Consider the following 461,373-nt stretch of genomic DNA (forward strand, 5'->3'; position numbering starts at 1 on the left):
GTTCTGATCCGTGACGGGAACAATGGATTTTGCAAAGTAGCCGTTCTGCCATGCATTGGCGGCCTTCTGCTGGGATTTCACCGCAAAGCCATCGACGTCTTCACGGCTGAAGCCCTCGAGTGTGGCAATAAGGTCTGCGCCGATACCCTGGGGCATGAAACCGGTATGCAGGTTGGTTTCCGGGTCCGTGGCCCAGGCTCCGCCGTCAGAGCCCATGGGTACCCGCGACATGGCCTCCACGCCACCGGCAACCACCATGTCCTCCCAACCGGAGCGTACTTTCATGGCGGCCAGGTTAACGGCTTCAAGTCCGGACGCGCAGAAACGATTGAGGGTAACGCCGGCCACTTTTTCATCCCAGTCGGCCGCCAGAGCGGCTGTCTTGGCGATGTCCGCACCCTGGTCGCCAACGGCGGTCACGCAGCCCATTACGATGTCATCCACCTGGGCGGTGTCCAGGCTGTTCCTCTCCTGCAGCGCGTGGAGCACTGTGGTCAACAGCGTGATGGGTTTGACGCTGTGAAGTGATCCGTCTTTTTTTCCACGCCCTCTGGGGGTGCGGACTGCATCGAAGATATACGCCTCGGTGGTCATTGCTTGTCCTCTGGTCATATTGTTTTCGGAATTGATTTACCGATGACACAACCATAGCCCGTTGCGACCAGGGGGCGTAATGACGCGGGCTGCCAATCGCATTGGCGAAATTGCTCAGGAACCATGACAAGGCGGGAGGTGGCTTCTATGGTGTTAGAAACCGCAGACGAATTCAGGAGGCGAAAGCCATGTCGCTGCGAGATGCGATCGACAACTTTTACGAACGACTGGTGGTGGATGCCATTGAGGCAACGCGGGAGGAGTCCGACACGGCGGATTATCTTACCGATGTGATGTGCGTGGCCCTGAACCGCCTTCCAACGCGGTATTATCGGCATTCAATCGATATGATGTTCTACCTGGCCGACGAAGAACTCAAGGGGATGAAACAGAAATCCCTGGCCGCCGTTAAGGAGGCCAGGGACTTTGTCAGAGAGCACCAGCGGGAATAAACCGCCGGGTGCTTCAGGCCTGGTTCAGGTTGGCAAGGGCCTTGTTCAGGCGCTCGGCCAGCTCTGTGTTTGCGTCTTTGCCGATTCCGGCCAGGCACCAGCTCGCGAGCAGCTTTTCCACGTCCTGCATTTGATCATTGCCGTTGTCGGCGGATCCCATGCCATCAGCCAGGCGCCGTACCTGTATTTCCATGCGGCGCTGCTGGTCGGTTTCGGGTGAGGGGACGCCGCACAGAATTTCCGCCCGTATCACCAGCTCGGCCGGATCACTGGCGTCTGAGGCATCCGCCAGCGCGGTCCAGTGTTGGGGCACGGAATCATTGGCGGTTTCGCCCTTTGTGGCAGCCATTACAAGAGACTGCCACGATGCCATTTTTGCCCGAAGCTTCAGCTCGGAAAGCGCCTTGTTCAGCCGCTGCTTTTCCTGCTGAACCTGCTCTCTGACGCCCTTGGACAGGTTTGACTCGTCGATTCCACGAAGCGTCGCAAGGGCCGCCGTTACTGACTCCTCATGACTGTCTGAGGATGCCTCGGCAACCTGCTCCAGAGCCGCCTGCGCTGACTCGTCGGCGGCCCGCGATGCCTGCTGCTGTTCTGTGCGCTCGGCATCGCGGCGGGCAAAGATCTGATCGCAGGCCTTGCGGAAAGCCTGCCATAGTTTGCGGTCTTCCCGGTGACGGGTAATGCCGATCGCCTGCCAGTCCCCCTGCAGGGCCTTGGCCTGATTCATGGCCTCCTGGAGTGGTTCGTGGTCAACCAGAGCCTCGGCCTTTTCGACAATCGCCTGTTTCAGTGCTTCGTTTTTCCGGCGCTCCTCATCGAGTGGCGCCTCAAGCTTCTTGAGCAGTTCATCGAAGCGTTTCTGGACGGCACGATTGTCCCGGAATTCCACGGGCCACGCTTCCTTCCACTCCTGGCGCGCTGTCTGGTGGATTCGCTCTGCGGCTTTCCAGTCGATCGATGACCAGTCGGCATTGTTGAGGAAACTCTCAAGTTGCTCGCAAATGGCGGATCGCTTCTCCAGATTGGCCTGTTTCAGGCCGGACTTCGCAGAAAAGTAGGCTTTGCAAGGCTCATAGGCCTTGTCGGAGGCAGCTTTGAACCGGGACCAGAGGTTTCGGTCCGAAGAGCCGCCCAGATCGCGCCACTCATTCTGCAGTTCCTTGATTCGCTCCGCCTTGGCTTCTGGATCCATGGGTTGTTCTGCCAGGTATTCCATTTGCTCGCATAGGGCAATCTGCTTTGGCTGGGTGGCAAAGCCCTGCCAGTCCGAGAGTTCTCTTAATTGTCCGTTAAGGAGTTGCACCCGGGCCTGATATGGTTTGGCGTGGCGCTGGTCCAAATCACGTAAATGTTGCTGGGCGGTTTTGAACAGCTGCTTCGATTCTTTGAGTTGCTTGGCCTCAAGTGCCGCTTCGAGCTTTTCGAGATCGGTTTCAAGGCGCTTCGCCAGGGCCCGCTGCTGCTCCTGGTCAACACGGGGCTGGGGCTTTGACCTGGGCTTACCGGCCAGCTTGCGCAAGGGCTCAAGCAGTGTGGGAATGGGGTACCCTTCCGGCCAGTTGATTTCCGCGATCAGAGTTTTTGCCTGCGCGCGCTGTTCTTCAGTAGCGTCGTCTTCCCCCTCTACCAAAGTACCGAGTTGGACAATGGCGTCCCGGTCCTGAGTGATCCGACGGATCGAACCGAGGTAATTGCGCAGCGCCAGCATCGCTGTTTCGTAGGACTTCTGTTCCTGCTTGTCCACGGCAGTATCCCGGGTCGCTTCCAGCCAGCGGTTTTCCTGGGTTTTCTGCAATGCATCCAGAGAGGCGAGTGAGGGCAGGGTCTCTGGCGGTTGGGCCTTGAGCTCATCCAGTGTGCGGGTAAGCAGGTCGAGCGTTTCCTGGCGCTGTAGCTGCTGCTCTCGCTGGCGCTTTTCCTCCTCCGCTGCAGATTGCAGCGTCGCAATGCGTTCTTTGCACTGGTGCACCGCTTCCAGGAATGCTTGCGCCTGTTCCGGGGTTGCGTGTTCTTCCACCTCTGTCCATTGTTTCAGCAGGGCATCAAGCCGGGCCTCGTAAAGTTTGGTGTCGTCGCTTTTTGCCTGGTCCCGCGCGTGACGGGTCAAGGTGGCAATGGTCTGGCTGATGCTGTCCAGTCGGGCCTGTTCTTCACGGCGTTGCTGAAGGGCCGATTTAACGGTTTGGTAGACCCCTTTATCCCGGCCTTTGGCCTGTTTCTGTACTGCCTGGAGACTGGCTTCGTCGGTCAGTCTGCCGGCTGCGGTCTGTCGGATATCCGCTGTGACACCTTCCATCGCGAGTTTGGCCAGGAGACTTTGCGACGGAGAGCCCTCAAGGGCTGTAAGCTGTTCTTCTCTCTGGCTGGCCCGGGTATCCTCCTGTTCGACAGGCTCGGGCTGTACAGCTTTTCGTTGCTTAGGCGCTGCCTCGGGTGTCTTGCGGGATCTGAACAGTTTCTGGATGAACGCAGCCATAAAAGTATCCTTGGGTGTTGAAACCAGTTCACGGTGTCGGGCAAAGTTGGACCGCCACCGGCCATCGGCCTCCGGTTCGGAAGGCCGGGTAGTTTGACTGGTCAGCCTGGGATGCTGATCAGTCGGAAAATTTCGCGGCTAGTCTAGCGTTTTGTGTGCGTATGCGGAAAGGGTCTGTATGGCAAAACAGGAAAATCAGGACGATCAGGAATATAAGGCCCGGGCAACAGCGCTAAGATTGCTCGCCAGAAGGGAGCATAGCCGCTACGAGCTGAGTCTGAAACTGCGTCAGAGAAAGGTGTCGGGCGACATTATTGATGCTGTTCTGGATGACTATGAGAAAGAAGGCTGGCTCGATGATGACCGGTTTGCCGACGTTTATGCCCGCCAGAGAATGGATCTTGGTTATGGACCGCTCAGGATTCTGGGGGAACTTCAGCAACGAGGGGTGCATCGGACCCCGGAGTGCGTTGATGAAATGACTGAGGAAGATTGGTGTGAACGGGCTGTTGCCATCCGGGACAAACGGTTTGGGCTGGCGGATCTCAGTGAAGACTGGGATGAAAAAGTGCGTCAGGCGCGTTTTCTGAATCGTCGGGGTTATTCCGCTAGCCAGGTTGAAAGGGCACTGGAAGCCCGTGCCGACTAGACCACTTCGGGGAGACGCTTCAAAGGGTCGGGGGGATCATGCCCAGCTCTGCCGGCAGGCCAGCCCGGAGTTTTTCGTCCGGCTGCAGTCTGTCTGAAAGAACTCCGGCTTTCTGGCTTTCCTCCATCTTTACGATTTGCGCTTCCCGGTCTGGCGCGGGCGTAGCAGGTTCGTTGAGTCGGGCCAGGACATCATAATAACGCCGGATATTCTGAACGTAGATGACTGGCTCGTGGCCCCGGGCATAGCCAAAGCGGGTCTTGGTATACCACTCCTTCTCAGCCAGCAGTGGCAGGAATTCCTTCACATCCATCCACCGATCCGGGTCTTTTCCTGCACCTTCCGTCAGGCGACGGGCGTCCTCAAGGTGGCCAAATCCCACGTTGTAAGAGGCGAGGGCGAACCAGGTACGGTCTGGTTCGGGGATACGTTCGGGAATCTTCTCATGCACGATCCGGAAATACTTGGCACCGCCCTGGATGCTTTCCTCTGCATCCAACCGGTTGTTGATCCCGATGTGGCTGGCTGTGTTCCGCGTCAGCATCATCAGACCGCGGACGCCGGTGGGGGATACCGCGTTGGGACGCCAGTGGGATTCCTGGTAACCGATGGCCGCAAGAAGCCTCCAGTCCATATCGAATTCCCTGGCATAGTCCCGAAACAGCGATTCGTACTTGGGCAAGCGGTTTTCGACGTGGTGCATGAAGGTGCGGGCGCCGACATAATTGAGTCGGTCCAGGTGCCCATAGAAGCGTTCGGCAATCTGGGCCAGGGTGCCGTCGGCCTCCAGGGTTTCGATGAATTGCCGGGCGGCTTTTGCCAGGGAGTCATCTTGCGCCGACGGGAAAAACCAGGCCAGTTCGCCAGGTTCGCCCACCGCAAATGCCTCCTTGACCATTGGATAAAACACGTGGTTCAGATCAAGTTCGTTGGAGGAAACCATCGCATATGGAAATTCGCCGCTCTCGACCCGGGACAGAACCCCAGCAGCGTCCAGCCCGGGGTGCACTTGCCACTGAAGCTCCGAGATTTCTTCCCGGGCCTGATTCAGGCGATGTTCATGATTGCTGTCAGCCACCACGTGGAGGGGTTTTCCGGCCAGGTCTGCCAGTGATTCAGGGCGTTCCATTTCCCGGTTATAAACCAGTATCGATTGTGCGTTGATGCCGGTAGCCACGGTATGGTGCTGGCCGACCGCTTCCGGCTGGCTGGAGAGTCCCAGCATGCCCAGGTGGGCGTAGTTCTTCTCCAGCACTGACAAAATTTCGGTATTGTCCTCGGCGACCCGGATCCGGAGTTTCACGCCCAGCTCGTTGGCGAACAGTTTGGCCAGTTCATAGTCGTAACCGGTTGGGCCGTCCTCACTTTCCACATAGATAGAAGGTGCTGTACGGGTAATGACATGCAGCACACCCTCCTCCCGAATTTCCTGGAGAGTGCTGGGCTGTGAACATCCGGTCAATGTCAGGGCCGCGCCAAGGAGGCAAGCTATCTTGGCGGATGCGCCTGTAAATGCAGCAAAAATTCTGGGCAAGTCCCGAGTCTCCGTCACGGCTGGATCATCTGGTTGCTTTACCGATGGCGGCTTGGCAACCCTCGCTATCCTGAGTGTGGAAATCCGTTCCACATTGCCAATGATCCTTGGTGGTGGATGTCCGGTCAATAAATCTGGTTAATTAATATGCAAAACAATGTCAATTGTGCGGTCGGGGATTAACGCTTCAAGCGCTGTATCCCGAACCCGCTTTCGAGTATCATGGCGGCCTTTCAAATTGCACCCAGACTTCCCCGTTTCGCGCGATACAGGTTGATATCATGCTTGAACTTCGCGGCGCACCCGCGCTCTCGCCATTCCGTTCCCGCAAACTGCATTCCCGGATTCAGGATATCGTGCCTGAAGTCGAACACGTTTATGCAGAGTTCATGCACTTTGTCGATCTGGAGGCGGACCTCTCCGACGCAGAGCAGGCTATTCTGGACCGGCTACTGACCTATGGCCCGAGTGTGCCGGTGGAAGAGCCGGACGGGGTGCTCTTTCTGGTGGTTCCGCGCCCGGGAACCCTGTCACCCTGGTCAAGCAAGGCAACGGACATTGCCCGAAATTGCGGCCTTCGCCAGATACACCGAATCGAGCGGGGCACGGCTTATTACATTCGTTCCGGTCGGAAGCTGGGGCTCGAACAGCGTGAGAAGATCGCAGCACTGCTGCATGACCGCATGACCCAGAAAGTCTTCCATGAAATGGGCGGTGCGGAGTTGTTGTTCAGTCATGAAGAACCGCGCCTTCTTGGTCGGGTTCCTGTTCTGGCGGGTGGCCGCGATGCGCTGGTTGAGGCGAACTCACGCCTGGGGTTGGCGCTCGCCGAAGATGAAATTGACTACCTGGTGAAGTCTTTCACGGATCTTGAAAGGGATCCGACCGATGTTGAACTCATGATGTTTGCACAGGCGAACTCCGAGCACTGTCGACACAAGATATTCAATGCGTCCTGGGATATTGACGGCGAAGGCCAGGAAAAATCTTTGTTCGCCATGATCCGCAATACCTTCGAAATGAACAGCGAGGGCGTTCTCTCGGCGTACAAGGATAACGCCTCTGTTATCCGGGGCAGCCGGGGTGGCCGCTTCTTCCCGGATCCGGAGACCGGGGTCTACGGGTACAACGAGGAAGATATCCATATCCTCATGAAGGTAGAGACCCACAATCACCCCACGGCGATTGCCCCGGCGGCTGGTGCGGCGACAGGTTCCGGCGGCGAGATTCGCGATGAGGGCGCAACCGGGCGGGGCTCCAAGCCCAAGGCCGGTCTGACTGGTTTTACAGTCTCCAACCTGAATCTGCCGAACGATCCCCAGCCCTGGGAAATCAATTATGGCAAACCGGAGCGGATTGCTTCAGCTCTGGATATCATGATTGAGGGCCCGATTGGCGGCGCGGCGTTTAACAACGAGTTCGGTCGCCCCAATCTGGCCGGCTATTTCCGGACGTTTGAAGAGAAAGTGCCGGGTGCTGCGGGTGAGGAAGTTCGCGGTTACCACAAGCCGATCATGATTGCCGGCGGTCTCGGCAATATTCGTGAAGAGCACGTGGAGAAGGGCAATATCCCGGTGGGTGCCAAGCTCATCGTGCTGGGTGGCCCCTCGATGCTGATTGGCCTCGGTGGCGGGGCGGCCTCGTCCATGGATTCCGGATCCAGTAACGAAAACCTGGACTTCGCGTCGGTTCAGCGGGATAACCCGGAGATGGAGCGTCGCTGCCAGGAAGTCATCGATCGTTGCTGGCAGATGGGGGATCAAAACCCGATCGCGTTTATTCACGATGTTGGTGCCGGCGGTCTTTCCAATGCCATGCCGGAACTGGTGAAAGATGGCGGCCGCGGCGGCAAATTCGAGCTTCGCGACATTCCCAGTGACGAGCCGGGCATGTCACCGCTGGAGATCTGGTGTAACGAATCTCAGGAACGGTATGTGATGGCCGTGGCTCCGGAAAATCTGGAGCGGTTTGACGCCCTTTGCCGTCGGGAACGTTGCCCCTATGCCGTGATTGGTGAAGCGACAGAGGCCCACCACCTGGAGTTGGGCGATTCCTACTTCGACGACAAGCCGGTGGACCTTCCGATGGAAGTGCTGTTTGGCAAGCCGCCCCGTATGCACCGGAGCGTCAGTCGAGCTTCCTTTACCAAGCCAATCTTCGACTCCACCAAAATCGACCTGGACGACGCCATTCGCCGTGTTCTGCGTCTACCATCGGTTGGTTCCAAGAGCTTTTTGATCACCATCGGTGACCGGACCATTACCGGCCTGGTAGCACGGGACCAGATGGTTGGGCCCTGGCAGGTCCCGGTTGCCGATGTCGCCGTTACCGCTACGTCCTTCGATGTCCGGACGGGAGAGGCTATGGCCATGGGCGAGCGAACGCCGGTTGCAACGATTGATGCCCCGGCGTCCGGCCGCATGGCTGTTGGTGAAGTCATTACCAATATGGCCGCCGCGCCGATCGGTAAATTGTCGGATATACGGTTGTCGGCGAACTGGATGGCAGCTGCCGGACACCCGGGCGAAGATGAAAATCTCTATGAGACGGTTCGCGCGGTAGGCATGGAGCTGTGCCCGGAACTTGGAATCACGATTCCGGTGGGCAAGGACTCCATGTCCATGAAGACCATGTGGGAAGAAGACAACGGCGAGCAGAAGAGCGTAACCGCACCGCTTTCACTGATCGTTAGTGGCTTTGCCCCGGTAACCGATGTTGCCAGAACGCTGACACCCCAATTGGTTAAAGATGCTGGTGAGACGGATTTGATCCTGGTGGATCTTGCCGCGGGCCAGAACCGCCTGGGTGGTTCGGCTCTGGCTCAGGTTTACCGTCAGGTCGGCGCCGTGGCACCGGACCTGGATGATCCAGAGGACATCAAGGCTTTCTTTGCGGTGATCCAGGGTCTTAACTCTGACGATAAGCTGTTGGCTTATCATGACCGTTCCGATGGTGGCCTGTTCGTCACATTGGCCGAAATGTGCTTTGCCGGCCACTGTGGCGTTGATATCAAGCTGGACGGCTTGGCTGAGGATCGCAGTCAGTTTGCCAGGGAACTGTTTAACGAAGAGCTGGGTGCGGTCATCCAGGTGCGCAGGGAAGACACGGGCTTTGTTCTGCAGCAGTTCTCTGCCGCAGGTCTGGGTGATTACATCAGCGTGATTGGCAGCCCGAATGATACCGACAGTCTGCGCCTCACTTTCGAGGGTGGCATCGTTGTGGATGAACCTCGTGTAGAGCTTCAGCGTCTTTGGGCAGAAACCAGTTACCGAGTTCAGTCTCTGCGGGATAACGCCGATTGTGCCCGTGAAGAATTCGATAATCTGCTGGATGTGGAAGATCCGGGCCTTCATGCCGAGCTTACCTACGACATCAACGAAGATGTGGCGGCCCCCTATATCAACAAAGGCATCCGACCGAAGGTTGCGGTTCTGCGAGAGCAGGGCGTGAATGGCCAGGTCGAAATGGCGGCTGCCTTTGATCGCGCCGGTTTCGATTCTGTCGACGTGCATATGAGCGATTTGCTTTCCGGTCGGGTTACGCTGGATGGTTTCAATAGCCTGGTTGCCTGTGGCGGCTTCTCATACGGTGACGTTTTGGGCGCTGGTGAAGGTTGGGCCAAATCGATTCTGTTCAGTGATCGTGTCAGGGACCAGTTCGCGGCATTCTTCAATCGCCAGGACACTTTGGCGCTGGGCGTGTGCAATGGCTGTCAGATGCTATCCAATCTGCACGAACTGATTCCTGGCAGCGAGGGCTGGCCTCGTTTTGTCCGCAACCAATCGGAACAGTTTGAAGCAAGGCTGGTCATGGCTGAGGTGATGCCGTCGCCTTCTGCGTTCATGGATGGCATGGCCGGGTCCCGTATGCCGATTGCGGTAGCTCATGGCGAAGGCAGGGTTGAATTTGCCAGCGGCACTTCCGCAGAGGCGCTCTCCGAGAACGAGCTCGTGGCTCTGCGCTACGTGGATAACCGGGGGCAGGCAACGGTTCGTTACCCCTATAACCCGAACGGATCGGAAGCCGGAATTACCGGTGTTACCACTCGCGATGGCAGGGTTACCATCATGATGCCGCATCCCGAGCGGGTGTTCCGAGCTGTTCAGCATTCCTGGCGGCCGTCAGAATGGCAGGAGGACGGTTCCTGGATTCGCATGTTCCGAAATGCGAGACGCTGGTTCGGTTAATCCTCAGCGTCAGGAAGAGCCGGTTTTGGATGCGTTCAACATGAGCGTTCACTCCAAAGCCGGCTTTTTTATTGGCTGCCCCGTTTCCGGGCGTTTTTCAAGGGAAAAAATTGGCGAAATTGGCAAAAATCACCTTGACTCAGTATTTTTATGCACATTGCTGGTGCCTTCTTGTTTGTTCTGTGCACAAAGACCGGGAAATCGGTTCAACTTTTGCGCAAAATTCATAACCTATTGAAAAATAAAGATTAAATGAATCGGGTGATTTTGTCGCCAATTTAACGAAAGTGCAGTGATTACGGGGTTTGGGGCCGTGTTCCCAAAAACTTTCCCCAGAGTTATCCACAGAATCTGTGGGTAAGTGTCTAAGCCATTAATCTGTACAAAAAATATCCGATCCGGAGGAGGGTTTGCTATGTACAAGCTGTGTTATTTCGTTCCGGAAACCCACGTAGAGCAAACCAAGCAGGCCTTGTTTGATGCCGGAGCTGGCCGTATCGGCGATTACGATTGTTGTGCCTGGCAATGTCTAGGACAGGGCCAGTTTCGTCCGCTTGAGGGAAGCGACCCGTTTCTTGGCAAAGCCGGTGCGATTGAAGCGGTAGACGAGTACAAGGTTGAGCTGGTCTGTGCCGACGAGCTGATTCGGGAGGCCCTCGCAGCGCTCAAACGGGCTCATCCCTACGAGGAGCCCGCTTACGAGGTTTATCGGATGGCGGAGTTATAGTTTGCGGCTTTATTTGCGGTCTTTTGCCATGGGGTGGCGTATGTCGCTCACATGGACGTCGAAAGATTCGCGCCTGTAGTCGGCCAGGAACAGCTCGAGGGTTCGCTTCACGGTTGGAAATGAGATCTCCTCCCAGGGAATCTCGTCGAGGCCGAAAAGCCTGGATTCCAGGGACTCTTCACCGGCGCCGAATTGCCCGTTCTTCAGGGTGGCCCGGTAGAACATATGAACCTGATTGATGTGTGGCACATCGATAATCGAATAGAGCCCCTCAATGTTTACTTCAGCGAGAGCCTCCTCCATGGTTTCACGTTCGGCGGCTTCAATGGTGGTTTCTGCGTTCTCCATGAATCCAGCGGGCAGCGTCCAGTAGCCATAGCGCGGTTCGATCGCTCTTCGGCACAGCAGTATCTGCCCCTCCCATACGGGAACGGTTCCGGCGACAATGCGCGGGTTCTGGTAATGTATGGTATCGCAGCTTACACAGACATAGCGGTGCCGGTTATCGCCCTCGGGGATGCGTTGTTCAACCGGCTGGCCGCATGTGCTGCAGTACTTCATGATTTTCCCCGTATACTGAATTGGTTTGGTAGTCAGTTTAACGATCCCGGCTGCCTCTGTCTCATCCAACCTCCGGATGTAACGTGGAGACGAATATTGCGTGATTTACTTGCCGAGCGACTCGCCGGCTATGCGCCACGGCAGCTGGCGCTGGATTATCCCGAGGCCGGGATACTGGTTCCGGTGACCGATGATCACCGAAACCCTGAAATGATCTTTACGCTCAGGTCTGAAAATCTGTCCACCCATCGCGGACAGGTAGCTTACCCTGGCGGTAAGCGGGATCCCGGGGACCCATCTCTTGCAGCAACTGCGTTGCGTGAAACCCACGAGGAAATTGGGCTGCCGCCGGAGCAGGTCCAGATTATTGCGCCGCTCAGCCAGGTGATGTCCCGCTATGGAATTCTGGTTACTCCGTACGTCGGTGTCATTCCCGGGGATCATCCTCTGGAGCCGAATCCTCACGAGATCGAAAGTGTATTTCGAGTGCCTCTCTCCTTTTTTCTGGAGGACCGGCGAGAGCGCACGGATGCTCTGAACTTTCTCAACCATACCTTTTACGTTCCGTGCTATCGGTGGGAGCGTTATGAAATCTGGGGGCTGTCGGCCGTGGTTCTGGTTGATTTCCTGAACGCTGTGTACGATGCCGGAATTGACTTGCTTGAACCGCCTGAAGGAGGCTGACATGTTTTACCAGTTGAATGACCGAACGCCGGAATTGTCGGGTGAGGGCCACTTCGTGGCTGACAATGCGTCGGTGATAGGCAATGTGAGGCTCATGGATAATGCCAGCGTCTGGTTTAACGCCGTTATCCGCGGGGACAATGAGTTGATTACCATTGGGCCGGAAACGAATATCCAGGATGGCTCAGTTCTGCACACCGACCCGGGTATGCCGCTTACGCTTGGAAGGGGCGTAACGGTCGGCCACAAGGTCATGCTTCACGGCTGTGAGATCGGAGACTATTCGTTGATTGGCATCAACGCGGTTGTACTTAATGGAGCGAAGATCGGCAAACATTGCCTGATTGGTGCCAACGCCCTCATTCCAGAGGGAATGGAGGTACCGGATGGCTCCATGGTTGTTGGCTCTCCCGGCAAGATCAAGCGGGAGCTGAACGACAACCAGAAAAAGATGCTCGAAATGAGCGCGCAACACTACGTGCAGAACGCGGCCCGCTATGTCGATGAACTCAAGCCCTGCGAGCCGAAGAAATGAGTGTCGCTGATAAAGTGCGTTCACCCTGCGTGAGCATCTGTGCACTGGATGAGAATGATGTCTGTGTCGGGTGTCATCGGAGCGGGGACGAAATCACCCGCTGGACCCGAATGGATAACGAAGAACGTCGCGAGGTGCTACGAAAGGTGTCGGAGCGAGAAAAGAGATCCCTGATTCACGGCTAATAGAGGTGCTGGCAGATCATGACTGACTCAGTTCGAATTGGTACACCACTTAAAGGTAATGCTTTCAGGGTTCTGTTTTGTGGATCCGGTGAGCTCGGAAAAGAAGTTGTTCTCGAGTTGCAGCGCTATGGCGTTGAAGTGATCGCGGTCGACCGTTATGCCGATGCGCCCGCCATGCAGGTGGCCCATCGAAGTCACGTCATCGATATGTTGGATGGCGCCAGCCTGCGTCGCGTCATCGAGCAGGAAAAGCCAAATCTGATTGTTCCTGAGATTGAAGCCATAGCAACGCCGGAACTGGTTAAGTTGGAAGAGGAGGGGTACCACGTTATCCCAACCGCCAGAGCGGTGAACCTCACAATGAATCGTGAGGGAATTCGTCGCCTTGCGGCCGAAGAGCTCGGATTGCCAACCTCACCATACCGCTTTGCAGGTTCCCGGGAGGAGTATCTTGCTGCCGTTCAGGAAATCGGCCTGCCACTGGTCGTTAAGCCGGTGATGAGCTCCTCGGGAAAAGGGCAAAGCACGGTCAAGACCGAAGGTGAAATTGAGGCCGCGTGGGAATATGCGCAGTCTGGCGGGCGAGCCGGCAAAGGAAGAGTGATCGTTGAGGGTTTCGTGGACTTCGATTATGAGATAACTCTTCTGACTGTAAGGCACCGGGATGGAGTTTCGTTTTGTGAGCCCATAGGGCATCGTCAGGAAGACGGAGACTACCGTGAGTCGTGGCAACCTCAGCCGATGGCGCCGCTGGCCTATGAGCGCTCGGCTGAAGTTGCCCGTGCTGTGGTGGAAAATCTCGGCGGATATGGCATCTATGGCGTCGAGCTATTCGTTAAAGAGGATAACGTCTGGTTCTCTGAGGTATCGCCACGCCCTCATGATACCGGGTTGGTAACCCTTGTTTCCCAGGACCTTTCCGAGTTTGCACTCCATGCACGGGCTATTCTGGGGCTGCCTATCCCCTCTATCCGTCAGACCGGAGCGTCAGCTTCGGCGGTGATTCTCCCCGAGGGGGATTCAGCAGAAGTCTCTTATACAGGGTTGGAATCCGCGCTATCGGAGCCGGATACCCAGTTGCGCCTGTTCGGAAAGCCAGAGCTAAAAGGGCGTCGTCGAATGGGGGTTGCGCTTGCGAAGGGTGCCTCAATAGAAGAGGCGCGGAAAAAAGCGCGCGATGCTGCGCAATCGGTTATCGTTGAATTATGAATCTTTCTTGGAATTGGGTGTCAAAAATCGGCTTGGTGAGGTTTTTCGAAAAAAATTCGAAGCAAGCGTTGACACCTCCTGAGAGGTCTGTAGAATGCGCATCTCTTTCGAGGGGCGAGCCACTTAGGCGGCTCCGGATTCGAAAGGCAACTGTTTGAAAGTATTGAAGAAAACGAGTTTTGAAATTCTTCAAATAAACGGTTGACAAGGCAGCGGAACGATGTAGAATACGCGGCCTTGATTGAGCAACAGCTCAAACGCTCTTTAAAAAGTTAACCAAGTAATTCGTGTGGGCGCTGGCCGAGGTATTTCGGATATGAAATATCAGGACAGTGACTCGTCGAAATTGAGTTTTGTCTTGAGCATGATTTTGAAACCTTCGGGTTTCAGTATGATTTAAACTGAAGAGTTTGATCATGGCTCAGATTGAACGCTGGCGGCAGGCTTAACACATGCAAGTCGAGCGGTAACAGGGGGTGCTTGCACCCCGCTGACGAGCGGCGGACGGGTGAGTAATGCATAGGAAACTGCCCAGTAGTGGGGGATAGCCCGGGGAAACCCGGATTAATACCGCGTACGCCCTTCGGGGGAAAGCAGGGGATCTTCGGACCTTGCGCTATTGGATGTGCCTATGTCGGATTAGCTAGTTGGTGGGGTAAAGGCCTACCAAGGCGACGATCCGTAGCTGGTCTGAGAGGATGATCAGCCACATCGGGACTGAGACACGGCCCGAACTCCTACGGGAGGCAGCAGTGGGGAATATTGGACAATGGGGGCAACCCTGATCCAGCCATGCCGCGTGTGTGAAGAAGGCTTTCGGGTTGTAAAGCACTTTCAGTGAGGAGGAAAAGTTGGTCGTTAATACCGGCCAGCCTTGACGTTACTCACAGAAGAAGCACCGGCTAACTCCGTGCCAGCAGCCGCGGTAATACGGAGGGTGCAAGCGTTAATCGGAATTACTGGGCGTAAAGCGCGCGTAGGTGGTTTGATAAGCGAGATGTGAAAGCCCCGGGCTTAACCTGGGAACGGCATTTCGAACTGTCAGGCTAGAGTATGGTAGAGGAGTGTGGAATTTCCTGTGTAGCGGTGAAATGCGTAGATATAGGAAGGAACACCAGTGGCGAAGGCGGCACTCTGGACCAATACTGACACTGAGGTGCGAAAGCGTGGGGAGCAAACAGGATTAGATACCCTGGTAGTCCACGCCGTAAACGATGTCTACTAGCCGTTGGGACTCTTGAAGTCTTAGTGGCGCAGCTAACGCACTAAGTAGACCGCCTGGGGAGTACGGCCGCAAGGTTAAAACTCAAATGAATTGACGGGGGCCCGCACAAGCGGTGGAGCATGTGGTTTAATTCGACGCAACGCGAAGAACCTTACCTGGCCTTGACATGCAGAGAACTTTCCAGAGATGGATTGGTGCCTTCGGGAGCTCTGACACAGGTGCTGCATGGCCGTCGTCAGCTCGTGTCGTGAGATGTTGGGTTAAGTCCCGTAACGAGCGCAACCCCTATCCCTAGTTGCTAGCAGTTCGGCTGAGAACTCTAGGGAGACTGCCGGTGACAAACCGGAGGAAGGTGGGGATGACGTCAGGTCATCATGGCCCTTACGGCCAGGGCTACACACGTGCTACAATGGCGCGCACAGAGGGCTGCAAACCCGCGAGGGGGAGCCAATCTCACAAAACGCGTCGTAGTCCGGATCGCAGTCTGCAACTCGACTGCGTGAAGTCGGAATCGCTAGTAATCGTGAATCAGAATGTCACGGTGAATACGTTCCCGGGCCTTGTACACACCGCCCGTCACACCATGGGAGTGGATTGCACCAGAAGTGGTTAGTCTAACCTTCGGGAGGACGATCACCACGGTGTGGTTCATGACTGGGGTGAAGTCGTAACAAGGTAGCCGTAGGGGAACCTGCGGCTGGATCACCTCCTTAAACGAAGCCGAAAGCTTCGGTCAGAGTCCACACGAATTACTTGGTTGGCTGAATAAAGAGAGCAGATGGGTCGTTGCAGGCCCGTGTTTTTGGGTCTGTAGCTCAGGTGGTTAGAGCGCACCCCTGATAAGGGTGAGGTCGGTGGTTCAAGTCCACCCAGACCCACCAGAATTATCCAGCTCGGCGTTATCGAATGACTTGCATAGCAGGCTATGCGGCGCCCTTCGATGCCTTGATCTGAATAATTCTTGTAATAGCTTTTATGGGGCTATAGCTCAGCTGGGAGAGCGCCTGCCTTGCACGCAGGAGGTCGGCAGTTCGATCCTGCCTAGCTCCACCAAATTACTGACTAACTTCGGTTAGCAGTGTACAGAAACAAGCTTTTCAGTTGTGTGACTCGATTGCGAGTTGTGGCTGAAGATCTTCTTTCTGATCACTGGGTCAGATTTGCTCTTTAACAAATTGGACGAGATAGAACACGACTTACTGATTCCATTATCTCCGGAATCAGTGGTCAAAGTGATAGCGATTTCAAGCGTTATCCGGTGTTGTCGTTGAAGTGGTTGTTATATCGCTTCAAGGAACTGTCTCCACTTATTGATGCCCTGGTTTACCAGGTTATCGATGGATGGAACGCAGTTGTCTTGGGGTTATATAGTCAAGCAACTAAGCGCATACGGTGGATGCCTTGGCAGTCAGAGGCGATGAAAGACGTGGAAGCCTGCGATAAGGTTCGGGGAGCTGGCAAACGAGCTGTGATCCGGACATCTCTGAATGGGGAAACCCACCGACTTTCGGGTCGGTACCTTACACTGAATCCATAGGTGTAAGGGGCGAACCGGGGGAACTGAAACATCTAAGTACCCCGAGGAAAAGAAATCAACCGAGATTCCCTAAGTAGCGGCGAGCGAACGGGGACTAGCCCTTAAGCTAGACAACTGGTAGGAGAAGGCTCTGGAAAGTGCCGCCATAGTGGGTGATAGCCCCGTATCCGAAACCTGAGTCTGGTGAAATCGAGTAGGACGGGACACGTGATATCCTGTCTGAACATGGGGGGACCATCCTCCAAGGCTAAATACTCCTGACTGACCGATAGTGAACCAGTACCGTGAGGGAAAGGCGAAAAGAACCCCTGTGAGGGGAGTGAAATAGATCCTGAAACCGTATGCGTACAAGCAGTCGGAGCGGACTTGTTCCGTGACGGCGTACCTTTTGTATAATGGGTCAGCGACTTATGTTCAGTGGCGAGGTTAACCGTTTAGGGGAGCCGTAGGGAAACCGAGTCTGAATAGGGCGATTTAGTCGCTGGGCATAGACCCGAAACCGGGCGATCTATCCATGAGCAGGTTGAAGGTGCCGTAACAGGCACTGGAGGACCGAACCCACTGTCGTTGAAAAGCCAGGGGATGACTTGTGGATCGGAGTGAAAGGCTAATCAAGCCCGGAGATAGCTGGTTCTCCCCGAAAGCTATTTAGGTAGCGCCTCGGACGAATACCACAGGGGGTAGAGCACTGTTTCGGCTAGGGGGTCATCCCGACTTACCAACCCGATGCAAACTCCGAATACCTGTGAGTACTATCCGGGAGACACACGGCGGGTGCTAACGTCCGTCGTGAAGAGGGAAACAACCCAGACCGCCAGCTAAGGTCCCCAAGTACCAGTTAAGTGGGAAACGATGTGGGAAGGCTCAGACAGCTAGGAGGTTGGCTTAGAAGCAGCCATCCTTTAAAGAAAGCGTAATAGCTCACTAGTCGAGTCGGCCTGCGCGGAAGATGTAACGGGGCTAAAACTGGTCACCGAAGCTGCGGCTGCATACTTTGTATGCGGGGTAGGGGAGCGTTCTGTAAGCCTGCGAAGGTGTGTTGAGAAGCATGCTGGAGGTATCAGAAGTGCGAATGCTGACATGAGTAACGACAATGCGGGTGAAAAACCCGCACGCCGGAAGACCAAGGGTTCCTGCGCAACGCTAATCGGCGCAGGGTGAGTCGGCCCCTAAGGCGAGACCGAAAGGTGTAGTCGATGGGAAACGGGTTAATATTCCCGTACCTTGGATAGCTGCGATGGAGAGACGGAGAAGGCTAGGTGAGCCGGGCGACGGTTGCCCCGGTTTAAGCGAGTAGGGAGTGGACTTAGGCAAATCCGGGTCCACAATCCCGAGACGTGACGACGACTGCTCATAGAGCGGGAAGTCATTGATGCCATGCTTCCAGGAAAATCTTCTAAGCTTCAGGCTATTCGAGACCGTACCCCAAACCGACACAGGTGGTCAGGTAGAGAATACCAAGGCGCTTGAGAGAACTCGGGTAAAGGAACTAGGCAAAATGGTGCCGTAACTTCGGGAGAAGGCACGCTGGCAGTAAGTGAAGCCCCTGCGGGTGGAGCTGAGACCAGTCGAAGATACCAGGCCCCTGCGACTGTTTATTAAAAACACAGCACTGTGCAAACACGAAAGTGGACGTATACGGTGTGACGCCTGCCCGGTGCCGGAAGGTTAATTGATGGGGTTAGCGCTTGCGCGAAGCTCTTGATCGAAGCCCCGGTAAACGGCGGCCGTAACTATAACGGTCCTAAGGTAGCGAAATTCCTTGTCGGGTAAGTTCCGACCTGCACGAATGGCGTAACGATGGGGGCGCTGTCTCTACCCGAGACTCAGTGAAATTGAAATCGCCGTGAAGATGCGGTGTATCCGCGGCTAGACGGAAAGACCCCGTGAACCTTTACTATAGCTTCACAGTGAACTTTGAGCATGTTTGTGTAGGATAGCTGGGAGGCTTTGAAGTGGGAACGCCAGTTCTCATGGAGCCAACCTTGAAATACCAGCCTGACATGTTTGAGGTTCTAACTTGCTCCCCTTATCGGGGATGAGGACACTGTGTGGTGGGTAGTTTGACTGGGGCGGTCTCCTCCCAAAGCGTAACGGAGGAGCACAAAGGTGGGCTAAGCATGGTCGGACATCATGCGGTTAGTGTAATGGCACAAGCCCGCTTAACTGCGAGACAGACACGTCGAGCAGGTACGAAAGTAGGTCATAGTGATCCGGTGGTTCTGTATGGAAGGGCCATCGCTCAACGGATAAAAGGTACTCCGGGGATAACAGGCTGATACCGCCCAAGAGTTCACATCGACGGCGGTGTTTGGCACCTCGATGTCGGCTCATCACATCCTGGGGCTGAAGCCGGTCCCAAGGGTATGGCTGTTCGCCATTTAAAGTGGTACGCGAGCTGGGTTTAGAACGTCGTGAGACAGTTCGGTCCCTATCTGCCGTGGACGTTGGAGATTTGAGGAAAGCTGCTCCTAGTACGAGAGGACCGGAGTGGACGAACCTCTGGTGTTCGGGTTGTGACGCCAGTCGCATTGCCCGGTAGCTATGTTCGGACAGGATAACCGCTGAAAGCATCTAAGCGGGAAGCCCCTTCCAAGATGAGATCTCCCTGGACCCTCGAGGTCCCTGAAGAGCCGTTCAAGACCAGGACGTTGATAGGTCGGGTGTGTAAGCGCTGCGAGGCGTTGAGCTAACCGATACTAATTGCTCGTGCGGCTTGACTATATAACACCCAAGACAATTGCGGATAACGCAGAGCCTAACCGCTCAAACGAAATCAACATCACTCAGTTCTATCCCGTCCCCCAGTGATCAACCGTTTTGCCTGACGACCATAGCGGTCTGGAACCACCTGATCCCATCCCGAACTCAGAAGTGAAACAGACCAGCGCCGATGGTAGTGTGGCGTTGCCCATGTGAGAGTAGGTCATCGTCAGGCTCCTAATACCAAAAACCCCAGCACCGGAAGGTGCTGGGGTTTTTTATTAGCTGCAAGAAAGAGATGACCTACGGGAGTGTCCGCACCGGTGCCGAAGGCAGAGCGAGCATCGCTCGCTCAGGTAAGGACGGGCACCCCGTCTCGGGGTGGCCCGGGTCATCGTTGCAGCGCAACGCGCTGCCTGCGGTATGGGAAAAGATCCCGACAAAGCAAAATCAAGGCAACCAAATCTCAAATACCCCACCACCCAGGCTCCCACCGTTGTGGAGCTTTATAGACCCACTTCTCTCTCCCTCACTGTGCAGTTTGGCGACGGAGGAGGCGAAAAACAGCCCAAGGCTGGTGCTGCCACTTTTGAAATCAAGCGATTTGAAGTTCAGGGTGCCGGTATGTTGCATACTCTCCGGATAGCCTTTCCCGTCGTCTTCAACACCAATCACCAGATATCCATCTCTTTCACCAGCTGTAAGCAGGATTTTGCTTCGCGTGTAGCGTATAGCGTTGTTAATGGTGTTATTTAACACGCCGGTCAGAAGGTCCTCGTCGAAAAAGCCGTTTATGTCTTCAGCCTCTATCGAAACATCAATGCCGAGGCCCTTAAGCAGAGGTGTGTGTCGTGCCAGGTGTTCGGTCAGGAAATCCGGCACAAAGTGTTCCTCAATGTGCGCGGAGAGGTTGTTCTCGCCAAGGCGGTAGATGCCGAGAAGTTGCACCAGATCGTTGTGCATCCTTTCGGCTTCGTACTGAAGAGTATTGAAACGTGCAGATTCCCCCAGGTTTTCCTCGTGTTCGGTGCGAAGTTCGTCCAGGGAGTTCAGGAGCATGCCTAGCGAGTTCTTCATATCGTGAACGGCTGAGGCGAGTACCATTGAAAAATCGATATTCTGGTCGTTCATTCCATCAGTCCCTTCAGCTTGCGTTTTAAGGCGATATAACGCCTATGTTGGCGATGTTGCTCGGGTAGTCCTGATAACCGATCAAGGCAGGACTGACAGCGCTTGAGGAGCTCAGTGCTGGTCGGGTTATTGTCGTGTTCCTTCATCAGTACCTGAACCAGGTTAAGGTTCAGGGCTGCGTGATCAGGCACGATCTCCAGAGCCTTTGAAAACGTTTCTGCTGCTTCTTGCAGGTTTCCGGATTCGAAGGCTTTGATGCCATCCCGGTTCAGGGCTCTGGCCTTGATCTTCTGGCGGAATCCCACGGGTTCATCCAGAAGGCTTTCAATCTTCTGGAGAGTTTCAGGATCGTTGCTGAAGAGTTCGGACATCTCGGCCAGCAACTGTTTCGCATCGGATTCATGCCCCAGGCGAAACAGGGTTTTGGCGTAATCAAGCCCCGTTCTGGCATCCAGTACAGTGGTATCCTGGAGCTCCGGCCTGATACTCTCGAGAATCTTCGCAGCCTGTCGATCCTGTCCCTGGCCTGCGTAAATCCGGCACTGTACGATGCGGCTGCGTAGACCGATACCTTCCTCGCCATCGAATCGCTTTTCCATTTTTTTGAGTACCGCCAGCGCTTCTTTGGCCTTTTCCGCACCATCCTCGTCGAGGTCGCCTTCACTCAGGTCCGAGAGTGTCTGGCCCAGTGCAAGGTAGTGTTCGGATTTGTCATGTATCGAGTAGGTCCCCAGCTCAACGGTTCGACGCCATGCATCTGAGGCCGTGTCCATGTCCTGGTTTGAACCTGCCAGTTCGGCAAGATGCTTCTGCCGAAGCAGCGCATTGGGGGAATGCTCGGCGGCTTTTTCGAGCACTTGCTGTGCCTGTGTAGGACGCCCCTGTCGTTCCAGCCCCTCTGCGAGCAGGTCATACGCCTCCATGTAGTCCGGATGCTTTGTCAGAAGGTCTCTGAGGCCGTCTACCGCCTCGTCGAGACTTCGTTTGGCAAGCAGAACCTTGCACCGCCCGAGCTTTGCCCAGGAAAGCTCACGTTGTGCCAGGACGTCATCGTAGATCTTGAGTGCGTGAGCCAGGTCGCCCAGCTGGAAATACAGGTCGCCCAGGGTTTTCATAAGCCAGGTCTTGTAACGAGGCTGCCGCGGCAGTGCCTGGAGGCATAGTGAAATAGCCTCCGGGTAGTTCTCCCGGTCGATTTCCCGGTTAATGGGCAGGAGGATGTTGCGCTGGCTGATCAGGGCGCCCAGACGCTTTTCCAGTACGGCCCGATTGATCGGTTTGGTTAGGTAAGCGTCGGGTTGATATTCCCTCGCTCCCATGACCATTTCCTTGGACGTTTCGGCAGTCACCATCAGGAAGAGAGACGAGCGCTTGAGAAGTTTTTTATGCCGAAGCTCCTCCAGTATGTGCTGGCCGTTCTTGCCTTCGCCAAGATTAAAGTCACACAACACGACATCTACGTGATTGTAGGTACAGTACTGAATCGCCTGATTGGCATGGGCTACCAGTTCAATTTTGTCGGCACCGCAGCTGCGAAGCATCTGGCGCATGGACAACCGGAAATTCTCGAAGTCATCAATAACCAGATAGGTGAGCTTGCCGAACGGGTTGAAGTCAGCTTTGGAATCGGTCATGAGCGCTTCTGTTTGAGTAGCTTGTTAACCAGTGCCCTCAGTGCAGCAGGTTTCACCGGTTTGTAAAGAATCTGGTAACCCCGGTCTATGGCATCTTCCCGCACTTCAGGCGCCATATAGCCGGTGATGAGTATTCCAGGGATGTCCGCGTTCAACGCACCACGAATGCTGTCCATGGCGTCGAGGCCATTCTTGTTTTCGTCCAGTTGATAATCGGCAAGTATAATATCCGGGCTTTCCCCTTCCAGTTTTGCCATGGCATCTTCCAGACTTTCCGCCGCGGTCACATCACACTTCCAATTGCCCAGTAGCGCCACCATTCCCTGCAGTATGGCCGGGTCGTTATCGATACACAGGAAATGCAGTCCCCCGAGGTTTGAGACTCTCCGGGAGCCTGCAGCGGGCTTCGCAGCTGCGGCTTCGTTCTGCTCGGGCGCAGCTGTTGGTACCGTTATCCCAAAGACGCTACCGCGACCCTGGACAGAATGGACGCTGACCGGGTGGTTCAGCATACCGCTGATACGATCGACGATCGCAAGACCGAGGCCCAGGCCTTTTTTGTCCCGGCCATGCTGAAACCGACGGAACTCCTCGAAGATATGGGTCAGTTGATCCTCGGGTATGCCAGGACCGGTGTCCCAGACCTCTATCCGGATATAGCCTTTCAGGCGACGGCATCCCAGGAGGATCTTGCCTTCTGGTGTGTAGCGTATGGCATTGGAAAGGAAATTCTGGACCACGCGACGCAGGAGTTTGGCATCCGATCGGATCCAGACCGTGCTGGGTACAACGTGCAGCTCCAGGTTCTGGTCCTTGGCGATGGCGGAAAAATCGGTTGCCAGATGGCGCATGATGTCGTTGACGGGGAAGACCCCGATGTTTGGCTCCAGGGCACCTGCATCCAGCTTGGAAATATCCAGCAGGGTGCTGATGATTTCTTCGGCGGCCCCCAGGGAACTGTCGATGTGGTCTACCAGATCTTTCATCTCACCGTCATCTGCTTTCCCGGCGAGGGCAGAGGTAAACAGTCTGGCTGCGTTCAGGGGCTGGAGCAGGTCGTGGCTGGCTGAAGCCAGGAAGCGTGTCTTGCTCTGGTTCGCCTGCTCGGCCACCGATTTGGCTTTCAGCATCTGCTCATTGATGACCTGGAGCTCCTGGGTACGTTCCTTTACCCGCTGTTCCAGGTAAATGTTCGTTTCCTTCAGGGCCTGCTCGGTTCGACGCATGGCGGTAATATCCTGGAAGGTCGTGACATAGCCACCCCCGGGGATCGGACTGCCATCAATGCGCAAAACGGTGCCATCGGGCCTCTGGCGCTCATAGGACATTGGCCGACCCTCGCGCATGCTGGTGCAGCGGTCAGCCACGATTTCATCAATCCTGCGGGCAGAGAGGTTGGCGTTGGTCAGGTTGTAACGCATCAGATCTTCGACTGGGCGTCCGACCCTGACGAAGCCTTTCGGATAGGTAAACAGCTCCAGGTAACGATGGTTCCAGACCACCAGTTGTTGCTGATGGTTCACCACTGACACGCCCAGGCTGATGTTCTCAATGGCCGACTGCAGCAGCTCACGGCTGAAAGTCATGGCCTGGGAGGCTTCATCGACAATGCTGACAACGTCCTCGATCTGCATGTCCCGGCCGGTGAGGGTGGATTCCAGGACCACTCTGGCCGTAGAGGCGCCAATCACCGAAGCCAACTGGCGCTCGATGTATTTCATCAGATGGGCGGACGCCGGGCGGTGTGGGTGCAGGCGAATGGCATTGCGGCGCTCGTAATTCCGGAAAATGGTTTCCGAGCGCTCTTCACCCATGAACCGGTCCGTAAGGGCCTGCAGGTCGGACGTCAGTATCTCACCTTGCCAGCTCTGGTGTTGGGCCGTTTCGGCCTTGGGTTGTGGATCGTGAAAGAAAGAAGCAATCTGGATTTTTTCGCGGACGCGCTGGCGAGTGAGCATTGAGAGCACGATGTACACGACCGTGTTGATCCCCAAACTCCAGATAATGCCGTGGCTTGTCTGGTCCAGCTCGGACCCGAACAGTGCAGTAGGCCGAGTCCAGTTCAACCCCAGGATTCCCTGCTGAACCAGGGTGTCGTTGACCCATCCCGTGGTGGCGAGCGCCGGCAGTAGCAGGGTGTAGCACCACATCAGGAAGCCGAGGCCCAGGCCCCAGACGGCGCCCATGTAATTACCCCGGCGCCAGATAATACCGCCCACCAGCGCAGGTCCAAATTGTGCTGCCGCCGCAAACGAGAGCAGGCCGAAGGCTGTCAGGCTGTAATCTTCACCAGCCATCCGGTAAAAACCATAGGCTGTGAGCAATACCACGAAGATGGCGACACGTCGGATACTCAACAGCAGGTAACTGAGATCTGTGCGTCGGTTCATGCCCGGCCGGAAAAACTTCAGCAGCGCCGGCATGATGATTTCGTTACTGACCATGGTGGCGATGGCCACTGAGCATACGATAACCATGGCGGCTGCGGCCGAGCCGCCACCGAGGAACGCGAGTATCGCCAGCCATTCCTCGCCGGCCATGATCGGCAGCTGCAGTATCAGAACGTCAGGGTTGCCGGCTGAGGCCTCGGGCGACAACAGTCCGGCGGCTGCAATCGGGAGTACAAATGCGCTGGCTACGATCAGGTAGATGGGCATGGCCCAGCGTGCAATCTCGAAATCCCGATGGTCGGTATTTTCGACCACCATGACATGAAACTGCCGGGGCAGGCAGATGATGGCGAGCATGGCAATGAGCGTCTGGGTTATAAACGCTGGCGCTTCAATGCCGTCGGTAGTCAGGGTGCCAATCAGATCTGCGTCTTTCGCCCGCTCAAACAGGTCTCCGAATCCGCCGTAGAGGCCATAGCCAACGAACAGTCCGACGGCGACGAAGGCCACGAGTTTGATCAGTGACTCGAAGGCCACGGCCTGGATCATGCCCCGGTGATGCTCGGTGGACTCCAGATGGCGGGTTCCGAACAGGACGGTAAATACTGCCAGGGCGAGAGTGATGTACCAGGCGGAATCGTTCCAGGCCGCAGTGCTCAGTTCCTCATAGCCGGTGCCCGTTTCCGAAAGCACGTTGAAGCCCATGGCAATGGCTTTAAGCTGCAAGGCTATGTAGGGGACGCTGCCGATCAGGGCGAATGTCGAAATCATTGCAGCCAGTAGCTGGGATTTGCCGTAACGGGAGGCGACGAAATCGGCAATGGACGTACTGTTATTGCGCTTGCTGATATAGATGATACGGCGTAGCAAGGGCGCGCCGAAAACAAACACCAGCAGCGGGCCCAGGTAGATGGGCAGAAAACCGAGCCCCTCCTGGGTGGCGCGGCCAACGGCGCCATAGAAGGTCCAGGAGGTGAAGTAGACTGCCAGAGACAGTGCGTATATGTGGGTGCGTGCCAGGCGTTTGCGATACAGGCCGGGGTGCTTGTCGCCGGCCCAGGCGATCACAAACAGGATCGAGATGTAGGTGATGGAAATGAGGACCAGCAGCCAGGCACTAATCATTGTTGTACGTTCCCGACGGTATCAGCAGGTTGAAGCATCACGCTAACGAGGTATCACTCTGCGCAAACGGTCTTATACAGGGTGTCTCCGGGTTCAAGCAGCTTCAGGTTGTCCACTCGAGGGCTTCCGTCAGAACCCAGTGGTACCAGTTCCCGGGTAGCACAGTTAATGATGTGAATGCGGTGGGACACGGCATCGGTCATTTTCTGCTCGAAGCGGTACAGGGTAAACCGAACAATATCTTCGCTGTTTGTGTCACGACTGATGCTTTTGGTATCGACTGTCGAGAATGCAGTGACATAGGGAAAAACGAAGGTCCAGGGGCGCCACAGGATGCCATCGGTTTCGGTATTCACAATGACGGCTTCTGCGGGCAGACGGGCCTCTTTCTGATCGAACCAGGTGTATTCCATATAAATCAGATAGCCGAGCATGCCCGCGCCGGCAAACACCGGGATAATCCACTTCGGGGCTTTGTTTCGGGTGGCAGCACGGATACCAAGAGCGATACCGGCAGTGCCGAGGCCGCAAAATACAGTGGCGACAAATGTCCAGAACATAAAATGACTTCCTCAAAAAAGAACGGGCTCCCTCATTGAGGAAGCCCGTTCAGTATCAACCTGTCAGTTCATCGAACGAAGCAGGCTGAGATGTTGCTTAGTGGTCTTGAGCCTGACCGGCACCACGTGGGTAACGGACGCTTTCAACCAGTTCCTGAATCTCAACGGGCGGTTCTTCAGTTGCGTTGGATACAACGAAGGCTACCGCAAAGTTGACGATTGCACCAACCGCACCGATAGACAGCGGGGAGATGCCCAGCACCCAGTTTTCTGGAGTGTCTGCCAGGTTGTTAGTGCCCGGAATGAACAACCAGCCCTTGTAAACAAAGATGTATACCAGGGTGAAGGCCAGACCGGTCAGCATGCCGGCGATGGCGCCTTTGTTGTTCACGCGCTTGGAGAAGATACCCATCATCAGCGCCGGGAACAGGGAAGCTGCCGCGATGCCGAATGCAAGTGCAACCACCTGCGCCGCAAAGCCTGGAGGGTTGGCCCCAAGGTAGGTGGCAACAACGATTGCGACCGCCATGGATATCCGCGCCGCCAACAGCTCGCCTTTCTCCGTGATCGCCGGGTTAATGGAACCTTTGATCAGGTCGTGACTGACCGCCGAGGAAATCGCGAGCAACAGACCGGCCGCTGTGGACAGTGCTGCTGCCAGACCACCTGCTGCGATCAGACCGATGACCCAGCCGGGCAGGTTGGCGATTTCCGGGTTGGCCAGTACCAGGATATCCCGGTTAACGACGAGCTCGTTGCCGTTCCAGCCGCGGGCTTCAGCCGTAGGCGCGAAGGCTTCGCTGTCGTTGTAGAGCTGGATACGACCATCTTCGTTCTTGTCGGTGAACTGGATAAGACCCGTGATTTCCCATTCCTTGATCCAGTTTGGACGCTCGTCGTACTGAATTGGCTCCGCAGCGGTGCCGTCCGGATAGATGGTGGTCATCAGGTTCAGACGAGCCATGGAAGCAACAGCTGGTGCAGTCAGGTACAGCAGGGCGATGAATACCAGGGCCCAGCCGGCAGACCAGCGCGCGTCAGCCACCTTCGGTACGGTGAAGAAGCGGATGATAACGTGGGGCAGACCTGCAGTACCGATCATCAGCGACAGGGTGAACAGAACCATGTTCAGCTTGTTGTCGATATCGGCGGTGTACTCGTTGAAGCCGAGGTCAGTGATAACCTGGTTCAGCTTGTCGAGGATCGGCATGCCGGAATCCACGTGAGTCGAGAACAGACCCAGCGGGGGAAGCGGATTGCCAGTCAGTTGCAGGGAGATGAACACCGCAGGAATGGTGTAGGCAATGATCAGTACGCAGTACTGGGCCACCTGGGTGTAGGTGATGCCCTTCATGCCGCCCATTACCGCGTAGACGAATACCACCACTGCCGCGATCATCAGACCTACGGTGGAGTCCACTTCGAGGAAGCGGGAGAAGGCAACACCGGCACCAGCCATCTGGCCGATTACGTAGGTTACAGACGCTACGATCAGACAGATAACCGCCACCAGGCGGGCATTCTTGCTGTAGAAACGGTCACCGATGAACTCGGGCACGGTGAACTTGCCGAACTTCCGCAGGTACGGAGCCAGCAGCATCGCCAGCAGAACGTAACCGCCAGTCCAGCCCATGAGGAAGGTGGAGTTGGCGTAGCCACCGGCAGCGATCAGACCTGCCATGGAGATAAACGAAGCCGCGGACATCCAGTCGGCGCCGATTGCTGCGCCGTTGGTGATCGGGTGAACGCCGCCACCGGCAACGTAGAAGTCACTCGTGCTTCCGGCCTTGGCCCAGATAGCGATAGCGATGTAGAGGAGGAAGGAGCCCCCTACAAACATGATGTTAATGGCAAATTGACTCATTCGTTCTTACTCCTCGTGCACGCCGAATTTTTCATCGATCTTGTTCATGCGCCACGCGTAGTGGAAGATCAGAGCGATGAACGTGAGGATGGAACCTTGCTGGGCGAACCAGAAGCCCAGATCGGTACCACCAATCGGAATGCCCGCGAGCATTGGACGGAGCAGAATTGCAAAGCCGTAAGATACCAGGGCCCAGACGATCAGGCTCCCGAATATCAGGCGTAGATTCGCCTTCCAGTAGGCTTCAGCGTCGTAGCTATGACCTGACATAGGATCACTCCTGTGTTGTTGTTGTGGAGGTTGGGTGGGTTTTTGGTGAGGCACTTCTGTTAGAGAATTTATTATTCATATAAGTACTTCTCCGACTAGTTGTCCCTACTGACTTTACTGGTCAAGCGATTTATAGATATTGGCAAAAGGTCTAATTCTCAGTAATTTGGCGTGACGTCCGTCTATTTTCGAGACGTCTGGGCCAGCATCCATTCAGTAACGATGCATGTTTTGCAGACGCCGATGGTAATGAAGCTTGTCGTGCAATCCCTTCAGGGTTTTTACGCCCTCGGTGCGGGCCTTATTCAGGGCTATCAGGGTGAGCTCGGCGGTGGCAAGAGCGTCCGAGGCAGCGTGGTGTCGTTCGCTGACTTCAAGGCCGAAATAATCCGCCCAATTGTCGAGCCCCTTGCCACCGGTTTTCGTGTTGGGGAAAAACGCAGGCATCAAGTCTGCGACATCCATCCAGGTGTGGGGCTGGGTGTATCCCAGCTGAGCCTTCAATGTCTTCTCCAGAAATTTCTGGTCGAACGCCGAGTGGTAGGCCAGAATCGGGTCGCCATTCATCCACTCGAGAAGGTAAAGCAGGGCGTCCTCGATTTCGTGCCCCTGGGTCAGAGCTTCCGGCCCGATTCCGTGAATAAGCACCGTTTCCCTGATGTCGAGCTCTGGCCGCCTGAGGATCAGGTCGAACTGGTCGCCGAGGTGGATGATGCCGCCCCTGATAGCTACCGCTCCGATAGCAATGACTTCATCCTTGGCGGCATTCAGCCCCGTGGTTTCCAGATCGAGCACAATCAGACGGCAATCCGTGAGGAGCTGTTCTCCCGGTGTTTTCGCGTGGGGCAGATTGCCAGGATCGTGGCTGCCGATCTTCCCGCCCCGCCGATGCTCAATCCATTGTTTGATTTGTTCCAGCATGTCTCGCGCCTGAAGGTCAGAGTTGGTAGGTCACTTCGAGCTTCTGCTGCAACCGCTGAGCCTGCCTGAAGGATTCCCGCAGAATCCGGCGGTCGAGCGGGTTCAGATCGTCGGGATCAATATAGTTGGTCAGCTCCTGGTCCTTTGCCAGCATTTCCTGGTGCGCCCGCATCCGGATCGCCTGGATCAGGCTATAGGCTTCTTTCCAGGCGTTGGCATCTTTCGGGTCGAAGATGCCTTTTTTGGCCAGTTCATCCATTCGTTCCAGGGTGTTTGCCGTCTCAACGCCATTCGCCAGGGCAAAGACCCGAACAGCTTCAACAAATGGCGCCAGGCCCTGGCGTTTAAGGTCCAGTGAATGCTTGTTGCCTTCATCCGACAGGTAGCGGAAGTTGCGGAACATGGTCAGCGGTGGCTTGCGCTGGAAGGCGTTGCCGGCAAGCATTTTCTGGAACAGGGCGTTTTTCCGGATCCGTGCAAGAACTTTATCCAGAAGGGCATCCAGAGGCTCTGTCGGCCCATAGATGGCTCTCATATCCAGGAAAATCGAGGAATAAACCAGGTTTTGGGGCGTGGATGCGTCAATAAAGCGGATAAACCAGTCGTCCCATTCCCTGTCGCTCAGACACAGTTTCGGATTGCTGGCCATGATGTTGCCTTTGCACAGGGTGAAGCCGCACTCGGCCAGTTCGTCGTTAACCCTCCGGGCAAACGGCAGCAGCTTTTCCCGGACCTGTTCTTCGGTCATGCCTTCGGGCGTCTGGAACAGGATGCCATTGTCCTGGTCCGTCAACAGAGTCTGCTCCTGTCGACCCTCGCTGCCGAATGTCAGCCAGGTAAAGGGAATGCCGGGGTCGTGTTTCTTGATGTTCAGTTCCAGGACCCGACGGACAGTAACATCGTTGAGTGTCGTGATGATCTTGACCACTTGCCCGGAGTCAGCGCCGTGGGCAAGCATGGCATCCACCAGGCGGGAGACGTCCGCTCGCAGGCTCACCAGGGTACGAAGGTGGGTGGCGGTGCCGATGGTGCGAGCAAGGTTAACCAGATCCACCCGCTGCAGGGAGAACAGGTCCCGTTCCGAAACTACGCCAATCAGCTTGTGGTCGTCGTCGATGACGCACAAATGGGCAAAATGGTGCTCCGCCATCAGCATGGCGGCTTCGAATGCATCCGCATGGGAGGGCAGGCAGCAGGGATCCTTGGTCATGACCTGTCGGATGGGTGTGTCCAGCGGGCCGGTGCCCTCGGCGATCATGGTCCGAAGGTCCCGCAGTGTGAAAATGCCGGTCGGGATGCGGTTTTCATCGGTAATGATAATGCTGCCGACATTGTTCTCGTGCATACGCGCCACGGCCTTGCGCACTGGAAGGTCCGGCGAGCACACAATGGGATTTCGCAATGCATAACGTTCCAGCGGGGTGTCCAGGGAGGTACTGGAACCCATCGAAGCCATGGCGCTCGACTGGATGCGCCGGTTCACCTGATCAAGCAGGCTACTGACGCCTCGCAGGCAGAAATCCCTAAAGGGTTCACTTTCAGAAAACAGGGTAACGAAGGCCGCCTGCCCGATACTGAGGCAGAAGGTATCGCCCGATGCCCGGTGCAGGGTTCTGGTTGGCCGCTCGCCGATCATGGCGGCCAGAGGAAAACACTCACCCTGGCTGATTTCGAAGGTCGTTTCGGTGCGGTCTTCCTTATCGTTGTGGCGCTCGCCACGAATCCGCCCTTGTTTGACTACGTAGAATCGTTTTACGACGTCATGGTCCGGAGAGAGGACAACGTCGCCATCGGCGTAAAACTGAATGGAGGCATTCTCGGCGAAATGCGCCAGATGCGCATCATCCATGCTGGAAAAGGGCGCATGTTCCCGCAGAAACGTCATTATTGCTCGGATGTTCTGGGGGCGATCATTTTCCGGGTTCGCTGAGGCCATGTCCGTCGTCACTCGCTGGTTATTATTGTCCGTCTGAAGTGTAGTGTAGCCAAAGCGTTCGTCGCCTTACGATTTTGGTCGCAGGAAGCCTGACATAGATCAGTTTTCTTTAAGGCCACTGACCCGGGTGGTAAAGTCAGTATCTGAAACTGGTTATTAACTGTAATGCCATGACAACCAAAGAAGAGCGCCTCAGCTTCCTCGAGGAAATGAAAGACGTCCGGCGTATCCCTAAGCCCAACCGGGCAGAGGTAACAACGCCCCGTGAACTGACGCCCGGCCATCTGGAGCGCCAGAGGGCGGCCGTGGAGAAACCGTTGCGGGATACCAACCCGTTGACATCCGACATGGTGGAACCGCTCACGGCTCACGATGTATTGAGCTGGCAGCGGCCGGGCGTTCAGCACGGCGTGTTCCGCAAGCTCAGGCTCGGGCAGTATCCGATCGAGGCGCGCCTCGATCTGCACCGGATGACCGTTGAGCAGTCCCGGCGTGAAGTTTTCAGGTTTATTGGCGATTGTGTCCGCTACGGATTGCGTTCGGTCATCATTCTGCATGGCAAGGGCGAGCGCAATCCCGATGGAATTGCCCAACTCAAGAGCTACCTCGCCAAGTGGCTACCGGAGCTGGACGATGTCCTGGCGTTTCATTCGGCCCAAAAACACCATGGTGGTACCGGTGCGGTTTATGTCATGGTGCGAAAAAGTGACCGGGACAAGCAGCATAATCGTGAAATCCACGGAAGCCGTTAGCGGCTCCGATCCCAGACACCCTTAAATCAGAGCCGCCATGGCGGCTGAGCGGAGGTTATCGTCGTGAAAAAAGTTGCAGTAGCTGTATTGGCCGTGCTGGCGCTGGCGGGTTGCAAGGATCGAGTGATCTGGAACGACAACGGTAAAGTTGAAGAAGCCACTACGGATCGCGAAGTCTGGAACTCCAACGGCAAGATGGAATCTGGTGAACGCAAGATCTGGGTTAACAAGGATGGCGAGGAAATCGTCAAATAAACCCTGAGCATCTGCCGCAGGCCGGGGCACAACAATAAAACCGGGCAACAAGACCGGAAATACAAAGGAGAGAGTTGGGATGGCCGTGAGCCTGACAGTTAACGGCGACGAGCGGTCGCTGAACATTGAGGGCGATACGCCGCTTTTGTGGGTATTGCGTGATGAGCTGGGGCTCAAGGGCACTAAATTCGGTTGCGGTGCCGGCCTTTGCGGCGCATGCACGGTGCACCTGAACGGGCAGCCTGTACGCTCCTGCTCCACGCCCGTTGAAATGGCTGCCGGCGGCGAGGTCGTCACGATCGAAGGGCTGACTGATGGCGATCGGCTTCATGCCCTTCAGGAGGCCTGGATAGAACACGGTGTTCCCCAGTGCGGTTACTGCCAGTCCGGCCAGATTATGAGTGCAGCTCACTTGCTGGCGAACAACTCCACCCCCTCACGGGACGAAATCGTCGCCGCCATGACGGGCAACCTTTGCCGATGCGGGACCTACTCGCGGATTATTGCGGCCGTAGAATCCGTCGCTGGCTCTGAGTCTTCAGGCGGCTCTCAGAAAGGGGGCGTGTAACATGGCGATGAACCGACGGAATTTCCTCAAGGTCAGTGCCGGTGCCTCCGGCAGTCTGGTGGTTTCACTGACGTTGCCGGGCTGTGCCGGAATGCAGACCGGCTACGAGCCGGATACCGGTGAATGGCGGCCCGATGCCTGGCTCGAACTGACCACTGATGACGAAGTTTTCTTCACCCTGGCCCGGGTAGAAATGGGTCAGGGGACCTACACCGGGTTGACGACGCTTATTGCCGAGGAGCTGGAAATCCAGCCAGAGCAGATTAAACCCCGCTTCGCCCCGGTGGCACCCGAGTATCGAAATCCTTTGTACAAACTTCAGCTCACCGGCGGTAGCACCAGTGTTGCAACCAGTTGGGAGCCCTTGCGAATGGCGGGGGCTGAAGCCCGGCAGATGCTGGTTATGGCCGCGGCTCGGGTCTGGAACGTTGAAGCTAGCGATTGCCGGGCCAGTGAAGGGCGGGTGGTGCACCCGAACGGTATCGATTCCTTGGCCTATGGCAGGTTGGTCGAGCTGGCTGCCAAAGAAGTGGTTCGGGGTGACATTGCCCTGAAACCACGAAGCGAATGGAAGTACATCGGCAGGGAAAGGGGCAAGCTGGATGCCCGGGCCAAGTCGACGGGAACCGCGGTGTATGGGATTGATGTGGAACTTCCGGACATGGTTTATGGGGTGGTGACCAGGTCGCCCAGGCGCGGAGGCAGGCTACTGGGCTTTAACGGCGATCAGGTCCGGGCAATGGCGGGAGTGCTCGACGTTTTCGAGATCGAGCGCGGCGTTGCCGTCGTTGCCGACAAGTACTGGCGGGCCCGGAAAGCCCAGGACGCGCTCCGGATAGACTGGGATTTCTCGGATGCCGTGTCTTTGTCCACGAAGGATGTGTTTGATTCCTATCGCTCTGCCGCTGATGAGGACCCCGGGGAGTCCGAGCGCAGTGAAGGCAGTTTTGCCAGCGCTGTGGAGGAGGGTGACCGAGTAGTGGAAGCCGAGTACGCCCAGCCCTACCTCGCCCATGCTACTTTAGAGCCCATGAACGCCACGGCCTGGTATCGCGAAAACCGGATGGACGTGTGGGCGCCCACCCAGGCGCCGGACCTTGGACGGATCGCGGCGGCCAGGGTAACCGATCTCGGGCCCGACGAGGTCACCATCAATACCACCTTTCTCGGCGGTGGCTTTGGCCGTCGGCTGACCCAGGATTACATAGAGGAAGCTGCGGCCGTGGCCTATCGCATCCGGCGGCCGGTGAAAGTTATCTGGTCCCGGGAAGAAGACACCCGCCATGACCTCTATCGTCCGGCGATGCTCCACCGCATGAAAGCCAGTCTGTCTGGTGGCGAGCTGACGGGCTGGCATCACCAGATCGTTGGACCGCAGATCCTGGACTGGTATGTTCGCAACGCGGCGCCTGCCCAGTATCCCTGGGCGCCGAAGTTCATGTACGACACTCTTGGCTCCGTCGGCCTGATGGCCGAGGGCATTGCCACTCCCAAAGATATCTCCGCGATCGAGGGGGCTATTGAGTACCCCTACCGGGTGGCCAATATTGATATTCGCCATACCCACACCGACCCCGGCATTCCCATTAGCTGGTGGCGGTCCGTGGGCTATTCCCACAACGGCTTTGCGGTTGAGACCTTCATGGACGAACTGGCCCACGAGGCCGGAGAAAATCCATACCAGTTTCGTCGTCGGCTGATTTCCCATGAGCCACGGCACCTGGAGGTGCTTGATCGGGTTGCCCGCCTTGCCAATTGGCAGTCCACTGTGCCAGAAGGCCGGGCCCGGGGCCTTGCATTGTTCCGTAGTTTTGGCACCTATGTGGCGCAGGTGGTGGAGGCCGGAATCGAGAATGGCATTGTTCGGGTCTACAAGGTCACCTGTTCGGTGGACTGCGGCCAGGTCGTGAATCCACGTATCGTGGAGGACCAGATCGAGGGTGGCATTCTGTTCGGGCTGACGGCAGCGCTCTACGGGGAAATAACCCTGCAGAACGGTGAGGTGCAGCAGAGCAACTTCCACGATTATCCGTTGATGAGACAGTACGAGCGACCCGAGGTGGTGGTGGATATTGTTGATAGCGCCGAGGTGCCGACTGGTGTTGGTGAGCCGGGCGTGCCGCCAGTCATTCCGGCCCTGGGTAATGCGCTGTTCGCACTGAACGGTAAACGCCAGCGAAGCCTGCCGTTGAAAGCCGATGTCTGAATCAAGCGTCGCTCATTCGGTCGCCACGGGGCGTCAGACGGTTATTGCAAGGATGTCTGAGTGGCTGCAGGCGGGGCAGAGGGTGTGGTTGTGCACCATCGTCGAGACCTGGGGTTCTTCACCGCGTCCGGTTGGCTCCTGGCTGGCGATTGCGGAATCCGGCCACTGGAGCGGCTCGGTTTCCGGTGGTTGTCTGGAGGAGGATCTGTTGCGGCGCACGGCCGAAGACGGGCCAGATCATCCCGTCTTTGTTGATTACGGCATTACGGATGATGACCGGGATCATTTCCAACTGCCTTGCGGTGGCAGGATCAGGCTTCTTGTGGAGCCCCTTCAGGGGCAGTCAGGCCTTGATCATGTTAACGCGCTTGCGGGCGCCTTGCGCGATCGTGAACCGGTGGTCCGCCGCGTCCCCCTGAATGGTATTGTGGCTCTGGAGCGCGCTGTGGCCAGGGCTGGTAAGTCTGTTAGCTTTGACGGCGAGCAGCTTGTCCACGTTCTGCAGCCTGAGTGCCGGCTGTTGTTGATTGGCGCTGGCGAGGTTGCCCGTTACGTTGCGGAATTTGCGACGGCGGCGGAATTTGCTGTAACCCTTTGCGAGCCCAGGGAAACGTTTGCCTCAGGCTGGAGCTACGATCAGATTCCTCTGGATCGCCGCCTGCCCGATGATCTGATTTCCAGAGAGTTTGGCGACGCCTGGTCAGGCATCCTGGCACTGGCCCATGATCCTCGCATAGACGATATGGGCTTGCTGGCGGCCCTTCATTCCAATGCTTTTTACATTGGCGCCATGGGGTCCCGGAAAACCTCGGAAGCACGGCGGGAACGACTGGCCTCTCTGGGGCTCGATGAAGCTGCACTGGGAAGACTGCGAGCGCCCATCGGCGTCGATATTCCCAGCAAGACTCCAGCAGAAATTGCCATCTCCATTGTCGCCGATCTGATCTCTGCAAGGCATCATTTGCGGGGCGCCGCTTCGTCCCTATAATGGCGGCCATGGGAGTGTTGTAAGCACTCTGAATCCCGGGAGAGAGCTCGTGTTTGATGTAACCCGATATGCAGTCGCTGCAGAAGCAATTGTTGAGGCCGGCCGCTTTTTGTACCAACAGGGCTGGTCACCGGCAACCAGCAGCAACTATTCCGCCCGCATAGACGGCGAACACATTGCCATAACCGTTTCTGGCCGCCACAAGGGGCAGTTGGGTGCCGGCGATGTTATGGTCGTGGACCTGGCGGGTCGCCCGGTGCAGAGTGATTGTCGCTCCTCGGCAGAGACCCGTTTGCATACGGTGTTGTACGAGGTGTTTCCGGAGGTTGGAGCGGTCCTTCACACGCACTCGGTGAAGGCAACGGTTCTCAGCCGCTTGCTGGAAGCTGGCCATCCGCTGACGCTGGAGGGCTATGAGCTTCAGAAGGCGTTTACGGGAGTCGATACCCACGAATCAGTACTGGCCGTTCCGGTGTTTGATAACACCCAGGATATCGACGCGCTGGCGGAGCAGACCCGGGAATGGTTCCGGCAGCACCCCGAGCAGCCCGGGTATCTGATTCGCGGCCATGGCCTGTATACCTGGGGTAAAACCATGGCCGACTGCCTGCGCCATGTCGAGGCCTTTGAATTCCTGTTTGAATGTGAGCTTGAAACCATGAGGGTTCGCCCATGACCACCCTGAGTATTTTTGACCAGAGCCAGCCTGAAAAGGCACACACAGTCACCGAGAACCCGGAAAGAATAAGGGAACTTCTTGCCCGTCACGGTGTGCGCTACGAGCAGTGGCCAACCAAGGATCTGCCGGCTGATGCATCCCAGGAAGACATCCTCGAAGCCTACAGCGAGGAAGTGTCGAAACTGAGAAAGGAGTGTGGTTTTCAGTCTGCGGATGTGATCAGCCTGAACCCGGACAATCCGCAGAAAGATGCATTTCGGCAAAAGTTCCTGGATGAGCACACCCACAGTGAAGACGAAATCCGTTTCTTTGTCCGTGGCCAGGGCCTGTTTTACCTGCATTTCGGCAACGAGGTGTTTGCGGTGCTTTGCCAGAAAAACGATCTGATCAGCGTGCCAGATGGCACGCGGCACTGGTTCGATATGGGGCCTGAACCGGCGTTTACTTGTATCCGCCTGTTCACCAACCCGGAAGGCTGGGTCGCCGATTTTACCGGTGAAGACATCGCCAGCAGGTTGCCCCGATACGAGGCACTGGCAGGAGCGGCGGAATGATCCGGGTTGTGCTGACGGACATCGAAGGGACCACCAGCTCGATCTCGTTTGTGCACGATGTCCTTTTCCCCTACGCGAGCGAACACCTGCCGGGATTTGTCCGCGATCAGCATCAGGACACGCCTGCGGTGTCCGAGCAGCTGGGTGCAGTGGCGGAGGCGTCAGGTATTGCTCGTGAGGATATTGATGGCCTGATTGAAGTTCTAAAGACCTGGATCAAAGAGGATCGCAAGGAAACGTCCCTGAAGGCGCTGCAGGGCATGGTCTGGGAACAGGGATACCAGCAGGGAGAGCTGAAGGGCCATATCTACGCCGATGCAGCCGATTACCTGCAGCGCTGGCATGATCGGGGGCTGCGTTTGTTCGTATATTCCTCAGGATCGGTCAAGGCCCAGAAGCTGATTTTCGGTTTCACCACGGAGGGCGACTTTACGCCATTCTTCTCTGGTTACTTCGATACTCGTATCGGTGGCAAGAAGGAGGCCGCTTCATACCGCAATATCTTGTCTGAATTGGGCGTTGAGGCGTCCACGGTGCTGTTCCTTTCAGACGTGGAGGCCGAACTCGAGGCAGCCGAGGAAGCCGGTATGCAAACCGCCTGGCTTGTTCGCGAGGGGGATCTGCCGGAGACAGAACGTTTTGTTGCGCGTGATTTTGCGGAGGTGGATACCCTGCTGCAAAAGCGCTAGGCCAACGCCCCTAAAACGCCATAGCAGGAGGATTTGATGCCCGGAACCGGTTTTTGCAGAATCGTTGCGCCGGTTCTCGCCATGCTTCTCGCCGGTTGCGACCCATTCTCTGATGCCCGCCCCATGATGGATGAGTATGTGGAGCGGGTCGCCCGAGTGCTGGAAACCGATCCTGAGTTTTCTGATATCCCTTCCGCAAGCCAGCTTCCCCGCCGTCGCGATCGGGTGTTGCCCATGCCCGAGCTGGAAATGGGGATGCTCGACTTTCTTTCGCTTTACGGATGTGAACTCCAGTACGTGGTTGGGGAGAAAACCTCGGTGATGGGGCGGGTGATGCAGCCCCTGAACCGTTTGCGCTATGAAATCCGGTTTATTGAAACAGCCAGGGAGTGCCTGCCGGACATAGAGGATGAAGAATTCGCCGAAGAGCTTACCGGCGCCATCGACAGCAAGCTGGAATCCCTGCCCATTGCCATCTGGAATGCCACCTGGGGCGTTGAAGAGATCGAGAAGCTGTTCACTCTGGCCAAGGGCTATTACCCGGTAGCGCCGGAGAGCAATCCGGTGTCTGATCTGGCTCTTGATATCGACAGCCTGAATGCAGCTGTTTCACGTCTGTACTCGGAGGACCTGGCGGTTTCCCTCGATTTTGCCGGCAACGTTCACCAGCGTTGGCAGGCGGAATTCCGCGCCGGCCAGTTGATCAACAGCGCACTTCTTCTGACCGCCCGGCTCCAGGACGGCACGGAATTGCTCAGGCAGAGAATCAACGGTCGGCCCCTGTGTCTTAACGGTCAGTCCAATAACCAGTCGGATATTGTGCAGAACATGTTTTTCAGTGTGTATATCGAAAAGATCCAGCCTTACATGAGCGCCGTGAACCAGGGACGGGCTGCGCTCCTTGAGCCGTTTGAGCGGCTGGCCAAAGTCCAGAAAGAGGTCATGCCGGAGAGTTTTACGGCGTGGTACCAGCGCCATCTCTCGCAGGAAGCCCAGAGCAGTCTCTGGCGGGAACTGGATGTAGCCATGATGGCGCATACCAGAGCCTGGCAGGAGTTGCTGGGCCAGTGCGGGTTGCGCCCCGGCGCCTGACCCCGCTCAGCGCTGGCTTTCCGGCGTCACCCTCAGAATTTCCTCCACCGTTGTCTGGCCTGCAGCCACTTTCTGGGCGCCACTCAGACGCAGGGATTTCATGCCTTCCTTATAGGCATCCAGCCTGAGCTGTTCCAGCTCGCAGCGATCGGTGATCTGTCGAAGTAAAGAACCTGAGAGCGTCATGATTTCATAAACTCCGGCCCGGCCAAGATAGCCTGTGTTCCGGCATTCCAGGCAACCGACGGGCTGGTAGAACTGCTTGGGAACCGGCGCTTTCCAGGGCCGGGTCAGGGTCTGCCAGGCCTGCTCGTCGGCAGGGCCCGGTGCTTTGCAATGGGGGCAGAGGGTTCGGGCAAGCCGTTGCGCCATCACACCCAGTACCGTGGCCCGAATCAGGTATGGTGGAATACCCAGTTCCATCATCCGGGTAATCGCGCTCGGCGCGTCGTTGGTGTGCAGGGTGGAGAGCACCAGATGGCCGGTAAGGGCAGCCTGAACCGCCATTTCCGCCGTTTCCAGATCGCGGATCTCGCCGATCATGATGATATCCGGATCCTGCCGCAGCAGGGCCCGCACGCCCGCCGCGAAGGTCAGGTCGATGTTGGTCTGGACCTGCATCTGGTTGAACGCCGGCTCCACCATTTCGATGGGATCCTCGATGGTGCAGACGTTGAGCTCGGATGACGCAATCTGTTTCAGGGTCGAGTACAGGGTTGTAGTCTTGCCGGACCCGGTCGGCCCGGTCACCAGTACAATGCCGTGGGGACGGGAGGTGATTTCCTGCCAGCGCTGGCGGTCTTCCTTGCCGAATCCCAGCTGCTCATAGGACTTCAGGAGCACGTCCGGATCAAAGATCCGCATGACCATCTTTTCGCCAAAGGCGGTTGGCATGGTGGCCAGGCGCAGTTCGACCTCGCGGTTATCGGGCTTGCGGGTCTTGATGCGACCGTCCTGGGGGCGGCGTTTCTCGGCCACGTTCAGGCGACCGAGAATCTTCAGCCGACTGGTAACCGCCACGCCCACGTGCTCCGGGAATTCATAGACGTTGTGGAGCACGCCGTCGATCCGGAACCGCACCTGGGTGACTGTGCGGCGGGGCTCTATGTGGATGTCTGAGGCGCGCTGGTCAAAGGCATACTGCAGCAGCCAGTCGACGATCTTGACCACGTGCTGGTCATTGGCATCCGGGTGTTCGCTGGCGCCAAGGTCCAGTAACTGTTCGAAATTCTGGTTACCTGCCACACCGGGGCCCTGGCCGCCACTGGCCTTGCTGACGGAGTTGGCAAGCTGATAGAACTCCACGGTATACCGGCGGATATCCTCGGGGTTGGCGACCACGCGACGGATATCCTTGCGAACTGCCTGTTGGAGGTTTTGGACCCAGTCGTTCTTGAAGGGCTCTGTGCTGGCGATCAGTACCTCTTCTGCGCCGATCTCTACCGCCAGAATGCCGTGGCGTTGGGCAAAGGCATAGGACATCACCCGGGCAATGGCAGGCGTGTCGATCTTCAAAGGATCAATGTGGTAGTAAGGTTGCCCGGCCCAATCTGCCAGCCAATGGGTCAGCCGGTCCAGATCAAGAGTGCGACCACTTTTCTGGCTGGTCAGCGCGGCAATGGCCACCAGTTCCAGTGGATGGCGCTTACCCTTCTGTCCATCGCCGGTGGCCGCGCCAAGATTGGCCGAGAGTACCCGTTCTGCGTCTTCCTGGCTGATTTCCCCACTGGTGACAAGTGCGGTGCAAACATCTCTCAGGGTCAGGGTGCTTCTGGGCGGCGCGGGTGGCCTCGGCACGGTTCCGGAGTTGCTTGTTTCAGCCATAAAGTGTCAGGTCCAGGAATTCAGGGTGTATTTCCATTCGCCACTGGCCGGTTCACTTTGAGGTGAATCATGGCAACAGTGAACAACAGGAAGGTCAGTACCGTCAGAATGACCGGTCCCGTAGCACCTTCACTCAGCCAGGCAGATACGACGGCCTGGGTGAAGTAAAAGATCACCACGAACGACATCCAGATATAGCCCCGATTGTGGCCCCGAAATACCGGAATCGCAAAGGGCAGAAGCGGAAGCAGTTTCACCGCCAGCATCAACGGTATTGAAACGCCCTCGACGGGTGCCGGGTAGAAAGTTGTGATCAGCAGGGTGGCAAGCACGCCGATGTAGAGCGCGGCTGTTGCACGCAAGGTGGCGCGGGCCTTCGGGTTGTTCAGCATAGTGTGTTCCGTAATAAAAAAGTGTTAAGCAGATTACGTCTGGTACCCGGGCGTGTATCAGTCAGCAAGCTTCAGGGCGAATCGGGCAAGGCGCTCGCCAAAGGCCTGGCACAATGCTTTCTCGTCAGCGCTCAGTGGCTGCTGTTCACCGGTTCCGGCCCAATGGCTCGGGCCATAGGGAGTGCCCCCGGTTTGTGTGTCCCCCAGGCTTTTCTCGGAGTAGGGCAGGCCGCAGACGACCATGCCGTGATGCAGAAGTGGCATCATCATGGTCATCAGTGTGGTTTCCTGTCCGCCATGAAGGCTGCCGGTCGACGTGAATGCCCCGGCGGGTTTGCCTTCGAGGGCGCCGCCCAGCCATAGGTCGCCGGTGGTGTCCAGGAAGTGCTTCAAAGGCGCCGCCATGTTACCAAAGCGGGTGGGGCTGCCGATGGCCAGGCCGGCACAATTCGCGAGATCGGATTTGCTGGCATAGGGCGCCCCGGAGTCCGGCACAGCGGGCAGCGATGCTGCCGTGTCCGGTGAAACCGGCGGTACCGACCTCAACCTTGCTTCAATTCCCTCCACTCGCGCCACGCCACGTCCGATCTGGCTGGCCAGCTCTGCGGTTTGGCCGGTGCGGCTGTAGAAAAGAACAAGAACGTACGGCAATTGCTCGGGCATCGTCAGCGATCCTTCTGATCTGACTCGGGGAAGTTATTGGGGGTCAAAGAATCGAGAGAACGTTTTCTGGCGGACGACCAAGGGCTACTTTGCCGTTGGCAATCACGATCGGCCGTTCAATCAGTTTCGGGGTCGCTATCATGGCCGCGATCAATTGCTCATCGCTCAGCTCAGGGTTGTTCAGTCCCTGTTCTTTATATTCTTTTTCCTTGGTACGCATCAGCTCGCGGGGCGTCAGATTCAGGGCGCTGAGAATATCCTTTAGCTCCTGCTCTGTCGGTGGTGTTTCCAGGTAGCGTATAATCTCCGGTTCAATTCCCCGTTCGGTAAGCAGTTCAAGGGTTTGGCGGGATTTCGAGCAGCGCGGGTTGTGGAAAATCCGGGTTGGTTCTGTCATCTTCGTGCCTGGTTGTCTGAATGGAGTCCACGATTTCTGTGGTCGGTAGTCTAACAGGAGGTTTTCCGGTGCAGTACCCTGATTCAGTTCTTCGTGGCTCCCGCCTTCGCACAGCAGCTATTGCGCTGCTTGTTCTGACGATGACGGGTTGTGAGAAAATTGAACTTGAACGGGCCGAAGGAACAAAGCTGAACTGGGACTCGTTTCGCGGTCAGTGGGTGCTGGTCAACTACTGGGCGGAATGGTGCAAGCCATGTCTTGAGGAAATTCCCGAGCTCAACGAGCTCGACCAGGCACCCGACATCACCGTACTTGGCGTTAATTTTGATGGTGTGCGGGGCGATGCGCTGGTGGAACTCGGGGAACGGATGGGCATTGAATTTACCATGCTGGCGGATGACCCGGGGCCCGGGTTCGGCTGGAAACTGCCGGTCGCTCTGCCGGCCACCTTCCTGGTCAATCCCGATGGTGATCTGGTTGAGACTCGTTTTGGCCCCCAGACCGAAGAAGAGCTCAGGGCAGTAATCGGCGGCTGAGACCGCAGCTCTAACTGAATTTTACAGCAGGAATAACCTGACGTTATGTCGCAGACTTTTGTACATCTCCGTGTCCATTCCGAGTACTCCATGGTGGATGGCCTGGTCAGGGTGAAACCGCTGATCAAACGTGTTGCCGAGCTGGGCATGCCGGCCGTCGGCCTGACCGAGCAATCCAATATGTGCTCGCTGGTGCGTTTCTATAAGGCGGCCATGGGAGCGGGTGTCAAACCCGTCATAGGCGCGGATCTCTGGCTGGAAAATCCGGATGAACCCGAAAATCCTTTCCGGCTGACGCTGCTTGCCCGAGACAACGATGGTTACCTCAACCTCACTGAAATCATTTCCCTGGGTTACACCGAGGGCCAGCGGTTCGGCAAGCCGATTATCCAGCGAAAGTGGCTAGAGGCCAGAGCGAACGGCCTGATCGCGCTCTCCGGCGCAAAGCTGGGAGATGTGGGCAAGGCGCTGATGGCCGGCAAGCCGGAACTGGCTCGGGAGCGGGCCAGTTACTGGATGGATCTGTACCCGGACAGCTACTACCTGGAGCTCCAGCGCACTGGTCGACCGGGTGACGAGGACTGCCTGCACCTGAGTGTTGAACTGGCCGGGGCGCTTGGCCTTCCAGTGGTGGCCACCAACGATGTTCACTTCCTCGAAGCAGAAGACTTTGAGGCCCACGAGGCCCGGGTTTGCATCGGCGAGAGTCGTACTCTGGACGATCCGCGGCGTGACCGTCGGTTCAGTGATCAGCAGTACCTGCGCAGCGCCGATGAGATGATCGAGCTGTTCAGCGACATCCCCGAGGCCATCGAGAATACGGTGGAAATTGCCCGGCGCTGCTCGGTGAAGGTTCGGATGGGCGAATATTTCCTTCCGAACTACCCGATTCCGGACGGCATGACCATGGACGACTATTTCCGGAAGGTCTCCGAGGAAGGCCTGGAGGAGCGGCTTGCCAAGACCCTGAGCAAGGACGATCCGGAATACGATGCCAAGCGGGAGGCCTACTACAAGCGCCTGAACTTCGAGCTGGACATCATCATCCAGATGGGTTTCCCGGGCTACTTCCTGATCGTGATGGACTTTATCAAGTGGGCCAAGAACAACGGCGTACCGGTCGGGCCAGGTCGGGGTTCCGGTGCCGGCTCCCTGGTGGCCTATGCCCAGTTGATTACCGATCTGGATCCCCTGGAGTACGACCTGCTGTTCGAGCGTTTCCTGAACCCGGAGCGGGTCTCCATGCCCGACTTCGACGTCGACTTCTGCATGGAAGGCCGGGACAGGGTGATCGAGTACACCGCCCAGAAGTACGGGCGTGAGGCGGTGTCGCAGATCATTACCTTCGGCACCATGGCCGCGAAGGCGGTCGTGCGGGACGTTGCCCGCGTGCAGGGCAAATCCTATGGCCTGGCCGACAAGCTGTCCAAAATGATCCCGTTCGAACCGGGCATGACCCTTGAGAAGGCTCTGGAACAGGAACCACAACTGGTCGAGTTTCTCGAGAATGACGAGGAAGCCCAGGAAATCTGGGAAATGGCCCTGAAGCTCGAGGGCGTATGCCGGAACGCCGGTAAGCACGCAGGTGGCGTGGTGATCGCGCCCACCAAGATCACCGATTTCTCGCCCCTGTATTGTGATGATGAGGGCGGAAGCCTGGTGACCCAGTTCGATAAGGGCGATGTGGAAGATGCCGGACTGGTGAAGTTCGACTTCCTGGGCCTGCGGACGCTCACGATTATCAAGTGGGCGCTGAACATGATCAATCCGCGCCGGGAAAAGAAGGGCATGCAGCCTCTCGACATCAACGAGATTCCACTGGATGATGTGCCCTCGTTCGACATGCTCAAGAAAGCTGAAACCACGGCAGTGTTCCAGCTGGAATCCCGGGGCATGAAAGACCTGATTCGCCGTCTCCAGCCAGACTCCCTCGAAGACATGATCGCCCTCGTGGCCCTGTTTCGGCCGGGGCCGCTGCAATCGGGCATGGTGGATGACTTTATTGACCGTAAGCACGGTCGCCAGCCCATGTCCTTCCCGCACCCGGATTACCAGTACGAGGGCCTGAAGCCCGTACTGGAACCGACCTACGGCGTCATCCTGTATCAGGAGCAGGTCATGCAGATCGCCCAGGTCATGGCCGGCTATACCCTGGGTGGAGCGGACATGCTGCGCCGGGCCATGGGTAAGAAAAAGCCCGAGGAGATGGCCAAGCAGAAGCAGATCTTCCTGGATGGCTGCGAAAAGAATGGCATCAACAAAACCCTGGCCGAAAATATCTTTGACCTGGTGGAAAAGTTTGCCGGCTACGGCTTCAACAAATCCCACTCGGCTGCTTACGCCCTGGTGTCATACCAGACCCTCTGGCTGAAAGCCCATTACCCGGCAGAGTTCATGGCCGCGGTACTGACTGCCGATATGCAGAACACCGATAAGGTGGTCACGCTGGTGGAAGAATGCCGGAACATGAAGCTGGATCTTCTGGTGCCGGATGTCAGCCGTTCGGAATACACCTTTACCGTTAATGACGACGGCCAGATTGTGTATGGTCTCGGAGCGATCAAGGGCTTGGGTGAGGGCCCGATCCAGAGCATTGTTGAGGGTCGCGGCGATGGCGAGCCGTTCCAGGATATCTTTGATTTCTGTCGGCGGGTTGACCTCAAGAAGGTCAACAAGCGGGCCATGGAAGCGCTTATCCGCTCCGGTGCCATGGACAAGCTGGGTGCGAGCCGCGCGCAGCTCATGGCAAGCATTGACAAGGCCGTGCAGCAGGCCGACCAACAATCCCGGAACGAATCCGTTGGCATGATGGATATGTTTGGCGAAATGCTGGAAGCCGGTGATGGTGGCGATCCCTACGAGGACGTGGCCGGGGTACGCGAATGGCCGGAGAAGCAGCGGCTGAAAGGCGAAAAGGATACCCTGGGGCTGTACCTCACCGGTCATCCGTTTGACGAGTATGAAAAAGAAGTTCGTCGGTTTGTCCGGTCCTCCATTGCCGATCTGAAGCCGAACAAGTCACCCCAGCGGGTGGCGGGGCTGGTGGTTGCCCAGCGCACCATGAAAACGCGCACCGGCTCCACGATGTGTTTTATCACCCTTGATGACCGCAGTGCCCGGATTGAGGCGACGCTGTTTTCCGAGGCGTTTTTCGAAAACCGTGAGCTGTTGCAATCCGACCAGGTGATTGTGGTGGAAGGCCAGGTCAGTCACGACGACTATTCCGGGCAGATGAAAATGCGAGTGAGCTCGGTGATGGATGTGGCAACGGCTCGCCAGCAGTTCAGTCGTGGCCTCAAACTGAACCTGCACGCCGATCAGTTGCAGAACGGATTGCTGGAGAAGCTCGACAGTACTCTGCGGCCCTTCCGATGCGAAGGCAGCCCGGTCTGGATCGAGTACAGCAGCCCCGAGGCGTCGACCCGGATCGAGCTCGGTGAGTCCTGGCGTGTGCAGCCGGATGACAACCTGCTGCTGGAGCTCCGGTACCTCGTAGGCGACCAGTCGGTAGAACTGGTCTATGATTGAATGAGTTGAAAATTAAAAGTTTGTCAGACAGCGGACTCATACCAATGTCCGCTTTAGCCACTGACCGGGCGCTGCTATCTTTGTGTCAAATTCTGGTTTGGCGGAGTACATTCCCGCCTGGCAAAAAATGATGGAACATCATGAACCCTAACTATCTGGATTTCGAACAGCCAATCGCCGACCTGGAAGCCAAGATTGAAGAGCTTCGGATGGTTGGTAACGATACCGACATCAATATCACAGACGAGATCACCCGGCTGAAGAAAAAGAGCGTCAGCCTTACCGAGAGCATTTTCTCAGATCTCAAGCCCTGGGACGTTGCGCGACTGGCCCGTCACCCTCGCAGGCCCTACACCCTGGACTACATCGAATCCATCTTTGAGGATTTTGATGAGCTGCACGGTGATCGTCGCTACGCCGACGACCTGGCTATTGTAGGCGGTACCGCCAGGCTTGATGACAAACCGGTGATGGTCATCGGTCATCAAAAGGGTCGGGAAGTCCGCGACAAGGTCAAGCGTAACTTCGGTATGCCCCGGCCAGAGGGCTACCGCAAGGCCCTGCGCCTGATGGAAATGGCCGAGCGTTTCAAGATGCCTATCCTCACCTTCATCGATACGCCAGGGGCTTATCCGGGCATTGGTGCGGAAGAGCGCGGGCAGAGCGAGGCCATTGCCTTCAATCTGGCGGTCATGTCTCGCCTCAAGACACCCATTATCTCCACGGTGATCGGTGAGGGCGGTTCTGGTGGCGCCTTGGCCATCGGTGTCTGTGATCAACTGAACATGCTCCAGTACTCCACCTACGCGGTGATTTCCCCAGAGGGCTGTGCCTCAATCCTCTGGAAGAGTGCCGAATACGCTGCCCAGGCGGCGGAGGCCATGGGTGTAACAGCTGACCGGCTCAAAGATCTGGGGCTGGCGGATAACGTGGTAACCGAGCCCCTCGGCGGTGCTCACCGCAACCCGGAAAAAATGTCGGAATCCCTCAAGGAGGTTCTGGCAAAAGGCGTCGCTGAACTCAGTCGCCTGCCACTGGATGAGCTGGTATCCCGCCGCTATGAGCGGCTGACCCGCTATGACACCGGGCGCTGAGCCCGGCTCCGGGTTCACCTGGCCGGAGGCACTGTGCGCCCCGGTCAGAGAACTCCCCGATCACGCCCGCCTGTTGGTTGCCCTGAGCGGCGGCCTCGATTCCACCCTGTTATTACACCTGGCAGTCCATTGCCATGGGCATTCCGGGGCTGTCCGAGCGGTTCATATCAATCATCAGCTGCAGCCGAATGCCTCCGAGACCGAATCATTCTGCCGCGATCTTTGTGGGCGCCTGGGTGTCCCGCTTGTGGTTGAGAAGGTCACTGTCAGGAGCGGAGAAAACTCGGCTGGTGGCATCGAAGAGGCAGCTCGCAAAGCGCGCTATTCCGCCCTGGAAGCGATGGTTCAGCGGAGGGATCTGGTTCTGATGGCTCACCATGGCGATGATCAGGCCGAAACGGTGCTGTTCCGGATGCTGAGGGGCAGCGGTGTGGCCGGGCTGGCGGGTATGCCGTTCAGCCGTGACCTCGGCCCGGCGACACTGGTCCGGCCCCTGCTTGGGTTTGAACGGGCCGAGCTTGAGCGGTGGGCCAGGTCCGCTGGTCTGTCGTGGGTTGATGATCCCAGCAACACCGACCAACGATTTGACCGGAATTTCCTGCGCCACACGGTGCTGCCAGCTTTGCGGGAGCGCTGGCCGGGGCTGAATCGCAGGTTGCGCCACACGGCGGACGCCTGTGCAGAAAGTGAAGCGCTGAACCAAAAGCTGGCGGCCTTGCAGTGGCAGGCTGTCGGCGGTGAGCAGGACCGACTGCCCGTTGAGGGGCTGAAAACCTTATCTTTGGCGGAGCAGAAAAACCTGATTCGCTGGTGGGTTCGGGAACGGGGGTTTCCTGCGCCCACAATCAGCAGTTGGCAGCAGGTTATGCAGGACCTGATTTTCGCAAGAGAGGATCGAGAGCCGGAGTTCCGGTCCGACGGTTTCAGTCTGCGCCGCTTTCAGGGCGATCTTTACCTGGTTCCGGATCACTCGCAGCTGCCGGACGTCCCCGTTACTCTGGAGCCGGGTCCCGGGCTGAACTTTGGCGAATGGTTCCTGAAGCTGGAGCCGGCCGTTACCCCGGAAAGACCGTTGCCGCCAATACGGATATTTACGAGGCAGGGCGGTGAGCGGGTACGTTTCCGTTCGGATGGTCCGTCCCGTTCGCTCAAGAAGTGGCTGCAGGAGATTGCGGTTCCACCCTGGGAAAGGGCCCGGCTGCCGCTGGTTTTCGCCGGTTCCGGGGATGCAGCCGAACTCGTTGCCATTGGCGATTTATGGTGTTCTGAACAATACTCGGAAGGCGCCCATGCCGCCGGTTGGCGGCTGGTTGTAGAGCGGGAATGTGATTGAGTCAATGGGGCCTTTCTGGTAGTCTGGCGTCCCATCTTGAGATGACAATCTCCCTCCTTCACCGAACCAGACAATCACGGAATCTGCATGACGCGTTATATTTTCGTCACCGGCGGTGTCGTGTCCTCCTTGGGGAAAGGTATCGCATCAGCCTCACTGGCTGCGATCCTCGAGGCACGCGGCCTGAAGGTCACTATTCTCAAGCTGGACCCGTATATCAACGTGGACCCCGGCACCATGAGCCCGTTCCAGCACGGTGAGGTTTTTGTTACCGAGGATGGCGCGGAAACAGACCTGGATCTGGGCCACTATGAGCGCTTCATCCGTTCCCGGATGAGCAAGCGTAATAACTTCACCACCGGCCGGGTGTACGAAGAGGTGATCCGTAAGGAGCGCCGTGGCGACTACCTGGGCGGAACCGTTCAGGTGATTCCTCACATCACTGACGAGATCAAGCGTCGGGTTGTTGAAGGGGCTGCCGGCGCGGACGTGGCACTGATCGAAATCGGTGGTACGGTTGGCGATATTGAATCCCTGCCGTTCCTGGAAGCCTGTCGTCAGCTCAAGGTCGAAGTGGGTTCCCAGCGTGCGCTTTTCATGCATCTTACCCTGGTTCCGTACATTGCCACGGCCGGTGAGATCAAGACCAAGCCAACCCAGCATTCCGTCAAGGAAATGCGCTCTATCGGCCTGCAGCCGGATATCCTGCTGTGCCGCTCGGAGCATGAGGTGGACGCCAGCTCGCGTCGCAAGATTGCCCTGTTCACCAACGTCGAAGAGCGGGCAGTTATTCCTCTCCAGGATGCCAAATCCATTTATGCGATCCCGCGGATGCTCTATGAGCATGGCCTGGACCAGTTGGTTATCGAGCGCTTCGGTCTGGATGCCCGTCCCGCGGATTTGAGTGAATGGGACAACGTTGTTGAATCGTTGATGAACCCCGAGCAGGAAGTAACCATTGCCATGGTTGGCAAGTACATGGAACTCCTGGACGCATACAAGTCCCTGATTGAATCCCTGCTTCACGCCGGCATCAAGACCCGTACCAAGGTCAATATCAACTACATCGATTCCGAAGATATTGAGCGTGACGGTACAGGCGCACTGGAAAGTGCCGACGCTATCCTGGTGCCGGGTGGTTTTGGCGAGCGCGGCGTTGAAGGCAAGATCCGCACCGTTCAGTACGCCCGTGAGAACAAGGTACCTTACCTGGGCATCTGTCTGGGTATGCAGGTTGCAGTTATTGAATATGCCCGCAATGTGGCAGGCCTCAAAGATGCCCACAGCACGGAATTCCGCACGCACACGCCGGAACCGGTTGTCGGCCTTATCACCGAGTGGCTGGATTCTACCGGCGAGCGGGAAGAGCGTACTGAAGAGTCCGATCTGGGCGGAACCATGCGTCTTGGCGCCCAGGACTGCGTGCTGACCGAAGGCTCCACCATCGCCAACTGCTACGGCAAGAAAACCATTCAAGAGCGTCATCGCCACCGCTACGAGGTGAACAACCATTTCCTGCCGAGGCTGGAAGAGGCCGGGCTCCAGATCTCTGGCCGTTCATCGGATGGACGCTTGGTGGAAGTGGTCGAGGCGCCGAACCATCCCTGGTTTGTTGCCTGCCAGTTCCATCCGGAATTTACCTCCACTCCCAGGGACGGCCACCCGCTGTTCAAGGGCTTTGTTGAGGCAGCACTGGCCAGCAAGAAAGGATCCTGAAGATGGCTCAGAGCACCGTAAACGTATCGGGAATCGAGGTCGCCAACCAAAAACCGTTTGTGCTCTTTGGCGGTATGAACGTTCTGGAGTCGCCGGAGCTGGCCATGGAAGTGGCCCAGGCCTACGTTGAGGTAACTGGCAAACTGGGTATTCCCTACGTTTTCAAAGCGTCTTTTGATAAAGCCAACCGGTCGTCCGTGAACTCTTTCCGTGGCCCCGGCCTGGAGAAAGGTCTTCAGATACTGGCGGACATCAAGAGCAAGTTCGGTGTTCCCATTATTTCGGACGTCCACGAGCCGGCTCAGGCGGCCCCGGCAGCCGAAGTCTGTGACATTATCCAACTGCCGGCGTTTCTGAGCCGCCAGACCGATCTGGTGGTCGCCATGGCGAAAACCGGTGCTGTGATCAACATCAAGAAGGCCCAGTTCCTCGCGCCCCAGGAAATGAAGCACATCATTACCAAATGCGAGGAAGCCGGCAACGACAAGGTAATCCTCTGTGAGCGGGGCAGCAGCTTCGGTTACAACAACCTGGTCGTCGACATGCTCGGCTTCGGCATTATGAAAGCCATGAATGTACCGGTGATGTTCGATGTGACCCACTCCCTGCAGATGCCGGGCGGACGCGCGGATTCGGCCGGTGGCCGACGTGCCCAGGTGACTGACCTGGCGCTGGCGGGTATGTCCCAGGGGCTGGCAGGTTTGTTCCTTGAGGCCCATCCGGACCCGGACAAAGCCAAGTGCGATGGCCCCTGCGCTTTGCGGCTCAGCCAGCTTGAGCCCTTCCTGCAGCGGGTAAAAGCTGTGGATGATCTGGTAAAAAGCTTTAAACCTATCGACACCGCCTGATTGGCGGTGTTTGTTTTGTTTGGGAGTACGAGCAGGTGGGGGATGGCTTTCCGAAACACGCTCCTTGCGGCACATCCATGTGACGCTTGGGCTCCGCCATCCCTGGCTCCGCACAGTTTCGGAAAGCCATCCCCCACCTGCTCTATGCCCAACTTCGAGTTTGAACCGTTTAGAAATCGAAAATTTGGAGAATCATTCGAATGACAAAGATTGCCAACATCAAAGGCCGTGAGGTTCTGGATTCCCGCGGTAACCCGACTGTCGAAGCCGACGTTATTCTGGAAGACGGCACCATTGGTTCCGCCTGCGCGCCTTCTGGTGCTTCCACCGGCTCTCGCGAAGCACTGGAACTGCGTGATGGTGATGCTTCCCGTTACCTTGGCAAAGGTGTTCTGAAGGCGGTTGAAGCCGTAAACAGCAAGATCCGTGAAGCCCTCGTAGGCAAAGATGCGGCTGATCAGCGTGCTCTGGATCAGATCATGCTGGACCTCGACGGTACCGAGAACAAGGCAAACCTGGGCGCCAACGCCATCCTCGCAGTTTCCCTGGCGGCGGCCAAGGCTGCAGCGATCTCCCTGGGCAAGCCGCTGTACGCGCACATTGCAGACATCAACGGTACCTCTGGCAAGTTCTCCATGCCGGTGCCGATGATGAACATCCTGAACGGTGGCGAGCATGCGGATAACAACGTGGATATCCAGGAGTTCATGGTTCAGCCGGTTTCCGCCAAGAGCTTCTCTGAAGCCCTGCGTGTTGGCGCGGAGATTTTTCACAGTCTGAAGAAAGTGCTGAAGGCCCAGGGCCTGAACACCGCCGTTGGTGATGAGGGTGGCTTTGCGCCGAACCTGCCCTCCAACGAAGCGGCACTGGCCGTCATTCAGGAAGCGGTCGAGAAGGCCGGTTACAAGCTCGGTACCGATGTGACCCTGGCTCTGGACTGTGCCTCCTCTGAATTCTACAAGGATGGCCAGTACCAGCTGTCCGGTGAAGGCAAGAGTTTCGATTCCGAGGGCTTTGCCGATTACCTGGCAGGGCTTTGCGAGCGTTACCCGATCGTCTCCATTGAAGACGGTATGGACGAGAGCGACTGGGACGGCTGGAAAGTGCTGACCGACAAGCTCGGTAGCAAGGTTCAGCTGGTGGGCGACGACCTGTTCGTGACCAATACCAAGATCCTCAAGCAAGGTATTGAGAAGGGCGTGGGGAACTCCATCCTGATCAAGTTCAACCAGATTGGCAGCCTGAGCGAAACCCTTGATGCCATCAAGATGGCACAGGATGCCGGCTTCACTGCCGTGATTTCCCATCGCTCCGGTGAGACCGAAGACACCACTATTGCCGATCTGGCTGTAGCCACCTGTGCCGGCCAGATCAAGACCGGCTCGCTGTGCCGTTCCGATCGCGTTGCCAAGTACAACCAGTTGCTGCGCATTGAAGAAGCCCTGGATGGCAAAGCGCCGTACCGCGGCCTGAGCGAGATCAAGGGGCAGGGCTGATCGACTGATCTGACCGGTTCTGGTTAAGTTTCGGGCCGGCAATCAGCGAAAAACTGTTAAGGCCATCGTGTTCCGAGCGAAAGCTTGGTTACGATGGCCTTTTTGTACAGGCAGTTAGAAGAATTTGTTGCTAATCTACTCTAAGGTCTATACTCAACGTCCGGCGTTGGCATTTTGATTGATTGAATTTTACTGGAATCGGCAATGAAGTTGCTCTGGACCACAATGGTTGTTGTTATTCTCCTGCTGCAGGTGCGCCTGTGGGTTGGGGAGGGCAGCTTTGCGCAGGTATGGGCTCTCGAGAAGTCCATCGCCGAGCAACGTGAAGAAAATGCCGAACTGGCTACCCGCAATGAACGTCTGTATGCCGAAGTCAGGAATCTGCGTAATGAGCAGGGCGCCGTTGAAGAGCGGGCCAGAATGAACCTCGGCCTGATTAGAGACGACGAGACCTTTTTCCTGGTTGTTGAAAACTGATTGTCTATGCCTGCTCCGAGACTTTGGCTGATTGTCCCTGCCGCCGGCATCGGCCAGCGTATGCAGGCCGAACAACCGAAACAGTACCTTCGAATCGGCCAGCGTTTCATTCTCGATATCACCCTTTCCCGATTGATGGATTCCGCCCCGTTTTCCGGCTGCATGGTGCCATTGCATCCGGCCGATCATTGGTGGCCGGATACCGAGGCCAGCGGCGATAGCCGAATCCAGACCTGCACCGGCGGATCCGAAAGGGCCGAGTCGGTATTGTCCGCACTGCATGCCCTGGCGGAGCAGATTAGGGATGATGATTGGGTCCTGGTCCACGATGCGGCACGACCATGCCTTCATACCCGGGATCTGTCGAACCTGATTGACCAACTCTACCACCACCCTGTCGGGGGGCTTCTGGCTTCGCCAGTGGCCGACACCCTGAAGCGGGCTGGCACCGGCGACCTGCCTGAAGTTCTTGAAACGGTGGATCGCAAACATCTGTGGCGGGCATTAACGCCTCAGATGTTTCGCTATCGTATTCTGGTGGATTCACTGGAAGCTGCCCTTGCCGGCGAACTTCTGGTGACTGATGAGTCCTCTGCCGTGGAGTTTTCCGGTAACATGCCCGTTCTGGTCGAAGGACGGCCAGACAATATCAAGATCACCGTACCCGCAGATCTGGCCCTCGCAGGCTTCATTCTCAGCCGGTTCTGAATTTTCGGAGTTTCCGGAGTACATTATGCGTATTGGTCAGGGCTTTGATGTCCATGCCTTCTGTGAAGGCGACAATGTGATTATTGGCGGTGTAAGCATTCCGCATTCCCACGGGCTGAAGGCCCATTCCGATGGTGATGTCCTGCTGCACGCACTGGCGGATGCGCTGCTGGGTGCCGTAGCACTAGGCGACATCGGGCATTTTTTTCCGGACACCAGTGATGAGTGGGCGGGTGCCGACAGCCGCGACCTTCTGCGCCGCGTCATGACCCGGGTCCGGGATGAGGGGTTTGGCGTGGTGAATGTGGATGCCACCATCATCGCTCAAGCTCCTAAAATGGCCCCTCATATTGATGCCATCCGTCTGAACATTGCGGAAGATCTGGGCGTTCCGGCCAGTCGCGTTAGTGTGAAAGCCACCACCACGGAAAAACTCGGCTTTACCGGGCGCGGTGAAGGCATTGCCTGCCAGGCTATCTGCCTGCTTGAACCGGTGGATTCGTGAGTCAGTGGCGCCTTGACTGGCCCACGTCTGGCGGTGGGCGTGTTGCTTCGGGTCGTTTGAAGACAGCGCCCGGCGATTTCATTGTTGACGAGGTGCTGGAATTTCTGGAAAGCGGCTCCGATGTCAGGGCGGACGCAATCCACGGCGTCGGAGAGCATCTTTGTGTGAAACTGGAAAAAGTGGGCGATAACACAGAGTACGTCGCTCGCGAACTGGCCAGAATGGCGGGTTGTCGCAACTTTGATGTTGGTTTTTGCGGTCTCAAGGATCGACATGCCGTGACGCGCCAATGGTTCAGTCTCTATCGGCCAGGGTGTGAAGCTCAAGACGCCGCCCTGATTGACGAAATTGCTGTTCGATGGCCCGTTCTGGCGGCCTCGCGACAGGCCCGGAAATTGCGGCGGGGGGAGCACAGTGGCAATGGCTTTGTAATCACCCTCAGAGCAGTCACCGGGGAACGCGAGGTGATTGATCGTGCTCTGGCGCGCCTGGCAGATATTGGCGCTCCCAATTACTTTGGCCCCCAACGGTTTGGCAACGTTGGTGCAAACCTTGACCGGGCGGTGCATCTGGATCCCGCCACCCTGAACCGTCGGAGCCGGTCCGGCGGAAAAGGCCGAGGTGGCAAAAAGCGTGCTGGCAGCGACGGCTCGAAAAACGTATTGTATTTTTCGGCGGCCCGCTCATGGCTGTTCAATGAGGTGCTTGCGGCTCGGGTAGACGATGGCAGCTGGGCCGAGGCAGGGGCGACAGGTCCCTTGTGGGGTGACGGCGGCACGACAGCTTCCGGGGCGCTGGAAGCGCTTGAACGGGACATTGTTGCACAAACCCCCGGTTTGGCAAGTCTGTTCTCGGTCACCCGGATGAAACCGGAGCGACGGCCCCTGGCGGTAAAGCCCGATAGGCTTGCCTGGCGGTGGCTGGCTGAGGACACTCTGGAACTGACGTTCTTTTTGTCACCCGGCCAGTACGCCACAACGATTTTGAGTGATATTTTCGAGCTTGAGGACATGAGCCTCAGCCGACATAACGAACAACAAGGCTAGCGGAGAACACTGTGCGTATTCTGTTGTCGAACGATGACGGCGTTCACTCACCGGGGCTAATTGCCCTGTTCGAGGGATTGAAGGGGCTGGGTGAGCTGGAGGTGGTAGCGCCCGATCGGGATCATAGCGGCGCCAGCAACGCCCTTACCCTCAATCGGCCTTTGACCGTAGAAGAGCATCCCAACGGGTTCCGCTCTGTGGATGGCACCCCGACCGACTGTGTTCATCTGGCGGTTAACGGGCTGTTCAAAGAGCCGTTCGACAGAGTCGTTTCCGGAATAAACACCCACGCCAACCTGGGCGATGACATTATTTATTCGGGTACGGTTGCCGCAGCCACGGAGGGGCGTCACCTTGGTCTTCCGGCCATCGCTGTTTCCCTGGTCAACGATGGCCACTTTCACTATGCGACGGCTGCCCGGGTGGTCCGGATGCTGCTCGAGAACGAGAGCCCTCTGGAGCTCGGGCCGCGCTCCATCCTCAACGTCAATGTTCCGGACGTCCCCTGGGAAGAACTGGCAGGCATTCGGGTAACCCGTCTGGGCCACCGGGAACGGGCGGAAGGCGCGGTGCCAATGACCTGTCCCCGCGGTAAGGAACGTTACTGGATAGGGGCGGCCGGTGTGGGCGGTGATGCCGGTCCTGGTACCGATTTTAACGCCGTCCGCGACGGCTACGTCTCGGTAACCCCGGTACATATCGACATGACCCGGCATGAGGCGCTTTCGCGGCTTCGGGACTGGGTTGATACCCTTGCGGATTTGCCGGAGGGCCGGGGATGACCGCTCAGCTTGAAGGTATCGGGATGACCTCACGACGTACACGGATGCGACTGGTGCAGCGCCTCAGGGAAGCCGGCATCGAATCGGACCGCGTGCTCGAGATCATGGGAGAGGTGCCAAGGCACATTTTCCTGGATGAAGCGCTGTCCCATCGCGCCTATGAAGACACATCCCTGCCAATCGGGTATGGCCAAACCCTGTCCCAGCCCTACATTGTGGCAAGGATGACGGAATTGATGCTCGCTCATGGGCCATCACGGGTGCTGGAGCTGGGAACCGGGTCAGGTTACCAGACCTCGGTGCTCTCCCGCCTGTTTTCGGAAATTTACAGCGTTGAGCGTATCAAGGCATTACAGGACAGGGCGCGGGACCGGTTGCGTCAGCTGAACGCCAGGAATGTGTTCCTGAAACACGCTGACGGAGGTATGGGCTGGCCTGAGCGGGGCCCTTTCGATGGCATCATCGTGACCGCAGCGCCCATTGAAGTTCCAGGCGAGTTACTCGCCCAACTGGCAGACGGTGGCGTTCTGATTGCGCCCGTGGGAGAGGAAGACCAGGTGTTGGTGGAGGTAACCCGCCGGGGTGATCGTTTCGATCACAAAGAGCTGGAGCCGGTCCGTTTTGTGCCGCTGTTGGGCGGGGTTGTCCGGTAGTCATGGTTGATTCTGCAGTCCCCAATTCCGAACCTGAAAGCGAAACCGGCCGTATCCATCATCCTGCAGCAGTTTTCCTGCGGGGCCTTGCCATGGGCGCGGCTGATATTGTTCCTGGTGTCTCTGGCGGCACCATTGCATTCATTACCGGCATATACTTCCGACTGTTGGGAGCCATCAACGCGGTTCCCGCAGCGATATTCCATCATCTGCTTCGGGGTCGCTTTGGCGCTTTCTGGCGCAATTGCGATGGAACCTTTCTGGCTTGTCTGCTGGCCGGTATCCTGACCAGCATTGCCACCCTGGCTTCAGCCATCAGTTACATGCTGGTGGCCTATCCCATCCTGATCTGGAGCTTTTTCTTCGGTTTGATTGTCGCTTCGGTTTGGCATGTGGGGCGCCAGGTTCGGCACTATGAGCCTCTACTGCTGGTCCCGCTGCTACTGGGGATTTCTGTCGCCTGGTGGATAACCACTCTCTCCGCCAGCGAGGTGGCGCCATCCGCACTGGCGTTTTTCGGGGCCGGTGCGCTAGCCATCTGTGCCATGATTCTTCCCGGTATCTCGGGCAGTTTCATACTGGTGATTATTGGTATGTATGCTCCTGTGCTGGCAGCGATCAAATCGGTGGATGTGGGCGTTCTTATGTTGTTTATGGCAGGGTGCGTGGTGGGCCTTTTATCCATTGCCCGCCTGATCACCTGGGCATTTCATCATTTTCATGATCTTGTCCTCGCCCTGCTGACGGGCTTCATGATCGGTGCGCTCAACAAGGTATGGCCCTGGAAAGAAACGCTGAGTTGGCGGGTAAACAGCTCGGGTGAAAAAGTGCCCTTGAATGAGGCAAGCGTCTGGCCATGGACCTTTTTGGAGCAGGCCGGGCAGGATCCCCAGGTGCTACTGGCGGTGGTTATGGCGCTGGCTGGCTTCGGTCTTGTTCTGCTTGTGGAGTGGATTGGCTCAAGGCGCGGGCATGCCTCATCGTCGGCGTAGATCGGGGCGCTTGTTTTGCGAAATTGTTACCTAACGCACATATCGGGTGTTTCGTGAGGTAACAAGGGTGGCCAGCCAGTAACTTGGCTTCCTGCCTGAAATGTGCAATATATTAGCAAGTTACTATAAAAAGTTTAGAAACTGCTTCGATAACCAAAATGGTTTATACGGATTTTTCATAACTGGGTCAGTTTTATTCCTGTGAGATTTTTGCGTGGGCTAGTCAATGCCGTTTTACCGGTGTCCCCGCGGTTCCTTTCCGGTGCCTGTGAATCTTGTCGCCCTGCTAAAAAAACTCCGATCAGCCTGTTTCTCCTCACTCCCCTCATAACTTTGATGCTGCTGTCTGGCTGCAATACGCCGGCACTGTACCAGGATGACATTTACAATCCCCCGGTTTATTGGGGTAGGCATGTAGTCCAGCCTGGTGAAACCCTCTACAGCATCGCCTGGCGGTATGGTCGGGACTATCGGGAGCTGGGTGACGCCAATGGGATTGGCCCGCCCTGGAACCTCAGGGCGGGGCAGGTGCTTCGTCTGGACCTTCGCGGAAATGTAACCTCGGGCAGTCAGACTACCACGGCTAGCAGACCGGCTGCCGTGGTCTCCAAAACCCCGAGCCGGGCCTCGCCGCCAACGCAGACAGCCGCCACGGCACCAAAACCTGCGGTTACCAGGGCGCCGAGTAAAGGCGCGCCGCTTGCCTCGCAGACACAGACCGTGGCCCGAATTGAATGGCGCTGGCCGCATATTGGCACTGTAATTGCTGGATATTCAACATCTGGAAAAGTCAATAAAGGTATTGATATTGCCGGCCAAGCCGGGGATGCTGTAAGAGCAGCAGCCACCGGGAATGTGGTCTACGCCGGCAACGGGTTGCTTGGATACGGCAATCTGATTATCGTGAATCATAACGAGCACTATTTGAGTGCTTACGCTCACAACCGGAAGATTCTGGTGCAGGAAGGGGAGGATGTGAAAGCCGGGCAGGTGATCGCAGAGCTCGGCAGCAGTGGCGCTGAACGACCCATGTTGCATTTTGAGATTCGGAAGAATGGCAATCCGGTTGACCCAGTCCATTATCTGCCACCGCGCTAGGAAATGACGCAGTCAGCAGGCTGCCCAGATCGCACACCCCGGCACTGACAAAAACACCGCGTTCGCAAGAAAAACAAGAACGGTAATGGCCGTGACAGGCCGACCAACAAAATGTCCTGAAGAAAAAGCATGAAGACAAAGACGTCCGCAATAACAAGAAGTATCGGGCGAACATCCAGGATTATTGAGAGGCGGGGCAAGACAAATGTCAGCAGAGCAAGAAGACATCATCATTGATCGCGTGTCGGACATGGACGATGCCGAGGATCAATTGCTAGCAGAAGAAAAAGTCGATAAAGAGGCGACTGAAGAGGTCGCTGAAGTCGAAGAAGATTTCCCTACCCAGGGACGTTATTTCACCAGTCAAAAGCAGCTGGATGCCACTCAGCTGTATCTCAACGAAATCGGATTTTCACCGCTCCTTACGCCGGAAGAAGAAGTTTATTTTGCCCGCCTGGCGCGCAAGGGTGAGGAGTCCGGTCGCAAACGTATGATCGAGAGCAACCTTCGCCTTGTGGTGAAGATTGCCCGTCGCTATGTGAACCGTGGTCTGACTCTGCTGGACCTGATCGAGGAAGGCAATCTTGGCCTGATCAGGGCGGTTGAGAAGTTCGACCCGGAGCGTGGCTTCCGCTTCTCCACTTACGCCACATGGTGGATTCGCCAGACCATTGAGCGCGCCATCATGAACCAGACCCGCACCATCCGACTCCCGATTCATGTGGTGAAGGAACTCAACCTCTACCTGCGTGCGGCGCGGGAGCTGACCCAGAAGCTGGATCACGAACCGTCGGCCGAAGAAATTGCGAAGATGGTCGACAAGCCGGTGGCTGACGTGAAGCGCATGCTTGGTCTGAATGAGCGCGTTGCGTCCATGGATACACCCATCGGCACCGGTGGTGAAAAATCGCTTCTGGATACCGTAGCCGATGAGGGAGCTTCAGATCCGGCGGATCTCCTGCAGGACAACAACATGTGTTCCTGCCTGGAGAAGTGGATTGATCAGCTCAGTGACAAACAGCAGGAGGTTCTCTCCCGCCGGTTTGGTCTTCGGGGCTACCCGGTCAGTACGCTGGAGGAAGTGGGGCAGGAAATCGGTCTGACCCGCGAACGTGTAAGGCAGATCCAGGTCGAGGCGCTGCGTCGTCTTCGTGAGATCCTGGAGAAGGAAGGCTTGTCCGGAAACCTGCTTTTCAAGTAAGACCCTCCTGATATTTCCATCAAAAACCGGCCAGGACACTCCTGGCCGGCTTTTTTGTGTTTCAGGATCGCTGCAAATGAGAACCAGGTTGCGCCTTGGCCGCCAGCCTCATTGATAGAATGCCGGGACCGGGCGGGGATAAGGGTGTCGAAGTCCGGTGCACGAATGAAACACGTCAATAATAACGATCGAAAAGGAAAGGACTATGAAGAAGGCTCTTACAACCGGCTTTGCCTCTGTGCTTATGACCGCCCTGCTGTCGGCACCGGCCTCTGCGCTCACCGTAGAAGGCGTTGATGTTCCGGACACCTATTCCGCCATGGATACCGAACTGAAGCTCAATGGCGCGGGTACCCGTTCCAAGTGGTTTATGGATCTGTATGTTGGAGGCTTGTACGTCCCCGAGACCATCGATGATGGTGAGGCCGTTATCAACGCAGACGAGCCCCAGGCGATTACGCTGCATATCATTTCCGGCATGATTACCAGCGAACGGATGACCGAGGCCACCCTGGAGGGTTTCGAAGCCTCCACCGACGGCGATATGGCGTCTATCCAGGGGGATGTGGACCAGTTCATGGCGGTGTTCCAGGAAGAGATCACCGAGGGTGACGTTTTTGATCTGGTGTATCTGCCCGGCGAGGGCGTGCGGGTCCTGAAGAATGGCGAACACAAGGACACGGTTGGCGATCTGGCCTTTAAAAAAGCCCTGTTCGGAATCTGGCTGTCTGACAAGCCGGCCCAGAAGGATCTGAAGGAGAAAATGCTGGGTCAGCGATAACCGTGGCTTGGCATCTGAATCAAAAAGCCGGCGAGATGCCGGCTTTTTAATGCCCCGGGTTCAGAGGTAATCCCGTTTCTGCTTGAATTCGCAGAGGTCTTCGATGATACAGGCACCGCATTTCGGTTTACGGGCAGTGCAGGTATAGCGGCCATGCAGAATCAGCCAGTGGTGGGCATCCAGCAGAAACTCTTTCGGAACCAGGCGCATCAACCGGTTTTCAACCTCAAGAACATTCTTGCCCGGAGCGATGCCCGTTCGGTTCGACACCCGATAGATATGGGTGTCCACCGCCATCGCCATGTGGCCGAAGGCGGTGTTGAGCACCACATTTGCAGTTTTCCGACCCACGCCTGGTAAGGCCTCAAGATCTTCCCGGCGTTCCGGTACCTGACCGCCGTGTTTTTCGATCAGCATGCGACAAGTCTTGATCACGTTTTCGGCCTTGCTGTTAAACAGGCCGATGGTCTTGATGTATTCCTTGAGACCATCAACGCCCAGCGCGAGGATAGCCTCTGGGGTGTTGGCTACCGGAAAGAGCTTGTCGGTGGCCTTGTTGACCCCCACATCCGTGGCCTGGGCCGATAGAATAACCGCTATCAGCAACTCGAACGGGCTGGAATAGTTCAGCTCGGTGGTCGGATTGGGGTTGGCTTCCCGTAGCCGGGTGAAGATCTCAATGCGTTTCTGTTTGTTCATCGGCTCTCAGTCTGTTGCAACCAGGGATCAGGAAACGTTGCCGGTGACCCGGACCCGTTTGCTGCCCGCCGCTACGGGTGTGGGCTCATGGGCTTTGCGGCGTTCTTCCAGATGATTATCGATCCCGTTCTTGAGGGCAATCAGCAGGCCCAGACCCACGAACGCGCCCGGGGGGAGGATCATGAACAGCATGTCCGGGTAGTTTTCGAAGGGGCGTACCACCCAGTCAGCAGCAACGGGGCCGAGGAGCAGGTGCATGTCGACAAACAGAGTGCCCTGTCCGATCAATTCCCGAAGGCCTCCGAGAACCACCAGAACCGCCAGAAAACCGAGGCCCATCATGGCGCCGTCCAACAGTGCCGGAAGTGGTGGGTTCCTCGAGGCGAAGGCGTCGGCCCGGCCCAGGATGGCACAGTTGGTGACAATCAGCGGAATGAAGATGCCAAGAATCAGGTACAGCTCGTAGGTAAAGGCCTGCATCAGCAACTCTGCGCAGGTCACGAACGAGGCGATGATCATCACGAACGCGGGCAGGCGAACTGACTCGCTCACGAAATTGCGAATCAGCGACACCGCGAGATTGGATCCCATGAGTACCATGAGTGTGGCCAGGCCCAGGCCGATGGCGTTAACAACGGTACTGGTCACTGCCAGAAGAGGGCAGAGCCCAAGCACCTGGACGAGGGCAGGGTTATTGTCCCAGAGTCCGTCCCGGACGATTTCGCTGGATGATTTGGTTGCCATGATCAGGAATGCTCCGTATTGGACGATTCGCCGGCAATCGCTTCAGGATTCAGGATCTTGTCTCTAGGTGACGGCTCTTCGTTAAGCCGTTCCCGGATAATCTGACGATTTTCCCGGAAGTAGATCAGTGCTTTCTGAACTGCTTTCACCACAGCCCTAGGTGTGATGGTGGCGCCGGTGAACTGATCGAACTCTCCACCATTCTTTTTAACGTTCCACTCCCGGTGGGGCGGCTTGCCCAGGGACCGGCCATCAAAGCTCTTGATCCAGTCGGATTTCCGGGTCTCGATCTGGTCCCCCAGCCCCGGCGTTTCTTTATGATTGGTTACCCGCACGCCAAGGATAGTACCTTGCATGTTGACGCCCACCAGCAGATGTATTTTGCCAGAGTACCCGTCCGGGGCCACCACGGGCATGATCATGCCAATGGGGCGATCATTCTGTCTCGCCACCCAGACGGTCAGCGGACCGGGTTGCGCTAGCCGCTCACTGGCGGGTAGCTGCACCGTGTCCCTGAGCAGGTCGTTATTGTGCTGGCTCTCCGGAATGATCTCGTAGAGGGCCTGGGCTTCGGCACGAGCCGCCTGCTCACGAATGCGCTCTTCGGTAGCCACCTGGGTCACGGCGATGGTGCCACCGGTGATAACGGCGAACAAGCCGAGCCCGATGGCACTGCGACGGATGGACTGTGCAACTGCAGCCATGATTATCCCTGACTCCCCGGCACACCCCGACGGGCCTTGTGATGCCCGTATGTCCGCGGGGGTGTGTAATGATCAATGAACGGTACGGCAAAATTCATTAGCAGAACGCTGAACGCCACGGCGTCCGGATAATTGCCCCAGGTACGAATCAGGTAGATCAGGATGCCAATCCCGGCCCCGTAGATCAGTTTTCCCTGGTGGCTGGTAGCGGCTGAAACCGGATCGGTGGCAATAAAGAACGCACCCAGCATGGTTCCGCCTGCCAGCAGATGCAGTGAAAGGGGCGTGTAGAGGTCGGCATTATTGCCAAAAGCCAGGCTCATTACGATCAGGCCGCCGAGAAACCCCGCGGGAATGTGCCAGCTGATAATGCGAAGGCCGATGAGCAGCAAGCCTCCGGCCAGGAATGCCCCGTTGACCCACTCCCAGCCTTTGGCGATGCCCTCTCCAAAGGTCGGGTGATTGAGAACCTCGACCGCAGTGTGGGTGGTGATCTTGTGTTTGTATTCATCAAGTGGTGTGGCCATGGTCCAGCCATCGACCGCTGTTTGCTGGCCCGAGGCAATGGTCGCCAGTGTCTCACCAAAGCCGGGCGCTCCGTCCCAGAGCATGGCAGGATCCGCCCAGTTGGTGGTCATGGCCACCGGAAACGAGACCAGAACCAGGGCGTAGCCCACCATGGCGGGGTTGAACGGATTTGAGCCCAGCCCGCCATACAGTTGCTTGGCCACAACGATGGCTGAAATCACCGCGACGGCTGAGACCCACCAGGGCGCGAACTGAGGCAGTGACAGGCCCAGCAGAAGGCCGGTGACGGCAGCAGTGTTGTCCTTGATAAAGAACGCGACTGGCTTCTTTCTGAGCTTCAGCAGGACAGCTTCGGAGGCGATGGCAACGGCGATACAGAAGACCACATTGATCAGGTTGCCCCAGCCAAAAAACAACGTCTGTGCCAACAGGCCAGGCAAGGCCGCAATAAGCACCCATAACATCACGCGGGATGTTGGCCGGGCACTGTGTGCGTGGGGCGATGACTGCTGAACGAATGCCATGGGTGTGGTGCCTGATCTCGGTTAGTGGGTTGGCTGGGATTCGGTTGGACCGGCGGCCAGCTGCTGTCTGGCTTCAGCCAGGGCTTCTTCAGCACGTTTTACCCGGTCGTGGTTTTTGGCTACGGCCCGCTCCAGTTTCTCCACGTTGTCCGCCTGCTGGGCTTTGGCGTCATCGAGCATGCCCTGCATGGTTTCCAGTTTCGACTGAGCCTGGCTCAACTGTTTTTCAAGGGCCTCGATATCCGGCTTTTGCTCTGCAGACGGGGCACTGGGGGCCGGCTGCGCGCTGGGGGCAGGCGGCTGAGATGCCTCAGCCTTTGCCTTCTTGCGGGCCAGGGCCTGTTCGACCAGCGCCGACTTGGCGGCCCGCTCATCAACCGCTGCACCCTCTGCAGCCGCCTTTTCCGCTTCAGCCTGTTTCTTGGCTGCCGCTTCGGCAGCGGCCTTCGCACGTTCCTGGCGCCTCAGTTCTTTCTCCTGCTGCTCCCGCTCGAGGCGGGCCTGGCGCGCTTCGAAGCGCTCGCGAGCCCTGTCTGCCTTTAGCTGTTCCGCCTGTTGGGCACGGATCTCGCCCTTGGCGAATCGATAGTACTGAACCAGTGGAATGGAACTCGGGCAAACGTAGGAACAAGCTCCGCATTCAATGCAGTCGAACAGGTTCAGGTGCTCCGCCTTTTCAAACTCGGTAGCCTTGGCATGCCAGAACAACTGTTGTGGCAGGAGTTCCATCGGGCAGGCTTCGGCGCACTGGCCACAACGGATGCAGGGCTGTTCAGGTGGCGGTGCCGGCAATTCGGCTGCAGTTGCAGCGATCACACAGTTGGTGGTTTTGATCACCGGTACCGCTTCCGTTGTCAGCGTGTAGCCCATCATGGGCCCGCCAAGCACAAGACGACTAACGGCGTTCTGGTTAACGCCGGCCTGCTCCAGCAGGTGTTCAATCGGCGTGCCAATGAGAGCTTCGAAATTACCTGGTTCCCGGACGGCTTCCCCGGTAATGGTCACCACACGGGAGATCAGCGGTGTTCCTTCGAAAACCGCCTTTGCCACGGCCACTGCCGTTCCGATGTTCTGGCACATCACGCCAATATCAGCTGGAATGCCCCCGCTGGGTACCTCCATGCCGGTCAGAATCTGGATCAGCTGTTTCTCACCGCCTGAGGGATACTTGGTGGGGATAACCGCAATTTCGGTCTGGGTACCTTCGGTGGCTTTTTGAAGCGCGGCAATGGCTTCCGGCTTGTTGTCCTCGATGCCGATCACGCAGCGTTCGGGGCGCAGGATCCAGGCCATGATTTTCAGGCCGGCAACCACTTCGTCGGCCTTTTCCCGCATGGTCATGTCGTCGGCGGTGATGTAGGGCTCGCATTCTGCACCGTTCAGGATGAGCGTGCTTACCTTGCGGTCCCGTGGTGGCCGTAGCTTGATGTTGGTGGGAAAGCCGGCGCCACCCATGCCGGAGATGCCGGCGTCACGGATGATCTGCAGAACCTGGTCCCGCTCCAGGGAACGATAGTCCTTTACGGGATTGCGCTGGCACCACTGGTCTTCACCATCCAATTTCAGGGTGATGCACCGGTCCGTCATACCCGAGGGGTGGGGGACAGGAAGGTCGGCAATGCTCTCAATCACGCCGGATGTTGGCGCGTGTACAGGGACGCCCATGCCCGTTTTCACATCGGCAATTTTCTGGCCCTTCAATACCCGCTCGCCGACCTCAACAATGGCTTCGGCGGGCTCGCCGATGTGCTGCTGAAGGGGCAGAACCAGATAGTCAGGAACGCTGGCGCTGCGAATCGGACGGGCGGTGGAAATGGCTTTGTGTTCCGGAGGGTGAATGCCGCCGGAAAAGTCCCAGAGTTGAGTCATCAGGCGCTGGCTCCCTGGCGATCGGTGGCAATGAGGCCGGATTTGGGCGGTGTCCAGGTCCAGGTGCGTATATCCTGTTCAACCGTCACCATGTCGATGCAATCCACAGGACAGGGATCAACACACAGATCGCAGCCGGTGCATTCGCTTTCAATCACCGTGTGCATGTGCTTTGCGGCTCCAAGAATGGCATCCACAGGGCAGGCCTGGATGCACTTTGTGCAACCGATGCACTCGTCTTCGCGGATCACCGCAACCCGTTTGACCTGTTCAACGCCATGTTCGGCATCCAGTGGCTCTGGCTCTACATCCAGCAGGTCGGCCAGTGCCTTGATAGTGGACTCGCCGCCTGGCGGGCACTTATTGATGGGGCCGCCCTCGGCGATGGATTCGGCATAGGGACGGCATCCGGGATAGCCGCACTGGCCGCACTGGGTCTGGGGCAGAAGAGCATCAATCTGATCGACCAGGGGATTGCCTTCGACCCGGAATCGTTCAGCGGCAAATCCAAGCAAACCGCCGAAAACCACGGCGAGGGCCAGAAGAACCACAACGGCAACAAGAACGCTTGTCCACATAACCTGTTACTCCTAATCCCGTCAGCCGGTCACACGCTGACCAGGCCGCCAAAGCCCAGGAAAGCCAGAGCCATCAGCCCGGCCGTAACAAGGCCGATAGCGGCACCCCGAAACGCAACCGGAACATCGGCCACGGCGATGCGCTCACGCATGGCGGCAAATAGCACCAGAACCATGGAAAAGCCCGCTGCTGCGCCAAATCCATACAAAACCGATTCAACGAAATTGTTGTTCTTGTTGATGTTCAGAAGGGCAACGCCGAGCACCGCGCAATTCGTGGTGATCAGCGGAAGAAAAATACCCAGCACCCGATAGAGCAATGGGCTTGTCTTGCGAACCACCATTTCGGTGAACTGCACCACCACGGCAATCACCAGAATGAACGTGATGGTTCTCAGAAACGCCAGGTCCAGCGGCTCAAGCAGATAGGTGTAGGCAAGGTAACTGCACACCGAAGCCAGGGTCAGCACGAAGGTGGTAGCCAGAGACATCCCCATGGCCGTTTCCAGCTTTCCGGACACACCCATGAACGGGCACAGGCCCAGAAACTGAACCAGCACAAAATTGTTCACCAGAATGGTGCTGACCAGAATCAGCAGATATTCCGTCATTTACCTTGCTCCATTGGCCCCTGCCAGCTCTGCCTGGTCGCCCTTACATGACCCGCATGCCGGGGGTGGCGCCGGAATCCGGGGACAGGATGAAGATGTCCTTGCCACCGGGGCCGGCCGCCAGAACCATGCCCTCGGACATCCCGAACTTCATCTTCCGTGGCTTGAGGTTAGCGACCATCACCGTCAGGCGCCCCTCGAGTTCTTCCGGATTGTAGGCTGACTTGATACCAGCAAACACGTTGCGCTCGCCATGCCCTACGTCAAGGGTGAGGCGAAGAAGCTTGTCGGCGCCTTCCACATGTTCGGCTTTGACAATTTTAACCACCCGAAGATCCACTTTCGCGAAATCGCCAAATTCTATTTCATCTGCGATAGGCTCCAGATTGGCAGCAGGCGCCGGTTTGCCGGTCGCTGCAGGCAATTCCTCCTTGGAGGCGTCCAGCATTTTCTCGATCTGGGCCATATCCACGCGGTTCATCAGCGGTTTGAACTTATTGATACCGTGGTTTTCCAGGCGCTCGCTGCGGTTGTTCCAGTCCAGCGGCGCATTCAGGAACGTCTCGGACGCCTTGGCAGTTTCCGGCAGTACCGGCGCCAAATAGGTCATCAGAAGATGGAACATGTTGATGGCGTTGGTACAGATAGCCTGCAGGTTCTCGTCCTGGCCTTCCTGCTTGGCGATCACCCAGGGCTGCTCGTCGTTGACGTACTGGTTGGCAATGTCAGCCAACTCCATGATCCGACGCATTGCCCGGCCGAATTCCCGTGTCTCGTAGAATTCCTCGATTTGCTTGCCGGCTTCGATGAATTCTTTCAGTTTGGCGTGCTCGGTCACCTGGCCAAGCTGGCCGTCAAAGCGCTTGGTAATGAAGCCGGCACTGCGGCTGGCAATGTTCACCACCTTGCCCACCAGATCCGAGTTCACCCGGGCAGCAAAGTCTTCCAGGTTCAGGTCCATGTCATCCACGCTGCCGGTCAGCTTGGCGGCGAAGTAGTAGCGCAGATATTCCGGGTTAAGGTGGTCCAGGTAGGTGCGGGCCATGATAAACGTGCCCCGGGACTTGGACATCTTCTTCCCGTTAACGGTGACAAAACCGTGGGCCCACACTGCGGTCGGTGTGCGGAAGCCAGCGTCATGAAGCATGGACGGCCAGAACAGAGCGTGGAAGTTGATAATATCCTTGCCGATGAAATGATAGACCTCGGCGGTGGAATCAGCCTTCCAGAAGTGCTCGAAATCGATGCCTTCCCGGTTGCAGAGGTTCTTGAAGCTCGCCAGGTAGCCGATCGGTGCATCCAGCCAGACGTAGAAGTACTTGCCGGGCGCATCCGGAATCTCAAAGCCAAAGTAGGGCGCATCACGGCTGATGTCCCATTCCTGCAGGCCGGCGTCCAGCCACTCTGCAAGCTTGTTGGCTACCTGAGGCTGCAGCGTACCGCTGCGGGTCCACTTGGCGAGGAAATCCTGGAAATCCGGCAGCTTGAAGAAATAGTGCTCAGATTCCTTCTCGATCGGTGTGGCACCGGAGACCGCAGAGCGCGGATTGATCAGCTCGGCCGGCGTGTAGGTGGCGCCACAGGCCTCGCAGTTGTCACCGTACTGGTCCTCGGTCTTGCACTTGGGACAGGTACCCTTGATGAAGCGATCCGCCAGGAACATGTTCTTTTCCGGATCGTAGGACTGGGTGATCTTGCGCGTGGCAATGTGCCCGTTTTCCTGGAGCTGACGGTAGATGTACTCCGAGAACTGACGGTTCTCGTCGGAGTGGGTGGTGTAATAGTTGTCAAAGCGGATATGGAACCCGGCGAAATCTTCCTGGTGCTCCTCACGGATCCGGTCGATCAGCTGCTCGGACGTAATGCCTTCCCGCTCGGCACGAAGCATGATGGCGGTACCATGGGCATCATCGGCGCAAACGTAATAACAGTTCTGGCCTCGCATCTTCTGGTAGCGCACCCAGATATCGGTCTGAATGTATTCCAGCAGGTGCCCCAGGTGAATAGGGCCGTTGGCGTACGGCAGGGCGCTGGTAACCAGAATATCGCGCTGTTGCTTGCTCGCTTGCGTCATGGTGATGTCCGAACCTTATGTTGACACGGGTTGGAAAAAACAAAACGGGGACTGGCGGCTGTCTTGATTGATTGCCCCAGATAAATACCCCATATGGTCAGAAACGGGCACAGATGATACCTTCCGAGCAGATAATTTTCACCCGAATCACCTGTTTCCGTGCTTAAAATCGAGCATGAGCTTATTCCGGAGAACCCGATGACACAGATTTCAGAGCAGGCCCTGCAAGCAGCGGTTCGCGAGTACCGCGATCCCTACCTCAACAAGGACCTCTACGAACTGGGTGCCGTTAAATCCCTCAACGCCGACGACAACGGGAACGTTACCCTCATGGTCGAGCTGCCATACCCCTCGAAAGGCATCGCAGGAGCCCTGAAGCAGCTGGTCGGTAACGCCCTGGAAGACGTCGATGGTGTCGAGAACGTGGACGTCCACGTGGGCCAGAAAATCCACTCCTACAAAGTCCAGAAAGACCTGCCCTCGGTCCCCGGCGTGAAAAACATCATCGCCGTCGCCTCCGGCAAGGGCGGTGTCGGCAAATCCACCACCGCCGTCAACCTGGCTCTGGCTCTCCAGGCCGAAGGTGCACGGGTCGGCATCCTCGACGCCGACATCTACGGCCCCAGCATCGGCATGATGCTCGGCGTGCCTGAAGGTAAACGCCCGGATACCCGCGAAAACAAATACTTCGTCCCCATGGACGCCCACGGACTCCAGGCCAACTCCATGGCCTTCGTCGTCACCGAGAAAACCCCCATGGTCTGGCGCGGCCCCATGGTCAGCGGCGCCGTGATGCAACTGCTGCAGCAAACCCTCTGGAACGAACTCGACTACCTCATTGTCGACATGCCCCCCGGCACCGGCGACATCCAGCTCACCCTGGCCCAGAAAGTCCCGGTAACCGGCGCCGTCATCGTCACCACACCCCAGGACATCGCCCTGCTGGACGGCAAGAAAGGCATCGAAATGTTCCGCAAAGTCGACATCCCGGTGCTTGGCGTGGTCGAAAACATGAGCGTCCACATCTGCAGCAACTGCGGCCACGAAGAACCCCTCTTCGGCCACGGCGGCGGCGAACGCATTGCTGAGGAATACGACACCACACTCCTCGGCCAGTTGCCCCTGCACATGACCATCCGAGAACAGACTGACGGCGGCACCCCCTCGGTAATCGCCGAACCGGACTCTGAAGTGGCCCGCCGTTATCGCGATATCGCGAGAAGGGTAGGGGCTGAACTGTCCACTAGGGAGCGGAACCTTTCCGGTTCGATCTCAAGTGTTTCTGTGACCGAGCACTGAGGCGTTGTGCAGAACTGCGGCGGTTAACTCACTGGCTTGATCACGGCCGCAGGGGCAGCCTTCCAAAAATGTCGAAGGCCATGGATGGCCTTCGCCAAGCGCACATGGATGTGCTCGTAGCGGTTTTTGGAAGGCTGCCCCTGTGGGCGTAGCCCGCCAATGGTGAAGTCCTGAATAACAGTCGCAGCCCTCTTAAGGCGGAACCTCCGTGGGCTTCGACAGACCCCGAGTGAACAGGTAAACTACGCCCCAATTTTCCCAGTGGATACGAGACTTCGCCAATGAGCATCAAATCCGACAAGTGGATTCGCCGGATGTCCGAACAACACGGCATGATCGAACCGTTCGAAAGCGGACAGGTTCGTGAAACCGAAAAAGGCCGCGTGATCTCCTACGGCACCTCCAGCTACGGCTACGACGTACGCTGCAGCAACGAATTCAAAATCTTCACCAACGTCCACTCCGCCACCGTGGACCCGAAGAACTTCGACGAAAACAGCTTCGTCAACTACACCGGCGACGTCTGCATCATCCCGCCGAACTCCTTTGCACTGGCTCGCACCGTTGAATACTTCCGCATCCCGCGAAGCGTGCTGACCATCTGTCTGGGCAAATCCACCTATGCCCGCTGTGGCATCATCGTCAACGTCACCCCGCTGGAGCCGGAATGGGAAGGCCAGGTTACGCTGGAGTTTTCCAACACCACCAACCTCCCGGCCAAGATCTACGCCAACGAAGGCGTGGCCCAGATGCTGTTCTTCGAATCTGACGAAATCTGTGAAACCAGCTACAAGGATCGCGGCGGCAAGTACCTCGGCCAGACCGGCGTGACCCTGCCCAGGACATGAACGCCAATCAGTTCCTGAAAGCCGTTTCACAACTGCAGGGCTGGCGCGAATGCGCCTTCCTGCTTGCTCTGGCTGAGCGCTCATTCCCGAATTACGCGTTGTTTTCCGACGCCATGGGCCTGAAAACAGGTGCCAAAATGCGCCAGCTTCTGGATCTGGGCTGGGACATGCTTCAGAAAGACGTCTCGGAATCCGCCATTCCCCAGCTACTTGCGAAACTGGAAACCCTGTCGCCAGATGTCGAAGCCTACGATGCCTACGGCGTTTACCCGGCCTTCGACTTCTGTCAGCTACTGGAGCAGGCCCTGCTGAACCGGCTCAACCCGGCCAAGCACCGGGCCACCGATGCCTCGCAGATGGCTACCGGAACCGTGATGAACTTTATTGAGCTGTCGGAGGGCGAGGATCTGGAGGAGGACGAACTTGTTCGTTTGCTCGATCACCATCCGCTGATGAAGGAAGACAAAACCTTCCAGCGGGACCTGATCCTGGCTCTGAAACGCCAGCGTACGCCGACCGATCAGTTTGTGGCCCGGCTTCGGGAAGACGCCGCCAACGAGGGCGTCAGTAACCTCGGTATCTCGCTCAGCGAATAAACGCAGGGTGAAGAAGCAAGCTACACTTCCGGTAGTACTCCTTATTCTCAGATTAGGTCAGATGGATTTAACCCCATGAAACTCTCTGCTTTTGGTCGCAAGTTCACCGCCGATGCCGGTATCACGTCTCTGATGGATGACCTGGGTAACGCCATGGCATCCGGAGATGACATGATCATGATGGGTGGCGGTAATCCAGGGCACATTCCCGAGATTCAGCAGCGGGTGCAGGAAATTCTGGCCGATATGAGTCGTAGTGAGGGCGACGTTCGCCGTTTGGTCGGCATCTACGATCCGCCCCAGGGTGAAAAACAGTTTATCGCCTCGCTCGCCGAACTGCTTAACCGGGAATACGGCTGGGGGTTGAAGCCCGAGAATATTGCCCTGACCAACGGCAGTCAGGCGGCCTTCTTCATGCTCTTCAACATGTTTGGCGGCGATTATGGCGAAGGACAGCGCAAGCATATCCTGTTGCCACTGGCCCCCGAGTATATCGGCTACGCCGACGCTGGCATCGAACCGGGACTGTTCCACGCGGTTCAGCCGGACATCTCCTTCACCGATGCCCACGAATTCAAGTATCGGGTGGATTTTGATGCGGTGGAGGTCACCGGAGAAACCGGCGCCATCTGTGTGTCGCGGCCAACCAATCCCACTGGCAACGTTGTCACGGATGAGGAGCTTGCGCGGCTCGAAGAGCTTGCCCGGCAGCACGATGTTCCGCTGATCGTTGACGGAGCCTACGGCACGCCCTTCCCGAGCTTGTTGTTCGTTGATGCAACGCCGACCTGGAACGACCAGATTATCCTTTGTCTGAGCCTTTCGAAGCTGGGTTTGCCGGCGGCGAGGACCGGTATCGTGATCGCGGCCGAGCCGGTGATCAAGGCGCTTTCCGGTATCAACGCCATCATGAATCTGGCGACTGGCAGCTTTGGTGCCATGCTGGCGGAGCCGCTGGTTCGCTCCGGTGAGATCCTGTCCCTGAGCCGGGATGTAGTTTGTCCCTTCTACAAGGCGAAGATGGCACGGGCGGTGGCGGCTTTCCGGGAGGCCATGGGTGAGGACAGCTGCCGCTGGTACGTCCACAAACCCGAAGGCGCCATGTTCCTGTGGCTCTGGTTCCCGGACCTGCCGATTACCAGCCTGGAACTGTACCAGAGGCTGAAAAGCCGGGGTGTCCTGGTGGTTTCCGGGCATTATTTCTTCCCGGGGTTGCCCGAGGATGGCTGGAGGCACCGGCACGAGTGCCTGCGCGTTACCTATTCACAGGACGACGACCGGGTCGCCGAAGGTCTTCGGATCATTGCTGATGAGGTCAAGGCGGTGTGGCGGGAGGCCGGGCGCAGCGTCTAGCGCTCGAACTCCGCTTCCTTGAGTTTCAGCTCGTAGGTGCTGCCGTCCGGCTCCACCTGTCTGAGCCGGACGAGCAGGTAATTCTGCTCCGGCGAAAACCACATCAGGGTCTGGCGCTTCGAGTCCTCGCGGACCTTCTCTGCCTTGAGCGTGCTTCTCTGTTTGCTGCCCGTGTTTATCTTCTCGCCGTTGATCACCGCGAAGCGATCGGTATCTATGGAGTTGCCGTCCAGCACCCGATAGGTCATATCCCGCTTGCCGTTCTTGATATCCTGATGCAGCTGAAGCTGATAACCCAGCGGGTCCAGAAGCCCTTCCTCAAGTGGTAGTTCAAAGCGCTTGCCCTTGTATTCCCCGCTTGCGACGCCTGCGGACCAGTCAAAGTCGATCGATTGCTTTCGGTCGCTGATCAGAAAACCGGATAGTCGGTACCGGTATCGCATGGGTATGACGTGTCCGTCCTCCCAGCGGAATACGAGCGATTCGTCGATACTCACGATAAAGGAATCGACATCCGTCCGGTAAAGCCAGATGTCGTTGCCCTGGGAGGTAAGTGTGCGCTTTGCAGTACCATTGAGGGAGAGCCCCTTTTCCATGGCTGCGGTGTAGCTGGCCTCGAAAGGGGTCAGGTCGGCTTCAGTCTGTGCGTGCAGATTGGCCGGCCCGGCCAGAATGCCGAGGCAGGCCAGCAAGACCGCCAAGCCTGCTCTGGTGAGTCGTCGTGAAAGCATCTTGTCATTCCCGAACCATTACCGTCATCAATGGCGACAGTGTAGCTGCTTGGAGCGAGTGCGGGGATGACAATTCGTTCAGGGGAGGTATCAGTTGTCCGGCAGGCGCATAGGCGCGTTCAGCGGTTCACCGTCGAACAGCACATAATCGCTGCCCAGTTGAATCCGGCCTTCGCAGAACCAGCGCACAACGATAGGGTAAAGGATGTGCTCCTTGACCTGTACCTTTTCCGCGAGGCTTTCGGGTGTGTCATCGGAAGCAATCGACACCTCTGCTTGGGCAATGACCGGGCCGCCATCCAGCTCTTCGGTGACGAAGTGGATAGAGACGCCGTGAACCCTATCACCTGCTTCCAGTGCCCTGCGGTGCGTGTTGAGTCCGGTGTACTTGGGCAGCAATGAGGGGTGAATGTTCAGCATCTTGCCCCGGAAAGCCCGGACAAAGTCGGTGGTCAGAATACGCATGAAGCCTGCCAGAACAATCACATCCGGATTGTAGCGGAGGATTTCCGCCATCAGGGAGGCATCGAACTCATCCCGGGATTCGAAATTCTTGTGGTTGACCACAAAGGTTTCGATGTTGGCCTGGGCCGCGCGCTCGAGGGCAAATGCTCCGGGCTGGTTGCAGCCAACGGCAACGATCTGCCCCGGGAAATCCCGTTCTCGGCTGGCTTCAATGAGAGCCTGAAGGTTGGTGCCACTGCCGGAGGCGAGCACCAGGATTTTCGGTAACGGAGTCTGATCTGCCTTCATGCCGACAGCAGTCCCGGAGCGTAGCGAACGCTGGCATCGGCCTCTTCACTGTCTGCGCGCTCGATCGTACCCACGTGCCAGGCATGTTCGCCCAGAGCCTTAAGCGTATCCAGGGCGAGTTCCTTCTGGTTGGCCGGCACGCAGACGATCATGCCGATACCGCAGTTGAACGTGCGGTACATTTCTTCACTGGCCACGCCGCCATTGTTCTTGAGCCACTCAAAAACCGGAGGCAGAGACCAGCTTTCGGTGTCTATGGCCGCGATGGTGCCGTTTGGCAGAACCCTGGGAATATTCTCTGGCAGGCCGCCGCCGGTAATGTGGGACAGGGCCCGGACATCCACCTCGCGAATCAGTTGCAGGAGGTTCTTTACGTAGATGCGCGTCGGCGCCATCAGGGCATTCGCCAGGGTAGTGTCGCCCATAGGCTGCTCGAGGTCGGCGTTGCTGACTTCCAGAATCTTCCGGATCAGGGAATAGCCGTTTGAGTGAGGTCCGGAAGAGCCCAGGGCAATCAGAACATCGCCGGCCTGAACCCGGCCGCCATCAATGATTTCGCTGCGTTCGGCAACGCCCACGCAGAAGCCTGCCAGGTCGTAGTCGTCGCCCTCGTACATGCCCGGCATTTCAGCGGTTTCTCCACCTACCAGCGCGCAACCGGCCTGTTCGCAGCCTTCGCCGATGCCGGCGACAACCTGTGCAGCAACATCAACGTTGAGTTTGCCGGTGGCATAATAGTCGAGGAAAAAGAGGGGCTCGGCGCCACCGACCACCAGGTCGTTCACGCACATGGCGACCAGATCAATACCGATGCTGTCGTGCTTGTCCAGCTGCATGGCCAGTCTGAGCTTGGTGCCGACGCCGTCTGTGCCGGAAACCAGAACAGGCTCGTTGTAGCCGGCGGGAATCGAGACCATGGCGCCGAAGCCACCCAGACCGCCAAGAACCTCCGGGCGACGGGTTCGCGCTGCGGTGTCCTTGATTCGGCTGACGAGTTCATTGCCTGCGTCGATATCGACGCCAGCATCGCGGTAGGTCAGGGAGGGCTTCTGTTCGCTCATGGTGTACTTAACCGTTGGCCAGTGTGTCAGGCGGCGGATTTTAACAGGTGCGGTGTGGCGCTCCAAATGTATATTGCTTTTCCGAAATCCGTGGCTGCTACTCACGCCTTGGGGCATGGTGTATCCTATGCGCCATTCATGCGAATTGCAGGGTGTTTCATGTCAGTATCAGGACAAAAGCCGGCACACAGGTCTGTTTCCGCGACGTGGTTCTTTGCGTTGTTCAGCTTTCTGCTGGTCGGGTTTTCCGCCCCGGTAACCGCGGTGACAGTCTCCGGCCTGTACTCGGCCAAAGTACCGGTGGAAGGATCCTCGCCCGGGCAACTGGCCCAGGGGTATGCCGATGGCCTCAGCCAGGTCTTTATCCGGGTTTCCGGTACCCGTGAGGTGCTGGCTATGGAGGGCGTTGACGCACTGCTGTCCGACGCCGAGTCTTTGCTACTTTCCTATCAGGTTGCCCGGGATGAGTCCGGCCAGAGTGTTCTGAGCATGTCTTTCGGGGCGGTTGGTGTTAACCGTGCCCTGGCTTCAATCGATGCGCCGGTGTGGGGCGCCAACAGGCCGCTCACGCTGGCCTGGATCGCTGCCGAGGATCGTGGTTCGAGAACACTCGTCACGCGCCAAGAAGCGGGCGCCGCTGAAAAAAGCGCCGACCTTTGGCGGGCTGCGTTCGATGAGGCGGCCGGTAAGCGGGGCTTGCCGGTTGCATTACCGCCATCGGATTTTGGCGCTGATCGGGAGTTGCTGTCGGATATCTGGGGGCAGTTTATCGGCCGGGTGAAGTCCGTCTCTGAGGATCTGGATCACGATGTTCTCGCGCTGGTTCGGGTTAGCCGCACCGGCGGCCAATGGCGAGCGGGCTGGGTGTTCGACGGTATGGCCATGAATACCGGTGAAGAGTCGGTTACGGCGCAGACTCCGGAAGCATTGGCGGAGGCCGTGATCAATCGCTGGGCCGAGCTCTATGCCAGCCGATATGCAGTCGCTGCATCAGAAGTGGGGGATTCGCCGCAGGTGGACATTGTTTTGCGCGGCGTGACCTCACTGGAAGACTATGCAAGAGCCAATAAGGTGCTGGAGGGGCTGACACCGGTCGTCAGTGTCGGTGCCCACCGAGTACGCGATGAACAGCTTACCCTGCGCGTGGCGTTTTCCGGTGAGCTGGACCAGCTTCGCGAGTATATCGCCCTGGATCCGCGCTTTGTTCCGATGGAGTCAGACGTTCCCGCGGAACGCCCAGGTGCCGCGCCGACAGCAGAGGGGCAGTTAACGTCGTCGGACGCGGAAACAGAAGCTGCAGCCGGGAGCGGGGAAACCCAACCGGAGGGTTCGGATCAGCAAACCTCTGTGGCTGAGCCCGAAGAAACCTCCCAGTTTACCTATCAGCCGGTGCCCGTCGATGAGGAGGAGGCTCAGGAGGCGTTCGAATCCCTGTACCAGGTTCTGTATTATCGTTGGCAACCGTCTTCTGTCATCGGGAGCGATGGCGGCGAATAAGGTGTAACCGGAGGGAGTCTTTTGAATTTGCACCGCTGGCGCTGGATTCCCAATGCCCTGACGTTCCTGCGTATCCTCTTGATCGCTCCCTTTGCCGGAGCACTCCTTGCCGGAGATTATCGCCGGGCGTTGCTGATTTTCTTCCTTGCGGCGGGTACCGACGCGGTTGACGGGTTCCTGGCCCGGCATTTCAACTGGCGTTCCAGGCTTGGGGCGATTGCCGATCCCCTCGCGGACAAGGCCCTGCTGATCACGGCCTACCTGATGCTGACATTCACCGCCGTTCTGCCGGTGTGGCTGTTTTTGCTGGTGCTGGGTCGCGATCTTCTCATTGTTGTCGGGGCTCTGGCATACCACTACAAGGTTGGCCGATACGATATGGAGCCAAGCATCCCCGGCAAGATCAATACCTTTATCCAGATTCTCGTCGCCCTTGCCATTATCGTGCTGCTGGCGGACCTGCCGATGCAGCCCTGGGTGGTGGATGCCGGCATTCTCCTGGTGGCTGTTTCCGCAGTGTTCAGCGGCGGGCATTACCTGATTATATGGAGCTTGCGAGCCTGGAGGGCTACCCGTCCATGACCGCGTCCCAGTTGGTGCTTGGGGTCAAGCTACGCGATGATGCCCGGTTCGATAACTTTCACGGTGACAGGAACACCACGGCGGCCCAGCGCCTTGAATCCGTGTGTCATCGGCCTGATGATGTTCCGGTGGTTGTTCTGTGTGGTGATGCCGATACCGGCAAAAGTCATCTTTTGCAGGCCGTGTGCCACCTGGGTGAGCAGCAGGGCAGGACGGCGGTCTGTATCAGCATCGCAGAGCTGGAGCCTTTCGGTGCCGATGCCCTGTCGGGGCTTGAGGGCCATGACATTGTATGTCTGGACGATGTCGATCGCATTGCAGGGCAGCAGGTATGGGAAGAGGCCATTTTTCACCTTTATAACCGGATACAGGATCGGGGCGGCCTGTTGTTGGTAAGTCTCTCTGATTTGCCAGCCAGCCTGCCTTTTGGATTGCCGGATCTGGTCTCGAGGTTCAGTCACGGGTTGGTCATCCAGTTGGGCATATACCGGGATGAGGATCGCCTGAAGATTCTACGGGCCCGGGCAGAGCAGCGGGGGCTGGTCATGGCAGATGACGTCGCCAGCTACATCATGCGCCGGGCACAGCGGAGGCTCGGTGATTTGCTGGGGATTCTGGATATACTGGACGAAAACTCACTTCAGGCCCAGAGGCGGCTTACCATCCCCTTTGTGAAAACAGTGATGGATTGGTGAGCTGGACGGCACGCATTGCAGGGCAGAAAACGATAACGGGTTCATCAAGGGAGAGAAAAAATGAGACGGGTGGTATTCAATCAGAAGGGCGGTGTCGGCAAGTCCAGTATCACGTGTAACCTCGCAGCCATCAGCGCCGCTCGTGGAAAGCGAACTCTGGTTGTGGATCTTGATCCCCAGGGAAACTCCACCCATTATCTGCTCGGCAAGCCTGCCAGCGAGCTCAAGGACACCGTCGCCGATCTGCTTGAACAGACGGTTGCATTTACGGTTTTCAATCGCCGCCCGGATGAATTTGTCCACGCCTCACCGTTCAAGAACCTGTTTGTGATGCCTTCCAGCCCGGAGCTGGACTTCCTGGAACGCAAGCTGGAAGCGAAGCACAAGATCTACAAACTGAGGGAGGCACTGAAAAAGCTCGGTGAATCCTTCGATGCGATCTACATCGACACGGCGCCCGCGTTGAATTTCTACACGCGCTCCGCGCTGATTGCCGCCCAGCGTTGCCTGATACCCTTCGATTGTGACGATTTTTCCCGGCAGGCCCTGTACAACATCCTGAATGAGATTCGTGATCTTCAGGAAGATCACAACGAGGACCTTGTGGTGGAGGGAATTGTTGCCAACCAGTTCCAGCCCCGCGCCAGCTTGCCGAAGCAGTTGGTCAGGGAGCTTACCGAAGAAGGCTTGCCCATGCTGCCGGTAAGGCTCTCAAGCTCCGTGAAAATGAAAGAATCCCATCAAAGCCGGCAACCCCTGATTCACATGGCGCCCAAGCACCCACTGACACGCCAGTATGAGGACCTGTTCCGGGTCCTGCATGGTGAAACCGTGGAGCTTGAGCCGCTCAACGATTGAGGCGAGATTGATATGACTGAATCCGGTAACCCGATCGGGCAGGTTGCAGACTGCCTTCTGAACATTGAGATGGAGTTGCGGCAGCTGGGTCTCTGGGAGTCTGAGCCACCACCGGACGAAGCATTCCAGAGCGTTCAGCCATTCTGTATCGATACGCTGGAGTTCACCCAGTGGCTGCAGTTTGTCTTCGTTGAGCGGATGAAGGTGATCATCGAAAACGATCACCCGTTACCCTCGGCTTCCGGCATCGCACCGATGGCCGAGGAGCACTTCCGGGGACGGCCGGAGTCCGGGAGCCGGCTGGTCAGGGAACTGGAAGCTATCGATCGCCTTCTGAGTGACGGGTGATCAGTCCAGTCTCATAGACAGATCCAGGGCCTTCACATCTTTGGTCAGCGCCCCGATCGAAATGTAGTCCACGCCCGTCTCGGCGACCGGCACCAGGGTGTCGGCGTTGATGCCCCCGGAGGCCTCCAGCTTTGCCTTGCCCCCAGTGGTGGCAACAGCCGTTCGCATGTCCTCAAGCGAGAATTCATCCAGCATGATGATATCTGCGCCAGCCTTCAGCGCCTGCGCCAGCTCGTCGAGGTTCTCGGTTTCCACTTCAACCGGTTTGCCTGGCGCAATCCTGTGGGCGGCCTCAATGGCCTTGGCGATTGAGCCGCAGGCGGCAATGTGATTTTCCTTGATCAGGAAGGCGTCCCAAAGGCCGATGCGATGATTGAAGCAACCGCCACAGGTAACGGCGTATTTCTGGGCCAGACGCAGACCTGGCAAGGTTTTGCGGGTATCCAGCAGGCGAACCTGGGTGTGGGCAACCCGGGCAGCATAAGCGGCGCATGAAGTAGCTACCCCGGACAGGGTCTGGAGCCAGTTCAGGGCTGCTCGCTCGGCGCTCAGCAGGCTTCTGGCAGGGCCCTCCATAGTAAACAGCACCTGGTCCGGTGAAACGGTATCACCATCGGATACCTGCCAGGTGAGTTCCACGGACGGGTCCACTTGTCGGAACACCTCGTTAACCCATTCCCTTCCTGCAATCGTCGCGGTTTCCCGGGTAATCACGCGGCCCTTCGCCCGTTTGTCGGCGGGTATCAGCCTGGCCGTGATGTCACCATCACCAATGTCTTCCCGCAGGCTCTGGGCAACATTCTCAATTCGGGCCTGGCGAAGGAGTTCTGGGGAGATCATAGGGCAAAGTGTCCGGTGCAGAGGGTTGTGAGCGTTTCAGGCTGCCAATTCTAAAGGGCTGCCAGAGAATCGCCAAACTCTTGAGTCCAGACTGCTAAACTGTGATGCACGTCAGGTCTACACAAAAGGTGACAAAATCTGACACAACCTGACGTGGGCAGCTCGTATCATGTGAAGTGGAGAAACCAAAAGGCATTATTGCAAGACAAGGCGGAGCAGCGACATGGTGCACGATAACAAGGTTGTCAGCTTTTCAGGCCAGAAGCCGCCCGCCCGGTTTTCATTGCCTGCGCCCCTCATTCGTCTGCGTGACGCATCGGGTCAGTCCCTGAAGTCCGTTCTTGCCAGTTTTTTCGATCGTGCCGATGATGCCCTGTTCGAACTCGCCGACAGAGCCGGAACGAATCTTGACCAGACCGCCTACTTTGACGCTATGCGCGAGCTCAGGCTTCGCCGCAAGTCCATGGTGGTCTCGATCCTCCAGTACGTCAGCCAGGCGTTCAATGAAGTTGGCAAATTCCAACCCCAGCAGGGCGCCCGGTCCCTGGAGGACGTGGATGAGGACTCTCTCAGCCTGGTTGATCACTCCCAGTTGGAGCAGCAGGTTGCTGTGGACAACCTGATCAACAAGCTCCGGAACCGCTACACCGAACAGATCCGTCTGCTGACAGCGCGTGTCGGGCACCTGTTGCCGGGCATTGAGCTGAAAGACGTGCAGATGCCATTGAGTCCGGAAATCATCTGTGGCGGTGTTGCCGAAGCCTGTGCCGATCTGGATATCGATATCCGGGCCAAGCTGGTGGTTTTGAAGCTGTTCGATCGCCTGCTTGCCGATACTCTCGGTGACTTCTACAAAGAAGCGAACCGCACCCTGATTAATGAAGGGGTCATGCCCGACATGAAGCGTCCCCCTACCGGCAGGGTGCCCGCTCGCTCGGGTCAGCGCCCGACAGGCGAGAGTTCGGCACCGGCAGGCGCGGGCGGGCAGGCAGGTTTTTCTTCAGAGAACCAGGGTATGTCTCAATCGCAGGCAACATTCTCGGAGCTCAGTGCGCTGCTGCATCGGGGCGATACCGCTCCTGCCAGCGGTACTGCCTCTTACGGTGAAGGTTACATTGATACTGATCGACTGATGGCGCGCCTTACCGAGGCACAGTCCAACAGCCGTCAATGGGGTGATGATGCCGTTGTTCCGCTGAACGAGCAGCTTCAGCCGATCCTGCGCTCAGGTGATGGCAAAAGTCTGCACGTGGGTCAGGTAGACAGTGATGTGATCAACCTGGTTTCCATGTTGTTCGACTTCATCCTTGAGGATCGTCAGCTGCATCCTGTGATGAAGGCGTTGATTGGTCGCCTGCAGATTCCGGTGCTCAAGGTGGCACTGAGCGACAAGAACTTCTTCAATCGCGGCGGTCACCCGGTCCGTAAGCTGCTTAACGAACTGGCGCTGTCAGCCATCGGCTGGACCGAAAAAAAGGCCGGCCAGAGGGACCCGCTCAGGGAAAAAATCGAATCGGTTGTGGACAGGGTGCTGGGCGAGTTCACTACCGACGTCAGTTTGTTCGAAGAGCTGCTCAAAGACTTCAGCCACTTCATGGATCTCGACCGCAGACGTCGTGAGCTCGTGGAGCAACGCCTGCGGGATGCAGAAGAGGGTCGAGCCCGGCAGGAGCGTGCCTCTCAGGCGGCGGACGGATTGTTACAGGAACTGATGGAGCAACGGGACATTCCCGAGCCGGTTGTCGGGCTCCTGAACGAAGCATGGGCCAAATATCTGCAATGGGTGGTTCTCCGTGAAGGTGAGGAAAGCGACCGCTGGCAACACGCCCGGAATCTCACCGAGCAGCTGGTGTGGAGTGTCGACCCTCGCCCGATCAATGACTCTACCCGTGGGGAGCTTCTCCGTGCGATTCCAGCCATTGTGGATGACCTTCGCAAGGCCCTCCAGGAAATTTCCTGGGACCCGTTTGCCACCGATGCGGCCATTCGTGACCTGGAACTGGCCCACGTAGACGTTTTCCAGCGGCTGGTGACCGCGCCGTCCCGTCCCGAACCTTTGGCGGAGCCTGAAGACTTGCCCGAGCCAGAGCCCGAGCGCTCGCTGCAAGCGCCTGTGGCTCCTCCGGCGCCAGACGAGGGGTTGAAGCAGACCCCGGCGCCGGCCGAGCCCGAGCAGGCAGCCTCTGGGCTGGCCAACGAGGCGCCAGAGGAAAAAGCGGGGATGGCAGAGACTGCGGATCCGGCTCAGATATCGCCGCAATGGCTGGAAAAGGCGGAAAGCTTGCGAGTTGGTTCATGGATTGAGCTAACCCGAGACGAAACCAAGGTGCGCTGCAAGCTTGCGGCCTTTATCAAAGCCACTGGCAAGTACATCTTCGTCAACCGCAGTGGTGCCAAGGTGGCCGAGTATTTGCGTCTGGAACTCGCTGCCGACATGGAAGCCGGGAAGATCAGCATGCTCGATGATGGCCTCATCTTTGATCGGGCACTGGAGTCGATCATCGACAACCTGCGCAGCAGCCGCAAGGACTGATTCGTAGCAACCGTGGCAAGTTTGTGATTCAATCAGGGAGTGTAATCCTCTGATACATCTGGAATTACTTTGCCCGATACAGACGTTTTCGCCGAACGCCATACTGATTCCGGTACCGATGCAAGATTGCTTCGTGAAACCGGACGGATTTCCTTCGCCCGCTGGCGTCCCTCGCCAAATTTCGGGCCCCGTCCGGACGGGGTGCCCATCTCCCTGTTGGTCGTCCACAACATCAGCCTGCCTCCCGGGCAGTTTGGCGGTCCGGAAATAGAGGACTTTTTCTGCAACCGGCTTGATCACTCCGCGCACCCATATTTCCAGACCATCGAGGGCGTTCAGGTGTCCGCCCATCTGTTGATTCGTCGGGATGGTGCTCTGGTTCAGTTTGTCAGTCTGCTGGAGCGCGCCTGGCATGCTGGCCGTTCGTGTTTCGAAGGTCAGGACGAATGCAATGATTTCTCCATCGGCATAGAACTGGAGGGGACTGACGACATCCCTTACACCCCTGAACAGTATCGTAGGTTGGCAGAGGTGGCGGACCTGATTATGGCAGCCTGGCCGGCCATCACTGCCGACCGTATCACCGGCCACTGCGACATTGCGCCGGGCAGGAAAACTGATCCGGGGCCGGCCTTCGACTGGCAGTACTTCCGGGCGGGGCTGCACGCAGCGAGAGGTTCGGGGAGGAACGTCTGAATGGTGTTTGTTGTGTTTCTGCTGGCTTACATGGTTCGCAGGCGTCTGGATTCCCTTGATCTGCTCTCCGGTGACGAGGTCTGGCGTCGCTGGTTCAGGCATGGCAGCCGGGTCAGGGCAGGCCGTGAGTCCGGGATAGGTATCGGGCTGGCACTGGTTTTATTACCGGCCTTTCTGCTCGGGCTTGCGCAATATCTCCTGGTCGCCTCCGGCTGGAGAATGGCTGCTTACCCACTGGAGTTCCTGGTTCTGGTCGTTCTCATGGGAACGCCTGGCTGGCGACAGATCCTCCGGGCCTACGCAGAGGCATGGCAGCGGGGGGATATGCAGTCAGCCTGGCATCATGTGAAAGATCTTTTGCCGGCCGATGAACGGGGAGCAGCGGTGTCTCCCGAGGCCATGCACCTCTCGCTGTCGAAGGCACTTATGGTGTCGGTGTTCCAGCGCTTCTTTCTGGTGGCTTTCTGGTACGTGGTTGGTGGTATCGGCTTTGCCGTTCTAGCCCGCGGTCTGGTTGCTCTTGCCGATCAGTGGCCCCAGGCTCCGGCAAGGCCGCGCTTTTCCGCGTTGGCGAACCTCGCCGGCTGGATCCCTGCCAGGCTTCTTTCCCTGACCTTCGGAATTGCCGGAGACCTGGCCGGCTGGCTGCGGGAAACCCGCCGCACGCTGACCGGTGTGACCAAAAAAGCCGGGGAGGTGCTCATGATTTCGGCCAACGGGTCGTTAACCGGGTATGCGCTGGATCCAGCCCGCTTCTCCCGGGTTCATCCGGATGAGTGGACAGCGTTCGGAGGACGTAGCCTGAGAGCAGTAAGGGATTTGTTGAACAGAAGCATGCTGGTCTGGATATGCACGCTCGCTCTGCTGGTCATTTCCGGGGTTGTCTAAGCCGGATTTTATAAAACATTACAGTTTAACAAGAAATAATGCTTAAGTTTTTAAGACTTTAGGCGACAATATAAGAAAAGAACATGAGTTCAGTTGTTTTTTGCCAGCACGAGGGTCCCTGTGAAGCAACTCATTAATCCCGCCATTGCACTGATGAACCGGCTGCCGATGGTTTACAAGTTCAGTCTCATCAGCATTCTGTTCCTGTTACCGATCGGTGGGCTGTCCTGGCTCGCCATTTCCGAGCTGAACCGCTCCGTACAGACCATGACTCGCGGTGTCGAGGGGCTTGAGCAGCTTCAGCAGGTTGACCGGCTGGTGGACGCCGCGATGGATTATCGCGATTATCGCTCACCCGCGATCATCAAGGATGAGAGCGCTATTATGGCGGTGTCGGAAGAGGCTGCCAGTGAGATCGATAATACGCTGGCGGCCCTGACTGCCGAGGAGCGTTCTTTCGATACATCTGGCTCCTGGGCCGAGCAGGTCAGCGACCTTCGGCAGGAGTGGGAGGCTCTGCGGTCTGAAGACAACTATCAGGGTAACTTCGATCCGCAGTTCAAGTATTACCAGGAATTTGTCCAGAAGGCTCAGGCCCTGCTTTCGGCCACCATTGAAATCTCGGGCCTGGGGCAGGGGGCGTCCCGGGAAAATCAGTTGATTCTGGGACTTGTCCGCGACTCACTGCCGGCAGCCCGCACCGTGATTGGCCAGGCAAAATCCTACGGTATCTATGCCCTGGTCGAGGGACAGGTAGGCTATGCGCTGAGCGAAACGCTGAACGAAATCTATGACCAGTTGACCAATCGCAGTTCACTGCTCTCACCAGCGTTGGCCCTGGCCTCTGAGGCATCGCCGGCTTTGGCTGAGCGGGCGGGTAATGCCATCCAGCGGGTTGATGAGAGCCTGATGGTGGTTCGGGATCAACTGGATGTGAACGTGATTACGCCGATGCGCCTGGAAATGCCCTGGACTGAATACAACGACCTGATGTCCGGGCAACTGGCTCACTATGATCAGGTCAAGGCGGCGGCTTTCAACGTGGTCGACGAGAATCTGCAGGCGCGGCTGAACAGTGAGGTCAATCAGCGCCGGCTGATCGTCATCGCCCTGGTTGTTGTTCTTCTGGTGGTGGTCTATCTCTATATCGGCTTCTTCATGTCTGTACGCACCGCCATTAACCGGTTCAGCGAAGCGGCTCGCAGCGTCGCTGCCGGCGATATGACCACCCACATCATGCTGCGCAATCGCGACGAACTGGGTGAGCTGACCACGGAATTCAATAACATGACCGACCGGATTGCCGAGCTTATCCGTTCCGTCAGCCGGACTACGGCGGATGTGGACCAGCAGGCAACCCGGGTCAACGATACTGCGGCGGCCAACAGCGAAGCCGTGGCACGGCAGATGGAAGAAAGCGGCCAGATCAACGAAGCCATGAACCAGATGGTCGAGGCGGTTCACGAAGTTACCGAAAGCGCTCACCGGGTGGCAGACAGCGCCAGCAACGCCGAGCAGGACACCGAGACCGGTCGTGGCGTCGTTGCCGATACCGTAGAAACCATCAACAAGCTGGCAGGCGAGATCTCCGGCGCAGTGGAAGTGATTAACCGGGTCAGCAAGGACAGCGACAACATCAGCCAGGTGCTGATAGAGATCAAGGCGATTGCCGAACAGACCAACCTGTTGGCCCTGAATGCTGCGATTGAGGCCGCGAGGGCAGGTGAACAGGGTCGTGGGTTTGCGGTAGTTGCCGATGAGGTCCGCTCACTCTCTCAGCGTACCCATAAATCCACCGAAGAGATCGAAGGCATGATTTCCCGGCTTCAGAGCGGCGTGAAAGACGCGGTGTCGGCCATGACCAACAGCCGGGATGTTACCGAGACAACGGTGCAGAAGTCTGGTGAAGTGACGGAAGCTCTGGACAGAATCGCCAAAGGCATCTCGGTGATCGTGGATATGAGCCACCAGATTGCACAGGCGGCAGAAGAGCAGTCTGCCGTTGCGAAAAACGTGAATGCCAGTGTCGAGCAGATTGGTGAACTGGGCCATAAAACGGCCGCCAATGCCGAGGAGACACTGGGATCCTCGAGGGAAATGTCGCAACTGACGGCCTCACTTCAGCGTCTGGTGGAGGCCTTTAAAGTCTGACTGGCGCCAGAACTGAAGCGAGACAACTAAAAATCCGGCCCTAGAGGCCGGATTTTTTTTGTTCCCAGAGAATTTCCTCACCGCCCTCGCGCCGGGCTAATACGCGGGCAATGACGAATAACAGATCAGACAGACGATTCAGGTAGTGCCGGGATGCGGTGTTGATGGAATCCTCGTGGCCAAGGGCAACGACAACCCGCTCTGCACGGCGACAGACCGCACGGGCAAGATGACACTGGGCGGCAGCGGGGCTACCGCCTGGCAATACAAAGTTCTTAAGTGGTGGCAGACCCTCGTTGTGCTGGTCCAACGTGCCCTCCAACCATTCAATGTGTTCGTCTCCGATCACACGGCTGCCGGGAATGGCAAATTCGCCGCCAAGGTCGAATAGATGGTGCTGGATACGGCGCAGGCTTTCCACCAGTTCGTCGTCGCTGTCCAGTGTCTCGATCAAAAGCCCGATGTGGCAGTTGAGTTCATCAGCGGTACCCATGGCCTCGACCCGCTGGGCGTTCTTGGCAATACGGTTTCCATCGGCCAGGCCCGTAGAGCCGTCATCGCCGGTGCGGGTGTAAATCTTGGAAAGGCGGTTGCCCATCAGTCTGCTCCTGTTAACGTCACCACAGTTGTTGTACCCGTTCGGTCAGCATTTGGTTCACCGGAGTTTCGATGCCGAGCTCTTTTCCCAGTTTCGCCACGTATCCGTTTATAAAGTCTATCTCGGTTCGGCGTCCCCGTTGAACATCGGCACGCATGGATGATGTGTTGCCGGCGGTATTGCGTGCTACCTGCTCGATGCGTTCCCGTAGCGCGTCCGGTGTCTGTCGAATCCTGACGGCGGCGTCCATCAGCTGTGAAAGCTCCAGACAGAGCTGGTCGATGGTGCTCTGGTACAGGGGGGCATCCAGAATCTTGCCATTGGGGCAGTCCAGGATGGCAGTGTAGGGGTTGATGCCGGCGTTAATAATGAGTTTTTGCCAGAGTCGTTGGACGATGTCCGTCTCCGGATGAATGTTCAGGCCGGAGGTTGCCAGCATGGTAACGGCTTTTCTGACCGTTGCTTTGGCGGGGCTTGTCATCGGGCCTACCCAGGTGTCACCGGTACCGGCGTGAACGAGAAGCCCTGATTCTGGTCGGTTCGCGCCTTCGGTGGTGCTTGCGGCCAGGATTGGTCGCTCCGGCCACTGCTCGGCAACGGCTTGCTGGCTGCCAAGACCGTTCTGGAAAAGCAGGATGGGGGTATCAATTGCGAACTGGTTGATGACGCCGGCAACGGCGTCCAGGGTATCGCCGGCCTTGGTTGTAACCAGAATAAGCTCTGGCTCGTGGCCAGGCTGGAGAAATGGAATCCGTACTTGTGATTCCGGCCCTTCAAAAGGCCGGAACCGGTAATCGACACTGGCGCCGGTCGGCTCACCGGGCCTGGCAATGAAGGCAATGCCACCCGCAGGTAGCATTGCGCCCCAGAGCCTGCCCAGCGAGCCTGCACCGAGAATGCCGATCATGCCGGTTACATGGCCTCGATGTCAGCCCTTTGCTGGCTCAGGCGGGCCTGGCTGCTCTGGGCGTCCCGGAGTTTCTCCTGCTCTTTCTCAACCACTTCGGCTGGCGCCTTGGCAGTAAACTTCTCGTTCCCCAATTTGCCCTCGAGGCGGCCAATCTCTTTCTGCAGGCGCTCCAGCTCTTTATCCAGGCGCTTGAGCTCGGCATCCTTGTCGATCAGGCCGGCCATGGGAACCAGAACTTCCATGTCGCCTACCAGTTGGGTAGCAGACATCGGAGCTTTGTCACCTTCGAACCAGTCCAGGCTCTCCAGCTTGGCAAGGGAGCCAAGGAACTGGCGGTTGTCGTTCATGCGACGCTGGTCTTCGGCGTCTTTGCCGCGCAGCAGTACCGGAATCTTTTTCGCCGGGGAGATGTTCATTTCGCCCCGGATGTTCCGCACGGCCACGATCACGCCTTTCAGCCATTCAATATCGGCAGTGACCGCTGCATCCTGCTTGGCGGCATCCGGCTGCGGGTAGGCCTGCAGCATGATGCTGTCGCCGGTTTTACCAGCCAGGGGCGCAATACGCTGCCAGATTTCCTCGGTGATGAACGGCATCATCGGGTGGGCCAGGCGCAGGACGGCTTCCAGCACGCGCACCAGGGTACGACGGGTGCCGCGCTTGGCTTCGGCGCTGGCGCTTTCATCATTGAGGACCGGCTTGGACAGCTCCAGGTACCAGTCGCAGTACTCATTCCAGATGAATTCGTACAACGCATAGGCGGCCAGATCGAACCGGTACTGGTCCAGGTAACGGATGACATCCTGTTCGCAGCTTTGCAGCTCGCTGATGATCCAGCGATCGGCCAGGGACAGCTCTACAGGCTCGTCATGTACGCCGCAATCTTCGCCCTCGGTGTTCATCAGCACGTAGCGGGCCGCGTTCCACAGCTTGTTGCAGAAGTTGCGGTAGCCTTCCAGGCGTTTCATATCCCAGTTGATGTCGCGGCCGGTGGTGGCCATGGCGGCCAGGGTGAAACGCAGGGCGTCGGTGCCGTGGGCGGCGATGCCCTCGGGGAATTCCTTCTTCGTGCGCTTAACGATCTTCTCGGCCAGCTTCGGCTGCATCAGGTTGCCGGTGCGCTTCTCCAGCAGGTCGTCCAGGCTGATGCCATCAATCATGTCCAGCGGGTCGATTACGTTGCCCTTGGACTTGGACATCTTGTCGCCGTGCTCGTCGCGAATCAGACCGGTGACGTACACGGTGTGGAAGGGCACTTGGGGCGTACCGTCTTCGTTCTTCATGAAGTGCATGGTCATCATGATCATCCGGGCAACCCAGAAGAAGATGATGTCGAAGCCGGTTACCAGCACATCGGTCGGATGGAAGGTCTTCAGGCGCTCGGTGATTTCCGGCCAGCCCAGGGTGCCGAAAGTCCACAGGGCAGAGCTGAACCAGGTATCGAGAACGTCTTCATCCTGCTCCAGGGCGACGCCGGCATCCAGGTTGTGCTTCTGGCGAACTTCATCTTCGCTGCGGCCAACATAGATGTTCCCCTCGGCGTCGTACCAGGCCGGAATACGATGGCCCCACCAGAGCTGGCGGGAGATGCACCAGTCCTGGATGTCGCGCATCCAGGCAAAGTACATGTTCTCGTACTGCTTGGGTACGAACTGGATACGACCGTCTTCCACCGCTTCAATGGCCGGTTTGGCCAGGGTCTTGGCGTCGGCAAACCACTGGTCGGTCAGCATGGGCTCGATAATGAGGCCAGAGCGATCACCCCGGGGCACGCTGAGTACGTGGTCCTCGATGTTCTCGACCAGCCCCTCGGCTTCCATGTCGGCAACAATCTGCTTGCGGGCTGCTTCCCGGGTCAGGCCGGCGTAGGCGCTGGGCATGGTGCCGTCGAGTTCGGTGTTTTCGCTGCCATCGGCATTGAACACTTCGGCCACGTCCCGGATGTTGGCGTCCTGGGTCATGACGTTGATCATCGGCAGGTTGTTGCGCTTGCCAACGGCATAGTCGTTGAAGTCGTGGGCCGGAGTGATCTTCACGCAGCCGGAGCCTTTCTCCGGATCGGCGTGATGATCGGCCACAATGGGAATACGGCGGTTCACCAGGGGCAGCATCACGTGCTTGCCAATCAGGTGCTGGTAGCGTTCGTCGTCCGGGTGTACGGCCACGGCGGTGTCGCCGAGCATGGTTTCCGGACGAGTGGTGGCTACCACCAGGTAATCTTTGCCGTCTTTGGTCTGCACGCCGTCAGCCAGCGGGTAGCGCAGATGCCAGAAAAAGCCTTTCTCTTCCTTGTTTTCCACTTCCAGATCAGAAATGGCGGTGTGCAGTTTCGGGTCCCAGTTCACCAGGCGTTTGCCGCGGTAGACCAGGCCTTCGTCGTACAGCCGAATAAACACTTCCTGCACGGCCTTGTAGAAGCCGTCGTCCATGGTGAAGCGTTCGTTGTCCCAGTCCACGGAATTGCCGAGGCGGCGGATCTGGCGGGTGATGGTGCCGCCCGAGTGCTCTTTCCAGTCCCAGATGCGCTTGATGAACTCTTCCCGGCCCAGGTCATGGCGGGTTTTGTCTTCTTCAGCGGCCAGTTTGCGCTCAACCACCATCTGGGTGGCGATGCCGGCGTGGTCGGTGCCGACGGTCCACAGTGCGTTGCGGCCCTGCATGCGCTTGAAGCGGGTGAGGGTGTCCATGATGGTGTGCTGGAAAGCATGGCCCATATGCAGGCTGCCGGTGACGTTGGGCGGCGGGATGGCGATGCTGTAGGACTGGCCTTCACCTGTGGGGCGGAAGTACCCTTTGGCTTCCCAGTTTTCGTACCACTGGCGCTCGATGTTTTCTGGCTGGTAGGTTTTTTCCATGGGGTTCTGCAGTGACCGTTGGTTGATTCACAAGGGAAAATTGAGACGCTCGATTATACATGGTCGCCCTGTTTGCGGCGAACCTAACGCTTCCTCTGATCATGCACCCGGGGTTCAATTCCCAGTGCCCGCAACTGCTTGAAATGCGAGCGGGCCTGATTCAGCACATTCGGATCGTTATGGGCGACCAGAGCCAGCCGTTTGAACCGGTCTGCATCCGCCGGCAAGGTGGCCGAAAGAATGATCACGGTCTCCCAGTCTTCGGCGACCGGCGGGCATAGCAGGATGCCGACAGGGTCGGTGCAGGTGGTAGCTGAATCGGGAACAACGCTGTGTGGAATGAAGGCGTCGGGGCTGAAGTTCCAGAGCAGGTCGTCCAGTTCTTCTGCGTGTTGCATGGTATCGCAGACGACACACACGCGGTCTCCCTGCTGCCAGGCTTTGTCCACGAGCTTTGCGGCGTGGAGGTTGCGGGCTGCGGGGGTGTTCTGGGCGAGGATGTGGAACCAGTAGCGTTGGTTCCGGTCCTCCTGGCCGGAAGAGCCGGCAGCGGGGCTGCCGGTTTCCGGAGAGGGCGCCGGGTTGTTATCCGGCATGGGACATCAGGTAGTCAACCAGCAGGGGCACCGGGCGGCCGGAAGAGCCTTTGGCCTTACCGGAGTGCCAGGCAGTACCGGCGATGTCGAGGTGCGCCCAGCGGTAGTCTTTGGCGAACCTGGACAGGAAGCACGCTGCGGTAATGGTGCCGGCTGGGCGGCCGCCGATGTTGGCCATGTCGGCGAAGTTGCTGTCGAGCTGGCTCTGGTATTCGTCCCAGAGCGGCAGGCGCCAGGCTCGGTCACCAGCCCGTTCGCCGGCGGCCAGCAGTTCGTTGGCCAGTTCATCGTTGTTGGCCAGCAGGCCGGTCGCATGGTTGCCAAGGGCAATGATGCAGGCACCGGTCAGGGTTGCGAGATCGATCACGGCGGCCGGGTCGAATTTCTTCACGTAGGTGAGGGCGTCACACAGTACCAGGCGGCCCTCGGCGTCGGTGTTGAGGATTTCAACGGTCATACCCGACAGGGTGGTCACAATATCGCCCGGGCGGGAAGCGCCGCCGTCCGGCATGTTCTCCGCCGCGGCAATAACCGCCACCACGTTAATCTTGGGTTGGGTTTCGGCCAGCACTTTCATAGCGCCGAAGACGCTGGCGGAGCCGCCCATGTCGTACTTCATCTCATCCATGCCCTCGCCAGGCTTGAGGCTGATGCCGCCGGTGTCGAAGGTGATGCCTTTACCAACGAGGACATGGGGCTTGTCTTTGGCCTTGCCGCCACGGTATTCCATCACGATCAGGCGTGGGGGTTGGGTGCTGCCTTTGCCCACGGCCAGGATGGTGTTCATGCCCATTTTTTCCATCTGCTTCTCATCAAGCACTTCGGTCTTGATGGAGTCGTAGTCCTTGGCCAGTTTCTTAGCCTGCTGGGCCAGCCATTCCGGATGGCAGATGTTGGGCGGGGTGTTGCCGAGATCCCGGGTGAAGTTCATACCGCGCCCTGTGGCCAGGCCGAGGTTGAAGGCATCCTTGAGGGCTTTGCCGGCATTCGACGCATGTACAACGACTTTGTTGAGCTTGCGATCGGCAGGCTTTTCGCTCTTGAAGTCGCTGAAGGTGTAGAGCTGGTCTTCCAGCGTCCTGCCAATCAGGCTCAGCCGGGCGGCCTCGGAGCTCACGGCTTCTTCGCCGGTTACCGGGGTATCTGCCAGCGCTATCGCGACACTTTTGGACGGACCGTCCTTGAGCGCGGTCATCATTGCAATCAGCGCTTTACGGTAGTTGGCGGGGGTGCGATCTGCATCCTTGCCCGTGCCAACCACGAGCAGACGGCTCCAGGGCTGATCGGTCAGCGGAATTGTCACCGTGGTGGCATTCTTGCCGGTGAGGTCACCGGCCTTCTGGAGTGTCTTGATCAGCCCGCCCAGAGCCTCATCGGCCTGATTGGTCGAATCGGGCCAGGTGCCTTTCTCAGGCAAGCCAATAACAAGGCAGTCTGCTTTGGTGCTGGCGATGGCTTTACTGCTCAGGCTGAAATTCATGGCAACTCCTGTTGATTGTTCACGAGGGTCCCGCCGCCGGCGGGAATCGTTCTTGATTGTGATCTAGTCTAGCATTGGGGCTTGCCGGGAAATTATCAAGCGATTGGCGCGGCTTCCGCGCCTGTTCGTACCTTCAAGCCAGTGTAATACCGCTACTCTGTCATTCGGCACCAAGGTTACATAGAATACGCGCAGTTCCCAGCGACCTCCACGTTTCAACGGATACGGCCAGAGAGACCGATTTGAGTATCATTTTCCGTTACCTCATACGCCAGATCATGATCAGCATGCTTGCCGTTTCCGGCATTCTGCTGCTGGTGTTCATGAGTGGCCGTTTCCTTAAATATCTGGACAGTGCTGCGCAAGGCAGTATTTCCGCCGGTGTTCTGTTCGAGATCATGGCGTACCGTTTTCCGGGATTTCTCGAACTGATCCTGCCGCTGGGTCTGTTTATTGGCATTCTGCTCGCCTACGGCCGCATGTACCTCGAAAGCGAGATGACCGTGTTGTTTGCCTGCGGTGTCAGCGACAAAGCCCTGTTGGGTAAAACCCTCCTGGGCAGTCTGCCGGTGATGATCATCGTTGGCGCCATGAGTCTGTACGTCTCTCCCTGGGGAATGAACCAGGTTGAGGAAATCTTCAATGAACAGCGCAAGGCCACGGAGTTCGAGATGCTGGCGCCCGGGCGTTTCCAGGATTTCTCTTCGGGTGGGCGGGTGACCTACACCGAAGGTCTGAGTGAGGATAAACGCCGGCTTCAGGGGGTGTTTATCGCCGAATACGCCGAAAACGGTCAGGGCCTTACGATTATCACGGCCGACTCCGGTTCCCAGCTGGTGGACCCGGAAACCGGGAGCCGTTTCTTGATCCTGGAAGAGGGTGGCCGCTTCGAGGGTGCAGCTGGGGAGCTGGACTACACCACCATCGATTTTGAAGCCTATGGCCTGAAGATCGAGAGTGGCAAGGCTGGCACCCGGGAGCTGGAGGAAGGGGCCAGTACCTGGAGCCTGATGCAGTCAGACCGGCTGGAGGATCGGGCTTTGTTGCACTGGCGCCTTTCACTGCCCCTGATTGTCCCGGTCGTGACTTTGCTGGCGGTTCGCCTGAGCCGGGTGAACCCGCGCCAGGGTAGGTTCTTCCATCTGCTTCCGGCGATGCTGGTGTACATCACCTATCTCGGCCTGCTGATTGTTGCCCGGGACTGGCTTGCCGAGGGCAAGGTTCCCGAGTGGGTCGGCATGCTCTGGGTCCATGCCCTGTTTATCGGTTTTGGCCTTTGGCTGCACTTTGGTCCTGACTGGCTGCATCGCCGGCGATTGATGCGGGAGGGGACTGCCCATGCGACGGATTGACGGCTATGTGATGCGCACTGTTGGCGGCGCCATGTTTCTGGTTATGGTGGTGGTGCTGTCGCTTGATCTGATTTTCGCCTTCATCGCCGAGCTCGAGGACACCCGCAATGATTACCAGACGCTTGAGGCACTCTGGTATGTCTTTCTGACCCTGCCGCGTCGGATCTACGATTACCTGCCGCTGGGCGCGTTCATGGGGTGCCTGGTGGGGCTGGGTTCCATGGCCAGTTCGTCGGAGCTGACGGTTATCCGGGCGGCCGGGGTCTCACTCAAACGTATTGTCTGGTCGGCCATGAAGCCGGCTCTGGTTGTGGTCATTCTGGGCGTATTGATTGGTGAGTACGTGGCCCCGCCGGCAGAGCGGGTGGCGCAGAGCGACAAGGCCGTGGCACTGGGTGCAGGCACCAACGTCGCTTCGGCATCCGGGGTCTGGCACAAGGAAGGGAACGTCTACATTCACTTGAATGCGGTGCAGCCCAATGGCGTGCTTCACGGCGTTTCCCGATTCCAGTTCAATGAAGACAGGCAGTTGCTGGCGGCGAGCTTTGCGGAGCGGGCCATCTATCAGGGTGATTATTGGCTGCTGGAGAAGGTGCGCACCACCGAGTTCGAGGAAGACAGAACCACGCGCTCTGAAAAGCAGGCCCTGAGATGGGATACGGGGCTTTCACCGAGCGTTCTGAGTGTCCTGATTGTAAAACCGGAAAACCTCTCCATGACGGGCTTGTTCACCTACGCCCGCTATCTGGGGGAACAGGACCTCAATGCTTCGCGTTATTGGCTGGCATTCTGGAAGAAGGCCCTGATGCCCCTGGGTACTGCTGTGATGGTGCTGGTCGCCATTTCCTTTATTTTCGGGCCCCTGCGCTCGGTTACCATGGGTTTTCGCGTGTTCACGGGCCTCTTGGTGGGGCTGCTATTCAAGTACATGCAGGATCTGCTGGGGCCGATGAGTCTTGTTTACGGTTTTAACCCGATGCTGGCGGTGTTGGTGCCAATTGCGGTCAATGCCGTGGTAGGCGCGATCCTGATGCGCCGGGCCGGCTAGCAGACCCTGACCCCGTCGTTACTTTGCCGCGCGCTTTTTAGTTGTGGTCTCCTTGGGAACCGAGACAACGACGCTGTCTGACAGCCGGTCAGTGATAGAAAGACCGTTGATTGGATAGAACAAAGCGATAATCGCCGGTATGCCCAGAAACAGAGTGGCGGCTCCGAGGTAGTAGCTGCCCAGCAGCGTCAGGAAGATCACCGCCGCCGCCGTTACATACCGCCTGAGCGCCTTGCTCCAGCTCACCGACGTGCCATCGATGTTTTCAATGCGGATACGCCACACCTGCATTCCCAGGGTCTGGCCGATGCGGGTCCAGAAATAGCCGAAGAACAGGTAGAGCACCAGAAACAGGGTAAACGTCAGCCCCGGGTCGCCCGAGAGCTGGCCTGACTCGGCCATCTGTTCGTACCGGTCCCAGCCAGTAATCCAGCCGGCCACCATGGTGTATCCCCAGGTCGCGACAAGCAGCACGGCGATGCTGATCAAACCGTCGTAAATAATGGCAAGGGAGCGTTTCAGGGCGGTGGCTGGTGGGAATAGTTCCTCGGCGTCATGGAAGCGTCGGGGCATGGAATCTCCTGTGATGTTTCACGTTTTTCCTGTTCTCGGCGTGTGCTAGAGTAGCGGATTTGCACAAGCATGTAAGTATTCGTATTCAATCGCGGACCGGGCGGCACTCCCGCCGGGTTTCTGGAAAGGTATCAAAGGGCTATGAAAACCGCAGAGTTGCGACAGGCGTTCCTCGATTATTTCAAGCAGCAAGGCCACACCATTGTTCCAAGTAGTTCGCTGGTACCTGCGGACGACCCCACATTGCTGTTTACGAATGCGGGAATGAACCAGTTCAAGGACCTGTTCCTGGGCCGTGAAGAGCGTGACTACACCCGGGCAACCTCCTCCCAGAAATGCGTCCGCGCGGGTGGCAAGCACAACGACCTGGAAAACGTGGGCTACACCGCTCGTCACCACACCTTCTTCGAAATGCTGGGCAACTTCAGCTTCGGTGACTACTTCAAGCGCGAAGCGATCAACTACGCCTGGACATTTCTGACCGGCGAGAACTGGCTGAACCTGCCCCAGGAGAAACTCTGGGTAACCGTATACGCCGAAGATGACGAAGCCTTCGATATCTGGAACAAGGAAATCGGAGTTCCGGCTGACCGTATCGTCCGGATCGGCGATAACAAGGGTGGCCGTTACGCCTCTGACAACTTCTGGCAAATGGGCGATACCGGTCCCTGCGGCCCCTGTACCGAAATCTTCTACGATCACGGCCCGGATGTCGCTGGCGGTCCCCCTGGGTCACCGGAAGAGGACGGTGATCGCTACATCGAAATCTGGAACGTGGTGTTCATGCAGTACAACCGTACTGCCGATGGTGAGATGCTGAAGCTGCCCAAGCCCTCCGTAGACACTGGCATGGGTCTGGAGCGAATCACCGCGGTTCTGCAGGGCGTGCACAGCAACTATGAGATCGATCTGTTCCAGGATCTGTTGGCGGCCGCCTCTCAGGTTCTGGGCGGTGCCGCGACCACGGAAGCGTCACTTCGTGTTGTCGCCGATCACATCCGCTCCTGCGCCTTCCTGATTGCCGACGGCGTGATGCCTTCCAACGAGGGCCGCGGTTTCGTGCTGCGCCGGATCATTCGCCGTGCGGCACGCCATGGCAACAAGCTGGGTGCAAGCGGGCCGTTCTTCTACAAACTCACCGGTGCCCTGTGTGAATTGATGGGCGACGCCTTCCCGCAGCTGGTCAGCAGCCGCAAGCAGATTGAGAAGGTGTTGCTGCAGGAAGAAGAGCAGTTTGCCAAGACGCTGGACAAGGGCTTGCGCCTGCTTGAGCAGGACATTGCCGAGCTCAACGGCACCGAGATTCCGGGCGAGACCATCTTCACCCTCTACGACACCTACGGTTTCCCGGTTGACCTGACCAACGACATCGCTCGTGAGCGGGGCCTGACGCTGGACTATGAAGGCTATGAGAAAGCCATGGAAGGTCAGCGCGAACGCGCCCGGGCAGCCAGCAAGTTCGGTATCGACTACAACGCTGCCGGTTTGCAGCTTGAGGGCAAGACTGAATTTACCGGTTATGAGCATATCGATGGCCACGAGAAAATCCGTGCAGTCATCGTTAACGGCGAGGAAAAGACGGCAGAAGCCGGTGATGAGGCCGTTGTGGTTCTCGAGCGCACGCCGTTCTACGCCGAGTCCGGTGGCCAGGTGGGCGATACCGGTCTGCTGACCTGGAGCGGTGGCCGGTTCAAGGTAACGGATACCCGTAAGGAAGGGGATAACCACCTGCACCTTGGTACGCTGATCGAAGGCGAGTTGTTCCCGGGGCTGGAAGTCGACGCCCGGATCGATCACGCCCGTCGTGAGCGCACCAAGCGCAACCACTCCGCTACCCACCTCCTGCATGCGGCCCTGCGCAAGGTGCTGGGTGAGCATGTAACCCAGAAGGGTTCATTGGTGGATCCGGATAAACTGCGTTTCGACTTCTCCCATTTCGAGGCCGTGACGCCGGAACAGCTCCGTGAGATCGAGCGTCAGGTGAACGAGCAGATTCTGGAAAACAGCCCGGTGCAAACCGAAATCACCGACATGGAAAAGGCCCAGGAGAAGGGCGCCATGGCGCTGTTCGGTGAAAAATACGGGGATGTGGTTCGGGTACTCAGCATGGGTACCGACAACTACTCCGTTGAACTGTGCGGTGGTACGCACGTTTCTCGCACTGGTGACATTGGTCTTTTCCGTATTACCTCTGAAAGCGGCATTTCATCCGGTGTGCGCCGTATCGAAGCGGTTACCGGCATGGGCGCGCTGGACTGGATCGACGGTACCGAGCGCACACTGCGCGAAGCGGCTCGCCTGGTGAAAGGTTCCCGCGATTCGGTTATTGAGAAAGTTCAGCAGACCGTCGATCGCAATCGTCAGCTTGAGAAGGAAGTCGATGCGCTGAAAGCCAAGCTGGCTTCTACTGCAGGCACCGACCTGGCCAGCACAGCGGTGGACGTGGCCGGGCTCAAGGTCGTGGCCTCTGAACTGGAAGGCGCTGACCGCAAAGCCCTAATGGAAACGGCGGACCAGCTCAAGAACAAGCTGGGCGAAGGTGTTGTGGTGCTTGCCAGCGTGGAAGATGGCAAGGTCACCCTGGTCGCCGGTGTTACCAAGTCTGCGACGAACCGGATCAAGGCAGGGGATCTGATGAAGCACCTGGCGGCCCAGGTCGACGGCAAAGGCGGGGGACGTCCCGATATGGCTCAGGGTGGTGGTAATGATCCATCCAAGCTTGAGGATGCCCTGGCAGGTGTCGCCGGTTGGGTCGAAAAAAATATCGCTTAAGCAACTGTTTTTGTGGGCGGGCTGGGGTTTATAATCCCGCCCGTTTGTTTTAATTGGCGGAGCGTTACTCCGCTGTGAGTCCCCGTTTCGGATATTGGGAAAATAATGGCTCTGTTGGTTCAGAAATTTGGTGGCACATCGGTTGGAACAACCGAACGTATTCAAGCGGTAGCCGACAAGGTGTGCCGTTTCCGCAAGGAAGGTCATGATGTCGTTGTCGTGGTTTCCGCCATGAGTGGCGAAACCAACCGGTTGATCGCCCTGGCGAACGACATCATGGAGGAGCCTACGCCCCGTGAGATGGATGTGTTGGTCTCCACCGGTGAGCAGGTAACGATTGCGCTCCTGTCCATGGCGTTGCAGAAACGCGGCTGTGAGGCGCGCTCCTACACAGGCTCACAGGTACGCATCCTGACTGACAGCAGTCACACCAAGGCTCGGATCAAACAGATCGATGAACAGCGCATGCGCGAAGATCTGGATGCCGGCCGAGTGGTTGTGGTCGCCGGGTTCCAGGGCATCGACGAGAGCGGCAATATCACCACTCTGGGGCGCGGCGGGTCTGATACTACAGCGGTAGCGCTGGCGGCGGCGCTCAGGGCAGACGAATGCCAGATCTATACCGACGTTGACGGTGTCTACACGACCGATCCCAGGGTTGTCGATACCGCGCGCAGGCTTGAGCGGATCACGTTCGAGGAAATGCTCGAGATGGCCAGCCTGGGCTCGAAAGTTCTCCAGATCCGTTCGGTAGAATTTGCAGGTAAATACAACGTTCCATTAAGGGTACTTTCCAGCTTCCAGGAAGGCGAAGGCACCCTGATTACTCTTGAGGATGAAAACGCCATGGAACAACCGGTTGTTTCCGGCATCGCTTTTAACCGTGATGAAGCCAAACTGACCATTGCCGGCGTACCGGATACCCCGGGCAGCGCGCTGCGCATTCTGAAGCCGGTGAGCGACGCCAATATCGAAGTGGATATGATCGTGCAGAACGTGGGGGAGGATAACCGCACAGCCTTCACGTTCACCGTTCACCGCAATGATTTCAAGCGTGCGAAAGAAGTGCTTCAGCGTGTGGCTGACGAACTGGGCGCCCGTGAAGTGGCTGGCGACAGCAAGATCGCCAAGGTCAGCATCGTGGGTGTTGGAATGCGTTCCCACGCTGGCGTGGCAACCCAGATGTTTGAAGCGCTGTCCAATGAGGGCATCAACATCCAGATGATCTCCACATCAGAAATCAAGATTTCCGTGGTGATCGATGAGAAATACCTTGAGCTTGCGGTTCGTGCGCTTCACAGTGCATTTGAGCTGGACAAGCCCGCGGTATCAGACGAGGCCTGAAAAACGCAGATAAAAGGTCGGTCTGCGGAGCCTCTGAAAAAAGGGCATCATATGCTGAGCCTATGACAAACGTGAACCGTATAAGGGAATGTGCGTCTACAGATCAGTAAGTGATCCCACTATAAAAGCAATAAATAGATTAAAAACCATTTATCGGAACAGGTAGCTCTGGATAGGGAGTAAGGGATATGTTGATTTTGACTCGCCGTGTGGGCGAAACCCTGATGGTCGGCGACGATATCACCGTCACCGTCCTGGGTGTAAAGGGCAATCAGGTACGCATTGGCGTTAATGCCCCGAAAGAAGTCGCGGTACACCGTGAAGAAATCTACCAGCGTATTCAGTCGGAAAAAGGCTCTGAAGAGCCGGAACCCGGCAACAGCTGAGAGACAGAAAGCCGTTCATGGGAAACCTGAACGGCTTTTTTGATGGTGGGCTGAAACGAGTCCGAAAAATCTCGTGTCAACCCTATGAAAACAGAAAAATTATGGTAGTATACGCCCCGTTCTCAAGGAGAGGTGGGTGAGTGGCTGAAACCAGTTCCCTGCTAAGGAACCGTACGAGCAATCGTACCGAGGGTTCGAATCCCTCCCTCTCCGCCATTTTCCTTTCGGGAAAAGCGAGACAGGTTGAGGTAGCATTCAACCAGAGCAAGTGATCAATGTGCGGCTGTAGCTCAGCTGGATAGAGTACCTGGCTACGAACCAGGCGGTCGGAGGTTCGAATCCTCCCAGCCGCGCCATCGATCAACCTGCCACAAGTTTTAAGCGGCTGTAGCTCAGCTGGATAGAGTACCTGGCTACGAACCAGGCGGTCGGAGGTTCGAATCCTCCCAGCCGCGCCATATAAATAAAGAACCCCGCCTTGTGCGGGGTTTTTTATTTTGTCCCCGATCAATTTCAGGTTGATCAATATTTGCTCAACCATCCTTCTCGAACCTAAGCTTAAGAGTGCAGGGAAATTTGATTTCAGGAAGGAGGTCTAACCATGAACAAGACACTCAATGGTAGCTACAGGGATCATGACCAGGCCAAGAACACCTGGGACGATCTAATTGCAACCGGTATTCCCCGTGACAACATTTTCATCGACGAGGAAGCCAAGGTTGTGAAAGTCAGTGTGCCTGCGGAGACTGAAAGGGAAATTCTGGAGATATTTGAGCGGCACCAGCTTCACTGATACCGGTCAATGCAATAAGGAGAGGGGGCAGACAACCAGGATGTGTTGTCCGCCCCTTTTTTGTTTTGGTCAGCCTACAGCCGGAATCGGGAAACCAGGTTCTGCAGGTCGCTGCCGAGCCTGGCCAGCTCGCTGCTGGAGCTCGCCGTCTGGTTCGATGAAGCCGCAGACTGATCGGTAACGTCGCGGATGCTGGTGATGTTCTGATTGATCTCCTCAGCCACCGACGTCTGCTGCTCGGAGGCTGTGGCGATCTGGCTGTTGTACTGTTTGATGTCCTCCACGGCACGGGCAATGCGCTCAATGGTCGCCCCGGTTGCCGTGGCACGCTCCAGGGTGTTCGAGGCCATGGTGGTGCTGGACTCCATGGCAGAAACCGAATCGCCGGCACTGTTTTGAAGCGAGGTTACCAGTGTCTCGATTTCCTGGGCGGATGATTGGGTCCGCTGGGCGAGTGAACGAACCTCATCAGCTACGACGGCAAAGCCTCGACCTTGCTCACCAGCCCGGGCGGCTTCAATAGCAGCGTTCAGGGCCAGTAGATTGGTCTGTTCAGCAACCGATTTGATGACATCCAGGACGGTTCCGATGTTTGCTGTTTCTTTTTGCAGTCCCTGGATAGTTTCCATGCTCTGGCTGACTTCATGCGCCAGGCTGTTCACCTGATCAACCGTTTCCCGTACCTCTCGTTCACCATCGCTGGCCTGACTGGCAGCATCGGTTGCTACTGAGAAGGCCTGCTCTGCGCTGCGGGCAATTTCGCCAACGGTCGCCGTCATTTCGTTCATGGCCGTGGCAACCTGATCGGTTTCCTGCTTCTGGCGGTTGATGCCGTCGCTGGTCTGGCTGGTGACGGTTGAGAGCTCCTCGGCAGAGGCGGCGATGTTTGATGCACCTGATTCGATACTCCTGACCAATTCCCGGAGGCTGGTTACCATCGTCGCCAGGGCGGCCATCAGCCGACCGATCTCGTTGGTACCGCTTGCCTTGATGTCCACGGTCAGGTTGCCAGAGGCAACCTCGGAGGCAATGTTCACTGCCTGATTAACGGGGGATACGATCGCGCGAGTGATCAGGTAAGCCATCAGGATGCCCAGCACCACGGCAATGCCGGTGGCGCCAAAAATCAACCCGGACGCCTGCAGGCGGTCAGCCTCCATTTTCTCGGTCTGAAGTGCCCGAAGGTTGTTTGCCGATTCGATGGCGCTGCGAGCCGTGCTAACCATGTCATCGGATAGTTGCTCACCCGCGTTGGTCAGATCCACGACCGTTTGAAATTCGCTTACATAAGTCTCAAGTGCCTTGTTGATCTCTTCTTTTTCCTCGGCGGTGATCGCCGCCGATTTGAGCGGGCCCTGGACTCTTTTTGCATCTTCGAGATAAGCCTTGACGCTGGCAGTGTCCTGTTCGATGAGGAATTTGCGTTCAGACCGGCGCATATCCTCGAAAATGGCCGAGGCGAAAAATAGAGAGCTGTGTGCCTTGAGTGATGAGCCGAAGATGCGGGCACTCGTCTCAAGCCGTTCGAGTGCTTCTTCCCGGGCCCCGATATTCGCCTCAACGTCGCCCATCAGCTGCTGGTAGTTTTTCACATCAGCCTGAATCCGGCCCAGTGTGTCGATATCTTCGGGGGCCTGAAGTAAGGGTTTGATATTACTGGTCAGCTCAAGAACGCGGTCACCCTGGGCCTGGGTTCTGGTGACTGCTTGCGCCTCACCGGTCAGGAGGAAGTTCTTCTCTTCAACGCGGGCCTCGGTGAGGTTGGTGTTTACCTGCCCGAGCATGGCAACAATGTTTGACCGTTGCCCATAGCTCTCCAGTGCGCGGTCGCCAACCAGACCTACAAGAATGGTCAGTACGAGCAGAATGGCAAAGCCTCCGGCCAATCTGGTCCGGATGGTCATGTTAGTGAAGAAGCTGGAGAGTGCCATGGTTTTCCTTGTTGGTTGGGGCTGTATCGAAGATTTCTTTTGCCTCATTTTCTGCGTTATGCAGCGAATACAACTGATACACCGACGGGATTTCAGGTTTCTTATTTGAAGTTATTAACGCCATTTTTCTCGAAATAATCCAGAGGTATACCGTAACAGATAGTTTCCGAAGGGGGTGTTCTGATACGTAAGTGACGTCATGGATCAGAAAAACAAATCATTATCTGGCGATTTGACGGGCGCAGATGGGTGGGTCGTGCTCGGGAGCTCTCCACTGTCTTCAGTTTGAGGGGTGTGACAAAAAGTCGCACCTCGTGAGTCGCTTCCTTGTCGCTCGGTCCAGGATCGCTTGTGGTTGTCTGGCCTGGCTGCTATTTCGGTCAGATTGTGTTGTCAGGTTGTCCTACTCTATAGGCTGTTTTGGAATTTGCTTATTGCGTTTGGTGCTTTATTCTTGTTTGTGAAGTGAAATCTGTATAAGCCTGTTTTGGCTTTTGAGGCACCCGAGGGACGTAATATGTTTTTTATACAGACAAAAAATTCGAAGAATAAGCTCGCTAGCGCGGTATTTTGTTCCATGATTGGTCTGCCGTATGTTGCTGTTGCAGCAACGATGGAAGCAGTGAACGAAGGCAATCTCGCGGTTCCGCCGGTTGACGGTAAAACCGTGGTGTATACCGACACTGAGGGGACTGCCAGTTTTGGCTGGCTCGATCCCGTTAACGATTTTGGCAATTTAGGCTTGGGGATAAAGGTCTACAACGAGCCGTTCACCGCACAGCAGACATATGACTTTGCTGGGTGTCTGATGGCTCAGCCTGATCGTGCTCCCGGCGATAATTGCACAGCCCCGCCCGATTCCGGAAAGCGTTTCAAGCTCAAAACAACCGAAACCAATGGTCCCATCGACATCGTTGTTGATGTGTCAGCCGATGATTCTGTAAGTCTCTATCGAGTGATTGGCAAGTTTTCCAATCTTACCGACGCCTCGAATTCGGTTGGCGGTAATTTGAATGCAATCCGTTTTGAGCTCGGTTTTGGGGTGGGAAGCGAGTTTATTCGGTCATCCGTTGGTGATGGCCTCGGCTTTGGTTTCGACGGTGCAGATAAGTTAAGTATCGGGCCCGTTGGGAAATACCCTGGCGGTCTTTTCGGCGGAAGCAAAGTTGAGGGGTTGCCTTTCTTCAGCACCGAAGTTGCGCCTTTTACTGAATCGGTCAGCACCGCTGATGATGGGGATATACTCGAAACCAACGGTACCATCGCCACGCAGTACAGCTCTCTTTTCGGTGACTGGCGCACATTGAGTCAGACGCCCACGGGATGGTTTATTGATCATGATGGGAATCCGGCGAACGATTCGATCCTGCTGGCTTACAACGCCGGAACAGTCGCCGCCCCGAATTGGCAGACCAATGAGAAGCAATTCAATGCTGCAGTGACCGTTGATCATGATGATGATGCCTCAACGCCTGAATTGTCAGCCGAACTATGGGATCCGAATAGTCTGAACTTTGACCCTACGGTGGCGGATGATGTGCTGCCGCTGGTAGACACTCTGGGCGAGGGAGATCCCGGCGATACGGTTACTGATGCGATTACCCTCAGTCCGTCGGCAGCATCCGCGCTCTACGATGGTAATTTTAACGTCCTGATTGATGGCCAGGCCGTTACCATTGACGACTTTGAAACCTGGGAGAATAAACCGGTCACGGTGGTTGATACCGCAAACGGCGACGCCCTCTATGCGACCTGGTACCCCGAAGAAGGAGAGGATGGCTTGTATCAGTTGGAGTCCGACTCCTCATGGGTAACGCTTTCTGAGATGGCAACGCTGATCGCGGCTGATGCAAACCTCGCGCGCGTGGCGGGCTATGTACAAGGCCCGATTGAAGACCTCGCCAACGTTAATATCAATCCGACAATTTCAGTGGGCGCGGCCGCCAATTGGCCTACCTGCTCCGGTGATGGTGTGAACACCACATGTAGCTTTACGTTCAGGGTTACCGGCCTGAATGGTGCGGTTGAAGAGCCGACTATCCCGGATACTCCAGTCGAGCCTGCACCTGAGCCTGAGGAGCCAGGAGCTTCCTCATCCAACGGTGATGGTCCTGTTTTCGGTTGCACCGCAGGCAGACCGGGTGCTCCGATCGATCCGGTTCTGCCGGGTTTGGTTCTGATGGCGTTGGGTGGCTTGTGGGCGCGCAAGCGTCTGAGCAACGCCTGATTGATCTGGTAAATCACGTAAAAGAAAAGCGGGGCTGGCAATCAGCCCCGCTTTTTCGTAGTCCGGGTAAAGTGAGCTTCCTCTACTGCTTGCCAGAGCCCTTCATCTTGTACTGCTGATTCTTACCTTTATCACCAGAACCCATGCCTTGGCCGTTCTTCTGGCCCATACCTTGACCATTCATCTGGCCCATTCCCTGGCCCTGGCCTTTGCCCAGGCCTTGTCCGGAACCCTGTCCCATGCCGTTCCTGAGTTCCACGCCACGCTCTCTGGCTCGCTCCATCATCCGCTCGTGGTGGAGCTGGCGGTACTGCGCGCGCTCGGCGTCGGTGTTCAGGTTGCGCATGGTTTCCCGGTGCTGCTGCAGCTCTTGCTGGGTCATCAGTTCCCGTCCGAAAACCTGCTCTTCCGATTGGGCGGCAACCGGCATACTGGCCAGAGACGCCAACAGCGTGGCGCCAGCAATCAAGCTCAACGATTTATTCAGTCTCATAATCAATCCCCTTTCGTTCTATGGATATAACCAAAGTATAGGCCAGGATAGGCCCGTTGGGGTTATGAGAAGTACGTATCTTTTCTGCACACCAGGTTGCACTGCATGGAGGCGAACCTCTGGCGGGTAATGGTTCACCACATCAGATCATCAGGGATCTCGTAGCCTGCGTATGGATCGTCCTCACCTGCATCGTCCTGTTTGCGATCATGAAGTACGACTACGGCGCTCTCGTCCCGTTCCATGATTTTGCGGGCCACGCCTTCGGCCACAATCTCGTAATTGTCGTTCACGAAAACGATCGCCAGGCGGCCGCGGGATAGCTGATCGACCATCGTGTCGTCTACGAAGAGCTTCTTGATCTTCTTGTCATGGACGAACTGGTAGGAGGTTTCGCCCCGGCTCCGGTCCAGTCGGTTGGTTTCTACCAGCTGCCGGATCTGGGCCTGAATGGCTTTCTTCTCGGCGGCGCGCTGGCGCTCCAGGTTGAGCTGGCGATCCCGTTCGGCTTTCTCCTCACGGGCCTGGCGTGCTCGGACCTCGGCCTCGTTTACCTCGACAGCACCCTTGGGTTGTTGTTTTCTCTTCTTGCGTTTTTCGCTGCGAATAGCCTTGGCCTTTTTCTCGTCGGCCAGGCCGGCTTTCAGCAGTTGGTCCTGCAGGGATGCCATCAGTCACTCCGTTCTTTCGTTGCAGATTCTGGTACAATTCCGCCCTAGTATACGCCCTCATTATTGCCTTCATAACCAGCTTCCGCTGATTCCGGGATTTTCTTCTATGTCTTCTTTTAATGACTTTGGCCTGTCGTCGGCCATGCGTTCGAACCTCGACCAATTGGGTTTTGCTCAACCCACGGAGATTCAGGCGAAGGCGCTTGCGCCAGGGCTGGCCGGCAAAGACATCATCGCCATGGCGAAAACCGGTAGCGGAAAAACGGCGGCCTTTGGCATCAGCCTGGTTGAGAAGCTCAATCCCCGGCTGTTTGCGGTGCAGGCGCTGGTGTTGTGCCCCACCAGGGAGCTGGCGGATCAGGTGGCCAAAGCGATCCGGGAGTTGGCACGGGCCCGGGATAACATCAAGGTGCTGACTCTGTGCGGTGGTGTGGCCATTGGCCCCCAGATCGGGTCGCTTAGCCATGGCGCGCATATTGTGGTTGGAACCCCGGGACGGATCCAGGACCACTTGCGCAAGCAGACCCTCTCGTTGGCACGGCTGAAAACCGTGGTGCTAGATGAGGCAGACCGCATGCTGGATATGGGCTTTCAGGAGGCGATGGAAGATATTCTTTCCCAGACACCGTCCTCCCGCCAGACCATGATGTTTTCGGCGACCTGGCCCGCGCCCATCCGTGAACTGAGCAAGCAGTATCAGAAGAGCCCGGTGGATGTTCGCGCGGAAGAAACCGGAGAGAATCCGGACATCGAAGAGTTGTTCTACGAAGTGTCGTCGCAATCCAAATCGGATGCCATTGTGGCGCTGCTTTCCGAGCGGCAGCCTGAGTCCTGTATCGTTTTTTGCACCACCAAGCAGCAGTGCGACGAACTTGCGCAGGAGCTTGGTGAGCGAGGCTTTTCGGCACTGCCTTTGCACGGGGATCTGGAACAAAGGGATCGAGACAGTGTGCTCGTGCGCTTTGGCAATCAGAGTTGTTCCATCCTGGTAGCCACCGACGTGGCTGCACGAGGTCTTGATATCAAGTCTCTGCCTTTGGTGATCAATGCAGAACCTGCGCGGGATCCCGAGGTTCATACTCATCGTATCGGGCGCACCGGCCGGGCAGGTGAGCAGGGCCATGCCGTCACCTTCTGCACACCGGCCCAGGGCCACAAGATCAGTCGTATCGAATCCGAGAGAGGGCGCACCGTGGAGTGGGGAGACACCGAGGCCCTTCTGGCGACGCCCCTGAAGCCCGTTACGCCCGCCATGAAAACCCTGTGCATTGCCGGTGGCCGCAAGGACAAGATTCGTCCGGGGGATGTAATGGGTGCCCTGACTGGTGAAGCCGGTCTGCCCGGAAAGGCCGTCGGCAAGATCGATCTGTTCGACCATCAGTGTTTTGTCGCGGTTGAAAAGTCGCTGGCAGGCAAGGCGCTGTCCAGGCTTGAAAGCGGCAAGGTAAAAGGCCGGAAAATCCGCGTCCGATATGCCTGAATGAGAATTGCTTCGTCTGGGTAAATGCGTGTCTTTTCGGGCCGCGACGCTCGGAAACCCCGTATAGATTTTTGCATTCAGGTTGCCGGAGGGCCCTGAAAACGGTAAATTACGCAGGATTTTGCCCCCCGAATTGTGGCGGAAGGCTGTTAGACCTTAGTCTAACTGGTCAGTCCGGGCAAAGTTCGGGAGAAACATAAATCAATACAGGTAGCTGTTCGATATGAATGACCTGATGTCACAAGCCGTCGATCTGATGATTGCCGGAATGGGGTTTGTGTTCGTGTTCCTGATTATTCTGGTATTCGCGACACTCCTCATGTCCAAGCTCATAGGACGGTTTGCGCCGCCAGAGCCGGCAACCCCGGCCAAAACGCCACGTGCCAAGCCGAAGGCGCCCGCGTCGGTTGACCCTGACACCGCCGAGGCCATCAAGAAGGCGATTGCACAATTCCGGTCGCGCCACAAGAAGTGAGCCGGTAAAAGACTAGAACCTTTAAACAGAAGGCTGACACGATGACTGACACAAAGAAACCGCTGGGGATTACGGACGTTATCCTGCGTGACGCCCACCAGTCCCTGCTTGCCACCCGTATGCGGCTGGATGACATGCTGCCTATTGCCGAGAAACTCGACAAGGTCGGTTTCTGGTCCCTGGAGTCCTGGGGCGGCGCTACCTTTGATTCCTGCATCCGCTACCTGGGCGAAGATCCCTGGGAGCGCATTCGCGAGCTGAAAAAAGCCATGCCCAACACCCAGCAGCAGATGCTGCTTCGCGGCCAGAATCTGCTGGGCTACCGTCATTACGCGGATGATGTGGTTGACCGTTTCTGTGAGCGTGCCGCCGAGAATGGCGTGGACGTGTTCCGTATTTTCGATGCGATGAACGATCCCCGTAACCTGGATCGCGCCATCAAGGCTGTTCGCAAGACCGGCAAACACGCCCAGGGCACCATTGCCTACACCACCAGCCCGGTTCACACCATCGACATGTGGGTAGAACTGGCGAAAGAAGTCGCCGATATGGGTGCGGACTCCATCGCGATCAAGGACATGGCGGGCATTCTCAAGCCGTACGTGGCCTTTGATCTGGTCAGCCGTCTGAAGAAAGAGCTGGACATCCCGATTCACATGCAGTGCCACGCCACTACCGGCATGTCCACCGCTACCGCCATCAAGGCCGCAGAAGCCGGTATCGACAACGTGGATACCGCGATTTCCTCGATGAGCATGACCTACGGTCACTCGCCCACCGAAGCCGTGGTTGCGATTCTTGAGGGTACCGATCGTGATACCGGCCTGGACCTGAACCTGCTGGAAGAAATTGCCGCTTACTTCCGTCAGGTACGGAAGAAGTACGCCAAGTTTGAAGGCAGCCTGCGTGGTACCGATTCCCGCATCCTGATTGCCCAGGTACCGGGTGGCATGCTCACCAACATGGAAAACCAGCTGCGTGAGCAAAATGCCAGCGACAAGTTCGACCAGGTACTGGACGAGATTCCCAAGGTTCGTGAAGACCTGGGCTACATCCCGCTGGTAACCCCGACTTCCCAGATCGTCGGTACCCAGGCGGTGCTGAACGTTCTGACCGGCGAGCGTTACAAGTCCATCTCCAAGGAAACCTCTGCAATTCTTAAAGGCGAATACGGTGCTGCACCTGCGCCCATGAACAAGGAGCTGCAAGAGCGTGTTCTGGATGGCAAAGAGCCTGTGACCTGTCGTCCGGCAGATCTGCTTGAGCCGGAAATGGACAAGCTGACCGACGAGCTCAAGAAGCTGGCCGAAGAGAAGGGCATCAAGCTGGCGGAAAATGTCGAAGACGACGTTCTGACCTACGCGCTGTTCCCGCAGATTGGCCTGAAGTTCCTGGAAAACCGTGACAACCCGGATGCGTTTGAGCCGGTCCCAACCGCCGAAAGCGCAGCTCCGGCCAAGAAGTCCGAAGGACCCGAGACCTACACCGTTGAAGTGAACGGCAAGAAGTTTGTGGTTGCCGTTTCCGAAGGTGGTGAGATCACCCAGATTCAGGGTGAGGGCGGTGCTGCTTCCGCACCGGCTGCTTCTTCGGCTCCGGCACCTGCAGCAGGTGAAGGCGAGCCTGTGGTCGCGCCTCTGGGTGGCAACATCTTCAAGGTCCTGGTTTCACCGGGTGACACCGTTGAAGAGGGCGATGTGATGATTATCCTCGAGGCCATGAAAATGGAAACCGAGGTTCGCGCGCCGAAAGCCGGCACTATCGGCGAAGTCTTCATCAAGGTCGGTGATGCCGTCTCTCCTGATGATGAAATGCTGACAATCGCATAAAGGGCCAGCATTCCATGGAAAAATTAATGACACTCTGGACAGGTAGTGGCCTGTTCAACATCGAGATCGGCCAGGTGATCATGATCGCCATCGGCCTCTTGCTCCTCTATCTTGCTATCAACAAGAAATTTGAGCCGCTGCTTCTGGTACCCATCGGGTTTGGTGGCATTCTGGCGAATATTCCGGAGGCAGGCCTGGCCCTGACTGCGGCGGAAAACGCCATCCACTTCGCTCTGAAGAACGAAGCAACTCAGGTTCTGGCCGCATTGGCCGCGCCCCTGGATGTGGCTTATCAGGCCGGGCAGGCAGTAACGCCCGAGCTTAAGGAAGCCTTCAAGCTGGCTGTGAAAGAGGCCAGCTACTCCGAAATGGCGGCGGCAAACTCCCTTGCCCAAGACTTCGGTTATGGCAATGGCATGCTGTATAACTTCTACTCTGTGGTTATCGGCAGCACCATCGGCCCTCTGCTGATCTTCATGGGTGTGGGTGCCATGACAGACTTCGGTCCGCTGCTTGCCAACCCCAAGACCCTGCTGCTGGGTGCTGCTGCTCAGTTCGGCATCTTCGGTACTGTTATCGGTGCTGCGCTGCTGGATTGGACCGGCGTTCTGGAGTTCAACATCCTGGAAGCGGCTGCCATCGGTATCATCGGTGGTGCGGATGGCCCGACGTCCATCTACGTATCCAGTGTTCTGGCTCCGCACCTGCTGGGTGCCATTGCCGTCTCTGCCTACGCCTACATGGCGCTGGTACCGATGATTCAGCCGCCGATCATGAAGGCGCTGACTTCCGCCGAAGAGCGGAAGATCAAGATGAATCAGCTGCGCCCGGTCAGCAAGCAGGAGAAAATCATTTTCCCGCTGGTGGTACTGATTGCAGTGGTTCTGTTCCTGCCAGATGCGGCACCCCTGCTGGGTATGTTCTGCTTCGGTAACCTGATGCGCGAATGTGGTGTGGTTGAGCGTCTGAGTGATACTGCCCAGAATGCCCTGATCAACATCGTGACGATCTTCCTGGGTCTGTCTGTTGGCTCCAAGCTGATGGCGGACAAGTTCCTGGATGGCCAGACCCTGGGTATCCTCGGCCTGGGTATCGTTGCCTTTGGTATTGGCACCGCCTGCGGTGTTCTGATGGCGAAGCTGATGAACAAGCTGAGCAAGGAGCAGATCAACCCGTTGATCGGTTCTGCCGGTGTATCTGCGGTGCCGATGGCAGCGCGGGTCTCCAACAAGGTTGGTCTGGAAGCCAACCCGCAGAACTTCCTGCTGATGCACGCCATGGGCCCGAACGTGGCCGGCGTTATCGGCTCTGCGGTTGCTGCGGGTGTGATGATCAAGCTTCTGGGCTGATCTTCTCACTGCAGTACCGAAAACCCCGCCTTCGTGCGGGGTTTTTTTGTTGCTAATGAAAATTACGGGAATGAACCGGCAACGACCGAATCAAATGGCTAAGATCCGAAAGCCTCCCCGCCATCACATGCACAATATCCCCCTGCCGCTCCAACACGCCCTTTACATGCAACAACCGCGCAGTCAGTAACGGCTTGCGCTGCCGCCGTGCCGTTTCCAGCCACACCACCACGTTTACGTTGCCGGTTTCGTCTTCCAGGGTCACGAAGGTAACGCCGGAGGCGGATCCGGGGCGCTGGCGGCCGGTGACCAGGCCGGCGACCTGGACAGGGATGCCGGCTTTGGTGGATTTGAGCTGTTCGGCGCTGAGGCAGAATTTCAGGTGGCCCTGTTCCCGCAGTAACGCCAGAGGGTGGCGCTGAAGGGTGAGACCCTGGCTGGCGTAGTCGGCCAGTACGTTCTGGCCTTCCGAAGGTTCCGGCAATTGCTGGCAGTATTCCGGTTGATAGTCGACAGCGGTTTCTTCGGCGAACAGTTCCGTGGGCTGTTCGTGATCGAGCAGTTGCCAGTACGCCTGGTGGCGGTTGGCGGTGAATGCCGGCATGGCGTTGGCGCCGGCCAGCAGCTCCATATCGCGTTGGTTCAGGGCAGCCAGGCGGCGAAGCTCGCTGGCAGAGTGGTAGCTCTCTGCTGGCCGGTTCTGGTGGATGCGCTCGGCGCCATTCACGGACAGGCCCTGGATGATTCTCAGGCCCAGGCGCAGGTGGCGTTCTTTGCCTTCCAGGGTGTGATCCCACTGGCTGGAATTCACGTCCGGCGGCAGCACGGTGACATTGTGCCGCCGTGCGTCCTGCACTAGTTGTGAAGGCGAATAGAACCCCATGGGCTGGCTGTTGAGCAGGGCGCAGTAGAAGGCTGCCGGGTAGTGCCGTTTGATCCAGGCGGAGACGTAGACCAGCAGGGCAAAGCTGGCGGCGTGGGATTCAGGAAAGCCATAGCCGCCAAAGCCGCAGATCTGCTGGTACAGCCGTTCGGCAAAGTCGGCGTCGTGGCCCCGCTCCAGCATGCCGGTGACCAGCTTTTCCCGGAACGGGGTCAGGTCGCCGTGGGATTTCCAGGCGGCCATGGCACGGCGTAGCTGGTCGGCTTCGCCGGCAGAGAAGCCTGCCGCCACCATGGCCAGTTTGATCACCTGTTCCTGAAAGATAGGCACACCGAGCGTACGTTCCAGCACCTTGCGCACGGCATCGTTTGGGTAGTCCACCGGCTCCAGCCCGTGCTTGCGGCGCAGGTATGGGTGCACCATGTCGCCCTGGATGGGGCCGGGCCGCACAATGGCCACTTCGATCACCAGGTCATAGTAGGTTTCCGGTTTTAGGCGGGGCAGCATGTTGATCTGGGCCCGGGATTCCACCTGAAACACGCCGATGCTGTCGCCTGTCTGAAGCATGGCGTAGGTGTCACGGTCTTCCTGGGGAATGTCCTGTATCCGGAAAGGCTCGCCTTTTTCATCGCTGATCAGTTCCAGCGCTTTTCGAATGGCGGAGAGCATGCCCAGGGCCAGCACATCCACCTTCATCAGCCCCAGGCTCTCGAGATCGTCCTTGTCCCACTGGATGACGGTGCGATCGGCCATGGCGGCGTTTTCCACCGGCACCAGTTCGGCCAGTGGCCCGGCGCTGATCACGAACCCACCCACGTGCTGGGAGAGGTGCCGGGGAAAGCCCAGCAGGGTATTGACCAGGGTAAAGAACTGGTCCGCTACCTGTGGGTTGCGGGTGATTTTCTTGTCGAGAATCTGCTGGCGCCAGTTGGTGGCCTTGTCCCGCCAGTCGATACCTTCCAGCAACTGTTCCACCAGGGCCGGATCAAACCCCAGGGCCTTGCCGACATCCCGAATGGCGCTCTTGGGCCGGTAGCGGATCACGGTAGCCGCCAGGGCGGCACGCTCACGGGTATAGCGCCGGTAGATATACTGGATAACCTCTTCGCGCCGTTCGTGCTCGAAATCTACGTCAATGTCAGGGGGCTCGTTCCGGTCTTTGGAAATAAACCGCTCGAACAGCAGTTCCACCCGGGCCGGGTTCACCTCGGTGATGCCCAGGCAATAACAGACCGCAGAGTTGGCCGCCGAGCCCCGTCCCTGACAGAGAATTCCCCGGCTGCGGGCGAAGTCCACAATATCGTGAATGGTGAGGAAGTAATGCTCGTAGTTCATCTCCGAGATCAGGCCCAGCTCCTTGCGGATCAGGCTCTGTACCTGCAGTGGAGTGCCATCCGGGTAACGCCGACGCTCGCCTTCGCGGGTCAGTCGTTTCAGGTAGCCGGCCGGGGTCTCGCCTTCCGGCACCAGATCCGGCGGGTACTCATAGCGCAGGCTGCCGGGCTCGAAGGTGCACTGGCTGGCGATGGCAAGGGTTTCTTTCAGCCAGGCTTCCGGAAACAGCCGCTGCAGAACGGGCAGGGGCCGCAGGTACCGCTCGCCATTCTGAAACAGGCAGTGCCCGGCATTCTCCAGATTGGTGTGATTGCGCAGGGCCGTGAGTACATCCTGCAGCGGCTGGCGTTCGCGGCTGTGCATGTGCACCTCGCCCACGGCGGCAACGGGTGTGCGCAGCTGATCGGCCAGCCAGTGTATTCGGGCCAGCTGCTGCTCCTCGCCAGATTCCAGGGTGCGGGCGGCAGCAATCCAGAGCCGTAGGTCAAAAAGTCGGGCCAGCCACTCGCCGCAGGCCAGTGCCTGATCAGAGTTTGCCTCGGTAGGTGAGGGGGGCAGCCACAGGCACAGGCAGTCATCCAGGGTGTGGGTTTCGATGTCCCGGTAAAACAGCTGGTACTGGCCTTTCTCGGCCCGACGACGGCCGGTAGTGATTAACTGGCAAAGCTGGCCGTAGCCTTTGCGCGTGCGGGCCAGAAGGATAAAGCGGGGTAATGTGGCGCCGGCGGGGGCATCCGACAACTCAAACCAGCTGCCGGTAATGAGTTTTACCGGGCTCTCTGCCAACGCCGCCCAGGCCCGGGGAATGCCAGCCACAGAACAGGCATCGGTAATGGCCAGGGCGGTGTAACCCAGCTCATGTGCCCGCTCAGCCAGCTCGTGAGGATGAGAAGCTCCAGTCAGGAAGGTAAAATTGCTGAAGCAGAACAGCTCTGCATAAGATTGTGTAGCCATCAGCCAAACCACCCATGCACAAACCAGCCTTCCCGGGCGTCCCGGAACACCCAGGCCAACTGGCCGCTGGTTAGCTGGGCAATGTAGTAATCCCGGTGCACACGCTGGCCATCCCACCAGCCACCGCTAATGCGCTCGGGCCCGGAAAACCAGGCAACAGGTGCTTCCGTCAGCGGCTGCGGGCCTTTCAACAGCCAGAGTGGCCGCCTGGGCAGTTCTGCCGCCGGTATGAGCGGCGTTCCGGTTTTACGCAGAACTTCGGAAGCCGACCAGGCCCGTTCGGGACGGTGATCCGCCTGGGGCGAAAGCTGCCTGAGGGCCTGATCGCCAAGACGCGCCTGCAACCGACTGATCAGGGTATGCCAGGCTTCATTCAGATCCTGAGTTTCGCCCAGCAGATCCTGCCCGGCAGGTGCTTCCCGGGACAGAAAACGCTTCACCATCAGAACCATCGAGATAACCGGGGAACTCAGGGAATGCTGCTCCAGCCTCAGGCGAATCAGGTTGAGGAAATTATCGGCCCTGTGCTCCGGCCCGGATGTGCGGATCTGCAGCCTGGTTGGTTCTGCGTGCCGATGCCTCAGAATCAGTCGCAGGCTGTCGGTATCCTGCTGGCGCCAGCACAGATCCTCTTCCAGTTCGTCAAGCATGCGCTGGAGCGGAAACAGCAGCCCCTGGGTATGTTCGATTTCCTGCACAAAATCCGCCTGTTGCCGGAACGAGTGGGGCGGTTGCCAGGGTGTGCGGGGATCTGGCCGGGTGCCCTGGATTTTCTGGAGGTAAGCCAGCAGTTCCGGAGACAGCCGCCGTGCCAGCTCCCCCGGCGGTAAATCAAACACCTCTCCCAGCGTATTCAGCCCCAGGCGCTGCAGCCGGGTACAGGCTTTCTCGTCGAATTCCGCTGCCAGCAGGGGCATCTGGCTCAGGTTCCGAAGAATGTGGCCTTTGTCTGCGGTGCATTCCCCCTTGCCAGCACGGGCAATCAGCCGGGCCGCCAACGGGGTATAGCCAATACCGATCCAGGCGTTCAACTGGCGTTCATTCAGGCCCTGTTCCACGGTTTGCCAAACAGCGGGCAGGCCGCCATAGAGTTTTTGCAGGCTGCCAATCTCTGCCAGCAGACCATCGGGCGGCACCAGCACAATATGGGCGGCGTAGCGGTACAGCCAGCGGGCCTGATCTTCCAGAATCCTGGCTTCCTGGGTTTCATCGGCATGCACCATACCCAGATCCGGCGCCAGGCTGATGGCGGTTTTCAGGCGCATGCCGCTACGAATACCTTGGCTCCTGGCTTCCGGGCAGGCCTGAATCACCTTCTGGCCAGAGCCTTCAACCACCACCAGGGCGCCCTCATCTTCACGGGTGCGGCGAATATGGTCCAGCACCAGGTGCGGGAAATGCAGATACAGCCAGAGCATGGAGCGTTATTACCTGGTTGAACCCGACCAGGGGCCCCGGACAACCCGGGTGGTTTCACGGAATGCGAGATCGGCCCGCTGGGCCATGGCCAGTGAACAGCGTTGCCCGGGCCAGCTGCCCCGGCGTTTGAGCACATTCACCTTGAGAGCCTGCTGCTCATCGGGTTCCAGTTCCAAACGCAGGGCAGCCGGAGAATTCTGCTCGGCGTAGCGCCGCTCCCGGAACAGCACGCACACATTGCTGCCAGCTTCGGCGGCCAGTTGCAGGCGACGGACGTCCCGCGTGGCCAGCTTCCCCGGCCAGGCCATCACCAGGCCGGTTACCGGTGAACGCAGGCAGTTTTCCAGTGTCCACAGGAAATCGCCCTCATCGTCGGTATGAATCAGTACCACCTGGTCCAGATTCACACCTTCCCGGGCCAGGGCGGGGGCGTAGGGTGTATGTGGCGGGTTCAGCCAGAACACGCTTTTGCCCTCTTCGCACACCCGCCGCATGAGCGGCAAAAGCAGATGCAGCTCACCAATACCCGGTGCATCCAACAGGCATTCGCTCAGTGCACCCCGGGGCCAGCCCAGGCCGCCAAGCTGGTTATCCAGCACCTGGTAACCGGTGGGTTCTGCCGGCTGTGAAGTCTGGGTATGACGGTGCCCCTGCCAGACACGGGCATCCTGCATCAGCGTGTTCAGAAGCTCGCTCATGATGAAAACTCTCAAAATACTGTTTAAATATACAGTATTCTGAAAGCAACCGGATTTCAAGAGAAGGGTTGATAAACCGAGGAGCACAACCCACGCTTGTAATACAGCCATCAACCACGGAGGTTGAAATGAGTGACCTGAAAGCACACAGCTGTGAAGCCTGCAGCCCGAACGCACCCAAGGCGACCGAGGAAGAAAAGCAGCAGCTGCACAAAGATGTTCCAGACTGGGAAATTCTGGACATTGACGGTGAGGAGCAGCTCCATAAGGTCTACAAGCTCAAGAACTTTGTTAAGGCGCTCAAATTCACAACCAAGATTGGTGAACTTGCCGAAGAGGAAGATCATCACCCTGTAATTGTTCTGGAATATGGCAAAGTCGCCGTGAGCTGGTGGAGCCACGAAATAGGTGGCCTGCACAAGAACGACTTTATCCTGGCAGCGAGAACCGACGCTGCGTTCAACGACATGCAATAATCCCAGTCGCGGCGGAATAAACATTCCGCCGCTTTCTAACAGAGATCCTTAGCAGCATGGTTGAAGACCGCACTGACAGCCCGCTGACCCTGAAGTTTGGGCACGAAGAGCTGATCATTCGCCGCCGTTACGAAGTAATCAGCATCATCAACGACTTCTTCATCGCCATCTGGTTCCTGGTGGGCAGCATCCTGTTTCTGTTCCCGGAATACGAGAAGGCAGCCATCTGGCTGTTCATCATTGGCAGCTTTCAGTTCCTGATCCGCCCCACCATCCGGCTTGTCAGCCACATCCACGTTAAGCGAATTCCAGCCAGCAACTGGGAGAGTTAGAAGCTCTTATCGACAGGGCTGTCCCAAGGAATTTCCGGTATAAAAACACCAATGCGTTCAATGCGACTCTCTGGGTAGAGGCGAATGCGTATAAAGCCTCGAACTTTGTCTAAATATCGGGTGGTTGCGCAGGTATCGGGGTAGGGACATCCATATCCATTCATCCTTGAATGCTGATTTCATATACAGAATATCGGTTTGAATCGAAGTGAAGAGGCTGATGTAGCCGGAGTTATACGAACGCGTTCGAAAAACTCCAAAAATCACATGAGAAATGAAGGTAACTATCTGATAGGGTTGAAAAGTTGCAACAAGACGGGCGGAGTTATACGCCCATGGTGGGAGCAGGAGTGGCTCAGAAGAGGGCGTATAACTCCGACGGTAGCCGTGGTAAATGGTGCTCAAGAGCTTGTTTTTATTCAACAAATTTGTATTTTTTTGAGCGTTTTGAATGGAGTTTTACGAACGGGTGATATACGAACGCGTTCGTATAATTAGCTGTTATAAATAGGATAGAGCATGCCTGATTTCACGAGAGACGAGATTCTTCTGAGGGCGTGTAAAGCACTCGTCTACAATTTCGCCAACCAAGTTGAAGAAGGGCGGGACGTGGTCCATACCCGAATATTCAATTATTTCCTCCATCCTGAAGATCGCTATGTCTATTACGGTGCTTCAGTATCTGTGACCGACGAAACCAAAAACCATCCCGAACATGCAGTGCCATGTGCAGTATTAATTAACGAGTGTTTCCGGTTGCTCAAAGAAGACAAGCTTTCTCACGATCAGATAGCTCACCTGCTCAAAAAACATTGGAAGATCGTCAGAATAACAAAAGAAGAATCTAAGAAGCTCGATTTTGAGTTGGGCTACAAATCGAAGATGCCAGATGGCTGGTCTTTTGAAGAGGGCGATACTTTTGAGAGGTTTAAGTTGGGAAAAATCGAGCTGATACCGGATGCACCCAATTTATAACCAGGCGGTCAACCGGACGCCAAAAGCGTGGCGCTTTTGGTCCGCTCCGCTGGCGCTCCGGCGCCGGTAACCTCTGCGTTAATCCGTCGGGAGGCTTTTGTATGAAATTTTGGATTTTTCTGGGAGCTCTTTTTCTCGCCGGGTGCGACAACACTACGATTTCAGACTCACCCAATTTTTCGCTCTTTGAAACCTCGGCAGGCGTTGTCTATCTGCTTGACCAGAGTACTGGGGAACTGAAAGTAATTTCTTCGAAACAGACTGTCATCAATTCTGGGGAAGTTTTTAGAGATGATGAGGGGCACTTCTTCAAATACCTGGGGAATGGGGAAGTCGAGAAGGTTGACGAAATTGAGTCGCTTGTCCAAAAGTACAGTGATTAACAAGGCAGTCAACCGGACGCCAAAAGCGTACCGCTTTTGGTTCCCTCCGCTGCGCTTCGGCGCCGGTTATCATCAGCGTTATATTTCTTAAACCTCAATCAAGGAAGATCATGAGAATATCGACATTACCCCTAATCGTTCTCTGCCTGTTCATGGGCTTCACCTTTTGGGTTATGGCGGGCGCAGACCAGTCACTTTTGGCTTTCGGTGCCCAGCTCATGTCCAGCCCAGACACCGCTCAGGTTGTCATTGATCTCTACATCCTGGCCGCGCTGGCTTGTGTTTGGATGTATCAAGACGCCAAAATCCGTGGTAAAGGTTTGGGCTATCTCATTCCATTCTTCGTCATAACAGCGGTGTTTGTATCTGCAGGGCCGCTGCTATATTTGGTACTGCGTGGCCGGCGGGAGCCGGAAGCCAAACCCAGCGAAATATAACAAATTGTTGTAGTTCGTTCCGGCCTGCGGCCTCCACTGGACGCCCCTGTCGGGGCGCCGCTAAACAAAAGCGTTAGCTGTGATTGCCTCACTCGCAAAGTGATACTATAGTGTCACTATCAATTTGGATCAGGGTGAGCCCATGAAAGTTGAGCTTGTTACGAACCTTAAGCGTCAAGCCACAAAGATTCTGGCAGATCTGCATGTGTCTAAAGAGCCGATACTGATCACGGAGCACGGTCAGCCATCCGCATACCTTGTCGATGTGCAGGATTACGAGTTTATGCAGCGCCGACTTGAGCTGCTTGAGGGGCTCTCACGAGGAGAGCGAGCTGTACTTGAGGGAAGAACGTACAGCCGAAGTGAGGCCAGGGAGAAAATGAGTAAATGGCTGAAGTAATCTGGACAGAGCCCGCCCTTCAAGAACTGGATGCCATCGCTGAGTACATTGCTCTAGACAATCCTGCTGCCGCAAGCGATCTGGTCCAACAGGTTTTCTATCAGACCGAGCGTTTGGAAAACTTTCCTCAATCCGGGCGGATTCCTCCCGAACTCCCCAATTCGGTGTACAGGGAGGTAGTGGTTCCACCGTGTCGTATTTTTTATCGTGAGGATGAGAAGCGGGTTCTCATCCTCTATGTCATGCGAGAGGAGCGGCAGCTTCGTGCGTACATGCTTGGGAGCAGCTAACCAGGCGCGTCACTCGGATGCCTTTGTCTCCGCTTCGCTATGCCAAAGTCACCGGTGCGCTTCGGCGTTGATATGACTCCCCACGTCAAGAGGCACGTACCAGTCCAGGCCCGTTTTTTCAGAGCTAGGTTCCCGCTGATATAGGGCGGGTCAGGACAGACGCTGAGGCCAGTAATCGTCGACGGTTCCCATGCTGATATCCGTGGGTTCTCACCACCTTACTTTTCCGTCGTGAAGCCGGTCCTCCGTCTAGGAACGAGCGTCTGGTCTGAGGCTTCAGCCAGGCTTCCTAACGCGCGTCGAGGGTTGCTTCACACTCCGCGGCCTGAAGCGCCTGTCCTGTCCCATAATCGTTGTCATAGCATCAACCTTGGATCGGGTTTGGCGATCACAACTTCCCGGGCAATCGCCCAGATGTGACCGACCAGTTCTCTGGCAATGGCAGCCACAACCACGTTTCGATGTTTACCTCGCTGCATCAGCGATCGATAGCGTCGACAGAGTCGGACCTGCGCATCCCAGGCTTTCTCCACAATGGCCTTGGGCAAGTCTTCCTGGCGCTGCTGCAAGATCCGGGAGGTTTTGGCCGGGTATCGATAGGCATGAGCCGCTTCGATCAGCATGCGTCTTGCCCGCTTGTTTCCGGCACAGGTGAGCGGGCCGATTCGTCGTCGGTTGCCGCTGGATCGTTCGCTGGGTGTCAGGCCGACATAGGCCATCAGTTTCCTGGGGTTGTCGAAGCGCTGGAGATCCCCCAGTTCAGCGACAACGCTGGTAGCGACCAGCAACTGAACACCTCGTAGCGCCTGGACGGCTTTGACCAGTGGGTAGAACCGCCATCGACGCACCTGGTAGGTGAGTTCGTTGTCGAGCCGTTCGAGACGCTTGTGGCGTTCGACAATGGTGTAGAGCATTTCCCGGAACACGGTGTTCTGGGCTGGTGTCGGCATGACCAGTTCCGAGAGCCATCGGATGTGTGCCGCCGACCAGTTGGCCGTACCAGCGTATCGGATATCGTGCCTCAACAGGAACGCCTTGAGCTGGCTCTTGGCATTCTTGAGATCCCACATGGCGGTTTCCCGGGCCCGTGACAGATCGCGAATGGCCTCGTCTTCCAGTTCTGGCACGTAGATGGGATCAATGTCGCCATTGCGCAGCAACTGAGCCAGCTGCATACAGTCGCGTTTATCGGTTTTCACCTGTTGCCCGGGTTTCTTCGGAATCAGTGACGGTGCGACCACAAAGCAAGGATAGTCCCAGCTTGAAAGCAGGCGGAAGAGCCAGTAACCGCAGGGGCCGGCTTCATACACAAACTGAAGCTGACACCCTGGATTCCGGGACTCAAATTGCCGGACCATCTTGCGGATGGCGTAATGTTGGGTACCAATGGCCCCGAGGTAAGTGACCGGTTCTGTTCGGGAATCTGTGGCGTAGGCGACGGCAATAGAGTCTTTGTGCGTATCCAGGCCAATAAACAGTGTGCTATGTTTTTTCATGGTGCTGCCCCCCGATTTTACGCATGTGAACACGTAAATTATGGCTCTGGCTGAGGCTAACCCACGAGGTGGGGGCAGCCCTCTAGTTGGGAGTCATAATGTCTAGGGCGTTTCTTTATGAAGCAAATTTACGGCAAAGTCTTCAGATCTAGTAGTGGCAGTGAGTACGGGATTATTCGGAAGACTACGGAGCCGCTTCCTGAGGAGCTTTCCGAATCAGATGTGATCGCCGAAGATGAGTGCGGGAATTATTTCGTCCAAGCGAATCTAGAAGTTCATTTTTGGGATCACGAAACTCGCGAATCTACGGTTCTCGCGCGGTCTATTAATGAATTCATCGCTCAGTGTGTAGCCCCGTCAGAAATGGAGTTGGAGCCTGGTCAGGTTAAGTCGGTTTGGGTAGACCCAGAATTTGCCAAGAGATTTGGTATCGACCCCAAGCCCTAACAAGTTGTTGTAGTTTGTTCCGGCCTGCGGCCTCCACCGGACGCCCTTGTCAGGGCGCTGATCTTGCACCTCTTTAGTGGAGGGTCTTTTACCGAACACTAAGAGGGGCCCATCATGGGGCAGACTCGCAAAAGAAACTACGACCGTTACACCCTGGCGTTCAAGCTTCGGGCCGTTAAATCAGTAGTGATACCGGAGTTGGGCGGTAAGTAAAGCGTCATCCGTGACTTTGTAAACTATTCGGTGTTCTTCATTGATTCGGCGAGACCAGTACCCGCCGAGGCTGTGTTTGAGAGGCTCTGGTTTACCAACACCTTCGAAAGGCTCTCTTTTAGTCTCTTTGATCAGCTTGTTGATTCGGTTAAGAATCTTTTTGTCGGTTTTCTGCCAGTACAGATAGTCTTCCCAGGCGTTCTCGGAGAAGATGAGTTTCATTCAAGAAGTTCCTTTTCTTGACCACCGCCTTGCTCCAGCTCGGCAACGGACTCCAGCAAACGCCGTGCGTTTTTCGGTGCGCGCAGAAGGTATGCAGTTTCTTGCAGTGCCTCGTAGTCCTCCAGGGAGATCATTACCACTGACTGCGACTTGCTCCGGGTGATGATTACAGGGGAGTGGTCTTCGCAGACCTGCTCCATGGTTTTTGCTAGATTGGTTCTAGCGGCTGTGTAGCTAATGGCATCCATGAGGTTTCTCCTGTACAGGATGTTGAACATGTTCAGCATGCCGTACGCCAAAGGATTTAACAATCGGCGCCACTGTGTATGATTTATGTGCATATATGAATTAATTTTCTCCAATTTTTTGCACCCTCCTTGTCCCTGCCTATACTCCTCTAAGTCATAGCTTGAATTCATGACGCTGTTTGCTGTTTCCATGGGCCTTTCGGCTCAAATTTACGCAACAGGGTTTTGATGCTGCAGTCCGGCTACCACGGAGAATATGGATGTTTTTCCGGCCGGTCTCGAAACCTGCGCAAGACAATCGCTGCGAGGGATCGCTATGGCAACTTCCGCCCGATTTACTACCGTCGATTTTTCCCAATTCGATTGGCTTAACCGCATAGATGCTGACGTCCTGCTTGATGTCGGCGACCTGTCTCCAGACCTGCTGACTGTTCCCGGAAAAGACGTTCAGCGTTTGCTTTCGGAAGTGGTTCGCCTTGTTCTGGACCTGCCAAGAAACAGCACGCCGCTGGTTGTCTGGACCAAAGGCGACAGCGAGCTGCTCATCCACAGCGATCAAACCCGTATTCAATTCTCCAGCGGCGTTATCACCGTAACGGTGACGGCGGAGTGCGAGGAGCATGGAAAGCTTCGAATTCCGGTACCGATTGGCGTTGGCACCAAACAGTCGCCTAGCGGCCTTGTAATGTCCACGTTCGAAGATCTGGAGGGCCCGGAAGAGCTGATATTGGCCTGGCGGGATGCAATTCAGGCGTTCGCCTGGGAATCCGTGCTTGAGGTGGCTTCTGTGCTCTGCGCAGAGGTTGGTAACGATAAGCGTGGATTGCCGCTTGTACCCGGCGCTATTGCCGCAGCGCCGAACAAAATGCTGGTGCAACCTGTTGCCCGGTTTTCACTGATGCCGGGAGTCTGACATGGGTGCTGATCAGAATCTCGACGTGTTTGGCACGCTGGCGGAAGCCGTTGGCCTGACACGCGATGGCGAACTACAGGGTGATTGGTTCCAGGACCCACTGGGCAATCCCAACGGCAGCAAGCGCGGGCTCAGCTCGATGATGTACCTCGATGAGCAGCGAGAGGCACTGATTACGTTTGTCGACGACGTGCTGGGGGCGCCAGACAGGGAAGAGCAAGGGAGTGCTGTCTGGGTCCCTCTGTTCAGGGACTCCGGTGCAACGATATTCGTAGTGGTTGATGAGGCCGACAACGGCGCAAGGGTCGGGTTTGGCATTGAATACGACAGCGGTAGCTCGTTGCCCGCAATCTCTGTGAGCGCCCATGTTCCGGTGTTCCAGTTCGAACGGGAGGGCGCGGGAGCGCTGGATATTTCCGGGGCGCAACCCGATTGGCTGGTGTTGGGCCGGGACGACGCGCACATCGAACTGGCGATCAGAGTCATCATTTCCAACGATGCTCCTGCGCCAGGGGATCTCTATATTGGCGCCGTGGCCGTGGGCGTGGACGTTCCAACCAGCCCCTCTGATGATCTGGAATTCAGTCTAGGGTTCGAGCGGCTTCAGCTTCCTGGCACCAATGCACCCAGGGATTTTGAGCTCACCGTGGATAACATTAACGAGCTGGGCTCCGACTTTCTGGAATTCATGACGGGCCTGATTCAGGCGCAGGCCGAGGCGCTCGACACCAGCAATCCGGCAACCGCACCGTTTGCGGCGCTCACCGGTTTGGCGGGTTTACGGTCTGTTCCGAATATTCCGCCATTTCCGCTGGAGTCCCTGATTACAAATGGCGTGTCTGCGCTGACCGGCTGGATTGAATCCATCCTTTCTTCCGCGCCTTCTCGCAATGCCTGGCTCGGCCAGTGGGCCGCGCTGCTGGGCGGAACCGTCAATTCTGGCCGAAGCGCCATTGAGTTCAGTGACGGATCATTGGCCGGAGCCGTTGGTTTGCGTGTGGCGTCGTCAGCTGCCGGGGGATTGATCATCACGCCCTGGCTGGAGGGTTCGCTCAGACCTCAGGCCGGCGCGGAAGTGAAGGCGCAGGCGGACCTGCTGACCCTGGCAACCCTGGATGGCAGTATCAAAGCCGTGCCGAATTTGTCGCTTCTTGCGGTGTTCGGGCAGGCAGCGGGCATGGGGTCGCCGCTGCTTGCGGGCGATCCAGCAATTGGGTCAATCAAAACCGGTATTACTCTGGCCGCGGGCAAACCGGCTTTTGCATTGACCGCTCATAACGTTACGCTCGGCGGCACCAATCATGAGTTATTGGATCTGTCGTCTCCCGATGCTGCGCTGGACGCCGCCGAGAGCCTGGTGGACGGCGCGCTGGTTTCGGCCTTGGCCACTCTCGGTCGCCCCGGCGAAATCTGTTCCCAACTGCTGGGGCTTGATCCGCCCACCGGCATCTCCGGCCCTTCAGCGATCGAACTCCTGACCGACCCACTAGGCAAAACGGCCGCCTACTGGAATTCACTCGCTGCCTCGCCGGCAGCCATGGCGGTTGTTTTAACCTCAACCCAGGAACTCATCACCGGTAACTCAACCAGTGTGTCCGGCACTGGCACGGCAGCGGATCCCTGGAGCATTGATCTGGACCCTGTAGCGCTTGAGGTTTCGATCGACGGTGACTGGGTCAATTTTGATTTGGAAGCTCGCCTCGAAAACACTGTTCTGGACGACAAGCGATCAGACGTTTTTGTCAGTGCAAGGCTGTTGCGGCTGAATTTTGCGGCGCAGAGTGCGGAGTTCCTGAGCCGCATAAACGCGGGTACCCGGCTGCGGGAAGCCGATGGGTCTGATCTCAGGCTGGATATGGGGCAGGTTGATGTCTCGGCCCGGTCGATTGGTGCCTCGGTGGTTTGGGGGGCTTCAACGGGCTTTGCCGTGCGTGTGGATGCGCCAGACCTGTCAGTCGAAGTTGAGGCGGTCGATGCATCCGACAGTTCAACCATCGAAGTTCCGTTGCCGCTGCCGGAGTTCAGTAGCGATGGCACGGTTCGCTTCAGCCCGGATTGGGGTGCCATCGAAAACGCCGTTGCCGCGTTGCTTCGGCGCCTGGGCTCGCCGATTATCACCGCGCTTACTGACCTGGTTGGCTGGAACGGCGAGGGGGTTCGCCTATCCATTGAGCAGCTTTTGAGCGACCCGGAAGCAGCTCTTAAATCCTGGATGGGTGATCTGGTACTGAATTGCAGCAATGTTCGGGTGGCGATGAGCCCGCTCTCATATCTGTTCAGTGGTTTCCGCCAGTGGGCACCGCTGGGCAATGGCAATGAACGCACGCCCTATCGAGCCGCCATAGCCGCTGCCCCCAGAGCGCCGGGCGTTGCGGTGTGGCTGGACCCTGGCTGCGACATCCACCGCGGGCGGTATCAACCTCCAGCCGGCAATTTCGATTCCAGTGAGCCGACGGAGTTGGCCTCCATTGCAGAAGCGATTCGGGCGGCTGGTACCGAGCTTCCGGACCTCGCCGATCTGATGACGGGCCGGAACCGGCTGGACGAGGGCTTTCAGGCGTTAATCGATCGCTTCACCGGCACCGACGGCCTGATCGGCCGCCCAGCGTCGCTGCCAACCGGTGTGAATGGCATCGACATTGAAGGATTGAGCTATCGCGAGCTTGTGGCATTCGGTGCCATCAACTTGTTGCCGCAGGAAGCTTTCGGAAGCGCACCGGATGCGGTGGTTTACGTTGGCTGTGAGGACCTCTGGAGTACCTGTTTCGGAAGCGATAGCCTGGATGTTCGGGTAGAGGTCAGCGGGCCCGGCGTTCCGGCGTCCGCCAACGGACACTGGTCCATTTGCCTGCCGAATCCAGCAACAGCCGCGGCAGCAAGACCGGATCGCGGTGCCATAGACGAGCAATGCCAGCGCCTGATCGAGGTGTTGCAGGATAGGGCGACGCCTATAACGGTTGTTGCCTTCGGCTCCGCCGGGGCGGCCGTCATCAAGGCGGCGAGTACGATCACAGCGATTGATCGGGTGGTAACGGTAGGCGCGCCCTGGGCGCCGGTTTCCCTGAATGGCTTGTTGTCGGGGTTGAGCGGCGATGCCTTGCGGCTCCTCTTGCAGCTCCAGCGACCAGAGCCCGAGACGATTAACGAAGAGGAGATTGCCGGAGAATCCAACGCCCTCCTGCAGTTTGGCTATGTTCTTGACCGGGCGTCCCTGGCAGCTGGTTTAACACCCGACAGCTTTGATGAGCTTTTGCGGGCGGACCAGCAACCAATCCGGGCCGGCCTTCCGGTAGACGCGGTTTTCGGTGCCCTTGACGCCGAAGCCCTGGAGACGGGGCTTGCTGCAACGGTCGCCGGTGCCATTGCCTACCGCCACGAAACCTATGAACCTCCGGCAACGCCACCAACCAAACTGCACGCGGGCGTGGATCTGCCGGTTATCGATGCCAATCTCGGCGGCGTCTTCCTCGGGGCAGGGGCCATTCTTGAACTGGCGACCTGCGATCGCGGCCCCGGTGGCGATGGTTTTGAGGTGCAAACAGACAGGCAAGTCATCCTGGATCTGCATTTCGGTGTTCCGGATGGTTGGCTTGTTGGTGGCCCGGGCGCCGGCCAGAACGACATTGAGGTGCGCTGGGTATCTGCCCGGTTGTACCTGCCCTTGGCCGGTAGCACGTGGGTATCTGGCGCCCGGATAGTTCTGCACGAGGCCAACTGCTTCGGGGTGCGGCGGGACCAGTGGGTGATTGAAAGCGGGGCTGGCGTAGCCTCGCCGAGCTTGCCCACGTCTGAGGTTCATTTGATTCTGGCCGAAGTTGTGGGGCGCCTGGCTGCGGCATCACCGGATCTCAGACAACTGCTTGCTGACATCGGGCTGGTTGCCGGAGGTGGTTATGATCCGGAAGGTTTTGATCAGCTTATCCTGGATGCCAATGGGGCAATCAACGCGGCGGTAGATGCATCTCCGGCCAGCCTTGCCGGCGCACTCAGGGCGCTTGGCGGATTTGGTGGCGCAGGCGCCGAGATATCCTGGGCACTCGATGCGGCAACCATTGCCGTCGATCTGAACTCCCGCGCCTTTGCACTGGACGTAAGCCATGTGGCGGCAGACCTTGTTCCACTGGGCCTGACGCTATTTGCTTCCGCATCCTCGGCCTCCATCTCCGGCTCTATCGGCGCAATCGAGCCGGATGTGGGCGGTCTTGAGCTTGTAGCCAGTGCAGCTACGGGCGGAGTTTCACCCGCCCTGACTATTGCCTGGCAAACTCCCGGTTCGTTGTCCGCGACGTCAATCAATCTTCTGACATCGCTAAGCACTTCCGAGCAGGCCGCGCTGGCGAAACTGGGCGCGTCGTTCATTCCGTCAACGCTTCTGGCGGGATTGGTTGATCACCTCCGCGAAACCGCTTCTGACGATGCAAGGGTCGCCATTGAGGTGATTATGGATGGCCTGGATTTGCTGGCGCCGCCTTCTGAATTGCCCTCACGCAGGGTGTTGCTGCCCTGGGCGCTGTTTATGGACCCGGTGGGTTGGCTGAAGGCAGGCGCTGCACCCTGGAAGGCCGACCCGTTTGGCCAGGCGATTCAGGCGTTCGATGCGATCGGCCAGTTGTTGATACCCGGCTTCACCGAAGGCGGATTCGATTTCAGTAATGAGGTGTCCGTAACCTACGGGGTGGCATCAGACCGACTGAATGTGGCCGTCGCCATCGAAACCAGTCATTCATTGGGCGCAACTCCGGTCATCATCAGCCTGGGCGGCGGCCTGTCCATTGCCACCAACGGCTCGATTGGCACCCTCGTTTCCAGTTCGGCGACCTTTGACGGGAAGGGCGTTGCTATCTCCCTCTCGCCAGATGTTCGCATCGACCTCCTGCGGTCTGCCCCAGCAGCGCCCATGCAGATTTACCCTTCGGGACCGGGCCTGGGATCACTTCTGGCGACTGGCGCAGGTATGGCCATCCCGGTCGCGCTTAACGCATTGATTGCCGAAAGGGCCAACCCGACGCCGTCGCTGCAAAAAAATGTGGCCGTGGCAGTGTTTGAGTTGGGCAGCGCATTGGATCTTCTGGAATCCAATCAGTTTGCCGACGCCAGAATTCAGACCTTTGCCGCAGACCCCGCCGGGGTACTTTTATCCCGCCTGCCCAATCTGGTTGTTACCGCAATTTCGCAGTTGGCCAATGCTCTCGACCCTGCGGGTACTGTCGTTTCGACATCGACGCCTTCGACAGGAATCTGTCGACTGTCTCTGGGTAGCACGGACCCCGTGGAGATCACTCTGGATGCCAGCCCCACGGGCCCTGCCATTGAACTGGCCGCGGCTCTCTCGATAGCGGATGTCGGAACGGTCGGATTCGACCGGGTGCGACTCAGTGCGAGCGGCGTAGCTGTTGCTGTTTCCTATGTGGCAAGCGGATTCGACGTTGGCAATGGTTTGATTCTTCGCCCTGTAGCGAAAATTGAAGCCGGCGTGTCCGGCACCGGTTTCACTCGAATGGCCGCCCTTGGTCTCGTCACTGATGGCACGGGCGACCAGTCCGTTCAGTTCCGGTGGGCGTTGAATCAGACGCCGCCGCGGGTGGTTGTTGTTGAAGAGTCACCGTCCGGTGAAACAGAAGACAACGAGCCCGCAGCTGTGGCCCTGGCGCTCCTGTCCCAGGCTGTTTCCATGGCCGCAGGTGTCACGTTGGAAGCACTTGGTACATTGGGAACGGATGCGGTTGATGCACTGCAGGATGTTCTGTTCACCGGTGGCACACCAACCCTGGATCCCACCCTGTTTGACGACATCGTCGACCCGGAAGCGTTGTTGAAGCGCCTGTTCCAGCTCGGCTTCAACCTGGCCGACCACAACCTGAAAATTACCATTGATGGCAAAGTAGATGTCGGCTTCACCCGCAACGGCGATCTTGCAGGCATCTTCGTGTCTTTGCCCCCGGGCGAGCGTATTTCGCTCGGTGGTAGCGACCCGACGGTGGATCTCGAAGTGGTTGCCAACTGGGTGACGTCGCCGGGAATCGCGCCGGGTTTGTCGATCTTGCTCGTTGAAAAGGTCGGCAGCGATTTTCAACTGAATGCGGGTTTCTCCATTGCCGGTCTGGGCGTTCGCGTTGGCAAAAACGCAGGGCCTTTGCTGAACCTCGGCATTATGAGTATCGACGCCATCGGCGTTCATCTATACGGCGAGGCGGTGCCGGCAGGGTTAGGCGGCGGCGTTCAGGTTCAGCTCGATGGGCTGGCCATCGTGCCCTCGGCAGCTGGCGGCGACAATGCGGTTGCCAACAACATCATGAGCGACGCCGGAAACGATGCGTCGCCCTCGGCCCGTCCTGCCTTCAGCCCGGCGATGGCGATTCAGAAGAACCCGGGCGGCGACCTTGGCATTTCATTGCGGGCAGGGGATCCGCCTGGCCCCTGGTGGCTGGCGATCCAGAGACAGTTGGGCCCGCTTTACCTGGAGCAATTCGGTTTTGATGTCACCGAAGTTGATGGTTCCGTTACCGGGATTTCGCTGCTGTTCGATGCGCGCGTCTCACTGTTCGGGCTAACGGCATCGGTTGAGGAACTTGGCCTGCACTGGCTCGGCGGTGACGTCTTCGAGTTGACCAACTGGGCGGTCGATTTGAAGGGCCTGGGTGTTTCCGGGGACTTCAGTGGTCTGTCTATCGCTGGTGGTCTTCTGAAAACAGACCTGGACGGACAGATCGGCTACGTCGGAATGCTGATGGGTCGTTTCGGGGTGTATGGACTCTCCCTGTTCGGCGGATACAGCGACGACAAAGGGCTGCCTTCGTTCTTTGTCTTTGGTGCCATCCAAGGCCCCATTGGTGGCCCTCCCGCTTTCTTCCTGACCGGCATTGGGGGCGGTCTGGGCATCAAACGGGGGCTACGCGTTCCGGATGACCTGTCAAAGCTTGGCGAATACCCCTTCATCAAGGCTCTGGATCCCGCGGCGAGCGTCTCCTCCGATCCGTTGGAGGAGTTGCGGAAGCTTGCCGAGTACTTCCCTCCGGAGCCGGGTAACTTCTGGTTTGCCGCCGGCATCAGTTTTACCAGCTTTTCTCTGGTGGATGGTGTCGCCGTGTTGTCGGTTTCCGTCGGCAACGGGTTGGAACTCAATCTATTTGGCCTGGCTCGAATGGCTTTGCCCAGGCCCCAGGCCGCACTGGTATCCATTGAGTTGGGGCTGCTTGCCCGGTTTTCGTCCTCGGAGGGGCTGTTCCTGATACAGGCGCAGCTTACCGACAATAGCTGGCTGCTGTACCCCGAGGTTCGCCTTACAGGGGGCTTTGCTTTTGCTACCTGGTGGCTCGGCCCCAATGCCGGCCAGTTCGTTCTGACATTGGGCGGCTATCATCCCAGCTTTCAGCGTGACGGGTATCCGATTGTCGCCAGGTTAGGCCTGCAATGGCGGGTGTCCAACGCTATTGTGATCAAGGGTGGTTCTTACTTTGCCCTCACATCGGAAGCCTTGATGGCAGGGGTTGAAGTAGAGGTCAGTGCCGACTTTGGCTTCGCCTGGGCCCGCATTGCCTTTGGTGCGAACGCCATTGTCTATTTCGATCCGTTCTACTTCATGGCGGACGCCTACGCGCGCATTTCCGCCGGTGTGAAGATAAAAACCTTCCTGGGCACCATTCGAATCAGCATCAGCCTTGGTGCACGTATTGAGGTCGAGGGGCCTGATTTCCGGGGTAAAGCGACCATCGAAGTGGGTCCTTGCGACATCAAGGTGAAGTTCGGCAGTTCCCGCGAGATTCGCGGCATATTCGTGGGTTGGGATGAGTTCGTACCCAAGTATCTGGAAGAAACCGCGCCGGGCCGGGCGCGGACTCTCTCGGGGGCAGCGGGTAAGGGGGCTTTGCCCGCTTCCACGGAGGGTGAAACCTCGGCACCCTCCAGTGACGGTAGTTATGAGCGGCCCTTCGAAGTCTTCGCGGAGTTCGAAGTGTCGGTTGTCGCAACCGGCCCGGTCACCCGGTTTGACTTCAACAACCCGGCCATCGACAAGGACATTACGCCCAAATTGCCGAGTGGCGCCGCGGTAGCGATGGGGTTGAGCCCCATGAACGCCGCCGGGTTGAAGGGTGAGTTGGAAATTCGCCTTGAGCGCAGGGTTGGAAACACCTGGACGGACCGCACCTCGGACCTGCGCCCCCTGGTGGAGGGCATGAAGGACGAAAAGACTGCCGAGGAAGGCCCTACCTATGGCCTGGAAGCCTTCCCGATCGGTGTTTGGGGGCCGCCGGAAGATCCCGAGCAACCCTCCAGTCCCATTCCGAAAGGCGACGTTATTTTCGCCGGCAGCCGGTTAAAGATGGTTGCCGAGGCGGACATGAGTTCGCAAACCGGCCCGGAAATCGATTACTACCGGGTTGAAGCAGGCCGGCGCCCACTGCCGTTGTCTGCCGCCGGTACGTTGCGGGCCGACAACCTGAACCGGGCCACCGCTTTGGGAGTTGTTGCCGAGAGCGCGAGCATTGAGGAAGCCTTTATTGAAGCCCGGAAGTATCTGTTTGCGGACGGCACCGGCGCGTTACCCGAGGGGTTGCTGGCCACAGGGCAGCGCAGTGCCAAAGCACAGGCTATCTACGAGAACTCCCGCACCGCGCCACCCATGTTTGGCACACTGATGGATGGCCTGGAGGCGTCGAATGCCAGCAACGGTTCGACCGCCTTCATGTCTCTGGATGAGAGCCCCCGGGTCATCAAACCAACGAAGCCGTTCGTGACCGGATTCATGAGCAACGGGGCGGGCGTGGCCCTGCGGGATGCGACCACAACCGTTGCGGACAAACGCACCAAGCGCCGCCCGGCACCGTCCACGGAATCTGTTCTCGGCCGACTGGGCCGCAGTCTGCCGATCAAACTGAACACAACCCATGCTCCGTCCAGCTTCAACGATCTGACGGTCGTTGTTCGCGGCTCTGTACCTCGCACCAGCGTTACCAGCGCCAGCCAGACGTATCTCGGCGGCCGGGTTGGCTCGGGTGCGGGGGCCGCCTATGTGAAGGGCCTCGGCACAGAAGCTGGACCGATTCCCCAGGCGCCCGGTAGCAAACTCCGCCCCGGCGATATTGTCACCATGCGATCTCCGGATGCCGCAATTGATGGGGAAGATACCCGGCCTGAACTCAAGATCACCGGCGCGGCACGAGTGGTTATGTTATTGGGCAACGGTGCTGTGGTTGCCGATGAGCAGGTTCAGGATCGCCAGATCGCCGTCCCGAAACACACTGCGACAATTGCCGTGCAGGCCAGTGGTGGAGGCGATGGTCGCCCCACCGGTCTGAGAATTGTGGGCTGGCATGACCAGTCCAGACTGGTTCGCCTGACCGGTCGATCAGCGGTCGGGGCCGGATGCGTTCTGTCGCTGAACGGCACAGCCGGAAAAGCCTCCGTGGGATGGCATCTGGCCCAGGATGTGGTGCGTGGTGCGGCTGCCGTGTCCACCCGGTTCGATCAGACGGTTACCTGTGTTGGTGTGATTCTGAAAGCCGGTGAGGGTCGGTCTGCCAGTGATGTGGAAATAGAGCTGCACGGTGCACGGCACCTCAGGCAGCCGGTTCAGCCGGTGGTTGTTCAGGCAGGGGCGCGCTCGGTGCTGCTGTTTGAAATCAATTCCCTTGCCGGTCAGTCCGGTGTTTCCGTTCGGGCCCTGCAGGGCGGTGCCCGTGAAATTGCGGGAATGATTGGGGCGGTCGCGTCGGCTGAGGCGATGGCCGAATTGATTGCGGAAAAGGGATTGCCCGCAACGGTTTCAAGGCTGCGTGCCGTTGGCGGCAGCAACTGTGAGATCGAATGGGTGCCGGCACAGGACGAGTAACGCCGTGCAGATCCACGCAGGGACCGGCGAAAGAGGATAGCAAGAAGGAAGCAAGCGATGCCTGTTGGTGAAGGAAAATTCAAGCTCTATGCCAAGCTGAATCCGCCTCTGGAGGCCGGACTGTGGCGAATAAGGGCCAACCAGAAATTCTCAGCGCAAACGCCGGAGGCAAGTCTGGATGCCGGTGCGCTGAAGGTGGACGAGGAGAATATCCACCTCAGGATTCGGTCGCCGCGCTACATTCTGCCGCCTGATCAGATTCTGTCGACCTATCCACCGGCCAATTCTTTTGGTAGCTATGGCAGCCGCCTGCCACAGGTGGTCATCAAAAGGCGGACTCTGCCATGGGAGCGCCGCCTTGACGGTGCACCCGCCAATACACCCTGGTTGGCACTTGTGCTCATCGCCGAAGGGGAAGCCAGGCTGGAAACCGGCGTTGATGTCGCGAATTGCGTAACCGAGGGCGTTGAACTCGACGGATTAAAAGAAGTCGCCAAGGGCAACTGTCTAGCCATCAGAAAATCAATCATCGATAAGGTTTTTCCCACCAAAAACGACGTGGACCTGCTGGCTCATGCCCGGGAAGTAGACATCCACGATACCGAACTGATGATGGGTGATGATGACGGGTTTCTTGCCGTTGTCATCAGCAACCGACTGCCTGTGCCGGGTAAGGACGAAGACGGCAATGATGCCCCGGTGAAGTATCTGGCCTGCCTGGTGAATCTTGAGGGCCAATACGATGTGCTGTTGGACCGGTCCCCGGATCCGGTGCCGTCGTTCGTTACACCTTTCATGGTCAAGAGTACCGTTCACCAGAGTATGGCCAGTTACGACGACCATCAGGTGATGGGCACGGCTCTGGCTCCACGGGCCGCGGGAATCAATGCCGGTGACCTTCAGAATCTGACTCAGCCGGTGCCTCTGGCGCCGGGCGTCAAAGGCTCCCGATCGACACAATTCAAGTCCGGTGCTGCGGCAACTGCCGGCGCGGTCCCATATTCCGGCTCCGGTACCTGGGCCATCAAAAAGTCCAAAGGCTCCACTTCGGCAGACATTGCTCTCAATATGGCCGAGCCCTTTCGGGTGATTCAAACCTTCGAGGCCCTGCCTTTGGACCCCGAATATCGGTTCCCGGTTTTACTGCACTGGAGTTTCACCACGACCGGCGACACCACCTTCCGATCATTGATGGAAAACCTGGACTCCCGTCTGCTTGGCGATGTTGGGCCAGGTCAGAAATCCGTGAGTGGCCGCCTGCCTCTGGAGGTTGCCGAAAGTGGGCATGTGGGTCTGGGCCACCAAACCCGTGAGGGTGACAAGGTACGGTCCTGGTACAGAGGACCGCTGGTGCCGCATCCCACCCGAAATTCCAGTGCTGATCGACTGAAGCTGGCACACAGTTCAGACCAGCTACGAGTGGTTATACCGGATGGCCGGGAAGATCTGTCACTGGCCACTGCCTTTGAAACGGGCCGTCTTCTCACACTGTCTCAACCGTCCATCATCGCTTCGTTGATGCGGTGGCGACAAAACGACTATCACGCTGCCCGACTGAAGTCCCTGCTCATAAAAAACAGAATTCTCTGGGAGGAGGTGCTCGGGGCAAGCATTGATCAAATCGACATCCGCCATCTGGGCCGGCTTTCAGGGCGTTTCTTTGCCGATGCTGTTGTGAGAACCCCTGAAAAGTTTCTGGGAAATCCAATGCCCCAAGTCGGACCCGGACGGCCTCTGGAATTCAATGGTCAGCCCACCACCGTGCTTGCTCGGGGGTTGGGGCTGGAGCCGGCCTTATTCGTCGGCGACCTGAACAAAGTTTTCGAGGGTTTGCGGGGTGTCCAAGTGCCCAAAGAAGACCTGCTTACACGTGAACTGGGCAAAGTCGATTTGCGGGAAACCCTGGAGGCGGATCTGGACCGACAGCGTGTCGATCTGGTGTCCAGCACGCTGTCGAATGAACTGATCAACGAACACCTGACCGGCCCTGCATTTCCGGTCACAGATCGCCTGATCAGAGAGGGCTTGAATGACAATCTGGATGTGATCCTGCGGGACCGCCCCAGAGATTTCACGGATGAGGACGAGTCATGATCAACAAAAACCAGGACATCCTCGAAAACCTCGGCCAGGAGCTGGAAAAAACCGCACGGGCTCCGCTCAGCGAATTCAGGATTGACCAAAACACCGCGATGCCCGCGGAGCTGAGGAACTGGTTAGTCAGCTTGCGGCTGCTCAACGGGGTTCCATTTGCCAATCTGGTGGCGGACTCCGAGCTCCTCCCGCAAGAATCGATTCGCTGGTTTTACATGGATCGGCGTTGGACGGATGCGTTGGTCCAGGGCGCGCTCAGCGTTGGCACTGTGAATAGTGACGACCGCATCCAATTGGATGCCCAATACAACGCCATCCGCGCCGAACTGGATACCGAAGAGCGCAACGTACGTCGTCGCACGCTCGCCCCACGTCTAGCTGGGCAAACGGGGCCCATTACCGGATTTCTGCTTCGCTCCGCCGCCGTATCCGGGTGGCCGGGCATGCATGTTCGGGCTTTTGATGTAGACCCGGAGGAGGGCGACGAAGCCCGGTTCGAAGAGGACGATCCCCGACGAATCCGGCTGCTGCGTCTGGAAAGGTTGGCCCCCGCCGTTTTGCTCTGCCTGTTTGATGGTGTTCCCAAAGTTGTTCACCTGGAGGAACCGCGCCAGGGCGTCCAGTTTGGCTTCAAACACGAGGATAACGGTAGCCAACGCTCAGCAACGCTGACTCCCCGCAGGAAGAGCGACTTCAGCTACCTCGACGTGGAGGACATAGACGTGCCGTTTCGCGTGGGGTCATCCGGTGTTGTTGATATTCGGCGGTTATCCGCGGCTCTGGCTGAGCATGATGAAACCGGCGCGGGCGATGGTCTGGACAGCGCGGAGTACGCCTTGCAGTTAATTCGATTCCCATGGCGGCAGGTGTTTGGAGAGGTTCAGGTTCCACCGATATCTGCCATGTTCCGGGCGACCGTGGCTTATGAGCCCATGGTTAACGCCACATTCAAGCTGTGAGGGGGCGCTATGTTCAAACATCTGTTGAAGAAAAAGACCCTCACGAAAGCGGTCTATGACGAACGTTGGGCCTGGCTGGTTCGAGCCGATACGGACCTGGCCGCCGTCAATACCTGGGACCCGGATTTGCGGCGGAACAAACGCATCCTGGTTCCCATCGATGTTCAGGCCTATGTTGCAAAAGAATCCAACCCGGAGCCGTTGGTGTCCGTGACCGGTGGGCCTGGCGACCCTGCGCCTTTTGCTGAAGGGCAGGTGCCGGAAAATGGTGTTCACCTGCACTGGGCACTTCCCGATGCGCTCCTGAGGGGGGGCGAATCAGCTGCAGGCGGCGAGCTGGAAATGACAGAGCTGCCCAACCACTGGGTTGTGGTGCGAGCGCTTTTCCCCGTCGGCATTAAACGGCCCATGATAAGAGGCTGGGTGATCGATGCAAAAACCGCGAGCATTCGGCCTCTGGGCTCCTTTAACGGATCGAATTTCGGTACCTCGGAACAGCCTGCCTATGAACCTCTGGACGGGACCGTAGGCGGATCGCCGCTCTGGACCGCGTCTTATCATGCCAGTGCCAATCGTTTCGCTTTCCATGATGCCCTGGAAGATCTGCCAGAACTTCGAAAGACCGCGAAAGACGGTTTTGAGAAAGATGCCGGTACCTACACCGTTGCGGGCTGGTATACGGACATGGACAAAGATCCGCTGGCGGTGGTTAGCAAAAAAGACTTGCTGGATGTGATGGCCGACCTTGGATGGTATCTGGATCCGGAAGCCGAGCCGCCCAGCAACGAACCGGATCTGGCCGTGTTGGAACGTCTGTTATCGAAAGGGGAGATGAAGCAGCCAGCTGAGGCAACTCCAACCAGTTTTGTGGCAAAAGGCCGTGTTGAATCTTTCACTTACGCCGACATGACTCCGGAAATGGGCCTGCCGGTGGATAAAGCCTCCAAGTTGTTTATTGCCCAGAAATCTCCCACCTTCATGTCGCTTTTTCACGGCATGATTTCCGGCGTGCCCATTGGAAAGAACTTGCCGGTCATTGACGAGCGACCATCCTCAGAGGCGCTGTCGGTCGCGGCCGGGTTTGATACGGATGATCTGGTTACCGCCCTCGGCGCAGATGCCATCGGCGATAGCGTTTCCCAGAGGCGTGCCGCTGAAATGCTGGCCGCTGCCTTCACCAGCGATTTGATGGACCGTATGGGCAGTCAGGACGGCCTCCGGGATATTGCCGAGAGAGAGCACGACGACATGTTCAGCTCTCGTCCGGGCAAACCCTTGCCTGCAGCCAAACTCGATCACCTGCGCGTTGAGGACTCCGCGTCGGTTAACCCAACGTCAGTCGGGCGAAAGGGGCGAGCCAGGATGAGCAAGGAGAGCACCGCCGAACGGGTGTCGCCGCTGCCTCGTTGGCGTGACAAAGTTGTCTTTAGCGAGGAAATGCAAGCTCCGAAAGCTCCACCAATCGAGCTCAAATCCGATGCGATTCGGGGCGCGCTCAAAGACCGGCGCACCGTTGAACGACCCGCGCCCCGTCTTTTCATGCCTCAGCCCCCGTCGCTGGCCATAAAAGGTGCCAAGCCAAGCCTGCGCCATCATTATGACGGACTCCACGATGAAAATGGCCGTTTACGGTGCCGTTACCCCAATGAGGCGGTGAAAGGCATCAAAGGCGTGGTCAAGGCGAAAGACCTGGTGCCCACGCTGGGATCGGGCGCAGTCCCCCCCGAAGTGTTGACCATCGTACGTGAAGCTCTGGTTCTGAATCCTTACTGCAGCCGCTGGCTGGCCAATGCTGCCACCGACAAGGACGAGGTTCGCCCGCAGTACCAGAGCCGCATCGAAGGAGAGATGCTGCGGCTCTACTCTGCAGATGGTCGCTATGACGGCAGCGGGGCGTACACCTTGTCTGGCAGCCTTGCGGATCCGCAAGCACCGGGAAAGGAAACCTGGCAGCAATTCTCTTTCCGGGAGACGTCCCTTAAAAAACAAATCACGGCTGAGCTGGCCGTTGCCTCTTACCTTGAGGGGCTGAGCCCGAGCCCACTGGGGGTTACCGCCTGGCGGCAGCCCTGGGTGCCGCTTTGGCTGGAATGGCGGATTGAATTGGAGGGCTCGACTTCTTTGACTGATTGGCAGCTCGATGAACTGGACATGGTGCGAAAAACCGACGCCAATGATGTCCAGATGATTGAGATTGTTGGCCGTAGCCCGCTGCATCGGGGCCTGGGGACGGCTCTTCAGGCAGGTATCAGCCGCTGGGTTGCGGCGGAGCAGGAGAGGGAGGCCACCGGCGATACGCTGACGGCATCCCAGGAAAACACATTGAATACCCTGGCGGATTTCATCAAACCCCAGGATCTGGCGTCGGCCTCTCTGGATGGGGTCAGGGAACAACTCCTGGGCCTGAACTATCTGGGCGGATTCTTCTCCACGCCTGGCGCCGATGACCGGCCAGAGGTTATTGCCGATCCTTTGACCTTGTTCGGGGGAACCATCTCCTTTAAGGCGCTTCGTTTGGTGGATGCATTTGGCCGTGTCCTTGACGTGCCTACCACGGACATTCAAACCACCACACCCCTGGAAATACCGGATGATACCTCTGCCATGAAGATGCCACTGCGCATCCAGGGGGGCGGGCGCTGGCTTTTTCGGTTGGTCGACCCGGCCTATCAGGGCGACCCGGCACTGGCTCCTGAAGCCTTTGTGAATCAATTGGAGCCAACCTTGGCGGTTAACCCTGTTGCCGGCTTTCTGTTACCTGACCACATTGATGAATCTCTCGAAGCTTTCGATAAGAGGGGGAATCCATTGGGCCAGATCAGTCATCATGGGCTGACCGGAGCGGTCCGCTGGGAGCCAGCTCCGGGGAGGCCCTTGCCCCCGGGCGCTGGCCCTATGGCCGATCTGCCGCCCGATGCAACGCCCGTGGGCAATCTTGTTTCCGGGGTAATCAGAACGGATGTGCAGCATCGAAAGGGGGAGCTACCGACTACCGAAAGCTCGCTGACAGGTTTGCTGAGGGCAATCGACACCACACTCTGGACAGTGGATACCTTCAGTACATTGGGGTCGTCATCGATTGCCGGCCTGGTGGGGCGTCCCATCGCTGTGGTCAAGGCGACACTGAGGTTGGATGTACCCGACGATCTTGACGATGTGCGAGTGGATTCAATTGAAACGGCGAATACCCGCAAGGCCGCGTTCGAGGCGCTCCGGGATCAGGCGTTTCCGTTACGGCTGGGCGATCTCCAGCGCAGCGACGATTCACTGCTCGGTTATTTTATTGATGACAACTACGACCAGTTCCATCTCGTCGACAAGTCCATCGGTGCGCTGGCTAGGCAGAGCGGTCGTCGCCGAGGGCAGTTGGGTTTGCTGGGCAAGGTTCATGTTCCGGATGTCCAGCCACTGGACCATCCTTATCTGGTTGACGAGGATCTTTTCTACGTCCGGCCCGGTACCTGCCATACGCTGACGCTGTTGATGCTGCCAGCTGGCAAGGTTCACCTTACCTCCGGCGTTCTGCCGAGAAAGTCACTGGCTCTCAATGACGCCTGGATCAATGATGGCCTAAAGCGGGTTATCCCTTCTGTTCGGGTAGGTCCGGTGCTTGTTGATCCTGAGGAGATTCGGTTACCCAAGGTCAATCTTCTGGGCGAGAAGCAACAGTTCACCCGTCGGACCGGCCCCTTGACCTGGCGAGACGACCCCATCGTTGCCGCGACGCAGTCAGCACTTCTGCCAAGAACGCCTCACGAATTCCAGGAGGGCTGGATTCGGATCATTGAGGAGGATCAGTCATGAGTGATGTACCGGTTGATCCTACTCTCGCTCAGGAACGAGCGCTTGCACGGCGCCGCAAGAGGAAAGCCGAGAAGCGAAAAAACGCGGTCGCGAGGGATAGCTTCTTAACATCAATTTCGGGTTCACCCGACAAACAGGCGTTGGCGGCCTCCATGAAGGCGTTAATGGAGCGCGAGGGTATTGGTCCATTCGGCGAACCTCCGGCCCGAACGTCTGCCCGTTCTTCGGCTGGCCTGGGGCCCGCCCCCATGGCGTTTCCCGCCAACAATACCAATCGGTGGGTGCCGATCGGGCCCTCGGTGGTTCGTCAGGGGCAGGCTGAGGGTAGGCCGCGAGTGTCTGGCCGGGTTCGTGATCTGGCCGTAAGCCCTGATGGCCAACGCGCCTACGCAGGCACGGCCAAAGGTGGCGTCTGGTATACCGGCGACGGTGGCGCTACCTGGGAACCCCTGGGGGGCTGGGCCAACGAGCCCAGGCGGTTCGGTGGCAACACCAGCGCATTCGCCTGTGGGTGTTTACTGGTGAACTTCGGTGCCAACGCCGGTGCTGATTTTGTGATGGTGGGTACCGGTGAATTCGACGCGATGCAGGGTGTTGATGGCGCTGATGCAATTCGCGGGGTTGGCATTCTCGCCGCATCAGGACCCGCCGCCGGTGCGGTCAGTTCGGACCCCTGGGAAACTGCGACGGGCATTGCCGCTCTGGAGGGCGTGTCGATAACACGCATGGTACGCGTTCCCGGCTCCGCACCCGGAGCTGCCGGAGATCGTGTGATCGCAGCCACTTCAGGTGGTCGGGATCTTGGCTGGAACATCCAGGGCGGCGGACTTTATCTGGGCACTCGATCCATGGTTGGCGGTAACCTCTCGTTTACCTGGTCAGCCCTGTCGTTGCCTGCCCCCGCGCCATCGCCGCCCGCAAACGGGGCCGCCATGGCCCCGGTCAATCGTGCGCCGACCGATCTGTGTTATGTCGGAAATCGACTGTTTGTGTGTTTTCGAAGCTCAGGCATTGCGTTCTCAGACGATCACGGCAACACCTTTAATTGGATTACGCAGAACTTTCTTCCGGCACCGACTGTCCCGGCCACGGGAAGATTGGATGGAAGAATGAGCATGGCGGTGAATGATGACAACACCGCTTTGTATATTCTCGGTGAGGTGACCACTAATCCCGCCGGTGGGAATCCTGTGCCCCATATCTGGCAAATAGCAAATCCGGGTGATGCCGCGCCCGTTGCCAACCCATTGAATAACGTTCCATCCGCCGCCAATCTCTGGCCCGGCCAGCGTGACTATGATCAGGCCATCGTCGTTACGACCCGGAATACGGCTCTGGTTCCACCGCCGGTACGGACAGACCGGGTCTATATCGGCGGGTCGCTCATTCAGGTCAATAACTGGAACGCGTCCATTTGGGCTTTCGACGTGAATGGCAACAACCTCGTACCGTCTCCGGGCGTTTCCGATCAGCCAGTCGGCACGAACGCAGGAGCCACACAGCCTGGTCTGATCGGCGATGCAGTCCACCCGGACGTTCATTCTCTCAGGAAAGCCACCAATGCAGATGGATCCCGGCAAATCTGGGTGGGTTGCGATGGCGGCGTGTTCGTTTCCCTGCGCGATGGCCAAACCAATACCTTCAGCAGCCGAAACGTGGGCCTTGCGTCCATCGAATCTATCTTCAGTGCCAGTCATCCCACCTCCAGCCATTTTTCGATGCTCGGCTGTCAGGACAATGGCCGACAGGTCCGGGTTGGAAGCACTGTCTGGGAGATGAAGACGTCGATGCAGGGCGACGGTGGTGGGGTAACATTTCACCCGGTTCAGTCCCACTACGTGATGGGGCAATTTGCCAATGCGGATTGGGCCTGTGACCCGGCGGGCCGATACCGAGCGCCGTGTAATCTGATCAACAACGATCCGGAGTCCAATGCCAGTAACTTCTATTCGGGTATCGATACTGTTCGACGTGCGGCAGGGAACCTGGGCAGGGTAGCGCTGGGTACCAACAGGGTTTGGGTGACCGACAATTTGGGTACCAGCAACCCGAACACGTGGAGAGTGTTACCCATAACCGCCGCTGGCACCTTTGTGCAGTGGCGGGATGGCCGTCCGGGCAACCGAACCCCGAGCACTGCAGCCAACATGGCCTTTGGGGTACCGCCAGCAGGTTTTGGGCCGGTGGTCACGGTGAAATGGGTCGATGAGCGCACTCTGTTGGCCTTATTTAATCAGGGGGTTATCCGTTACAGCGAGGATCCCGGTAATGCGGGGCGTTGGACGTCAACCGCGTTGATCGGCCCGGGCGTTGCGGCGCCGGCTGCGCCACTGGTAACACCGCAGGCTACGTTTTTCACAGATATTGCTCCAGTTCCGGGAACCAGCGATTTCTATCTCGTGACAACCGGCCAGACCAATACCTGGACACCGGCGGTTCCAGCTACGCCAACATCCGCAGCGGTGGCTGCCGTTTCGCCAACCGCTGCTGCAGACTCCTGTTTTTATTACGATGACGCTGCTGGCGGTTGTCGGCTGACAGGCCTGGGTCAGGCCCTGCCACCCATGCCCCCTCTCGCAACCAGTCCGATCGATCCGGCGTATTCGGTTACGGTTGACCCTGCGAATCCCAATACCGTGTACGTTGGTACTTCGACAGCGGTATGGACGGCAACCAGAATCGCGGGCAATGCCCATGGCCCATGGCAGCTGTTTGTGAACGGTCTGCCGGAAGCGGTCGTGCAGGACCTTCACATCTGGCAAGATCCGTCCGGCGCGGGCACGTCGCCGAGGTTGATGAGGGCCACCTTGCAGTCCCGGGGCGTTTGGGAGGTCAATCTCGCTGCAGCTGAGCCCGCCCGAACCTATGTGCGGGTGCACCCAAGGGATGACCGCCGCATGTTCCCGACCCCCATGCAAAATCCGCGTCGTCGTCCCGGGGCCACGGCGGAGCCGTTTTTCGCGAGCCCGGATATCGTTGTACGGCCAGAGGCACCGGTAGGGACAGCGCCATCGTTCCGGGGAACCAACATCTGGAACGGCAATCTGCGCTACCAACTCTGGACGTTCCAGACCGCCTTCCGGTGGATTTACCCCAGCGTTATCCCAAATGGTGAGTGGAGTGACCAAATGGGTGATCTTGTTGAGCGCCACCGCCGCTTGAGAGGCATTGCAAACCCGGGCGCAAGACGAATAGATGCTGCCTTGTGGGCTGACGTCATGGCCAACGCACTTGACGAGAACGGCTCGCCGGGTGTCTACAGGGCACCCTGGCAAAATGCAGCCGTACCGGCGTTACCCGGTTCGGAGATTGACCTGATGGAAACAGTGGTACCCCGGCGAGTCAGGAACTCAGTCTGGCAGGTATACCGCGAGCGAAGCACCGTTGATGTCTTGCTGCACCATCGAGACACCCGGCCGGTAGCAGCAAACGGAGCGTTTGTGGTGCTGTTATGGCGTTCCGGAGCCTCTCAAAACACGTTGCTGGGAACGGATTGCACAAACGTCGTGCCCTTTGTCCGCAGCCTGACCGGCGGAGCGCCGCAGCCGACACCTCCGGGATGGAACGTGGCGCTGGCGGCTGACGGTACGCCATTGAACCGTTTGTCGGTTGACCTGGCTGCTCGAATGCCACGAGCCGTGTCGATCAACGTGGACTTTTCCGGCGTTTCGACCGGTCATCGGATACTGCTCCTGGCTGTTGTCGGCTCAACAAACGATGTTTTTTCGGCAGTACCAACGGGTCCGGTTACCTCCGTGGAAAATCTGGTGCGCAACTGGCCCTATGCTGCGGCCCGGGTTGTCAGCGTCTGGCCTCGACCCGGCAATCAACTTTTCCCTTAAGCAAGGACGCACCGATGGAACTTGATGCGATATCTCTGATCCTTCTGGCGCTGGCCATCCCGGCGTCGTTTATTGTCTCCGCTGCAGCGGGCCTCGGCGGTTCCCTGATTCTGGTGCCCGTCATGATGATGGCCATCGGTACCAAAGAGGGGATCGCCGTGGCTGCTTTGTTGTTGGCCTGGAACAACGTTGCGAAGGTGGCGGTTTACCGGAAAACCCTGCCCTGGAGGGCCTCCGGCGCTGTCATCATCGCAGTTCTGCTGGGCACCGCACTGGGCGCGACTCTGATGCTTAAACTGCCAGAACTATGGATTCGGTATGCCGTTGCGCTAGTGATTGTTGTCACTCTCGTGTGGGAGTTTTCGCCCTATCATCGCGCGAAAAAAGCTTGGGGGGTTGGGCTAGCGTTCTGTTCTGGCGCTACCTCAGGTATTTCAGGTACTTCGGGGCCGCTCAAGGGCGTTGCACTTCGCAGCCTGCAGCTTGAGCGTTTTTACTTTGTGGGCGCCGCCTCTCTGGTGTCCCTGGTCGGCGACACGACCAAGGCCGTGGTGTTCAGTCAGTCCGGCTTGCTGCAAACCGAGCATCTGGTTCTGGCAGGTATTCTGGTCCCGGTGATGGCGGGTTGTACCTTGCTGGGAAGAACCATCAACAGGAAACTGGGAGAACGCTGGTATAGCGTTCTGTTCTGGACCGTAATGGGCGGCTATATCTTGCGACTGGTGACATAAATGGCGGACCCAAAAGAGAAGAAGGGAGTGGGAAAACACCATTCTTTGACTGACCAGGCACCTGAAAAGCAACCTGCACGAGACGCAGCCGAAAAGGTGGCCTCCGGACAACCGGCTGAAAAACCTGATTTCGATCAGAAAGATCAAAACATTTCGCCGCGTCGAAAGGCGCCGGGGCCCGGAAAAATCTCTCGTCCGTCATCGGAAAGCCAGCCGGAGCCGGAAGCCGAGGGAGGACCGGATGAGCAAACATCGGCACCGCCTGAGGCCGTCATCGATGAGGGTTCCAAAGGCCGGAAAGGCAAGAAGCCATGACAGCTATCGTCGATACCAAGCGGTTGAACAGCGGCGACACCGGGGGACAGGCAGGTACAATCCTGGAACCCGCTTTGGCATGCTCCGGTAAACGCATTATCGTCACGGGCAACTGGTTCTGTTCCCGATCCACCGATGGTGGCGACAACTGGGTGTTTGTAGACCCCTATACGGAATTGCCTCCCGCAGGTGCTGGATTCTGTTGCGATCAGCTCATTCACTACTGCTCTTCCAGACGGCTCTGGATCTGGCTTCTGCAGTTTTCCAAGACCACCCAAGGAAACCTGATTCGTGTCGCTGTCAGTTCATCCGGCGCGCCTGGTACATGGACCTGGTGGGATACAACTCCGACGGACATTGACGAACAGTGGTCGGGGACCTGGCTGGATTACCCCGATCTGGCCGAATCAGATAACCACCTCTTGCTGTCGTTCAACGTGTTCAGCACAACCACGGACCGCTGGCAAAGAGCGGTGGTGTTACGACTGTCGCTGGATCAATTGAAGGCGCGTGAAGCGATCTCCCGGGAAGCCTGGTCAACCGAAGAATTCGGATCTCTCCGTTTTTGTCGGGGCATGGGAAGTACGGCGATCTTTGCCAGCTTGAGCTACTTTCAGCCATCTATCGAGGTGTTCCGATGGCCTGACGACGAAGAGGATGTCTCGCAAGTTTCCGTCGCTGTGAGGCATTGGCGCGACGGCCCCTACGCAAAACCTGATGATGCGACAAGTCAATGGATGAATCGCATGGATGATCGCGTTCTCGGAGCGTGGGAGTCAGGCGGTGTTCTTGGTTTCGTCTGGGTGGCCTCGGCGGATGTTCAGCACCCTTTTCCCTTCGTACGCGTGGTGAGAATCCGGAAGAGTTCGAATGAGCTGATTGATGAGCCCGATCTGTGGAATTCGGACCGGGCCTGGGCTTATCCGTCCGTTTGCCCGAACCAACGGGGCGATGTGGGCATAGTAGCGGTGTGCGGTGCCGGGGGCCGCCATCCAACGCTGGGGGTTGGGTGGCTGGATGACAGCGATTCAAATGCTTTGCCAAACTGGCAGATGGCTCTGGGGGATGCCTCTAGCCACCAGCCCCACGCTCGAGCATGGGGAGACTACCTCGATATCCAGCCAGACCCACGCCGTAAAACCTATTGGATGGCGTCCGCCTTTACTCTTCAGGGAGGTGGGGGAAGGGCAAATATTGTTCCGCAAGTTCTGACATTCAAGCCATAAAACCATTGGCTGCCTGAACGTTATTTTGTGGGAAAAACAGTTGGACGAACGGCTACTTATAACCCTTGACCGTCTGAGGCGGAGATACGGCCCCATGATGGTTAACAACTACTAAGAGAGGATGCCCGATGAACTCAGCTGTCGTTCGCATATTTTCCATTTTCGCCGTTTTGCTCGCGTTTCTTACAAGCGCCGCCTCGGCTGAGCAGAATCTTTACCAGCAGTTGGCGAAGATGGCCGGGGAGTGTCGGTCCGCAAGGAGTGTAGAATGTACTCAAGCATGCCTGCGCCCGTCGAGGGAGCTCAGGCACGGCAAGACGGTTCCAGAATCCGACATTGAGGCATGTCGGGCAGCCTATGCGAGTTTTGAATCGACCAAACCCACCCCCGAGCCGGTCTGGGAGCCCGAGTATGCGCCAATGCCAGATGTAGTCGGCATTTTCCGTGGGGCTTTGGTTGACGCCAAAGGACGAGTTGACTGGAAACGTTATTGCCGCTCCTCAGCTCAGATCAATGGCAAGGCACTCCAGATGCGAGGTATCTCCAAAGGCGCGACTGTGAGGGTGTCCGGGGTTCGATACGTCACCAACCCGACACGCAGCTTCGACAGGGCTAAACTCGCATGCCACGCCGACAGCGTTGAAGTAGTGTCCAACCCCTGATTGGAGGGACGAAAGGGGCGCTTGCCTTTTGTTTCTTGTCAGAAAATGGGCTCACCAGTCGCCTTGACCGCGTAGAAGAGGCAATCGCTCTTTGCAATCACCGGGTTGGTGGTAATCATAAAGGCTTTGATGGCCTGCGCGGGGAAGATTTTCCCCTCTCTGACCTGAAAAACCTGCTCCATGTTCTCTGTCCGGTTATGGCCGATGGCGTTGAGTACGCTGAGGCCTTTTTTTCCAATCCATCCCAGCGGCTCATTTGGCGATACGATCCCGAAATTTCGGTGTTCGATGTCTGGTGGCAAAGTGAGGTCAGCCCGGCCGGAGGGTTCAGTAAGATATTCTATGGTTGCTTCCGGAACCAGCTCCACCCGAATCGGATTTCTTAGTACCTCCACGTCCCACTCCGCCTTTTCAAGTGATAACACGTCTGGCCTTGAGGCATACCGCACGAGGCCCTCATACGCCAATTGATGGGCCTGATCATCTTGGGACCCACCACATTCGATGGTTACCGTTGGGACTTCCTGCTCGGAGTATTCCATCAGGGCACCGAGGCGAAGATCTGTCATTATGAGGCGGTCTGTGAACAGAGAGGTCAACGCCTGGTGGGCCGCATCATTGGTGATGGTCACCGCGAAGGCCGGCCCTGTGCCTGAGGTGTTGTGTACGTCCAGCAAGCATTCCGGGTTCGCGTCATGAAGTTCTGACAGCATGGCCTTTGCAATCGCGCCTTCCTCTCCCGCGAACGGTTCTTTGAAACAGCGGTTGAGGTCACGTCCCGCAGGAAGCTGTCGCAGTGAGAGGGTGGGCGGGATTTTCGCAGGGTAGACGCCGCCCAGGAGAAACAGCATGTTGACCTCAGGGGTGTGCTGCTCAAGCAGCCAACGGTGAAGTGCAAACAGGCCCGAAGGCTCATTACCGTGAAGCAGCGTCGCCATGGCCCGGGTGCGGGAGCGATCGCGACCAGCAACACGGACAACCGTGGGTTTCTGCAGCTGCTCCAGCCATTCAAGAGGGGAGCGGCCCAGCGTGCGGGGTGAGGGATCATGCAGATAATCGAGTACGTTCGAGTTGCTCACGGTGACAATGTCCATTCATGGATCGGCGTATTTTTCTTCTGGTTGGCCATGTAAAGAGACAGCATAGTTCGGAAGGCGTCATCGGGCTTTACAGTCTTGAACAGGGACTCGGTGATGTGGCGCTGCCACCGGGCGCCCGACATGGCTGTTTCAATGCGGCCTTCGATGATTCCCAGCAGGCGGCGTATTTCCGATTCGTCCACGGCTGTCTGCGCAAGGGCTTCACAGGCCCGGGGCAGCAGCTCCCGGGCTACGGTTAACAGGGGCGTATCCTGCAACTGCACCTGATCCTTTTGAGGCCAGATGATTTCTGCGCCGACGCCATATTTTGCGGCGCGGTAAAAATTGTGTTCGGTGTAATGGAAGGGGAGTATCGACGTCAGATGGCCGATGTCATCCAGCACTGCCAGCGCTGCCCCTATTATGAACAGGCCGTTCGCACACATATCAGCGGCAGTCGGGCCTGCAGGCATGGAGCGAATCTCAATGCGTAGATGGCCGCCTTCGGTATGGTCATAGATGGCCCGGTTCCAGGGCCAGGTGGTTCCCTGGTGCAGTCTCAGTTCAGCCAGTTTGGGCACTTCACCACGATCAATCACGGCCATCGGGTCTTCCTCCGACATCAATGGAATGATGGGGGGATAGAGCGATGCCGAGGCGGCAAAAAGTTCCCAGGCGCTGCGTATCCAGCCGTTTCCGTAGTAAACCCGTGGCGGATGACGCCAGGTTTTGTGGTTGGGGGAACGGCTGTCTATGGATTGTTTGAACAGGGCAATCCGGGTTTCGTCCCACAGGTGGTGGCCAAACAGACTGGGTGAGTTGCTCGCCAGAGCGAGGACCACCGGCGTGACGAGTTGTACGGCATTGAAATAATCCGCAAAACGATGGGCTGGCACGCGCCAGTGCAACTGGAAAGAGGTGTTGGCGCCTTCCATGTAGACATCGTCGGCCTCCAGGTTAATCACATCGTTACCGCCAATATGGATGCTGAACGGCTCGCCCCGTTGTTCGAGCAATGCTTTGGATAGCGCGTGATAACGAGGTTCGTCTGTCATCACCTGCGCACCCATGTCGGACTGGCGAAGTGTCGGCAAAATGCCGATCGGTACCAACTCTCCATCCAATGGCGCGGCGTGCTCATCGATTCTCCGAATCGCAGTGAGCAGCTCCTGCTCCGTTCTGGCAAACGGTGATCCCTTGAATGCCTGGGGGCTGAGGTTGTATTCGAGATTGAAGCGGTTGAGCTCAACCGTAAGCTGGGGGTCCTGGACTCTGGCGGCAATGTCGGTGTTGATGGGTTGCGCGCGCAGGTCAGAGTTTACGATGTAGAACTCTACCTCGGCGCCAATGGAACTCTCACCCTCACCAAAGCCGGGCCGGTTCAAAAGACGAGTGAGCGCTTTCAGGTCTGTGCGGACCTTGGCGGCAAAACGTTCAAAGTCTTCCGGCGCAAATTCCGTTGTCTTGATCGACAGTCCCACGGCAACGTCTTCTCCAGCGCTGACTTACCTTGATAGTAGTGGAAGATGCGCCGGGTACCAGTCCGGCGCGATCAAATTTGACGCCTGTCTGTAACAGATGCCTCTTATAACTTTAAGTTTTTACGGCAGCAATAAATCATCTAGTTAAGGCATTGTTGTTTTAGAACTCCGACCTTATCTTTGCGTTCTAACAAAGCGCCATCTTTATTCCTCTGGCGTATATCAAGATTCCGAGTTAACTGGGAGCTCTGCCTACTATGCCGAATTCAATTTTTTCTGGTTCCAAAGCCCGTAAGGGCCTGTGGTTCAGTGCGCTGGCGTTGGCGTTCTCGCTGACGGGGCCGGCTTCTGCCCAGGAGCGCGAGCTTCTGAACTCCTCCTACGATATTGCCCGTGAGCTGTTTGCCGAATACAACGTTCTGTTCCAGGACTACTGGAAGGAAAAAACAGGCGAGACAGTCGATATCCAGCAGTCACACGCTGGCTCCTCCAAGCAGGCTCGCGCCATTCTTCAGGGCCTCGGTGCCGATGTGGTGACCTACAACCAGGTCACTGACGTGAACATTCTGGCCGAGCGCGGCAACCTGATTCCCGAGGATTGGGCATCACGCCTGCCAAATAACAGCTCTCCCTACTATTCCACCATGGCGTTCCTGGTGCGTGAGGGTAACCCCAAGAACATCCAGAACTGGGATGACCTTATCCGCGAAGACGTCGAGCTGATCATGCCGAACCCGAAAACCTCCGGTAACGGCCGCTACACCTACCTGGCGGCGCTGGGTTTTGCCCAGGACAAGTTCGGTGACGACCAGGAGAAGATCGACGCCTTCCTGAGCGATCTGCTGGGTCAGGTAAAGGTCTTCGACTCCGGCGGCCGTGGCGCCACCACCACGTTTGTCGAGCGCGGCCTGGGTGATGTGCTGCTGACCTTTGAGTCCGAAGTAAACAACATCCCGGAACTGAACCCGGACAAGAACTTCCAGGTTGTGGTTCCGAAAGTGAGTTTCCTGGCCGAGTTCCCGGTGACCTGGATCGACAAGAACATTGAGAAGAAGGGCACAGAAGAACTGGCCCAGGCCTACTTGAAGCATCTTTACTCCGAAGAAGCCCAGCGCCTGCTGGCCGGCTTCAACTACCGGGTGCATAACGAAACCGTGAAAGCGGAAGTGGCGGACAAGTTCCCGGAACTGAAGCTGATGCCGATTCAGGACATCGCCGGTAGCTGGGAAAACGCCATGGAGACCCACTTTGCCAGTGGCGGCAAGCTGGACCAGTTGCAGCGTCGCCGCTAAGGGATGCGCACCTGATCCATGGCCACCACTGACGTTTCGGAGCGCCCGTCAAAGCGGCTGAGCGCTCCCGCCACCAAACGCGTTTTGCCGGGGTTCGGACTGAGCCTCGGGATTTCGCTTTTCTTTATCAGCCTGGTGCTGCTTCTGCCCATCAGCGGCCTGTTTATCCGTGCCGCTGGCATGGGGTGGGAGCAGTTCTGGTTTGTCATCACCGATCCCCGGGTGGTTGCGTCCTACAAGGTAACCGTCCTGGCGGCGCTGGCGGCCTCCCTGTTTAACTGCGTGTTCGGCCTGCTGATGGCGTGGGTGCTAGTGCGTTACGAGTTTCCAGGCAAGCGGCTGCTGGATGCGATCATGGATCTGCCATTTGCTCTGCCAACTGCCGTCGCCGGCATCACGCTGGCAACCCTGTTTGCCGAAAACGGCTGGTACGGCCAGTATCTCGCCGATCTGGGTATCGAAGTGGCATTCACACCGCTGGGTATTGTGGTGGCCATGGCGTTTACCAGCGTGCCGTTCGTGGTGCGGACGGTTCAGCCGGTGTTGGAGGAAATGGCACCGGAGGATGAGGAAGCGGCCATGAGCCTGGGTGCTTCGGACATGACGGTCTTTCGGAAGATCCTGTTCCCCACACTCTGGCCGGCTGTTGTAACCGGAGGTGCGCTTTCGTTTGCCCGAAGCCTTGGGGAATACGGCGCGGTTATCTTCATTGCCGGCAACTCGCCCTACATCAGTGAAGTGATCAGTCTGATGATCTTTGTTCGCCTGGAGGAGTACGATTTTCCGGCGGCCAGTGCCATTGCCGCGGTGGTAATGACGGTATCGCTGTTGCTGCTTCTGGCGATCAACGTCTGGCAGGGGCGCTACCTCAAGCGCCTGCACGGAGGTTAGGGTATGGCTGCGCGTAAACATCGTCGCGTGGGCGATAGCCCGCTGGTTCGTCGCACGCTGATCGGTTTGGCTGTTGCTTCGACCGTTCTGTTGCTGTTCATGCCCCTGGTGCTGATTTTTGTGCAGGCGTTTGCCGAGGGCTGGGCCGGTTACGTCAGCAATATTCTCAACGAGTACACGCTTCACGCCATCGGTCTGACGCTCGTGGTTGCATTGCTCACCGTGCCGCTGAACATGGTATTCGGCGTTTTCCTGGCGTGGCTGGTGACCCGCTTCCGGTTCCCCGGGCGCAAGCTGCTGACCACACTGATTGATATTCCATTCGCCGTTTCTCCAGTAGTTGCCGGTCTACTTTTCCTTCTGCTTTATGGCAGCAATGGCTGGGTAGGCCAGTGGCTTGGTGAATACGACATTCAACTGATGTTTTCGTGGCCAGGCATTGTGATGGTTACGGTCTTCGTAACCTGCCCGTTTGTGGCCAGGGAACTGATTCCACTGATGCAGCAGCAGGGCCGGGAAGAGGAAGAGGCCGGTGTGGTACTGGGTGCCTCCGGCTGGCAGTTGTTCCGGCGGGTGACCCTTCCGAATATCCGCTGGGCGCTTCTTTACGGCGTTATCCTCACCAATGCCCGGGCAGTGGGCGAGTTTGGCGCCGTATCGGTGGTTTCCGGCAATATCCGGGGCGAAACCAACACGCTGCCGTTGCAGGTAGAGCTGCTTTACCAGGATTACAACACGGTGGGCGCGTTTGCAGCTTCGTCACTGCTTGCAGGTATCGCGCTGATCACTCTTGTCGTGAAGGCCATTGTTGAATGGCGTCAGAGTCGTAACTAAGGGTTTCCAATGAGTATCGAGATACAGGGTATCAACAAGTTTTTCGACAAGTTCCAGGCCCTGCATGATATCAATCTGACCATTCCGGACGGCCAGCTCACGGCGTTGCTAGGCCCCTCTGGCTCGGGCAAGACTACGCTGCTGCGGATCATTGCCGGCCTGGAAACGCCGGAAGAGGGGAGAATACGCTTCAGCGGCAGGGATGTAACCGACCTGCACGTGCGGGACCGGCGCGTGGGGTTTGTGTTCCAGCACTATGCGCTGTTCCGCCACATGACAGTGGCCGAGAACGTGGCCTTTGGCCTTAACGTGCTTCCGCGTAAGGAGCGCCCGGGTAAACCGGAGATCCGCAAGCGGGTGAAAGACCTGCTGGAGATGGTGCAGCTGGAACATCTGGCGGGCCGTTACCCGGCGCAACTCTCCGGTGGCCAGAAGCAGCGCATTGCGTTGGCTCGTGCCATGGCCATGCGGCCAGAGATTCTTTTGCTGGATGAACCCTTCGGCGCGCTTGATGCCAAGGTGCGAAAAGACCTACGCCGCTGGCTGCGAAGTCTGCACGACGAGCTGCACTTCACCAGTGTGTTCGTGACTCACGATCAGGAAGAAGCCCTGGAACTCTCCGATCAGGTGGTGGTGATGAGCAATGGCCGGATTGAGCAGGTTGATACGCCCCTGGAGCTTTACGGTCGTCCGGACAGCCGGTTCGTGTTCGAATTTCTCGGCCAGGTAAATGTGCTTTCCGGCAAGATCCGCGACGGCGTCATGAGCCAGGGCGATGCCTGGATTCGCTTACCTGAAGGCTGCGAAAACGACGACGCCCAGTTCTATCTTCGGCCCCACGAAGTTCGCCTGACCCAGTCCGCCAGTGACCAGGCCCATCTGCCGTTCCGTATCGAGGCCATCAACCTGATCGGTGCCGAAGTGCGGATCGAACTCAAGCCCGATGGTTGGGAGTGTGACGAGTTGTGGGAGGTTGGCATCAGCCATACCGAGTTCAACGCCCGCCAACCCCAGCGCGGTGATCGCTGCTTTGCGGTGCCGGATGTCGGCCACCTGTTCTGTGAGCATTCGCCCGAGCCCAAGACCCTCGAGTGGCGTTAGTGCCCCGATGGCTGGAGCAGGGCGCCGGCCATAATCTATAGTTTCCTGATGAGGGGGCGCCGCCCCCCCCCCGGATGACTCGTCCGACATCATCGGCGTATTCCACACCCGGGTGGAAACCATCAGGAGGATGTAATGCCATTACCCGCCCCGTTAACCGGAGACCAGGTCTATCACGCTTGTCCAGAGGAAAAACTGGATTTCCTGACCACCGATGACCTGCAAGACCTGGATCAACCCTACGGTCAGGACCGGGTTCTGCGAGCACTGGAATTCGGCGCGGGTATCCGGGCTGAGGGTTTCAACCTGTTTGTCCTCGGGCCCGCCGGGGCAGGGAAGCATGAACTTGTTGAGCGCTTTCTTTCCCGGCACGCAGCCAGGCAACCGGTTCCTCCGGATTGGTGCCATGTCTATAACTTCCGCTTTTCAGATCGGCCGGGTGCGATCCAGTTGCCAGCGGGGCAGGGACAGCAATTCAAGAAAGACATGAGTGATCTGGCTGAGGAGCTTCGCACGGCCATTCCGGCGGCCTTTGAGAGCGAGGAGTACCAGGCCCGCTTGCAGGAGCTGCAGGAAGAGATGGCCAAGCGCCAGCACCAGGGGCTGTTCGAGATCCAGGAAGAGGCCAACCGCAACAACATTGCCATGATCACCACACCAGCCGGTTTTACCTTTGCCCCCATGCGCAAAGGTGAGGTGATCGATCCCGAGGAATACAAGAAATTCTCCGATGAAGAAAAGCAACTGGTTGAATCCAAGGTTGAGGAACTGCAGAAAAAGCTGCAGCAGACCATCCAGCAGATTCCCAGGATGCGGAAAGAAGTGCGTGAGCGGGTCCATGCCCTGAATGAAGAGATGGTGCAGCTGACTCTCGGCGGCCCGATCGGGGAACTGAGGGAAAAATGGTCTCATCTCCCGGAGGTTGTCGATTACCTGGACGCGGTCCGCGAAGACGTGGTGGAGCATGCCGAAGCCTTCCAGGACAGTGATAACGGGCCACCGGCAGGGCTGCTGGCGCGGTACAAGGTCAATTTGCTGGTGGATAACGCCGAAACCGTCGGCGCGCCGGTTATCTACGAGGATCTGCCCAATCATCAGCACCTGGCCGGGCAGATTGAACATCGGGCCCGTCAGGGCAACCTCTATACCGACTTCACGCTGATTCGCGGTGGTTCCATGCACCGCGCCAACGGCGGCTATCTGATCATCGATGCCCGGCGGGTGCTGACTCAGCCCATGGCCTGGGAAAGCCTGAAGCGGATTCTGTCATCCGGTGAAATCCGCATCGAGTCCCTGGAGCGGCTCTATGGATTGGTAAGTACCGTCAGTCTGCAGCCGGAGCCGATTCCCGTGTCGGTCAAAGTGGTTTTGCTTGGGGACCGGATGCTGTACTACCTGTTGTCCCATTACGATCCGGATTTCCTGGACCTCTTCAAGGTTGAGGCGGATTTTGAGGATGATCTTGATCGTAACGATGACTGCTACGAACTCTACGCCCGGATGATCGCCACCATGGCCCGGGCCCTGAAAATGCGGCCGCTGGAGCGAGGTGCTGTCGCCAGGCTGATTGAGCATGCCAGTCGGCTGGCTGCGGACCAACGCAAGCTGACCGCCCACGACCGGGTGCTCCGGGACATACTCAGTGAGGCTGATCATTGGGCCAGCCAGGCGGGCGCCGATACCGTCGAGGCCAGCCATCTCCAGCAGGCTATTGATGAGCGGGAATACCGGGCGAGCCGGGTTCGGGAAAGAAGCCGGGAGCAAATCAGCCGGGGTGTCGTGATGATTGCCACTACCGGCGAGGAAGTGGCTCAGGTGAATGGCCTTTCGGTACTCAGGCTCGGAGCGTCCATGTTTGGCCAGCCTACCCGGATTACCGCCACGGCGCGGCCGGGCAAGGGGCAGGTGGTCGATATTGAGCGCGAAGCCAAACTGGGTGGCCCCATCCACAGTAAAGCCGTGATGATACTGTCCCGATTCCTGGCGAGCCGATACGCCGCTGAAGGCGAGCTGTCGCTTTCAGCGAGTCTGGCTTTCGAGCAATCCTACGGTGGTGTTGAGGGCGATTCCGCATCGGTGGCAGAGACCTGCGTGCTGCTTTCAGCCATTTCCCGGGTGCCACTCAGGCAGTCCTTCGCCGTCACGGGGTCCATGAATCAGCATGGCGAAGTTCAGGCCGTGGGTGGCGTGAATGAGAAGATCGAAGGCTTTTACGATGTCTGCAAGGAGGCCGGTGAAGTTAGCGGCCAGGGGGCTCTGCTGCCGGCAAGCAATGTTGAGCATTTGATGCTCAGGGCCGATGTCAGGCAGGCGATTGCAGAGGACCGATTCCGGATCTATCCGATCTCCCATATCAACGAAGCCATTGAGCTTTTGACCGGTCTGGAGGCCGGGGAGCCGGACAGTAATGGCCAGTTTCCAGAAAACAGCTTCAATCGCCGGGTTGCCGAGCGCCTCGAGAAATTTGCGGAGGCCAGCAAAAAACGGGATAGCAATGGAGATGCAAACAACGGCGGGGGTAAGGACAGTGACTGACACACCTGAAGGTCGGGCCGTGAGCAGTGATGAAACCGGCCGTGTGCTTGTACTGCTGGATGGTTCGAGAATGAGCTATGCCGCGTTGAAGGCTGCGGCTGAGATTGCAGGTTCCACCGGTGCTGATGTGCTTGGCGTGTTTGTTGAGGAACTGAACCTGTTACGAAGTGCGGGGTATGGCTTTGCCAGAGAGGTGGGGGCGTCCTCCGGCGTCAGCCGCCCTTTTGATGCCGCCGGCGTTGAGCAGCGAATGCAAAGGCTGGCCAGCCAGGCTCGGCACGCTTTGGCTGGCGCTGTAGCGCCATATGGCGGCAAGCACACGCTTAGCATTGCCCGTGGCCATGTAATTGATGAAGTGCTGGCTCTGGCTGGGCCCCGGGATCTTCTGGTGCTTGGCCGAGTTGGTTGGTCCTCGGCGCCGGGGGCGCGCCTGGGGTCAACGGCCAAGGGGCTGGTTCGTCGTTCGCCGGGCAGGGTTCTGCTCTGGTGCGAACATCGCGTTTTGCCGCAGGGCCGGGTAGTGGTTTTTCTGAATGATCACAGGGAGGCCAATAGCCGCGCGGTTCAGGCAGCAGCTGAGGCTATTCGGTATTCCCATCGGCCGGTAACGATGTTGCTAGGGGCGGGACCGGATATTCCGCCCGAGGAGCGGCAACGCATACTTCTGGAGCTGGGTATTCCAGAGCGGGACCTTCGTGTACGCTCGCTGCCATCAACGGACCCAGTTACCGTAGCCGGTATTTTGCGCGAGGAGAAAGCCGTTCAGCTGGTGCTTAGCCGTGATTGTTCTTTGCTTCAGGAACCCGGCGCGGAGCGGTTGCTGGTGGCACTGAACCTTCCGGTGACTGTGACTCCCTGAATCCTCAAGCAATCTTGCGAGCGTCTTCCTTGCGCAGGATTTCCTCGACGTCTTCGGCAGAGAGGGTTTCGTGCTTCAATACGGCCGTGGCGAGGGCTTCCAGCTGGTTTCGGTGCTCGGTCAGGAAGTCCAGGGTAGCCCTCTCCAGCGCCAGTAGTTGGGACTGGATTTCCTCATCGATCATCTCGGCCATCTTTTCACTGAATTCCCTGGGCATGCCCATCTCCCGGCCAAGGAACACATGCTCTTCGCCAATGCTTAAGCCAAGGGGGCCGATTTTTTCACTCATACCCCACTGACCGACCATTTTGCGTACCAGAGCGGTGGCTTCCTTCAGGTCGTTCTGGGCCCCGGTGCTGACTTCACCATAAATCAGCTTTTCTGAACAGCGGCCACCAAGCATCACCTTGATGCGATCCTTGAGGTAACTTTCGTTGTAGGTGTAGTGGTCTTCCCGAGGCGTTTGTTCGGTCACCCCCATGGCCATGCCGTGAGGGATGATCGTTAATTTGGTGAGTGGGTCGGCGTTGCGCATGTAATAGGCCATGATGGCGTGGCCGCACTCGTGGTAGGCAATCGCCTCCCGCTCCTTGGGCGTGAGCTTGGTGTCCCGTTCTTCGCCGAGAATGATTCTGTCCCTTGCCAGCTCAAAGCAATGGGCGTTCACCTCGTGCAGGTTTTCCCGGGCTGCCGTCAGCGCGGCTTCATTCACCAGGTTTTTCAGGTCCGCCCCGGAGAAACCGATCGTGCGCGCTGCCAGTTGTTCCAGATCGACATCGTTTGCCAGTGGCACCTTGCGCACATGAACCTTCAGGATGGCCGCGCGGGCCTCCTTGTGGGGGCGGTCGAGGGTGATCTTGCGGTCAAAACGGCCCGGGCGGAGCAGGGCGCTGTCCAGAACGTCCGGCCGGTTGGTGGCAGCCAGTACCAGAACATTTTCGTGGGCCTCGAAACCGTCCATTTCCGTGAGGATCTGGTTCAGGGTCTGCTCTCTTTCATCATGGCCACCACCCAGGCCCGCACCACGTGATCGGCCAATGGCATCCAGTTCGTCGATGAAAATCAGCGCCGGCGCGTCTTTCCGGGCTTCCTTGAACATGTCCCGAACCCGCGCGGCGCCAACACCCACGAACATCTCGATGAATTCCGAGGCGCTGATGCTGTAGAAGGGCACTTCGGCTTCGCCGGCGATGGCCCGGGCCAGCAGTGTCTTGCCGGTGCCGGGCGGGCCGACCAGAAGCACACCCTTGGGCATGACGGCACCCAGTGCCCGGTATTTTTCGGGAGACTTCAGGAAATCGATGATCTCGGCAATTTCCCGCTTGGCGGATTCAATGCCGGCCACGTCATCGAGCGTTGCCGTCGAGGTTTCCTTCCGGGCCCGTCTTGCCTTGGAACGGCTGAAATCAAACGGCCCACCACCCTGGGTCATCCGCTTCTGGGCGGCGCCCCAGAACCAGAACATCAGGGCCAGCAGAAGGATCCAGGGCAGGAAGCCGCGGATCATTTCCTGCCACCAGGGCAAGCCGGAGGGGGTGGCCCGGATTACAACTTCGTGCTCTTCCAGCAGGTTGAGCAGGGCGGGGTCTTCCATGGGCGGGCGGATGGTCTGGAACCCCGGGGTGCTGGTCCGTGCGGGGCTGTCAGAGCTGAAGTCTGCAGCACCGCTGTCGGTAAACAGACCGGTGATGGATTCCTCTTTCAGAGTGACTTCCGCCACCTGATTGTTCATCACAGCGGTCTTGAATTCGGAATAGGCCAGGTCCTGAAGCCGGGGTTGTCCGCCGTCCTGAAGCCAGAGCACCATCAGGAAGATGGCGGCACTGAGCCACAGGAACGCAAACTGGTTCGGGATTGCCGGCTGTTGGTTCTGGTCCGGCTTCTGTTGCTGGTTGTCTGGCCCACCCGGTGCTGTCATCTCGGTCTCCGGTCGCCCTCCATGATCTTAGCCACGAAGACGGATTTTCCGTAAGTCTCGAATGACCATTTCATGGTATCCGAGAGCACGCCCATTACCTCATCATAGTCGCCGAAAATCTCGGTGCTCATTCGCCCCGGGTAGACTTCCAGTCCGGTCTGCTCCAGGCGCGCGATCAGGTCTTTGATTGGCTGCTTGTACTCCTCTTTCAGGGGATAGCAGCTCAGCTGTACAGAAAGATACATAAAGCCTCCTTTCAGGTTAGTGACCCCGGTCAATTGCCCGTTAATAGCCCATGGCCGACGAAGTGCTCCTCCTCGGGTCCGCGCCACCATTGAGAACACCGTCTTCGTCAATCAGGATGCTCTGGATGGCGCCCATAGCTGATCCGCCTACCACCTTATGGCCGCGTTCCTCCAGCAGTCGAATGGTGTCCGGGCTGATGCCCTGTTCGATCCGGATTTCATCCGGCAGCCACTGGTGATGCATGCGGGGTGCGCTCACGGCGGTCTGAACGTTCATGCCATGATCAATCACATTGAGGATCACCTGCAAGGTGGTGGTAATGATCCGGGAGCCCCCGGGGCTGCCGGTAACCAGAACGTTCTTGCCATCCTTTTTCACGATGGTGGGCGACATGGAGCTCAGCATGCGCTTGCCGGGCTCAACCTTGTTGGCTTCGCCGCCGATCAGACCATAGGCGTTGGGTACACCGGGCTTGGCACTGAAGTCGTCCATTTCGTTGTTAAGCAGGAAACCGGCGCCTTCCACCGTAATGCCGGATCCGTAACTGAAATTGATGGTGTAGGTGTTTGATACCGCGTTGCCCCATTTATCCACCACGGAAAAATGGGTGGTTTCAGGACTTTCCCAGACAGCCGGCTGGCCGGGATTGATGTCGCTGGCTGGTCGTGCCCTGTCCGGATTAATGCCTTTGCGGAGTTCGTCTGCGTAGCCTTTGCTGGTTAACCCCGCCAGTGGCACCTCCACATAATCGGTGTCGCCCAGGTATTTTGAACGGTCGGCGTAGGCCAGTTTCATGGCTTCGGCCATGTGATGAATCGCATCAGCGGAGTTGTGGCCAAACTCGGCCATCGGGAAGCCTTCCAGGATATTCAGGATCTGGACAATGTGGGTGCCACCGGAGGAGGGCGGCGACATGGAGAAAATATCGTACCCGCGATAGTTGCCGTAAACCGGCTCTCGGACTACCGGGCGGTAGTCTTTGAGGTCCTGGTGCGTGATCAGGCCGCCATTTCGTTCCATTTCGCTGGCAATCAGATCGGCCGTTTCGCCTTCGTAAAAGCCTTTCACGCCATTGTCGGCAATGCGCTGGAGTGTTGCCGCCAGTTCCGGCTGTCGAAAACGTTCTCCGGGCTGCCAGGCGCCGCCGTCTTCCTTATAAAAGGTGTCACGGGTGGCGGGCCATCGCTCGAGTCTCTCCCGGGCCTGCTCCAGACCTTCAGTAAAACGCTGGGGCACCACGAAACCCTCTTGGGCAAGCTTGATGGCTGGCGCCAGTGCCTGCTTGAGGGTAATGGTGCCGTGGCGCTCCAGCGCCAGTGCCAGGCCGGCAACCGTTCCTGGAACCCCTGCGGCCAGGTGGGTAAAACGACTGCGGTTCTTGACCACCTCGCCGGATTCGTCCTGGAACATGGTTTCTGTGGCGGCAGCGGGCGCTTTTTCCCGATAATCAATGGCTTCCGGATCTGAGCCGTCGCCCCTGGAAATCAGCATGAAACCGCCACCGCCAATGTTGCCGGAACGAGGCTGGGTGACCGCCAGTGCGAAACCGGCGGTAACGGCTGCATCGATTGCATTCCCGCCGTTTTTCAGCACTTCCAGAGCCACCTCGGTGGCCAGTGTGTGACTGGTGGCAACCATGCCGTGGGTTGCGGTAACCGGGTGAAACCGTTCACCCTCGAGAATGGCCTGTCCGAAGGCCGGCGTGGTGGTAATTAAAAAGGCCAGGGCGGCCGCAATCGAAAGGCGGCCTGAGCGCCCCGTGGAGACGTTTTTGATTGTGCGTTGGTAGAGGCCTCTGTCCATATCTCCATTCCTCGTTTCTGGCGTTCAGATAGGCTATGATAGCCGGTCATTTTCATAGGTGCGTACCGTTAACCTGCCGTTAATGTCGGCGGTGATTCCCCGACGTACCTGCTTTCCCGGATTTCAGTTAAGGAAAGGCTTTCATGGAGCATACCTATCGTCTTGTGATTTCCTGCCCCGACCGGGTGGGAATTGTCGCCAAGGTGAGTAATTTTCTGTCTACATACAATGGCTGGATTACCGAGGCGAGTCACCATTCCGACACGCAAACCGGCTGGTTTTTCATGCGGCACGAGATCAAGGCCACCTCGATACCGTTTGGTCTGGACCAGTTCCGGGCGGCGTTCGAGCCGATTGCCCGCGAATTCAACATGAACTGGCACATCGCCGATTCGGCCCAGCCGAAGAAAGTGATCCTGATGTGCAGCAAGGAATCCCACTGTGTGGCGGATCTTTTGCACCGCTGGCACAGCAAGGAGATCAACGCCGAGATAGTGGCGGTCATCTCCAACCATGACGACCTGCGCCGGATGGTGGAGTGGCACGAGATTCCGTATCACCACGTACCGGTCAGCAAGGAAAACAAGGCAGATGCCTTCGCCCATATTGATGAGCTGTTCCAGAAATACGAAGCCGATGTGGTGGTGCTGGCGCGCTACATGCAGATCCTTCCCGGCGAGCTCTGTGAGAAATACTCCGGCAAGGTGATCAACATCCATCACAGCTTCCTGCCGTCCTTCGCCGGTGCTCGCCCTTATCATCAGGCCTACAGTCGCGGTGTTAAGCTGATTGGTGCCACCTGCCACTACGTGACCCAGGACCTCGACGAGGGCCCGATCATCGAGCAGGACGTTATCCGGATCACCCACAGTGACTCCATCGAGGATATGGTCCGCCTCGGTAAGGATGTCGAGAAGAACGTGCTGGCCAGGGGCCTGCGTTCTCACATCGAGGATCGGGTGATCACCTACGAAAACAAGACAGTGGTGTTTGATTAAGGCTGCCTCACAGTTGCCCCGGAGAGGGTGCGACTGTGGTAGACTTGGCGGCTTGTTGAAGAATAACTATGGGGCCCGGAAACGGCCCTGATACGACTTCCAGATAACGCAAAGGAACCTTTCTCGATGGGTGAGTTAGCCAAAGAGATCCTGCCGGTCAATATTGAAGACGAGTTAAAACAGTCCTACCTCGATTACGCCATGAGCGTGATCGTCGGGCGGGCGCTTCCGGATGTGAGGGATGGCCTCAAGCCGGTTCACCGCCGTGTCCTGTTCGCCATGTCCGAACTGAACAACGACTGGAACAAGGCCTACAAGAAGTCCGCCCGTGTTGTGGGTGATGTTATCGGTAAATACCACCCCCACGGTGACTCTGCGGTATACGACACCATCGTTCGTATGGCCCAGCCATTCTCCCTGCGGTATCCGTTGGTGGATGGCCAGGGTAACTTCGGTTCCATCGACGGCGATAACGCGGCCGCCATGCGTTACACCGAGATCCGCATGGAGAAGATTGCCCACTCCCTGCTGGCGGATCTGGACAAGGAAACTGTCGATTTCGTTGACAACTACGACGGCACCGAGCGGATTCCCGAGGTTCTGCCTACCCGGGTTCCCAACCTGCTGGTGAACGGTTCCTCCGGTATCGCCGTTGGCATGGCCACCAATATTCCGCCGCACAATCTCACGGAAGTCGTGAATGGCTGTCTGGCGCTGATTGATAACCCGGATCTGACCATCGATGAACTGATGGAATACATCCCGGGCCCGGATTTCCCGACCCAGGGCATTATCAATGGCCGTGCCGGCATTGTTGAGGCCTACCGTACGGGCCGTGGCCGCATTTACATCCGCGCCCGTCACGAGATCGAGCACGACAACAAGACCAACCGCGATGCCATCATCATCACCGAGCTGCCGTATCAGCTGAACAAGGCCCGCCTGATCGAGAAGATCGCCGAGCTGGTGAAAGAGAAGCGTCTTGAAGGTATCTCCGAGCTGCGGGATGAGTCCAACAAGGAAGGTATCCGGGTGGTGATCGAGCTGCGTCGGGGTGAGAACCCGGATGTTGTGGTCAACAACCTGTTTGCCCAAACCCAGCTTGAGACCGTGTTCGGCATCAACATGGTTGGCCTGATCAATGGTGAGCCGAAGACCCTGAACCTGAAGCAGTTGCTGGATGCGTTCGTTCGTCACCGTCGTGAAGTGGTGACCCGCCGGACCATTTACGAACTGCGCAAGGCCCGTGAGCGCGGCCATATTCTGGAAGGCCTGACCGTTGCCCTGGCCAACATCGACGAGATTATCGAGTTGATCAAGGCCTCGCCGTCTGCCGCCGAAGCCAAGGAAAAGCTGGTTGCCAAGGGCTGGTCCCCGGGCGATGTGATGGCCATGCTGGAGCGTGCCGGCCAGGACGCCTGCCGTCCGGATGACCTGCCGGAAATCTACGGTCTGCGTGAAGGTCTGTACCATCTGTCTCCGGAACAGGCCCAGGCGATTCTGGATCTGCGTCTGCACCGTCTGACCGGCCTCGAGACCGAGAAGCTGCAGAACGAGTACAAGGAAATTCTCGAGAAGATCGCCGATCTGCTCGATATTCTGGGCGACCCCGAGCGACTGCTCCAGGTCATCCGGGAAGAGCTGGAAGCGATCGTCAGCGAATTTGGTGACGAGCGTCGTACCGAAATTACCAGCTCCCGTCGCGACCTGACCATCGCCGACCTGATTGATGAAGAAGATCTTGTGGTGACCATTTCCCACAGCGGTTATGCCAAGACCCAGGCCGTTGAAGACTATCAGGCCCAGCGCCGTGGTGGTCGCGGCAAGGCAGCCACCTCCATGAAGGACGAAGATTTCGTCGAGAAGCTGCTGGTGGCCAACTCCCACGATACGATTCTGTGTTTCTCCAACCGTGGCAAGGTTTACTGGCTGCGGGTGTTCGAGATTCCACGCGCCAGCCGGGCATCTCGCGGTCGGCCCATGGTGAATATCCTGCCGCTGGAGGAAGGTGAGCGTATCACCACATTCCTGCCGGTTCGTGATTATCCGGAAGACCAGTTCGTCCTGATGGCCACCTCTGCCGGTGTGGTCAAGAAGACGCCGTTGCCGAACTTCTCGCGTCCGCGCAGCACCGGTCTGATTGCCCTGTCCCTGGACGAAGGCGACACCCTGATCGGCGCGGCCATTACCAAAGGTGATGCCGAAGTCATGCTGTTCTCGACTGCCGGCAAGGCGGTGCGCTTTAACGAGGAAGCCGTTCGCCCGATGAGCCGGACCGCCCGTGGTGTTCGCGGTATCAAGATGCCCGAAGGTCACCATGTGGTGTCGCTGATTATTCCGCAGGAGGGCGGGGTTATCCTGACCGCCTCGGAAAACGGCTACGGCAAGCGGACCGCCATTGACGAGTTCCCGACCTACAGCCGGGGCAGTCAGGGCGTTATTGCGATGCAGTGCTCCGAGCGCAACGGTAACCTGGTAACGGCCCTGCAGCTGTTCGAAGGCGACGAGATGATGCTCATCTCTGACAAGGGCACGCTGGTTCGTACCCGGACAGACGAAGTGTCGGTTCTGAGCCGGAATACTCAGGGCGTGCGCCTGATCAAGCTGAGCCAGGAAGACGAGCGCCTGGTGGGCGTTGAGCGGATCGCGGAAACCGACGACGAAGAGCTCGACAGCGAAGGCAATCCGATTGTTGCCGACGAGAGCCCGCAAGAAGGTGACGAAGGCGAGAGTGCCGGCGAAGAATAAGCCGGCACTTGCCACAGACAGATTCAGTAAGACGTGAGAGAAAGCAGCAACATGAGCAGGGCGTATAACTTTTGTGCAGGTCCGGCCACCTTGCCGGAAAGCGTGCTTCGTCAGGCGCGGGATGAAATGCTCGACTGGCGTGGTACCGGCATGTCGGTGATGGAAATGAGCCATCGCAGCGACGAGTTTGTCCAGATTGCCGAGACTGCTGAACAAGATCTGCGTGAACTGGCCGGCGTGTCTGACGACTACGCCGTTCTGTTCATGCAGGGCGGGGCGTCCAGCCAGTTTTCCACCATTCCCCTGAATCTGCTGGGCGAAAAAGGCTCCGCTGACTACGTGAACACCGGCATCTGGTCCAAGAAGGCCATTGCCGAGGCCAGTCGCTATGGCAACGTGAACGTAGTGGCGAGTTCGGAAGACAGTGGCTTTACCACGATTCCGGACCAGTCATCCTGGCAGATCAGTACTGACGCGGCGTACCTGCACTACACGCCCAATGAAACCATCGGCGGTCTGGAATTCGATTTTGTTCCGGACAGCCCGGCGGTTCCGTTGGTGGCGGATATGTCTTCCACTATGCTTTCGCGGCCGGTGGATGTGTCGAAATTCGGTCTGATCTATGCCGGCGCCCAGAAGAACATCGGTCCCTCGGGTCTGGTAGTTGTGATTATTCGCAAGGATCTCCTGGGCATGGCCCGCAAGGAGACGCCGACCATGATGAACTATCAGGTGATTGCGGATAACGGTTCCATGTACAACACCCCGGCTACTTACTCATGGTACCTGGCCGGCCTGGTATTCAAGTGGCTGAAAGAGCAGGGCGGTGTGAAGGCGATGGGTGAGATCAACCTGCGCAAAGCCCGCAAGCTCTATGACTTTATCGATACCAATGAGTTTTACGCCAACCCGATTGACCCGCGCTTCCGGTCCTGGATGAACGTTCCATTCACCCTGGCTGATGACGCCCTGAATGGTGAGTTCCTCAAGGGAGCGAATGCCCGTGGCCTGTTGAACCTGGCCGGACATCGCTCGGTTGGCGGTATGCGTGCGAGCATCTATAACGCGATGCCCGAAGCCGGTGTCGATGCGCTGATTAACTACATGACCGAATTTGCGAAGGAGCGTGGCTGATCATGAGTGACGAGCAGGTTCGGCTCGGAGAGCTGCGGGACGAGATCGATCAGATTGATCAGAAGATCATGGAGCTTATCAGTACCAGGGCCGCCTGTGCCCAGGAAGTGGCCCATGTGAAGATGACCGCTAATCCGGGACAGGACGTCTTTTTCTACCGCCCGGAGCGGGAAGCCCAGGTGTTACGGCGCATCAAGGAGCAGAATCCGGGGCCGCTTTCCGGTGAGGAAATGGCGCGTCTGTTCCGGGAAATCATGTCCGCCTGTCTGGCGCTTGAAAAGCCCATGCACATTGCTTTCCTGGGGCCCATTGGCACCTTTACCCAGGCTGCAGCGCTCAAGCATTTCGGTCACTCGGTGGTCAGCGTGCCACTGCCGGCTATCGACGCGGTGTTCCGGGAGGTTGAATCGGGAGCAGCGCATTACGGTGTGGTACCGGTCGAAAACTCCACCGAGGGAATGATCAACCATACCCTGGATATGTTCATGTCCTCGCCGCTCAAGATCTGCGGTGAGGTTCAACTGCGGATCCACCATCATCTATTGGTGTCTCCGAAGCACGGCGACCAGGAAATTACCCGGATTTATTCCCATCAACAGTCCTTTGCCCAGTGCCGGCAGTGGCTGGATACCCATCGCTACGGTATTGAGCGGGTTACCGTTTCCAGTAATGCGGAAGCTGCCCGGCGTGCCGCCGAGGAGCCGGGAACAGCAGCCATTGCCGGAGATATGGCGGCCGAGCTCTATGGTCTGCAAAAGCTGGCAAACAGCATCGAGGATCGACCGGACAATACCACCCGATTCCTGATCATTGGGCGCGAGGAGGTGCCGGCCAGCGGTCACGACAAGTCGTCCATTCTGGTGTCCATGCGCAACAAGCCTGGGGCGCTGTATCAACTCCTTGAACCGTTCCATCGCCACGGCCTCAGTCTCACCAGGATCGAAACGCGGCCGTCGCCGAGCGGTACCTGGGCCTATGTGTTCTATATCGATTTCGAGGGACACATGGAAGACGAGCAGGTCCGTAAGGTGCTGGCGGAAGTGGATGAAGAGGCGGTTGAGCTAAAGCGTCTGGGCTCCTACCCGATTGGCGTGCTTTGAGTAGTTGCAACAGCCTTTTTGAGCAAAGAATGTCGAGGACAATGTATGGCGATTGATTACCAGAGTCTGGCGGTTCGCGGCGTACAGGCGCTCTCACCCTACCAGCCTGGCAAGCCGATCGAAGAGCTGGCAAGGGAACTGGGTCTCAACCCGGCGGAAATCATCAAGCTTGCCAGCAATGAGAACCCGCTCGGGCCCAGCGAGAAAGCCCTTGAGGCGGCGCGGCAGGCGTTGTCGGAACTTTGTCTGTACCCCGACGGTAACGGATTCAACCTGAAACAGGCGTTGTCGAAGCGCCTCAACGTTGGAATGGATCAGATTACCCTTGGCAACGGCTCGAACGACGTTCTCGAAGTGATCACCCGCTGTTTCACGGATGCTGATTCCGAAGTTGTTTTCTCCCAGTACGCATTCGCCGTTTATCCTCTGGTGACCCAGGCTATCGGCGCCAAGGGCGTTTCTGTGCCTGCCCGGGAATGGGGGCACGATCTGGATGCGATGGCCGAGGCGGTCACCGATCGTACTCGCCTCGTGTTTGTCGCTAACCCAAACAACCCCACGGGTACGGTTCACACAGCGGAAGCCATCGAGTCGTTCCTGAAAAAGATTCCCGAGAACGTGCTTGTGGTCCTGGATGAGGCCTACTGCGAATACCTGACGGGTGATCAATACCCGGATGGCGTCGAACTGTTGGACCGCTTCCCGAATCTCATCGTTTGCCGCACGTTTTCCAAGGCCTGGGGGTTGGCCGCACTCAGGGTGGGGTACAGCATCTCTTCAACGGCCATTGCCGACATTCTCAATCGGGTGCGCCAGCCGTTTAACGTGGATACCGTTGCCCTGTCCGCAGCCACGGCTGTGCTTGAAGACGAGGAATATCTCCAGCGTTCCCGCGATGTGAATACAGCCGGTCTGCGTCAGTTGCAGGACGCATTCGACCGGATGGGACTCAGCTACATTCCGTCAGCGGGGAATTTCGTGGCCGTGGAAGTGGGAGAGCAGGCCATGGGCGTGTACCAGTCGCTGCTGGCTCATGGTGTGATTGTCCGGCCCATCGCTGGCTATGGCATGCCCAGGCATCTGCGGGTGTCTGTCGGCCTTCCGGAAGAGAACGAGCGCTTTATCGAGGCGCTGGCCCAGGCCCTGACCGCATCGGGGCTAAGCGACTGACATGGCGTCTTCCGAGCCTTTGTTCAAGCGGGTCGCGGTGATTGGTCTGGGGCTGATTGGTGGCTCCCTGGCCAGTGCTATCCGTCGCAACGGACTGGCCGACACGGTCGTTGGCGCGGACCAGCGTCATGAGGAACTGCAGCTTGGCAAAGAGCTGGGCGTGATCGATCAGGCGGCCACGGCGGTGTCTGATGCCGTGCGGGGTGCCGATCTGGTTGTGCTGGCTGTACCAGTCAGGGCAACCCGGGCGGTTCTTGAGCAGATTCGTCCCGCATTGGAACCGGACGCCATTCTGACCGACGTGGGTAGCACGAAGTCCAGCTTCGTGAATGATGTTGAGGCCGTGTTCGGCAGTCTTACGTCCCGGGTCATTCCCGGCCATCCGATTGCTGGCTCCGAGAAGAGCGGCATTCGGGCGGCGAATCCCGAGTTGTTCGCTAACCACAAGGTGATTCTTACGCCGCCTGAAGGCGTCAGTCAGCCGCATCTTGCCCGGCTCAGGGCCTTATGGGAGGGCTGCGGGGCCACGGTGCTGACCATGTCGGTGGCGTATCACGACGAGGTGCTGGCAGCCACCAGCCATCTGCCGCACCTTATCGCTTTCTCCCTGGTGGATACCCTGGCGGGAGAAGACGAAAATATGGATATCTTCCGTTACGCCGCTGGAGGCTTCAGGGACTTTACCCGGATTGCGGCCAGCGATCCGGTGATGTGGCACGATATCTTTCTGTCGAACCGCGATGCGGTGCTTCGCGTGATTGACCACTTTACCCACGACCTCGAACAACTGCGCACTGCCATTGCCAATCAGGACAGCGCCACGTTGTTGCGGGTTTTCAGTCGCGCCAAGGCGGCGCGTGAACATTTTTCGAAGATGCTCTCAGGACAGGCTTACGTGACAAACAACAGTGAAAAGCAGGTGACGTTCCGTCTTCAGCCCGGTGGCGCGATTACCGGTGATATCCGGGTTCCGGGCGACAAGTCGATGTCGCACCGTTCGATCATGCTGGGCGCCCTCGCGGATGGCGTAACCGAAGTGAAAGGATTTCTGGAAGGCGAGGACAGCCTGGCCACGCTTCAGGCGTTCCGCGACATGGGCGTGACCATCGAAGGCCCGGACGACGGTTTCGTACGGATTCACGGCGTTGGCATGCACGGCCTCCAGGCCCCAAGGGGTCCGCTGTATCTGGGTAACTCGGGAACCGCCATGCGGCTGTTTGCCGGCTTGCTGGCAGCCCAGCCCTTTGATTCCGAGCTGACCGGGGATGCGAGCCTCTCTGGCCGGCCAATGGGGCGCGTTGCCGATCCGCTCAGGGCCATGGGTGCGGTGATCGATACCGCAGAGGGTGGTCGCCCGCCGCTGAAAATCCGTGGCGGCCAGACGTTGCAGGGAATCCACTACGAAATGCCAGTAGCCAGTGCCCAGGTGAAGTCATGCCTCCTGCTGGCCGGTCTTTATGCCGAGGGCAGTACATCGGTCACCGAGCCTGCTCCCACGCGCGATCACACCGAGCGCATGCTGGCGGGCTTTGGCTACCACGTTCACCGGGACGGTGCGACGGCCAGCGTCAGTGGTGGCGGCAAGCTGACGGCAACCAACATTGATGTGCCTGCCGATATTTCTTCATCGGCGTTTTTCCTGGTAGCGGCGAGCATCGCTCCGGGCTCTGATCTGGTCCTGCGGCATGTTGGCATGAATCCGACCCGGGTCGGTGTGATCAACATCCTGAATCAAATGGGTGCCAACATCGAGATTCTGGACGAGCGCGAAATCGGTGGCGAGCCGGTTGCTGACCTGCGGGTCCGATCAGCGGAGCTGCAGGGAATCGATATTCCGGAAGATCAGGTGCCCCTGGCCATTGACGAATTCCCGGTGCTGTTCATTGCAGCCGCCTGCGCCAAAGGGCGCACGGTTCTGCGGGGCGCGGAGGAGCTTCGGGTCAAGGAAAGCGACCGCATTCAGGTAATGGCCGATGGCCTTGCTGCCCTGGGTGTGGAAACCACCGTAACCCCGGATGGCATCATCATTGATGGCGGGCAGACCATCGGTGGCGGTACCGTGAACAGCCACGGAGACCACCGTATTGCCATGTCTTTCGCAGTGGCATCGCTGCGCGCCGCGGGAGAGATCACAGTCACTGATTGTGCGAATGTGGCTACCTCTTTCCCGGGATTTGTGGAACTTGCGCAGGGAACGGGGATCAATATCTCAGCCGAGGGGGCTGAATAATGGTTGAACGCAGTGCGCCGGTGATCACTGTTGATGGGCCTGGAGGTTCGGGTAAAGGCACGATCACCCAGATGCTGGCCCGAAAGCTTGGCTGGCACTTGCTTGACAGTGGTGCCTTGTACCGGCTGACGGCCCTGGCGGCGGTACGTCAGGGTGTGTCTCTGGATGACGAGGCTGGCCTGGTAAAGGTCGCCGCTGGACTTGATGTGTCGTTTGAGCCCACGCCTGCAGGCGAGCCGGTCAAGGTTATTCTGGCAGGGCAGGATGTGACCGCAGATATACGTACAGAGTCGGCTGGCGATAATGCCTCGAAGGTGGCCGTGATTCAGTCGGTCCGGGACGCTCTTTTGCAGCGCCAGCGCGACTTCCGGCAGACGCCGGGCCTGGTGGCCGATGGTCGCGACATGGGGACGGTGGTGTTTCCGGATGCCCCGGTAAAAATCTTCCTGACGGCAAGCGCCGAGGAGAGGGCCCAGCGGCGCTATAGCCAGTTGAAGGAGGCGGGTGTCGATGTTAATATTGACGCCCTTTTAGAGGAGATACGGGTTCGTGATGAACGGGATATGAACCGTTCCGCAGCCCCTCTCAAGCCCGCAGATGATGCGCAAGTCATTGATTCTACGGGGTTGAGTATAGAAGAGGTGTTGGACAGGTGTATGGCCGCAGCTGGTCAGGCCTGACTACACCTTTTTGTCGTTGAAATGCCGGATGTAGCGCTATCTGCCAGCCACAGGCTTAGTCCGGAACTTGTTAACAGACCGTGTTGCTGGTGGCACGGAGTACACTTGCGTTGATCATATAGGACTCATAATGAGCGAGAGCTTTGCGGATCTTTTTGAAGAAAGCCTGAAAGAAATTGACATGCAGCCAGGTTCCATCGTCCAGGGAACCGTTGTAGACGTCGATAACGACTGGGTCACCGTTAACGCCGGACTGAAGTCTGAAGGCGTTATCCCCGCCTCCCAGTTCCTTAACGAAAAAGGCGAGTTGGAAATTGCTATCGGCGACGTTGTCGATGTAGCTCTCGACGCTGTGGAAGACGGCTTCGGTGAGACCCGTCTGTCCCGTGAAAAGGCCAAGCGTGCAGAAGCCTGGAAGGTACTCGAGAAGTCCTTCGAAGCTGAGGAAGTGGTTAAAGGTATTATCAACGGTAAGGTGAAGGGTGGTTTCACCGTCGATCTGGCCGGTATTCGTGCCTTCCTGCCTGGCTCGCTGGTAGACGTTCGTCCGGTTCGCGATACCGCGCACCTGGAGAACAAAGAACTCGAATTCAAGGTTATCAAGCTCGACCAGAAGCGTAACAACGTGGTTGTTTCCCGCCGCGCCGTTCTGGAAGCTGAGAACAGTGCTGAGCGTGAAGCTCTGCTGGAAACCCTGACCGAGGGTATGGAAATCAAGGGTATCGTCAAGAACCTGACCGACTACGGCGCGTTCGTAGACCTGGGTGGTGTTGACGGCCTGCTGCACATTACCGATATGGCCTGGAAGCGCATCAAGCATCCGAGCGAAATCGTGAATGTTGGCGACGAAATCAGCGTCAAGGTCCTGAAGTTCGACCGTGAGCGTAACCGTGTTTCCCTCGGCCTCAAGCAGCTGGGCGAAGATCCCTGGGTTGATATCAAGGGTCGTTACCCGGAAGGTTCCAAGGTCAAGGCACGCGTTACCAACCTGACCGACTACGGCTGCTTTGCTGAGCTGGAAGAGGGTGTTGAAGGTCTGGTTCACGTTTCCGAAATGGATTGGACCAACAAGAACATCCATCCGTCCAAGGTTGTCCAGGTAGGCGACGAAGTGGACGTGATGATTCTGGACATCGACGAAGAGCGTCGTCGTATCTCCCTGGGTATCAAGCAGTGTGTATCCAACCCGTGGGAAGATTTCTCCAGCAACTTCAACAAGGGCGATCGCATCTCCGGTAAGATCAAGTCAATCACTGACTTCGGTATCTTTATCGGTCTGGATGGCGGCATCGACGGTCTGGTTCACCTGTCTGATATCAGCTGGAACGAGACTGGCGAAGAAGCGGTTCGTGAATACAAGAAGGGTGACGAAGTTGAAACCGTTATCCTGTCTGTTGATCCGGAGCGTGAGCGTATCTCCCTGGGTATCAAGCAGCTCGAGAGCGATCCGTTCGCCGAGTTCGTGCAGCTGAACGACAAGGGCTCCATTGTTAAGGGCACCGTGTCTGCTGTAGATGCCAAGGCGGCTACCATCGCCCTGAACGACGAAGTTGAAGCGGTACTGAAAGCCTCTGAAATCAGCCGTGACCGTGTTGAAGATGCACGCAATGCGCTGAAGGAAGGCGAAGAGGTTGAAGCGAAGATCATCAGCATCGATCGCAAAAACCGCATCATCAACCTGTCTGTGAAGTCCAAAGACGTTGAGGACGACAAGCAGGCTCTGGAAAACGTGCGGACCAAGACTGCCGAAACTTCTTCTGGTGCGACCACCATCGGTGATCTCATCAAGGAGCAGATGCAGCAGCAAAACGCCAACAAGGACTAATCGTCCGGTTGGTACGAAAAAAAACGGGCTCTAAGAGCCCGTTTTTTTTGTGTTTTTTTCTGGTTTGGCTAAACTAGGTAGTCATGGGAATCCGGTAACCGACGGCCGAATAAAAACGAAAGAGGGAAACGCCTCATGACGAAGTCCGAACTGGTCGAGCTGATTGCTTCGAAGCAAACACAGCTCTCCGTTAAAGATGTCGAACTGGCTGTAAAAACCATCATTGAGCACATGTCCCAGTCGCTTGCCGATGGTCAGAGAATAGAAATCCGGGGATTTGGCAGTTTTTCCCTTCACCACCGGGCCGCGCGTACCGGGCGCAATCCGAAAACCGGTGAGGCTGTCCAGCTGCCAGCCAAGTATGTACCGCACTTCAAACCCGGTAAGGAATTGAGAGAGCAGGTCAACGACAGCTTGAAGAAAGGCTTTTAACAGCTGCTCAGGGAACGCGTATAATTTGGGCCCTCAGGCCCCTTGGGAGTGCTATCGCTATGGCAGGATTGCAGAAGATCCTCATTATTCTGTTGGTTTTGGTCCTGGTTCTGCTGGCACTGGTATTCTCGCTCAACAATCAAATGGCAGTCTCCCTCAACTTCCTGCTGTTTGAGACCCAACCCCATGGCGTTGCCGTCTGGATTATCATGGCATTTGTTGTCGGTGCCCTCGTAGGCGTGCTGATGACCATGCTGGCCACCGTTCGAACCTCGGTGTCCCGGCGAACCCTTCAGAAACGACTTGATCGCGCCGAGCAGGCATTGGAGAAATCCAGGGCCCAGAACGACCGGACTCTTTAATGGATATCGTACTTCAGTGGCTGCTGCTCACTGTTGCAGTCGCCGTTGGCTGGCTTGTTGGCCGGCTGGGAAGCAATGACAACCGATCCGGCAAAACGATTTCCGACGAGGAATCGGTTAAGGACCGTCTCCAGTTCCTTTTCACCAACTATTCTGACCAGGCCGTTGAAAACTTCGTTCAGTCCCTTGCGGTAAACAAGGACACCGTCAGTTTGCACCTGTCCATCGGAAGCCATTTCCGTAATAAAGGCGAAACGGACCGGGCGATCTTGATCCACCAGAATCTTCTGGCCAGGCCCGAGTTACCTCCGCGTTTCTCGCCACAGGTCACCCTTGAGCTCGCCCGGGATTACCTGAATGCCGGTCTGCTTGACCGTGCTGAGGCACTGCTGCATCAATTGATGGGCGACAAGGACTACGGGCGGCATTCCTCGCAACAGCTTATTGATCTCTACCAGCAGGAGAAGGAATGGGCTAAAGCAGCCGAGGTCGCACGAGCGCTGACCCGAGGCGATGCCGACCCGGCCATGTTCAAGGTGCTGGCCTATTTAACCTGTGAGCTGTCCGAAGAGTCCCTGAAGCAGGACGACCGGTGGGCTGCGCAGAAGCTGGCCAGGGAAGCGCTCGATTACGATCGCTCCTGTGTTCGGGCCAACCTCATTCTGATGAAGCTTCTGGTTCGTCAGGGCAGTTACCGAGAGGCCAGCAACCAGTGCCTCAAGGTGTTCGAGCAGAACGCCGAGTTCGGGCCGGAAGCCATCGACCGCTTGATGAAGCTTGAGCACGAGCATGGTGACATCGGGCGGCTGGCGAAAAAACTGCGCAAGCTTTATGAAAGCTATCCGAGCACCAGCCTCCTTCTGGCCCTTGTCGAGTCCGTGGAGCGTGCCTCGGGGCGTCCTGCAGCCATCGATTTGCTTAGGCAGGAACTGGAAACACGCCCGAGTGTGCGCGGCCTGCTCAGACTGGTGGAAATGGCCGGCTACGAAAAGGGCATGACCACCGATGAGGGCAGGCTGGTGAGCCGCATCGGTCACCTGATACTTGCCAACCGTCCGGTTTATCGCTGTGTCAGTTGTGGTTTCTCAGGTCGTCAACTGCACTGGCTGTGCCCGAGTTGCAAGCAGTGGGAAACCGTCCGCCCGATTCAGGGTGTTGAAGCCGAATAAACCTTTATCGAATCTCCGCAGGAAAAGTGAACGTGCAAACCGCTAACGATCCCAAGATCATCGTCGCCCTCGATTTTCCGTCCCAGAATCCGGCCCTTGAGCTGGTCGACAAACTGGACCCGGCCAAATGTCGCCTGAAAGTGGGCAAAGAACTGTTCACCCGCTCAGGCCCGCAACTGGTCGAGGGGCTGCAGAAGCGTGGATTCGACGTATTCCTGGACCTGAAATTCCACGATATCCCCAACACCACGTCAGCTGCCGTTGCAGCTGCGGCCGACCTCGGTGTCTGGATGGTGAACGTTCATGCATCCGGCGGCGAAAAAATGATGACCGCCTGCCGCGAGCGCCTTGACGCCTTCGGTACTGGTCGCCCGCTGTTGATTGCTGTGACCGTCCTCACCAGTATGAACGCCGATGATCTGGCAGGCATCGGCATCACCGATTCCCCGGAAACCCAGGTGTCCCGCCTGGCAACCCTCACCAAAAACTGCGGCCTCGACGGAGTCGTCTGCTCGGCGCAAGAGGCACCGAAGCTCAAAGCCGAGCAGGGCGCCGACTTCAAGTTGATTACCCCGGGAATCCGCCCCCTGACGGCGGATAAAGGCGACCAGCAGCGAATCATGACGCCCACGGATGCCCTCAAAGCCGGTTCCGACTACCTGGTAATCGGTCGCCCGATTACTCAGGCGTCTGATCCGTTGGCTGCCCTGGAAGCTATTCACGCTGAGGTGATAAGCCTATAGCTTTGTCTGGCCTTTGAGTCCTGACCTAGCCTTCTGGCTATGGGGCTGGTGGCGTATGGGCGCCCTCCCAAAAAACGCTACGAGCACATCCATGTGCGCTTGGCTGTGGCCATCCATGGCCACAGACATTTTTGGGAGGGCGCCCATACGCCACCGTCACGAACATGGCAGTTATAGTCCAATGCTCGAATCGCCAGTCCGTGGAGAGAAAATCGGTCTGAATGGGAAAGGCAGGTCTGACAAGTCGGTCCGGCTTTGAGGCGTTGGCTCATCTCTATTCGTTTTTCGGTATCCCTGAAACGTCTGAACGGGCCGGCCAGAAGGTCTTTCCAAAACTGTAGAGGGCCAGGGATGGCCCGATTCAAGCGCACACGGACGTGCTTGTAGCGTGTTTTGGAAAGACCTTCTGGTTGGCCTGCCCCCGAGCCAAGCAGGCTAGGGCAGGAGTGTACCCAGACAACCACAGCCAGAATCAAAACCGAGACAATAAAAAACCCGCTAACTCAGAGAATTAGCGGGCTTTTAGAATAGTGGCTCCCCGAGCTGGGCTCGAACCAGCGACAAACGGATTAACAGTCCGTTGCTCTACCAACTGAGCTATCGGGGAACGTCGTCGTGTGACGAGGCGCGTATATTAAGTTGGCTATACCGCCCCGTCAACCCCTGGCCAGAACTTTTTAGCCGAGCGCTTTCTGCAGACGTTCGATCGCCTTTTCCAGGTTGTCCATGCTGGTGGCGAAGCTCAGTCGCATGTGGCCCGGGCAACCGAAGGCTGAGCCAGGAACCAGTGCCACACCGGCGTCGGTCAGCAACTTCTCGGCGAATTCAACGTCGGTGCTGACGCTGGAGTCGGCATCAATAGCGCCCTGGAAGCTCGGGAACACGTAGAAGGTCCCATCGCCGTTCAGGCACTCAACGCCCGGGAGCTTGTTCAGAGCGCCCACGAGCCAGTCATGACGTTCTTTGAATGCCTTGACCATCTCGCCCACGCAGGCCTGATCACCGTCCAGCGCAGCCTGTGCCGCCGCCTGGGAGATGGAGGCGGGGTTGGAAGTGCTCTGAGACTGGATCTTCTTCATGGCGCCGATGATTTTCGCCGGGCCGGCGGCGTAGCCGATACGCCATCCCGTCATGGAGTAGGCTTTGGAAACGCCGTTCAGCACGAACGTGCGGTCATACAGCTCAGGCGTGGCGTTCAGGATGTTGCAGAACGGCTTGCCGGTCCAGAGGATCGGCTCGTACATGTCGTCCGTGGCGATCATGATGTTCGGGTGTTTCTTCAGCACCTCGCCGATGGCCTGCAGCTCTTCGAGGGTGTAGGCCATGCCGCTCGGGTTGGAGGGGCTGTTGATCACGAACAGGCGGGTACGTTCGGTTATGGCGTTTTCCAGCTGTTCCGGAGTGATCTTGAAGCGAGTCTCGGCGCCGGTTTCGATGATGACCGGTTTGCCCTCGGCAACCAGTACCATGTCCGGGTAGGAAACCCAGTAGGGGGCCGGGATGATGGCTTCGTCACCGGGGTTCAGTGTGGCAAGTGCGAGGTTGAAAAAGCTCTGTTTGCCACCACTGCTTACCAGTATCTCGTTCGCTTCGTAATCCAGGCCGTTGTCCCGTTTGAACTTCGCAATAATCGCTTTTTTCAGGGCGGGCGTACCATCCACGGCGGTGTACTTTGTCTGGCCGTTATTGATGGCTTCAATGGCTGCCTGTTTGATGTGATCAGGTGTGTCGAAGTCCGGCTCGCCGGCACCCAGGCCGATAATGTCCTGGCCTGCTGCGCGGAGTTCCGCGGCCTTGTTGGTGACTGCGAGAGTGGGAGAGGGCTTGATAGCCTGTACTCGGCTGGAAAGTTGAAGGTCCAAACTTGCGCTCCTTAAAGCTGCGTCTGATAGGGCTGCGACCGCCGGGTGCCAGAGCTGCTGGCTGATTTCTGCCCAGCCGTCGATCGCACTGATGGTATCATGAAGCCAGTGTATCGCTAAATTTCTCTAATGGTAGGGACCATAACGCCCCTGCCTCGGTTTTACCGGAGGTTTTCGCCAGTTATGGCCAGTAATCAGGCAAACGTTTCCGCCAGGGAGGGTGTGTTCAAAGTAGATTCACCGTTCCAGCCAGCGGGCGATCAACCCAAGGCGATCGAGGGGCTGGTAGATGGCATTCACTCCGGTCTCGCACACCAGACCCTTCTGGGGGTAACCGGCTCCGGTAAAACCTTCACCATCGCCAATGTGGTTCAGGAGGTTCAACGGCCAACGATCATCATGGCCCACAACAAGACGCTGGCAGCCCAACTTTACGGTGAGTTCAAGGAATTCTTTCCGGACAACGCCGTGGAGTATTTCGTCTCTTACTACGACTACTACCAGCCCGAGGCCTACGTGCCCTCGTCGGACACGTTTATCGAAAAAGACGCGTCCATCAACGAGCACATCGAACAGATGCGTCTGTCTGCCACCAAGGCGTTGTTGGAAAGGCCGGACGCCATCATCGTGGCAACGGTTTCGTCCATCTACGGTCTGGGTGATCCCCAATCCTATCTGAAGATGATGCTGCACCTGGATCGCGGCGATCAGATTGACCAGCGGTTTATTTTGCGGCGCCTGGCCGAGCTTCAGTACACACGGAATGACGTTGAGTTCCACCGGGCCAATTACCGTGTTCGAGGCGATGTGATCGATGTGTTTCCTGCGGAATCCGAGAAAGAGGCGATCCGCATTGAGCTGTTCGATGATGAGGTGGAGAATCTCAGCTATTTCGACCCTCTGACTGGCGAGGTTCTTCGCCGTGTGCCCCGGGTAACTATCTATCCGAAATCGCATTATGTCACGCCCCGGCAGACGGTTCTGGATGCAGTTGAGCACATCAAGGTGGAGCTGGATGAGCGGCTGCAGCAACTACGGGACAACAACCGCCTGGTGGAAGCGCAACGCCTGGAAGAGCGCACCCGGTACGACATCGAAATGATGCTGGAACTAGGCTATTGCAACGGCATCGAGAACTACTCGCGCTATCTATCCGGTCGCCGGCCCGGTGAGGCACCGCCGACACTGTTTGATTACCTGCCGCCCAACGCTTTGCTGGTGGTGGACGAGTCCCACGTAACCATTCCCCAGATCGGCGCCATGTACAAAGGTGACCGTTCCCGCAAGGAAACGCTGGTCGAGTATGGATTCCGCCTGCCATCGGCGCTGGACAACCGGCCCATGAAATTTGAAGAGTGGGAGCGGATTGCGCCGCAGATGATTTTCGTATCGGCTACGCCGGCGAACTACGAGGCCGAGCACGCCGGGCAGGTAGTGGAGCAGGTGGTTCGACCCACCGGCCTGCTAGATCCGGAAATCGAGGTGCGCCCGGCCTCTACCCAGGTGGACGACCTGCTTTCCGAGATTAATGCCCGGGTGAAAGTTAAGGAACGGGTTCTGGTGACAACGCTGACCAAGCGCATGGCGGAGGATCTGACCGACTTCCTGATGGAGCATGATATCAAGGTTCGCTACCTGCATTCGGACATCGATACCGTAGAAAGGGTGGAAATCATCCGGGATTTGCGGCGAGGTGAATTCGATGTACTGGTGGGGATCAACCTGTTGCGGGAAGGTCTGGACATGCCCGAGGTGTCTTTGGTGGCCATCCTCGACGCTGACAAGGAAGGGTTCCTACGGTCGGAACGTTCATTGATACAGACCATTGGCCGTGCCGCGCGGAATGTTCACGGTAAAGCCATTCTCTACGGCGACCGAATCACAGGTTCTATGCAAAGAGCTATTGATGAAACCGAGCGCCGGCGCGCGAAACAGCAGGCCCACAATGACGAATTCGGCATCACGCCCCAGGGCCTGAACAAGAAGATTGCGGACATCATGGAAGGTGCAGGTGGCGGTGGTCGAGGCCGTCGCAAGGCCGAGCGCCCGGGACAGAAAGCGGCGGAAGAGGCAGAGCAATACAGGGCGAAAGCCGGAAACCGGTCGCCGGAGGAAGTTCTCAAAGAAGTGTCGCGGCTGGAGGACGAAATGTACAAAGCCGCGTCCGAGCTGGACTTCGAGACGGCGGCCCGTCTTCGGGACGAGATTGCCGAGCTGAAGGAGGCGGCCTTGCGAACCGCATGATCAGGCCGGCCGCTTTGGCCCCACAATGACTGCGGCCTGCAAGGGCTGGTTCCTGCCATAGCGGGAGATCTGGCTGAACACCCTTCGGTCGACCGGCAGGTATTGTTTGTCGGCCACTGTTTCGCCCGCCTCGGCGTCGATTTCCGGATCGTGCAGGTACACAAACTGGTCATCAATCGCGCACACCGTCACCCAGTGGGGAACGCGGCTGCGGTTTAACTGCCAGGTGCTGATCAGGATGACCGGAACTCGCCCTTCGTGGAGGGCTTCCTCCATGGCTTCGAGGGTCAGGGGATCATGGTGCAGCTGGATGTCGGTCTGGCCGATGTCATGAAGAAACCCCTCATGGACCAGTTCCAGAACGCGTTTCTTGTCCTCGCTTCTGACGGTGTCCTTGAACAGCGCACCTTCCATGCTGATCCACGCGCTGGCTTCAAAGCCCCGGTTCCAGGCAGCCAGTGCCAGTCCATGAGGGCCGCAGCCACCATGGCCGGCCAGCATGAATATGGTGGTCGCCTCCCGCCAGAGTCTGAGCTCCTCGAGGGTTGTGAGCGGTTGCTGCTCATCCAGGGCGGCCATGGCCATGATCAGTGCGGCGGGGCCACAGGAAAAATCCGTGGTCTGTGGGTAGTAGGGGACAGCCGGAAATTCCCTTGAAGGCTCGTAGAAGAGAATCCGGCGCTCAAAGCGCAGGGCGTCGCCATGGTCCTCATAGTAATCCCGATAGGTGCCAAACTGGCGGTAGCCCAGCCGACTGTAAAGAGCGATCGCGCCCTTGTTATCTTCACGGACTTCCAGGCGCATGATGATACGGCCAGCGTCCACCGCTTCGGATTCCGCCTCACGCACCAGTTTCTCGCCCACACCCCGGCCCCGAACAGTCGGTGACACCGCGATGGAGTAGATCCGCGCCAGCCGGGTAGCAGCGCTCATCAGAACCAGGCAATAGCCCACAAGTTCGCCATTGGCTTCGGCGATTATCAAGCGGTCCCTCGGCATCTCCAGGAAACGGCGAAAGCTGCGCCTGGAAAGTCGGTCCTCTGTGAAACACCGGTTTTCAAGCTCAACCAGGGCGTTGAGATCCTTGCTGGTGGCTTGTCGTAGCTGGAAATCAGGCATTGAGATGCGGCCTTGAGAAGAGCTTGGAGGGCATGCTGGTGGGCTTCCCGTATTCGGCTATTATGGGTGAGAGCAAGGGTAACGCAAAGACTGTAAGGATGCGTAAAAGCACGCATTATTCGTCGATTGTGCACCGATCATCACCGGCGTATCGTTGCGTCAAATATCACAGGCAAGACCTTTCAGGGAGGAATGCCTTTAATGTCCCGTTTGCTTATCGTAGTGGACCGCGCCAAAGACTGGGCGCCTTATTACCCCAGTGAAGATGTACTGACGTTTGATCAGTATCTCCAGTTCTCGGCACCGCCGTCCAGCCGGGTAAGAGTCATTAACCTGTGCCAGAGCGCCCGGTACCTGAGCAAGGGGTATTATTGCTCATTGCTGGCGGAAGCCCGTGGTCACCACGTGGTGCCTTCGGTTATGACGCTTAATGACCTGGGTAGGAAAGGGTTGTTTTCTCTCGAGCTGGAAGAGCTTGATGAGAGCGTTATCAACTGGCTGGAGGCGTCGGGTTCGGCAATTGATCCCGCCAGTGATGAGCGCGCAGCTACTCATGAAGTCCGGATCCGGACGTACTTTGGCCAGGCTGAGCATCCGGATCTCAAACCGGTTGCCAGGGCCCTGTTCGAGCGTTTTCCGTGTCCGATTCTCGAGGTTGTCTTCAAGCGCCGCAAGCAGTGGCAGATCGAGTCCATGAAACCGGCGGCCCCGGCGGACCTCGGCGAACAGGAGCAGGACGTATTTGCCGCCGCCCTGGATCGATTCAGCAGCATGGTGTGGCGTAAGCCCAGAACCCGTCGACGTTACCGCTACGACCTGGCGGTTCTGGTCAATCCCGATGAGGAAATGCCGCCGAGCGACAAGGTTGCCCTGAAGCGATTCGAAAAGGCCGGTCGCAAGCTGGGTATCAATGTTGAGCAGATCACCCGCAGGGATTACATGCGCCTTCCGGAATACGATGGCCTGTTCATCCGGGAAACCACCGCCATTGACCACCATACCTACCGCTTTGCCCGCAAGGCAGCGGCGGAGGGTATGGTAGTTATTGATGATCCTGTATCGATCCTGAAGTGCACCAACAAAGTGTTTCTTGCGGATCTTCTGAAGAACAACAAGGTTCCCACACCCAAGACGCTGATCCTGTCCAAAGACCAGAAGAACGCGGTTGAACAGGTCATCAGCGAGCTGGGCTTTCCGGTGGTCATCAAGATTCCGGATGGCGCATTTTCCCGGGGGGTTACCAAGGCGGAGGATGAGAAGACCCTGCGAGCCGGTCTAAAGGATCTGTTCAAGCAGTCGGCCCTGGTGCTGGCCCAGGAATATCTGTACACCGATTACGACTGGCGCATTGGTGTGCTCGGTGGTCGGGCTATCTACGCCTGCAAATACATGATGGTGAAAGGCCACTGGCAGATCTACCAGCACGGTGAATCCGAGAGTGAAAGCGGTGGCTTCGAGACCATGCCCACTTACGAGGTGCCGAGAAATGTGATTCAGGCGGCCCTGAATGCCACCAAGCTGATTGGTAACGGGCTGTACGGTGTGGATATTAAACAATCCGGAAACCGGGTTGCCGTGATTGAAGTCAACGACAATCCGAGCATTGATGCCGGTGTCGAGGATCGCTTCCTCGGGGGCGAACTCTATACCCTGATCATGCAGGAGTTTCTCTCCAGGATGGAGGAGAACCGGCGGAGGTAAAGGGGTTGGCCGGCTTCTTCAGGGGCCGGCCACCCAAACCCGGACACTGCCAAACCAGGGGTAATCCCGAAGCTGATCCCTGATGTTTGCGGAGGAGAACAGGGTTTTTTCCTCGTACTCGTCGAGAAACAGTTCCAGGTGCACCTTGTTCTTCAGGTAGTGCAGCCGCAGGCGACTGTGGTGTGGAAGTTCACCAATATGCCGGGCCAGTACAGCCCGGATGTCTTCTCGGGAAGGCAGGCGCTCAGAGGTCAGCGGCTGGTCTTCGTCGTTTTCAGCGTCGATGTGGAAATTGATGTCCCGAATGTTGTCCAGGGCGTCTCGCATGCCCGAGACCACCTGCATACCGATCTGATGTCCCTCTGAAACGCTGATTTCCGGCCGGACCACCAGGTGAATATCCAGCAGGATGTCATGGCCCATGCGACGGCTACGAAGTTCGTGGACGTTGCGCACGCCGTCTGTGTCGCGGGCAATGCTCTTGAGCATCTCTGTGTCTTCGTGAGAAAGGCCGGTATCCACAAGCTCTTTTACGCTGTCCCAGGTGAACTTCCAGCCGATGTGGATAATGATTCCGGCAATCACCACTGCGGCAAACACATCGAGCCAGATCATCCCCAGCATGGCACCTGCGGTCGAAACCAGAACGACGATTGAGGAAAACGCATCGGTTCTGCTGTGCCAGGCGTTGGCGATAATCAGATCCGAGCGAATTTTCTGGCCTACATGCCGAGTGTACCGGAAGATCCACTCCTTCCCGGCCACCGACACGGCCGCCGCTACCAGTACCGGCCATCCGGGAACGGTATCCACGTTGCCTTCGATCAGACGAAGCGTGTTTTCCCAGGCCAAGGCAGCGCCTACCGCGATCAGAATACTACCAAGGACCAGGGTGCCGAAGGTCTCGATTCGCTGGTGACCGTAGGGGTGATCTTCATCCGGTTCCTGGCGGGAAACTTTCATGACACCGAGGACAACCAGATCCGAGGCAACGTCGGTAAAGGAGTGAATGCCATCGACCAGCAGTGCCTGGGAATGAAAAAGAGCACCGCCAATGACTTTTATAATCCCGAGCACGGCGTCAAGAATCATGCCGATAATGGTTACGCGCGAGGCGGCCTTCATTTCGCCCGCGAGGTTTTCCCGATGCTGTTGGGCGGGGGAAATCGGCTCTTGCATTTAAGCACTCCAGATTAGAAAACAAGTGTCAGTATAACGTTATTCTCACGGGCTTTGGCGGGAGCGGACTAAAAGAGGAATTTCAAGTGATTTATGCACATCATTGCAGAACGGTGACCGGATAACATTTTGTTTAGTATTTGTCGACAGGCAAGGAAAAAATTTATAACCCATTGAAAATAAAGTTAAATTTAACTGGTCAAAAAATGATCAATCTGTAGACTGGCGCAGTTATCAAGGGATGGGAACCGTTGCCCCTCGATTTTCAACAGGGTTATCCACAGATTCCGTGGAAAAGGTCATGAGACTGCCATGATACAGTCATTTAGAGCTGATTTTTCTCTATCCCGGGAAGCTGTGGAAAACTTCCGGTATACTCCGCCCACTTGGATCAGGGGAGTTTTTTCAGATGTACGGCGTTTTACGCAACCTGCTTTTCCGTCTTCCGGCTGAGCAGGCTCACAATATTGCATTGAATGGTCTGGATCTTGCGCAACGATTGGGCGTTTTGAACGTTTTTTCGCCAAAAATAGATTCATTGCCAGTGAATGTTATGGGGCTGGATTTTCCGAACCCTGTCGGGCTCGCCGCAGGTCTTGATAAGAACGCCGATCATCTTGATGCACTGGGAGCCCTGGGCTTCGGATTCATTGAAGTGGGAACAGTCACGCCACTGGCGCAGCCTGGAAACCCCAAGCCGAGAATGTTTCGACTGCCGGAACATCAGGCCATCATCAATCGCATGGGTTTCAATAACGAAGGGTTGGACCACTTGCTGGCTCGCGTGGACAATCGCCGGTACCGCGGGGTGTTGGGAATCAATGTTGGCAAGAACAAGGATACGCCCAACGATCAATCCGAATCGGACTACCGAAAGGGGATTTCGGCTGTCTACACCCGCGCCGATTACATTACGGTAAATGTGTCCTCGCCCAATACGCCAGGGCTACGGGATCTGCAGTTTGGGGACTCCCTGAAAGGGCTTTTGGAAGCTATCAAGGACGAGCAACTGAAGTGCGAAAAAGAGCATGGGCGTTATGTGCCTGTGGCCGTAAAAATTGCTCCGGACATGGACGATGACGGTATCCGTTTTGTGGCATCTGCGCTGCAAGAGACGGGGCTGGACGGCGTGATTGCCACCAATACAACGGTCAGTCGTGATGCGGTGGCGGGTCATCCTTATGCCAATGAGGCCGGGGGGCTGAGCGGAGAGCCGGTTCGGGAAGCGTCTCTGAGGGTCATAAAGGGACTTTACGCGGAGTTGGGGGAGTCGTTGCCGATTATTGGCGTGGGCGGCATTACCGACGGCGAGAGCGCAGCAGAGAAAGTCCGGGCCGGAGCCAAGCTTGTACAGATTTACACAGGGTTTATTTACCGTGGGCCTCAGCTGATAAAAGAAGCCGTTGAGGCGATCAGGCAGGTACAGTGATTGTCGGTGTCCCAGAACGAAGGTGGGCCCGCTTAGCGGGCCCGAGCGGGGAATGAACCCCGTAGCGCTTCTTCGCATGGTATGGGGCGGGAGGCCCCATTTGGGTTACTCTGGGTACTGCGTCAAGTTGTGTAGAAAAAGATCAGATTAAGATTCGGGGTTAGTTCAGGCGTCAAGCCGTCGTAACGTTAGCCAGTTTGTGGATGCCGGATACGCCGGTCATGCCCTCCCATTGATCTGTGCGGCCTTCTCGCCACCCGTTCAGCCATTCCTGGCGAACTTCCGCCTGTTCAATCGGGCAGCTGTCTTTGGATTTACCGGACACGCCAGCGAGATAACCCCGCTTGTATGCACGAGCGTACATGTCTCTTTTCTGTCTTTTCATGCCGTTCCTCACTGATGGATTAACAGAACAAGCGTGTACACACCTGCAGTGGCTGCGACAACTGTTACCCGCTCCGGGATAACCCACTATTGTCAGCTCAAGCCAGAGCAGTCAGGATCCTGTTAACGGAAGGTTTGTTACCTTCCGGAACGACGCGTCAATTACAAGGTAAGTCGAACCTTGCGCGGATGTACACTAATTATTTCATCTATGTGACGCTTTTTTTATAGTTATGTGAACTAAAAAATCACCACCAATTTCGGAACAGCCAGTATTCCGGAAACTTACCAGTCGCCGCTGATACACCAGGAGTTGAACTTGTCCAAATCTGTATTTTTCGTAACCTGCCCGAAGGGGGTGGAATACCTTCTGGCGGACGAGCTCAGCACTTTTGGCCTGGACACCGTGCGCAACGCGCCGGCGGGAGTCTGGGTAGAAGGTTCTCTGGAAGGTGGCTACCGCGCGTGCCTCTGGTCGCGCCTGGCCAACCGGGTGATCCTCCATGTCGACGAAGTGAATGCCAACAGTGGCGACGAGCTTTATGACGGTGTTGTGCACATGGACTGGCAGCAGCATATCCCGGTGAATGGAAGCTTCCGGGTCACTTTTCTCGGTCAGAACGAGGCAATCCGGAATACGCAATACGGAGCACAGCGGGTAAAAGACGGCATTGTTGACCGGTTCCAGGCCAATGGAGGCCCGAGGCCTTCCGTGGATGCCAAGAATCCCGATGTCATTATCTCCGCTCGACTGAATCGGGGGCGCCTGTCACTGGGAGTCGACCTAAGCGGCCATAGCCTCCATATGCGCGGCTACCGGACAGATAAAGGCATAGCACCACTCAAAGAAAACCTGGCGGCGGCATTACTGATGCGTGCGGGCTGGCCAGAGATTGCCTCGACCGGCGGCGATTTTCTGGACCCGATGTGTGGGTCCGGCACGCTTGTTATTGAAGCCGCGATGATGGCGCTGGATATGGCGCCCGGGCGCAAACAGGAGCGGTTTGGTTTCGAGAAATGGCCGGGCCATCAGCCGGAGCTCTGGTTGTCCTTGCGCCAGGAAGCAGAACGTCGCGCCCATGAGGGTAAACAGAAACGAATTCCCAGGTTGGTAGGCTTTGACCAGGACAGTCGGGTCATTGCGACGGCCTGGAAGAATATCCAGCGGGCCGGGCTTGAGAGTATTGTCCACGTTGAGGCTCGATCGGTTGAGGCCCTGGAACCGGAGGGCGACTGGTCTAAACATGGGTTGGTGTTGACCAATCCGCCATACGGTGAGCGCTTGAGTGAGCGCAGGGAACTGGGCGTCCTGTACCAGGCCCTGGGCGCTGCAGTGAAACGCAGCGTACCCGGCTGGCGGCTTGGTGTGTTTACCGGTGCCCCGGAATACGGCAAGTCCATCGGTTTGCGAAGCTACAAGCAATACCGGCTTTTCAACGGCAAACTGCCCGCTCAGTTGCTGTTGTTCGAAATCAATGACGCCAGCGCCATGACCCCTCGGGGCCCCGATATCCCCGGTGAGATTACGCCTCGTATTGCCAACGAGGAACGTGCGGCCATGCTTCGTAACCGGCTCAAGAAGAATATGAAGACCATTGGCCAGTGGGCGAGAAAGCAGGGCATTGGTTGCTATCGTCTTTACGATGCCGACATGCCGGAGTTCGCCCTGGCAATCGATATCTATGAGGGCCGGGTTCACGTTCAGGAGTACGCCGCCCCGAAATCGGTGGACGAACGTTCCGCCCGTGAACGTCTGGCCGAAGCTCTTGCAGTGATTCCCGAAGCGCTCGGCGTTGACCGGGAAGACATGGTGTGCAAGCAGCGCCAGCGCCAGACGGGCACCAGCCAGTATGAAAAGCAGGCTGCCAGTGGCGAGTTTTTCAAGGTTCACGAACATGGCTGTGTGCTGAAGGTGAACCTGAAGGATTACCTGGACACCGGTCTGTTTCTGGATCATCGGCCGGTGCGGCACTGGATTCAGCAACACGCTGCCAACCAGCGCTTCCTGAACCTGTTTTGCTATACCGGGGCGGCCACGGTGCATGCCGTGGTAGGAGGTGCCAGCCGGTCTCTCAGTCTGGATATGTCAAAAACCTATGTCGGATGGGCCGAGGAGAATCTGGCCCTGAACGGCGCGGATCCCCGGAAGCATCGGGTAGAGCAGGCGGATTGCCTGGCCTGGCTTGCGGACCGAAAAACGGCGGACCAACGGTTTGATCTGATCTTCATGGATCCGCCCACATTTTCGAACTCCGCCCGAATGGCCGGCGTTCTGGATATCCAGAAGGATCATCCCACGCTGGTTAGGCAGGCCATGGCGCGGCTGAGCTCTGATGGATTGCTGATCTTTTCGAATAATTTCCGGCGATTCAAGCTGGACGAGGCGCTGGAAAGCGAGTTCGAGGTTTCCGAAGTTACCCGGGATACCCTGGACAGGGATTTCCAGCGCAATGCCCGGATCCACCGGTGCTGGCACATCCGCCACAAGGCATAAAGGAAAACGAATAGAACGGTAGGTCGGATTAGCGAAGCGTAATCCGACCTGTATTCTAGAACTCGTAGCGCAGGCCGCCGGAGAACTGGAAGGTATTCACATCCGTAGCGGTGTCTTCGAAGAGCTTTCCTCCCTCGAACACCAGGAAGGTGTCGTCCATTACTTCGAAGTCGAGGCCGGCAATCCAGCTGACGCTGAAGCCGCTGTCTGGAAATTCGCCTTCGAGGTCCAGAAAGGGGTTGTTGCGGTCATTCGCCGGGTCGCTAATCTCCCCCTCGCCATGGATATAGGAAAAGCCAAACTGTCCGTAGAGGTTGGCGTAGTCGGTAATCGGATAGTGCAGGCCGATATACCAGCTGGCGTAGTAGTCAACGCTCAGTGTGAGGTCACTATTCGGGACTTCAGCGTCTTTAAAGCCACCGCCCGCCCGCAACTCGGCGTGGAACAGGTCGGTGATATGACCACCCATCACCAGTGTTCCGCCAGTGCCCCAGGCCGTCTCCTTGGTGTTTTCACCGATGGTGCGGTGGTTGTAAGTGGTTGCCAGCAGACCGATGTAGTGTTTGTCTGCTCGAGGGGTCTCCTGGGCCAGAACAGCCTGGGAGGCGAGAAGCAGGGCAGGGACAAGTGGGCAGATAAGGGGCGTTCGCACAACCTTGTTCATTGTTATCGGGCTTCCTGACGTGGGCGAATACGGGCTGATTCTGCCTTGTGTAACCGTTTGTTACGTCGACCCGTGTCACACTTCCCCGTGTCTGTTCTGCACCGTCAAAGGTCTTCGTCGAACAGGCCTTCTTCCCGAGCCATTAGCAGCAGGGCATATACGCCATTTTCGGGCAGTTGAGGTTCCAGGCTTTCCTCGAACAGCAACTGGCGACGACGATCTTCCAGGGTTTCGCTGTCGAGGCCGGTAATAAGCTCACTGATGGGTGCGATCTCAAACGGGGCTTCCTGTCCTACTGCCGTGAAGATCAGGTCCACCAGAATCTCGTCCGGATCAAGGCCGTCTACGAATACGGTCTGGTCTGGCAGGTCCTGGTGCAGTTCCCGGGCCAGTTCGATGAGGGGCACGCCCTGTTCTTCCAGGTAGAGCAGGTCGATATCACCGAGGTCACCGTCTTCGGGGAGCCAGTCATCGGAAGGGGCGATCACCACGGTTTTCATCCGGCCGTCTTCCAGCGACCAGGCCATAGCGGTTGGGAAAAGCGCGTCGTCGGTCTGGCAGTATTCAATGTCGAGAAATCTCGGTGCAGGCACGTTGGGCTCCCGGTGCTGGTTAATTTGTGACCCGGTTATAGGGAATGTCCGTTGACCAGTATGAGGCTTTACGGCTTCATGCCATACTGATGGCGCAATTATCTTTTAATCAGGGACATCATGGAACACGCTGAATTTAACAAAGATTTATTGAAGTTTCTGAACACCTCTCCCACACCCTGGCACGCAGTTGACACCATGAAGCAACGGCTCAGTGCGGCCGGGTTCCAGGAACTGGATGAGCGGGAAGACTGGTCACTGGCCAACAACCAGGGCTATTTCGTTATCCGTAACGGCTCTTCGATCGTTGCCTTCCGCACCGGCAGCAAAGACGTTGCCACCTCGGGGATCCGTATGGTGGGTGCCCATACCGATAGCCCCTGCCTGAAGGTCAAGCCCACACCTGAGCTTCGCCGCAAGGGTTTTTTCCAGCTGGGGGTCGAGGTCTACGGCGGTGTTCTGCTCAACCCCTGGTTTGATCGGGACCTTTCTCTGGCCGGTCGGGTTACGGTGCTGGACGAGGACGGCAAGGTGCGGGATACGCTGGTGGATTTTCGCAAACCCATCGCGTTTATCCCCAGTCTGGCCATCCACCTCGACCGCGAAGCCAACAGCAATCGGACGGTTAATCCCCAGACCGATCTGCCACCGGTTGTGATGCAGGTTCCGGAAAGTGACACGACCAGCTTTGTCGATTTGCTGTCACAACAGGTCAGAACCGAATCCGGACTCAGTGTTCGCAAGGTTCTGGGCTACGAGCTGAGCTTTTACGATGCCCGTGAGGCGTCGTTTGTCGGTTTGCGCGATGATTTCATCGCTTCCGCTCGGCTGGACAACCTGCTGAGTTGTTACATCGGCCTTCAGTCCTTGCTGAAAGCTTCCGGTGATGAGGCCGCTCTGTTGGTCTGCAATGATCACGAAGAGGTTGGCAGTATGTCGGCCGAAGGCGCCCAGGGGCCGTTCCTCACGGCGGTGCTGGATCGTTGGGCCGGCTCCGGCAAGGCTCGGGCCATTGCCCGTTCGATGATGGTGTCGGCGGACAATGCCCACGGCATTCACCCCAATTACATGGATAAACACGACGAAAATCACGGGCCCATTCTCAACCAGGGGCCGGTGATCAAGGTCAACCACAACCAGCGTTACGCCACCAACAGTCGCTCGGCGGCCGTATACCGCCACATCAGTGACGAGCTGGGTTTGCCACACCAGACGTTCGTGGTTCGAAGTGACATGGGCTGTGGCAGTACCATCGGGCCGCTCACGGCGGGTAATCTGGGAGTGACCACGCTGGACATTGGTGTACCGCAGTTCGGTATGCACTCTATTCGGGAACTGATCGGAACCGAGGATGGCTTCACGCTGTTCCGCGTGCTGACCGAATTCATGCAGCGCGAACAGATTTTCTAGGGCGGGAAACGAAAAATGCCGCTGATTCATCAGAAGCAGCGGCATTTCGAAATAAGTGGCTCCCCGAGCTGGGCTCGAACCAGCGACAAACGGATTAACAGTCCGTTGCTCTACCAACTGAGCTATCGGGGAACAGCTTCAAGTGGCGCGCATATTAAGCGCTTTGATTTACGGGGTCAACCCCCTGATATGAAAGGCTAAAAATTGTACGAAAGCAGGACTCTTCACTATCGTCCACCACCGTGGCTACGCAACGGTCACGTCCAGTCGGTCTGGCCCACGCTGTTTCGCAAAGTACCCTTGGTGGATCCCGAGCCGGAAGTGATTGCGACGCCGGATGACGACGAACTGCACCTGGACTGGTACCGGCAGGGCAGCGACCGTTTGGCGATTGTGTCCCACGGGTTGGAGGGGCATAGCCGGCGTCCCTACGTGCTCGGTTTAACCCGAGCCTTGCTGCGTGAGGGATGGGATGTTCTGGCGTGGAACTTCCGCTCCTGCGGCGGCGTTATGAATCGGCAACCCAGGTTCTATCATAGCGGCGCCACCGAGGATCTCGGCCTGGTGGTCAATCACGGTTTGTCGGGTAACTACAACACCCTGTTCCTTTCCGGGTTTAGCATGGGGGGCAATCTGACGCTGCTTTATCTGGGCGAACAGGGTGAGGGAGTCGATAGCCGGATCTGCGGCGCCGTTGCCTACTCGGTTCCCTGCGACCTGGCCGGCAGCGCCGATATGCTGGCACTGCCCAGCCGAAAGATCTACATGCAGCGCTTTCTTCGGGATCTGAAGCTGAAAATGCAGGAGAAGGCAGAAAAGTTCCCGGACCTGATCGATGTTTCCGGGTTTGACGCGATCCGCAGTTTTCATGAGTTTGATGATCGCTACACGGCACCACTGCACGGTTTCCGCAATGCCCGGGATTACTGGGCACAGTGCTCGGCACTGGGGCGAATGCGAGATGTGAGGGTGCCGGCGCTGATGGTCAATGCCGCCGATGATCCGTTCCTGTCGCCGCAATGCTTTCCGGAGTCCCGGCGACAGCTCGGCGCCCATGTGCGCCTTGAGGCTCCCCGCTGGGGCGGTCATGTGGGGTTTGTCGAGCATGCCAGGGACGGGTTCTACTGGTCAGAGCGCCGGGCCTTGGCGTTTCTTCGGGGGTTGCACTGAGTCGGGGTTACTGAAGGATCGGTTTGATGACCGGCCAGACGTTGTCCAGCAGTTTGGCCTGGGCTTCCTCGGTAGGATGAATACCATCGTCCTGCATCAGTCCGTCCTGGTTGTAGATGCCGTCCAGGAAGAAGGGAACCAGAGCGGTGTCGTAACGGTCTGACAGCTTCGGGTAGATTTCGGCGAACATTTCTGTGTACCGCTGTCCGTAGTTGGGAGGTATCTGCATGCCCACCAGCACGGCACGCGCCCCCGAACCCTGGACCTTTTCGATCATGGAGGCGAGATTGGATTCGATAACATTGGGCGGAAAGCCGCGAAGGCCGTCGTTGCCCCCCAATTCGATGATCACAACTTCGGGCTCGTTCTCCTCAAGCAGTTCGGGCAGACGACGAGCGCCGCCATCGGTGGTCTCTCCGCTGATGCTGGCATTGACCACTTCCCATTCCGTTAGTCCCTTGTCTTCCAGGCGCTCACGTAACAACTGCACCCAGGCAGTTTCGGAGGGGACGCCATAGGCGGCACTGAGGCTGTCTCCGACAATCAGAAGCGTGTTCTGGCTCGCCGCCACTGGCAGCGCCATCAGGGTAGCTACAAGAAAAAGAATTGATCTGACGTACACCAATGCCGTATGCATAGACAACCAATACACCTTTAAGTCGTTTTCAGGACCCAGGATCGGGAGACTCCGTGAACCAGATGACCAATATTAACCCGGATAGCCAGAGCCCAATGTTACGGGTAAATAACCTGACTCACCGCGTCAGTGTTGAAACCGATACGCTCACGATCTTGCAAGGGGTCACTCTTGAAATCAATCGGGGAGAGTCCGTAGCCATTGTCGGGCGCTCCGGGTCTGGAAAAACCACACTCCTGGGTCTGTTAGCCGGCCTCGATACGCCGACTGAGGGAACGGTTGAGCTGGATGGGTCGGTGATCAGCAAGCTCAGCGAAGACGAGCGGGCAAAGCTTCGGGCCCACCGGGTTGGGTTCGTGTTCCAGTCCTTCCAGCTTTTACCTGCGCTCACCGCGCTCGAGAACGTTATGTTGCCCCTGGAGCTGGCGGGTATGAGCGCTCCTGAAAAAAGAGCACGTGAACTACTGGAACGGGTGGGCCTGGGCGAACGTCTGACCCACACTCCAAGACAGCTGTCGGGCGGTGAGCAGCAGCGGGTAGCGATTGCGCGGGCGTTCGCTTCTGAACCGCTGATACTGTTTGCTGATGAGCCGACCGGCAACCTGGACAACCGCACCGGCCAGGCAGTCTCCGATCTGCTCATGGCACTCAACCGGGAACAGGGCACAACGCTGGTAATGGTTACCCACGACGAACACCTGGCGGCGCGCTGCAATCGGCAGTTCCACATTGAAGCCGGCGTTCTTACCGAACCGAGCGCGGCTCAGGAGATGGCACACTGATGGCGGCTGCAAACAAGCTCATGTCGGTCCGCCGGGATTGGCGGGAACGGGATGTTCGTGTCGTTCTTGCCGCCCTGATCATTGCCGTTGCCACGGTTGCTACCATCGCTCTGTTTGCCAGCCAGCTGCAACGCACCCTGGTTTCCTCAGCCAGTTCGTTCCTGGCGGCGGATCGGCAGCTGGAAGCGGAAAATGGTCGACCCATTCCCGATTCATGGCTGGAGGAAGCGACTGATCAGGGGCTGGCAACCGGTCGAATGGTGGAATTCTCCACCATGGTTTTGGGCGCTGATAATTTCCAGCTGGTGTCGGTGAAAGCCGTCAGCAACGAATATCCGCTCCGAGGGGATATCGAAATACAGCGGGACCCAACGGGGCCCAGGGAGCTGGTCAGTCAGGGGCCCGGGCCAGGAGAGGTCTGGATCAACCCGCGCCTGCTCAGACTGCTGGATCTGGAAATCGGAGAGCCCCTGGAAGTCGGGAACCTGAACCTGACCGTCTCAGGTCTCCTCATTCGCGAGCCCGACGGTGGTTTCCGGCTCTCCGCGCTGGCGCCACGGGTAATGATGCATGTGGATGATGTCTCAGCCACCGGGGTGATTCAGGAGGGCAGCCGGGTTGAGTATGTTTATCTGTTTGCCGGTGATGAAGCCTCGCTGGAGTCTTACTATCAATGGCTGGAACCCCGCATGGAGCCCAGCCATGAATGGGAGGGCGTTCGCGATGGTGAAACCTTCTCCCGCTCCCTTGAGCGTGCCGAGCGATTCCTGCTGCTCGGCGGCAGCCTTGCGGTTCTGCTTGCCGCTGTGGCGGTTGCTGTTGCAAGCCGGCAATACGCCCTGTCTCAACGCGATACCGTCGCATTACTGAAGACCCTCGGTCTGAGCGGCGCTGGTATTGGCGGCTTGTATCTCAGGCGTCTGGCACTCTGGGGCGTTACCGGCATCGTCGGTGGCCTGCTGGTGGCCATGCCGCTTTACTGGTTGCTGACTCGCATGCTGAGCGAGGTACTGGAGCGCCCGGTGGACTTCCAGCTCGACCCTTCCGCCCTGGTGCCCGCGCTTCTGACAGCTCTTGTTTCTCTGTTTGCCTTCGCCTATCCGCCGGTGCGTCGGCTTAGGAATGTGCCGGCTATGCGCGTACTGCGAAGCCAACCTGGTGAAACAGGTCGTGAGGCCTTGCCCGATATCCTGATCGCCATTGTAGCGGTGTTCGGACTGGTCTGGATGTATGCCGGCGAACTGGCCCTTGTTGTCTCCCTGCTCGGTGGCCTTGCCCTGCTGCTTGGCGCCCTTGGCCTGGTTGGATGGCTGCTGGTGGCCACACTGCGTAAGGTTCGTGGCGGCGGCAACGCCTGGCGCCTGGCATTGGTGGGCCTCTACCGGCATCGCAGGGCCAGTCTGTCTCAGATTGCCGTGTTTGCGATGACGTTGATGCTTGCGGCCACGCTGATACTGGTGCGGACTTCATTACTGTCGGACTGGCAGGCCCAGTTGCCCGATGACGCGCCCAATCACTTTCTGATCAATATCGCGCCGGACGCGGTTGAGGACGTTGATGCGTTCTGGCAAGAGCGTGGCCAGCCCCTGGATAAACTCTACCCCATGGTTCGCGGTCGTCTGACCGAGCTCAATGGACAGCCGGTCAAGGAAACGGTCAGTAAGGATGAGAATGTAAATGCCCTCAACCGTGAACTGAACCTCACCTGGATGTCGGCTTTACCGGAAGATAACGAGGTAGTGGAGGGCACCTGGTTCCGTGAGAACCAGAAAAACGGCGTCTCGGTGGAAGCCGAACTGGCTGCACAACTCGGCCTGTCATTGGGCGACAAACTGACCTTTACCATCGGTTCCGAGAAGGTAACGGAAGCTGTCACCAGTATCCGCACGGTTCAGTGGGACAGCATGAAACCCAATTTCTACATGGCCTTCCCGCCGGAGGGCGGCCTGACAGACATGCCTGCAACCTGGATAACCAGCTTTTATCTTCCCAAGGACAGCAAGGATGCATTGAACGAGTTTTCGCGCCAGTTCCCGACCGTTTCGGTACTGGAAATTGACCACGTGATCGAGCGAATCCAGGAGATTGTCCGCCAGGTAACACAGGCGATTGAAGCCATCCTGGCGCTGATTCTTGCCGCAGCGCTTGTGGTTATGGCAGCGGTGGTCAGTGCGACGCTCCAGGACCGGCAAAGGGAAGGGGCCTTGCTACGAACTCTGGGCGGCAGGCAGAAACTGTTAGTGCGCAGCACTATGCTCGAGTTCGCGTTGCTGGGAGGCTTTGCAGGTTTATTGGGCGTGGTTGCCGCCGAGGCGGCGGTCTGGGCACTGCAGTTCCGGATGTTCGAGGGCACGTTCCAATGGCACTGGCATGTGGTGCTGCCTATCCCGCTGGTTAGCGCCCTGGTTCTGGCCCTGTTTGGCCGATGGCAACTCCGGCCGGTTCTTAGCGTGTCGCCCATGCTTCTGCTAAGGCGCCTGGAGTAAGGCGCCCGGGGTAGAGCGGCGGCAGCGATTATCGGTAGTTGGCGAGAATGGCGTCAAGCTCGCCGTTCTCTCTCATCTCCGCCAGTTCGGCATTGAATTGATTGGCGAAGGAATGCCAGTCCTTACGCAACATCAGCCGGAAGCCATAATTGCTGATGCCCTTGCTGGTTATGTCGAAGTGCTGCCTGAGGCCCTCGTTCCGCAGGATCCATTTTCCGACCAGCCGATCAGCGACAGCCGCGTCGAATCGGTCGCCGTGCAGCACGAACGTGAACATGTCCTTGTCCCTGGAAACATCGAAACGGCGAACTCGGCCCTCTTCGAAGTAAGGCTCGAGCAGCGGATACCGGTACCCGAGGTGAGTAACAATGGTTTTTGAAACCAGATCGTCAGGGCTCTCGTACGAGAAGTCCGATTGAGCTGGTGCAAAAAATACCTCTTCGATGTCCACCACAGGGTCAGTAAACAGGAACTGCTCCGGATTATCTGCCCACTCCCGGGCCCTTGGCGTGCCGTCGATGTAACCCTCAAGCAGCATCTGATCAACCCGCTTTCGCGGAATCCTTTCCGCAATAACCCTGTAGCCAAGGCGTTTGGCAACCACGGACACGACATCCCACATGATTCCCGAGGGTTGGTTCTGATCAACGATCAGATAGGGGGGATAGCCGTTGGGAGAGATGTTGAAACGGAATACACGCTCTTCCCCGGACACTTCCTCGGACGCGGATACGGAAAAAGAAGGTATTGTCAGACCAACCAGCAGGATGCCGAGAATGGCAGAGGTGAGGCAGGACACTCGGTTTTGCATGCGGAGGGGGCTCTCTACGAAACGATGCTGTAGGTGAAAAATGAACCCGGCTATCATCCCTGCCAGAAGTGGCTAATTGTCCTCTTTTGCTCAGTCCTTTTCAATGATGTGATTTCTATCTTAAGAAAAATGCTGAAGCCGGGGCCGCGTGCGGCCCCGGCTTTCCGGTTATGCCCAGGCGCGTCGCAGAACCGCGCGGGCGTCCTTCAGTGTCACTTCCTTAGGGTTGAACATGATGGAGCCATCATCCAGCGCCATTTCGGCGATGTGATCCAGTTGATCCTCGGTTACCTTGCCGGTTTCCTTCAGTGTACGTGGCAATTGGCACCGCTTGTAAAGGGCATCCCGAAGTTTGCGAATGGCGGAAATACTGGCCTCTGCCCGGCGGCTTGCAGGCGTTGCTGCGAACACTTCCGGGCCTTCCAGATACAGCAACAAGTCGCCCAGAGGATCCCGGATGGTTTCCAGGTTGTACTCCAGCACATAGGGCAGGTAAAGACTCATACACAGACCGTGGGGCAGGTGACAGATAGCGCCGGTTGCGTGTCCCAATGCGTGCACCAGGCCCACCATGGAATTTGAAAAGGCAATGCCGGCCATGGTCGACGCCTGGGCCAGCTCCAACCGGCCGTCGCTGTCTTTTGGGTTGTCCATTACATTGAGCAGGGAGTGGCTGATCTTTTTGATCGCCGCGGTGGCGTAGGCGTCGCTCAATGGGTTCTTGGCCATGCAGGTAAAGGCTTCCGTGGCATGGGTCATGGCGTCCATCGCCGTTGCCGCGGTAATGTGCGGCGGCAGGGTAAGTGTCATGCGCGGATCAATGATCGCCGCGTTAGGCAGCAGGAACGATGACGTGAAGGGCAGCTTGACGCCCTTGGTTTCATCGGTGATCACGGCAACGGAGGTGACTTCCGAACCGGTACCGGCCGTTGTGGGCACAACGAAAAAGGGCTTCAGCGGATGCTTGAGCACGCCGGCACCGCTGTACTTCGCGATATCGTCACCACCCTCGGAAACCAGAATATTGACGGCCTTGCCGGTATCAATCGCCGAACCGCCGCCGACGGCGATAATGGAGTCGCACTTTTCCTGACGGTAAATGCCGGCGATATCACGCACCACGGTGGTGGAGGAGTCTGGCGGAACATCATCATAGATAGACGTGATTTCCAGCCCGCTTTCCTCACAAGCGGCGATGACGGGTTCCAGCAGACCGGCAGCCCGTACGCCCTTGTCGGTTACGATCATCGGCCGTCTCGCAGCCATGCCTGTGAGCTCATAGGGAATGTGTTCAAGTGCGGCCTTGCCGGCAATGACTTTCACCGGGCAGAAGAACTCATAATATTTAGTGGTCATCACGCTCTCGCTGTCTCGACAAAATTGGTGGCAACTTTCAGGTAAATGCGCGCAGCACTGATCAGTTTTTCCGGCAGGTGCAGATCGGCCGGGTACTCCTTCACGGCCCGCTCGGCGATCAGTTTTGGCAGAATGAATGACTCAAGCCGGTTCAGCACCCGGGTCATGCGCACCGCATAGCTGATGTCGCCATCGACCAGCATGCGGTCATTGGCGAATGCCACGGAGGTTTTCTCCTGGAAAGACAGCACCAGAAACGCATGGGCAATGTGCTTGAACTGAATTGACAGGTCGACGGGGCGGGGCGCCTGGTCACCGTGGTAGCGGAATCGCCCCTGGCCGGTGTGCTCCACGATCAGCTTTGAGCCGTTCGGCATCACCATCATTTCAAACAGAAAGCCATCCGGCAGGGCCCTGGCTTCATTCTGAACCTTTTCGTCCACTTCACTCACAGCCTGCAGTGCCCGCCCCATTACCTGAAACATCAGTTCCACATACAAGCGGCGCGCCTGGAAGACCATGGGCTGGATACGTTTCGCTAACATGTCCGTCATCCAATCATTGTTGATGTGATCTGATTTTTAGAGTTATTGCTCTAAAAGTCAATGGAGGCGTTGACAGAAGATGTGCGTCAGACCGGCAATCTTGATCCCGGGCAATAAAAAGGCCGGAACCCCTCGGGACTCCGGCCTTCTAAATCCAACGTTTCCGGCGGCAATTATTGCGTGAGTGCCGCCAGTTTACGTTTGGCCTCTTCAGCCACGTCACCACCGGCTTCGGCGGCCTTGCTGTAATAGGCAATGGCTTCATTTCGATTATTCTGTTTTACCGCGACATCGCCGAGTCGCAGGAAGGCGATGGATGTGGGAACGGTTTCATTGGCTTTGATGAGGTTTTCCCTGGCCTTGTCCAGATTATTGAGTCTCAGGGCATTCAGGCCGCTGTAAAGGCGGTATTTAAACATTTCGGGATAGAGCTCCACGGCCTTCTCGAAGTCGGCAGCGGCTTTCTCGGCTTCCTTCTGCTCCTGATAGATTCTACCGCGCAGCGCGTAGAACATGGCCTCCCGCGGAAGCAGGCGAATCGCTTCGTTTACTTTGTCCAGGGCAGGTTTCATTTCACCCTTGGAAGCAAGCTCCATGGCCTTGTCGTGGGCCTCGTACGCGGGTTGCAGCGAACGGAGCTTGGCCATCTTGCGTTCATAGACATCCTCTCCCCGATAGCCGCCGGCACCGATCCTCTGAACCAGTTCGCGGTTTTCCTGCACCCTCTTTGCCGAGGGTGGATGGGTCGCAAACAGACCATCAATGAAGCTGGACTGACGGCCCTCAGAGAGTTTCAGAAAGAGCTCCTGAAGCTCGACAGCCGCCTGCGGGTCGTAGCCTGCCTGTTTCATGTAAAGAATGCCGTAATGATCAGATTCCAGTTCATCTCCCTGGCTGTATTGCGCCAGCGCGAGTTGGGCCCCCAATGCGGCACCACCCATGATCAGCCCGGCCCATTCGTTATCCGAAAGCGCAAAGCCGAGGCCAGCAACACCGGCACTGATCAGCATGCCCTGTTGCATCCGCTGAACACTGTGTCTGGCCGCAGCGTGAACAATCTCGTGGCCAAGAACCGAAGCAAGCTGAGCCTCGTCCTCGAGTTCTGTCAGAAGGCCGCGATTGATGGCGATCTTGCCCCCGGGCAAGGCCCAGGCGTTGGGCACGCTGCTGTTAAGAACCACGAATTCGTAGGGCAGATCGGGACGATCGCTGACCTGCGCCAGCTTCTGGCCGACCTCGCTCACGTACAGATTCAGCTCGGGGTCGATGTAAAACCGGCCGCCCTGGGTTTGCTGTGTGGGCTCGTATTGCTCCGCGCCCATGGCGAGTTCCTGGCTCTCGCCGATCAGCGAAAGCTGCTTTTCGCCGGTAACCGGATTAACCGAGCAACCACTCAGCAATACCGCCAGGGCAACGATAGCGAGGCTGGTTTTGATAGCAGACAGGTTCAAGATGAGCTCCCTTTTCGATGAATCTATGTCGGGCTTCGTCGTAAATCTTTACCCGATTCCTGAATGGCCAGTTTATAGCACATGATTGGTTGTGGGTGGATTACCGCACCGCCTCGAGCGGTGGTGGCGAACAGGTCCATGGCGTATCATAAGCCCCTGTTCCCGCTCTGTTTCGCCATTTTCAAATCTAGGGCAGCCAATGGGTAATCTTCTCGAATTAATCGCTTTGCTCTGGTTCCTGGTTTGTTGGCTGGGTTATACCGAGTACTCCAAACGCCGCGCCGCCGACCGTCCCTGTCTCTCCAACACGCTCGACCTTTATCGGGAAGACTGGATGCGCGTCATGTTGCGCCGGGAAAACCGGATTGCCGATGCGTCGGTGGTTGGTAACCTGGAGCGAAACGGCGCCTTTTTCGCCTCCAGTTGCCTGCTGATTCTCGCGGGTATCATCACTGCCCTTGGGTACACCCAGGAAGTGATGGAAGTGTTCAGCACCATGCCATTCGGCACCTTGCCGACCCGGGAAATCTGGGAGCTGCGCATGGTGGTGCTGCTAGTGGTGTTTATCTATGCCTTCTTCAAATTCACCTGGTCCATGCGGATGTACAATTTTGTCTCGGTGATGGTAGGCAGTGCCCCGCCACCGGACGATACCAAAACCAGCCCGGCAGGACGGGAAGCCTTCGCCCGCAGTGCCGGCAACATCTGCAACCTTGCAGGCGACGCGTTCAACCTGGGTCTTCGATCCTACTATTACGCGCTTGCCGTGGTAGGCTGGTTTATCCATCCGATCGTTTTCATGGCGGCGTCCACCCTGGTGGTCATCGTACTCTACCGCCGGGAATTCTGTTCTACGGCACTGGAGGCGTTGAGAGCAGGTAAGGTGTTCGAAGAGCCGCTGCCCGGCAAGGCGGAAAGCAGCGCAAAACCCAAAAGCTGATCCACAGGTTGAATCTGAATGAACGATGACATCCGACGGAAACGGGTTACCCGTTTTATCGACACACTCAACCAGGCCAAAGAGCTGGGGCTTACCGTTACCGAAGCCAAAAAGGGCAGCCTGACACTGTGCCTTCCATACAGCGACCGGATCATCGGTAACCCGGACACCGGTGTGATTCATGGCGGCGCCATTACTACCCTCATGGATACCACCTCAGGCTGTGTGATCCTTTGCGCACTGGACGATTTTGAGCTTTGCCCAACGCTCGACCTGCGTGTCGACTACATGCGCCCGGCACATCCCAGGAAGCCGGTCTACGCAAGGGCCGAAACCTACCGGGTAACCCGTAACATCATTTTTACCCGGTGCGAGGCTTACCAGGAGGGCGGTGAAACCATTGCCAACTGCGTGGCCACCTTCATGCGGATTGGCAAGGATGCCAGCCCGAAACACTACCGGGACCTGATTACCGGAGGTGAAGAATGACCGATCCTGAAATCCTGCGTTACACCCAGGAGACCGGTGACTTCAGCCGGATGCTGAACAGCATTCCCTACGCCACCTGGATCGGTCTGCAGTGCGAGCGCTTCGGTGACGACCTGATTTTCCGTCTGCCCTGTAAAGACTCCAACCTCGGGAACCCGATCCTGCCGGCCATTCATGGCGGTGTGATCGGTGGTTTCATGGAGATGTCCGCCAACATCTACCTGATCATGTCCCAGGAAAGCCTGCGTATGCCCCGCATCGTCGACTTTTCCCTGGATTACCTCCGTGCCGGTCTCAACCGCGAAACCTATGCCGAATGCCGCCTGACCCGCCAGGGCAACCGCGTTGCCAATGTGATGGTCAGCGCCTGGCAGAAATCCCGCTCGCAACCCATTGCCACTGCCAGGGCGCATTTCCTTCTCGAAGACTGATCCTGCTCGGAACCCGGGGCTTGAAATGCCCCGGTGCGCCCCCACTTTTTGCTCAGACTGAGAATTTTGTGCAAGAGCGAGCACGGAGGCCGTTCCGAAACACGCTGTGAATACGTCCATGTACGCTCGGCTCCGCCATCCATGGCTCCGCACGGTTTCGGAACGGCCTCCGCGCTCACTCTCCATACTATGAGGTAACTCGGGCGCCCCTGTTTGTTGCCCGCTTATTTGTATCAGGAGACATAAACGCCATGACGGTTGAAGCCAATAAAGAGACGCTTGGATTCCAGACCGAAGTGAAGCAGCTGCTTCACCTGATGATTCACTCGTTGTACTCCAACAAGGAAATCTTCCTTCGTGAGCTGATTTCCAACGCTTCAGATGCCGAGGACAAACTGCGTTTCGCAGCCCTGAAAGATGACGGCCTTTACGAGGGGGATCCCGAGCTGAAGATTCGCCTGGATTTCGATGAAGAGGCGAATACTGTCACTCTGACCGATAACGGTATCGGCATGACCCGTGACGACGTCATCCAGAACCTGGGTACCATTGCCCGTTCCGGCACCGCCGAATTCCTGCAGCAGTTGTCTGGTGATGAAAAGAAGGACAGCAAGCTGATCGGCCAGTTTGGTGTCGGTTTCTATTCGGCGTTTATCGTGGCCGACAAGGTGGATGTGTTTACCCGCCGCGCCGGTGCTCCGGTAGAAGAGGGCGTGCACTGGGAGTCCAAGGGCGACGGTGAGTTTTCCATTGAGCAAGTCAATCGGGAAAACCGTGGTACCCAGATCGTGCTGCACCTGAAATCGGACGCCAAGGAGTTTGCCAACGGCTGGAAACTGCGCAGCCTGGTGAAGAAGTACTCCGACCATATTTCTTTTCCGGTGGTCATGAAGGCCGAGTCCGATGAAGGCGAGAAGAAAGACGAGTACGAAACCGTCAACGATGCGACCGCGCTCTGGACCCTTCCGCGTACCGAAATCAAGGACGAGGAGTACAAGGAGTTCTACAAGCACATCGCCCACGATTTTGAAGACCCGCTGACCTGGTCCCATAACAAGGTGGAAGGCAAGCTGGACTACACCAGCCTGCTGTATATCCCGGCCCGAGCGCCTTTTGATCTTTACAACCGGGAAGCGCCCCGCGGCCTGAAGCTGTATGTGCAGCGCGTGTTCATCATGGATGACGCCGAGCAGTTCCTGCCGCTGTACCTGCGTTTTGCCAAGGGTGTGATTGACTCGAACGACCTTTCCCTGAACGTTTCGCGCGAGATCCTGCAGAACGACAGCACCGTGGAAAGCATTCGTACTGCGCTGACCAAGCGGGTTCTGGACATGCTGTCCAAGCTGGCCAAGAAGGATCCGGAGCAGTACCAGAAGTTCTGGGGTGAGTTCGGCACTGTATTGAAGGAAGGCCCGGCGGAAGATTTCAGCAACCGCGAGAAGATTGCCGGCCTGCTGCGCTTTGCCTCTACCCACACGGGCGAGAGCACACAGAATGTCTCTCTCGATGACTACATCAGCCGTATGAAAGAGGGGCAGAAGAAGCTCTATTACATTACCGCCGACAACTTCACCGCGGCCAAGAGCAGCCCGCACCTGGAAGTATTCCGCAAGAAGGGCATTGAGGTTCTGATCCTTACCGATCGCATCGACGAGTGGATGATGGGCTACCTCAGCGAGTACGACGGCAAACAGTTCCAGGACGTCGCTCGTGGCGATCTGGACTTGGGCGAAGTCGAGACCGAGGAAGACAAGAAGCACAAGGAAGAGGCGGCCGAAGAGCACAAGGATCTGCTTGAGCGCATCAAAAATGCTCTGAACGACCGGGTTCAGGAAGTGCGTGTAACCAACCGTCTGACCGACTCACCGGCCTGCCTGGTTGTGGGTGATTTTGACATGGGTGCGCAGATGAAGAAGATCATGGAGGCCGCCGGCCAGAAAGTACCGGAAAGCAAGCCGATCTTCGAGATTAACGTGGACCACCCTCTGGTTCAGCGCCTTGAGAGCGAGAAGGGCGAAGAGCGGTTCAACGAGCTCTCTGCAGTCCTGCTGGACCAGGCCACCCTGGCAAGCGGTGAGCAGCTCCCGGACCCGGGTGCCTACGTTACCCGCCTGAACCGTCTGTTGCTTGAATTGGCCAACTGATAGCCGATGCAGCAGATTATAGTGGATATCAGCATCAGCCCTGATGAGTGGATCAAGCTTTATCAGGGCGTTGCCACCGATGTTCACACCACGGCCCGGGACGGACGCTCCGTCCGCTTCCCGGCCCGTATTCTCTCCCGTTTCTACCTCCGCGATGGAATTCGCGGCAGTTTCCGCATCGTTTTTGACGATGCCGGCAAGTTCTCTTCCATTGAGCGGCTCTAGTCAGCCAGCACTTCATTCATAAATAAAAGCTTTCACAAATTTATTTTTAATTAATTGTATTGGGCGATCGACCTCGCGCTAAGGTGGTTGTGTTCTCGTTAGGCAGGAGCAGATCCATGTCCAATGCAGTGTCAATCAGTCGTTCAATCGCCTGGCCGGACTTTCTAGACATCCTGGCGAGTTATTCAAGTGATTACGCTTGTGCCCAGTAATGGAATGAACCCGCATGGCGTGCGGGAAACCCTATAGGCACACGCTATCCGGGACATAAGAAATACTCAGAGCAGATTGTTTGTTGTGTCCTATAGTTAGAGGTGCCTGAATCAAAGCAGTGTCGTTTTGCCAACCCCAATGAGGAGAGAGAAATGACCGACAACAACAGTGCGGGTGGAAAGTGCCCCGTAATGCATGGCTCGAATACCCAGGAGAAGGCCGACGTAGCCGGCTGGTGGCCTGAGAACCTCAATCTGGACATCCTTCATCAGCACGACCGCAAAACCAATCCCCTCGGTGAAGATTTCGACTACCGGGAAGAGGTCAGGAAACTCGACCACGAAGCTCTTGAAAAAGACATGCACGAGTTGATGACCAACAGTCAGGAATGGTGGCCGGCTGATTGGGGTCATTACGGTGGTCTGATGATTCGTCTGGCGTGGCACGCGGCCGGTACCTATCGACTGGCCGATGGCCGCGGTGGTGCGGGTACCGGTAACCAGCGATTTGCTCCTCTGAACTCCTGGCCCGACAACGGCAACCTCGACAAGGCCCGCCGTCTGCTGTGGCCGCTGAAGAAAAAGTACGGCAACAAGGTGAGCTGGGCCGACCTGTTTATCCTGGCCGGTAACGTTGCCTATGAATCGTTTGGCCTGAAGACGTTTGGTTTCTCCTACGGCCGGGAGGACATCTGGCACCCGGAGAAAGACATCTACTGGGGTGCGGAAAAAGAGTGGCTGGCACCGTCGGACAGCCGTTATGAGGACGTGAACAAGCCTGACACCATGGAAAACCCTCTGGCCGCCGTGCAGATGGGTCTGATCTATGTGAACCCGGAGGGCGTCAATGGTCAACCGGATCCCCAGAAGACCGCCGAGCAGGTAAGAACGACCTTTGCCCGCATGGCGATGAATGATGAAGAGACTGCAGCGTTGACCGCGGGCGGCCACACGGTTGGTAAGGCGCACGGTAATGGTGATGCCGATGCCCTTGGACCAGAGCCGGAAGGTGCAGACGTCGAAACCCAGGGCTTCGGCTGGATGAACCCGAATCTCGGCGGCAAGGCGACCAATGCCGTCACCTCCGGTATCGAAGGCGCCTGGACGACGAACCCGACCAAGTTCGACATGGGCTATTTCGATCTGTTGTTCGGCTACGAGTGGCAGCTGACCAAGAGCCCGGCTGGTGCGAACCAGTGGGAGCCGATCGACATCAAAGAAGAGCACATGCCGGTCGACCCGACCGACCCATCTGTCCGTCGCAAGCCGATGATGACTGATGCGGATATGGCCATGAAGGTGGACCCGAAGTACCGTGCGATCTGCGAGAAGTTCATGGCCGATCCGGATTACTTCAAGGATTGCTTTGCCCGTGCCTGGTTCAAGCTGACGCACCGCGATATGGGGCCGAAGTCCCGTTACATTGGTCCGGGTGTGCCGGATGCAGACCTGATCTGGCAGGATCCGGTGCCCCAGGGCGAGACCAACTACATCGAAGAGGTGGTGAAGGAAAAAATCGCCGCAGCGGGTCTGAGCCTGAACGAGCTGGTCTGCACCGCCTGGGACAGCGCCCGCACGTTCCGCGGATCTGATATGCGTGGTGGTGCCAACGGTGCCCGGATTCGCCTGGCTCCCCAGAAGGACTGGCAGGGCAATGAGCCCGACCGTCTGGACAAGGTGCTCAAGGTGTATGAACAGATTTCGGCCGACACCGGCGCCAGCATCGCTGACGTGATCGTGTTGGGTGGTAACCTGGGCATCGAGATGGCAGCCAAAGCTGCCGGCCATGACGTGCACGTTCCCTTCCTCAAGGGTCGTGGCGATGCGACCGACGAGATGACGGACGCAGAATCCTTCGAACCGATGGAGCCCCTGGCTGATGGCTTCCGCAACTGGCAGAAGAAGGATTACGTGGTCAAGCCTGAAGAAATGCTTCTGGACCGTGCCCAACTGATGGGTCTGACCGCGCCTGAAATGACCGTTCTTCTTGGCGGCATGCGGGTGCTCGGGACCAACTATGGTGGCACCAAGCACGGCGTATTCACAGATCGCGTTGGCCAACTGACCAATGACTTCTTCGTGAATCTGACCGACATGGCAAACCGTTGGGAGCCTACTGGCAAGAACTCGTATAACATCGTGGATCGCAAGACTGGTGATACCAAGTTCACCGCGACCCGTGTTGATCTCGTGTTCGGCTCCAACTCCATCCTGCGTGCCTACGCAGAGGTGTACGCCCAGGACGACAACGAAGAGAAGTTCGTGAACGACTTCGTCGCCGCCTGGACCAAGGTCATGAACGCCGATCGCTTCGACGTCAAAAAGTAAACCAGCCGTAACCAGCCGGGCATTCCATTGCGGAATGCCCGGCTACCAACTTCCCGCCAAATTCCCTACAATCCGCTCCGTCTGATTTTTGATCAGCCATAACCTTTACCCCTTTTGATCAAACCTCTGGAGCCTTCATGCGAATCATCCTTGCCCCGATGGAAGGGCTGGTCGACGCACCCATCCGCGAAACCCTGACCAAGGTTGGCGGGATAGATCGGTGCGTAACCGAATTCGTTCGCGTGACCCATGGCATGCTGCCTCCGAGAGTGTTCTACAAATACGCCCCCGAGCTACACAACCGGTCACTCACTCAAGTAGGTACCCCCGTTGCCGTTCAGCTATTGGGTTCAGACCCTCATCAGATGGCACGCCATGGCGTGCGGGCTGCGGAACTTGGCGCTACTCAGGTGGACATCAACTTTGGCTGCCCCGCCAAAACCGTGAATAAACACAAGGGCGGCTGCGTGTTGATGCGGGAACCGGAGCTCATGCACGAAATTGTGGCTGCTGTTCGTCAGGCTGTGCCTGGCCATGTGCCCGTTACCGCCAAGATGCGGCTGGGCTACGACGACCGTTCCATGGGCGTGGCCTGTGCCCAGGCGCTGGAATCCGCCGGTGCCGAAGAGATTGTTATCCATGCCCGCAGCAAAGTGGACGGCTACAAACCGCCGGCCTACTGGGAGGAAATCGCCCGGGCAAGGGAGGCGGTAAAAACCCACATCATTGCCAACGGCGAGATCTGGACGGTCGCGGATTACTGGCGATGCCGTGAGGTGTCCGGCTGCGATGACGTGATGATTGGCCGTGGCCTGATCGCGCGGCCAGACCTCGCCCGCCAGATCAAGGCCAGCCAGCAGGGTGAAACCGTGGCTGATATGACCTGGACGGAGGCCGTGGCGCTGGTTCGCGAGTACGCGACCGTTCTCCAGGGCTGGCTTGAGGACCGCTATGTGACCGGTCGCATCAAACAGTGGCTCAATTTTCTCCGACAGGGTTTTGCCGAGGCAGAAGCGCTCTGGCCAGAGGCTCGAAAAATTCGTCAGGTGGCGCCCATGATGGCATGCCTAGAGCAGCCGGTTATCCTGACAGACACGCGCGCAGCCTGACCTCGATCCTTCCCAAGTTGGAATTTCCTCCGTTGACACTGGTATCAACGGTGTTTTTGCTCGTATCTAAACTGTTACGAACAAAAAAGCGACTGGGAGGACGATCAACATGTTTCCAGGACTATTCCGTTACGCCCTGGCGAGTGCCGGAGTGATTGCCTGTATGCTTCTGGTTGCGGCCTTGCCCGCCGCAGCTGATGACAATGTGGTGAAGGTTACCCCCTTGGGTAGCCACGATGGTGAATTCTGTGGCCGTGACCGGGCGTTGGTGTTTGAAGATCCGAACGGCACCCGGATTCTCTACGATGCCGGCCGAACCGTCGCCGGGCCAGACGATCCACGTCTGGGCAAGATCGACATTGTGCTGGTTTCCCATATGCATGGAGACCACGTGGGTGACCAACGAATCAGCAAGACAAACCAGGGCACCTGCGGGTCCCCGGACACCGGTGTTTCAACGCTGCCACAATCCAACACCGTCGATATTGCAGTGAAACACAACGCAAAGATCGTGACAGGCAGTGAAATGCCTGCCTTTTTTGCCGCCAAGCTCAAGGACGCTGGCGGTGATCCCGCCAACTCCATGCTGGTGCGTTTTGGGGGCGAACGTGAGGTTGGCGGAGTGGCGATCACCACGGTGCCTGCGGTTCACAGCAACGGCGTTTCGCCTTCCTTCCTGGCCGGTCCATTGGCGGAATACCTGGCAGCTGCCGGTGTGGGTGCCAGTGTTGGACCACCAACGGGCTACGTGTTGAAGTTTTCGAATGGCCTGGTCGTTTACCTGTCAGGTGATACCGGTATTACCGCTGAGCAGCAGCTGGTTGTGAGAGATCACTATGGTGCGGGGCTTGCGGTGATGAACATAGGAGATACGTTCACCACCGGACCCAAGCAGGCCGCCTATGTGATCAACGATCTGGTGCAACCGAAGGCCGTCATTGCCTCCCATGCCAACGAGCCGGCCACCTCTGGCGGCAAGGTTCAGGACGGCACGCGCACGGCGTTGTTCCGGGATTCCGTGAACGTGCCGGTCCATGTTCCGCTCAGTGGCCGCATCATGGCGTTCAACAGCATGGCAAGCTGTATTTCCGGCTGTAATTGATGATCAACGCGGCAGCCGATCAGTTCTCCATCTCCGGCTGGTAGTTGCCTGAGCGCGCCGCGCCGTTCAGGCGAGCGCGCTTGAGTATCGCCGCCTGGGCTTCGGGGCCATTCTCCAGATTACCGGCCCAGGCTTTCTGGGCCGGCTCCTGAAGCGCACGTCCATAGGAAAAGCTGAGCTCCCAGGGCTGAGGCCCCATGCTGTTCATGGCATTCAGGTTGATAGTGGCCTCTTCAGGAGTTTGCCCGCCCGACAGGAAGAAGATGCCCGGAACCGCAGCCGGTACCGCTCTTCGAAAGACAGCAAGTGTTGCTGTCGCCACTTCTTCAGGCGAGGCCTTTGGATTCTCCTTGCCCGGTGTCACCATGCTGGGCTTCAGGATCATCTGTTCCAGCTGAACTTTATGCCGGTAAAGGGCTCGGAAAACCTCGCGAATGACCGCTTCGCTCACTTCCGCGCAGCGATCAATGCTGTGATTGCCATCAATCAGCACTTCCGGCTCGACGATAGGCACAATACCCAGGGACTGGCAGATAGCCGCGTAACGGGCGAGAACCTCGGCATTCGCCTCGATCGCCTGCCGCGAGGGCAGGGTGTCTGAGATGTGGAACACATCCCGCCACTTGGCAAACCGTGCCCCCTGGTTCTTGTAGATTTCCAGGCGGTCGTCCAGGCCATCCAGACCAAAGGTGATTTCATCACCGGGGGCATTCACGAGAGGGCCTTTACCCTTGTCGACCTTGATACCTGGCACTATGCCTTTGCTGGCCAGAAGCTTCGGCATGGGGACATTATCAAGGCTCTGCTGGCCGAGTGTCTCTTCAAACAGGATGACCCCACTGATGAATTCCCCGAGCCCGGAAGCCGAAAAAATGAGGCTCCGATATTCCCGCCGCATATCCTCGCTCGACTCCACGCCAACGGCTTTGAAGCGCTTGGCAATGGTGGGGTGGCTTTCATCCGCCGCGAGGATTCCCTTGCCTGGCTGAACCAGATCCCGGATGGTCGTGCTGAGTTCTTCCTGAGTGGTCATAGTGAGCTCCTGATTAATCCTTGAAGGTCTGATTGGTCGTTCGGCCCGCTACCTTATTGTAGACGTTGAATAGGTGTGTGGAATTTGATCTGGGCTAAGGCAGAAGCCTGCACTGTGATTTATGCTTCAACAATAACAACAGGGAAAAGGGAAGCCTGAATATGAAAACCGTTGTCAGTGTCAGCCTGGGATCTTCCGAATACGATTACGATCTGGAGACCTCCTTCCTCGGCCAGCCTTTCCGGATTATTCGAATTGGCACAGACGGCGACCTTTCCCGTGCCGAAGCGGTTCTTGAGTCGGTACACACGCAGGCCGACGCCATTGGTCTGAGTATGGTCCACGATCACTATGAGGTGGGTCGGGAGCAGCTTGAACACCCCGATACCGCTCGCCTGGAGGCCTGTGTGCCTGACAAGCCCGTGACCACCGGTGCGGGCCTGAGGGCGATCCTGCAGGAATGGGCCGTCCGCCACACCCAATCCGAACTGGGGCATTTTTTCGACAACGCCCGTGTGCTGTTTATGAATGGGCAGGCCGGTTATCGAATTGCCCGGTCCCTCTCGGAACACACCGACAACCTTTTCTTTGCCGACCCGTACACGGATTTCGGGGTGCCCAGGCTGCTGACTTCCCTGAAGCAACTGGAAACCTACACTTCGCTGACGGCTCCGATCATGTTCAGGCCGGCAGCCGTGAAAGCGGTAGAAACCATTCTCCGCACACCTTTGTATCGTCTGGGTGAAAACCTCGTTAAAGGCTCATTGCACCATGCCGTGGCCGATTCCCACGTGATCGTAGGCGCCATCGGAGACCTGGAGCATTTCACGCAGAAAGAGCTGGATGGTAAGACCATCATAACTTCGCGGGTTACTGACTCGGCGCTCGACTGGATGCGATCCCGCCGGGTTGCCATGGTCGTTGACTACAGTCCCTGGCTGGAAGGCCGACCCCTGGGCGTGAATGTGATGGAGGCGATGATCAGCGCTGCGCTCTCCAGAACACCGGATCAGCTGGGACCGGACGATTATCTGGATATTATCCAGAGTCTCGGTATTGAGCCACGAATCCTGTATCCGGATGGCTACCGTCGGGTGAACCGGTTTGCGTTTGTTATTCATCCGCTTTCCCAGCAATACCTCACCAAGACGCCGCCGCTGGATTGGGTTGCCAATGTTTCCCCTCCTGTGGTGATGAACCTGGTGGAAAAGGCCATCGCCTATTCACCACCGTTTATTTATTCGAAGGTGTCCGGAATCCGGTCACCGAATGGCGATGAGGTAGAGGGCTGGCTGATTACCGTGGGTGGCACCCCCCGGGAAATCATGGCCCACGGGCCGGAATTTACCTACGCCCGGCTGTTGCAGGCCGCAAAGCTGGCCAAGAAACTCGGGGCCCAGATCATGGGCCTGGGGGCGTTCACCAAGGTAGTGGGCGATGCGGGTATTACGGTAGCCAAGCGGGCACCGCTGCCGATCACAACCGGTAACAGCTACAGCGCTTCCGGCGCGCTTTGGGCGGCCCATGATGCCATGAAGAAAATAGGGCGGGTAAGTATCGGCGCCAGCGGCAAGGCCGCCGGCAAGGCGATGGTGGTGGGTGCTACAGGTGCCATCGGCTCTGTCTGTGCACGATTGCTGGCCAAGGCAGTGGATGAGGTCTATTTGGCGGCACCGGAGCCGGCGAAACTGCTGGCGCTCAAGGAAAGCATCGAACAGGAAACGCCCGGAGCCATCGTGCATGTTGCCGGTTCGGCCGAACGCGATCTGGCGGACATGGACATGATCGTCACTGCCACCTCCGGAGCCGGCAAACGCATTCTCGACATCATGAAAGTGAAGCCGGGTTGTGTGATCACCGACGTAGCGCGCCCCCTGGATATTCCGGCAGAAGACGTGGCAAAGCGTCCGGATGTGCTGGTGATCGAATCCGGCGAGATACAGCTACCGGGCGACGTACACATGAAAGACATCGGCTTGCCCAAAGGTATTGCCTATGCCTGCCTGGCAGAAACCATTGTGCTGGCCCTCGAGGCGCGTTTCGAGAACTTTACCCTGGGCCGAAACATCGAATGGGAGAAAGTTCGGGAGATTTACAAGCTCGGCCTGAAGCATGGCATGAAACTGGCCGCCGTCTCCGGGGTGAACGGTGTGTTCACCGAGGAGGACTTCGAACGGGTTCGAACCTTGGCGGCCAGTGCAGAAGAACCTCAGGGGCAAGAACCTCAGGCAGAGGGATCGAGCACACCGGCGTAGCGCACGCCGCTGAGCAGGGCCATCTCCCGATGCCAGGTGGACAGGTCATCGATATTCAGTTTGCTGAGGCTGTCATGGCCGCAGGCCCTTGCCATTACCTGCATCAGTGAGACCGAGGCCTCAAGGAAGTTCTGCAGCTGTTTGGCCGACTGGTCCACATTCAACCGCTGGCGCAGATCCTTGTTCTGGGTTGCGATGCCAGCGGGGCAGTTATTGGTGTTGCAGATACGGGCAGCAACACAGCCGATGGACTGCATGGCACTGTTGGCAATCGCAATGCCGTCTGCGCCCAGGGCCATCGCCTTCACGAAATCAATGGGCACCCGCAGGCCGCCGGTCATGATCAGCGTGACCCGTCCGCTGGCGCCGCGATCATCCAGATAGCGCCGGGCGCGAGCCAGGGCCGGAATGGTCGGCACACTGATGTGGTCGCGGAAGATTTCGGGCGCAGCGCCAGTTCCGCCGCCACGGCCGTCCAGAATGATGTAATCAGCGCCGGCATCCAGCGCGAACTGAACATCCCGCTCGATGTGATTGGCGCTGAGTTTGAAACCCACAGGAATTCCGCCGGTGATTTCCCGAACATGGCTGGCGAAGCGCTGGAAATCCTCGACCGAGCGCAGATCCTCGAACGTGGGTGGTGAAATGGCAGATTCACCCTCGGGAATGTTGCGAACCTGTGAGATTTTGCCGGTATTCTTGTTGGCCGGCAGGTGACCACCGGTACCGGTCTTGGCGCCCTGTCCACCCTTGAAATGGAATGCCTGGACTTTCTTGAGCAGTTCTTCCTTGTAGCCGAACTTCGCGCTGGCCAGCTCGTAGAAGTACCTGGAGTTTTCTTGTTGCTCCTCCGGCAGCATACCGCCCTCGCCGGAACAAATGCCGGTTCCCGCAAGCTCGGCGCCCCGGGCCAGGGCAATTTTTGCCTCCTCCGACAGAGCGCCGAAGCTCATGTCCGAAACGAAAAGGGGCATGCTCAGGGTGAGGGGTTTGCGGGCTTCAGGTCCGATCACCAGTTCCGTTGATACTTCGGCGTCATCGGCCAACGGTTTGCTGGCCATCTGGGCCACCATTAGCTGCAGATCGTCCCAATGGGGCAGAGTGTGGCGGGGCACGCCCATGGCGGTTGTTGGGCCATGGTGGCCCACGTTGCTCAGGCCCTCACGCGCTAACTGGTGAATAAACTCAACCGTCGGCTCGTCCTTCGTCGATTTGGCTTTTGGAGCGTCACCGGACTGGCTCTCGTCGTCGCCATCGTCGTCAGAAGCAGGCGCCTCCTTGCCAACCTGATCATCGCTGAACTGCTGGTGGGTGCCGTCACAATAAGGCGCGCTTCCGGTCTGTTTGCACTGGCACAGAACCGCCTCTTCGTCTTTTTCCGCCTTGAAGACCTTGGGTTTGAATCCGGTGTCTCCATGGGAACCGTCGCAGAACGGCTGGTTATTGGAACGACCACAGACGCAAAAGGCGTATTCTTCGCCCTTTTTGAGACTGACTTTCTTGGGCTTGTTATCAGCGATCACCGGATTGCTCATTGCAAGGCTCCTTGTTTGGCGTATGCCGGTAAATGTACAAGGGTGTACGGGCATTAAACGCAAATAGGCTACTTGTAATGACCAAGTGTGGGTCAGGAATGCTTTCAGTGCTATTCTGTTCGCCAATTCCGCTCTAGCAACTCGTATTCTTTCTCGGGGCCAATTGGCGGCGTCGCCATCATGCGGTCGAGCTGGTCGTCTAGTACGCTTCCTCCGCTGGCTGTCCGGTAGCCATCGCCTGCAACTGGCAGACCTGTTTCCACCTGAACTCGCTGTTCCCAGTGGCCTGAATGGGTGCGGCAGGCAATCTGCTCGAACGCATTGCTGTGGGTCTCTAACCGGAACTGCCGGCACCATTCAGCGGATTGGTTTCTGAAGGTCAGTCGAGGCGTAAGTTCGATGTTGGCATTCACGGAATAGGTTTCTCCGCTGGGGCGGCTATCAAGAGTCGCCGCTACCTCTGACCATACCGCATTTTCCGCGGATGGCATGGTAAGCCACTGAGCCATCGCGAGCCCTGCGACCACGGCTGCTGCAATGGCTTTACCTGAATGCCCACGCAGTCTGCGCCACCAGGGAAACGGTACAACATTGTTATCCGTCGGCAATGGCGTCTCCCGATTATCCTCAGCGAGCATCCTGGTGATTGATTCGGGCATGGGACGGCCATCAATGTCGCCGTAGTGGCTCTTTAATTCCGAATCAACGGCCGCAAGCTCCGCCAACCGGTCGGTCAGGGATGGGTCTGTTGCGAGCCGCTCCCTGACAGCCTCCATCTCCGATGGGCTCAGTTCACTGTCCAGGAATGCTGACAGTGTTTCGTCTGTAATCTTCATGACTCGCTCCTCAAGGTTACGGGTGACAGAGCTTCGCTCAGGGCTGCCCTGGCACGGGCCAGTCGGCTCATGACAGTGCCTTTGGGCACCTCGAGTATTTCCGCCACCATCTTGTAGGGCATTCCCTGGATAGCAACGAGAGAAATGATCTGTCGCTGGTCTTCGGGAAGGCGCGACATGGCAGCGTCCACACGGCTCCACTCGATCTCTTTCGTCGTCTGATGCTCGCCATCGGTGACTTGTCCATCGCTTAACTCCGGATTTTCGGTGGCATCCCGACGAACCTTTCGAGCCCGGCACTCGTCTATCCAGACATTGCGGCATATCCGGAAGGCCCATTTCATAAGATCGACATCGCTGGGCATATCGCGGGTCAGGATTCTCTCGACGGTATTCTGCAAGAGGTCGTCGGCATCGGCCATGGAGCCAGTCAGGGAGTACGCAAACCTTCTCAGAGCTGGTAGTAGATCCGTCAGTTCCTGTTGCATAGTTCTCGTTCAGAATGGAATGTATGGGTAAGACGATCCGGCTCAGGTTTTATTCCATGCGCCAGGGAATTTTTTCCAGTTCAGGCCGTTAGAGTAAGTGAAACAATCCAGAATTTGGACGGTAACCATGAAGCCGCTTTTTAAATTGTCGATTCTGTCAGCCGTGATCATGTGTTGGGCGCCGTCATCTGCGACCGCGCTCACTGCGGACGGACTGATCAACAACCCGGCGAGCGGTATCACCCGACAGGTGGAGCGAAACGCCGAGCGGTTGGTGGAGCGGGCAGCAACTCGTCGAGCACAGCAACAGGCTGAGAACCTCCGGAGTGCCCTCGAGTCGCTCCCGGATAGCCTTCCTGTATTCACAGTATCAGGGCAAAAAGCGTTTAATGAAGTCGTGCAGGAGGATGGCTTTAGATCTGTAGAGAGGCAATGGCTGGTGACCGGCACGCCGGAGGACATCAATCGCCTGAACCATCCTGGGATCACCGTTCTGGAACGTACAACCTTATCCGGGCTTGGCATGATCGTGGCCAGATTCCGGGTTCGTCCGGACCTGGATTCATACCAGAGTCTTCGCAAGCTTTTGCCGGAACTGGCCGACCGCCTGGACCGTAACCACGTATACAGCCCGCGGACAGGTCCATCCGATTCTTCGGAAGTGCCTGCACTTCGATCGGGTGTAAGCCTGTGTGAGGAGCCGGTCAAAATTGGAATGATCGACACGTCCGTGGCAACGGAACATCCCGCCTTTGGTGCAGCCCGTATAGTCGAACAACGTTTTTTGTCGCTCGAAGGGAGTCGCGGCGAACTGGCTCCTGTAACGCAACATGGTACAGCGGTTGCGGGCCAGTTGGTTGGCAGGCAGGGTAGCGAAGGGGAGGCCAGGCTGCCGGGCGCGACACTCTTTAACGCCTCGGTTTTTTACTCGCGGACAGACAATCTCTCCGGAGCCACGCTCGTGCATTTGCTGAAGGGTTTGGACTGGCTGGCGACACAGGAACCATCAGTGATCAATATCAGCCTTACCGGTGCCGATAACCGGCTACTGGCAGCGGCGGTCAGACGACTTGCTAATCAGGGTACGTTGTTGGTTGCTGCAGTTGGCAATGAGGGGCCTGCCGCGTCACCGCTTTTCCCGGCGGCGTATTCTGAAGTGATTGGCGTTACCGCAACCTCCCGCACAGGTGACCTCTACCGATGGGCAAGTCGCGGAGAACACGTGATGTTCGCAGCCCATGGTGTTGCGGTTAGCGTTCCTGACCCGGAGGGAGGCCTGGCGACGGAGAGCGGCACTTCACTGGCCGCTCCGGTTGTTGCTGCAGCCCTGGCCTGTGAAGCCAATGGTAGCAATTCACAGAAGGCAGTTGAGGCTTTGATAGACCAGGCTCAGGACCTCGGTGAGCCTGGTCGGGACAGTCTTTTTGGTTTCGGTTTCCTGCCGTATTGACTTGTCCGACTCAGAAATCTGCCCTGAGTGTCAGGCCGGCAATGGTTCGGCTGTAGTCGTTGGAGTCCTCGGTGCCTTGGTAAATACCATGAGACACAGAGGGCTCGACGCTGAAAGTCCCGTTAAGACCAATTCGCCAACTGGCTTCGAAAACGTTGGCCTGCTCGGCCCGACGACTGGATGACGCGTCCACAAAATCTCCCGTGAAAGGGTTTTCGAGAAACGAGCCAGAAGAAGAAACCGCTGGTTGATCGTATTGCCGTGTTTCATATCGCCAGCCAAGACGAATCCGATTATCCTCTCCTCTCAGCACAAAGCGGTTGAGCAACGTCGCCCGCACTCGCCAGACGTCGTTGTCGAAGGAGTCCGCTTCGGCATCCTCCTCGTCGTAGTCCACGCCGATCACGAAGTGACTCCTGGCGTTATTAAAGAAGAAAAACGAATCAAGGCTTGCACCACGGATGTCCGAATCGCGAGCCTCGCTTTCCTCGTAGTCCTTTCGCTTATCCTGCAGGCTCGCGAGCAGGTAAACATCGTCACCAATGAGGCTGCCGAGATAGGCGCTTGCCCTGTGGAAATCGAGAAAGGGCTCTGAGCCCAAAACCGAGTGGGAATAATGGTAACTCGTACCAAGGGTTACCGGATCAAAATCATAACTGAGATCGGCGGACAGTAAGTGAATGTCCTGGTCGAATTGATCCAGCTCCCGATATCGACTGCCAGAGAGGGAGTATCCGAGGGTAAGGTTCAGTCGCTGGGCAGGCTTGAGCACGCCTTCCAGGCCGGCGTCAAAAACCCAGGCCTGATCACTCCGGTCCGATGAGGCGTTCAGATCATCCACGGAGACATTGCTGTCGTGCTCAATACCGGCTGACAGGTGTCCGTTTAAGGTAGCTTGTTCTGCGGCGTCGGCAAAACACAAAGGGGCCATCAGACCCAAAGCGGTAACGTACGGTAGAGATCGCGTGAAGATCATAACGGTGTTTCTCCTCAGCTGAAAAAAGAGCCGGGCCAAAAGAGGCCCGGCGATTCAGATTTGGCTATCGGTTCAGAGCAGGCCGCCGCTGGCGGAACCTTTTACTGTGCTCTTGACAGAATTCTGAACCTGGCTTCTAACGCTATCGGACACCGACGTACCGATCTGTTGATTGGTTTCAGCACGGATTTCAGCATTGCGAGCCTTGTTCATCTCGCCTTTTGCCTTGTCGGCCTGTTCATTGGCTTCATTCCGGGCGGCATTTGCCGTTGCCGAGGCGGTGCCTCGAACCTGTTGACCGGTCTCAACACCTGCGCTGACAGCTTGATTGGCATTCTGGCGAGCTTCGTCCCTTGCCGCCTTGCCATTTACGCTACCTTGAGCGCTGGCCGATGCGCCACCTTGCGCGGAAACGCCGCTCTGGCTGCTGGCTTCGGCCGACATGTTGGCATCGGCCTGTGCGTTGGCGTTGGCAGCGCCTTCGGCTGCAAAGACGCCTGTGGAAAGAAGTGAGCAGATTGCGAGTGTCAGTGCGTGTTTCTTCATGGTTACGTCCTCCTGTTTTACCCTTTTGGGTGGCTTTCATCAGGAGGACGGTCCAGCCTGGGATTTATTCCAGAAAAACTCAGACTTTTCTAAAAACCTGCTTTGGCAGCCCGTGCGACGTGCAGTTTCTTGTAGCTTTCGATCAACCGCTGATGCTTTTCCAGTCCTTCCAGCTGCATGTTGGTTGGTTCAAGACCATGGAAACGAACGGTTCCGTCTATTGAGCCAACAACGGCTTCCATGGTTTTCTCGCCGAACATGCGGGTGAAGTTGGTGATGTAGTCGTCCATCTCCATCTCGTCATCCAGGGTAACCTCCAACGCTGCATACATCGCCCGGAAGAAGAGGCCCCGCTCAACAGTGTTGTCGTTGAACTGAAGAAACATGTCGACGAACTCCAGCGCTTCTTCGTGCCACTGCAGGGCAAGGCAGATCAGGATCTTCAGCTCAAGGATGGTGAGCTGACCCCAGACGGTGTTTTCATCGAACTCAACCCCGATCAGGGTGATGATGGTCATGTAGTTGTCCAACTGGCTGGCTTCCAGTCGCTCCACCAGATCGGCCAGTTGCTCCTCGTCCAGACGGTGCAGATTCAGGATGTCTTCCCGGTAGTCCAGAGCCATGTTGGTGTTGTCCATGATCAGGTCTTCCACCGGGTACACCTCTGAGTACCCGGGCACAAGAATCCGGCAGACCGGCGCGCCCAGTTCCTCATAAACCGCGACATACACTTCCTTGCCCAGGTCCCGGAGGATACCGAACAGACACTCCGCTTCCTCCGCGTTGGTGCCGGAGAAATCCCATTCGACAAACTCATAGTCGGATTTCGCGCTGAAGAAGCGCCAGGACACAACGCCGGTGGAGTCGATGAAGTGCTCCACAAAGTTGTTCGGTTCGGTCACGGCCAGACTGTTGAATGTCGGCGGCGGCACGTCGTTAAGGCCCTCGAAGCTGCGGCCCTGAAGCAGCTCGGTCAGGCTCCGCTCAAGGGCCACTTCAAAGCTCGGGTGAGCGCCGAAGGAGGCAAACACGCCGCCAGTGCGCGGGTTCATGAGCGTTACGCACATCACCGGGAACTGGCCGCCCAGGGAAGCATCTTTGACCAGGGTCGGGAAGCCCTGGGCCTCCAGCGCTTCAATGCCTTCCAGGATGTCGGGGTATTTTTCAAGAACCTCCCGGGGTACGTCCGGCAGGGCGATTTCCTCTTCGATGATCTGCTTTTTGACGGCGCGCTCAAAGATTTCCGACAGGCACTGAACCTGCGCTTCGTTCAGCGTATTGCCGGCACTCATGCCGTTGCTGAGAAACAGGTTTTCGATCAGGTTGGACGGGAAATACACCGTCTCGCCGTCGGATTTTCGCACGTAGGGCAGGGAGACAATGCCCCGGTCGGCTCTGCCAGAGTTGGTGTCGATCAGATTGGAGCCACGAAGCTCGCCGTCCGGATTGTAGATGGCCAGACAGTGGTCATCCAGGATGCCGTCGGGCAGTTCGTCGTTCGGCCCGGGCTTGAACCACTTTTCGTTCGGGTAATGGACGAACTCGCTGTTGGCGATTTCCTCGCCAAAGAACTGGTCGTTGTAGAAGAAGTTGCAGCTGAGCCGTTCGATGAACTCGCCCAGGGCAGAGCAAAGGGCGCTTTCCTTGGTGGCACCCTTGCCATTGGTAAAGCACATCGGTGAGGCGGCATCGCGAATGTGCAGTGACCAGACGTGTGGCACGATGTTCCGCCAGGACGCGATCTCGATCTTCATGCCCAGCTCCTCGAGGATGCCGGTCATATTGGCGATGGTTTGCTCCAGCGGCAGGTCCTTGCCTTCGATAAAGGTCTGGCTGCCGCCTTCCGGCTGAGTCATCAGCAGTGCCTGGGCGTCCGCGTCCAGGTTCTCGACGGTTTCAATCTCGAAGGTGGGCCCGGTCTGGACAACTTTTTTTACCGTGCACCGATCGATCGAGCGCAGAATGCCCTGTCGGTCTTTTTCAGAGATGTCTTCTGGCAGCTCCACGGAGATCTTGAAGATCTGGTTGTAGCGGTTTTCCGGGTCCACGATGTTGTTCTGGGACAGGCGGATATTTTCGGTGGGAATGTCCCGGGCGAGGCAGTAAACCCGTACGAAGTACGCCGCACAGAGTGCCGACGAGGCCAGGAAGTAATCGAACGGGCTGGGCGCCGAGCCGTCGCCCTTGTAGCGAATGGGCTGGTCCGTTACGACCGTGAAATCGTCAAACTTGGCTTCAAGTCTGAGGTTCTCGAGAAAGTTGACGTTGATTTCCATTACACAGAGTCCTGGATCGGAGAATTTGGCGCGCCATGGCTTTTAATGGCGGCCATTATCCAGTTTTTGCCCGCGTTCGTCTTGGTCGGTCTTCTACGGATAGGCGCAAAATCAGGATCGCAAGACCCGCCGCACAAGCACCGGACCCAGCAATTCAAAGATGATCGTGGAGGCGACAACCACCGGCAGTATGGTATCGCGTAGTTCCGGGAAGCGCTCTGCTGCCAGAAGTGCCATGCCAATAGCCACGCCCGCTTGTGGCGTTAGCGCAAGACCAATACTGCCGGGGAGCTTTTTGCCCCGGGCGGGTGCCACCAGGGTTGAGAGGTAGCCACCCAGAACGCGACCGGCCACACGAAGCGCAATGTAGGAAACGGTCAGAACGATCGCATCTGTTGCCTGGTAAAGATTGACGCTCGCCCCGGAAAGAACGAAGAAAAACACCAGGAACGGCCATTCAATGTGCTCGATTTCCCGGAATGACCGGGTGTGGTGATGTGACAGGTTGGCAACCAGGCTCCCGGCAACCATTGAGGCGAGCAGAGCCGATACTCCCATCGACGATGAGAACCCGGCGAGAAGCAGGATCAGCGCGATGGCCTCAACCTGGGTGGGTTCGCCGGGTCTTAAACGACCTGTAAGCCAGACCGCCGGCAAGCCGATCGCGGCGCCCAGCAGAACAGCACCCCCCAGTTCCCATAGAGCATGCAGCACGGCCAGCTCTGCTTCGCTACCGATCACCCAGCCGAGTGTGGCCATACTCAATCCGAAGACAACGATGCCCCAGGCATCATCAATGGCAACGATACCCAGCAGCACCTTGGGCAATAGCCCCGCTTTCCGGTTTTCCTTTACAGATTCGCTGACGGCCGCGGGGTCGGTCGCAACTGATATGGCCGCCAGGGTTATCGCCACAACAAGCGGGTATCCCAGTGCGAGCAAACCTGCGCCCACCAGCAGGCCCCCACCGACTATCACGAAAAGTGACACAACCAGAATAAGTGGCCCCGTTCTTCGAAGCCGGCTCACCTTTAATTCGCTGCCCAGAAGGAAAGCGACCATCACCAGAGCCAGTTGGATCAGGGGTTCAGTCAACCCTCCAAGCAAGTCGCCGTCTCGCTGGCCCAGCCACACCTGATGAATGACCGCAATAACAATGCCCACCAACATCAGGATCGAGATGCGCGGCACTCTGGTGCGACGGGCGATCGTGTCTGCAAAAATACTGGCGGTCAGAATCACGCCAAGCAGGATAATGTTCACGGTTGCCTGCGAGGTTTGGATTGGCAGCCACTCGGGGAGTCGTTCGATCATCTGCGCCGTGGGATCCTTCTCGTTATGCTTGGACGTTCCGGGATGAAGAGCACATTAAGGGATTTTTCAGTAGGTTACTCGGCCTCCGCGAGCGCCAGCTCCACAGCCTGGGCGGCATGGATGCCAGTGGTATCGTACAGAGGCACAGGGGTATCGGCCTGTCTGATCAGCAGGCCAATTTCAGTGCATCCTAGAATCACGGCTTCGGCGCCGCGTTCTGCCAGCGAGTCGACAACCTCAAGGTAGGCACGGCGGGAGTCGGCCACAATCTGTCCCAGACACAACTCCTCGTAGATTACCCGGTGAATCAGGTGCCTCTGGGGTTCATCGGGGATGACCACGTCAATACCTGCGTTTTCGAGGCGTTCCCGGTAAAACGCCTGCTCCATGGTAAACCGGGTGCCCAGCAAGCCAACGCGACTGATGCCATCCCGGGCCAGAACCTTTGCCGTGGCATCCGCGATGTGTAGCAAGGGAATGCGAAGCATCTGTTCAATCTCCGGCGCCACTTTGTGCATGGTGTTGGTACCGATCACCAGGAAATCGGCACCTGCCTTCTCAAGCGATAACGCGGCATCCGAGAGGATTCGGGCAGTGGCTCCCCATTCTCCCTTGTGCTGAAGCGCTTCAATGTCGGCGAAATCGACGCTGTAGAGCACAATCTTCGCGGAATGCAGGCCGCCCAGCCGAGTCTTCACGCCTTCATTGAGCAGGCGGTAATAGGTCTGCGTGGATTCCCAGCTCATGCCGCCGAGAAGGCCAATGGTTTTCATACAAGAAATCCCAGAACAGAGTTTTCTTGGACTGTAGCACAGTCTCGTGCGGTCGGATTGGTGTTACCGTCCATCTCGATTTATGCCGGCTTGTCGTCCATATCAACCGTTTATCTCAAGCTTTCCTGCAGATCCTCTACCCGTGTGAAACTCCGTGGCACTTGCTGTTCTACCGCCTGAATTCATTCACATGGAGACTATCAAAATGAACCCGTTAGCCGCTCAACTTACCATTCGGTTAAGGCTTACTTTTACGGCATTTGTCTTGTTTATCCTGGCTGGCCCGGTCAGCGCTTCCGACTGGGAGGCGAGTCTTGGCCTTTCCGGTGCCTCTATCCAGCGCCATGTAAAGGGCGAGAGTGATCAGCATGTCGTCGTACCTTATGCTGATCTGCGTTGGCGAATGCTCGTGGCAAATCCGGAGGGTGTTGGGCTGGTCACCTCACCCTCGTCTACCGGCACGCTCAAGTTGATGGTGCAGTTACGCCAGTCTGCGTTCGACCCGGCTGAGAACAGAATTCTGAAAGCACTGGAAGACCGGGACGACACCGGTGAATTCCTTATCAAATGGGAGCAGGTTACACCCTGGGTTGATCTCGCGACCTTTGCGTCGGTCGATATGTTAGACCGGCATGGCGGTCATGAATGGGGTATTGTCGTATCGCGAGAATTGGTCATGTGGGGTGGCGCTCTGGTACCAAGCATTGACGTGCGTCAGCAATCCCGAAAGCTTGTTGACTACTACTACGGAGTTAGTCAGCAAGAGGCGTCTGCAAACATTGCGGCCTACGACGGAGAGAAATCGGTCGTGATGCGGGCGTCGGTTTCTCACGTCCAGAAACTGGGAAACCATTGGCATTCGGTGTTCGCGTTCGGTTATGAGAATCTTGGCGACGGCGTTGGCGATAGCTCAATCGTGGAGCGCAAAGGTTACTGGTCTGGCGGTATTGCAGTCTTTTACCGGTTCTAGGAGCAAAGCAAATGAGTTTTCTTCCAGCATCTCGTGAACGAACCGGAGGGCTTGCCGGTATTCTTGCCGGATTAACGTTTCTGTTCGGAATGGTCTTTTATCTTGCCTTCCTGACTCAGATTCAGTTCGGGAATCTATCGGCAGACATCACCTCCCAGCTTATTTACCTGCAGGAGCACAGCAGTTTTCTGTATACATGGTATTTTGTTATTTACCTCGTGTTCGGTTTTGCGCTGCTCACCATGCAGTTCGGGCTGTCGGCGTTGTTGCCGGGAACAGCCCTGAGCCGCGCTGCATCGCTCGTGGCTTTCCTGTGGGTGGCCCTCGTGATTGCCGCGGGCCTGGTGGCAACTGTTGGGCACGATATGGTGATCACCCTGGCGGATGTCCATCCGGAACTGGCACCACAGGCTTTTGTGTCGCTTCACCTGGTTATCAACGGTCTGGGTGGCGGAAACGAACTGGTGGGAGGCGTGTGGCTGATTCTGGTTTTCTGTGCCGCCCGGCAGCGACAGTCTCTGCCAGAAGCCATTCAGTGGAGCGCCTTGGTGGTCGGTATGGCAGGCACGGCCACTGCATTGCCGCAACTTTCAGGGTTCGGTGCAGCGTTCGGGCTTGGAGGCATTCTCTGGTTCGTGGCCACGGGTATGCACCTGGCGTTTAATGAAGCAGGGCACACATCATGATCACTGCGATCCAACGTCTGTGGCGGCGCCACGACCTGCTCAGAGACACCTTACAGACGCTTGTAATCTGCTATTTAATTTCGTTGGTAATCTGGTTGACCGACGCAGGCGATTTCTGGCTGACACTACAGGTGGCTCTTGTGTTCGGAGTGTCGTGCCTGTGTGCGATACGGATCAGCATTCATTATCTTGAGAACCGGACTTCCATGCTGGTGGCGACGGTCATTGGTTACCTGGTAGGAGTTGTGATTGGCACCGTCCATCTGTTCTACCAGATATATGGCACGTTCGAGGAAGTTCGGGAGGCGCCGGCTTCTGACCTGATACTCAAGGTTCTGTTCAGTTTACTGGTGACCTATGTTTTCTATAACTCGCATCGTCTGAACCGCAAACGCAGAGAATTACAGGCTCAACGTATGCGAACCCTTGAACAGGAGAAACAGCTGGCGGAATCCAACTACCAGGTGCTGCAATCCAGAATTGAGCCGCACTTCCTGTTCAACACACTTGCCAATATACGCGTATTGATTGATGTGCGACCGGAGACAGCGAAAACGGTTCTTGATGATCTTACCGGGTTGCTCAGAGGTTCCATGACCAAGGCCGAGCGACAGCTCATTCCTCTGTCTGAGGAGTTGGAGTTTGTGAAAGCATATCTTTCGATACAGCGCACTAGAATGGGAGACAGGTTGAGCTTTGAGGTTGTCGTGCAGGATGACATCGCTGGAGTGAGCTGTCCGCCATTTACCCTGCAGCCGCTGGTTGAAAATTCGGTTATTCATGGTATCGAGCCGAAACTTGAAGGCGGCCATATCCGGGTTCTGGTTGATGTCGGGCCCGAGCGATGCTGCGTTACCATTCGTGATACGGGGCTGGGCCTGAGAAAAGATTATCGTCAGAACAAAAGTGTTGGGCACGGGATCGCCGTTGATAACATTCATCAGCGTCTGGCGCTGCTGTACGGAACAAACGCATCGCTGATATTGGCCAATCAAACAGATGCAAAGGGCTCTGTAACCGGCTGCGTTGCCACCGTTCGGTGGCCGGTCAATCCAGAGGGCACAACATGAATGTCATGGTTGTTGATGATGAACCTTTACTGAGATTCAACCTTCAGAAACTGCTCCAGGATCTCTGGGACGAGGTAGAGCAGGTGATCTGTGTCGGCTCGGGCGTGGAAGCAGTTGAGCGGATCAGGGATGTTGATGTGCACGCGGTGTTTATGGACATAAAGATGCCAGGAATGAGTGGCATTGAGACAGCTGGTATGCTGCGCGAAATAGGCTTTTCCGGGCATCTTGTTTTCGTTACAGCCTACGATCAACATGCATTGGAAGCGTTTGAACATGAAGCGGTGGACTATTTGCTGAAACCCGTGCATGGGGACCGTTTGTATCAGTGTATTGAAAGACTGAGAAAGCGTGACGAAAGGACAGTGAAGTATGAGCTGGATGCTGCGCAGCTGAAGCGCCTATTACCGGTGGCGGGTTCAGGCGAACTGCGCTGGATCAACGCCACCCGAGGTCAACAGGTTCATGTGATACCGCTGGGCGATGTCTGTTGTTTTATCGCTGAGGACAAATACACAACAGTGGTGACCGAGAACGGGGAATTCCTGATTCGAAAAAGCATCAAGGAATTAACGGAAACGCTCGACAGTGGTCAGTTTTGGCGAATTCATCGGGCGACGATAGTGCAGGTCGGCCGTATTTCCAGGGTAGAGCGCGATCAAGAAGGATACTATCAGGTTATTATTGACAGCATTGACAGGGTACTTCCGGTGAGTCGAGCCAATTCACATCTTTTCAAGCAGATGTGAAGCTCATGTAGAGTCATCAGAGTGGCGGATCGAGTGCCCCCTGCTATCCGCTGACCGTCACAATGATCAGTGCCACGGCATAGACCGAAAGCATCAGGGCGCTTTCAAACCCGATCTTCCCAATCCCGTAGCGTTGGCGACGGACCATCCCCATCAGCAGTGTGGCTGTCATTAGGATGCTTACCAGCCCCCAGGTCATTTGTATCGGGGTTATGTCGTGATAGATGGAACCGCCAGGGTAGCCGACATCGGCTGACGCGATCACCAGCATGTTAAAACAGTTGGTGCCGAAAATGTTGCTCACTGCCAGTGTCAGCGCGTTTCTGCGAATAGCGGCAATCGTGGTGACCAGCTCGGGTGAGGAAGTAGCCAGCGCGGTGAACAGACCGCCAATCAGGGTATCAGAGAGGCCCGTTTCGTCACTGATCACTTTGGCCCCTTCCATCAGTATCCATCCGGCGACGCCTGTAATGGCCGCCAGAATGATGAAAGTAACCCAGGCCTGGGCAAGGCCACCGCGAAGGTAATGGCCAGGCTTGTCGGGAACGGTCTGGCGGGTCAGTCGGGGAAACCACATGGGTTTACTGTCTGTTTTGCGAACCAGGTGAAGCCCGAACAGATACGCTGCCGTAATCACGGGTGTGATTGGGTGTATTCCCCAGAGGGATACCGGAGGGCTGGCAATGGCCAGTAGCGGCAAGGCCAGCAAGACAATCAACAACGCAGCGAGCATCAGATTGGTTGAGGATGCGGCCGCGTGCTCCAGGTTCGCTTTGCGGTACATGATGTCGGCGATGCCCAGAAACACCAGATTCGCCGCCATACTGCCCATCACATTGCTCATGGCAAGATCCGGCCTTGAATCCATGGCCGCGCTGAGCGTGGCAGCGAAGTCGGGCAGTGATGTCACGCCCGCCAGCAAAAAGATGCCGAACAATGCCTCTCCCAGACCCGTGCGATCAGCCAGTTCATCGGCTACCCGCGCGAGTCGGCTGCCGGCTGTCACAATAACAACGGATGCGATGGCAAAAGCGATGATGCCGGTAGTCAGTGATGGAAACACTCAAGGCTCCAGCCTGTTGTGATTGGTTGGGTTGCTCAAGGTAACTATAGCGGTTGGGGAATGGCCAGAGGGATTATCGGCGCCCAGAAAGAAATTCGGACTTCTCTGCCTTGTATTCGGGCCCGCCAATCCTCAGTCTTTTTTGAGAACACTTGTGCGGAATGAGGGGAAGCCAGAGCCCATGGAACCCGTTACCAAGAAGCCCTGCATTGATGTCTGCGAGTTCAACAAGAAGGCCATCTGCAAAGCCTGCGGCCGAACCCGGCAGGAAAAAAAGGAATGGAAGCAGCTGTCGCCAGAAGAAAAGCAGGCTATCTGGAAACGTATCCTGGAGTCTCATGGCTCGGGTAAAGGGAAAAATCCCACGGCATTGCGTGAGTTGTACGAGAAGGCCAAAAAGAAGAAGAAAAAGAAGAGCTGATCGCCACAGCAAAGTTCAGGCTGCGGCGATCAGAGATGTCAGGTTGACGTATCAGAAACGATACTTGGCGTTGGCATTCACAGTGCGCCGCTCGCCGTAGCCGCAGTCTGCGCCCTCAGAGCGGCACCAGGTGATGTACTCTTCATCGGCCAGGTTCTTGGCGTCGACAGTGAAATCCCAGTTTTGCCAGGTATATCGTTGTCCGGGCGGTCTGACGGGTTGATAACACCGTCGTTCAGGTTGCCGTACTGCGGATCATACACATCGAAGGTGCCTCCAAGGCCGTAGCCGTAGAAGTAGTTGTCCTGTTCCCACAGGGCATCCTGGCGGTCGGCACCGATGATCAGGCGATGGCGGGTCATGCCAAGCTCAACGTCGCCTTCCAGGCGAGCATCCATGTTGAAAATTTGGGTTTCAGCGTCTGCCGTGTAAATGGTGCGCGGCACCTCGCCATTGGCATCTGGAATACTGGGAATCGTGATCCAGTGCTCGCGATTCTCGGTGCTGGAACGGGTGTAACGTGCCGTGGCAGACACCGCCCAGTTGGAATTCAGCTGATGATCGACAAACAGGGTGGCTTCGGTTTTCTCGCGGTCATAGCGATCCCAGCCTGGCTCACCAACGAACCGCTCGGAACCGATAAAGCCCTGCGAACCTGGTTCCAGGGTGCCGGCCTGCGGCAGGAACTGGGCGGATACCTGGCCTTTGTTCTCCTGACGGTTCAGCAGCAGAGTAACGCTCGTGTCATCGCTGGCCCGCCAGGTCAGGGAAGGGGAGAGTACGTAGCCGTCGTCTTCCACATAATCTACCTGGGTGTCGCTGTCGCGCCCAAGTGCGATGAGGCGGTACAGCAAATCACCGCTTTCGTTGACCGGGCCGGTCACGTCCACTGCCAGTTGCTTGCGATTGAAGGTACCGTACTGGGCCCAGATTTCACCGGCCTGCTCATCTTCCGGGAGCTTCGATACCCCGTTGATGATGCCGCCAAGATCGCTCTGGCCATAAAGCATGGACGACGGGCCTTTGAGAACTTCGATGCTCTCCAGGGCGTAAACATTGGTGCGAACGGTGTTGTAGGAACCGTAGATCTGGCGAAGGCCATCGAGATAGCGGCCAGCGTCGACCCCGCGTACCTTTGCGGAATCAATTCGGGTATCAAAGCCAAAGTTTCCTGCATTTACGCCGGGTGTATAAAGCAGGGCATCCTGAATGTTCTTGGCCCCGGAATCTTCGATGAATCCGCGATCAACGATGGAGACTGAATAGGGTTGCTCTTCTACCGGAACATTGAGCTTGCCAACGGCTGGTGTCTTCTCCAGGGGCATGTAGTCGGGAGCAGTAATGGCGTCGGATACCACATCGAGTGCCTCGAGTGTGGTGGTTTCATCGGCCTGGGATTGTGCATTGGCCAGGGAACTGGCGCCGAGCAGGGAAGCGAACGCGACGAAACTGCAGCGCCGGGAGCTTGGGGCTTTCATGGGTGTTTACGCCTCTGTTGTTAATACGGAGGCGAATGATAACAATTATTATTAATGTTACAAGAACTGATGTCTTTTTGCTTGCCCGGTTCAGTCCACAGTAAAAGACAGAATTCTTGAGATATGGCTGTACGGGAGGCCGCTCTCTTCGTGCCAGCGGTTAAAGGCTTCCTGCGCCTGCATCAGCCCCTTCTTGCTGGTCGGCGAGGCATCCAGCACCTCCTCGCGGTGCAGCGCAGCAATAACATCGCGGGAAAGAATAAAGCCGTCCCAGCCCACGCGGCGCAGAAAATACTGGGCGCTGTTGCCGCCAAGCCGGGCTCCGTTGCGCTTTAGCCAGATAAGCAGGCCTGCCTGGTCACTACGTGGCCAATTGGCCAGAAACTTGCCGAAGCTGCCGTGTTCCCGGGCGGTATCCACAATCATCCGGGCATTCTCGGGCACGGTCTGAATTTTCTGGGCGTTTCGTACGATCCGCTCATCGCTGGCCAACTGTTCAAGTACCTCGGGAGAAACCTGTTGCCAGTAAAGGGGAACGAACCCTTCGAACGCTTCCTCAAACTTCGGCCATTTGTTTTCGATCACCCGCCAGACGAAACCTGCCTTGAAGATGCACCGGGTGATTTCCGACAGGTATCGGTCGTCACCCAGAGCTTCCAGTTCGCCGGGTTGGGCCACCTTGGGCAGCCGTGCGCGAACTTCGCTCTCGCCGCCTTTTTGAAGAACGGCCTGTTCGTAGATGCGGGAAAAGGGCATAACGGTCTCTGAATCAGTCCAGTCTGTTGAAGGATTTTCTCCGGCCAATGTGTGCAAGGCCATTGATCAGGGTGCCGAGCAATCCGAGTGTGGGACGCACAATCAATCGGAATACCCAGCTGCCGATGTACAACACGGGCAGCATCAGCAGCAGCCAACCGAAAAACTGCACCAGCTTTGTTGGGTAACCCAGTATTTCGGACATCTCAGCCAGAAGGTCATTGATAATACTCGGGTTCGTGACGACCAGGTACCCTACGCCAACCACGGCGGGCCATTTTGCGTAGCGGGCGGTTGCCATCAACATGCGGCCGCTGTTGGCAAGTCGTGCGCCAAGGGCGGCAGAGCGGGTACCCGAGGCGGCGCTTCTTGAAGAAACCGCAACTGCACGTCCTGCCCGCAGCACTTTCAGCGCGCTGGCAAAAACCAGAACATCCACCGATGCCCAGCCAAAGTCAGCGGCGGACACGTCCTCACCTGTGCGGTACTGAATCTCCAGGTTACGAATGCCGCTGGCGAAAAACTGGTTGATATTCTCCAGCACCCGTTCCGTTCGAACCCAGATGATGTCGCCCTGATCGTTCAGCACGAATTGACCCAGAAAATCATGCCCCTCCTCCTGGATGAAGCGCACGGCATACCAGCCGCGCACTTCCCGGGTCAGCTTTTCCTTCACGGGACGTTTTTGCTGGCCGGCAGTATCGGTGTCGGTTTTTTCGTCACCGGAAAAAAATTCCACAGCCGCCCGGTATCGAGCGGCCAAGTCGTTCATCAGCTCGATGGATCCAATCGGGTTGCTCAAGAAATAGTGGATCGGCGGAAGGACGTTTTCGCCATAAAGCCTGAGAATGTCGCGAAATTCCGGCTCAGGCCCGTAAATTGGCAAGATCTCTCGGGTCATCTCCGGGTATCGTAAATAGGCCGCGCGGGCCTTCAGTAGAAGAAGCTCATCATCCGCCATATCCAGCAATGCGGCCTGCACTTCAAGAGGTTCCGATTCGATACGAGGGAACTCCGTGAGGGTATCTTCCGCCTGAATCTGGATCAGCCGTTCTTCAATCAGCATGGGGCGCGAACTGACAGTGGCTGTCAGTGCAATGACCGTTGCAAGGCCCAGTATCAGCAGAAGTTTTCTCATCATCGGTTGACCTGAATACTCACATGACCGATCTGGTTCCGGTAAGCATGCCTCATAGAAATCTCTGTGCAATTCAACTCAGGTTTTCACTGAAGCTAACCTGCAGCGGGGATGATTCCAAGGAAAGTTTCAAGAACTCTGCTTTTGTAGCCGGATCAACCAGCGACTAAGCTTTGAAGGTTAGCTCATATGTATACGACCGGAAATGCAGATCTTTCCCGGTTTCTCGTGGGTTGCTCTGCACTGTGGTCTGGCAGGAGAGGCGCGTGGCTGGAAAGCAGGCAAAGCGTAGGTTTTTGATCAGAGAGGCGCGGGAAGACGATCTGCCCCAGATGGTTGGCTTCCTCGCCAAGTTGGCGCTGCATGTCTCGGGCGCTCCTCCCCACGATTTGAAAGAAAGTGAATACAAACGACTTCTGAGAACTCTGCATTCCTCTCTGGACGATCCCCACAGACGATTGATCGTGGCCGAAAGTAAAAGCGCGGGTCTGGTGGGCATGGGTTATGTTTATATCTGGAGAAGCCAGGGCATCTGGGAGCAGTCGGAACCGACAGAATTCAAGTCTGGTGTTATTGATGATATCTGGGTTGAACCGGAATTCCGGGGGCTTGGTATCCTGAAGGCATTGCTGCGCGACCTGGTGACGTTCGCGGAGGAACACCATGCCTCAGAGCTGATCCTCGAATACTCTGCGTCCAACAAGGAAGCCAAGGCCGCCTGGACCAAACTGGGGTTCAAACCGACCGGGGTGCGCGCGGCGGCATTCACGTCGGTGGTGAAGCAGGCGCTGGCGGAATGACAAGGACAAGAAAAGGAAACAGGCCATGATCGGCGATCGCACTGTAAATGTGTTTTACGATGAGATCATGCTCGGGCACAACCCTGAGGTGGATCTACCGTTTATGCCCAGCCGGGTGGAGAAGCGTGTGCGCTCCATTCTTCAGGGGCTGGACTTCAAGTGGAGCTATCCGGAGCACCCGGGCCGAATAAGCGCCATCAAGGAGTATCTTGACGAAAACCCGGTTGACGGCGTTCAGTTCAGGTCTGGCGCACCTGCCGCTACCTATGATCAGCTGGCTCGGGTACATACAACATCCTACCTTGATCACATATTCTCATTGGACGGAAAACGGGCCTGGCTTGATAAAGACACAACGGCTGTATCGCCCGATAGCATCAAAGCGGCCACCGCTGCCGCAGGCAACGCCATAGCCGCTGTTGAAAGTGTGGTTAAAGGGGAATGTGAAAGCGCCTTCGCCCTGATTCGGCCCCCCGGCCACCATGCTGAACCGGTCCGGGCCCGGGGATTCTGCCTGCTCAACAACGTTGCCATAGCCGCGGCCCATGCCCAGGCCAAACTGGGTTGTGAAAAGATTCTGATCATTGACTGGGACGCCCACCACGGCAACGGCACCCAGGACATCTTCTGGGCAGACCCCGATGTGCTGTTTTTCGATACCCACTGCGCGGCGCCTTTTTATCCCGGCTCTGGCCATCTGGAAGAGATCGGTGATGGCCTCGGGGAAGGCTACACCATCAATGTTCCCCTGCCGGAAACCGCTGGCGACGTCGCTTTCGAGAAAGTGTTCCGGGAGATTCTGATGCCGGCGGCAGATTACTTTGAACCGGATCTGGTACTGGTCTCTGCGGGCTTTGATCCGCACCGAAACGACATGGCCCTGAACCTCACCTACGATGGCTTCAAAGTGCTCACTGGCATTGTCCAGGCTATTGCCGACAAACACTGCGATGGTCGCTTGGCGCTGGTCCTGGAAGGTGGTTACAGCCTGAGTTCGCTGTCCAGGGGTGTGCACGCCGTACTCGAAGTGCTGGCAGGAGGGGAGGTGCCGGAAGTTCATGAAATCGGCGTGCCAGAGGCCGCGGAGGCAGCCGAGTTTCATCGGTCTGCTTTCAGTGATGATGAAGAGTGATCAAGGCCGCCTCAGAGTTGAAATTTGGCAATTACTTCCGAAAATGGCATCGGCCGGGCGATCAGGTAGCCCTGAGCCTGATCACATTCTCGCTCACGCAGCATTGCAAGTTGCTCTTCAGTCTCAACTCCTTCTGCAATCACCTTGAGGTTCAGGCTGTGAGCCATGGCAATGATCGTGTTTGCAATCACTTCACTGCCTGGATCGGTAGTGACCTCGTTTATGAAGGATTTATCGATCTTTAAAGTATCGATAGGGAAGCGCTTAAGGTAGCTCAGGCTTGAGTAGCCAGTGCCGAAATCGTCGAGCGAGATGCTGACGCCAAGACTGCTGAGCTGAGACATGGTGTCGATTGCCGCCTCAACCTCATAAATCAGAGCGCTCTCTGTGATTTCCAGCTCAAGGTAGGCCGGCGGCATGCCGGTTTTGTCCAGAACTTCTTTTACAACAGTCACAAGATTCTCTTGGTGAAACTGTCTGGCAGAGAGGTTCACTGCAACTCTCAGTCCCGGAATTGCTACTGCCTGACGACAAGCTTCGTAGAGCACCCATTTTCCGATAGGTATGATCAAGCCCGTCTTTTCTGCCAGGGGGATGAAACGGTCAGGTGGAACCAGTCCTTCGGTAGGGTGCTGCCAGCGCAAGAGAGCCTCGAGGCCAACAAGCTGACGAGAGGCGATATCGATCTGAGGCTGATAATACAATTCGAGCTGGCGCTCCTCCAGCGCATGCCTGAGCGAAGTTTCCAGAGCAAGCGCGTCGTTCAAGGCGCCGTGATCCGAGGCAATGAAATGCCGGTAGTCGTTGCCACCTTGCTCCTTTATCGTGGCCATCGCTGTTCTGGCACGATTGATCAACACATCCACGTCTATGCCAGTTCCGTCACACTCAGCGATTCCCATGCTGCAGGACACGAATAATTCTCGTCCGTCCTCCAAAGAAATTACTGAGTGCAATTGGCCGTTGATGCAGGTAGCAATCTCAGAGGCGTCGGCTCCGCTCCTGTCAGGAAGCAACACGATAAACTCGTCACCACCCCAACGCGCAACCGTATCGGCTTCGGCAACACAGGCAAGTATGCGTTCAGCGACTTTGCGCAGAACGTAGTCCCCTACCGTGTGCCCCAGGCTTTCATTCACCTGTCGAAAGCGATCTACGTCGACATAGAGAATGCTGAACACGTTTTTTCGCCATTCAGCTTGAAGAATCGCCTGCTGCAGGCGGTCGGTAAACAACAGCCGGTTCGGCAGTTCGGTAACACTGTCAAAGTGAGTGAGATACTCCAGCTGGTGGCTTTTTGCCAGGTTGGCGATCGCGAAAGCGATGTCACCGGCAACCTCGTTTAAAAGTCGCATTTCGGCTTGATCAAAAGAGAATGCCTCTGCTCGGTATAGCAGCAGGGCAACTTGTAGTTCCTGATCGCGATGCGTTAGCGGGAATGCTACCAATGCCCCCACGCCAAGATTGATCAGGTCATTGAAGCCCCTGTTGTAATCTGGCTCGGGGAGCTCATTTTTTATGACGATGCGATGATTCTGCAGGCACTCGCCTACGATGGCCGTTTCTGCCCTGGATAACGGCCTGTTGCTAAACCTGTTGTTGGCAGAATGCTGGTTCAAGACGGTTCCTTGGCCCGAGTCGTGGTTGTACTCGACGATCATGGCTGAGAGTAATTCGCCTTCCTCGACCGTAAGCCGGGTAGCTTCCTCAAAGAGAGCTTCCCGGGTCTGTACCCTGACTATCAGGGTATTGATGCCACTCAACACCTTGTGGATACGGTTGAGTCTCAGAATCTTTTCCTCGGCCTTAAGTCGCTCTGTAATGTCCATTACCGAAGCCATGATGTAGCGCCCCTCCACCGTATGCACCGGGTTAAGGGCTATTTCGGCAGGGAATTCGGAACCATCATGGCGCAGGGCGAAAAGTTCGCGCCCCTCACCCATCATTCTCTGTTGGGGAGCATTCATGAACCCGCGCACGAAACCACTGTGCTCCTCGCGAAAACGAGGAGGTATCAGGCTTTCCAGGGGCTTACCGACCAGGTGATTTCGAGGGTAAAGAAACAGGGAGTGGGCTAACTGGTTTGCCATTTGAATAATGCCAGCCTGATCAACCATTACGGTGGCGACGGGCGAGGAATCTATGGTTGAGCGGAAGCGTTCCTCTTCACGGTTCAGCGCATCAGCGCCGAACCAACCGACAAAGCTGAGCACAAGAATGCTCGATACGGCGCTGATTGCAAACCCGAACGCCTCGCTGTAGTAGCCTGCCTGAAGGCCTTTAAGACTAAGCCAGCACATTAAAAGTGGCGTGACTATTATAAACGGCAGAAGCTTTCGTACCGAACGACCACCGACGTAAGGGCTTGTGGCAGAGGCCATGATCCCCTCGTTTGGTCTAACCAGAAGCATGGCTGTACTGCAGAGCACGAAAAGGAGGGATGTGTGGAGGGCCATGGTTGAGAAAATCGTTAACTCAAATTGCTGAACACCGAAAACGTAACCGGTCAGCGCTGAGCCGCTGATAGTGAAAACCGTTAGAGCGAGGACCTGCAGTGCAATAGTCGAGTGGCGAACAGGTAATAGGGTGACCATCCATGCAGCGCCGATGAGGCCGAAACAGAGCGCCGTCCCGATGGACATTCGACCAGGCCAATCGCTCGGGGGCGTTGCTGTATCCTGGACGAACAGGTTGTCGATTCCCAGCTGCCACCCGCTAGCGTATTCAAGGAGCGTAAGACCCGGGATAATCAGTAGGAACGCTGCGATTGTAAGTGTAACCGGACAATCTGAGCGAGGCCTGTAAATCAGAGCCTTGTGGCGGAGTATGAGGCCGCAGGCGAGAAAGCACATCGCTGTGTTGAACTTCATCGACTGGAAGCCGGGAAGGATGCGCTTTCCGGCTTCAATGTCAAAAAACCACGACAACAAAACCAGTGTGGCAAGAGCGATTGTGATCCAGCCGATCTGGTGCACAATGCGCCTGTAGATCCCAGAGGGTCTCGTCGCAGCGTGGGTATTGAATCTCAGGGCTTTATCGCTTGTCACCTTCAGAACTCCTCCTTGAGCGGGCGCAGAAACTGCATTGCTGAGACGCTAGCTCGGACTCCAGGATCGCATCCTTCAGCCTCTCACCAACAGCATAGCTACAGGTCGAAAAATTGCTACGCGTGTAGGTTCTTTATACGGTTATACCTTCCTTCTGGACGTTATTTCCGTGAAATCCGTGCTTGTTAATCCGTCCGTTGCCGCAGGATGATCAATGTATTTTCAGCGTTTGATAAATGTTAGTCGGCTATGGCTGCAATGCCTGAATCACACATCGCCTGGATATCGTCGGTAGAGTACCCGCACTCTGCCAGCAGTTCTCTGGTTTGCTCGCCCAGCCGTGGTGCCCCTTGCCACTGTTGCTCTGGTGTCGCCGAGAAGCGTGAAGGTGCCCGGGCCTGACGGAGCCGCCCAGCCTGTGGGTGATCATAGTTTGAGAGCAGGCCGTTCGCCTCAACCTGAGGATGGTCCAGCACTTGAGTTCGGGTTAACACCGGGGCACAGGGCACTTGCTCGGCTTCCAGTTTTGCCAACCAATGTTCGGCCGTATCGGTTTTTATAACCGACTGGATCAACTCCAGCCTCGCATCAATATTCTCCTGACGCAGCTTGGCTGTCATGAAGCGAGGATCCTCCGCCCACTCCGGGCGGTTAAGAGCTCGAATCAGGGCTTGCCACTCCCGGTCGCTCTGAACCGCAATGGTAATGTAGCCGGTGGTGGTCTCGTAGATCAGGTCCTGAAGACTTGCTGCTTCCTGTTGTGGCACTTCGCTGTGAACGAAGGTCTGGCTGCCCATATCGGAGCTCCACAAAAACGCGATGATCGCGTCCAGCATGGATAACCGCACATGCTGAGCCTCGCCCGTGCGTTCCCGAGCGAACAGTGCCGCGGTGATCGCCTGGGCGGCGGTCACACCGGTGAGTTTGTCGGGAAGAATCGTTCTCACCAGTTGCGGGCGCAGCTCATCCGCGCCTGCCTGCACGGTCGCTAACCCCGAGAGGCCCTGAATCAGCGGGTCGTATACCGGTCGCTGGGAATACGGGCCGGTATCACCAAAGCCACTGATTGACACCACGATCAGGTTCGGAGCCACCTTACGCAGTTGCTCTTCACCAAGCCCCATCCTCTCAATGACTCCCGGTCGGAAGTTCTGCACAAAGACATCGGCCGTTGCCACCAGGCGAAGCAGTGCATCGCGGCCTTGCTGCTCTTTCAGATTTAATGCCACCGACTTCTTGTTACGGTTGTTGTTCAGGTACAGCGCCGACATGTCCCCCTGCCGGTTGGCGGCGGAGCGAGTGAAGTCGCCGCCGGCCGGGTTTTCAACCTTGATGACCTCGGCTCCCTGATCCGCCAACATCATGGTAGCCAGCGGTCCGGAGATCATGGCGGTCAGATCGATAATGCGGATTCCGTCGAGCGGTCCGGTCATGGAAAAGAGCTCCTGTTGTGTTCTGAGGGCGCTCCCAGACGAGAGTGCACCACTCGGAAAAAGGGTTCGTACTCTAGACTTTATGCTGCATCTGAATAGTTGTTGATACGCAACAGAGAAGAAAATTCATCAAACCAGAGGAGCGCCAGTGTCCACCAGCGTCGAAATGAGTGAAATTTTTCTCGAGTACCCCACCGAATCCGGCAAGGTCGCTGTACTCAAAAATGCCTCTCTCATGGTGCCCCCCGGAGAAACACTGGCAATCACCGGACCCTCTGGCAGCGGGAAAACCTCGCTGCTTCTTCTGCTTTCCGGCTTGCAGCGCCCGACCAGCGGCGAGATCTTTGTGGGCGATCAGCGCCTGGGCGAGATGGATGCCAACGACCTGGCGGACTGGCGAAGTGCGCACCTTGGCATCATTTTCCAGTCCTTTCACCTGTTGCCGGGCCTGACGGCCCTGGGGAATGTCAGTCTGCCGCTTGAAATTGCCGGCGAGGAACGACCCCGGGAACGGGCGCTTGCCATGCTGGAGGCGGTTGGCCTCAGCCATCGTCTGCAGCATTACCCGGGGCAGCTGTCTGGGGGAGAGCAGCAACGTGTCGCGATTGCCAGGGCGCTGGTGCACCAGCCGAGCCTGCTGCTGGGGGATGAGCCAACGGGCAACCTGGACCATGAAACCGGCGAGAAAGTCCTTTCCCTGTTATTCGATCTTCACAAGGAGAGCAAATCCACGCTGGTGCTGGTAACGCACGACGAGCGCGTTGCCGAGCGATGCCAGCATCGGGTTCGAATGGATGGTGGTCGTCTTTATGAATCGTGAAAGCCCTCGCCAACCCCGTTCCACGAGCCCGCTATGGATGATCAGGTTCGCGATCACCGATCTGCGATCACGGATCTCTGCGCTGAAGGTCTTTCTGGCCTGTCTTATTCTGGGCGTCACCCTGGTAGCTGCGACAGCCAGCCTTTACCGGGTGATCGAACAGAGCCTGCTGGCGGATACCCGGGCGTTGTTGGGCGGTGATGTAGAGCTGGATACCAGCGAGCCCCTGCCGGATGAAGTGCTCGAGTGGATTCGGGCCACCGGCAACATTTCGCTGGTCCGGGAATTCGATACCATCGTGAGTGGCAGCGGCGGTGACGGATTTTTTCGGGCCGAGATACTGGTCCCGGATGCTCTGTATCCCCTCTACGGCGAACTGGAACTGGTTCCTGATGAATCCCTGCAGGATCTGACGGCCCGGAAACAAGGGCAGTGGGGCGCCATCATCGATCCACTGCTGGCAGAACGCCTTGGTCAGTCTGTTGGCGACCAGATCGAGATCGGCGCAGCCACCTTTCGAATCAGCGGTCTTATCGAGAAACAACCTGATCGGAGCCTGAATGCCAACTGGCGTGGCCTGCCGATCATGATTTCTGAACCGGCGGTTGAGGCAACCGGATTAATCCGCCCGGGTAGCCGTGTGGATTACGAATACCGGGTGCAGACCGAGCAGAATCTCGACACCTGGCTTGAGCTATTCGAGCAGGCATTCCCGGACGCCCGATGGGAAATCACAACCTTCGCCGAGCGCAGCGAGCGAATCTCCGAGCGGCTGGACCAGATTGCTACAGCGCTGATCCTTATTGCTTTCACCACCTTGTTCATTGGCGGCCTCGGCGTTGCCAACAGCATTCACGCCTACCTTGATGAAAAGCTGGGCACCATTGCCACGCTGCAAACATTGGGCCTTCGCCGAAAACCGCTAGTGGGCATATACCTGCTGCAGATTGGCATTCTGGGTAGCCTGGCCGGGCTTGTTGGGGGCGGCATCGGACTGGGGCTGTCCGCCCTGGCAATTGGCGTGGCGGGGGATGCCTTCGCGCTGACGGGGCCAGACGGGGTGGGAGGCTGGTTGTCCTTGTGGATCATCCCCTTACTACTGAGCTGGTTGTTTGCCGTGCTGACCGCCTATGTGTTCGCTCTGCCGGCTCTGGCGCGTGCTCTGGCTGCTGCACCAGCGGGGCTTTTTCGAGGGCAGGTTCAGGCCGCCCCGAATGAACCCCGCAGTTGGCGGATTGCCAGTTACCTTTTGCTGGCAGTCTACATAGCCGCGACGCTCCTCTTGCTTCCGTCGCCCCATCTGGGATTCCTGTTCCTGCTGGCGGTAATCGGGCTCTGGGGGCTCTTGGAGGGTTTGATCAAGGGATTGCGCCGCAGTGCAAAGGCCCTGGAAAACGGCGGCTTCGCTGATCGCAGGTTTGCCCGGCGTCTGGCCCTGGCCAACCTTCACAGGCCGGATTCTCCCCTGCGGGCCACGCTGCTTTCTCTGGGTACCGCTCTCACGTTGGTGGTGGCTTGTACGCTGATGGTCACTACGCTCATGCGGGCCCTGGAAACCACGATACCGGAAGAGTCACCGGCGCTGATTCTGTACGAAGTGTTCCCGGACCAGATGGAACCGCTGCGAACAGGGCTGGAAGCCCTGGACAGCTCCAGCCGCGTGGAGCTGCTCCCGATGGTCCGTTCCCGGCTTGCCACCATCAACCAGCGGCCGATTGCCGAGGTGCTTGCCGACAACGCCGAAGCCAGGCGGGAAGCCATGGGGGATGAATACAAACTGAGCTATCTCTCCGGCAACCCAGAAGCTCTCGAATTGGTGGAAGGAAACTGGTGGACGTCGCCGGCCCCTGAAGGCGAGCCTGGCTACATGGCCATGGAGGATCGGGAGGCGTATCAGCTTGGCCTGGGGGTAGGCGATCAGCTCACCTTTACTGCACAGGATAAGAGCATCAATGTCGAAATCCGTGCAATCTACCGGCAAAAAGGACTCCAGACACGATTCTGGTTTGAGGGGATATTGCAGGAAGGGGCGCTGGACGACCTGATCAGTCTGTATGTAGGCGCGGTTTATCAGAGCGACGAGGCGGCCAAGGAATCCCAGCAATGGTTGGCACAGAACATCCCCAACGTGATCACGCTGCGGACGGCAGACTGGCTCGAAACGGCCGGGGACCTGCTGAACAAGGCTGCCGCGGGGCTTGCGGCGGTCGCCTCCGTAAGCCTTCTTGCCAGTTTGCTGGTGCTTTCCAGCGTGGTCAGTGTGAGTCGCAGGCGGCAGCTCTACGAGGCGAACCTGTTGCACTGTCTTGGCGCCCGACATGGGGCCATAAGGCAATCCATGTTGCTTGAAACCGGCTTGCTGACTGTTCTGGCAACGGTCTTCGCCACAGGGCTTGGCGCGTTAATTGCCTTACCCGTAGCTGACCTCGCCCTGAAGCTGCCTGCAGGTGATCTGTGGTGGGTTGGGGCGCTGGTTGCGGGTGTTGTCAGCTCTCTGGCGCTGTTGGGTGGACTCCTGCCCACGCTCAAGGCAATGCGGCTGAATCCTGCTGTGTTGCTCAGAGACAGTTAAAACGTCTTGCTGACGCAATAAATTCGTCTTTTAGGTAAATGAGGAGGAAAAGTTATTTAAATTATATACTTAAGATCGCCAAAAAATGCCATTTGTTCGTTTTTTGGCCGGCATCACGAGTTGCAGGCTCAAAAAATCCGGTTATATTGAGAAAATTAAGGAAAATTGCCTACCAAATGGCAAATTTCAAAAATTTTCACTAAAACATCTACGGTAGTATTTTTACGTATGCTTTTTGCACATAACTCGTGTTGTGTAGGCATAACAGACACACACTTATCGTCCACAAAAGAAAAAGAGAGAAAAACTATGATTCGCAAACTTGCACCGCTGGTATTCGCTTGTGCTGCAGTCACCTCCGTGAACGCCACAGCAGACCAGCTGGACACCGTGATTCAACGTGGCACTCTGAACTGTGGCGTGGTTCTGGACTTCCCACCCATGGGGTACTTTGACGAGAACAACGAGCCGGCTGGCTTCGACGTGGATTACTGTAACGACCTGGGCGAAGCGCTCGGCGTCGACGTTAACGTTCTCAACCTCACCTGGGGCGAGCGGATCCCATCTCTGGTCTCCGGTAAAACCGACGTTGTTATCGGTTCCACTTCCGATACGCTGGAACGTGCCAAAACCGTCGGCTTCACCTACCCGTACTTCGTTTTCAAATTCCAGGTCATTGCGAACGAGGACAAGAACATTGAATCCTTCGATGACCTTAAGAACCTGAAGGTTGGCGCAGCACTCGGTACTACCTACGAAACCGAGTACCTGGCCTACGCTGAGCAGCAGGGCTGGGGCAAGGACAACTACACCTCGTTCAAGTCTGAAAACGACGCCTACCTGGGTCTGTACCAGGGCAAGGTGGACGCGATCATTTCAACCAACACGAACATCGCAACCAAGCTGCGTAGCGAAGAGTTTGCGGACTTTGAAGCAGGTCCCTACGTACCCAACTACGACGACGTTGTTGGCATCATCGCCAAGCGTGACGAGGTGGCCTGGATCAACTACCTGAACCTGTTCCTGGTTCGCCAGATTCGCGATGGCAACATGAATGAAGCTTACAACAAGCACTTCGGCACCGATGCACCTGCCGATCTGATCCAGTCCCTCCGGGACAACAAGTAAGCGCCGAAGCGACGGCCGCCAGACAGGCGGCCGTCATTGCATTGGTTCCCGGGGCAGGCGCTCATTCAGCGGCGCGCTGACCCAAAATTCTGATCGCAGCTCTATTTCAAGGGCAGTGGTCGAGTTTCCTACCATTCATTAAATGGCCAAGGTATGGACTACGAATTTCACTGGAACGTTGTGTTCCAGAACATGCCCCAGCTGCTGAACGGTGCCTTCGTTACCTTGCACGTATCCGTTCTAGCCATGCTTCTGGGCATTGTGATCGCAATACTGTTGGCGATCGCCAAAATGAACAACACAAAGTTCTTCAGCCAGGTTGCCACGGTGTGGGTCGAGATTGCCCGGAATACGCCGGCCCTGTTTCAGATCTACATGGCCTATTTCGGCCTTGGTGCCTTCGGGATTCACCTGAGCCCTTATGTGGCCGTGTTGAGTGCACTGGTCTTCATCAACGCGGGCTACCTCACGGAAACTTTCCGGGGTGGCTTCCAGTCGATTCCCAGCACCCAATACAGTGCCTCCAAGTCCCTGGGTATGACCAGCATCCAGTCGTATCGCTATATCATCCTTCCGCAGATGCTGAGGCGCATCTATCACCCGATGACCAACCAGTTTGTCTGGTCGATTCTGATGAGCTCTCTCGGGATTCTTGTGGGTATGAGTGAACTCTCCGGCACAACTCAGAGACTGCAGTCACTGTCGTTCAGAACGCTGGAGTTCTTCATCGTGGCGGCGGTTATGTACTTCATCATCACCAAGCTGGTGTTGTTCGGGGCATCGCTGCTTGCCCGTCGACTGTTCAAGGGGGAAATCTGATGAATTCCTTATTCACACCCCTTTCCTGGAGCGATAGCGGGCTGATCCTGACCGGTGTCTGGAACACCGTCATCATCTCGGTTGTGGCCATCGTCGTGGGTACCCTGCTGGGTCTGGTGGTCGGCTTCATCCGCTCCGAGAGCAACAAGGTGGTCAATGTGGTGTTCGGGGGCGTTCTGGACGTGCTCCGGAGTGTGCCGCTGATCATCCAGCTGATTCTGTTCTCAACCTTCGTTGGCGCAATGGGCAACCCCCTGGCGCCGTTTGTTGCGGGCTCCATTGTGCTTTCGCTTTACACCATGGCGTTTATGGCCGAGGTGTTCCGCGGAGGCTTCGAGAGTGTCAGCCCCTCAATGCAGACAGCGGCGCGCTCACTGGGCATGACCAAGTGGCAAACCATCTACCACATCCGCTTGCCCATCGGCCTGCGCGCGGTGTTCCCGTCCTGGCTGGGTGTTTCGCTCAGCGTTATCAAGGACTCGGCGCTGGTGTCGGTGATCGGTTACATGGAATTGCTGCGCACGTCAGAACAACTTATTTCAAGAACCCAGCAACCGCTCGAGATTCTCATAGGTGTTGGTATCTTCTACTTCATTATTTCGTACCCGCTTTCCCACTACGGCCGGTACGTTGAGAGGAAAATGGCAATATGATCAGTGTACAGAATGTCCATAAATCCTTCGGTGATCTTGAAGTGCTCAAAGGCGTGAGCCTGGACGTGCAGAAAGGCGAAGTGGTGAGCGTTATCGGGGGCTCCGGTAGCGGCAAGTCGACTCTGCTGTACTGCATCAACGCCATCGAGACCATCAACAGCGGCAAGATTCTGGTTGATGATGTGGATGTGCATGCCAAGGCCACCAACAAGGACAAGCTGCGCCAGAAACTGGGCATGGTGTTTCAGCAGTGGAATTCCTTTCCCCACATGACGGTACTGGAGAATGCGGCGCTGGCCCCCAGAATCGTCAAAAAAATGAGCAAGGAAGAAGCGATCGAGATTGCCAAAAAGGAACTGGAGCACGTTGGCCTGGGTGACAAGCTGGATGTGTACCCAACCAAGATGTCCGGTGGTCAGCAGCAGCGCCTGGCCATTGCCCGTGCCCTGGCCATGAAGCCCGACTACATGCTGCTGGACGAGGTAACCTCTGCGCTCGATCCGGAGCTGGTGGGCGAGGTTCTCGATACCCTTCGCCTGTTGGCGGAAGAGGGCATGACCATGATCTGCGTAACCCATGAAATGGGCTTTGCGCGGGATGTGTCCGACCGGGTGGCCTACTTCCATCAGGGCGTGATTGCGGAGATTGGTGAAGCCAGGCAGGTGATTACCGATCCGCAAAACCCGCTCACTCAGAAGTTCCTCTCGAAGGTGCGCTAAAAAGTCGCCACAGACGTGGTGCTGGTTGGGGGAGTTTTTGGACCCGCTTCCCCAGCCATTTTTACGTGTTAGTTCCGGTTTTTCAGAACCTCATAAATTTGCGATATCGCGTCGTCCTGCCCCTCTTGTTCCATCATATCCTCGAGTAATTCCAACACCCGTTTCTCATCGGTACTGCAGAGTCCTGGCCAGTAAACATAAGGCACCAGATCCGGATTGCGGATAAAGAACAGCGCGGTTTCTTCCGGCGCGTTCGCAATGTCGCCCCGCAGGCCCAGGGTGAAATGGCGGCCCTCATGGCCCTGCAGTGTTACGAGAAATGAGTTGTCCCGTTCAATGAACCGGCTTTCCTCAACTGAAATAGGCTCCGCAAGGTCGGGTACTGACGTGATGTAATACTGAAAACCCAGGAATGCCACCAATACAACAAGCAGGGCGGCCAGGGCAGTGGATTTGATCATTGAGTGTCTTCCGTTCGGGGCAAGCGTGCCTCAATCCTTTTTCATCAGGTACTCCGCCACCGCTTGATAGGCGGGCAGCGAGGTTGGGTCTATCTTGCTGTTACTGGCATTGGGAAACGATGCGAAGCGTACCAGAACCATGTCGGCGGTGGGGTCAATGTAAATGGTTTGCCCGTGCACGCCTCGAGCGGCATAAGCGCCATTGGCATTGTGGAAGATCCACCACATGCCACGGTAGCTCCCGCCGGGGAGGGTTTTGTAGCCAGCCTTGGCAAAGGCCTTCTTGTCGCCGCCGGCCTCAATTGCATTCACCACAGATTCAGGAAACAGTTGCTGGTCTTTGTACTGGCCCTTGTTCAGCATCAAGAGGCCAATCCTTCCGAGATCCCTGAGCCCTGCGCTCAGGCCACCGCCCGCGAACGGCGTACCTTTGGCGTCTATCGTCATGTAGGCGTCCTGTTCAGTGCCCAGGGGTTGCCACAGGCGATCGGAAAGGAGATCCGCCACGCTCTTACCGCTCACCCGGGAGATGATCCAGCCGAGGGCATCGGAATTGACCGTACGGTAGCCGAACGCATCGCCGTGTTCGCCTTTCTGCTCAACGGTTTGCAGGTACTCGAAATAACCCTCCGGCCCGCTGTAATCGGGAGGCTTTGGCAAGGGGCTGGCGGCGGCAGAGTACTGCCAGATGTCTGCTTCGGGATCGGCGTAGTTTTCGCTGTAATCCAGCGCGGTGGTCATATCCATCACTTGTCGCACCGTTGCACTGCCGAAGGCACTGTCGCGCAACTCGGGTACAAGCGTGCCGACTTTAGACTGGACATCAAGTTCGCCCTCAGCGACCAGAATTTCTGCCAGCAAGCCGGTGAGGGACTTTGTCATCGACATGGCCGCGTGTTTGCCGGCTTCGTTCAGGCAACCGTTGTAATACTCATACACGATCTTGCCATGATGCAGGATCAGTAGCCCGTCGGTGTAATTGTCAGACAGAGACTCCTGCCAGCCCATGGGAGTGTCGCTACCAATCGGCGTGAATGAAATGCTATTGATGCCATTGTCCAGGGCGTAGGGCAGAGGATCCGGGGCACCTATGCCACGACTAACTTGAGTGGTAGGGAGCAGCTCCCGTATATGGCACACCGTCCAGCGCAGTTTCGGAAAGCTGAAGTAATTGCTTTGCGGTTGCCCGATCAGTTTATCGTCTGAAGGTGGAAAACCGGTCATCCATTGCAATGCTCCCGGGTCAGATGCCTCAGCGCTCATCGCAGCTGAAGCCTGGGTAGTGGCCCATGCGCCTGGAATGCTTAACGCGAAGAGCATCAGGGCGTGAACAGGATTGAAGCCGGGCATGTCCATTTACCTCGCAAAATTCGTTACATGGCCCTGGAGAAGACCGAGAACGGCAGGGCCTTCAAGACGTAACTCAGTGGCGTCCATGGCCACCAGGGTACGTAGGAGCGGCGCTTTTCTGATTCGATGGCTTTAACCAGGGCCTTCACGCCGGTTTCCAGGTCCACCCGGAAGGGCGCGTTCTTGGTATCCCGGTTGATATCCGTGAGAATGTAGCCGGGCATGATGTTGCTGACGTTGATTGGCTTGCCCTTGGTATCCAATTGCAGCCCTTGTGCCAGGGACGCCACGGCAGCCTTGGTGGCAGCGTAAACGTTCAAGGGCCCGCGGAAACCACGCACACCGCTGACTGAGGACATCAGCACCAGGTGGCCGCTGTTCTGCTCGCGGAAGATCTCCATGGCTGCCTCGCTCTGGGCAATGGCCGCGATGAAGTTGGTCTCGGCGGTGTGTCGGTTGGCAGCGAAGTGTCCACGGCCGATAGGCTGGGAACTGCCAATACCCGCATTCACGACTACCCGATCAAGACTGCCCAGCTCATCCCGGAACGCGCGGAACACTTCGAATACCTGATCGTAATCGCAGACATCGAGACCGCGAACCAGCACCCGGATATTGGGGTTGGCCTGCTGCAATTCCCGTTGTAGCGCCTCCAGCTTGTCGGCCCTTCGTGCGCAAAGCGCCAGATTACAACCTTTGGCGGCCCATTCACGGGCCATACCTTCCCCAAGACCAGTGCTGGCACCGGTAATCAGAATGTTCTTTCGCATCAGTAATCCCCTGGAGTCGTTCGAGTTATTTTCGCTCACAGTACCATGATCGAACGTTCAGGGGATTGACTGAAATGCAGCCCTGTACTGACCAATTCTTTCAGTGTGGCCCGTTACTCCACCATGACCGTGATCCTCTCGGAGACCACTGCCGGGTTGTGCGGAACATGCATGTGGTCACCTACGAGAAGCTGTAACGTGTGCTTTCCCGGCGATAGCGTGATCTCGGTTTCGGTTTGCCCGCCGCCGAAGTGCTTGACGTGATCCGTAGCGGGAAGAGGCTGGCTCAAATCCGACGGTATATCGGTATCGATCAGCAGGTGGTGGTGCCCGGTGCCTGCTTTCTCCACACCGGCGGGCGCCACGCCCATGTTTCGCAGGCCAAAGACAACTTTGAAGGTTTGGTCAACGGTAGCGCCATCGGTTGGCTGGACAAAATACACACCGGCATTGGCCGGGGCTTCAGATTTCATGCTCTCTGCCAGCGCTGATAAAGGCGCGATCAAAAGAGCTGAAACCAGCGTAATTGCGATCCTGTTCATCTCATTTCCTCCCTGGGGGATGCCCCACATGAGTGTAGTTGAGGAAGTGAACTTATGGCGGTCCCGCCATAGCGAACCGCCGAAATGCGACTCCGTTGCGCTCAACCGTCTGCTCCCCAACAACTATGAATCCTTGAGAATCAAAAAACGGACGTGCCTCCAGGCTGGCATCTGTTGTCAGCTTTGTGACTCCGCTGGCAGCCAGGCACTGCGATGCTGCCTTGTAAAGCAAGGAGGCGACGCCTCTGCGGGAAAACGCAGGCGCGGTGAACAGAAACTCAATATGGCCTGCGGAGGTGAATGAGATAAAACCCGCAAGAACACCCCTGGATTCAGCGACAAGTGTTTTCACGCCTGAGAGGCGGGAACGCCATTGCTCCAGGTCTGGCGATCGTGGTGCCCATGTTGCCAGTTGTTCCGGCGTGTAGCTCTGGGAAGCAATTTGATGCACGGAATCCGTGAACAGAGCGACGATGTCAGCCAGGTCCTGGTCTGCGAAAGGTCTGATATTCATGGTTGGGTCAACGCGCCTCCGCAATGGCTATGCGCTTCGTGGCGCAAACATGATGATCGCCATGCCGAGCAAGGCAACGCCGGAGCCCAAAAGGTCCCAGGCGGTCGGCCTGATGCCATCAACAGCCCATAGCCAGAGAATGGCCATGAAAATATATACGCCGCCGTAGGCCGCATAAACCCGTCCGGCTGCCGTTGGATGCAGAGACAGCAACCAGGCAAATGCCGCGAGGCTCAGAGCCCCAGGCACCAGTAGCCAGATGCTCTTGCCTTCACGAAGCCACAGATAGGGCAGGTAGCAGCCAACGATTTCAGCCAGGGCGGTGACCAGAAACAGGCCGACAGTTTTCAGTTCAGGCAAGGGAGTTGTCCTTTCGGAATTTGCATGGGTACTCACGTTCCATTGATGCTACACGCACCGGGTGGGAAGCGTTCAATCCGCAGTGTGCTCGATGTTGATCCGGCAATAGGGATGATCAAAAAGCCCGTCCCGGCGAAGGTTGTCGACTGGCTGATGCGTCCCTGACCTGATGCATCCAATCCCAGCACAGTTTTACTCGTCATCATGCCGATAAAAGGGTTGCCGGGTTCCCTTGCACCAGAGGCAACGTAGTCGCGTTTCAGTTCGATGCGCCCGTTCGCGAACTCGAAATCCTCTCCCTCTCGGAACTGGGACTGCTTGAGAACAATGCCATCCGATATTGCAGATGCGACGAGACTTTTTCCATCGCCCTTGTCTATGAGGACCACCTGGGGCCGTGTTACAGCTGTAAAACTGTCGGGCCAGATGATTGAGCTCAAACAGGTCTGTTCTGAGCCGTCTGAACGATCACTGCAGTTCCTGTAACAGCCAACAAAGGCTTCCAGGCTCGGTGATTTTGCGAATCCAGTGTCTTCTTCCTCGACTTCGGTGGAAACGCAGCCCGCAAAGAACAGGCACATTGCGATTGGAGCAACGAGTTTCATGCCTTATGTCCGGTTGATGGCGTTCTTCAGAGCCGCGAGGCTTTCCGGACCCGCGTCAAGGCTGATGCATTCCCCGGCATCACGCTCCCAGGAGGCAGCTGAGCCCATGTGCAGATGCACCTTTACGGCCGCTTTAAATGACTCCTCCATGAGGCCAGCAGGAACCCAAAGCAACTCCATGCCCCTAATTTGGTTTGGTACAGGGCTACCGCAGACCGAGCAAAAATCACTGCGATACCCTGTCGGCTTCTGGAAAGAAGAGATTTTGTCCTGACCAGACACCCAGCGAAAGTTCTCCTGCTCTACAAACGTTGCCGCATTCGCCGACGAACCTGTTGCCTTACGGCAGAGGGAACAATGGCATTGGTAAAGGTTGGGGACATCGCCTTTGATTTCGAACCTCACGGCGCCACAAAGACATTCGCCTTTCATCGTTAATTCCTTGTCATACTGATTCCGCAATTGAGGCAAGCGCTGGATTAGGCCATAGGCTCGAAATTCGGCAACGCTGCAATGCGATCCAGCCATGCCCGAACTGCAGGGTAGGTCTCCAGCTCAAAACCACCTTCATCTGCAACGTGGGTGTATGCATACAGTGATATGTCTGCGGTGGTGGCATTTTCGCCCGTCAAAAACGGCGTTTGTGCCAGCTGCTGTTCCATCACCCTCAATGCCTTGTGCCCGCCGGCTTGCTTGGCAGCATACTCATCGGCTTTGTCTGTTGGCAGCCCCAGGTACTTGTTGATAAAGCGCGCTACGGCGATAAACGGCTCATGGCTGTACTGCTCGAAGAATTGCCATTGCAGGACGCGGGCCTGGGCAAGGCCGCCATCCGGATACAAGTCAGAGCCGGACGCCAGGTAGTTGATGATGGCGTTGGACTCTGAAAGCGTTTCGCCGTTATCGAGCTCAAGCAGAGGAATCTTGCCGTTCGGATTCTTGCTCAAAAAGTTATCAGACTTCGTATCGCCGGCCAGAATGTCGACATCAATCCATTGGTGATCAATATTCAGCAGGTTGCACACCAGCTGTACCTTGTAACAATTACCCGATTTGGTATCGCCATAGATTTTCATGCAGCTTCCTTTGCCGGATTCGGCCGGTTCAAGTCTTCACCCATTTATCACCTTCCTTGTGATACTCCTGTTTTACCGCCGCCCAGGCAACCTTATGGGCCGTCTCTTCCCGGCTCGCCTCGCCACGGCGGTCTTCAGAATCACGGTATTCTTCCCAGGCTGAATTGAATGCTTTGCGGTAAATCTCCTGGGCATGGCCTGGCAGGTTATTGCGCACGCTGGCTGGCAATTCCGAATTGTTGTTGTAGGGCATTAGGCTTTCCTCCAAAACGCTATCGACCCCAGAAAGTTAGCTGTTTCATCGATGAGGGCTGCGCCCGCTAATCGCAACATTTTCAGACGCGTCGACAGTAAAACCCTCTCGATAGTGTTTGGGAGAGGAGCCCACGTAGCGTTTGAATAGCCTACGAAAAAAAGCAAGGTCATCATAGCCAACGGCTTGACTAACCTGCTGGATTGTTTGTTGCTCGTTTTCCAGCAAATGCCGTGCGGCATTGATTCGCAACTGGTGGAGATAATCGGTAGGTGTTTCCCCGGTGGCGAACCTGAAGCGCCGTGCGAAATTGCGCGGACTCATGGCTACGGACTCTGCCAGTTCACTGATACGGACCGGGCCGTTGTAATGTTCAAACAGCCACTGCTGAGCTCGCTGCACTAATCGATCCTCGTGGTTAGCCGAAGGGGGATCGGCTGCGTACCCAATCTGCCAGACCCGGGGCGTTTCCAGCAGCAAGGCCCTGGCGGTCTCGATGGCCACCCTGTGGCCACACAGCTTTTCAACCAGGTACAGGCTGAGATCCACAGAGGCATAAACGCCGCCGCTGCAGAGCAGGTTGCCACTTTCCGTGAGAAACCGCTCTGGCTGCCATTGAACATCGGGATACCGGCGACGACAGGCATCGACAACGCCCCAGTGGGTTGTTGCGGGCCGTCCATTCAGAAGGCCGGCTTCAGCCAGCAATGCAACGCCGGCACAGACCCCCGCAATTCTGGCCCCTCTTTCATGCCAATCGCGAAGCCAGGGGTATAGTGGTGCGTTGGCCCGGCAAGCGGCCTCCAGGTCTGTTCCCACGGCCGAAACGATGATGAGATCGTTGCCGCCCACCTCGTCGAGGCAACAGCCGGGTTCCAGGTTCAGGTTCACGGCAGTGGACACCGTTTTGCCGTCCTGGGAAGCAGTGCGCACTCTAAAACGGGGTTTGGCCGGCAGGCCCCGCATGGAATTCCACAGCACCCCGGCTGTGCTGAAGACTTCCAGGGGGGCCACAGCCGTCGACGGCATTCCGCCTTCCACCAACACTACGGTGACATCGATCATCCTGCACCTCGGACGTCCGAAATGTCCCTGTATTGTGGCGTAGCTGCCTCTACGCGAAAAGGTGCGAATCGCAAATACTGTACCTGGTGCTCCCCATAGTACTTCGGGGAGTGGCTCTTAAAGCACGCGATTCAAAGGCTGGGAGGTGCAGATCATGAGCAAGTTGACCTACAAGGGAAGCTGCTTTTGTGGCGCAGTTGAATTGACTGTCAGCGGCGAGCCCGAGGCCATGGGTTATTGTCATTGTGACTCATGCAGGCACTGGTCCGCGGGGCCGGTGAACGCCTTTACCCTGTGGAAACCGGAGGCCGTCAAAGTCACAAAGGGAGCAGACAACGTTGATTCCTATCACAAGACACCGCAGAGCCATCGCAAATGGTGCAAGACTTGTGGAGGGCATATCCTGACTGAACATCCCGAGCTTGGCCTCACCGACGTTTACGCGGCCATTCTGCCAGAGCTGCAGTTTACGCCCGGCGTTCATGTCTACTACCAGGAGAGGGTGCTCGGGGTGCATGAAGGGTTGCCAAAGTTCCGGGATACGCCAGAAGACATCGGTGGGTCCGGAATCACCTTGCAAGAATAGGGCTTCGCAAAATGATCAAGCACGGCGCAATAGAGCTGTCATTACAGCCAACGCCGCACGCGCTGCTCGTAATCCCGGAAGTCTTCGCCGAATAGTTCCCGGAGGGCACGCTCCTCCGGTTCAATCTGGAACCGGTTCATATAAACGACGAAGAAAATTAGGCCAACCAGGGCCCACGCGGACGCCAGGAATACGCCCCAGGCGAGGAGCCACAGCGCGAAGCCGACGTACATGGGATTTCTTGAAAAGCGATATACGCCTGAGCTGACCAGCTTGGAGCTTGCCTCTGGAGTACGTGGGTCCACGGTTGTTTGCGCGCTTCGAAAGGACATTACCCCTGCCAGAGGAAAAAGAGTGCCCAGTGCAAGCAGGATGGCCGCGACGGACAGGCGAAGCGCTTCGCTGGTTTCAATGCGTGGGCTCCAGTTTGCGATGACCCACATGAGCAGCCCGATGATCAGCACCAGAGCAAGGGGTGGGATGCGTTTTTCCAGCATTTGAAGGCTCACAATAAAAGGACTCTGTTCTCGGATTCAGGAGGGTTGCGGCAATTCGCTCAAACTCATCGCGATCAATCAGTGGCCTGATCACTCTTTGCCAGCCAGGCCCGAAAAGGTGCCGCTGAGTCCTCGAGTTCGATCTGGGTCAACCCCAATTCCTCGGGCCTCACGGGATGGATCTGGCCGTAAAGCTGTTCTGCAATATTGCCGTCGGCAAAGCCAGCCCAATTTGCAGTTTCCTGGGATGCGGCAAACACAATTCGTGGAATACGGGCCCAGTGGGCAGCAGCCAGACACATGGGGCAGGGTTCGCAGCTCGCGTATAGGGTAGCTTCTGGCATATGCGCGTTTCCCAGCATCTTTCCGGCCATGCGAATTGCCGCTACCTCGGCGTGGGCGGTAGGGTCGCACTCCTGCTTTGCCCGGTTTCCAGCCTGGGCAACAACACTGCCATTGTGAACCACCACAGCGCCAAAGGGTGCGCCACCATCGCCGACCGAATCCACGGCCAGCTGAATTGCTTGTTGTAGATAGGTTTTGTCACTGTCTTCGGTCTGGGGGTGGCTCACGTTGGACCTTTCCTCGTTGTTAAGTATTGCTCCCGTCTGGCTAGCGAAGCTGACTGTCCTTGCTACCTCTACGATTGATGCCGCCAGAGTGGGGATGCTCTTTTTCATGGGCCGACTGGCAATCAATGCACAATCGGACGCGGGGAATAGCCTTGCGCCGGGCCTCCGGAATCGGAGCACCGCATTCGTCGCAGTCCTCGGCGCTCTTGCCTTCGGCTAACTGGCTGCGAGCGCGCTGAATTTCATCTTCAACGCTTGCGTCGATCTGTTCCTGAACTGCACCATCACGAGACCATCCGCCTGCCATGGGGCCCTCCGAAGTCTGGCTGACTGAAACTACTCAACGTTAGCATTGTAGCTCGGGTGCTCAAAGGTGGCCGATGACCCATTGGTTGTCGACTCAGGGATTTTCTGTGTATTGGGGCAGGTCGTCTGTGATCTCAAACCACGGCGCCTTGTTTCCCACGAAAACGTGTCTGTCTGGCGTTACGCCCGGGTCTGTATCGAGGGTGCCCATAGGGAACCCAAGCACTTCGGGATGAGCATCGAATTTTGTGTAGAGGCTAGAGCCGCAGTTCGAACAAAAGGCCTTGTGCTCACCGGGAGATGACTCATAAAGCTTGATCAGCTCCTCGCCTTGCACCTTGCGCCAGTCTGCTGAATTTACCTTGGCACGGGTTCGTAATGCTGACGCATGAAGCTTGCGGCACATAGTGCAGTGGCAGTTCAGAACATCCGTGAGGGGGCCGTGGATTTCGTATTTGATGCCGCCGCAGAGGCAGCTTCCGGTTTGGTGCATAGGGTCAGCTCCTGTTGATCCCTTTGTCTTTAAAACTGGCGTCGATCCGTTCCCGAACCATACCATCCCGTGACGTTCAGAGTACCGGACTCATTTTTTATGCAGTGCCTTGTAGCGTTCCTCCAGTTCGGCACGAATGGCCCGTCGCTCCTTACCGTTGGCAAATCGCCTTATCTGATCATCGGTGCCCGGAACCAGTTGCGGCACGGGGACGGCCTTACCGCTATCATCAACCGCCACCATGGTAAAGAAGCAGCTGTTGCTGTGGCGAACCAATTTGTCACGGATGTTCTCGGTAACTACCTTTATGCCGATCTCCATGGAAGTTCGGCCGGTGTAGTTCACGCTGGCCAGAAAGGTGACCAGCTCGCCAATCCGGATGGGTTGAAGGAACATCACCTGGTCGACGGAGAGAGTAACGACATAGGTCCCCGCATAACGGCTGGCGCAGGCATAGGCAACCTCATCCAGGTACTTCAAAAGCGTACCGCCGTGCACATTGCCGGAGAAATTGGCTTTGTCCGGCGTCATCAGAACGGTCATGCTCAGGCTTGTTGAATTGTTTTCCATGGCGCTTCTCTGTTGGTTTGCTTTCCAGTATAGGCGCCAGGGTGCTGACAGGTGGCAGTACTTTTTAGTCTGCCTCGAAAGTCACCAGATCCACATCCGCTGCCTGGGTGCGCAGTGGAACCAGTGCCTGGTAGGCGGGGGAGTTGTGCCAATTGGCGACCGAATCCGAGTCCGGAAAGCGGATAACCACGGTATCGGTGTGCCGGTAATGCCCGCTCAGCACCTTCGCACGTGTGCCCCGAAGCACCAACTCTCCGCTCCAAGGCACGAGCGTTTCCGGTACCAGGCTGCGGTATTCTGCCCATTTGTCCGGGTCTTTTACGGTGATGTTGCCGATCACGTAGGCTGCCATTTGCATTCTCCGGTCTCTGATTGAGCTGGTTGGTCACGAAAGACAAACGTGACTGCAGGAATTACTGGTTCAGAAGATCTTCAATCCAAGTCAGGAATCTGGCCGCACTCCTCGTTTCGAAGCTTTGCTTACCTGGAACGTAATAGCACAAATCTGATGCGACCGATTGAGTGTCGAAGTGCTGCAGAACGTTGGCTTTCAAGAGCTTGTTGGCGAGCGTTGTAGAGCAGAACACCAACCCATTACCTGCCATGGCCTGCTGGATCCCGAAAAGCTCCTGGTCAAATGATTTGAGTTGAATGTTTGCCCCCTTTAGCCCATTTTTTTCTAACCAGGCGGTCAGGGGAGGGCTCGGTAACGCTTTGTTCTTCCACTCCGTGGTGAAAAGTGTGATTGGTTCATTCTCCCAGGAAGGAGGCGTCATTCCAGAAGCACCAAACACATTGAATGACTCAAATCGAATGACATCAGAATGCTCAGCAACTGAGACATCCCCGAATCGAATGGGAATGATGTAGGATTGGCTGTCGACCGACTCGCCGGTGGAAATTTCCACAGAAATATCCGGGTTGGCTTGTTCAAATTCGTGCTGGGAAGGGATCAGCACCATCGCTGCCAAGGATGATGTCGTCGTCACCCTGACCGTATTGCCTGCCTTCACCACCTCTTCCAAAGCACTGTCGATTTTCCGAAATCCTTCGGACGTTGCTTTGGCTAAACGGATACCCGTTCCCGTCAAGGATATCCGTCTTCCCTGCCGATGAAACAGGCTCACATTCAACCGGCTTTCCAGGTTGCCAATGTGATGTGAGATGGCTGTCGGCGTCAGCGAAAGTTCTTCTGCCGCCAACTTGAAACTACCCCGGCGGGCAGCCGACTCAAAGGCTTTCAACGCCTGTAATGACACCTGCAATGTGGATCTCCCAATCAATCACTGGTTTATGGATGTTATAGATGAGTTCAATTCATCTGCAAGTGCAATTTTTGCGTTTGTGCAAGTCCAGCCAGCGGCACACACTGGCTCCTGTCATCAACCAACCAAGGAAATGAACATGAGCACACTATTACACATTGATTCCAGTGTTAGAGCGGCGACTAATCCCAACCCGGATCACGATTCCATATCGAAAAATATCGCACGCCGGTTTATTGATACCTGGCAGGAAAACCGGCCTGAAGATGAGTATATCTATCGCGACGTTGGGGTGAATCCACCTGCTTTCATCACCCAGGAATGGATTGGCGCGGTGTTTACCCCGGAGGAGAAACGTACCCCGGCACAACAGGAGACACTGGCACTCTCCGATACCCTGATTGCAGAAGTGTCGGCGGCCGACGTTCTCGTGATCTCTTCACCCATGTACAACTACGGTATGCCGGCTCAGCTAAAAGCTTGGTTCGATCAGATCGTTCGCATCGGCAAAACGTTTGATTTCGATCTCGAACGAGGTGACTTCCCGCTGCAGCCGCTGCTCTCACGCAAGACCTTGATCATTGTGACATCCAGCGGAGAGTTTGGTTTTGAAAAAGGCGGCATAAGGGAAGAGTCTGGCCACCTGGCGCCCCACCTGCGGACACTGAGCAAATACCTCGGGGTAGACACCATCTACGAGATTGCCGCCGAATACCAGGAGTTTGGCGACGAAAGACACCGCGTGTCAGTAGCCAACGCCAAGGAGCGAGCCGAAAGACTTGCTTCAGAGCTGAGCCTTTCAGGCCAGGCAGTATCATCAAGAAATGAGGTCACCGATGCGTGACCGAATTGATGAAGAACGTCTGGCAACCTGTGGCGAAAGTGCCATTGATCTGGCCATTAGCAATGTAAAAGCCGGTGGTTTGCCGTTTTCCGCTTTGATCGTCAATCAAAGTGGTAACGTTGTCGGCAAGGGGGTAAATCAGGTTGCCGAGCATCTGGATTGCACCGCACACGCCGAAATCCAGGCAATAAGAGATGCTTCAAGGAAGGAGCGAAGCGTTTCTTTGAGAGGGGCGACATTGATTGCTTCAGGAGAGCCATGCGCCTTCTGCTATATGGCCATCCGTATGGCCGGTATCAGGAACGTCCGTATCGTTGCGGACAGATATGAGGCGAGAGAGAACGGGTTCGATTACCTGTGGACTTACCAGTATTTGAATCCTGCCCTCATCGATGAACTCGACGTATTGACTTTAGTTAATGACAGGAAACTGCTTCCATTCAAGATGGCTAACAGGAAATTGAGTGATCAAGGGGAATAGTCTGAGACACTTTTGGATCTATTCGATAAAGTGCTCGCTAACAAAAAGGCCCGGAGTTCTCACTCCGGACCTTCTTGTCACTCAGTGCAGTCAATCACCTCAACCGCACTTGCTATCGCCGCAGGAAAGGCAGGTCGCACACCCATCCATCACAATCACCGCCTTGGTGCTGCACTTGCCACACATGGTGGCGTTGGCAGGGTAGTCGCTGGCTTTCTCGTCGTTCGTGGCCGTGGTGTGGCTGGCTTCGAACTCGGCACGCTTTTCGGCGAGGATGCGCTTGGTGGTTTCGCTCATTTCCTCGCTTTCCAGCAGGCCAATGGCCTTAAGGTGCTTCTCGATCACGGCTCCAATTTCAGCGACCAGGGACGGCATAAACACGCCGCCTTTCTTGAAGTAACCGCCATTGGGGTCGTACACGCTGCGTAGCTCTTCCACCAGGAAGGTGACGTCGCCACCCTTGCGGAATACCGCTGAGATAACGCGGGTGAGGGCGATTACCCACTGGAAGTGTTCCATCGACTTGGAGTTGATGAACACTTCGTACGGCTGCCGGCTCTCATGGTCGGTGCCTTCGTTGAGCAGGATGTCGTTGATGGTGATATACATCGCGTGCTCGGCCACCGGCGGCTTGATCTTGTAGGTGGTGCCCAGCAGGAAGTCCGGCCGTTCGATGTATTCGTTCATCTGAACGGGCTTGGTTTCTGCGTGCACCGGTGCCTGGTGTTCGGCGGCTGCTTCAGGGTCGGCCTTCTTTACGCGGTAGCCGACGATTTTGTTGCTGATTTTAACTGTCATGTTCGTTGTCCTGTGTCGGTTCCCGGATCAGTACTTGCCGTAGGTGCCTTCTTTCAGCGCGTCAAACAGGTTGGCGGCGTTGTGGATTTCGCCGTCGTACTCTACCTGCTCGTTGCCCTTGAGGGTGACCTTGCTGCCATCGTCCAGGGTGAACTCGTACATTGTGTTCTCGAGGTCTTTTTCCTTAACCAGTACGCCCTGGAAGGCTTCCGGGTTGAAGCGGAAGGTGGTGCAACCCTTCAGGCCCTTGTCGTAGGCGTAGAGGTAAATGTCCTTGAAGTCCTGATAGGCGAAGTCTGTCGGAACGTTCGCGGTCTTGGAAATCGAGGAATCTACCCACTTCTGGGCGGCGGCCTGGATGTCCACGTGCTGCGATGGGGTTACATCGTCGGAAGTGGTGAAGTAGGCCGGCAGCTTCTTGTCCTCGTCTTCGGAGAACGGCATGGCGCCCGGGTTCACCAGGTGGCGGTATGCCAACAGCTCGAAGGAGAACACATCTACCTTCTCTTTGGTCTTCCGGCCTTCGCGGATGATGTTACGAGCATAGTGGTGCGAGAAGCTCGGCTCGATACCGTTACTGGCGTTGTTGGCCAAAGACAGGCTGATGGTGCCGGTCGGAGCGATGGAGGTGTGGTGGGTAAAGCGGCCACCTTTCTCGGCCAGTTCTTCCACCAGCTTCGGCTCCACGCTGGCAATCTGCTGCATGTACTTGCTGTACTTCGCGTGCAGTACCCGACCTTTCACCTTGTCGCCCAGCTTGTAGCCGTCTTTGCTCAGCTGCGGGCACTTGTTCAACATCTTGGCATCAATCTCGAACTCGTCGTCCATGATCGGCGCAACGCCTTTTTCCTCGGCCAGGGCGAGGGACTGGCGCCAGCCTTCAACGGCCATTTCACGCACGACTTCTTCGGTGAACTGCACGGATTCTTCAGAACCATACGGCATGCGCAGCATGGCGAGGGTGGAACCCAGGCCCAGGATGCCCATACCGTGGCGGCGCTTGTAAGTGATTTCGTGGCGCTGCTCGGCCAGCGGCAGGCCGTTGATCTCTACCACGTTGTCCAGCATGCGGGTGAAGATGCCTACTACCTTGCGGTATTTTTCATAGTTGAAGCTGGCTTTGTCGGTGAACGGGTAGTCCACGAATTTGGTCAGGTTCACGGAGCCCAGCAGGCAGCTACCGTATGGGGGCAGGGGCTGCTCACCACAGGGGTTGGTGGCGCGGATGTCTTCGCAGAACCAGTTGTTGTTCATCTGGTTGACCTTGTCGATCAGGATGAAACCCGGCTCGGCATAGTCGTAGGTGCTGGTCATGATGGTGTCCCAGATGAACTGGGCTTTCAGGGTGCGGTAGATACGGCAGGCAACCTTGCCTTCGTCGTTTACCACATAGCCTTCCTGCACCGGGAAATCCCGGTAAACGAACTGGCTGGCATCGCTCAGGTCCAGGCCTTCGTCTTCCACTTCCTTCTGGGTAACCGGGAAGGAAAGGTGCCAGTCGTCACCGTTGCGCACGGCTTCGATGAAGTCTTCGGTGATCAGCAGCGACAGGTTGAACTGGCGCAGGCGGCCGTCTTCACGCTTGGCTTGGATGAAGTCAATCACGTCCGGGTGGTGCACGTCGAACGTAGCCATCTGTGCGCCACGGCGGCCACCGGCAGAGGAAACGGTGAAGCACATGCGGTCGAAGATATCCATGAACGACAGCGGGCCAGAGGTGGTCGCACCGGCGCCAGCCACGTACGCGCCTTTCGGACGCAGGGTGGAGAATTCATAACCGATACCACAGCCTGCCTTGAGGGTAAGGCCGGCTTCGTGGTTCTTTTCCAGGATGTCGTTCATGGAATCCTGAACGGTGCCGGAAACGGTGCAGTTAATGGTGGAGGTGGCGGGCTTGTGCGCCTCGGCACCGGCGTTGGAGGTAATCCGGCCGGCGGGAATGGCACCGTTCTGCAGAGCCCAGATGAAGTTCTTCATGTGCTGGGTGCGTACGGATTTGTTTTCCACCTCGGCAAGGGCTTTGGCAACACGTTCGTAGGTTGCGTTGATGTCCTTGTCTACGGGCTCGCCGGTCTTGGTCTTCAGCTGGTATTTGCTGTGCCAGATGTCGATCGAGGCTTCCTGCATCGGGATTGTCGTTACCACTGCCTGTGCCTTTGCGTTCATTTCCACCCTCTGTCTTCCGGTATGTCTTCTTTTTATGGCGCCAGTCCTTGTACCAGCGGCGCCATACCCCTTGAGAATCGTCGTTTTGGCCTTGGGCCTGTTTTCTTTTTAACCACTAGATATGGGTTGAATCTGAAATGAGTATAACAGGATATAGTGTTCTGTGAACAAGAACGCAACTATTGATAGGCGCTTCGGAGCAAAGAAAATCAATCGAAACCGGCTTGAATCCGGGAAATTTTTTCTAAAACAGCGGTTTGAGGCTAAAGGTTCAAAACCACTACATGTTGTGGTTTAAAAATTGATCAGGCCTAGAGCATTCCTTCGAATCCGTTAGAAAAGTCACATGATTTGTGACCCCTGCACGTACCCGATATGAACGTGTCGCTACAGTATGGAGGTGGTGTCGAAAACTGCAGTGGCCCACAGGATGTGAAAAAGACCAAAAACAAGGAAATAATAATGAAAGGCCTGAAACCTACCTTGCTAGCGCTCTGCGTTGCGGGTGTTCCACCTGCAGCCGTAGCCGAGATCCAGATGCTGGATGACTCGGCAATGGGCATGATCACCGGCCAGGCCGGTGTGACCATTGAGCTGGAAACCAAACTGAACATTGATCGCTTCATCTATACCGATGAGGGCTCAATGGAAATCAACGATATCTTCGTGGGTGGTACCAACCGGAGTGATTTGTTCCCGGAGCTGGGGGTCAATCTGATGGGTGGAGCAGCTCAGGAAACAGACCTTCTGGACAACGTCCGGATCGAGATCGATATCCTCAGCGATGGCGATGCCATTATTAACGTTCTGCCTCAGATGTTTGGGGCAGTCGACCTGCGAGTCTCCACCGGTGCGTGGAATCTTACTGGAACTGGCGGCAGTACCACCATTCTGGATAACTTTAATGCAGATATCCTGATGGGCGGCGCCAATATCGAGATCGATGCCGATACTGATGTGATGAACCTGAGAACGGACATCGCGGTTGACGACATGGATTTCGACATGCCGTTTCTGGCCTTGGGTATTCGAGATTTCCGGCTAACAGGCAACACCTACGATCCGGTTCGCAACAAAAACATTCCGGATCTGTTCGCCAAGGTTGATCTTGATATCTACAAACGTGCCAATAGTCTGGGTGTTGATAGCCTTGCTATTGATCTGAACTCGTTCAATGCGGACATCACCATTGGCGGCGTTCTGGTGGGTGGGACATCCATAGGCAGCGTGTTTATGGATGATCTTGCGATCACCAATACTCAACTGCTTGTCTACGGCCACTGATTCCGGCTGTGAAACGAAAGCGGGGGCCAGTCCGGCCCCCGTTTTTTTCAGCCCAGCAGAAGGCTGTCGTCGTCCACTTCCAGTCCGCGCTGTTTCTCAAACAAGCCCAACAGATCCTTCACTTCCAGGCCTTCGCGGTCTTTGCCTTCGATATCAAACACCACCTGGCCCTGGTGCAGCATCACCGTGCGGCTGCCAACTTCCAGTGCCTGCTTCATGCTGTGGGTCACCATCAGCGCGGTGAGCTTTTGCTCCTCGATGATCTTGGTGGTGAGTTCCAGAACGAACGCAGCGGTTTTCGGGTCCAGAGCCGCCGTGTGCTCGTCGAGCAGCAGGATGCTTGAGGGCGTCAGGCTGGCCATCAACAGGCTTACAGCCTGACGCTGGCCGCCGGAAAGCAGGCCCATCTTGTCGCCAAGGCGTTTTTCCAGGCCCAGGTTCAGGGACGAAAGGCTGTCCTTGAACTTTTCCATGTACTGTCGTTTAACGGCGCTTGTGAGGCCCCGGCGCTGACCACGTTTGATGGCCAGGGCGAGGTTTTCCTCGATGGTAAGGCCTTCACAGGTGCCGGCCAGTGGGTCCTGGAATACCCGGGCAACCCGGCCGGCCCGTTTGTGGGTGGGCAGTTTGGTTACGTCCTGGTTGTCCACGATGATCTGGCCACTGTCTACCAGCACTTCGCCAGCCAGGGCGTTCAGAAAGGTGGATTTACCGGCGCCGTTACTGCCAATAACCGTAACAAACTCGCCCTGGTTGACCGTCAGGCTCATGCCTCTGAGCGCGGGGTTTTCCAGGGGGGTTCCTTTGCCGAAGGTGAGTCGGAGGTCGGTTGCACTGATCATTTCGCCTCCTCAGGCCTTGCTTCGGGAAAGTTTGCCGGCAATGGATGAACGCACGCCGGGCAGAACGATGGCCAAGGTGACCAGAACCGCAGTTATCAGGTTCAGATCCTGCGCCTGAAGGCCAAGGAAATCGGCGTTCAGGGCAAAGGCGATGGCCAGCCGGTAGATGATGGCTCCCACCACGCAGGCGATCAGTGCGCGTAACACCGTGGAGGGAGTCACAACGGCTTCACCACCAATCAGGGAGGCTAGGCCAATCACAATAACGCCCACGCCCATGGTGACGTCTGCTGCGCCCTGGCTCTGGGCGAACAAGGCGCCGGCAAGTCCAACCAGGCCATTGGAGACGGCAACGCCAAGCACAATCATGGCGCCGGTGGCGATGCCCTGGGCCCGGGCCATCCTGGCGTTGGCGCCGGTGGCTCGCATGGCCAGGCCGGTTTCGGATTTCATGAAACGCCACAGCAGAATAAGCGCTACGAAGACCACAATGATGAACAGGAGCACCGGTACTTGATGGTAGGCCAGATCCAGGTCATACCAGGGCGTCAGCACCGTTTCTTCCGTTAGCAGTGCCACGTTGGGGCGGCCCATGATGCGCAGGTTTACCGAATACAGCGCAATCATGGTCAGGATCGAAGCCAGCAGGTTCAGAATGTTCAGTTTCACATTCAGCAGGGCCGTTACTGCGCCGGCGGCCATGCCGGCCATGACCGCGCAACCTGTCGCCAGCCACGGATTCCAGCCGTCAATAATAAGCACAGCGGCCACGGCAGCACCGAGCGGGAAGCTGCCATCTACGGTGAGGTCCGGGAAATCAAGCACCCGGAAAGAGAGGTAGATGCCAAAAGCGACGAGGCCATAAATCAGGCCAGTCTCGATGGCACCATAAAGCGCAATGTTACTCAGCATGGTCGGGTATCACCAATGATAAAACGGGCGGCCCCTTGTGAGGGCCGCCCGTGTTGTTCGGGGGATTACTTGGCGCTGTCGATAACCTGCTCGGCGTCACCGATCACGTCATCGGACAGGGTGATACCCATGCGCTCAGCGGCAGCCGGGTTCACGAAAAGGTCCAGCTTCTCCATTGTCTCGACACCCATGTCTCCGGGTTTTTCGCCATTCAATACCCGGGCAACCATCACGCCAGTCTGGCGGCCATGGTCGTAGTAGTCGAAGCCCAGCGCCGCAACAGCGCCGCGCTCAACCGTGGCGGTGTCGGCGGCGAATACCGGGATACCGGCGCGCTCACCCACGGAGATAACGGCTTCAGCAGCACTGATAACTGTGTTGTCAGTGGTCAGGTAGATGGCATCGGCTTTGCCAACCAGGGAGCGGGCGGCGCCCAGAACCTCGGACGTTTTGGTAGCGGCACCTTTTACCAGTTCAAGGCCGCGGGCGGCGAGGCGCTCTTCCAGCAGTTCCACCAGGGAGACAGCGTTGGCTTCGCCCGGGTTGTAGACGGTGCCAATGCGTTTGGCATCGGGCATTACGCGCTGGAGCATATCCAGATGTTTGTCGATGGGCAGCATGTCGCTCACACCCGTGATGTTTGCGCCCGGTGCTTCGAGGCTACTCACCAGCTTGGCGCCGAGCGGGTCGGTCACTGCTGAGAAGATGACTGGCGTATTGCGGGCCGCAGCGGCAACGGTCTGGGCGGAGGGCGTGGCAATTGCCACAATCACGTCGGGGCTTGCGCCAACAAATTTGCGGGCAATCTGTGAAGCGATGGCGGAGTTGCCCTGGGCACTTTCGTGCATTACTTCCAGGTTGTCGTCCTCTTTGAAGCCGCGCTCGGCGAGTTCGTCTTTAATGCCCTGGTAGACGGCGTCAAGTGCCGGGTGCTCCACAATCTGTGTGATGGCTACAACGCGGGGTTCCTGTGCCTGAACGAGTGTTGCCAGCGCCAGCAGTGTGGCACCGAACAGGGTACGCAGGGTTGTCTTGGCCATATGCCCATCTCCGGGTAGGTTAACTGGAATGTTGCAATTCTGAAGGGGCGCAAGTTTACCACAGGCAGAGGGTTTAAGGGGTAGGGGATGTTGCCGGAAGCAGGGCTATGATCCAGATAGGTGTAGTTGGAAATTATTTTGCTTGTGTCACGTTTTGACGGCTCATACTATGTTGAAATACCCTACGAAAGTCTAATAATAAGTCATCCATAATTCGAACAACGAACTGCAAGGAAGGTCCATGGACACAACAAACAAACTTCCCCTGGATATGGTTTATCACTGGGAGAAGGCCAAGGCGAATTCTGTCTATATGACACAGCCCATCGGGGGCGGTAAAACGGTAGATTACACCTGGGGCCGGGCGGTGGATGAGGCGAGACGCATGGCGTCTTACCTGAAGTCCCTGAACCTCCCCGAAAAAAGCCGCATCGGCCTGATCTCCAAAAACTGCGCCCACTGGATCATGACCGACTGGGCCATCTGGATGGCCGGCCACATTTCCGTTCCGTTGTATCCCACCCTTAACGCCGACACCGTCAATTACATTCTCAACCATGCCGAGTGTGAAGTGGTGTTTGTTGGCAAGCTGGACGACTGGGACATGATGAAACCGGGCGTGCCGGAATCAGTGCGTTGCATTTCCTTCCCGCTGAGCCCGCCCAATGATTTCGAAACCTGGGACGATATCGTTGCCAAGTATCCGCCCCTGGAAGAAAACGTTCAGCGTGATGCCAATGAGCTGGCGACGATTGTTTACACCTCCGGCAGCACGGGCAAACCCAAAGGCGTCATGCTCAGCTTTTACAACATGGCCTATGCGGCAGAGGGTGGTATGGAAGTGCTCGGCGTGGGTTCCGATGAGCGTATGCTCTCTTACCTGCCGCTGGCTCACGTATTCGAGCGTACCTTTGTTGAGTTGGCATCTTTGTATGCGGGTTTCCACCTTTATTTCGCGGAATCTCTGGATACCTTCGTTCAGGATCTTCAACGGGCCCAGCCAACCCTGTTTCTCTCAGTACCGCGCCTGTGGGTGAAGTTCCAGCACGGTGTGCTGCAGAAGTTGCCCAAGAAGAAGCTGGACCGGCTGATGAAAATTCCAGTGGTCAACAAATTGATCAAGAAGAAGATTCTCAAGGGCCTTGGCCTGGACAAAGTCAAGCTGGCAGGCAGTGGATCGGCACCGCTGGCAAGCGACGTTCTGGACTGGTACCGCAATCTTGGCCTCGAGCTGCTGGAAGGCTATGGCATGTCTGAAAACTTTGCCTATTCCCATATGAGCAAGCCAGGGCGGTCAAGAACGGGTTACGTTGGTGAGTCTGCACCCGGGGTTGAAACCCGTATCAGCCCGGAGGGTGAGATCCAGATCAAGAGCCCGGCCACGATGATGGGTTATTACAAGGACGAGGAGAAAACCCGGGAAGCGTTCACTGAAGACGGTTTCCTGAAGACTGGCGACAAGGGCGAGATTGATGAGATGGGCCGGCTCAAGATTACCGGTCGCATCAAGGAAATCTTCAAGACCAGCAAGGGCAAGTATATTGCGCCTGCGCCCATCGAGAATCGCCTGATGTCCCACGATGCCATCGAAATGGTCTGCGTCTCTGGCGCCAACCAAACCCAGCCTCATGCCCTGGTCATGCTGGGCGAAGAGGCCCGACCGAAAATGGCGGACGAGGCTTTCCGAAATGAGATTGAAGAGAGCTTCAAGAAGCTGATTGCCGATGTAAACAAGACTGTGGATCCCCACGAGCAGTTGGCGTTCATCACGGTGGTGAGCGACGAATGGTCGATCGAGAACAGCTTCCTCACGCCCACGATGAAGCTCAAGCGCAATGTGGTTGAAGACGCCTACCAGGAGAAAGTCGACAAGTGGTATGCGCAGCGTCAGCCGGTTATCTGGCAGTAACGCTTTCGATTACAGGTGAAGATGTTCTGGCCCGGCTCTGCCGGGCTTTTTTTATAGCGGAAAAAACCGACGTAAGTCGCATAGGGAAAAGGAAGATGCGGGCCTAAACTGAAGGGATATCAGGAGGATGTTATGAGCCAGTTGTCCCTTTTCCAGAAACGTATCCATGACGAGATTCCTCTTTCTCGCGCCCTGGGGATTCAATTGCATTCCTGGGATGGCCATTCGCTGTTACTCAGCGCACCTCTGGAGCCCAACAGCAATCACCAGGGTACCGGATTCGGGGGCAGTGTATATTCGGCGGCGGTAACGGCGGCATGGGGCCTCACGGAACTGGCGCTCTGGGACCTCGGTCTTCGGGGAAACGTGGTGGTGCAAAGCGGGAACATTGACTATCTGGAGCCTGTGACATCCGATTTTTACGTGATCTGCCGCCTGCCCGGTGAAGAGATACCGGAGCGTTTTCGCAAGAGCCTTGCCCGGCACGGCAAGGGCCGGTTGGATCTGACGGCAGAAGTCTTCTGCGGAGAGCCAACCACAATGCCGGAAGGCGACCCTGTCGCCGTGTTCCAGGGGCGATTCGTGGTTCAGGATGTGAAATCCCGGATCACTTTCTGATCCGGGTCCGATCAGGCGATAGAGCGGCTGTTGGAGATCGAGCGGCTCATCAGAATGATCGGAATGATGCCGGCCAGAACGATAATCAGGGCGGGCAGGGCGCTGTGGTAAAGGCGCTCGTCAGAGGCAAACTGGTAGACGTAGGTGGCCAGGGTCTCGAAGTTGAACGGTCTGAGAATCAGTGTGGCCGGCAACTCCTTCATGCAATCCACGAACACAACCAGGGCTGCCGTAACCAACGTGCCTCTTAGCATCGGCAGGTGAACACGTACCAGGGTGTTGCCGGGGCTGTGCCCAAGAGACCGCGATGCCATGTCCATGCTGGGCGTGATTTTCTGCAACGCACTTTCCACGCTACCGGCGGAAACCGCCAGGAACCTCACGGTATAGGCGAACACCAGGGCGAAGGCCGTACCGCTGAGCAACAGGCCGGTGCTGATTCCGAAAACATCCCGCATCAGGCTGTCCAGCCAGTTGTCAAAGCCCGCCAGTGGCACAATCACGCCTACAGCCAGCACTGCCCCCGGCATGGCATAACCAAGGCTGGATAGCCGCATCAGTATCTGCATTTTGCGAGTGTTGTGCAGGCGGCGGCTGTAGGCAAGCGTAACGCCAATCAACAGCGTGGTTAGAGCGGCTGCACTGGATAGGAAGAGGCTGTTGAAGGTGTTGCGGACAAAATCCGGGTTCCAGCTTTCACCGAAATATTCCCAGGCGTATAGCCCGAGCGTGGCGCCGGGAATCACAAAACCGAACAGTACTGGGAGTGCGCACACGGCCAGGCAAATCATCTGGCGCGGGAACGACATGGTGAAGCGCTGGATCGGATCGCGGTTGTCCCGCGCTGCGAACTGTTGCTGACGTCTTCGCGAGTAGCGCTCGAGCGTCACGAGGATGACCACGAAGATCAGCATGGTGGTGGCTATCTGGGCCGCGCCGCCAAGGTTGCCCAGGTTCAACCAGGTATCAAACAGGCCGGCGGTGAGCGTCTGAACGGCGAAAAAGTCCACGGTGCCGAAATCGTTCAGGGTTTCCATCAGCACCAGCGAGAGACCTACGGCCACTGCGGGGCGGGCTATTGGCAGAACCACCCTGAAGAACGTGCTCAGCGCTGAGTGGCCGAGACTGCGGCTAACGGCGAACAGAGACGGGGACTGCTCCAGAAACGCAGCCCGGGCAAGCAGGTAAACGTATGGATACAAAACCAGCCCGATCATCAGGGTGGCGCCTTCAAGGCTCCGGATTTCCGGGAGCCAGTAGTCGGCGGCACTGGTCCAGCCGAACAGGTCGCGTAGTGTGCCCTGAACCGGCCCTGCGTAGTCCAGAAGGCTGGTGTATACATAGGCAATAACGTACGCCGGCACTGCGAAAGGCAGCAGCATGGCCCATTCAAAGAATTTGCGGCCGGGAAACTCGCACATGGTGACCGCCCAGGCCGAGGCCAGGCCAATCACGAGAGTCAGGGCGCCCACGCCGATCATTAGCTTGAGTGTCGTTGTCAGATAACGGGGAAGCGTGGTCTCGATCAGGTGTGGCCAGATATTCTCTTCGGGAAAAAACGCCAGGAAAATTACGGAAAGAACCGGAAGGGCGACAATGGCAGTGGTCAGCAATGCGCTGATCATCCATTTTGGCGAGCTGCGCTTTGCCAGCAAGGGCTGGGATAGCCCGGCATCAACGCTGGTAGCGGCCTCGCTCATAATGTTCCTGTATCTGGGTGTGGTCTGTCCGTTTGAAGGCTGCAGATTGTAGTCACCTGGCCTGATGCCTGCAATTGCTGCCTTCACACTGGCGATGGGTAGTGGTGTGCCGAACCGCGGGTGAGGGTGGCAACCCACCCTCACCACACACGATTACTCGCCGTCGTAGTCGACCCGGTCAACCAGCTTGACTGCGGCATTGCGGTTGTTGGCAATTTCCTGCAGAGAAAGGTCGTCCGGGTTGATTTCACCCCACTCGGCAACCAGTCCGGAAGGCTGTACTTCCGGGTTGGCCGGGTATTCGGTGTTCGCTTCGGCATAGATGCGCTGGGCTTCCGGCGAGGACAGGAATTCCATCAGTTTGATGGCGTTCTCGCGGTTCGGCGCGCTCTTGGTCAGTGAGATGCCACTGATGTTCACGTGGGTTCCCCGGCCTTCGGCGTTCGGGAACACGAGGCGAACCTGCTCGGCAATCGGGCGCTGGTTCTCATCCTGCAGCATGTTGCCGTAGTAGTAGCTGTTGCCGATGGAGATGTCACAGACGCCTTCGGCGATGGCCTTGATCTGGTCGCGGTCGCCACCCTGGGGCTTGCGGGCCAGGTTGTCTTTCAGGCCTTTCAGCCACTTCTCGGTTTCGGCTTCACCATGGTGGGCGATCATGGAGGAGAACAGGGCAATGTTGTAGGGGTGCTTGCCGCTACGGGTGCAGATTCGGTTGTCCCACTTGTCGTCTGCCAGTTGCTCGTAAGTGGTAATCTCGCCTTCCTCCACACGCTCCCTGGAAACGAAGATCAGGCGACCTCGGGTGGTCAGGGCAAACCATTTACCGTCCGGGTGGCGAAGATTCTCGGGAATATTCTCTTCCAGGGTGTCATTGTCCACACCCTGAACCAGATCGCGCTCAACCAGCTCGTTCAGGCGGGAAATATCAACGGTCATCACCACATCGGCCGGGCTGTTGCGGCCCTCACGCTCCAGGCGTTCTGCAAGGCCCTGTTTGGCAAATACAACGTTGCTCTTGATGCCGGTTTCCTGCTCAAAAGCATTCAGCAGTGGCTCAAGCAGGTACGCCTGGCGGTAGGAGTAAATGTTGACCTCTCCGTCTGCGGAGGCTGCCATGGGCATGGCAGTCAGGGCGATTGCTGCGGTTGCAGCCAGTTTCATTCGCATAGTCCCATCCTTCTTTCGGGTAGTCACGGTATTGGTATGCCTGCAGTAGGGTTTACAAGCGTTTAAAAACGACAACTACTCTCATTTCTATTACCTGTATAGTCAATATCTCCGTTGGCATATTTTTCTGAAAATGGTGTTATGCTTCGGAAGACTATAAAAACTATGCAAAAAGTTGTGGAATCCTCAGATGGTTGGGAACGATCGAAGAGAGCACATACGCACCGCCATGAGCGCGAAGGTAAAGGTGGTGCATGCGGAGCAGGGAGAATTCATATTCTCGACCCGCGATATTTCCGATGGCGGCGTCTTTATCGTCGTTGACACTGAGCCTTTCACGCCATCCCTTGGCGACAAGGTCACCGTACAGGTACAGGGCTTGCCCGTTCCGGCGCCGGTGCTTGAGATGGTGGTCGTGCGTAAAACCAATGACGGTTATGGCCTTCAGTTTGATCAAAATGGTGACTGATAGGCGGATTCAGGGCGTCTGCCATGGATAATGGCAGGGCAAATTCAATCGCCGTCAGGGATGTGTCAGTCAGATGATCTTTTCAGCCTTTTCCAGAGCTTACAAGCCAGTTATTGCAAGCCTGATGCTGTTGTTCACGTCGGGCTGTGCCAGCTACTACTCCCATTTCGCGATGTTTCCGGCGGAGAATTCGTCAGGGGAGCCCAGGCATGTGCGGCTGTCCTGGCAGAGCGCTGAATATCCTGGTTGGTGGATTGCGGGCGACAAGGCAACGTCTGTAAAAGTCGAAACCCAGTGCAGCGACCGTGTCTGGCGCCTCCGCGATGGCGCTGATGCCGGTGATTGTGGCACGGGCATTCGCGCTTGCGGCGAACCGGGCAAGGACCGTCTTGCTGACACGGGCCAGCCGGCAACCGGCTCGAACCGGTGCATGTCTATCAATCCGGCGGATCAGGATGCTCGCGTCGCCAGCTTGGGCGGGCAACTTGAGTTGCTCGTTTCCTGTACTCCGGCGGTTGTCACAGAGGGGCAGGGCGACGATACCCGGAATCTGGATTACTTGCGGGCGTCTTCTGTCCCCTACACCGTCTATGTCCGCAAGGCTCCGCGGGGTTCAATGCGCGCGCGGCTGCCCGAATTCGACGAATCCGTATGTGACGCAGAGTGACACTTTTTGACGCTGTAATGTGACTCTCATCACGTTGCTACATTTTGTTTCCTGTTGAAGATTAGCGTTACGCTTTGTCGCGTTTGGGTTACCTGACGATACGATATTGTAATTGTGTCTTCAGGTGGATCGGTCAGAATGGTAGCCATCGAAAAGTTTGTTTTGTGAGGTGGCCCGTGGGTGTCCAACAGAAAAAAGTCGCAGTACATGATCTGGAAGTGGGCATGTTCGTGTCTGATCTGGACAGACCATGGCATCAGACTCCATTCCCGATTCAGGGTTTCCACATTCGCTCCCAGGATGACATTCGCGCTCTGGTTTCCCACTGCAAGTGGGTGATGGTCGATGTGGCGGAAGCGCGGGAAGCAAAAGAGGTGAAAGGCGGCAGCAAGCCGGTTTTCGGTAAGGCTTTTAACAAGCGTGGTGGCGGGCGAGAGCAGCTTCAGTTGCCGCCGCTGAGTATTCGTGAGCCGGTAACCTACGAAACAGTTACCAGTCTCAAAAAGGAAATGAAAACATCCAAGCGCCTGCTGGACGACGTGGAAGTGGCGCTGGATCAGCTTTTCGAGACACTTCGTGCCGATGGCGTGCCGGACCTGAGGCCGATCGCCGCGATCACCAGCAAAATGGTGAGCAGCGTTGTTCGCCAGCCTGATGCCTTATTGTGGCTCAGTCGCACACGTGCCCATGACAGTTACCTCTACCGGCATGCCCTGAACACTTCCGTCTGGGCCCTGGTATGTGGTCGGCACCTGGGGTTGAACGAGGGGCTTCTTAATCACCTTGGCCTTGGATGCCTGTTGTCACAGGTTGGTAAAACCACGCTGCCACCGGAGTTGCTCGCCCGGGAAGGCCAACTGAGCGCCGAGGAGTATCTTTCGTACCGTGGCTACGTCAATCGCGGTGTTGCCATGCTGGAGAACAGCGGGCTCTCGCGGGCAGTGCTCAGTGTGGTTCAGGGGCATCGCGAGCGCCATAACGGCTCTGGTTTCCCGGAAGGTGTCCGGGGGGATCGCATTCCACTGTTGGCCAAAGTGGCCGGCATCGCGGAGTTTTTCGAATCGTTGATTGCGCCGCGCGCTCACACCGAGCCGATGACGCCAGCCAAAGCGGTCACGCTGCTCTATGAGATGCGCAATATCGAATTCCAGGAAGACCTGGTGGAGAATTTCATCCAGGCAATCGGTATCTATCCCACCGGTAGCCTCGTGGAACTCAGCGATGGCCAGCGGGGCATCGTGGTTTCACACTCGCCGGAACGACGGCTCTGGCCCCGTGTCATGGTTATGACCGATGCGGCTGCAAGGCCGCTGAAAACTGCAAAGATCATCGATCTGGCCCGTTACAACGAAGGTAAGGAAGCGGCAGAAACGGTGCGAATTCGTGATTGCCTGCCTCATGGCACGGAAGGCCTGGATCCGTCCTATTTCGATGTAACCGGCGCAGAGTCACGCTGGAGTCTGTCGCGCCTGATCAGCGGATAATGACTCGCAACTGTTTGCGAACCCACCGATAGGTATCCTCCGGGCGGAAGCTGAGCAGAAGCTCTGATTCCCCGCCGGAGGGGCCGGCAACAAAATACTCCACTACTCCGCTTTGCCAGTCGGCCGAACTGATCTGGACATCCTGGGGACGAGTGCTGATTGCTTCGAGCTCTGCCAGGGCGAGTCCGCCCCCGATCTTTCGAACTGCAACCTGCTTCAGGGCTGTATCAGTGGCCGGATGACTGGCAACGTCTTCATCCAGGAAATAACGGTTCGCGACGGTTGTGCTGATCGCCTTGAGTTCGCGGGTGAGATAGGTCTGGGCGTCTTCCGTGTCGATGTCTTCCATGGTGCGCACGGCATTTTCGATCCGGTCCTTCTTGGCCTGCAGGTCTTCACTGTATTCAACGTCCGGATCGCGATCTTCGTCATTCTCCGGCCGCGGAGGGGCGTTGTCGATTTCCTCCTGGGTTGGCGGCTCCTCGCAGAGTTCATCGTCTTCCGGGTAGAAACAGATGGCGGCGAGCAGTTGGTTCGCTGGTGACAGGGGATCGGTGGCGGTGAATTCGGATTCGCTTACACTGAAGTCGATAGGTGCGGTCAACTCCGGGAGTGCAGCATTCAGCTGCGTAATAACCCGGTCGCGGATATCGATGCCATCCCCTTCGGCGACATTCTGGCTCCAGTTCAGGAGCATCAGAAAGCGGGAGAGGTTCATAAGCGTCGTGTTTTCCAGAACCTGTTGCTCGGTCAGTGTGTGGGTGCTCAGACCCTCATCATCCACCATTGGTGTTTGCAGCTCTGTGCGGGTGGTTTCAAAGAACTCGAGCAGCGTTACGTATTGCCGGGCCGGCACACCACTGACTAACGGCAGGTCGCCAACGCGGAAGGTGAGCGTTTCGCCGGGGTAGTAACGGAACTCACCTGCTGCGTTCGTGGTGCCCGATTGACTTGCCGTCTGGTAGGAAAGGCCATTAAAGCCGTTGAAGTTGAGCTGGCCTTTGCTGGTGTCGTCGCCAGAACCGCCGTCATCATCGAGGCAGCCAGAGAGGGCGAGGGCGCCCAGCAGGGTAAACGTTAGTCGGATGCGGTGAACGGATCTCATGGTTGGTCGTACATTCCCTTCGATTCAGCGCGCCCGCACTCAGGGTGCGGCAGCCCCTTTTGTAAGTTGTTGTAACCGCATTATAGGGGCGGGGTTTGCCTCATATCGGGATTCCTGTCGCAGTTTCCGTTATTGGCCTGGAGACACCTGCTGGCCGATAAGGGCCTTGAAATCAGCAGCTTTGTCACAATAAATAGCATTCTAAATTCTGGCTGGCGGCCTGGGTCGCCCATTGCCGTTTTTCACCGAATCGGGATGAGTTATGACCAATGCACTGGAAATCGAGAGCCTCACCAAGACCTACGGTGACGGGTTTCAGGCGCTCAAGGGGATTGATCTGCATGTCGCTGAGGGTGATTTCTTTGCTTTGCTGGGCCCCAACGGGGCTGGCAAATCCACTACCCTTGGCATTGTTTGCTCCCTGGTGAACAAGACAGCCGGCAAAGTGCGGGTGTTCGGATATGACACGGATACCCACCTCTCTGACGCCAAGCTGAACCTCGGCGTGGTACCCCAGGAGTTCAACTTCAACCAGTTCGAGAAAGTCTTCGATATCGTAACTACTCAGGCCGGCTATTATGGGATTCCGTTCAAGCAGGCCTCTGCGTCCGCCGAGAAGTACCTGAAAAAGCTCGGTCTCTGGGACAAGCGGAATACCCCGGCCCGGATGCTGTCCGGCGGCATGAAGCGCCGCCTGATGATTGCCCGGGCCCTGGTCCACGAGCCAAAGCTGCTGATTCTGGACGAGCCGACCGCCGGTGTGGATATTGAACTCCGCCGTTCCATGTGGACCTTTCTGGAAGAGATTAACCGCCAGGGCACTACGATCATCCTGACAACCCATTACCTGGAGGAAGCGGAAGCCCTTTGCCGCAACATCGCCATTATCGACCATGGCAAGATCCTCAAACACACGAGCAAGAAAGCCTTGCTTCAGCAGTTGAGCGTCGAGACTTTCGTGCTGGACACAGAAAAGTCCCTGGATTCCGCGCCAGAGCTGAACGGTTTTCCGACACGCCTCGACGCCGAGGGCGCACTGGAGGTGGAAGTGGAAAAAGGTCAGGGGCTTAACCAGGTATTTGTGGAGCTTGAGCGGCTGGGCATCAAGGTTGTCAGCATGAGAACCAAAGCCAACCGGCTGGAGGAGCTGTTCATTCGCATGGTTGAGGAGAACGCCGCCGAATCCGCCAGGGCGGTGGAGGGTGCAGCATGACCCCGCATGCGATATTCACAGCCTTCAGCACCATTGTTGTCCGGGAGGTGCGCCGGTTTACCCGTATCTGGGCGCAGACCCTGTTGCCGCCTGCGGTCACAATGACCCTGTATTTCATTATCTTCGGTAACCTCATTGGCTCCAGGATCGGCGAAATGGGCGGTTTCGATTATATGTCGTTTATCGTGCCCGGGCTGATCATGATGGCAGTCATCACAAGCTCCTATGCCAACGTAGTGTCGTCGTTTTTCTCCATGAAGTTCCAGCGCAGCATTGAGGAGCTTCTGGTGTCTCCGGTTCCCAACTGGGTTATCCTTGCCGGGTATGTGACCGGAGGCATGGCGCGGGGGCTTGGTATCGGCCTGATTGTCACGTTGCTGTCACTGGTGTTCACCCGCTTGTCGATCCACAACCTGCCCATGATGGTTATTACGGTGTTCCTGACGTCCGCACTGTTCGCACTGGGCGGTTTCATCAATGCCATGCTGGCAACCAAGTTTGATGACATCTCCATCGTGCCCACATTCGTTCTCACGCCCCTGACTTATCTGGGCGGCGTGTTCTACAGTATCGATCTGCTTCCGGGGTTCTGGCAGGGCGTATCCATGGCCAATCCCATCCTGTACATGGTGAACGGCTTCCGATACGGAATTCTCGGCGTGTCAGACGTTAATCCGTTCGTTTCTCTTGGTATGATTCTGGCTTTCATCTCCGTGTTGGCATTCATCGCCCTCAGAATGCTCGAGCGTGGTAAAGGCATTCGCCACTGATTTCAGGAACCCCTATGGCACTCAATGATGCGCCGCTTGGCAAGACAAGCGATTACCCGGACAGCTACGACCCGGGCCTTTTGTTTCCCGTCGCGAGGGAGGAAAATCGCCGCCGTCTTGGGCTGGAAGACGGCCGCTGGCCATGGTTCGGCGAGGACCTGTGGCAGGCCTGGGAAATCTCCTGGCTGCGGCCAAATGGTGTGCCGGAAGTCGCCTGGGCAGAGATAGTCTTCCCAGCGGCTTCGCCTTCAATCATCGAATCCAAATCGCTGAAGCTGTACCTCAATTCGCTGAATCAGGTGGTGTACTCCTCCCGAGAGCAGGTGGCAGAGGTGATCACCCAGGATCTGTCCAGCGCTTGCGGCGGTGCGGTACAGGTTAATCTGTTGAGTGTGGACGAATCCGGAGAAGCGATTGGCCGCCCTGAGGGGTTCGAGTTGATTGATGATGAACCGGTCAGCGACGTGGTTTATGAGTATTCACCCGATTCTCTCAATGCCGGCAATGAGGTGGTGACCGAGCAGCTGTGTTCCCATCTGCTCAAGAGCAACTGCCCGGTGACGGGGCAGCCGGACTGGGCCACTTTGCTGGTAAGCTACACTGGCCCGAAAATCGACCGGGCCGGCTTGCTGCGGTACGTTGTGAGCTTCCGGCAGAAACAGGATTTCCACGAGCATTGTGTGGAAACGGTGTTTACCGATCTGATGAGCCGATGCAACCCGGATTCGTTGACTGTCGTTGCCCGATATACGCGGCGGGGCGGGTTGGATATAAACCCCTGGCGGAGTACGGAAACCGGCAAGGGTGCCGGGCCTCGGCTGATACGTCAGTAGGAAGTATTGAGTTGAGCGCAGGGACGCGCCTCAGGAAACATCCTCTTCCCGTCGCAGACGATCGGCGGCATCTTCCAGGGCAGTAAGGATGGCCTGGCGTTCCTTCTCGGTAATCTTGTCTGAATCCAGATACATGGCAAAGCCACTGTGCTCGTGCTCAAGGAAGCTGCGGTTGGGGCCCATATCGCGCCGGAAATCCACCACCTCATAGATTGGCACCGGTCTGCCGAAACCTTTCACAGTAATTTCGCCCTTGTCCCGGCACATGATCTTGTCCTTGATCAGCGAGAAGGTCTCGTAGGAAACCAGTATTTCACCCGGTTCTGCCAGCGATTCAAGCCGGCTGGCAAGATTCACCTCCTTGCCGATGATGGTGTAGTCCATCCGGTTTTCTGCACCGAAGTTACCTACGGTTGTGTAGCCGGTGCTGATCCCCATCCGAATTTCCAGCGGGGTCTTGATGCCCTGGCTGCGCCACTTCTGACGCATGATTTTCATGTGCTTACGCATCTCGATAGCCATGGAGACGCAGGCAAAAGCGTCCTCCCGCTGACCCCGACTGGTTGGGTCGCCAAAGAACACCATGATGGAGTCGCCAACGAACTTGTCGATGGTGCCGCCGTACTTCAGGGCTACTTCCGACATTTCGTTAAAGTAGTGATTCAGTAGCTCGGTCAGTGCTTCAGGCTCCATTTCCTCGGACAGCTCGGTGAAGCCCTTGATGTCAGAGAAGAACACCGCCAGCTTTTTCCGCTGGGTTTCCAGTCGAACATCCCGCTCGCCCGTGAAGATGGACTGCCAAACCTGAGGCGAAAGGTATTTGGAAAGTTTGTGTGAGAGCGCGATGGACTGCTCACGCTGATTCTGGATCTGGGTCTTTGCCAGCATGAGTGCGCGTGCCTGCTGGTGCGAGTAGTAGGCTGTGACACAGATATAAAGCCCGGTTGAGAGAATCGACACAATGCTGGTGAGCAGAGGCGAGTGTGGACCGTCCGCCGGCCCAAGGATAGCGACAGAACCAGCAATGGCTGCGGCCATGAAGACGGTGCCCATAAGCCACTGGCGGATGCCGCCGACAATCAGGCAGCTGAACATCAACATCAGCGCGACCGCCAGGGAGGGAATGACGATCAGCCCGATGCAGCCGATAAACGCGCCGCCAACAACGCAATCGAAAATCAGCATCTTCTGTCGAATGCGTGGGGAATTCCTGAGGAACGTCCGACGGGTCAGGGCGTGGGCCATGTGGGGCCAGGTGAGCGCGCCAGCCACCAGCCAAAGCAGCCAATGGGCAAACACACCTTGCAGAACACCGGTTACGATAATGGCGGCGGTTGAGGTATAGGCGAGTATCCGGCCGTTGTAATCGGGCATTGGCGGAATGGCAATCGGGTTACCCGATGCCTCAGACGCCAGGGATCTGCCTGCGGAGCTGCTGGCATTGCGCAAGTCTGCCGGAGCGCTCATCATTTCAGAAACGGATCCTGCCAATTAGCATGTCACGGAACATGACCCAGTCGCCCATCAGGCTGTACAGTGGGTACTTGAAAGTAGCGGGTCGGTTTTTCTCAAACTTGAAATGGCCTACCCAGGCAAAGCCATAGCCAATAACGGGCAGAGCCAGAAGCCACAAGAGCTTGCCTGTCGTCAGGGCCCACAGGGCCACGATCAGAACCAGCAGGCTGCCGACAAAGTGCAGACGGCGACAGGTCACGTCGCTGTGTTCTTCAAGGTAGTAAGGATAGAATTCGGAAAAGCTGTTGAAGGTTTGCTGGTTGCTCATTGTGTTGCCACTCATCGTTGTACGACCGCGTCATTTATAATTGTTGGCAGACCCGACTACGACCAAAGGTTAACAGCATTACGTACAAGCCACAATTCACAGCCGGGAATTATGGTCGTACCGAATTTTTGAAATCCATCAGAATAGCGATCAGACAGCGAGCAGATATGACAGCAGTTACCGATTTCCTTCTTAGCCGTTCGTCAGAGCCCAGGCTGGAGTCGCCTGCACCGGACCCGGCAACCCTTGACCGTGCGTTTGCCTGCGCCGCTCGCGCTCCTGACCACGCGCTGCTGAGACCCTGGCGTTACCTGGTTATAGAGGGCGAAGGTCTTGAGGCGCTGGGCGAACTGTTTGCCGCCACCTGCGCCAATAACAGCGACGAGAAAGAGATCGAGAAGCTCAGGCGTGCACCTCTCAGGGCGCCAATGGTGATCGTGGGTATCGCATCGCCCAGAACGCATCCCAAAGTACCTGAAGTCGAGCAGTTGATGTCCGCCGCAGCCGGCATGAGTTTTATTGAGCTTGCCTTGCAGGATGCCGGTTACGGAGTGATGTGGAGAACGGGCGGTGTTGCCTACCATTCCTCGGTTCACGCCGGGCTGGGGCTGGAAGAGCATGAGCAGATCGTCGGCTTTCTCTACACCGGAACAGTCTCCGCCTCCAAGCCGGCGGTTCCCAGGCCGGCGGTTGATGAATTTGTGCGTCACTGGCCCTGATACCCTGCCCGAATTCCCCCGGTCCTCGCCGGGGGAAGCAGCTTGCCGCTTTTTCCTGTCCGCTCCTTGTGCACTTTTCCCTGACAATTGTTTTACCACTGGCCAGGGCCCGCCAATGCTGACTTTCCTGACAAATTTACGCCTCATCTGAATTCTGGCATCCAGCTTGCTTCAGTCCCGTCAAAGAGCACAGCCGGCAAAAGCAGCTCGGCATACCAGTGCAGTTTTCGGGAGGCAACATGGCAATTACGTTTGATTCGGCTCTGGGCATTCATCAACACGCTGTTGAAGCGCGTGTAAAACGCGCCGAAGTTCTGGCAAACAACCTGGCGAACGCCGACACCCCGGGTTTCAAGGCGCGGGATCTGGATTTCCAGGCAATGATGCAGAAGGCTCAGGAGCAGGTCAGCGGATTCCAGATGGCCAAAACCCATGACGCGCATATGGATACCTCGCCATCGGCCTCGGAAAGCGATTTGATGTATCGGGTTCCCCATCAGCCGTCGGTTGACGGCAATACGGTAGACGCCCAACAGGAGCAGACCCGTTTCATGCGCAACGCCATGGATTTCCAGGCCAGTTTCCAGTTTTTGAACAGCAAGTTCAGCGGTTTGACCAAAGCCCTCAAGGGCGAATAAGCCGAAGTCACAGGATTAGCGAAGGAGAATTCTCATGTCACTGGGCAGCATTTTTGACATCGCCGGTTCCGGCATGACCGCGCAATCACTGCGGCTGAACACAACCGCGTCGAACATCGCCAATGCGGAGACCGCAAGTTCCAGCACGGGCGAAACCTATCGGGCCCGAAAGCCGGTTTTCTCGGCCATTCAGCAGTCCATGATGAACCCCGGGCAGGGCGGTTTTCCGATGGCTGCCGATGAGGGGCCAGGCGCGGGTGTAAGAGTTGAGGGTATTGTTGAGAGCGATGCTGAACTGCAGATGCGTTACGAGCCCCATCACCCGGCGGCCAATGAAGACGGATATGTCTATTACCCCAACGTGAATGTGGTCGAAGAGATGGCGGACATGATGTCGTCGTCCAGAAGTTTCCAGATGAATGTGGATGTCATGAACACTGCCAAGTCCATGATGCAGCGCATTCTGACTCTTGGTCAGCAGTAACTGGGTGAGGAGCACAACATGACTGCAGTGAATGCAACAGACGCGTCGGATGTTCTGAGCCAGTACCAGCTGAAGCAGCAGAATGGCGGTCAGGGCACCAGCGAGCTGGGCCGGAATGAGTTTATGGAACTGATGCTGGCGCAGCTGAAAAACCAGAACCCGTTGGAGCCGCAGGACAACGGTGAATTCATCTCCCAGCTGGCGCAGTTCAGTTCGCTGGAGGAGATGCAGAATCTCTCCGGTACGGTTGAGGATGTGGTTGGGCAGTTCCGATCCACTCAGGCGCTCCAGGCGTCGGCCATGGTGGGCAAAACCGTGCTGGCGCCTTCCCAGATCGGGATCCTGGGTGCCGAAGGTGAGATTACCGGAACCATTGAAGTGCCCGCTTCCACGGGCGGCCTGCGCCTGTCCATCGAAGGACAGAACGGTGAGCGGGTACGGCAGATTGATATGGGCAGTAGTCAGGCAGGTGTTGTGTCCTTCCGCTGGGATGGTCAGGACGGCAACGGCAATCCATTGCCGCCGGGCCCCTACCGAATTGTGGCAGAAGCTTCCTATCCCGATGGGCCGCAGCAGCTGGGCACCATGGTGAGTGCCAATGTGGATAGCGTTTCCCTGGGCCAGGGCGGCTCGATAACACTGAATCTTGCGGGCATGGGCTCTATTGCCCTGTCTGATGTGAAACAAATTAACTGAGACCGGTGAGACACCAAGGGGTGAACCATGGCATTTAATACAGGTTTGAGCGGCCTTCGTGCGGCATCGGTGGATCTGGACGTCACCGGCAACAACATTGCGAACGCCAGCACCGTTGGCTTCAAGGGCAGTAAGGCCCAGTTCGGCGATCTATACGCCAGTGGCTTTCTGAGCGCGGGCACCAACCCGATCGGTGACGGTGTTCGGGTCCAGGACGTAAAGCAGTCTTTCGGCCAGGGCAATATCAGCTTCACGGACAATGGTCTGGATATGGCGATTGCCGGTGATGGTTTCTTTATCCTGAATAACGGCGGTGAAATTCGTTATTCCCGTGCAGGGCAGTTCGGCATCGATAAGGACGGCTTTGTAACGAACAACCAGAATATGCGGGTGCAGGGATACACCGCCGATGAAGACGGTAACCTTTCCGGTATTCGAGGCGATCTGCAGATTGAAACAGACAACCTGGCGCCACGCCGGACCACAAATCTCGTTTCAGATCTGAACCTGGATTCGCGGGAGCCCGTGCTTGAAACCCGGGTTCGGGACATCGGGCCAATTGCCGCAACGGATCTGCAGGGTGAGAGTTTTGATGTGCTTTATAACGATGGTACGCCGGACTTCAACGTAACCATCGGGGCTACAGCGACAGCCCGAGAGGCGGCCGCCGCAATTAACGATGCGCCTGGCCTCAGCGCGTCTGCCACCACGACCGTGACGTTTGATGGTGCCAATCAACTTGATGACACGTACATCTCCAACGCGGGCCCGGGTAATTTTGCATTCAGTCTGAGTATCAATGGCTCTCCGCTTGCCCTGGATACCAGCAACATCACATCGCTGCAGGATCTCGTCGACTCTATTAATAATTCTTCTGAGACCGCTATTTCAGCTTCGATGGTGGATGACGGTTCAGGCAGCAACAACGTGCTGCGGGTGATTCATAACCAGGGCGAGACGCTGAGCTTTTCCTTCGATGACGACGGCGATCTCAGTAACGGGGGTGAAACCTCCGATACGGTTCTCGGTGACGTGAATGCGACGGCGGACAGAGTTGTTTCCGGCATTGATGATGCCTCCAATGGCGATTTCGAGACGGCATTTAATAGCTCTCCAATCCGGATAACCAATGAGTTCAACCCTCTGGATCAGCGGACCTACAACCACGCCACCTCCACCACCATCTACGACAGCCTGGGCAACTCCCACGAGTTCACCCAGTTCTTCGTAAAGGAGCCTTCTCCGGGCAGTGGTGTCGGTGTAAGTGAGTGGTCGGTTTACCTGCAGATTGATGGGGAAATGGTCGCTGGCACCGACACTACGCCCTATACGGCCCGTTTTGATCAGAACGGAAACCTGCAATCAATTGATGGTGACCCGGCCGGCGAGATCGTGATCACCGATTGGGTTCCTAAGGACGAGAACGGCCAGCCAAATGGGGCAGATGGTCCTCCTGCGGACCCAACCTCGGTGGTGACTCCGATTCCGGAACCGCCTACATCTTCCGCATTTGTATTGAACCTTGCTGACACTACTCAGTATGGGGCGGCATTCGGTGTAAACGATCAGCAGCAGAACGGTTACACAACGGGCCGTCTCTCAGGCCTGGACGTATCGGATCAGGGTGTTCTCTTCGCCCGATATACCAATGGCCAGTCACAGGCTCTCGGTCAGGTTGCTTTGGCTTCCTTCAATAACACAAACGGACTGTCGCCTGTGGGGGATACGTCCTGGGTCGAAACCTTCGAATCGGGCCAGCCAATCATCGGCGCCCCGGATACAGGGACTCTGGGCTCTATTAAAGCCAGCTCAGTGGAAGAATCCAACGTGGATCTCTCGGCCGAACTGGTCAACCTGATCATCGCCCAGCGAAACTATCAGGCCAACGCCAAAACCATTGAAACCTCCGATGCGGTCACCCAGACCATCATCAACCTCCGTTAATATCGCGATCTAGCGAACATGGCATGACTCCTGCAGGAAGACTGGAAACAGTCAAAATTCCGGCAGGAGTTTTCCCATGGACAAAGCCCTCTACATCGGTATGTCTGGCGCCAAGCAGAATATGCTGGCCCAGCAGGCCCATGCCAATAACCTGGCGAACGTCAGTACCACCGGCTTCAAGAAAGACTTCGCCCAGGCCCGCAGTATGCCTGTCTACGGGGAACATCATCCCACCCGCGCCTATGCCATGACAGAAAGACCCGGCACCGACCTTTCCGCCGGTGCGCTCATGGAAACCGGGCGCAAGCTGGATGTGGCGGTGGAAGGTGAGGGGTGGCTTGCCATCCAGAACGATCAGGGCGAGGAGGTCTTCACCCGCAGCGGCAGCCTTCAGGTGGACGTCAACGGCTTGGTACGCCTGGCCAACGGCGAATTGGTGCTGGGCAATGGCGGGCCGGTGGCGCTTCCCCCGTTTAACAACGTCGAAATTGGCGCCGATGGCACTGTTTCAATTGTTCCTGTGGGTGGTCCACCGGACCAGCTGGTGGAAGTGGACCGGCTGAAACTGGTCAGCCCGCCCCCGGAAGCCCTGGAAAAAGGTCTCGATGGGCACATGCGCCGCAAGCCGGATCAGGCTGTGGACGGCCCGGAACCACCGGATGCAAACCAGCGGGTCGCTTCCGGATTCCTTGAAAGCTCCAACGTGAATGCAGTGGAAGAGATGATCTCGAACCTTCAGCTGTCCCGGCAATACGAGATGCAGGTGAAGGTCATGACCACCGCCAATGAGAATTCCGAAGCAGCGGCACGGCTGTTGCAGAACCTTTAAATAACGACTGAACACATTGGCCTCGCGGGCCTGAAGCGGCAAAAATTGGCCGCCTGACTGCCCGCCGGCAAGGAGTAAGCAGCATGCATCCAGCACTTTGGGTCAGCAAGACCGGGTTGAGCGCTCAGGACACCAACATGTCCACCATTTCCAACAACCTGGCGAACGTCAATACCACTGGCTTCAAGCGGGACAGGGCCGTGTTCCAGGACCTTTTGTACCAGATCAATCGGCAACCCGGTGGTCTGACAACCCAGAACTCTGAACTGCCCTCTGGTCTCCAGTTGGGTACGGGTGTGCGGGTTGTCGGCACCGCCAAGCAGTTCTCCCAGGGCAACCTGCAGATCACCGAGCAGCCCCTGGATATGGCCATCAACGGTCGTGGTTTCCTTCAGGTTCAGTTGCCCGATGGGCAGATTGCCTACACCCGGGATGGTCAGTTCCAGCTCAACGCCAATGGGGACGTAGTCAACCCGGATGGCTACCCGCTGGAACCAGCCATCAACGTGCCGGAGAACGCCACCAACATAACCATTGGCAAGGATGGCACCGTCACGGCAGTAACGGATGACCAGGCAGCACCGGTCAACCTGGGCCAGATTACCCTGGTGGATTTCATCAATCCCCAGGGCCTGCAGGCTATCGGTAACAACCTGTTCAAGGCGACCAATGCCAGTGGCGATCCTGCCGAAGGTGAACCCGGGCTGGCCGGGCTCGGAAGTATTGAGCAGGGTTCCGTGGAGTCGTCCAACGTTGAGGTTGTCGAGGAGCTGGTGAACATGATTACCACCCAGCGTGCCTATGAGATGAACTCGAAAGTGGTCTCCACAACCGACCAGATGCTCCAGTTCATTACTCAAAACATTGGCTAACGCCGCCAGAGGTGACGTCATGAAACTGATGACATCAAACCGGACAACCCGAAGCGCCAGCACATTGGCGATGGTACTGCTTCTGGTCCTGTTGCAGGGTTGCACGGCCATGAGTCGGCCCCGGGCAGTTCCGGATGACCCAGAGTTTGCACCGGTTCGCCCTCAGGCCATGATGCAACGGGACAGTGCCTCCGGTTCCATCTACCAGGTCTCACGGAACTACAACTTCTACGGCGATACCGTGGCGTTAAACGTGGGTGATGTGCTCACGGTGATCCTTGAAGAATCCACACGGGCCAGCAAGAACGCGGAAACCAGTATCACCAAGGACAATGAAGTCACGCTGCCAGAGCCGACCATCCTTGGTAAGAGCAATTTCGGGATCAATACCTCCCTGAATCACGAGCGTGATTTCGAGGGCAGCGCTGAAGCAGACCAGAGCAACAGCCTTGCCGGCAGTATCACCGTCACCGTAACCGAAGTGCTGCCAAACGGTGTTCTGAGGATTCGTGGGGAAAAATGGCTGTCGCTGACGAATGGTGATGAATACATCCGCCTGACTGGCCTGGTTCGCCCCCAGGACATCCAACCTGACAATACAGTGGCGTCCAATCGAATTGCGGATGCGCGGTTTGCCTACGGCGGAACCGGTGATTTTGATCAGGCAAACCAGATGGGCTGGCTGGCGCGCTTCTTTAACAGTGAGTGGTGGCCTCTATGAGCTTTCGCCGTTTGATTGTCTGGGTACTTGCTCTGGCTGTGGTTTCAGCGCCGGTATTGGCGGACCGCCTGAAGGATCTGTCGCGGATCAAGGGTGTTCGCAATAACCAGCTGGTCGGCTATGGCCTGGTTGTAGGCCTGGATGGCACCGGCGATAGTGCACCGTTCACCAACCAGACCTTCCGCAACATGATGAACCAGTTCGGCGTTACCTTGCCGGAGGGGGTCAATCCAAGTCTCGCAAACGTGGCGGCAGTGACGGTTAGCGCGAATCTGCCTCCCTTCGCCAAGGCGGGCCAGGAAATTGATATCACTGTGTCGTCCATCGGCAACGCGGACAGTCTGCGCGGCGGCACCTTGCTGATGACACCGTTGAAGGGTGCTGATGGTCAGGTTTATGCCATGGCACAGGGCAGCCTGGTGGTTGGGGGTTTCGGTGCCCAGGGGCAGGACGGTTCGCGGATCACCGTGAACGTTCCAAGCGTTGGCCGTATTCCAAACGGGGCCACTATCGAGCGCGAGGTGGCTTCGCCGTTCAGCCAGGGTGACACCATTACCTTCCATCTCCTGCGCCCGGATTTCACAACCGCACGCCGGGTAGTTGAGGCTATTAATGGCCGTCTCGGACCGGATATGGCGTATGCCCATGATGCCACATCGGTTTCCGTGCGTGCGCCGCGGGATCCCTCCCAGCGGGTCAGTTTCCTGTCGATCCTTGAAAACATCGAAGTGGATCCGGCCGAAGATGCAGCAAAAGTGGTGATTAACAGCCGCACCGGCACCATCGTGGTTGGCCAGAATGTTCAGGTCAGCCCGGCAGCGGTCACCCACGGTAACCTGACCGTGACGATTCAGGAAAATCCCAATGTGGAGCAGCCGAATCCTTTCGCCGCTGGCGACACGGCTATCGAGCAGGATTCCCAGATTGCTATTACTGAAGAGCCGGCACGGATGTTCAAGTTCGGCCCCGCCGTAACCCTGAACGAGATTGTACAGGCCGTGAATCAGGTGGGTGCGGCTCCGGGCGACGTTATGGCGGTACTCGAAGCCCTGAAGCAGGCTGGTGCGCTGCGCGCCGAGCTGATTGTTATCTAGGTGATGTGATGCAGGACTACAAGGTTCAACAGGCCCAGGTTTATACCGACTTCAACGGTCTCAATGCGTTGAAGGCCCAGGCTCGCACTGACAAAGAGTCAGCTCTGCGTGAAGTGGCCCGCCAGTTCGAGAGCCTGTTCCTGTCTGAAATGCTGAAGTCCATGCGTAAGGCCGGCGACGTCTTCTCCGAAGGCAACTACCTGAAGAGCAATCAATCCGAGCTATACCGGGATATGTTCGACAGTCAGATGAGTCTGACCATGGCGGGAGGCAAGGGCAGTGGTCTTGCCGAGGCGCTCGTGCGCCAATTGAGCAAACAGATTCCGGGTATGGACAACGAGGGCGGCAAGCTTGCCGGCCACAAGGCAAGTCTTGCGGATTACGATCGAAGCCTGCCTGCTCTGACCCCCCAATTACCTGATAGCGTTCAGCAAGTGACTGCCGTTGCAGAGAAGGCAGCATCACCAGTGTCTGCCAGGCCCTCGAACCTGCCAGAGCGGTTCGAGTCTCCGGAGCATTTCGTGACCGAGCTGTTACCGATGGCGGAGCGGGTTGCCCGTGACTCCGGCATTGATCCGAAGCTCATGGTGGCCCAGGCCGCCCTGGAAACCGGCTGGGGCCGGCACATGATTCGAGGGGAGCAGGGCGAACCCAGTTTTAACCTCTTCGGCATCAAGGCGGATAGCCGCTGGCAGGGCGATGCGGTATCCATAACCACTACGGAATACCGGGAGGGTTTGCCCATGAAAGAGCAGGCCAGCTTCCGGGCTTACACAGATTACGAATCCAGCTTCCGGGACTATGTCTCGTTCCTGGAATCCAACCCCAGATACCGGGAGGTGTTATCCGTCGCCGACCAGCCTGAAGTGTTTGCTGAGAAGCTTCAGGAAGCCGGCTACGCCACTGACCCCAACTACGGCAGCAAGATCCGCCAGATCATGAACCGTGATTCACTGATGACACTGTCTATGGGCAGTGACGGGATGAAGGAGTAAACCTTATGGCAGGGCTGATAGGTATTGGTCTGACCGGCATCCTCAGTCATCAGGCTGCGCTGAACACCACGGGCAATAATATAACCAACGCCAACACACCGGGTTATAGCCGTCAGGAAGTACTGTTCGAGACTCAGGAAGGCCAGCGGACCGGCGCGGGCACGATTGGCAGCGGTGTCAACATTGCCGACATTCGGCGCCTGGCCAATGAATATCTGGTGCAACAGGTCCGGGAAGACAGCACGCTTTTTGGAGAGCAGGAGGCCCTGAATTCCGAGCTGTCCAGGCTTGATAATTTGCTGGGTGGCGAGACCACCGGGCTCAGTACTGCGTTGAACAATTTCTTTGCCAGTCTTCAGAACGCTGCAGAGGATCCCACCTCTTTACCACAGCGCCAGCTGGTTCTGAGTGAGGCACAACAGGTTGTAAACCGGTTCCAGGCGCTCAACCAGGAGTTTATCCAGCAGCGGGAGTCCATCAAGACTCAGATGCAGCAGGGTATAAAGGATGCCAACACGCTTCTGAAGAGCATTGCCGAACTGAATCTGGCGATTTCCGAATCACCCGGGATTGCCCAGGGACAAATGCCGAATGAACTGCTGGACAAGCGTGATGAGAAACTCCGCCAGCTGTCCGAACTTGTGAATATAAAGGTCAGTCCTGCGGATGGCAGCCAGGTCAACGTGTCTCTGTCCAATGGGCTGTCGCTCGTGGTTGGCAGCAATGCGGCGACTCTTGGTACCCGGGAGAACGCTGAAGATCCGACCCGCCTTGAGTTTACCCTGAGTAATGGCGGCCGGACGCTCAACATCGATGAACAGATCAGTGGTGGCAAACTTGGTGGCCTGCTGCGTTTCGATACTGAGGGATTGAAGCCCGCTTTTGATGAGTTGGGCCGGATTGCCATTGCGCTGTCTGACACTATGAATCAGCAGCATGAAATCGGTATGGATCTGGAGGGTGATCTTGGTGGCCGGTTTTTTACGGATATCAACTCTCTCGAAGCCCAGCGCAGCCGGGTTGTGGCGAATGGCAATAACGCTCTGGCAAGCTCCGGGCAGCTAGCTGTAGAGATAACCGACAGCGCCGCTTTGCCTGCCGGGCGGTGGACGTTGCAGTTCAGCGGCGATGGCCGGAATTTCGAACTGATCGATCAGGCGAGCGGCAAGACGGTCAACCAGGGCCGGCTGCCAGATCCTGTCCAGTCCGAGATCAGTATGCCCGGGTTCAACATCCGTGTTGAAGGGGGCACGTTCAACGCTGGCGACAAATTCCTCATTCAACCCAGTCGCAATGCTGCTGAGAGCATCGGCCTGGTTGTCAGTCGTGAAGAGGATCTGGCCTTTGCCAGCCCCATTCGCGCGACCTCCAGCGACGATAATATCGGCACGGGCAAAATTGATCAGGGCCAGATGCTGGATGTCAGAAATCCGTTCACCAATTCGCTCTTGCCCGGTTTTCAGAACGCCGGTGAGTTGGCAAATGGCCCTCTCACTGTCTCGTTCTCGGCAGGCGGTCCAACAGGCCTGCAATATGAGGTGACAGAAGCGCCACCCTCGGGACTTGTTGTCGCCAGTGGAAGTTATGATCCGCAGCAGATCAACACGCTGTTCGAGGAGGATCCTGCGGTCGCCGGGGCGCTGTATCAGGGGTTCCAGTTCCGTATGACTGGTGAACCCGCGATTGGCGACACCTTCACGATTGAGTACAACTCGAACGGTGTTTCGGATAATCGCAACGCTGAGCTTCTCGCTGCCCTTGGCACTGCAAACACACTGAATGGTGGCAGCCAGAGTTTTGCCGAAGGATACGCCGGTCTGGTTGAGGATATTGGCGTCAAAACCCGCCAGAGCCAGCTCGACGTGGACGCAGGCAGGACGCTTCTTGAGCAGTCCACCAACCAGCGGGAGTCTGTCTCGGGAGTCAACCTTGATGAGGAAGCCGGCCGCCTGATCCAGTATCAGGCCGCATACAATGCCTCGGCCCAGGTGATGTCGGTGGCCCAGGACCTTTTCAATACCCTGTTGCAGAGTTTCCGGTAACGGTTGAGGTGATGTGACATGATCAGAATTTCATCACAGCAGATTTTCTCGGGCGGTATTAACCGGCTTCAGGAACTCAATACCAGTCTGAACAACACCCAGCAGCAGATTTCGACTGGCCAGAGGGTGAACAAGCCTTCCGACGATCCGGTAGCCGCAGCGCGAATTCTGAAGCTGGATCAGGAGCTTTCCCGGGTTGAAACCTATCAGCGCAATGTTGATCTGGCCGAAAACCGGCTGAATCAGGAAGAAAGTGCATTGGAAAGCTCGATCGATGTGATTCAGCGGATCCGGGAATTGACCGTTCAGGCTGGCAATGGATCGCTGTCTGCCAACGACCGACGCTCGATTTCTTCCGAGCTCGAGGAACGCCTGGGACAGCTGGCGAATATTGCCAACACCCGGGACGCGTCTGGTGAATACATTTTCAGTGGCTTTCAGGGCTCCGTGAAGGCTTTTGAGCAGGACGCTTCGGGCAGCTGGGTGTATCAGGGCGATGAGGGACAGAGAGTCCTGGAGATTGATGATGGCGTAACTGTTCCTATCAGTGATAATGGCAAGGACATTTTCGTCAGGGTTCCCGCCGCCATAACCGGCGAGCATAGTACAGTGAATACACCGGCAGCTTCCATTTCCGGTGTCAGTCTGGTTAACGAGGCGGTTCTTGCTGCCGAGTATCCCAATTCCTTCCCGGATGACATTACGGTTGAGGTTGATGCCGGCGGCAATATTATCGCCACGGACAGTCAGGGGGATGTGTTGACGGTTGATCCGCCCACCTATCAGAGTGGCGAACCCTTCGTTGTCGCCGGTGTTGAAGTGACTTTGACAGACGTTGTTCCGGGTGCGGGTGATGTCTTCACGCTTGGAATCAACGAAAAGCAGTCGGTGTTCGGCACCATCGAAAACCTGATTGCCGGTCTTAACAGCATCGACAAGAGCAGTCCCGGGGGGCAGGCCGAGTACGATGACCTGATTGCCAATTCGCTGATCAATCTGGACAACGCTCAGGAGAGCATTCTGCTGAAGCAGACGGAGTTGGGTGGTCGGATGAACGCAGTTGAATCCACCAAGACCTTCCTTGAGGATTCGTCTGTTTACACCAATGAAATAAGGTCGCAGCTGCAGGACCTGGATTACGCCGAAGCGATCAGTAATCTGAGCTTCCAGAGCTTCGTGCTGCAGGCAGCCCAGCAGTCATTTGCTCAGGTTTCCCAGTTGTCGCTGTTCGACCGACTGTAAATAATTGAAGCCGCGGGCAGATCTGTCCGCTGGCTTATTGCTTTCGCGATTTAGCTCAGTATAATCCCCAACACTCTCCGATGGCGGCGTGGTGAAATTGGTAGACACGACGGATTCAAAATCCGTTGGGGTAAAACCCGTGGCGGTTCGAGTCCGCCCGCCGCTACCATCTTCTTTCCTTCGGCGTCGTTAACAGTCTTCCATGAATGTCTCCGATTTTCATTTTGACCTGCCGGACGAATTGATCGCCCGCTATCCGCTCAAAGATCGAAGCGCATCAAGGTTGCTTTGTCTGGATGGTCTTTCCGGCAAGCTTGATCATCGCGTTTTCAGTGAACTTCCTGATCTGCTTCAGCCCGGTGACCTGCTGGTGTTTAACAACACCCGGGTGATTCCTGCGCGCCTTTTCGGCAAAAAGGAAACGGGTGGGCAGGTAGAGGTGCTTGTCGAGCGGGTGACCGGGGAACATGAAATTGTTGCCCATGTCCGTGCCTCCAAGGCTTTGAAGGAAGGGCAAAAGGTTATCCTTGAAGATGGCACCTGTCTGCGTATGTCAGACCGCAATGAAGCACTGTTTTACCTGGTGTGTGAAAGCGAGGAACCGGTACTCGACGTGCTGGAGCGCATTGGGCATATGCCTCTGCCGCCTTACGTTGACCGGCCGGACGAAGCCACAGACCGGGAACGCTATCAGACCGTTTACGCGCGGGAGGCTGGCGCCGTCGCAGCGCCGACGGCAGGGCTTCACTTCGATGAAAGCCTGCTTCAGAAGTTGGCCGCCTGCGGGATCGAAAGTACTTTCGTGACGCTGCACGTCGGGGCCGGAACCTTCCAGCCGGTTCGTGTGGACAGAATCGAAGATCACACCATGCACAGCGAGGTGGTCAATGTTCCCCAGGATGCCGTCGACGCCGTAGAGCGAACCCGCGCGAGGGGAGGGCGTGTGGTGGCTGTGGGCACCACGTCGGTTCGCTCACTTGAGTCTGCAAGTCGTGGCGGACGCTTGAGGGCGTTCACTGGTGAGACTGATATCTTTATTTATCCGGGCTATCGGTTCCAGACCGTTGATGCCCTGATAACCAATTTCCATTTGCCGGAATCCACCCTGATCATGCTGGTCAGCGCCTTCGCCGGCTATGACAATGTGATGGCGGCCTACCGGGAAGCGGTGAAGGAACGCTACCGCTTTTTCAGTTACGGCGATGCCATGTTCATTGCCGGACAGGAACCCAGCCGTGGCATGTTGCTGGGGGCGGCCGTGGAATCCAATGAATCCGGTACTGATAATGCCGGGGAGGCCTTGTGACGCAAACCTGTTTTATGTCGTTCGAAAAACTGGGCGAGGATGGGCGTGCCCGTCGTGGCCGGCTGACGTTCCCCCGGGGCACGGTTGAAACGCCCGCCTTCATGCCGGTTGGAACATACGGCACTGTGAAGGGCATGTTGCCCCGCGATATTCATGAGATCGGCGCAGAAATTATCCTCGGTAATACCTTTCACCTGATGCTCCGGCCAGGCACCGAAGTGGTCAAGGCCCATGGTGATCTTCATGATTTCACCCAATGGCAGGGGCCGATCCTGACCGACTCCGGCGGCTTTCAGGTATTCAGCCTGGGCGAGATGCGAAAGATTACCGAGGAAGGGGTTACCTTCCGTTCACCGGTCGATGGCTCTCCGGTGGAGCTGTCTCCGGAAATTGCCATACAGGTCCAGCGGGACCTTGGTTCTGACATCGTCATGATTTTTGACGAATGCACGCCTTACCCCGCCACCGAACGCCAGGCAAAAGACTCCATGGAGCTGTCACTGCGCTGGGCACAACGCAGCAAGGATGCCCATGAGGGGAATCCTGCAGCATTGTTCGGCATTGTCCAGGGTGGTATGTACGAAAACCTGCGGGACCGCTCTCTGGAGGGTCTTACAGACATTGGCTTCGATGGTTATGCCATAGGTGGCCTTTCGGTTGGCGAGCCAAAGGAAGACATGATCCGGATTCTGGATCACTTGCCACCGAAAATGCCTGAGGACAAACCACGTTACCTGATGGGCGTGGGCCGGCCGGAGGATATCGTGGAGGCCGTTCGGCGTGGCGTCGACATGTTCGACTGCGTGATGCCGACCCGCAATGCGCGAAACGGCTACCTGTTCACTTCCACCGGGATTGTAAAAATCCGCAACGCGCGGCATCGTCACGACACTGCCCCTCTGGATGAACGCTGTGACTGTTACACCTGCAAGAATTTTTCGAGAAGTTATCTGCATCATCTCGATAAATGTGGAGAAATGCTGGGTTCGCAGCTGAATACAATCCATAACCTTCGGTTTTACCAGAACCTGATGGCTGGATTGCGTGGGGCCATTGAAGCAGGTACATTGTCGGACTTTGTAACCGACTTCTATGCCCTGCGCGGAGAGACCGCTCCGCCTCTGGGCAATGTTTGATCTATTCGCTAAACCAACGGAGATATTCAATGAAATCTATTAAAATGCTCGTTGCCGGCCTTTTGGCTCTGATGCCTGCTTTTGCCATGGCACAGGACCCGGCTGCACAGGGAATGGGTGTTATGGGCCAGGTCATCTTTTTTGCTGGCTTCATTCTGATTTTCTATTTCCTGATCTGGCGCCCGCAATCCAAGCGAGCGAAAGAGCATAAGGCGCTGATGTCTGGCCTGAACAAGGGCGACGAGGTTGTAACCTCCGGTGGTGTTGCCGGCAAGATTACCAAGGTAACTGACGATTTTATCGTTGTGGAAGTTGCCGATAATGTCGAGATCAAGGTCCAGAAAGTAGCCGTGGCCGCGGCTCTGCCCAAGGGCACGCTCAAGGACATCTGAGCGGGGCCATTTAGCCGGCCATCCCTGGTGGCCGGTCTGAATCTTCCTGGCTGAAACACCAAGGCCGGCCATCAGGCCGGCTACAAGGGATCCCATGCTGAACAAGTATCCGCTTTGGAAAAACCTGGTTATCCTGGTCGCGCTCGTGATCGGGTTTATCTACGCTTTGCCCAACCTCTTCCCCGACGATTACGCCATCCAGATCACAGGCGCCCGCAGCAGCACAGAGGTGAATGCCGGTGTGCTCGAGAGGGCTGTCGATGTGCTGGAAAGCCAGGGTATCGAGGTGAAAAGCAGTACTCTTCAGGATCGGGATGCTCTGATCCGTCTCACCAACTCTGAAGACCAATTGCAGGCTCGCCCACTGGTGCAGGCTACGCTTGGCAACGAATACCTGGTTGCGCTGAACATGGCGGCTTCCACGCCGGGATGGCTGAAAAGCCTGGGTGCTGGCCCCATGAAGCTGGGCCTGGATCTTCGCGGCGGCGTTCACTTCCTCCTGGAAGTCGATATGGAGACCGCGGTAAGCCAGCGACTCGAAGCCATGTCCGGCCAGATCAAGCGAGAGCTGCGTGAAGAGCGGATCCGTTATCGTGGCGGGGATGTGGAAGACAGTCGTCAGATTGTTCTCAGCTTCCGCGACGAAGAATCCCGCACCGAAGCCTTCAACATGGTGCGTGACCAGTACAACGAATTCCTCCTGGATGAGCAGACCCAGGGTGATGAGTTCCTCCTGGTGTTGACCCTGTCTGAGGCGGAAGTAACGGCGATCCAGGACTACGCCCTGGAGCAGAACCTTACCACCATCCGTAATCGGGTGAATGAGCTGGGCGTAGCCGAGCCCCTGGTTCAACAGCAGGGCGCCGACCGCATTATCGTTGAGCTCCCCGGCGTGCAGGATACCGCGCAGGCCAAGCGTGTACTTGGCGCCACCGCAAACCTCGAGTTCCGCATGGAGGCCCGTCAGGACGCGCCGAGCAGCGAAACCGAAGAGTTCGGTTTCCGAGATCAACCACAGCGCACCGCCCGCCTTGAGCAGGAAGTCATTGCCACCGGTAATAATGTGGCCAATGCCCAGCAGGCCTTTGATGAGAACGGTCAGCCCCAGGTCAATATCACCATGGATTCCGTGGGTGGTGATCTGATGAATCGCGCCACCCGCAATGCCATTGGCCGCCGCATGGCCGTGCTGTTCATCGAATACCGTACGGAAACCGAAACCAGAATGGTTGACGGTGAGCCTCAGGAAGTTGAAAACCGCGTGGTAGAGAAGGGCATTATCAGCCTGGCTACTGTGCAGTCCGCGTTGGGAAGCAGCTTCCGTATTACCGGTCTTGATTCCATCCCGGAGGCGGCAGAACTCGCGTTGCTGCTGAGGGCTGGTGCGCTGGCGGCGCCAATGTACTTTGTTCAGGAAAGGACAATCGGCCCCAGCCTTGGCCAGAAGAATATTGATGCCGGCATGATGTCGGTGGCGCTTGGCTTCGGTCTGGTGCTGCTGTACATGCTTGTCTATTACCGTGGGTTCGGTGTTGTCGCGAACATTGCGCTGACCCTGAACCTGATGCTTCTGGTGGCGTGCATGTCGATTCTGTCGGCAACGCTGACATTGCCGGGTATCGCCGGTATCGTTCTGACCGTGGGTATGGCGGTAGATGCCAACGTGCTTATCTTTGAGCGTATAAAGGAAGAGCTCAAATCCGGTGTGCCTCCCCAGACGGCGATCAATTCCGGTTATTCCCGAGCCTTCGTTTCCATTTTCGATGCCAACATCACCACCTTGCTGGTTGCCGTCATTCTGTTTGCCATGGGTTCCGGCCCGGTGAAAGGCTTTGCGGTTACCCTGTGCATCGGGATCCTCACGTCGATGTTCTCTGGCCTGATGGTCAGCCGCAGCATCGTGAACCTTATTTACGGCGGCCGCAGGGTCGAGAAGCTGTCGATCGGAGGAAAGCTCGCCAATGTCTGAAGATCAAAAGCAACCGTTTGATTTCATGGGCTTGCGGAAAATTGCTTCCGTAATCTCTATCTCGCTGATCGTTGTGTCCATTGCCCTCCTGGCCGTTCGTGGTCTGAACCTGGGGATGGACTTCACCGGCGGCACGTCCGTTGAATTTGAATATGCAGAGGCGCCGCAGCTCGATGAAATCCGGTCCAGGCTCGATGCCGCCGGCTATGAGCAGTTCTCTGTCCAGAACTTTGGAGCCGACACCACAGTGCTGGTGCGTATGGCCGAGGCTGATAATGATCAACTGGCCCCCGAGGTAACCCGAACCCTGAAAGAGGGTGGCGTGGAGTTGGAGCTCGTCAGTTCCGAGTTTGTGGGCTCCCAGGTTGGCGAGGAGCTCAAGGAAGATAGCGGCCTTGGCCTGCTGATTGCCCTGGCGGTCGTGCTCATCTATGTGGGAATGCGCTTCCAGTTCAAGTTCGGTATTGCCTCGGTGGTGCCCCTGGCTCACGATGTGATTATCGTTCTCGGTGTCTTTGCCCTGTTCCAGTGGACCTTTGATCTCACGGTGCTGGCGGCCCTGCTCGCTGTAATCGGCTACTCGCTGAACGACACCATCGTTGTTGCTGATCGTATTCGGGAAAATTTCCGCAAGATGCGCGTTGGTGAGCCCTGGGACATTATCAACGAATCGATTCATCAGACCATCGCCCGGACAATCAATACCTCCGGTACAACTCTTGTGGTGCTGTTCGCCCTGTATTTTCTGGGTGGTGAGGCGATCAACAACTTTGCCCTGGCACTGATTATCGGTGTGGTTGTTGGTACCTATTCTTCCATCTACGTGTCTGCCAACCTCCTGATGGTTATGGGCGTGTCCCGTGACGATCTGATCGTGCCGCCGAAAGAAGGCGCTGAAAACGAGGACGAGGAAGAGCAGCCGCCGGAATGGCTGAACAGGATGTAATTCGATCAGTTCCTGTCGTTTCGGGCATAAAAAAACCGCCACATGATGTTGGCGGTTTTTTTTGTCCGGAAAAGCCTGGCGCTTTAGCGAGGTAGCCGGCCCCGGAACGGGTGCAGTACTTTCAGAACTTCCCGGAACAGTTTCGGGTTTGCCACTACCAGCTGGCGGGCATTGCCGGTAGACGGGTTGCCGGAGAAATCGCCGGTCAGTGCGCCGGATTCCATGGCGAGTGTGACGCCCAGATCCAGATCGGTCGCCTCGGGGCGGAAAATGATCGCCGCATCCATCAGGCCCGCTGAAACTCGGGCAATATCCAGGACCACACAGCCTGACGTGCGGAACATGCCAGAATCCCGTGCCAGTACCGCGGCCATTTCGCCCCAGAGCATTGGATCTTCGCTCTTGCGGGCCTGGTCCAGCAGGTTGGTTGCAATCGCGGCATTTTCCGGCAGTTTGATTTCCGACGCACGTACCCGGCGGCTATTCAAGGCGGCGCCGTGGCCACGGCTGGCGGAATATTCCTCGCCGGTAACGGGGTTCACCAGCAGCAGGTTTTCGGTACGGTTATTCTTCTTCTGGGACAATGCCAGAGCAAACTCCGGAATGCCCCTCAGGAAATTCTCACGCCCCAGGACCGGGAAAATATGCCAGCTTTTCTCGCTGGTTCCGGCATTCGCTTCGTTCAATGGCGCGATGCTGTGGTCCTTGTAGGCCTTTTCGAGCTGCTCGGCAAAGTTATCGTAAATAGACTGCTCAACCCGCTCCAGCTGCCGACGGCGTTCTGAGTCGTCCTTGCCGGTGGGTTCCTGGCGCTCGAAATGGGCTTTCAGATAATCGGACCCCTGACGCGCGACGCGCAGGGCCATTTTAATAGCTGGTTGCATCTGAGTGTTCATTATCCGGGTGTGTGAAGGCCGGGTATCATAGCAAAAGATCACCCCGCTTGTATGTTTTTTGACTCAGCAATAGCACGGATAATCAGAGGTTACGGGTTGTCCGGAGGGGCAGTGAGGCGGTGCTTTCTGCTATCATTGCCGCCCTGATCAACAACCTTGGGCCTGCTAGCAATGCACAAAAGCGCACTTCCACAGGAAGGGACAGAAACATTTCAGGATCAGATCCGGATTGTTCTGGTAGAGACATCTCATTCCGGCAACATCGGCGCTGTTGCCCGAGCCATGAAAAATATGGGGTTGGGCAATCTGTGGCTGGTTAACCCGGCTTCTTTTCCGGATGAGGCGTCCTACGCTCGCGCGGCGGGAGCGTCTGATGTGCTTGATAACGCTCATGTGGTGTCTTCGCTGGACGAGGCGCTTTCCGACTGCGTGCTGGTGATGGGGACAAGTGCCCGGGGAAGAAAGGTGCCATGGCCGGTTTGTGCGCCACCTGAGGCCGCAGCGGCCGCGGCAGGCCACGCAGAAAACGGCCCGGTGGCCCTGGTATTCGGAAGAGAGAATCATGGTCTGAGCAACGACGAGCTGCAGCGTTGCCACTACCACATTCATATCCCGTCCAACCCGGATTACAGTTCCCTGAATCTGGCCATGGCTGTTCAGGTGATGTGCTATGAATTGCGAATGTATTATCTGCGCAGCCTTGAAGGCGGTGAAGGGAGCCCATACCTAAAGTCGATGACCAGACCGGGGGACGAAGGCTGGGACGTGCCGCCGGCCAAAGTTCACGATGTCGAGGGCTTTTTCGGGCACCTCGAGCAGGTGCTGATTGATGTGGATTTTCATCGACGGGAGAACCCCAGGCAACTGATGACGCGCTTGCGGCGTCTGTTCCAGCGAGCCAGACTGGATCAGATGGAAATCAACATTCTCAGGGGTATTCTCACTGCTGTTCAGAAGGCAGCAGGTACGCAGAATAGCAGCAAATCAACCGAGGCCGGCACTGCGGCGACGGAACAGGATAATGGCCATGTTTGAGCGTTTGCGGGAAGACATTAACAGCGTGTTCCATCGGGATCCCGCCGCGAGGAATACCTTTGAGGTCCTGACCAACTACCCGGGCTTGCACGCACTGCTTTTTCATCGGTTTTCCCATTGGTTGTGGAGCCTCGGTCTGAAATGGCTTGCTCGCACCATCTCCACCATTGCCCGGTGGCTGACCGGCATCGAGATCCATCCGGGCGCGACCATCGGGCGCCGGTTTTTCATTGACCATGGCATGGGCGTGGTCATTGGCGAGACCACGGTCATAGGCGATGACGTTACCCTTTATCAAGGCGTTACCCTTGGCGGAACCAGCTGGAACAAAGGCAAGCGCCACCCCACGATTGGCAACAGCGTCGTTGTGGGTGCCGGCGCAAAGATTCTGGGGCCCTTTGAAGTGGGCGAGGGTGCCAAGATCGGGTCGAATTCCGTGGTTACGAAGGAAGTGCCCGCAGGCGCAACGGTGGTAGGTATTCCGGGCCGAGTCATCGTCAAGCGCAAAGGCGAGGATGATGCGCGCCGCAAGGAGATGGAAGAGCGCATGGGCTTCGACGCCTATGGTGTGACTGAGGAAATGCCAGACCCGGTTGCCCGGGCCATGCGCTCGCTGCTTGATCACATGCATGCGGTGGATGATCGCATCGAGAACATGTGCAAGGCATTGCGTAAGGTGAACAGTGAATACCAGAATGGCGAGCTGCCGCCGTTACAGGAAGAGGACTTTGATTGCGTCCGTGATGACGATGAGGTGCGCCGCTGAATACTTGACTGAAATGGTTGGTCAATTCATACTCTCAGCTGCGTTTTTGAGATTCAATCCCGTCACGGGGCTGACACTATGAAGTTGACCACCAAAGGCCGCTATGCCGTCACGGCAATGCTTGATCTGGCTCTGCATGGAGATCAGGGGCCGGTGAGTCTCGCTGATATTTCGGCCCGTCAGGAAATCTCACTGTCCTACCTGGAACAGCTTTTCTCCCGTCTCCGCCGCCAGAAACTGGTTGTCAGTATTCGCGGCCCCGGAGGAGGTTATAAACTCAGTCGTCCGGCGGCTGAGCTTTATATTGCCGAAGTTGTCGACGCCGTCAGCGAGTCGCTGGATACAACACGGTGTGGCAATAAAGGTGATTGCCAGAATGGCGAGAAATGCCTGACCCACCATCTCTGGTCTGATCTCAGCGATCAGATTCATCAGTTCCTGAGCGAGATAAGTCTCGGAGATCTGATGAGAAAACACGAAATTCGCCAGGTTGCGGACCGGCAGAACCGCCGTCAGTCTGACAACGGCTCAGAAACCATCAACACCGAACGCCTGTCTGATCAGGCGCCGGCCTGACACCAACAAGTTTCCGGATCCCATGAAAAAGCCCGTTTATATGGACTACGCGGCCACCACGCCCGTTGATCCTGCTGTCGCCGATGAAATGATGAAGTACCTCACGCTGGATGGCGTTTTCGGTAATCCTGCATCCCGAACGCACGCCTACGGTTGGCAGGCGGAAGCTGCAGTGGAAGCTGCACGCAAGCAGGTTGCGGGGCTGATTCACGCCGACCCCCGGGAAATCGTCTGGACGTCAGGTGCCACAGAATCGGATAACCTGGCGATCAAGGGCGCTGTGGCAGGCCGGCAGGGTGTTCATATCATTACCTCGAAGATTGAGCACAAGGCTGTCGTCGATACCTGCAGGTGGCTGGAGCACCAGGGTACTGAAGTTACCTGGCTGGATCCCGCAGCCGACGGGACCATCAGTTGTGAGCAGGTGCTGGATGCGTTGCAGGAAAATACCGTGCTTGTCAGCCTGATGCTGGTGAACAACGAGCTGGGAACGATCAACGATATTGCCGCTATTGGTGCCGAATTGCGTCAGCGTGGCGTTCTTTTCCATGTGGACGCCGCCCAGGCCGGCGGCAAGATGGCCATTGATGTCGGTTCCATGCCGGTAGATCTGTTAGCGCTCTCCGGGCACAAGGTGTATGGGCCGAAAGGGGTGGGCGCTCTCTACGTGAGGCGGTCCCCGGACGTGCAAATTGAAGCCCAGATCCATGGCGGTGGCCATGAACGGGGAATGCGCTCAGGAACCTTGCCGACCCACCAGATCGTGGGAATGGGAAAAGCGTTTTCACTGGCTCAATCCGGGCTTGAGGAAGAAATCGTTAAACTGGAGGCGCTCCGGAAGTCTTTTCTGGCGGGGCTTCAGTCTCTCGACGGTGTCAGTCTTAACGGCAGTGAAGGCAGCCGCGTGCCCGGTATTGTGAATCTGTCCTTTGACGGCGTTGATGCCGAGTCCCTGATGCTGGGCCTTCGGGATCTGGCGGTCTCCTCCGGTTCGGCCTGCGCTTCGGCCACAGTAGAACCTTCTTATGTTTTGCGTGGTATTGGGCTGAGTGATGAGCAGGCCCATCGGGCGCTGCGTTTTTCCTTCGGCCGTTTCACCACCGAAGAGGACGTGGCCTTTGCCAGTTCGCAAATAGTTGATGTTGTTAGCCGCCTCCGCGCAGTGCGGTAGGAAGTTTGCCCCGGACTGCGTATAATCGCAGGCCAGAATTTTTACCATCCACAAACTGGAGAAAGACCATGGCAACTGAGCGCACGCTCTCGATTATCAAGCCCGACGCGGTAGCAAAAAACGTGATCGGCGAAATCTACAGCCGCTTTGAGAAAGCGGGACTGAACATTGTTGCTGCCAAGATGATGCACCTCACCCAGGAGCAGGCGGAAGGCTTCTACGCAGAGCACAAAGAGCGTCCGTTCTTTAACGATCTGGTTGCTTTCATGACCTCCGGTCCGGTGGTTGTCCAGGTTCTGGAAGGCGAGGGCGCCATCCTCAAGAACCGTGATCTGATGGGCGCGACCAACCCGAAGGAAGCCGATGCTGGCACCATCCGTGCCGATTTCGCCTCTTCCATCGACGCGAACGCCGTTCACGGCTCTGATTCCGCAGCTTCAGCAGAGCGCGAAATCGCCTATTTCTTCAATGACAACGAGATCTGCCCGCGGGGCTGATCGCGTTGATCGGAGGCGACCGGATGGTCGCCTCCGAATTGGTTATCTGATCGAGGTTATGAAATGACAGCGGCCGCTGAAAAAACCAATCTTCTGGGGATGCCGAAAGCCAAGCTCGAAGCTTTCTTCGAATCCCTGGGAGAGAAGCGTTTTCGTGCCACACAGGTGTTGCAGTGGATACATCAGCGTGGCGCTGATGACTTCGATCAAATGACCAATATGAGCAAGGCGCTGCGGGAGAAGCTGAAGCAGGTTGCCGAGATCCGTGGTCCTGAGGTGGTTTACGACGAAACGTCCAAAGACGGCACCCGCAAATGGGTGATGCGCATGGACAACGGCAACAGTGTCGAGACCGTGCTGATACCAGACGGGGAGCGAGGCACGCTTTGCGTTTCCTCACAGATTGGTTGCAGTCTGGACTGCACCTTCTGCTCCACGGGCAAGCGTGGATTCAACCGTAATCTTACCGCGGCGGAAGTTATCGGCCAGGTATGGGTCGCGCGCAAGGCCTTTATGCCTTTCGAGCCGGGTCCGGATCGACCGATAACCAACGTGGTCATGATGGGCATGGGCGAGCCCCTCCTCAATTTCGACAACGTCGTCGATGCCATGAACCTCATGATGGAAGATCTGGCCTACGGGATCTCCAAGCGTCGAGTTACTCTAAGCACATCCGGTGTTGTGCCGGCTCTGGACCGCCTGTCGGAAGTTACCGATGTTTCACTGGCCATTTCCCTGCATGCGCCGAATGATGAACTTCGTAACAAACTGGTTCCGTTGAATAAAAAGTACCCGATAGCCGAACTGCTGGCTGCCACCAAGCGCTACTTCGCCCGGTTGCCGGACAAGCGCAAGGCAACGATCGAATACACCGTGATCGAGGGGATGAACGATCAGCCAGAGCATGCCCGCGAGCTGGCAGTGCTTCTGAGGGATCTGCCGTGCAAGATCAACCTGATTCCCTTTAATCCGTTCCCGGAAAGCGATTTCCGGCGGCCAAGCATGAATGCGACCCGTCGCTTCCAGACGGTTCTGAACGAGGCCGGTTACATCACGACCATCCGAACCACCCGGGGAGACGACATTGATGCCGCGTGTGGTCAGCTGGTAGGGCGAGTCGAAGACAGGACCCGTCGGAGCCAGAGGTATATTCAGGTTCAGCAGGTAAATCCCTGAACCAGGAACGTCTTGCAGCCCAATCGAGGAAGGGGACACCCGTGATAACGACACCAGCAAACCGACGCTTTTCCATGTTAGTGGCCGTGCTGCTGACTGTGCTGGTTACAGGTTGCGTTACCACCACCGACAGTCGGTTTTCACGGGAAGCGGATAAGCAGGAAGCACTGGATAACTATGTCAAACTGGCTACAGCCTATATAGGACAGGGCAACCTCGAGCGTGCGCGTCATCACCTCGACAGGGCGTTGAAGCTCGATCCAGATGACCCTGGAGCCAGGGCCGCGATGGGTCTTGTTTACAACGCCGAGAGTGAACCCGAGCTTGCGGAGCGCAATTTCAAACAAGCTATTTCCGAGGATCCGGGCTATACCAGGGCGCGAGTCTACTACGGTGCTTTCCTGTTCGGCCAGAACCGGATGGAAGATGCGCGCGACCAGTTCCGCGCTGCATCAAGGGATACCGGTTACCAGGACCGGGGTTCGGTGTTCTTTAACCTTGGCATGACTCAGGAGCGGCTCGGAGAACTGGAGGCTGCCGCCATATCTTATCGCCGGGCGGTTGAGCTGACGCGGGGGGATGCCCGATCCCTGCTGGCGCTTTCACGGGTGTCTGTTGAGACCGGTGACTACGACGATGCGGCCCGTTACTATTCGCGCCTGATTTCAATGATGCAGAGAAATCAGCGTCTGGTTCACTCACCGGAGAGTCTTCTTACCGGCATTCGTATTGCCCGCTATTACAGTGATGAAGACCAGGAAGCGAGCCTTGCACTTCAGCTCAGAAATAAGTTTCCGGAGTCAGTCGAATACCAACAATATAAGGTGCTGATTTCTAATGGCAACTGAAGAAAATCCACAGCCAGCGATGAAGGACCCCGTAGGGCAGCAGCTACAGAAAGCAAGGGAAAAAGCCGGTTTGAGCACCGGAGATGTCGCCGCAGCGCAGCATCTGCGCCCCTCGGTGATCCAGGCGATCGAGTCGGGAGATTACAGCCAGATTGACAGTGAACTCTTTCTGAAAGGGTATGTCAGGGCTTATGCAAGACAGGTTGGGCTGGATGCGGATGCGGTAATCGCCGATCTGGATCAGGAGTTGGAGCCAATCCGGCAACAGCGCGAACAGGAGCAGGAAGCTAATCCTCTGGTTGATATCGAGCGCCGCAGGCGTCGGAAACGCCAGCTGGCCAAGGCCCTGTTCTTTCTGGTCGTCCTGGGGATTGCCGGTTATCTGGCGTTTACCTTCCTGCTTCCTGAACAGGATGCCGCACCCTCGGAGGCGGTAACGGAGTCTGAGGCGTTGCCTGAGGAGGAAGAGCAGGGGGCAACTGAGCAGTTGACAGCGTCGGCTGAGCCAGAGCGTTCCGAGCCTCAGGCTGTAGCAACCGTTGAAGAGCCTGAGCCTGCAGTAGTGGAATCTGAGCCTGAGGTTGCAGAGCCCCAGGAGCCGTCGATAGAACAAGTTGAACTGGATGCTGGCGAGGCTCAGGCCACGGCAGACACTGCAGTCGTTGAAGACTCCGTTCAGGAGCCGGTCGACCCGGTGACCGAGCAGATTCCGGCGGTTGTTCAGACGCCGGATCCGGTTCTTGAAAATCCAAATGGCTTTTCTGAAGTGGCGGACACAGGCCGGCTTCAGATTCGCTTCAGCGACGATTGTTGGGTTCAGGTCAGTGATGCTGCGGGTAACCGGTTGGTGAATTCGCTTCAGCGGAACGGAGACCAGATCGATGTTGCCGGACCAGCGCCGCTCAGGGTTGTTATTGGTGCGGTCGATGCGGTCGAATCCATCCGTTTCCAGGGTGAGCCCGTGGATATCGGCGGCTACCGGGTTGTCAATAACCGGTCAGAATTTACCCTGACAATCTGAAACTTGATCAAATTTTCTATATCGGTCAGCAAGACATGAAACAGGATTCCCCGATTACCAGACGCAAATCCCGCCAGATCATGGTGGGCAATGTTCCTGTGGGTGGCGACGCGCCGATCGCGGTGCAAAGCATGACCAACACCAACACCTGTGACGTGGAGGCCACGGTTGGCCAGATCACGGCATTGCAGGAAGCGGGTGCGGACATCGTGCGGGTTTCTGTGCCTTCCATGGACGCTGCAGAGGCGTTCGGAAAGATTCGGGAGCGGGTATCCCTGCCACTGGTCGCCGACATCCATTTCGATTACAAGATCGCGCTCAGGGTGGCGGAGCTGGGTGTAGACTGTCTACGTATCAATCCGGGCAATATCGGCCGGGATGATCGCGTCAGTGCTGTTATCAGCGCGGCGCGGGACGGCAACATTCCGATTCGGATCGGTGTAAACGCCGGTTCCCTGGAAAAGTCTCTTCAGCGTAAATACGGTGAACCCACGGCAGACGCGCTGGTGGAATCCGCCATGCGCCATATCGATATCCTCGACCGTCATGATTTCCAGGACTTCAAGGTCAGCCTGAAAGCCTCCGAGGTGTTCATGACCGTGGATGCCTACCGTAAGATCGCCCAGCAGATAGAACAGCCGCTCCATCTGGGTATTACCGAAGCCGGTGGCCTGCGCTCGGGCACCGTCAAGTCCTCCATTGGGCTGGGCATGCTTCTGATGGATGGCATCGGCGACACCATACGCGTATCACTGGCGGCGGATCCGGTGCAGGAAATCAAGGTGGGGTTCGATATTCTCAAGAGTCTTCGCCTGCGCAGCCGGGGCATCAATTTTATTGCCTGTCCGAGCTGTTCCCGCCAGAACTTCGATGTCATCCAGACCATGAATGACCTGGAAGCGCGGCTGGAGGATGTGAATGACTCCCTCGATGTGGCCATCATCGGATGCATCGTCAACGGCCCGGGTGAGGCCAAAGTTGCCGACCTCGGACTGACCGGTGGCAGCCCCAAGAATCTTTTCTATATGGCGGGCAAACCGAACCAGAAGCTGGACAATGCCACGTTGACCGATGATCTGGAGCGCCTGATTCGCGAGGAAGTGGCACGTCGCAAGGAACAGGAAGAATCGATCATTGCCCGTTCGGACAACTGATCGTTTCCATTCCCGGGCACAACCATCCAGACAGATTTAAGGGTTAACATTGGCAAAGATTCAGGCAATTCGCGGGATGAACGATATCCTGCCGGAGCAGACGCCCGTATGGCAGTTTGTAGAATCCACGGTACGCAGGGTGCTGTCCCAGTATGGCTACCAGGAAATCCGCATGCCGATCGTGGAACAGACCGACCTGTTCAAGCGGTCGATTGGTGAAGTCACCGACATTGTCGAAAAGGAAATGTACACCTTTGAAGACCGCAACGGTGACAGCCTGACTTTGCGTCCGGAGGGTACAGCCGGTTGTGTCCGGGCGGCCGAGGAACACGGCCTCCTGTTCAACCAGACCCGTCGACTCTGGTACACGGGCCCCATGTTCCGACATGAACGTCCGCAAAAGGGGCGGTATCGCCAATTCCACCAGATCGGCGTGGAATGTTTCGGGATGACTGGTCCTGATATCGATGCCGAATTGCTGATCCTTACCGCGAGACTCTGGAAAGAGCTCGGACTTGCCGAGCATACCCGTCTGGAAATCAATTCCATTGGAACGTCCGAATCTCGACGGGTTTACCGGACAGCCCTTGTAGAGTATCTGAGCCAGTTCAAGTCAGACCTCGATGCAGACAGTCAGCGGCGCCTGGAGTCTAATCCCTTGCGGATCCTGGACAGCAAGGATCCTTCCACCCGCAAGATCCTGGAAAACGCGCCCAGCCTCGACGACTATCTTGATGACGAATCCCGGGAGCATTTCGAGCGTCTGAAATCGTTGCTGGATGCTGCGGGCGTGGCGTATTCAGTTAACCCGGCGTTGGTTCGGGGCCTGGATTATTACGGCAAGACCGTCTTCGAATGGATAACCGACAGTCTCGGTGCCCAGGGTACCGTGTGCGCCGGTGGCCGATACGATGGCCTGGTGGAACAGCTGGGTGGCAAACCGACAGTCGCCGTAGGCTTTGCGATGGGTCTGGAGCGCCTTATCCTGCTGCTTGAAACGCTTGGGCTGGTCCCGGATTACGTGAACAGCAACGCCGATGTGTATGTGACGGCTATGGGAGACGGGGCGTTGGCGCCAGCGCTCATATTGGCTGAAAAACTGCGTGCAGCCTTGCCGGAGCGAGTTATCGTTTCTCACTGCGGGGGCGGCAGTTTTAAAAGCCAGATGAAGAAGGCTGACCGGAGTGGCGCCAGGTACGCAGTGATTCTGGGTGAGAATGAGGTGGCCAATGGAACTGCGGGACTGAAACCCTTGCGTGCTGATGAGCCTCAGACCGAAATGGCCCAGGACGAGTTGGCCGCTGCGCTGGCCACGGCGCTGGCAAACTGAATCCGACCAAATTTACTGATACAAAAGCAAAAATTCGACAACAGGAGTCCTCATGGCAGAGTTGCGCACCGAAGAAGAACAGATCCAGGCGATCAAGGACTGGTGGAAGAAGAACGGCAGTTCCCTGCTGATCGGCATTGGTGCGGCCCTGGCCATCGTGTTTGGCTGGCAGGCCTGGCAGAACCATCAGGCCCAGCAGCGCACCGAGGCAGCGAACCAGTTCGCCAACCTGCTGAATGCCTTCAGTGACCAGGCCGATGAAACCAGCGGCGAGACCGTCGCTTTCGTGGCGCAGACCCTGAGAGAAGATTACACGGACAGTGCCTATGCGGTTTACGGCAATCTGATCCTGGCACGCCAGCAATTGATGCAGGAAGGCAATGCCGAAGCTGCTGTTGATTCCCTGAAGTGGGCGCTGGACAAGACCGGCGAACACGAAGCACTGGCGCTTGTGGTGCGCAATCGCCTGGCTCGCGCCCAGTTTTCCGCGGGCCAGTACGAAGAGGCGCTGGCCACCATCGATGGTGCCGGTAATGCCGACGCGTTTGCTGCCATGTACTCCGAGCTGCGCGGCGACATCCTGCTGGCGCAGGGCGACAAGGAGGGCGCTCGCGAAGCCTATCTTGCTGCCCGTGAACAGAGCCAACAGGGCCGCAGTGGCATTCTGGAACTGAAACTGGCTGACCTCGGTGTCGGGGAGGATGCCTGATGCCACTCCTCCGCGACAGGATTTCGAAACGCGGACTGCTGATGGGGCTGGCGCTTCTGGCGGCACTTTCCGGCTGTAGCACGACGGATACCTTCGAACAACCTGTTCCGGTTCCTGAAATTGAGGCGACAGCCGAATTCAAGAGAGTCTGGAGCATGTCCGTGGGCGACGGTCATGATGGCGATTTTCTCTACCTGGCACCCCTGAACACCGGCGATCTGATCTACGCTGCTTCGGCGGACGGGGAGCTGTACGCCGTGGCGTCGGATTCCGGCAAGGTTGTCTGGGAATCAGAATTTGAGGAGCGCATCTTCTCTGGTCTCGGCGGTGATGGGGAGAATCTCTACCTGACCACCGAGAACGCTGATCTGGTGGCGCTCTCCCGTGAAGATGGCACCGAAATCTGGCGCCAGCCACTGCCGACGGAAGTGTTGTCCGCACCTCAGTCCAATGGCTCTCTGGTTGTCGCCCAGACCACTGATGGCAAGGTTCTCGGGTTCAGCGCCGCCGATGGCGAAAAGTTATGGCAGTACGACGGTACCGTTCCGGTCCTTTCGATGCGGGCCGCCGCAGCCCCGCTGGTTGGTGGTGACGTGGTCATAGCTTCTTTTGCCAGCGGTAAACTGATTGCCCTGGCCGCAGGCTCGGGTCAACCGATGTGGCAGTATGAAGTGGGCCAGCCCCAGGGGCGCACCGAGCTGGAAAGGCTGGTCGATGTGGCGGGGCAGCCCCTGGTCATTGAAACCGCCGTCATGGTGGTTGGTTACCAGGGTAAACTTGCCCTCGTTGATATTCGTACCGGGCAGGAAATCTGGAGCCGGAAAGCTTCCAGCCTCTATTCCCCGATGATTGGCGGCGGCGAGATCTATCTGGCCTCGGCCAATGGCGACATTGTTGCCCTGAGAGGCTCGGACCGTCGGGAAGTCTGGACCCAGGATCGTCTCGCCTGGCGCCAACTGACCCAGCCAATGGTTTACGAAGACTACCTGGTGGTAGGCGATTTCGAAGGCTACCTGCACGCCATAGACCGTCAGAACGGCAAGCTGGTCGGCCAGCTGGAGTTCGACGATGAGGGTATCCGCGTACCGGCACAGCGTCTTGCCAATGGTAACCTGCTGGTTTTTGGCAACAGCGGAAAGATGGCCGTATTCCAGGTTAAACCGCAGGATTGATCCCCAATTATGACCCCAGTTATTGCCCTTGTCGGACGCCCCAACGTTGGCAAATCGACATTGTTTAATCAGATGACCCGTTCCAGGGATGCCCTGGTTGCGGACTTCCCGGGGCTTACCCGTGACCGCAAATACGGTGAGGGCAGCTATGAGGGGCAGCGCTTCATCGTCATAGACACCGGTGGTCTTACCGGTGACGAGCAGGGCCTCGATCTTGAAATGGCGCGTCAGTCCATGCAGGCGGTAGAAGAGGCTGACATTGTTCTGTTTCTGGTGGACGGTCGTGCCGGTCTGACCGCGGGCGATGAACTCATTGCAGACAGTCTTCGCAGGTCCGGAAAGCAGGCTCATCTGGTTGTGAACAAGACCGATGGCCAGGATCCGGACATTGCGGCATCGGATTTCTACAGCCTGGGCTTTGAATCCACGTTCCTGATTGCCGCGTCCCACAACCGGGGTATCCGTTCGATGCTCGAAATCCTGCTGCCCTCCGAGGAGGAGCGGGAGGAAGAGGATCGGGCTGATCGTTACCCCGGCATCCGCATTGGCGTGGTCGGCAGGCCGAATGTGGGCAAGTCCACCCTGGTCAATCGGATGCTCGGTGAAGAACGTGTCGTGGTTTACGACATGCCGGGCACTACCCGGGATAGCGTTTACATTCCGTACGAGCGCCAGGGCAGTCAGTACACTCTGATTGATACCGCAGGTGTCCGCCGCCGCAAGAATGTCAGTGAAGTGGTGGAGAAGTTCTCCATTATCAAGACACTGCAGGCAATTGACGATGCCCATGTGGTTATCCTGGTCATTGACGCCCGGGAAGGCCTGGTGGATCAGGACCTCCACTTGATCGGGTTTGTTCTTGATGCCGGTCGCTCGTTGGTGATCGCCATCAACAAATGGGACGGCATGGACCCGGAAGACCGTGCCCGTGTAAAGGAGCAGGTGCAGCGTCGCCTCGACTTCCTGGATTACGCTGATAAGCACTATATTTCGGCGCTCCACGGGTCTGGCGTGGGTGTGATGTACGAGTCGGTGGAAGCCTGCTACGAGTCTGCTATGGCGAAATGGCCGACCAACCGCCTGACGGCCATTCTCCAGGATGCCATTGCCCAGCATCAGCCACCCATGGTGCACGGACGCCGAATTAAACTCCGTTACGCCCACCAGGGCGGGTCCAACCCGCCGGTCATTGTGGTTCACGGTAACCAGGTGGATTCACTGCCAGGGGCGTACAAGCGGTACCTTGAGAATACCTTCCGGAAGGTTCTGAAAGTGACCGGTTCACCAATTCGCTTTGAATTCAAATCGGGTGAAAACCCGTTTGCCGGTAAAGTGGATCGCCTGACCCCACGTCAGAAGGTGAAGAAGGACAACGACGAGAAGAAAGGCCGTCGTCCAAAGAAACAGCGCCAGAAGAGTCTCAAACGCTGATTTGGTGATCGGGCTCAGGGTTTATCCCTTGCCCGCTTCAGCGTTTTCAACCTGCTTTGCCTGAACCGCAGTCAAGGCGACGGTAAACACAATATCCTCCACCAGTGCGCCCCGGGACAGATCGTTGACCGGCTTTCGCAAACCCTGCAGCATTGGCCCGATACTGACCACATTGGCACTGCGCTGAACCGCCTTGTAGGTAGTGTTGCCGGTATTCAGATCCGGGAACACGAACACCGTGGCCTTGCCGGCTACCTTGCTGTCTGGCGCCTTGCTCCTTGCCACGCTCTCGATGGCCGCAGCGTCGTACTGAAGCGGCCCGTCTATCAAAAGATCCGGTCTGCGCTCACGAGCTATCCTCGTGGCTTCTCTCACCTTGTCCACGTCCTGGCCACTGCCGGATTCCCCGGTGCTGTAGCTGATCATTGCGACCAGGGGCTCGATGCCGAAGGCTTCCGCCGATTCAGCGCTCTGGATAGCGATGTCTGCCAGTTCCTCGGCATTCGGATCCGGGTTGATGGCGCAGTCCCCGTAGACCACGACCTGTTGCGGAAGCAGCATGAAAAACACCGAAGAAACCACTTTTGCGTGGTCATGGGTCTTGATGAGCTGAAGGGCGGGGCGGACTGTGTTCGCGGTTGTGTGGATGGCACCTGAAACCAGCCCATCGGCTTCACCCAGCGCTACCATCATGGTACCGAGAACGACGTTGTCCTCGAGCATCGCTTCGGCCATGTCCGGAGTGAGGCCTTTATGCTTGCGCAATTCGACCATCGGGTCGACATAACGCTCCCGCACTTCAGCCGGATCAATGATTTCCATATCTTCGGGCAGTTCCAGATCCTGGGAAGCCGCCACGCGCCTGATCTCAGCGGCATTTCCGATCAGGGCACACCGGGCCAGCTTGCGTTGATGACAGATGATAGCGGCCTGCACGGTTCGTGGCTCGCTGCCTTCCGGCAGTACGATGCGCTTGTTTGCTGCCCTTGCGCGTTCTGACAGCTGATACCGGAAAGCGGGCGGGGACAGCCTGTTCTGTCGTGCCACTTTAAGGTGCTGCTGCAACCAATCGGTGTCTATCCGGGTGGCGACCACCTCCATCGCTTTTTCAATCCGGTTGGGGTCATCAACGGGAATGGCGGAAGACAGATTCGCCAGCATGTGAGCCGTCTCATAGGTATTGGCATCGGAGCCAAGCACCGGCAGCCCCGTTTCGAGTGCCCGGTGGCAGAGCTCGATCACACGCCGGTCAGGCATCAGACCGCCAGTGAGCATCAAACCAGCCAGTGGGACGCCGTTCAGGGCTGCGACAGCAGTGGTCACCACGATGTCTTCCCGATCACCCGGGGTGACCAGCAAAGTACCGGGCCTCAGGGTTTCGGTCATATTGCGAATGCTTCGGGCACACACGGATACCTTCTGGACCCGCCTGTCGTGCATCTGCCCCTCATTGAGAACCGGTAACCCCAGCTCTCTGGCTATGTCGGAGACGCGGGGTGCAAGCAGCTCGGGCTGCCAGGGAATCTCCGCAATCAGCCGAAAGCGGCCCTCACTGAACACTTTGCACTGTCCGCGGTAATCGATGGTAGACGGGGTATGGGGTTTGCTGTTGGACCTAGGTTCAAGGGCCGCGTGTTCTGGTTCTCCCACCTTGTTCAGGATGACGCCGATGACATCCGGGTCGCTTGGGTTGGCAAACAGGCGGGATGAAAAATCCAGTTCCTCATCCATTTGCCGGGCGTCCAGGTTTTTGGGCGTGCTCACCAGGATGACCTCGGAACCAAGATTGCGGGCGACCTCCACGTTCAGCCGGGCAATATAGGCTTCGCTGCGGTCTGGGACCAATCCCTCAATGATGACGACGTCCACGTCGCGCGCAACTTTCTGGTATTCGCCGACCACTGTCTCGAGCAGGTAATCGGATTTGCCCCTGTTGAGCAGTTGCTGCGCTTCCTTGAGCGCAATCGGATCTGGTGGATTCAGATGGCTGCTGGCCCTTACGAAAGAGACCGAGGTGTCCTGACCTGCGTTGTGCATGGATTCGGCATGGTGAACGGTCTGACAGAAAGGTTTGTAAAAGCCAACGCTCACGCCGACCCGTTCCAGGGCGCGCAGCACGCCGAGGCAGACCGACGTGAGCCCTGAATCCATGGATGTCGGTGCGAGAAAGAGACTCTTTGCCATGATGGTAATCCTGATGATGCGTATGGGTCAGCCGGGCGTAAGAGCGCCGGCAAGCCGCGAGGCCTCCCGCGCAATAACCAGTTCCTCGTTGGTGGGGATGACCAACACGGGAAACCGGGAGTCGGCGCTTTCGATCCGACCGTCGCTGAATTCGCCTTGATGATTATTGAGGTCCGGGCTGAGTTCAAATCCCATGAGCTTGAGGTGGTGAATGGTTTCGGCCCGGATCCGGGCACTGTTTTCCCCGATGCCGCCAGTAAAGACGAGCGCGTCCAGATGGCTCAGGGAAGCCATCATGCCGCCAATGTAACGGGCCAGGCGGAAGCAGAACACATCAATGGCGATTTGAGATGGCTCATGGCCATGGTCTGCCAGCTCACAGAGCGAGCGCATGTCGTTGGTCTGGCCGGAAAGACCCAGCAGGCCGCTTTCCTGGTTCAGGACCCGGTGTACTTCGTCAGCGGCGATTCCCTTGCCGCGGAGAAAGTCGAACAGGCCCGGGTCGACATCCCCGCTTCGGGTTCCCATTACCAGGCCTTCCAGCGGCGTAAGGCCCATGCTGGTGTCCACACTGATCCCATCGCGGATGGCTGCAATACTGCACCCGTTACCCAGGTGGGCCGAAATGACCGAGATGGTTGCCGGTGTTTTGCCCAGCCGACAAGCAGCCTCGGATGCCATAAACGCATGACTGGTGCCGTGGAATCCGTACCGGCGAATTCCCCAATCGCGATACCAGGCTTCCGGCACCGCATAGAGATATGCTCTTTTGGGCAGTGTCTGGTGAAAGGCGGTGTCGAAAACCGCTGCCTGGGGCACGTCGGGAAACCGGGCCAGGGTTGCGCGAATTCCGGACAGGTTGACCGGATTGTGCAGGGGCGCAAGGCCCGCGCAGTCCTCAATGGCAGTGATAACATCGTCATCAATAAGCGCAGCCTCACGGAAGGTCTCGCCGCCATGAACTACCCGGTGGCCAACGGCCGTGGGAGCCGACGCCATCAGTCCTTCATCCTGAAATACCGTAACCAGTGTATTGAGCGCCTGATCGTGACTGGCGCCTGGGTCCAGGGGAATGGCTTTGTCCAGGCCTTCAACATGGGCAAACGCATCGTTCTGACCGAGGCGCTCGGCGAGGGCAGAAGCCAGCTTGTTATGTTGGCAATCGAACAGGGCGAGTTTCAGGGATGAGCTGCCGCAGTTCACGACAAGTACGGTGTCTTCCATGGGAGTGGGGCTCCAACGATTTCGAATCTATACCCGGTGATTGCTGGCCAGCCAGGCATCAAAATCCGGAGCTGGCAGAGGCCGACTGTAGAAGTATCCCTGTGAGAAGTCGCAACCTTCCTTTTTCAGGAAGTGGGTCTGGGCCTCTTCTTCCACCCCTTCTGCAATCACCCGCAGGCCCAGGCTATGGGCCATGTTGATGATGGCCCGGACCAGTGAGGCATCCTCGGGCTCTTTCATGACGTCCTGGACGAAGGACTTGTCAATTTTCAGCGTATCAAACGGGTAGCTCTTGAGATAGCTGAGTGCCGAGTAGCCTGTACCAAAATCGTCCACTGACAAGCGGATCCCGGCTTTGTCCAGTTGGCGCAGGATTTCGGCGGTCTCAATAGAGTTGTCCAGAATCAGTCGTTCGGTGATTTCAAGCTCCAACTGTTCGGGTGCCAGGCCGCTGGCAGCAAGGGCGTGCATCACGGCCTCGGTAAAGCCAGGATCCCGGAACTGGCGCGGGGAGACGTTCACGGAAATCCCAATGTCTTTGCCAGTGGCCTGTTTCCAGCCCACTGCGGCCCGACAGGCTTCCTCAAGAACCCATTCGCCGATCGGCGTTATCAGGCCGGTTTCCTCGGCCAGCGGAATGAATCGATCAGGCATCACCATGCCCATGGCCGGATTATTCCAGCGCAGCAAGGCCTCCACCGAGCAAAGCGTACCGGAATCGGTATTCACAATCGGCTGGAAATACAGTTCGAATTCCTTCAGTTCCAGAGCCCTGCGCATGCTGGACTCCATCTTCAGGCGTTCGTGAGAGACTTCGGTCATCTCCGGCGCAAAGTGGGCAAAGGAGCTCTTGCCTTTGTGCTTGGCCTGGTACATGGCTGCGTCGGCGTGTTGCAAGAGTGTGCCACTGTTATCCGAGTCGGTCGGGAAAATCGCAATCCCGATGCTGGTCGTTACGAACACTTCCTGGCCATTGAGAATGTAGGGCGGCGAAAAGGTTTTCAGAATACGCTCTGCCACCTGGGATGACGCCTCCGGGCCGGTCAGGCCGGGCAGGATCACCAGAAACTCATCGCCGCCCAGCCGGGCAACGGTACTGGTGCCGCGGAGGCAGCTGGAAATTCGACGGGCTGCTTCAATCAACAGGTTGTCGCCGGCATCGTGGCCGAGGGTGTCGTTTATGTGTTTGAAGTTGTCGAGATCGAGGAACATCACGCCCACGAGGGTGCTCTCCCGGCGCGCTTGGGCCAAAGCCAGCTTCAGTCGGTCCAGGGCCAGCATCCGGTTGGGCAGGCCAGTGAGGATGTCGTAGTTGGCCTGGCGCAGCAGCTGCTGTTCATAGCGCTTGCGAATGCTGATGTCCTCGCCCAGGATGAGGTATCCGGTCGTACTGCCGGATTCGTCCTTGATCGGAGTGACGATCAGTTGCTCCCAGAAACGTTCGCCGTTTCGACGCACGCTGTTTACTTCACCCTGCCAGACACCGACCCTCTGTACCTGTAAGCGAATTGATTGCCACAGATGCCGGCTTTCACGGTTTTCGATTTCGTTGTTTCCAAGCGCGCCGGGATGTTTTCCCACAATCGACGAGGCATCGTAGCCGGTCAGCTGAGTAAATTTCTGGTTTGCAAACTCGATGCGCCACTGCCTGTCGCAGATGAGAACCGACGAGGGGCTTTGTTCGATGGCCTTGGAAAACTTCCGGATCTCCGCCGCATCTTTTTGCTGACGCTCCATATCCGCGTTGAGCCGTTCACGCATTTGATTGATCGCGTCCGTAACCCGGCCGAGCTCGTCGTTTCGGTTTGAGGGTGTGTTGGGCCTGTCCAGTGTCAGTGGCCTGGAGGTCGTTTTCAGGGAGAATTCCCGCGCGTAATTCGCCATGGTGGTCAGATGGCGTGCCACGAAGTGCTGGAAGATCCAGATGATCAGGATGGAAACAAAAAACGTCTTGAGAAACTGGGTCAGGAGAATTACACCCACCTTCCGCTTGAGTTCATCGTAGACGCGGTCCAGATCGGCGGTCACCGTAAGCTCGCCCAGTTTGAACATTTCATCGCCCTGGTGAACCAGATTGAAGCTGTGGGAAGTGGTTTTCGCGTCCCGTGGGATCTCACCCATAACCAGCTCGGAGTCGGGTTCGATTCGCAGCCGAAGATGCACCACATCGGGCAAGCTCAGAATGCCTTCCATCTGGGTTTGCAGGAGCTTCTGGTCAAGGGCCCACAGACTGCGCGCCAGACTGGAGGCGTAGCCAGACTCAACCACCTGCATGCGATTGTCGATCTGGGATAGATCTTTTCGATAATCGGAGTAGATCTGAAGCGCGGAGGCCACCAGCGTAAAGGCGGAACTGAACAGAAGAATCCAGGCCAGCAGCCTGAAAGACAGGGGCGAGCCTGTGCGAAAACGTTGAAGACGCGTCGACAGTTTTGGCATGTATTGAACTTCAGCCACCCAGACCGGTTAGGAGATCGGACACTTCCTTTGATTCCGACTATAGCAGCAGTTTCTTTCAAATGCCTTGCAAATGCAGGAAAAATCGAAGGAAATGTGTTGTGGTTCAGTATTTATGCGTACTTCGAGCCTGACAAATACGTTGACCTGGATCAATACCTTGCGGGCGTGCCGGGCGTAACCTGAGTTTAATCAAGTTAATTGCCGGAAGGAGAAGCAAAATGTATATGGACGCCGTTGTTATCGCGGGTATTGCGACTGTACTGCTGATGGTTGGCTTTTTCGTTGGTGTGGGCATCTTCGTGATGAAAGATCAGAAGGAGCACGGACACCAGGACAGAAAAGAAGGGAAGCACGGCCATAAACCGGTCTGATCGTGTCATGGGGAAACATTTGTTTCCCTGACACATCAAGGCAGAAAAATTGGCGTCCCCTAGGGGGTTCGAACCCCTGTTGCCGCCGTGAAAGGGCGGAGTCCTAGGCCACTAGACGAAGGGGACGCAACGTTTTCAACACCTTGCCTCGTCGAGGTGGCGCGTATATTAAGTAAGCCTCAGGGCAGTGTCAACGCCTTTTGTGAAAAAAGTTCGTGCTCCGTCTCATCGGGATGACCCCGGAGAGACGGATTGAGCAAGGGCCTGTTCAAGGTCTGGATACCGGAATTCAAACTTTTCCTGTGTAAGCCTCTCTGGAATCGCTTTTTGTCCGGTGAGCAGGAGGCGCGCCATTTCTCCCAGCGCAACCTTGAGTACCGGTGCGGGCGCCGGGAAAAGGGTGGGGCGATGCAGAACCTTCCCGAGAGTTCGGGTGAATTCTGCGTTGGTTGCCGGGTTAGGGCTCACTACATTGAATGGACCAGACGCGTTCGGGTTTTCCATCATCCAGATGAGGGCCCCGACGACGTCATCCCGGTGTATCCAGGGCATGTACTGTGTACCGCTTCCCAGGCGCCCGCCAAGTCCAAGTTTGAAGGGCAGTATCATACGTTCCAGAAAGCCACCGCCGGGGCCTGCCACCACTCCGGTTCTTGAAAAGCAGACCCTCACGCCATCGTCGGCGAGAGGTTTGGCGGCATTTTCCCAGTCGCGACATAAGCGGTGAGTAAATTCATCATTTGGGCTGGTGTCTTCAGTGACGGTCGCGGCTCCCTGATCCCCGTAGAAGCCCACGGCTGATCCTGAGACCAGTACCTCTGGCGCCCGCTCCCAACTGCGGATAACTTCAACCAGCGTTTCCGTTACACCGATACGGCTGTCCCGCAGTTCCTGCTTGCGAGTCTCAGACCAACGCTTGTCCGCGATGCCTTCACCGGCAAGATTGATAACAGCATCGTATCCCGGGTGGGAACGAAGCTGCTGGAGGTCGCTGACTGCTTCAACCCGGCCGCAACTGGACTTCACCGTTTCCGGAGGTTGCCGGCTGAAAACCGTCAGTTCGTAGTCCCGTGCCAGCAATTCGCGACACAGAACATGACCGATAAACCCGGTGCCGCCGGTAATCAGAATCCTTTTCGACATTTTTGTTGCTCCTGTCGTCCAATGGCCGCGTTTGTTTGCAAAAGCCCGACTCAGGCTGGCGTCTGTTCCAGTTGAAGCATAACAACCTCCCGGATCGCCTGTCCCAACAGGGGATTTTCTCCGATTGGAGGCGCGAGTTGGATGGTTGCGCCATGCTCTTTCTCGAGGTCCTCAATCATCGCGGGAACGTCCTTGCGCAAGTGTCGCCCAGCAGCAAGGAACAGGGGGATGATGGTAAATTCGGTGGCTCCTTCCGCAACACCTTCTCCTACAACGGTGTCTATGGATGGTTCGGCGAGTTCCATGTAGGCAACGCGCGCGTTGTCGACAGAGGCGAGGGTTGGAGCTGCAAGCTTTTCAAAGGTCTCACACCAGCGCTTGTCACTGCTTCCATGGGCCAACAGAATAATGCGGGGGCTGTTCATTGCCGCTCCTGAAGTAGTCAATTTTACGGGGCCTGTCGTAAGTCCGGGATGCCGGCCTCGGGTGGGGCTCGGTACTATCTCCGGCCTCCGGCAATAACTCCGGCACTATTTAAAGTAACAGGGTGACGCTGAATGTTCGATTGGAAAGAGATTCTGGATTTCTGGTTTGGCGAGTTGGACGAACATGGACTGCCGGACAGTGACCATCGGAACAAGTGGTTCCGATCGGATCGACGGTTCGACCAGGAAATCCGTCGGCGTTTCCTGTCGATGGTGCTTTTCGCCTCCGAGCAGGGTCTCGACCACTGGCGAAGTGAGGCCGGCGGGATACTCGCGGAGATCATCCTGCTCGATCAGTTTTCCCGGAATATATTCCGTGGCGGTGCCATGGCCTTCGATCAGGACCGGCAGGCCCGAAAGCTTTGCCGGCAAGCGATGCAGAAGGGGCAGGATATGATGCTCGCACCGGTCCACAGGGCGTTTCTGTATATGCCCCTGCAGCATTCCGAGCTCAAGGAGGATCAGGATATGTCCGTGGAATGCTATGAACAGCTTGCACGGTCGACCCAGGGTATTCTTGCCGATTTCATGGGCAGTTTTCTGCAGTCCGCCCGGGATCATCGGGCCATAATCCAGCAGTACGGCCGTTTCCCCCACCGCAACAAGGCCCTGGGCAGGACCTCAACACCGGAGGAGCAGAATTACCTGGAAGGTGGGCGACGGTTCGGTCAATGAGATGATCGCAGTTTCCTTAAAGTTTTGTATAAAAAACGTACATTCTGACGGGGTTGGCAATTTTCCCTGATAAAATGCGCAACACTGAATTGTGACAGGCCTGCAAGACAACGTTGGGCTTTCCATTAAGTTATCGGGGATATGTAATGCATAGAACGCGGCGTTTTTCGACTGCAGGGCTGTTTTTGGCCGTGTGTGCTGCGCTACCTTTTTCATCGTTTGGCGCTTCGCTTGACGAGCAACTTCTTGATCGCCTCAGTGAAGTCGCACCGAAAATTGACAAAGTGGTTCTCAAGACAGCGATCAATGCTTCCCGTTGCGCTGTGTCCAACGGCGTTCAAATGCCCGAGCGCCTGGCGGTTATCGATTTCTCCTTGCCCTCCAGTCAGGAGAGGCTGTGGATCTTTGACCTGGAGAAGGAAGAGTTGCTGTTGCGTGATCTTGTTGCACACGGCAAGAACTCCGGGAATTTTGAATCGACTGCTTTCTCCAACGTAGAGGGCAGCCATCAGTCCAGCATCGGCCTTTTCCAGGCCCGGGAATCCTACTTCGGAAAACACGGTTACTCGCTCAGGCTCGATGGTCTTGAGCCGGGGATCAATGATCTTGCCAGGCAGCGTGCCATCGTGATTCATGGCGCCGACTATGTTAATGATGACTGGGTCAGCAAATATGGCCGCATCGGGCGAAGCCATGGGTGCCCGGCCGTGGATAACCAGATCGTCAAACGGGTGGTAGACAACCTGAAGGGCGGGCAATTGGTGTTCAAGTACTATCCCGACCAGGAGTGGCTGCACAGTTCCGGGTTCCTGAAATGCGACAACAAGACGCTGGCTGGAAAAAACCTGAAAAAAAGTGGTTGACGCCTTCGTCGGGATCCGTAGAATACGCCTCCGTTGTCGGTTACAGCCGATCAGCATTGCGGGAATAGCTCAGTTGGTAGAGCACAACCTTGCCAAGGTTGGGGTCGCGAGTTCGAATCTCGTTTCCCGCTCCAGATTCAAAAAACCCGGTCCTGAAAAGGACCGGGTTTTTTCGTTTTCGGGCACGTCCAAACTCGGCGCCAGGGTGTGTGGTCAGGTATACTCAGCAGCCTGTTTCGTATCCTGATTCTTTGGGGGAGGCTGCCCGTCATGAAGGTCCATTCGCTGTTCGTGTACCCCGTCAAATCCCTGTCTGGCATTGAAGTTTCCTGTTTCAATACCGATGATTTCGGGCCTGTTGGGGATCGCCGGTGGATGATCGTCGATGATGATCGCCGGTTTGTTACCCAGAGAGAGCATCCGGAACTCGCCCGGGTAGGAACCCGTCTGGATGATGACCGGGTGGTCATCAGTATTCCCGATGAGGGAGAGTTTGCCCTGACTGCCACAGAGGAAGAGGTTCGGGTTCTGGTCTGGCGAGACTGGGTGAAGGCCCAGACGGGTTTGCCGGAGGCAAACGACGCCCTGAGCCGCTTCTGCGGCAAGCCCGTTCGCCTGGTCTTTATGCCGGACAGTTCCTTTCGCCGTGTTGATGCGGGCCGGGTTGATGAATATCGGCGGGTGGGCTTCGCTGACGGGTTCCCGTTTCTGGTGGCCAATACCGCCTCCCTGGCAGAGCTTAATAACCGGCTCGACGCACCAGTAGAGATGCGCAGGTTCCGTCCTAACATAGTGGTTGAGGGTGCTGAGGCCTGGGAGGAGGACAACTGGCAGAGCCTGAAAATCGGCGCCAACCGCCTGAGTGTGGTCAAACCCTGTTCGCGTTGTGTCATGACCACCGTGGATCCCTCGACGGGCCAGAAGGATGCTGCCCTGCAACCACTCAGGACGCTCTCGGGCTATCGGAGAACCCAGGAGGGCGTCATCTTTGGCCAGAACGCCATTCACGAATCACCGGGCATTATTCGGGTGGGTGATCCCGTTACTGTCAATAAATCGGAGTAAAACCAAACGTGCCACTGTTAACGCTGGACTCAGTATCCCTGGCTTATGGAATGCATCCGTTGCTGGATCAGGCCTCCCTGGTCATTGATGCCGGCGAGCGCGTATGTTTGCTGGGGCGCAACGGCGAGGGAAAATCCACGCTGCTCAAGATTGTCAGTGGGGAAGTGGTACCCGACGGTGGCGTGGTGCGTCTCGACGACGGCGCTGTTCTGGCAGTACTTCCGCAGAACCTGCCTTCGGAAGACTCCCGTACCGCCTATGAAGTGGTCGCTGGCGCCTTTCCGGAAACGGGCCAGCTGCTCGCTGAATTCCATCAACTGTCCCAGCAAGCCGATGAGGCGAGTCTCGACCGGCTGATGAAAGTTCAAGAGCGCCTGGAGGCACTGGATGGCTGGCGCCTCGATCAGAAAGTTACCACCATTCTTGGGCAGTACGGCGTCGACCCGGACCAGACACTGAATACCCTGTCCGGTGGATGGCAACGCCGGGTTTTGCTGGCCAAGGCGCTGGTTGCCGATCCGGACATACTGTTGCTGGATGAGCCCACAAACCATCTGGATGTACCCGCCATTGCCTGGCTGGAAGAGGCTCTTGGGCAATTCCGGGGCGCCATGTTGTTCGTCAGCCATGATCGTGCGTTTATACGTCGTATGGCGACCCGGATTGTGGAGCTCGACCGGGGCAAGCTGGTGAGCTTTGCCGCCACCTATGATCGCTACCTCGATCTGAAAGAAAAGGCGCTGGAAGAAGAAGAGCGGCAGAATGCCTTATTCGACAAGCGTCTGAAACAGGAAGAGGCCTGGATTCGGCAGGGTATCAAGGCCCGCAGGACCCGTAATATGGGGCGTGTTCGGGCCCTGAAAGCCATGCGCGAAGAACACCGGCAGCGCCGGGTTCGGGGTGGCACTGCGAGCTTTTCGGTGGAGGACGCGGCGCGTTCCGGCAAGCTGGTGGTCGAAACCAGGGACGCGGGCTTTGCCTATCCGGGTGGCAGCCCGGTAATCCGAGATATGAACCTTACCATCCTGCGAGGGGACAAGATCGGGCTCGTTGGCGAGAATGGCACGGGCAAGACCACCCTGGTGCGACTCCTGTTGGGAGATTTGGAACCAACCGAGGGTTCCATTCGTCTGGGAACCAATCTTCAGGTTGCCTACTTTGATCAGTTGCGAGGTGAGCTGGATCTGTCACGGAACGCACTGGATAACCTGTCCGAGGGTCGGGAGTTCATCGAAATCAACGGCCAGAGCAAACATGTGCTCGGCTATTTGCAGGAGTTCCTGTTTACCCCGGAACGCGCCAGATCGCCGGTAAGCGTCTTTTCCGGAGGGGAGCGCGCCCGTCTGCTGCTGGCGAAGCTGTTCAGCAAGCCCGCCAACATCCTGGTGCTTGATGAGCCAACCAACGATCTTGATGTGGAAACGCTGGAGTTGCTGGAGGAACAGCTGGCGGAATTTGCCGGCACCGTGATTGTGATCAGTCACGACCGTGAGTTTCTTGATAATGTGATCACCGAAACGGTTTTCCTCGATGGATCGGGCAAAGTGCGTGAGTTCGTCGGTGGCTATACCGATTGGCGTCGGCAGGGCGGTTGTTTCCCATCGGAAGCGACCGGCAATCGGCCGGACAAGCAGGATAAAACCGGTAAAAGCCCTGGCGATACCGGCAAGGCCGAATCACCGAAAGCTGAGGATGGCGAAAAAGGGGGAGGGCAGCCCCAGAAAAGCAAACCCGTTAAGCTGAGCTACAAGCTCAAACTGGAGCTCGAGCAGTTGCCAGGGCAGATCGAGGCACTCGAGCAGGAAGTCGCCGGCCTGCAGGAAAGAATTTCCCAGGCTGATTTTTATTCAGGCCCACCGGATGAAGTCTCGGCCACTCTGGAAGCACTGACGGAAAAGGAAAGCCGTCTGGAGCAGGTCATTGAGCGGTGGATGGAGCTGGAAGAACAGGCAAACCAATGAACGTACACTACGATTTCAAGTTTCAGGACGGCCGTACTGTAGAATTCAAAGTAACGGACAAACCGTCCCGGCCCTCGGGCTCGCTGCCCTCATGGACAAAACTGGAGCATTGCCAGTGTAGCAACTGCCCGCTGAAAGCGTCGGAATCTACTCACTGCCCGGCAGCAACAGAAATATTGCCTGTTGTAGAGGCCTTCCGGGATGAGGACGCCTATCAGAAGGTTGAAGTAAAGGTAACGGATGACCGCCGCAGCTATGTGAAGCAGACTGCCCTGGAGGAGGCGCTCCGTTCGCTGCTTGGATTGAAGATGGCGACCAGCGGGTGTCCGGTGCTGTCAGAGCTCAAGCCGATGGCTGTTCATCACCTGCCGTTTGCAAATACCGACGAATTCATCATGCGCAGTGTTTCCCACTACCTGTTGCAGCAGTATTTTTCGAAACGGAATCACCAGACCCCGGACTGGGAGCTGAAAGGGCTTGTGGAGAGGAATCAGCGGCTGCAACTGGTTAACCAGGCCCTGTGGCAGCGTATCCACTCGGTCTGCAAGGGAGACAGCAACCTGAAGGCGCTGCTGAACTTCTTTTCAATGGCCTCAAGCGTCAGCTTTTCGTTGGAAAGCCAGCTGCGCAAACTGGAGGCTAAGATGGGCGGGGAGGGAGCCTGATAACCGCTGTCCCATTGAGCCGGCCCGGGGTAAGACCCGGGCCTTCTATTTACGAACCGTTAGTGGATTCGAACGGCCAGAACATCGCATTCGGTTCCATGAAGGACCCCGTTGGCGGTTGAGCCCAGCAACAGCTGGAAACCCTTTCGCCCATGACTGCCGACGATCACCAGATCCACTTCCTGCTCCTTGGCGAGCCGGTGAATTTCTGATTCCGGGCGACCGACCGTCACTACCTGATTGGTCTTTGCGACGCCGTACTGATCCCCGTAGGTTCCCAACTGCTCGCGCGCCGCTTTGTCGAGCTGATCCTGCAGTTCCGTCAGGTCCATCGGGATGTCACCACCATAGGCATACCCGACCGGCTCAACCACGTGGACCAGCATCAGCTCGGCACCATGGGCTTCGCTCACGGCCTTTGCCTTGTCCAGCACCTGAGGCGCCTCTTCAGTGAGATCAATGGCAACAAGCATCTTTTTATAGGCAGACATCGTTTCGCTCCTTCGCACACGGGGTATTGTTCTGAGGATAGTACCTTAAATTCGGTCGGGAAAGTGTAGCGGGAAACTGACGGGTATCAAAAACAGAAGCGGAAAACTGCTTTTCTGGCAGGCAATTACGCCTGCCAGAAAACGGGGTAGGTGTTCAGGCGTTACCCTGAAGAAGTTCAATGGTTGTGGCCAGGCCCTTGAGGATGCCCTTGGAATACCGGTCGATCACAAAACCCACGTTGTTTTCGTTGTAGTTGATGTAGGATCCGCGAATGAATTGCCACTTGGATGAGATGTCGTCAATTACTGCTTTAAGTTCTTGTGTTCCCTCGCCCTTTTTGACCGAAGCCAGCAATTCATCCAGCTCCCGGGCCTGCTCGTCCAGCGGGGTTTCGGTGGAAGAACCCTGGAAGGTCTGGGCAACCGAGGAGTTGGTCCTGACCGAGTACTTGGCCATCATCTGGGCCATCTTTACGGCAGCTGACCGGGCCGCTTCAACCCTCGGATTGGTGTCGGTCTGGGAGCTCTCCTGTGCCACCCGGTAAAGCTCGGTGGCTTTTTCGTTCATGGTCAGCGCCTGGTTGGCCATATCGGAGACGAGGCGCAGATCCGGATAACCCTGATTACGCACATCGTTGATATTGTCGCGCATCAGGTTCTTGAACTTGTCGAATTCCTGATTCAGCCCCTCCAGCTCCTCGGCCGACAGTACTCCCGAGTCGCTACCAGCAACGGAGTTCATGGAGTCATTGGCCGAGTTGATGCCCTGTACGATCTCGTTCAGGGTGTCGGTGTCCCCGGTTCCACTGAAACGGTAGTACGCATCCAGAGCTACGTAATTGCTGACCCGGAAATTATGAAGATCGGAGAGAAATCCGTCGGCGCTATCCTGGGCGCGGGCGCCCATGGACGTCAGTGCAAGGAAAATAAATACGGCTACGAGGGAGCGTATCCGCAGGTTGGCGTCTTTCATCGGATGGGTCTCCGTAATGCGGTTTTATTATTGTGGACCAAAGTCGTAGATCGAAGGTAAAGTAACTGCGTCAGCCAATCAAGCAGTTTTGGCGGCGTTGTCGCCCGTAAATGTAAATAACTTTGAAATTTGCGTGACGAAGTTCCTAATTTCCCTGAGCAGTGGCTTCCAGTTCACTGAAACATAACAATTCCGCTCCAATTTCTTCGGTTGCCCCCGGCATTTTGGGGACTTTTGCAACCCTCCCGAAAGAAACAAATTGACAAACGCGCCGTTTTTTTTCATCGTGTGCCCTCACGATTCAAACGACTGTATGAATTTTTGGATCGGATGATCGGGCAGTGACCGAAATCTCGCTGCACAAACAGCCGCGCCGGTAAACCAAAAGCACCGCTCGGCTGGAAGCAGTTCCAAACACAGACTGGAGATCAGTTGATGATTTACGAAGGTAAAGCCATCACGGTTAAAGAGATCGAAGGCGGGATCGCTCAGTTGAACTTCGACTTGCAGGGCGAGTCAGTGAACAAGTTCAACCGTCTTACTATTGAAGAGCTCCGCGCCGCGACTGACGCACTTAAAGCGCAGAAGAACCTGAAGGGCCTGGTAGTGACCAGCTCCAAGGACAGCTTCATTGTTGGTGCCGATATTACCGAATTCACCGAGCTGTTTGCGGGCTCGGAAGAGGATCTGGTAGCCAACAACCTCAAGGCCAACGAAGTCTTCAACGCTGTTGAAGATCTGCCGTTCCCTACCGTTACCGCGATCAACGGTATGGCCCTGGGTGGCGGTTTCGAGATGTGCCTGGCGACCGACTACCGGGTGATGGACAAGAAGGCCAAGGTTGGTCTTCCGGAAGTGAAACTGGGCATCTTCCCTGGCTTCGGCGGTACCGTGCGTCTGTCCCGTCTGGTAGGTGTCGACAACGCCGTTGAGTGGATCAGTGGCGGCACCGAGAACCGTGCAGATGCGGCGCTGAAAGTCGGCGCTGTGGATGCTGTGCTCGAGTCCGACAAGCTTGTGGATGCAGCGGTTGGCATTATTAACCAATGCAACGAAGGCAAGCTGGATTACGAAGCTCGTCGCGAAGAGAAGAAGGGCAAGATCAAGCTTAATGCCATGGAAAGCATGATGGCATTCGAGATCTCCAAGGCATTCGTGGCCGGCAAGGCTGGCAAGAATTACCCGGCGCCGGTCGAGGCCATCAAGGTCATGCAGAAGCATGCCGGTATGACCCGTGACAAGGCAATCGAGGTAGAGGCCAAAGGCTTCGCCAAGATGGCCAAGACCAACGTTGCGGCTTGCCTGGTTGGCCTGTTCCTGAACGATCAGGAGCTCAAGAAGAAGGCCAAGGCCTGGGAAAAAGAAGCCAATGACGTGAACCTGGCCGCCGTACTCGGCGCCGGTATCATGGGTGGTGGCGTTGCGTTCCAGTCCGCCTTGAAAGGCACGCCGATCATCATGAAGGACATCAACCAGGACGGTATCGCCCTGGGCCTGAAGGAAGCCAAGAAGCTTCTGACCAAGCGGGTTGAGAAGGGCAAGATGAAGCCCGATCAGATGGCTGACGTGCTTAACAGCATCACGCCGACCCTGAACTACGGTGACTTCAAGAACGTCGACCTGGTGGTTGAAGCCGTGGTTGAGAATCCGAAGGTGAAAGACGCGGTTCTTCGTGAAACCGAAGATGCGGTTCGTGAGGACACTATCCTGACCTCCAACACCTCGACGATTTCCATCGATCTGCTGGCGAAGAACCTGAAGCGTCCGGAAAACTTCTGCGGCATGCACTTCTTCAACCCGGTACACATGATGCCGCTGGTTGAGGTAATCCGTGGCGAAAAGACCAGTGATCGTGCAATCGCGACCACCGTGGCTTACGCCAAAGCCATGGGCAAGACCCCGATCGTTGTTAACGATTGCCCGGGCTTCCTGGTTAACCGCGTTCTGTTCCCGTACTTCGGCGGCTTTATCGGCCTGGTGCGTGACGGTGCTGACTTCCAGCACGTTGACAAGGTTATGGAAAAGTTCGGCTGGCCGATGGGCCCTGCCTACCTGCTGGACGTTGTCGGCATGGATACCGGCAAGCACGCTGGTGAAGTGATGGCAGACGGCTTCCCGGACCGCATGAAGCACGAAGGTACAACCGCCATTGACGTGATGTTCGATAACAACCGTTACGGACAGAAGAACGACAAGGGCTTCTACAAGTATGAACTGGACCGCAAGGGTAAGCAGAAGAAGGTTGTCGACGAAGAGACCTACAAGCTGCTCGAGCCGGTTGTTCAGGGTAAGAACGAATTCAGCGAAGAAGACATTATCGCCCGTATGATGATTCCTCTGTGTCTGGAAACCGTTCGCTGCCTGGAAGACGGCATTGTCGAAGATCCGGCAGATGCTGATATGGGCCTGATTTTCGGTATCGGCTTCCCGCCGTTCCGTGGCGGTGCCCTGCGCTATATCGACGATATGGGTGTAGACAAGTTCGTCGAACTGGCAGACAAGTTTGCAGACCTTGGTCCTCTTTATCACCCGACCGAGAAGCTGCGTGAAATGGCCAAGACTGGCAAAAAGTTCTTTGGCTAACCCTGAACGAGATTTCCGAACGGAGAAAGATCTATGAGCCTTAATCCGAGAGACGTTGTCGTCGTCGATTGCGTGCGGACTCCGATGGGTCGTGCCAAAAACGGTTGTTTCCGGAACGTGCGTGCAGAGACCCTGTCCGCCAATCTGATCGAAGCACTGTTTGAGCGCAACCCGAAGCTCGACCCGAAAGAAGTTGAAGATGTTATCTGGGGCTGTGTAAACCAGACCAAGGAGCAGGGCTTCAACGTGGCGCGTCAGATTTCCCTGCTGACCCGCATTCCCCACGAGTCTGCTGCTCAGACCGTGAACCGTCTGTGTGGTTCTGCCATGAGTGCGATCCATACTGCCGCGCAGGCCATCATGACCGGTAACGGTGATGTGTTCTTCGTGGGTGGTGTCGAGCACATGGGGCACGTACCCATGACCGAAGGCTTCGACCACAACCCGGCGGCCTCCAAGTACTCCGCAAAGGCGTCCAACATGATGGGCCTGACTGCGGAAATGCTGGCCAAGATGCACGGGATTACCCGTGAGCAGCAGGACGAGTTCGGTGCTCGCTCCCACCGTTTGGCCCATGAAGCGACCGTAGAAGGCCGTTTCAAGAACGAAATCGTGCCGATTGAAGGTCACGATGAGAATGGCTTCAAGGTGCTGATCGAGCAGGACGAGACTATTCGTCCGGAGACCACGGCTGAATCCCTGAGCCAGCTGAAGCCGGCCTTCGATCCGAAGAACGGTACTGTGACTGCCGGGACTTCCTCCCAGCTGACCGACGGTGCCGCTGCCATGGTACTGATGTCCGCAGAGCGGGCTGAGGCCCTGGGACTTAAGCCGATTGCCAAGATTCGCAGCATGGCCGTTGCCGGCTGTGATCCCGCAATCATGGGCTATGGTCCGGTGCCTGCCACCAAAAAGGCGCTCAAGCGCGCAGGCCTGAAAGTTGAAGATATCGACTTCTGGGAACTGAACGAGGCCTTTGCCGGCCAGTCCCTTCCTGTTCTCAAGGACCTGAAGCTGCTGGGCGTTATGGAAGAGAAGGTGAACCTGAACGGCGGCGCGATTGCCCTTGGCCATCCGCTGGGCTGCTCCGGTGCACGTATCTCCACAACCCTGCTGAATGTGATGCAGGCCAAAGGCGGTAAACTTGGTGTTTCCACCATGTGTATCGGTCTGGGCCAGGGCATCGCGACGGTCTGGGAGCGTCTGTAACCCGTTAAGCAGGTTGCAGTACGCGGTTTCAGAAGGCCCGGCAAATGCCGGGCCTTTCTGTTTCAATCGGCGGCCTGAACCGGGTTCCCGAATGTGAAAAAAAGCAGGATTGAAACCAAAGAATGGGTTGTCTTGCTATTCTTGACCCTGTAAAACAGTGAGCCTATACAGATTGGCGGCGTATGAGTGTTTTCTAGCCGACTGATTTTACAGCGAGTTTACGGTTTGCTGATTAATTGACCGATTTATCGCCAAGGATACAGAACTCCGATATGGGTAAAAGTCTCGTAATTGTCGAGTCACCAGCGAAAGCGAAGACCATCAACAAGTACCTGGGCTCTGACTTCATCGTCAAATCGAGCGTCGGGCATATTCGTGATCTTCCCGTCAGTGGCAGCGGATCCCAAACCGATCCCAAGGAGCGTGCCAAGCAGGCTGCGCTCACCCGGAAGATGAGCCCGGAAGAAAAGGCGGTGCATAAAAAGCGCAAGGCCCGTGAGCAGTTGGTCGCCCGGATGGGCGTCGACCCGGATCAGGACTGGAGTGCGCGTTACGAGATCCTTCCCGGCAAGGAGAAGGTGGTCAGCGAACTCAAGCGTCTGGCTAAATCGGCAGACCATATCTATCTGGCAACGGATTTGGACCGCGAAGGGGAGGCCATCGCCTGGCACCTTCAGCAGACGATCGGTGGCGAGCCAGAGAAATACCGACGTGTAGTTTTCAACGAAATCACCAAACGTGCCATCCAGGAAGCCTTCAAGGATCCCGGTAATCTTGACAATAACCGGGTGAATGCCCAGCAGGCCCGACGTTTCCTGGACCGGGTTGTCGGCTACATGGTGTCGCCCCTGCTTTGGGCCAAGATTGCCCGGGGCCTGTCTGCCGGTCGGGTGCAATCAGTCGCCGTACGGCTGATTGTTGAGAGGGAGCGGGAGATCCGGAAGTTTGTTCCGGAGGAGTTCTGGCAATTACACGCCGATCTCGCGTCCGCCAAGGCGGATCAGCCGGTCCGCTTTGAAGTAACCCGCCATGACGACAAGCCTTATCGCCCGGTCAATGAGCAGCAGAGCAGCGAGCATGTCAGCCGCCTCAAGGCGGGTACGTTCAAGGTTGCCAAGCGGGAAGACAAACCAACCCGTTCCCGCCCTTCGGCCCCGTTTATTACCTCCACGCTGCAGCAGGCGGCGAGTAACCGCATGGGCTTCAGTGTCAAAAAGACCATGATGCTTGCCCAGCGTCTATATGAAGCTGGCTTTATTACCTATATGCGTACTGACTCCACCAACCTGAGTCAGGATGCGATCAACAGTTGCCGCACCTATATTCAGAAGCAGTTTGGCGATAAATACCTGCCGGAAAAGCCCCGGGTTTACGGTAGTAAAGAGGGCGCCCAGGAAGCCCACGAAGCCATCCGGCCAACGGAAGTCAGTCGCCGGCCCTCGGATATCAGTGGCCTGGAGAAAGACGCGGAGAAGCTCTACGACCTGATCTGGCGCCAGTTCATTGCCTGCCAGATGTCCGATGCGGAGTTTCTCAGTACCTCGATAGTCGTTGCCAACGGCGATTATGAGCTGCGCACCCGGGGCCGGATTATCAAGTTCGACGGTTTCCTGAAAGCCGCGCCACAGGCGGCCAAGAAAGATGAAGACATCGCGCTGCCTGATATTCAGGTAGATGAAGTGCTGGACCTGAAAAAACTCGATCCGAGCCAGCACTTTACCAAGCCTGCGCCGAGGTACACCGAGGCGAGCCTGGTCAAAGAGCTCGAAAAGCAGGGTATTGGCCGTCCCTCGACCTATGCGTCGATTATTTCGACGATTCAGGATCGCGGCTATGTCAGGCTGCAGAACCGCCGCTTCTATGCCGAGAAGATGGGCGAGATTGTGACCGAGCGCCTGTCAGAATCTTTCCCGAATCTGATGGACTTCGATTTCACCGCGAAGATGGAAGATGAGCTCGACGAGATTGCCGAAGGGGATGTCGAGTGGAAGAAAGTCCTGAATGATTTTTACGGCCGTTTCAAGCAGCAACTGGAAACGGCAGAAAGTGGTGAAGACGGCGGCATGCGTGCCAACACGCCCACCGAGACTGATATTCCGTGTCCGAGCTGCGGTCGGAATATGCAGATTCGTGTGGCCAGTACGGGTGTATTCCTGGGCTGCTCCGGTTATTCATTACCACCGAAGGAGCGTTGCAAGACCACCATCAATCTCGTGTCCGGCGACGAAGTGGTCAGCGCCGATGATGATGTCGAGGGCGAGGGCGAAACCCGGCTGCTGCGCAAGAAGCGCCGCTGCCCCAAGTGTGGCACCGCCATGGACAGTTACCTGGTGGACGAAACCCGCAAGCTGCATGTTTGCGGTAACAATCCGGACTGCTCTGGCTACGAGGTAGAAAAGGGCACGTTCCGCATCAAGGGCTACGATGGTCCGACCCTGGAGTGCGACAAGTGCGGCTCTGAGATGCAGCTGAAGACGGGGCGGTTTGGAAAGTATTTCGGTTGTACCAATGCCGAGTGCAAGAACACCCGTAAGCTGCTCAAAAATGGCGAGCCAGCTCCGCCCAAGATGGATCCGGTACCCATGCCGGAGCTTCAGTGCCAGAAGGTGGATGACACTTACGTTCTTCGTGATGGGGCGTCCGGGTTGTTTCTGGCCGCCAGCAAGTTCCCGAAAAATCGGGAAACGCGACCACCTCTGGTGATGGAGATCAAACCACACCGGAAGGAAATTGATCCGAAGTATGATTACCTGATGGATGCGCCCGAGCGTGATCCTGAAGGCAATCCGACGGTGATTCGCTACAGCCGCAAGACCAAGGAGCAGTACGTCATGTCCGAGAAGGAAGGCAAGGCGACGGGCTGGTCCGCGTGGTATGTGAACGGAAAGTGGCAGCCGCAGGACAAGAAAAAGTAGTGCCTGTGGATTCGGGGCCGGGTGAGAGCTTTCATCCGGCCCCAGCTTCAGAGACTTACCGGAACTTCCTGAGTCTCTGGATTAAAGAGGATGTATCCCAGCGTTTGCCCCCCATGGACTGCACATCCGCGTAGAACTGATCCACCAGAGCGGTGACTGGCAGAGACGCGTTCACTTTTCGTGCCTCTTCCAGGCAAATCCCCAGGTCCTTACGCATCCAGTCAACCGCGAAGCCGTGTTCGAATTCACCCGCAATCATCGTTGCCGAGCGGTTTTCCATTTGCCAGGACTGGGCTGCCCCTTTCGAAATCACATCCACCACTTTTGCCACATCCAGCTCAGCCTGCTCGGCAAAGTGCAGCGCCTCTGAAAGGCCCTGTACAAGACCGGCAATGGCGATCTGGTTAACCATCTTGGTTTTCTGGCCACTGCCAGCTGGGCCCATTCGGTTGAGTGCGCGCGCATAGTGCTCCATAACCGGCTCGGCTTTCGCATAGTCCTGTTCCGAGCCGCCGCACATGATGGTCAGCTTGCCGTTTTCAGCGCCTTGCTGGCCGCCGGATACAGGCGCGTCCACAAATCCCATGTTGTTTTTACTGGCAGCTTCAGCAAGATACTCGGCAATGCCGGCTGAAGCCGTAGTGTGATCGACCAGAACCGCACCTTCGGAGGCATTGGCGAGGATGCCTTCATCGCCTTCGTAAACTGCTTTAAGATCGATATCCGCACCAACGCAGGTGAGTACAATATCCGCGCTTTTCACGGCCTCGGCAATGGAGGTGCAGCTGGTTCCCCCGTATTCGCTTGCCCATTGCTCGGCTTTGGCATTCGTTCGGTTCCAGACCCTGACGTCGAGTCCTGCCTTCGCCAGGTGGCCGGCCATCGGGTAACCCATTACGCCCAGGCCAATAAACGTTACCGTTTTTGTCATTGATGTACTCCAGTCGCTGAGTGTCAGTGTGCTCTGATTATGAGATTGAGTCGGGCGGATTGAAACCCTTTTCGACCATGCGTGGGGTTGTCCATTAGTCTCGGCTTTCGGAATGGACGACTTGTTCATGACGCCAATCACAGACCGGTAAACTATCTGCCTATTTTCGTCACGCGCAATAGCGGTTGCCTCAAGGCATTCTTATACTTAGCAGGCTAGCTGCATGGATGCGTACAGGCCGGTGGAAAGCCCTTTGCAGGTCCCTCGGTACTTCTTGTCCTTGCTTGTTGCGCAAATGAGGGAGGCTGTGATGCTGCCTGTCGTTTATTCATGAGGGAAGTAAATGAATCTGGTATACAAACATGAAAAACCGTTGTTGATGTTGACTGCGGTTCTCGCCGTGGTCATTTGGCTGGCATTGATATTGGGTACGCTGGGTATCGTATTGCTGTATCTGCTGGTGGGGTATGTGTTCTTTCTCTTTGCCCACTCCGCTTTTATATCCCACCTGAAGGGGGCTGGAGTTCGAATCAGTCGCGAGCAATATCCGGATTTGTATGACCGGCTCATTCGCTGCTGCGAGAAGGTTGGTGTAAAGGAGGTGCCGGAAGCCTATCTGCTGCGGACCGATTTCTTCAATGCGCTTGCGACCAAGTTTCTCGGTCGGCACTTTGTTGTCCTCTTTACGGATGTCGTCGATGCGTTGGAGGCCCGCCCCGACGCCATTGATTTCTACATCGGTCACGAGCTGGGTCATATTCACCGTCGGCATCTGACTTGGGGGCCGGTGCTGGCACCCGCCGCCTGGTTACCTGTGATTGGACCAGCGTTGCGGCGTGCCGAAGAGTACACCTGTGATCGTTACGGAGTAGCATGCTGTCAGTCACCGGACGACATCAAGGCAGCTCTGGCAGCGATTGCCGCAGGCGATACCCGTTGGCAAACCATCAATGTTGACGCCTTTGTGGGGCAGGTGGCTGTTACCAACGGCTTCTGGATGTCCTTCAATGAAGTAACGGGAGATTATCCCTGGCTCACTAAGCGAATGGCAACGGCGGTTGCCCTGTCCGAGGGGCGTGAGCTTTCACACCCGGGGCGGAGTAAGCTGGCCTGGTTTTTCGCTCTGTTCGTCCCTAGGCTCGGGGTTGGGGGTGGGGCAGCGTCGCTGCTCGTAATGGTGGCTATTATCGGTATTCTGGCCGCTGTTGCGATTCCTCAATATCAGGAATACGTCGAGAGGACGCGGTACCAGAATGCCTATATGGATGGCCTTGGGGTAACCGATTCTGTCGATAGCTATGTCAGCGAACACCAGGCCTGGCCCACCTCGATGGCGGAGCTTGGTTATGGAGATTCTACCTTTGGGACCACCGGTGATGAGTATGCTATTGATGTCTATGACAACGGTTTGATCGGCATTGAGATGGGTGTTGATGAAACTGGAGAGTCGGAGTACATCGTATTGGAACCAGAGGTAACTGATTCCGGTCTGTTCTGGAGCTGCTTTGGCCAGAACGCTGTTGAAAAGCTACTGCCGGCGGACTGTCGCTAGCCTTCTGAAAGGTCGCTCAGACAATAAAAAAGCCGCTGAATTCAGCGGCTTTTTATCTTCCGGACAAGCCAAACGTTTATTTCGCCGGATAGTCCCGGGAATCCGAGCCAGTGTAAAGCTGGCGCGGACGGCCGATGCGATAGTCGCCGCTGACCATTTCGTTCCAGTGCGAGAACCAGCCGATGGTCCGCGACAGGGCGAAGATAACGGTGAACATCGAAGTCGGGATTCCGATGGCCTTGAGGATGAGTCCGGAGTAGAAATCGACGTTCGGGTAAAGCTTGCGCTTTACGAAGTACTCGTCTTCCAGCGCGATTTTTTCCAGGCGCTGGGCGATCTTCAGCAGCGGGTCGTTTTCCAGGCCTAGCTCGGTCAGAACCTCGTGAGCGGTTTCTGCCATCACCTTGGCGCGCGGGTCGAAGTTCTTGTAAACCCGATGTCCGAAGCCCATCAGGCGGAACGGATCGTCTTTGTCCTTGGCCTTGGCGATGAATTTCTCGATGTTGGACTCGTCTCCGATTTCGGCCAACATGTCGAGGACCGCTTCGTTGGCGCCGCCGTGGGCAGGGCCCCACAGTGCAGCGATGCCGGAGGCGATGCAGGCGTAGGGGTTAGCACCGGTGGAGCCAGCCAGACGCACGGTCGACGTCGACGCATTCTGTTCGTGGTCTGCGTGCAGAATGAAGATCTTGTCCATGGCCTTGGCCAGGATCGGGTTCGGCTTGTACTCCTCGCAAGGAACGCCGAACATCATCTGCAGGAAGTTCTCGGAGTACGAGAGGTCGTTGCGCGGGTAAATAAACGGCTGGCCGATGGCGTACTTGTAACACCAGGCGGCAATGGTCGGCATTTTTGCGATCAGGCGGTGAGCGGTAATTTCCCGCTGCTCCTGGCTGGCAACGTCCATCTCGCCGTGGTAGAAGGCGGACAGGGCGCCAACCACACCACACATGATGGCCATCGGGTGTGCATCACGACGGAAACCCTGGAAGAAGTTCCGCATCTGGTCGTGCAGCATGGTGTGGTTTTTGATGGTCTCGTGGAACTTCTGGTTCTCCTCGGCACTCGGAAGTTCGCCGTGAAGCAGGAGATAGCAGACTTCAAGGTAGTCGGAGTGTTCCGCGAGCTGTTCGATCGGGTAGCCGCGGTGCAGGAGAACGCCATTTGCACCGTCGATGTAGGTAATGGCCGATTCGCAGGCTGCGGTGGATACGAATCCGGGGTCGTATGTAAAAACGCCTTCCTGGACTAGGCCTCGTACGTCGATAACGTCAGGGCCGACGGTGCCGGAATAAATCGGTAGCTCAATGGACTTGTCCCCCACCGAGAGCGTGGCTTTCCTGTCGGTCATGGTGCTCTCCTATTTATCAGCTTTGAAAGCTTTATCTACAGTTATGGATGCGCTAGAAGGCGCGTATTATCGCAAAACTGGCGGCAAAATATAGGGCGTTGGCTTTTTTTGTCAATGGAAGAGTCGGGAAAACCCAGAATTTGACATTCGCTGTAAATCAGGGATATCCCGAATAACAACGGATTGGGGATGGAAAAGGATTTGTCAATCATCCTTATAGCTGGCTTAACCCCCTGAAATACGCGGCTTGAGCGACGTTGCAGGTTTGTAATTGGTTAGGGTACTCCTTATAATCCCTAGCCCGGAATTGGGGATAAACCTTCTCCCGCTGCCTGTAAATAGTGGTTTGCCGGTGAGGTTATCTCCCTTCTGAGCCAATCGTGTGCCGGTTTCGTATCTGCACGCCGATCCTTACATACCAACCATCCGCACCCGGTTTTCCGGTCCCGCGGAACCAAGAGAGAGTGTGAGAGCGCTGTGAATAGCAAACGACCAGTAAATCTCGATCTCGGCAAGTTTCATTTTCCGCTGCCAGCCATTACGTCCATATTGCACCGTATCAGCGGCATCATCATTTTTGTTGGTGTTGCGTTCCTGCTTTACGGGCTTCAGCTTTCCCTGTCGGGGGAAGAGGGCTTCAGTCGTGTCAATGAACTGCTGGACAGCTTCCTTGCCAAGCTGATTATCTGGGGCATCTTGTCTGCTCTGTTGTACCACCTGGTTGCGGGTATCAAGCACCTGTTCATGGATATGGGCATTGGTGAAGAGCTCGAGAGCGGCCGCCTCGCCTCGAAGATCACGATTGTGGTTTCCGTCATTCTCATCGTTCTGGCAGGAGTCTGGGTATGGTAAACAGCGTCACGAACCTGGGTCGCAGTGGTGTCTATGACTGGCTGATCCAGCGGGTAACCGCCTACGTACTTGCTTTGTATACAATTTTCCTGCTCGGCTTTCTGTTGACCTCCGACGTCAACTACGAAACCTGGAGTGCGCTTTTCGACCAGACCTGGTTCCGTATCTTTACCCTTATGGCACTGCTTTCAATCGGTGCTCACGCTTGGGTGGGGCTCTGGACGGTGACGACCGACTATATCAAGGCCATGGGTCCCAGGTTTATCGTGCAGGCGGCTTGTGGGCTGACCATGTTCGTCTATGTGGTTTGGGGCATTCAGATTCTTTGGGGGCTTTAATCGATGGCTAATATCAAGACCATGTCCTTTGACGCAATTGTTATCGGCGGCGGCGGTTCCGGCATGCGTGCCGCGCTCCAGTTGACCGAGTCCGGCGTCAATACCGCGTGTATCACCAAGGTTTTCCCGACGCGGTCTCATACGGTCTCTGCCCAAGGTGGCATCACCTGTGCGATCGCCAGTGCTGATCCGAATGACGACTGGCGCTGGCACATGTATGACACGGTTAAAGGCTCGGACTACATTGCCGACCAGGATGCCGTCGAGTACATGTGTTCCGTTGGTCCTCAGGCGGTATTCGAGCTTGAGCACATGGGTCTTCCGTTCTCGCGCACCGAGCAGGGCCGTATCTATCAGCGTCCGTTTGGTGGTCAGTCCAAAGGCCCTGATAACCCGACTCAGGCAGCACGTACCTGTGCCGCTGCTGACCGTACCGGTCACGCCCTGCTTCACACTCTGTACCAGGCCAACATCAAGGGCGGAACCACCTTCCTTAACGAGTGGTACGCGGTAGATCTCGTCAAGAACAGTAAGGATGAGGTCGTTGGTGTGGTTGCCATTGAGGTTGAGACCGGCGAAGTCGCCTACATCAAATCCAAAGCGACCGTTCTTGCTACCGGTGGCGCGGGACGTATTTACGCCTCCACAACCAACGCGCTGATTAACACCGGCGACGGTATCGGTATGGCACTGCGTGCCGGTTTCCCGATGCAGGACATGGAAATGTGGCAGTTCCACCCGACCGGCATTTACGGAGCGGGAACGCTGGTGACCGAAGGTTGTCGGGGTGAGGGTGGCTACCTGATCAACGCCGAGGGTGAGCGTTTCATGGAGCGCTATGCGCCGAACGCGAAAGACCTGGCGGGCCGTGACGTTGTAGCTCGGGCAATGGTGATCGAGATTCTGGAAGGTCGTGGCTGCGGTCCGGATAAGGACCACGTTCTGCTGAAGCTGGATCATCTGGGTGAAGAGACCCTGAACCTGCGCCTGCCGGGCATCTGTGAGCTGTCCCGCACCTTTGCGCATGTGGATCCTGTCAAAGAGCCGATCCCGGTCGTGCCTACCTGTCACTACATGATGGGCGGCATTCCGACCAACGTTGGTGGTCAGGCGTTGACCCAAGATGAAAACGGAAAAGACAAGCCAATCCCCGGGCTGTTCGCCTGTGGCGAGGCAGCGTGTGTATCGGTACACGGCGCCAACCGTCTGGGTGGTAACTCTCTGCTGGACCTGGTGGTGTTTGGTCGCGCAGCTGGCCTGCACATTGAGGAGCAGCTTCGCGGCGGCTTCGAGGTAGACGGTGCCAGTGAGGACGATATCAAGCGTGCCATGGCGCGGCTTGATCGCCTGAACAACGCAACCGAGGGCGAGAGCGTTGCAGAGGTCCGCAAGGATCTGCAGAACTGCATGCAGTTGTACTTCGGCGTGTTCCGTGACGGCAAGAGCATGGAAGAGGGTCTCAAAAAGCTGGAAGCGATTGGTGAGCGCGTTCGCAACACCAAGCTGGCCGATACCAGCAACGCCTTCAACACCGCCCGTATCGAAGCGCTCGAGCTGGATAACCTCTACGAGGTTGCCCTGGCTACAGCGGTTTCCGCCTTTGAGCGGAAGGAAAGTCGCGGCGCTCATGCCCGGAACGACTACACCGAGCGTGATGATGAGAACTGGCTGAAGCACTCCATGTTCTTCCCGCTGGAAAAGCGCGTGGGCAAGCGTGATGTGAACTTTGCACCGAAGACGGTGGACAAGTTCGAGCCGAAGGTCCGGACTTACTAAGGGGGACTCCGAAAATGTTAGTAAGCCTTTATCGTTATAACCCGGAGACTGACAACGCGCCTTACATGCAGGACGTGGATGTTGATATTCCGGAAGGCAAGGATCTCATGGTTCTTGATGTGCTGAACCTGATCAAGGAGCGGGATCCTTCAATGGCCTACCGTCGTTCCTGCCGGGAGGGCGTGTGTGGCTCTGATGGCATGAACATGAACGGCAAAAACGGCCTGGCGTGTATTACGCCGGTCTCCCAGGTGGTGAAGGGCGACAAGCTGGTGCTGCGTCCGCTGCCGGGTCTGCCGGTTATTCGTGATCTGGTTGTAGATATGAGTCTTTTCTACAAGCAGTACGAAAAGGTCATGCCTTACCTGATTAACGACAAGCCTGCTCCCGCGATCGAGCGGCTGCAGTCTCCGGAAGACCGCCAGAAGCTGGATGGCCTGTACGAGTGTATTCTCTGTGCCTGCTGTTCCACGTCCTGTCCGTCATTCTGGTGGAACCCGGACAAGTTTATCGGTCCTGCTGGCCTGCTTCAGGCTTACCGTTTCCTGGCGGACAGCCGGGATACAGCTCAGGACGAGCGACTTGCCGGCCTTGATGACCCGTTCAGTGTATTCCGCTGCCGGGGCATCATGAACTGTGTCAGTGTCTGCCCGAAAGGTCTGAACCCCACAAGGGCTATCGGCCACATTCGGAATCTTCTGCTGCAAAGGGCGACTTAAGCAGCAGGATTTGCGACAGACGCTATACTGTTCTGATCAGGTTAGTACCCGGAAGGCCTCGCAAGTTTGCGGGGCCTTCAACCAAAGGCTTATAGTCAAAAGTCTTACCCGGGTGCACACTACGCAAGCCGTGGCGGGAACTTATAAAGTTTTCTCCCTGTTTTGCTGAGTACAAAAACCACCGGGGAATGGAAAACATCCATGTCGGGTGTGGTGGCCAAAGTCGATCCCGTAAAAACCCGTATTGACTGAGATATACCCCTGGCCGACCATATCGGGCTCCCCGCACCAGCCCAAGGTGAGCTATTCAAGATGCACGAAAGCATAATGGAGCAGTTATGGCAGACTTCCCACCTTCAGGGTGGAAATCTCGCCTATGTTGAACAGCTTTTTGAAACCTACCTGACAGACCCCAATGCCGTTCCCGAAGAGTGGCGCAGCTATTTCGACAAACTCCCCAGTGTCGATGGCTACAAAGGCCGTGACATTGTCCACTCTTCCATCCGCGAACAGTTCGAACACATCTCCCGTAACCAGCGCTTTCTAGCCAGTGGCGGCGTTCCCGCCAGTGCAACGTCGGATGCGGACAAAAAACAGATTCGCGTTCTCCAGCTGATTAACGCCTACCGCTTCCGCGGCCATCAGGAAGCGAAGCTGGACCCGCTCGGTGTTTGGCAACGTCCCAAGGTTGAAGACCTCGATCCCGAATTCCATGAACTGTCCGACTCTGACCGTGACCTCGAGTTCCAGACCGGCTCACTGAACCTCGGCTCCGAGACCATGAAGCTCGGAGATATTGTCGATGGTTTGCGCCAGACCTACTGCGAAAGCATTGGCGCTGAATACATGCACGTTGTCGATACCCGCATCAAGCGCTGGTTCCAGCAACGCATGGAGCCGGTTCGTTCACGTCCCGCATACGAGGACAACACCCGTAAGCACATCCTTGAGCGACTGACGGCTGCCGAAGGTCTCGAAAAGTACCTGGGTTCCCGTTATCCGGGTGTGAAACGCTTTGGTCTTGAGGGTGGCGAAAGTCTCATTCCCTGTCTGGACGAGCTGATCCAGCGTGCCGGTTCCTACGGCGCCAAGGAAATCGTTCTGGGTATGGCGCACCGTGGTCGCCTGAACGTCCTGGTAAACACTCTGGGCAAGAATCCGAGAGAACTCTTCGACGAGTTTGAAGGCAAGAAACTGGCCGATTCCGGTTCAGGTGACGTGAAGTACCACCAGGGCTTCTCATCCAACGTAATGACCCCGGGTGGCGAAGTGCACCTGGCGATGGCGTTCAACCCGTCGCACCTGGAAATCGTTTCGCCGGTGGTTGAAGGCTCCGTTCGGGCCCGCCAGACCCGTCGCAACGACGAGGATGGCAGCAAGGTAGTGCCAATCATCATGCACGGCGACGCGGCGTTTGCCGGCCAGGGCGTTGTGATGGAAACCTTCCAGATGTCCCAGGCCCGTGGGTTTGGCGTTGGTGGCACCATTCATATCGTCATCAACAACCAGGTTGGTTTCACCACCAGCAAGCAGGAAGATGCGCGGTCCACGGAATACTGCACCGACGTGGCCAAGATGATCCAGGCGCCGATCCTGCATGTGAATGCGGACGACCCGGAAGCGGTCATGTTCGTGACCCAGATGGCCATGGACTACCGCAACGAATTCAAGAACGACGTGGTGATCGATCTGGTCTGCTATCGTCGTCGTGGTCACAACGAGGCGGATGAGCCGGCCGCAACCCAGCCGGTCATGTACGAGAAGATCCGTAAGCTGAAGACCACTCGCAACCTGTACGTTGACCAACTGGTGGAAGCCGGTGTTATCACCGAGGAAGAAGCCAAGCAGATGGAGAACGACTACCGTGACGCCCTGGACAATGGCGAGCACGTGGTCAAATCCCTGGTCAAGGAGCCCAACAAGGAGCTCTACGTAGACTGGACACCGTACCTGGGCCACGAGTGGACGGCCAAGTGCAAGTCCAGCGTTGCGCTGAAGACCATCCAGAAGCTGGGCAAGAAACTGACCTCGGTCCCTGAAGGTTTCAGTATCCAGCGCCAGGTCTCCAAGATTGTGTCCGACCGCGAGAAAATGACGGCCGGTGCCCTGCCGATCAACTGGGGCTACGGTGAAGTCATGGCCTATGCGACGTTGCTCAACGAAGGGCATCCGATCCGCATTACCGGCCAGGATGTTGGCCGCGGCACCTTCTCGCATCGCCACGCGGTTCTGCACAACCAGAAAGACGGCTCGACTCATATTGCCCTCGAGCAATTGTCGGAAGACCAGCCGAAATTCGAAATTTACGACTCGCTGCTCTCGGAAGAAGCCGTGATGGCGTTCGAGTACGGTTACGCGACCACCGCACCTGATGGCCTTGTGGTCTGGGAAGCGCAGTTTGGCGACTTCGCCAACGGTGCCCAGGTTGTGATCGATCAGTTCCTGACCAGTGGTGAGCACAAGTGGGGGCGCCTCTGTGGCCTGACCCTGCTGCTGCCTCATGGCTACGAAGGGCAGGGGCCGGAGCATAGCTCTGCACGCCTCGAGCGTTTCCTGCAGCTGAGTGCCGAGCACAATATCCAGGTCTGCGTGCCGACCACGCCGTCGCAGGTATTCCATATGCTGCGTCGCCAGGTGAAGCGCCCGCTGCGCAAGCCTCTGGTTGCCATCACGCCCAAGAGCCTGCTGCGGCACAAGGAAGCGACGTCCGATCTTGACGATCTGACCACCGGTACCTTCAAGACCGTGCTGCCTGAGAAAGAGCCGTCCGATCCGAAGAAAGTCACCCGTCTGATCCTGTGTTCCGGCAAGGTCTATTTTGATCTGCTCGAGAAGAAGAAGTCGGACGAGCGTGAAGACGTCGCCATTGTCCGGATCGAACAGCTGTATCCTTTCCCCGGAGACGACCTTGACGAGCTCCTGAGCGAGTACACCAAGCTCAAGCACGTTGTCTGGTGTCAGGAAGAGCCGATGAACCAGGGTGCCTGGTATTGCAGCCAGCATCACATGCGTAATGCGCTGCACCGCCTGAATCCCAAGCTGTACCTTCAGTATGCCGGTCGTGACGCTTCGGCTGCTCCCGCCTGTGGCCATATGTCGGTCCACATTGAAGAGCAGAAGAAACTGGTTAACGACGCGTTTGAAATTTGACGAGCTACCGAACTAAGGATCTGTAATGTCAACTGAGATTAAAGCCCCCGTTTTCCCGGAGTCGGTCGCGGAAGGTACTGTCGCGACCTGGCACAAACAGCCGGGTGAAGCCTGCTCCCGTGACGAGCTGATTGTCGATATCGAGACCGACAAGGTCGTTCTTGAGGTGGTTGCGCCTGCTGACGGCGTGATCGAAGAAATCATCAAGAACGAAGGCGATACCGTTGAAAGTGGTGAGGTAGTCGGCAAGTTCAAGGAAGGTGCCAAGGGCGAGGCCAAGCCTGCCGAGGGCAAGAAAGAAGAGGCCAAGGAAGAGGCTCCGAAAGAAGAGGTCAAGAGTGAAGCCGCTTCCGGCGAAGCGATTCTGAGCCCGGCAGCGCGCAAGCTGGCCGAGGAAAACAACGTTGATCCGAACAGCATCAAGGGTACCGGCAAAGATGGCCGTGTAACCAAGGAAGACGTTCAGAACCACGTGGACAGTGCCAAGTCCTCCGGTGGTGCTTCCGCGCCCCAGCCTGCGGCGGGTATGCCGGAAGTGAACGTCAGCCAGGGCGAGCGTCCAGAGAAGCGCGTGCCGATGACCCGCCTGCGTGCGAGCATCGCCAAGCGTCTGGTCAACGCGCAGCAGAGCGCAGCCATGCTGACCACCTTCAACGAGGTGAACATGGCGCCGATCATGGAACTGCGCAAGCAGTACCAGGAGAGCTTTGTAAAGCGTCATGGTATCAAGCTTGGCTTTATGTCCTTCTTCACCAAGGCGGCCACCGAAGCCCTGAAGCGTTTCCCCGCGGTGAACGCGTCCATTGATGGTAACGACATGGTTTACCACGGTTACCAGGATATCGGCGTGGCCGTATCCACGGATCGTGGTCTGGTCGTTCCGGTACTTCGCGATTCCGACGCCATGGGCCTGGCCGACATCGAGAAGAAGATCGTTGAATACGGTACCAAGGCGAAAGAGGGCAAGCTGGCCATTGAAGACATGACCGGTGGTACCTTCACGATTACCAACGGGGGCATCTTCGGCTCGCTGATTTCCACACCGATCCTGAACCCGCCACAGACGGCCATCCTGGGCATGCACAAGATCCAGGAGCGTCCGATGGCCGTGAACGGCAAGGTGGAAATTCTGCCGATGATGTACCTGGCGCTTTCTTACGACCACCGAATGATTGATGGCAAGGAAGCGGTGCAGTTCCTTGTTGCCATCAAGGAAATGCTTGAAGACCCGGCACGTATTCTGCTGGACGTCTGAGTCGACTTTAAACGTATCGGAAAACGGGATTAACTATGTCTGATAAATACGACGTCATTGTTATTGGTGCGGGCCCGGGCGGCTATGTTGCTGCCATCAAGGCTGCCCAGCTGGGTCTCAAGACCGCGTGTGTCGAATCCTGGACCGCCGAAGACGGCAAGGCGCAGGTACTTGGCGGTACCTGCCTGAACGTGGGCTGTATTCCCTCCAAGGCACTGCTGGAGATTTCCCACAAGTTCGAGGAAACCACCCACGATTACGAGATGCAGGGCATCATCGCCAAGGATGTCAAGATGGACATCGGCAAGATGATGGAGCGCAAGGCTGGTATCGTGAAGCAACTGACCGGTGGTATCGCCGGCCTGTTCAAGTCCAACGGCGTTACCTCCATCCACGGCCACGGCAAATTGCTGGCCAACCGTAAAGTGGAAGTAACTGACAAAGACGGCAAGTCGAAGACCTACGAAGCTGAAAACATCATTCTGGCCACCGGCTCCAAGCCGATCCAGATTCCGCCCGCGCCGTTCGACGGCGAGTACATCGTGGATTCCGAGGGTGCCCTCGAGTTCACCGAAGTGCCCAAGCGTCTGGGTGTGATCGGTGCCGGCGTTATCGGCCTCGAGCTTGGCAGCGTATGGGCACGTCTGGGCTCCGAGGTGACGGTCCTTGAAGCGGTGGATACCTTCCTGCCGGCGGTGGATCAGCAGGTTGCCAAGGACGCACTCAAACAGTTCCAGAAGCAGGGTCTGAACATCGTCATGGGTGCCCGCATGACCGGCGCTGAAGTCAAGCGCAAGCTGGTCAACGTCACCTATGAAGACTCCAAGGGCAAGCAAGAAGCCAAGTTTGACAAGCTGATTGTTGCCGTTGGCCGTCGTCCGTACACCGATAACCTGCTTTCCGAGGATTCCGGTGTGCAGATGGACGAGCGCGGTTTCATCTTCGTGGATGACAACTGCAAGACCGAGGCTCCGGGTGTCTGGGCTATCGGTGACGTGGTCCGTGGCCCGATGCTGGCCCACAAGGCGTCCGAAGAGGGCATCATGGTGGCCGAGCGCATCGCCGGGCACAAGCCCCAGGTCAACTACGACTGCATCCCCAACGTGATCTACACCTCGCCGGAAGTTGCCTGGGTTGGCAAAACCGAAGAGCAGATGAAGGCAGAAGGTGAAGAGTACAACGTGGGTACCTTCCCGTTTGCGGCCAACGGTCGTGCCATGGCTGCAAACTCGGCGTCCGGTCTGGTCAAGATCATTGCCGACGCAAAGACTGACCGCATTGTCGGTTTCCATGTAGTTGGTCCCCAGGCCTCTGAAATCGTTGCCCAGGGCGTAATCGCCATGGAATTCGGTTCCAGCGCCGAAGATCTGGCCCTGACCTGCTTTGCACATCCGACTCTGTCCGAGTCCGTGCACGAAGCAGCTCTGGCCGTCGGTGGTGGCGCGATTCATATCGCCAACCGCCGCAAGAAGAAGTAACGCAAACCAGGAATTTTTTAATTCGGGACATTAACTATGAATTTGCATGAATATCAGGGCAAGCAGCTTTTCGCTGAATATGGCCTGCCCGTATCCAAAGGCATTGCCTGTGATACTCCCAAGGAAGCAGTAGCAGCTGCTGACGAAATCGGCGGTGATGGCTGGGTAGTGAAGGCCCAGGTGCACGCAGGCGGCCGTGGTAAGGCTGGTGGCGTTAAGCTGGTCAAAAGCAAAGACGAGATCCGTGAGTTTGCCGAAAAGTGGTTGGGCAAGAACCTGGTAACCTACCAGACTGATGAAAATGGCCAGCCGGTCAGCAAGATTCTGGTTGAATCCCTCACCGACATCGACCAGGAACTGTACCTGGGCGCGGTCGTTGACCGTGGCACCCGTCGCATCGTGTTCATGGCCTCCACCGAGGGCGGTGTTGAGATCGAGAAGGTTGCCGAAGAGACCCCCGAGAAGATCCTGAAAGCCGAAATCGACCCGCTGGTTGGCGCTCAGCCGTACCAGGGCCGTGAGTTGGCCTTCAAGCTGGGCCTGGAAGGCAAGCAGATCGGTCAGTTCACCAAGATTTTCATTGGCCTGGCCAAGCTGTTCGAAGAGTGCGACCTCGCGCTGGTAGAGATCAACCCGCTGGTTATCACCCCGGCCGGTGACCTGCATTGCCTCGACGCCAAAGTTGGTGTTGACGGTAACGCCCTGTATCGCCAGAAGAAGATCCACGAGATGCACGATCCCTCCCAGGAAGATTCCCGGGAAGCGGAAGCGGCCAAGTGGGAGCTCAACTACGTGGCCCTGGAAGGCAACATTGGCTGCATGGTCAACGGTGCTGGTCTGGCAATGGGCACCATGGATATCATCAAGCTTTCTGGTGGCCGGCCTGCCAACTTCCTGGACGTTGGTGGCGGTGCAACCAAGGAGCGTGTTTCCGAAGCATTCAAGATCATCCTGTCTGACTCCAACGTCAAGGCGGTTCTGGTCAACATCTTCGGCGGTATCGTTCGCTGCGACATGATTGCAGAAGGCATCATCGGTGCCGTTAAGGAAGTCGGCGTCAAGGTTCCTGTTGTGGTTCGCCTTGAAGGCAACAACGCGGAGAAGGGTACTCAGGTACTCGCCGATAGCGGCCTGAACATCATTGCCGCTACCAGTCTGTCGAATGCGGCAGAGCAAGTTGTTAAAGCCGCAGGGGGTAAATAATGAGCATCCTGATTAACAAAGACACCAAGGTTATCTGTCAGGGCTTTACCGGCGCGCAGGGCACCTTCCACTCAGAGCAGGCGATTGCCTACGGCACCAAGATGGTTGGCGGCGTTAGCCCCGGCAAGGGTGGCACTGAGCACCTCGGCCTGCCGGTGTTCAACACCGTTCGTGACGCCGTTGAAGCAACCGGCGCAGAGGCGACCGTTATCTACGTACCGGCGCCTTTCTGTAAAGACGCTATTATCGAAGCCGCGGATGCCGGCATTCAGCTGATCGTCTGTATCACTGAAGGTATCCCGACCATCGATATGCTGTACGCCAAGGAATACGTGGATCGCAAGGGCGTTCGCATGATTGGTCCCAACTGCCCGGGTGTTATCACTCCGGACGAGTGCAAGATCGGCATCATGCCTGGCCACATCCACAAGAAGGGCAAGGTTGGTATCGTGTCCCGTTCAGGTACCCTGACTTACGAAGCGGTCAAGCAGACCACCGACTTCGGCTACGGTCAGTCCACCTGTATCGGTATCGGTGGCGACCCGATCCCGGGCTCCAACTTCATCGACATTCTGGCCCTGCTGCAGGAAGATCCTGAGACTGAAGCCATTGTGATGATTGGTGAGATCGGCGGTACCGCCGAAGAAGAAGCCGCGGCCTACATCAAGCAGAACGTCACCAAGCCGGTGGTTTCCTACATCGCTGGTGTTACTGCGCCTCCGGGCAAACGCATGGGCCACGCTGGCGCCATCATCTCCGGTGGTAAGGGTACTGCAGACGAGAAGTTTGCCGCCCTGGAAGATGCTGGCGTTCGCACCGTCCGCAGTCTGGCCGAGATCGGCCAGGCCCTGAAGGAAGTCACTGGCTGGTAAGCTGGCCTTCTTTCAGCAAAAACCCCCGTTTCTGCCCTGCAGAGCGGGGGTTTTTTATTTATAATGCCGGGTCGCCTGAACTATGATGGCGGTTCCAATATCAAATAAGGAGTTCGTGCTTTGAGTTCTGTAGATTCCCAGCAAAGGGTTTTGTCCGGCATGCGTCCGACCGGCAAGCTTCACCTTGGCCACTACCACGGTGTGCTGAAAAACTGGGTTAAACTCCAGCATGAATTCGAATGCTTTTTCTTTGTGGCGGACTGGCACGCCCTGACCACCAACTATGACGACCCCTCTGGCATTGAGCAGAGCGTCTGGGACATGGTCATTGACTGGCTGGCGGCGGGTGTGAACCCGGGTTCGTCCACCATGTTTATTCAGTCACAGGTACCCGAGCACGCAGAATTGCACCTGTTGCTGTCGATGATTACGCCTCTCGGTTGGCTGGAACGTGTGCCGACCTTCAAGGACCAGCAGGAGAAGCTGCGGGAGAAGGATCTGGCGACCTACGGATTTCTGGGTTACCCGTTGCTTCAGAGTGCAGACATTCTGGTTTACCGGGCAGGGAAGGTACCGGTCGGTGCCGATCAGGTGTCCCATGTTGAAATCACCCGGGAGATCGCCCGTCGGTTCAACCATATATACGGTCGTGAGCCCGGATTCGAGGAGCAGGCAGAAGGCGCCATCGTGAAGATGGGCAAGAAAAACGCTAAGCTGTACCGCAATCTGAAGAAGCGCTATCAGGAAGAGGGCGACATGGACGCCCTGGAAACTGCTCGTGCGCTGTTGAAAGAACAACAGAACATCTCCCTGGGCGATCGCGAGCGTCTGTACGGCTACATCGAGGGTGGTGGCAAGGTGATTCTGCCAGAGCCGCAGCCGCTGCTGACACCGGAGTCCAAGTTGCCGGGTCTGGATGGGCAGAAAATGTCCAAGTCCTACAACAACTATATTGGACTGCGGGAGGAGCCGGACAGCGTTGCCCAGAAGGTCCGCACCATGCAGACCGATCCCCAGCGAGTCCGGCGTACGGATCCGGGTGAACCCGAGAAATGCCCGGTGTGGGGGATGCACAAGATCTATTCGGACGCGGACACCCAGGAGTGGGTACAGACCGGTTGTCGCAGTGCCGGCATTGGCTGCCTTGATTGCAAGAAGCCGTTGATTGACGCGATTGTCGAAGAGCAGCGTCCGCTCCACGAGCGCGCGCGTGAGTATGAGGGCAACCCGGACCTGGTTCATTCCATTCTCCAGGAAGGTCGCGAACACGCCCGCGATGCTGCCAGAGATACCCTTGAGGAAGTCCGGGCGGCCATGGGGCTTCATTACCGCTGAATCCGCAGGAATCGGTCCCGCGGGCACAGAGCCGCGCGGCCGATCCGGAGAGAAAGGTTATGACCGAAGAATCCACCGATCAGGCGACGCCGGAAGCTCAGGACGCCGGCCCGGAGCAATCGCCCCTGGCGCTGGTGTCCGGCAAGCCAGTGGTGGATCTTCCCAAGGACCTGTACATTCCGCCGGATGCCCTGGCGGTCTTCCTTGAAGCGTTTGAAGGCCCGCTGGACCTTCTGCTGTACCTAATACGTCGCCAGAACATGAACATACTGGACATCGACGTCAGCGAGATTACCCGGCAATACATGGATTACATCGGTGCCGTCGAGGCCATGCGCTTTGAACTGGCTGCCGAATATCTGGTGATGGCGGCCACCCTGGCGGAAATCAAATCGCGGATGCTGTTACCTCGCCAGGAAAGCGACGATGAAGAAGAGGTCGATCCTCGTGCCGAACTGATTCGTCGGCTTCAGCAGTATGAACGGTTCAAGCAGGCCGCCGAGGATATCGACGAACTGCCGCGGCTGGAGCGGGATAACTTCGCAGCCTCCGCCGCCCTGCCCAGGATGCCGTCAAGTCAGCCCCATCCCGATGTGGATCTGAGGGAGATGCTGCTGGCCCTTCAGGGTGTTTTACAGCGCGCAGACCTGTTCACCAGTCACCATGTTGAGCGTGAGAAGCTGTCCACCCGTGAACGCATGTCGGCAATCCTTTCGGTGCTTCAGGATGACCATTTTGTGACCTTTGAGAGCCTGTTCACGGTCGAAGAGGGGCGGCTGGGTGTTGTTGTAACCTTCCTGGCGACGCTTGAGCTGGTCAAGGAGCAGTTGATCGAGGTGGTTCAGGCGGAAGTTCTCGGGCCGATTCATGTTCGCGCCAGGGCGGCAAGTTAGGGCCCCTGGAAGTCGGAAGCACGGAAATACGGATCAGACACCATGAACGAAGAGCACCTGCTGAGAATCCAGGCAATTGCCGAGGCCGCCCTGCTGGCGGCGGGCAAACCGCTGTCTCTTGACCAGCTGCGGGAATTGTTCAGTGAAGAGGAGCGGCCGGCGCGACAGGTCATGGAGCACGTCATGGTGCTTCTTGAAGCGGCCTGTGAAGGGCGAGGCTTCGAGCTGAAAAAGGTCGCCAGTGGCTACCGACTCCAGGTGCGTGAGGAGTATGCGCCCTGGGTGGGTCGACTGTTCGAGGAAAAGCCCCAGCGTTATTCACGGGCCTTGCTGGAGACCCTGGCACTGATTGCTTACCGACAGCCCATCACCCGGGGTGAAATCGAAGACATCCGGGGTGTTACGGTAAGCAGCAATATCATTCGTACACTGCTTGAGCGAGAGTGGGTGCGCGTCGTTGGGCATCGGGATGTGCCGGGTCGGCCGGCCATGTACGCGACCACGAAACAATTCCTGGATTACTTTAATCTCACGGGCCTGGACCAGCTACCGCCCCTGAATGAAGTCCGCGATCTTGAAGAAATCGGCCGGGAAATTGAAAAGAACATGCAGGGTGAGATCGAGTTCGAATCCACGACTGCCGAGAACGACGACGAATCTTCGAGCCAGACACTTCACTGACGCCATTCGGGTGTCAGTCAGAAACTAAGGATTGATTACATGGCGGCAGAACGCCCCAACAAACCAGCCAGACCCGCCCGTGACCCAGCCAGTCAGGGCGGCCCTGAGCGTATTCAGAAATTGCTCGCCCGGGCAGGTGTTGGTTCGCGCCGGGAAATCGAGGGCTGGATGGAAGCCGGTCGTCTCCTGGTCAATGGACAACCGGTGGCACCAGGGCAGAAGGCGTCCGTTGAGGACCGTTTCGAGCTCGATGGCAAACGACTGGAAGTGTCCGGCGCGGCTGAAGTGATGCGCCGGGTGCTGATTTATAACAAGCCCGAGGGCGAGGTCACTACCCGAAAAGACCCTGAGGGCAGACCGACGGTGTTTGATCGTTTGCCACGTCTTAAAGAGCATCGGTGGATTTCCATTGGCCGGCTTGATATCAACACCACTGGCCTGGTGCTTTTTACCACAGACGGAGAGTTGGCAAACCGGCTGATGCATCCTTCCAACCAGATTGACCGGGAATATGCGGTACGTATCTTTGGGGAAGTGGACGACGCCATGATCGAGCGACTGCTTCAGGGCGTTCTCCTGGAAGATGGCATGGCCAAGTTCACCGATATCTCTCCGGCCGGTGGCAGCGGTATGAATCGCTGGTTCCACGTTACCCTGCTGGAAGGGCGCAATCGGGAGGTGCGTCGCCTGTGGGAATCCCAGGGCGTTCGAGTCAGTCGGCTGAAACGCGTGCGTTACGGGCCGATCTTCCTGCCAAGCAGGCTGACCGTGGGAAAATGGGAAGAGCTGGATCAGCGGGCGGTAGATACCCTCAGTCGAACCGTTGGTCTTGAGTCGGTCGAGATTCCCCAGAAAACGCCAAACGAAAAGGCAGCCCATGATCGCCAGAGGCGCAAGAGCCCTGGCCTGGCCGGAAAGAAAACTCCGGGCAATAAATGGGCTGTCAGCGACACCAAGCCCGCCAGGCCCGCCGGGCGTGCTCCCAGGCCAGAGAGAGCCCGAAGCAAGACGCCGCGGGGTTAAGCGTCACGAAATGGTGGCAAACACCCGGGTGCAGTTACGACCCTGGTGTTTGGCACGATAGAGCGCTTCGTCAGCCCTGGCCAGCCAGGCCTGCGGGGCTTCCTGGGGCAGAAACGTAGCAACGCCACAGCTGGTTGTGACTTTCAGCTCCTTTTCTCCGCCATCCACCCGAATGGCCGCGATCGCTTTGCGAACCCGCTCCGCCACATCTTTTGCATCCTGCTCCGAGGTATGCGGCAGCAGGATGGCAAATTCCTCGCCACCAAAGCGATACACTGAATCAGATGTGCGGATGGACTTCTCGATTTCCGCCGCCGCGATCTGAAGGATATGGTCGCCTACCACGTGACCATGTGTGTCGTTGATCGTTTTGAAATGATCCAGGTCGCAGAGCACAAGTGAATATGGTTCGCCATGTCTTTCCGACAACAGGCTGGAGCGCTGAAGCGCGTCATCCAGGGCGCGTTTGTTGGGAATGCCGGTCAGGGAATCGGTCAGAGACGCCTGCTCAATGGCGACGTACTGGCAGGCGTTACGAATCGGGCAGATGGCGGCGCCCAGAATTATCTCGATGCCTTCAAGCTCCTGTTCGGTGAACCTCTGACGGCGTTGCAGCACAAGAGTCCCGTAATTTACGCCCTCAAGGCTCAGACGATACTCGCAGCGGTGCGGGCCGCCCATTCCGGTGGCATAGACGAAATCCTGTTTACCGATCCGGTGGCGGTAGTTGAGGGAACTGAAAGGGATAATGGCGACCAGTTCTTCGGCCAGGATGGCCAGCTGTTGCTCCAGCGACAGGGTAGTCGAGAGCCGTCGTGTCAGTCTTGCAAGCACATCCGGCGTATTGGTCCAGTCCTGATGTGCCTGACGCAGCGCAGCCAGTTTCTGGGGCTGGGAAGGAGACTGATGGATCGACGGTATGTTTTTCACTACGGTTCACTCTGTCGCAGAAATTCACTGTGCTTTCGGGGTCAAAAGCAGAAACCGTGCCTACTTAAAAAATAACAACAAAAACAGGTGCTAATGAACTATTTTTCACTCAATTTATGATTTTTCAGCGGCAGTTCAGGAATTGCTGTCAAAAAAACGGCAGTGATTTGCCGTGATGCGTTCCTGACCGCTCAAAATGTCAGACAAGGGGTGGGGCTATAGATTCCCTGTGGTAAACTTCTGCGTTTGAAATCGTGCCGTCTTCAGGAATGAGTGACCAACTTTATGAGGTTTCAGGCCCCGGAAAGTCTGTCTGAACAAATTGCCCAGCATCTGGGGCAAAGAATCATCACGCGAGATCTCAAACCCGGCGAACGCATTCAGGAACTGAAAGTGTCGGGTGAACTGAATGTCAGCCGTGGCTCTGTGCGCGAAGCGCTACTTATTCTGGAGCGCCGCCATCTGATCGAAATTTTCCCGAGGCGGGGCGCGGTTGTCTCCAGCCTGACGCCGGAAAGCGTCAACAGCCTCTACGATATCTACATCGATCTTCTCTGCATGCTAGGGCGCAAGGTGCTTGAACGTTGGTCCGGCAAAGAGCTTGGCGGTGTCATGGGGCAGGTCCGTGAACTGCAGGCGGTCATTGACGCCCTCAACGCCACCAGCGCAGACGCTGCCGAGCAGGTCATCGATGCCGGATTCGGGGTAATGCGCTACGCCTACGGGCTGGTTGAGAACCCTTTTCTTGAGGAGACTCTCGAGAACTTCCGGCCGGCCATCAGCCGAACCTATTTTGTGGCGCTGGAGCACTTCCGGGAAGAAATTGGGGAAACCGCGACCTTCTTCCGGCAGTTGGCCGAGGCTGCCGTTGATGACGACGCGGAACGATTGCAAGCGGTCATACAGGCCTTTGGTGAACACCAGCGGCAGCAGGTGTTGACGATTCTCCGGCAGGAGGCGAGCGCCTGATATGCGTCTGAAGTCCATCAAACTGGCTGGCTTCAAATCCTTCGTTGATCCAACCACCGTGCCGTTCCCATCGAACATGACAGCCGTGGTCGGGCCAAATGGGTGTGGCAAGTCCAACATCATCGACGCGGTGCGCTGGGTGATGGGGGAAAGCTCCGCCAAGTACCTGCGCGGCGAGTCCATGACAGACGTTATCTTCAACGGCTCCAGCGCAAGAAAGCCGGTAGGTCAGGCCTCCATTGAACTGGTGTTTGATAACAGCGATGGTTCGGCCCCCGGTGAATTCGCGAAATTCAACGAAATCTCTGTTCGCCGCCGGGTTTCTCGCGAAGGGCAATCCGAATACTTCCTGAACGGCTCCAAGTGCCGGCGTCGGGACATTACCGATCTGTTCCTGGGGACTGGCCTGGGCCCGCGGAGCTACGCCATTATCGAGCAGGGCATGATCTCCCGCCTGATCGAGGCAAAACCGGAAGAGCTCCGGATCTACATTGAGGAAGCGGCCGGCATCTCAAAATACAAGGAACGTCGCCGGGAAACGGAGAATCGCATCCGTCGGACCCAGGAAAATCTGGAACGGCTGACCGACCTCAGGGAGGAGCTGGGCCGACAACTGCAGCACCTGGAGCGCCAGGCGGCAGCGGCGGAAAAGTACAAGGCTTACAAGCAGGAGGAGCGCCAGAAGAAAGCCGAACTGACGGTACTGCGCTGGCAATCCCTCGACAATGACCTGCAGGCCTGGCGGGGCAAGATCCGGGACACCGAGCTTGAACTCGAAAAATACCTGACCGAACGCGTCAGCCTCGAGACCTCTCTCGAATCCCTCCGGGACAATCATCAGGAACGGACCGAACATTTCAACCGGGCCCAGGCGCGCTATTACGAGGCCGGCGCGGATATCGCCCGTATCGAACAGAGTCTTGAGCACCAGCGCGAACGGAGCCGGCAGATGGCCGCGGAACTGGATCAGGCCATGGCCAACCAGCGCGAACTGGCCAGGGAACTGGAGCAGGACGAGGACAAGCTGGCGGGTATCCAGGAAGAGCTGGACATGATGGAGCCCGAACAGGAAGCGTTGGCGATACGCTCTGAAGAGTCGGGCGAGAAACTGCAGCAGGCCGAAGACGCCATGAGCGACTGGCAGCACCAATGGGAAGATTTCAGCGCCCGCTCGTCGGATGCCCGGCGCCAGGCCGAGTTGGCCCAGTCCAGGATTCGCTCGCTCGAAGACGCCATTGAGCAACTGCTCACTCGGCAACGCAAACTGCAGGATGAGCAGGAATTGCTGGAAGGCCAGATGGATCGGGCGGAACTTGAGGAGCTGCTGGAACAGCAAGAAACACTGGAGCTGAAACGCGAGGAAGCGGCTGAGCGCATTGCGGCGATCCAGGATGAGCTCTACGACGCCCGGCAGCATCAGCGTGACGCCGAGCAGGCCGTCTCGGAGGAGCGCCAACGGGTCCAGAGCCTTCGCGCCTCTCTTGAGTCTCAGCAGGCGCTTCTGGATGAACAGATGGGGGCCGGAGATGATGTCCTGCAATCCTGGCTTTCCCGGAACGATTTGGGCGATATGCCCCGGGTAGCCAGCCAGCTCGATATTGCCGATGGCTGGGAGTTTGCGGTTGAACAGGTTATCGGGCGTTTTACCCAGGGCCTGTGTCTTCCCGACATCGACCAGCTCTCCTCGGCGATGAGAGAAGCGCCAAGGGGCCTGGCACTCGTTGAAGCCGGGGCGTTTGGTAATGCTGGAACAACGGGCCTGGCGGCCAAGGTTTCCGGTGTGCCAGGAATTGCCTCGTTGCTTCACGGCATTGACACGGTGGAAACCGTTTCCGATGCCATGGGTATGCGAGCCGGCCTCCAGCAAGGGCAGAGCCTGATGACCCCGGAAGGCGTCTGGGTGTCCCGGGATTGGGTATTGATGCCGGACTCCGACGCAGGCCAGGTCGGGGTGATTGAACGACAAAAGAAAGTTACCGAATTGGCTTCGCAACTGACAGAGGCTGAGGAAGCACTGGAGGCGGCCAGCGAGAAACTGGACGAATTGCACGAGCGCGCCGAGCGCTCCGAATCCGCCCGGGATGAGGCCCAGGCCCGTTTGAGCGAGGCAGACCGCGAGCTGAGCTCGCTGTCGTCCAGGGTCAGCGGCCTCCGAGCCCGAGCTGAGCAGATTGACGCCCGTCTGCAGAGAATTCGGGACGATATCGAGGATGTCTCTGAAAACCTGGAGGGCCAGAAAGAGAGCCTGCAGGAGGCTCGGGAAGAATGGCAGCTGGCGCTGGCGTCCAGTGAAGACAGCGATGAAGAAAAAGAGCGGCTTCTCGAGCAGCGGGACAGCCTGCGCGAGAACCTCGACCGTCTGCGCCAGGAGGCCCGGCACGACCGTGACCACGCGCATCAGTTGCAGCTTCAGCTCCAGACTCTGCACAGTCAGCGGGACGGTCTGAGGCAGACGATTGACCGGATGCAGTTGCAGAAAGAGCGTATCGATGAGCGACTGGAGATTCTGAGGGAATCCCGGGAAAGCGCCGAGGAACCTATTGAAGATCTGCAGATGCAGCTTGAAGGCCTGCTGGATCGCCGATTGGCGGAAGAGGAGAAGCTGGGCGCGGCGCGCGACGCCCTGGAAGAGATCGACCGTGAGGTCCGGGAGAAAGAGCAGGGCCGAAGCGGCACCGATCACCGCATCCAGGAAGTCCGGTCCAGGCTGGAACAGCTGAAGATGGAATCCCAGGCCCTGGAAATCCGCTCTGGCAATCATATCGAGCAGCTCAAGGAGCTGGACGTAAAACTCCAGGACATTCTTTCGCAGTTGCCTGAAGGTGCGAATGAGAAAGATTGGGCTGACGAGCTGGAGCGCATCGGCAACCGGATACAACGACTGGGCGCCATCAACCTCGCGGCTATCGAGGAGTACCAGGTACAGAGCGAGCGCAAGACCTACCTGGATTCCCAGCACGAAGATCTGATGGAAGCCCTGGAAACACTCGACAATGCGATACGGAAGATCGACCGGGAGACCCGTCAACGCTTCAAGGAAACCTTCGATCAGGTGAACGGTGGCCTCCAGGCGCTCTTCCCGAAGGTGTTTGGAGGTGGTAATGCCTATCTGGAGCTTACCGGCGAGGATCTTCTGGAAACCGGCGTTGCGATCATGGCCCGGCCTCCTGGCAAGAAGAACAGCACCATCCATCTGTTGTCAGGTGGTGAAAAGGCCCTCACGGCGATCGCTTTGGTGTTCTCGATTTTCCAGCTGAACCCGGCACCCTTCTGTATGCTGGATGAGGTGGATGCACCGTTGGATGATGCCAACGTGGGCCGCTATGCCAATATGGTCAAGGAGATGTCGAAGCAGGTTCAGTTCATCTACATTACCCACAACAAGATTGCGATGGAGATGGCGGATCAGTTGATGGGGGTCACCATGCATGAACCGGGATGTTCGCGGCTGGTGTCGGTGGACGTGGACGAAGCCGCAGCCCTCGCGGAGGCTTGAGGCTGTTCAGAATTCGGGCAACCATGACAAAAACGCCATCTGGCCCGGGTGTGCGTTGTATTCATTACGGGCTTTTCTTAGAGTAGCAACGTTACGGGATCTGCAAACAGGACAGCAGCACTATGTCACTTAGGGAATGGTTAATTGCCATCGGTACCCTGGTTATAATCGGCATTGTCATTGATGGCGTGCGCCGGATGCGGCGCGCCCGTAAGGAATCCATGGCGATTTCATCCGGTATGGGCGCCGACGAGCTGGAGGATTCGCCACTCGACGACGAGTACAACCCCGAGTTGCCCAATGGCGGAGCAAGAACCATTTCCCGCGATACCCTCGAAGAACGGGGCTATGTGAAGCGCGAAAAGCCCAGTCGATTCGGTTCTCCGAAACCCAAGCCGACCCGTCCTGTCACTGCCGCTGCCAAATCGGAGCAGCCCGAATCGTCAGAACCGGATCCACAAACGGAAACCGAACCGACGGCTGAGCGCTACGAAGAGTCCGTTGAGTCGGAGCCCGATTTCGGACTTTCCAGTCAGGAGCCTGAGGAAACCGAGCTCGAATCCGGCTGGGGCGCCATTGAAGATGATGAGGAAGCCGTCCCGCCAACGGTCACGACCGAAGTGGAAGAGGACACTGCGCGGCGTGAGCCCTCCCGACCGTCGGCCGGTCAACCTCTGGCGGGCGCGAATCGCCCCGAGGCCAGGGAAGTGATCGTCATCAACGTGTTGGCGAAGAGCGACGAGGACTTCAAGGGGCCGGCGTTGAAGAAGCTGTTCGAAGCGTGCGGTCTGGAGCACGGAGACATGGACATATACCACCGCCATGAAGAATCCGATACCACCAGCCCTGTGCAGTTCAGTGTTGCCAACGCCGTGGAACCCGGCACATTCAAACCCGGGGATATGCCGGCCCTCACCACGCCCGGGATCAGCTTTTTCATGAGTATGCCGGGGCCCACCAATGCGCTGCAGGCATTCGACTTCATGCTCGAAACCGCCCAGGCAGTGGTACGTAACCTTGGCGGGGAACTGAAAGACGAGCGCCGAAGCGTGATGACCCCGCAAACGATCGAGCACTGCCGCCAGAGAATCCGCGAGTTCGAGCGTAAGCAGCGTTCCCAAAAAGTGTGAAACCAGGCGGTAACAGATGGCCCGATGCCCGGTTCGCCCCGGGCATTTTTTTGAGATACGAGAGTGCCAGTCCATGAGCAAAGCCACGCCCGATATTACCCAGCGTGTAGAAGAACTCCGTTCGGTTATTGATGATCACAACTACCGGTACTACGTGCTGGACGATCCCCGTATTCCCGATGCGGAATACGACAGGCTGTTCCGGGAGCTGCAGACCCTGGAAGCCGATTATCCGGAGCTGGCCTCAAATACCTCGCCCACCCGGCGGGTTGGCAGTGCCGCGGAAACCAGTTTCGAGGAGGTGGTTCACCGGCTGCCCATGTTGTCGCTCGACAATGCCTTCAATGAGGACGAACTGCGGGAATTCGATCGGAGGGTGAGGGACCGGCTGGGCATCAGCGAAGATGTGGAATACGTGTGCGAACCCAAACTCGATGGGCTGGCGGTCAGTCTGCACTACGAGAATGGCGCCCTCACCACTGCTGCCACCCGGGGTGATGGCTACTCCGGAGAGGACATCACCGCCAATATCCGAACGATCCCTTCGGTGCCATTGAAGCTGCGGGGCGAAGATGTGCCGGACCTTGTAGAGATCCGTGGCGAAGTTTACATGCCCAAGGACGGTTTCGAGCAACTGAACCGTCGACTGGCCGAGCGCGGAGAGAAAACCTTCGTAAACCCCCGGAACGCGGCGGCTGGCAGTCTCAGGCAGAAAAAGTCCACGGTAACAGCGAAGCGTCCGCTGGAAATGTGCGCCTACAGTGTTGCCGTGACGGACGAGAGCCTGTTGCCCGATACCCAGTGGGATGGCCTCCAGCGCGTTCAGAGTTGGGGTTTCCGGATCAATCCCGAGATGCGCAAGGCGAAAGGCGTGGAGGAGTGCCTTGAGGCCTACAGCGAGCTAATGGCCAAGCGGGACACGCTGCCATATGAAATTGACGGCATAGTGTTCAAGGTGAACCGCCTTGACCAGCAAAATGCCCTGGGTTTTGTCTCCAGGGCGCCGCGCTGGGCGATTGCCCACAAGTTCCCGGCGCAGGAAGAGCTCACCGTTATTGAGGATGTTGAGTTCCAGGTGGGTCGAACGGGTGCCGTTACCCCGGTGGCCCGTCTCAAGCCTGTGTTTGTCGGTGGCGTGACCGTCAGCAACGCGACTCTCCACAACATGGACGAAATCCGCCGGCTCGATGTTCGCATCGGCGATACCGTGTTTATCCGTCGCGCCGGTGATGTGATACCTCAGGTGGTCAAGGTGGTTCCCGAAAAGCGTCCCTCGGGCGCCAGAGAAGTGGAATTGCCCGCCCATTGCCCGGTCTGCGATTCCGACGTTATCCAGATTGAAGGGGAAGCGGTAGCCCGATGCTCTGGCGGCCTGTTCTGTCCGGCCCAGCGCAAGGAAGCCATCCGTCACTATGCTTCCCGGAAAGCCCTGGACATTGAAGGGCTGGGTGACAAATGGATCGACATCATGGTTGATCAGGGCATGGTAAAAACCGTGGCCGACCTTTATCACCTGACCACCGATGATCTGGTCAAACTTGAGCGGATGGGGGAGAAGTCGGCCGCCAACCTGGTCGCTGCCATCGATAAAGCCAGAAAACCCGTTCTATGGCGTTTTCTATACGCGCTTGGGATTCGCGAGGTGGGGGAGGCCACCGCCAAGGGCCTGGCTTCGCACTTCGGGACTCTCGAGGCCATTGCCGCCGCCGATGAAGAAAGCCTGCAGGCAGTTCCCGATGTCGGGCCGATTGTCGCTGGTCATATCCGCAGCTTCTTCGAACAGACCCATAACCAGGAAACCCTGGATGCGCTGCGGGACGCCGGCGTGGAATGGCAGGAAGAGCAGATCCAGAAAGGGGATAAGCCCCTGAAAGGCCAGACCTGGGTGCTGACGGGCACGCTCTCCGGAATGACTCGTGACGAAGCCAAAGAAAAGCTGGAGTCTCTGGGAGCCAAGGTGGCCGGAAGCGTCTCCAAAAAGACCGCCTGCGTGGTAGCGGGCGAGGCCGCGGGTTCCAAGCTGGCGAAGGCCGAACAGTTGGAGGTTCCTGTCCTGGATGAGGCGGGCCTGGTTGCTCTGCTGCAGGAGCATGGCGTGGATGCGGGCTAACCGAATCTGAGAACTCGCGCAGATCCCCTGCGTAACAAATTGGCTACCATGGCGTTGTTCTGTAACGGTGTGTAAACCGCCCGGTGTTTCTGCTTCACCCGGCGGTCGCTACCACAATAACAACGATTGAAACGGATTTTTCCATGGGCGCCGATTTATACTCCCGCATTCATCCCGTTCGCCAACTTGTCTTTCTGGCCCTGCTTTCGCTCGGGCTCTCTGGCTGCAAGACGGAAAAAGATCCCGATCAGCCCACCATTCTCGGCGTGCCCCCGGTGTTTGCCTATCTCGGCGTTGAGTACTCCTACAACTTCGGGGCTTACGGTGGCGAGGACATCCTTGACTATTCCCTGACCAACGCGCCGTCCTGGCTGGCGCTCGAAGACACCAGTAACAAAGCCCGGCAGGGCATCATAATGCGTGGCGTTCCTGGGCTTACAGGTGGTAGCAGGGGAGAGGCAGACCTGGGCAAAACTGAAGATATCAACCTGGTAACAACCGATGGCCGCATGGCGGGCGCCCAACCGTTTGATATCGATGTTAAATACAACGTGATGTCCCTGGATGCCGAGCCGTTCACGGAGGGCGAAAGCCCGGAGATTCCGGCAAGCAATCGCGAACAATGCGCCTTGCCGGATCTGGAGACCGGCGGTGAGCACAGTTTTACCATTAATCTCTACAACGACGACGGCTCGGTCTCCGGCACCAAAGATCTGACACTTCCGACGCGCCGCGTTTTCGTCAAGGTAATCCTCGATCAACCGTCGGTTACCCGGGTTGCGGTCGCCTTTGAGCTGCTGTCCGATTATGACGCCTCCAGCTGCGACGTCGGATTCTCGCCTCCACACCAGAATTGCGATTACAGTGCCTCCAACGCTGGTGATGCCATTCTGGGCAAGGACATCGTTGGATTGGGCAGTAACAGTCCGGTGCCGCTGGACGAAACCGGTGAGAATGAATTCGACTACATCGACTATGAGCTCGATGACCAGGGCTTCTATACCCGGGGTGTCATCACCCTTGAGCCAGGTATTACCGAGTGTTATCTGCCGCTGGAAGTGGTCGAGGACAGTTTTGCTGAGCCGGTTGAATCCCTCAGGCTCGCTCTCACCGAAGTGCGCTCCGGTCTGGCGGGCCTCGGAAGCGGTAACGGTGGCGTCGTCACCAATCTTTCGATTCAGGATAACGAGCCCGTCCTGTCCCTCGAAACGGTAAAAGGTGGGGGCAGGGATACCCTGAACGTGGGTGATGTGCGCGAGTATGTTGCCAAGCTTTCCGGCGACAGAGACCGGGATATTTTTGCCAAACTCAGCCATACCGAAGACTCTACGGCCAGGCTTGATTCCGAGTTCGTTATCGAGCGGTTGGAAGGCGGTAACTGGGTTGAGAACGACGAGCTGGTTTTCCCCGAGGGAACCGACGAAGTGCCATTCCGGATCCGGGTGCCCGCGGGCAGCTACGCCAATCCGGCCTTCAGTGACCGATTCATATTGCTTGGTATCAATGAGAGCTTTCAGGCTGGCCGCGAGGACTACGCCCGGGCTGCATCTGACAACCTGCTCCGTATCAGCCTCAACGAGCTGACAACGCCCCTCGCGCTGAACGGCGGTAATGGCTTTGTTGCCACGGACCTTGCCATGGGGCACGACGGCAGGCTGTTTGTCGCAGGCTTCGACACTCAGGATAACAATAGGGTACTGGTGCGGATTTTCGACCAGCGCGGTGCCCAGTTACAGCAGGTGGCCATTTCCTCTGCCGGTGACAGCCTGATTTCGCCAAAACCGGTCATTAACGTGGTACAGCGTAAGGTGACCGAGGGTGGCACCAGAGTAGACCGATTTGAATTTGTCGTCGCGTACAGCACCGATCAACCGGTCGCGGGCACCACCGCACTCGGTGGCAAGGATGTTGTAACCTCCCTGTATTGGTTTGATTCCGCCTCCAACGGTGGCGAATACGTTCCAACCTGGAAGACCCGGACCGGGACGGATGCCGACGATCAGGTGCGCTGGGCCGGAATAAACCGGGACACCGGCTATGTGGTGTTGGCAGGTGAAACCGATGGTGTTTTTGATCAGCAGCAGGCAGCGGGCGGTACGGACAGCTTTTTGCAGCGTATTGATACGGAGCTTGACGGCAATACCCAGCAGCCCGCGGTGGCCTGGACCCGCCAAGTGGGGTCGGCTGCCGATGACAGCGTCGCAGGCGGCAGTATCGAGTCTATCAGCCCTGGGTTATTTGGCTCCGCGGCGGGCTCTGTGGAAGGCGTTCCGGTAATAGGAGGCATTGATGCTTTCTTCTACAACGCGTCCAGTGCAACCAGCGAACTCAGTGTCAAACAGGTGGGCACTGCCGGGGATGAACCGGTATCCAATGGGCTGTTCCAGGGCAGCACGCTCTGGCTGATAGGCGCCAGTGACGGGGCGTACTCTGTGCTGGAGCAGGAAGAAGAGGACCCTGAATTGGAGCGGGAGCCGCTTTCCAGTACGGCAGGGTTCCTTCTGGGTTACTCCTCCTCAGGCCTCGTGAGTCGTGCCTTTTCCCTGAATGATGAGAACGACCAGGCTACTGAAACACTTCAGGGCCTGACCGGTTTCGATGGTGACTTGGTTGTTGCAGGGTCCACGGACGGAGATTTTGCCAGTGAAGGCGTTGTGTCGGGTATGGAGCAGGGCATCGTTGCCCGGGTATCGCTGGTTCCGGAAGCGGAGACTGAGGGTGAAGACACCGGGTTCAGAAACGACTGGCGCTATCAGCTTGCCGTGGACAACTCGGAAATCCTCGCTCTGACGAATTACCGGGAGGATGAGATCGTCGCGCTCAGCAGAACCGGCAGTGACTGGTACGTGCTCCTGTTCAGCCCCGAGGGTCAGCTGTTGACGCCACTGAACTAGCTGGCCGGGCGCTAAACTGTCCCCTCGTGTCGCCCAGAGCTGGCGTATAGCTTGAGGTAGTCTGTACTGGTTACGATGCCAGCGGCTGCGCCACTGGCGTCTACCACCAGTGCGGCATTGAGCTGATGGGCCAGCATCAGCCTGGCGAGTTGGTGGGCATCGGTTTCGGGAGAGGCCGTCAGAAAGGCGGGAAGCTCAATGTGAACCAGGCTCTGGGTCATGGCATTGGCGTCGTGTTCGTGCAGCCAACCAAGGAGCCAGCGCAGATCAACAAGGCCAGCCACGTTGTTTTCCGCCATGATCACCAGGTGATGAACCTGATGCTCATCCATCTCTGACAGCGCTTCGGAAATGGTTGCTGAAGCCTGCACCGAGTAAAGTGCCGGTGATGAAATACGGGATACGGGCAGGTAAGCGCGGTCTTCGCGACGCTCGCCGGCTGCCGCTGCCCCATATTCCTCCAAAGCCTTGTACCGACCGGCATTAGCCGCCTGCTGAAACTCTGCGTCTGTTGCCTCGCTCCTGCCGGGATTGATCGCCTTGGTTTCTGCCAGCTCCGTGACATCGCCCACGGGCCTTGCCCGGAATGTCTCCGGTAGCCGGGTGCCGACCGGTCGGCCGGGTTCGCTGACATAAATGGACATGGGCTCTCTCCGTGACTATGCCACTCTTTCCACGGTTAACGGCAGTCTGACCGGAAACTTCAGAGGTAGTTTATTACGAAATCGCCATATCAGTCTGGTACAGACGCCGTGTTTCCAGCCGTCTGACCAGGTTCGCCGGGAGGCAGGCAGGCTGCCCGGTCAGTTGGTCCGCCAGATACTCGGCCAACAGCGGAGCGTAGGTCAGGCCTTTGCTGCCGAGGCCGGTGAAGAGAAAGAGACCATCCAGAGAAGCGTTTCCATCATCGAATACCGGGCCGGCGACGGGCTGGTAATCGTGGGTGGTGCATCGAAAGGCGACCCGGCCGTCCAGATCCGCGCCACCGGGTTTTTCGCTTGTGGAAGAAAACAGGGACGGCAGCATTGAGCCGAGTTCCTGCATGTTTTCGTTATGGCTTTCGATTGTCGGCAACGGGTTGTTGTCGCGAAGATCAAAGGTGGCTCCAGTCACGGCGATCTCACCGAGCGCCGGATTCAGGTACCGGTTACCACAGATAACGGCCTTGGGGCTGATAATGGCTGGTGCCGGAAGGTGTGAGACCTGGCCCCGTATCGCTTTCAGCCGAAAGCGTCCCTCTGTCGGAATGAGTTCCGGGCTGAGATGACCCGAGCATATGGCCACGCGGTCGGCCACGATGGGCGATCCGTCTTCCATGGATATGTGCCATTGCCCGTTGCAGGGCCGAAGCCCGCTAACGGTAGTACCGAATGCGGTCGATATCAGCGGGTGGTCAGTCAGTGCTTTGCAGAGGTTTCCCGGCTCCAGCCAGCCACTGCCGGGAAACCAGAGACCGCCTGTTTGCGTCGGAACGCCGGCAAGTTCGCTGGCCTGATCCCGGTTCACCGGCCATAGAATATCCCCGGGGTATTCGTTGCGATCGAGAAATTTCGCCTGTCGGGCCTCTTCCTGGGGGCTGTGGGCCAATTGCAGCAGGCCAGTCGGATGCCAGTACTGGTTGCGCCAGTTGTTGTAAAAGCCCTGGGCAAAGGTCAGGGCGGTGAGGGCCAGTTCGGTCTGGTCGTTGAACTCAACTCCCAGTTTTACGTACAGGGCGCCCTGGGCGTTTCCGGACGCGCCATTTCCCGGCCCATGGGAATCAACGAGTGTGACGGGCAAACCCCGCTCTGCAAGGTTTCGTGCCAGCGTACAGCCTGCAATGCCCGCTCCAATGATGGCGATGGTCCCGTGTTGTTCGGGTTCAGCCCGGGCCGACGCCTCAAGCACTCCCTTCAGCATTTCCCGTTTGCGGCCGTATCCGGAGGTTTTCTCCATGTGGAATCCGGCCTCGAGGAAAGCCCGACGGATCCGACCGACGGAAGTGAAGGTAGCCAGCGTTGTGCCCGGTTTGCTATGGGCGCGAACCAGGCGGATGGTGTTCTCCAGCCACATGTCCGGATTGCGGGCCGGGGCAAAGCCGTCCAGAAACCAGGCGTCGGCTTTAAAATCCAGGGCTTCCCAGGCGTCATTGATGTCGCCGAAAAACAGCGTCAGTCGAACCCGCCCTTCGTCAAGAACCAGTCGGTGAACCCCTCGCACCAGAGGTGGGTAATGCAGAAGCAGTTCGTCGGCGAGCACCTTTAACTCGGGCCACAAGGCGAGGGCGCGGGTCAGGTCTTCGCGAGTGAGTGGGAAACGTTCCACCGAGACAAAATGCAGGGTAGCAGCATGGGTTGGCGCGTGGTGGCGCCAGGCCTGCCAGGCTGCCAGAAAGTTCAGGCCGGTTCCGAAGCCGCTTTCGGCAATAGCAAAGCTCCCGCCCCGGGGAATCTGCGAGAAGCGCTCGGGCAACTGGTTATGCTGCAGAAAAACGTGGCGGGTTTCCTCCAGGCCGTTGTCCCGGCTGAAGTAAACATCGCCAAACCGCTTTGATTCCGGGACCCCGTCGTGCCAGACCAGTTCAGCTGGCTCGATCGCAGGGGGCTGCAATGGCCGGTTCACGGTGTCAGCCTTCGGATTCAACCACGGTGACGGTTTCGATGGTCACAGGTTCCACCGGCACGTCGGCCATGCCCTGTTTCCGGGTGGTCTGTTTGCGGGCGATGGCATCGACAACACCCATGCCCTGGGTAACCTTGCCAAAAACCGCATAGCCCGGGCCGCGGACCCCGGCATTCAGAAACCCGTTGTCCGTGAGATTGATAAAGAACTGTGACGTTGCAGAATCCGGCGCACTGGTTCGCGCCATAGCAATGGTTCCACGAAGGTTCGGCAGGGTTTTTGTGGCTTCATTGCGAATCGGGGCGCGGGTCGATTTCCGGGACAGCTCCTCGGTAAACCCGCCGCCCTGGATCATGAATCCGGGGATAACGCGGTGAAAAATGGTGCCGTCGAAGAAACCTTCCTGGGCGTACTGCAGGAAATTGGCAACCGTATCCGGGGCGACATCCGGTCGCAGCTGGAGCTCGATCACGCCCTCGCTGGTCACCATGCGAACCATTGGCAGTGGCTCGTTGGCGGGCTGCTCATTGCTTTGGGCCATTGCCCAGGAGGCTGGCACCAGCAAGGCGAGAGCCATCAGCAGTACGGGTGTCACAGTTTTCAGGGGTTTTACCAAGTTTGTCATTTGCAACCGCTCTCTTTGTTATGCGCAGGCGTTTTTGCTGCGACAATTCAGCGAATTCTGTTATCAGGTGCCAGATCTTACCAGAAGGGGATGGTAAAACGATGACTGTATCCACGCACATTGTGTTGTGATCATCTAACATTCCGGGTATCGGAAATCATGGATCACATTAGCCGGGCCGGGTTGTACGGTTTTCACTGTTCAAAAGGAGACACTGGGTGAGAATCCGTCAGGGATTTGAAGAAAAGTCACGCCTCGGGCGGCTGCTTGTTAATCGCGGCTACCTGTCCGAGAAACAACTGGATGAGGGCCTAAAGCTCCAGCGCGAAACCGGACAGCGTCTGGGTGAGGTGTTCATCCAGGCTGGCTGGATCAGCGAAAAAGAACTTCACCGCGTCCTAAAGCACCAGTCCCGGTATCGCAACGCTGCGGCGCTCGTCACAGCGGTAACGCTGCCATTCCAGCCCCTGGTCACCTTTGCGGCGAGCAATTCGGCCGAAGCGTCACAGGCATCATTGGAGGCTGGTGAACTGTATGAGCGCGGTAACCTTGCTCCATTAAGCGAGACTGAGCTGGCGGCCGTCTCAGGTCAGGGAGACCCGAACCTGCTGGAGCGTATCGGTATTGTTCGCGATATGGTTGAGAATCCGGCTGGTGACGGCGAACAGGGCGCTGACGATTCCCCGGATGTTATCGAGGGGCTGAAACTTACCGCCAATATTTTTGTACCGGTCCTCAACTTTCTCGACTCGGACCTGACCATTTCCGGTGTCCACTACCGCGAGGGGGAACCCCGCTATCGGGTGAGGGAGGATGGCGCCTTGATGCTTGCGTTCCCCGAGCGCATCGAGGAAATCCGCATGGACAATATCCGGGTCAGCGGTAGCCAGGGTGCCTCAATGGGTAACGTGAGTATCCACGACATCCGTTTCCATCCGGACTCCCAGATGACAATCTATACCCGATGAAGTAAAAAGCGTTGCTTGCCAGGGCCCTGCTCAGGCGCTGGCAAGCACTGTGCTGCTGGAAACTGTGGTCTGTTGGCCCTGGGCACCGTACAGCTTTTGCTGACCGGTGGCGCCACGGAAGATGTCGGTAAGCCGGGACAGGCGTTTTTGCAAATGGCTGATCACCCGACCGTTGGTCTGGTTCAGCGTCTGACAGGCCCGGAGTTTCTGATCCGCTTCCTGCCAGAGCTGGAACAGCTCAGAAAAACCGGCGCTGCGGATAAAACGGGAAGGCTCGCCACTTTCCGGGCGGTATCCCATCTGGACCAATGTCCGGATTTTCTGTTTGGCGCGTTCGCGAACGGCACCCAGAAGCTCGTTTTTTTCTTTGGTCAGAGTTTCCAGCTGGCGGAGGTCGGAACTGGCAAGGCATGTCTTTTCTTTTTCGAGAATATCAGCCAGCGTCTCCAGCTGACTGATATCCTGGGAAAGAAGGGTCTTCAGATCATCGATTGCGGCCATGGTTTACTCACCCGAAAATGCTTTCATCCATCTCAAGCATTTTCTGGGCCAGTTTCTCGGCGTCAATCTTGTAGGTTCCGTTCTCCAGGGCGGAGCGGATCTGTTCGATGCGGTCGTCATCCATTTCCGGATAATCGCCCAACTTCTGTTCAAGCTGTTTGAGATTCTTGGCCTGATTGCTCAGGCTGACGTTCTCGCCCCGGGCACCCTGGGCCTGGGTTTTCGCCTGTTCGTTGGTCGCCGGCTGGGTATTCTGGGTGCCGGCGCTCTTGTCGGCCGTGGTTCTCTGGGTGTTGACCTGGCCGGGGCCAATTCCATTTAAGTCAACTGACATATCTGTACCTGCTTGCCTGTCGCGCCACGTGAATGCAGCGCTTACTCGAGTTTATGTCTTCTTAACGGCGGGGCCGCGAAAACCTTTAGTAATTTTCAGTAGTTTTTTCGTCTCTTTTTTCTACCGGGTTTCCGGCAGGGATTTGCCGCACCGGCAAGCTCATGCCGAGGCGGGCTTACATCGGGATTTCGACATGACCTGGCGCAACAACGCTGGCCTTGATCGTGCGGGAGGATCGCAGATTCTCAACCAGAACCTGTTCGCCAACCCCTGCGCTGGCAAGGGCCTTCCCGCGCGAACGCACTGAGAATCCGCCCGTTTTGGCGGTGATGATAACATGGTCGCCCCGTTCCACGGCATTTGGCGCAGAGAGCATATCCGGCGTGATCAGCGAGCCTGCGTTGACCGACCGGCGCACCTCCATGCCGATGGCCTGTTGCGCATCGGTAATGACGCCGCGCCGGGAGGCATTGATTTCAACGGACTGCTTGGCGAGGAGGCCTTCGGTTACCCGTTCGCCCCGTGTCAGCGGTCTTGCCGCCACAAGGGCCGGCCCGTGGATGGAAACGGAAGCCGTCACAAACATCCGCCAGGGCCTTGATCCTTCGCAGGCCACCTGCATCGAAGGGCTGGTGCTTTTCCAGGGATCTCCACTGAATTCGACACTCAACGGCTTCTCGCATTCCGCGAGTGCAAGTCGGTCGTCGATGGAGCCCGGTTCAAAGGATACGGTGTAGCCTTCTGCGGCCTGTTCTCTGGCGAAGCCGTCAAGAAATTCCAGTGTCGCCTGGCGAATCTGTTCAGCGGTTGTGTCAGCCAGCAGCGGGGCGCTCAAGCAAGACATTAGCAGTATCAGAGCGAATTTGGTGGTGCGCATACGTAGCAGTTTGTCCTATGCTGTCAACAACAAGGCAGAAAAGCCCGAATCCGGCTAAGGATTCGATGGCAGTGGCCGTTAAACGGGCTAATCCGCCGCTGATATGACGGGTTTCCGTCAATCACGCTATTATTCAGTGACCAGCAAGATATATGCCGTTGTAATTCCGGCAGGCCAGGAGAATCGAAATGGCAGGGGTATTGGACAGTGTTAACCAGCGAACCCAGTTGGTAGGGCAGAATCGCCTGGAGCTCCTTCTTTTCCGCTTAAGGGGGAGGCAGATCTATGGGATCAACGTCTTCAAGGTGAAAGAAGTACTGCAGTGTCCGAAACTGTCGTCACTGCCAAACAGTCGGCCTGTTGTTCGTGGCGTCGCTCACAGCCGCGGTGAGACCATCCCCATCATTGACCTGAGCATGGCCATTGGCTTGCCCGGCATTCCCCAGGAAGAGCTGGCTACCAGTTTTGTCATCATTACCGAGTACAATCGCAAGACACAGGGTTTCCTGGTCACCGGCGTCGACCGGATCATGAACATGAACTGGGAAGACATTCTGCCTCCGCCCAAGGGAGCAGGACGCGATGTGTACCTTACCGCTGTTACCAAGATTGATGATAAGCTGGTCGAAATCATTGATGTAGAGAAGATTCTTGCAGAAGTTTCTCCGCTTGGTGAGGATGTCACCGAGGCGGTTCTGAGCAAGAGTGCGGATCGCGTCCCGGGGCATCTCCCGGTGCTGGTCGTGGACGACTCCTCAGTGGCCCGTCGGCAGATCGAGCGCTGCCTGACTGCCATCGGGATGGAAGTCATCACAAAGAACGACGGCAAACAGGCGTTCGAATACCTGAAGGAGGTGACTTCTGACGGTTCAAAGGCGCGGGATCATTTCTCATTGATTATCTCCGATGTCGAGATGCCGGAAATGGATGGTTATACCCTGGTCACCAAGGTGAAAGGTGACCCGGCCCTTGCAGACATGTTTGTCATGCTCCACACCTCCCTCAGTGGTGTGTTCAATCAGGCGATGGTGAAGAAGGTCGGGGCCGACGACTTTATGGCAAAGTTCAGTCCGGACGAGCTGGCGGAGCGGGTGATGGAGATCATCGACCAGGGTTGATGGCGCCGCTCGAAGATTCACTCAGAACAGAGATCCAATGAAAGCGGAAATAACGCCACAGGAATATGAAGCCTTCAAATCGTTCCTGCAGGATGCCTGTGGGATTTTACTCGGGGAGAACAAACAGTACCTGGTAAAAAGCAGGCTGCGCAGGATTCTCGAAGAGAACAGTCTGAATACCCTGGGTGAACTCCTTGATCGCCTCAAGCGTCCCGGGCGGGGCGGCCTGAAGGAGGTGGTCATCGATGCGATGACCACCAATGAAACCCTGTGGTTCCGCGACAATCACCCTTTCCGGATTCTCCAGGAAAAACTGCTTCCCGAGTTCGCTGAGCGCAAAACCGCCCAACCCCTTCGTATCTGGTCGGCGGCCTGCTCAACAGGTCAGGAACCCTACTCCATCGCCATGATCGTGGAAGAATTCCGGCGTGCGAGGCCCGGGAAGCTTCGCGACGTGAAAATCACGGCCACGGATATCTCCAAAAGCGTTCTGGAAGTCGCCCGCAAGGGTGAATACGAGATGATCGCCATTGGCCGGGGCCTGTCACCGGAGCGACAAAAGCAGTTCTTCACCCCGTCCCTGAATGGCGGCTGGCAAATCAAGCCGCAAATCCGGAGTATGGTGGAGTTCAAGGAATTGAACCTGCTTGAGCGCTACATGCTCGGCAAGTTCGACATCGTGATGTGCCGGAATGTTTTGATCTATTTTTCCGCAGATCTCAAGAAGGACATCCTTACCCGGATGCACGCCACCCTGAATCCCGGCGGCTACCTTGTTCTGGGTGCCTCCGAATCGCTGAACGGTTTGCCTCACCTCTACGAGATGGTGCAGTGCCATCCCGGAATCATCTACAGGAAAAAGTAGCCCATGCCCCTTAATGTCTGGGTCCTGGTTGCTGCCCAGGCGCTCGCCATGTGCACCGCGCCTTTTATTGTGTTTATCGGCAGCATCCAGGGACGATTGCTGGCTCCAGCGCCTGAATATGCAACGCTGCCCGTCGGTCTGGTGGTGGTCGGTACTGTAATGGCCATCAAACCGGCAACCTGGTTGATGGAACGCATGGGGCGCAAGCGCGTGATGCTGCTCGGTGCGGTCATGGGCATCCTCGCCGGTCTTCTCGGAGCGTTGGCCTCCTGGTCCGGTCTTTTTTCACTACTGTGTCTGGCGGCTGTGGTCGGTGGTACCGGCCTTGCGGTCGTTCACCAATACCGGTTTGCCGCCATGGAATCCGTGGCACCGGGTATGGCCGGCTCTGCCGCCGCCCGTGTGCTGCTGGGTGGTCTGGTCGCGGCCTGGCTTGGGCCCGAAGTGGCGGGGCTGGGAAGCGGCGCAGCCGAGCAGTATCCGTTTCTGATCAGCTGGGTTGGGCTCGCCGTGGTTCAGGCCGCAGCCCTGTTGATTCTTGGTGCTGGCTACCGGGCCGGCGCCGAGCGTGTTCAGGAATCAAAACCCGGCGGCGGGCGCCCCCTGCGGGAAATTCTCGGCAACCCACTGGTCTGGGCTGCCATCAGTGCGGCCGCCATTGGCTATGCGGTCATGAGTTTTATCATGACAGCAACGCCATTGAGCATGACGGAAATGGCAGGCCACGACCTGGACGACGCCAAGCGCGTGATCCAGCTTCATATCATGGCCATGTATTTACCCTCGCTGATCAGCGGCTGGCTGACCCGAGTTGTGGGCATACCGCTGATGATGGCTGCGGGATTGCTGGCGTATTTGGGCTGCATCGGCCTGGCGGCCAGTGGCGTGAGTTTTCATCATTATCTTTCAGCGCTCCTGTTACTCGGTGTCGGTTGGAATTTTCTCTTTGTTGGCGGCACAACGCTGCTGCCCCGGGGGTACCGGGATGCCGAACGTTTCCGGGTTCAGGCTCTGAACGACATGATGGTCTTTGGCTCCCAGGCCACCGCTGCGCTGTCTGCCGGCGCTATTCTGAGCTGGCTGGGGTGGGGCGGCCTGGTTATGGTTGCAGTGCCATTCCTCATAATTCACGGGTTGTTGATGACTCTGTGGCTGTTGCGCGAAAGAGCGCCCGAAGCCGCCGTCAAAGGGAGTGAATAATGCTTATAGATTTCGAGGGTATGGATCCGAAGGACGCCTACCACATCCTGACCCAGACGGTTATCCCCCGACCGGTGGCCTGGGTGCTGAGTGAAAATCCGGACGGCGACTTCAATCTGGCGCCGTTCTCTTTTTTCACGCCTATTACCAGCAATCCACCCCTGCTGATGATTTCGGTTGGTAAAAAACCGGCCGAGGGTGTTTCCAAGGACAGCCGGGTCAATATTGAGGCAAGAAAGCATTTTGTGGTTCACATAGCCCATCGGGATCTCGCCGCCGCCGTTACGGAATCCTCACGAACGCTGCCCCATGGCGAATCGGAGCTCAAAAATCTTGATCTGGAGCTGGTGGATTTCGAGGGTACAGGCTTGCCCCGGCTCAAGGACTGTCACGTCGCCTTTGCCTGCGAGCTTTATGACATCAAGGAAATTGGTGCAGCGCCGCAGTCGCTGGTATTCGGGAAGGTTACCCGGGTCTGGGTATCGGATGCGGCGGCCCGTTACGATGACAAGAATCGTCTGACCTTCGACGGCGCTGCGATTGATCCCATTGGCCGCCTGGGTGGGAGCGAATATGTCACCTTCGGTGAGATTCTCAAAATTCCGCGGCCCTCCTGACGCTGACAGGGCAGATCCATGGAACAGCTGAATCTTCGCCACCTGTATTATTTCTGGGTAATCAGTAGGGAAGGGTCGATCGCGCGCGCCAGCGAGGTCCTCGAGCTGGCTCCGCAGACGCTCAGCGGTCAGTTGGCGACGTTTGAGGCGTCGGTGGGTGGTCGCCTGTTTTCCCGGGAGAGACGCAAGCTTATTCTCACGGACCTTGGCCGGCTGATTCTCGGCTACGCCGATGATATTTTCGCCCTGACTGGCGAGCTTGCTGAGACCCTCCGGCTTGATCCTTCCGAGCGTCCCTTGACCCTGCGCGCCGGCGTATCGGCTTCCATTCACAAATTGATTGCCTATTACCTGCTGCAACCGGCCATGGCAGGTGAGCGCTCCGTTCAGCTGGAATGCCAGACGGGCCGGACCGAGGACCTGGTGCTGAGCCTGAAGCGCAAGGAGCTGGACCTTGTGCTGACTGACCGCATGCCGAAACTGCAAGAAGATGGCAACCTCACAGTGCATCCCCTTTCGGGGTCCAGCATGAGTCTGTATGCCGCACCGAAGCTCGCGAAAAAGCTGAGGAAAGGGTTTCCGGAATCCCTCAATGGGCAGCCGCTGCTGGCCAACGCCACCGACGCCCCTTACTTCGAGCGGTTGATGAACTGGTTCTCCCTGAACGGGGTCCGCATGAAACTCGTTGCCCGTGTCGACGATAGCGCCCTGATCAAAGTGTTTGGCAGCCAGGGCTATGGCGTTTTTGCCGCACCAACATCAATCCGAGAGGAGGTGTGTCGTCAGTATGAGGTAGAGCAGATTGCCTCAATCGATGAGGTAATGGATGAGTTGTTTGCCATCACCCGGGGCCGAAAAACCGCCCACGAAGGTGTTCGGGCGATCGTAGAGGCTCATGCTGACAGCAGAGAAACCTGATAGCATCGAAAAAAACGAAGGTAAAAGCTCACAAAAGCTTATTTTATCGAATTCTGTTCCTGTTCATGATGGAGTTGTGAAAGGCAGCAACCCGAAGAGGAGCAGCAGCTATGAAAACCATCCACAAATTCCGTCTGGAACCGGGCAAGGAGCCGACCACGCTCACGCTCAAAGAGGGTTACAGGGTGGTGCGCAGCGAATACATCGTGCCCCACAAGGCCGTTTACCTTTGGGTAGAGCAGCCCCTGAGCGTGACCACACCGACCCTGGATCGCCAGTTCCGTGTCGCTTTCTCGGGTGAACCCGTGCCGGACAGCTTCGAGTATGTCGACACCGCTCTGGATCCATTTGGCCCTGAGGCGTATCACGTGTTTGCGGTCCCCGCGGACGAAGAGGCACTCTTCAGCCCGGTGTCAGAGGGCGCAAGCAACGACGCATTCAGCAGGCACAACTGGCAACACACAGCGATCTCTTAGCCTCTTAAGGGCCCTCCGGGGCCCTTTTTTAATGCGCTTCGATCGGTAGATGACCGGTTTTTACCCAGATAATCGTTTCCTCGTCCACGAACGGGTGATGCTGACTCATATGCGGGCTGCGAATCCAGGTGCCGGCGGGGTAGCGCCCGTGCTCGTCACAGAATTCTCCGGACAGCACAAAAATTTCCTCACCGCCGAAGTGCCGATGGGGCTGAAACATCTCCTTGGCCGGCCACTTCACCAGGGCGACGTGCTCGTGCTCGAACTCGTGTAGAGGCATTACCTCTAGCCCTCCGATACCCGGGAGCCACGGAGTATTGCGGGTGTCGATGCGCACCGTCGACTGATCACGCTCATCGAACTGATGAAGTTTGACCAAGAGGATGCAACCTTTCTTGCTGAACGGGGCGTGTCCGCTGCCGGGCGGATTGCGCAAATAGGTGCCGGCCGGATAATCGCCGGTCTCGTCGGAAAACACGCCTTCCAGAACCAGAATCTCCTCGCCCAGGGGGTGCTCGTGTCGCTTGAAGGAGGCTCCGGGCTCGTATCGGACGACGCTGGTGGCATGCCCACGTTCGGCCTCCTCACGGGCCAGGGGCTTTCTCAGAACACCTCCCGCGGGGCTGGGAACCCACTCCTCCTCGGTGGTGCGAACGACAACCTTCTTGGAAAAGTCCATATTGAGCATTGTGAACCTCGAAAACCACCTGTGACTGAGGCGATTGTCTACGTATGTAGCTGCACAGTGGATGCCTCTATTTGATCAGGGCCTGGATGTTCCGGAACTGCGGATGCTTGCAATGGCGCATCCACTCGAACGCGACCATTTCAAGCGTTACGATCCTTGCGCCGCTCTCGCTGAGGCGGTCCAGCGCAACATCGCGATCAAACTCGTTACGGGACCCGGTCGCATCCGCCACCACCCAGACCTTGTAACCCGCATCAATCAGGCTCAGAGCGGTCTGCATCATACAGACATGGGTCTCGCAACCGCCTATGACAATGTGCTGTCGGCCTTCGGGTAGCTGATCAACGAGTCCATCCGGGCAGGCATCAAAATGGTGCTTGGCCAGGGTCGTGTTACACAACTCCCGAATGGCTTCAACGTTATGCCCAAGCTTGTCAGGCAATTGCTCCGTTCCCAACACAGGAACCTCCATAAGCCCGGCAATGGTGGCCAGAACGATGCACCGGTCCACCACTTCATCACCGTGGCTGATGGCGGGCATCAGCTTATCCTGAACATCGATGAGCACCAGTGTCGATTGCTCGGCTTTCATCAGCATTTTTATTATCTCCCGATTGCTTTGATGATTCCTGTCCGCATTGTGTTAACGATAGCCCTGAATCTGTTCAACCGGTAAACACAAAAACGTCCAGGCAGTAATTTTTTCGACGATTTTCCGCCAGGGAGTTGCCAACCGCCCATAAAACCATTAAAGTTTGCGCCCTCAAATGAGCGACGACATCGCTGATTTGAAACAGTTTATTGGAGAGGTGGCCGAGTGGCTGAAGGCGCACGCCTGGAAAGTGTGTAAACGTTAATAGCGTTTCGAGGGTTCGAATCCCTCCCTCTCCGCCAATACAAAACCCCAGCAGAAATGCTGGGGTTTTTTATTGGCTGATTGGCAGGGTAGAAAGAACCCTCGCGGGTTCGACCGAAGCCTGCAAAGCAGGCTGAGGAACGTCGGAGCAAAACGACGACGGCCCCGAAGGGGTGAGGGCCGCAGGCCCGAATAATCCCTCACTATTTGCCATATTTAAGCCCTAATTTTTACTCAGAAAATCAGCCTTTCACTCTCTCGCTGATAGCATTTAGTACCGGTACCGGTTGATGCCCTAAGGCTTCAGTTTCTTGGGCCAGAATGTGCTCATGATAGGGTGGATACCCGCGGCCCGTGAATGTTTGCTAAGGTGCAAACATGAAAACGGTGTTTCTTGGCCGGTCCAAAGCCGCAATAGTTCTTCCACGGAGCTTCTTCAGGGAATGGCTTATCGTGTTTCTGTATGCTGGTATTAGCGTCTTTACAACGGTAACGATGGCGGATCCAGGAAGGGAGGCGGCTGAGGGCGACGATGGTTTAGCGTCAACTCAATACCGCTCCACCGATGAATTCGAGGTGCTGTTGGACGGGCCTGCTCTGCGAGACTCGAATAAACGATTTGGTCAAGCATTATCAGGGAGCGTTCTACCAAGGCCAACCATTCATTTGGCAGCCCCCGAAAAAGCTTTTGTTCAAGATATTTCTATTAAAGTACTACGAAAAGCTTACGACAAATTGGGTTATGAGTTAGTGGTCCATGAATTACCAAATCTTCGCTCATTGATGTCCGCAAACAATGGGAAATACGATGGTGAAGTTTCGCGTGTTGCCAATCTCAGTTCAATCTACCCTAATTTGCATCCTATACCGACAGCAATAAACGTCGTTAATGTAGTTGCGCTTGCACAAAAGAATAGCGCTAATATCCAAAGAGTTGAGAATATTCGAGACAATCCACTGTGTGTAAGAGGGAATGTAATAGTGGAGACGTTGGTCAGTGCACATCGCATTGAGTGCATATTTGTTGTAAACATAAGCCAAGCGCTAGCGATGGTAAGTCGAGGTAGAGCCAAATACACTTTGCTTCCCGAAACCAATGCGAAAATCTCCGTTTTACATTCACCAGTTTCGAATGTTCGGATAGTAAGCCCCGTGCTTCATTCAGAACCGCTTTACCATTATCTACATAAAAAAAATCTCAGCCTTGTGGAGCCACTTGATAAGGTATTGAGTGAAATGCGGTCGAGTGGAATTATTGACCAAATACGCTCGGAGTATTTTGACAGCATACCAAGTCCGGATCGCATGGGTTCGGACGACTAAAGAAAGCACTAAACATGCCTCAGTGTCAGGTCAATCATGTGTAAACATCTCTAGTCCAGTTACACCGCTGATTAGAGTTTTCCGTACGTTGGTGCTTCGCAAGGTATTCCCGGGGTGACAAGCCCTCTGTTGGGTCTTGGGCGCGCGAATTTTCGCTTTTGTTTAATAGCCGTCATTGGCCGGACTAAAGAGCAGACATCAGCTCTCTACCTGGCCCCGCCCGGTACTTTGTTCAGCACCAGGAAAACGCCAATTGTCATCACTCCCAGCCCGGTAAGCCTCTTAAGGTTCATCGTGAATTTTTGCACGCCCATCAAACCAAAGTGGTCGATGAGACTCATCGCGATGAGTTGTCCCAGCAAAACGAATGCAATAGCGTTGGATATCCCAAAGCGAGGCGCTACCCAGGTGATGGTTAGGATGTAAAAGAGAACAAAAAAGCCGCCGAAATAGAAGTACACGGGGACATTGCCCGGGAAAAGTTTGTCGGGAAGCCCCTCGGTGGTGACCAAATAAGAAATCGCTAAAACCAGGGCAACGAAAAAGAGGATCGTTGCGGCCAGGGCTGGGCTCTGAAGTCTCGCGCCGAGTCCTCCGTTGAGCGTTGCCATCACGGGTATTCCGATACCTGCGATCAACATGAGCAGGGCATAGACGAATGAGCTGTTCATTTTTATCCTCAGGACATTCAAGTTTCTGCCGCACTAGCCTGCGCGGGCAGGATTTCTTCTAGACAGTCCCGAATTTGTTCAGGAATAGGTACTGAGCAATTCCGGTCACGATCCACGAAAACATGCACTACCTGACCATGGGCTGCGGCTTCTTCTTCCAATTCGCGGAAAACAGCCAGCTCATAAGTGACTGAACTATTCCCAAGCTTCGATACCCTGAGACCGACAGAAATTGAGTCTGGATATGCAACGGGACTGCGGAATTGGCAGGATGAGCTTACGACATAGCCCACGATCCTGGCCGAGTGGATATCGAGTCCACCACGCTCAATCAGGTATCGATTGATCGTTGAGTCGAAATATGAGTAATAGGTAACGTTGTTTACATGCCCGTATACGTCATTGTCCTTCCACCGGGTGTATACGGGGTAGAAAACCGTGAAGTCCTGCCGGTTCATTTTAGTCCTCCAAGATTAGAACCGGGGGCGCCCCTGTTTCTGATAGCGGGACGCCCTCGCGAAGTTGAGGGGCTATTTCATACCGCCAAGACACAGGTACTTGAGCTCCATGTACTCGTCCAGACCGTAGTGGGAACCTTCCCGCCCGAGGCCACTCTCCTTCACTCCGCCAAATGGGGCTACTTCCGTCGAGATGATGCCTTCGTTGACTCCAATCATTCCTGATTCGAGTTCTTCCGCTACGCGCCACACCCGATGAATGTCACGGCTGTAGAAATAGGCTGACAAACCGAACTCGGAATCATTTGCCATCGAGATGGCCTCGTCATCGGTTTCGAACCTGAACAGGGGCGCAACGGGCCCGAACGTCTCCTCGCGGGCGATAAGCATGTCCTGGGTCGCATGAGTGAGAATCGTGGGTTGGAAGAAGGTGCCGCCCAGGGCATGGGGCTGTCCACCCAAAGCTACCTTGGCACCCTTCGATGTAGCGTCTTCAATGTGTCGTTTGACCTTGTTTAGCGCAGCGTCGTTGATCAGCGGACCCTGCTGGGTTTCGCCTTCAAGACCCGGACCAACCACCATTTTGCTGACGGCAGCCTTCAGCTTTTCGGTGAAAGCGTCATAAACGCCGGCCTGAACGTAAACCCGGTTGGCGCAAACGCAAGTCTGGCCAGTATTCCGGTACTTTGACGCCATCAACCCGGCTACGGCAGCATCAAGGTCCGCATCGTCGAAGACAATGAAGGGAGCGTTGCCGCCCAATTCCAGGCTGACTTTTTTAACCGATTCGCTGGCTTGTCGCATGAGCAGCTTGCCAACCGGAGTAGATCCGGTGAAAGAGACCTTGCGCACAATGGGATTGCCAGTCAGTTCTCCACCCACGGCAACGGCATTCGGTTTGGAGCAGGTAACAATATTGATCAGACCGGGTGGAACGCCTGCTTCTTCAGCAAGTGCGGTGATTGCCAAGGCCGAAAGAGGAGTATCTTCAGCTGGCTTTACCACCACTGGACAACCGGCTGCGAGTGCCGGCGCGACTTTGCGAGTGATCATTGCAATCGGAAAGTTCCACGGTGTGATGGCAGCGACTACGCCCACCGGCTGTTTGATAACAACGATGCGCTTGTCTTTTGCATGCCCCGGTATGACATCGCCGTAGGCCCGCTTGGCTTCCTCGGCGAACCATTCGATAAAGCTTGCGCCGTAACCAACTTCGCCTCGGGATTCCGCCAATGGTTTCCCTTGCTCAGCGGTCATCAGGCGAGCGAGATCTTCTTGGTTTGCCATGAGCAGATCGAACCATTTGCGCAGAATACCCGCGCGCTCTTTGGCCGGGGTGGAACGCCATGCGGGCCATGCGGCTTCTGCGGCCTCAATGGCCGCACGGGTATCGGTATCATCCATGTCAGGTACCGTTGCCAACTGATCACCGTTGGCCGGATTGGTCACGGCAAACGTTTTCCCCGACTTGGCCATTATCCATTGGCCATTGATGTAAGCCTGTTCGCGCAGAAGTCCGCGATTCGTTAATTCAAGAGACATGAGTAACCTCAATCAATGCTATGGCCGAATCAGAAAGCGGCCTTGTAGATTGCCAGGGCATCCGTTTCAGACACTTCCCTGGGGTTGTTCACAAGCAGCCGAGTTTGCTTCATGGCATCCGACGCCAGGGTGGCCAGATCTGCCTCCCCAATCCCGACCTCACGCAGAGTTTGCTCCAGCCCCAGGTCAGCACTGAGAGCCTCAAGGCGGTCGATGAACTGATTCACCCTCTGATCGCTGGGGGTGTCAGCCAGATCCGGAAAGACATCGGTGGCCAGAACGGCATAGGCTTCGCCGCAGGTCTCGGTGTTAAAGCGCATCACGTGAGGGAGCACCAGCGCGTTGGACAGTCCGTGGGGTACATGGAAGATTCCGCCGATCGGGTAGGCCAGGGCATGCACTGCCGCTACGGGCGAATTGGCAAATGCCTGGCCGGCCAGCATGGCACCCAGCAGCATGTCAGAGCGAGCCCTGACATCGGTTCCGTCCTTCACTGCTGACTCGATATTGGCTCCAAGCAAGCGGAGGGCTTCTCGAGCGAGTGCCTTGGAAACCGGATTGTTGTTTGCGGAAGCTGAGGTATAGCTCTCGATTGCATGAACCATGGCATCAATTCCGGTAGCCGCGGTCACGTGAGCAGGAAGCCCGAGGGTCAATTCAGCGTCCAAAAGAGCAATGTCGGGAAGCAGCTGAGGCGCAACAACACCTTTTTTCTCGGTTTCACCAACGGTAATGATTGAGATCGGGGTGACCTCTGAGCCCGTTCCTGCTGTCGTTGGAATCTGAATCAGGGGCAATCGTGTGCCTTTGGCCTGTCCAACACCGTAAACGTCGTCAAGCCTTTCTCCGCCGCCAATCAGAAGCGCAATCAGTTTGGCAACATCCATGGATGAACCGCCACCAAACCCAATGACCCCATCCACCGCTGCTTCTCGCGCGTCGGCTAACGCTGCTTCCACGACCGATACAGGGGGGTCGGCGACCACGCCATCGAATAGCGTGTATTCCACGCCTGCCTCGTTTAGGGATCCTGTCGCTCTATCGAGCAGTCCTGCTTTGATCAGGCCGGGATCCGTAACGAGCAGTACCTTTTTACCCATTTGTTCTTTTACGATTTCCCCGAGGCGCTTAATCGCGCCAGGTTCGCAAATAACGCTTTTGGTAGTGTTAAACGTAAATGCAGACATTTGTTCCTCCTAGGTCAGCGACGCAATCGGTTCGACGCTTCCACGCTCAATCTGAAAGGCTTTGTCGACAAGATCTGCGGAATGGGATTGGTCCGATTCTGAAAGTAACACGGTCAGGCCTTCATCTTTCAGTGTGCTCAAGACGCTGGCGAGCCGTCTTGAGAGTGCCGGTGCCACCCCCTCAAACGGCTCGTCCAGTAGCAACAAGTTGGTTCCAGTCATCATTGCTCGGGCCAGGGCAACGAGCTTTTGTTGGCCGCCAGATAACTGGAGCGCTCGGCGATCGGAGAAGGACTCCACCTCTGGCATCATTTCATAGATCCAGGCAAGTCTGGCCTCTGCGTTAACGAGTTGGCAGGCCCATGCTGGCGCCATGATATTTTCCTCGACCGTAAGATCCGGTACCAGACGACGATCCTCTGGCATGTAGCCAATGGACATGCCCGCTCGCTCAAAAGAACCTTGATTGGTCATGTCCTCGCCATTGATCACTATCTGGCCCGCTTTTGGCTTGATAAGACCCATAATCGATCGGAGAGAGGTGGTTTTTCCCGCGCCGTTGCGTCCGATCAGACCGACCATAGAGCCCTTGCTGACGGAAAAGCTAACGTCCCGGAGAATAGTGGTACCGGCAATCTCCGTCGTGACATTCTTAAGTTCTAGCATGATCAGGCTCCTTGCTGGTGTTGGACTCATTTTCGCCAAGATCGAGGTGATGCCCCACCACCAATTCCTGCACTTTGGGGTCAGACAGAACGGTTTGGGTCGGACCGTCCGCAAGAACCCGGCCGTCGTAAAACGCGAGGACCCGGTCGGCGTAACGCAAAACAACCTCCATGTCGTGTTCCACGAACATTGTTGCAGCGTCACTTTTCCGAACCGCTGCCATTACGGTATCCATCAGCAGGAACTTGTCTTCGATGGCAACGCCTGAGGTAGGCTCATCCAACAGCATCAGCCCGGGTTCAGCGAGCATAGCCATGGCAATGTCCAACAGCTTGCGAACCCCTTGGGGCAGAGTGGATACCACCTCCTCCGCATACTGCTCAATTTCGTATTCGCGCAGTACCGCTCGGGCTTTTTCGACTTTTTCTTTGGACCTCAGGGGCTTCAGAAAACTCAATTTGCGATCGACTGAGAAACCGAAAGCAATCAGCATGTTTTCCAGAACCGTTAATTCCTGGAATAGTTGAGGCACCTGAAAGGAGCGCCCTACGCCGGCCAGCGAGACGTCCCTGGGGGATTTCCCGATGATGGATTGGCCGCGCACGAGAATGTCGCCACCGGAGGGTTGAATATAGCCAGTCACCATATTAATGAAGGTAGTTTTGCCGGCGCCATTGGAACCGATGACGCCAACGACTTCGCCGGAATTCAGTTCGACATTGATGTCAGTCGCTGCAGTTACGGCACCAAAAGTTCGTTCCAGGTTTACAGTTTTCAGCAAAGCGCTCATGACGTTTTCCCCGCTTTCTTGTTCTGGAAGCGTTCGACCAGTGACCACAGACCGGATGGCATGAAAATAATGATTGCCAACAGGGCAAAGCCAAGAATCATTTGCCAGGTGTATGGGGCAACGGCGAACGCATAGGTGCGCAAGGCCTCAAACAGAACGGCTGCAACCAGTGGTGCCGCAACATGAGCAGTACCGCCCATCAGAGCGATAAACACAAACTCCCCGGAAGTGGTCCAGTACGCCATCTCCGGATCAACGTGACCGCTTACCAAAGCGGTAATGGTGCCCCCAATAGCCGCTAAAGCCGCCGCGATTATGTACTTCACATACACCACGCGGAACACAGAGCCGCCCAGGTACTCCAACCGGATTTCGTTTTCTCTGACGGCTTCTCCGGCGTAACCGGAAAGCGATTTCAGGTACCGCCATGCAACGGTTCCAAGAGTGATTACAAGGATTACCGCTACAACCAGCACCAGATCTGATGAAGCTTCTGCACCCGGCGTCCAGCCCAACAGGCTCGGATTGGCAACGTTAAAACCATCGGTGGATCCAAGGAACTGGTTGCGAACCAGCAAGCCATAAAGAATCATCGAGAACGCCATCGAAAACATGGCGAAGAAGATTTCACGGTAGCGGCAGAGTAGCAGGCCGATGATGGCGGCTATGGCAACGCTGACGGCAACCGAGGCGAGCATTATGACCAGGATGTCAGTGACGTCTGCAAATTGGGTCAGCATGCCCGCAACGTATGCACCCACGCAGTAATACAGACCTTGGCCAAAGGAGACCAGGCCGGCTCGCATGAGAAGGACCAGCCCGAGAACTACGAGGCCTTTGCCCATGGCAATGGTAAACAGGTAAGACATCCACTGTGGTAGCAGGAGGCCACCAACAATGACGGCCAACCCGAGCACAGATAAAAGCGCTAGGGATCTCGTTTTCATTAGATTTTCCTCGCGTTGGCAACAGCAAACAGGCCTTGCGGACGGAATGCCAGCACAAGCCCCATGACCGCGTAGATAACGAACAACTCGACATCAGGGTAGAGATGTACAGCTGTAGCTCGGGCCATGCCCACGATCAGAGCACCTACAAGGGCGCCAGTGATGCTGCCAAGGCCACCAATCACTACCACTGCGAATGCAAGCACAATCACTTCAATGCCCATGCCCGGCACCACGGAGAGGCCCGGCGCAGTGAGAGCACCGGCTAGAGAACCGATACCAGCGCCAATCAAAAAGGTGATTGTGAAAATTCGCGCGACGTTAATGCCAAGTGCACTGGCTATCTCACGATCGTGAATTACGACTCGAAGGAGTTTCCCGTTGCGGGTGCGGTTCAGGCCATACCAGAGGGCGATACCGATCAAGATGCTCACGCCGATAAGCATGAAATCGTAATTGGCGAACGATAAACCGGCGAACTTGGTTCGACCCAAAAGGGTATAGGGCTGGTAAGCAAAGTAGGGCTCAACACCCCATATAAGCTTGATGGCATCTTCCATGATGAGCAGGACGCCGTAGGTGACCAGAATCATCACGACTTCATCCCTGCCGTACATGAAGCGAAGGAGACCGCGTTCTACAAGAAGTCCCACGGAAATACCGGCGACAAGAGCGGCAGCGATCAACGCGACGAAGCTGAACCAGGGAACGGAGCCGGTGGAGAAGTACCAGCCAACCATGGCGGCGCCCGAGTACGCACCAAGGGCGTAAAAGCTGCCATGAGACATATTGAGTATTCGCATGACCCCGTAAATCAGGGTGAGACCGGCAGAAATGATGAACAGCCATGAGGCATAGACTGAACCATCCACCAGTATTGCAAGAAGTTGTTTCATTGTAAGACTCCCGATGCTTCGCACAGACCTCGCCTGCCGTCCGGGCCATCTTCCGGTCGGGGAGGAGTGAAAGATCGTTGGAAAGCCTCATCGGGACCGGGTGGTCCCGATGAGCATGTTGCTAGATCAGTGGATTCAGTTGCACTCGGCACCTGGCATGCCGGCTTTGATCCACTCTACGGTCTCTGCGCCTTCCGGCGGGTTGACGCAATCTGCCGGGTAGCGGGTAATGTCGGTAAAGGTGATTTCACCGTCTACTCGCTTGAGGCGGCCGTAGACCATCTCTGTTGCAGCCTGATGACCGTTACCACGGCTCATCTCAACCCGGCCGCCCGGGCCGTCAAATTCGAGACCTTCGAAGGCAGTGATCACCTCTTCAGTAGATGCACCGACTCCAGCCTTATCCTGGGCCAGCTTGAGGCCAATCAGCGCATGAGCCATGTGGTAGGCAGGGAAGGTGGGCGGCGTGCCGAAACGCTCAGTGAACTCGGTCTGGAACCAGGTGTTTAGTTCGCTCTCTGGGGCAAACGGACCGAAGGGGCCACGGGCACCTATGATGGCGCCGTCCGGCAGGTGCTCGCCAAGACTGTTGAGTGCTGTTTCGCCCGCAGTGAAGATAACCTGGTTGTCCGCCAGCAGACCACGAGCGGCCGCCTGGAGTACGAACGCGTCTGTGTCACCGCCCCAGAAAGAGGTGTGAATTACGTCTGCGGAGTTTACCTGTAGAGCAGAAATTTCGGCACCGTACTGGCCCGCGAACAATTTGGGGAACTGTTCTGTTGTGATCTCAATATCACCGCCACGCAGGACCTTCAGAGTCTCAGTGAAGTCGCGCCAGCTGTCGTGACCCCAGGAGTAGTTCTGGTTGATGCCTGCGACAGATTCCAGGTCGGGAATGTTTTCATGAACGTAGCGGGCCGCCGCGATGTTGTCCATGCTGGCGGTAGAGTGGGTGCGGAAAACATACTCGTAGTCAGCTTCCTCGAAGACCCGAGGAGTGCCGCAGTCGAACAATACGGTGAGCATCTTGAGTTCTTCAGCGACAGCCGGGATGGCCAGACAGTCACCGGAGGAAATATAGCCTACAACCGCATCGACGCCATCGCGCTCAACAAGGTTTCGAAATTCGGAGGTTTGTTTTGTTGCTCCACCAGCTTCGTCAACGTAGACAGGCGTGATCATTCGACCGTCAATTCCCTTGCCTTCGATAGGGGCGGGAAGTGTGCCGTCGTTGATAGCATCGATTACCAGGTCCGCAGCGTTCTTTGCGGGAATTCCGAAAGGCCCGGAAGCTGCGCCTGAAAGAAAGGTTACAAGGCCAAGTTTGTACTCTTCATTGGCGTAAACGTTGAGGCTCATGGCACCTGTCGTCATGGCACAGGCGACCGTCGCTGCGGTAAGCAGGGGACGTTTCATATCAGATCTCCAGACTGTTGTTCTTGTGTCGTTTGGTTGGACCACCAGTATTGTTTTTTTCCGGTGTCCTGCCCGACGTTTTCAAGCCGGCCTGTGACTGATTGCACGCCCTATGCCAGAAATTCTATCTTCTTAACTATATGTTTTTATTGGAAATAGAAATCGGCATCAGATTTTATGAAGTCGATGAGCGGAATGCGCTCATGTTAGGTGAGCGTAAATGAGCGGATTCCGCTCATTGTGTTATCGAGTGAACTTGCTCGTAATCAGACGGGTAATAGATTCGCCAATTACCCAGCATTACCTTTGCGGGAGGAAAGCGAGGGTCCTCTACCGTCTCACCAATCGCCATTACTTGGCGGATTTGATGGGTAACCGGATCCATCGAGGATTGGAAACCTGGCGGATCCTCTGGAGTGGTCAGGCTCAATTGTTCAAAAGCTTTCTCGATGTTTTCAAGGTTTGTGTAGTCACCCCCTGCCTGGCGGGCTGCTTCGGCGATTGCGAGTATGCCGGTGAATGCACCTTGTGCTCCGGAGGAGGGGTAGTAGCCGGCCTGCCGCTGAAATTCCTGAACAAACCACCGGTTAAAATCTGTTTCTGGCCAGTTGTTGTGATGCCGGGATGCAAGTAACAATCCCAGAGGCATGCGATTGCCCAGGTGAGCAAAGATCTCGTAATCGCCACCTTTTTCAAAGTTGGCGAAGCGGGAAACATCAAACAGCCTGGTGTCAGTCGCCTGGGTGACAAAAGCGACGAAATCACCTCCCCACAAGCTATTCACGACCAAATCCGGTTTTTGTCGGATCAGCTCATTGATGTAGTGACTGTAGTCTGGCTCGCTTAAACGGGGCCAGAGCGCACCAGCAATCTCGTAATCTACGCCCAGTTTATTCAAAGCTTCTCGAAAATCGGCCCATACCTGATAACCGTACTCGTAGTCCGGACCCAGGTAGGAAATTCGAAGCGGTTTTTTCTTCAAGTGGTCAGCAAAGTAGTCTCTGATAAACAGCGCTCCGGCTGTCATCGATTGGCGGGTGTCGTTCGTCACGCGGAAATAGCGATCGTGGAAAAATTCATCGGTGAGTCTGGACGAAGCGTGGTCTGTACCAACAAAAAATGCATCCGCGGAAGCGGCAATTTCGGTCACCTGAATCGCAACTGACGAATTAACAACGCCACAGAGGAATGTCGCCCGCTCTTCTTCAATGAACCGCTTGGCAATCGTAACGGCGGTTGAACGTTTGGATTTGGTATCACCGAGCAAAACCCTGAGACGCGGTAGTGTCGGCACCCCCTGCTGTTCAATGTATTGAAGCGCGAGCCGTATACCTACCACTGAGTCCCGACCCAGGACCCCAGCTCGCCCGGACATGGGGTAAAGGCACCCAACAACAATATCCGCAGTGTCCTCGCTTGCCCCCAGAGACTCCAGCGCCTTGGATGGCATTGCAAATGTGACAAGAACCAACTGACAGATTGCAACCAGGATGCCGATAAATCGGCTGCGGGAAATCGGGATCACAGTTCGTCTCCGGTGAGCCCCAGTTTCTGCATCCTTCTTTTCAAGGCATGTCTGGATATTCCAAGGGAATTTGCAGCTTCGCCTTTGCGGCCGTTGGATTGCGCCAATGCGTCCAGAATGCACTGGGCCTCTCGTTTTGCGATTTCACTGGTCAAGGATCCATGGCTTTCGTTGCTGGCCGAATCCTTTCCGGTCATCAGGGGGGGTATTTGATCAGATGAGCCGATGATTTCGGGCGGTAGTCGATCAACGCTAATGCGCTCACCAGCATGCAATATGGTGAGTCGTTCAATGGTGTTGCGGAGTTCCCGGATATTTCCCGGCCAATCATAATTACAGAGTCTGGTGAGGGTTTCGGGTGTAAGCCTGATCGGCTTGCAGCCCTCTTGCGCTGCCAGCTCCGTGACGAAGTTCGATGTCAAAACCGGGATATCGTCCTTGCGCTCAGCCAGAGACGGGATCGTCAGTGGCATAACGTTCAGACGGTAGAATAGGTCCTCACGAAATGTTCCCGCTTGGGCTTCTGTCTGCAGATCTCTGTTACTGGCTGCTATTACACGCAGATCCGCGTCAATCTCTTTTTGACCGCCCACTGCGCGAAAACGGTGAGTCTCGAGGAAGGTTAATAATTTTGCCTGCAGGGTTAGCGGCAGCTCACCGATTTCATCCAGGAAAAGAGTGCCCCCGTTGGCTAACTCAACCAAGCCTGTCCGGCGTTTGTCGGCACCGGTATAGGCTCCTTTCTCTGCGCCAAACAGTTCAGCTTCCAGCAGGTTTTCAGGCAGCGAAGCGCAATTTACGGATACGAACGGCGCGGCTTTGTCTTTTGTGGCGTGTAAAGCTTTCGCAATGAGGGTTTTCCCGCTGCCCGATGGTCCCTGGAGAAGTATGGTGCGCGCAGAGCTCTTACCGATTCGCTCGACTTGATCGAGCAGCTTTTGCATGGCTAAGGAGTGGCCAACAAGGCCATGAACTTCAGATTCCCGCTCTCTCCGATATGCCACTTCCTCTGTAAGTTGGCGATGTTTGTGATTGCGCTGAATTAAAAGAATCAGTTCGTCCAGGTCAAACGGTTTGGTGATGTAATCCTGTGCGCCTTTTTTGACCGCCTCGACCGCAGCGCGAGTATCGCCATGGGCCGAAATCATGATCGTGACGGGCGGGGCAGGAAGTGCCTGGACCTGGTCGAGAACCTCAAAACCGGATTGGTCAGGCAATTTAAGATCGAGCAAGACCACGTCTGGTGTTTGTTTTTCAATCTCGGCGAGACCGCTTTTTCCGTCGTAAGCGGCGAAAACCGTCATTTCTTCTTCTTCGAGTGAAAACATCAGACTACTGACAAGATTTTTCTCGTCATCGATGATGAGGACGGTTGGCTTTCGCATTAAACTGTTTCCTGGTTCTCGTTGTTCAGATAAAGCGGCAGTTTCAGAGTGACTTTCAGACCTTCGCCGGAAACGCTCTGGAAACGAAGGTTTCCTTGATTGGCCTGCGCGAGCTGTCTGCAAATGGCCAGGCCTAGGCCAGTGCCGTTGGTTTTCGTTGTGAAAAACGGCTCTGTCAGGTGGCTCAGGTGGTCTGCGCTTACACCAGGGCCGTTATCGCTGACAGAAACATAAACTGCCAAGCCCTGCTGTTTGGTTCTTATGGTAACTCGGCCCCCAATACCTTCCATCGCCTGAATTGCGTTCATCACCAGATTCATCACTATCTGGCGGACCTGTGCCGAATCGGCCCACGCGTAAACAGGCTCGTGCTCGACTTGTACCAACTCGATCCCATGACGATGCGCAACGGCATCGGCAAGAATTTTAACTGTTTCAACAACGTCGATAATATTGACCTTGTTCGCCTTGGCTTCTCTGGGGCGAGCATAATCCAGGAGCAGTTGAACAACATCATTTACTCGGTCGATTTCATGGTCAACTGACTCCATTAATTTTTGGCGTTTGGGATCCGACTCCTTCCGTGACAGGGCCTGAATGGTAGTTTTGATGGTGGCGAGAGGGTTTCTGATCTCGTGCGCGACACCGGCGGAGAATTGCCCCAATATGGCACGTCGCTCAACGTCAACCATGCTTTTCACCAGTCGACGAAGACGAAGCCGCATACGCTCAAGAGCGAAAGCCAGATAACCTATTTCCGCCGTACCCTCCGTGTGTAGCGGAGTATCGAAATCTCCGCCAGCCACCCTGTCAGCTCCCTCAATCAGCGGCGTAACCTGCTTTTCCAATCTTCTGGAGAGGTGACGGGACAACAGGATAACGGCTAGAGCTGCTCCAGAAGCCAGAAAGATTAACCCGAATCTTGCGGATTCCAGGGGCCCTAACAACGGGTCGCCCAACCATTGAAGGCGTATGTGCCAGCCTTCGATAAAATCGTTTGAATCGATGTCTTTAGCGGAAGAGGAGGAGTCTCCGGGTATGTTGCCTACGGCAGTTATCGGCACGTCTTGGGGGGTTACGACAAGAGGGTTCTGCAAGCCAGTGAGGCTGAGGTCCTTTACCTGATCGGTGAGGCTTGCAAGACGGACAACCAGACCTACCCAAGCCTCCGGGGTTGGATTAAGCCCCGTCGGACTGAGTCTGAGAATAAACCAGCCGGGCCGATTCTCAGTTGGCAGGGCGGGGCCGATGATTTCTCCGTTGGCAAACGGAGTGAGAGGTAGCTGATCTAATGCCACTTGATCCAGCAACGTTTGTGTCAGGTACCACAAAGGAACCTCAAATCTGGAGGGTTTTACGACTACCCCGTACAGATGAGGACTATCGAGGGCCTGGCGAAGCTGTGTCATTACCTCCGCACCTGGCTCCTCATTGGGGCTGGCCGTGGTTAACCACTCGAAAACCTCAGGTATGTCGGCAAGAGCCTCAAGCTCATAGATTCGCTCCTGGAGAAAAGTTCTCAAGAGGTTCTCGGCACCAGCAAGTCGTGCGTTTGTTCGACTTTCAGTCACCTTTTCAAGTGCTTTCACATACTGGGTGTCATACATGAACGCCAGGACGATAAGTGGCACGAGGGCAATTAACAGTGCGCTGAACAGATATCGTCTTGCCAGGCCATTCCGACGGAGCACCCTCAAGCGAGGCGGAGTCGAGGCGTCATGTTTTATTATGCTTTTCATGGAGCGATCATATCGGTAGTTGAGCGGTCTTGGAATCGACCTGCTACTTCCTCCAAACCAACAACCGATTATTAGCCGGCATCCCAAAATCTTCTTCAAGAACCAACCCGGTTTCTCTACCCAGCGCCTTCAGATCCTCCATATCCCGTATCCCCATATGCAGCGCCTGCGTTCTTAGCGACAGATCAAACCGCGCGTTGCTCTCACTGGTGTGCCGGCCGCCATAGCTGAAAGGCCCATACAGACAGAAGATTCCCCCTATCGGCAACACCTCCGAGACACCGCGAAACATTGCCTGAACCTCCCGCCAGCCCATGATATGGGCGGTATTGGCAGAAAACACGCCGTCGATGGCGGGCAGATCGGCCCAGCTTCTACCAAGCACGTCCAGGGCCAGGGGCGCGTTGATATTGGTGAGCTCCGAGTCATCGATCCACGCCCGAGAGAGCTGGGCATTGTTGGGATGATCGGTGGGCTGCCACAACAGGTGCGGCAAGTGGCTGGCAAAGTGCACCGCGTGCTGGCCGGTGCCTGTGCCAATCTCCAGAATGGTGCCTGGCTGTTTGAAAAGTGCCCTCAGTTTTTCCAGAATCGGCGCTTTATTGTTTTCGCAGGCTTGGGAAAACGGCTTGTCCTGTTGCATGCTCGACCTTTTGAAAGGGGGTAATAGATGGCGGTATCGATGATCCGGCTCAGCGGCGATCAGATTAACCCATACATTGATGATCTCGCACGTCTGCGAATCGAAGTATTTCGCAGCTTTCCCTACTTGTACGACGGCGATATGGGCTATGAACGTAAGTATCTGGATACCTATGCCCGTTCGCCAGAGAGCCTGTTCGTTCTGGCAATGGATGGGGAGTCGGTTATTGGTGCCGCAACGGGTATCCCGATGGACCACGAAACAGAAGAATTCAAAGGCCCGTTTATCGAGCAGGGTTATGAGCCGGAAAAGATTTTCTATTTCGGCGAGTCGGTGCTGCTGCCGGACTACCGGGGGAAGGGCATCGGTGTGGCCTTTTTTGACCACCGGGAAGGCCATGCCCGGGAGCAGGGCCGTTTCACACACTGCTGTTTCTGCGCCGTCGAGAGGCCGCTGGATCATCCGCTGAGGCCGTCGGATTACCAGCCCCTGGACCAGTTCTGGCACAACCGCGGATACCGGAAAGTACCTGCGCTGGCCACCACCTACACCTGGAAAGATGTGGACCAAGCGGAAGAAACCGCCAAGCCAATGACCTTCTGGCTCAGGCGAATCTATTAACGCACGCTGAAACTGCTGAACTCGCCGGTCGGGGACTCCTGGGCAATATCGACCGCGTCCACCCGGGCATCCGGTGGCCCTTCGGCGCACCACGCTTTCAGCTGATCCAGTCGGTCTTCGGGACCTTCGGCGACAATCTCGACCCGTCCATCGGGCAGATTGCGGGCGAAACCCGTGAGGCCAAGGGAAGAGGCCTTCTGTTCCGTGGAAGCGCGGTAATAAACCCCCTGTACCCGGCCGGATATCAGAAGTTGCCAGCGTTTGGTATCCATGGTTTGCCCCCGCTCGTTGTGTCATGTCAGTCTTCATTTCAATCTACCGGTTCGGGCATCACAACTTCAAGGAGCGCGAAAGTCGATGGTCAATACCTACCTGAAACACAACGCCACTGATTATGCTGATGCCCTGATCTGTGAAGCGGAGGGGTTGGAACGCCTCGCCAGCGCACTCGATGAGGCCGGGGTGACGGGCATTGGCGTCCCGCGCGTTCACCGGGTGGATGAAAATGAACTCGAAATCACCGCCATACAGTCGTCAGGTGCCTCGGATCGGGCTCGCGAGGTCCTGGGTGAAGGGCTGGCGAGAATGCACGCTTTACGTCAGAAGGCCTACGGCTGGGGACGGGACAACTACATTGGCCTGTCGCCGCAACCCAATCGCTGGTGTGACAGCTGGGGTGAATTCTTTGTTCGGGACCGCCTTGGCTACCAGGTCTCCCGTATCCGTGATACGGGCCAGAGGAGCCGTTTCCAGAAGGTTCTGGATGAGTGCGGAGGCACGTTGATTGATTGGCTGAACGCGCACTGTGAGCACCCGAGCCTGCTCCACGGCGACCTTTGGAATGGCAATGTACTCTATGGCGCAGACGGCCCCTGGCTGATTGATCCGGCTGTTTACTGCGGTGACCGCGAGGCCGATATTGCCATGACCCAAATGTTTGGCGGCTTTGGGGAAGCGTTCTACCGGGCCTACGACGCGCACTACCCACGAACAGCGGTGTATGGCACCAAGCGGGATGTCTACAATCTCTACCACTATCTGAACCACTACAACCTGTTCGGCGGCGGATACCTTGGGGGATGCCAGGCGGGGTTTGTTGTTGTCGAGGCTATTGGCCGCGGTGAGGCCTAGATCAAACCCGCGCTGCGAAGCACAAACACCCCCAGAGTTACGGTAATACTCGCCAGCAGGGTGGTCAGCGCAATGATATTGGCCGCCAACCGGTCATTACCGCCCAATGCCTTAACCATCACGAAACTGGCGGCCGCCGTCGGGCTGGCGAAGAACAGGAACATCAGGCCCAGCTCGGAACCCCGAAAACCAGCCAGCCACGCCCCAGCTGTGCAGAGCGCTGGCAATATCACCATCTTGAGCAGGCTGGACCCCAGCGCCGTCTTGCTGTCGCTGCGGATGGCGCTCAGGGAAACCGTGGCGCCAATGCACAGCAGCGCCAGGGGCAGGGTGAGCGAGGCGAAATAGTCGCCGCTGGTCATTACCCAGCGTGGCAGCGTGATATCCAGGGCGGCAAAGGGGATGGCCACAAAGACCGCCAGGATGAGGGGATTGCGGACGATGTCGTGGAAGATCTTTGTCCAGTCCGTTGTCTGACCCGGCTGGTAGGCCACCAGCACGATCACCGAGAGAATGTTGTAGGAAATAATCACCAGGCCAAGCAGGATGCCCCCTGCCGAAAGGCCAAAGTCGCCGTAAAGATTGGCGGCCAGAGCCAGGCCGACGATTCCGCAGTTGCCCCGAAAGGCCCCTTGTACGTAAACCCCTCGATCTTCCCGAACCACGCGCCACCGGGCCCAGAGCCAGGTTATGGCAAAGCTGGCCAGTGTCGCTGCCAGGTAAAACACCAGAAGCCCGGGGTTGAACGCGGTATCCAGGTCGGCCCGAATGATGCTCAGAAACACCAGGGTTGGCAGCGTGGCTTTGAACACCAGTGCGGAGGCGGTATTCACAAACGCATTGTCGATCCAGCCAATCTTCCGAAGCCCCAGGCCGATAAACACCATGGCAAACACGGGCAGTGTGGTTTCCATGGTTTGCAGGAACAGATCGATCAGGGTCATCAAGGGTGGCCGTTCGGTCGAGGGAAGTGAAGAGATCCAGCCGGATTATAAGCGGGGAGAAAGCTAGGATGCTATGGGAATACCACGAAGGTATGGGCCGGAAAGAAAATAGCCAATAAAAAATCAGGGCCCCAGAGGGCCCTGATCGGTTTTACCCTTTAAGCTGGTCGCCAACCGGCAACCGCCTGATGCGTTTACCGGTAGCTGCATAGATCGCGTTGCAGAGCGCCGGCGCTACCGGGGGCAGGCCAGGTTCACCTACGCCCCCCATGGCCTCACCCGGATTGTCGACCAGATGGACCCTCAGGGTTTTAGGGGCGTCCGGCATACGCGGGATCAGGTATTTGTCGAAGTTACCCTGCTGCGCCACGCCGTCTTCAAAGGTCACCTCGCTTTGCAGCGCGATGCCGATGCCCATCACGATGGCGCCTTCCAACTGGGAACGAATTCGCTCCGGGTTGGCCTGGGGGCCGCAATCGAAGGCGATGTCTGCCCGGTGAATGGTTAGCTCGCCCTGGTCATCCACTTCCACGTCAAACACGATCGCGGTGTAGGAGACAAAGCTGTGGTGAAACGCCAGGCCAAGACCTCGGCCTTTACCCATGGACTTGCCCCAACCGGCTTCGCTGGTCGCGCGCTCAACGACGTTGCGCATTCGGCCAATATCGATGGGGTAGAGGTCCGGGTCTTCGCCATAGTTCCAGCCATCACCCACCGTCAGGTTGTGGATCTTCCGGTCCGGCCCGAGCAGGTCGAGTACGTAATCCCGATGGTCCTTGCCGGCCGCCACTGCCATTTCATGGGCAAAGCTCTGGATCGCCCAGGCATGGGGCAGGTTGTAGACCGAGCGGAACCAGCCAATGCGCACATGAGCGGGTGCAGGCGGGTTTTCCAGCCTCAGGGCAGGCACCGAGAACGGCATGGTGTTAAAGCCCATGCCCAATTCAAACTCACCCTTGTGCTTCGGGTCGGGCGCGAACAGCGAGCCGATGCTCGGTGACAGGGTCCGGTGTAGCCAGCCTGTGGCCTGGCCATTATCGTCCAGCCCGGCCTCCAGATAATCGACAGACACTGCATGGAAGTAAGCGTGGTGGATATCGTCTTCGCGCGACCACTGCAGCCTCACGGGCCGGCCTTTGAAAGCCTCGGCAATACTGGCCGCTTCAATGGCGAAATCCGGCTTGGATTTCCGCCCGAAGCCGCCCCCAAGCAGGGTAACGTGAACGGTGACATTCTCTGCATCAAGGCCGAGCCGGCCGGCGACCGTATCGCGGGTTGCTTGCGGATTCTGGACTGGCGCCCAGACTTCGGCCTTGCCGTCCTTGATTTGTACCGTTGCAACCGGAGGTTCCATGGGTGCCTGGGCCATGTGAGGCATGTAATAGGTGGCGGAGACATGCTTGGCGGCATTTTCCAGAGCTTTATCCAGATCGCCATGCTGGCGGACCACCGTGCCGGGCTGCTGCGCTGCCTTTTCCAGAGATTCTCGATAGGCGGACGAGGTATAACTGGCGTTGTCTCCGGCAGCCTCCAGATCCCAGTCGATCTTCAGTGCTTTGCGTCCTTCCATGGCGGCCCAGGTATTGGACGCCACCACGGCAATCCCACCGAGTGGACTGAAGCCAGCGGGCTGGCTAGTACCCTCAACCTTCATTACCTTCTCGACGCCGGGCACCTTAAGGGCTTCGGTATCATCGAAGCTGGCGACGGTTGCGCCATAAACGGGTGGACGTGCAATCACGGCATAGAGCAGGTTCTCAAACGGCACATCTGCCCCATACACCGCTTTACCGGTCACGATATCTTCGCCGTCGATCGCTTTCGGGTAAGCCGATTTCAGCTCGCCGTTGATCAGACCGGTTTCCTTGCCGACGAATCGAAGCTCTTCATCGCGCTTGAGTTCCAGTGCATTGCGCCCGGGAACCTCGAGGTCCCTTGCTTTTGCGGCAAGTTCCCCAAAGCCGAGCTCTTTGCCAGAGGATCTGTGAACGACTTTATGTACACCGGCCTGAACGTCACTGGTCGAAACGCCCCACTCATTGGCGGCGGCTTGTTCCAGCATCTGCCTGGCGGCTGCTGCGGCGCGGCGCATCGGCTGATACCAATGGCGCATACTGCGCGAACCGTCGGTGTTCTGGTTGCCGTATTTGCTGTGATCGCCTTCGGCCTGTTCGACTCTCACCTGGTCCCAGTCAGCGCCAAGCTCGTCAGCACCGACCATCACCAGACTGGTACGGATACCCTGACCCATTTCAGACCGGTTGTTCACGATGGTAACGAGGCCATCGGCATCGATATGGATAAATACGTTGGGGTCGTCGACCCAGCCGCCGGGCATGGCCCCGGCACCAAATTGAGCTTTTTCATTGCCACCCAGGGCCACATCCCATCGGGCTGCGAGCACCAGGGCAGAGCCGCCGGCCAGGCCCATCAGGAACCGTCGACGGCTCACGTTGGCAATCATCAAGTTGTCATCGGCGCTCATGCTTCACCCTCCTTGCCGGAAGCCCGTTCAATTGCAGCAAGGATTCGGTTGTAGGTGCCGCAGCGACAGAGGTTGCCTGCCATGGCGTCAACAATTTCTGCGGTTTCGGGATTCGGTGTCTGTTTCAGCAAAGCGGTCGCGTTCATGATCTGGCCACCCTGGCAGTAACCACACTGGGCGACACCGAGGTCGAGCCAGGCCTGCTGAACCTTGCTGCCAACCGGGTCGTCAGCCATGGCTTCAATGGTGGTGATCTCGCCGGTGGCGGCAGAGACCGGGGTCACGCAGGAGCGGATTGCTGTTCCGTTGAGGTGTACCGTGCAGGCGCCGCACTGGGACATGCCGCATCCAAACTTGGTTCCTTTGAGGCCGACAACGTCGCGGATCACCCAGAGCAAGGGCATGTTATCGGGAACGTCGAGCTCATAGCGCTCGCCGTTAATCGTGAGGGTAGCCATATCGTCCTCTCATTTATGAGTTTTGCGTCTCCTTCACTGTAGCCTTACGAAGAAAGAAGGCAAAAAGAGCAAACTGAATGAAAGGTAATGAAATCGCTTGCGCGTACGCCTCCGGCCTGGGCTATAGTAGGCCCCGGAAACACGAGAAGAAGAGGATAAGGATGGACGCCGTTAATCCCACTCCCGAACAGCTGCAGAAAGTCCTGGCGGATACCCCGAAAGACCAGCCTGTCGTCATGTTGAATCTGCTGCGCTTCCGCGACCGGGCCAACTACAAGGAAGAGGCACCGGAGCGGACCGGTCGGGAAGCCTACACGCTCTACATGGAAGAGGCCGCTGCCTGCGTAAGATCGGTGGGCGCAGAAGTCATCTGGTCCGGCCGCAGCGTTGGATCACTGATAGCCCCCCCTGATGAATCCTGGGATCAGGTACTGCTGGTCCGCTACCCGTCAATCGACGCCTTCATGGCCATGATCGAGAGCCCGGAATACAAAGGCGTGGTCAAGCACCGCACCGCCGCATTGCAGGATTCCCGGCTGGTCGCCAATCTCGAAAACAGGGTGTAAACCCGGCCGGGTCAGAGCCCGGCTTGCTGTATGGCCATGTAGCTGATGGTGCCCGTAGCAATGGAGAGCAGGGCGTTGCGGCGCCAAAGGTGAATGATAACTACCAGGGCGCCCGGCAACAGGGCATCAAAGCCCATCCATGCACCTGACCAGTCCGCCGAACGTTGCAGGAACACCGTTGCCAGCAGGGCCATCACCGCCGCAGGTAAATAGCGCCCCAGGTGTCGGACCAGCGGGTGTTCCGTATGCCGCTCGAAAAACAGGAAGGGAATCACCCGTGTGGCGAAGGTGGCGAGTGCCGCCACCGCTATGAAGGCTGCCAGATAGCCGGATTCACCCATGACTGCTCTCCTTGTGCGGCGTTTGCCCTCGACTTCTCCGGTATTCCAGTAAGAGCACGGCTGTAACGAGTGCGATCGCCCCAATCAACTGGTGCGCTGGTGGCAATAACAGCATGGCAGCACCCGCCGCCGCGGCCCCAAGCCAGATGGGGAAGCCTTCGCCCAGAGCCTTGAACTGCTCCAGAGTAAGAACAATGAACAAAGCCACCAGCGCGAACTCGATGCCCGTGCTGTCAAAGGCGACGTTGTCACCAAGCAGTGCACCGATTGCGCAGCCTGCTACCCAATAGCACTGATTGAACCCTGTAATACGGAAATCCACCTCCTGCTCATGAGCCCGGTCGGTTCCGCGCGGGCGACTGGTAAGCAGGGAATAGGTTTCATCCGTTAAACCGAAAATCAGGTACAGCTTGCGCCAGCCCGCCCCCTTGAACTGGCCAAGCAATGAAAGCCCGTAGAACAGATGGCGGGCATTCAGAACAAACATCGCGATGAATACTTCCAGCAGGCCGGCGTTAACCGCCAGAAGACTCACAGCCAGTATCTGGCCGGCGCCAGCGTAAATCACCAGGCCCATCAGAGGTGCTGCCCACCAGGCATAGTCGAGCTGGGTGGCAAACAGCACGCCAAAGGCCATGCCCAACGGTAAGTAGCCGAACAGAATGGGTAAGGTGAGTCGAAAGACGGACTGGTTCATTAGCATCCAAACGGTCTGAAAGCGGCGATCATAGTGAATAAGGGGATTTATTTGAAGTGGTTAACACGATTCTCGGTTGGTTGGGATAAAAAGCTGACAGATTTGATGCAATAAAAGTGTCATAAAATCGGCATACCATCCGCGGCATAGCCCGCTTTTGGAGTTGTCATGTTCGGCACAGTAAGAACCCGGATCCTGTTTTTCGCCTTTCTATCAGTCTTCGCCCTCGCCGGGCTTGCCGCGCTGTCCTGGAGCATCATCCTGAAAGCCGAAGATGCCTCCAAAACCCTGATTCAGACCAACCTTAACGAAGCCTGGCTGCTGGCGGATCTGGAACAGGACCATCGCCACCTTCAGGATCTTGCCTACAAGATCAAAGCCCAGCTTTTACTCTGGGATGAAATCGAGACCGAGTTCAGTCGATTGGAAAGCACATTGCCGCAAAATTGGCAGACACTTGAAGCAGAGCCGGGCCTGCGCCAGTGGGCAGAAGCACACCGTGAGGATTTCGAGCGGGTACTGGCGCTTATCGCCCGGATGGGAGAAGGCATTGCCGAGAAAAGCTATTACCGTGTTGGTCAGGTGGTGGATTTCGATCTGTTCCCGGCCATGGAGCCAATGCTCGCAGCCATCGCCGAGCGCCAGTTTCAGAGTCGAGCCTCAGTATCCGAGGGCGCCGACGAACTGCTGTCGTTTCTGGCCGGTCAGCAGAGCTTCCTGATTGCAGGCTCCGTGTCCTTCCTGCTCATCGTCATCATCATGACCTGGTGGCTGAGGCAGTCGGTGATTTTGCGCTTGCAGGGTATGCAGAACGACCTGGCCGAGATGGAGAAGAACGCCGATCTTACTCGTGTGCCCGTCCTGAAAGGTCGGGACGAGGTGGCTGGTGTGGCCAGAGCGCTGGGTGGATTGGTCTCCCGGTTCGAGCACTTTATCGCAGACATTCGCTCAGCGGCCGGAGGTCTTGATGAGCGTTCCGGGGCCCTGGATAACGGTGCCGAATCGCTCCAGGCGGCCTCCGAGCAAACCCGGAAGCAGATCAATGACGTGAGCCAGTCCATGGCCGCCATTGCCGATCAGGCCTCAGCTATAGAGCGGGCCACAGACGAATCGGCTAACACCGTGAAATCCGCAGTAGCAGCCAACGAAGAAGTGCAGAGTCGATTGACCACAAGCGAAGAGGCTGCGGAACACACGGTGGATGTGATTTCCCGCGTTTCTGGCTCCATCCACGCCCTGAACGAATCCACGGGCAAGATTGAGCAGGTTATCGGGGTCATTGCCGACATTGCCGAGCAAACCAACCTGCTGGCGCTCAATGCCGCCATCGAGGCCGCTCGCGCGGGCGAACATGGTCGCGGCTTTGCGGTGGTGGCCGATGAGGTTCGGACCCTTTCTCGCCGCACCTCTGACTCTACCCGGAATATCTCCCAGTGGCTGCAGGACCTGGTATCCGGGGTCAGCGGTGTTGATGAGCTTCTGGAAGAGATGCGCGATGCCGGCAGCAGCAACCGTGAGCATCTGGCCGCACTCAAGGGTCACCTCCAGTCATTGCAGGGCCAGTTTGTGTACCTCGAGAATCACAGTGCCGAGATCAGCTCCGCCGTTGCCATGCAACGGGATGAGATCGGGCGGGTCGGCCGTCGATCAACAGCGCTGGACGAAAGCGCCGATTTCCTGATCGAGAGCGTCGAGCAAACCCGGACCATCAGCGAGGCGCTGAGGCAGGAGTCCGTATCCATGCGCCAACTGATCGCTCGTTTTCGCACCGCCGAAGAACCTGCCTGAACAACGACTGCTTGCCCGGAAACCAAATCCGGGCTTCTACCTTTCCGTCATACCTCGTAACATGGTGGCGTCACAGGAGGTAGTATGACTGACAGCCCTGAAAACCAGCCAGAGCAAGATCCCCGGCAGGAAAAATTCATTGTTGATACCGAGTTGCTGACCGAAGACCAGCTCCAGGGCCTGGTGGAGGAATATTGCACCCGGTACCACGGCCTGAACGATACTGAAAACCCCATGGGCGAGCAGAGCAGGGTGATGTCTGCGGTGCGGCGGGGCGAGTTGGTGGTCTGGTTTGACCCGGTTGAGAATACCGCCGGTCTGGGTGTGCCGGGTTAGGCGTCAGGTCTGTCACGGTATTTATGTTTGCACCTACCCGGGGCCGGAACTAAACGTTACAATCGCGCTGTTTTCCCGAAAGCCGTGTGCGAGGTGAATTTTGATCAGGGTACTGGTTGTAGATGACCATGAGCTGGTGAGGTCCGGCATTACCCGGATGCTGGCTGACAACCCGGACATTGAAGTCATCGGGCAGGCGTCATCCGGCGAGGACGCTATCGATTTTGTTCGCCAACAGCGTCCGGATATTGTGCTCATGGATATCCGCATGCCGGGTATCGGGGGCCTCGAGGCAACCCGTCGTATCCTCCGCATTGATGATTCCATTCGTGTGATTGTGGTCACCGCCTGCGCAGACGATCCCTATCCGACACGCGTCATGCAAAGCGGCGCCACCGCCTACATCACCAAAGGTGCTGATATCAAGGAAATGGTCCGCGCCATCCGTATGGCCCATACCGGTCAGCGCTATATCAGCCCGGAAATCGCCCAGAAGATGGCCCTGAAGCAACTGGGCGGCGGTGATCGGGATGAAGACGGCGAGCTGTCGCTGTTCGACCGGCTGTCCGAACGGGAAATGCAGATTGCCATGATGGTGGTGGATTGCCAGAAGGTGCAGGATATCTCCGACAAACTGTGCCTGAGCCCCAAGACAGTGAACAGCTACCGCTACCGGATCTTTGAGAAACTGGAAATCTCCAGTGATGTTGAATTGGCCCTGATGGCAGTGCGGCTCGGGTTGCTTGATGCCGACAAGGTCTGAACCTGAAAGCACCCACATCGGGGAGTTTGACAGCAAGAGCTTCCTGAAACAGTTGACCGAGCGGCCCGGCGTCTACCGAATGTACGACGAGGGTGGCTCGGTTCTTTACGTGGGCAAGGCCCGCAACCTTAAAAAGCGGGTTGGCAGCTACTTCCGCAAGACCGGCCTGGCGCCCAAGACCGAAGCCCTGGTTGGCAAGATTGCCTCCATTGAAGTGACCATCACCGGCAGCGAAACCGAAGCACTGCTGCTCGAGCAGAACCTGATCAAATCGTTACGGCCGCCTTACAATATCCTGCTTCGTGACGATAAGTCCTATCCCTATATCTATCTGTCTTCCCACAGCGATTACCCCTCGCTGACCTTTCGTCGTGGACGCACCAAGAAGGGCGGCGGCACTTGGTTCGGGCCGTTTCCGAGCTCGGGTGCGGTTAAGGAAAGTCTTAATGTATTACAGAAGATTTTCCGCATAAGGAACTGTAGTGAAAGCTTTTTCAGGAATCGAACAAGGCCTTGCCTGCAGTACCAGATCAACCGTTGCACGGCACCTTGTGTTGAATACATAACGCCCGAGGAGTATCAGCAGGACATCCGCCACGCCACCATGTTTCTGGAGGGCAAGAACCCTGCGATCCTCCATGATTTGATGAACGCCATGGAGGCAGCCTCGAAGAATCTCGAGTTTGAAAAAGCCGCCGCCTATCGGGATCAGATCAATCACTTGCGCCACGTGCAGGAGCAGCAATCCATCGAAGGCGAGGGCGGCGACGCGGATGTCATTGCCATTGCCCAGGATGCGGGTGTGGTCTGCATCGTGGTAATCATCGTGCGCGGTGGTCGTGTACTTGGCACCAAGGACTACTTCCCCCGCTACTCTATCGAACAGACCGAAGGCGAACTGCTCAGCGCCTTTCTTGGCCAGTACTATTTCGGGGGCAACACCCGCCGGGAGATTCCTCGGGACATCCTGGTGCCGGTTGAGGTGGAAGGTCAGGAACTGTTGGCCCAGGCCCTCAGCGAGTCCGCAAACCGGGAAACCCGGATTCGCGGCAATGTGCGGGGTGAGCGGCGCCGGTGGCTGGAACTGGCGATGACCAACGCCCGCCAGACCCTGCTTACGCACCTGGCGAGCAAGGAGACCGTGTACCGGCGCCTGCTGGCATTGAGGGACCTCCTGGAGCTGGCAGAAACCCCGCAAAGAATGGAGTGTTTCGACATCAGCCACAGCCACGGGGAAAATACCGTCGCATCCTGTGTGGTTTTCGATGAGAATGGCCCCCTCAAGAGCGATTACCGCCTGTACAATATTGAGGGTGTCACCGCCGGCGATGATTACGCCGCCATGCGACAGGTGCTTACCCGCCGCTACAAGCGGATGGTGTCCGGGGAGGGCAAGCGCCCGGATCTGGTCTTCATCGATGGTGGTAAAGGGCAGTTGAATATTGCCCGGGAAGTGTTTGATGAGCTTGAGATTTCCGATATCCCGCTGATTGGTGTTGCCAAGGGAGTGACCCGTCGTGCAGGCATGGAGCAGCTGATTGACGCCATGACTGGCGATGTGTTCCGGGTGCCGGCCGATTCACCGGCGTTGCACCTGATCCAGCACATCCGGGATGAATCCCACCGGTTTGCGATTACCGGCCACAGGGCCCGGCGCGACAAAAAGCGCCGGCAGTCTACACTGGAAGGCATTGAAGGCGTGGGACCGAAAAAACGTCGCGACCTGATCCGGTATTTTGGCGGCATTCAGGAACTCCGCAAGGCCGGGGTTGATGAGATGGCCAAGGTGCAGGGCATCAGCAAATCACTGGCCGAAACCATATACGCAGCATTGCACGACGAGTAAGGACAGCATGAATCTACCAAACATCCTCACCCTCTCCCGCATCATCATGATTCCGGTGTTTGTGGTGATTTTTTACCTTCCGGTGGGGTGGAGCTACCTCGTGAGCGCGGCCATTTTCGGGTTGGCGGCGGCCACGGACTGGCTGGACGGCTATCTTGCCCGCAAACTCAACCAGAGCACGCCTTTCGGCGCATTCCTCGACCCGGTTGCAGACAAGCTCATGGTGGCCGTTGCGCTGGCTGTGCTGATCGAGGAACACTCGGCGATCTTGCTGACCATTCCGGCTACGGTGATTATCGGCCGTGAAATCGTGATTTCCGCTTTGCGGGAGTGGATGGCAGAAATCGGCAGCCGTGCAAGTGTGGCAGTCTCCTACATCGGGAAGATCAAGACCACGGCCCAGATGGCAGCCATCGTGGGCTTACTGGCCTTCCCCCCTGGCGTGCTCTGGGCCAATGTTGCCCTGGCGCTGCTCTATATCGCCGCGATTCTCACACTGTGGTCCATGGGTCTCTACCTCAAGGCTGCGTGGTCTGATCTGTTTCCCGAGAAGGCCTCAGCCGAGGCGGATAGTCACAGGTCGTAGCCCAGTCAATCACCCTGTCGGCCAGCTGGCTGCCAGCGGTTCCGAACGCCTCAACAATCTGGTCAACCGATGTGCCCGGCGCCGGCTCAACAATCCGGACGGTACGTGTGCACAAGGTGGCCCTCGAACGATTGTGAATCATCTGCAGATGCAGCTCGATAACCACCTGGGGGCCGGTGTCCGGGGTTTCGGAGTTAAAGGCCGATATTTCGGTCACCAGGGTCAAGTCAGCCTGTGCAGGATTGGTATCGGTGATGACGTTTGTGTAGGCGCCACTCTGGCGAAGGCTGGCAACCAGGGAATCCCGGACAACCACAGGCGCCGTATCCCTCCAGCGAACGCCCTCATAGGCCCGAAACTCCTGTGGTATGGGCTTTGCCAGAATCAGCGAGCCATTGAAGGGCTCTGAGGCGTAGGGTGTATCCACGCGAAGGGATGCCTGAACCGTTTGCTCGACCGCGGGAATTGGCTGTACCAACGCCAGGCCCATAACCCTGGGTGGTTCGGGGTTCGGAAACACCGTACAACCACTGGCAAAGGCAGCGCCCAGGAGAAGCGCAACGCTTTTGATTGACCTCAATGTCACTGTGCCATCTCCTTCATGGTTTCATTACCGAATAGCGTGCCCGTGGGGTCCTGTTCCAGCCGGTGAGTGAACTGGTTCAGGCTGCGCAGGGTTGCCCTAAGCTCCCGAAGCGCGGGTGCCAACTCGCCCATGCCTTGAAGCCCGGCATCCATGGCACCCTGATTGTCACGGGTCAGCTCATCAATTCGCCCAATGGTAGTGGTGATTACCGCCAGGGCTCTGTCCATGGATTCCAGAACCCGCTGACCATCAGTTTGCAGCAGTTCGTTGGCATTATCCGATACATTGGACACCTTGATGGCGGCTTCTTCTGCGCGAATGGCGGCAGCGTCGAACTGTTCAAGCAGGGCGGTCAGCTGATCCCGGCGGTCGAGCAGGGCATCCGTGGCCTCGCGCGTGTTTCTCAGAATCGCAGAGGCGTTTTCAATATTGTCACCGGAGAGCAACTCGGTGGCACTGGTAAGCAGCTGGTCTGCCTTGGCCAGCAGTTGTTCGCTGTTGGCCAGCAGATTGTTGAACGCCGAGGGCTCGGCAAAAATAACCGGCGGGTTGTCCCGGTCGCCCTTCAGCACGGGCTGGTCGGGGCTCCCACCGCTGAACTGGACGCTCATGCTGCCGGTAATGTTGGCAAGCACCATGCCGGCCTTGGTGTTCTCGCGGATGGGAATCGACTGATCAACCCGCACCAGAACCCTCACATGGGCCGGATTGTTCGGATCGAGGTTCAACTCCATGACATCGCCAATCTGCACGCCGTTATAAAGCACCGGATTACCCTCGGACAGGCCGCCAACTGCCTGCTCGAACACGATCTCATAGTAGCCCCATTCCCGATCGGCAGAGGATTTCGCCAGCCACAGCGAAAAGATCAGTGCGGCGGCGAAGGCCAGGATGGTAAACAGGCCAATGATCAGGTGATGGGCCCTCGGCTCCATGGTTACTGCTCCTGCGTCCGTGTGTTCGAATGGTCCCTGAAGGCGTAGCTCGCCGCCCGGCCACGGGGGCCGTGAAAGTAATCCTGGATCCAACCGTCCTCCGTGGCGGCAACGCCCTCCAGCGTATCAGCTACCAGGACTTTTCGCTGTGACAGAACCGCAACCCGGTCACAGGTTGAGTACAGGGTGTCCAGATCATGGGTGACCAGGAACACGGTCAGCCCCAGGGCATCACGCAGCGTTACAATCAGCCGGTCGAATGCCGCGGCCCCGATGGGATCCAGGCCGGCAGTGGGTTCGTCCAGAAACAGTATTTCCGGATCAAGGGCCAGGGCTCGTGCCAGGCTCGCGCGTTTAACCATGCCGCCGGAGAGTTCGGACGGGTAGCGAAGCGCCGCATTGGGCGGTAATCCGGTCAGCGCCAGCTTCATGCGGGCCAGCTGTTCCGCTTCGGGCCGCTTCAGGCCGGCGTGTTCAATCAGGGGAACCGCTATATTCTCCTGCAAGTTCAATGAGGTGAACAGGGCGCCCCCCTGGAACAGTACACCGAACCGTTGCTCTATCCGGGAGCGTTCGCGGGCCGAAAGCTGGATCAGATCTTCGCCAAACACGCGTATGTGGCCCGAGGTGGGCGTGTTCAGTCCAACAATGCTGCGCAAGAGCACGGTTTTGCCGGTTCCAGAGCCACCAACTACACCCAGAATCTCACCCCGAAGCAGGTCCAGGTCGAGGTCCTCGTGAACAACGTGATCGCCAAACTGGTTGCACAGGTCCCGTACCGCAATCACCGGTTTACTGCCGGCTTCACTACTCGGGGATTCGCTCATAGCCGCCATGATTACCAGCCCATTTCCATAAAGAATAGTGCAGCAATGGAATCCAGCAGAATCACCATGAAGATGGACTGAACCACGCTGGAAGTGGTGTGTTCGCCCACGGATTGAGCGCTGCCGGCCACCTTGAACCCTTCCAGGCAGCCAATGACAGCAATCAGGAACGCAAAGATCGGGGCCTTCACGATGCCCACAACGAAATGCTGAAGGGCGATGTCCCGCTCAACGATCGCCATGAACTGCGTCGGCGAGATATCCAGCACCAGGGCGCAGACCATGGCGCCGCCCACCATTCCCGAAATCATACCTACAAAAGTCAGGATCGGAAGGCTCACCATCATGGCCATCACACGGGGCAGCACCAGCAGTTCGATCGGGTTAAGGCCGAGGGTGCGGATCGCATCAAGCTCCTCGTTCACTTTCATGGCGCCAATGTGGGCTGTAAAAGCACTGGCGGTTCGGCCTGCCAGCAGTATTGCGGCCAACAGCACCCCGAATTCCCGCAGGAAGGAGAAGGCCACCAGGTTTACGGTGTAAATGGTCGCGCCAAAATCTTCCAGCACGGTTGCTCCCAGGAACGCCACCACAGCACCCACCAGAAACGTCAGCAGTGCCACGATGGGCAGGGCATTCAGGCCGGTGTCGTGAACTGCGGCAACGAAGGGTGTCATACGCCAGCGCCAGGGCCTCGGAAGGTTCCAGGCCAGGGTGCCGAGCGTCTGGCCGATAAAGCCGACAAGAATCCACAGCAGTCGGAATATGCCTTCCACCTTCTGACCGGTGCCGATCACGAAGCTCCGGATAAGGGAAGGTGTGCCGTTGTCTGGCTCGGGCTGGTCTTTCATCGCCTCGCAAACGGCAACAATCAGGGCGGATTTTTCCCTTGGCAAGTCGCCGGCAGAGGTCACCGCTTCCAGCAGGCGCTGGGGGCCAATGAGTGAGGCCAACTGGGATGCTCCGGCCGTGTCGATCCGATCCAGCCTCGAGAGATCTATTGATAGTGCGCTCGTGTCCCTGGAAGACATGGATGAAGCCAGGGACGCCAGTGACCGGTAATGACTCAACAGCCAGTCATCCGTCACTCTAAGGGTGCCGGCCTCAATGGTCACGGATCCGGGTTTGGAGGACGGTGGTTGTGGATCGGTCTGCTCGGAAGAATCAGGACTGGGCACGTTCTGTCGAATCCCTGAGTGATTTGGCCTGGCAATTACAAGCTTACCCACAATCTCCAATAAAACAAAAACTTGATAAAAAACTGTTGACGCCCGAACGGTAATCCGTAGAATACGCAGCCGTTGACGAGGCAATGCCCCGGAAACAAAGAGCGGGAATAGCTCAGTTGGTAGAGCACAACCTTGCCAAGGTTGGGGTCGCGAGTTCGAATCTCGTTTCCCGCTCCAATTTCAAGTCTCTCAATGCCCACCTGAGAGCACAAAGATCCGATCTCTTCGATCTTTTCCGGCGCGGTGGCAGAGTGGTTATGCAGCGGACTGCAACTCCGTGTACGCCGGTTCGATTCCGACCCGCGCCTCCATTATTTCCCTAGCTTCAAAGTTCCAGACCCAAGGCCAGGACAGACCCTCGGTTGATTCCGTTATTCATCGTCTGGCGCCATCCCGTCTTCCTATGCTTCAATGATTGCAAAGCAGTCAAGCCAGCCAACAAGGCTGTACCTGGACCCCCGGCGCCTGGTCAAAAACATGGATACGGACGAAAAAGTGGTTAAACGTCGGCGCTCCGCCCTTCGGGGCCGTCAACTGGAACCGGCAGTATTGACGGAGCTGCGGGAACTGATCGGTGACGAACGCGTCGATTCGTCATTGCGAGACCGCGATCGCCTTATCGAGCACCTGCATGTACTGCAGGATTCAGACGGCTACCTCTCCATGCCTCGCCTGCGGGCCCTTGCGGCGTTCATGAATCTGCCCATGGCCGCCATCTATGAAACCGCCACCTTCTATGCCCATTTTGATGTTGTTCACGACGAACAAACGCCACCACCGGCAATAACCCTGCGGGTGTGCGATTCGCTCTCCTGCCAGTTGGCCGGTGCCGAGGCGCTGCACCGGGCGCTGTCGGACGGCGCTGATCCCGCCCGGGTGCGTCTGCGGCGTGCACCCTGCATGGGGCGCTGCGACTCGGCGCCAGTGGTCGAAGTCGGCCATCATCACGTGTGCCATGCCAACGTCGAGAATGTGGGTGCGGCAATAGATCAGGGCCAGATTCACCCGGAAGACATTCAATGGCAGGGACTGGCGGATTACCGTTCAACCGGCGGTTATGGCCTGCTGGCCGATTGTTATGAAGGCCGGGTGAGCGTTGAATCTCTGGCCGAGGAACTGGAGCAGGCAGGCCTGCGCGGCCTCGGTGGCGCTGGTTTTCCCACCTACCGCAAATGGCAGGCCGTTCGGGCCGAACCGGGGCCACGCTATGCGGTGATCAATGCCGACGAGGGCGAACCGGGCACCTTCAAAGACCGCTATTACCTGGAACGTGAACCGCACGTATTCCTGGAGGGCGCGCTGGTTAGCGCCTGGGCGGTCGAGGCGGAAGCTCTCTACATCTACTTACGAGACGAATACCCCGGCCTGCACCGTGTTCTCAAAGCGGCGATTGCCGAGCTGGAAGCGGCGGACATCGCGGAGCCAAGTTTTATCATCCTTCGCCGGGGCGCCGGCGCCTATATCTGCGGTGAGGAATCCGCCCTGATTGAATCCCTGGAAGGTAAGCCCGGCAAGCCACGACACCGCCCGCCGTTTGTGGCCCAGAAGGGGCTGTTCAACCAGCCAACCCTGGTGAACAACGTCGAGACGGTGTATTGGATACCCCGCATCCATGTACAGGGCGCGGAGTGGTTCGCCAGCCAGGGTCGGCATGGTCGCAAGGGGCTTCGCAGCTTCTCGGTGTCTGGTCGGGTTGCGCGGCCTGGTGTGCATGTGGCGCCTGCGGGCATCACCCTCAATGAATTAATCGAGGAATATTGCGGCGGCATGGCGGCAGGGCATCGCCTGCTGGCCTATCTGCCCGGTGGCGCGTCCGGCGGCATTCTACCGGCCAGCAAAGGGGACATTCCCCTGGACTTCGACACTCTGCAGGAACACGGCTGTTTCATCGGCTCTGCGGCCGTGATCGTTCTGTCTGATCAGGACGATTTGCAGGCAGCGGCTGCCAACCTGTTGGGCTTCTTCGCGGATGAGTCCTGCGGGCAGTGCACGCCCTGCCGTGTGGGTACCGAAAAAATGCTCACCGTGCTGGAACGCAAAACCTGGGATGAGGAAACTCTCCGGCAGTTGGCGGCGGTTATGGCGGATGCGTCCATCTGTGGCCTCGGCCAGGCCGCACCCAATCCGGTACTGAGCCTGCTGCGGGATTTCCGCAGCGAACTGGCCAGCAGCAACCTGATAGCGAAAGGTTAGGGGAGGCAGCCATGAGCGATTCCAGCACGAGCTTCACCCTGACACTCGACGACGTTGAAGTGCAGGCCTACCCCGGCGAAACCCTGTGGCAGGTGGCCATGCGCGCCGGCGAGACCATCCCCCACCTGTGCTTCAAAGACGCCCCGGGTTACCGCGCCGATGGCAATTGCCGCGCCTGCATGGTGGAAGTGGAAGGTGAACGGGTGCTGGCCGCAAGCTGCATTCGCGAGGCCGCGCCCGGCATGGTGGTGCGCAGTGCAGGCTCTTCCCGGGTTCAGGCAGCCCGTAAAGGCGTGCTCGAATTGCTGTTGGCGGATCAACCGGAACGATTCAACAGCCCGGACCGCTCAAGCCACCTGTGGGATACGGCCGACCAACTGGCCATTGATGCCGCTGCCGTGCGCCAGCGCATTCCGGCACGCTCGGATCGGGATGAGCCCACGGTTCATCATGTAGAGCCGAGGTCGGATTCGATGGCCCACGCCGGAGGGCATGACGCTTCCCATTCCGCCATGAACGTCAATCTGGATGCCTGCATTACGTGCGGCCTGTGTGAGCGCGCTTGCCGGGAAGCGCAGGGCAACGATGTGATTGGACTGGCCCACCGTGGCGCTGCGTCCAAGGTGGTGTTTGATTTTGACGACCCCATGGGCGACAGCACCTGCGTCGCCTGTGGCGAATGCGTGCAGGCCTGCCCGACCGGGGCGCTCATGCCGGCCACCCTGATCGATGCCCAGGGCAGCGGAGACTCAGCCACTGCTGATCGCAAAGTCGATTCCGTTTGCCCCTATTGCGGCGTGGGCTGCCAACTGACCTATCACGTGAAAGACGAGCCCACACCTGCCGGATCGGAGAAATGCGACCAGCGGGGACGCATCCTGTTTGTGGAAGGCAAAGACGGTCCCTCAAACCAGGGGCGGCTGTGCGTGAAAGGCCGTTTCGGCTTCGACTATCCCTCGCACCCGGCGCGGCTCACCCGGCCACTGATTCGCCGGGAGGGCATACCCAAGGGACTGGACCCGGACTTCGATCCGGCCAATCCGTTAACGCACTTCCGAGAAGCAAGTTGGGAAGAAGCCCTCGATCTGGCGGCCAACGGATTAACTGATTTAAAAACACAACAAGGTCCCGCCGCGCTTGCCGGCTTCGGCAGCGCCAAGTGCTCCAACGAAGAAGCCTGGTTGTTCCAGAAGCTGGTGCGCACCGGCTTCGGCTCCAACCACGTTGACCACTGCACCCGACTTTGCCACGCCAGTTCCGTGGCCGCATTGATGGAATGCCTGGGTTCCGGCGCCGTGACGGCCTCCTTCATGCAGGCGTTGCAGGCCGACGTGGTGATCCTCACCGGCTGTAACCCGGCGGTAAACCACCCGGTAGCTGCCACCTACTTCAAGCAGGCGGCACGAAACGGCACCAAACTGATCATCATTGATCCACGGGGCCAGGCGCTGGATGCCTACGCCTGGCGCAGTCTTCGATTCTCGCCCGGTGGCGACGTGTCACTGTTTAACGCCATGCTCAATGTGATCATCAGCGAAGGGCTTTACGACCAGGCCTACATTGACGCCCACACCGAAGGCTTCGAGGCGCTGGCAGCCAGCGTTGAGGGCATGACCCCGGAAGTGATGAGCCCGGTCTGCGGCGTGGCGCCTGATGCCATTCGTGAAGTGGCCCGCGCCTACGCAAGCGCGGATAAGGCGATGATTTTCTGGGGCATGGGCATCTCCCAGCACGTGCACGGCACCGACAACGCCCGCTGCCTGATATCCCTGGCGCTCACCTGCGGCCACACTGGCCGGCCCGGCACTGGTTTGCACCCATTGCGTGGGCAGAACAACGTGCAGGGCGCGTCTGATGCCGGCCTGATCCCCATGGTATTGCCCGACTACCAGCCGGTAGGCGATCAACAGCTGCGGGCCGCCTTCGAAGAGCTCTGGAACACAGAGCTGGACCCTGAGCCGGGGCTCACCGTGGTGGAAATCATGGATGCCATCAAGGCGGGCACCATCAAGGGCATGTACATCCTGGGCGAAAACCCCGCCATGTCCGATCCGGATCTGACCCACGCCCGGGCCGCGCTCGCTGCCCTTGAACACCTGGTGGTGCAGGACCTGTTTGTCACCGAGACCGCCCAGTTTGCCGACGTTATCCTGCCGGCCGCCGCCTGGTCGGAAAAATCCGGCACCGTCACCAACACCAACCGCCAGGTGCAAATGGGCCGTGCCGCGCTGGCGCCGCCGGGGGAGGCAAAGCCCGACTGGTGGGTTATCCAGGAAATCGCCCGGCGTTTCGGGCTGGCCTGGAACTACGCCGGCCCCAAGCAGGTGTTTGAAGAAATGAAGCAGGGCATGCACTCACTGGATCATATTTCCTGGTCTCGCCTTGAGCGCGAAGGGTCCGTTACCTATCCATGCCCGGCCGACGATGCCCCGGGCAACGACGTTGTCTTCTCCGATGCCTTCCCGCGAGCGGGAGGCCGCGCCAGATTCTCACCGGCCAGCCCGCTACCGCCGGACGAGCCTGTGGATGAGGCCTATCCCATCGTGCTGACCACCGGGCGATTGCTTGAGCACTGGCACACCGGCGCCATGACCCGTCGCAGCCGCGTGCTGGATGAGCGGGAACCGGAAGCGGCGGCGTATCTCGCACCAGCAGAGCTGGAACGCATGGGCGTAGCACCGGGGAATGACATTCAAATTGCCACCCGGCGCGGCACCATCACGCTGACGGCGCGAGCCGACCAGACCATGCCCGAAGGCATGGTGTTCGTGCCCTTCGCCTTTGTGGAGGCGGCAGCGAACGTGCTCACCAACCCGGCGCTGGACCCGTTCGGCAAAATCCCGGAATTCAAGTACGCCGCGTGTCGACTGAGCCCGGCCTAGTCGTCGAAGCCAACTGGCTCTGCCCAGGCTCTGTTCGAATTCTGCCCAACTTCTGCCAGACCGACAGTCATCGTCGCATGTCGTCTGTAAAGTGTGCGCAGTTGGTCTAGAATAACGCCAAAATTTCCAGATCTTTCAGGTAGATAAAATGCCAAAGTTTTTGCATACGGCAGACTGGCAGATGGGCCGGGCGTTTACCCGTTTCGAGACGGAAGACGGTGCCGCCCTGGTTGAAGCCCGCTTCGAGGCCATTGAAACGCTTGCGCGACTGGCCAGCGAACACCAGTGCGATGCGGTCCTCGTGGCCGGTGATGTTTTTGATGCCCAGACCGTCTCCGACCGAACCATTCGCCGGGTGTTCAACGCCACGAAGGATTTTACTGGCCCTTGGGTCATGCTCCCCGGAAACCACGACGCCGCACTCGCCGAGAGTGTCTGGACCAGAGCCCAGCGCCTGGGTGCGGTACCGGAAAACGTACATCTCGCGCTGCAGCCTGGCGTGATCAATCTGGAAACCGAGCAGCTCAGCGTCCTCTGCGCGCCGCTGACCCAGCGCCATACATACGGTGATCTCACCGAGCCCTTCAGCGGTTACGAGACGCCGGAAGGTTTTCTCAGAATCGGCCTGGCCCACGGCAGTGTCCAGGGCCTGTTGCCGGACGAAATTGATTCCACCAACCCCATCGCACCAGACCGGGCGCAAGCCAGCAGGCTCGATTACCTGGCACTCGGCGACTGGCACGGCACCAAACAGATTGATGAACGCACCTGGTACAGCGGCACGCCGGAGCCCGAGCGGTTCAGAAACAACGAAGTGGGGAATGCCCTGATCGTTGAGGTGTCCGAGCCCGGCGCAACTCCCTCAGTAACGCGACTACCAACTGGGCGGTATCAATGGCACCAGTTTCGGGAAACCCTCGCAGTACACTCCGATCTTGAACAGTTACTGGAACGTTTGAACGACTTGCCCGAATCCGCCGTTGTCGATCTGCGCCTAGACGGCTCGGTGACCCTGGCCGGCGAGGAAACCCTGTTGAAGGCGCTCTCGGTTGCGGAAGCACGATTTCGCAGCCTTCGCTGCGAGCGAAGTGGGCTTCAGCTTGCCCCGACCGACGAAGACATCGCGGCCCTGAAAGCCGATGGCTATGTTGGCGAGGTGGTAGAAAGCTTGCGGGAGAAGCAGGAAGGGGCCCAGGACGAGGTCGCCCGGGATGCTCTGGCCATACTGGCCGGCCTGCTCAGGGAGCTGGAACAGGAGGCGGCGCAATGAAGCTGCAGCGAATGCGTATTGAGCAGCTACGCCAGTTCCGCAAACCCTTTGAGCTGGACAACCTGCAACCCGGCCTCAACCTGATTCACGGGCCCAACGAATCCGGCAAAAGCACCCTGGTGCGCGCCATCCGTGCCGCGTTTTTCGAGCGTTATCGGTCCACAGCGGTGGACGATCTTCGCCCCTGGGGCGACTCCGCCGCGGCGCCCACCATTGAGCTGGATTTCGAGCACGAAGGCCGCTCCTGGCGCCTGACAAAAAGCTTTCTCCAGCGCAAACGGTGCGACCTGGTTGTTGGCACCGAGACCTACAGTGAAGACGACGCCGAAGAAAAACTGGCCGAACTGCTGGGCTACCAGTACCCGAAACGGGGCGCCAGTAAAGCCGAGCACTGGGGCATACCGGGATTGCTGTGGGTCGAGCAGGGCACCGGACAGGACATCGAACAGGCCATAGAACACGCCGGCGATCATCTGAAGTCCGCGCTGAATTCCATGGTCGGTGAGGTGGCCAGTTCCGGCGGCGACGACCTGATCGAAACGGTTCGCAGCCAGCGGGACACCCTGCTGACCGGGACCGGCAAGCCCCGGGGCGATTACCTGAAACTGGAAAAAGACCGCGCCCAATACGTAGCTGAAATTGAAGAACTGAAGGAGCGGGTACACAAATACCAGGAGCAGGTCGACCGGCTGGGCAAACTCACCCACGACTTCGATCAGGCCGAGGCCGAGCGCCCCTGGGAAGACGCCCAACGCCAGCTGGAGGAAGCCCGGGTGCGCTATCAGCAGGTTGAGCGCCTGGAGCAGCAACAGAACCAGGAGAAAGCCACCCTCAGCCAGCTGCAACAAAACCGCCGCCTGTTGCAGCAGAACAAGGAACACCTGGAAGGACTCAGTCGCCAGCTCGAAGGCCGAAAAGCCGAACTGGACCGGGCGGAGCGAGACCTCGCCACCGCGGAAGCCCAAACCCCGGTGGTTACAGGCCGTTTGCAAGAGGCCAGAACCGCCTACGAGCAAGCGGAAAAGCAACGCAAACTCGCCGGCTTGCTGCAAACGCGACAGCGGCTGGAGCAGGATGTCCGCCGGCTTGAACAGCAAAAACAGGTGCTGACCCAGAACCTTGCCAAAGCAAAGGAATACCACCAGCAGTTGGAGGAGGCCAGGCAGCAAGCCCGGGAAAACCGCATCGATGCAGAGCTGGTCAAGAAGCTGCGAGCAACCGGGAACCAGCTGAACGAAGAAACCATCCGCTCACGGACCATAGCCACCCGGTTAAGCTGGCAGCTGGAGGCCGACGCATCCCTAACGCTGAACAACGACGCGCTAACCGGCCAGGGCGAACAGCAGCTTCTGGAAGAATCCTCACTGGTGATTCCCGGCGTGGGTACCCTGGGCATAACACCCGGCGGCGAAGAACTGGCCAGTACCCGCAGGAAACTCAAAACCCTTGAGGAAAGCCTGGAAGAACAGCTGAAGACCCTTGGTGTAGCCTCCGTGGAGCAAGCAGAGGAATGTCATGCTGCCTTTGAAAACGCCGGAAGAGCCCAGAAGCATGCCGAAGATTTGCTGAAATCCGTGGCACCGGCCGGCATTGAGCAACTTGTCTCCGAGCAGAAAGAGGCAGAGAGCGAACTGAAGAAAGCCAAAAGCCAACTGGAAGCCACCCCAAAACCGGATCCGCAAGAGGATGTGCCGGCCCTGGAAGAAGCGGAGGCGGCGTTCACCCGGGCTGGCAGTGCGCTGGATAAAGCCGAATCCAATGACCGTGAACATCAGTCCAGGCTGTCTGCCCTGAAACAGGCTCGCGACAATGCAAAAACCGAATGGAAGCGGCTGGCCGATGAAGAAAAAAGCCCGGAACGTCAGCAGCAACTTCGCCAGATAACCACCGACCTGGCGAACCTCGAAAAGCAGCAGGCCGAACTGGAAGCCAGCCTAGAACGCCGCGAACGGGAAATCCGCGAGGCTCGCCCGGAGTTTTTAAAACAGGACATCGAACGCTACCAGAATGCAGTCAACCAGCTGCGCCAAACCCAGGAAAACCGTGGCCGCGAACTGCGCGACATCAAAGTCAGGCTGGAAGCCTGGGGCGCGGAAGGGCTGGAAGAGCAGCTCAACGAGAAAGAGGCGGAGTACGATCAGTGCAACCGCCGCTTCGAGGAACTGCATCGCCGAGCCCAGGCGCTGGACCTCCTGCTCAATCTGCTCACCGAAAAACGCCAGGCCCTCACTCGCCGCCTGCAGGCGCCCCTGCAAAAACACCTCAATCACTATCTCTCTGTGCTTTTCCCGGAAGCCTCGCTGGAAGTGGATGAACAGCTACGGCCGGGCACCTTCAGCCGCGGCACGGAGCTTGGTCTGATTACCGAACTAAGCTTTGGCGCCCGCGAACAGATGGGCCTCATCAGCCGTCTGGCCTATGCCGATCTGCTGCGGGAAGCCGGAAGGCCAACGCTGGTCATCCTGGACGACACACTGGTGCACAGCGACAGCGACCGGCTGGAAGATATGAAGCGTATCCTCTTTGATGCGGCCAGCCGGCATCAGATATTGCTGTTTACTTGTCATCCGGAGAAGTGGCAGGACTTGGGGGTGCCGCCGGTGGATATTGAGGCTTCGAAGGAGCTGAGCGCCTAGCTGGTATGTTCATAATGGATTATGTGGACCGGTGCACTTGAGTTTGGTTAATGTGCAAATAGATCGAAAGCAAATGGTTTTCTTACGAGAAAGGGGAGTTTAACCAAAATGGATTCGCTGGAAGAGTTGCGCCTGAAACTGAAGCAATTTGCTGAAGAACGCGATTGGCGCCAGTTCCACTCACCGAAAAACCTGACCATGGCCCTCTGTGGTGAGGCGGGTGAGTTGTCAGAGCAATTCCAGTGGCTTAGCGAAGACGACTCGAAAAACCTCAGTGAAAAACGTTTGGCAGCAGTTAAAGACGAGATTGCGGACATCCAGCCGTACCTTGTTCTACTGGCAGATTCTTTGGGCGTCGATATTGCTAAAGAATCCGCCCGAAAAATAGAGGCAAATGCCGTCAAATATCCTGTTGCTAAAGCTAAAGGCAGGTCTAGTAAATATAACGAGTTGTAGGGGGTATTCGTGATCGTCTATTCGGCTTCCAAGGCGGAATTTGTTGAACATGTGAAGTTCAATCAGATCGAGAAGGTTATTGAGGAAGAGGTCTGGAGAAAGCTCAAGCGAAGAACCCCAAAATCCGAAATTGAGTCATGGAAGAACTCGCTTCAGTACATGTTTAACGCGTTGCTGGATCAAGGTATACCGCCGTCAGCCGGTGTTGCAATTGAGTATACGATTCCACTCACCAGTCGCCGAGTTGATTTTATCCTTACGGGAAAAGATGCTTCGCGCAATGACACCGCAATCATCGTCGAACTGAAGCAGTGGTCCGAAGCAGAGGTTACCGATAAAGACGCAATTGTCCGAACGTTTCTGAACGGGTCTATCCGAGAAGTTAACCATCCGTCCTACCAAGCGTGGTCGTATTCAGCCCTGATTGAGAATTACAACGAAACAGTCCGAGAGGAGCGCATCAGCCTTCAACCCTGCGCCTATCTCCACAATATGAATAGTGGCGAGGCTATTAACGACGCCCGCTATGCTGAGCACACTGAAAGAGCGCCGGTTTATATTTCGAGCGATGCGAAAAAGCTGTCGGAATTCCTCAGGCGCAATATCCGGTATGGCGACAGCGATAACATCCTGTACCGGATCGAACATGGTGTAATTAAACCGTCGAAAGGACTTGCTGATTGCCTTGCCTCGATGCTTCGTGGCAACAGGGAATTCATTTTGCTTGATGAGCAAAAACTGGTTTACGAGACTGCTTTGGATCTTGCCGAAAAAGGCCGCAAAAAGCCAAAACAGACCTTTATTGTGAAGGGTGGACCGGGCACAGGGAAATCGGTTGTTGCAATTAACCTTATCGTTGAAGCAACCAATAGAGAGATGCTGACCCAGTTTGTTAGCAAGAATGCAGCACCCCGGGAAGTCTTCAAAGCTCGCCTGACAGGCACAATGCGCAAAACCAACATCGACAACCTTTTTCGCGGTTCTGGTGGTTATACAGATACCGAGAACAACTATTTCGATATGTTGGTAGTTGATGAAGCCCACAGATTAAATGAAAAATCTGGCCTATACGGCAATCTGGGCGAGAACCAGATAAAAGAACTCATAACTAGCGCCAAAACCACCGTTTTCTTCATTGATGAAGACCAGCGTGTCACTCTTGCGGATATCGGTACGGTCGAAGAAATCCGTCACTTTGCCGGGCAATTGGGGGCAGAAGTCACTGTCTTGGAGTTGAGTTCACAGTTCCGCTGCAATGGCTCTGATGGTTATCTGGCCTGGGTTGATCATGTCCTTCGAATCCGGGAAACGGCAAATACTTCGCTGGAAGGCATTGACTACGATTTTCGGGTCTTTGACGATCCGAACGAGCTGCGAAGTGTCATTGAACGGAAAAATCGCTGGGCCAATAAGGCGCGGTTGGTGGCTGGATACTGCTGGGACTGGAATAGCAAAAAGGATCCAGAGAGGTTTGATATTGAACTACCTGAGCATGATTTCAGAGCAAGATGGAATCTGGACAAACACGGGTCAAAATGGTTAATCGCTGAGGATTCGATAAGTGAGATTGGTTGTATCCACACATGCCAGGGGTTAGAGCTTGATTACGTAGGCGTGATTATCGGGGAGGATTTTGTAATCCGTGACGGCATTGCGGTCACGAACGCCGCCGCTCGCTCAAGATCCGACCGATCTGTACGTGGTTACAAAAAGAGGCTCAAAGAGGATCGGGAGAGTGCCCTCGCGGATGCCGACATGATCATCAAGAACACATACCGTACGTTGATGACGCGGGGTATGAAAGGGTGCTTCATCTACTCTGCGGATGCAGAAACTAGGGAACACTTCCGTAGCTTTGCGGAAACCCAGCTCATGGAGCAGACCGATAGCGTCACAACGCAGCGCCTGCCCTATGAAGTAGTTGATTTTGAATCAGCGATCCCATACGACGGATTTGTTCCCGTGTTCGACCTGCAGGCGGCAGCCGGCGAATTCAGCGGCTTCCAGTCATCGGCTGATGAATTTCAATGGGTAAAGCTGCCCGAGCACTTTGCAACCAGACCGGGCCAATTTGTTGCTCAGGTTGTTGGTGAGTCCATGAATAAACGTATACCGAATGGCGCATGGTGTCTCTTCAATGAAAACCCAGGGGGGACTCGAAATGGCAAGATAGTGTTGGTGCAACATCGGGCCATTGAAGATCCTGACAACGGGAGTTGCCTCACCGTTAAACTTTATCGCAGCGAAAAAACGATGTCCGGCGATGAACTCGTTAACGAAAGAGTGATATTGAAGCCTGTTACCAGCGCTCATGGATATCGAGATATTGTTATTGAAGACGATGATCTTCACGACTTGAGGGTCGTTGGAGAGTTTGTTGCGGTATTGGCCTGAGATCAGAGATTCAAAAAAAATAATCCTGCATCTTGAAGGGAAGTTCTTGAGTAGATCTCCCAAGTTTGTTGGCGACGACCTGTCCGCCTGGTAGCCTGGTCTAGATCGACTTCAGGCTAATTAGTCGCAAGGGAACTATTTAATGCAGGATACGCTGAGTTATTACGACAGCAATGCCGATGACTTTGTGGAGTCTACATTTGAGGTCAGTATGGAAGACCTTTATCGAGAGTTCTTGCCACAAGTTCCTGAAGGTGGACACATTCTCGATGCCGGCTGTGGTTCGGGTCGAGATGCTTTGTTTTTCAAAAAGCATGGCTACCGCGTTTCTGCTTTCGATGGCTCAAAAGCCATTACCACTCTTGCCCGCCAAAAGACTGGATTGCCAATTCAGCACAGGTCCTTTTCAGACGTTCAAGAAACCATTACGTATGACGGCATTTGGGCCTGTGCCAGCCTTTTGCATTTGCCTCTCGTTGAAGTGCCCAGAGCTATTGAACGATTATGGAATGCCCTGAAACCGGGTGGCGTTTTCTACATGAGTTTCAAGATCGGCCAGGGGGAACGTGACCACAATGGCCGACACTTTACAGATGCTGACGAGTCGATTGCCGAGCAATGGATTCAGGGCCTGACGGACTTTGAAGCTTGCGAGATGTGGCGCACTGATGATCGGCGTCCTGATAGGGACGAGCAGTGGTTGAACATCCTTCTGACCCAGGCGCCGGCTTCCCACAAAAAGCTGACAACTGGCGGGAAAGAGCATCATTTTCTACCAAAGCTTTGCCAAGCAATTAAAGCTGCCGATCAAGTGGATATGGCGGTAGCTTTTGTCAAAACCACCGGTTTAAACCTCTTGTTCCCGGATTTGGTGGCCGCGCTGCAACGAACTCCTTATCCGACTCGCATCCGCATTCTCACCAGTGATTATTTGGACATTACCGACACAGAGGCCCTTCGAAAGCTTGTCCTATTGCATGACCATGGCGCTCAGGTGCGCGTCTTTCAGAGCAAAGGGAGTAGCTTTCATTTGAAGGCTTATCTATTCGCTGCCCATGTTGAAAATCAACAAATGTGGGGCAGAGCGTTTATCGGCTCTAGCAATATCAGCCGACAGGCGCTTCAGGACGGTTTGGAATGGAATTATCAGGTGGATTTCCCGCCCGACTCTGGGTATCTCGAGGCCGCCAGCAGGTTCGAGGAACTGTTTCAGCACCCAAATGTTGTGCCTCTTACTGACAACTGGATCGATGACTACGAGAAACGGAGGAAGCCACCAGATCAGTCACTGGAGCCGGGCAGTGATGAGAAACAGGAAGTTCCGACACCTAATGATGTGCAACAAGAAGCACTAGAGGCACTCGATCTAACTCGCGGGGAGGGTTACAGACGAGGCTTGGTCGTTTTAGCGACGGGTCTGGGCAAAACCTGGCTATCTGCCTTTGACGCCGTTCAAATGGGTGCCAGGAGGATCCTTTTTGTCGCCCATCGCGAGGAGATTCTTTATCAGGCGGCTGAAACCTACTTGCGGATCAAGCCGAATAGCCGCGTTGGCTTTTACATGGGTAAGCAGCGCGATCGAACGGTGGATATCCTCTGTGCTTCGATACAGACACTCGGCAAAGAAACCCATCTCGAAAGATTCGATCCACGCCATTTCGATTACATCGTTGTCGATGAATTCCATCATGCCGCCGCGCCTGTTTATCATCGGCTTCTGAATTATTTCGCACCCCAGTTTCTGCTGGGATTAACGGCGACGCCAGATCGAACGGACCGCTCCGATATCTTGTCGTTATGCGATGACAATCTGGTATTCGAATATCCGTTGTTCGAGGGTGTAAAGGGACAATTCCTGGTGCCGTTTCACTACTACGGCATCTACGACGAGACTGTCGATTACACCGAGATACCCTGGCGTAATGGAAAGTTCGATCCAAATCTGCTCGCAAATAAACTGGCTACATACGGACGTGCCAAACACGTGCACAGGGTATGGGGTGAGCAGAAGCAAAGCCGGACTTTGGCGTTCTGTGTTTCGCGGGTCCATGCCGATTTCATGGCAGATCAATTCTCTAAAAAGGGCGTAAGGTCTGCAGCTGTCCACGGTGAATCAGAGATGTCCCGTGGCGAGGCCTTGGAGCAGTTGGAGAACGGTCAACTCGATGTGATTTTTTCTGTTGACCTGTTCAACGAGGGTGTCGATCTGCCCGCCATCGATACGGTCCTGCTCTTACGCCCAACGGAATCCAAGATCCTTTTCCTCCAGCAGATCGGTCGGGGCCTGCGTAAAAGCGTGTCCACTGGAAAAGACAAGCTTGTGATTCTGGATTTTGTGGGTAACCACCAGAGTTTCCTGCATAAACCCCAGGCGCTGATTGGTCAGGCGATGAATCACCGTCAGTTGGCTGAGTTTGCGAGGAAAGCTGAAAAGAACCAACTGGACCTGCCGGACGGATGTTTTATCAATTACGATCTGCAGATAATCGATTTCCTGAAAGGTCTTGATCACCAGGGCGCTGAGAAAGACTACCAAGTATTGAAAGATACATTGGGCCGTCGCCCAACACTTACAGAGTACTACCATTTCGGTGCCAGTATCGCTAAAACTCGCAAACTGCACGGAAGCTGGTTTGGATTGGTTCGGGATATGGAGGATCTCACCGAGATTGAGACAGAACTCTTGTCCAGGCACGAAAGCTTTTTGCTGGAAGTGGAAACGACGGCAATGAGCAAATCATTCAAAATGATATTGCTAGACGCGTTCCAGCAGTTAGGCGGATGGCGTAGTCCGCCAAAGCTCTCGGAACTAGCGCAAACATCCTGGGAAACATTGAAACGCCGTCCCAGGCTTTATCAAGAAATTGCTGCCTCAGTGAGGGACGTGGATGGCTCCTCGACTCAATGGCAACAATACTGGAAGAAAAATCCGGTCGATCATTGGACCAATAAGTCCCCAGCTATTTTTGAGATCGAGAGCGATCAGTTTAAGCCTTTAATAGATTTGGAAGGTGAACAGATACCGGCTTTCGAGGAGATGGTGCAGGAGTTAATTGATTATCGCCTGGCTTCCTATGAAGCGCGGCAGTCTTCCAAACAGGAGCAGCAATCTGTTGAGAATGTTGTCCCGATCGCTCCTTCTGGAACGGAACTGCCTTACTTCCCATCCCTAAAGATCGCTTGTGGCCATTTCAGGAACAGTAACGCCGAAGAACCGGAGTACAGGTCCATCGGGTTGGGGCACGGGCGAATAGAGCCAAATCGTCATTTTATTGCTCGAGCATTGGGTAACTCCATGAACGGTGGGAAGCAGCCGATTCACGATGGGGATTATCTGCTGCTTGAACAGATCAATCCCAATCAAGCTGGATCGATCACGGGTAAAACGCTGGCAATTGAGCGGCTGGATGATACAGGCGACACGCAATACCTTCTTCGTACCGTTCGTAAATCCCCCGTTGGGGAGTATCGGCTCGAAGCCGCTAACCCAGAGTATGAAGATATTATTGTCACTCCCGAACTGATTGAACAGTTTCGAACATTCGCACGCTTTTGCGAGGTTATAGATCCATTGGAAATGGCCCTTGGCCAGGAAATCCCGAGAGAAGAGATTCCGAAGTTATTCGGAGCGACGTTTAATCCCGGCAATTGGCAGAGCGGGCACGTCTTTCTGAAAGACGCCAATGCTCATGTTTTGCTTGTGACGTTAAACAAACAGGGTAAAGGCGTTCAGCACCGCTATGTTGATCATTGGATTGATGAGCAAACATTTCATTGGCAGAGCCAGAACTCAACGACACCTCAGAGCATGCGTGGTCGGGAACTGATCGAACACAAAAAGCTTGGACTCTCCGTACACCTGTTTGTTCGTGAGAACAAGCTACGTAATGGCAAAGCGGCGCCATTTACTTATTTTGGACCCGTCGAGTATCAGAGCCATGAAGGAAGCAACCCAATGAGCGTGATTTTCAGATTAAATTCGACGGATTAAGACTGTCATGACCCAATCGCCCCTTTCCCAACCCCTCAAACTCCCCTGCGGAGCAGTCCTGCCCAACCGCATCGCCAAGGCCGCCATGACCGAAGGGCTGGCAGACGATCAACTCTACGCCACCCATCGCCATGAAACCCTGTACCGCCGCTGGTCGGAAGGCGGAGCAGGGCTGTTGATTACCGGCAACGTGATGATTGATCACCGGGTTCTGGAGCGGCCGGGTAACGTGGCGATTGATCCTGCGCCGGCAGAAGGCGAGCCGGAGGGTATGGGCCAGTTGCGAGCCTGGGCCGAGGCGGGCACCCGTAACGGCAACCATTTATGGATGCAGATTTCCCATGCCGGTCGCCAGTCGCCGCGTTACGTGACCACGCGCCCGATGGGGCCTTCGGAGGTGCAGCTTTCGCTGATGGGCAACTATGCCCGTCCGCGGGCACTCACGGAGCCGGAGATCCTCGACTTTATCCAGCGCTTTGCCAACGTGGCTCGGATCGCCAAAGAGGCGGGCTTTACCGGTGTTCAGGTGCACGGGGCCCATGGGTATCTGTTGTCGTCTTTCCTGTCGCCGGTCACCAACCAGCGCACCGATCGCTGGGGTGGGTCGCTGGAGAATCGCGCCCGTTTTCTGCTCGAGGTGGTGCGGGCGACTCGTGCTGCTGTGGGTCCGGAGTTTCCGGTGGCGGTAAAGCTGAATTCCGACGATTTCCGCAAGGGCGGCTTTACGCTTGATGAGTCTGTGAGCGTGGTGCGCTGGCTCAATGAGGAGGGGATTGATCTGCTGGAGGTGTCCGGCGGCACCTATGAGCAGCCACGGCTGCTTGGGTACAGCGGTGATGCCGACACGGCGAGCGAGGGGCCGGCGATGCGGGAGAGCACTCGCAAGCGGGAGGCTTACTTCCTGGATTACGCCCAGACGATTCGTGAGGTGTGCGATTGCCCGCTGATGGTTACCGGTGGATTTCGGTCGCGGGCGTTCATGGAAGAGGTGATAGCCAATGGCGAGACCGATGTCATTGGCCTGGGCCGACCGCTCTGTACGGACCCGGATACGCCCAGGGATCTGCTTGAAGGGCGCATCGATAAGACGGTTTGCCATGAAGATGACATCAAGCTCGCACAGAGCGGGCTCTTCTCTCCGGCCAGTCCTTTGATGCCGTTCAAGGTGATTAACGTTCTAGGCGGCCAGGCCTGGTACTACCAGCAGATTTTCCGGCTGGCCGATGACGAAGCGGCCGATCCGGACCTGGGTATCCTCAAGGCCATCGGGGCTTATGTGAAGGATGAACTGGCCCGGGCCCGGCGGATCAAGAAGACCCGGTCTATCGCAAGATGATTCTCTGGATCGAGCGGGGAATAAACCGGGTAATGAATTCGCCGGCGTAGGTCTGCGGTGTCACCAGGTATCGAGGTTTGGGTCTTGTAGCCTCGGCGGCCGCCAGGATCTTTTTGGCGACATCCGATGCACTGGCTGTAAACGGCTTGAAGCTGGCACCCGGCGCAAGCGCTGCTTTCATGGCTTCATACTTGTCCCGGTGTACCTCGCTCGCTCGCCCAAGCACCGGCTGCAAAGCGGCCAGGGCATGTTCTCTGAACCGGGTCTTCACGGGGCCCGGGAGCACGAGCGAGACACTCTCCAGGCTTTTGCTGCCCTCTTCATCAAACCAGAAGCTTTCGTGGGCCGTGTTCATCGCGGATTTGGCGGCACAGTATGCTCCTTTCATTTTCTGGGGCGTCAGTGATAGAACGGAGCTTACGGCAATGACCCTCAGGGGTGTTCCATGTTGCTCGCAGAGCCGCAGGCAGACGGCGGCCAGCTTGATGGGGCCGAATACGTGGGTGCTGAATTGCTTTTGCCACATGGATTGGGACAGGTCGCTCAGCGCGCCGAACTGCCCGTAGCCGGAGTTGTTCACCAGAATGACTTGCTCCGCCTTCGCAATCTCAGCGTCCAGCGTACCGGCCAGGCCTTCAATCTGCTCGAAGGATTCAAGATCCAGCGCCAGCTCCCGATCTGCGGACTCCACGCCGGTTGGTTGTCTTGAGAGGGCGATAACCCGGTAGCCTTTTTGGGCGAACAGGGCGCAGGCCTCATGGCCAATGCCTGCGCTGGCGCCGGTTATCAGGGCTAGTTTGGTCATTGTAAACTCCGCATGGTCGTCTTGTGCCGGGAATCCTGATTCTTTTGAGCATCGTAATGCTCTCATACCCGGCGGTTCAGGCATACGCTGAACAAAAGGAAACTGATGGTGTTTCAAAGCAAACGAAAGCAGGAACTGCAGGCCGCTCTGGAAAGGCTGGAGGCTGCCGAGAACCGGGTGTCTGAACTGGAGGCCGATTGGCAGGCGATTCAGCGGTCGGTGGCGGTTGCGGTAATGAACGGCGATGGGCTGTTTGAGTCCGTCAGCGATGTTTTTCTGGAGTTGCTCGGCTACCAGGAGCAACAGCTGATTGGAAAGCATCATCGGGTGCTCTGCAAGCCGGAGGAGGCGGGTGGTGAGTCGTACATCAGGTTCTGGCGTGAATTGGTTACAGGCCAGGTGCAACAGGGCCGATTCCTGAATCTTGGTGCAGACGGACAGCCGGTATGGCTGGAAGCTCGCTATTTACCGGTTCTGTCCGATAAGGGCATCGTAAAGCGCATTATCATGATATCCAGCGGCACTACTGAAGCCTTGCCAGCCTAGCTCCGGAATAGCCGCCAGTCCTGCATGATCAGCTTGAATTCACCGGCCTGTCGCCCGGAAACGAACAGGCTCACGGACGCCAGGTTCCGGGTGTCCAGAGGCCCCGCATCCGCCACTGTCTTGCCGCGCCAGGTGGGTATGAAATCGCTGAAGGGAAGCCGTATGCGGCTCCAGTCTTCAGTAGCCGGCGTGAAGGTATGCTGGTATACGACGCTGCGCCGGTCTGTGCTGTTGCGAAGGCCGATCTTGTAGGTTTTGCCGTCACCCCGGGCAAGAAGCTCGATACCGGTGTAGTTAGCTGCATCGAAAGGCTTCGGCAGGTCCGCTTTCACAGAGGCAAATCCGCCGCCGTTATCCAGTCGCACGGTGCCGTGAAAAAGACCGACGCCTTCCTCAGCGTGAGTCAGCGCACCATCAGACTGCCCGCCCATGACCTGGTCACCGAGGAAGTGCCAGGTTAGATGGTTCCAATCCTGATCGAAACTAACCAACGTTTGGCGCATTTAGATGGGTTTCCGCAGTTATTGCCGATTTTCCCAATGATCTGGCTCGCGATGAAGATTCATAACAGCAAGAATGAAAATGCTGCTCTTCTTTTCTACGTAAAGAACGCCGTAGGGAAATCGTTTTACGAGTGAGCGACGAACCGGCTTTCGAATAAAACTCCAAGCCCGGGGAAATTTGACAGCTCTGGCAACTGCTTGCTCGACTTGGTCTGCGAGATCTACCCCGAGACCTGGTTGAATTGATTCGTAGTAATCGATTGCATCATTTAATTCCGCTTCCGCTGCGGGGTGAAAGGAATAATCCATTATTTCTGCAGCCTGCTCCGAATCTTTCTGAAAACCTCATCGCCGGGCACTGGGTTTACACTGCCGGAATCCAGTTCGTGCAGGCGGCTCTCGGCAACTTGTACCCATTTTTCGTCAATGTTGGCTTCGATCGGGTTTAGGCTTTTCAATAATGACTCCACAACCAGCGCTCGTTCGTCGACGGGGAGAGCGCTAGCCTCGTCAATTAAATCCTGAAGGCGCATATTGTTTGCTCCAAGAGTGGTGAGGTCCATCCGTGGTATCCATATTAACGTTTTATGAGGTATTTTGCTTCTCAGCGCTTACGCAACTCCAAGAATAACCATGGTACGCCCTTGAACGACTACCTCGACAAAATCCTCCGTGGCCAACCCATCAATTATGAAGCCTTCCTGAAAAAGCTTCCGGAGCAGTTTCGCCGACGCCACCGGGACATGTTTTCCACAGAAAAGGTCCAGTTCAACCGGTGGCTGGTCACGGTTCAGGATGAGACTGCTTTCGCGGAGCTGCAGAACCTCGTGGAGGCTCCCTTAAACAGGATAGACGCCGCTCGAAAAGGTGACTCTCATCGCCATGGTACTGAGGTAAGTTTTCTTCTGGTTTACCATGGGGGATTGGCCTCCAGCCGTCCAGATGTGGTTGTTATCGAGAGCGATTTTGCTGATATCGGTTTTCAGCGCGCAGGCTCCGTGCTGCTCATAGAAAACGAGCGTAACTTCTACCAGTATCAACAGATGCTGAGATGTACCGGTGAGGCTCTTGGCAGAGCCATGCATCTGGCGAGCTGCGATGTGGTGTTAGGCGGCGGCAACCGGGTTACCCGGGGCGCAATTCTTGACTGGCTGCAGGGCTACGAAGAAGTATTCTGCGCATTCGATTATGATGCGGGTGGTCTGCAAATGTTCTCGACGATCGCAGCCTCTCTTGGTGACAAAGCCACGTATGTTCAGCCCCGTGAGTGGCAACCCAGGCTGGGCCGGTTTCGCAACGCACCGGACAGCACCGAACGGTTTACAAGAGCGATATCGCTGGCGGAACGGCTCGGCTTTAATAGCCTGGCAGAAGCCTTTCGATCGACCGACAAATTCATGGAACAGGAGATGATTCTGGATGAGTGACTCCCAGGGGAGCCCAGGTAATTTCAATTTTGGCATTCGCCGTCTGGTGTTGGTGGATTCTGCCGGCTTCTGTTACGTGGAAATTCCGGTGGATAACCATGGCCTGATCCTGGGCCCGGGCAATCTGGGTAAGTCCAGCCTTCTTAACAGCCTGCGTCTGTTCCTGTTGCCGGAAAACAACTTCAAGAACAGCCGTAAAAAATTCGCTTTCCGTAATGCCAGCGCAGGTAGCTTCTACACCAACGAGGAAAGCTACCAGCATTATTTCCCCAGCCAGTTCAGTTTCCTGATCATGGAAGCCGAGAATCCGGCCGGGGTGCATTGCCAGATCCTGTACCGGGACAGCGCCAGCCAGCTTAGCTATGGCCGCGCCTTTGTGCCGGTGGCGTACGACCAGCTACGCCCGCTGTTCTGGGATGGGGATGATGAAGACGGCATTGGTCAGGCGGTGCCGGAGCTGTCGTTCAGCCGCTTGTCTGAAAAGCTGAAAAAGCTCTCCAGGGAAACCCGGCTGGTGAATGACCCGGCCAAGCTCAAACAGATGCTGTACAGCAGCGAGCTGATGAATGCGGATGCTGTGCGTTATTCGGTACTGCCTCTGGGTGAGTCTGATGAACGCCGGGTGCAGTCTTTGCGCACGCTGATCCTGCTGCTGTTTGAGATGAAGGCGGACGATCAGGCCATGTCCAATGCGGTAGCCAGCATTATCGAGGCGGATAAGAAGTTCGCCGACGATGCCTTCGATTTCAACATCGACGACTTCCTGAATCGTCACGATCAGCTCAAGCAGCAGCAAACCCAGCTCAACCGGATTGAGAAAGAACGTTCGCGGTTTGAAAAGCTCGAAAAAGATTATCAGGCCTACCAGACGCTGCTTCGCAGCCAGCACGATTTCGCCGCGTTTCGGGATGGTGTGAGCAATGCCCTGCAGGACATAGGTTCAAAACGCAAAGCCGCGGTAGAGGCGTTCAATGAACAGAATGAGACGTTGCGCCATGTGCTCCAGGCCCTCAAAAAACTGGAGCAGGATGCCAGCGGCCTGAAAGGCGAGATCCGTTCGGCCGACCGCCGCATCAAGCAGGCCGAGCAGAACCAGAAAGATGGCGACCTCTTGTTGTCCCAGTATGGGGAGATGACCCTTCAGGAAATCGAGGATATCCAGAAGGAAGAGCTTGAGAGCAGGAAAGGCCACCTGGCCGCATTGAAAAGCGCCGCCCAGGCGGAAATTCGGCTGGAGCAGATCCAGAAGAAGAAACAGGAGCTGGAGCGCAAGCTGGAATCCCTGCAGGAACGGGAAAGCAAGCAACATTGGCAGCTGCAGAACCAGTTGGACGAGGCCACCGCTGCACCGCTTCGGGCCGTAGACCCCCGTTTGGTCATGGCCAGCCCGGGCCGGGATCTGGATGCCGACAGCAAGGCCGCCATTGAGGCTTTCGCCCGGCTGTTCGTGCCTAATGATAAAGGCTTTGACTGGTTCGATACGGAATACCAGGCACAGCCGGCCCGGCAGACGGACTTCGCCGAGCAGCGCCGGCATGTGGAAGGCGAGCTTTATGGCCTGGAAAAGGAGCGGGCGGAGCTGGCAGACACCGCCAACCAGGAGCATGATCGGCCGCGGCTGATCGAGCGCACCGAGAAAGAGATCCGCGCCATCGAAAAGGATCTCGAAACGCTCCAGCGCTATCCGGCCACCGCGACCACCCTGCGGGACGCCACTGAGGAGAAGCAGGCGGCGGAAGAACAATTGGCCAAACTGGAAGAACAGGCCCGGCTGGAGCAGGAAAAGCAGGATGCGGTTCAGCAGAAGGCCGCCAAGGCCAGAGCCGAGAAAGAGCGGATCGAAGAAAGGGAGCGCGAACTGGCGGGCCTCAGCCGAAGTGTGGGCACCGTGGAGCACCGCTTCCCGCATCTGAAATTGGTGGAAGCGGAACAGCGTTTGGACATCGAACAGGTGTCCGTCGCGGCCTTTGACGATCTTCAAACCCAGCTGGACGACCTGGAAGAGCGTCGGCGCAGCATCCTCGATCACCTTCGCCAGTTCGTGTATCTCGGCATCCACGAAGATACCGAAGGCGAGCTGCAGAAAGACAGCCCCGCGTACTCGGTTATTCGTGAGACGTTCAAAAGCCTGTCGGACCTGTTTGCCGGTATGGCCGAACGCTGGAACGTGCTGGAGCAGCAGGTAGGCATCCACAACGAAACCGTCGCCAGCTACCGGCAGGCCCTGAAATCCAACCACGAGCACATTGCCCGTTTCGAGGCGCAGCTGAACCGTGAGCTGGAAGGCGTGCGCATCAACGATCTGGTGGAAATCCGAGTGGATATTCACACCGATCCGAAATTCCGCAATCTGGTGGAAGAAGCCAACAACATCGATCCTTATGGCAACCAGCTGCAGTCGGACGCGTTCTATGACCGTTTGCGGGTGTTCGTGGCGGACTTTTTCGGGGAGGGCGGGAGCAAGCGCCTGACCATGGACAAGGTGATCACCGGCATTTCCTACCGCACTCGCAAGGAAAACGCCGCGAGCCTGGACAAAAAAGGCCAGTCAACCTCCACCACCGCACTGATCAATCTGGAACTGGTGTATCGGCTGCTGAAACGGGTGCTGTACCCGGGCGTGCAGCTGTCGTTCCCCATGGTGCTGGATGAGCTGGCCAGCGTGGACATTAGCCAAATGCCGTCACTGCTGGAGCGGCTGCGCAAGCAGGGCTTCAACCTGTTCTCGGCGGCCACTCATAGTGCCAGCGCGGAAGTGATTTATCTGATTGGCCGGCACCTGGAAGTGGGGCAGATGCGCACTGCGAAGCCTTACAGTCCGCAGCGCAGCCTGGTGTTCTGGGGTGGAGCCGAGGGCTTCACCAACGGCGAGGCTATGAGCCACTGGGCCGACCAGACCCAGGCGAGCCTGATGGAGCCGGTGGATGAGTAAACGCTTCAGCACCCTGGACACCACCCGGCTGTTGTTCGAGCACCCGAAGATTCTGTTCCGGATGATTGAGCGGATGGATCGGAACGAAGCCCGGTATATCCGCGAGAGCGATCTGGTGGCCGAGGTGATGGACTACACCCGTACCCTTGGGAACGCTGACCGGGACCGGGTGCGTCTGGCGCTGAATACCGACAATCTGTTCCGCAGTGGCCTTGTGATCGACATCATCAAGGCCGAGGGCGAGCGGCGCCTGGTGTTCCAGGATGCCCTGATCAATCTGATGCGGGCCTGTAACGCCTCGCTGTACCAGGAACTGACGGATGCTCGCCTGCGTGGCCATCTGGTGACCCTGCGGGATGTGCGCAATCGGTTGGAAAGCAGCAGTTTCAGCGACGCGGACCCGGACTACACCGAACTGCGGGATGACCTGAACGAGCGAGTCAGCCAACTGATTGGTCTGTTGCGCCAAAATGTCCTGCGTATGCAGACCATCAGTGCGCAGCTTGCGGACCTGTCCGGCGACGCCAGCCGGGCGCCGGAGAAATTCCTGCAGTTCCGCCAGAACCTGTTCGAGCAGATCGTGACCCTGTACGAGCGCCACATCAAGCCGACCCTGGTGTTTCTGAACCCGGATACACGCCTCCCGGATGGCAGCAACCTGTTCGAGACCCTGGAAGCCATGGTTGGGCTACTGGAGAGCCACGGCGACCATAGCCTGGCGGACCAGCTGTTCCGTTCTTCCATCAGCCTGAATGCCCTGTACAAACCCATCCAGGCGGTGGCCCAGGAGGTGGAGCACTTCCTGCGCAAGACCCGCCAGGGCATGGTCCAGTACAACGCCATGGAACACTTTTACGGCAAGCTGCAGGAACTCAAGGGCGAAACCGAGACCCTCAGCCTGAAACGAAAGTGGCTGGAGGGTGGGGAGTTTGCCCGCAGTACCGGCTTCCTGGTGGGCTTGCGGGCCCAGCAGCGCCCGAAACACTATGCCTTCGGTGAATCGTCCAGTTACTACCAGCTGTTGTTCAGCGAGCTGGAGCTGCGTCTGAACGATCTTCGTCGAAAGGCCGAGGTGCCGGTTTTGCAGCAAGTGGAGGGCAGTGGCCGCCACACCCGAATCGATGTCCAGCGCATCAACCAGCTTTATCAATGGCTGGAAACGCTGGAGCTGAGGCCGACAACTGATCTGGTGCGGGAGCTGCACGGTCGTCTGGACGGCTTTATTCCGGGCTATCGCTTCCCGGATTTGCTGGCGGCCCTGAATCGGCTGGTCAATTCGCCGCCGGAGGGCCTGCAGGTGGTCACCAGCAACCGTTTCCGAGTCCTGGATCAGTCATCAGACAGCGAGCAGTTTGTCTACCGCAAGCGCCGTCTGGAAACGACGGAAAGCAACGCCCCGGTCAATCAAGAAGAGCAACAGCATGCCTGACTTATCAAACGCGATGGATACCAACGAATCCGCCGATCAATCACAAACGTCGAGCAGCTTCGAGCAGATCCTGCCGGCCCACAGCGCCGCGATCTACCGTGAATTCCAGGCCGGCCGGGTGATTGTGCGTGATATCTGGGATAGTAACCGTTCCGAGCTGCGAGCAAACCCGCTTTACAACCTTTTGTACAACCATCTGTCCCACTTCCGCACGTTCTATGAGCACCTGGGTAGCGAGCTGGTGTTCAACGAAACCGGCGCGTTTTTCTTTCTCAAGGAAAGCAGCGACGACGAGAACGAGGAACACGATGAAAACGCCTTCCGGGTGCAGGTGATCCTGCTGCTGATCGGTCGGTATTTTGCGCGCAGCGGGCGGGATCTTGAATACCTGGGGCGCCCCGATGCCGGGCTGAATGAGCAAGACCTGTCTGCGTTGGCGAGCGATGAGGAGTATCAGGAGATCCTCCGGGCCGCGCGATTCGAAAAAGGCGTGCCGGAAGCGCTGGACTACCTCGATAAACGCCATCTTTTGTTCCGTGCCGGTGCAGGGCGGTGTTTCCTGAGTTCTGCCGGCCTGTATTTTCTGCAGGAACTGGTTCGGGAATACGAGCAGGGATAGGGTTTTCTGGTCAGAAGCTTGCCAGGAACTCTTCCATCTTTTGGGCCGGCATCGGCTTGGCATACAAAAAGCCCTGGGCGAGATCACAGCCCAGGTCTGTCACCAGCTGGGCCTGTTCATCCGTCTCGACGCCCTCCACAAGCACGCTTAACCCCAGACTGTGCCCGACCGTAATCATGGCCTCCATGATGGCCATATCGGCGTTGTTCTGCATCGCATGCTGGAGAAAGCTCCGGTCGATTTTTATGCCACAGACCGGGAGTTTTCTGAGATAGACGAGCGATGAGTATCCGGTGCCGAAGTCATCGATGGAAATGTGCAAGCCAGCCTCTTTCAGTTTTTCGAGTTGTCTGGTCTGGTTCTCATCACTGCCGAAAACCTCATTCTCGGTCAGCTCGACCCCTAACTGGTGCGGTTCCAGTTTATAGCGTTCGAGGGTTTCGAGAATGTGGTTGGCAAGGTGCGGATTCGTGAGCTGACGTCCCGACAGGTTGATATCAACCCGCAGGTTCTCCAGAGGCGTTCTTTTCCAGGCGTGGAGCTGTTTGCAGGCCGCTTCGATCACCCAGTCCGTTAATGATCTTGAAATTATCCAGATCGATGAACACGACCGCCAGTTCCTGCTGCAGGCGATCCGCCTCGTCGAGTCGGCTCGACAACTCCGCTTCCATGAAATGACGGTTCGGCAGTCCGGTCAGGTCGTCAAAACTCGCTCGCCGGTATAGCTCATCCCTGGCACGCTTCTGTTCTTCCAGGCTGATGTCGATACAGAACATCTCACAGGCACCGCTCTCCTGTTTGATCATGACATGGCTGGAGTAAACGGGAACCAGGTGTCCTTCTTTATGTTTGAGTTCGAGTTCGTCGGAAGGAATGCTGATGTTGTTTTCAAGCCAGTCGCGATGCGCTTCAATGACGCCCTCACGCATGTGATCGGGAATGACCAGGTCTTCCAGTAACTGTCCGAGTGCTTCCTCTCGGGAGTAGCCGTAAAGACGGGCGCTGGCATCATTCCAATAAATGACCCGGCGCTGTCTGTCGTAACCCTGGACAGCGATCATTGGCAGACTCTCAATCAGCTCGTAGAACCTGCTTTCACCGTCTTCTGTCGCTGATCGAAATCCTTGTCTATGTCCCATTGCGGGTCAGGATCCTCCTGGTAAGCGTTTAGCGCACCGCAAAGCGATGATGCGATAGAACTGAGCATAGTTCGGGACCGGTGTGTTATCTAGTTGATCTGCCAAGTGGCAGGGCAACGATTTTCAAGAGGGGTCAGGCATTGTGGTGCGCAGTGTCTGCGTCCAGCTCTTTTTCCAGAGCGGATATGCAGCGGTCAAAAGCCCGGCTGATCCGTGTCTGATCCTTGATCATCGCCAGCCTTGGCCAGGTGGCCTGTTCCCCGAGGTTGATAAACATTTCCAGGTCCTCAGGGCTGGGGTTCGCCAGTACCTTGCGGTAGAGCGCGGGTTTCGGCGGGAAATGGATGTTGATGTCTCCCAGGTACTGCTGGCTGGTCATGGCGTGGGCCTGCTCGATCAGCGGCCGGATGAGGCCGGGGTGCGGGCTTTGTTTGGTCAGTTTCAGTGCCGTGGCGATCTGGCCGTGGGCCAGGGAAACCGCCGCCCGTTTGGCCCAGGCGGTAACGCCGCTCTGGTCATGGTGGCTGATGAATGGCACCACATGGGGATTGGCCTGGCTCACAATGGTTTTGTTCACGTTGTGCAGGCGGGCCATCCGCATCAGGGGCAGATCGCCATGCACGCTGCCATCAATCCAGCTTTCGGTTGGCATATAGGGCACGCTGCTTTGCCGGCTGCCGTTTGATTCGCGTGCCTGAAGAACCACTGGCGGGAAGATGCCCGGCACGGCACAGGACGCCATCACTGCCGAATCCACCAGTACAGCCGGTGAGGACAGCCAGTTCAGCAGCCTGGGTTTTTGCTGGGTGCGGGTGGGGGAGACGGAAATATTCAAGGTACGGCCGCTGTGTTCGTAGGCCTCTTTGAAACTGACGCTGCCAAGGTTGTGCTGGAGGTGTTCCTGCAGTTGCCGTGGGTCCATGGCATGGCCGGCCTTCAGTCCTTCCCGGACACCGAGCCAGCGGAAGGCGTTGCGATGGATGCGCTCCGGGTGATTGAAGAAGTCCGCCAGCTCCTTGTCGTTTCGGGTGCAGATGGCACCGGCCACGATGGCGCCCATGCTGGAGCCCGCCATGACATCCGGGAGCAGGTCCTGGCGCCAGAGCGCCCGGGTAACGCCTATGTGGTAAATGCCGAAAGCCGCGCCGCCGCTGAGCATCAGTGCTGGCCGGCCATAGACCCGTTCGGCGTCCTGAAACATTTTCAGTTTGCGGGCGGTTGTCACTTCAGGTATCGGGTGTTCGCAAATGAATTCCATGGACGTCTCGACAGCATCCAGGAATTCACCCACCAACCGGTTGGTGCCGCTGCGGGCCACTGTGTACAGATCAGGATTGGAGAGTTCGCCCAGGTGTCGGTACAGGCTTTCCTGCAGAATGCGGATCAATCGCCTTGTGTCGCCATTTTGCCGGCAATGCTCCATCAGGCCCATGTGCTTGCGCATCAGGCTTTCATGCAGCACCCCGGTTTCTTCCTGCTCGCGCCAGTCCAGCAGGCCGTCCATGTCGTCCAGCGCGGTGGCTGCCTCGCACCACTGCTCGTAGTTGCGGGCCTGTTCCAGTTGCTGCTGGAGTTGTCTGCGGGTCTTCGAGGCGTGTTTCATGCTCTTTACCTTAACTGATCTCGGCGGAGCTGTGCAGCGGCTGGTTTCCTGGCTCCGGGTTATTTGCTATGTTTAGGCCCGTGGGTTGGGTTTTATTACCAATCAGACATGTCTGCGGGAGAGACTGAATCCCTTGCGATCAGCGCCGAAGGAGCAACTGCCCCGGAAACTCTCAGGCAAAAGGACCGCTGACATGAATACTTTCCGAAGAGCTGTCGACAATCGCGTCAGTCGGCACACCGAAGGAGCAAGCGACTGTTTTCATTGAAACAGGTCGTGAATCTCTCAGGTCCCGTGACGGAAGGGGTGCTTCCTGCCATTTCGAGCAGGGAGGAAACCCTTGGCGCTCACGGAGATTGGAATGAAGCGAATTGCAGTTATCGGCGGTGGCATTACCGGTATTACCACCGCCTACACCCTTGCCAAGCGCGGGCTTGACGTTACGGTTTACGAGAAACACCGCTATGCGGCGATGGAAACCTCCTTCGCCAACGGTGGGCAGCTCTCGGCCTCTAACGCCGAGGTCTGGAACAACTGGCAGACCGTTATGAAGGGCATCAAATGGATGTCCCGCCGGGATGCGCCACTGCTGGTCAACCCGAAGCCTTCCTGGCACAAATTGAGCTGGTTCGCCGAGTTCATTGCCGCTATTCCCCAGTACGAGAAAAACACCACGGAAACCGCCCGCCTGGCCATTGCTGCCCGCGACCACCTGTTTGCCTGGGCACAGGAAGAGGGCATCGATTTCGATCTGAAGAAGCAGGGAATCCTGCACATCTACCGGGACAAGGCTGGCTTCGATCACGCGGCCAAAGTGTCCCGGCTTCTGGCCGCTGGCGGCCTTGAGCGCCGTTCGGTTACCCCGGAGGAAATGAAATCCATCGAGCCGACCCTGGCAGGTACTTACTACGGCGGCTTTTTCACCGAGAGTGACTCCACCGGTGACATTCACAAGTTCACCAACGGCCTGGCCGACGCCATCCAGCGCCTTGGCGTAAAAACCTGTTACGGCCATACCGTGACCGAGCTGAGCGCCGATGAGCGTAATGCCTGGGTGACCGCCCATGACGGCACGGAGCAAACCCGGGATACCTTCGACGGTGTGGTGATCTGTGCCGGTGTCGGCAGTCGTGGGCTGGCCAAGAAGCTGGGTGACCGGGTGAATATCTACCCGGTGAAGGGTTATTCCATTACCGTAGAATTGGAAGACGAGGCTTCCCAAAAGGCGGCACCCACGGTCAGTCTGCTGGATGACGCCACCAAGATCGTCACCAGTCGCCTGGGCGATGGCCGTTTCCGGGTTGCCGGTACTGCCGAGTTCAGCGGCTACAATCGTGACATCAAGGACGACCGGATCCGCCCGCTGACCCGCTGGGTTGAGCAGTGCTTCCCCGGAGTCTGTACTCGCAAGGTGGTTCCCTGGGCCGGATTGCGGCCAATGCTACCGAACATGATGCCCAGGGTTGGGCCAGGGCGCCTGCCAACCGTGTTCTACAACACCGGTCACGGCCACCTTGGCTGGACCCTTTCTGCAATTACCGCTGAAATGGTCGCGGAGCGTGTTACCGGGGATAGCCGGTAATCTCCCGGATTTTCCGGTAGAGGGGTTGGAGCTGGGGGTACATCCTCAGGTAAACCTCGGAATAGAGCCTCTGGTACAGGGCCCGGGTTTCTTCGTTGGGATGGAAAACGTCGCCAACCCGGGTCATGTTTGTCACTGCCGTATCGAAATCCGGATGCAGGCCCAGGCCTACCGCCGCATCAATGGCGGCACCGAGCCCGGAGGTTTCATAGGTATGAGGCCTCTCGGCCGGTAATCCGAACACATCGGCGGTTAACTGCATGGCGGCATCACTCTGGGAGCCGCCACCTGCCACTCGAAGCTTCCGGATCTTCACACCGCTTCGTTTTTCGATTTTTTCCTTTCCTTCCCGCAGCGCATAGGCAAGACCTTCAAGAATCGCGCGGTATATGTGCGAGCGGGTGTGAACGTCCCCGAATCCAATGATCGAGCCTTTTGCTTCCGGTCCCGGCTGACGAACACCGGGCGACCAGTAGGGCTGCAGCATCAGACCCATGGAGCCGGGCGGCACCGCCTTGACCAGTTCATCGAACAGCGCTTCAGGCTCGATGCCTCTCTCTTCGGCGATTTTTCGCTCTCGAAGGCCAAATTCCCGTTTAAACCAGCTCACCATCCAGAAACCCCGATAGATCATTACCTCCGTGGAGTAATGGCCGGGCAGGGCGGAGGGATAGGGGGGCATCAGCCGAATCGGTTCCACGTAGCGCTTGCTGGTAGTGTTGATGGTGGCGGTGGTGCCGTAACTCATGCAACCGATGTCTGGTGTCAGCCCGCCGGAGCCGAGTATCTCGCAGGCCTTGTCGGAGGCGGCTGCGATAACGGGCAGGCTTTTTTGCAAGCCGAGGTGTCGGCAGGCTTCGTCGGTCAGATGCCCCAATGTTTCCCCAGGCGCCAACAGTTCAGGCAGCATGGAACGCTCGACCGGCATGGTCTGCCATTTAAAATCCCGTTGGCCGGCCCAGCGGTGCTTCTTGTAGTCGAAGGGCAGGTATCCGACCTGGCTTCCGGTGGAATCCCTGAATTCTCCGGTTAGCCGGTACGTGAGGTAGCCCGAGAGCAAGAGAAAGTGTCGGGTTTTCGCCCAGATCTCGGGTTCATTCTGGGCAATCCAGTTAGCCTGGGTCTTTTCCCGAAACCGGTTGATGGTGTCTTCCAGCCGGGCGAGTTTGAACAGCCATCCCCAGGGCCCTTTGACCGGGCCATCAACTCTGGCATGGCGCTGGTCGAGCCAGATGATCGCAGGGCGCAGAGGTTGGCCGTTTGCATCCAGGTTGATAACGGTGCCCCGTTGAGTGGTCACGGTGACCCCGGCAACCTGATCCGGCGTAGCTTCCGTGGAACTCCAGAGCAGTTTGCAGGCTTCCCCGAGCTGCTCCCAGAAATAATCCGGATGCTGCTCGGCCCAGCCGGGTTCCCGCGAGAAGTAGGGCTCGATGTCCTGCTTGCCTTTGCCCACCAGGTTGCCGCGGGTATCAAACAACAGCGCGCGAACGCTCTGGGTGCCATTGTCGATGGCCAGAATCAGTGGATCAGCCGGCATCGGACGGCTCCCCCGACGGCATCGAATAGGCATTGTGATAGATCGACAGGTAGCGGGCCTGTTCATCGTCCCAGCGCTGGTCATCCCAGCCAAGCAGGGGTTGGCAGTGCCTGCGGATCTCCGGCAGAAGGCTTTCGGCCGCGTTCGGAAGCACCAGGCCCAATCGGGTTCGGCGCAGCAGCAGGTCATCCAGGTGCCGCACATCTTCCTTCCGGCAGGCCCAGCAGAGCTCCGCCCAGAGAGGCTCGGAAGCCTGGTGAGCAGTAACAGCTTCCAATGGTCCAGCTGCAAGAACCTCGTCAAGCTCGGGGCCATAGAACCCCTCAAGCCGTTGCCAGCACTGGTGGCCGATTGCAGCTGGCCTTGCCGAACCATGTTCTGGCTGGAAGATCGGCTCGGATTCTGGCCGCAGAACCGTGGCGGCGTCTTCGCCAAGTCCCCGGTTGAGCGCTTCCCGGGCGATAACCCGGAAGGTGGTGAGCTTGCCCCCGGCAATGCTGACCAGGCCCCGGTCTACCCTGAGTTCGTGTTCCCGGTTCTCCTTCGAGGGCGCTTTGCCCGTGCCGTCGGTTACCACGGGCCGCACCCCGGCCCAGGTTGAGAGAATGTCCTCGCGGGCAATGGGACTTCCCGGAAACAGCCGAGACGCGACCTCGAGCAGATAGGCGGTCTCTGCTTCGGAGATAACCGGCTCCTGATCAAGATCGCCTTCATGATCAATATCGGTCGTGCCGAGAACGGTTGTGCCGAGCCAGGGGAAGGCGAACACCGGGCGACCATCCTCAGGATGGAAAAGGGAAACCGAACAGGACACCGGCAGGCAGGACCACGGGAGGACTAGATGGCTGCCGCGCAACGGCCGGATGTGCATGGTGTCCCCGTTGGTCTGGCTCGATTGCAGCCGGTCGGCCCACGCGCCGGTGGCATTGATCACCAGGGGCGCGGAAATCATGATGGGCGTATCGTCTTCTTCTGGCTGAATGAGTAATCCAGACACCTTTCCGTCATCGCTGCGCTTTACTTCCATCGCACGGGTGTAATTCAGGCATACGGCCCCATCACGGCGGGCTTCGGCAATCAGGCGCAGCACCAGTCTGGAGTCGTCGGTAACCGCGTCGGTAAAACCGCTGGCGCCAGCAAGTTTCTCGCTGGTCAGGCCCGGCACCCAGAGCATGGATTCGGCCGGGGTCAGAAAGTGGCGGCTGCGATTGCGGGCAATAAAGTCGTAAGCCCGGAGCAGCGTCTGAAACAGGCGCGGTCCGGGGAACTGGCCTTTGAAATGCGGCATGATGAAGCGCAGGGGGTCAATTAACCCCGGTGCTTCTGCCATCAGTCGTTCCCGCTCGCGCACAGCATCCCGGGTAAGACCGTAATGGCCGCTGCCCAGGTACCGAAGGCCGCCGTGGACCATCTTGGAGGAACGGCTGGAGGTGCCCCAGGAGAAATCCTTCTGTTCCACCAGAAGGGTGCGCAGGCCGCTGCCTGCTGCTTCCCGGGCCACGCCGGCACCGGTGATGCCGCCGCCGACCACCACCACATCAAATTCGGTTGTCCCTGAACGCAGCGCATTGAGGCTTTCAGTCCGGGTCATAACGAAACTCCCATTCGGCGTTATGCTCACTTCACCAGGGTTTCCGGGTTCAGGATGGCATTGGGATCAAAGGTGTTGCACAGGGAGTTGATGGCGAGCATTCCCAGTTCTCCTTTCTCAGCCGGCAGATAGGGCGCGTGATCCTTGCCAACACCGTGCTGGTGGCTGATGGTGCCGCGGTTTTTCACGATCAGTTCAGAGGTTGTGGTCTTGAGCTTTTGCCAGCGCGCGAGTGTTTCCTGGTAGCTGTCGCCTACCCGGAACACGTACGTGGTGTAAATGCTGCAGCCCTGGCTGTAAAAATGCGACAAATGAGTGAATACGTGGGTGTTCTCCTGCTGGTCGGTCAGTCCCTCCCGTAGATTGGTCTCGATCAGCCCCAGGAGATTATCGACGTTGTCCCAATCGGTGGCCGTCTCCAGGGTGTCGACGGCGTAGCCCATTTGCCAGAGGGCTTCCCTCAGATAGGGCATGGTGAAACGCTTGGCTGCCCATTTATCGCCCAGCCGGGTGCCGGTATAGACGCCATTCTGGGCCTTACAGATGCTTCGGGCCTCTTTGAGGGCGTTTCGGGTCTGGCGCCGGGTGCCGGTGATGCCGAAGGTCATCATGCATTTGCCGGTGCCTGCGCCACGGAGTGACAGAAAGCGCTCGAGCATGCCGATCAGTCTGGGGTGGCCGGCCAGGGCGAGCTGGGTTTCCGTTTCTACCGCATTACTGAGCCTGAGCATCGAGAGTTGCGTGCGGTTCTGCACCAGCTGGCGGCTGGCAGTCCGGGCACTGTCCCAGTCAGGGAAAAACACCACGTGAAAACTTTCGTGTTCGGGAAGCGGGGTTACCCGAACCTTCACTTCGGTGATCAGCCCGATGCGGCCTTCGGAGCCCAGAATCATTTCGCGGATATCCGGGCCGGCGCTGGAAGCCGGAATGGTGGGCAGATCAAGGGTGCCTTGCAGGGTTTCGACCCGGCCGCCAGCAAACAGTTGTTCAATTCGTCCGTAGCGTAGGGATTGCTGGCCACTGGAGCGGGAGGCCACCCAGCCGCCCACGGTGGACAGCTCAAACGACTGTGGGAAATGCCCGAGGGTAAAGCCGTGGGCCCGGAGTTGGGACTCGACCAGTGGGCCAGGCGTTCCCGCGCCGAAGGTTGCGATCTGGCTTTCCCGGTCCAGATCCATCAGGCGATTCATCTTGCCCATATCCACGGTCAGCACGGGCTGACCCTTGTCCAGCGGGTTGATATGCCCAGCCACACTGGTGCCACCACCATAGGGGATCAGGTGAATGGTTTGCTCAGCGGCCCAGGCGAGCAAAGCCTGAACTTCGTCGCTGCTGGTAGGGAAAGCAACGCCATCAGGAAACACGCCAAATTCGCCACTGCGCATGGCCAGCCAGTCAGCCAGGCTCTGGCCCCGGGCATGCCGCACCCTTGCTTCCGGGGTTGTGTCGATCAGTGATTCCAGTTCTGCCGGCGGCTTCAGCCGGGAATCCGGCACTTTGGCGCAGACTGACTCCAGAGTGGCGTCGGCCAGAGGGCGGCCGTTTCCAATCCGCGAAGCCAGAAAATCCTGGCCCTGTTCCGGCATTGCCAGGTTGAATCTTTCATCGCCCCAGCCGTTCCAGCGTCGCATGTGTTTCATTCTCCTGATTAAAAAGCAGTGTGGCGCATTCTAGCGGGTCCGGGCCTACTGCAGATGTCGCTTGGCGCCAGTCGCGCTGTCATTTGCCGCCAGCAGATTCGTTGAAATGGAGCTCAGGGGCGGAGCGATTCGGTCAGCCGGCTGTTCAGATCCTGCCACCGGGAAAGCCGTCCCGCTTCCCCGATTCGTTTGCGGGCTCCGCCGGATCGATTGAGCCAGAGGCCTTCGCCATTGAAGCTATAAACCGGTTCAAGATCAGTGCGTTGAGAGGCAGGTTTAATGTCATTTATAAGATTGTCCAGAATAAGCGGGTCCGCGTCTGGCTCCGGGTACCATGCCAACACCATGTGGGCCTGATTCAGCTCCAGTGCTTTGACATACACAATCCGCAACTGGTCATCGGGAACACCCATGGATTTGAGGGTCAGATATTTCGCGATCGAAAAATCTTCGCAATCGCCGCCATTCGTGGTGAGCAATTCCACTGGCGTTGCCCAGTAGTCTTCCTCGCCCCAGTGGCGGATATCGCTGACGAAAGCAACCCTGTTGAAGAAGGAGTTGATCAGTCGAAGCTGCCGGTCGACGGGGGCGTTCGCGGCCAGGGCATGAAGGCGCTGCCAGTTTTCCAGGCGCTGGTGGGCCTCGGTGCCGAATTCCTCCTGTACATAGTTCATCAGGCGGGAACTGAGCTCAAAGGCACCCACAACGGAAACTGCTAATAACAGCGCCGGCAGAAGGCTGGAACGGCGGCGTATCTGGATAGCGGCCGTTTCCATAGCGCGCCTCAGTTATTGTTCCGTAGGCGTTCCCTGAGCTGCTCAAGGCGCCGGCGGATTTCCTCCCGGCGCTGCTCATCGCTGGTGGCGGAGGCGGGCGCTCTTGAGGGCGAGGGGGTGGCAGCCTGTTGCGTTGCAGGCGTGGACGGTTCCTGTTCGTCGGCGGTGAAGGACATGCCGCTGCGGTCTTCGGATTCCGGGAAATACAGGTTCTCGAGTTTGCCGGAGCGTTCAATGATCACACGGTTCGGGTGGACCGAGCGCAGCTTGGCATTACCAGGCAATTCATCACCCACCAGGTAGGCTTCGGTGTTACTTTTGTCATCTTCGATGAGAGCGCTGCCGGGGAATTCGCCATCAGCGGCCAGAACACCGCGAAGAAACAATCGGAGGTTGGTTTCCGGCAGGTTCTCGGTATCCATTTCCGCCGGCGCGGCTTCACCCGATGCGGCCCCGAACAGGTCCAGGGACGACAGGTTTACGCTCGGTGGCTCACGGCTGGCAGCCGGATCTGTGACCAATGGCTGCGCAGAGTCGTAGTTTCCTTGTCGGCTTTCCATTTGCCAGAAGCGGTAACCCTGCCAGGCTGTCAGAGCCACCATGGCAGCCCCTGCCACAAGCGCAAGAATCAGGGGAAGCCGTTCATTGTTTAGGAGCATTGATCATCCTGAATGCAAGTTTGTGGGCCGGGAAAAAGCTCACAGGTTATCAGACTGCAACGTTTTATTGGCAGTATAGTGTATAGAGTTATTCAGCGGGTCCATATCCTGTGGTAGCCTTTCTGAATTAGTTGAATCGAAAAGGGTTTCACGAACGAGGACGACCTTGGACACAGATACTGAACTTCAGCCGCAGGATGCTCCGCTGGGCCGTCTTCCGTTTACTTTCGCCAAGCGCAACGGAGTAATCCTGACCCGTTCGGATGCCGGTGAACCGGTTATTCTGGTTCGCCCCGGTGCGTCCCATTCAGCCCTTGCGGAAGCGAACCGAATCAGTGGCGGCCGGGCCCGTTTTGCCACCATTGACCCGGATCGATTCGATCAGGCCCTGAACTCCGCCTACCAGAACGATTCCGCCGAAGCCATGCAGATGGTGGAGGGCATCGGCGACGATATGGATCTGGCCTCTCTGGCGGACTCGGTACCGGAAACCGAGGACCTGCTGGAGCAGGAAGATGATGCTCCGATCATCCGTCTGATCAATGCCATTCTCACCGAAGCGGTGAAAACCAGCGCTTCGGACGTTCACATCGAAACCTATGAAAAGCGGCTGGTGGTTCGCTTCCGGGTGGATGGCGTGTTGCGGGAAGTCGTGGAACCCAAGCGGGCCCTGGCGCCTTTGCTGGTGTCCCGGATCAAGGTTATGGCGAAGCTGGATATCGCCGAGAAGCGGGTGCCACAGGATGGTCGTATCGCTCTCAGGGTAGCCGGAAGGGAAGTGGATATTCGTGTGTCGACCATGCCGTCTTCAAGCGGTGAACGCGTGGTTCTACGTTTGCTGGACAAACAGGCCGGTGCCATAAGGCTGGAATCCCTGGGTATGGCGGGGCGGGACCTGAAAGTCCTGCGCAAGCTGATTTACCGGCCCTATGGCATCCTGCTGGTGACCGGCCCGACCGGTTCCGGTAAGTCCACCACGCTCTATGCCTCGCTGCAGGAAATCAACGATCGCAGCCGCAACATCCTGACCGTTGAAGATCCCATTGAATATAACCTGCCAGGTATTGGTCAGACCCAGGTCAACACCAAAGTGGACATGACCTTTGCCCGCGGCCTTCGGGCCATTCTGCGTCAGGACCCCGACGTGGTGATGATTGGTGAGATCCGGGACCTGGAGACGGCGGAGATCGCGGTTCAGGCGAGTCTGACCGGCCATCTGGTTCTTTCCACATTGCACACCAATACAGCCGTTGGCGCCATTACCCGGCTTATGGACATGGGGATTGAGCCCTTCTTGATTTCATCAAGCCTGGTCGGCATTGTTGCCCAGCGGCTGGTCCGGGTTCTGTGCCACGAATGCCGGGAGCCCTACACGCCAACCGAAGAGCACTGCGAGTTCCTGCAGCAGGACCCCGCCAATCCGCCCACCATTTACCGGGCAACGGGTTGCAGCCACTGCAACCAACTGGGTTACCGCGGCCGTATCGGTATCTATGAGGTAGTGGAGATCTCCGAGGAAATCAGCGCTCTGATTCACAAGCGGGCTGGTGAACTGGACCTTGAAAAGGTGGCGCGCCAGCATGGCCCGAGTATTCACGCAGACGGCGTGCAGAAGATACTGGATGGTGTGACAACGGTGGAAGAAGTGCTCCGCGTTACACACCGGGGTCAGTAAGCCATGCCTGCATACGAATACAAGGCGCTTGATGCCCGCGGCAAGCAGAAACATGGTGTGGTCGAGGCGGATGCCCCGAGAGCCGTTCGCCAGCAGTTGCGGGAGCGCGGCCTGACGCCACTGGCGGTTGAGCCGGCAGCAGAAAAGCAGGCCCGAAGCAATCCCCTGAGCAGCCGGGGCTCCCTGGCGGCTGCCGACCTGGCCCTGGTCACCCGCCAGTTGGCAACGCTGATTCAATCGGGTATTCCCATCGAGCAGGCACTTTCTGCCGCCGCGCAGCAGTCCCCGAAGCCAAGAATTCGCAGCATGCTGATCGCTATCAGGGCCAAGGTCATGGAAGGCTACACCCTGGCGGACAGCCTGGGCGAGTTCCCGCGCGCGTTTCCGAGGCTTTATCGGTCCACCGTTGCCGCGGGCGAGCACGCCGGCCATCTGGACCTGGTGCTCAACCGGCTGGCGGATTACACGGAAAGCCGTCAGGAGGCACGCCAGAAGATTCAGCTGGCGGCAATCTATCCCATCATTTTGAGTATCGTCGCCATAGCCATCGTGGTGTTCCTGCTCACCTACGTGGTGCCGGATATCATTGATGTGTTTCTCAAGCAGGGGCAGGAGTTACCAACGCTGACCATGGCGATGCTGGGAGTGTCGGAATTTCTGGCGGATTACGGTGTCTACCTGTTTATACTGCTGGTTGCGGCGCTGATGGTGTTCCGTTTTTTCCTGACCAAACCCGGATTCCGGCTGCGGTTTCACAAGCGTCTGCTACATCTGCCCCTGTTCTCCGGGATGGTTCGCGGGGTAAACACCGCCCGGTATGCCAGCACCTTGAGTATTCTGACTACCAGTGGTGTGCCGCTGGTAGAAGCGATGCGCATTGCCGGTGAGGTGCTCTCCAACGATTTTCTCAGGCAGGAATTGAGGGACGCGGCCAGGAAAGTGAGTGAAGGCGGCTCGTTGCACCGTTCCCTGGATCAGACCGGGTATTTCCCGCCGATGATGCTTCACATGATCGCCAGCGGGGAGGCCAGTGGTGAACTGGACAGCATGCTGGAGCGGACCGCCCGAATGCAGGAAAACACCCTGCAGTCCAAGATAGCCGCGATCGCAGGGCTGTTTGAGCCCATGATGCTACTGGTAATGGGCGTAGTGGTGCTGATCATCGTGCTGGCCATCATGTTACCGATACTGAATATGAGTAATCTCGTGGGATGACACCCATGCCGGATTGTCAGTAGACGAATCCGAACTGAAAGCAATCAATGCCAATGACGAGTGAGACAATGACCATCAAAAAACTCAACACACACAACCACAGCCGCGGCTTCACCCTTATCGAAATCATGGTGGTGATGGTGATCCTCGGCCTGCTGGTGGCCATCGTGGCGCCAAACATTATGGGCCGTAGTGATCAGGCAAAAGTAACCGTGGCGGAAACCCAGTTGAGCAACATTGCCAATGCGCTGGACCTGTATCGCCTGGATAACAGTCATTACCCGTCTACCCAGCAGGGTCTCGAAGCGCTGGTTTCCAAGCCCAGCGGCAGCCCGGAACCGAAGAACTGGAACGCGGATGGTTACCTCAAGAGCGTGCCGGAAGATCCCTGGGGATCTGAATACCAGTACGTGAGCCCGGGTACTGAAGGCCCCTATGATCTGTATTCCTATGGCTCTGACGGCCAGGAAGGCGGCGACGGCGATGCCGCCGATATCAGTGTCTGGGATACCGAAGGCTAAATAACTGTGCAGGTCAGCTCCCGACAGACCGGTTTCACCCTGATTGAGATACTGGTGGTCCTGGTGGTTGTGGGTCTGCTGGCATCCCTTGCCGTGTTTACCATGGGAGGGAGCTCTCAGCAGCGGGAACTAGAGAACGAAGTCAGGGAGCTGTATCTGCTCATGCAGACGGCGTCTGAGCAGGCCGTACTCAACAACCTGGAACTGGGCTTGAGGCTTGAGGATGACGGCTACCAGTTCGTAGCCTTCCAGGATCAGACGGGGGACTGGAAAGCCTCTGGCGAGGGCATGTTCCGGGCCCGTAGCCTTCCCGAATGGCTAACGGTTACCGAGTTTATCGAGAGCGATGCACCGAGGCTGGCGCCCTCTGAAGACACCTTGCTCCCGGACGTGGTGTTCTTTTCCAGTGGCGAGACAACACCGTTCGAGCTTGAATTCACCATCGGTAGCGGGTCGGACAACGTACACGTCCTCGCCTCTGATGGTGTATCGCCCATGGAGTGGCGCAAGCCGGGCGATGAGGGGAGCAGCGGGTGAAAACGCAAAGCGGGTTCACGCTGATTGAAGTGCTCATCGCGCTGCTTGTCTTTGGTCTGATTGCAACTGCAGCAGCCGAAGTGGGGAGCCAGTACATTTCCAGCTACGAGCGGGTACGGGATAAAACCCTTGCCAGCTGGTTGGCGGATAACCGAATCAATGAAATCCGCCTGCAGGAAACTATCCCCGGCATCTCCGAAAATTCCAAGGACACGGATTTCGGGCCCTATCGTTGGCGTGTGACCACGGCAATTCTCGCCACTGCCGAGGCCAAGATGCGGCGTGTGGAGGTCACGGTTGCCCTGTACCGTGAGGAAGGCGCGGCTCCGGTTCCGGTCCATACCCTGTCTGCTTTTGTGGGGGCACAGTGATGATCGCGCCACCAAAGACCTCCCAACCGCTGCAACAGGGCTTCACCCTGCTGGAGGTGTTGATCGCGGTCACCATAACCGCCGTCATTGGGCTGGGCGTGTGGCAGGTTATCAATGGGGTGGTCAACTCCCGAGATCGGGTGAATGAGCTGGCTGAACAGTTCGACGGCCTGCAGCGGGCCATGCTGTTGCTTGAGCGGGATATCATGCAGGTGGTAAACCGGCCGGCCAGGGATATTTACGGCGATTTCCAGCCGGCACTGTCGAGTCGTGATGATGATTTTTCCCTGGTGTTGACCCGTCAGGGCTGGCGTAACCCTCTTGGAATCCGCCGCAGTGGTTTGCAGCGTGTTGGCTGGGAATACACCGGCAGCGAATTACGGCGCCGGTACTGGCCCATGGTGGACCAGGGGCAGGAAGATGACAGCCGCGATGTGCTGCTTCTGGAGGGCGTAAAACGCCTGGAAGTGCGGTTTCTGGATTCCAACCGAAGCTGGCAGCCGCAGTGGCCCACCGATGAAGTCATGGCCGGATTGACCCCGGGCAGCCGCCCGGATGTTCCGTTGCCACTGGGTATGGAAGTGACTCTGGAGCACGAGCGTTTTGGCACGCTGGTACGGACCTTTGCCCTGCCGGATTTTGATCCGGCGGTCGCCCAGGGTGCGCTGAACCAGGCAAACCAGGCTGCCAGTGAGGCGGAAGAAGAAAGCACCGAAGAAGAGGGAACGACAGAACAACCCGGTGAAACCACCGGCGCAACGGGGCAGGGAGGCTAGGCCAATATGGTGCAGATCCCGGCTTTTCCAAACCGTCAGCGCGGCGTTGCCCTGATTATGGTGCTGCTGGCCATGGCACTGGTGGTCATGTTGGCGTCAGGCATGACCCAGCAACAAAGCCTCCGGGTGTTCAAGGCAGGTCACTACCTGGCACAGCAGCAGGGCCAGAGTATTGCGCTGGGTGCAGAAGCCTTTGCTCGCCAGATCCTGCGCAGGGATTACGACGAGGACAAGGAAGAAAACCTGATGGTCGACAGCCTGGACGAATTCTGGGCTGCCAATGCAGCCGTGTTGCCACTGGATGATAACGGCGTGGCCGAAGTTCAGATTGACGACCTGGGTGGTCGACTGAACCTGAATGATCTGGTCGGTGCCAATGGTCAGGTGGACCCCACCGTCAGGGATCGCTTTGTGCAGTTGTTCGCTGCATTGGGGATTACCGCTGTTTCCGTGGACTCTCTGGTGGACTGGATAGATCCCAATGACCAGACAGTGACTGCCTATGGCGCCGAGGATGGCCAGTACCTGATGGCGGAGCAGGGATACCGCGCGGCGAACCAGCCCTTTACAACGGTGACTGAGTTACGCCTGATCGAGGGCATGACCGAAGAGATTTATCGCGCCCTGCGGCCTCACGTGACGGCACTGCCGGTAAACGGGGCGGGCATAAATGTGAACACCGCCACTGCCATGGTGATCCGCTCACTGCATGAGGAGCTGACGGACGCCCAGGCTGCGTCTATTCTTGAGAAGCGGCAGGAAGAACGGTTCGAGAACCTTCAGGACTTTATGGCATTACCGGAGTTCGCGGGTCTCGGGCTCAAATCGGTCGGCCTGGGGTTGCAGACACGGTTTTTTGAAGTTGCCTCGCGGATTACCTACGATAACCGTGTCGTGAATATGGTCAGTACCGTGTTCCGTACTCCGGAAGGGGAAGTTCAGACGGTTCACAGGGATACCGGGCAGAAGAACCGAATTACCAAAGAGCCCTTTACCATTTCAGAAGGATAATCATGTCTTATCGCCTCTACGTCCGCCCGATACCGCCGTTCGCGGACGCTGACCAGGATCCCGACGCCCAGATGTTCAACTGGGTGCTGCACGACGCCAGCGGCGATGCCCAGGCCCGGGGTGCCGGCGACAGCCGTGATGCCATCGAGCATACCCTGGGGCAGAATGCCCTGGATAACGTTCTGTTGATCGGCCTGATTCCCGGTGAGGAAGCGATTTATTGCCTGGCTGACATTCCCGCAAAGCAAAGTCGGTTTATCAATCAGGCCTTACCCTACGCCGTTGAGGAGCAGATTGCCCAGGACATAGATTCCGTTCACCTGGCGCTGGGCTCCCATACCGAGCATGGTTACCGGGTTGCAGCCATAGATCGCGAGCGAATGGGTCAATGGGTACAGTTGTTCAGCGGTTGGGAGCATCTCCGCCTGGATGCCATTTTCCCGGACGCCTCGTTGCTGCCCCGCACCGAAGGCGGCTGGTCTGTCTGTCTGGACGGCGAAACGGCCATGATGGTCAGCGAGCGGGGCGAGTGGTTGAGCATGCAGTCTTCCAATCTTGGTATGTTCGCCCACACCCTCGCGGCGCCATCCGCCGAAGAAGTGGTGGCGGAGATCCCGGTCACCGTGTACGGCACCGACGAAGAGTTTGATGTCCAGCAATCTGCACTTACCGAGTTAGCTGGCTCGGGGCGTCTTGCGGTTCGTCGGGAAACCCTGGAGCTCATGCCGCTGGAATTGCTCGCCTACGCCCATCACCATCATCTCTGCGAGCCGGTGAATCTTTGCCAGGGCGTGTTTTCGTCCAAATCGGGCAAAGCCAGCCCGCTGAAACCCTGGAAACCGTTGATTGCGGTGGCGGCCGTCTGGTTCGGCGTTCAAGTGGCGTTGAACTTGGGCATGGGGTTGTACTATCAGAATCAGGCGGAAGAGCTACAAAACGAGGCCATGGCAATCTATCGCGATGCTTTCCCCAATGACCGGCGTACTCACGCAGGTAATGTCCGTCGTGTGATCGAAGGTCAGTTGCGGGTGGCCGGCTCCAGTGGACCGGAAGTGGACTTCATCACCCTGATGAAATACACCGGCCAGCAATATGCCCGCCTCCCGGGTAGTCAGGGGGTGAACTTCAATTCGGTGAACTACAGCCGCTCAAGGGGTGAGCTTATCGTGGATGTGAGAGCTGACAGCTACGATCGCCTGAGCGCCCTGCGAAACGGCCTCGCGAACCAGGGCCTGGAAGCGCAGATTGGCTCGGTTGTGAACGAAGCGAGCGGCGCCCGCGGCCGCCTGACGGTTTCAGGAGGTTAAGGCTATGCTTTCACGAATCAAGGATCAGCCGGCAGTCGGCAAACTCATTGCACAGTATGATCAATTGCCCCGCCGCGACCAGCAGGCTCTGGTCGTGCTCGCCATCGCTGTTTTTCTTGGCATTCTGTATTTCGCCGTCTGGCGCCCGGCGGCCGTATTCCATGATCAAGCGGAATCTGCCCGGAACAATGCCGGCGAGCTGTTGGCCTGGATGCAGGCAAATGAACAGACGATCCAGCGTTTGGGGAATGCCGGAGGTGCCAGCACGTCGGCGTCGGCAGACAAGCCTGCCGATGGCCGTGCCCTGATGGCCCTGGTGACCCGTTCCGCCGGTGAGGCGGGTTTGTCGCTCCAGCGGTTTGAACCTAGCGGGGAAGATGCAATCCGCGTCTGGCTCGAGAACGCACCTTTTGCAGAGGTGGCGGCGTGGCTGGAGCGGCTGAATGGCAGCCATGGTGTTGTGATCGACCAGGCAGCCATGGACCGGGCAAGTGAACCGGGCCGGGTGTCCGTTCGTTTAACCCTGGCCATCTGATTCTGAAAACCAGATTCCGGGCCTTCCGTCCGGAACTGATGCAGGAGAGGGAAGCGATGAGTAACGGCAGCGACAACAAGAACAAATCCGAGCCAGCCATTGTTCGCCTGGACGAAACAGCGGTCAATGAAGCCAGATCCATTCTGTTTCACGCCTATCGAAACGAGCCGACGTTTCAGTACCTTTTTGATCATCGGCGTCCCGGTTACGATCAACGGGTTCGGGCAACCATACGGGAGCTGATTGACCTGTATTTTGAGCTCGATCAGGAGGCCATCGGTGTGATGGTAGACGACACGCTGGTTGCCGTGGCGTTTATCGGCGACCCCGAGCTCAGGATGAACCTGGCTGACCAGCTCAGCTGGCGGATCCGTATGGTGCTGACCACCGGTTTTGCATCCACGCGCCGATACCTGGATTACCACCAGAAAATCCGGGACATGTTGCCACAGCCGTTGGCGCACCAGTTGCCAATGATGGGCGTAAATCCCAAATACCAGAATCGCGGCTATGGCCGGCTGTTGCTGAAAACTGTTGAAAGGCTGTGTGCAGAGAACCCAAGGGGTAGCGGCCTGGTGCTTGATACCGGCAACAATCGCTATCTGCCTTTCTACGAGTCCGAGGGTTTCCGGAGCCTTGGCAAGATACAGCTCGGCGATTTCGAGGATCACGTGCTGTTCAGGGAAGTGCATCCGGAAAGTAAAACGGCCGCGCCCGGCCAAACCTGACTTTTTAACGTTTAACGGGAGAAGCTGTGTCTGACCAGCAGGATTTTGATCTGATCGTTATCGGAGCCGGCTCTGGCGGTGTTCGTCTGGCCCGTATGTCTGCCCAGAGGGGCGCAAAAGTGGCCGTGGTTGAATCCCGGTACCTTGGCGGAACCTGTGTGAACGTGGGCTGCGTGCCCAAGAAGCTGTTTGTATACGGCGCTCATGTTCATGATGAGCTGGAAGACGCCGCCGGCTATGGCTGGCAGGTCCCTCTCGATGATGTCAGTTTCGACTGGCCAAAGCTGGTGGCGAACAAGAACGCCGAGATCGAGCGTCTGAACGGCATTTATGGCCGGTTGTTGGAGAATGCGGGCGTAACCATCATCGAAGGGACCGCGTCTCTGTCAGACGCCAACACAGTGGTGGTCGGCGAAACGTCTTACCGGGCCAGACACATCACTATTGCCACGGGTAGCTGGCCTGTAATTCCGGACGTGCCTGGCAAGGAATGTATTCTTACCTCCAACGAGATGTTCTACCTGCCACAGCTGCCGAAGCAGGCCGTGGTGTGGGGCGGCGGCTATATTGCCGTGGAGTTTGCCGGCATCCTGGCAGGACTGGGTGTTGAGACCACGCTGTTGTATCGCGGCGATCTGTTCCTGCGCGGGTTTGATAATGACATCCGCCGGTTCACCGAACAGGAAATGCGAAAGAAGGGCGTAAACCTGCGTTTTGGCGTGACCATTGAATCGGTCGAAGCCGAGAATGCCCATTACCGGGTACAACTGAACAATGGTGAAACCCTGGAAACCGGGCTGGTGATGGCAGCGACCGGACGCCGGGCACTCGTCGACGGGCTTGGCCTGACCGATCTTGGTGTCCAGCTCAGCGCGTCAGGCCATGTTGTGGTGGATGATCATTTCCAGACCGCGGTGCCTTCTATTACCGCGCTGGGTGATGTAATCGGAACCCCACAGCTTACGCCGGTGGCTTTGGCCCAGGGCATGGTGCTATCCCGGCGTTTGTTCGGGGATGGCAAAGGCGACATGGACTATTCCGCAATTCCAACCGCCGTGTTCTGTCAGCCCAACATCGGCACCGTGGGGCTGACCGAGGAAGAGGCCCGGGAAGCGGGGCATCGTCTCAGGATTTATCGCTCCGAGTTCCGCCCGATGAAATACACCCTCAGTGGACGGGATGAGCGAAGCCTGATGAAACTGGTGGTGGATGATGAGACCGACAGGGTACTCGGTGCCCATATGGTTGGCCCGGACGCCGGCGAAATTACGCAGGGCCTGGCAGTTGCCATCAAGGCCGGAGCCACCAAGGCTCAGTTCGATTCTACCCTGGGCATCCATCCCACCTCTGCGGAAGAGTTTGTCACCATGCGGGAACCCGTCGCCTGATCCTGCGCCGGCGCCCGCGATGACGGCGCCGGCATTCTTCTAGAGCTGAATCCAGCGGCTCAGCACTTCCCGCAACATTTCCTTGCGGACCGGTTTGGCCAGATAGTCATTCATTCCACAGTCGAGACAGCTTTTCTCGGTGCCGGGGAGTACATCGGCCGTCAAGGCGATGATCGGCGTGCCGATCTGGCCGTTACTCTGTTCCCATTCCCGGATAAACCTGGTTGCCTCATAACCATCCATCACCGGCATCTGGCAATCCATCAGGATAATGTCGTAGCCCGTGTGATTGGTGGTGACCTTCTCAAGTGCTTCCTTGCCGTTATTGGCGGAATCCGTCTGGAAGCCCAGCCGCTTGAGCATGGCCGTGGCAACGCGCTGGTTCACGGGGTTATCTTCCACCACCAGGGCATGGCTGGTGCCATTGATGGCTTCCCTGGGCGGCGGGCCCGAAGGCTCTGGTTGGCTGGCCGGGTTAGCCAGCTCGAAGGGCAGTTCAAAGCGGAACGAAGAGCCTTTGCCCAGATCGGTTTCGACCTGAATATGGCCACCCATGAGCTCCACCAGCCGTTGGACCAGAGACAATCCCAGGCCGGTGCCGCCATACCTTCGGCTATCACCACCGTCCAACTGCTCGAAAGAGTTGAAGATGTCCTGCAGGCGATCCACCGGAATCCCGGAACCGGAATCGCTGATTGAGCAATTAAGAATGATGCAATTGTCTTCCAGGGCAAAAAATCCTGCCTGAATGTTGATGAAACCATCGCCGGTAAACTTGATAGCGTTGTCGGCCAATCCGGCAAGTATCTGACGCAGGCGTGCCGGGTCGCCGATCACCACCGGGTTGTCAGGCCAGTCTCCGTAGAATTTGAGGTTGAGGGCCAGGCCCTGTTGTTCCGCCAGGTGCCGGTAGGTGGCGGTGCAGTTGGAAATCAGTTCCCTGAGATCGAATTCCTGGCTCTCGAGTTTCAGGGTGCCGCTGTCCATCTTTGAATAGTCCAGGATATCGGCGATCACCGTGAGCAGATCCTCGGTGGATTGCCGGGCGGTGTTCAGGTACTCCCGCTGGCGATGGGTGAGCGGCTCTTCCTGGATCAGATCCACCATGCCAAGAACCCCGTTGAGAGGGGTGCGAAGCTCATGACTCATGGTGGCCAGAAACTCGGATTTTGCCTGGTTCGCCATTTCGGCTTTTTCCCGAGCGCTTTCAGACGCTGTGAGTGTCTGGTCACGAGCTGTTCTCAGGCCTGCGAGGTGTCGGGCAAGTTCGTTAAGCTGCTCCTCAATCGCCACGATCTCGCGGGAACTCTGGTGGGTGTTAAGGGCGCGTTCCTGATAGTCGCCGGCGGTCAGCTTTCCGATTCGTCCGGCAAGGTCCCGGATGGGCGCGAGGATGGTCCCCAGAAAATGGTTGATGATCAGAATGGTGAACAAAAGCAGGGCCACGCCTACGGCGATGGACGTCCAGAGAATATCCTGTCGCCTGTCGGCAAGAACATCGTGATCCATGCCCACCTGTACTGTGCCGACTCGCAGGGAGCCGGAGCCAAAACCATAGTCAGGTTCAAACCATTCCGCTGTTCGTTCGGAGCCAAGCTCCAGGGGTTGCTGGAGAATGTCGGCCTCGAAAATCTGGTAGCGACTGGGCAAGTCACCGGCATTGACCGGTTGGTGGGAGACGAAACCAATCTGCTCTCCCATCACGTCAGAAACACGGATCCAGTCTGCGTTGCTGCGTCGCAGTGATTGGGACAGGATCTGATCCAGTGCCAGGGTGTTACCCGAAACCACTGCGTACTCGAGTGCGGGCGCCAGGCTGTCGGCAAGCATCTGGCCGCTGTCTGACAAATCCCGGCGGGCGTCTTCCAGGCGCGCGGACGTGAAGAACACCATGAGCACGATGAACATGACAACGGCCGGGAGCGCACCCAGGAGCAAGAGCGTGCGGGAGAGGGGCCGCTGCTGCCTCTTGAGGTTACTCATCGGCCACCTCCCCATTGACGGTCAGTTGTCTGTCCACACGTTGGGCAATGTCTTCGCGGCTGGGAAGGGGTATGTTCAGGGAACGAGCAACCTGAGCGTTCACTTCAACCCGGAAATTTTCCGGGTAGGAGGGTGCCGGAAACTCTCCTGTCTCGAAATACGTGGTCAGAAACTCATCTGCCATCTCGATCATTTCCGGAAACGGCGCATAGCTGGATGCGAGTGATCCGGCCTTCACATAAGCTTGCGTTGGTCCAATGACGATCTGATTACGGCGATAAGCGGTCAGCAGAATATGTTTGATGGTTCTGGGGTTGTAGATTGCGCTGTCCGGGGCGGCTAACAGAAAATCACCGTAACCGAGAGCCCGGACGAGTGTCGGAATCAGCTTGTCGTCGTCATCGACAAGAAACAGCCGGGCCGACATGCCATAGGTCGGCAGCTTATCAATCAGTGGCTCGTAGAGTTCCACCGAATCTGCGGTTGCCAGCAGGGCTATCTTGGTAGCCTGTGGCAGGATGGCCTTTCCCGTCAGAGCCTGACGGATGAGAGGAACGTCATACAGAACGCCGGTGATCTGGCCGGGGGAGCGGTCCGCAAAACCGGAAATGAAGGATTTATCGACCAGCAGCGCCAGAATGGGCGCGGAGCGATTTGCCTGGCGAGCGCGGGAGAAGGCGGAAGGTCCAGCAGTAATGATTGGTCCGGAATCAAGCGCGGCCAGCTGCTCGTCGGTGACCTCCACCAGGGAAATGGATGGCTCAAGCTCTGCTTTGAGGAGCTGCACGAGGTGCTGATCAAGTGGCGCGTTGCCCGAGCCGGCAAAGTAGACAGTTCTCGCCGTCGATTCCTGAGAGCTGACAAACGTGGAAAAAACGGCCAAAAGCAGAAGCCACAGGGTCTTGTGGACAAGACCCTGGATTCGGCTTCCGGGCCGATTAGGGTGATTCGTGCCTGACCTTCGCTCCATACCGTCCAGGGCTCATGCTTTCCTTGTTAAATTCAGAAACGAATACCAGCCTCAACAAAGAACTGGTTGTGATCTTCAATCCGGTTATCCGGGCTGATCCATGGCTTGGCGTTAAGGTAATGCTGGATCGTCAATGCCAGCATATAGCTGTAATCTGTTTTGTCCACCCGGCGAGCCAAACGGAAATCGGCACGTTCGAACCGGGTCTCCCTGACTTCATTGGTCCAGTACATCGCCGCTGACGTCATGAAGCCCTTCGGTAGATCCTGGATCCAGGCGAGGCTGCCGGAATCGCGGGCGGACAGACGGGCCAGAAGATCGACAGCCCGTTCCTGTTTGTTCAGCGGGAGTGCGTTGGGATCACCCGTGTATCTGCCCTCCTGCTCAAGATAGGCGTAGGTGGCTCGGAGTTTGGTGCCTGAGAATTCCAGGGAGGTTTCCAGTTCGACGCCCTCCTGCTCCAGATCCACGTTGTTGGCGATATACCATTCTTCTTCGTTGATGACGCCGCTGATCATGTCGCGGAAGTCGTCATTGAAGTAGCGTACTTCCACGGAGAGCAGGGCCCTTTCCAGATGGAACTGCCCGAAGTAGCTGATTTCCCTGGAGGTGATCCATTCCTCCTCCAGCCTCTGTCCGTATGTGGATGTGGCTGGATCCAGGAGGTTTTCGACCTCGATTCGCTGGCCGTCCAATGCCTCGAAGGGTGGCTGAACATTGGTCGGCGTATAGCCCCAGTCCGGATTCTGTTCGAAGGCGTCCGGTGTGCGTACCGCCCGGGAAAACACAAACCGCAGGGCATGGTTATTGTTCAGGATGAAGTTCGCGGCGGCTCTGGGCGAGAAATAATCTTCATCGGTGGTTGTGGTCTGCTCCCAGTTGCCGCCTGCGTTGAAGGTCAGCCAGCGGAAAGGCGAGTACTCGGCGTTGGCGAATACCCTGGATTGGTAGTTATTCCCTTTCCCGTTAAAGAAGGTCTCAGAATTGAACGAGTCCTTGCGATAGCCCAGGCCAGAGACCAGCTTGAACTGATCGCTGAAAATGATGGTGTCCTGGAGCTCGATTTCCTGCCGGGTTTCTTCCAGGTCTTCATTCAGGTCAGCGATGAAAGGTCCCTGGTCCTCGGGGAAGGGTGGGAACCCGGTCGGCAGCAGTGCGTTTATCTCCGCTGCAGGCGCGGCAACGGTCCAACGCTGGCGCTGCCGCTGATTCTGATAACTGGCCTGGATATGATAGAAATGATCAGGCGAGGTCGCTCCATCGAACCGGACATGAAGGTAGTAATCGTCCATGATAATGTCCGGGTTTGTGGTGGCTCCCAGCTTGCCCGACTTCTCGAGATCTTCTTCATTCACTCCGTCCAGAACGCCTGCCCGGACGTCAATGGAGTGCTGGCGGTCGATGCGAAATACGCTGTCGAAATTGAAGTTGTTGATATCGTGGCCATCGTGGAAGGGGATTTCCTGTCCGCCATCAATCTGGTTGTCAAAACCGTTGGATTTCCGCTTTTCATAGGACAGGCGCCAGCTTTTATCGGCGTCGGCATCACCCACCGACGTAAACGTGCGCAGATGTCCGCGGGACCCGACCGAGGTGTAGGCTTCCACGCCGGCTGTATCCTGCGGCGAGCGGGTAATGATATTGATGCTGCCAAGAAAGGCATTGATGCCATAGGCGGCGGAATTCGGTCCCCGACTCACCTCAATGCGTTCAATGTTCTCCAGTGCCACCGGCATGCCCAGCCAGTCGACGTCGGCCAGGCTGATTCGATAGGCCGTTCGCCCGTCAATCTGAACCTGCAGCCGGCGCTGCTCGTACTGGGAGGTACCGTGGTAGGTTGCAACCGGATTGGTGCTTCCCCAGTGGCCAACCACCATGCCGGGAACCAGCCGGAGTGCCTCTACGAGATTCATGATGCCGAGGTCGCGAATCATGTCTCCGGTGATGATCGTGGTGGTGCCGGGTACCCGGAGTTTTGACTGGCGCAATCGTGTTGTCGTCAGGACTTCGGGGATTTCGCTTTGTTCGCCTTCCAGGGCAAGTAAGCCGGGTATGAAATCAGGAGTATCGGTCTGGCCGACTGCTGTGGTTGGTAGCAGAGCGGACAGGGCAAGGCTGAGGCCGAAGCAGGCTACGCGAGGGTGGCGCTTACCCATCCCTGCCGTTTTGGTCGATTGATGCATGGTTGACGTTCTATAATCTGCCGAGAAAAACGGATAAAGCGGTTTTATTATCATTGGGTCCTATCGTAAGGGACTACAGACGTTTTGTCTCTCTTAAATGTAATGAATCTCGGCCCGGGAGTGGCAGCTGTATGAATTGTTGGGAAATCCTTGGAATTGAACCCACCGACGATCGTCGGAGAATCCAGGATGCGTATGAGCAACAGCTCAAATTTGCTTCGGAAAGCGAGGCAAGAAGTCTGGAGCAGGCGTTTCGGGAAGCGGTGGGTGATGCGCCAGCGCCGGCAACCCGGCCAGCCGACACTGCGCAGCCCGGCCAGCCGACTCATGAGGCAGAAGAGGCAAGTGAACGTCCCCTGGATGCCAATGATGGGCAGGTAGTTCGTGAGGTTGTTATTCAGATCAAGGCACTGCTCAATGATTCATCCAGAAGCAAGGATGCGGGTATCTGGCAAGCCATTCTTTGCGAACCGCCTGCCGATCAGCCGCAGTTGCGACGTGAAATTGGCAGGCAACTGGAGCCCCAGGTGCGACCAATGGCTGAAAACGGAACCTTTCCGGCCCCGGTTGCCCAGTTTCTGGGGGAATGGTTTGGCTGGTTCAGCATGGAGGAGGCACCTGAGGTAGCCGACGAGCGCAACTATCCGGAACCCGGCATGGCCGAAGAGCAGGGTGAGCAGCCTCCGCAGATGGTGAATTTCTGGCCGGCGGTTATTGGCTGGATTGTCGGCCTGGTGATCTTGGCCACGCTGTTTGGCGGAATGGGAGGCGGTTAATTCCGCCGTCCCGGTCAGCTGGTCTTGTTCGCGTTCGCCCGTTCAATTTTTTCACGGTACTTCTGAGCCAGGATGGCTCCCACAATCACCTGTATCTGGTTGTAGCACATGATCGGTAACACGATCATGCCGAAACCGGGATGGCCCGAGAACAGAACTTTGGCCATCGGCAGGCCAGACGCCAGGCTCTTCTTCGAGCCGCAGAACACCACCGCGGCTTCATCTTCCAGGCTGAAGCCAAATCGCCGCACCAGGAATTTCGCGAACACCATAAACAACAGCAGCAAGCCCAGGCACAGCGCGATGGCGAACAGAATGGCCCGGAGCGGCAGGTTCTCCCAGAGCCCGCTTTCCACTGAATGCGAGAAGGCAGAGTAAACAATCAGCCAGATAACGCACTGGTCGTAGCGCGCCATCAGCGTTTCGTTTCTTCCGAGAAACCCCCCGAGCCAGGGCCTGAGGGCGTGGCCCACGGCAAAGGGCAGCAGTAGTTGCAGGATAATGTCTTTGAGGCCCTCCGCAATGGAGAAATCCCCGCCACCGGATGTACTCACCAGCAGCAACAGCAGGAACGGCGTCAGCATCATGCCGAAGACATTGGAGGCGGCTGCGCTGCAGATGGCTGCGGGTACATTGCCCCTGGCCATTGCTGTGTAGGCGATGGAGGAAGAAACCGCCGAAGGCAGTACGCCCAGGTAAAGGAATCCGAGCCCGAGATCCCTCGGCATCCAGGAAGGCGCAATGTCGCTGAGTCCGTTGATCGGCAGCACCGCCAGCGGAAAGAAGATGAACGTGAGCGAGGTGATCAGGATGTGCAGTCGCCAGTGAGTGGCACCGGCGATGATCTGTTCCCGGGAGAGTGCCGCGCCATGAAAGAAAAAGAGCAGGGCGACGGCAACGGTTCCGGCGGTTGCCAGGGCGTCCCCGGCCTGGCCGGTGGCCGGCAGGAACGTCGCGAGGACGATGGCACCGAGCAGCAGCAAGGTAAAGGTGTCGATGCGGAATTTCATGAATCAGGACTCCCTGCGCTTGAGCGCCTGCAGACTTGGCTTGAGAAGTTCCCGGGCCAGAGTCTCGGCTTTGCTCTCATCCTGCCGTCTGACGGCGGCGAGCAGCAGTTCGTGGTCTTCCTGGGAGGGCTCCGGAAGATCCGTATCCGTCTCGGTCTGCTCTATGGTCTGGCTGACGGCGTGGGAGAAGTAATCGTAGAGCTCTACCAGCGCGGAATTATGGGACGCGGCGACCAGGGCGTGGTGGAAGGCTTCGTCGTGGCGGATGCGGGCCTGAAGGTTTTGTCCCGCCCTGGCGCGTGCATCCAGGGCCTTGGTCATCTGCTGCAGATCCCGGTCGGTTCGCCTCGCCGCGGCCAGTTTGGCGGCTTCCGTTTCCAGCATGATGCGTACTTCGAGCTGGTCCGCCAGCTGGGTGCGGGCAATCCTCCGTAGGGTTTCCCCGGCGTCGCGAGTGGCGCGCACGTAGGTACCATCGCCCTGGCGGGTTTCCAGCATGCCTACATGCACAAGTACGCGAACTGCCTCCCGCACGGTATTTCGGCTGACTCCGAGGGAATCAGACAGCTCCGATTCCACGGGCAGGCGATCTCCCACCGACCAATCGCCTTTCTCGATAGCGTTTCTGAGGCTCTCTATGGCGGTTTCCACCAGCGAGCCTTTGCGGATACGTTCCAGCATAGTGTTTATCATCCCTCAAACCGATAACCCAATCATCCTATGAATTAAGCCAGCCTTCAAGGGAATGTTGAAATCGGACACCTAGCCCGGGGGCTGCCCCGGGTAGAGAAATTGATAATCAGCGGTGTCTACGTGGCGGGTAGCGAATCGGTAGGTGAAGGTGAATCCCGGCCAGTTGACCGTATTTCGGCCGTTGGCGTCGAGATACCAGGACGTGCAGCCGGAGCTCCAGACCGTATCTTCCAGGCCTTGCTGAACCACCTGGGTGAAGCGGTCCTGGCGGTCCTGGCGCACATCCATGGCGGATTGGGGGTATTTTTCCAGTGCTTCAAGACATTCCAGGACGTATCGGAACTGGGATTCCAGCATGTAAAGGATCGAGTTGTGGGCCAGGTTGGTGTTGGGGCCATACAGCATGAACATGTTGGGGAAGCCGCTTACGGTAATGCCTTTAAAGGCGACGGCGCCATTCTGCCAGGCGTCGTTCAGGGTTTTTCCGTCACGGCCGGTTATCCGGATGGGCGAAAGAAACTCCGAGGCCCGGAAACCGGTGCCGCAGATAATGGCATCTGCAGGATGGTGGTGACCGTCCCGGGTGATCACGCCGGTTTCGTCAATCCGCTCGATCGTGTCGGTAATCAGGTTCACGTTGGGCCGGTTGATGGCCGGATACCAGTCATTGGAAATCAGAATGCGCTTACAGCCGATCTTGTAGTCGGGAATGATCTTTTTCAGTTTGGCGGGGTCCGATACCCGCTTTCTCGCCTCACGTTTGGCCTGGTTGGCGTAATACTCCAGCAGGCCACTGAATTTGGTGAACGCCAGGGCCCGGCTCTCGTTTTTCCAGTAAATCAGGTAACGATAAAAGCGGTCCCAGAGAGGCAGTTTCTGGAACAGCGTCTGCTCCCAGCGCTTGAATGGCCGATCTGGTTTGGGCAGTACCCAGGCTGCGGAGCGCTGGAACAGATCCAGTTGTTCAACCTTACGTGCAATCTCCGGGACAAACTGTATGGCGCTGGCGCCGGTACCAATAACGGCCACCCGTTTACCGGTCAGGTCGTAGTCATGATCCCACCGGGCCGAGTGGAACATCTTGCCCTGGAAGCGATCCAGGCCGTCGAGTTTTGGCCAGGCAGGTTGGTTCAACTGGCCCGTGGCGGTAATGAGTACGTCCGCAGTGAGTTGCTCGCCGTCAGCCAGTGTGACCGTCCACTGGTTCGAGTGATCGTCAAAGGTGGCTTCCTGTACTTCCGCCTGGAAACGGATGTGATCGTCAAGCCGGTATTTCTCGACGCAGTGCTGCATGTAGCCGAGTATTTCCCGCTGCAACCCGAATTTTCGCGACCAGTCGTGCTTTGGTTCGAAGGAGTAGGAGTAGAAGTGTGACTGTACATCGCAGGCAGCGCCGGGGTAGGTGTTATCGCGCCAGGTACCGCCAACACGGTCGGCTTTTTCCAGCAGGGTCAGGTTGGTGAAGCCTGCCAGTTTCAGTTTGATGGCCATTCCCAGGCCACCGAAACCGGTGCCGATAATCAGAATGGACGGGCGTTCACGGCGACTGGCTTGGGTCATATTCAGGAGTCCGGCATTATTATTGTGGTCTTTCGAAGTCAGTATACGCATGTAACCACCCGGTAGGGATGACATTTCTCGCCACACGGGCTAGTCAGAATGACCAATCGGCGTGCGGCTCAGGAAACTGTCCTCGGTTTGAGACAGCAGTTCCCGAAGCGCCGGCGTCTCGAACTGGCGTCGGATACTGATGGCGTAGAATTCCTCGAAAACGCC

The 461,373-nt window shown here is 57.2% G+C and carries 399 protein-coding genes, 13 tRNA genes, 3 rRNA genes and 1 riboswitch (2 of these 416 running past the window's edge); of the genes, 249 read left to right on the plus strand and 166 right to left on the minus strand.

The features are described 5' to 3' along the window. A protein-coding gene (locus NUW46_RS07810) for an acetyl-CoA C-acetyltransferase (protein WP_418141790.1) crosses the window boundary here: on the minus strand, positions 1–594 show its 5' portion. The gene continues 615 nt to the left of window position 1, outside the view; only the first 594 of its 1,209 coding nucleotides appear in the window; the start codon lies at positions 592–594; its stop codon lies beyond the left edge, outside the window. A 188-nt stretch (positions 595–782) separates the two neighbouring features. Between NUW46_RS07810 and NUW46_RS07815 the strand changes: the two genes are divergently transcribed. After that, the gene (locus NUW46_RS07815) at positions 783–1,046 is read left to right on the plus strand and encodes a late competence development ComFB family protein (RefSeq protein WP_291907958.1); all 264 of its coding nucleotides are present in this window, start codon (positions 783–785) and stop codon (positions 1,044–1,046) included. 13 nt (positions 1,047–1,059) lie between these two features. On the opposite strand, the gene NUW46_RS07820 is transcribed toward NUW46_RS07815, so the two are convergent. Continuing rightward, on the minus strand, positions 1,060–3,525 hold the full coding sequence (locus tag NUW46_RS07820) for a DUF349 domain-containing protein (protein WP_418141791.1): 2,466 nt from the start codon (positions 3,523–3,525) through the stop codon (positions 1,060–1,062). A 178-nt stretch (positions 3,526–3,703) separates the two neighbouring features. On the opposite strand from NUW46_RS07820, the gene NUW46_RS07825 reads away from it, so the two are divergent. Continuing rightward, positions 3,704–4,174 (plus strand): regulatory protein RecX, encoded by a 471-nt coding sequence (locus NUW46_RS07825; protein ID WP_069184844.1) that lies wholly within the window; start codon positions 3,704–3,706, stop codon positions 4,172–4,174. 19 nt (positions 4,175–4,193) lie between these two features. Here the strand turns inward: NUW46_RS07825 and mltF are convergent, their stop codons facing one another. Next, positions 4,194–5,708, minus strand: a complete 1,515-nt coding sequence (gene mltF / locus NUW46_RS07830; protein WP_412537363.1) for a membrane-bound lytic murein transglycosylase MltF — start codon at positions 5,706–5,708, stop codon at positions 4,194–4,196. A 281-nt stretch (positions 5,709–5,989) separates the two neighbouring features. On the opposite strand from mltF, the gene purL reads away from it, so the two are divergent. Together purL and NUW46_RS07840 are read left to right on the plus strand one after the other, a co-directional pair. Continuing rightward, complete coding sequence (gene purL / locus NUW46_RS07835; RefSeq protein ID WP_418141792.1) at positions 5,990–9,895, plus strand: phosphoribosylformylglycinamidine synthase; 3,906 nt, start codon at positions 5,990–5,992, stop codon at positions 9,893–9,895. Positions 9,896–10,310: 415 nt separating this feature from the next. Next, a complete protein-coding gene (locus NUW46_RS07840) occupies positions 10,311–10,622 on the plus strand; it encodes a YqfO family protein (protein ID WP_222466487.1) in 312 nt (103 codons plus the stop codon). Between the two features lie 9 nt (positions 10,623–10,631). On the opposite strand, the gene NUW46_RS07845 is transcribed toward NUW46_RS07840, so the two are convergent. Further along, positions 10,632–11,183 (minus strand): NUDIX hydrolase, encoded by a 552-nt coding sequence (locus tag NUW46_RS07845; RefSeq protein WP_069184939.1) that lies wholly within the window; start codon positions 11,181–11,183, stop codon positions 10,632–10,634. Positions 11,184–11,279: 96 nt separating this feature from the next. Here NUW46_RS07845 and NUW46_RS07850 point away from each other — a divergent pair, with 96 nt between their 5' ends. The 9 genes from NUW46_RS07850 to rrf all read left to right on the plus strand — a co-directional run bounded on the left by NUW46_RS07850 (position 11,280) and on the right by rrf (position 19,496). Next, positions 11,280–11,867 carry an NUDIX hydrolase gene (locus NUW46_RS07850; RefSeq protein ID WP_209398180.1) on the plus strand — a complete coding sequence of 196 codons (588 nt, stop codon included), beginning with the start codon at positions 11,280–11,282 and terminating at the stop codon, positions 11,865–11,867. A 1-nt stretch (position 11,868) separates the two neighbouring features. Then, complete coding sequence (locus NUW46_RS07855; protein ID WP_069184839.1) at positions 11,869–12,402, plus strand: gamma carbonic anhydrase family protein; 534 nt, start codon at positions 11,869–11,871, stop codon at positions 12,400–12,402. Continuing rightward, on the plus strand, positions 12,399–12,587 hold the full coding sequence (locus tag NUW46_RS07860) for a DUF1289 domain-containing protein (RefSeq protein WP_083231869.1): 189 nt from the start codon (positions 12,399–12,401) through the stop codon (positions 12,585–12,587). Before NUW46_RS07855 ends, NUW46_RS07860 begins: the two co-directional genes overlap by 4 nt. A gap of 18 nt (positions 12,588–12,605) precedes the next feature. Next, positions 12,606–13,796: a formate-dependent phosphoribosylglycinamide formyltransferase gene (purT, locus tag NUW46_RS07865; protein ID WP_418141793.1), complete on the plus strand. Its 1,191-nt coding sequence runs from the start codon at positions 12,606–12,608 to the stop codon at positions 13,794–13,796. A 398-nt stretch (positions 13,797–14,194) separates the two neighbouring features. Then, positions 14,195–15,734, plus strand: a 16S ribosomal RNA gene (locus NUW46_RS07870). A gap of 91 nt (positions 15,735–15,825) precedes the next feature. Continuing rightward, positions 15,826–15,902, plus strand: a tRNA-Ile gene (locus tag NUW46_RS07875). 96 nt (positions 15,903–15,998) lie between these two features. Then, positions 15,999–16,074, plus strand: a tRNA-Ala gene (locus NUW46_RS07880). Positions 16,075–16,390: 316 nt separating this feature from the next. Continuing rightward, a 23S ribosomal RNA gene (locus NUW46_RS07885) occupies positions 16,391–19,282 on the plus strand. 99 nt (positions 19,283–19,381) lie between these two features. After that, positions 19,382–19,496, plus strand: a 5S ribosomal RNA gene (rrf, locus tag NUW46_RS07890). The 16S, 23S and 5S rRNA genes sit together here with 2 tRNA genes alongside, the layout of an rRNA operon. A gap of 215 nt (positions 19,497–19,711) precedes the next feature. Here rrf and NUW46_RS07895 read toward each other — a convergent pair. From NUW46_RS07895 to NUW46_RS07930, 8 genes are all read right to left on the minus strand, one after another. Then, positions 19,712–20,392 (minus strand): sensor histidine kinase, encoded by a 681-nt coding sequence (locus tag NUW46_RS07895; protein ID WP_209398178.1) that lies wholly within the window; start codon positions 20,390–20,392, stop codon positions 19,712–19,714. After that, the gene (locus tag NUW46_RS07900; RefSeq protein ID WP_418141794.1) at positions 20,389–22,026 is read right to left on the minus strand and encodes a tetratricopeptide repeat protein; all 1,638 of its coding nucleotides are present in this window, start codon (positions 22,024–22,026) and stop codon (positions 20,389–20,391) included. The genes NUW46_RS07895 and NUW46_RS07900 overlap by 4 nt, the downstream gene beginning before the upstream one ends. Then, the gene (locus NUW46_RS07905) at positions 22,023–25,541 is read right to left on the minus strand and encodes a PAS domain-containing hybrid sensor histidine kinase/response regulator (RefSeq protein WP_418141795.1); all 3,519 of its coding nucleotides are present in this window, start codon (positions 25,539–25,541) and stop codon (positions 22,023–22,025) included. The genes NUW46_RS07900 and NUW46_RS07905 overlap by 4 nt, the downstream gene beginning before the upstream one ends. Before the next feature lie 53 nt (positions 25,542–25,594). Next, positions 25,595–26,101 (minus strand): hypothetical protein, encoded by a 507-nt coding sequence (locus tag NUW46_RS07910; protein WP_069184504.1) that lies wholly within the window; start codon positions 26,099–26,101, stop codon positions 25,595–25,597. A 97-nt stretch (positions 26,102–26,198) separates the two neighbouring features. Next, on the minus strand, positions 26,199–27,965 hold the full coding sequence (locus tag NUW46_RS07915; protein WP_222464207.1) for a sodium:solute symporter family protein: 1,767 nt from the start codon (positions 27,963–27,965) through the stop codon (positions 26,199–26,201). A 6-nt stretch (positions 27,966–27,971) separates the two neighbouring features. Beyond that, positions 27,972–28,235, minus strand: coding sequence for a DUF4212 domain-containing protein (locus NUW46_RS07920; RefSeq protein ID WP_069184506.1), 264 nt, complete (start codon positions 28,233–28,235; stop codon positions 27,972–27,974). Positions 28,236–28,448: 213 nt separating this feature from the next. Beyond that, positions 28,449–29,156 (minus strand): PolC-type DNA polymerase III, encoded by a 708-nt coding sequence (locus tag NUW46_RS07925; RefSeq protein ID WP_069184507.1) that lies wholly within the window; start codon positions 29,154–29,156, stop codon positions 28,449–28,451. Positions 29,157–29,172: 16 nt separating this feature from the next. Beyond that, positions 29,173–31,092, minus strand: coding sequence for a putative nucleotidyltransferase substrate binding domain-containing protein (locus NUW46_RS07930; protein WP_222464208.1), 1,920 nt, complete (start codon positions 31,090–31,092; stop codon positions 29,173–29,175). A gap of 170 nt (positions 31,093–31,262) precedes the next feature. Between NUW46_RS07930 and smrA the strand changes: the two genes are divergently transcribed. From smrA to NUW46_RS07975, 9 genes are all read left to right on the plus strand, one after another. Further along, on the plus strand, positions 31,263–31,844 hold the full coding sequence (smrA, locus tag NUW46_RS07935) for a DNA endonuclease SmrA (RefSeq protein WP_069184675.1): 582 nt from the start codon (positions 31,263–31,265) through the stop codon (positions 31,842–31,844). Between the two features lie 63 nt (positions 31,845–31,907). Next, positions 31,908–32,099, plus strand: a complete 192-nt coding sequence (locus NUW46_RS07940) for a hypothetical protein (RefSeq protein ID WP_136629583.1) — start codon at positions 31,908–31,910, stop codon at positions 32,097–32,099. 79 nt (positions 32,100–32,178) lie between these two features. Then, positions 32,179–32,667, plus strand: a complete 489-nt coding sequence (locus tag NUW46_RS07945; protein WP_069184510.1) for a (2Fe-2S)-binding protein — start codon at positions 32,179–32,181, stop codon at positions 32,665–32,667. A gap of 1 nt (position 32,668) precedes the next feature. Beyond that, positions 32,669–34,873, plus strand: coding sequence for a molybdopterin cofactor-binding domain-containing protein (locus NUW46_RS07950; RefSeq protein WP_418141796.1), 2,205 nt, complete (start codon positions 32,669–32,671; stop codon positions 34,871–34,873). Further along, on the plus strand, positions 34,866–35,861 hold the full coding sequence (locus NUW46_RS07955; RefSeq protein WP_418141797.1) for an XdhC family protein: 996 nt from the start codon (positions 34,866–34,868) through the stop codon (positions 35,859–35,861). The genes NUW46_RS07950 and NUW46_RS07955 overlap by 8 nt, the downstream gene beginning before the upstream one ends. 49 nt (positions 35,862–35,910) lie before the next feature. Continuing rightward, positions 35,911–36,537, plus strand: a complete 627-nt coding sequence (locus NUW46_RS07960) for a methylthioribulose 1-phosphate dehydratase (protein WP_412537376.1) — start codon at positions 35,911–35,913, stop codon at positions 36,535–36,537. Next, positions 36,534–37,094, plus strand: a complete 561-nt coding sequence (locus tag NUW46_RS07965; protein ID WP_136629587.1) for a 1,2-dihydroxy-3-keto-5-methylthiopentene dioxygenase — start codon at positions 36,534–36,536, stop codon at positions 37,092–37,094. Before NUW46_RS07960 ends, NUW46_RS07965 begins: the two co-directional genes overlap by 4 nt. Continuing rightward, positions 37,091–37,783, plus strand: a complete 693-nt coding sequence (mtnC, locus tag NUW46_RS07970; RefSeq protein WP_418141798.1) for an acireductone synthase — start codon at positions 37,091–37,093, stop codon at positions 37,781–37,783. The genes NUW46_RS07965 and mtnC overlap by 4 nt, the downstream gene beginning before the upstream one ends. A gap of 36 nt (positions 37,784–37,819) precedes the next feature. Beyond that, the gene (locus NUW46_RS07975) at positions 37,820–38,875 is read left to right on the plus strand and encodes a DUF3080 domain-containing protein (protein WP_418141799.1); all 1,056 of its coding nucleotides are present in this window, start codon (positions 37,820–37,822) and stop codon (positions 38,873–38,875) included. 6 nt (positions 38,876–38,881) lie between these two features. Here the strand turns inward: NUW46_RS07975 and NUW46_RS07980 are convergent, their stop codons facing one another. Genes NUW46_RS07980 through arsC form a run of 4 tightly spaced genes read right to left on the minus strand, consistent with a single transcriptional unit; the run spans position 38,882 to position 42,151 of the window. Beyond that, the gene (locus NUW46_RS07980; RefSeq protein ID WP_069184516.1) at positions 38,882–40,699 is read right to left on the minus strand and encodes a GspE/PulE family protein; all 1,818 of its coding nucleotides are present in this window, start codon (positions 40,697–40,699) and stop codon (positions 38,882–38,884) included. A 20-nt stretch (positions 40,700–40,719) separates the two neighbouring features. Next, positions 40,720–41,091 carry a DUF2069 domain-containing protein gene (locus tag NUW46_RS07985; protein ID WP_136629590.1) on the minus strand — a complete coding sequence of 124 codons (372 nt, stop codon included), beginning with the start codon at positions 41,089–41,091 and terminating at the stop codon, positions 40,720–40,722. 57 nt (positions 41,092–41,148) lie between these two features. Then, entirely contained in the window at positions 41,149–41,754 is a 606-nt protein-coding gene (wrbA, locus tag NUW46_RS07990; RefSeq protein ID WP_136629591.1) for an NAD(P)H:quinone oxidoreductase, read from the minus strand. Between the two features lie 43 nt (positions 41,755–41,797). Then, complete coding sequence (gene arsC / locus NUW46_RS07995) at positions 41,798–42,151, minus strand: arsenate reductase (glutaredoxin) (RefSeq protein ID WP_069184519.1); 354 nt, start codon at positions 42,149–42,151, stop codon at positions 41,798–41,800. A 68-nt stretch (positions 42,152–42,219) separates the two neighbouring features. Between arsC and NUW46_RS08000 the strand changes: the two genes are divergently transcribed. The 17 genes from NUW46_RS08000 (at position 42,220) to NUW46_RS08080 (ending at position 60,945) form a co-directional block, all read left to right on the plus strand. Next, a complete protein-coding gene (locus NUW46_RS08000) occupies positions 42,220–42,687 on the plus strand; it encodes a TlpA disulfide reductase family protein (protein WP_349343402.1) in 468 nt (155 codons plus the stop codon). A 45-nt stretch (positions 42,688–42,732) separates the two neighbouring features. Beyond that, positions 42,733–46,215 (plus strand): DNA polymerase III subunit alpha, encoded by a 3,483-nt coding sequence (dnaE, locus tag NUW46_RS08005; protein WP_418141800.1) that lies wholly within the window; start codon positions 42,733–42,735, stop codon positions 46,213–46,215. A 140-nt stretch (positions 46,216–46,355) separates the two neighbouring features. Beyond that, on the plus strand, positions 46,356–47,309 hold the full coding sequence (gene accA / locus NUW46_RS08010) for an acetyl-CoA carboxylase carboxyl transferase subunit alpha (RefSeq protein ID WP_069184522.1): 954 nt from the start codon (positions 46,356–46,358) through the stop codon (positions 47,307–47,309). Next, positions 47,293–48,642 carry a tRNA lysidine(34) synthetase TilS gene (tilS, locus tag NUW46_RS08015; protein ID WP_418141801.1) on the plus strand — a complete coding sequence of 450 codons (1,350 nt, stop codon included), beginning with the start codon at positions 47,293–47,295 and terminating at the stop codon, positions 48,640–48,642. The genes accA and tilS overlap by 17 nt, the downstream gene beginning before the upstream one ends. Positions 48,643–48,729: 87 nt before the next feature. Continuing rightward, positions 48,730–50,358: a CTP synthase gene (locus tag NUW46_RS08020; protein WP_069184524.1), complete on the plus strand. Its 1,629-nt coding sequence runs from the start codon at positions 48,730–48,732 to the stop codon at positions 50,356–50,358. A 2-nt stretch (positions 50,359–50,360) separates the two neighbouring features. Continuing rightward, positions 50,361–51,206 carry a 3-deoxy-8-phosphooctulonate synthase gene (kdsA, locus tag NUW46_RS08025; protein ID WP_069184525.1) on the plus strand — a complete coding sequence of 282 codons (846 nt, stop codon included), beginning with the start codon at positions 50,361–50,363 and terminating at the stop codon, positions 51,204–51,206. A gap of 200 nt (positions 51,207–51,406) precedes the next feature. Further along, the gene (gene eno, locus NUW46_RS08030) at positions 51,407–52,702 is read left to right on the plus strand and encodes a phosphopyruvate hydratase (RefSeq protein ID WP_418141802.1); all 1,296 of its coding nucleotides are present in this window, start codon (positions 51,407–51,409) and stop codon (positions 52,700–52,702) included. Between the two features lie 204 nt (positions 52,703–52,906). Then, entirely contained in the window at positions 52,907–53,179 is a 273-nt protein-coding gene (locus NUW46_RS08035) for a septum formation initiator family protein (protein WP_069184527.1), read from the plus strand. Positions 53,180–53,185: 6 nt separating this feature from the next. Beyond that, positions 53,186–53,887: a 2-C-methyl-D-erythritol 4-phosphate cytidylyltransferase gene (ispD, locus tag NUW46_RS08040; RefSeq protein WP_418141803.1), complete on the plus strand. Its 702-nt coding sequence runs from the start codon at positions 53,186–53,188 to the stop codon at positions 53,885–53,887. Between the two features lie 25 nt (positions 53,888–53,912). Further along, complete coding sequence (gene ispF, locus NUW46_RS08045; protein WP_222464221.1) at positions 53,913–54,392, plus strand: 2-C-methyl-D-erythritol 2,4-cyclodiphosphate synthase; 480 nt, start codon at positions 53,913–53,915, stop codon at positions 54,390–54,392. Then, positions 54,389–55,438: a tRNA pseudouridine(13) synthase TruD gene (gene truD, locus NUW46_RS08050; RefSeq protein WP_418141804.1), complete on the plus strand. Its 1,050-nt coding sequence runs from the start codon at positions 54,389–54,391 to the stop codon at positions 55,436–55,438. The genes ispF and truD overlap by 4 nt, the downstream gene beginning before the upstream one ends. An 11-nt stretch (positions 55,439–55,449) precedes the next feature. Beyond that, on the plus strand, positions 55,450–56,220 hold the full coding sequence (gene surE / locus NUW46_RS08055) for a 5'/3'-nucleotidase SurE (protein ID WP_418141805.1): 771 nt from the start codon (positions 55,450–55,452) through the stop codon (positions 56,218–56,220). Next, a complete protein-coding gene (locus tag NUW46_RS08060) occupies positions 56,217–56,873 on the plus strand; it encodes a protein-L-isoaspartate(D-aspartate) O-methyltransferase (protein WP_069184532.1) in 657 nt (218 codons plus the stop codon). The genes surE and NUW46_RS08060 overlap by 4 nt, the downstream gene beginning before the upstream one ends. A 92-nt stretch (positions 56,874–56,965) precedes the next feature. Next, positions 56,966–57,865, plus strand: a complete 900-nt coding sequence (locus NUW46_RS08065) for a DUF368 domain-containing protein (protein ID WP_418142020.1) — start codon at positions 56,966–56,968, stop codon at positions 57,863–57,865. A gap of 210 nt (positions 57,866–58,075) precedes the next feature. Continuing rightward, complete coding sequence (locus NUW46_RS08070) at positions 58,076–58,963, plus strand: peptidoglycan DD-metalloendopeptidase family protein (RefSeq protein WP_418141806.1); 888 nt, start codon at positions 58,076–58,078, stop codon at positions 58,961–58,963. Between the two features lie 205 nt (positions 58,964–59,168). Continuing rightward, on the plus strand, positions 59,169–60,164 hold the full coding sequence (gene rpoS, locus NUW46_RS08075; protein ID WP_069184534.1) for an RNA polymerase sigma factor RpoS: 996 nt from the start codon (positions 59,169–59,171) through the stop codon (positions 60,162–60,164). 205 nt (positions 60,165–60,369) lie between these two features. Further along, positions 60,370–60,945 (plus strand): chalcone isomerase family protein, encoded by a 576-nt coding sequence (locus tag NUW46_RS08080; protein WP_069184535.1) that lies wholly within the window; start codon positions 60,370–60,372, stop codon positions 60,943–60,945. A gap of 60 nt (positions 60,946–61,005) precedes the next feature. Here the strand turns inward: NUW46_RS08080 and nth are convergent, their stop codons facing one another. The 8 genes from nth to metG are packed head-to-tail and all read right to left on the minus strand — an operon-like array spanning position 61,006 to position 69,276. Further along, a complete protein-coding gene (gene nth, locus NUW46_RS08085) occupies positions 61,006–61,644 on the minus strand; it encodes an endonuclease III (protein WP_069184536.1) in 639 nt (212 codons plus the stop codon). A 27-nt stretch (positions 61,645–61,671) separates the two neighbouring features. Next, complete coding sequence (locus NUW46_RS08090; RefSeq protein WP_305966264.1) at positions 61,672–62,388, minus strand: electron transport complex subunit E; 717 nt, start codon at positions 62,386–62,388, stop codon at positions 61,672–61,674. A gap of 2 nt (positions 62,389–62,390) precedes the next feature. Then, a complete protein-coding gene (gene rsxG, locus NUW46_RS08095; protein ID WP_136629638.1) occupies positions 62,391–63,092 on the minus strand; it encodes an electron transport complex subunit RsxG in 702 nt (233 codons plus the stop codon). 2 nt (positions 63,093–63,094) lie between these two features. After that, positions 63,095–64,144, minus strand: coding sequence for an electron transport complex subunit RsxD (rsxD, locus tag NUW46_RS08100; RefSeq protein WP_418141807.1), 1,050 nt, complete (start codon positions 64,142–64,144; stop codon positions 63,095–63,097). A gap of 21 nt (positions 64,145–64,165) precedes the next feature. Then, entirely contained in the window at positions 64,166–66,013 is a 1,848-nt protein-coding gene (gene rsxC, locus NUW46_RS08105) for an electron transport complex subunit RsxC (protein ID WP_418141808.1), read from the minus strand. Next, positions 66,013–66,591 (minus strand): electron transport complex subunit RsxB, encoded by a 579-nt coding sequence (gene rsxB / locus NUW46_RS08110; RefSeq protein WP_136629641.1) that lies wholly within the window; start codon positions 66,589–66,591, stop codon positions 66,013–66,015. Before rsxB ends, rsxC begins: the two co-directional genes overlap by 1 nt. A gap of 29 nt (positions 66,592–66,620) precedes the next feature. After that, on the minus strand, positions 66,621–67,202 hold the full coding sequence (gene rsxA, locus NUW46_RS08115; RefSeq protein WP_008172856.1) for an electron transport complex subunit RsxA: 582 nt from the start codon (positions 67,200–67,202) through the stop codon (positions 66,621–66,623). A 43-nt stretch (positions 67,203–67,245) separates the two neighbouring features. After that, positions 67,246–69,276: a methionine--tRNA ligase gene (gene metG, locus NUW46_RS08120; RefSeq protein WP_418141809.1), complete on the minus strand. Its 2,031-nt coding sequence runs from the start codon at positions 69,274–69,276 to the stop codon at positions 67,246–67,248. A gap of 198 nt (positions 69,277–69,474) precedes the next feature. Between metG and apbC the strand changes: the two genes are divergently transcribed. The 4 genes from apbC to NUW46_RS08140 all read left to right on the plus strand — a co-directional run bounded on the left by apbC (position 69,475) and on the right by NUW46_RS08140 (position 73,372). Next, on the plus strand, positions 69,475–70,575 hold the full coding sequence (gene apbC / locus NUW46_RS08125; RefSeq protein WP_069184543.1) for an iron-sulfur cluster carrier protein ApbC: 1,101 nt from the start codon (positions 69,475–69,477) through the stop codon (positions 70,573–70,575). 281 nt (positions 70,576–70,856) lie between these two features. Beyond that, positions 70,857–71,423, plus strand: coding sequence for a dCTP deaminase (dcd, locus tag NUW46_RS08130; RefSeq protein ID WP_008172848.1), 567 nt, complete (start codon positions 70,857–70,859; stop codon positions 71,421–71,423). Further along, positions 71,420–72,019 (plus strand): YjaG family protein, encoded by a 600-nt coding sequence (locus NUW46_RS08135; RefSeq protein ID WP_069184544.1) that lies wholly within the window; start codon positions 71,420–71,422, stop codon positions 72,017–72,019. Before dcd ends, NUW46_RS08135 begins: the two co-directional genes overlap by 4 nt. Before the next feature lie 75 nt (positions 72,020–72,094). Beyond that, positions 72,095–73,372 (plus strand): valine--pyruvate transaminase, encoded by a 1,278-nt coding sequence (locus NUW46_RS08140; RefSeq protein ID WP_418141810.1) that lies wholly within the window; start codon positions 72,095–72,097, stop codon positions 73,370–73,372. Here the strand turns inward: NUW46_RS08140 and NUW46_RS08145 are convergent. From NUW46_RS08145 to purM, 3 genes are all read right to left on the minus strand, one after another. Next, positions 73,369–74,103 (minus strand): DUF3108 domain-containing protein, encoded by a 735-nt coding sequence (locus NUW46_RS08145; RefSeq protein WP_069184546.1) that lies wholly within the window; start codon positions 74,101–74,103, stop codon positions 73,369–73,371. The two genes, NUW46_RS08140 and NUW46_RS08145, sit on opposite strands and share 4 nt — an antisense overlap. A gap of 90 nt (positions 74,104–74,193) precedes the next feature. Beyond that, positions 74,194–74,856, minus strand: a complete 663-nt coding sequence (gene purN, locus NUW46_RS08150; protein ID WP_418141811.1) for a phosphoribosylglycinamide formyltransferase — start codon at positions 74,854–74,856, stop codon at positions 74,194–74,196. After that, entirely contained in the window at positions 74,853–75,917 is a 1,065-nt protein-coding gene (gene purM / locus NUW46_RS08155) for a phosphoribosylformylglycinamidine cyclo-ligase (RefSeq protein ID WP_222464234.1), read from the minus strand. Before purM ends, purN begins: the two co-directional genes overlap by 4 nt. Positions 75,918–76,076: 159 nt before the next feature. On the opposite strand from purM, the gene NUW46_RS08160 reads away from it, so the two are divergent. The 5 genes from NUW46_RS08160 to NUW46_RS08180 are packed head-to-tail and all read left to right on the plus strand — an operon-like array spanning position 76,077 to position 79,897. After that, entirely contained in the window at positions 76,077–77,414 is a 1,338-nt protein-coding gene (locus NUW46_RS08160) for a DUF2066 domain-containing protein (RefSeq protein ID WP_418141812.1), read from the plus strand. A gap of 21 nt (positions 77,415–77,435) precedes the next feature. Continuing rightward, complete coding sequence (locus NUW46_RS08165; RefSeq protein ID WP_418141813.1) at positions 77,436–77,996, plus strand: CDP-alcohol phosphatidyltransferase family protein; 561 nt, start codon at positions 77,436–77,438, stop codon at positions 77,994–77,996. Then, positions 77,993–78,691 (plus strand): DnaA regulatory inactivator Hda, encoded by a 699-nt coding sequence (hda, locus tag NUW46_RS08170; protein WP_418141814.1) that lies wholly within the window; start codon positions 77,993–77,995, stop codon positions 78,689–78,691. The genes NUW46_RS08165 and hda overlap by 4 nt, the downstream gene beginning before the upstream one ends. Positions 78,692–78,751: 60 nt before the next feature. Beyond that, positions 78,752–79,549, plus strand: a complete 798-nt coding sequence (locus tag NUW46_RS08175) for a ParA family protein (RefSeq protein WP_136629648.1) — start codon at positions 78,752–78,754, stop codon at positions 79,547–79,549. A gap of 12 nt (positions 79,550–79,561) precedes the next feature. Next, positions 79,562–79,897 (plus strand): YqcC family protein, encoded by a 336-nt coding sequence (locus tag NUW46_RS08180; RefSeq protein ID WP_069184553.1) that lies wholly within the window; start codon positions 79,562–79,564, stop codon positions 79,895–79,897. On the opposite strand, the gene nadC is transcribed toward NUW46_RS08180, so the two are convergent. Next, positions 79,898–80,737, minus strand: a complete 840-nt coding sequence (gene nadC, locus NUW46_RS08185; protein WP_136629649.1) for a carboxylating nicotinate-nucleotide diphosphorylase — start codon at positions 80,735–80,737, stop codon at positions 79,898–79,900. It abuts the gene before it with no gap. A 223-nt stretch (positions 80,738–80,960) separates the two neighbouring features. Here nadC and NUW46_RS08190 point away from each other — a divergent pair, with 223 nt between their 5' ends. The 4 genes from NUW46_RS08190 to NUW46_RS08205 all read left to right on the plus strand — a co-directional run bounded on the left by NUW46_RS08190 (position 80,961) and on the right by NUW46_RS08205 (position 87,005). Further along, on the plus strand, positions 80,961–83,270 hold the full coding sequence (locus NUW46_RS08190; RefSeq protein ID WP_418141815.1) for a DUF1631 domain-containing protein: 2,310 nt from the start codon (positions 80,961–80,963) through the stop codon (positions 83,268–83,270). A gap of 126 nt (positions 83,271–83,396) precedes the next feature. Further along, entirely contained in the window at positions 83,397–83,966 is a 570-nt protein-coding gene (ampD, locus tag NUW46_RS08195) for a 1,6-anhydro-N-acetylmuramyl-L-alanine amidase AmpD (RefSeq protein WP_227549517.1), read from the plus strand. Further along, positions 83,967–84,854 (plus strand): regulatory signaling modulator protein AmpE, encoded by an 888-nt coding sequence (gene ampE / locus NUW46_RS08200; protein WP_418141816.1) that lies wholly within the window; start codon positions 83,967–83,969, stop codon positions 84,852–84,854. Between the two features lie 120 nt (positions 84,855–84,974). Further along, complete coding sequence (locus NUW46_RS08205) at positions 84,975–87,005, plus strand: methyl-accepting chemotaxis protein (RefSeq protein ID WP_349343385.1); 2,031 nt, start codon at positions 84,975–84,977, stop codon at positions 87,003–87,005. A gap of 40 nt (positions 87,006–87,045) precedes the next feature. Here NUW46_RS08205 and NUW46_RS08210 read toward each other — a convergent pair whose 3' ends face one another. From NUW46_RS08210 to NUW46_RS08230, 5 genes are all read right to left on the minus strand, one after another. Continuing rightward, positions 87,046–87,603: a cob(I)yrinic acid a,c-diamide adenosyltransferase gene (locus NUW46_RS08210; protein ID WP_069184559.1), complete on the minus strand. Its 558-nt coding sequence runs from the start codon at positions 87,601–87,603 to the stop codon at positions 87,046–87,048. 19 nt (positions 87,604–87,622) lie between these two features. Beyond that, positions 87,623–88,510, minus strand: a complete 888-nt coding sequence (locus tag NUW46_RS08215; protein ID WP_418141817.1) for a ketopantoate reductase family protein — start codon at positions 88,508–88,510, stop codon at positions 87,623–87,625. Between the two features lie 5 nt (positions 88,511–88,515). Then, positions 88,516–91,368 carry a valine--tRNA ligase gene (locus NUW46_RS08220; protein WP_418141818.1) on the minus strand — a complete coding sequence of 951 codons (2,853 nt, stop codon included), beginning with the start codon at positions 91,366–91,368 and terminating at the stop codon, positions 88,516–88,518. An 83-nt stretch (positions 91,369–91,451) separates the two neighbouring features. After that, positions 91,452–91,964, minus strand: coding sequence for a DNA polymerase III subunit chi (locus tag NUW46_RS08225; protein ID WP_418141819.1), 513 nt, complete (start codon positions 91,962–91,964; stop codon positions 91,452–91,454). Then, complete coding sequence (locus NUW46_RS08230) at positions 91,954–93,444, minus strand: leucyl aminopeptidase (RefSeq protein ID WP_418141820.1); 1,491 nt, start codon at positions 93,442–93,444, stop codon at positions 91,954–91,956. The genes NUW46_RS08225 and NUW46_RS08230 overlap by 11 nt, the downstream gene beginning before the upstream one ends. Positions 93,445–93,686: 242 nt before the next feature. Between NUW46_RS08230 and lptF the strand changes: the two genes are divergently transcribed. Both lptF and lptG read left to right on the plus strand, forming a co-directional pair. Further along, entirely contained in the window at positions 93,687–94,796 is a 1,110-nt protein-coding gene (gene lptF / locus NUW46_RS08235; protein ID WP_305966247.1) for an LPS export ABC transporter permease LptF, read from the plus strand. Next, positions 94,783–95,844, plus strand: coding sequence for an LPS export ABC transporter permease LptG (lptG, locus tag NUW46_RS08240; protein WP_069184565.1), 1,062 nt, complete (start codon positions 94,783–94,785; stop codon positions 95,842–95,844). The genes lptF and lptG overlap by 14 nt, the downstream gene beginning before the upstream one ends. An 18-nt stretch (positions 95,845–95,862) precedes the next feature. Here the strand turns inward: lptG and NUW46_RS08245 are convergent, their stop codons facing one another. Further along, positions 95,863–96,417, minus strand: coding sequence for an RDD family protein (locus tag NUW46_RS08245; protein ID WP_069184566.1), 555 nt, complete (start codon positions 96,415–96,417; stop codon positions 95,863–95,865). A 141-nt stretch (positions 96,418–96,558) separates the two neighbouring features. Here NUW46_RS08245 and alaS point away from each other — a divergent pair, with 141 nt between their 5' ends. From alaS to NUW46_RS08280, 7 genes are all read left to right on the plus strand, one after another. After that, the gene (alaS, locus tag NUW46_RS08250) at positions 96,559–99,189 is read left to right on the plus strand and encodes an alanine--tRNA ligase (protein ID WP_418141821.1); all 2,631 of its coding nucleotides are present in this window, start codon (positions 96,559–96,561) and stop codon (positions 99,187–99,189) included. A 105-nt stretch (positions 99,190–99,294) separates the two neighbouring features. Beyond that, positions 99,295–100,533 carry an aspartate kinase gene (locus tag NUW46_RS08255; protein ID WP_069184568.1) on the plus strand — a complete coding sequence of 413 codons (1,239 nt, stop codon included), beginning with the start codon at positions 99,295–99,297 and terminating at the stop codon, positions 100,531–100,533. A gap of 188 nt (positions 100,534–100,721) precedes the next feature. After that, entirely contained in the window at positions 100,722–100,919 is a 198-nt protein-coding gene (gene csrA / locus NUW46_RS08260; protein WP_008172808.1) for a carbon storage regulator CsrA, read from the plus strand. A 126-nt stretch (positions 100,920–101,045) separates the two neighbouring features. Continuing rightward, positions 101,046–101,135, plus strand: a tRNA-Ser gene (locus tag NUW46_RS08265). A 63-nt stretch (positions 101,136–101,198) separates the two neighbouring features. Continuing rightward, positions 101,199–101,275: transfer RNA gene (locus NUW46_RS08270), tRNA-Arg, on the plus strand. A 25-nt stretch (positions 101,276–101,300) separates the two neighbouring features. Continuing rightward, positions 101,301–101,377, plus strand: a tRNA-Arg gene (locus tag NUW46_RS08275). Positions 101,378–101,520: 143 nt separating this feature from the next. Next, on the plus strand, positions 101,521–101,712 hold the full coding sequence (locus NUW46_RS08280; RefSeq protein WP_069184569.1) for a hypothetical protein: 192 nt from the start codon (positions 101,521–101,523) through the stop codon (positions 101,710–101,712). Between the two features lie 74 nt (positions 101,713–101,786). Here NUW46_RS08280 and NUW46_RS08285 read toward each other — a convergent pair whose 3' ends face one another. Beyond that, positions 101,787–103,643: a HAMP domain-containing methyl-accepting chemotaxis protein gene (locus tag NUW46_RS08285; RefSeq protein WP_418141822.1), complete on the minus strand. Its 1,857-nt coding sequence runs from the start codon at positions 103,641–103,643 to the stop codon at positions 101,787–101,789. Between the two features lie 577 nt (positions 103,644–104,220). Between NUW46_RS08285 and NUW46_RS08290 the strand changes: the two genes are divergently transcribed. Next, positions 104,221–105,870, plus strand: coding sequence for a choice-of-anchor F family protein (locus NUW46_RS08290; protein WP_418141824.1), 1,650 nt, complete (start codon positions 104,221–104,223; stop codon positions 105,868–105,870). 82 nt (positions 105,871–105,952) lie between these two features. On the opposite strand, the gene NUW46_RS08295 is transcribed toward NUW46_RS08290, so the two are convergent. Both NUW46_RS08295 and NUW46_RS08300 read right to left on the minus strand, forming a co-directional pair. After that, a complete protein-coding gene (locus tag NUW46_RS08295; RefSeq protein WP_194839049.1) occupies positions 105,953–106,363 on the minus strand; it encodes a hypothetical protein in 411 nt (136 codons plus the stop codon). A 134-nt stretch (positions 106,364–106,497) separates the two neighbouring features. After that, on the minus strand, positions 106,498–107,034 hold the full coding sequence (locus NUW46_RS08300) for a DUF2058 domain-containing protein (protein ID WP_209398052.1): 537 nt from the start codon (positions 107,032–107,034) through the stop codon (positions 106,498–106,500). Between the two features lie 106 nt (positions 107,035–107,140). Between NUW46_RS08300 and dbpA the strand changes: the two genes are divergently transcribed. From dbpA to NUW46_RS08320, 4 genes are all read left to right on the plus strand, one after another. Further along, entirely contained in the window at positions 107,141–108,514 is a 1,374-nt protein-coding gene (dbpA, locus tag NUW46_RS08305; protein ID WP_418141825.1) for an ATP-dependent RNA helicase DbpA, read from the plus strand. A 223-nt stretch (positions 108,515–108,737) separates the two neighbouring features. After that, complete coding sequence (locus NUW46_RS08310; protein ID WP_008172126.1) at positions 108,738–108,989, plus strand: OadG family protein; 252 nt, start codon at positions 108,738–108,740, stop codon at positions 108,987–108,989. Between the two features lie 41 nt (positions 108,990–109,030). Beyond that, positions 109,031–110,818, plus strand: a complete 1,788-nt coding sequence (gene oadA, locus NUW46_RS08315) for a sodium-extruding oxaloacetate decarboxylase subunit alpha (protein WP_069184573.1) — start codon at positions 109,031–109,033, stop codon at positions 110,816–110,818. A gap of 14 nt (positions 110,819–110,832) precedes the next feature. Beyond that, positions 110,833–112,167: a sodium ion-translocating decarboxylase subunit beta gene (locus NUW46_RS08320; RefSeq protein WP_083231855.1), complete on the plus strand. Its 1,335-nt coding sequence runs from the start codon at positions 110,833–110,835 to the stop codon at positions 112,165–112,167. Positions 112,168–112,219: 52 nt separating this feature from the next. Here the strand turns inward: NUW46_RS08320 and NUW46_RS08325 are convergent, their stop codons facing one another. From NUW46_RS08325 to imuA, 3 genes are read right to left on the minus strand one after another with little or no spacing between them, the layout of a single operon-like run. After that, positions 112,220–115,339 carry an error-prone DNA polymerase gene (locus NUW46_RS08325; protein WP_305966239.1) on the minus strand — a complete coding sequence of 1,040 codons (3,120 nt, stop codon included), beginning with the start codon at positions 115,337–115,339 and terminating at the stop codon, positions 112,220–112,222. Further along, positions 115,339–116,757 carry a Y-family DNA polymerase gene (locus NUW46_RS08330; RefSeq protein WP_305966238.1) on the minus strand — a complete coding sequence of 473 codons (1,419 nt, stop codon included), beginning with the start codon at positions 116,755–116,757 and terminating at the stop codon, positions 115,339–115,341. Before NUW46_RS08330 ends, NUW46_RS08325 begins: the two co-directional genes overlap by 1 nt. A gap of 9 nt (positions 116,758–116,766) precedes the next feature. Beyond that, positions 116,767–117,456 (minus strand): translesion DNA synthesis-associated protein ImuA, encoded by a 690-nt coding sequence (imuA, locus tag NUW46_RS08335; RefSeq protein WP_305966237.1) that lies wholly within the window; start codon positions 117,454–117,456, stop codon positions 116,767–116,769. Positions 117,457–117,584: 128 nt separating this feature from the next. On the opposite strand from imuA, the gene NUW46_RS08340 reads away from it, so the two are divergent. From NUW46_RS08340 to NUW46_RS08370, 7 genes are all read left to right on the plus strand, one after another. After that, complete coding sequence (locus NUW46_RS08340; protein WP_418141826.1) at positions 117,585–117,932, plus strand: 4a-hydroxytetrahydrobiopterin dehydratase; 348 nt, start codon at positions 117,585–117,587, stop codon at positions 117,930–117,932. A gap of 56 nt (positions 117,933–117,988) precedes the next feature. Continuing rightward, entirely contained in the window at positions 117,989–118,264 is a 276-nt protein-coding gene (locus tag NUW46_RS08345; RefSeq protein WP_069184579.1) for a YrhK family protein, read from the plus strand. Positions 118,265–118,783: 519 nt separating this feature from the next. After that, positions 118,784–119,239 (plus strand): hypothetical protein, encoded by a 456-nt coding sequence (locus NUW46_RS08350; protein ID WP_305966236.1) that lies wholly within the window; start codon positions 118,784–118,786, stop codon positions 119,237–119,239. 101 nt (positions 119,240–119,340) lie between these two features. Then, entirely contained in the window at positions 119,341–119,622 is a 282-nt protein-coding gene (locus tag NUW46_RS08355; protein WP_305966235.1) for a hypothetical protein, read from the plus strand. A 110-nt stretch (positions 119,623–119,732) separates the two neighbouring features. Then, a complete protein-coding gene (locus NUW46_RS08360) occupies positions 119,733–120,059 on the plus strand; it encodes a DUF2834 domain-containing protein (protein WP_305966234.1) in 327 nt (108 codons plus the stop codon). Positions 120,060–120,201: 142 nt separating this feature from the next. After that, a complete protein-coding gene (locus tag NUW46_RS08365; protein WP_136629747.1) occupies positions 120,202–120,459 on the plus strand; it encodes a type II toxin-antitoxin system Phd/YefM family antitoxin in 258 nt (85 codons plus the stop codon). Then, complete coding sequence (locus tag NUW46_RS08370; protein ID WP_136629746.1) at positions 120,447–120,749, plus strand: type II toxin-antitoxin system RelE/ParE family toxin; 303 nt, start codon at positions 120,447–120,449, stop codon at positions 120,747–120,749. The genes NUW46_RS08365 and NUW46_RS08370 overlap by 13 nt, the downstream gene beginning before the upstream one ends. A gap of 356 nt (positions 120,750–121,105) precedes the next feature. Here the strand turns inward: NUW46_RS08370 and NUW46_RS08375 are convergent, their stop codons facing one another. Further along, positions 121,106–122,245 carry an IS110 family transposase gene (locus tag NUW46_RS08375; RefSeq protein WP_418140502.1) on the minus strand — a complete coding sequence of 380 codons (1,140 nt, stop codon included), beginning with the start codon at positions 122,243–122,245 and terminating at the stop codon, positions 121,106–121,108. Positions 122,246–122,362: 117 nt separating this feature from the next. On the opposite strand from NUW46_RS08375, the gene NUW46_RS08380 reads away from it, so the two are divergent. Continuing rightward, a complete protein-coding gene (locus NUW46_RS08380) occupies positions 122,363–122,692 on the plus strand; it encodes an SMI1/KNR4 family protein (protein WP_418141827.1) in 330 nt (109 codons plus the stop codon). Between the two features lie 180 nt (positions 122,693–122,872). Here NUW46_RS08380 and NUW46_RS08385 read toward each other — a convergent pair whose 3' ends face one another. Both NUW46_RS08385 and NUW46_RS08390 read right to left on the minus strand, forming a co-directional pair. Then, the gene (locus NUW46_RS08385; protein ID WP_222464257.1) at positions 122,873–123,127 is read right to left on the minus strand and encodes a Txe/YoeB family addiction module toxin; all 255 of its coding nucleotides are present in this window, start codon (positions 123,125–123,127) and stop codon (positions 122,873–122,875) included. Beyond that, entirely contained in the window at positions 123,124–123,375 is a 252-nt protein-coding gene (locus NUW46_RS08390; RefSeq protein WP_012137510.1) for a type II toxin-antitoxin system Phd/YefM family antitoxin, read from the minus strand. The genes NUW46_RS08385 and NUW46_RS08390 overlap by 4 nt, the downstream gene beginning before the upstream one ends. 316 nt (positions 123,376–123,691) lie before the next feature. On the opposite strand from NUW46_RS08390, the gene NUW46_RS08395 reads away from it, so the two are divergent. The 9 genes from NUW46_RS08395 to NUW46_RS08435 all read left to right on the plus strand — a co-directional run bounded on the left by NUW46_RS08395 (position 123,692) and on the right by NUW46_RS08435 (position 147,750). Next, entirely contained in the window at positions 123,692–124,288 is a 597-nt protein-coding gene (locus NUW46_RS08395) for a hypothetical protein (protein ID WP_136629743.1), read from the plus strand. A 1-nt stretch (position 124,289) separates the two neighbouring features. After that, the gene (locus NUW46_RS08400) at positions 124,290–134,117 is read left to right on the plus strand and encodes a DUF6603 domain-containing protein (protein ID WP_418141828.1); all 9,828 of its coding nucleotides are present in this window, start codon (positions 124,290–124,292) and stop codon (positions 134,115–134,117) included. A gap of 57 nt (positions 134,118–134,174) precedes the next feature. Then, positions 134,175–136,211 (plus strand): hypothetical protein, encoded by a 2,037-nt coding sequence (locus NUW46_RS08405; RefSeq protein ID WP_305966229.1) that lies wholly within the window; start codon positions 134,175–134,177, stop codon positions 136,209–136,211. Continuing rightward, complete coding sequence (locus tag NUW46_RS08410; protein WP_418141829.1) at positions 136,208–137,170, plus strand: hypothetical protein; 963 nt, start codon at positions 136,208–136,210, stop codon at positions 137,168–137,170. Before NUW46_RS08405 ends, NUW46_RS08410 begins: the two co-directional genes overlap by 4 nt. A 9-nt stretch (positions 137,171–137,179) precedes the next feature. Next, positions 137,180–140,974, plus strand: a complete 3,795-nt coding sequence (locus NUW46_RS08415) for a hypothetical protein (RefSeq protein ID WP_418141830.1) — start codon at positions 137,180–137,182, stop codon at positions 140,972–140,974. Next, positions 140,971–144,816 carry a hypothetical protein gene (locus NUW46_RS08420; RefSeq protein WP_418141831.1) on the plus strand — a complete coding sequence of 1,282 codons (3,846 nt, stop codon included), beginning with the start codon at positions 140,971–140,973 and terminating at the stop codon, positions 144,814–144,816. The genes NUW46_RS08415 and NUW46_RS08420 overlap by 4 nt, the downstream gene beginning before the upstream one ends. 14 nt (positions 144,817–144,830) lie before the next feature. Then, the gene (locus NUW46_RS08425) at positions 144,831–145,547 is read left to right on the plus strand and encodes a sulfite exporter TauE/SafE family protein (protein WP_418141832.1); all 717 of its coding nucleotides are present in this window, start codon (positions 144,831–144,833) and stop codon (positions 145,545–145,547) included. Between the two features lie 311 nt (positions 145,548–145,858). Beyond that, a complete protein-coding gene (locus NUW46_RS08430) occupies positions 145,859–147,088 on the plus strand; it encodes a hypothetical protein (RefSeq protein WP_222464265.1) in 1,230 nt (409 codons plus the stop codon). Between the two features lie 419 nt (positions 147,089–147,507). Continuing rightward, positions 147,508–147,750, plus strand: coding sequence for a hypothetical protein (locus NUW46_RS08435; RefSeq protein WP_222464266.1), 243 nt, complete (start codon positions 147,508–147,510; stop codon positions 147,748–147,750). A 38-nt stretch (positions 147,751–147,788) separates the two neighbouring features. Here NUW46_RS08435 and NUW46_RS08440 read toward each other — a convergent pair whose 3' ends face one another. Continuing rightward, the gene (locus NUW46_RS08440; protein ID WP_227514588.1) at positions 147,789–148,829 is read right to left on the minus strand and encodes a hypothetical protein; all 1,041 of its coding nucleotides are present in this window, start codon (positions 148,827–148,829) and stop codon (positions 147,789–147,791) included. Beyond that, positions 148,826–150,310, minus strand: a complete 1,485-nt coding sequence (locus NUW46_RS08445) for a hypothetical protein (protein WP_418141833.1) — start codon at positions 150,308–150,310, stop codon at positions 148,826–148,828. The genes NUW46_RS08440 and NUW46_RS08445 overlap by 4 nt, the downstream gene beginning before the upstream one ends. Positions 150,311–150,567: 257 nt before the next feature. Between NUW46_RS08445 and cysP the strand changes: the two genes are divergently transcribed. The 6 genes from cysP to NUW46_RS08475 all read left to right on the plus strand — a co-directional run bounded on the left by cysP (position 150,568) and on the right by NUW46_RS08475 (position 157,822). Beyond that, complete coding sequence (gene cysP / locus NUW46_RS08450) at positions 150,568–151,602, plus strand: thiosulfate ABC transporter substrate-binding protein CysP (protein ID WP_153634701.1); 1,035 nt, start codon at positions 150,568–150,570, stop codon at positions 151,600–151,602. Between the two features lie 18 nt (positions 151,603–151,620). Beyond that, the gene (gene cysT, locus NUW46_RS08455; protein ID WP_418141834.1) at positions 151,621–152,493 is read left to right on the plus strand and encodes a sulfate/thiosulfate ABC transporter permease CysT; all 873 of its coding nucleotides are present in this window, start codon (positions 151,621–151,623) and stop codon (positions 152,491–152,493) included. Positions 152,494–152,496: 3 nt separating this feature from the next. Next, complete coding sequence (cysW, locus tag NUW46_RS08460) at positions 152,497–153,327, plus strand: sulfate ABC transporter permease subunit CysW (RefSeq protein ID WP_418141835.1); 831 nt, start codon at positions 152,497–152,499, stop codon at positions 153,325–153,327. 9 nt (positions 153,328–153,336) lie between these two features. Beyond that, positions 153,337–154,428, plus strand: coding sequence for a sulfate/molybdate ABC transporter ATP-binding protein (locus NUW46_RS08465; RefSeq protein WP_418141836.1), 1,092 nt, complete (start codon positions 153,337–153,339; stop codon positions 154,426–154,428). Between the two features lie 135 nt (positions 154,429–154,563). Further along, positions 154,564–156,963 (plus strand): Lon protease family protein, encoded by a 2,400-nt coding sequence (locus NUW46_RS08470; RefSeq protein WP_418141837.1) that lies wholly within the window; start codon positions 154,564–154,566, stop codon positions 156,961–156,963. Then, positions 156,956–157,822 carry a universal stress protein gene (locus NUW46_RS08475; RefSeq protein ID WP_418141838.1) on the plus strand — a complete coding sequence of 289 codons (867 nt, stop codon included), beginning with the start codon at positions 156,956–156,958 and terminating at the stop codon, positions 157,820–157,822. Before NUW46_RS08470 ends, NUW46_RS08475 begins: the two co-directional genes overlap by 8 nt. A gap of 4 nt (positions 157,823–157,826) precedes the next feature. On the opposite strand, the gene ftsH is transcribed toward NUW46_RS08475, so the two are convergent. Genes ftsH through ggt form a run of 3 tightly spaced genes read right to left on the minus strand, consistent with a single transcriptional unit; the run spans position 157,827 to position 161,789 of the window. Continuing rightward, the gene (ftsH, locus tag NUW46_RS08480; protein ID WP_418141839.1) at positions 157,827–159,740 is read right to left on the minus strand and encodes an ATP-dependent zinc metalloprotease FtsH; all 1,914 of its coding nucleotides are present in this window, start codon (positions 159,738–159,740) and stop codon (positions 157,827–157,829) included. Next, complete coding sequence (locus NUW46_RS08485; protein ID WP_069184601.1) at positions 159,737–159,985, minus strand: thiamine-binding protein; 249 nt, start codon at positions 159,983–159,985, stop codon at positions 159,737–159,739. The genes ftsH and NUW46_RS08485 overlap by 4 nt, the downstream gene beginning before the upstream one ends. Before the next feature lie 40 nt (positions 159,986–160,025). Beyond that, a complete protein-coding gene (ggt, locus tag NUW46_RS08490; RefSeq protein ID WP_418141840.1) occupies positions 160,026–161,789 on the minus strand; it encodes a gamma-glutamyltransferase in 1,764 nt (587 codons plus the stop codon). A 143-nt stretch (positions 161,790–161,932) separates the two neighbouring features. Between ggt and purU the strand changes: the two genes are divergently transcribed. The 12 genes from purU (at position 161,933) to pyrF (ending at position 176,380) form a co-directional block, all read left to right on the plus strand. After that, the gene (purU, locus tag NUW46_RS08495; RefSeq protein ID WP_069184603.1) at positions 161,933–162,787 is read left to right on the plus strand and encodes a formyltetrahydrofolate deformylase; all 855 of its coding nucleotides are present in this window, start codon (positions 161,933–161,935) and stop codon (positions 162,785–162,787) included. A gap of 126 nt (positions 162,788–162,913) precedes the next feature. Continuing rightward, on the plus strand, positions 162,914–165,535 hold the full coding sequence (gene gyrA, locus NUW46_RS08500) for a DNA gyrase subunit A (protein ID WP_069184604.1): 2,622 nt from the start codon (positions 162,914–162,916) through the stop codon (positions 165,533–165,535). Positions 165,536–165,586: 51 nt separating this feature from the next. Beyond that, positions 165,587–166,669, plus strand: a complete 1,083-nt coding sequence (gene serC / locus NUW46_RS08505; RefSeq protein ID WP_305966217.1) for a 3-phosphoserine/phosphohydroxythreonine transaminase — start codon at positions 165,587–165,589, stop codon at positions 166,667–166,669. Between the two features lie 2 nt (positions 166,670–166,671). Next, entirely contained in the window at positions 166,672–167,769 is a 1,098-nt protein-coding gene (gene pheA, locus NUW46_RS08510) for a prephenate dehydratase (protein ID WP_418141841.1), read from the plus strand. Positions 167,770–167,814: 45 nt separating this feature from the next. Further along, the gene (gene hisC / locus NUW46_RS08515; protein WP_418141843.1) at positions 167,815–168,939 is read left to right on the plus strand and encodes a histidinol-phosphate transaminase; all 1,125 of its coding nucleotides are present in this window, start codon (positions 167,815–167,817) and stop codon (positions 168,937–168,939) included. 1 nt (position 168,940) lies between these two features. Further along, positions 168,941–171,169 (plus strand): bifunctional prephenate dehydrogenase/3-phosphoshikimate 1-carboxyvinyltransferase, encoded by a 2,229-nt coding sequence (locus NUW46_RS08520; RefSeq protein ID WP_418141844.1) that lies wholly within the window; start codon positions 168,941–168,943, stop codon positions 171,167–171,169. Next, entirely contained in the window at positions 171,169–171,849 is a 681-nt protein-coding gene (gene cmk / locus NUW46_RS08525) for a (d)CMP kinase (RefSeq protein WP_418141845.1), read from the plus strand. The genes NUW46_RS08520 and cmk overlap by 1 nt, the downstream gene beginning before the upstream one ends. Positions 171,850–171,979: 130 nt before the next feature. After that, positions 171,980–173,674 (plus strand): 30S ribosomal protein S1, encoded by a 1,695-nt coding sequence (gene rpsA / locus NUW46_RS08530; protein ID WP_014576794.1) that lies wholly within the window; start codon positions 171,980–171,982, stop codon positions 173,672–173,674. 135 nt (positions 173,675–173,809) lie between these two features. After that, positions 173,810–174,106, plus strand: a complete 297-nt coding sequence (locus NUW46_RS08535; RefSeq protein ID WP_008172061.1) for an integration host factor subunit beta — start codon at positions 173,810–173,812, stop codon at positions 174,104–174,106. Between the two features lie 59 nt (positions 174,107–174,165). After that, entirely contained in the window at positions 174,166–174,468 is a 303-nt protein-coding gene (locus tag NUW46_RS08540; protein WP_064230620.1) for a LapA family protein, read from the plus strand. Next, positions 174,468–175,637, plus strand: a complete 1,170-nt coding sequence (lapB, locus tag NUW46_RS08545; protein WP_418141847.1) for a lipopolysaccharide assembly protein LapB — start codon at positions 174,468–174,470, stop codon at positions 175,635–175,637. The genes NUW46_RS08540 and lapB overlap by 1 nt, the downstream gene beginning before the upstream one ends. 32 nt (positions 175,638–175,669) lie before the next feature. Continuing rightward, on the plus strand, positions 175,670–176,380 hold the full coding sequence (pyrF, locus tag NUW46_RS08550) for an orotidine-5'-phosphate decarboxylase (protein ID WP_305966214.1): 711 nt from the start codon (positions 175,670–175,672) through the stop codon (positions 176,378–176,380). A gap of 531 nt (positions 176,381–176,911) precedes the next feature. Here pyrF and NUW46_RS08555 read toward each other — a convergent pair. Together NUW46_RS08555 and NUW46_RS08560 are read right to left on the minus strand one after the other, a co-directional pair. Further along, a tRNA-Asn gene (locus NUW46_RS08555) sits at positions 176,912–176,987 on the minus strand. Positions 176,988–177,057: 70 nt separating this feature from the next. Next, entirely contained in the window at positions 177,058–178,242 is a 1,185-nt protein-coding gene (locus tag NUW46_RS08560) for a pyridoxal phosphate-dependent aminotransferase (RefSeq protein ID WP_418141848.1), read from the minus strand. Positions 178,243–178,425: 183 nt separating this feature from the next. On the opposite strand from NUW46_RS08560, the gene uvrB reads away from it, so the two are divergent. Continuing rightward, positions 178,426–180,486, plus strand: coding sequence for an excinuclease ABC subunit UvrB (gene uvrB, locus NUW46_RS08565; RefSeq protein ID WP_418141849.1), 2,061 nt, complete (start codon positions 178,426–178,428; stop codon positions 180,484–180,486). Here the strand turns inward: uvrB and rimI are convergent, their stop codons facing one another. Next, positions 180,487–181,605 (minus strand): ribosomal protein S18-alanine N-acetyltransferase, encoded by a 1,119-nt coding sequence (rimI, locus tag NUW46_RS08570; RefSeq protein WP_418141850.1) that lies wholly within the window; start codon positions 181,603–181,605, stop codon positions 180,487–180,489. 201 nt (positions 181,606–181,806) lie between these two features. Here rimI and NUW46_RS08575 point away from each other — a divergent pair, with 201 nt between their 5' ends. Further along, a complete protein-coding gene (locus NUW46_RS08575) occupies positions 181,807–183,306 on the plus strand; it encodes a RimK family protein (RefSeq protein WP_069184615.1) in 1,500 nt (499 codons plus the stop codon). A gap of 18 nt (positions 183,307–183,324) precedes the next feature. Here NUW46_RS08575 and NUW46_RS08580 read toward each other — a convergent pair whose 3' ends face one another. Continuing rightward, positions 183,325–184,485: a cation diffusion facilitator family transporter gene (locus tag NUW46_RS08580; protein ID WP_222464280.1), complete on the minus strand. Its 1,161-nt coding sequence runs from the start codon at positions 184,483–184,485 to the stop codon at positions 183,325–183,327. A gap of 409 nt (positions 184,486–184,894) precedes the next feature. Between NUW46_RS08580 and NUW46_RS08585 the strand changes: the two genes are divergently transcribed. Next, the gene (locus NUW46_RS08585) at positions 184,895–185,914 is read left to right on the plus strand and encodes a quinone-dependent dihydroorotate dehydrogenase (RefSeq protein WP_418141851.1); all 1,020 of its coding nucleotides are present in this window, start codon (positions 184,895–184,897) and stop codon (positions 185,912–185,914) included. A 172-nt stretch (positions 185,915–186,086) separates the two neighbouring features. Here NUW46_RS08585 and rmf read toward each other — a convergent pair whose 3' ends face one another. Beyond that, on the minus strand, positions 186,087–186,299 hold the full coding sequence (rmf, locus tag NUW46_RS08590; protein ID WP_069184618.1) for a ribosome modulation factor: 213 nt from the start codon (positions 186,297–186,299) through the stop codon (positions 186,087–186,089). Positions 186,300–186,617: 318 nt separating this feature from the next. Between rmf and rlmKL the strand changes: the two genes are divergently transcribed. Beyond that, positions 186,618–188,792, plus strand: a complete 2,175-nt coding sequence (rlmKL, locus tag NUW46_RS08595; protein WP_418141852.1) for a bifunctional 23S rRNA (guanine(2069)-N(7))-methyltransferase RlmK/23S rRNA (guanine(2445)-N(2))-methyltransferase RlmL — start codon at positions 186,618–186,620, stop codon at positions 188,790–188,792. A gap of 55 nt (positions 188,793–188,847) precedes the next feature. Here rlmKL and NUW46_RS08600 read toward each other — a convergent pair whose 3' ends face one another. Continuing rightward, positions 188,848–189,456 (minus strand): porin family protein, encoded by a 609-nt coding sequence (locus tag NUW46_RS08600; RefSeq protein ID WP_418141853.1) that lies wholly within the window; start codon positions 189,454–189,456, stop codon positions 188,848–188,850. A gap of 104 nt (positions 189,457–189,560) precedes the next feature. Then, entirely contained in the window at positions 189,561–190,049 is a 489-nt protein-coding gene (locus NUW46_RS08605; protein WP_069184621.1) for a hypothetical protein, read from the minus strand. Between the two features lie 120 nt (positions 190,050–190,169). On the opposite strand from NUW46_RS08605, the gene NUW46_RS08610 reads away from it, so the two are divergent. Continuing rightward, a complete protein-coding gene (locus NUW46_RS08610; protein ID WP_305966206.1) occupies positions 190,170–191,459 on the plus strand; it encodes a M18 family aminopeptidase in 1,290 nt (429 codons plus the stop codon). 56 nt (positions 191,460–191,515) lie between these two features. On the opposite strand, the gene NUW46_RS08615 is transcribed toward NUW46_RS08610, so the two are convergent. Further along, a tRNA-Asn gene (locus NUW46_RS08615) sits at positions 191,516–191,591 on the minus strand. 72 nt (positions 191,592–191,663) lie between these two features. On the opposite strand from NUW46_RS08615, the gene NUW46_RS08620 reads away from it, so the two are divergent. Further along, positions 191,664–192,629: a YheT family hydrolase gene (locus NUW46_RS08620; RefSeq protein ID WP_418141854.1), complete on the plus strand. Its 966-nt coding sequence runs from the start codon at positions 191,664–191,666 to the stop codon at positions 192,627–192,629. Between the two features lie 7 nt (positions 192,630–192,636). Here the strand turns inward: NUW46_RS08620 and NUW46_RS08625 are convergent, their stop codons facing one another. Then, a complete protein-coding gene (locus NUW46_RS08625; protein ID WP_418141855.1) occupies positions 192,637–193,266 on the minus strand; it encodes an arylesterase in 630 nt (209 codons plus the stop codon). 62 nt (positions 193,267–193,328) lie between these two features. Between NUW46_RS08625 and NUW46_RS08630 the strand changes: the two genes are divergently transcribed. Both NUW46_RS08630 and NUW46_RS08635 read left to right on the plus strand, forming a co-directional pair. Further along, a complete protein-coding gene (locus NUW46_RS08630) occupies positions 193,329–194,048 on the plus strand; it encodes an ABC transporter ATP-binding protein (RefSeq protein ID WP_069184679.1) in 720 nt (239 codons plus the stop codon). After that, the gene (locus NUW46_RS08635; protein ID WP_418141856.1) at positions 194,048–196,534 is read left to right on the plus strand and encodes an ABC transporter permease; all 2,487 of its coding nucleotides are present in this window, start codon (positions 194,048–194,050) and stop codon (positions 196,532–196,534) included. The genes NUW46_RS08630 and NUW46_RS08635 overlap by 1 nt, the downstream gene beginning before the upstream one ends. 28 nt (positions 196,535–196,562) lie before the next feature. Here the strand turns inward: NUW46_RS08635 and NUW46_RS08640 are convergent, their stop codons facing one another. The 4 genes from NUW46_RS08640 to NUW46_RS08655 form a co-directional block, all read right to left on the minus strand. Then, on the minus strand, positions 196,563–197,345 hold the full coding sequence (locus NUW46_RS08640) for a substrate-binding periplasmic protein (RefSeq protein ID WP_069184626.1): 783 nt from the start codon (positions 197,343–197,345) through the stop codon (positions 196,563–196,565). A gap of 168 nt (positions 197,346–197,513) precedes the next feature. After that, the gene (locus NUW46_RS08645) at positions 197,514–198,701 is read right to left on the minus strand and encodes an iron-containing alcohol dehydrogenase (protein ID WP_418141857.1); all 1,188 of its coding nucleotides are present in this window, start codon (positions 198,699–198,701) and stop codon (positions 197,514–197,516) included. Then, positions 198,701–199,246, minus strand: coding sequence for a hypothetical protein (locus NUW46_RS08650; RefSeq protein ID WP_418141858.1), 546 nt, complete (start codon positions 199,244–199,246; stop codon positions 198,701–198,703). Before NUW46_RS08650 ends, NUW46_RS08645 begins: the two co-directional genes overlap by 1 nt. Before the next feature lie 173 nt (positions 199,247–199,419). Then, positions 199,420–200,697, minus strand: a complete 1,278-nt coding sequence (locus NUW46_RS08655) for a M48 family metalloprotease (protein ID WP_418141859.1) — start codon at positions 200,695–200,697, stop codon at positions 199,420–199,422. Between the two features lie 199 nt (positions 200,698–200,896). Between NUW46_RS08655 and NUW46_RS08660 the strand changes: the two genes are divergently transcribed. The 8 genes from NUW46_RS08660 to NUW46_RS08695 all read left to right on the plus strand — a co-directional run bounded on the left by NUW46_RS08660 (position 200,897) and on the right by NUW46_RS08695 (position 209,677). Further along, positions 200,897–201,637 (plus strand): DUF599 domain-containing protein, encoded by a 741-nt coding sequence (locus NUW46_RS08660; RefSeq protein WP_069184630.1) that lies wholly within the window; start codon positions 200,897–200,899, stop codon positions 201,635–201,637. Between the two features lie 18 nt (positions 201,638–201,655). Then, positions 201,656–202,126, plus strand: a complete 471-nt coding sequence (locus NUW46_RS08665) for a PaaI family thioesterase (RefSeq protein WP_069184631.1) — start codon at positions 201,656–201,658, stop codon at positions 202,124–202,126. Then, positions 202,123–202,557: a PaaI family thioesterase gene (locus tag NUW46_RS08670; RefSeq protein WP_069184632.1), complete on the plus strand. Its 435-nt coding sequence runs from the start codon at positions 202,123–202,125 to the stop codon at positions 202,555–202,557. Before NUW46_RS08665 ends, NUW46_RS08670 begins: the two co-directional genes overlap by 4 nt. A gap of 251 nt (positions 202,558–202,808) precedes the next feature. After that, positions 202,809–204,701, plus strand: coding sequence for a molecular chaperone HtpG (htpG, locus tag NUW46_RS08675; protein ID WP_222464291.1), 1,893 nt, complete (start codon positions 202,809–202,811; stop codon positions 204,699–204,701). A 6-nt stretch (positions 204,702–204,707) separates the two neighbouring features. Continuing rightward, positions 204,708–204,926: a DUF2835 domain-containing protein gene (locus NUW46_RS08680; protein WP_008172004.1), complete on the plus strand. Its 219-nt coding sequence runs from the start codon at positions 204,708–204,710 to the stop codon at positions 204,924–204,926. Positions 204,927–205,291: 365 nt separating this feature from the next. Further along, positions 205,292–207,466, plus strand: a complete 2,175-nt coding sequence (katG, locus tag NUW46_RS08685; RefSeq protein ID WP_418141860.1) for a catalase/peroxidase HPI — start codon at positions 205,292–205,294, stop codon at positions 207,464–207,466. 137 nt (positions 207,467–207,603) lie between these two features. Beyond that, a complete protein-coding gene (locus tag NUW46_RS08690) occupies positions 207,604–208,575 on the plus strand; it encodes a tRNA dihydrouridine synthase (RefSeq protein WP_209397967.1) in 972 nt (323 codons plus the stop codon). Positions 208,576–208,684: 109 nt separating this feature from the next. Continuing rightward, positions 208,685–209,677 carry an MBL fold metallo-hydrolase gene (locus tag NUW46_RS08695; RefSeq protein WP_418141861.1) on the plus strand — a complete coding sequence of 331 codons (993 nt, stop codon included), beginning with the start codon at positions 208,685–208,687 and terminating at the stop codon, positions 209,675–209,677. Positions 209,678–209,696: 19 nt separating this feature from the next. Here the strand turns inward: NUW46_RS08695 and NUW46_RS08700 are convergent, their stop codons facing one another. Next, on the minus strand, positions 209,697–210,710 hold the full coding sequence (locus tag NUW46_RS08700; protein ID WP_222464292.1) for a class I fructose-bisphosphate aldolase: 1,014 nt from the start codon (positions 210,708–210,710) through the stop codon (positions 209,697–209,699). A gap of 161 nt (positions 210,711–210,871) precedes the next feature. Between NUW46_RS08700 and NUW46_RS08705 the strand changes: the two genes are divergently transcribed. After that, positions 210,872–212,965, plus strand: a complete 2,094-nt coding sequence (locus NUW46_RS08705; RefSeq protein ID WP_418141862.1) for a dehydrogenase — start codon at positions 210,872–210,874, stop codon at positions 212,963–212,965. Here the strand turns inward: NUW46_RS08705 and NUW46_RS08710 are convergent. The 3 genes from NUW46_RS08710 to NUW46_RS08720 all read right to left on the minus strand — a co-directional run bounded on the left by NUW46_RS08710 (position 212,935) and on the right by NUW46_RS08720 (position 215,824). After that, positions 212,935–214,500: a glutamate synthase-related protein gene (locus NUW46_RS08710; protein WP_418141863.1), complete on the minus strand. Its 1,566-nt coding sequence runs from the start codon at positions 214,498–214,500 to the stop codon at positions 212,935–212,937. The genes NUW46_RS08705 and NUW46_RS08710 overlap by 31 nt on opposite strands. A gap of 110 nt (positions 214,501–214,610) precedes the next feature. Further along, positions 214,611–215,336, minus strand: a complete 726-nt coding sequence (locus NUW46_RS08715) for an anti-sigma factor family protein (protein WP_418141864.1) — start codon at positions 215,334–215,336, stop codon at positions 214,611–214,613. Further along, positions 215,333–215,824 carry an RNA polymerase sigma factor gene (locus NUW46_RS08720; RefSeq protein ID WP_418141865.1) on the minus strand — a complete coding sequence of 164 codons (492 nt, stop codon included), beginning with the start codon at positions 215,822–215,824 and terminating at the stop codon, positions 215,333–215,335. Before NUW46_RS08720 ends, NUW46_RS08715 begins: the two co-directional genes overlap by 4 nt. A gap of 127 nt (positions 215,825–215,951) precedes the next feature. Here NUW46_RS08720 and NUW46_RS08725 point away from each other — a divergent pair, with 127 nt between their 5' ends. Further along, positions 215,952–217,274 carry a S8 family serine peptidase gene (locus NUW46_RS08725; protein WP_418141866.1) on the plus strand — a complete coding sequence of 441 codons (1,323 nt, stop codon included), beginning with the start codon at positions 215,952–215,954 and terminating at the stop codon, positions 217,272–217,274. Positions 217,275–217,284: 10 nt separating this feature from the next. Here NUW46_RS08725 and NUW46_RS08730 read toward each other — a convergent pair whose 3' ends face one another. The 5 genes from NUW46_RS08730 to NUW46_RS08750 all read right to left on the minus strand — a co-directional run bounded on the left by NUW46_RS08730 (position 217,285) and on the right by NUW46_RS08750 (position 223,159). Next, on the minus strand, positions 217,285–218,250 hold the full coding sequence (locus tag NUW46_RS08730; protein WP_418141867.1) for a surface lipoprotein assembly modifier: 966 nt from the start codon (positions 218,248–218,250) through the stop codon (positions 217,285–217,287). A 72-nt stretch (positions 218,251–218,322) separates the two neighbouring features. Then, on the minus strand, positions 218,323–218,796 hold the full coding sequence (locus tag NUW46_RS08735; RefSeq protein WP_418141868.1) for a hypothetical protein: 474 nt from the start codon (positions 218,794–218,796) through the stop codon (positions 218,323–218,325). Positions 218,797–218,885: 89 nt separating this feature from the next. Next, positions 218,886–221,072: an OsmC domain/YcaO domain-containing protein gene (locus NUW46_RS08740; RefSeq protein ID WP_418141869.1), complete on the minus strand. Its 2,187-nt coding sequence runs from the start codon at positions 221,070–221,072 to the stop codon at positions 218,886–218,888. Positions 221,073–221,183: 111 nt separating this feature from the next. Next, positions 221,184–222,386, minus strand: a complete 1,203-nt coding sequence (locus tag NUW46_RS08745; protein ID WP_418141870.1) for a cation:proton antiporter — start codon at positions 222,384–222,386, stop codon at positions 221,184–221,186. A 74-nt stretch (positions 222,387–222,460) separates the two neighbouring features. Continuing rightward, entirely contained in the window at positions 222,461–223,159 is a 699-nt protein-coding gene (locus NUW46_RS08750) for an aspartate/glutamate racemase family protein (RefSeq protein ID WP_418141871.1), read from the minus strand. Positions 223,160–223,364: 205 nt separating this feature from the next. Here NUW46_RS08750 and NUW46_RS08755 point away from each other — a divergent pair, with 205 nt between their 5' ends. Genes NUW46_RS08755 through NUW46_RS08770 form a run of 4 tightly spaced genes read left to right on the plus strand, consistent with a single transcriptional unit; the run spans position 223,365 to position 226,634 of the window. After that, the gene (locus tag NUW46_RS08755; RefSeq protein ID WP_167516407.1) at positions 223,365–224,129 is read left to right on the plus strand and encodes a MipA/OmpV family protein; all 765 of its coding nucleotides are present in this window, start codon (positions 223,365–223,367) and stop codon (positions 224,127–224,129) included. A gap of 11 nt (positions 224,130–224,140) precedes the next feature. Next, the gene (locus NUW46_RS08760; protein ID WP_418141872.1) at positions 224,141–224,815 is read left to right on the plus strand and encodes a hypothetical protein; all 675 of its coding nucleotides are present in this window, start codon (positions 224,141–224,143) and stop codon (positions 224,813–224,815) included. Further along, on the plus strand, positions 224,812–225,885 hold the full coding sequence (locus NUW46_RS08765) for a sensor histidine kinase (RefSeq protein ID WP_418141873.1): 1,074 nt from the start codon (positions 224,812–224,814) through the stop codon (positions 225,883–225,885). Before NUW46_RS08760 ends, NUW46_RS08765 begins: the two co-directional genes overlap by 4 nt. Next, the gene (locus NUW46_RS08770) at positions 225,882–226,634 is read left to right on the plus strand and encodes a LytR/AlgR family response regulator transcription factor (RefSeq protein ID WP_418141874.1); all 753 of its coding nucleotides are present in this window, start codon (positions 225,882–225,884) and stop codon (positions 226,632–226,634) included. The genes NUW46_RS08765 and NUW46_RS08770 overlap by 4 nt, the downstream gene beginning before the upstream one ends. A gap of 43 nt (positions 226,635–226,677) precedes the next feature. Here the strand turns inward: NUW46_RS08770 and NUW46_RS08775 are convergent, their stop codons facing one another. Continuing rightward, entirely contained in the window at positions 226,678–227,697 is a 1,020-nt protein-coding gene (locus NUW46_RS08775; RefSeq protein ID WP_222464303.1) for a sodium:calcium antiporter, read from the minus strand. A 181-nt stretch (positions 227,698–227,878) separates the two neighbouring features. Here NUW46_RS08775 and NUW46_RS08780 point away from each other — a divergent pair, with 181 nt between their 5' ends. Further along, the gene (locus NUW46_RS08780) at positions 227,879–228,118 is read left to right on the plus strand and encodes a DUF1289 domain-containing protein (RefSeq protein ID WP_418141875.1); all 240 of its coding nucleotides are present in this window, start codon (positions 227,879–227,881) and stop codon (positions 228,116–228,118) included. Between the two features lie 77 nt (positions 228,119–228,195). Here NUW46_RS08780 and NUW46_RS08785 read toward each other — a convergent pair whose 3' ends face one another. The 3 genes from NUW46_RS08785 to NUW46_RS08795 form a co-directional block, all read right to left on the minus strand. Then, the gene (locus NUW46_RS08785; protein ID WP_418141876.1) at positions 228,196–229,596 is read right to left on the minus strand and encodes a TonB-dependent siderophore receptor; all 1,401 of its coding nucleotides are present in this window, start codon (positions 229,594–229,596) and stop codon (positions 228,196–228,198) included. Positions 229,597–229,686: 90 nt separating this feature from the next. Beyond that, positions 229,687–230,352 carry a DNA-3-methyladenine glycosylase I gene (locus NUW46_RS08790; protein WP_136629713.1) on the minus strand — a complete coding sequence of 222 codons (666 nt, stop codon included), beginning with the start codon at positions 230,350–230,352 and terminating at the stop codon, positions 229,687–229,689. A gap of 13 nt (positions 230,353–230,365) precedes the next feature. Then, complete coding sequence (locus tag NUW46_RS08795; protein WP_418141877.1) at positions 230,366–231,493, minus strand: hypothetical protein; 1,128 nt, start codon at positions 231,491–231,493, stop codon at positions 230,366–230,368. Positions 231,494–231,756: 263 nt separating this feature from the next. Between NUW46_RS08795 and NUW46_RS08800 the strand changes: the two genes are divergently transcribed. Together NUW46_RS08800 and NUW46_RS08805 are read left to right on the plus strand one after the other, a co-directional pair. Further along, a complete protein-coding gene (locus tag NUW46_RS08800) occupies positions 231,757–232,290 on the plus strand; it encodes a GNAT family N-acetyltransferase (protein WP_305966181.1) in 534 nt (177 codons plus the stop codon). Between the two features lie 25 nt (positions 232,291–232,315). Next, on the plus strand, positions 232,316–233,422 hold the full coding sequence (locus NUW46_RS08805; protein ID WP_418141878.1) for a histone deacetylase: 1,107 nt from the start codon (positions 232,316–232,318) through the stop codon (positions 233,420–233,422). A gap of 11 nt (positions 233,423–233,433) precedes the next feature. Here NUW46_RS08805 and NUW46_RS08810 read toward each other — a convergent pair whose 3' ends face one another. Beyond that, complete coding sequence (locus tag NUW46_RS08810; protein WP_418141879.1) at positions 233,434–236,469, minus strand: EAL and GGDEF domain-containing protein; 3,036 nt, start codon at positions 236,467–236,469, stop codon at positions 233,434–233,436. 239 nt (positions 236,470–236,708) lie between these two features. Beyond that, a complete protein-coding gene (locus tag NUW46_RS08815; protein WP_418141880.1) occupies positions 236,709–237,902 on the minus strand; it encodes a CaiB/BaiF CoA transferase family protein in 1,194 nt (397 codons plus the stop codon). 166 nt (positions 237,903–238,068) lie between these two features. Here NUW46_RS08815 and NUW46_RS08820 point away from each other — a divergent pair, with 166 nt between their 5' ends. From NUW46_RS08820 to NUW46_RS08845, 6 genes are all read left to right on the plus strand, one after another. After that, a complete protein-coding gene (locus tag NUW46_RS08820) occupies positions 238,069–238,722 on the plus strand; it encodes an ABC transporter ATP-binding protein (RefSeq protein WP_418142021.1) in 654 nt (217 codons plus the stop codon). Positions 238,723–238,759: 37 nt separating this feature from the next. Further along, positions 238,760–241,294 carry an ABC transporter permease gene (locus NUW46_RS08825; RefSeq protein ID WP_418141881.1) on the plus strand — a complete coding sequence of 845 codons (2,535 nt, stop codon included), beginning with the start codon at positions 238,760–238,762 and terminating at the stop codon, positions 241,292–241,294. Between the two features lie 309 nt (positions 241,295–241,603). Further along, complete coding sequence (locus NUW46_RS08830) at positions 241,604–242,422, plus strand: transporter substrate-binding domain-containing protein (RefSeq protein WP_136632295.1); 819 nt, start codon at positions 241,604–241,606, stop codon at positions 242,420–242,422. Positions 242,423–242,575: 153 nt separating this feature from the next. Further along, complete coding sequence (locus NUW46_RS08835) at positions 242,576–243,241, plus strand: amino acid ABC transporter permease (RefSeq protein ID WP_418141882.1); 666 nt, start codon at positions 242,576–242,578, stop codon at positions 243,239–243,241. Next, positions 243,241–243,894, plus strand: coding sequence for an amino acid ABC transporter permease (locus NUW46_RS08840; RefSeq protein WP_069184658.1), 654 nt, complete (start codon positions 243,241–243,243; stop codon positions 243,892–243,894). Before NUW46_RS08835 ends, NUW46_RS08840 begins: the two co-directional genes overlap by 1 nt. Beyond that, positions 243,891–244,613 (plus strand): amino acid ABC transporter ATP-binding protein, encoded by a 723-nt coding sequence (locus NUW46_RS08845; protein WP_418141883.1) that lies wholly within the window; start codon positions 243,891–243,893, stop codon positions 244,611–244,613. The genes NUW46_RS08840 and NUW46_RS08845 overlap by 4 nt, the downstream gene beginning before the upstream one ends. Positions 244,614–244,681: 68 nt before the next feature. On the opposite strand, the gene NUW46_RS08850 is transcribed toward NUW46_RS08845, so the two are convergent. The 11 genes from NUW46_RS08850 to NUW46_RS08900 form a co-directional block, all read right to left on the minus strand. Further along, a complete protein-coding gene (locus NUW46_RS08850) occupies positions 244,682–245,074 on the minus strand; it encodes a hypothetical protein (protein ID WP_418141884.1) in 393 nt (130 codons plus the stop codon). Positions 245,075–245,104: 30 nt separating this feature from the next. Then, the gene (locus tag NUW46_RS08855; protein ID WP_418141885.1) at positions 245,105–246,424 is read right to left on the minus strand and encodes a serine hydrolase domain-containing protein; all 1,320 of its coding nucleotides are present in this window, start codon (positions 246,422–246,424) and stop codon (positions 245,105–245,107) included. Positions 246,425–246,447: 23 nt separating this feature from the next. After that, the gene (locus tag NUW46_RS08860) at positions 246,448–247,194 is read right to left on the minus strand and encodes an SDR family oxidoreductase (protein WP_418141886.1); all 747 of its coding nucleotides are present in this window, start codon (positions 247,192–247,194) and stop codon (positions 246,448–246,450) included. 113 nt (positions 247,195–247,307) lie between these two features. Further along, positions 247,308–247,727 carry a DUF4399 domain-containing protein gene (locus tag NUW46_RS08865; RefSeq protein WP_370686087.1) on the minus strand — a complete coding sequence of 140 codons (420 nt, stop codon included), beginning with the start codon at positions 247,725–247,727 and terminating at the stop codon, positions 247,308–247,310. Positions 247,728–247,788: 61 nt separating this feature from the next. Further along, positions 247,789–248,250, minus strand: coding sequence for a GNAT family N-acetyltransferase (locus NUW46_RS08870; protein ID WP_418141887.1), 462 nt, complete (start codon positions 248,248–248,250; stop codon positions 247,789–247,791). A gap of 27 nt (positions 248,251–248,277) precedes the next feature. Continuing rightward, positions 248,278–248,610 (minus strand): YnfA family protein, encoded by a 333-nt coding sequence (locus NUW46_RS08875; RefSeq protein ID WP_136632290.1) that lies wholly within the window; start codon positions 248,608–248,610, stop codon positions 248,278–248,280. Positions 248,611–248,642: 32 nt separating this feature from the next. Then, positions 248,643–249,215, minus strand: a complete 573-nt coding sequence (locus tag NUW46_RS08880) for a hypothetical protein (protein WP_418141888.1) — start codon at positions 249,213–249,215, stop codon at positions 248,643–248,645. Positions 249,216–249,218: 3 nt separating this feature from the next. After that, positions 249,219–249,647 carry a GFA family protein gene (locus NUW46_RS08885; protein WP_418141889.1) on the minus strand — a complete coding sequence of 143 codons (429 nt, stop codon included), beginning with the start codon at positions 249,645–249,647 and terminating at the stop codon, positions 249,219–249,221. 47 nt (positions 249,648–249,694) lie between these two features. After that, on the minus strand, positions 249,695–250,291 hold the full coding sequence (locus tag NUW46_RS08890) for a glutathione S-transferase family protein (protein WP_418141890.1): 597 nt from the start codon (positions 250,289–250,291) through the stop codon (positions 249,695–249,697). 28 nt (positions 250,292–250,319) lie between these two features. Further along, entirely contained in the window at positions 250,320–250,544 is a 225-nt protein-coding gene (gene chaB, locus NUW46_RS08895) for a putative cation transport regulator ChaB (RefSeq protein WP_418141891.1), read from the minus strand. A gap of 45 nt (positions 250,545–250,589) precedes the next feature. Then, positions 250,590–251,609, minus strand: coding sequence for a GlxA family transcriptional regulator (locus NUW46_RS08900; RefSeq protein WP_418141892.1), 1,020 nt, complete (start codon positions 251,607–251,609; stop codon positions 250,590–250,592). Between the two features lie 154 nt (positions 251,610–251,763). Between NUW46_RS08900 and NUW46_RS08905 the strand changes: the two genes are divergently transcribed. Next, entirely contained in the window at positions 251,764–252,195 is a 432-nt protein-coding gene (locus NUW46_RS08905) for a GFA family protein (protein ID WP_418141893.1), read from the plus strand. A 41-nt stretch (positions 252,196–252,236) separates the two neighbouring features. Here NUW46_RS08905 and NUW46_RS08910 read toward each other — a convergent pair whose 3' ends face one another. From NUW46_RS08910 to NUW46_RS08940, 7 genes are all read right to left on the minus strand, one after another. Next, positions 252,237–252,692 carry a methyltransferase family protein gene (locus tag NUW46_RS08910; RefSeq protein WP_418142022.1) on the minus strand — a complete coding sequence of 152 codons (456 nt, stop codon included), beginning with the start codon at positions 252,690–252,692 and terminating at the stop codon, positions 252,237–252,239. Between the two features lie 74 nt (positions 252,693–252,766). Next, on the minus strand, positions 252,767–253,264 hold the full coding sequence (locus NUW46_RS08915) for a nucleoside deaminase (protein WP_418141894.1): 498 nt from the start codon (positions 253,262–253,264) through the stop codon (positions 252,767–252,769). Between the two features lie 40 nt (positions 253,265–253,304). Then, positions 253,305–253,571, minus strand: coding sequence for a DksA/TraR family C4-type zinc finger protein (locus NUW46_RS08920; protein ID WP_418141895.1), 267 nt, complete (start codon positions 253,569–253,571; stop codon positions 253,305–253,307). 93 nt (positions 253,572–253,664) lie between these two features. Continuing rightward, the gene (locus NUW46_RS08925; RefSeq protein WP_418141896.1) at positions 253,665–254,063 is read right to left on the minus strand and encodes a GFA family protein; all 399 of its coding nucleotides are present in this window, start codon (positions 254,061–254,063) and stop codon (positions 253,665–253,667) included. 90 nt (positions 254,064–254,153) lie between these two features. After that, positions 254,154–254,633, minus strand: coding sequence for an acyl-CoA thioesterase (locus tag NUW46_RS08930; protein WP_418141897.1), 480 nt, complete (start codon positions 254,631–254,633; stop codon positions 254,154–254,156). Between the two features lie 64 nt (positions 254,634–254,697). Beyond that, on the minus strand, positions 254,698–254,985 hold the full coding sequence (locus NUW46_RS08935) for a DUF1330 domain-containing protein (protein ID WP_222464324.1): 288 nt from the start codon (positions 254,983–254,985) through the stop codon (positions 254,698–254,700). 61 nt (positions 254,986–255,046) lie between these two features. Continuing rightward, entirely contained in the window at positions 255,047–255,892 is an 846-nt protein-coding gene (locus tag NUW46_RS08940; protein ID WP_324140202.1) for a LysR family transcriptional regulator, read from the minus strand. A gap of 145 nt (positions 255,893–256,037) precedes the next feature. Between NUW46_RS08940 and NUW46_RS08945 the strand changes: the two genes are divergently transcribed. Next, the gene (locus NUW46_RS08945) at positions 256,038–256,742 is read left to right on the plus strand and encodes an FMN-dependent NADH-azoreductase (protein WP_418141898.1); all 705 of its coding nucleotides are present in this window, start codon (positions 256,038–256,040) and stop codon (positions 256,740–256,742) included. After that, positions 256,735–257,223 (plus strand): nucleoside deaminase, encoded by a 489-nt coding sequence (locus NUW46_RS08950; RefSeq protein ID WP_418141899.1) that lies wholly within the window; start codon positions 256,735–256,737, stop codon positions 257,221–257,223. The genes NUW46_RS08945 and NUW46_RS08950 overlap by 8 nt, the downstream gene beginning before the upstream one ends. Positions 257,224–257,322: 99 nt before the next feature. Here the strand turns inward: NUW46_RS08950 and NUW46_RS08955 are convergent, their stop codons facing one another. Continuing rightward, positions 257,323–258,021: an NrdJb gene (locus NUW46_RS08955; RefSeq protein ID WP_069184949.1), complete on the minus strand. Its 699-nt coding sequence runs from the start codon at positions 258,019–258,021 to the stop codon at positions 257,323–257,325. Positions 258,022–258,048: 27 nt separating this feature from the next. Then, entirely contained in the window at positions 258,049–260,187 is a 2,139-nt protein-coding gene (locus tag NUW46_RS08960; RefSeq protein ID WP_069185068.1) for an adenosylcobalamin-dependent ribonucleoside-diphosphate reductase, read from the minus strand. A 462-nt stretch (positions 260,188–260,649) separates the two neighbouring features. Here NUW46_RS08960 and NUW46_RS08965 point away from each other — a divergent pair, with 462 nt between their 5' ends. Continuing rightward, complete coding sequence (locus tag NUW46_RS08965) at positions 260,650–261,471, plus strand: DUF6160 family protein (RefSeq protein ID WP_418141900.1); 822 nt, start codon at positions 260,650–260,652, stop codon at positions 261,469–261,471. A gap of 47 nt (positions 261,472–261,518) precedes the next feature. On the opposite strand, the gene NUW46_RS08970 is transcribed toward NUW46_RS08965, so the two are convergent. The 3 genes from NUW46_RS08970 to NUW46_RS08980 all read right to left on the minus strand — a co-directional run bounded on the left by NUW46_RS08970 (position 261,519) and on the right by NUW46_RS08980 (position 264,265). Then, entirely contained in the window at positions 261,519–262,313 is a 795-nt protein-coding gene (locus NUW46_RS08970; protein ID WP_069184951.1) for an ABC transporter ATP-binding protein, read from the minus strand. A 9-nt stretch (positions 262,314–262,322) separates the two neighbouring features. Further along, a complete protein-coding gene (locus NUW46_RS08975) occupies positions 262,323–263,225 on the minus strand; it encodes an ABC transporter permease (protein ID WP_209397903.1) in 903 nt (300 codons plus the stop codon). A gap of 65 nt (positions 263,226–263,290) precedes the next feature. Continuing rightward, complete coding sequence (locus NUW46_RS08980; RefSeq protein WP_222464337.1) at positions 263,291–264,265, minus strand: ABC transporter substrate-binding protein; 975 nt, start codon at positions 264,263–264,265, stop codon at positions 263,291–263,293. A 241-nt stretch (positions 264,266–264,506) separates the two neighbouring features. Here NUW46_RS08980 and NUW46_RS08985 point away from each other — a divergent pair, with 241 nt between their 5' ends. Then, positions 264,507–266,174, plus strand: coding sequence for an AMP-binding protein (locus NUW46_RS08985; RefSeq protein WP_222464338.1), 1,668 nt, complete (start codon positions 264,507–264,509; stop codon positions 266,172–266,174). Positions 266,175–266,306: 132 nt separating this feature from the next. Further along, positions 266,307–266,792 (plus strand): thioesterase domain-containing protein, encoded by a 486-nt coding sequence (locus NUW46_RS08990; RefSeq protein ID WP_136632173.1) that lies wholly within the window; start codon positions 266,307–266,309, stop codon positions 266,790–266,792. Positions 266,793–266,803: 11 nt separating this feature from the next. Here NUW46_RS08990 and NUW46_RS08995 read toward each other — a convergent pair whose 3' ends face one another. Then, positions 266,804–268,492 (minus strand): ABC transporter permease, encoded by a 1,689-nt coding sequence (locus NUW46_RS08995; protein WP_418141901.1) that lies wholly within the window; start codon positions 268,490–268,492, stop codon positions 266,804–266,806. A 153-nt stretch (positions 268,493–268,645) separates the two neighbouring features. Next, a complete protein-coding gene (locus tag NUW46_RS09000) occupies positions 268,646–269,662 on the minus strand; it encodes a Fe(3+) ABC transporter substrate-binding protein (RefSeq protein ID WP_222464340.1) in 1,017 nt (338 codons plus the stop codon). A 190-nt stretch (positions 269,663–269,852) separates the two neighbouring features. On the opposite strand from NUW46_RS09000, the gene NUW46_RS09005 reads away from it, so the two are divergent. The 3 genes from NUW46_RS09005 (at position 269,853) to NUW46_RS09015 (ending at position 272,282) form a co-directional block, all read left to right on the plus strand. Then, positions 269,853–270,131 carry a PilZ domain-containing protein gene (locus tag NUW46_RS09005; RefSeq protein ID WP_069184958.1) on the plus strand — a complete coding sequence of 93 codons (279 nt, stop codon included), beginning with the start codon at positions 269,853–269,855 and terminating at the stop codon, positions 270,129–270,131. Positions 270,132–270,204: 73 nt separating this feature from the next. Then, positions 270,205–270,798, plus strand: a complete 594-nt coding sequence (locus NUW46_RS09010) for a hypothetical protein (protein ID WP_069184959.1) — start codon at positions 270,205–270,207, stop codon at positions 270,796–270,798. Positions 270,799–270,974: 176 nt separating this feature from the next. Next, complete coding sequence (locus tag NUW46_RS09015; RefSeq protein WP_209397891.1) at positions 270,975–272,282, plus strand: HD-GYP domain-containing protein; 1,308 nt, start codon at positions 270,975–270,977, stop codon at positions 272,280–272,282. Here NUW46_RS09015 and NUW46_RS09020 read toward each other — a convergent pair. Further along, the gene (locus NUW46_RS09020) at positions 272,272–273,387 is read right to left on the minus strand and encodes an organic solvent ABC transporter permease (protein ID WP_418141903.1); all 1,116 of its coding nucleotides are present in this window, start codon (positions 273,385–273,387) and stop codon (positions 272,272–272,274) included. The two genes, NUW46_RS09015 and NUW46_RS09020, sit on opposite strands and share 11 nt — an antisense overlap. 262 nt (positions 273,388–273,649) lie before the next feature. On the opposite strand from NUW46_RS09020, the gene NUW46_RS09025 reads away from it, so the two are divergent. From NUW46_RS09025 to queF, 3 genes are read left to right on the plus strand one after another with little or no spacing between them, the layout of a single operon-like run. Beyond that, positions 273,650–274,600, plus strand: a complete 951-nt coding sequence (locus NUW46_RS09025; RefSeq protein ID WP_153634650.1) for an ABC transporter ATP-binding protein — start codon at positions 273,650–273,652, stop codon at positions 274,598–274,600. Continuing rightward, positions 274,597–275,370, plus strand: coding sequence for an ABC transporter permease (locus tag NUW46_RS09030; RefSeq protein WP_222464344.1), 774 nt, complete (start codon positions 274,597–274,599; stop codon positions 275,368–275,370). Before NUW46_RS09025 ends, NUW46_RS09030 begins: the two co-directional genes overlap by 4 nt. A 14-nt stretch (positions 275,371–275,384) precedes the next feature. After that, on the plus strand, positions 275,385–276,203 hold the full coding sequence (gene queF / locus NUW46_RS09035; protein ID WP_305966158.1) for an NADPH-dependent 7-cyano-7-deazaguanine reductase QueF: 819 nt from the start codon (positions 275,385–275,387) through the stop codon (positions 276,201–276,203). Positions 276,204–276,233: 30 nt separating this feature from the next. Here the strand turns inward: queF and NUW46_RS09040 are convergent, their stop codons facing one another. Both NUW46_RS09040 and NUW46_RS09045 read right to left on the minus strand, forming a co-directional pair. Next, positions 276,234–277,673 carry an adenylate/guanylate cyclase domain-containing protein gene (locus NUW46_RS09040; RefSeq protein ID WP_069184965.1) on the minus strand — a complete coding sequence of 480 codons (1,440 nt, stop codon included), beginning with the start codon at positions 277,671–277,673 and terminating at the stop codon, positions 276,234–276,236. 1 nt (position 277,674) lies between these two features. Next, positions 277,675–277,986, minus strand: a complete 312-nt coding sequence (locus NUW46_RS09045) for an Mpo1-like protein (protein WP_222464345.1) — start codon at positions 277,984–277,986, stop codon at positions 277,675–277,677. A 167-nt stretch (positions 277,987–278,153) separates the two neighbouring features. Here NUW46_RS09045 and NUW46_RS09050 point away from each other — a divergent pair, with 167 nt between their 5' ends. The 18 genes from NUW46_RS09050 to secF all read left to right on the plus strand — a co-directional run bounded on the left by NUW46_RS09050 (position 278,154) and on the right by secF (position 296,011). Next, positions 278,154–278,705, plus strand: coding sequence for a nitroreductase family protein (locus NUW46_RS09050; RefSeq protein WP_153634646.1), 552 nt, complete (start codon positions 278,154–278,156; stop codon positions 278,703–278,705). A gap of 239 nt (positions 278,706–278,944) precedes the next feature. Beyond that, positions 278,945–279,343, plus strand: coding sequence for a flagellar basal body rod protein FlgB (flgB, locus tag NUW46_RS09055; RefSeq protein ID WP_041645182.1), 399 nt, complete (start codon positions 278,945–278,947; stop codon positions 279,341–279,343). A 34-nt stretch (positions 279,344–279,377) separates the two neighbouring features. Next, positions 279,378–279,827: a flagellar basal body rod protein FlgC gene (flgC, locus tag NUW46_RS09060; RefSeq protein WP_069184968.1), complete on the plus strand. Its 450-nt coding sequence runs from the start codon at positions 279,378–279,380 to the stop codon at positions 279,825–279,827. A gap of 18 nt (positions 279,828–279,845) precedes the next feature. Continuing rightward, positions 279,846–280,523 (plus strand): flagellar hook assembly protein FlgD, encoded by a 678-nt coding sequence (locus NUW46_RS09065; RefSeq protein WP_064226898.1) that lies wholly within the window; start codon positions 279,846–279,848, stop codon positions 280,521–280,523. 27 nt (positions 280,524–280,550) lie between these two features. Continuing rightward, the gene (locus tag NUW46_RS09070) at positions 280,551–282,467 is read left to right on the plus strand and encodes a flagellar hook protein FlgE (protein WP_069184969.1); all 1,917 of its coding nucleotides are present in this window, start codon (positions 280,551–280,553) and stop codon (positions 282,465–282,467) included. Positions 282,468–282,543: 76 nt separating this feature from the next. Next, on the plus strand, positions 282,544–283,296 hold the full coding sequence (locus NUW46_RS09075; RefSeq protein ID WP_418141904.1) for a flagellar basal body rod protein FlgF: 753 nt from the start codon (positions 282,544–282,546) through the stop codon (positions 283,294–283,296). Positions 283,297–283,379: 83 nt separating this feature from the next. Continuing rightward, complete coding sequence (flgG, locus tag NUW46_RS09080; RefSeq protein WP_069184971.1) at positions 283,380–284,168, plus strand: flagellar basal-body rod protein FlgG; 789 nt, start codon at positions 283,380–283,382, stop codon at positions 284,166–284,168. A gap of 19 nt (positions 284,169–284,187) precedes the next feature. Further along, positions 284,188–284,889, plus strand: a complete 702-nt coding sequence (flgH, locus tag NUW46_RS09085) for a flagellar basal body L-ring protein FlgH (RefSeq protein ID WP_418141905.1) — start codon at positions 284,188–284,190, stop codon at positions 284,887–284,889. Further along, a complete protein-coding gene (locus NUW46_RS09090; RefSeq protein ID WP_305966156.1) occupies positions 284,886–285,983 on the plus strand; it encodes a flagellar basal body P-ring protein FlgI in 1,098 nt (365 codons plus the stop codon). The genes flgH and NUW46_RS09090 overlap by 4 nt, the downstream gene beginning before the upstream one ends. 8 nt (positions 285,984–285,991) lie before the next feature. Next, the gene (flgJ, locus tag NUW46_RS09095) at positions 285,992–286,978 is read left to right on the plus strand and encodes a flagellar assembly peptidoglycan hydrolase FlgJ (protein WP_418141906.1); all 987 of its coding nucleotides are present in this window, start codon (positions 285,992–285,994) and stop codon (positions 286,976–286,978) included. 5 nt (positions 286,979–286,983) lie between these two features. Beyond that, complete coding sequence (gene flgK / locus NUW46_RS09100) at positions 286,984–289,020, plus strand: flagellar hook-associated protein FlgK (RefSeq protein ID WP_418141907.1); 2,037 nt, start codon at positions 286,984–286,986, stop codon at positions 289,018–289,020. Between the two features lie 18 nt (positions 289,021–289,038). Continuing rightward, entirely contained in the window at positions 289,039–290,262 is a 1,224-nt protein-coding gene (gene flgL / locus NUW46_RS09105; protein WP_418141908.1) for a flagellar hook-associated protein FlgL, read from the plus strand. 82 nt (positions 290,263–290,344) lie between these two features. Further along, a tRNA-Leu gene (locus NUW46_RS09110) sits at positions 290,345–290,431 on the plus strand. Between the two features lie 33 nt (positions 290,432–290,464). After that, a complete protein-coding gene (gene queA / locus NUW46_RS09115) occupies positions 290,465–291,568 on the plus strand; it encodes a tRNA preQ1(34) S-adenosylmethionine ribosyltransferase-isomerase QueA (RefSeq protein WP_418141909.1) in 1,104 nt (367 codons plus the stop codon). 14 nt (positions 291,569–291,582) lie between these two features. Beyond that, a complete protein-coding gene (gene tgt / locus NUW46_RS09120) occupies positions 291,583–292,704 on the plus strand; it encodes a tRNA guanosine(34) transglycosylase Tgt (RefSeq protein WP_418141910.1) in 1,122 nt (373 codons plus the stop codon). A 29-nt stretch (positions 292,705–292,733) separates the two neighbouring features. Further along, entirely contained in the window at positions 292,734–293,096 is a 363-nt protein-coding gene (gene yajC, locus NUW46_RS09125; RefSeq protein ID WP_069184978.1) for a preprotein translocase subunit YajC, read from the plus strand. A gap of 94 nt (positions 293,097–293,190) precedes the next feature. Then, positions 293,191–295,065: a protein translocase subunit SecD gene (gene secD, locus NUW46_RS09130; RefSeq protein ID WP_069184979.1), complete on the plus strand. Its 1,875-nt coding sequence runs from the start codon at positions 293,191–293,193 to the stop codon at positions 295,063–295,065. Beyond that, a complete protein-coding gene (secF, locus tag NUW46_RS09135) occupies positions 295,058–296,011 on the plus strand; it encodes a protein translocase subunit SecF (protein WP_209397874.1) in 954 nt (317 codons plus the stop codon). Before secD ends, secF begins: the two co-directional genes overlap by 8 nt. An 83-nt stretch (positions 296,012–296,094) precedes the next feature. Here secF and NUW46_RS09140 read toward each other — a convergent pair whose 3' ends face one another. Beyond that, entirely contained in the window at positions 296,095–296,895 is an 801-nt protein-coding gene (locus tag NUW46_RS09140) for an inositol monophosphatase family protein (protein WP_069184981.1), read from the minus strand. 183 nt (positions 296,896–297,078) lie between these two features. Here NUW46_RS09140 and trmJ point away from each other — a divergent pair, with 183 nt between their 5' ends. The 13 genes from trmJ to der all read left to right on the plus strand — a co-directional run bounded on the left by trmJ (position 297,079) and on the right by der (position 309,793). Continuing rightward, positions 297,079–297,942 (plus strand): tRNA (cytosine(32)/uridine(32)-2'-O)-methyltransferase TrmJ, encoded by an 864-nt coding sequence (trmJ, locus tag NUW46_RS09145; protein WP_069184982.1) that lies wholly within the window; start codon positions 297,079–297,081, stop codon positions 297,940–297,942. Continuing rightward, positions 297,935–298,708 carry a serine O-acetyltransferase gene (gene cysE, locus NUW46_RS09150; RefSeq protein WP_064228158.1) on the plus strand — a complete coding sequence of 258 codons (774 nt, stop codon included), beginning with the start codon at positions 297,935–297,937 and terminating at the stop codon, positions 298,706–298,708. Before trmJ ends, cysE begins: the two co-directional genes overlap by 8 nt. A 78-nt stretch (positions 298,709–298,786) precedes the next feature. After that, on the plus strand, positions 298,787–299,284 hold the full coding sequence (iscR, locus tag NUW46_RS09155) for a Fe-S cluster assembly transcriptional regulator IscR (protein ID WP_069184983.1): 498 nt from the start codon (positions 298,787–298,789) through the stop codon (positions 299,282–299,284). A gap of 22 nt (positions 299,285–299,306) precedes the next feature. Further along, on the plus strand, positions 299,307–300,455 hold the full coding sequence (locus NUW46_RS09160; RefSeq protein ID WP_418141911.1) for an IscS subfamily cysteine desulfurase: 1,149 nt from the start codon (positions 299,307–299,309) through the stop codon (positions 300,453–300,455). Positions 300,456–300,523: 68 nt separating this feature from the next. Beyond that, positions 300,524–300,952: a nucleoside-diphosphate kinase gene (ndk, locus tag NUW46_RS09165; RefSeq protein ID WP_069184985.1), complete on the plus strand. Its 429-nt coding sequence runs from the start codon at positions 300,524–300,526 to the stop codon at positions 300,950–300,952. A 63-nt stretch (positions 300,953–301,015) separates the two neighbouring features. Continuing rightward, a complete protein-coding gene (gene rlmN / locus NUW46_RS09170; RefSeq protein ID WP_209397866.1) occupies positions 301,016–302,128 on the plus strand; it encodes a 23S rRNA (adenine(2503)-C(2))-methyltransferase RlmN in 1,113 nt (370 codons plus the stop codon). Between the two features lie 74 nt (positions 302,129–302,202). After that, positions 302,203–302,976: a type IV pilus biogenesis/stability protein PilW gene (gene pilW / locus NUW46_RS09175; protein WP_418142023.1), complete on the plus strand. Its 774-nt coding sequence runs from the start codon at positions 302,203–302,205 to the stop codon at positions 302,974–302,976. Further along, on the plus strand, positions 302,966–303,997 hold the full coding sequence (locus tag NUW46_RS09180; protein ID WP_418141912.1) for a RodZ domain-containing protein: 1,032 nt from the start codon (positions 302,966–302,968) through the stop codon (positions 303,995–303,997). The genes pilW and NUW46_RS09180 overlap by 11 nt, the downstream gene beginning before the upstream one ends. Before the next feature lie 35 nt (positions 303,998–304,032). Continuing rightward, the gene (gene ispG / locus NUW46_RS09185) at positions 304,033–305,151 is read left to right on the plus strand and encodes a flavodoxin-dependent (E)-4-hydroxy-3-methylbut-2-enyl-diphosphate synthase (protein WP_069184989.1); all 1,119 of its coding nucleotides are present in this window, start codon (positions 304,033–304,035) and stop codon (positions 305,149–305,151) included. A gap of 49 nt (positions 305,152–305,200) precedes the next feature. Further along, positions 305,201–306,481: a histidine--tRNA ligase gene (gene hisS / locus NUW46_RS09190; RefSeq protein WP_305966149.1), complete on the plus strand. Its 1,281-nt coding sequence runs from the start codon at positions 305,201–305,203 to the stop codon at positions 306,479–306,481. Positions 306,482–306,533: 52 nt separating this feature from the next. Then, positions 306,534–307,190: a YfgM family protein gene (locus NUW46_RS09195; RefSeq protein WP_069184991.1), complete on the plus strand. Its 657-nt coding sequence runs from the start codon at positions 306,534–306,536 to the stop codon at positions 307,188–307,190. Next, positions 307,190–308,362, plus strand: coding sequence for an outer membrane protein assembly factor BamB (gene bamB / locus NUW46_RS09200; protein WP_305966148.1), 1,173 nt, complete (start codon positions 307,190–307,192; stop codon positions 308,360–308,362). Before NUW46_RS09195 ends, bamB begins: the two co-directional genes overlap by 1 nt. 9 nt (positions 308,363–308,371) lie before the next feature. Beyond that, entirely contained in the window at positions 308,372–309,793 is a 1,422-nt protein-coding gene (gene der, locus NUW46_RS09205) for a ribosome biogenesis GTPase Der (protein WP_069184993.1), read from the plus strand. Positions 309,794–309,814: 21 nt separating this feature from the next. Here the strand turns inward: der and pta are convergent, their stop codons facing one another. From pta to NUW46_RS09220, 3 genes are read right to left on the minus strand one after another with little or no spacing between them, the layout of a single operon-like run. After that, the gene (gene pta, locus NUW46_RS09210) at positions 309,815–311,977 is read right to left on the minus strand and encodes a phosphate acetyltransferase (RefSeq protein ID WP_418141913.1); all 2,163 of its coding nucleotides are present in this window, start codon (positions 311,975–311,977) and stop codon (positions 309,815–309,817) included. A 27-nt stretch (positions 311,978–312,004) separates the two neighbouring features. Further along, entirely contained in the window at positions 312,005–313,201 is a 1,197-nt protein-coding gene (locus tag NUW46_RS09215) for an acetate/propionate family kinase (RefSeq protein ID WP_418141914.1), read from the minus strand. A 27-nt stretch (positions 313,202–313,228) separates the two neighbouring features. Then, positions 313,229–315,640 carry an EAL domain-containing protein gene (locus NUW46_RS09220; protein ID WP_136629534.1) on the minus strand — a complete coding sequence of 804 codons (2,412 nt, stop codon included), beginning with the start codon at positions 315,638–315,640 and terminating at the stop codon, positions 313,229–313,231. A gap of 239 nt (positions 315,641–315,879) precedes the next feature. Between NUW46_RS09220 and ccoM the strand changes: the two genes are divergently transcribed. Next, on the plus strand, positions 315,880–316,032 hold the full coding sequence (gene ccoM, locus NUW46_RS09225) for a cytochrome c oxidase subunit CcoM (RefSeq protein ID WP_167352726.1): 153 nt from the start codon (positions 315,880–315,882) through the stop codon (positions 316,030–316,032). A 50-nt stretch (positions 316,033–316,082) separates the two neighbouring features. Here the strand turns inward: ccoM and NUW46_RS09230 are convergent. From NUW46_RS09230 to NUW46_RS09240, 3 genes are all read right to left on the minus strand, one after another. Next, a tRNA-Glu gene (locus NUW46_RS09230) sits at positions 316,083–316,158 on the minus strand. 99 nt (positions 316,159–316,257) lie between these two features. Beyond that, complete coding sequence (locus NUW46_RS09235) at positions 316,258–317,175, minus strand: TIGR01777 family oxidoreductase (RefSeq protein ID WP_418141915.1); 918 nt, start codon at positions 317,173–317,175, stop codon at positions 316,258–316,260. Between the two features lie 50 nt (positions 317,176–317,225). Further along, positions 317,226–317,600, minus strand: coding sequence for a sirohydrochlorin chelatase (locus NUW46_RS09240; protein ID WP_136629536.1), 375 nt, complete (start codon positions 317,598–317,600; stop codon positions 317,226–317,228). 132 nt (positions 317,601–317,732) lie between these two features. Here NUW46_RS09240 and NUW46_RS09245 point away from each other — a divergent pair, with 132 nt between their 5' ends. From NUW46_RS09245 to NUW46_RS09270, 6 genes are all read left to right on the plus strand, one after another. Beyond that, positions 317,733–318,335 (plus strand): DUF924 family protein, encoded by a 603-nt coding sequence (locus tag NUW46_RS09245; RefSeq protein WP_069184998.1) that lies wholly within the window; start codon positions 317,733–317,735, stop codon positions 318,333–318,335. Between the two features lie 146 nt (positions 318,336–318,481). After that, a complete protein-coding gene (locus NUW46_RS09250; protein ID WP_083231877.1) occupies positions 318,482–319,198 on the plus strand; it encodes a murein L,D-transpeptidase catalytic domain family protein in 717 nt (238 codons plus the stop codon). Between the two features lie 58 nt (positions 319,199–319,256). After that, positions 319,257–319,332 (plus strand) — tRNA-Gly (locus NUW46_RS09255). A 136-nt stretch (positions 319,333–319,468) separates the two neighbouring features. Beyond that, on the plus strand, positions 319,469–320,263 hold the full coding sequence (locus tag NUW46_RS09260) for an MOSC domain-containing protein (RefSeq protein ID WP_418141916.1): 795 nt from the start codon (positions 319,469–319,471) through the stop codon (positions 320,261–320,263). Positions 320,264–320,271: 8 nt separating this feature from the next. Then, positions 320,272–322,224, plus strand: a complete 1,953-nt coding sequence (locus NUW46_RS09265; RefSeq protein WP_418141917.1) for an ATP-binding cassette domain-containing protein — start codon at positions 320,272–320,274, stop codon at positions 322,222–322,224. Continuing rightward, positions 322,221–322,889: a DUF6901 family protein gene (locus tag NUW46_RS09270; RefSeq protein ID WP_418141918.1), complete on the plus strand. Its 669-nt coding sequence runs from the start codon at positions 322,221–322,223 to the stop codon at positions 322,887–322,889. Before NUW46_RS09265 ends, NUW46_RS09270 begins: the two co-directional genes overlap by 4 nt. A 59-nt stretch (positions 322,890–322,948) precedes the next feature. On the opposite strand, the gene NUW46_RS09275 is transcribed toward NUW46_RS09270, so the two are convergent. Beyond that, entirely contained in the window at positions 322,949–323,380 is a 432-nt protein-coding gene (locus NUW46_RS09275; RefSeq protein ID WP_418141919.1) for a universal stress protein, read from the minus strand. Positions 323,381–323,534: 154 nt separating this feature from the next. Next, complete coding sequence (locus tag NUW46_RS09280) at positions 323,535–324,353, minus strand: hypothetical protein (RefSeq protein ID WP_305966143.1); 819 nt, start codon at positions 324,351–324,353, stop codon at positions 323,535–323,537. Between the two features lie 435 nt (positions 324,354–324,788). Here NUW46_RS09280 and fadB point away from each other — a divergent pair, with 435 nt between their 5' ends. The 3 genes from fadB to topA all read left to right on the plus strand — a co-directional run bounded on the left by fadB (position 324,789) and on the right by topA (position 331,060). Continuing rightward, a complete protein-coding gene (gene fadB, locus NUW46_RS09285) occupies positions 324,789–326,936 on the plus strand; it encodes a fatty acid oxidation complex subunit alpha FadB (protein ID WP_153634638.1) in 2,148 nt (715 codons plus the stop codon). 33 nt (positions 326,937–326,969) lie between these two features. After that, positions 326,970–328,145 carry an acetyl-CoA C-acyltransferase FadA gene (fadA, locus tag NUW46_RS09290; RefSeq protein WP_069185005.1) on the plus strand — a complete coding sequence of 392 codons (1,176 nt, stop codon included), beginning with the start codon at positions 326,970–326,972 and terminating at the stop codon, positions 328,143–328,145. A 272-nt stretch (positions 328,146–328,417) separates the two neighbouring features. Further along, a complete protein-coding gene (topA, locus tag NUW46_RS09295; protein ID WP_136632038.1) occupies positions 328,418–331,060 on the plus strand; it encodes a type I DNA topoisomerase in 2,643 nt (880 codons plus the stop codon). 55 nt (positions 331,061–331,115) lie between these two features. On the opposite strand, the gene NUW46_RS09300 is transcribed toward topA, so the two are convergent. Then, positions 331,116–331,991 (minus strand): NAD(P)-dependent oxidoreductase, encoded by an 876-nt coding sequence (locus NUW46_RS09300; RefSeq protein WP_418141920.1) that lies wholly within the window; start codon positions 331,989–331,991, stop codon positions 331,116–331,118. Positions 331,992–332,334: 343 nt separating this feature from the next. Between NUW46_RS09300 and NUW46_RS09305 the strand changes: the two genes are divergently transcribed. Beyond that, entirely contained in the window at positions 332,335–333,543 is a 1,209-nt protein-coding gene (locus NUW46_RS09305; protein ID WP_305966140.1) for a M48 family metalloprotease, read from the plus strand. A 76-nt stretch (positions 333,544–333,619) separates the two neighbouring features. On the opposite strand, the gene gltA is transcribed toward NUW46_RS09305, so the two are convergent. Further along, positions 333,620–334,894, minus strand: a complete 1,275-nt coding sequence (gene gltA / locus NUW46_RS09310) for a citrate synthase (protein WP_069185007.1) — start codon at positions 334,892–334,894, stop codon at positions 333,620–333,622. Between the two features lie 477 nt (positions 334,895–335,371). Here gltA and sdhC point away from each other — a divergent pair, with 477 nt between their 5' ends. The 13 genes from sdhC to rluB all read left to right on the plus strand — a co-directional run bounded on the left by sdhC (position 335,372) and on the right by rluB (position 350,469). Further along, the gene (sdhC, locus tag NUW46_RS09315; protein WP_064228094.1) at positions 335,372–335,746 is read left to right on the plus strand and encodes a succinate dehydrogenase, cytochrome b556 subunit; all 375 of its coding nucleotides are present in this window, start codon (positions 335,372–335,374) and stop codon (positions 335,744–335,746) included. Then, positions 335,740–336,084, plus strand: coding sequence for a succinate dehydrogenase, hydrophobic membrane anchor protein (gene sdhD, locus NUW46_RS09320; RefSeq protein ID WP_064228095.1), 345 nt, complete (start codon positions 335,740–335,742; stop codon positions 336,082–336,084). The genes sdhC and sdhD overlap by 7 nt, the downstream gene beginning before the upstream one ends. 3 nt (positions 336,085–336,087) lie before the next feature. Further along, positions 336,088–337,860, plus strand: a complete 1,773-nt coding sequence (sdhA, locus tag NUW46_RS09325) for a succinate dehydrogenase flavoprotein subunit (protein ID WP_064228096.1) — start codon at positions 336,088–336,090, stop codon at positions 337,858–337,860. A gap of 14 nt (positions 337,861–337,874) precedes the next feature. Then, a complete protein-coding gene (locus tag NUW46_RS09330; RefSeq protein WP_064228097.1) occupies positions 337,875–338,579 on the plus strand; it encodes a succinate dehydrogenase iron-sulfur subunit in 705 nt (234 codons plus the stop codon). 312 nt (positions 338,580–338,891) lie between these two features. Further along, positions 338,892–341,729: a 2-oxoglutarate dehydrogenase E1 component gene (locus NUW46_RS09335; protein ID WP_418141921.1), complete on the plus strand. Its 2,838-nt coding sequence runs from the start codon at positions 338,892–338,894 to the stop codon at positions 341,727–341,729. 25 nt (positions 341,730–341,754) lie between these two features. Continuing rightward, the gene (gene odhB / locus NUW46_RS09340) at positions 341,755–342,984 is read left to right on the plus strand and encodes a 2-oxoglutarate dehydrogenase complex dihydrolipoyllysine-residue succinyltransferase (protein ID WP_222464364.1); all 1,230 of its coding nucleotides are present in this window, start codon (positions 341,755–341,757) and stop codon (positions 342,982–342,984) included. Between the two features lie 35 nt (positions 342,985–343,019). Beyond that, positions 343,020–344,462: a dihydrolipoyl dehydrogenase gene (gene lpdA, locus NUW46_RS09345; protein WP_064228100.1), complete on the plus strand. Its 1,443-nt coding sequence runs from the start codon at positions 343,020–343,022 to the stop codon at positions 344,460–344,462. Positions 344,463–344,498: 36 nt separating this feature from the next. Continuing rightward, positions 344,499–345,665 carry an ADP-forming succinate--CoA ligase subunit beta gene (sucC, locus tag NUW46_RS09350; RefSeq protein WP_418141922.1) on the plus strand — a complete coding sequence of 389 codons (1,167 nt, stop codon included), beginning with the start codon at positions 344,499–344,501 and terminating at the stop codon, positions 345,663–345,665. Next, the gene (gene sucD / locus NUW46_RS09355; protein WP_064228102.1) at positions 345,665–346,537 is read left to right on the plus strand and encodes a succinate--CoA ligase subunit alpha; all 873 of its coding nucleotides are present in this window, start codon (positions 345,665–345,667) and stop codon (positions 346,535–346,537) included. The genes sucC and sucD overlap by 1 nt, the downstream gene beginning before the upstream one ends. A 120-nt stretch (positions 346,538–346,657) precedes the next feature. Beyond that, positions 346,658–347,872 carry a tryptophan--tRNA ligase gene (locus tag NUW46_RS09360; protein WP_083231878.1) on the plus strand — a complete coding sequence of 405 codons (1,215 nt, stop codon included), beginning with the start codon at positions 346,658–346,660 and terminating at the stop codon, positions 347,870–347,872. Positions 347,873–347,931: 59 nt separating this feature from the next. Then, the gene (locus NUW46_RS09365; RefSeq protein ID WP_064228103.1) at positions 347,932–348,765 is read left to right on the plus strand and encodes a segregation and condensation protein A; all 834 of its coding nucleotides are present in this window, start codon (positions 347,932–347,934) and stop codon (positions 348,763–348,765) included. A 42-nt stretch (positions 348,766–348,807) separates the two neighbouring features. After that, the gene (scpB, locus tag NUW46_RS09370; RefSeq protein ID WP_064228104.1) at positions 348,808–349,446 is read left to right on the plus strand and encodes an SMC-Scp complex subunit ScpB; all 639 of its coding nucleotides are present in this window, start codon (positions 348,808–348,810) and stop codon (positions 349,444–349,446) included. Between the two features lie 39 nt (positions 349,447–349,485). Further along, a complete protein-coding gene (gene rluB / locus NUW46_RS09375; protein WP_418141923.1) occupies positions 349,486–350,469 on the plus strand; it encodes a 23S rRNA pseudouridine(2605) synthase RluB in 984 nt (327 codons plus the stop codon). 3 nt (positions 350,470–350,472) lie between these two features. Here the strand turns inward: rluB and NUW46_RS09380 are convergent, their stop codons facing one another. Continuing rightward, entirely contained in the window at positions 350,473–351,399 is a 927-nt protein-coding gene (locus NUW46_RS09380) for a GGDEF domain-containing protein (protein WP_064228106.1), read from the minus strand. Between the two features lie 285 nt (positions 351,400–351,684). On the opposite strand from NUW46_RS09380, the gene NUW46_RS09385 reads away from it, so the two are divergent. From NUW46_RS09385 to NUW46_RS09405, 5 genes are all read left to right on the plus strand, one after another. Then, positions 351,685–352,368 carry a GntR family transcriptional regulator gene (locus NUW46_RS09385; RefSeq protein ID WP_064228107.1) on the plus strand — a complete coding sequence of 228 codons (684 nt, stop codon included), beginning with the start codon at positions 351,685–351,687 and terminating at the stop codon, positions 352,366–352,368. A gap of 1 nt (position 352,369) precedes the next feature. Then, positions 352,370–355,864, plus strand: a complete 3,495-nt coding sequence (gene smc / locus NUW46_RS09390; RefSeq protein ID WP_418141924.1) for a chromosome segregation protein SMC — start codon at positions 352,370–352,372, stop codon at positions 355,862–355,864. Positions 355,865–355,986: 122 nt separating this feature from the next. Further along, positions 355,987–356,994 carry a cell division protein ZipA gene (zipA, locus tag NUW46_RS09395; RefSeq protein ID WP_209397824.1) on the plus strand — a complete coding sequence of 336 codons (1,008 nt, stop codon included), beginning with the start codon at positions 355,987–355,989 and terminating at the stop codon, positions 356,992–356,994. Positions 356,995–357,067: 73 nt separating this feature from the next. Next, positions 357,068–359,104, plus strand: a complete 2,037-nt coding sequence (ligA, locus tag NUW46_RS09400; RefSeq protein ID WP_305966136.1) for an NAD-dependent DNA ligase LigA — start codon at positions 357,068–357,070, stop codon at positions 359,102–359,104. Positions 359,105–359,247: 143 nt separating this feature from the next. Next, the gene (locus NUW46_RS09405; RefSeq protein ID WP_418141925.1) at positions 359,248–361,998 is read left to right on the plus strand and encodes a hypothetical protein; all 2,751 of its coding nucleotides are present in this window, start codon (positions 359,248–359,250) and stop codon (positions 361,996–361,998) included. Between the two features lie 11 nt (positions 361,999–362,009). Here the strand turns inward: NUW46_RS09405 and NUW46_RS09410 are convergent, their stop codons facing one another. The 3 genes from NUW46_RS09410 to NUW46_RS09420 all read right to left on the minus strand — a co-directional run bounded on the left by NUW46_RS09410 (position 362,010) and on the right by NUW46_RS09420 (position 365,224). After that, positions 362,010–362,642, minus strand: coding sequence for a CBS domain-containing protein (locus tag NUW46_RS09410; RefSeq protein WP_349343272.1), 633 nt, complete (start codon positions 362,640–362,642; stop codon positions 362,010–362,012). Positions 362,643–362,715: 73 nt separating this feature from the next. Continuing rightward, positions 362,716–364,599: a bifunctional tRNA (5-methylaminomethyl-2-thiouridine)(34)-methyltransferase MnmD/FAD-dependent 5-carboxymethylaminomethyl-2-thiouridine(34) oxidoreductase MnmC gene (gene mnmC / locus NUW46_RS09415; protein ID WP_418141926.1), complete on the minus strand. Its 1,884-nt coding sequence runs from the start codon at positions 364,597–364,599 to the stop codon at positions 362,716–362,718. 4 nt (positions 364,600–364,603) lie between these two features. Continuing rightward, a complete protein-coding gene (locus tag NUW46_RS09420; RefSeq protein WP_222464373.1) occupies positions 364,604–365,224 on the minus strand; it encodes a peptidylprolyl isomerase in 621 nt (206 codons plus the stop codon). A 218-nt stretch (positions 365,225–365,442) separates the two neighbouring features. On the opposite strand from NUW46_RS09420, the gene NUW46_RS09425 reads away from it, so the two are divergent. Then, positions 365,443–366,192: a pilus assembly protein PilB gene (locus tag NUW46_RS09425; RefSeq protein ID WP_418141927.1), complete on the plus strand. Its 750-nt coding sequence runs from the start codon at positions 365,443–365,445 to the stop codon at positions 366,190–366,192. Between the two features lie 30 nt (positions 366,193–366,222). Here NUW46_RS09425 and NUW46_RS09430 read toward each other — a convergent pair whose 3' ends face one another. The 3 genes from NUW46_RS09430 to flgA form a co-directional block, all read right to left on the minus strand. After that, positions 366,223–366,693, minus strand: a complete 471-nt coding sequence (locus NUW46_RS09430) for a flagella synthesis protein FlgN (protein WP_418141928.1) — start codon at positions 366,691–366,693, stop codon at positions 366,223–366,225. 7 nt (positions 366,694–366,700) lie between these two features. Then, positions 366,701–367,027 carry a flagellar biosynthesis anti-sigma factor FlgM gene (flgM, locus tag NUW46_RS09435; RefSeq protein ID WP_069185021.1) on the minus strand — a complete coding sequence of 109 codons (327 nt, stop codon included), beginning with the start codon at positions 367,025–367,027 and terminating at the stop codon, positions 366,701–366,703. Positions 367,028–367,202: 175 nt separating this feature from the next. Then, the gene (gene flgA / locus NUW46_RS09440; protein WP_418141929.1) at positions 367,203–367,904 is read right to left on the minus strand and encodes a flagellar basal body P-ring formation chaperone FlgA; all 702 of its coding nucleotides are present in this window, start codon (positions 367,902–367,904) and stop codon (positions 367,203–367,205) included. Between the two features lie 188 nt (positions 367,905–368,092). Between flgA and NUW46_RS09445 the strand changes: the two genes are divergently transcribed. The 6 genes from NUW46_RS09445 (at position 368,093) to NUW46_RS09470 (ending at position 373,098) form a co-directional block, all read left to right on the plus strand. Then, positions 368,093–369,022, plus strand: a complete 930-nt coding sequence (locus tag NUW46_RS09445; protein WP_418141930.1) for a chemotaxis protein CheV — start codon at positions 368,093–368,095, stop codon at positions 369,020–369,022. Positions 369,023–369,059: 37 nt separating this feature from the next. Beyond that, the gene (locus NUW46_RS09450) at positions 369,060–369,887 is read left to right on the plus strand and encodes a CheR family methyltransferase (RefSeq protein ID WP_069185024.1); all 828 of its coding nucleotides are present in this window, start codon (positions 369,060–369,062) and stop codon (positions 369,885–369,887) included. A gap of 3 nt (positions 369,888–369,890) precedes the next feature. Further along, positions 369,891–371,087: an MFS transporter gene (locus NUW46_RS09455; protein WP_418141931.1), complete on the plus strand. Its 1,197-nt coding sequence runs from the start codon at positions 369,891–369,893 to the stop codon at positions 371,085–371,087. Next, positions 371,087–371,704 (plus strand): flavin reductase family protein, encoded by a 618-nt coding sequence (locus tag NUW46_RS09460; protein WP_418141932.1) that lies wholly within the window; start codon positions 371,087–371,089, stop codon positions 371,702–371,704. The genes NUW46_RS09455 and NUW46_RS09460 overlap by 1 nt, the downstream gene beginning before the upstream one ends. 18 nt (positions 371,705–371,722) lie before the next feature. Then, entirely contained in the window at positions 371,723–372,622 is a 900-nt protein-coding gene (locus tag NUW46_RS09465; protein ID WP_418141933.1) for a LysR family transcriptional regulator, read from the plus strand. Positions 372,623–372,732: 110 nt separating this feature from the next. Next, on the plus strand, positions 372,733–373,098 hold the full coding sequence (locus tag NUW46_RS09470; RefSeq protein WP_418141934.1) for a DUF7352 domain-containing protein: 366 nt from the start codon (positions 372,733–372,735) through the stop codon (positions 373,096–373,098). Between the two features lie 28 nt (positions 373,099–373,126). Here NUW46_RS09470 and NUW46_RS09475 read toward each other — a convergent pair whose 3' ends face one another. After that, on the minus strand, positions 373,127–373,786 hold the full coding sequence (locus NUW46_RS09475; protein ID WP_418141935.1) for a cupin domain-containing protein: 660 nt from the start codon (positions 373,784–373,786) through the stop codon (positions 373,127–373,129). A 67-nt stretch (positions 373,787–373,853) separates the two neighbouring features. Further along, entirely contained in the window at positions 373,854–374,384 is a 531-nt protein-coding gene (locus tag NUW46_RS09480) for an isochorismatase family protein (RefSeq protein ID WP_418141936.1), read from the minus strand. A 205-nt stretch (positions 374,385–374,589) separates the two neighbouring features. Here NUW46_RS09480 and NUW46_RS09485 point away from each other — a divergent pair. Further along, positions 374,590–374,680: transfer RNA gene (locus NUW46_RS09485), tRNA-Ser, on the plus strand. 340 nt (positions 374,681–375,020) lie between these two features. Further along, a complete protein-coding gene (locus NUW46_RS09490) occupies positions 375,021–375,965 on the plus strand; it encodes a substrate-binding periplasmic protein (protein WP_418141937.1) in 945 nt (314 codons plus the stop codon). A gap of 206 nt (positions 375,966–376,171) precedes the next feature. Here the strand turns inward: NUW46_RS09490 and NUW46_RS09495 are convergent, their stop codons facing one another. The 13 genes from NUW46_RS09495 to NUW46_RS09555 all read right to left on the minus strand — a co-directional run bounded on the left by NUW46_RS09495 (position 376,172) and on the right by NUW46_RS09555 (position 389,830). Beyond that, positions 376,172–376,636 (minus strand): DMT family transporter, encoded by a 465-nt coding sequence (locus NUW46_RS09495; protein ID WP_418141938.1) that lies wholly within the window; start codon positions 376,634–376,636, stop codon positions 376,172–376,174. Positions 376,637–376,653: 17 nt separating this feature from the next. Next, the gene (locus NUW46_RS09500; RefSeq protein ID WP_418141939.1) at positions 376,654–377,094 is read right to left on the minus strand and encodes an acyl-CoA thioesterase; all 441 of its coding nucleotides are present in this window, start codon (positions 377,092–377,094) and stop codon (positions 376,654–376,656) included. Between the two features lie 72 nt (positions 377,095–377,166). After that, entirely contained in the window at positions 377,167–378,636 is a 1,470-nt protein-coding gene (locus NUW46_RS09505; protein ID WP_069185034.1) for an NAD-dependent succinate-semialdehyde dehydrogenase, read from the minus strand. 29 nt (positions 378,637–378,665) lie between these two features. Then, complete coding sequence (locus NUW46_RS09510) at positions 378,666–379,823, minus strand: iron-containing alcohol dehydrogenase (RefSeq protein ID WP_418141940.1); 1,158 nt, start codon at positions 379,821–379,823, stop codon at positions 378,666–378,668. A 9-nt stretch (positions 379,824–379,832) separates the two neighbouring features. Further along, positions 379,833–380,489, minus strand: a complete 657-nt coding sequence (locus NUW46_RS09515; RefSeq protein WP_069185036.1) for an ATP-binding cassette domain-containing protein — start codon at positions 380,487–380,489, stop codon at positions 379,833–379,835. Then, complete coding sequence (locus NUW46_RS09520) at positions 380,476–381,279, minus strand: ABC transporter ATP-binding protein (protein WP_069185037.1); 804 nt, start codon at positions 381,277–381,279, stop codon at positions 380,476–380,478. Before NUW46_RS09520 ends, NUW46_RS09515 begins: the two co-directional genes overlap by 14 nt. Further along, a complete protein-coding gene (locus tag NUW46_RS09525; protein ID WP_069185038.1) occupies positions 381,276–382,226 on the minus strand; it encodes a branched-chain amino acid ABC transporter permease in 951 nt (316 codons plus the stop codon). The genes NUW46_RS09520 and NUW46_RS09525 overlap by 4 nt, the downstream gene beginning before the upstream one ends. Next, a complete protein-coding gene (locus tag NUW46_RS09530; RefSeq protein ID WP_069185039.1) occupies positions 382,226–383,122 on the minus strand; it encodes a branched-chain amino acid ABC transporter permease in 897 nt (298 codons plus the stop codon). Before NUW46_RS09530 ends, NUW46_RS09525 begins: the two co-directional genes overlap by 1 nt. Before the next feature lie 135 nt (positions 383,123–383,257). Next, positions 383,258–384,538 carry an ABC transporter substrate-binding protein gene (locus tag NUW46_RS09535; protein WP_418141941.1) on the minus strand — a complete coding sequence of 427 codons (1,281 nt, stop codon included), beginning with the start codon at positions 384,536–384,538 and terminating at the stop codon, positions 383,258–383,260. Between the two features lie 235 nt (positions 384,539–384,773). Continuing rightward, on the minus strand, positions 384,774–386,063 hold the full coding sequence (locus NUW46_RS09540) for an ABC transporter substrate-binding protein (RefSeq protein ID WP_418141942.1): 1,290 nt from the start codon (positions 386,061–386,063) through the stop codon (positions 384,774–384,776). After that, positions 386,060–387,448, minus strand: coding sequence for a sigma-54-dependent transcriptional regulator (locus tag NUW46_RS09545; protein WP_418141943.1), 1,389 nt, complete (start codon positions 387,446–387,448; stop codon positions 386,060–386,062). The genes NUW46_RS09540 and NUW46_RS09545 overlap by 4 nt, the downstream gene beginning before the upstream one ends. Further along, the gene (locus tag NUW46_RS09550; RefSeq protein WP_418141944.1) at positions 387,448–389,055 is read right to left on the minus strand and encodes an ATP-binding protein; all 1,608 of its coding nucleotides are present in this window, start codon (positions 389,053–389,055) and stop codon (positions 387,448–387,450) included. Before NUW46_RS09550 ends, NUW46_RS09545 begins: the two co-directional genes overlap by 1 nt. 175 nt (positions 389,056–389,230) lie before the next feature. Beyond that, positions 389,231–389,830 carry a DUF938 domain-containing protein gene (locus NUW46_RS09555; protein ID WP_418141945.1) on the minus strand — a complete coding sequence of 200 codons (600 nt, stop codon included), beginning with the start codon at positions 389,828–389,830 and terminating at the stop codon, positions 389,231–389,233. 27 nt (positions 389,831–389,857) lie between these two features. Between NUW46_RS09555 and NUW46_RS09560 the strand changes: the two genes are divergently transcribed. Beyond that, positions 389,858–390,451, plus strand: coding sequence for a GNAT family N-acetyltransferase (locus NUW46_RS09560; RefSeq protein ID WP_418141946.1), 594 nt, complete (start codon positions 389,858–389,860; stop codon positions 390,449–390,451). Here NUW46_RS09560 and NUW46_RS09565 read toward each other — a convergent pair. Next, positions 390,448–390,723 carry an acylphosphatase gene (locus tag NUW46_RS09565; protein ID WP_349343260.1) on the minus strand — a complete coding sequence of 92 codons (276 nt, stop codon included), beginning with the start codon at positions 390,721–390,723 and terminating at the stop codon, positions 390,448–390,450. The genes NUW46_RS09560 and NUW46_RS09565 overlap by 4 nt on opposite strands. 85 nt (positions 390,724–390,808) lie before the next feature. On the opposite strand from NUW46_RS09565, the gene NUW46_RS09570 reads away from it, so the two are divergent. Then, positions 390,809–391,582, plus strand: coding sequence for a fructosamine kinase family protein (locus NUW46_RS09570; RefSeq protein ID WP_418141947.1), 774 nt, complete (start codon positions 390,809–390,811; stop codon positions 391,580–391,582). Here the strand turns inward: NUW46_RS09570 and NUW46_RS09575 are convergent. From NUW46_RS09575 to NUW46_RS09585, 3 genes are all read right to left on the minus strand, one after another. After that, on the minus strand, positions 391,579–392,526 hold the full coding sequence (locus tag NUW46_RS09575) for an AEC family transporter (protein WP_418141948.1): 948 nt from the start codon (positions 392,524–392,526) through the stop codon (positions 391,579–391,581). The genes NUW46_RS09570 and NUW46_RS09575 overlap by 4 nt on opposite strands. A gap of 151 nt (positions 392,527–392,677) precedes the next feature. Next, positions 392,678–395,011, minus strand: a complete 2,334-nt coding sequence (locus NUW46_RS09580) for a molybdopterin cofactor-binding domain-containing protein (RefSeq protein WP_418141949.1) — start codon at positions 395,009–395,011, stop codon at positions 392,678–392,680. Further along, positions 395,008–395,469, minus strand: a complete 462-nt coding sequence (locus NUW46_RS09585; protein ID WP_069185050.1) for a (2Fe-2S)-binding protein — start codon at positions 395,467–395,469, stop codon at positions 395,008–395,010. Before NUW46_RS09585 ends, NUW46_RS09580 begins: the two co-directional genes overlap by 4 nt. 161 nt (positions 395,470–395,630) lie before the next feature. Here NUW46_RS09585 and NUW46_RS09590 point away from each other — a divergent pair, with 161 nt between their 5' ends. After that, the gene (locus tag NUW46_RS09590) at positions 395,631–396,035 is read left to right on the plus strand and encodes a DUF1330 domain-containing protein (RefSeq protein ID WP_069185051.1); all 405 of its coding nucleotides are present in this window, start codon (positions 395,631–395,633) and stop codon (positions 396,033–396,035) included. 11 nt (positions 396,036–396,046) lie between these two features. On the opposite strand, the gene NUW46_RS09595 is transcribed toward NUW46_RS09590, so the two are convergent. Both NUW46_RS09595 and NUW46_RS09600 read right to left on the minus strand, forming a co-directional pair. Beyond that, positions 396,047–396,376, minus strand: a complete 330-nt coding sequence (locus tag NUW46_RS09595) for a branched-chain amino acid transporter permease (protein WP_418141950.1) — start codon at positions 396,374–396,376, stop codon at positions 396,047–396,049. Then, the gene (locus NUW46_RS09600; RefSeq protein WP_418141951.1) at positions 396,369–397,073 is read right to left on the minus strand and encodes an AzlC family ABC transporter permease; all 705 of its coding nucleotides are present in this window, start codon (positions 397,071–397,073) and stop codon (positions 396,369–396,371) included. The genes NUW46_RS09595 and NUW46_RS09600 overlap by 8 nt, the downstream gene beginning before the upstream one ends. Before the next feature lie 168 nt (positions 397,074–397,241). Between NUW46_RS09600 and NUW46_RS09605 the strand changes: the two genes are divergently transcribed. From NUW46_RS09605 to pgsA, 5 genes are all read left to right on the plus strand, one after another. Next, entirely contained in the window at positions 397,242–398,861 is a 1,620-nt protein-coding gene (locus NUW46_RS09605; protein WP_418141952.1) for a methyl-accepting chemotaxis protein, read from the plus strand. A gap of 84 nt (positions 398,862–398,945) precedes the next feature. Further along, positions 398,946–399,197: a hypothetical protein gene (locus tag NUW46_RS09610; RefSeq protein ID WP_209397743.1), complete on the plus strand. Its 252-nt coding sequence runs from the start codon at positions 398,946–398,948 to the stop codon at positions 399,195–399,197. 100 nt (positions 399,198–399,297) lie between these two features. Next, positions 399,298–399,960 (plus strand): UvrY/SirA/GacA family response regulator transcription factor, encoded by a 663-nt coding sequence (gene uvrY / locus NUW46_RS09615; RefSeq protein WP_069185056.1) that lies wholly within the window; start codon positions 399,298–399,300, stop codon positions 399,958–399,960. Next, entirely contained in the window at positions 399,944–401,806 is a 1,863-nt protein-coding gene (gene uvrC, locus NUW46_RS09620; protein WP_418141953.1) for an excinuclease ABC subunit UvrC, read from the plus strand. Before uvrY ends, uvrC begins: the two co-directional genes overlap by 17 nt. Positions 401,807–401,813: 7 nt before the next feature. After that, positions 401,814–402,392 carry a CDP-diacylglycerol--glycerol-3-phosphate 3-phosphatidyltransferase gene (gene pgsA / locus NUW46_RS09625; RefSeq protein ID WP_305966111.1) on the plus strand — a complete coding sequence of 193 codons (579 nt, stop codon included), beginning with the start codon at positions 401,814–401,816 and terminating at the stop codon, positions 402,390–402,392. Here the strand turns inward: pgsA and NUW46_RS09630 are convergent. Genes NUW46_RS09630 through NUW46_RS09645 form a run of 4 tightly spaced genes read right to left on the minus strand, consistent with a single transcriptional unit; the run spans position 402,325 to position 405,918 of the window. Then, positions 402,325–402,978, minus strand: coding sequence for an ABC-type transport auxiliary lipoprotein family protein (locus tag NUW46_RS09630; protein WP_418141954.1), 654 nt, complete (start codon positions 402,976–402,978; stop codon positions 402,325–402,327). The genes pgsA and NUW46_RS09630 overlap by 68 nt on opposite strands. Beyond that, a complete protein-coding gene (locus NUW46_RS09635) occupies positions 402,975–403,913 on the minus strand; it encodes an MlaD family protein (protein WP_418141955.1) in 939 nt (312 codons plus the stop codon). The genes NUW46_RS09630 and NUW46_RS09635 overlap by 4 nt, the downstream gene beginning before the upstream one ends. A gap of 2 nt (positions 403,914–403,915) precedes the next feature. Next, positions 403,916–404,740: an ABC transporter ATP-binding protein gene (locus NUW46_RS09640; protein ID WP_418141956.1), complete on the minus strand. Its 825-nt coding sequence runs from the start codon at positions 404,738–404,740 to the stop codon at positions 403,916–403,918. Between the two features lie 11 nt (positions 404,741–404,751). Further along, positions 404,752–405,918: an MlaE family ABC transporter permease gene (locus NUW46_RS09645; RefSeq protein WP_305966107.1), complete on the minus strand. Its 1,167-nt coding sequence runs from the start codon at positions 405,916–405,918 to the stop codon at positions 404,752–404,754. A gap of 152 nt (positions 405,919–406,070) precedes the next feature. On the opposite strand from NUW46_RS09645, the gene NUW46_RS09650 reads away from it, so the two are divergent. The 10 genes from NUW46_RS09650 (at position 406,071) to NUW46_RS09695 (ending at position 423,127) form a co-directional block, all read left to right on the plus strand. Next, positions 406,071–406,146: transfer RNA gene (locus NUW46_RS09650), tRNA-Gly, on the plus strand. Between the two features lie 60 nt (positions 406,147–406,206). Beyond that, a tRNA-Cys gene (locus NUW46_RS09655) sits at positions 406,207–406,280 on the plus strand. Between the two features lie 166 nt (positions 406,281–406,446). Further along, complete coding sequence (locus NUW46_RS09660; RefSeq protein ID WP_418141957.1) at positions 406,447–408,162, plus strand: NADH-ubiquinone oxidoreductase-F iron-sulfur binding region domain-containing protein; 1,716 nt, start codon at positions 406,447–406,449, stop codon at positions 408,160–408,162. An 11-nt stretch (positions 408,163–408,173) separates the two neighbouring features. Further along, positions 408,174–411,044: a formate dehydrogenase subunit alpha gene (gene fdhF / locus NUW46_RS09665; RefSeq protein ID WP_418141958.1), complete on the plus strand. Its 2,871-nt coding sequence runs from the start codon at positions 408,174–408,176 to the stop codon at positions 411,042–411,044. 148 nt (positions 411,045–411,192) lie between these two features. Next, positions 411,193–412,314, plus strand: coding sequence for a metallophosphoesterase family protein (locus tag NUW46_RS09670; protein WP_418141959.1), 1,122 nt, complete (start codon positions 411,193–411,195; stop codon positions 412,312–412,314). Continuing rightward, positions 412,311–414,950 carry an AAA family ATPase gene (locus NUW46_RS09675; RefSeq protein WP_418141960.1) on the plus strand — a complete coding sequence of 880 codons (2,640 nt, stop codon included), beginning with the start codon at positions 412,311–412,313 and terminating at the stop codon, positions 414,948–414,950. The genes NUW46_RS09670 and NUW46_RS09675 overlap by 4 nt, the downstream gene beginning before the upstream one ends. A gap of 108 nt (positions 414,951–415,058) precedes the next feature. After that, positions 415,059–415,406 carry a nucleotide pyrophosphohydrolase gene (locus NUW46_RS09680; protein ID WP_418141961.1) on the plus strand — a complete coding sequence of 116 codons (348 nt, stop codon included), beginning with the start codon at positions 415,059–415,061 and terminating at the stop codon, positions 415,404–415,406. A 9-nt stretch (positions 415,407–415,415) separates the two neighbouring features. Further along, positions 415,416–417,800: a DNA/RNA helicase domain-containing protein gene (locus NUW46_RS09685; RefSeq protein ID WP_418141962.1), complete on the plus strand. Its 2,385-nt coding sequence runs from the start codon at positions 415,416–415,418 to the stop codon at positions 417,798–417,800. A gap of 142 nt (positions 417,801–417,942) precedes the next feature. Further along, positions 417,943–421,791, plus strand: a complete 3,849-nt coding sequence (locus tag NUW46_RS09690; RefSeq protein WP_418141963.1) for a DUF3427 domain-containing protein — start codon at positions 417,943–417,945, stop codon at positions 421,789–421,791. A 7-nt stretch (positions 421,792–421,798) separates the two neighbouring features. Beyond that, complete coding sequence (locus tag NUW46_RS09695) at positions 421,799–423,127, plus strand: NADH:flavin oxidoreductase/NADH oxidase family protein (protein ID WP_418141964.1); 1,329 nt, start codon at positions 421,799–421,801, stop codon at positions 423,125–423,127. Here NUW46_RS09695 and NUW46_RS09700 read toward each other — a convergent pair. Beyond that, positions 423,114–423,932 (minus strand): SDR family NAD(P)-dependent oxidoreductase, encoded by an 819-nt coding sequence (locus NUW46_RS09700; RefSeq protein ID WP_418141965.1) that lies wholly within the window; start codon positions 423,930–423,932, stop codon positions 423,114–423,116. The genes NUW46_RS09695 and NUW46_RS09700 overlap by 14 nt on opposite strands. A 105-nt stretch (positions 423,933–424,037) precedes the next feature. Between NUW46_RS09700 and NUW46_RS09705 the strand changes: the two genes are divergently transcribed. Further along, positions 424,038–424,478, plus strand: a complete 441-nt coding sequence (locus NUW46_RS09705) for a PAS domain-containing protein (RefSeq protein ID WP_418141966.1) — start codon at positions 424,038–424,040, stop codon at positions 424,476–424,478. On the opposite strand, the gene NUW46_RS09710 is transcribed toward NUW46_RS09705, so the two are convergent. The 3 genes from NUW46_RS09710 to NUW46_RS09720 are packed head-to-tail and all read right to left on the minus strand — an operon-like array spanning position 424,475 to position 425,544. Next, complete coding sequence (locus NUW46_RS09710) at positions 424,475–424,981, minus strand: CIA30 family protein (protein ID WP_418141967.1); 507 nt, start codon at positions 424,979–424,981, stop codon at positions 424,475–424,477. The genes NUW46_RS09705 and NUW46_RS09710 overlap by 4 nt on opposite strands. An 18-nt stretch (positions 424,982–424,999) precedes the next feature. Then, entirely contained in the window at positions 425,000–425,290 is a 291-nt protein-coding gene (locus NUW46_RS09715; RefSeq protein WP_418141968.1) for a type II toxin-antitoxin system RelE/ParE family toxin, read from the minus strand. Beyond that, the gene (locus tag NUW46_RS09720) at positions 425,290–425,544 is read right to left on the minus strand and encodes an addiction module protein (RefSeq protein ID WP_418141969.1); all 255 of its coding nucleotides are present in this window, start codon (positions 425,542–425,544) and stop codon (positions 425,290–425,292) included. Before NUW46_RS09720 ends, NUW46_RS09715 begins: the two co-directional genes overlap by 1 nt. Before the next feature lie 81 nt (positions 425,545–425,625). Between NUW46_RS09720 and NUW46_RS09725 the strand changes: the two genes are divergently transcribed. Genes NUW46_RS09725 through NUW46_RS09740 form a run of 4 tightly spaced genes read left to right on the plus strand, consistent with a single transcriptional unit; the run spans position 425,626 to position 431,388 of the window. Then, on the plus strand, positions 425,626–426,408 hold the full coding sequence (locus tag NUW46_RS09725) for a hypothetical protein (protein ID WP_418141970.1): 783 nt from the start codon (positions 425,626–425,628) through the stop codon (positions 426,406–426,408). Then, the gene (locus tag NUW46_RS09730; RefSeq protein ID WP_418141971.1) at positions 426,401–429,340 is read left to right on the plus strand and encodes a hypothetical protein; all 2,940 of its coding nucleotides are present in this window, start codon (positions 426,401–426,403) and stop codon (positions 429,338–429,340) included. The genes NUW46_RS09725 and NUW46_RS09730 overlap by 8 nt, the downstream gene beginning before the upstream one ends. Further along, positions 429,333–430,769: a hypothetical protein gene (locus NUW46_RS09735; RefSeq protein ID WP_418141972.1), complete on the plus strand. Its 1,437-nt coding sequence runs from the start codon at positions 429,333–429,335 to the stop codon at positions 430,767–430,769. The genes NUW46_RS09730 and NUW46_RS09735 overlap by 8 nt, the downstream gene beginning before the upstream one ends. Continuing rightward, the gene (locus NUW46_RS09740) at positions 430,762–431,388 is read left to right on the plus strand and encodes a condensin complex protein MksE (RefSeq protein ID WP_418141973.1); all 627 of its coding nucleotides are present in this window, start codon (positions 430,762–430,764) and stop codon (positions 431,386–431,388) included. The genes NUW46_RS09735 and NUW46_RS09740 overlap by 8 nt, the downstream gene beginning before the upstream one ends. A gap of 10 nt (positions 431,389–431,398) precedes the next feature. Here NUW46_RS09740 and NUW46_RS09745 read toward each other — a convergent pair whose 3' ends face one another. The 3 genes from NUW46_RS09745 to NUW46_RS09755 form a co-directional block, all read right to left on the minus strand. Further along, a complete protein-coding gene (locus NUW46_RS09745; protein WP_418141974.1) occupies positions 431,399–431,953 on the minus strand; it encodes an EAL domain-containing protein in 555 nt (184 codons plus the stop codon). Next, entirely contained in the window at positions 431,886–432,527 is a 642-nt protein-coding gene (locus NUW46_RS09750; protein WP_418141975.1) for a PAS domain S-box protein, read from the minus strand. Before NUW46_RS09750 ends, NUW46_RS09745 begins: the two co-directional genes overlap by 68 nt. Before the next feature lie 133 nt (positions 432,528–432,660). After that, complete coding sequence (locus tag NUW46_RS09755; protein ID WP_418141976.1) at positions 432,661–434,130, minus strand: DUF3336 domain-containing protein; 1,470 nt, start codon at positions 434,128–434,130, stop codon at positions 432,661–432,663. 105 nt (positions 434,131–434,235) lie between these two features. Further along, positions 434,236–434,328, plus strand: a riboswitch (glycine riboswitch). A 163-nt stretch (positions 434,329–434,491) separates the two neighbouring features. On the opposite strand from NUW46_RS09755, the gene NUW46_RS09760 reads away from it, so the two are divergent. Then, positions 434,492–435,712, plus strand: coding sequence for a D-amino acid dehydrogenase (locus NUW46_RS09760; RefSeq protein WP_418141977.1), 1,221 nt, complete (start codon positions 434,492–434,494; stop codon positions 435,710–435,712). Here the strand turns inward: NUW46_RS09760 and NUW46_RS09765 are convergent. From NUW46_RS09765 to NUW46_RS09785, 5 genes are all read right to left on the minus strand, one after another. Beyond that, entirely contained in the window at positions 435,693–437,252 is a 1,560-nt protein-coding gene (locus tag NUW46_RS09765; RefSeq protein WP_418141978.1) for an FGGY-family carbohydrate kinase, read from the minus strand. The two genes, NUW46_RS09760 and NUW46_RS09765, sit on opposite strands and share 20 nt — an antisense overlap. Continuing rightward, positions 437,242–438,843, minus strand: a complete 1,602-nt coding sequence (locus NUW46_RS09770; RefSeq protein WP_418141979.1) for a glycerol-3-phosphate dehydrogenase/oxidase — start codon at positions 438,841–438,843, stop codon at positions 437,242–437,244. Before NUW46_RS09770 ends, NUW46_RS09765 begins: the two co-directional genes overlap by 11 nt. Positions 438,844–438,869: 26 nt before the next feature. Then, positions 438,870–440,474, minus strand: coding sequence for an FAD-binding oxidoreductase (locus NUW46_RS09775; protein WP_418141980.1), 1,605 nt, complete (start codon positions 440,472–440,474; stop codon positions 438,870–438,872). A 122-nt stretch (positions 440,475–440,596) separates the two neighbouring features. Beyond that, positions 440,597–441,259 (minus strand): transglutaminase-like cysteine peptidase, encoded by a 663-nt coding sequence (locus tag NUW46_RS09780; protein WP_418141981.1) that lies wholly within the window; start codon positions 441,257–441,259, stop codon positions 440,597–440,599. 8 nt (positions 441,260–441,267) lie between these two features. Further along, positions 441,268–441,918 (minus strand): type II secretion system protein N, encoded by a 651-nt coding sequence (locus NUW46_RS09785; protein ID WP_418141982.1) that lies wholly within the window; start codon positions 441,916–441,918, stop codon positions 441,268–441,270. A 166-nt stretch (positions 441,919–442,084) separates the two neighbouring features. Here NUW46_RS09785 and gspE point away from each other — a divergent pair, with 166 nt between their 5' ends. The 11 genes from gspE to gorA all read left to right on the plus strand — a co-directional run bounded on the left by gspE (position 442,085) and on the right by gorA (position 451,982). Then, a complete protein-coding gene (gene gspE / locus NUW46_RS09790) occupies positions 442,085–443,593 on the plus strand; it encodes a type II secretion system ATPase GspE (RefSeq protein ID WP_064227997.1) in 1,509 nt (502 codons plus the stop codon). Between the two features lie 3 nt (positions 443,594–443,596). Further along, complete coding sequence (gene gspF, locus NUW46_RS09795) at positions 443,597–444,808, plus strand: type II secretion system inner membrane protein GspF (protein ID WP_418141983.1); 1,212 nt, start codon at positions 443,597–443,599, stop codon at positions 444,806–444,808. A gap of 68 nt (positions 444,809–444,876) precedes the next feature. Beyond that, positions 444,877–445,329, plus strand: coding sequence for a type II secretion system major pseudopilin GspG (gspG, locus tag NUW46_RS09800; RefSeq protein WP_064227995.1), 453 nt, complete (start codon positions 444,877–444,879; stop codon positions 445,327–445,329). A 6-nt stretch (positions 445,330–445,335) separates the two neighbouring features. Continuing rightward, entirely contained in the window at positions 445,336–445,866 is a 531-nt protein-coding gene (gspH, locus tag NUW46_RS09805) for a type II secretion system minor pseudopilin GspH (RefSeq protein ID WP_418141984.1), read from the plus strand. Beyond that, positions 445,863–446,237, plus strand: a complete 375-nt coding sequence (gspI, locus tag NUW46_RS09810) for a type II secretion system minor pseudopilin GspI (RefSeq protein WP_069185279.1) — start codon at positions 445,863–445,865, stop codon at positions 446,235–446,237. Before gspH ends, gspI begins: the two co-directional genes overlap by 4 nt. Continuing rightward, positions 446,237–447,013, plus strand: coding sequence for a type II secretion system minor pseudopilin GspJ (gene gspJ / locus NUW46_RS09815; RefSeq protein ID WP_418141985.1), 777 nt, complete (start codon positions 446,237–446,239; stop codon positions 447,011–447,013). Before gspI ends, gspJ begins: the two co-directional genes overlap by 1 nt. 6 nt (positions 447,014–447,019) lie before the next feature. Next, the gene (gene gspK, locus NUW46_RS09820; RefSeq protein ID WP_418141986.1) at positions 447,020–448,024 is read left to right on the plus strand and encodes a type II secretion system minor pseudopilin GspK; all 1,005 of its coding nucleotides are present in this window, start codon (positions 447,020–447,022) and stop codon (positions 448,022–448,024) included. Positions 448,025–448,026: 2 nt separating this feature from the next. Further along, positions 448,027–449,331: a type II secretion system protein GspL gene (gene gspL, locus NUW46_RS09825; RefSeq protein ID WP_418141987.1), complete on the plus strand. Its 1,305-nt coding sequence runs from the start codon at positions 448,027–448,029 to the stop codon at positions 449,329–449,331. A 4-nt stretch (positions 449,332–449,335) separates the two neighbouring features. Beyond that, complete coding sequence (gene gspM / locus NUW46_RS09830) at positions 449,336–449,866, plus strand: type II secretion system protein GspM (RefSeq protein WP_064227989.1); 531 nt, start codon at positions 449,336–449,338, stop codon at positions 449,864–449,866. A 56-nt stretch (positions 449,867–449,922) separates the two neighbouring features. After that, positions 449,923–450,594: a GNAT family N-acetyltransferase gene (locus tag NUW46_RS09835; RefSeq protein ID WP_064227988.1), complete on the plus strand. Its 672-nt coding sequence runs from the start codon at positions 449,923–449,925 to the stop codon at positions 450,592–450,594. 26 nt (positions 450,595–450,620) lie between these two features. Continuing rightward, on the plus strand, positions 450,621–451,982 hold the full coding sequence (gene gorA / locus NUW46_RS09840; RefSeq protein ID WP_069185274.1) for a glutathione-disulfide reductase: 1,362 nt from the start codon (positions 450,621–450,623) through the stop codon (positions 451,980–451,982). Positions 451,983–452,021: 39 nt separating this feature from the next. Here the strand turns inward: gorA and NUW46_RS09845 are convergent, their stop codons facing one another. Genes NUW46_RS09845 through NUW46_RS09855 form a run of 3 tightly spaced genes read right to left on the minus strand, consistent with a single transcriptional unit; the run spans position 452,022 to position 457,118 of the window. Then, a complete protein-coding gene (locus NUW46_RS09845) occupies positions 452,022–453,965 on the minus strand; it encodes an ATP-binding protein (RefSeq protein ID WP_418141988.1) in 1,944 nt (647 codons plus the stop codon). Further along, entirely contained in the window at positions 453,958–454,935 is a 978-nt protein-coding gene (locus NUW46_RS09850; protein ID WP_418141989.1) for an ABC transporter substrate-binding protein, read from the minus strand. Before NUW46_RS09850 ends, NUW46_RS09845 begins: the two co-directional genes overlap by 8 nt. A gap of 32 nt (positions 454,936–454,967) precedes the next feature. Continuing rightward, positions 454,968–457,118: a TonB-dependent receptor plug domain-containing protein gene (locus NUW46_RS09855; protein ID WP_418141990.1), complete on the minus strand. Its 2,151-nt coding sequence runs from the start codon at positions 457,116–457,118 to the stop codon at positions 454,968–454,970. Positions 457,119–457,249: 131 nt separating this feature from the next. Here NUW46_RS09855 and NUW46_RS09860 point away from each other — a divergent pair, with 131 nt between their 5' ends. Next, a complete protein-coding gene (locus NUW46_RS09860) occupies positions 457,250–457,894 on the plus strand; it encodes a J domain-containing protein (protein WP_418141991.1) in 645 nt (214 codons plus the stop codon). Positions 457,895–457,908: 14 nt separating this feature from the next. Here the strand turns inward: NUW46_RS09860 and NUW46_RS09865 are convergent, their stop codons facing one another. The 4 genes from NUW46_RS09865 to NUW46_RS09880 form a co-directional block, all read right to left on the minus strand. Continuing rightward, positions 457,909–458,904 carry a bile acid:sodium symporter family protein gene (locus NUW46_RS09865; protein ID WP_418141992.1) on the minus strand — a complete coding sequence of 332 codons (996 nt, stop codon included), beginning with the start codon at positions 458,902–458,904 and terminating at the stop codon, positions 457,909–457,911. 3 nt (positions 458,905–458,907) lie between these two features. After that, entirely contained in the window at positions 458,908–459,585 is a 678-nt protein-coding gene (locus NUW46_RS09870; protein WP_222464436.1) for a FadR/GntR family transcriptional regulator, read from the minus strand. 81 nt (positions 459,586–459,666) lie between these two features. Beyond that, positions 459,667–461,157 carry a flavin-containing monooxygenase gene (locus NUW46_RS09875; RefSeq protein WP_418141993.1) on the minus strand — a complete coding sequence of 497 codons (1,491 nt, stop codon included), beginning with the start codon at positions 461,155–461,157 and terminating at the stop codon, positions 459,667–459,669. A gap of 90 nt (positions 461,158–461,247) precedes the next feature. After that, on the minus strand, positions 461,248–461,373 hold the final stretch of the coding sequence (locus NUW46_RS09880; RefSeq protein ID WP_069185268.1) for a LysR family transcriptional regulator. 786 nt of this gene lie beyond the right edge of the window; only the last 126 of its 912 coding nucleotides appear in the window; its start codon lies off the right edge, out of view; the stop codon is at positions 461,248–461,250.

It is taken from the genome of Marinobacter sp. MA, assembly GCF_048298425.1.
In the GTDB taxonomy this organism is placed as follows: Bacteria; Pseudomonadota; Gammaproteobacteria; order Pseudomonadales; family Oleiphilaceae; genus Marinobacter; species Marinobacter salsuginis.

Excerpts from the sequence above, each read along its gene's own strand:
- alaS (WP_418141821.1), top strand. The coding sequence starts at position 96,559 with ATGAAAACCGCAGAGTTGCGACAGGCGTTCCTCGATTATTTCAAGCAG.
- NUW46_RS09260 (WP_418141916.1), top strand. The coding sequence starts at position 319,469 with ATGAAGGTCCATTCGCTGTTCGTGTACCCCGTCAAATCCCTGTCTGGC.
- NUW46_RS08430 (WP_222464265.1), top strand. The coding sequence starts at position 145,859 with ATGACAGCTATCGTCGATACCAAGCGGTTGAACAGCGGCGACACCGGG.
- NUW46_RS09410 (WP_349343272.1), bottom strand. The coding sequence starts at position 362,642 with ATGTCCATTTATGTCAGCGAACCCGGCCGACCGGTCGGCACCCGGCTA.
- NUW46_RS09730 (WP_418141971.1), top strand. The coding sequence starts at position 426,401 with ATGAGTGACTCCCAGGGGAGCCCAGGTAATTTCAATTTTGGCATTCGC.
- NUW46_RS08835 (WP_418141882.1), top strand. The coding sequence starts at position 242,576 with ATGGACTACGAATTTCACTGGAACGTTGTGTTCCAGAACATGCCCCAG.
- NUW46_RS09545 (WP_418141943.1), bottom strand. The coding sequence starts at position 387,448 with ATGCGAAAGCCAACCGTCCTCATCATCGATGACGAGAAAAATCTTGTC.
- NUW46_RS08080 (WP_069184535.1), top strand. The coding sequence starts at position 60,370 with ATGAAGAAGGCTCTTACAACCGGCTTTGCCTCTGTGCTTATGACCGCC.
- NUW46_RS08815 (WP_418141880.1), bottom strand. The coding sequence starts at position 237,902 with ATGACCGGACCGCTCGACGGAATCCGCATTATCGATCTGACCGCCATG.
- NUW46_RS08350 (WP_305966236.1), top strand. The coding sequence starts at position 118,784 with ATGCCTGATTTCACGAGAGACGAGATTCTTCTGAGGGCGTGTAAAGCA.
- NUW46_RS07975 (WP_418141799.1), top strand. The coding sequence starts at position 37,820 with ATGCCCGGAACCGGTTTTTGCAGAATCGTTGCGCCGGTTCTCGCCATG.
- NUW46_RS08360 (WP_305966234.1), top strand. The coding sequence starts at position 119,733 with ATGAGAATATCGACATTACCCCTAATCGTTCTCTGCCTGTTCATGGGC.
- NUW46_RS09020 (WP_418141903.1), bottom strand. The coding sequence starts at position 273,387 with ATGAGATCCGTTCACCGCATCCGACTAACGTTTACCCTGCTGGGCGCC.
- gspK (WP_418141986.1), top strand. The coding sequence starts at position 447,020 with ATGGTGCAGATCCCGGCTTTTCCAAACCGTCAGCGCGGCGTTGCCCTG.
- NUW46_RS09505 (WP_069185034.1), bottom strand. The coding sequence starts at position 378,636 with ATGTCTCTTGAATTAACGAATCGCGGACTTCTGCGCGAACAGGCTTAC.
- NUW46_RS08930 (WP_418141897.1), bottom strand. The coding sequence starts at position 254,633 with ATGGAAAACAATTCAACAAGCCTGAGCATGACCGTTCTGATGACGCCG.
- NUW46_RS08720 (WP_418141865.1), bottom strand. The coding sequence starts at position 215,824 with ATGCAACAGGAACTGACGGATCTACTACCAGCTCTGAGAAGGTTTGCG.
- NUW46_RS09250 (WP_083231877.1), top strand. The coding sequence starts at position 318,482 with ATGCATAGAACGCGGCGTTTTTCGACTGCAGGGCTGTTTTTGGCCGTG.
- ftsH (WP_418141839.1), bottom strand. The coding sequence starts at position 159,740 with ATGACAGCACCGGGTGGGCCAGACAACCAGCAACAGAAGCCGGACCAG.
- NUW46_RS09680 (WP_418141961.1), top strand. The coding sequence starts at position 415,059 with ATGGATTCGCTGGAAGAGTTGCGCCTGAAACTGAAGCAATTTGCTGAA.
- bamB (WP_305966148.1), top strand. The coding sequence starts at position 307,190 with ATGCCACTCCTCCGCGACAGGATTTCGAAACGCGGACTGCTGATGGGG.
- oadA (WP_069184573.1), top strand. The coding sequence starts at position 109,031 with ATGACTGACACAAAGAAACCGCTGGGGATTACGGACGTTATCCTGCGT.
- NUW46_RS08230 (WP_418141820.1), bottom strand. The coding sequence starts at position 93,444 with ATGAATTTCAGCCTGAGCAGTAAAGCCATCGCCAGCACCAAAGCAGAC.
- NUW46_RS09715 (WP_418141968.1), bottom strand. The coding sequence starts at position 425,290 with ATGGATTATTCCTTTCACCCCGCAGCGGAAGCGGAATTAAATGATGCA.
- NUW46_RS08340 (WP_418141826.1), top strand. The coding sequence starts at position 117,585 with ATGAGTGACCTGAAAGCACACAGCTGTGAAGCCTGCAGCCCGAACGCA.
- NUW46_RS07980 (WP_069184516.1), bottom strand. The coding sequence starts at position 40,699 with ATGGCTGAAACAAGCAACTCCGGAACCGTGCCGAGGCCACCCGCGCCG.
- NUW46_RS09245 (WP_069184998.1), top strand. The coding sequence starts at position 317,733 with ATGTTCGATTGGAAAGAGATTCTGGATTTCTGGTTTGGCGAGTTGGAC.
- cysE (WP_064228158.1), top strand. The coding sequence starts at position 297,935 with ATGTTTGAGCGTTTGCGGGAAGACATTAACAGCGTGTTCCATCGGGAT.
- NUW46_RS09575 (WP_418141948.1), bottom strand. The coding sequence starts at position 392,526 with ATGACCCTGATCGATCTGTTCCTGCAAACCATGGAAACCACACTGCCC.
- odhB (WP_222464364.1), top strand. The coding sequence starts at position 341,755 with ATGTCAACTGAGATTAAAGCCCCCGTTTTCCCGGAGTCGGTCGCGGAA.
- NUW46_RS08755 (WP_167516407.1), top strand. The coding sequence starts at position 223,365 with ATGAACCCGTTAGCCGCTCAACTTACCATTCGGTTAAGGCTTACTTTT.
- NUW46_RS08630 (WP_069184679.1), top strand. The coding sequence starts at position 193,329 with ATGACCAATATTAACCCGGATAGCCAGAGCCCAATGTTACGGGTAAAT.
- NUW46_RS08975 (WP_209397903.1), bottom strand. The coding sequence starts at position 263,225 with ATGCTGAGTAACATTGCGCTTTATGGTGCCATCGAGACTGGCCTGATT.
- NUW46_RS07840 (WP_222466487.1), top strand. The coding sequence starts at position 10,311 with ATGTACAAGCTGTGTTATTTCGTTCCGGAAACCCACGTAGAGCAAACC.
- NUW46_RS08520 (WP_418141844.1), top strand. The coding sequence starts at position 168,941 with ATGGCGTCTTCCGAGCCTTTGTTCAAGCGGGTCGCGGTGATTGGTCTG.
- sdhD (WP_064228095.1), top strand. The coding sequence starts at position 335,740 with ATGGTAAACAGCGTCACGAACCTGGGTCGCAGTGGTGTCTATGACTGG.
- NUW46_RS09070 (WP_069184969.1), top strand. The coding sequence starts at position 280,551 with ATGGCATTTAATACAGGTTTGAGCGGCCTTCGTGCGGCATCGGTGGAT.
- NUW46_RS08140 (WP_418141810.1), top strand. The coding sequence starts at position 72,095 with ATGAAACTCTCTGCTTTTGGTCGCAAGTTCACCGCCGATGCCGGTATC.
- NUW46_RS08965 (WP_418141900.1), top strand. The coding sequence starts at position 260,650 with ATGAAAGGCCTGAAACCTACCTTGCTAGCGCTCTGCGTTGCGGGTGTT.
- chaB (WP_418141891.1), bottom strand. The coding sequence starts at position 250,544 with ATGCCCTACAACAACAATTCGGAATTGCCAGCCAGCGTGCGCAATAAC.
- NUW46_RS09445 (WP_418141930.1), top strand. The coding sequence starts at position 368,093 with ATGGCAGGGGTATTGGACAGTGTTAACCAGCGAACCCAGTTGGTAGGG.
- NUW46_RS08280 (WP_069184569.1), top strand. The coding sequence starts at position 101,521 with ATGAACAAGACACTCAATGGTAGCTACAGGGATCATGACCAGGCCAAG.
- NUW46_RS09865 (WP_418141992.1), bottom strand. The coding sequence starts at position 458,904 with ATGAAATTCCGCATCGACACCTTTACCTTGCTGCTGCTCGGTGCCATC.
- cysW (WP_418141835.1), top strand. The coding sequence starts at position 152,497 with ATGGCTGCGCGTAAACATCGTCGCGTGGGCGATAGCCCGCTGGTTCGT.
- NUW46_RS09785 (WP_418141982.1), bottom strand. The coding sequence starts at position 441,918 with ATGCTCCTAAACAATGAACGGCTTCCCCTGATTCTTGCGCTTGTGGCA.
- NUW46_RS08910 (WP_418142022.1), bottom strand. The coding sequence starts at position 252,692 with ATGCTGGAAAAACGCATCCCACCCCTTGCTCTGGTGCTGATCATCGGG.
- hisC (WP_418141843.1), top strand. The coding sequence starts at position 167,815 with ATGGCGATTGATTACCAGAGTCTGGCGGTTCGCGGCGTACAGGCGCTC.
- NUW46_RS08300 (WP_209398052.1), bottom strand. The coding sequence starts at position 107,034 with ATGGCATCCCTGCAGGACCAACTGCTGAAAGCCGGCCTGGCCGACGAG.
- NUW46_RS08955 (WP_069184949.1), bottom strand. The coding sequence starts at position 258,021 with ATGACAGTTAAAATCAGCAACAAAATCGTCGGCTACCGCGTAAAGAAG.
- gltA (WP_069185007.1), bottom strand. The coding sequence starts at position 334,894 with ATGACCGACAGGAAAGCCACGCTCTCGGTGGGGGACAAGTCCATTGAG.
- NUW46_RS08600 (WP_418141853.1), bottom strand. The coding sequence starts at position 189,456 with ATGAACAAGGTTGTGCGAACGCCCCTTATCTGCCCACTTGTCCCTGCC.
- NUW46_RS09740 (WP_418141973.1), top strand. The coding sequence starts at position 430,762 with ATGCCTGACTTATCAAACGCGATGGATACCAACGAATCCGCCGATCAA.
- NUW46_RS09610 (WP_209397743.1), top strand. The coding sequence starts at position 398,946 with ATGACTGACAGCCCTGAAAACCAGCCAGAGCAAGATCCCCGGCAGGAA.
- NUW46_RS08380 (WP_418141827.1), top strand. The coding sequence starts at position 122,363 with ATGAAGCAAATTTACGGCAAAGTCTTCAGATCTAGTAGTGGCAGTGAG.
- NUW46_RS09365 (WP_064228103.1), top strand. The coding sequence starts at position 347,932 with ATGACCGAAGAATCCACCGATCAGGCGACGCCGGAAGCTCAGGACGCC.
- NUW46_RS08830 (WP_136632295.1), top strand. The coding sequence starts at position 241,604 with ATGATTCGCAAACTTGCACCGCTGGTATTCGCTTGTGCTGCAGTCACC.
- NUW46_RS09460 (WP_418141932.1), top strand. The coding sequence starts at position 371,087 with ATGCTTATAGATTTCGAGGGTATGGATCCGAAGGACGCCTACCACATC.
- accA (WP_069184522.1), top strand. The coding sequence starts at position 46,356 with ATGAACCCTAACTATCTGGATTTCGAACAGCCAATCGCCGACCTGGAA.
- NUW46_RS08090 (WP_305966264.1), bottom strand. The coding sequence starts at position 62,388 with ATGGCAACCAAATCATCCAGCGAAATCGTCCGGGACGGACTCTGGGAC.
- NUW46_RS09605 (WP_418141952.1), top strand. The coding sequence starts at position 397,242 with ATGTTCGGCACAGTAAGAACCCGGATCCTGTTTTTCGCCTTTCTATCA.
- NUW46_RS07910 (WP_069184504.1), bottom strand. The coding sequence starts at position 26,101 with ATGTTCTGGACATTTGTCGCCACTGTATTTTGCGGCCTCGGCACTGCC.
- ggt (WP_418141840.1), bottom strand. The coding sequence starts at position 161,789 with ATGGACAGAGGCCTCTACCAACGCACAATCAAAAACGTCTCCACGGGG.
- NUW46_RS08175 (WP_136629648.1), top strand. The coding sequence starts at position 78,752 with ATGAGACGGGTGGTATTCAATCAGAAGGGCGGTGTCGGCAAGTCCAGT.
- fdhF (WP_418141958.1), top strand. The coding sequence starts at position 408,174 with ATGAGCGATTCCAGCACGAGCTTCACCCTGACACTCGACGACGTTGAA.
- flgA (WP_418141929.1), bottom strand. The coding sequence starts at position 367,904 with ATGCGCACCACCAAATTCGCTCTGATACTGCTAATGTCTTGCTTGAGC.
- rsxD (WP_418141807.1), bottom strand. The coding sequence starts at position 64,144 with ATGGCATTCGTTCAGCAGTCATCGCCCCACGCACACAGTGCCCGGCCA.
- NUW46_RS09235 (WP_418141915.1), bottom strand. The coding sequence starts at position 317,175 with ATGTCGAAAAGGATTCTGATTACCGGCGGCACCGGGTTTATCGGTCAT.
- NUW46_RS08180 (WP_069184553.1), top strand. The coding sequence starts at position 79,562 with ATGACTGAATCCGGTAACCCGATCGGGCAGGTTGCAGACTGCCTTCTG.
- NUW46_RS09005 (WP_069184958.1), top strand. The coding sequence starts at position 269,853 with ATGGTTGGGAACGATCGAAGAGAGCACATACGCACCGCCATGAGCGCG.
- ndk (WP_069184985.1), top strand. The coding sequence starts at position 300,524 with ATGGCAACTGAGCGCACGCTCTCGATTATCAAGCCCGACGCGGTAGCA.
- NUW46_RS09010 (WP_069184959.1), top strand. The coding sequence starts at position 270,205 with ATGATCTTTTCAGCCTTTTCCAGAGCTTACAAGCCAGTTATTGCAAGC.
- NUW46_RS08885 (WP_418141889.1), bottom strand. The coding sequence starts at position 249,647 with ATGAAAGGCGAATGTCTTTGTGGCGCCGTGAGGTTCGAAATCAAAGGC.
- NUW46_RS09775 (WP_418141980.1), bottom strand. The coding sequence starts at position 440,474 with ATGCGACGCTGGAACGGCTGGGGCGATGAAAGATTCAACCTGGCAATG.
- NUW46_RS08325 (WP_305966239.1), bottom strand. The coding sequence starts at position 115,339 with ATGGCTACACAATCTTATGCAGAGCTGTTCTGCTTCAGCAATTTTACC.
- rpoS (WP_069184534.1), top strand. The coding sequence starts at position 59,169 with ATGTCAGCAGAGCAAGAAGACATCATCATTGATCGCGTGTCGGACATG.
- NUW46_RS08670 (WP_069184632.1), top strand. The coding sequence starts at position 202,123 with ATGACCGATCCTGAAATCCTGCGTTACACCCAGGAGACCGGTGACTTC.
- pheA (WP_418141841.1), top strand. The coding sequence starts at position 166,672 with ATGAGTGACGAGCAGGTTCGGCTCGGAGAGCTGCGGGACGAGATCGAT.
- NUW46_RS09470 (WP_418141934.1), top strand. The coding sequence starts at position 372,733 with ATGAAAACCATCCACAAATTCCGTCTGGAACCGGGCAAGGAGCCGACC.
- NUW46_RS09590 (WP_069185051.1), top strand. The coding sequence starts at position 395,631 with ATGGACGCCGTTAATCCCACTCCCGAACAGCTGCAGAAAGTCCTGGCG.
- sucD (WP_064228102.1), top strand. The coding sequence starts at position 345,665 with ATGAGCATCCTGATTAACAAAGACACCAAGGTTATCTGTCAGGGCTTT.
- katG (WP_418141860.1), top strand. The coding sequence starts at position 205,292 with ATGACCGACAACAACAGTGCGGGTGGAAAGTGCCCCGTAATGCATGGC.
- NUW46_RS09640 (WP_418141956.1), bottom strand. The coding sequence starts at position 404,740 with ATGAGCGAATCCCCGAGTAGTGAAGCCGGCAGTAAACCGGTGATTGCG.
- imuA (WP_305966237.1), bottom strand. The coding sequence starts at position 117,456 with ATGAGCGAGCTTCTGAACACGCTGATGCAGGATGCCCGTGTCTGGCAG.
- purL (WP_418141792.1), top strand. The coding sequence starts at position 5,990 with ATGCTTGAACTTCGCGGCGCACCCGCGCTCTCGCCATTCCGTTCCCGC.
- NUW46_RS09635 (WP_418141955.1), bottom strand. The coding sequence starts at position 403,913 with ATGGAGCCGAGGGCCCATCACCTGATCATTGGCCTGTTTACCATCCTG.
- NUW46_RS08395 (WP_136629743.1), top strand. The coding sequence starts at position 123,692 with ATGGCAACTTCCGCCCGATTTACTACCGTCGATTTTTCCCAATTCGAT.
- NUW46_RS08945 (WP_418141898.1), top strand. The coding sequence starts at position 256,038 with ATGAGCACACTATTACACATTGATTCCAGTGTTAGAGCGGCGACTAAT.
- zipA (WP_209397824.1), top strand. The coding sequence starts at position 355,987 with ATGTCACTTAGGGAATGGTTAATTGCCATCGGTACCCTGGTTATAATC.
- flgM (WP_069185021.1), bottom strand. The coding sequence starts at position 367,027 with ATGTCAGTTGACTTAAATGGAATTGGCCCCGGCCAGGTCAACACCCAG.
- tilS (WP_418141801.1), top strand. The coding sequence starts at position 47,293 with ATGACACCGGGCGCTGAGCCCGGCTCCGGGTTCACCTGGCCGGAGGCA.
- NUW46_RS09280 (WP_305966143.1), bottom strand. The coding sequence starts at position 324,353 with ATGAAAGACGCCAACCTGCGGATACGCTCCCTCGTAGCCGTATTTATT.
- cmk (WP_418141845.1), top strand. The coding sequence starts at position 171,169 with ATGGTTGAACGCAGTGCGCCGGTGATCACTGTTGATGGGCCTGGAGGT.
- NUW46_RS09045 (WP_222464345.1), bottom strand. The coding sequence starts at position 277,986 with ATGAGCAACCAGCAAACCTTCAACAGCTTTTCCGAATTCTATCCTTAC.
- secD (WP_069184979.1), top strand. The coding sequence starts at position 293,191 with ATGCTGAACAAGTATCCGCTTTGGAAAAACCTGGTTATCCTGGTCGCG.
- NUW46_RS08425 (WP_418141832.1), top strand. The coding sequence starts at position 144,831 with ATGGAACTTGATGCGATATCTCTGATCCTTCTGGCGCTGGCCATCCCG.
- NUW46_RS09765 (WP_418141978.1), bottom strand. The coding sequence starts at position 437,252 with ATGCCGGCTGATCCACTGATTCTGGCCATCGACAATGGCACCCAGAGC.
- uvrB (WP_418141849.1), top strand. The coding sequence starts at position 178,426 with ATGGCCAGTAATCAGGCAAACGTTTCCGCCAGGGAGGGTGTGTTCAAA.
- arsC (WP_069184519.1), bottom strand. The coding sequence starts at position 42,151 with ATGACAGAACCAACCCGGATTTTCCACAACCCGCGCTGCTCGAAATCC.
- NUW46_RS08580 (WP_222464280.1), bottom strand. The coding sequence starts at position 184,485 with ATGCAAGAGCCGATTTCCCCCGCCCAACAGCATCGGGAAAACCTCGCG.
- NUW46_RS08355 (WP_305966235.1), top strand. The coding sequence starts at position 119,341 with ATGAAATTTTGGATTTTTCTGGGAGCTCTTTTTCTCGCCGGGTGCGAC.
- NUW46_RS08245 (WP_069184566.1), bottom strand. The coding sequence starts at position 96,417 with ATGCCCCGACGCTTCCATGACGCCGAGGAACTATTCCCACCAGCCACC.
- NUW46_RS09075 (WP_418141904.1), top strand. The coding sequence starts at position 282,544 with ATGGACAAAGCCCTCTACATCGGTATGTCTGGCGCCAAGCAGAATATG.
- secF (WP_209397874.1), top strand. The coding sequence starts at position 295,058 with ATGTCTGAAGATCAAAAGCAACCGTTTGATTTCATGGGCTTGCGGAAA.
- rpsA (WP_014576794.1), top strand. The coding sequence starts at position 171,980 with ATGAGCGAGAGCTTTGCGGATCTTTTTGAAGAAAGCCTGAAAGAAATT.
- NUW46_RS09305 (WP_305966140.1), top strand. The coding sequence starts at position 332,335 with ATGAATCTGGTATACAAACATGAAAAACCGTTGTTGATGTTGACTGCG.
- rsxG (WP_136629638.1), bottom strand. The coding sequence starts at position 63,092 with ATGGCTGCAGTTGCACAGTCCATCCGTCGCAGTGCCATCGGGCTCGGC.
- flgC (WP_069184968.1), top strand. The coding sequence starts at position 279,378 with ATGTCACTGGGCAGCATTTTTGACATCGCCGGTTCCGGCATGACCGCG.
- NUW46_RS09860 (WP_418141991.1), top strand. The coding sequence starts at position 457,250 with ATGAATTGTTGGGAAATCCTTGGAATTGAACCCACCGACGATCGTCGG.
- pta (WP_418141913.1), bottom strand. The coding sequence starts at position 311,977 with ATGGCAAAGAGTCTCTTTCTCGCACCGACATCCATGGATTCAGGGCTC.
- nadC (WP_136629649.1), bottom strand. The coding sequence starts at position 80,737 with ATGATCTCCCCAGAACTCCTTCGCCAGGCCCGAATTGAGAATGTTGCC.
- NUW46_RS09535 (WP_418141941.1), bottom strand. The coding sequence starts at position 384,538 with ATGAAACGTCCCCTGCTTACCGCAGCGACGGTCGCCTGTGCCATGACG.
- NUW46_RS09030 (WP_222464344.1), top strand. The coding sequence starts at position 274,597 with ATGACCCCGCATGCGATATTCACAGCCTTCAGCACCATTGTTGTCCGG.
- NUW46_RS08540 (WP_064230620.1), top strand. The coding sequence starts at position 174,166 with ATGGCAGGATTGCAGAAGATCCTCATTATTCTGTTGGTTTTGGTCCTG.
- ligA (WP_305966136.1), top strand. The coding sequence starts at position 357,068 with ATGAGCAAAGCCACGCCCGATATTACCCAGCGTGTAGAAGAACTCCGT.
- NUW46_RS09870 (WP_222464436.1), bottom strand. The coding sequence starts at position 459,585 with ATGCTGGAACGTATCCGCAAAGGCTCGCTGGTGGAAACCGCCATAGAG.
- NUW46_RS08060 (WP_069184532.1), top strand. The coding sequence starts at position 56,217 with ATGACCGCTCAGCTTGAAGGTATCGGGATGACCTCACGACGTACACGG.
- NUW46_RS08320 (WP_083231855.1), top strand. The coding sequence starts at position 110,833 with ATGGAAAAATTAATGACACTCTGGACAGGTAGTGGCCTGTTCAACATC.
- NUW46_RS07955 (WP_418141797.1), top strand. The coding sequence starts at position 34,866 with ATGTCTGAATCAAGCGTCGCTCATTCGGTCGCCACGGGGCGTCAGACG.
- NUW46_RS08785 (WP_418141876.1), bottom strand. The coding sequence starts at position 229,596 with ATGAAAGCCCCAAGCTCCCGGCGCTGCAGTTTCGTCGCGTTCGCTTCC.
- rimI (WP_418141850.1), bottom strand. The coding sequence starts at position 181,605 with ATGCCTGATTTCCAGCTACGACAAGCCACCAGCAAGGATCTCAACGCC.
- gyrA (WP_069184604.1), top strand. The coding sequence starts at position 162,914 with ATGGGTGAGTTAGCCAAAGAGATCCTGCCGGTCAATATTGAAGACGAG.
- iscR (WP_069184983.1), top strand. The coding sequence starts at position 298,787 with ATGAAGTTGACCACCAAAGGCCGCTATGCCGTCACGGCAATGCTTGAT.
- NUW46_RS08145 (WP_069184546.1), bottom strand. The coding sequence starts at position 74,103 with ATGCTTTCACGACGACTCACCAGAGCAGGCTTGGCGGTCTTGCTGGCC.
- NUW46_RS08855 (WP_418141885.1), bottom strand. The coding sequence starts at position 246,424 with ATGCCCGGCTTCAATCCTGTTCACGCCCTGATGCTCTTCGCGTTAAGC.
- NUW46_RS08760 (WP_418141872.1), top strand. The coding sequence starts at position 224,141 with ATGAGTTTTCTTCCAGCATCTCGTGAACGAACCGGAGGGCTTGCCGGT.
- NUW46_RS09335 (WP_418141921.1), top strand. The coding sequence starts at position 338,892 with ATGCACGAAAGCATAATGGAGCAGTTATGGCAGACTTCCCACCTTCAG.
- NUW46_RS09385 (WP_064228107.1), top strand. The coding sequence starts at position 351,685 with ATGAGGTTTCAGGCCCCGGAAAGTCTGTCTGAACAAATTGCCCAGCAT.
- NUW46_RS08715 (WP_418141864.1), bottom strand. The coding sequence starts at position 215,336 with ATGAAGATTACAGACGAAACACTGTCAGCATTCCTGGACAGTGAACTG.
- NUW46_RS08375 (WP_418140502.1), bottom strand. The coding sequence starts at position 122,245 with ATGAAAAAACATAGCACACTGTTTATTGGCCTGGATACGCACAAAGAC.
- rmf (WP_069184618.1), bottom strand. The coding sequence starts at position 186,299 with ATGAAAAGACAGAAAAGAGACATGTACGCTCGTGCATACAAGCGGGGT.
- NUW46_RS08920 (WP_418141895.1), bottom strand. The coding sequence starts at position 253,571 with ATGGCAGGCGGATGGTCTCGTGATGGTGCAGTTCAGGAACAGATCGAC.
- NUW46_RS09450 (WP_069185024.1), top strand. The coding sequence starts at position 369,060 with ATGAAAGCGGAAATAACGCCACAGGAATATGAAGCCTTCAAATCGTTC.
- NUW46_RS08285 (WP_418141822.1), bottom strand. The coding sequence starts at position 103,643 with ATGGCACTCTCCAGCTTCTTCACTAACATGACCATCCGGACCAGATTG.
- ispD (WP_418141803.1), top strand. The coding sequence starts at position 53,186 with ATGCCTGCTCCGAGACTTTGGCTGATTGTCCCTGCCGCCGGCATCGGC.
- gspM (WP_064227989.1), top strand. The coding sequence starts at position 449,336 with ATGCTTTCACGAATCAAGGATCAGCCGGCAGTCGGCAAACTCATTGCA.
- NUW46_RS08065 (WP_418142020.1), top strand. The coding sequence starts at position 56,966 with ATGGGCGCGGCTGATATTGTTCCTGGTGTCTCTGGCGGCACCATTGCA.
- uvrC (WP_418141953.1), top strand. The coding sequence starts at position 399,944 with ATGCCGACAAGGTCTGAACCTGAAAGCACCCACATCGGGGAGTTTGAC.
- kdsA (WP_069184525.1), top strand. The coding sequence starts at position 50,361 with ATGGCTCAGAGCACCGTAAACGTATCGGGAATCGAGGTCGCCAACCAA.
- NUW46_RS08610 (WP_305966206.1), top strand. The coding sequence starts at position 190,170 with ATGGAACACGCTGAATTTAACAAAGATTTATTGAAGTTTCTGAACACC.
- NUW46_RS08665 (WP_069184631.1), top strand. The coding sequence starts at position 201,656 with ATGAACGATGACATCCGACGGAAACGGGTTACCCGTTTTATCGACACA.
- NUW46_RS09780 (WP_418141981.1), bottom strand. The coding sequence starts at position 441,259 with ATGGAAACGGCCGCTATCCAGATACGCCGCCGTTCCAGCCTTCTGCCG.
- NUW46_RS08680 (WP_008172004.1), top strand. The coding sequence starts at position 204,708 with ATGCAGCAGATTATAGTGGATATCAGCATCAGCCCTGATGAGTGGATC.
- NUW46_RS07950 (WP_418141796.1), top strand. The coding sequence starts at position 32,669 with ATGGCGATGAACCGACGGAATTTCCTCAAGGTCAGTGCCGGTGCCTCC.
- yajC (WP_069184978.1), top strand. The coding sequence starts at position 292,734 with ATGAAATCTATTAAAATGCTCGTTGCCGGCCTTTTGGCTCTGATGCCT.
- dnaE (WP_418141800.1), top strand. The coding sequence starts at position 42,733 with ATGTCGCAGACTTTTGTACATCTCCGTGTCCATTCCGAGTACTCCATG.
- NUW46_RS08020 (WP_069184524.1), top strand. The coding sequence starts at position 48,730 with ATGACGCGTTATATTTTCGTCACCGGCGGTGTCGTGTCCTCCTTGGGG.
- NUW46_RS09000 (WP_222464340.1), bottom strand. The coding sequence starts at position 269,662 with ATGCGAATGAAACTGGCTGCAACCGCAGCAATCGCCCTGACTGCCATG.
- NUW46_RS09690 (WP_418141963.1), top strand. The coding sequence starts at position 417,943 with ATGCAGGATACGCTGAGTTATTACGACAGCAATGCCGATGACTTTGTG.
- NUW46_RS08290 (WP_418141824.1), top strand. The coding sequence starts at position 104,221 with ATGATTGGTCTGCCGTATGTTGCTGTTGCAGCAACGATGGAAGCAGTG.
- NUW46_RS09090 (WP_305966156.1), top strand. The coding sequence starts at position 284,886 with ATGAGCTTTCGCCGTTTGATTGTCTGGGTACTTGCTCTGGCTGTGGTT.
- NUW46_RS08215 (WP_418141817.1), bottom strand. The coding sequence starts at position 88,510 with ATGATCGGCATTCTCGGTGCAGGCTCGCTGGGCAGGCTCTGGGGCGCA.
- NUW46_RS09845 (WP_418141988.1), bottom strand. The coding sequence starts at position 453,965 with ATGAGTAACCTCAAGAGGCAGCAGCGGCCCCTCTCCCGCACGCTCTTG.
- NUW46_RS08220 (WP_418141818.1), bottom strand. The coding sequence starts at position 91,368 with ATGGAAAAAACCTACCAGCCAGAAAACATCGAGCGCCAGTGGTACGAA.
- NUW46_RS09050 (WP_153634646.1), top strand. The coding sequence starts at position 278,154 with ATGACAGCAGTTACCGATTTCCTTCTTAGCCGTTCGTCAGAGCCCAGG.
- NUW46_RS09025 (WP_153634650.1), top strand. The coding sequence starts at position 273,650 with ATGACCAATGCACTGGAAATCGAGAGCCTCACCAAGACCTACGGTGAC.
- flgG (WP_069184971.1), top strand. The coding sequence starts at position 283,380 with ATGCATCCAGCACTTTGGGTCAGCAAGACCGGGTTGAGCGCTCAGGAC.
- NUW46_RS07855 (WP_069184839.1), top strand. The coding sequence starts at position 11,869 with ATGTTTTACCAGTTGAATGACCGAACGCCGGAATTGTCGGGTGAGGGC.
- NUW46_RS09670 (WP_418141959.1), top strand. The coding sequence starts at position 411,193 with ATGCCAAAGTTTTTGCATACGGCAGACTGGCAGATGGGCCGGGCGTTT.
- NUW46_RS09515 (WP_069185036.1), bottom strand. The coding sequence starts at position 380,489 with ATGCTAGAACTTAAGAATGTCACGACGGAGATTGCCGGTACCACTATT.
- NUW46_RS08435 (WP_222464266.1), top strand. The coding sequence starts at position 147,508 with ATGCCAGATGTAGTCGGCATTTTCCGTGGGGCTTTGGTTGACGCCAAA.
- NUW46_RS08905 (WP_418141893.1), top strand. The coding sequence starts at position 251,764 with ATGAGCAAGTTGACCTACAAGGGAAGCTGCTTTTGTGGCGCAGTTGAA.
- NUW46_RS07920 (WP_069184506.1), bottom strand. The coding sequence starts at position 28,235 with ATGTCAGGTCATAGCTACGACGCTGAAGCCTACTGGAAGGCGAATCTA.
- NUW46_RS07915 (WP_222464207.1), bottom strand. The coding sequence starts at position 27,965 with ATGAGTCAATTTGCCATTAACATCATGTTTGTAGGGGGCTCCTTCCTC.
- NUW46_RS08725 (WP_418141866.1), top strand. The coding sequence starts at position 215,952 with ATGAAGCCGCTTTTTAAATTGTCGATTCTGTCAGCCGTGATCATGTGT.
- NUW46_RS08625 (WP_418141855.1), bottom strand. The coding sequence starts at position 193,266 with ATGCATACGGCATTGGTGTACGTCAGATCAATTCTTTTTCTTGTAGCT.
- NUW46_RS08980 (WP_222464337.1), bottom strand. The coding sequence starts at position 264,265 with ATGGCCAAGACAACCCTGCGTACCCTGTTCGGTGCCACACTGCTGGCG.
- ccoM (WP_167352726.1), top strand. The coding sequence starts at position 315,880 with ATGTATATGGACGCCGTTGTTATCGCGGGTATTGCGACTGTACTGCTG.
- NUW46_RS08255 (WP_069184568.1), top strand. The coding sequence starts at position 99,295 with ATGGCTCTGTTGGTTCAGAAATTTGGTGGCACATCGGTTGGAACAACC.
- NUW46_RS08995 (WP_418141901.1), bottom strand. The coding sequence starts at position 268,492 with ATGAGCGAGGCCGCTACCAGCGTTGATGCCGGGCTATCCCAGCCCTTG.
- NUW46_RS08650 (WP_418141858.1), bottom strand. The coding sequence starts at position 199,246 with ATGTTAGCGAAACGTATCCAGCCCATGGTCTTCCAGGCGCGCCGCTTG.
- NUW46_RS08890 (WP_418141890.1), bottom strand. The coding sequence starts at position 250,291 with ATGAAAATCTATGGCGATACCAAATCGGGTAATTGTTACAAGGTACAG.
- NUW46_RS09585 (WP_069185050.1), bottom strand. The coding sequence starts at position 395,469 with ATGGCTACCCTCACGATTAACGGCGAGCGCTATGAGCTCGACGTTCCC.
- NUW46_RS09720 (WP_418141969.1), bottom strand. The coding sequence starts at position 425,544 with ATGGACCTCACCACTCTTGGAGCAAACAATATGCGCCTTCAGGATTTA.
- NUW46_RS09555 (WP_418141945.1), bottom strand. The coding sequence starts at position 389,830 with ATGCAACAGGACAAGCCGTTTTCCCAAGCCTGCGAAAACAATAAAGCG.
- fadA (WP_069185005.1), top strand. The coding sequence starts at position 326,970 with ATGAGCCTTAATCCGAGAGACGTTGTCGTCGTCGATTGCGTGCGGACT.
- rsxB (WP_136629641.1), bottom strand. The coding sequence starts at position 66,591 with ATGTGGACAAGCGTTCTTGTTGCCGTTGTGGTTCTTCTGGCCCTCGCC.
- NUW46_RS09565 (WP_349343260.1), bottom strand. The coding sequence starts at position 390,723 with ATGGATACCAAACGCTGGCAACTTCTGATATCCGGCCGGGTACAGGGG.
- apbC (WP_069184543.1), top strand. The coding sequence starts at position 69,475 with ATGACACAGATTTCAGAGCAGGCCCTGCAAGCAGCGGTTCGCGAGTAC.
- NUW46_RS08710 (WP_418141863.1), bottom strand. The coding sequence starts at position 214,500 with ATGAGCAATCCGGTGATCGCTGATAACAAGCCCAAGAAAGTCAGTCTC.
- fadB (WP_153634638.1), top strand. The coding sequence starts at position 324,789 with ATGATTTACGAAGGTAAAGCCATCACGGTTAAAGAGATCGAAGGCGGG.
- NUW46_RS07965 (WP_136629587.1), top strand. The coding sequence starts at position 36,534 with ATGACCACCCTGAGTATTTTTGACCAGAGCCAGCCTGAAAAGGCACAC.
- NUW46_RS08825 (WP_418141881.1), top strand. The coding sequence starts at position 238,760 with ATGATCAGGTTCGCGATCACCGATCTGCGATCACGGATCTCTGCGCTG.
- NUW46_RS08190 (WP_418141815.1), top strand. The coding sequence starts at position 80,961 with ATGGTGCACGATAACAAGGTTGTCAGCTTTTCAGGCCAGAAGCCGCCC.
- NUW46_RS08735 (WP_418141868.1), bottom strand. The coding sequence starts at position 218,796 with ATGAAGAAACACGCACTGACACTCGCAATCTGCTCACTTCTTTCCACA.
- eno (WP_418141802.1), top strand. The coding sequence starts at position 51,407 with ATGACAAAGATTGCCAACATCAAAGGCCGTGAGGTTCTGGATTCCCGC.
- NUW46_RS08880 (WP_418141888.1), bottom strand. The coding sequence starts at position 249,215 with ATGAAACTCGTTGCTCCAATCGCAATGTGCCTGTTCTTTGCGGGCTGC.
- NUW46_RS08485 (WP_069184601.1), bottom strand. The coding sequence starts at position 159,985 with ATGTATCTTTCTGTACAGCTGAGCTGCTATCCCCTGAAAGAGGAGTAC.
- flgL (WP_418141908.1), top strand. The coding sequence starts at position 289,039 with ATGATCAGAATTTCATCACAGCAGATTTTCTCGGGCGGTATTAACCGG.
- NUW46_RS09160 (WP_418141911.1), top strand. The coding sequence starts at position 299,307 with ATGAAAAAGCCCGTTTATATGGACTACGCGGCCACCACGCCCGTTGAT.
- NUW46_RS08160 (WP_418141812.1), top strand. The coding sequence starts at position 76,077 with ATGTCAGTATCAGGACAAAAGCCGGCACACAGGTCTGTTTCCGCGACG.
- NUW46_RS08385 (WP_222464257.1), bottom strand. The coding sequence starts at position 123,127 with ATGAAACTCATCTTCTCCGAGAACGCCTGGGAAGACTATCTGTACTGG.
- NUW46_RS09300 (WP_418141920.1), bottom strand. The coding sequence starts at position 331,991 with ATGACAAAAACGGTAACGTTTATTGGCCTGGGCGTAATGGGTTACCCG.
- purU (WP_069184603.1), top strand. The coding sequence starts at position 161,933 with ATGGAGCATACCTATCGTCTTGTGATTTCCTGCCCCGACCGGGTGGGA.
- NUW46_RS07845 (WP_069184939.1), bottom strand. The coding sequence starts at position 11,183 with ATGAAGTACTGCAGCACATGCGGCCAGCCGGTTGAACAACGCATCCCC.
- NUW46_RS08740 (WP_418141869.1), bottom strand. The coding sequence starts at position 221,072 with ATGGAAATCAACGTCAACTTTCTCGAGAACCTCAGACTTGAAGCCAAG.
- nth (WP_069184536.1), bottom strand. The coding sequence starts at position 61,644 with ATGAACAAACAGAAACGCATTGAGATCTTCACCCGGCTACGGGAAGCC.
- NUW46_RS08210 (WP_069184559.1), bottom strand. The coding sequence starts at position 87,603 with ATGGGCAACCGCCTTTCCAAGATTTACACCCGCACCGGCGATGACGGC.
- rluB (WP_418141923.1), top strand. The coding sequence starts at position 349,486 with ATGGCGGCAGAACGCCCCAACAAACCAGCCAGACCCGCCCGTGACCCA.
- NUW46_RS08635 (WP_418141856.1), top strand. The coding sequence starts at position 194,048 with ATGGCGGCTGCAAACAAGCTCATGTCGGTCCGCCGGGATTGGCGGGAA.
- NUW46_RS08465 (WP_418141836.1), top strand. The coding sequence starts at position 153,337 with ATGAGTATCGAGATACAGGGTATCAACAAGTTTTTCGACAAGTTCCAG.
- ispG (WP_069184989.1), top strand. The coding sequence starts at position 304,033 with ATGAAACAGGATTCCCCGATTACCAGACGCAAATCCCGCCAGATCATG.
- NUW46_RS09195 (WP_069184991.1), top strand. The coding sequence starts at position 306,534 with ATGGCAGAGTTGCGCACCGAAGAAGAACAGATCCAGGCGATCAAGGAC.
- NUW46_RS08470 (WP_418141837.1), top strand. The coding sequence starts at position 154,564 with ATGCCATTACCCGCCCCGTTAACCGGAGACCAGGTCTATCACGCTTGT.
- NUW46_RS08795 (WP_418141877.1), bottom strand. The coding sequence starts at position 231,493 with ATGATGAGAAAACTTCTGCTGATACTGGGCCTTGCAACGGTCATTGCA.
- NUW46_RS09595 (WP_418141950.1), bottom strand. The coding sequence starts at position 396,376 with ATGGGTGAATCCGGCTATCTGGCAGCCTTCATAGCGGTGGCGGCACTC.
- NUW46_RS07825 (WP_069184844.1), top strand. The coding sequence starts at position 3,704 with ATGGCAAAACAGGAAAATCAGGACGATCAGGAATATAAGGCCCGGGCA.
- NUW46_RS09420 (WP_222464373.1), bottom strand. The coding sequence starts at position 365,224 with ATGACAAACTTGGTAAAACCCCTGAAAACTGTGACACCCGTACTGCTG.
- NUW46_RS08935 (WP_222464324.1), bottom strand. The coding sequence starts at position 254,985 with ATGGCAGCCTACGTGATCGGCAACATCACCGTAAAAGACCCGGACAAA.
- pgsA (WP_305966111.1), top strand. The coding sequence starts at position 401,814 with ATGAATCTACCAAACATCCTCACCCTCTCCCGCATCATCATGATTCCG.
- NUW46_RS08860 (WP_418141886.1), bottom strand. The coding sequence starts at position 247,194 with ATGCGAAAGAACATTCTGATTACCGGTGCCAGCACTGGTCTTGGGGAA.
- NUW46_RS08310 (WP_008172126.1), top strand. The coding sequence starts at position 108,738 with ATGAATGACCTGATGTCACAAGCCGTCGATCTGATGATTGCCGGAATG.
- NUW46_RS08370 (WP_136629746.1), top strand. The coding sequence starts at position 120,447 with ATGGCTGAAGTAATCTGGACAGAGCCCGCCCTTCAAGAACTGGATGCC.
- dbpA (WP_418141825.1), top strand. The coding sequence starts at position 107,141 with ATGTCTTCTTTTAATGACTTTGGCCTGTCGTCGGCCATGCGTTCGAAC.
- NUW46_RS09675 (WP_418141960.1), top strand. The coding sequence starts at position 412,311 with ATGAAGCTGCAGCGAATGCGTATTGAGCAGCTACGCCAGTTCCGCAAA.
- NUW46_RS07985 (WP_136629590.1), bottom strand. The coding sequence starts at position 41,091 with ATGCTGAACAACCCGAAGGCCCGCGCCACCTTGCGTGCAACAGCCGCG.
- cysT (WP_418141834.1), top strand. The coding sequence starts at position 151,621 with ATGGCCACCACTGACGTTTCGGAGCGCCCGTCAAAGCGGCTGAGCGCT.
- NUW46_RS09040 (WP_069184965.1), bottom strand. The coding sequence starts at position 277,673 with ATGATGAGCGCTCCGGCAGACTTGCGCAATGCCAGCAGCTCCGCAGGC.
- NUW46_RS08575 (WP_069184615.1), top strand. The coding sequence starts at position 181,807 with ATGTCCCGTTTGCTTATCGTAGTGGACCGCGCCAAAGACTGGGCGCCT.
- NUW46_RS07900 (WP_418141794.1), bottom strand. The coding sequence starts at position 22,026 with ATGACCGATTCCAAAGCTGACTTCAACCCGTTCGGCAAGCTCACCTAT.
- NUW46_RS08730 (WP_418141867.1), bottom strand. The coding sequence starts at position 218,250 with ATGATCTTCACGCGATCTCTACCGTACGTTACCGCTTTGGGTCTGATG.
- NUW46_RS09490 (WP_418141937.1), top strand. The coding sequence starts at position 375,021 with ATGAAAACGGTGTTTCTTGGCCGGTCCAAAGCCGCAATAGTTCTTCCA.
- NUW46_RS09760 (WP_418141977.1), top strand. The coding sequence starts at position 434,492 with ATGAAGCGAATTGCAGTTATCGGCGGTGGCATTACCGGTATTACCACC.
- NUW46_RS08845 (WP_418141883.1), top strand. The coding sequence starts at position 243,891 with ATGATCAGTGTACAGAATGTCCATAAATCCTTCGGTGATCTTGAAGTG.
- NUW46_RS09140 (WP_069184981.1), bottom strand. The coding sequence starts at position 296,895 with ATGCAACCAGCTATTAAAATGGCCCTGCGCGTCGCGCGTCAGGGGTCC.
- NUW46_RS08035 (WP_069184527.1), top strand. The coding sequence starts at position 52,907 with ATGAAGTTGCTCTGGACCACAATGGTTGTTGTTATTCTCCTGCTGCAG.
- lpdA (WP_064228100.1), top strand. The coding sequence starts at position 343,020 with ATGTCTGATAAATACGACGTCATTGTTATTGGTGCGGGCCCGGGCGGC.
- NUW46_RS08690 (WP_209397967.1), top strand. The coding sequence starts at position 207,604 with ATGCGAATCATCCTTGCCCCGATGGAAGGGCTGGTCGACGCACCCATC.
- NUW46_RS09660 (WP_418141957.1), top strand. The coding sequence starts at position 406,447 with ATGGATACGGACGAAAAAGTGGTTAAACGTCGGCGCTCCGCCCTTCGG.
- NUW46_RS08660 (WP_069184630.1), top strand. The coding sequence starts at position 200,897 with ATGGGTAATCTTCTCGAATTAATCGCTTTGCTCTGGTTCCTGGTTTGT.
- gspG (WP_064227995.1), top strand. The coding sequence starts at position 444,877 with ATGACCATCAAAAAACTCAACACACACAACCACAGCCGCGGCTTCACC.
- NUW46_RS08985 (WP_222464338.1), top strand. The coding sequence starts at position 264,507 with ATGGACACAACAAACAAACTTCCCCTGGATATGGTTTATCACTGGGAG.
- NUW46_RS08870 (WP_418141887.1), bottom strand. The coding sequence starts at position 248,250 with ATGAATATCAGACCTTTCGCAGACCAGGACCTGGCTGACATCGTCGCT.
- NUW46_RS08645 (WP_418141857.1), bottom strand. The coding sequence starts at position 198,701 with ATGACCACTAAATATTATGAGTTCTTCTGCCCGGTGAAAGTCATTGCC.
- NUW46_RS08925 (WP_418141896.1), bottom strand. The coding sequence starts at position 254,063 with ATGCACCAAACCGGAAGCTGCCTCTGCGGCGGCATCAAATACGAAATC.
- smrA (WP_069184675.1), top strand. The coding sequence starts at position 31,263 with ATGACAACCAAAGAAGAGCGCCTCAGCTTCCTCGAGGAAATGAAAGAC.
- NUW46_RS08295 (WP_194839049.1), bottom strand. The coding sequence starts at position 106,363 with ATGAGACTGAATAAATCGTTGAGCTTGATTGCTGGCGCCACGCTGTTG.
- gspJ (WP_418141985.1), top strand. The coding sequence starts at position 446,237 with ATGATCGCGCCACCAAAGACCTCCCAACCGCTGCAACAGGGCTTCACC.
- NUW46_RS09835 (WP_064227988.1), top strand. The coding sequence starts at position 449,923 with ATGAGTAACGGCAGCGACAACAAGAACAAATCCGAGCCAGCCATTGTT.
- NUW46_RS09495 (WP_418141938.1), bottom strand. The coding sequence starts at position 376,636 with ATGAACAGCTCATTCGTCTATGCCCTGCTCATGTTGATCGCAGGTATC.
- rsxC (WP_418141808.1), bottom strand. The coding sequence starts at position 66,013 with ATGACTCAACTCTGGGACTTTTCCGGCGGCATTCACCCTCCGGAACAC.
- NUW46_RS09570 (WP_418141947.1), top strand. The coding sequence starts at position 390,809 with ATGGTCAATACCTACCTGAAACACAACGCCACTGATTATGCTGATGCC.
- NUW46_RS09180 (WP_418141912.1), top strand. The coding sequence starts at position 302,966 with ATGGCAACTGAAGAAAATCCACAGCCAGCGATGAAGGACCCCGTAGGG.
- NUW46_RS09240 (WP_136629536.1), bottom strand. The coding sequence starts at position 317,600 with ATGAACAGCCCCCGCATTATTCTGTTGGCCCATGGAAGCAGTGACAAG.
- mtnC (WP_418141798.1), top strand. The coding sequence starts at position 37,091 with ATGATCCGGGTTGTGCTGACGGACATCGAAGGGACCACCAGCTCGATC.
- NUW46_RS08700 (WP_222464292.1), bottom strand. The coding sequence starts at position 210,710 with ATGACCACTCAGGAAGAACTCAGCACGACCATCCGGGATCTGGTTCAG.
- NUW46_RS09430 (WP_418141928.1), bottom strand. The coding sequence starts at position 366,693 with ATGGCCGCAATCGATGATCTGAAGACCCTTCTTTCCCAGGATATCAGT.
- wrbA (WP_136629591.1), bottom strand. The coding sequence starts at position 41,754 with ATGCCCGAGCAATTGCCGTACGTTCTTGTTCTTTTCTACAGCCGCACC.
- NUW46_RS09275 (WP_418141919.1), bottom strand. The coding sequence starts at position 323,380 with ATGTCTGCCTATAAAAAGATGCTTGTTGCCATTGATCTCACTGAAGAG.
- ispF (WP_222464221.1), top strand. The coding sequence starts at position 53,913 with ATGCGTATTGGTCAGGGCTTTGATGTCCATGCCTTCTGTGAAGGCGAC.
- NUW46_RS09530 (WP_069185039.1), bottom strand. The coding sequence starts at position 383,122 with ATGAAACAACTTCTTGCAATACTGGTGGATGGTTCAGTCTATGCCTCA.
- gspL (WP_418141987.1), top strand. The coding sequence starts at position 448,027 with ATGTCTTATCGCCTCTACGTCCGCCCGATACCGCCGTTCGCGGACGCT.
- sucC (WP_418141922.1), top strand. The coding sequence starts at position 344,499 with ATGAATTTGCATGAATATCAGGGCAAGCAGCTTTTCGCTGAATATGGC.
- NUW46_RS09510 (WP_418141940.1), bottom strand. The coding sequence starts at position 379,823 with ATGTCTGCATTTACGTTTAACACTACCAAAAGCGTTATTTGCGAACCT.
- NUW46_RS08765 (WP_418141873.1), top strand. The coding sequence starts at position 224,812 with ATGATCACTGCGATCCAACGTCTGTGGCGGCGCCACGACCTGCTCAGA.
- NUW46_RS08535 (WP_008172061.1), top strand. The coding sequence starts at position 173,810 with ATGACGAAGTCCGAACTGGTCGAGCTGATTGCTTCGAAGCAAACACAG.
- NUW46_RS08820 (WP_418142021.1), top strand. The coding sequence starts at position 238,069 with ATGAGTGAAATTTTTCTCGAGTACCCCACCGAATCCGGCAAGGTCGCT.
- flgH (WP_418141905.1), top strand. The coding sequence starts at position 284,188 with ATGAAACTGATGACATCAAACCGGACAACCCGAAGCGCCAGCACATTG.
- NUW46_RS08960 (WP_069185068.1), bottom strand. The coding sequence starts at position 260,187 with ATGAACGCAAAGGCACAGGCAGTGGTAACGACAATCCCGATGCAGGAA.
- NUW46_RS08695 (WP_418141861.1), top strand. The coding sequence starts at position 208,685 with ATGTTTCCAGGACTATTCCGTTACGCCCTGGCGAGTGCCGGAGTGATT.
- NUW46_RS09850 (WP_418141989.1), bottom strand. The coding sequence starts at position 454,935 with ATGGAGCGAAGGTCAGGCACGAATCACCCTAATCGGCCCGGAAGCCGA.
- queF (WP_305966158.1), top strand. The coding sequence starts at position 275,385 with ATGGCACTCAATGATGCGCCGCTTGGCAAGACAAGCGATTACCCGGAC.
- smc (WP_418141924.1), top strand. The coding sequence starts at position 352,370 with ATGCGTCTGAAGTCCATCAAACTGGCTGGCTTCAAATCCTTCGTTGAT.
- NUW46_RS09750 (WP_418141975.1), bottom strand. The coding sequence starts at position 432,527 with ATGGGACATAGACAAGGATTTCGATCAGCGACAGAAGACGGTGAAAGC.
- purN (WP_418141811.1), bottom strand. The coding sequence starts at position 74,856 with ATGAAGGCAGATCAGACTCCGTTACCGAAAATCCTGGTGCTCGCCTCC.
- csrA (WP_008172808.1), top strand. The coding sequence starts at position 100,722 with ATGTTGATTTTGACTCGCCGTGTGGGCGAAACCCTGATGGTCGGCGAC.
- pilW (WP_418142023.1), top strand. The coding sequence starts at position 302,203 with ATGTTAGTGGCCGTGCTGCTGACTGTGCTGGTTACAGGTTGCGTTACC.
- NUW46_RS09875 (WP_418141993.1), bottom strand. The coding sequence starts at position 461,157 with ATGACCCAAGCCAGTCGCCGTGAACGCCCGTCCATTCTGATTATCGGC.
- NUW46_RS08405 (WP_305966229.1), top strand. The coding sequence starts at position 134,175 with ATGCCTGTTGGTGAAGGAAAATTCAAGCTCTATGCCAAGCTGAATCCG.
- rlmN (WP_209397866.1), top strand. The coding sequence starts at position 301,016 with ATGACAGCGGCCGCTGAAAAAACCAATCTTCTGGGGATGCCGAAAGCC.
- topA (WP_136632038.1), top strand. The coding sequence starts at position 328,418 with ATGGGTAAAAGTCTCGTAATTGTCGAGTCACCAGCGAAAGCGAAGACC.
- NUW46_RS09405 (WP_418141925.1), top strand. The coding sequence starts at position 359,248 with ATGGGCGCCGATTTATACTCCCGCATTCATCCCGTTCGCCAACTTGTC.
- NUW46_RS08135 (WP_069184544.1), top strand. The coding sequence starts at position 71,420 with ATGAACGCCAATCAGTTCCTGAAAGCCGTTTCACAACTGCAGGGCTGG.
- NUW46_RS09215 (WP_418141914.1), bottom strand. The coding sequence starts at position 313,201 with ATGGAAGACACCGTACTTGTCGTGAACTGCGGCAGCTCATCCCTGAAA.
- NUW46_RS08365 (WP_136629747.1), top strand. The coding sequence starts at position 120,202 with ATGAAAGTTGAGCTTGTTACGAACCTTAAGCGTCAAGCCACAAAGATT.
- NUW46_RS09560 (WP_418141946.1), top strand. The coding sequence starts at position 389,858 with ATGGCGGTATCGATGATCCGGCTCAGCGGCGATCAGATTAACCCATAC.
- NUW46_RS08970 (WP_069184951.1), bottom strand. The coding sequence starts at position 262,313 with ATGATCAGTGCAACCGACCTCCGACTCACCTTCGGCAAAGGAACCCCC.
- NUW46_RS08420 (WP_418141831.1), top strand. The coding sequence starts at position 140,971 with ATGAGTGATGTACCGGTTGATCCTACTCTCGCTCAGGAACGAGCGCTT.
- NUW46_RS08805 (WP_418141878.1), top strand. The coding sequence starts at position 232,316 with ATGATCGGCGATCGCACTGTAAATGTGTTTTACGATGAGATCATGCTC.
- serC (WP_305966217.1), top strand. The coding sequence starts at position 165,587 with ATGAGCAGGGCGTATAACTTTTGTGCAGGTCCGGCCACCTTGCCGGAA.
- NUW46_RS07905 (WP_418141795.1), bottom strand. The coding sequence starts at position 25,541 with ATGATTAGTGCCTGGCTGCTGGTCCTCATTTCCATCACCTACATCTCG.
- NUW46_RS09580 (WP_418141949.1), bottom strand. The coding sequence starts at position 395,011 with ATGAGCGCCGATGACAACTTGATGATTGCCAACGTGAGCCGTCGACGG.
- NUW46_RS07860 (WP_083231869.1), top strand. The coding sequence starts at position 12,399 with ATGAGTGTCGCTGATAAAGTGCGTTCACCCTGCGTGAGCATCTGTGCA.
- NUW46_RS09600 (WP_418141951.1), bottom strand. The coding sequence starts at position 397,073 with ATGAACCAGTCCGTCTTTCGACTCACCTTACCCATTCTGTTCGGCTAC.
- NUW46_RS08640 (WP_069184626.1), bottom strand. The coding sequence starts at position 197,345 with ATGCAAAACCGAGTGTCCTGCCTCACCTCTGCCATTCTCGGCATCCTG.
- lptG (WP_069184565.1), top strand. The coding sequence starts at position 94,783 with ATGCGACGGATTGACGGCTATGTGATGCGCACTGTTGGCGGCGCCATG.
- sdhA (WP_064228096.1), top strand. The coding sequence starts at position 336,088 with ATGGCTAATATCAAGACCATGTCCTTTGACGCAATTGTTATCGGCGGC.
- NUW46_RS09755 (WP_418141976.1), bottom strand. The coding sequence starts at position 434,130 with ATGAAACACGCCTCGAAGACCCGCAGACAACTCCAGCAGCAACTGGAA.
- NUW46_RS08750 (WP_418141871.1), bottom strand. The coding sequence starts at position 223,159 with ATGAAAACCATTGGCCTTCTCGGCGGCATGAGCTGGGAATCCACGCAG.
- NUW46_RS08390 (WP_012137510.1), bottom strand. The coding sequence starts at position 123,375 with ATGGATGCCATTAGCTACACAGCCGCTAGAACCAATCTAGCAAAAACC.
- NUW46_RS08900 (WP_418141892.1), bottom strand. The coding sequence starts at position 251,609 with ATGATCGATGTCACCGTAGTGTTGGTGGAAGGCGGAATGCCGTCGACG.
- NUW46_RS08400 (WP_418141828.1), top strand. The coding sequence starts at position 124,290 with ATGGGTGCTGATCAGAATCTCGACGTGTTTGGCACGCTGGCGGAAGCC.
- purM (WP_222464234.1), bottom strand. The coding sequence starts at position 75,917 with ATGAGCGAACAGAAGCCCTCCCTGACCTACCGCGATGCTGGCGTCGAT.
- NUW46_RS09710 (WP_418141967.1), bottom strand. The coding sequence starts at position 424,981 with ATGCGCCAAACGTTGGTTAGTTTCGATCAGGATTGGAACCATCTAACC.
- lapB (WP_418141847.1), top strand. The coding sequence starts at position 174,468 with ATGGATATCGTACTTCAGTGGCTGCTGCTCACTGTTGCAGTCGCCGTT.
- NUW46_RS09065 (WP_064226898.1), top strand. The coding sequence starts at position 279,846 with ATGACTGCAGTGAATGCAACAGACGCGTCGGATGTTCTGAGCCAGTAC.
- NUW46_RS07820 (WP_418141791.1), bottom strand. The coding sequence starts at position 3,525 with ATGGCTGCGTTCATCCAGAAACTGTTCAGATCCCGCAAGACACCCGAG.
- NUW46_RS07945 (WP_069184510.1), top strand. The coding sequence starts at position 32,179 with ATGGCCGTGAGCCTGACAGTTAACGGCGACGAGCGGTCGCTGAACATT.
- NUW46_RS08850 (WP_418141884.1), bottom strand. The coding sequence starts at position 245,074 with ATGATCAAATCCACTGCCCTGGCCGCCCTGCTTGTTGTATTGGTGGCA.
- NUW46_RS09220 (WP_136629534.1), bottom strand. The coding sequence starts at position 315,640 with ATGCCAAAACTGTCGACGCGTCTTCAACGTTTTCGCACAGGCTCGCCC.
- NUW46_RS08345 (WP_069184579.1), top strand. The coding sequence starts at position 117,989 with ATGGTTGAAGACCGCACTGACAGCCCGCTGACCCTGAAGTTTGGGCAC.
- scpB (WP_064228104.1), top strand. The coding sequence starts at position 348,808 with ATGAACGAAGAGCACCTGCTGAGAATCCAGGCAATTGCCGAGGCCGCC.
- flgB (WP_041645182.1), top strand. The coding sequence starts at position 278,945 with ATGGCAATTACGTTTGATTCGGCTCTGGGCATTCATCAACACGCTGTT.
- NUW46_RS08780 (WP_418141875.1), top strand. The coding sequence starts at position 227,879 with ATGGAACCCGTTACCAAGAAGCCCTGCATTGATGTCTGCGAGTTCAAC.
- dcd (WP_008172848.1), top strand. The coding sequence starts at position 70,857 with ATGAGCATCAAATCCGACAAGTGGATTCGCCGGATGTCCGAACAACAC.
- ampE (WP_418141816.1), top strand. The coding sequence starts at position 83,967 with ATGGTGTTTGTTGTGTTTCTGCTGGCTTACATGGTTCGCAGGCGTCTG.
- NUW46_RS09500 (WP_418141939.1), bottom strand. The coding sequence starts at position 377,094 with ATGAACCGGCAGGACTTCACGGTTTTCTACCCCGTATACACCCGGTGG.
- purT (WP_418141793.1), top strand. The coding sequence starts at position 12,606 with ATGACTGACTCAGTTCGAATTGGTACACCACTTAAAGGTAATGCTTTC.
- flgK (WP_418141907.1), top strand. The coding sequence starts at position 286,984 with ATGGCAGGGCTGATAGGTATTGGTCTGACCGGCATCCTCAGTCATCAG.
- NUW46_RS09455 (WP_418141931.1), top strand. The coding sequence starts at position 369,891 with ATGCCCCTTAATGTCTGGGTCCTGGTTGCTGCCCAGGCGCTCGCCATG.
- der (WP_069184993.1), top strand. The coding sequence starts at position 308,372 with ATGACCCCAGTTATTGCCCTTGTCGGACGCCCCAACGTTGGCAAATCG.
- NUW46_RS09855 (WP_418141990.1), bottom strand. The coding sequence starts at position 457,118 with ATGCATCAATCGACCAAAACGGCAGGGATGGGTAAGCGCCACCCTCGC.
- NUW46_RS09525 (WP_069185038.1), bottom strand. The coding sequence starts at position 382,226 with ATGAAAACGAGATCCCTAGCGCTTTTATCTGTGCTCGGGTTGGCCGTC.
- NUW46_RS08410 (WP_418141829.1), top strand. The coding sequence starts at position 136,208 with ATGATCAACAAAAACCAGGACATCCTCGAAAACCTCGGCCAGGAGCTG.
- NUW46_RS09770 (WP_418141979.1), bottom strand. The coding sequence starts at position 438,843 with ATGACCCGGACTGAAAGCCTCAATGCGCTGCGTTCAGGGACAACCGAA.
- NUW46_RS07930 (WP_222464208.1), bottom strand. The coding sequence starts at position 31,092 with ATGGCCTCAGCGAACCCGGAAAATGATCGCCCCCAGAACATCCGAGCA.
- NUW46_RS09520 (WP_069185037.1), bottom strand. The coding sequence starts at position 381,279 with ATGAGCGCTTTGCTGAAAACTGTAAACCTGGAACGAACTTTTGGTGCC.
- NUW46_RS08745 (WP_418141870.1), bottom strand. The coding sequence starts at position 222,386 with ATGATCGAACGACTCCCCGAGTGGCTGCCAATCCAAACCTCGCAGGCA.
- NUW46_RS08790 (WP_136629713.1), bottom strand. The coding sequence starts at position 230,352 with ATGCCCTTTTCCCGCATCTACGAACAGGCCGTTCTTCAAAAAGGCGGC.
- NUW46_RS08840 (WP_069184658.1), top strand. The coding sequence starts at position 243,241 with ATGAATTCCTTATTCACACCCCTTTCCTGGAGCGATAGCGGGCTGATC.
- cysP (WP_153634701.1), top strand. The coding sequence starts at position 150,568 with ATGCCGAATTCAATTTTTTCTGGTTCCAAAGCCCGTAAGGGCCTGTGG.
- NUW46_RS09705 (WP_418141966.1), top strand. The coding sequence starts at position 424,038 with ATGGTGTTTCAAAGCAAACGAAAGCAGGAACTGCAGGCCGCTCTGGAA.
- NUW46_RS08585 (WP_418141851.1), top strand. The coding sequence starts at position 184,895 with ATGTACGGCGTTTTACGCAACCTGCTTTTCCGTCTTCCGGCTGAGCAG.
- NUW46_RS09465 (WP_418141933.1), top strand. The coding sequence starts at position 371,723 with ATGGAACAGCTGAATCTTCGCCACCTGTATTATTTCTGGGTAATCAGT.
- NUW46_RS07815 (WP_291907958.1), top strand. The coding sequence starts at position 783 with ATGTCGCTGCGAGATGCGATCGACAACTTTTACGAACGACTGGTGGTG.
- rsxA (WP_008172856.1), bottom strand. The coding sequence starts at position 67,202 with ATGACGGAATATCTGCTGATTCTGGTCAGCACCATTCTGGTGAACAAT.
- NUW46_RS09735 (WP_418141972.1), top strand. The coding sequence starts at position 429,333 with ATGAGTAAACGCTTCAGCACCCTGGACACCACCCGGCTGTTGTTCGAG.
- NUW46_RS09475 (WP_418141935.1), bottom strand. The coding sequence starts at position 373,786 with ATGCTCAATATGGACTTTTCCAAGAAGGTTGTCGTTCGCACCACCGAG.
- trmJ (WP_069184982.1), top strand. The coding sequence starts at position 297,079 with ATGCACAAAAGCGCACTTCCACAGGAAGGGACAGAAACATTTCAGGAT.
- NUW46_RS09270 (WP_418141918.1), top strand. The coding sequence starts at position 322,221 with ATGAACGTACACTACGATTTCAAGTTTCAGGACGGCCGTACTGTAGAA.
- NUW46_RS09480 (WP_418141936.1), bottom strand. The coding sequence starts at position 374,384 with ATGCTGATGAAAGCCGAGCAATCGACACTGGTGCTCATCGATGTTCAG.
- NUW46_RS08330 (WP_305966238.1), bottom strand. The coding sequence starts at position 116,757 with ATGCTCTGGCTGTATCTGCATTTCCCGCACCTGGTGCTGGACCATATT.
- NUW46_RS09330 (WP_064228097.1), top strand. The coding sequence starts at position 337,875 with ATGTTAGTAAGCCTTTATCGTTATAACCCGGAGACTGACAACGCGCCT.
- NUW46_RS09695 (WP_418141964.1), top strand. The coding sequence starts at position 421,799 with ATGACCCAATCGCCCCTTTCCCAACCCCTCAAACTCCCCTGCGGAGCA.
- NUW46_RS08415 (WP_418141830.1), top strand. The coding sequence starts at position 137,180 with ATGTTCAAACATCTGTTGAAGAAAAAGACCCTCACGAAAGCGGTCTAT.
- NUW46_RS07895 (WP_209398178.1), bottom strand. The coding sequence starts at position 20,392 with ATGAACGACCAGAATATCGATTTTTCAATGGTACTCGCCTCAGCCGTT.
- metG (WP_418141809.1), bottom strand. The coding sequence starts at position 69,276 with ATGACGCAAGCGAGCAAGCAACAGCGCGATATTCTGGTTACCAGCGCC.
- NUW46_RS08225 (WP_418141819.1), bottom strand. The coding sequence starts at position 91,964 with ATGCCGGATAACAACCCGGCGCCCTCTCCGGAAACCGGCAGCCCCGCT.
- tgt (WP_418141910.1), top strand. The coding sequence starts at position 291,583 with ATGTCGTTCGAAAAACTGGGCGAGGATGGGCGTGCCCGTCGTGGCCGG.
- flgJ (WP_418141906.1), top strand. The coding sequence starts at position 285,992 with ATGCAGGACTACAAGGTTCAACAGGCCCAGGTTTATACCGACTTCAAC.
- hda (WP_418141814.1), top strand. The coding sequence starts at position 77,993 with ATGACCGCGTCCCAGTTGGTGCTTGGGGTCAAGCTACGCGATGATGCC.
- gspF (WP_418141983.1), top strand. The coding sequence starts at position 443,597 with ATGCCTGCATACGAATACAAGGCGCTTGATGCCCGCGGCAAGCAGAAA.
- NUW46_RS09700 (WP_418141965.1), bottom strand. The coding sequence starts at position 423,932 with ATGACCAAACTAGCCCTGATAACCGGCGCCAGCGCAGGCATTGGCCAT.
- NUW46_RS08950 (WP_418141899.1), top strand. The coding sequence starts at position 256,735 with ATGCGTGACCGAATTGATGAAGAACGTCTGGCAACCTGTGGCGAAAGT.
- NUW46_RS08705 (WP_418141862.1), top strand. The coding sequence starts at position 210,872 with ATGAAAACCGTTGTCAGTGTCAGCCTGGGATCTTCCGAATACGATTAC.
- NUW46_RS08770 (WP_418141874.1), top strand. The coding sequence starts at position 225,882 with ATGAATGTCATGGTTGTTGATGATGAACCTTTACTGAGATTCAACCTT.
- htpG (WP_222464291.1), top strand. The coding sequence starts at position 202,809 with ATGACGGTTGAAGCCAATAAAGAGACGCTTGGATTCCAGACCGAAGTG.
- NUW46_RS09550 (WP_418141944.1), bottom strand. The coding sequence starts at position 389,055 with ATGTATGACACCCAGTATGTGAAAGCACTTGAAAAGGTGACTGAAAGT.
- NUW46_RS07925 (WP_069184507.1), bottom strand. The coding sequence starts at position 29,156 with ATGCTGGAACAAATCAAACAATGGATTGAGCATCGGCGGGGCGGGAAG.
- NUW46_RS08990 (WP_136632173.1), top strand. The coding sequence starts at position 266,307 with ATGAGCCAGTTGTCCCTTTTCCAGAAACGTATCCATGACGAGATTCCT.
- queA (WP_418141909.1), top strand. The coding sequence starts at position 290,465 with ATGAATGTCTCCGATTTTCATTTTGACCTGCCGGACGAATTGATCGCC.